This is a genomic window from Arthrobacter sp. UKPF54-2 (genome assembly GCF_007858535.1).
In the GTDB taxonomy this organism is placed as follows: domain Bacteria; phylum Actinomycetota; class Actinomycetes; order Actinomycetales; family Micrococcaceae; genus Arthrobacter.
In genome coordinates, this window is record NZ_CP040174.1 from 2,660,644 (window position 1) to 3,118,956 (window position 458,313).

A 458,313-nucleotide genomic window follows, 5' to 3' on the forward strand; every position below is an offset into this window, starting at 1 on the left:
AGCCCACGAAAACCTGGTGGTCACCGAAACCCTCACGATGGAGCTCGGCTTGTCCTCCAACGGAGACGGCACCGAACTGCAGATCACCGTCGAAAAGATAGAGGCCTAATCCATGACCGACGAATTTTCCGTAGAGAGCGTCTACGCCGAGCTGCTGGGCCGGGCGCCGGAAAACAAGATGGAGCCGCGGCTGGCGCCGCTGCACCGGGCCATGGATATCCTGGGGGAGCCGAACAAGGCGTTCCCGATCATCCACGTCACCGGCACCAACGGCAAGACTTCCACGGCGCGGATGATCGAGGCCGGGCTGCGCGCCCACGGACTGAGCACGGGCCGGTACACGAGCCCGCACCTGTCTAAAGTCACCGAACGGATCAGTATCGATGGCGAACCGGTGCCGGATGAGACGTTCGTCCGGATCTGGGACGAGATCCGCCCGTACCTGGAAATCGTGGACGGCGAGCTCGAGGCCGACGGCCAGCCGCGGCTGACCTACTTCGAGTGCCTGACCATCCTGGGCTTCGCGGTCTTCGCGGACCAGCCGGTCAACGTGGCCGTGATCGAGGTGGGCCTCGGCGGCATCACCGACGCGACCAACGTCGGCGACGGTCAGGTCGCCGTGGTCACGCCGATCTCACTGGACCACACCGAGCTGCTGGGCGAGACGACCGAGGAGATCGCCTACGAAAAAGCCGGCATCATCAAGCCCGGCGGCTTCCTGATCAGCGCGGCGCAGCCCGTGGACGCGGCCCAGGTCCTGCTGGAGAAGGCCAAGGAAGTCAACGTGCCGTTCCGCTTCGAAGGCGTGGAGTTCGGCGTCGAGTCCCGCAACGTCGCCGTCGGCGGCCAGATGGTGACCATCCAGGGCATCGCCGGCCGCTACGAGGACCTGCTGGTCCCGCTGCACGGGGCGCACCAGGCCGAGAACGCCGCCGTCGCGATTGCCGCGCTGGAAGCTTTCTTCGGCGCCGAGAAGCCGCTCGACGCCGAGGTGCTGCAGGAAGCCTTCGCCTCCGTCAACTCCCCGGGCCGGCTGGAGGTGCTCCGCACCGCGCCGACCATCATCGTGGACGCCGCGCACAACCCCGAAGGCATCCGCGTTTCCGCCGAGGCCATCCACGAGGCCTTCAGCTTCAGCAAACTCGTGGTGGTGGTGGGTGTCCTGAAGGAAAAGGACGCCGAGGAGATCCTCCGCCAGCTCAAGGAATCCTTGGGCGACCTCGCCTCGGAGTACTGCTTCACACAGTCCAACTCGCCCCGCGCCGTACCGGCCGAGGACCTCGCCGAGCTGGCCCTGGACCTGGGCTTCGGCGAGGACAACATCCACGTCGCCGAGAAGCTCGACGACGCCCTTGAGTGGGCGGTGGAGCGGGCCGAGTCCAACGAGGACCTGGCCGGCGGCATCCTTGTCACCGGCTCCATCACGCTCGTGGCCGAGGCGCGCATCCTGCTCGGAAAGCCCGAGGCGTAACCATGGCCAGACTTACCAAGGCCCAGCGCGAATGGCGCCCGGGCATGCCCAAGAAACGCCGCTCCACCAAGGTCATGTTCGCCTCGACCGTGCTGCTGCTGGAGGCCTTTGTGGCGCTCTTCGGCACCCTCGCGGTCTTTGGGCTGCGCCGCGGGGAGCTGCCGCCGCTGCTGGTGTTCGGCGTCGGCATCGGCCTAAGTGTGGTGCTTGTGCTGACCTGCGCCGTGCTCTCGAAGCCCTGGGGCGTGGCCCTGGGCTGGATTCTGCAGATACTGCTGATCCTCACCGGCATTGTGGAGCCCACCATGTACGTGGTCGGCGGCCTCTTCGCCATCACCTGGTGGTACGGCATCCGGACCGGCATCCGGATCGACCGCGAGGCTGCCCAGCGCGAACGCGAGCAGGCAGCCTGGGACGCCGCGAACCCCGACGGCCAAAGCAATTAGACTTGTCCCGAACCCCACCCCAACCACATTGGAGCAGCTGTGAGCATTGAGCGCACCCTCGTCCTGGTCAAGCCCGACGGCGTCGCCCGCAACCTGACCGGCAGCATCATCGCCCGGATCGAAGCCAAGGGCTACACCCTGGCCGAACTCAAGAAGGTCAACGCGACCCGCGAACTCCTCGAGCAGCACTACGAGGAGCACGTGGGCAAGCCGTTCTACGAGCCGCTGGTCGAATTCATGCTCAGCGGGCCGGTGGTGGCCGCGATCTTCGAAGGCCACCGTGTGATCGAGGGCTTCCGTTCCCTCGCCGGCACCACCGACCCGACGACGGCGGCGCCCGGCACCATCCGCGGCGACTTCGGCCGCGACTGGGGCGTCAAGGTCCAGCAGAACCTGGTCCACGGCTCCGACTCGGCCGAGTCCGCCGAGCGCGAGATCAAGATCTGGTTCTAGGAACCAGCAGCACCCAGCGAGGTGACAGTTAAGGCCAATGTCCGTGCGAACATTGGCCTCAACTGTCACCTCGCGGCGGTTAACCGGGTCCATCCCCTCAGTATCCGGAGGTCCCGACGAAGACTTGGATGAAGGCGAAGAAGATGGTGGCGACCACGGCGACGTAGAGCAGGGCCGTGAGGATCCAGCCGGAGTCTCCCAGGATGCGGGCGGCGGCGGAGGGCATCGGGATGACGCCGTGGCTGACGTTGCGGACGGTCACCCAGACGAACAGCGGGATCATCGCGGCCCACACGATCATGCAGAACGGGCACAGAATGTGGATGGAGTAGAGCGCCTGCGACCAGAGCCACACCACAAAGGCGAAGCCCAGGGTGACACCGGCCTGCAGCCCGAGCCAGTACCAGCGGGCGAACCTGGCCCCGGCGAGGAGGCCCATGGCGGTCGTGATAATCACAGCGAACGCGACGATCCCGATGAACATGTTGGGGAAGCCGAAGAGCGAGCTCTGCCAGGTCTGCATCACCTGGCCGCACGAGATCCACGGGTTCACGTCGCACACCGTGACATGGCCGGGATCCTTCAGGACCTCCAGCTTTTCCAGCACCAGCGTGCCGGAAGCCAGCCAGCCGACGACGCCGGTGATCAGCAGGAGCCAAGCGAAAGGCCGGTCGCGGGTCATCGGCGGCTGGGGGCGCTCCGCCTCGGCCGCGGCGGCGGCGTGCCCGCTGGCGGTCACGTCGTCCGGGGCGTGGGAGATGCTGGGCATGGGAACTCGATCCTTCGCGTCGGGTGCTCTTGGGCCGATTGTATCGCCGCAGGCTGGACGAATCGGGGTGGGCGTTGTGCCGGCACCAGTGATTCGGTGCGCGGCGCGGTACGGATGCCCCGCTTAGCCCGGCTTTGGCGGCTCTTGTGAGACAATGAACGTGGCTGGGACATGATCCACATTCGCGTCTCAGTCCGGCGACTTTGTTTTCAAGACCGCCAATGATGAGCAGGGCATACTTCGGGTCCCTCGATCCGACCTATCCCGCAATGCCATTGGAAGGCACCTGGTTGTGACGTACAGATCAACGGGTTCAGCACAATCTCGCCGGCCTTCCAGGGCTGCCGCACCCCACTGCCGGTGCGAACCTGGGGGTACTCAATTGACTTCTGTCAATGCCTGCGGGTGTTGACAAATATTTGCCCCCGCGGGTGCCGGATGTGGCGGTACATCAGGGGCAGGAGTGTCGCCACATATGGATAATGACCAGCTTGTAGCCGGTAACGACGAAGCAACTGTTACCGAGGAAGCAACGGAAACCGCCGCAGCAATCGAGGCGCCGAAGAAGGCCACCCGGACCCGGCGCAAGGCCGCGCCCAAGGCGGACGCCCTTCCTGCGCACGCCCCCGCTGCGGACGCGGAAGCCGCGGCCGGCACCGAAGCAGCGGCCGGCACGTCCGACGCCGTCGCTGAAGCCGCCGCTGACAACCCCGCCGCCGCGGAGCCGGCCAAGGCCCCGGCCCGCCGGAGCCGGTCGCGGAAAAAGATCGAAGCCGAAGCCGAACCCGCCGAGCCGGTTGCAGCAGCTGAAGAGGCACCGGCTGACGCCCCGGCCGCTGAGCAGCCCGCAGCGGAGGAAGCCCCGGAGAAGCCCGTCCGCCGCCGCGCCTCCCGCGCCAAGAAGGCGGCCCCCGTGGCCGAGGAGACCGAGGACGCCGCCCCGGCCGACGCCGAGCCGGCTCCCGAAACCGCCGACGTTGCAACCGACGCCACCCCGGCTGCGGATACCCCCGACACCTCCGAGGCCCCGTCACTGTTCCTCGCGCCCGGCGCCGTCACCTCGATGATCTTCCAGGCCCCGGACCTGACCGCCGTCGTCCGCCCCGCCCCGGCCGCAGCCGAGGAAACGGAAGACGAGGACGAAGAAGCCGAAGGTGACGACGCCGGCAGCCGCCGCCGCCGTCGCAGCCGTGGACGCCGCGGCCGCAGCCGCACCGGCGAAGCTGACACCGACGCCGATGGCGGAACCGACGGCGCCGCCGAGTCCGGCGAGGACACCGAGGGCACCCTCGAGGACGGCGTGACCTCGCGCCGCCGCCGCCGTCGCCGCCGCGGTGACCAGGACCTCGAGCTGACCGGCGGCGGGGACGACGATCCGCCCAACACGGTCACCCGCGTCCGTGCCCCGCGCGCAATCAGCGAGGCCCCGCCCAGCAACCGCGTGACCTCCGTCAAGGGTTCCACCCGCCTGGAGGCCAAGAAGCAGCGCCGCCGCGAATCCCGCGACACCGGCCGCCGCCGTACCGTCATCACCGAGGCCGAGTTCCTGGCCCGCCGCGAATCCGTGGACCGCCAGATGATCGTCCGCCAGCGCGACGACAGAATCCAGATCGGCGTCCTCGAAGACGGCGTACTGGCCGAGCATTTTGTCTCCAAGACCCAGCAGGACTCCCTGATCGGGAACGTCTACCTGGGCAAGGTCCAGAACGTGCTGCCGTCCATGGAAGCGGCGTTCGTCGACATCGGACGCGGCCGCAACGCCGTGCTCTACGCCGGCGAGGTCAACTGGGACGCCGTCAACCTCGAGGGCAAGCAGCGCCGGATCGAAAACGCGCTCAAGTCCGGCGACTCCGTGCTGGTCCAGGTCACCAAGGACCCCGTCGGCCACAAGGGCGCCCGTCTGACCAGCCAGATCTCCCTGCCCGGCCGGTACCTCGTGTACGTGCCCGGCGGCTCCATGACCGGCATCTCCCGCAAGCTGCCCGACGTCGAACGCAACCGCCTCAAGCGGATCCTCAAGGACCGCCTGCCGGAGAGCGCCGGCGTGATCGTCCGCACCGCCGCCGAGGGCGCGTCCGAGGAAGAGCTGACGCATGACATCAACCGTCTGCGCGCCCAGTGGGAAGGCATCGAGAGCCAGTCCACGTCCACCAAGATTCTGGCCCCGGAGTTGCTCTACGGCGAACCGGACCTGACCATCAAGGTGGTCCGCGACGTCTTCAACGAGGACTTCTCCAAGCTGATCGTCTCGGGCGAGGAAGCCTGGGACACCATCGAGGCCTACGTCACCTACGTGGCTCCGGACCTGGTGGGCCGGCTCGAGAAGTGGACCAAGGACACGGACATCTTCGCGGCCTGGCGCATCGACGAGCAGATCCACAAGGCGCTGGACCGCAAGGTCTTCCTGCCCTCCGGCGGCTCGCTCGTGATCGACCGCACCGAAGCCATGACCGTGGTGGACGTCAACACCGGTAAATTCACCGGCAGCGGCGGCAACCTCGAGGAAACCGTCACCAAGAACAACCTGGAAGCGGCCGAGGAAGTCGTCCGGCAGCTCCGGCTCCGGGACATCGGCGGCATCATCGTGATCGACTTCATCGACATGGTGCTCGAATCCAACCGCGACCTCGTGCTGCGCCGCATGGTGGAGTGCCTGGGCCGCGACCGGACCAAGCACCAGGTGGCCGAGGTGACCTCGCTGGGGCTCGTGCAGATGACCCGCAAGCGGATGGGCACCGGGCTGCTGGAAGTCTTCGGCGAACAGTGTGAAGCCTGCGCCGGCCGCGGCGTCGTCACCCATGACGAGCCCGTCGAGCACCGCCGCGCCAACACCGTCGCCGCGGAACACCACATCCCGCGCGCCGATCACCAGCCCGCCGCGCGTACCGAACGGAAGCGCCGCCGCGGCCGGGGTGGCCAGGGCTCGGACGAGCAGTCCGCGCCCGTTGCAGCGCACCCGGAGCCCACCGAGGCCGAGCGCCACGCCAAGGCAGAGGCTACCCGCGCAGCGCTGGCGAACATCGCCGCCGCGGCGCACGCCGCCCACCTCCACGACGGCGAAGCAACCGCAGCGCCCGACGCCGAAACCCGCCAGGCGGCGCTGGACGCGGCCGTGGAAGTTGCCTCGACCGAGGAAGCTGCCGGGCGTCCGGCCGCCGTGCTGACGTTCGGCGGCGAGCAAGTTGCGCTGCCCTTCGTCGAGCACGCCGAGGAAGCGCAGCAGCCGGCGCTGACCCTGGATCTGCTCACCGAGGCCTTTGCCAACCTGGGCGACGCCGAGGCCAACAAGCCGGCGGCAGCGGAACAGGGTGCGGAAGCACCCGAAGCTGAAGCTGAGCCCGCACCGCAGGCCCCTGCAGCGGAAGCAGCCGAAACGGCCGCCCCGGTGCCGTCCCGTGCCACCCGTGGCCGGGGACGTGCCCGGACCGCACGGATCCAGCCCCCGAGTGCCCGCACCCGCGAACCGCAGGCACCTGCCCGCCAGGAAGCGGCCAAGGTACCGGCTGCGCAGGCACCCGTCCGGCAGGAAGCCGCCAAGGCTCCCGCTGCGCAGACACCCGTCCGCCAGGAAGCCGCCAAGGCACCGGTAGCGCAGGCCGCCGCCACGGACACCACGGCGCCGCGCAGAGTACGCCGGAACCGGAGCGCCAGCCGCGCCCAGGGCGCCGCCAACGAGACGTCCGTGCAGCAGCGCGCGGCCGCTCCGTCGGCCGCCGGATCGGTCCACGAAGCCAAGGCCCCGGAGCCGGCGAAGGTGGCCGCCAAGCCGGCAGCCAGCGAGCCAATCATCCTAGGCGTCGGCGTGCCCGCCTCGGAGCTATAGCACCGGGCAGACGCCGCCACCCGCGGGTACCGACCGGGCCAGACGCACCATCGCGTCCAGCCCGGACGGTACCCGCGAGTTCGTTAACGGGCGTCCCGGTAACAACCGCAGCGGTGCGGGCGCGGCCGGGCAGTGACGGCTAGGCTGGGGGACTGACACGGGGTGCCGCGCAACGAGCCGGCTGAGATCCAGACCCGTTGAACCTGTCCGGTTAGCACCGGCGAAGGGATGTCTCTTGTTTTCATCGACCCAGCCGGCCTCCACCGAGCCGGCGGCGCCGGCCCAGCCCACCTCCCTCCTGCGGTCCGCCTTCCCGGACGCCGCACCCGGAGAACCCGGGCTGCCGCCGATTCCGCGTGTCCTCGCCATTGCGGGCTCCGACCCCTCCGGCGGCGCCGGCATCCACGCGGACCTGAAGAGCATCGCCGCGCATGGCGGCTACGGCATGGCGGCCATTACCGCGCTGACGGCCCAGAACACCCAGGGCGTCCGCTCCGTGCACGTCCCGCCGGCGGATTTTCTCACCGCCCAGCTGGACGCCATCAGCGAGGACATCACCATCGACGCCGTCAAGATCGGCATGCTCGGCGACGCCGCGGTGATCAACGCCGTCCGTTCCTGGCTCGAGCGGGTCCGCCCCGCCGTCGTGGTCCTGGACCCGGTGATGGTGGCCACCAGCGGCGACCGGCTGCTGCAGAAATCGGCGGAGACGGCCCTGCAGGGTCTGCTCCCGCTCGCGGACCTCCTCACCCCGAACCTCGCCGAACTGGCCATGCTGCTCGGCGACGAGACCGCCGCGGACTGGGACGCGGCGCTGGACCAGGGCAAACGGCTCGCGGCGCTGACCGGCTCCACCGTCCTGGTCAAGGGCGGCCACCTCGAGGACGTCGGCGCCGACGGCGACGCCGATGCGGGCTGCCCGGACGCGCTCGTCAACACCGGGGGACTGCTGGGTGCGGAAACGGTGGTGGTGCCGGGCGAGCGGATCGCCACCCGCAACAGCCACGGCACCGGCTGCTCGCTGTCCTCGGCGCTGGCCACGGTGCAAACCCGGACGGGGGACTGGGAGGCATCGCTGCGCGAGGCGAAGCCGTGGCTGCTGGGCGCGCTTCGCGAAGCCGGTCGCCTCGACGTCGGACGCGGCAACGGTCCGGTGCACCATTTCCACCACCTGAAGCAGGTCGGTTCACCGTCCGCGCCTGCCTTCGCCGGCGAGGGCGACTTCGCCGCGGTCCTCGACGCGGACGCCGGCGTCGGGCTGGACGCGATCTACGCCCTGGACTTCATCCGCGGCCTCGCGGATGGCTCCCTGCCGGAACGGGAGTTCGCCTACTACCTCGGCCAGGACGCCCTGTACCTCAACGGCTACTCCCGGGTGCTGTCCCGCGCGTCCGCCCTCGCGCCGTCGGAAGCCGAACAGCTGTTCTGGTCCCGTTCGGCACAGCAGTGCCTCGAAGTGGAGTCCGAGCTGCACCGGAACTGGCTGGCCGGCCGGGCAGTGGCGGCAACGCCGGGACCGGTTACCAAGGCGTACGTGGACCACCTCCACGCGGCCTCGCTTGCCGGCAGCTACGGCGTGCTGGTGGCCGCGGCGCTGCCGTGCTTCTGGCTTTACGCGGAGGTGGGCGCCACGTTGCACCGGGAGTTCCTTGGTGCGGGTGCCCCGGCGGGCCACCCCTATGCGGACTGGCTGCGCAACTACGCCGACGAGGGTTTCGCGGAGTCGACCCGGCAGGCGATCAGGTACACGGACGCAGCGGGCCGCCGGGGTTCCGAGACCGAGCGCAGCGCCATGGCCCTGGCCTTTGGGCAATCCTGCCGGTACGAGGTGGAGTTCTTCGACGCGCCGAGGTTGCACGCCTGAGCGGCCCGGCGGGATGCGGCCGGTACGATGGTGGGGCGCGGTTCCGGAAGTCGCTGCGATTCCACCACTTTTGCCCCTCGGGGACAGTGGGTGGCGTCCGTCACGCACTACCCGCCGGGACCAGCCTCGTTTGCGGCCGAAGGCAAAATTAGCGTAGTCTAGATCTTCGGTGCTTACGCCAACACTTGGGTTATGACCTTGAGGAACTGTTCACCCGCACTGCGGGCAGGACTTTCCACGGGATAGCTCATGGGTTCCCCCGGGGAATCCACCGGCGTTGAGGCACAGCGTGAGCCGGTCCAAAGACTTTGGCACCAGGTTCCGCACGCAAATCTAGTAATAAACGTCGAGAGAAGTGAGTTCCCCAGTGGTGTACGCGATTGTCCGCGCAGGCGGCCGCCAAGAGAAGGTTTCCGTTGGAGACTTCGTTACCCTGAACCGCGTCCCCGGTGGAGCCGGCAGCACCTTTGAGTTGCCCGCACTGCTCCTGGTGGACGGTGACAAGGTCACGACTGCAGCCAAGGACCTGGCCAAGGTAACGGTTACGGCTGAGATCCTGGAAGACCTCCGTGGTCCCAAGATCGTTATCCAGAAGTTCAAGAACAAGACCGGTTACAAGAAGCGCCAGGGCCACCGTCAGGAACTGACCAAGGTCAAGATCACCGGTATCAAGTAACTCCTCGTTACTGATCAGGTTCCAACAGTTTCCCCAGAATTTTTGAAGGCAGGCATCTCAAATGGCACATAAAAAAGGCGCGAGCTCCACTCGCAACGGTCGTGACTCCAACGCCCAGTACCTCGGCGTCAAGCGCTTCGGCGGCCAGGTAGTTTCCGCAGGCGAGATCATCGTCCGCCAGCGCGGCACCCACTTCCACCCGGGCGCCGGCGTTGGCCGCGGCGGCGACGACACCCTGTTCGCCCTGACCCCGGGTGCTGTCGAGTTCGGCACCCGCCGTGGTCGTCGCGTTGTGAACATCGTGGCTGCTGCAGCTGCAGAGTAACAACAAGTTCTAAATCGGTGGGGCGGGCCATTAGGTCCGCTCCACCGGTGTTTTAACCGCATTACAATCATCTTGGGCCCCTGGGACCCGAGGAACAGCACTGAGGAGATCCACGTGGCGAGCTTTGTAGACCGGGTAGTACTGCACGTATCCGGCGGTACCGGCGGCCACGGCTGTGTCTCCGTCCACCGCGAAAAGTTCAAGCCCCTCGGCGGCCCCGACGGCGGCAACGGCGGCAACGGCGGCGACGTCATACTGCGCGTGGACCCCCAGACCACCACCCTGCTCGACTACCACCACGCCCCGCACCGGCACGCCACCAACGGCGGCCCCGGCATGGGCGACTGGCGCGGCGGCAAAAACGGCGAGACCCTGGTCCTGCCCGTTCCCGAAGGCACCGTCGTCAAGAGCAAGGACGGCACCGTCCTGGCCGACATGGTGGGTGAAGGCACCGAATTCATCGCCGCCGCCGGCGGCATCGGCGGCCTGGGCAACGCCGCGCTCTCCTCGCAGAAGCGCCGCGCCCCCGGCTTCGCCCTGCTCGGCATCGAAGGCGAATCCAGCGACATCGTCCTGGAACTGAAGTCCATCGCGGACATCGCCCTGGTCGGGTTCCCCTCCGCCGGCAAGTCCAGCCTGATCGCGGCCATGTCCGCGGCCCGGCCCAAGATTGCCGACTACCCCTTCACCACCCTGATCCCCAACCTCGGCGTCGTCCAGGCCGGCGACGTGCGCTTCACCATTGCCGACGTCCCGGGCCTGATCGAGGGCGCCAGCGAAGGCAAGGGCCTGGGCCACCACTTCCTCCGCCACGTCGAACGCTGCGCCGCGCTGGTGCACGTGCTCGACTGCGGCACGCTGGAATCGGACCGCGACCCGCTCTCGGACCTGGCCGTGATCGAGGCGGAGCTCGAAAAGTACACCGTGGACATGAGCTACGCAGGCTCCGACGGTGAAGTCGTGCCGCTGAACCACCGGCCGCGCCTGGTCGCCCTGAACAAGGTGGACCTGCCCGACGGCAAGGACATGGCCGAATTCGTCCGCCCGGAACTCGAAAAGCGCGGTTACAAGGTCTTCGAAATCTCGGCCACCAGCCATGAGGGCCTCCGCCAGCTGGGCTTCGCCATGGCGGAGATCGTCAAGGCCGCCCGCGACGCCGTCGCCGCGACGCCGCCGAAGGTCCAGGCCCCCGTACTCCGGCCCCGCGCCGTCAACGAGAGCGGCTTCACCATCCGCCGCGAGGAGAAGAACCTGGAACCGCTGTTCCGCGTTCTCGGCGAAAAGCCGGTGCGCTGGGTCAAGCAGACCGACTTCACCAACGAGGAGGCCATCGGCTACCTCGCCGACCGCCTCGCCAAGCTCGGCGTCGAAAACGAACTCTTCAAGCAAGGCGCCAAGCCGGGCGACACGGTCGTCATCGGCGAGGACGACGGCGTCGTCTTCGACTGGGAGCCGACCATGATGGCCGGCGCCGAACTCCTCGCATCCCCGCGCGGCACCGACGTGCGCTTCGCCGACATCGGCGACCGCCCCACCCGCGGCCAGAAGCGCGAGGACCAGCAGGAGCGCCGCGACGCCAAGGCCGCCGCCCGGGCAGAGCTGGAAGCCGAACGCAAGGCCGGCATCTGGACCGAGTCGGTCAGTGCCCGCCGCGCCCGGCAGCCGCTCAAGGAGAGTGGACTCGGCGAAGCCGATGACGAGTAACGCTGTCGCTCTGCCCGGCGCGGCCGGGGCGCCCAGCCGCGCCGTGCTCTCCGGGGCCCGCCGGATCGTGGTCAAGGTGGGTTCCTCCTCGCTGACCTCCATCCGCGGCGGCATCGCCGAGGAAGCCCTGACCGACCTCGCCGACGCCCTCGCGCACAAACGCAACGCCGGCACCGAAATCATCCTGGTCTCCTCCGGGGCGATCGCCGCCGGGCTGGCGCCGCTGGGCCTCGACAAGCGCCCCCGCGACCTCGCCACGCAGCAGGCTGCCGCGAGCGTGGGCCAGGGGCTCCTGATGGCCCGTTATACCCACGCCTTCGGCGCGCACGGCGTCACCGTGAGCCAGGTGCTGCTCACCGCCGACGATTTTATGCGGCGCAGCCAGCACACCAACGCCTTCCGTGCGCTGGACCGGCTGCTGAACCTCGGGGTGGTCCCGGTAGTCAACGAAAACGACACCGTCGCCACCCATGAGATCCGCTTCGGGGACAACGACCGGCTCGCGGCCCTGGTGGCGCACCTGGTCCGCGCCGACGCGCTCGTGCTGCTCTCCGACGTCGATTCCCTCTACGACGGCCCGCCCTCGCACGGAGCCAAGCGGATCGCCCACGTCGCCGGCCCGCGCGACCTCGACGGCGTCTCGATCGGCAGCACCGGCAAGGCCGGGGTCGGCACCGGCGGCATGGTCACCAAGGTCGAGGCCGCGTCCATCGCCGCGGGCTCCGGGATCCACGCGCTCGTGACGTCCACCGCGAACGCCGCCGCCGCGCTGGCGGGGGAGGACGTGGGCACCTGGTTCTCGGTCAACGGCGCCCGCAAGCCGATCCGGCTGCTCTGGCTCGCCCACCTGGCCTCCGTGCAGGGCACCCTGGTGCTCGACGACGGCGCCGTCCGCGCCGTCCGGGACCGCCACACCTCACTGCTGCCGGCCGGGATCTCCGCCGTGCACGGCGACTTCGAAGCCGGCGACGCCGTTCAGATGGTCGGCACCGACGGGACCGTGATCGCCCGCGGCCTGGTGAACTACGGCGCCGCCGAGCTGCCGCAGATGCTGGGCCGTTCCACCCGGGAACTCGGCAAGGCGCTGGGACGCGGCTATGACCGTGAAGTTGTTCATGTTGACGACCTGGTGCTGGTCTAAGCCCGCCGCTCGCCTAAACTTGGAGCATGACTGAGGCCCTGACTTCGCACCCCGACCTGCCGCTTCACGACGCGCCCGCCGAAGGCGTGCCGTCGGCCGCAACGGACGTCGAAGCGGCCGTGCACGCCATTGCCGACCGGTCCCGGGAGGCCTCCCGCCGGATGGCACGCGCCAACCGGGCCTGGAAGGACCGCGGCCTGCGCGCCGTCGGTGCCGCGCTATTGGAACACAAGGACCGGATCCTGGCCGCCAACGCCAAGGACGTCGCGGCCGGGCGTGCCAACGGCACCTCGGCCGCGCTGCTGGACCGCCTCACCCTCACGGACGCGCGGGTCCAGGCCCTCGCGGCCGCCCTCGAAAACCTCGCCAACCTGCCCGACCCGGTGGGCAACGTGGTCCGCGGCCAGACCCTCCCGAACGGGCTGCGGCTGCGCCAGGTCAACGTGCCGATGGGTGTGGTCGCCGCGATTTACGAGGCGCGTCCCAACGTCACCGTCGACATTGCGGGCCTCGCGCTCAAAAGCGGCAACGCCGTCATCCTGCGCGGGGGGAGCGCCGCCGCCGCCACAAACGCCGCGCTGGTCAGCCTGCTCCGCGAGGCACTGGACTCGGTGGGGCTGCCCGCGGACGCCGTCCAGAGCGTCGACGAGTTCGGCCGCGAGGGCGCGAATGTCCTGATGCGGGCCCGCGGCCGGGTGGACGTGCTGATTCCCCGCGGCGGACGCGAACTGATCCAGACCGTGGTGCTGAATTCCTCGGTGCCCGTCATCGAAACCGGTGAAGGCAACGTGCACATCTTCCTCGACGCCTCGGCGGACGAGGAGATGGCCGTCGGGATCCTGCTCAACGCCAAGACCCAGCGCCCCAGCGTCTGCAACACCGTGGAGACCCTGCTGGTCCACTCCGGCTCCACCGTGCTGCCCGCCGTCGCCGCCGCCCTGCGCGCCGCCGGCGTCACCCTGCACACGGACGAACGGAGCCGGGCCGCGCTGGGTCCCGGGGTGGAGTCCGTTCCGGCCACCGAGGCGGACTGGGCCACCGAATACATGGACCTCGATCTGGCAGTGGCTATGGTGGACAGCCTGGACGAGGCGGTGCAGCACATCCGCACCTGGTCCACCGGGCACACCGAGGCGATCCTCACCAACGACCTTGCCAACGCCGAACGCTTTATCGCCGAGATCGATTCCGCGGCCGTGATCGTGAACGCCTCCACGCGGTTCACCGACGGCGGCGAGCTGGGCCTGGGCGCCGAGGTCGGCATTTCGACGCAAAAGCTGCACGCCCGCGGCCCGATGGGCTTGACCGAACTCACCACCACGAAGTGGATCGTGCAGGGCGAAGGCCAGATCCGGGCATAGCAACGCGGTAACATGGAAGGGAAGCCAGGAACGGCGGGACCTTTCCACGACGTGAATCAGTCGTAATTCAGTTGTGAATCCGTCGTAAACCTGCCGTAAAACCGTCATAGATTGTGAACTCACTAGGGGAGAACATGCTGTTGCAGCAGATCGCCACATCCATCGCCGCGGCCGGCGAACACGAAGAACTCGCGCCGCTCATTGCGCCGCCGTTCGTGATTGGCGGCGTTATGTTCGCGATCCTGCTGGTCCTGATGTTCATCACGCTGTCCTACGGCAACCTCGGCAACCGCCACGAAGCCGTCGAGGAGCACGCGGACCCGCACCGCCAGCACCCGAACAAGCACGACCACGGCCAGGGCCACTAATATTTCCGCCACCGTGAAGCAGCACGGCGCAATGCGCCGCCTGCGGCTGGGTGTGATGGGCGGCACGTTTGATCCGATCCATCACGGCCACCTCGTCGCGGCCAGTGAGGTCGCGGCGAAGTTCGGCCTCGATGAAGTGGTGTTTGTGCCCACAGGGCAGCCCTGGCAGAAGAGCAGCAAAAAAGTCAGCGAGGCCGAACACCGGTACCTCATGACCGTCATCGCCACCGCGTCGAACCCACGCTTCACGGTCAGCCGGGTCGACGTCGACCGGCCCGGCCCCACCTACACGATCGACACCCTGCGGGACCTCCGGACGCTGCGCCCGGACGCGGACCTGTTTTTCATCACCGGCGCCGATGCGCTGGCCCAGATCCTGTCTTGGAAGGACATCGACGAGCTGTGGTCGCTCGCGCACTTCGTAGGGGTGACGCGCCCGGGGCACGTGCTGGACGGCATGGGCCGCGACAACGTCAGCCTGCTGGAAGTGCCTGCCATGGCCATTTCCTCCACGGACTGCCGGGCCCGCGTCGCTGCGGGAAACCCCGTCTGGTACCTCGTGCCCGACGGTGTGGTCCAGTACATCGCCAAGTACGACCTGTACGACGGACGGGCCGACCCCGAGCCGGACAGCCAGGAGTCCCGCCCCGTCCTCGAAGTAAACCAAACCGCCAGCACCGAATGAGCCTTCAATGAGTCAGGAACAGCCTCCCATCCGCAGCCGCCGCGAATTGCGCCAGGCCAGGGATGAACGCCAGGACGTGAACCCCGGCGCCGGCACCGCCGGTGCTGTTCCGGCTGCCCCGGAGCGCACCGGCATTGCCGGCGCCGATACGGCCGGCTCAGAAGCGGTCCGGGGCGCCGCGAATCCTGCCTTCTCCGAGCGGCCCGAGGAACCGACCGAGGCCGAAACCACGGGCCGGCGCCGGATCCCGGGCCCGGTGGACTCGGTCCGCAGCACCTCGGCGGCGCAGCGGTCGTCCCAGATCCGCGCCCGCGACCGCGCGGCCCTGCGCACCATCAAGGAGCTCGCCGAGAAGGAAGGCCAGCTTTCGCCCGGCGGGCCGCCCACGCGCCGCCAGCTCCGGCTCCAGCAGCTGGCCGAGGAGACGGCCCCTGCCACCTCGGCCAACCCCATTGTCCCCATGCCCTCGCCGCGGACCCGCTCGCACCCCGTCGTTGCGCCGGCGGCCGCCGCACCTGAGCTCCAGTCCGCCCCGGCGGCCCCCGACGGCGGCGCTCCGGGCCCGGACGGTGGCGCTCCCGGCCCCGTCGGGAAGCCGCCGGAAGGAATGAGCGTCGAGCAGGCCCTGGCCGCGCGTGAGCTCCTTGCCGCGCAGGCCCGAAACCAGGTGGCGAAGATGGAGCACATCGCCGCTACGGACCCCGATGCCGTCAACCCGGAGGTGCTTGCCGAGCAGATCGCCCTGGCCGAGCGCGCCGCCGTGCTCAACCGGCGGGCCGCGGCCAAGCAGAAGCTGGCCGAACAGAACAGCCAGACGCCCCAGCGCAACGATCCGCCGCGGAACGATCCCTCGACGGCGAGCAACCTTGCCATGGTCACCCCGCTGGAATTCGTCGAGGTCCCCGGCATCGAGCGGCCGGTCATGAAGCGCCCTGCCACCTCGCACGTCCCGGTCGCCACCAACCCCAGCCCCAAGGTCCAGCCAAAGTCCTCGCGCCGTCCGGGCCTGTCCCGGCTGCGGGATGCCGCTCCGGTCAAAGGCCGCGCAGGCGTCCTGGCCCGGGCGGAGGCTGCCGCGCAGGCCGGAACCCGGCCGGCGGTACCGGCCGCCCAGCCTGTTCCCGAAGCCCCGGTAACCGAGGAGGACTTCGCCGCCCGCCCGCCTGTGGCTGCCAACGCCGCCTATGGGCTGGATCCGCTTGACGCCGCCACGGCCGGACTGGGCAGGGCACAGCGCCTGCGCGCCCTCCAGCTCGGCGTCTTGGCCCTGGGCGTGCTCGCGCTCATCGCCGGAATCATCCTGATCATCACCGGAATGGCCCACTAGCCGCCCACCCGCAACGACGACCCGCGCCGCGCAGGTCCGCCAGGTAGCCTCACGGACCGTTCGGCTTTCCCGTCCAAAAAGTTTCTGAATCTCAAGAGTTTCCAAATTCACCAAGGAGTCCCGTGACTGCAACCGATTCATCCATCGCCACAGCCCGCCACGCCGCCCGCGCGGCTGCGGAAAAATTGGCCGAGGACATTGTGGCCCTCGACGTCAGCGAGCGGCTCGCCCTGGCGGACGTGTTCCTGATCGCCTCGGCACCGTCCGAGCGTCAGGTCAACGCGATCGTCGACGGCATCGAGGATGAACTGTCCAAGTTCGACCTCAAGCCGGTCCGCCGCGAGGGACGCTCCGGCGGACGCTGGGTGCTGCTGGACTACGCCGACGTCGTGATCCACGTCCAGCACGAAGAGGACCGCGTGTTCTACGCCCTGGAGCGTCTCTGGAAGGACTGCCCGGTGGTCGACCTGCAACTCGGCGACGACGCTTCCGCCAAGGCCAGCGCCGCCACCGAAACGGAGTAGCCGGCCCGGCTGCCGCAGCGCCGGAGCCTGAATATGCCCGATTTGGAATTTTCAGAAGTGCTGATCTAAGATATTTGAGTTGCTTCGGAGAGAACGAATCCGGAGCAACGAAAATTCGGGGCTGTGGCGCAGCTGGTAGCGCACCTGCATGGCATGCAGGGGGTCAGGGGTTCGAGTCCCCTCAGCTCCACCGGATGATCCGCCGGAATCGAAAGATTCCGGCGGATTTTTTTGTGCCGCCCGCTGCCCGGGATGCCGGGGCGGCGCGCCGCGCGCCGCGCCGCGAGCCGATTAGCTTCACGGGCAAATGTAGATTAAGCTAATCAGGTTGCTTGATCGGACCGGCCTTCGGCTGGTGGGATCAGCGGCAAGTACGGGGCTGTGGCGCAGCTGGTAGCGCACCTGCATGGCATGCAGGGGGTCAGGGGTTCGAGTCCCCTCAGCTCCACCGAACAAGGTCCCGCTCGTTGAGCGGGACCTTGCTGGTTTAAGCCTTATCTAGGATGGGACCGTGAACGAAGATCGCGTGGCCGACGTCGTCGTGATCGGCGCAGGGCAGGCCGGACTGTCCGCCGCCTACCACCTGCAGCGCCGCGGTTTCGTCCCGGCTGATGATGACGGCGGCGACCTGGATGCCGACCACGACGGCGGCATCGGCGCGGTCCCGCCGAGCTACGTGGTGCTCGACGCCGAGGACGGTCCCGGGGGCGCCTGGCGCCACCGCTGGAAAAGCCTGCTAATGGCGACCGTCAACGGCATCAGCGATCTCCCCGGCATCCCGCAGCCCTCGGTGGACCCGCAGGAGGCGAGCTCCAGCTTCCTGAGCCGCTACTTCGGCGACTACGAGACCGAGCTCGGTCTGTCCATCCGGCGGCCCGTAAAGGTGCGCTCGGTCAGCCGCGAGGACAGCGACCCGGCTGGACGGCTGCGTGTTGCCACTTCCGGCGGGGTCTGGTCCGCGCGGGCCGTGATCAACGCCACCGGGACTTGGACCCGTCCGTTTTGGCCGATCTACCGGGGCCAGTCCAGCTTCCGCGGCCGGCAGCTGCACGTGGCGGACTATGTCTCGGCCCAGGAGTTCCGGGGCCAGCATGTGCTCGTGGTCGGCGGGGGCATCTCCGCCGTCGGACTGCTGGAGGAGATTTCCCACGTCACCACCACCACCTGGTTCACCCGCCGCGAACCCGTCTGGCGCGACGCCGCCTTCGACCGGCAGGCCGGCCACGACGCCGTCGCCCTCGTCGAAGAGCGGGTCCGGCAGGGACTGCCGCCGCAGAGCGTCGTCGCCGTCACCGGCCTGATCTGGACCCCGACCTTGCGCGCCGCCGCCGAACGGGGGGTGCTCCGGCGCCACCCCATGTTCACCGGCATCGAACCCGGGGGAGTGCGCCTCGCGGACGGCAGCTTCCTGGCCGCCGACGTCATCCTCTGGGCCACCGGCTTCCGGGCCGAACTGGAGCATCTTGCCCCGCTGCACCTGCGCGGACCCGGCGGCGGCATCGCGATGGACGGTACCCAGGTCGCCGCGGAACCCCGGGTGCACCTGGTGGGTTACGGCCCGTCCTCGTCCACCATCGGCGCCAACCGCGCGGGCCGGGCCGCCGTGGCCGGCATCGTCAAACTGCTGTCCGGTTCGGGATAACGTAAAACGGTGCAAAGTACGCTTGAACAACTCTTCCCCCGGCTGCGGCGGTTCCCCGACGTCGAGGCCGCCAACCTGCAGGCCTGGGACGCCACCGACCGGCTGCTGCTGGACACCGCCGCCGAGCTGCGCGCCTCCGGCGTGATCGCCCCCGGCACCAGGACCGCCGTCGTCGGCGACCGGTACGGCGCGCTGACCCTCGGCCTGCTGGCGCTGGGCCGGGATAACGGCACGCCGGGCATGCAGGCGGGCACCGTCCGCGTGCACGAGGACCTGGTCACCGGCGAACGCGCGCTGCGCCACAATGCCGAAGCCGTGGGAATCACCAAAGGGTTCGACCAGCTCCCGCTGGACGCCGCGCTGGACGGCGCCGGGCTGGTGCTGCTGCAGCTGCCCAGATCCCTCGCCGAACTCGACGAGATCGCCGACGCCGTCGCCCGGCACGCCGCGCCCGGCGTGGTGCTGCTGGCCGGCGGCCGGGTCAAACACATGAGCCTGGGCATGAATGCGGTGCTGGAACGCTACTTCGGTGAGGTGCAGCCGCAGCTGGCGAGGCAAAAATCGCGGATCCTGCTGGCCCGCGCCCCCAAGGCGGTCGCCGCCGCCCCGCCCTTCCCGGTGACCGAGCGCAACGCCGAGCTGGACCTCACCGTCTGCGCCCGGGGTGCCGTGTTTTCCGGCACCGGGCTGGACATCGGTACCCGATTCCTGCTGGAATTCCTGCCGGAGATGCCGGCGGTCCGGCACGCCGTCGACCTGGGCTGCGGCACGGGAATCCTGGCCGCGATGTACGCCCGCAGCCACCCGGACGCCCGCGTCATCGCCACCGACAGGTCAGCGGCCGCCGTCGAGTCCGCCCGGGAAACGGCCCGCGCCAACGGCCTCGACGCCCAGATCGACGTGCTGCAGGACGACGCCATGAGCACCCTGCCCGACGCCGGCGCCGGCCTGGTCCTGCTCAACCCGCCCTTCCACCTCGGGGCCGCCGTGCACGCCGGGGCAGGGCTCAAGCTGATCGAAGCCGCCGCCCGGGTCCTGGCCCCTGGCGGCGAACTCTGGACCGTGTTCAACAGCCACCTGCAGTACCGGCCGGCGCTGGAACGGCTGGTCGGGCCCACCCGCGAGGTGGGCCGGAATGCCAAATTCACCGTCACCGCGAGCGTCCGCACGGCGCGGCCCTAACCGCCCCGGCGGCGGCGCCGGACGGCCGGGCAGAAAACCGCCCGTCTGTGAAGCCGGTCTATGGGGCTCGGGGCGGCGGGTAACGTACGATTCTGGAATCAGCAGTTCTTGGCCGAAGACGTTTAGAGGTATCAGTGACTGAGACCCGCACACCCTCGCCGCGGCGCGGAACGAATCTTCCCCGGATGGGGGATTTCAACCTCACCGTCATCCTCGACGCGATCCGGCGCGCCCCGGGCGGCCTCAGCCGGGTGGAACTCGCGCAGATCGTCGGACTCTCGCCGCAAACCATTTCCAACATCTCCCGCCGCCTGCTGGACCAGAACCTCATCGTCGAAGCCGGAAAAGAAGGCACGGGGCCCGGCAAACCGCGGACCATGCTCAGGCTGAACCCGGGCGGCATGTACGCCGTCGGCGTCCACCTCGACCCGGCCGTCCTGACCTTCGTTGTGCTGGACCTCGTCGGCGCCGTCGTCAAGCACTCCCGGATCAAGACCCCCTCCCGCACGGATCCGGGATCCATCATCGACACCATCGCCGCCGAGATCAAGCAGCTGGTGGAGGAGTCCGGCGTGGACCGTTCCAAGGTGGCCGGGCTGGGCGTAGCCTCGCCCGGACCGATCGACCTGGTTGAGGGCGCCGTGGTGGATCCGCCCCTGCTGCCGGGCTGGGAGCGCGTTCCGTTGCGCGACGCCCTGGCCGAGGCGACCGGGCTCTCCACGATCCTGGACAAGGACGTGACCAGCGCCGCCGTGGCCGAAACCTGGGCGGGCGGCCCCAGCGGTGCCGGCAGTTTCGTCTTTATGTACATGGGCACCGGCATCGGCTGCGGCGTGGTCCTCAACGACGAGGTCATCCGCGGCACCTCCGGCAACGCGGGGGAGATCGGACATATCATCGTGGATCCCGACGGCCCGCTGTGCGACTGCGGCCAGCGCGGCTGTGTGAAATCCTCCGCCATCCCGCAGGTCCTGGTGGCCCAGGCCGAGGCGGCCGGAGTGCTGGACGGCTCCCGGGCGGAGCGAAGCGCCCCGGCCGTGCAGGAGAGCTTCGCCGAACTCTGTGCGCTGGCCTACGGCGGCAATGACGTCGCGATGGACATCCTCCGGAAGTCCGCCGTGCTGGTGGGCCGGGCCATCTCCGCGGTCACCAACGCCCTTGACGTGGACCGGGTGGTCTTTGGCGGGCCGTTCTGGACCTGCCTCGCGCCGGCCTACCTGGAGCAGATCCCGGGCATCGTGGGGGAGAACAGCGCCACGCGCAAGATCCACGGGATCGAAGTGGTGGGCACTGGCGTGGGCGAGGATGTGGGTGCCATCGGCGCCGCGTGCCTGGTTCTGGAGCACACCCTGGCGCCCCGCTCCCAGCGCCTGCTGCTGGAAGGCTGACCGGCCGGCCCACGTTGGGCTGGTCGAAAAGCAGCCGTCAGTCGATATCCTCGATGACTGTCCCGAACGGGATGGTGTCATCCAGATGGGCCTGGTGGTCATGCGGGTGCACCACCACGCGGACACCGTGCAGCTTGTCGGCCGCCGACTGCATCAGCACGGGCCTTACGGTGTTGATGAGGCTCTCGCTCTTGCCGGCGAGATAGTCCTGGTAACTTGCTGGAAGCTGAATCATGGCATCAGGATAGACCTGCGCCGCGGACAAGGGGAGGGCCCTCTGGGGCGAATAATCTTCTGCCCCGACCCTCCCGTGAGCGTAAAGACGCGTCTTAATTCGGCGGTCGACTTGTTTGCCGCTTTCCCGGCCCCTACAGTCGTAGACAAGTTACCGCGGTAACGTGTCAGCGATCCTCCGCTGCAGGCCGGCCCACTGGAGCAATCCAGGCGGCGGCCAAGGAGGGTGTGGGTGCCCCCATGTGGGCCTGACATTTGCTCACGGACAACTTCGTACCAGGCGTAACAGTCGCGGCTGCGCCCTGCTGAAGTTTCCTCCGTGTTCCCCAAACTCAACTCATTGGCGGCAGCGCCGGCCGGTTCTCCGGCCCCAGCTGGCGGCAATGGCTCACAGCCAAGGACGCAAATGTCTCCACCAAGCCTTATCGACGCACATCCCAATCTCGCCGGCGCGGCCCCTCTCGCCCTGTCGTATGAGCTGTTCCCGCCCCGGTCTCCCGCGGCCGCGGAATCGCTCTGGACCACCATCGCCGAACTGGAAGCCACCAGCCCCGACTACGTGTCCGTGACCTACGGCGCAAGCGGCTCCAACCGCGGCACCGCCGTCGAACTCGTCCGCCGCCTGGTGCAGGAGACCTCGTTGCGGCCGCTGGCGCACCTGACGTGTGTGGGCAACACCCCGCAGGAACTGGCCGAGGTCATCGGCGAACTGCTCGACGTCGGCGTCCGCGGCATCCTGGCCCTGCGCGGGGACCAGCCCCGGGACGGCGAACGCCCGGCGCAGGGTTCGCTGCGGTACGCCCAGGACCTGATCGAACTGATCCGCCGCGTTGAACAGCGCCGCTCGGCGCTGCTGTGCGCCGGCAAGGTGGCTGTGGGCGTCGCCGCCTATCCCACCCGGCATCCGGAATCGCCGAGTGAAGCCCACGACGTCGAGGTGCTGCTCGCCAAGCAGCGTTCCGGCGCGGACTTCGCCATCACCCAGGTCTTTTTCCACACCGAGCAGTACGCGCAGCTCCTGGCCCGGGCACGCCGGGCCGGCGTCACCATCCCGATCGTCCCCGGGGTGATGCCGTTGACCAGCATCCGCCGGCTCACCCGCCTCGGCGAACTCACCGGCGTCGAGCCGGCCCCGGAGCTGATCGAAAAACTCTCCGCCGCCGGGACCGACGCCGAACGCAACCGGATCGGGGTCGCGGCCACCGTGGACCTGGCCAACGCGGCACTGGACGCCGGCGCCCCGGGGCTCCACCTCTACACCTTCAATGAACACGCCAGCGCCCTCGACGTGCTGGACAAGCTTGCGCTGCCGCGCCCGCACCGAGCCGGTGGCCGCGCCGGGGCCGCGCGCCGCGGCGCCGGCCAGCAGCTTGCCAGCTGACCATCCGCTTCCGACGCAACCTGACGAAACAACCCAAGGACTTTCCCATGACTGAACAGCACAACACCCCCTTCCCGTCCGCCTCGATCCTCGGCTACCCGCGCATCGGCCGCCGCCGCGAGCTCAAGAAGGCGGTCGAGGCCTACTGGGCCGGCAAGATCGACGCCGCCGCCTTGGACGCCGCCGCCAAGGGCATCCAGCTCGGCACCGCCCAGCGCCTGCAGGGCCTGGGGCTGACCGAGGCCGCCGCCGTCCCCGGCACCTTCTCCTACTACGACCAGGTGCTCGACGCGGCAGCCCACCTCGGCGCCGTGCCCGCCCGCTTCGGCAACCTTCTGAACGCCGAGGGCCAGCTCGACATTGACGGCTACTTCACCCTGGCCCGCGGCACCAAGGACCAGCAGCCGCTGGAAATGACCAAGTGGTTCGACACCAACTACCACTACCTCGTCCCGGAAATCGGCCCTGAAACGCGCTTCGCGCTGACCTCCAACCGGATCGTCGAGGAATTCGAATACGCCCTCGCCAACGGGGTGGAAACCCGACCGTACGTCGTCGGTCCGGTCACGTTCCTGCTGCTGAGCAAGGCCTCCGACGACGCCCCGGCCGGCTTCAGCCCGCTGTCCCGCCTCGAGGACGTCCTCCCGGTCTACACCGCCCTGCTCCAGAAGCTGGCCGCCGCCGGCGCCAGCTGGGTCCAGCTCGACGAGCCCGCCCTCGTGGTGGACCAGGTCACCCCGGCAGCGGAAATCGACGCCGCCGTCGCCCGCTCCTATGAGGTCCTTGCCGCCGCTAGGAACCGCCCGCAGCTGTTCGTCTCCACCCCGTACGGTGCGCTGGACGGCCAACTTGGCACCCTTGCGGCCACCGGCATCGACGCCCTGCACCTGGATGTCTTCAAGGGTGAGGTCCCCTCGGCCGCCGCGCTGGCCGGGCTGGGCAACAAGACCCTCGTAGCCGGCGTCGTGGATGGCCACAACATCTGGCGGAACGACCTTGCTGCCTCCGCGGCGAAGATTGCCGGGCTGCAGAAGTCCGTGGCCCGGCTCGCCGTCAGCACCTCCACGTCGACCCAGCACGTCCCGCACGACGTCGACGAGGAGAGCCAGCTCTCCGCGCAGCTGCTCAGCTGGCTGGCCTTCGCCGACCAGAAGGCCGCCGAGGTGGTCACCCTGGCCGGCCTGCTCACCGATCCCGACGCCGTCCGGCCGGCCATCGACGAGGCCACCCGCATCATCGCCGACCGCGCGGCAGCCGACGGCGTCCGCCGGGCCGAGGTCCGGAACCGCACCGCCGCCCTGACCGACGCCGACTTCAGCCGTTCGGCCTACGGCGTCCGCGAGGCCGCGCAGGCCGAGGCCCTGCACCTGCCGCCGCTGCCGACCACCACCATCGGCTCCTTCCCGCAGACCGCCGAGATCCGCACCGCCCGGGCCCGCGCCACCAAGGGCGAGCTCACCACGGAGCAGTACGAGCAGCTGATGAAGGACGAGATCAAGCGCGTGGTGGAGCTGCAGGAAGAGCTCGGCTTCGACGTCCTGGTCCACGGCGAGCCCGAGCGCAACGACATGGTCCAGTACTTTGCCGAGAACCTCGAAGGCTTTGACGTCACCGTGCACGGCTGGGTCCAGTCCTACGGTTCCCGCTGCACCCGCCCGTCCATCCTCTGGGGCGATGTCACCCGCAGCGCCCCGATCACGGTGGAATGGGCCAGGTACGCGCAGTCCCTGACGAACAAGCCGATGAAGGGCATGCTCACCGGCCCGGTCACCATCCTCGCCTGGTCCTTCGTCCGCGACGACCAGCCGCTCGGCGAGACCGCCAACCAGGTGGCCCTGGCGCTCCGCGACGAGATCGCGGACCTCGAAGCCGCCGGCATCAAGGTCATCCAGGTCGACGAGCCCGCGCTGCGCGAACTCCTGCCGCTGCGCAAGGCCGAGCAGGCCGCGTATTTGGACTGGTCCGTGAAGTCCTTCCGCCTCGCCACCGCCGGCGCCGCCGACAGCACCCAGGTCCACACACACCTGTGCTACTCGGAGTTCGGCGCGATCATCGACGCGATCGACGGCCTCGACGCCGACGTCACCTCGATCGAGGCCGCCCGGTCCCGCATGGAGGTTGTCCACGACCTTGAGTCCCACGGCTTCGGCCGCGGTGTGGGTCCGGGCGTCTACGACATCCACTCGCCGCGCGTCCCGGGGGAGCAGGAAGTCACCGAGCTGCTCGGCACCGCGGTGAAGCACGTCCCGTCCCGCCAGCTTTGGGTCAACCCGGACTGCGGCCTGAAGACCCGTGGCTACGCCGAGACCGAGGAGTCCCTGCGCAACCTGGTGCACGCCGCCAGGACGGTCCGCGCGGGGCTGCTGGAAGCGGCCAAGTAAGGACACGTGAACCAACGACGCCGGCCGGTCACCTCACAAGGTGGCCGGACGGCGTCGTGCGTGTTCTCAACCATCGGTTGCTGAGCAGGTGCCCTATTGACCGCTCAAAAGGGCCGTATTGGAGCAGTCGATCAGGATTCCCAGAGGATCTCGTCGTCGACGACGCCGTCCTCGTCCGCGGAGGCCACCAGGATCTCGTCGGTGAAGTGGGAGCCCAGGGTGAAATCCAGGACAAAGTAGCGTTCCGGCTGGCCGGGGAAGATGCCCACGTGACCCAGCTTCAGGGCCTTGAGGAAAACCTGGTTGGTCAACTGCGCCTTGTCGGTGACACCAAAGACCTGCTTCAGGTGCTCGGGCTTGATGGCGTTGCAGTGGAAGCGGAGGTATTCCTGCGGGCTGGTGCCTTCCTGCTCCAGCTCCTCGGCGATCATTTCGCGGACCTGGTCCACGAGCTCGGGCAGGAAACGCAGCCGGTAGTCAACCTTGTGCATGGCCGCCTCGTCGAAGTGGTCATGCGCGTTGACACTGAGGTCAAGTTCCAGGGGCTGGCCCGCAAGTTCGTGTTTCGCCGCGAAATTATGGTCACGCCCGTGGTTGAGCTCGATCTCTCCAAAGTGCTGGCTCGCTACCTTGCTCATATCTTCAACATAGTCCTGAAAACTGGTCCGTTCCAGCATCGGCGGTGATTTATCCGATACCGGGCCCGCCGCCGGGCGGCAGACCGGTACATTGTTCGGATGCAGACCGTCGCCGCCACCGTTGCCCGTGCCCGTGAAGTTTTTGACAACGGAACCACCCGTCCGCTGGCGTGGCGGCTGGAACAGCTCGGCAGCCTCCGGCGGATGCTGGTCGAACGGCGCGAGGATTTCGCCGCTGCGCTCGCGGGCGACCTGGGCAAACACGAAACCGAGGCGCAGCTGACCGAGATCGGTTTTGTCACGGCCGAGGCCGCGCACCTGGAGAAGCACCTGGAGGCCTGGCTGCGCCCCCGGCCGGTGTCCGTGCCGCTCGCCGTCCAGCCGGCCAAGGCCTGGACCGAGCTCACCCCGCTCGGCGTGGTGCTGGTCATCGGCCCGTGGAACTACCCGCTGCAGCTGTTGCTCGCGCCGCTGGCCGGGGCCCTGGCCGCCGGTAACACCGTGGTGCTCAAGCCCAGCGAGCACGCCCCGGCCACCTCCGCCGCCCTGGCCCGCTGGATTCCCGAGTACCTGCCGGGCGCGGCCCAGGTTGTTGAAGGCGGCATTCCCGAGACCACGGAGCTGCTGGCCCTGCGCTTTGACCACATCTTCTTCACCGGCGGGGAGGCGGCGGCCAAGGTGGTGCTGCGCGCCGCCGCCGAGCACCTGACGCCGGTGACCCTAGAACTGGGCGGCAAGTCCCCCGCCTACGTGGACGCCTCCACCGACCTGGCCAAGGCGGCAAAGCGGCTGGCTTGGGGCAGATTCATGAACGCCGGGCAGACCTGCGTGGCCCCGGACTACATCCTCGCCACAGAGGACGTGCTCGCGCCGCTGGAACGCGAGCTGGTCAAGGCTATCCGGGCCCTCTTCGGGGAGGATTCAGCCCGGAGCGACTCGTACGGCCGGATCATCAACGAACGGCACTTTGACCGGCTGGCCGCGCTCGCGGACGGCAGCACCGTGGTGCACGGCGGCGGGCGCGACGCCGCCAGCCGGCACTTCGCCCCCACCCTGCTGCGGCCCGCTCCCGGCGACGCGGTGATGGGGGAGGAAATTTTCGGCCCGCTGCTGCCGCTGGTCCCGGTGAGCGGGCGGGACGAGGCAATCCGGATGATCAATGCCGGCCCGAAGCCGTTGGCCCTGTACGTGTTCAGCAACGACGCCGGCACCCGCCGGGCATTCTCCGAACAGACCTCCTCGGGGGCGCTGTGCTTCGACGTTCCGGCCGCGCACCTGACGGTGCCCGGGCTGCCGTTTGGCGGGGTGGGGAACAGCGGCATGGGCGCGTACCACGGCGAACATTCGCTGCGGACCTTCTCGCACGAACGCTCCACCCTGTCCAAGCCCCTCCGGCCGGACACGCTGGAGTTGATCTACCCGCCCTACAGCAAGGCCAAGCACCGGATCATCAGCCTCCTCGTGGCGCCGGCCGGGAAACTCGGCGGGAAGGCAGGCAAAAAGCCCGGCAAGAAGACCGGGGAGGGCACCGGCCAGCTGTAGGGGTCAGTCCCGGCGCGTGGTACCCAGCTTGTGCAGGGTGTCTGCGAGCAGTTCCACGAACAGCTGGACCTGGGCCGTGAGCTGCTCCTTGGGCAACAGGGCGAAGACGTTGCGGGCGAGCCGGATTTCGGGGACGTCCAGCACCACCACCCCCGGGGGCCGGTGCAGCAGGGCCAGTTCCGGGACCAGCGCCGCGCCGAGGCCGGCGGCCGCCATTTCCAGGCTGGCGTGGAAGTCGTCGCTGTACGCCACCACGCGCGGGTGCAGGTTGCAGCTGGCGAAGAGCCGCTCAATCACCGTGGCGTCCGATGTGCCCGGGTGGTGCATGATCCACGGCATGTCGGACAGATGGTCGGCCGCGACCTTGGACTCCGGGCCGATGCCCCAGGCGGCGGGCAGCACCACCCGGAAGTCGTCGTCGCCGATCCACTGCCGGTTCACCGTGTGCGGCCAGGCCAGGCCCGACTGGCCCACCTGGTAGACCAGGGCGACGTCGAGTTCGCCGCCGGTGCGCAGACCCTGGATGGTCTGGCCCGGTTCGGCCACGGACACCCGCAGCTCGATGCCGAGCTTCCGCCAGGCCGGGTTCTGCAGGATGCGGGGGAGGACGTAGGTAGCCAGGGACGGGAAAATACCCAGCCGGAGCTCCTGGCTGGTGCTCTCGTGCGTCCGGGCCGCCGCCGCCATCAGCGTGTCGATGTCGGTAAGGACCTTGGCCGCGTGCCGGGTCATCACGACGGCGGCCTCCGTGGGAAGGACGCTCCGGGCCGAGCGCTGGAACAGGGCCACCCCGGTGTCCCGCTCCAGCGCGGACATCTGCTGCGACACCGCCGAGGCCGTGTAGCCGAGCCGTGTGGCGGCCGCCGCGAAGGAGCCCAGCCGGACCACTTCCACGAGCGTTCGGAGATGCACGGGGTTGATCAAGGGCTGCCCTTCGGTGGTTACGGTGAGGCGGGTGCGAAATCCCGCTTCATTCTGGCACATTGGTTCCCAGGCAGCCGGTGTGAAATCACACTCATCCGGCGGCCCCGCGGTGACGAATTGCCCATAAGTAGTTCCATGAGGACAATTCAGGCGAAGCAACAGGAGCAGACCAGTGCAGCAAGCAGCAAGCATCCCGGACGGACGGCGCGTTGCCGTGATCGGCAGCGGGGTGGCCGGACTGACCGCCGCCTACGTGCTGAACCGGCGGGACCGCGTCACCGTCTTCGAGGCAGACGCCCGGCTCGGCGGCCACGCCCACACCCATGACGTGCCCCAGGCCGACGGCTCCGTGCTCGGCATCGACACCGGCTTCATCGTCCACAACGAACGGACCTACCCCACCCTGCTGCGGCTCTTCCGAGAACTGGGCGTGCAGACCCAGGACTCGGAAATGAGCATGTCCATCCGCTGCGACGGCTGCGGCCTCGAGTACGCGGGCGCCCGGGGAGGCGCTCGCGGGATCATCCCGCGGCCCTCCACCCTGCTGCGCGGCCGCTACCTCAAAATGCTGCTGGAAGTCGGGCGCTTCTACCGCCGGGCCCGCGCCCTGCTCGCGGAGGCCGACGCCGACGGGGCCGCCAAGGCCGGGATTCCCGAGCTGACCCTGGGCGAGTTCCTGGACCGGGAGAAATTCAGCAGCTACTTCATCGTGCACTTCATGACCCCGGTGGTCAGCGCCGTCTGGTCCTGCGACCCGACCACCGCGCTGGCGTACCCGGCCCGCTACCTCTTCACCTTCCTCGGCCACCACGGGCTCCTCGGCGTCAAGGGCTCCCCGCAGTGGCGCACGGTCACCGGCGGCTCGCGGAGCTACGTGGACAAACTCGCCGCCACGCTTCCGGACATCCGCCTCGCCGCCCCGGTCGCCCGCGTCCGGCGCCACGCCAGCGGGGTCGACATCACCACGGAAAACGGCACCGAGACCACCGAGACCTTCGACGCCGTCGTGATCGCCACCCACCCGGCGCAGGCGCTGCGTATGCTCGCGGACGCCTCGCCCGCCGAGCGGGAGGCGCTCGCCGGCATGCCCTACTCGGTCAACCACACCGTCTTCCACCGCGACGACGCCGTGCTGCCCGCCAGCGACAACGCCAAGGCCTCCTGGAACTACCGGCTGCCCTCCTGCGACGCCCGCCCGGACCGGGTGCTGGTCAGCTACGACATGACCCGGCTGCAGCGGCTGGAACCGGCGGACGGCAAACGCTACATTGTCAGCCTCGGCGAGTCGGAGCTGATCGGCGACGGCACCGTCTTGGAGCAGATGGTCTATGAGCACCCGCAGTACACCCCGGCTTCGCTGCGCGCCCAGCAGCAGATCCTGGGCCTCGGCGACAGCCGCCTGGCGTTCGCCGGCGCGTACCACGGCTGGGGCTTCCACGAGGACGGTGCGCTCTCCGGCGTCCGCGCCGCAGCCAGGCTGGGCCGCGACTGGGAAGACCGCGTCGCGGGGCCGCAGGCCGCGGAACTTCAGACATCCCTGGAGGGCGCATGAGCGGCAACGCAGCGATTTACCGCACCTCGATCGCGCACGTGCGGCGCACCCCGCTCAAGAACGCCTTCACCTACCGCAGCTACAGCTGGTACGTCGACGTCGACTCCCTGCCGAAGCTGCCGCGCTGGCTCGCGCCGCTGGCCGGCTTCTCCGCCGCGGACCACCTGGGCGACCCGGACGGGACGCTGCGCGGCAACGTCGAGCGTTACCTCGCCACGCAGGGCATCACCCTCGACGGCGGCCGGATCACCCTGCTGGCCAGCGCCCGCGTCTTCGGCCACGTCTTCAACCCGCTGAGCCTGTTCTGGTGCCACGACGCCGCCGGGGACCTGCGCTGTGTGGTCGCCGAGGTCCACAACACCTACGGGGAGCGTCACTGCTACCTGCTGGAGACCGACGAAGCCAGCCGGGCCACCGTGCCCAAGGCGTTCTACGTCTCGCCGTTCAACGACGTCGAAGGCCAGTACCGGATGAAGCTTCCAGAGCCCGGCGAGCGGCTGGCGGTCTCGATCGTCCTGGAGCGCGAGGGACAGAAACCCTTCGTCGCCACCATGGACGGCGTCCGCAGCGAAGCCACCGTGCCGAACATCCTGGCCGCGGCGCTCGCCGTCCCGCTGGCGCCGCTGCGGGTCGCAGCGCAGATCCGCTGGCAAGGCATCAAGCTTTGGGCACGCAGGCTGCCCGTCATCAAGAGACCACATCACCCCTCACAGGAGGCAGTCCAGTGACCATGACCGAAGCGACCGGATCCCAGCCGGTGGAGAAGAACCCGGCGCAGACCACCATAGCGCCGCAGCACGCAACTCAATCCCACGCGGCACACTCCAACGCAACACAGTCCAACCCCGGCGTGCCCTACACGGTGCCGCAGCCGCCCGCCGTCGTCGACGCCGGGATCTGGCCCAGCATCGCCGCGGTGCCCTCGAGCCTCAAGGCCCGGCTCGCCGGCCGGGTCGCGGACGCGATCTTCCGCGCCGCCGTGCGCAGCCTCCCGCTTGAAGTTCGCTACCCGGACGGCACCGTCCTGGGCAAGGCCGCCGCCGGCGACTCCCCGTCCGGCGAGCCGTACCCCGTTATGACGATGAACCGCCCGGAAGCCTTCGCGGCGCGCCTGGGCGACGGCGGCCTGATCGGGCTGGGGGAGTCCTACATGGCCGGGGACTGGGACGCGGACAACCTCACGGCGGTGATGGAAGTCTTCGCCGCCCGCGTAGGGACGCTGGTGCCCGAGCCGCTGCAGAAGCTCCGCGGCCTCTACCTGCCCCGGACCCCGCGCACCGAGCGGAACTCGGAGCAGAACACCCGCTCCAACATCTCCCGGCACTACGACCTGTCCAACGAGCTCTTCGCGACCTTCCTGGACAGCACCATGACCTACTCCAGCGCGCTCTTCCCGGAGAGCGGCGATGCACTGGGCCACGTGGCGTGGGACGGACTGGCCGCCGCGCAGCAGGCCAAGATCGACCGGCTGCTGGACAAGGCCGGCGTCACGGAAGGTACCCGCGTGCTGGAAATCGGCACCGGCTGGGGCGAACTCGCCCTCCGGGCCGCCGCCCGCGGGGCCACGGTCTACTCGGTGACCCTCTCCAGCGAACAGCAGGAACTGGCACGCCAGCGCGTGGCCGAGGCAGGCTACGCCGACGCCGTCACGATCGAACTCAAGGACTACCGGGCCGTGGAGGGCGAGTACGACGCAGTCGTCTCGGTCGAAATGATCGAAGCGGTCGGCTACGAATACTGGGCCACCTACTTCCAGACGATCGAACGCGTACTGGCCCCCGGCGGCAAGGTCGCCATCCAGGCCATCACGATCGGCCACGACCGGCTGATCGCCACGCGGACCAGCTACACCTGGGTGCACAAGTACATCTTCCCGGGCGGCGTCATCCCCTCGGTCCGGGCGATTGAGGAGATCACCGAGAAGCAGACCGGACTCCGGGTCCGCGAACGCCTCGCGATGGGCGAACACTACGCCCAGACGCTGCGGCTGTGGGAGGAGCGCTTTATGGCCCGCGGCGAGGAGGTCCGCGCCCTCGGTTTCGACGAGATCTTCCAGCGGATGTGGCTGTTCTACCTCTGCTACTCCCGCGCCGGCTTCGAGACCGGGTACCTGGACGTCCAGCAGATCGTGCTGGACAAGGCGGCCACCAAGACAGTAGCCGGCAGCGCAGTTGCGACGGCTTCCGGCGAACGGACGGCGGGATGAGCGGGGCCCTGGCAAGCACAATCGCGGACGTCCTCCGGCCGCTGGTCGGCGGCGAGCTGCCCGTCCGGCTAATCGTGTGGGACGGCAGCGAGGCAGGCCCCGCCGGCGCCCCGGTCGTTCGGCTCAAGTCCCCGGACGCCATCCGCCGGCTGCTCTGGGCGCCGGGGGAGCTGGGCGCGGCCCAGGCGTACGTCACCGGCGAACTGGACGTCGACGGCGACCTTAACGCGGCCCTCGAGCACCTGTGGAAGGTGGTCCGGGACCGCGGCCTGTCCGGGATTCGCCCCACCCCGGCCGTGCTCGCCGGCGTCGCCCGGATCGCCAGGGAAGCCGGAGCCCTGGGCGCCCCGCCCGAGCCGCCGGCCAGCCAGGCCCGGGTGAAGGGACGGCTGCACAGCCTGATCCGCGACCGCGCGGCCATCAGCCACCACTACGACCTCAGCAACGACTTCTACGCGCTGATCCTGGACCCGCAGATGGCCTATTCGAGCGGGTATTGGATGGATTCCCGGGGGAACGCCGCCCCCAGCTACGGCCTCGAAGAGGCCCAGCGGGACAAACTCGACCTGGTCTGCCGCAAGATCGGGCTCCGGCCCGGGATGCGGCTGCTCGACGTCGGCTGCGGCTGGGGCTCCCTGAGCCTGCACGCCGCCCAGCACTACGGCGTCGACGTCGTCGGCGTCACGCTCTCGGTCGAACAGAAGGCGTTCATCGACGCCCGGATCAGGGAACGCGGCCTTGAGGGGCGCATGGAGATCAGGGTGCAGGACTATCGCGAGATTCCGGACGGCCCGTTCGACGCCGTCGCCTCGCTGGAGATGGGCGAGCACGTGGGGCAGCGGAACTACCCGGTGTACGCCGCCGCGCTGTTCAACAACGTGGACCCCGGCGGCCGGGTGCTGGTGCAGCAGATGTCCCGGCGCGGCAAGCACCCCGGGGGCGGCCCGTTCATCGAGTCGTTCATCGCTCCGGACATGCACATGCGCCCGGTGGGGGAGACCCTGGGGTTCCTGGAGAACGCCGGACTCGAGGTCGAGGCCGTCGAGGCGATGCGCCGCGACTACGTCCGGACCCTCGAGGCCTGGTACGCGCGGTTCGAGCAGAACCACGACGCCGCCGTCGCGATGATGGGCCAGGAGATAGTCCGGGTCTGGCGGCTGTACCTGGTCGGTGCGCTGCGCAGCTTCGCCGAGGGCCGGATGGGCGTGGAACAGATCCTCTGCAGCCGTCCGGAGTAGGCGGCCGGAGCGGCCCCCGGCAGGTCTCCTGCCGGGAGCGCTGTTAGGCGAGTCACCGTGAACAAAGGCGGGCACCGACCGGTGCCCGCCTTTGCTGTGCCGTCAGCCACTAGATGTAGTGCTTCCTGCCACTCGGAGACCCCTATCCGGGGGCCCGCGACACGCCGTCCGGAATGCGACACGCGGGGCGGTTAATTGTGGCTAACTACTCCACAGGGTGTGGATGGTGTCCGCGAAAATGGCTGAAATCCGGACATTTTGAAGGCGCCGGCCTGTGGATTAAAGGTGCGTTAAATGACATACTTGTAATACATCATCTTGGGGTCCAAGCCGGGCTCTTGCACTACATGTAGTATCGACATACAGTTCGAGCGAAGCGGTTGCAGACCGCCAGGCGAGGCCAGTAGCGGATAAGGATTCCTGTTCCGAGTCGGCCCCACCGGACACGAACCACAGACTTCAACAAAGGGGACTCAGGACATGACCGTTACGGTTTACACGAAGCCGGCTTGCGTGCAGTGCAACGCCACCTACCGCGCTCTCGACAAGAAGGGCATCGCTTACCAGAGCGTCGACATCTCCCAGGATGCCGAGGCCCTCGAACGCCTCAAGTCCCTGGGCTACATGCAGGCCCCGGTCGTCGTCACCGACCAGGACCACTGGTCCGGCTTCCGCCCGGACAAGATCGAAGAACTGGCGCAGGCCGCCGCCGTCGCGGTCGCCTGAAAGCCTCCACACGGCACCACCACGTCGGATGAGGTGACTCCCATGGCACTGGCAACCGCCGGACCGCCGCTGGCAGCGACCACCGTGGACTCAGCCACGGTTCGCACTACCGGCAGCCACCTCATCTACTTCTCCTCCACCTCAGAGAACACCAAACGCTTCGTGCAGAAGCTGGGTCTCGACGCCGCCCGCATCCCCCTCCACGCGAGGGAACCGGCACTGCTGGCGACCGAACCCTACGTGTTGGTGCTTCCCACCTACGGGGGGACCGGGGGAGAGGGATCCGTTCCGAAGCAGGTCATCCGCTTTCTGAACGATCCGAGGAACCGGCAACAGCTCCGTGGAGTGATCGGGGCGGGCAACACGAACTTTGGGGACAACTACTGCATGGCCGGCGACATCATCGCCGCCAAATGCCAGGTCCCGCACCTATATCGTTTCGAACTCATGGGGACGCCGGAAGACGTCAGCCGAGTACAACAAGGATTGGAAGAATTTTGGACACGACTGTCGCAGACATCGAAGTGACCGGGGCGGGCTCAGCCGCCGCCGGGAACACCAGCACCGCCGTCGAGAAGCACACCGTCCCCGGCGAGAAGCCGGCGCTGCCGGCCGCCTACCAGGGCCTGGGCTACCACGAGCTCAACGCCATGCTGAACCTGTACGGCCCCAACGGCGAAATCCAGTTCGAGGCCGATCGCGAGGCCGCGCACCAGTACTTCCTGCAGCACGTGAACAACAACACTGTGTTCTTCCACGACCTCGAGGAAAAGCTCGATTACCTCGTCAAGAACGAGTACTACGAGCGCGAAACCCTCGACCAGTACACGATGAACTTCATCCGCGAGCTCTTCAACCGCGCGTACAAGAAGAAGTTCCGCTTCGAGACGTTCCTCGGCGCGTTCAAGTTCTACACCTCCTACACGCTGAAGACGTTTGACGGTAAGCGCTTCCTGGAGCGCTACGAGGACCGCGTCTGCATGGTGGCCCTGCACCTGGCCCGCGGCGACGAGAAGCTCGCCACCCAGATGGTCGACGAGATCATCGAGGGCCGCTTCCAGCCGGCCACCCCGACGTTCCTGAACGCCGGCAAGAAGCAGCGCGGCGAGCTGGTCTCCTGCTTCCTGCTCCGCATCGAAGACAACATGGAATCGATCGGCCGGTCCATCAACTCCGCGCTGCAGCTCTCCAAGCGCGGCGGCGGTGTCGCGTTCGCGCTGACCAACATCCGCGAGGTCGGCGCGCCGATCAAGCAGATCGAGAACCAGTCCTCCGGCGTCATCCCCGTGATGAAGCTCCTCGAGGACAGCTTCTCCTACGCCAACCAGCTCGGTGCCCGCCAGGGTGCCGGCGCGGTGTACCTGCACGCCCACCACCCGGACATCTACCGCTTCCTGGACACCAAGCGCGAGAACGCGGACGAGAAGATCCGCATCAAGACCCTCTCGCTCGGCGTCGTGATCCCGGACATCACCTTCGAGCTGGCCAAGAAGGACGAGGACATGTACCTGTTCTCGCCGTACGACGTCGAAAAGGTCTACGGCATGCCGTTCTCCGACGTCTCGGTCACCGAGAAGTACTACGAGATGGTGGACGATTCCCGGATCAAGAAGACCAAGATCAAGGCGCGCGAGTTCTTCCAGACCCTCGCCGAGATCCAGTTCGAATCCGGTTACCCGTACATCATGTTCGAGGACACCGTAAACCGGGAAAACCCGATCGACGGCAAGATCATCATGTCCAACCTGTGCTCGGAGATCCTCCAGGTTTCGCAGCCGACGACGTACCACGATGACCTGTCCTACGACACCACCGGCAAGGACATCTCCTGCAACCTGGGCTCGATGAACATCGCCAAGGCGATGGACTCGCCGGACTTCGGCCTGACCATCGAGACGGCCATCCGCTCGCTCTCGGCCGTGTCGGACATGTCCAACATCACCTCGGTGCCCTCGATCGCCCGCGGCAACGACCAGAGCCACGCGATCGGCCTCGGCCAGATGAACCTGCACGGCTACCTCGCCCGCGAGCGGGTCCACTACGGCTCCGAAGAGGGCCTGGACTTCACCAACATCTACTTCTACTCGGTGGTGTTCCACGCGGTCCGCGCCTCGAACCTGCTGGCCATCGAGACCGGCCAGACCTTCGGCGGTTTCGAGAAGTCCAAGTACGCGTCCGGCGAGTTCTTCGACAAGTACACCGACCGGGAATGGGTCCCGCAGACGGCCAAGGTTGCCGAGCTGTTCAAGAACATCCACATCCCCACCCAGGATGACTGGCGCGAGCTGAAGGCCTCCGTCATGGAGCACGGCATCTACAACCAGAACCTGCAGGCTGTTCCGCCGACCGGCTCGATCTCCTACATCAACAACTCCACCTCCTCGATCCACCCGGTGGCGTCCAAGATCGAGATCCGCAAGGAAGGCAAGCTGGGCCGCGTGTACTACCCGGCCCCGTACCTGACCAACGACAACCTGGAGTACTACCAGGACGCGTACGAGATCGGCTACGAGAAGGTCATCGACACCTACGCCGCTGCCACGCAGCACGTGGACCAGGGCCTGTCCCTGACGCTGTTCTTCAAGGACACCGCCACCACGCGCGACATCAACAAGGCCCAGATCTACGCCTGGAAGAAGGGCATCAAGACCATCTACTACATCCGTCTCCGCCAGCTCGCGCTGGAAGGGACCGAGGTGGAAAATTGTGTCTCGTGCATGCTTTAATCAACCGAAATCGGTTGATTAGGTGAAGTGATGGAAACGACGACGACGGGCGGCTTGGTCTACGGCATCCGGCTTAGGCGGGAGGTCGAGTACCGCTATGTCGGTATCACGACAAAGACGGCTAGTCGTCGTTTCCATCAGCACCTTCGCGTGGCAGCCGAGGGTCGTAAGACGCCCTTCTACGACTGGCTGCGCAAGCACGACCCGGCGGACGTCATCGCGGATGAGTTGGACTGGATTGAGGGGTTGCGCGAACTGGGCCAGGCCGAGATCGAGTGGATCAGCTACCTGCGATGCGAGGGGGACCGTCTGCTGAACGTTGCGGACGGCGGCCTAGGACCGACCGGCGTCGTCTGGACGGAAGAACAGCGCGCAGCCGCCCGGTGGAGGTCAACGGGGCGAAAAGGTCTCAGTAGGCCCGGTGCCGCCAATCCGTTCTACGGAGGCAAGCACAGCACCGAGCAGCGTCTGAAGTGGGCGGAGGACCGCAAGGGAACGTATTCGGGAGCGGACAATCCGAATTTCGGAAAGTTCGGGCCCCATCATCCAGGGTTCGGTCACTCGTTGACAGAGGATGTCCGCAAGGCCCTCTCGGAAGCAAGGAAAGGTGCCGGCAACCCAAACTTTGGGAAGAAGGCCAGCGCGGAAACCCGTGCGAAAATGTCAGCAGTACGGAAGGGCCGTCCGATGCCTTCCAGCCAGCGCAACGCTCACACCAGACATCACACCAACAAAGGCCTAGAGAAAGCCGACTGCAAGTATTGCGTCGAGGACTCAGCCAAACCCAGTCTCTCTTCAGAAAGCGAGTCGGAGTCATGACAGAAAAAGTAAAGCTTCTCAGCCACGTCGAGGCGATCAACTGGAACCGGATCCAGGACGACAAGGACGTTGACGTTTGGAACCGCCTGGTCAACAACTTCTGGCTGCCGGAGAAGGTGCCGCTGTCCAACGACGTGCAGTCGTGGGCGACGCTGACCCCGGACGAGCAGCAGCTCACCATGCGCGTGTTCACCGGCCTGACGCTGCTGGATACCATCCAGGGCACTGTCGGCGCGGTTTCGCTGATCCCGGACGCGCTCACCCCGCACGAAGAGGCGGTCTACACGAACATCGCGTTCATGGAGTCGGTGCACGCAAAGAGCTACTCCTCGATCTTCTCCACGCTGGCCTCCACCAAGGAGATCGACGAGGCGTTCCGGTGGTCCACCGAGAACGAGAACCTTCAGAAGAAGGCCCAGATCGTCATGGACTACTACCAGGGCGACGACCCGCTGAAGCGCAAGGTGGCCTCGACGCTGCTGGAGAGCTTCCTGTTCTACTCGGGCTTCTACCTGCCGATGTACTGGTCCTCGCGGGCCAAGCTGACGAACACGGCCGACCTGATCCGCCTGATCATCCGCGACGAGGCCGTGCACGGCTACTACATCGGCTACAAGTTCCAGAAGGGCCTGGAAGGCCTGTCCGAGGAGCGCAAGCAGGAGATCAAGGACTACACCTTCGAACTGCTCTTCGAGCTGTACGAAAACGAAGTCCAGTACACGCACGATCTCTACGACTCCGTCGGCCTGGCCGAGGACGTCAAGAAGTTCCTGCACTACAACGCCAACAAGGCGCTGATGAACCTGGGCTACGAGGCCATGTTCCCGGCTTCCGTCACCGACGTGAACCCGGCGATCCTGTCGGCCCTGTCGCCCAACGCGGACGAGAACCACGACTTCTTCTCGGGGTCGGGTTCGAGCTATGTGATTGGCAAGGCTGTCAACACTGAGGATGACGACTGGGACTTCTAGTCCTCTTCTTCTGTATTCCGCAAGAAACGACCCCGCACGCACGAGCGTGCGGGGTCGTTTCGCTTGGGTCAATCATCTTATCGGCTAGGTAAGTTCTTCACCGCTGCCAGCCGACCCGACGGCCCTAATCTACGAAGGTGACTTGCACCCCGAGTGCTCCGCACAGGGTGGTCAGAAATGCCTTGGTGTTTTCGGTAGCCCGTTTCCGCAGCTCGGACTTCTCCGCGGCGGCGGTGAACTTTGTCTCGGCGAGCTTGTAAAGATTTGCCTGGTCCGGCGCCGCAAAGGCATCGGTGATCCCGTCAACGATGCCGCGCTCTTGATCGAATATACGGGACCGCTCCATGTCGAGATTGGGCTTGTCGAGCTGAGCCTCGGGTAGGCGCACCGTGACCCATTTTCCGTCAGCGGACAGTTTCAAGTCCTTTTCGTTGAGCCCCGACAGGTCAACGTAGGCATCGACGGTGCCTGCCGCAACAAAAAGCGTCCGCCGTCCAGCAATAAAGCCGGGCATCCAAGCAGGGGTGTCGTCGGGCTTGAATTCGACAACTACCTCCATATTGCCGACGGCGGCGTGGTATCGGCTGGCGTTCTTAATCGACATCAGAACAGGCCGGTCCCGTTCTTCGCCCGAATGGAACGGATTGAATCCAAACGCGTTCGCCGCAGTCACTCCGCCTATCGCGACTAGTGCGCCAACTAGCAAAAGCGCCATGCTTCTCTTTAAAGAAACCTTCCGGCCGGAACCCGGCGGTGGCGGAGTAACCGGGTTGGCAGTGGATGTTGCTGTGGTTGTCATTGCCCCATTTTTCGTATTGTTGGTTGCACCGCCTGGCGGCGGAAAGGTTGGTCTAGTGATCCTCGTGGCTCAACTAAGCGCGGCGGTCAATGCTGAAGAACTCGGCGCGGGAGTTCGGCCTTCCGGAGCCTACTTCCGGAGCCTACTTCCGGTGCACCCCGGCGGCGGCCTCTGCAGCAGTCAGCGCCGCGCGGAACTCCGCTACGGCGGACCGGTAGTTGGCCGTATTGGATTCTGACTTTGCCTGCTCGGCGTTGCGCCTGGCCCTGATCATGGCAGCGGTAGCGGGGTAAGCGGCGTCGGACATGGCCGGGAAATCGAACTGCAGTTTAGGGTCAACTTCGTAGGCCAGCCACTGGCTGTCGAGGAGCTTATGCTGTGCGGCAATGGAGCTGAAGGCTTGGGCGTCAGCCAACGACAGCCCGCTTAGGTTTCCGGAGGCCAGACCCGCGGCTTCCTCCGCAGTCCGAGCCGCCTCTTGCTGGCGTTGCAGTGCTTGTTCGGCTCCAAGCCCCTTGGAGTCTTTGAGCCGGTGCTTCAGCACCATGTTGTTCTCGTAAATCCGGATTTCCTCCGGTGTCATGCGGTCGAGCTCCGAGGAGCTTCGGCTGACCACATCGCTTGGGCCTCGCCGGCTGGCGATGCTGCTGACCGGGATGGGAAATAGGAACTTGCCCAACACGAATCCCACGACCAAGACACCAACGACTGCCCAATCCGGCAGGGTTGCTGAGCCCGTTGACCCGGCCACGAAAAAGGCGCCTAGATTCGTTAGGGCCTGGCCTGTGGTGAAGGTTAGTCGCGACTTTCCGAGTCGTCTGACCTTGCGGTGCGTGGTGAGCTGCCGAGAGTGAAACGAACGGGCACTGGAGATCCAGCCGCGCGTCCGTTTCACCAATTGAGGGCGTTCAGTCATGATCCCGAGGATAGCGGTCTACGCAGACACTCAACGGACTGGCCGGCCATGTCGCGGAAGGACGCGGCATGTGAGACGCCGCACATTCGTTGACTATTCAAGTAATAGTGCGAGAATAGATGCATACGCATATAAACGCGGACCGCGGGAGCGCCGGCATAACGACACTGACCGCGACATCGCTGAGAGATTGGATTAAGCCATGCAACTCGAGAACAAGGTCGCCTTCATTACCGGTGGCGGATCGGGCCTGGGGCTCGCGACCGCGAAGACCTTCATCGCCGAAGGCGCGAAGGTCATGATCTTCGATTTCAATCCCAAGTCGCAGGAAGTGGCCAACGAGATCGGCGCGAAATTCTTCCAGGGTGACGTCTCGAAGGCCGAGAGCGTAGAAGCTGCCGTTGCGAAGACGGTCGAGGAATTCGGTGGCCTTGATATCGCCGTCGCTTCGGCCGGCGTTGGTGGCGAGGGCGACGTCGTCACCTCTACCGTGGAAAACTGGGAGCGCACCAACGGCATCGACTACTCGGGCGTGTTCTACACCAACAAGTACGCCATCGAGCAGCTCCTCAAGCAGGGCCGCGGCGGCGTCGTGGTCAACCTCGCCTCGATGTTCGGCCTGGTGGCCGTCTCCAACAACATCGCCTACTCGGCCTCGAAGGGCGGCGTTGTGAACATGACCCGCGCCGCCGGGACGATGTATGCGAAGGAGGGCATCCGCGTCAATGCGGTGGCACCGGGCGTCATCCGGACCCCGCTCATCGATGAGCCGACCCTCGAGCAGTATGCAGGCCTGCACCCGGCCGGTCGTGTCGGGGAGGCCCAGGAGGTCGCCGACCTCATTACCTTCCTCGCGAGCGATAAGGCGAAGTTCATCACCGGCGCGACCATTCCGATCGACGGGGGCTACACCGCCGTCTAGCCCGACCCTGCCGCACCTGGCGCGCCCCCTCCCATCGGAGGGGGCGCGCCTCGCTGTATATCGGGCGACGTCGGGCCTCGGTCCGGGCGGCCCTGACCTGCCCGCAAATCTGGACACTTGAACCTTCAACTAAAACCGGTTAGAATGATGTCATGACTTCCACACTCGACCGCCCCCCGGTTCTCTTCCTCAGCCACGGCGCGCCGCCTCTGGCTGACGACGCCACTTGGACCCGTGAACTCAAGACCTGGTCCGGTACCTTTGACAAGCCCACGGACATCCTGATGGTGTCCGCCCACTGGGAAAACGCTCCGGTGACGCTCAGCGCCACCACCCGTAATCCGGGGCTGGTTTACGACTTCGGCGGTTTTGCCCAGAAGTACTATGAGGTCACCTACGACGCGCCGCAGGCACCCGGGCTCGCCGCCGAGGTGGAGAAGCTGGTGGCATACCATGGCCACCACGTCGAACGCGACGAGTACCGCGGCCTGGACCACGGCGCGTACGTCCCGCTCAAGGAGATGTTCCCGGACGCGGACGTACCGGTGGTGCAGATGTCCATGCCCACCCTTGATCCGCAGGGCTTGTTTGACCTGGGCAAGTCGCTGGCGCCGTTGCGCGACCGCGGCACGCTGATCGTCGGCTCAGGCTTCACGACTCACAACCTGCGCTGGTTCAACCCCGCCGGCGGACCCGACAGCACCCCGCCGTCGGTCTCCCGGGAGTTCGATCACTGGGCCGAGGAAGCAATGGCGCGCGGCGACGTCGACTCCATCCTGGACTTCCTGCACAAGGCTCCGGCGGCCCGCGAGGCTCACCCCCGCAGCGAACACTGGGCGCCGCTGTATGTGGCCCTCGGTGCGGCCTACGAGTCGGGCGACCTGAACGCCAAGACCGCCATCGACGGGTTCTGGTTCGGCCTGTCCAAGCGCTCCTGGACCCTGACCTAAAGCTGCGGTGTCAGGCAGCGACTCACCCGACAGCCTAAACGCGAAGCCCTGCACCCGGTTGGGTGCAGGGCTTTCGCGTCCGCCGCAGGTTGTCCAGCCAGGCTCAGGCGTAATGCAGGCTCAGCAGCAAGGCCTTGAGCTGGACATACTGATCGGTCGCCATCCAGGCCTCGGCCGCGCCACGGTTCGGGAAGCCGGGGTCGTTGAAATAAACGCGGGTGAAAAGGCCGCCGTTGGCCGTGGGGATCAGGTTGCACCAGGACGAGGCGCCCTCGCCCTCCTTCAGCGACCGGGGATCGGTGAGTCCCATGAAATAGCCTTCGCCGTTCCCATAGGATTCCGCAACGAATCCGAAGCGGGGTTCGGTGCCGTTCGGGGCCGTCATGGCCGGGACCGACGCCTGGTCGAAGACCCGGCGCGAAACGGGACCTCCCGCGCACCCGGCGGTGACGCCGTTGGCCAAGGTCAGCAAATCGTTGCCCTCGGCGTCGGCGACGATCGCTTCGACCCCGGGGAGGCCAGCCGGCGGCTGTACCGTCCGCGCCGTCCACGTCTCCGGATAGGCGAACGAGATGTGCCCGTCCGGGAAGGTAAAGGTCTTCAGCGCCGGAGTCGCGCGCTTCGCCGGTGAGACGGGAGCCTTCGACGCCGGCGCGGTGCCGGTGGCCGAGGGTGCCGGAGTGGACGACGTCGGGAAGCCCAGCGTTGCCGTGCGCTCTGCCGTGTTACTCACGGCGACATCCGAGGCTGCGGCGGAAGTGCCTGGCTGTGGTCCGCATCCGGCGAGGACGAGGCTGGCGGAAAATCCGGCGACGGCGATGGCGGTGAAGAATGTGGCGCGGTGTGAATTCATTGTGTAACCCCCAAGTTCCGTGATGACGGGCTGAACACCCGCTTGAAAACAAAGTTTCCCGAACGGGGCCAGGACTTACAGGCAGGGCCAAGAACTTTGCTCCGGCTACCTGCTGGCTCAGAACAACGTGATGCCGGTCAGCTCCCCGAGTCGGGCCAGGAGCCTGTCCTGGAGACCCGGGTCCTGGGCTTCGGCGGCGGGGGTGCGGAGGGTGCGGTGGTGCCAGTAGCCGCCGCTGGTGAGTGCGGCCGGGTCGAGGCTCGTGGCCAGCCAGGTCTGGGTAAGGTGCCCCATCGCCAGGTCATCGGGCGCTCCGGGGCCGCCCATCTTGGTGGGGACCCAGCCGGGGTCGACGGCGTTGCTCAGCACGCCGGGCCAGCGGCGTGCTGCTGCGAGGGCCAGTGCGGTGACGTAAAGTTTGCTCTCTGCATACGCCTGGCTGGCATTCCAGCGCCGCCGGGTCCAGTCGATGTCCTCCAGCGAGCCACCGCCGCTCCGGTGCAGGCCGCTGCTGAGGAAGATCAGGCGGCTGGGCCCTTCGATCAGCGCCGTGAGCAGGTACGGAGCCAAGGTGTTCACTGCCAGCGTCCGGGCGTGCCCCTCGGGCGTGGTGCCGCGGGCCGGCTCCAGGTAAGTGCCGGCGTTGTGGATGAGGGCGTCCATGCGGCCGATCCTGTTGACCTGCTCGGCCAGTGAACGGGTTTCCTCCCCGCTGCTGAGATCGCCGACGACGACGCTGGCCGCCCGGTCGGCGAGGCCGCCGAGGGCCTGGGCGCGCTCGGCTGTGCGGGCGTGAAGGACGACGTCGTGGCCCTCATCGAGAAGCGTCAGCGCAGCGCCGAGCCCCAGCCCGGCGGCGGAGCCGGTGATGAAGATCCGTGCCACGCGGTTCCCCCTAGCCTTGGTCAACATCCTGGACGGAGCGGGAAAGCAGGCAGAACTCGTTGCCCTCGGGATCAGCCAGTACCACCCAGCTGACGTCCGGGCCCTGGCCCACGTCTGTGCGCTCGGCGCCCAGGGCGAGCAGCCGCTCGAGCTCCTCGGCGGTAGAGGTGCCGTTGGCGCGGAGGTCGAAATGCATCCGGTTCTTGACGGTCTTGCGCTCAGGGACCGCAATCACATCGATCGTGGGGTACGCCTTGCCGTGCGGGCCGATGCTGATGATGCCGGTGTCCTCTTCGAGGATGTGCCAGCCGAAGACGGCGCACCAGAAGTCGGCTACCACTCGTGGATTGATCGCGTCGATGGCAATTGAAGCTAGCTGGCTCGGCATGGCACCACGATAGCCCAGGAGAGGGCCCGGGAGGCTTCGATCCGGGCTGAGGGCGGGTGGTAGCCGGATCCCACCGCGTCCTTAGGCGGCCGCACACAGGTGCCAGTCCGGGAAGGGATCCGGTGGCAGGTCGGGGCCGGGGCCGGGGCCGCGGCATTGGTCCGGAACCTGGTCCGCATCGTCCGGTACTTCCGGATACGGGCACGGTTCGTCTGGATCGTGCAGAGATGGGTCCGGTTCGACGCCGGGCGCAGGATGCGGGGGCGGTCCGGAGCCGAACAGCGGATCCGCAGCCAGGGTGGTGCCTGGCCAGTGGGGTGGTTCCCAGTCCTGGTGTTCGCTGGGGTAGGTCCGGCCGGTGGGTGAGGTCCAGCCGGGTGGGTGGTTCTTGGTCGCCGGGGTGGGGGTCCAGGCGGTGGTGTGTTTGAGGCGGTGGTGTTTGCGGCAGGGCTGGCCGAGGTTGGTGATGCCGGTGGTGCCGCCGTCGGCCCAGGCCAGGAGGTGGTCGGCGTCGTTGTCCAGGGAGGCGTTGTGGCAGCCGGGGAAGGGGCATTTGCCGTCCCGGAGCCGCAGCCATTGCCGCAGGGCTTTCGGGACGCGGTAGCTGGTCCGGCCGATTTCCAGCGGTGCGCCGTCGCGCGGGTCGGTCAGGACGCGGTGGAACGAGTCCGCCCCGTCGCTGATGAGGCGGCGGGCGATGGACGGCGGGATTGGGCCGTGCCCGTCCAGGACCGCGGGTTCGTCGGTGGCGCCGAGGAGGGCCATGACCGGGACGGTGATCAGGACCTGCGCCCGCGGGACCGGCACATCCGCGGTCAGCCAGGCGCCGGCGTGGCCGGGCGCGCCGTCGGCGTCGTCGTTGGCGGTTCCGGTGGTGAGGAGCCAGGTCGCGGCGGTGTCGGCGCGGAGCTGGGGCAGGGTCCGGGGCTCCGTCGGGCCCTGCTGGGCGCGGGCGGCGGCGGTGATCCGGTCCCAGATCCCGGCGGCGGTGTCGGCGGGCAGGTAGGCCGAGAGCCAGGCCATCCCGTCCCGGTCCGGGCAATACTCCACCCGCCGCTCCGCTGAACTTTTGGTGTGGCGGGTTTCGATGCTGACCGGGTGGTGGCGTTCGCGCCAGGTGCGGGCTTTGGCCCGGAACCGGCCCGGGACGAGTTCCCCGGCGGCGCAGCCGCGGGCGGGTTGGGGTGCGTCGGGGTCCAGGAAGTGCGCTTCCAGTGCCGCCGCGCCTGCGGGCTCGAGGTTCGCGGTTTCGTCGACCATGATCCGGGCGTGCTGCCAGGAGATCGTTCCGGACTGCAGTGCTTCCAGGGCCAGCGGCAGCGAAGACGTCAACGCCAGGGCGTCGGAGATCAGCGCCCCGGCAGCCCGTTCGCTCACGGTCAGGGCGCAGGCGAGCTCGGCGACGGTGGACATCTCGCGGGCGGTGCACTCCTGCGGGGACCCCGCCGGCGACGCGAGGGCCCCGGCGGCCCGGGTGTACTCCGCGGTCAGCCGGACCTTGAGCGCCGCCATCCGGGCCTCCCCCCGGGCCGTCTCGGCCAGGGCGTCCAGATAGCTATCGGCCAGGCTCCGCAGCGGATCGGCGGGCTCCACGCCGTCGTCCACAACAGCAGCCAGCGCGGCAACGGACGCCGTGACGGCCGCCAGGGCCTCCCGGATCTCCGCACTGATCTCCGTACTCCAAGCCGCTCCGCTCTTCATACCCCCAGACTAAAAGCAGGCACCGACAATTAATGATGCGTTTGCTGAATCTTGGCGCCGACGCCCGGATGCGGCGTCAGAAATGTTGCGTGCAGCCGTGGGAATGGCCTATCGGTCGTGCAGCCGGCAAGTAACTCAGTGGCTTTAACAAGTATGAGTTGTTGCTTAACGGGTACGCGCCACAGAAGGGTTCGGCGCCAACGACTTACTAGGATGAGGGCTCCCGGACCGGCAATTCGTGCTCCAGCGGAACCACCGCAGCTTCCGGATGTCACGTCGTCGGCGCCACATCGAAACTGGCATTTAGCGATGCCGTCCACCAGCCACAAGAGCTGAGCCAATATCCGGACCATGCGTGTTGACCAGTGCGGAGCCCGCATGGGCCGTTCAATGATGAGTTTGCGAGGAATTCATGCGGCGACCGTTCATTTCCCGCCTAGTCCTGATCACCACAATTATCGGGTTCAGCTTGGTGCCATTGCCCACTGAAGCCGCCGGGGGAGTGGCAACAGACAAGGTGGTTAGTGCACACCAGTCGTCGTTTTCCCGGTCCGTCGTGTCCCCGGCCTTTACCACCACTCAAAGTAGAGAATTGTTGATTGCCTTTGTGACCTCGGACGGCCCAGCAGTTTCAAGGTCCCAGCAGTTCGCTTCAGTCACCGGCGGCGGACTCACCTGGCGCCTGCGTAAGCGGACTAACGTCCAGTACGGGACAGCCGAAATCTGGCAGGCGGTGTCAAGCAGCATTCTCACGAACGTAAGAGTCACAGCTACCCACAACGGGTCGTACCAAGCATCGATCACGGTAGCGACCTTCACGGGCGCTGACACAACCACTGACGGGGCGGTTGGGGGAGCCAGCGGGTTCTCAGGAGCGCCCACCGCCTCGCTGACCACAACCCGCACCGGATCGTGGGTCTGGGGTACGGGGAACGACTGGAACAGGGCCGTCGCACGCACCGTTGGAAGCGGTCAAACTAAAGTCGACGAGTTTCTTTCCAGCGCCGGTGGCACGTTTTGGACGCAACGCCAGACCACCCCAGGCACGGCGACAGCGCCGTCGACGGTAAGAATCAATGACACCGCTCCCACGAACGACAGGTGGAACTTGTCACTTATCGAGATTCGGCCTGCCCAGGCGGCGCCGGTGTTTACGGCGTCGACGCCGCCGGGTACGGCTACGGTGGGCAGCCCGTACAGTTATACGTTCGCGGCGTCCGGCAACCCGGCGCCGTCGTTTAATGTGGCTTCGGGGTCTTTGCCGGCCGGGTTGGCCCTGAACAGCGCCTCGGGGATGCTCTCCGGGACGCCGACGGCGGCTGGGTCCTCGACGTTCACGGTCGCAGCGACGAACGGGGTGAGCCCGGACGCGGTCACGCCGTCGCGCACGATCACGGTCAGTGCTGCCCAGGCGGCGCCGGTGTTTACGGCGTCGACGCCGCCGGGTACGGCGACGGTGGGCAGCCCGTACAGTTATACGTTTGCGGCGTCCGGCAACCCGGCGCCGTCGTTTAATGTGGCTTCGGGGTCTTTGCCGGCCGGGTTGGCCCTGAACAGCGCCTCGGGGATGCTCTCCGGGACGCCGACGGCGGCGGGGTCCTCGACGTTCACGGTCGCAGCGACCAACGGGGTGAGCCCGGACGCGGTCACGCCGTCGCGCACGATCACGGTCAGTGCTGCCCAGGCTGCGCCGGTGTTTACGGCGTCGACGCCGCCGGCGACGGCGACGGTGGGCAGCCCCTACAGTTATACGTTCGCGGCGTCCGGCAACCCGGCGCCGACGTTTAATGTGGCGTCGGGGTCTTTGCCGGCCGGGTTGGCCCTGAACAGCGCCTCGGGGGTGCTCTCCGGCACGCCGACGGCGGCGGGGTCCTCGACGTTCACGGTCGCAGCGACGAACGGGGTGAGCCCGGACGCGGTCACGCCCTCGCGCACGATCACGGTCAGCGATGCCCAGGCGGCGCCGGTGTTTACGGCGTCGACGCCGCCGGGTACGGCGACGGTGGGCAGCCCCTACAGTTATACGTTCGCGGCGTCCGGCAACCCGGCGCCGACGTTTAATGTGGCGTCGGGGTCTTTGCCGGCCGGGTTGGCCCTGAACAGCGCCTCGGGGGTGCTCTCCGGCACGCCGACGGCGGCGGGGTCCTCGACGTTCACGGTCGCAGCGACGAACGGGGTGAGCCCGGACGCGGTCACGCCCTCGCGCACGATCACGGTCAGCGATGCCCAGGCGGCGCCGGTGTTTACGGCGTCGACGCCGCCGGGTACGGCGACGGTGGGCAGCCCCTACAGTTACACGTTCGCGGCGTCCGGCAACCCGGCGCCGTCGTTTAATGTGGCTTCGGGGTCTTTGCCGGCCGGGTTGGCCCTGAACAGCGCCTCGGGGGTGCTCTCCGGGACGCCGACGGCGGCTGGGTCCTCGACGTTCACGGTGGCGGCGACCAACGGGGTGAGCCCGGACGCGGTCACGCCCGTGATTACCATCGCCGTTGACCCCGCCCCGTCGCCCGACGGCACGCAGGCTGCCGTCGTCTTCGGTTGGGGCCCGGTGGTGACCGGGGACGAGTTCTCCTACACGGGAGCGCCGAATCCGTTGAAGTGGGGGGTCTACAACAGTCCAGGGCATGCGGGCAACGGGATTCGCAGCCCGGGTGCCTGGTCAGTGGACGGGAGCATCGTCACCGTCAGCGGCGACTCGGCTGGCACCACCGGCGGCATGTCCGCCAAGTTCGCCCAGCAGAAGTACGGCCGCTGGGAAACCAGGATGAGAACCAGCGCCCGGGACCCGAAGTACCACCCGGTTCTGATCCTCTGGCCGAACAACAACACGTCACCGAACTGCGCGGAGATTGATTACGCCGAGGGAACGTCCGATACCTCCCGGATCAAGTTCTTCCTGCACTACGCCTGCAGCGGATCGAACTTCCAGACCCAATCAGCCCAGCCAATCGATACCACCCAGTGGCACAACTACGCGGTCCAGTGGACGCCGGCCGGCATCACCGGGTATATAGACGGCGTGCAATGGTTCACGGACACTGATCCGGCGCACCAGCCCACGGTCGGGATGCATCAAACCATCCAGCTCGACTGGTTCCCGGACGGGACCTCGACCCAGCCGAGCCAGATGCAGGTCGACTGGGTGCGCGTCTACAACTAGGCCACTGCGGGGAAACCGCCGTTCTTGCGGGGGGCCACCGGCCCTTCCCGGGGGCGGCCCGGACGCGGTACACCGGTAACCAAGGTGTGATCGATCCGAGCGGGAGGCACGCATGGCCGAGGTAACCATCGGGACCGAACGTGGAGACATGCCGTCCTACCTGGCGACTCCGCGCGGCGCGGGGCAGTGGCCCGGCGTCGTCGTCATCCATGACGCGATGGGCCTCAGCCGCGATACGCGCAGCCAGGCGGACTGGCTAGCGGGCGAGGGCTACCTCGCGGTGGCGCCGGACCTGTTCCACTGGGGCAGCCGCGCAACATGCCTGTGGGCACTCATCCGCGGCTGGCGTCCGCTCGGCGACCTGGACCGCACCCGCACGTGGCTGGCCGCGCGCGAGGACTGCACCGGGAGGGTCGGCGTGATTGGCTTCTGCATGGGCGGCGGCTTCGCGCTCATGGTGGCCCCGGACCACGACTTCGCCGCTGCCAGCGTGAACTACGGCGGGTTCGACGATGAGACCGCGCTTGCCCTGCCCCGAGCCTGCCCGATCGTCGCCAGCTATGGCGCCAAGGACCGCTGGCCGGGAGTGCGCCAGGCACCGGCCCGCCTGGATCCGCTGCTGACCGCCGCCGGGATAGACCACGACATCAAGGTCTACCCGGGCGCCGGGCATGGTTTTCTCAACAAGCATGGTCCCTCGGACTTGACGTTCGGAGACCAGCTGCTCGCGAAACTGGTGGCGGCGGGCTACCACGAGCCCTCCGCCGAGGACGCGCGCCGCCGCATCCTCGCCTTCTTCAGGAAACATCTTGGCCCTGCGGGGGAGGAGCAATGACTAACAGCACCCATGGACGGCTGTCCGGAGGAGTTGCCGCCGGGTTCGCAGCCGTCTATCTGGCACTCGTTCGCCCGCGACTTTTACGCGCGGGCGCGACCGGCGGCGAGGTCCTCGGACCCTACCCGGGCGCCGGGATCGTCCCGGGCGGAAAGCGCAGCGCAACGATGGCCGTGACCATCAACGTTCCACCGTCGCGAGTGTGGCCCTGGCTGCTGCAAATGGGCACCGACCGAGGCGGCTGGTACAGCTGGGACCGGCTGGACAACTTCGGCCGGCGCAGCGCGGAAACCATCCACCCCGAGTGGCAGGACATCGCCGTCGGCGACCATCTGGCGGCCACACCGGACGGCAGCCAGTGGTGGCAGGTCGCGTCGCTCGAGCCGGAACGGTTCCTTGGCCTTCGTATGTCCCTCGATCTGCGGGGGAAACCGTTCGACCCGGCAGGGGCACGGCCGCGGCATTTCACCGACTCGCTCTGGGGATTCGAGCTGAAAGAAGCGGCCGACGAGCGCACCCGGCTTATCGTGAGCGGGTACTGGTCGTTCCGGCCAAAATGGCTGCAGCCGCTCCTGAGCATTGTGGTGCTGGAGCCCTCGCACTGGGTAATGCAGACTCGCCAGTTCGCCAACCTCAAGCGCCTCGCCGAGTCAGTAGGCGTCTGAGCGTCCGCCGCCCGCCGGCCCGCCGAAGCCGCCACCCCCGCCCGCCGGCCCGCCGAAGCCGCCACCCCCGCCCGCCGGCCCGCCGAACGGGCCGCCGCCCGGCGGCCCAGAGAAGCCGCTAGCCGCCGGCCCGCCATACGCGCCACGTCCGCCCGCCGCGCCGCCTCCGCTGCCGAGCAAACTGCGGGTGAGCGCCTCGCCGTCGGCCATCAGCTCGCCCACGGCCGCCTGAAGGTGGGTATCCGCGACCGGGGCGCCGGCAAGGGCGGCGGCCACGACGGCGCGGCGGATCAGCTCGCGGGCGAATGAGGCGGTGGTGCCGTCGGTCCGGGCCGCGGCCTCCTCAAGTGCCGCAGGGCTGAAGGCGATCCCGCGGGCATACAGCCTGAGCAACGCTACGCGCTCCGCCGGCGCGGGCAGAGGAATCTCCACGGCCAGATCCACCCGGCCGGGCCGCTGCGCCAGGGCACGCTCCAGCATGTCCACGCGGTTGGTGGTGAGGACAAAGGCCACATCGGCGTCGTCGGCCAGGCCGTCCATGGCGTCGAGCACCTCGAACAGCAGCGGCTGGGGCCCGTGGCCGAAGCTGCGGTCCTCGGCGATCAGGTCGCAGTCCTCAAGCACAACGATGGAGGGCTGCAGGGCCCTCGCCATGGTGGCCGCCTCCGAGATCCGGGCCAGCGAGCCGCCGGACAGCAGGATGGCGGTGGCCCCGTGGCTGCGGCTCAGCAGATACCGCACCGTGTGGGTCTTCCCGGTGCCCGGCCGGCCGTAAAGCAGGATGCCGCGCTTGAGATGCTGCCCGTACTGCTTGAGCGACTCACGGTGCTCGGCGATGCCCAGGGCGTGGTCGGTGACCTTCTGCAGCAGGCCGCCGGGCAGGATGACTTCGTCCGCGGCGAGGCTGGGCCTGGCGTGGAAGGTCACGCCCGCCGCGCTGGGGCCGTATTCACCCATCACGAGCGAAATGACCTGCCCCTTGAGGACGCTGTGGTGCTGCATGCGACGTCGGAAGTCGGCGAGGAAGCCCGCAGCGGCCTCGGTGTCGCCGGCAAGGACTTCCAGGCAGGCCGTCTGCCGGCCGTACCGGGGATTGGCGTCCCGCTGCAGCACCGCGAGCGGCCGGCCGCCGTGGCTGAACAGCCACAGCCCCAACGCCACCGCCTGGCGCTGCTCATCCGGACCCACCGCCAGGTTGGCGTAGTCGGGCTGGGCCAGCGGGAACTGCGGGAAGACCTGGGCCTGCTGCAGCATGTCGCTCAGGGAGTGATGGTGGCGCTGGTCGCCGCCGCCGATCCCGACCAGGCGGAAGTGGGGATCCCCGCCCGCAAGTTCGGCCATCTGGATGTCCGCGTCCACAAACCGGTGCGGCGGGATGTCTTCCACCACGACGGCGACCGACCCGGCCGGCACGCCCAAGTGCTCGGTGAGAGTCGTCAGCAGCTGAGGCCCGGCAGGTGCACGGTGCTGCCCGGCCTGCGCAAGCTGCACGAGTTGCGCGAAATTGTCGATGAACTTCCCCAAATTTTCATCCATGCGCAGACCCTACCAGCGACCCGGCGCTGCGCAGCCCTACCGCACGTTCTGCTCAATGGCCCGGCCCAGGATGCGGGCGCCCTCCGGGAACGCGCCGGGGTTGGGCCCGGCGTAGTTGAGCCGGATGAACGGGCCGGCCGGCTCGGCCGGGAACCATTCCGTGCCGGCGGCAATGAGCAGGCCGTCCCGCTCGCAGTCGGCGCTCAACTGTTCGACATCGGTCCCGTCCGGCAGCCGCGCCCAGAGGTTCAGCCCGCCCTTGGGGACCAAGGTGAGATGGGCCTGCGGGGCGTGCTCGCGAAGGCTCGTCACCAGCAGGTCGCGGCGCGACTGGAGTTGGTGCCGGACGATGCGCAGGTGCGTCTGCCAGGCCGGCTGGGTGACGACGTCGAGGGCCGCGGCCTGGAGCAGGCCGCTGACGTACATCGACTCGGCTCCGCGGTCGGCGAGGATGCGTTCCCTGGCCGGTCCGCGCGCAATGACGGCGGCCACCCGGATGGCCGGCGACACACTCTTCGTCAGCGTCCGCAGGTACACCACATGGCCGGAATCGTCGCGTGCGGCCACGGGGGAGGGGACGCTGCTGATGCCGAAGTCGCGGGCCCAGTCGTCCTCCACGAGAAACGCCCCGTGCCGGCGCACCACCTCCAGGACCTCATCGCCCCGCCGGACGCTCCACTGTGCCCCGGTGGGATTGGCGTAGTTGGCCTGGGCGTAGAACAGCCGCGCCCCGGTCTCCTCGAACGCCCTGGCCAACCCGTCCGGGTCGGGGCCGTCCGGCCCGGACGGCACCGGGACCACACGGACGCCGGCCTGTGCGGCCGCAAGGATGGCACCCCAATAGCTGGGGGACTCCATCAGCAGCGGCTGCCCGCTGCCCACCAGCGCCCTGAAGATCGAGCTAAGGCCGCTTTGGCTGCCCGGCAGCACGACGACGTCGCTCGCCCCGGGCGGGGTGACGCCCGCCGGCGTCGAGGTGCCAAGTTCGTGGGCGAACCACGACTGCAGCTCGGGCAGTCCCGCAGCGGGTGCGCGGGAAAGCGCCGCCTCGCCACGGGCCGCCCGGATCAGGGCCGCCCGGACCAGCCGCTCCGGCAGGAGTTCGCGGGCCGGGTAGCCCGAGTGCAGGGCGATCACATCGTTGGGTGCGCTGCGCATCGCGGCCGACGCCGAGCGCAGCGGCGCCTGCGGTGACCGCAGCGCCGCCGTCTGCCAGCTGTAGTCGGACGGGCGGGCCGTCCTGACCGCGCGGACGAACGTCCCCACGCCCGGTCGGCTCTCGATCAGGCCCTGGGCGGTGAGTGCCTGCAGGGCTTTCTGCACTGTGACGGGACTGACACTGTGTTCGGCCACGAGCGCGCGCGTGGAGGGCAGCCTTGACCCGGGGGCGGCCCGTGCAATCCATTCCTTCAGCTGCGCCACAATCCGCGAACTGCTATCGTTGTCCATGAGAGACAAGAGTAGCGCTACTGTCAGTGCAAGCCCAGTGATACCGGCCGCGCCTGCTGCCCGCGCGGCCGCCCCCGCGGCCGGAGTCTGGTGGGGCCTGCTGGGCGTGGCGGCGTTTTCCTTCACGGTTCCGCTCACCAGGGTCGCCGTCGCAGGGCTCTCGCCGCTGTTCATCGGCTCCGGCCGAGCGGTCGTCGCAGCTGCCCTGGCATCGGCGGCCCTCATCCTCACCCGCCAGCGTTTGCCCCTCGGCCGGCAGTGGGCCAGGCTCGCGGTGGTTGCTGGCGGAATCGTCGTCGGTTTCCCGCTGCTCACTTCTTTCGCACTTACCAGCGCTCCTGCCAGCCACGGCGCCGTCGTGATCGCCCTGCTCCCGGCCGCGACGGCGACCGCTGCCGTCCTCCGCGGACATGAGCGGCCGCCCGCGGCGTTCTGGCTCGCCACAGCGGCGGGCGCTGCCGCCGCTGTCGGCTTCGCCTTCGCGCAGCCCGGAGGTTTCGGGCAACTGCACTGGGCAGACCTGCTGCTCCTCGGCGCCGTCGCGGCCGCGGCGGTGGGCTATGCCGAAGGCGGACTGCTCGCCCGTCAACTTGGCGCCTGGCAGACCGTGTCCTGGGCGCTCGTCCTCGCGGCTCCGCTGATGGTCGCCCTGGCCGCGCTCGCGGTGGCCCAGCAGCCGCCGTCAGGAACCCCGGCGCAGTGGGCCTCCTTCGCCTACCTTGGCGTCGTCAGCATGTTCCTCGGATTCTTCGCCTGGTACCGGGGACTCGCCATCGGCCCCATGACGCAGGTCAGCCAGATCCAGCTGGTTCAACCCGTGCTCAGTATCGGGTGGGCGGCGCTACTCCTGGGCGAAGCGCTGACGCCGTCTACCCTGCTCGGCGGCGCCGCCGTGATCGCCTGCGCCGGCCTGGCCGTCCGTGCCCGGGTGAAGCCGCCGCTGGGGCCGCCCCAATCCTAGAGACGCCCGGACCGAGCCAATTCACATCCAAGGAGAGCCCCATGTACGTCCCCAAGCATTTCGCCGCCAGCCCCGGCGCCGTCGATGACCTCCTCGCTGCCCCGGGAGCCGCCAACCTGATCACCATGACCTCGGAGGGCCTGCTCGCCAGCTTCTTGCCTGTGTTCTTCGACCCCTCCGCCGGTGCACACGGCGCGCTGCACGGGCACCTGGCCAGGAACAATCCGCAGTGGTCCAAGCCGCCGGTCGGCGAGGCACTGGTCATCCTGCAGGGTTCGGACGCTTACATCTCGCCGGCCTGGTATGCCTCGAAGGCCGAGCACGGCCGCGTTGTGCCGACCTGGAACTACTCCACGGCACACGTGTACGGCACACTGGTGGTCCATGAGGACCCGGCGTGGCTCGGCCGGCATGTCCGGCAGCTGACCGAGCTCCACGAGGCCAGTTCAGACCGGCCGTGGTCCGTCGACGACGCCCCGGAGCGGTTTATTGCAGGCCAACTGCGCGCCATCGTCGGCGTCGAACTGCTGATCAGCAGGATCGAGGCGAAAGCCAAACTCAGCCAGAACCGCTCGGCCAAGGACGTCGACGGCGTGGTGGCAGGACTTCTGGCCGCCGGCCACGCGGCCAGTGCGGCCGACGTCGACCGGGCGCGGCAGGAAGGGTTGCCGTCGGCATAGCCAATTCCACCGGCCTGCACTAGATTCAGGGGACGAACCGGCAGGGGGCCGGTCCTCCAGCAGCGGACCAACGGCAAGGATGACCATGAAAACCAGTTCCCCCACCGCGGCCGCCCTCGCCACGTTCATCCTGGCCGGCTGGTTGCTGGCCGGTGCAGCGGTCCCGGCCCAGGCGGCCGGCGTCACCTACTACGTCAGTGCCGCGGGCAACGACAGCAACGCCGGAACATCCAGCACCGCACCCTGGAAGACCCTGGCCAAGGTCAATGCAACCGTGCTGGGCCCCGGGGACACCGTCAGTTTCCGCAAGGGCGACACCTGGACCGGCGGCGTGGTGACCGGCCAGAGCGGAACCGCCACGGCTCCCATCACGCTGAACGCCTACGGCAGCGGCAACGCCCCAACCATCACCGGCGGCAAGTCCGGAAACTGCATCAGGATCAACGGCAACTACACCACGGTGGACGGACTGCGCGGCGTCGCCTGTGGGTATGCCGGCATCAGCATCACCGGCGACCGCAACACGGTCCGGAACTCCAGCGCCGCGAACAACGCCGTGGGCATCAAGGCCGGATACGGCTCCGACTTCGGCAAGTACACCGGCAATGTGCTCACGGACAACAACGTTATGAACGTGCTGACGGTGGGCACCAATTGCGGAACGGCCCAGGCCGTGAACTGCAGCGACGATTCGGGCGCCTCGGGGGTGCTGATCAACGGCAATGACAATGAGTTCTCCGGCAACACCATCACCGGATCCAACGCCTTCTCCTACGATTTCAACCGCGACGGCGCGGCGGTGGAGGTCTACAACGGCAACCGGAACAACATCCATCACAACGTGGCCGTGGACAACAACAACTTCTCCGAGCTCGGTAAGTCCACCGGCACTACGGACGGCAACATCTACCGGTACAACCTTGTCAGGTCAACCTGCGGGGCCAACTGCAGCGAGTCCAAGGGCCTGGTGGCCCGCGGCACGGGGACGTCGTTCGGGCCCACCACCGGCACGGTCTTTGAGTTCAACACCGTCTACCTGACCGGCGCGCGGTCCCAGGGCATCGTCTGCCACGCAGGCTGCCCCGCCTCGACGGTGATCCGCGGCAACATCCTGGTGGGCGTCAAGAACTCCCTGTGGATCAACGGCACCGGCTGGACCGAGAGACAAAATGTCCTCAACGGGCCGGTCAACGTTGTGCCGAACAGCACGTCCACCACGGCCCCGGCCCGCTTCGTTAACGCCCCGACCGATCTCCGGCTGACCGGCACCAGCCCGGCCATCGACCGGGCCGGAGCGAGCCCGTCCGGCTTTGACCTGGCCGGCCTCGCGGTGCCGCAGGACGGGGACTGCAACGGAACGGCCGCCGCCGATTCCGGAGCCTACGAGTTCGACTCGCCCAACTGCTGAGCCGTTTGCGGCGGGCTCCCGGCTGGGCTCAGGGACGCGCGTCGCTACTGTAGCTGAGCCCGATCTGGCCTCGGACCGTGTCCAGCGCCGCCATGACCTGGACACTCTCGCTGGGCGGCAGGATGTCGTTGGCGGTGGCGCCGGCGGCAATGAGCCGCTCGATCTCCCACCCCTGGTATTGCATGCCGCGGCCGGTCACCGGTTCGTCGAAGCGCTCGACGACGTTGCCGCCGTCGTCGTACCGGGTGAAGCCCGTGGGGGTGTACCAGACCGGATCGATCTCGATGCTGCCTCCGGTGCCGATGACGGCGGCCCGGTTCGGTCCCGCGGTATCCAGTGCGCAGTGCAGCACCGCCTGCTGTCCGTCCCCGTATTCGAAAATCATGGCGGTCTGGCGGTCGACGCCGGTGGCCGTCATGCTGGCAGCGGCCTGAATCTTGGCCGGCGCCCCGAAGAGGTCGAAGGCGAAGGACGCGGGGTAGATGCCCAGGTCCAGGAGGGCCCCGCCGCCGAGCGCGGGGTCGTTGAGCCTGTGTCCCGGGTCCTTGGGGAGGTTCTGGTTGTGGTCCGCAATCAGGGTCCGGACCTCGCCGAGGGCGCCTGAGCCGACGAGTTCACGGATCCGGACCATGTGCGGCAGGTACCGCGTCCACATGGCCTCGAGGGCGACCAGGCCCTTGGACGCGGCGAGGTCCACGACCTCTTGTGCCTGCCAGGCGTTCATGGCGAACGGCTTTTCCACCAGCACGTGCTTGCCGGCGTTCAGGGCCAGCAGCGCGTTCTCGTAGTGGAAGGGGTGCGGCGAGGAGATATAGACAACGTCGACGTCGGTGTCTGCGACCAGCGATTCGTAGCTGCCGTGGGCCGCGGGCAGGCCGAACCTGGCGGCGAACTCGCGGGCCGTCGCCAGGTTGCGGGAGCCCACCGCCTGGACCGCAAAGCCATGCTGCACCAGATCGGAGGTCTGCAGCCCGGCAATGAGTCCGGTGCCCAGGATTCCCCACCGGATGACACCGGGGGAGTCGTGGCTTTCGGCGGCGCGGTTCGCGGCGGTGTCTGACATGGCTTCGGTTCTCCTCGGGCAGGGGCTCAGGTGGGCGCCGCCGGGTTCGGAACGCAACGACGCCGTCTGAGCATGCTAGCCCAGCACAGGATCCCTCAGCGCGGGAAAATCACTTGCAGGTGCAGCGCTGCTCCGTGGGCACGTCGGCCATCACGGAGTCCACGTGCTCGCCGCACCCGGCCCAGGTGATCTTTCCACAGCTGTTGCAACGGACGGGACTGCACATTGTTTTCTCCTTGAGTCGGTACTGCGGGTGCGGCAGGGGCCGCGGCTTCTATTGAACTGCTTGTGGTGAGGCGTGGCCGTTCAGGACGCGGCCGAGGCGGACACTTTCGCCCGGACATCGTCCATGTCGAGCCCCTTGACGGCGGTGATGAGCTCATCCAGGCCGGTGGCATTCATGGCGCCCGGCTGGGAGAAGACAAGGATACCCTCGCGGAACGCCATCAGGGTGGGGATAGAGGTGATGCGTGCCGCCGCGGCGAGCGCCGGCTCGGCTTCCGTGTCCACCTTGGCGAACACGACGTCGGAGTGCGCCTCGGAGGCCTTGCTGAACGTCGGGGCAAACATGCGGCACGGACCGCACCAGGCTGCCCAGAAGTCCACCAGCACAATGTCGTTGCCGGAGATCGTGTCGTTGAAGGTCTTTTCGGAAATGTCGATGGTTGCCATGGATCCAATTTATACCCCCGGGGGTATTTTGCGCAAGAGTCGGGACCGTGACCCGGGGAAACGCCGGGGCCGCTTTCGTGGCCCGCTCGGGGCGTATGCCTCCCGGCGGCTTGAACGCATAATACCCCCTGGGGTATATTAGGGACAGCTATTGCGATCAAGTTCTCCACCGCCTTCTCCTCCCTCGACCGAAAGGTGCACCCGCATGGATCTCACCGTCCAACAGCTCAAGGACCAGCTCAAGAACGGCAGCGACGCCCAGATTGTGGATGTCCGCGAGCCCGCTGAGGTCGCCGACGGCATGATTGCCGGCGCGCGCCACATCCCGCTTGGCGAACTTGGTTCCCGGCTGGGCGAACTGGACAAGGCCCGTCCCGTCGTCGCCGTGTGCCGCAGTGGCCGCCGCAGCGCCGCGGCCGCCGACCAGCTGACCGCCGCCGGCTTCACCGCCTACACCATGACCGGCGGGATGCTCGACTGGGCCGCCGCGGGCCTCCCCGCCGGCTAAGACCCCCTGAACTGCCCGGGCGGCGCTTTCCCCCCAGCGCGCCGCCCGGGCCTCCACCTGTCACGGCTCGCCCCCGGGCTGCCGGGCCGGTGGATGGCGGCCTCCCGACCGTGGGCTGCCGCCGGAACCACCCAAGCTAGACCGAAAGAGACTATGACTTCCTCAAACAAAACCACCACGACCGACACCGCACCCCAGACCATTGACGCGTCCACCCTGAAGGCCTGGGAGGACAATCACGATGACCTGATGGTGATCGACGTACGCAGCGGTGCCGAGTTTGATTCGATGCACATCAAGGGCTCGTACCATGTCCCGCTGCCCCTGCTGAGCGAGCACACCGAGGAGTTCGCCGCCAAGATGGGCACCCGCGTGGTCTTGGTCTGCCAGTCCGGGAACCGGGCCGAGCAGGCCCGCAAGCACCTGGACGCCGTGGGCCTTGGCAGCGCGAGCGTGCTCGCCGGCGGGGTCCCCGCCTACGCCGCGGCCGGCGGCAACGTCGTCAAGGGTAAGAACACCTGGGCCCTGGAGCGCCAGGTGCGCATGACCGCGGGCTCCCTGGTCCTGGCCGGCGTCGTGGGCAGCAAGTTCCTCTCGCCGAAGCTTGGTCTGCTGGCCGGCGGCATCGGCGCCGGCCTGACGTTCTCCGCGGCGACGAACAGCTGCGCCATGGGCCAGATGCTCTCCAAGATGCCGTGGAACCGTTCCGCGAACGAGCCCACCGCGCACCAGGCGCTGCAGAACCTGGGCGCCAAGGCATGATCCTCCCCGCGGCGGCGTTCGGGCTGATCGTCGGCGGCCTGCTGGGCCTGGTCGGAGGCGGCGGGTCCATCCTCGCCGTCCCTGCCCTCGTCTACGGTGTGGGGCTCCCGCTGGCCGCGGCGATCCCGACGTCGCTGGTCGTCGTCGGCGCGTCCTCCGCCGTCGCGGTCCTGCCGCGGCTGCGGGGCGGGGTGAACTGGCGGCTGGCCCTGATCATCGGCGCGGCCGGGACCGCCACCGCGTACCTCGGCGCCTACGTGAACCGGCTGCTGGACCCGAAGGTGCTGCTGCTGGCGTTTGCGGCGATTATGGTCTTCGCTGGGATCCGGATGATGCTTCCGTCCAAGGTCTCCGGCGGGTCCTGCGCCTTGCCCGGCGGCGGTGTCCACTGGCGCAGCTGCCTGCCCAAGGCCATTGCCACCGGCGCCGTCGTGGGCTTCCTGACCGGGCTCCTGGGCGTCGGCGGCGGATTCCTGATCGTCCCGGCCCTGACTCTGGTCCTGGGCCTGCCCATGGCGGTGACGGTCGGCACCTCACTGGTCATCATCGTGATCAACTCGGTCGCCGGGTTCGCCGCCCACCTTGGTGACCTGCAGATCGACTGGGCCGTCACGGCGGCCTTCGCGGGGGCAGCCATGGTGGCCTCCGTGGTCGCCGGCCGGCTCGGAACCAACATCCCGGACAAGGTGCTCAAGCGCGCATTCGGCGCCCTGGTCCTGCTGGTCGCAGCCTACGTGAGCGTGCAGGCCCTCGTCTCCTAGCAGCACGCCCCGCACCACCAGAAAGCGCCGGAAGCCACAGCTTCCGGCGCTTTTTCCTGCTTTCCACCGACCCAGGCGGGACCGGCCGTGACTGATGGAACTGTGAGTGCAGTCGGGGGCATCGCGGCGGGCGCCTCCGTGCCGCCTTGCGGCGGGGCCGCTTAGGCGAGACTCTCGAACACCAGGGTCGCCTGGATGCGGTCACCGCCGGCGAGCCCCTTGCTCCCGCTGCTGGCGGTGGTGATGGTGTGCAACCGGTACCCCTTGGCGGCCTGGTCGTTGATGGTCTTCTCCAGGGACGTCAGGTTTCCAGACCCGGTTCCCCACAGCTTCTCCTTGAGGATTACCTGCAAAACGACGTAATGCATGGCGGGCGCCTTTCGTGACGGGACAATTGGCAGCAATGCTACCTGCCGGCCCGGCATCCCCTCGGAGGCACCGCGACGCGGCGGTTTCTGGCCGGGCATGGCAAAAGGGCGGTAGCCCGGGTTGCCCCGGGCTACCGCCCTTTCTGGTTCTTTGATCTAGCCGGCGGTGACGGTTGCCTTCGTCTGCTGCCACGCGGCCCACGCCGCGTAGCTGCCGTCGAGTTCGACGACGTCGTAGCCTGCCCGGCGCAGGGCGCTAGCGGCGACGGAGTTCCGGACGCCGCTCTGGCAGTAGGACACGATGGTGCCCTCGGCCGGGAGTTCGTCCAGGTGCCACATCACGCGGCCGCCGCTGAGCTGGTACGAGCCCGGGATGTGGCCGGCGGCGTGCTCGGTGCGGTTGCGGACGTCCAGGACCATGGCGGCGTCGAAGCCTTCGAGCTCCTCTGGCTGGATCAGCTTCGGGACGCTGACCGGCAGGCCCTCAATGCTGGTGAGGTAGCCGGCGACGTTGTCGATGCCGACGCGGACGAGGTGGTCCCACATTTCCTGCGCGGCGGCCTGGCTGGGGGCCAGGAGGACGAGCGGGTTCTTGTCGGTTTCGGGGTTCACGACCCACGCGCCGAAGCTGGCGGTGGACTTGCCGGCCGGGATGTTCAGCGACCGGCTGACGGTGCCCTCGTGGACCTGGGCGTTGGGGCGGGTGTCCACGAAGGTCAGGGTGTCCTCGGCCAGGCCGGCGGCGACGTCGGCGGTGGCGAGTTCGACCAGCGGGGTCCGCTCGCCCATCACGGCCGGGCCTTCCCGGTTTTCACGCTTCATCCGGGCGAAGTAGGCGTGGGCGTCGGGCTGGCCGTCAAGGAGTTCGTCAATGAAGCCCTGCTCGTCGTTGGCGGCGAGGTAGGGGCCCCACCAGGCGTAGAGCCGTTCGTAGCCGACGGTGGAGGACGGGATGGCCCCGAGGGCCTTGCCGCAGGCGCTGCCGGCGCCGTGGCCGGGGTGGACCTGGACGTGGTCGGGCAGGGTCAGGAACTTGTCCCGCAGGCTGGCGAAGAGCTGCTTCGCGCCCTCGAAGCGCGTGTCGACGCCGCCGGCGGCCTCGTCGAGCAGGTCCGGGCGGCCCAGGTCACCGGAGAACACGAAGTCGCCGGAGAGCAGGTAGCCGGGGGCGTTTGCGAAGGCTCCGTCGGTGATCAGGAAGGACAGATGCTCGGGCGTATGGCCGGGGGTGTGCAGCGCCTTGACCGTGATGTTGCCGAGAGTGATCTCTTCGTTGTCGTGGAGGCGCTCGGCGTCGAAGCCGTACTGCCAGTCCGTCCCGCCCTCGCCGGAGACGTAGGCGGTGGCGCCGGTGGCGGCGGCCAGTTCGCGGGTGCCGGAGAGGAAGTCGGCGTGGATGTGCGTCTCGGTGACGGCCACGATCTTCATGCCATTGGCGGCGGCGAGGTTCTCGTAGACGGCGATGTCGCGCCGGGGATCAACGACCAGCGCCTCTCCCTTGGCCTGGCAGCCGATGAAATAGCTGGCCTGGGCGAGGTCTTCGTCGTAGATGCGCTCGATAAGCATTCAGGGTGCTCCTTCTTGAGGTAGACGGGGAAGGGATTCCTTCCGCTTCTGACTTCAACAATAATACCCCGGGGGGTATCACGCAAGCGGCGTCCGGACGGTGCCGGCAGCATGCCTGGACCTAGCCGCCCACCCTGGCCATTACCTTGTTGATGGTGGCCGCCAGGCCGTCCGCGGCCTGCTGGACGGCACCGTCGGAGAGGGTCTTGGTTTCGGTTTCGACGCAGAGCCTGCCCTTGCGGGCGCCCACCAGGACGTGCCGGACGCCGGTCCCGTCGGGCAGCATGTACACCACGGCGTAGCCTGTCTGCCCACTGGTATCGACGGTGGGGTGTTTGAGCGGCGACCAGGTCCGGGACCCGGCCGAAGGCAGGTGCTCCTGGACCGTGGTGCAGCCGGCCAGATCGGCGGCACGCCGGTCAAAGGCGGACCCGTCCGGCGACGGATCGGGCAGGCCGATGAGCCGCAGGCTGATCTGGTCCGGTGCCTGGCCTGTGCCGGGGATCTCGGCGACCACGGTGGCGGCTCCCCCGAGTGAGGCGAGGTAGGCGGCGTCGTCGTAGATGCAGTGTTGGGCGGCGGGATCCGCGGGTGGTGCCGATGCCGCGGGGGTGTAGCGGCCCTCCAGCACCTGGGCCGGGCTTCCGTTGGGCCCGGTAATGCCCTGCAGCAGCCGTGCCACTTGCTCGGGGGTCTGAAGCTCCGGTGCCGGCCGGGACGGTGGTGGGGCCGGTGTGGGGTGCGAGGGCGGCGGTTCCGACGTCGGGCTGGTTGCCGGCGGCGCGGCCCCCGGGGCGCCCCCGGCCAGTTCCCGGACCAGCATCCGGGCGAGCCCGAGCAGCGGCGCCAAGGCGGACTGGAGTTCCTCGTCGGACGGATTGGCCTGCACCTGCCGACTGAGGCCGAGAGATACCGTTCCCATGAGTACCTGCAGGGACACGGTGCCGTCGGCCGGGGGAGTGTCCGCTGATGCCGCCGGGCTCGATACCAGGGCGTAGGCCCGTTCCCCCAGTTCGGGGACAGTTAGTAGCCGGACCGTGGCCGGCGGCGAGTCCGGGGAGTCCTGCCGGAAGCTCGCGCAGGTGGCGGCCTGCTTATCGGTATAGGCGAAGTCCGCGGCAACCACCGTGTCCCGGGGCGCGCTCCTGGCCAGCACAAAGGCCACGGCCTCGCGGGACCAAGTTCCGGTGAGCGTCAGGACGCCGGCGGCGAAATTCATGTCGAGGTCTGCGCGGCTGGTTGGCGCGCTGTGCGGCCGGAAGAGGCCGCATTCACCGGGCTCGACGGCGGGCTGCTGCGCGGGTGCAGGCCGTCCCTGAAGGCGCGTCCGGAGGTCCGCGCTCCTTGAGACCCTCCCGGCGCCCGGCTGGCCACCGTTGATCGCCCGGTCCACCAGGGCCATCAGTTCCTCGTCGGACAGCACCGCATCAGCCCCCGGCGACTCGGGGGCGCTGGCGGAGGCACCGGCAGGGGAGGGGGACGCGGCGGGGGACGCGGCGGAGCCGCTGCCGGCCGGAGGCGGTGACGGTGATCCCGGTGTACAGCCGCTTAGAGCCAGCGCGGCCGCGGCGCACGCCAAAAACCAGCGCTGTCTCCGCGGGGGACCGCCGGGGATTCGGATTGTTGCAGCACCTGGGCGCACGACTGGACTCCCTGCCGTCGAAAGATGTGCTGCGCCCAGCCTCTGCCCCCCGCCCCGGCGGCACCAGAGGATTTGTGCCCCTGCACCACAAAGGCACCGTCCTCAGCCGAGGACGGTGCCTTTGCAGTGTGACGGCGCCGTGGTGATGCGGCGCCGGCGCGGCGCCGCGCGCGTGTGTCCTACTGGTAGACGCGGACCCAGTCGAGCTGCATCTGCGACGGGCTGGTGGCGGTGCCGTCGGGGAACCAGTCGAGCTGCATCGTCTGGTGCATGCCGACCGTGGGCTGGTGTGCCGGGTTGGTGTCGCTGAACGTCTTCACGCCGTCGATGTAGCCGGTGATGCCGGCAGGCGTCCACTCCACCGCGTAGTTGTGCCACTGCGTGGTGTCCACGGGCGTGGCTGCCGTCGTCTGGAAGTCCCCGCCGCTGCAGGCGTAGTGCAGGAAGAACTTCATGGCAGCGGTGTTCGAGGTGCCTTCGGCGAAATCAACTTCGGCGCAGTTCGGCGAGGTGTTGTTGTTCGGCCACAGGAGCAGTACGGGGTGGTACTCGGAGTCGCGGACGTTGGTCTTCATCCGGGTCTCCCAGCGGCCGTATTTCTGCTGGCCGAACTTTGCCGACATCCCGCCGGTGGTGCCGGCCGCGTCGCCGGTGACGGTCGCGACGCCGTTGGCCACCGACCACGCCTGGGGGCTGCGGACGCCCTTGCCGGCATGGCCGGCACCGTTGAAGACGCCCCATTTGGCGGCGTCCGGGGCTCCGGCGTAGGAGAATTCGTCGCCGGCCAGGACGGGACCCCAGCCCAGGGCGGCGGCGGCCTGTGTTCCGTCGCCTGCGGGGGCTGCCGGGGCCGGGGCGGCAACCGGTGCTGCCGGCGCCGCGGGTGCTGCCACCGGCGCCGCCGGGAGAGTGCTGGGCGCCGCCGGCGCGGCAGCAGGCGGAGCTGCCGGGGCCGCTGCAGTGGTCTCTGCAGGGGCCGGCGCAGCGGCGGCGGAGGTGGCCGGCGTCGACGCCGGGGATGCTGCCCGCGCCGACGACGTCGGGCTGGCCGCCTTGGTGGGCGCGGCGGTACCGGCCGAGGACGCAGCACTGCATCCGGTCAGCGACAAGGCACCGAGGGTAACGGTGATGGCAATCTTCTTGAACAAGTGACCCCTCCGGGATATTGAATTGGCGCAAGCGCAGGGCGCGATCGGGGCGCTGGCGAGCTTCTGGCAGCTTCTTTCAGCCCCGCCTGGCGGACAGGGCGAGCAGGCGCCGGCTGGCGCGGCGGCGCCCTGCATAACGGGCATCCGGGGCCCTGCGTTCGGGCCTGGCCCTCGGGCCAGCCGTCAACGTTACTCGATCGTAACCTTTGTTCGCAAAACGCCTGATGGTCCCCGGCCCATGACCCGGAGAAGAAAATGTGGCACTCATGCATCCGTTCGGCACCCCCGGCCGGTAGTAAGGGTGTAAGCGAAACACCGCCCGCATCCGGGCCTCAATGAGGAGTTCCACATGCATACGAAATCACTCTCTGCTGCAGCCGGCGCACTGACGCTGCTGGCAGGGCTTGCCTTTGCAGCCCCGGCGCAGGCCGGGGAGAAGCGCCACGACCATGACACAGCAAAACTCTCCGTTCTTCACGGCGTCCCCGGGGTAATCGTGGACGTGTGGGTGGACGGAAAGCTGACGCTGGATAACTTCACCCCGGGCACCCTGGCGGGGCCGTTGAATGTCCGGGAGGGGGAGCACAAGATTGCCATCACCGGCGCGGACTCCACGAGCGCCGACAACCCCGTGATCGGCCCTGTTGAGGTAGATCTCAAAGAGGGCCGGGACTACACCGCTGTGGCGCACCTGACGGCGGACGGAAAGCCCACGGCCACGCTGTTCAAGAACGACACCTCGGCCAGCCCCGATGGCAAGGGCAAGCTGACGGTGCGGCACGTAGCCGCGGCACCCGCCGTCGACGTCCTTGCCGGTGGCAAAGCCGTGATCACGGGCCTCGAGAACCCCGACGAGAAGAAACTCACGCTTAAGGCAGGAACCATCTCCGCCTCCGTGGCCGCAGCGGGCAGCACCGAGGCCCTGATCGGCCCCGCGGATGTGAAGGTCAGCAAGGGCAAGAACACGATCGTCTACGCCTGGGGCAGCCTGGCTGACCACAACCTCGACCTGGCAGTGCAGGTGGTGAAGTCCGCACGGCAGGACGACTGAGCGGTCCGTCAGGTGCTGAATTTGCGCCGAACGGATGGCGGGGCCGCGGCGATCGCGGTCCCGCCATCCGTCCTCCCGCAGGTTCCTCCATTGCGGTGCGCCGAGGCCCGGGGAATAATGGCGTTCCACGGGTCTCATTGCCGCTCTAAGGAGCACCTGTTGGAGGCTACTGATCGTGAATGGGATGTTTCCATTGACCATGCCTTCGCCGCGGGTGAGGAGCAGGCGCTCGCAGAGGCCTACCGCATGCTCGGACCCCTGGTCCATACGCTGGCGCTGAGGGCGCTGCGCGAACACGGCGCCGCCGATGACGTCACGCAGGAGGTCTTCATCCGCGCCTGGAAATCGCGAACCAGCTATCGCCCCGACGCGGCCCGGCTGCCCGCCTGGCTGATCGGGATCACCCGCAATGCCATTTCCGATGCCCTGTCCGCCCGCTCCCGCCGGCGGGACGTGGAAAGGGCAGCCCTCTACCTGGTCAACGACCCGGCAACCGGCGTCGACCGGCCGCATGCCGAGGCGCTCGCGGACCGCCTGACCCTCGACGACGAGCTGGAGCGCCTGGGGGACCCGCAGGCGTCCATCATGCGGCTGGCGTTCTACGAGGATCTGACGCACGACCAGATCTCGTCCCGGCTCGATCTTCCGCTTGGCACGGTCAAAAGCCATATCCGACGCAGCCTCGCCCGGCTGCGGTCCCGGCTGGAGGTGGAACATGGAGCATCTTGACGATGAGCTCCTGGCGTTGCTGGCGCTGGGCGAACGGCCCGCCAGTGCGGAGGAACGGCTCCACCTGGACGGCTGCCACGACTGCGCGACGACGCTCGACGCACTGCTGAACACCGTCTACGTCGCCACGCTCAACCCGGACCAGGTGCCTCTGGAAGTGCCGGGCAGCCATAACTGGGCCGCGATCCACTCAGCGCTGGGGCTCTCGCCCGCCCTGGCCGCCGACCCCCTGCGCCCACCCCGCGGCGGCGAAGCCCCTCACGCGGAGGACCAGCCGGCGGGGGACCGTCCCTCGGAGGACCGGCCGGCCGGAGCTGCCGGGGCGCAATGGCACCCGGCCCCGTCGAACCCGCATCCCGCCGGGCGGCAGCCGGGCCAGCGGCACACGGGCCAGGGCTTCCCACGGCGCGGATCATGGATACTCGGTCTGGCCGCAGGGGTGCTGCTGGGCGCTGCCGGGGCGTGGACGGCCGTGACCGTCCTGGGCCCCGCCCAGCCGCCGGTGGCACAGCCCACCCCATCCGGGCCTACGGCGGTGCTCCTGGCCGAAGCCTCGCTGGCTCCGCTGGCAGGACACTCGGCCAGCGGCAGCGCACTCGTGGAGAAGCTCCCCGACGGATCGCGGCAGCTGGTCGTCAGCCTTCCCGAGGAGAAACTCACGGGCTTCCGCGAGGTGTGGGTGGGCTCGGCCGACCTGTCCCGGATGGTTAGCCTGGGTGTCCTGGGCCAGGGAACCGGTTCTTTCGTTATCCCCGGGGCCCTGGACCTGGCCGACTATCCGGTCCTCGACATCTCCGACGAACCCTACGACGGGGACCCGGCACACTCCGCAGAGAGCATCGCACGCGGTAAGTTCGCCGCGCAGGGTTGACCCCGGCCGCAGGAGCGGGCTGGCGGCTGCGACAGAATGGACCCATGAGCGAGGCCGGTGACTTCATTGATGCGGCGCTGCAGCGCGAAAGCACCTGGCAGCGGGCCGAGGAAACACGGTCCCGCCTCGGTCCGGAACTCCGGTCCTATGGCGCCTCCGTCGGCGCCGTCCGGGGCGCGGTCCGGGATGCGCTCCGCCGCTACCGGCACCTCGGCCGTGACGGAATCACGGCGCTCAGCTCGGAGTTGTGGGCGGTACCGGTCTTCGAACGCCGCCTCGCCGCTGTCGTCCTGCTGCAGTCCCATCTCGCTGTGCTGGACAACTCGGACCTGACCCGGATCGAAGGCTTTCTGCGCGGTGCGCGCCTGCCCGAGCTGGCGGATCCGCTGGCGGTCGACGTCGTCGGGCCGCTGATCGCCGGTCTTGACGGGGCGGCCCGGAGGCGGGCCGAGGCCGTCCTGGAACGGTGGCTGCAGGACCCGGACCCGTGGCTGCGCCGAGCGGCCCTGCTGGCACCGACGGGCGAACTCCGTTCCGGCGCGGGCCGGAGCCGCAGGTTCCCCTAGCGCTGCGGCCGGCGCTCCACCACGGCGTACGCCCTGCCGTCGAGGAACTGCCAGTCGGTCACGACCATAAAGCCGAGGGCATCCACACGGTCGTTCAGGACGTGGACGTCGAATCCGCCGTCGCGCGGTTCGGCATCCCAGGTGGCGACGTGGATTTCCCCGCCCTCGAGCACCAGCAGCTCCGTATTGACGTCGAAATCCTCCTGCGGCTGGTCACTGAGTTGGCAGATGGCGACACAATGCCGGTTCATAACGGGCCTTCCGCTCGGGGAACGCTGGATGAGCCCATCCTATGCGTGGCAGTGCTCGGTGCCCTAGGCCTAATTCCCCGCCAGGACACGCCTCCGTTACCTGAATGTGACATTACCGCCCAGTACCGTTACCGTGGATAGGTGCCTGTTTGTTTCCGATACGGGCGCTTCCGAGCCGATTGCCTAACTCTGCCGCGGCCCGGGATCCGAATGCAACCTTCTGGCAGAGACGGGGAAACCACTTATGACCTGCCGCTCCGGCGGGTCTTGGGGTGAAGCCGCACAGCCCGCTCTGACGGGTCCGCGGCCGGGTGCCTCCCATCCGAATCCGACAGCTCACCTCGCAGGCATTGGGAGAGGCTACAAACATGACTTCACGCACTACTGCTGCGCGCCATCGTTCCGACGTCCCCGCAGGACGGACCTCAGCATTTTCGGTCAAGCCAGGCACCATCGGCCGCCAGGCCGCGGTCCTTATGGCGGCGTCCGGCCTCGTCCTGACGAGCGGCATGGCGGCCAACGCGGCGGCCGCACCGGCTGAGCGCGAGTCCGCCCCGGCATCATCGGTCGACGTCGCCGGGAAGGTTTCGGCCCCGGTCACCGCCGACTCCGCGGTCCAGATCAGCTTCGACCGTCCGGCAGTGGCCACCACGCCGGCGCCTGTAGTCGAGCAGCCCAAGCCCGTTGCCGCACCGGCCGCACCGGCCGCGCCCGCCGTCGCCCAGGCTCCGGCCGCCCCCAAGATCACCGTCCAGGCCCAGGCTGCCGTTGCCCCGGCCCCGGCCCCGGCCGGCGGAGTCAACGCCGCGATGCTCTCTGCCGCCTACAGCCAGATCGGCATCACCCAGGACTGCACTGCCATGGTCGAGAAGGCCCTCGGCGCTGCCGGCATCCCGGTGGGCGACCTGGGTCCCCAGCAGTTCATGAACTACGGCAAGGTTGTCGCCGACCCGCAGCCGGGCGACATGATCGTCCAGTCCGGCCACGTGGCCATCTACGCCGGCAACGGCCAGGTCATCAGCGGCGGCATGAACGGATCCAACCAGACGATCTCGCACCCGCTCTCCTGGCTGACCGCCACCGGCGGCGTGACCTTCGTCCGCGCCGGAGCCTAATCCCCGAGTAGATATTGCACCAGCGCTACTCCCGAAGGCCGGTGGCCGGTTGTCGCTACGACAGCCGGCCACCGGCCTTCGCTGGTCCGGGGCACCCTAGCTGGTGTACGTCATCAGCTGGTGTACCGCAGCCGGACCACGCCGTTGCCGAACGTCCGCGTTTCGGCGAGCGTGAGCGCGGTCCTGCTCTCCGCGGACTTGAACAGTGGCGTGCCCTGGCCCAGCAGGACCGGGTGGATGTAGATCCAGTACTCGTCGATCAGTCCGAGCCGGCGGAAGCTGTCCGCCAGCCGGGCCCCACCCAGGGCCAGATCGCCGCCGGGCTGTGCCTTGAGTGCCAGGACGTCCTCAATCACGACCTCGCGCGCCACCGTGGTGTTCCAGTCGGCGCGCTCCAGGGTTCTGGAGTAGACGATTTTCGGCATCTCTCGCCAGATACCCGCGAACTCGACCTCGGGCGGCGTGCTGGCCGGGTCCCGGTCCGCCGTCGGCCAGTAGCCGGCCATCAGCTCAAAGGTGATGCGGCCGTCCAGGAAGGCGCCCATGGTGCGGAGCTCCTCATTGAAGTGGCTGTGGAGCTCGTCGTCCACCATGTGCCAGTCGAGTTCCCGGTTAGGGCCTTCCATAAACCCGTCCAGGGACACCTGCATTGCATGGATGATCTTCCGCATGTGCCGAGCCTACGCGCGCACCGGACCACGGGGAACCGCCCGGCGGGGAACCGTCGCCGGCCGAGGCGACCGGCAGTATAGTGCCGGTGAGCCCCCGAAAGCGGGCTGCAGGCGCTCACTCAGACCTCTTTCGGCAGCATCTTGCCGAAATCCAGAAACTGCGGCACGATAGGGGAAGTCTCCCGCTTGAACCGGCAATATGATGCCGGACCGACGTGGCGGGTCCGTCTGGAAGGAACAGCAGTGGGTGATGTGGCGGCGATCGCCGAGGGAATCCGCCGGAGCCGGAAGGACGCCGGGCTGACACAGGAGGACCTGGCGCACCTGGCCGGCACGTCGGAGCGCACCGTTCGCGCCATTGAGACCGGAACCGGCAACCCCTCGCTGCAGGCAGTGGTGGCCGTGGCCAATGTGCTGGGCCTGAAGCTCGCGGTGGCCTGATGCCGGGGGAACTGCAGGATCTGCGCTTCGTCCGGACCGCCGACGTGTACAAAAACGGGGTCCCGGCCGGGCAGCTGGCGCGCACCGGCCATGGCGGCGTCCGCTTCTCCTACCTCGCCGAATACCTTGCGGGCGGCCATCCCGCCGTCGCAGTCTCGCTCCCCCCGTCCGAGGCGGCGGTGGAAGCCCCGGCCGGGGCCCTGCCGGCCTTCTTTGCCGGCCTGTTGCCCGAGGGACACCGGCTCACCGTGCTCAAGAACGCCACCAAGACAAGCTTCGACGACGAGCTGACCCTGTTGCTCGCCGTCGGCTCCGACGTGCCCGGCGACGTCCAGGTGGTGCCTGCCGGCGAACCCCCGGCGGAGCCAGCGGCCCTGGCCGACACCTCGCGGCCCGAGGAGCTGGACTTTTCTTTCCTCGCAAACACCGTGGACCTGCATGGCATCCCTGGCGTGCAGCGCAAAACCAGTGCCTCCATGCTGACGACGCCGCTGGCCCTGCGCGGGCACCGCTACCTGCTGAAGCTGGATCCGCCGGAACATCCCCATCTGGTGGAAAACGAGGCAGCCCATCTGAAAGCTGCGAAAGCGCTGAAGATCCCGGTCGCCAAGAGCTCCGTCATCGCCGACCGGAACGGGCTCCCCGGGCTGCTGGTGGAACGGTTCGACCGCTATAGGACCCCCGACGGCGCGTGGCACCGGCTTCCCCTGGAGGACGGCACCCAGGTGCTGGGCCTTCCACCGGCCTCCAAATACGGCGTGAGCGCCGAGCAGGTGGCCGCCGCACTGGCCGGTGTCTGCAAGGCGCCGCTGGTTGCCAGCCGCAACCTGTACCTGCAGTTCCTCTTCGCCTGGCTGACCGGCAACGGCGATCTACACGCGAAGAACCTGGCCGTCCTCGGCGGCGCCGCCGGCTTCATTATGGCCCCCGTGTACGACGTTCCATGCACCCTGCTCTACGGCGATGAAACCCTCGCGCTGCCCGTGGCCGGAAAAACCAAGAACCTCAAGGCCAGGCACTGGGCGGAACTCGCGGACACCCTCGGGCTGCCGCCGCGGGCCGCGGCGGCAGCCAACCGCACAGCCCTTGCGGCCGCCGGCGCAATCCGTCTCGAGGAACTGCCGTTCGCAGGCTCCCCGTTGCGTGGCGCCCAGCGGGAGCTGCGGTTCAGGCGCCAGGAACTGGGATCCTGAGCCAAGGTTTCCTCAAGGTCCGGCCCTTGCTGCGGCGGCCTCTGACAGGCAAAATTCAGGGACTTTGAAGCACCGCGGTTCACGAAAGTTCCTGTGCCTGGAGGAATTGCATGCCTATAACAGCGCCCACGGGCACCGGCCAGTGGTCAGATTCGACCGGCCGGGGATGATGCCCTGTGGGTCTGGTGCGAAACGGCGGCTCCGGCCGCCTCGGGGTCCGGGGCACGCGGCGGGGGCGGTTCCCGCGGCCCAGCGCTGAGACGCTGACCGGGATCGGCGCCATCCTGGCGCTGGTGCTGGCTACCAGCGTCTATGCCGTGGGCCAGGCAGCGGTCCCGTCCAACCCGCCATACTCCGCCCCGGGCCCAGCAGGTGCGACGGCGGCCGCGCCCGCAGCGCCCGCCGCTCCGGGCCCGACGCCGCCCGCCGGGCAGCAGGCAGCACCCACTGCCGGCACCGCGCCAACCCCCGCGGTCCAGCCGGCCGGCGCGGGAACAGGAACGCCGCCGCCGCCGCCGTCGTCGGCCGTGCCGCCGGTCTCCGCGGAGAACCCTCCACTCCAGAGCGTGCCGGAAACCGGTGCGCCCGAAACCGGTGCGCCGGCGACCGGGGCACCACTAGGGGCGGCCGCCGCCGTGGCGCTGACGCCGTCCATCGGACCCGACCTCGAGGCGCAGCTAAACGGCATCATCCATAGCTACCCGGGCTACCAGCTGGGCGTGGCGCTGATCGACCTGGCGGACGGCGCTGTGCACGAATACGGCGTGCGCACCAAGTTCACGGCGGCCAGCACCGCCAAGGTCCTCGCCGCGGCGGCCTACTACCGGCTGGCCGAAACGGGGGAGCTGTCGTTGGACGAGCCGATGGGGGTGAGCACCGCGGGCCTGCAGATCCGCCAGATGATCCAGCAGAGCAATAACGAGTCGTGGGCCATGATCCTCGAAGCGCTCGGGTCCCGGCGCCTAACCGACTATGCGGCCTCGATCGGCATCGAATACGACCGCGCCTACAACAAACTCACGCCGGCCGAAACCGCACGGACGCTGGCCCTGCTCTACACCGGCCAACTGCTCAACGCGGCCAATACCGCCCAACTGCTGTCCTACATGCAAAACACCAACCTGGAAACGCTCATCCCGGCGGCGCTGCCGCCCGATGTCGTCGTGTTCCACAAATACGGATTGCTCTACGGCAACCTGCACGACGCCAGCATCCTGGTCCGGGGCGGGAAGGCCTATGCGTTTGTGGTCTACACCCTGGGCCGGAGTCCGGCGGAAATAACGAGCCGCACCCGGGTCATCCACCTGCTGACCCGGACCGTCTCTGCCGCGCTTTTCCCCGGTTGAGCCGCTGAAACCGCCGGGCGGCTATTCCGCGGCTTTGGCGAACGTGGCCGCGCTCAGGAACTCCACCCCGACGAACGGTTCCCCGCCTTCCACCCAGGCGTCGTGGCCCGGGGGAATGGTGTAGGAATCGCCGGGGCCGACGTCGATCCGGCCGCCGTCGGTCGTCTCGACAATCAGCCGGCCGGAGACACAAAACCCGACGTGGCTGTTCTGGCAGGAATCCGTGTGCACCACCGGTTTGATGCAGTCGGACCAGCGCCACCCCGGCTCGAAGCTGAACCGGCCGATGGTGTAGTCGCCGACGGACACAATATCGATCTCGCTCTTGTCTGGGCGGCGCTTCTCATCCGGGGAATTGTGCGACTTCACTTGCAGCTGGGTGACAACGTTTGCGGACATTGCACTCCCTCTTTTCGATCAGGGAAATGAACTGCTTACGGGGCCTAGAATCCTCGCTTGGCGAGCGGTTGTCGAGATGAATTTCATCGCAGCCCGTTAGAAGCTGGAGTAACTTCCGGAGCCGGAAAAACTGCCGCCGCTGCCGCCATATCCCGTGGTGCTGCCGCCACGGGCGGTGCTGACGCTGCTGACGCCGGTGGTGAGGCCAGTGTTGAACGTGGGGACCGAGAAGAAGTAGTAGGAGGGGTAGACGGTGCCCAGGATGCTGGGTTCGTAGCGGGGCCGCTGCTTCCTGCCCGTCCCGGACTGGGCCTGCTCCATTTCCTTGCGCATCAGCCCGGCCTCGCGCTCGTTGCGGGCATAGCCGGCGATCACGGTCTCGGCATGGGCCTTCAGCAGCTCCGAGAGCTCGGTCCGGGCGTCGCGCAGCCGGTCCAGCGCCGTTTCCGGGCTGATGCTGCCGTCGGACAGCTCGGCCGTCCAGCGTTCCATGTCGCGCTGGCTGCGGTCCCGGAAAGAGCGCAGCGACGCGGCGGTCGCGGAGCCGCCCTCACCGTGGTTCTTGGCCAGCAGGCCCTCGATGCCGGCCAAGTCGCTGCGGAAGGGGGCAAGCTGGCGGTCCCAGGCCGTCGCCCAGGTGGACCCGCGGTTCAGCAGGGCGTTGGTGTCCGAGATGACGTCGTCCAGGGCGTCGAGCTCGGCCGCCGCATCCGCGTATTGCCGGGCCAGCGCCAGGCTCGACCGGCGGCCCAGCTGACGCTGCGTGAGCGCGTGTACCTGGTTGAAGAGGCCGGTGGCCGTGTTGTACCGGCCCAGGAAGGTGCGGTTCTTTTCCAGCACCGTGCTGCCGTAGCGGGAGGACTCCGGGATGGTGCCGGCGTTGAGTTCGGTGACCTGCAGGTCCATGCTCACGTTGGCGTAGTTCGCGTCCCCGCGGGCGATCTCCTTGCGGCTGCCCACCCTCGTCCGCCAGCGCACCAGCAACCAGGTGCCCGCACCGGCGACCACGGCACCCGCCGCGCTCCAGGCCGCGACGAGGAAGGCGGTGGAGCGGTACCAGGGCTGGTTGATCAATTCGGCCCCGCGCCGGATGCCGGCGATCGTACCCTCGGTCCATTGGGCATCGCGCAGCAGGTCCTTGGCCGCGTTCTGGATGTCATCGCGTTGCTCGAGGGAGACCTTCCGGTCCTCGCCCATGTAGGTTCCGACGTGCCGGCCCACCGGATCCAGCGCGAAGATGAACAGGCCGTCCGCCCACTTCTGCCCGTCCGCGCTGATCCAGTCCGGGTGCTCAGCGCGGGCGTAGCGCAGCACCTCCTCGTTGAGGTTGTCCGCGGCGGTGCCGTTATACGTATACACAGCCACTTTGGTGGGCTGGTAGAACTCGATTTTCCGCACCGCGGGCAGGAGGGTGTTGCTGTCCAGGACGCCCGCCCGGTCGGCCACGACGACGTCGGCGGGCGGGACTGCGAGCGCCGCCGGTGCGGCGCCGAGCAGGATGCCGGCCACGCCGATGAGCAGCAGCAGGACGCGCGCCGGTTCCGGGCCGAAGATTTTCCGCATGATCCCCATCGTCTGAGCGTAATGTTTGCTGCCAGCGTCGTCGACACGCCGGGGCGCTGAAAGGGCCTAAAGACACCATGACGGTGCTGGGGCGGGCATCCATACTGACGGCATGAGCCAACCGCCGTACGACCCCGGACCGCCGGCAGCGCCACACGGCGACGAAGCAAGGGTTCCGGAGCCGGAACCGGCGCCCGGACACCGCCGCCCGGACCGGGTCCTGCTGGGCATCGTAGCGGCGATCGCCGTCCTGGTGGTGGTGGCGCTGGCCGTGGTCTTCCTTCGCGGGGAACCGCAACCGCTGGACGAAGCGTCCCCGGCCGGCGTCGTGCAGCGCTACAGCAAGGCGGTGATCGACGCCGATCCCGCCGCGGCGGACGCCTATCTCACCGACAACGCCCGGTCCCGGTGCGCCAACTACTACGGCGGCGCGCAGGCCAGCCGGGTGGTTCTGGTGTCCACGACCGAGCGCGGTGAGACGGCGACGGTGAAGATCTCGATCGTGCATTCGTCCGCCGAGGGCCCGTTTGGCCCCTCCGAATTTGCCGAGGACGCCGTGGTTGTCCTCGTGAAGGTGGCGGGCAAATGGAAGATCAATGAACTCCCTTACAGCCTTCAGACCTGCACCGGCCCAGTGGTGAAAAAATGAGTGCCGCGCGGATCCACCCCGCCCCTGCCGCCGGGTCTGCCCAAGCCAAGGTCCGCCGCCTGGTGGTGTTTGTGCTGCTGTTCGCCCTCGTGGTGATCGCCGCCAACGGGCTCGGCGGCCTGCTGGAACGCCTGCTGCGCGCCGGGCAGGTGCTGGCCGGGGAGGGCGTGGCGGGGCTGGCGCTGAATCTGGCGTTTACCCTGATCGGCGGCCCGCTCGCCGCGCTGCTGTGGTGGCTGATCTGGCGCCGGCTCGACGAGGCCGGGGAGCGGGAGGCGCCGTCGTGGGGCCTCTATGTGGCGGCGGTCTACACGGTGTCCCTGATCCTGTTCGTGACGTCCCTGCTGGCGATGGCGGCCTCGCTCATCGGCGATGAAAATCCGGACTGGCGGGCGCCGCTGTCCGTCGGGGTGGTCTGGGCCCTGGTGTGGGTGTGGCACCGCTGGATGTGGCGGCACCCCGTGCGGGGGCCGCTCGAACTCTCGAGTGTGCCGGCCGTGATCGGCACCTACTTCGGGCTGGGAATCGGCGTCGGCGGCGCGGTGACGGCGCTGGCTGCCCTGCTGGACATCGCGATCCGGGGGTCCCTGGAGCTGACGGCAGCCGCGGATCCCTGGTGGCGCTCCGCCCTCCAGGATTTGGTCTGGGCGGCCGGGGGAGCCCTGGTGTGGTGGTGGCACTGGGTCCGCGGTAACGCGCGCCGGCTCCGGGGCGGGTTCGCCGATGTGGGGCTGGTCGTGGTGGGTGTGTTGGCGGCCGGGCTGCTCGCGCTGGGCGGGGCGGGGACGGTCCTCTTTGTGCTGCTGCGGCTGGCTTTTGACCGGGAGGACCCCCTGCTGGAACTGCTGTCGCCGCTCGCCGCCGCCATAGCTGCGGCAGCCGTCGGGGCGCTGGTCTGGCGGTATTACCGCACCGCCGCCACCGGCCGCTCCGAGCGGACCCGGCAGGCGGGCATGCTGGTGACGTCGGGCGTGGCGCTGGCGGCGGCCGCGACCGGCGTCGGTGTGATTGTGAACGCGGCGCTGTCCATCGCGGTTTCGCCGCTCGCCGGCGGCAATGCGCGCACGCTGCTGCTCGGCGGCATCAGCTCGCTCGTGGTGGGCGGCGCGGTCTGGTGGCTGGCGTGGCGTCCGGCGCGGCAGCACCGGCAGGAGACCGCGGTTCCGACGGGGCGGCGTGTTTACCTTGTCGCCGTGTTCGGCCTCAGCGCCGTGGTGGCACTGGTCGCCTTGCTGGTGATCGGGTACCGGCTCTTCGAATTCTTCCTGGCCGAGGTAACGGGCGGCAGCCTGGTGGATCGGATCCGTGCGCCGCTGGGGCTGCTGGTGGCCACGGCCCTGGCCGCCGGGTACCACTTCGCCGTCTGGCGGCAGGACCGGTCCCGTCAGGCGGCAGCGGGGACCGGCGGCAAACGCTCGATCGGGCACGTGATCCTGGTGGCCGGTCCCGACGCCGAGCCGCTGCGCCGGGCGGTCGAAGAGCTGACCGGGGCCGGGGTCACGCTGTGGAGCCGGGCCGACGTCGGCGTGCCGGCGCTCACCGCTGCCGCTTCCGCAACAAGCGAGGGTGTGCCCGGGCCCGGCGTCGGGGGGCCGCGGGTGCCCTCTGGCGCAGGCCTGGCCGAGGCACTGGCCGGGGTGAGCGCCAAACGGGTGCTTGTTATCGAGGAGGCCGACGGCGGCGTGGACGTCATACCGTTGCGCGGCTGAGGGGGCGGCCGCCGGAGCCGCTGCCACCGCCGGTGCCGGTTACGGTGACGGGAGGTCGAACTCTTTGCGGTAGGAGCGCACGGCGTTGTGCACCGTGGGGAAGAAATGGTCGGGGCCGAACCGGCTGCTGACGCCGAAACGGATCAGCCGGTCCTTGATCGGACCCTTCATCTCCGCAAACACCAGGCTGACGCCTTTCTGCGCGAGTTCGTCGTCGAGTTCCACCAGATCGTCCAGGGCGGTGGTGTCGAGGTCCGTGATGGCTTCCGAGGCGACCACCACCCAGTGCACCGGAGCAGGGGCGTGCGCCACGAGCGTCCGGATGTGCTCGGCGAACACGGCGCCGTTCGCGAAAAACAGCGGGGCATCGAAGCGTGCAATCACCAGCCCGGGCACCCGGTGTCCGTTCGGGTGCCTGCTGAGGTCGTGGTAGCCGGGCATGTCCTCGACACTGGCCAGTTCCGTCCGGTAGGGATCCCAGGCGCGCAGCACAAAAGCGATCAGGGACAGGCCAATCGCGACCACCACCCCTTCCAGGACGCCCACAAAGGCGACGCCGAGGAACGTCGCCAGCAACAGCGCCGCTTCCGTCCGGCTCATCCTGACCAGCCGAGCCAGCGTCGTGAAGTCGATGACCGAGACTGCCGCGACGATCACGACGCCGGCCAGGGTGCTGGAGGGCAGGAATGAGGTGACCCCGGGGGCCGCCACCATAAACAGGACCACCAGGGCCGCCGCGATCACGCCGCTGAGCGGACTCCGGGCGCCCGCCTCGAGGGCGATCGGGGTGCGGGAGGCACTCCCGGAGACCGGAAACCCGCCGAAGAGGCCGCACGCGGCGTTCGCCAGGCCGAGGGCGCCCATTTCCTGGTTCCCGTTCACGTGGGCGCCCCGGCGGCGGGCAAGGCTTTTGGACAACACGGAGGTATCGGCGAAGGCGATCAGCGCGATGCCGGCCGCCGGGCCGAGCAGGGCCAGGACCTCCGCCGGGCGGACGCTTCCGAGATCTGGCGCTGGCGGCCCGGCCGGGAGTTCACCCACCACCGGCACGGCGGCCTCCAGGCCTGCCGCCGCCGCAATCGCCATGGAGGCAAGCACCGCAAGCAGCACGCCGGGAACCTTCCACGGCAGGGCCCGGCAGCCGAGGATGACCGCGATCGTGCCGGCACCAAACAGCAGCGCCAGGGGTTGGGCCGCGCCCTGCGCCACGTTCCGGGCCGTCCCGGCGAGGCTTTCGGCGAGCGAGCCGCCGGTGGCCGGGACGCCCAACAGCTTGGGCAACTGGCTGGCGATCACCACGAGGGCAATTCCATTGAGGTAGCCCACGCGGATGGGTTTGGACAGCAGGCCCGTGACAAACCCGAGGTTAAGGAACCTGCCCACCAGCAGCATCAGCCCGATGAGCAGGGACAGCACCCCTGCCAGCGCCACGGCATGGCCGGAGTTCGCGGCAGCCAGCGGGAGGACCGCGGCGGCGATCATGGGGACCAGGGAGGAATCCGGCCCCACGACCAGGACCCTTGAGGGGCCAAAAACGGCGTACGCCAACAGGGGAATCACCGAGGCGTAGAGTCCGGTGACGGCGGGCAGCCCGGCTGCTTCCGCATACGCCATGCCGGCCGGGATCAGGGCGGCGCTCAGGGCGGCCCCGGCAGCCAGGTCGGATTTCAGCCAGGCCCGCCGGTAGTCGAGGACAATGCTGAGGCCGGGCGGAGCACTGTGGAACCAACGGCGGCGGCTCACGGCGGCCCGGCTCAGTTCCGGGCGGAGGGCGGGCGGACGAGACTCATGCCTGATTCTACGTCCGCCCGCCCCCGGTATTTCCGGGGATTACCCGGAAGCTGCGCTTACAGGCAGCTGGGCTGGAAAGCGGGGTCCGCCGGCTGGCCGGCCGGACGCCCCAGCGCGTTGGACACGAGGCGCTGGACCACCGGGTCATTGGGTGTCTGGTCGTGTTCGATCACATCCGCGGGGCACTTGTCCTGGATGGTGATGTTCGTGACCTTCTGCGCCGGTCCAGCCAGGAACTGGCTCTGGTACGGCGTGACCACCTCGTCATGGGTCGTCGAGATGACGGTGTAGGCCGGCCCGGACACGGTGTCTCCGATGGAGTTCAGCTTGGTCAGGAAGGGCGAACCCGCCTGCTGGTCTGCGCAGGCCTGGCAGTTGGAGCCGCCCGCAGAGGTGGCCGGCGGCACGGAGCCCGGCGTGGGGGTAATCAGCCCCTGGGTGCCGTGGTTGGACGGGGCGATGCCGACCAGCTGGTTGACCTTCTTCGCGCCGCCCAGGAAGCCCATGTAGTAGCGCGGCATCATGCCGCCCTGGCTGTGTCCCACGAGGTCGACCTTCTTCGCCCCGGTCGAGGCCAGCACGGCGTCCACAAACGGGGCCAGCTGCGCGGCGGAGTCCGCGATTGGGCCGGTGGCGTCGATGCCATTGGTGGTCCCGTAGTTCAGGGCGTAGACACAGTAACCCTCGCTCTTGAGGGCCGGCGCCATCGTGGCCCAGTTCTTGGCCATGCTCTCGAACGTTCCAGGAACGAGGATTACCGGGTTGGGGTGCGCCGCGGAGGGCTTGCACGACCAGTCGTTAGCACCGGGAGGGGAGACATCCACGGTGCCGGCGGTGGCTGCCGGTGCTGACGCCAGGGATCCGCACAGGAGCGCAATCGCCCCCAATGCTGCGGATTTGGCCAAGGTGCGCTTGGGTCGGGAAGTGTGGTTGAGCTGGGACACGGAATACCTCTTCGGTTGGGCCCCTCGGCTGTGAGGGGTCAGCGTGGATGGAGGTGAGTTAGGGATCCGTCCCCCTGTGATCCGGCTCACGTCCATCACTTCAGCCTAGGAACGTGATCATGACGCGCAGTCACTTTTGCACGTTTGTGCAATGGTTTCTGGCGAAGGCGGGCTACTCGCGGGTAGCCAACCCCCAGTGGATGCACGATTTCCCAATTTTTGACAGCGGAAGGCAGCCGAAGCCCAGCGCCGTGGGCCGCCCTGCTTCAGGCTTTGAGCGGCGCGGCGAAGGACCGGGCGGCACGCGCGCCGCCCAGGGAACTGGCGGCAATGGTGACGAGGGCTCCGAGGAGCAGCGCGGCATCCTCGCCGGGCTGCAGGACGTGGAGCTGCGTTCCGATGCTGGCGGCCGCGACGGGGATTCCCAACTGGGCTGCGGAGAGCACCCCGAGGGGCAGCGGCAGGCCAAACGCCCTCAGGCCGGCGTGCAGGAGTACGGTGCCGACGCCCAGTGAGAGGCCCAAGGCCGCCATGTCCGGGTGGCCGGCGAGGTCGCGCAGGTTCAGGGAGGATCCCAGCCAGACAAAAAAGATCGGACCGAGGAATCCGTCGCTGACGGCAAAGAGCTGGCGCGCCAGGCGTCGGGGTTCGCCGACGGCCGCCACCACCAGACCGAAGGAGAAGCCGGCCAGCATGACAGAGACGTGCCCGAAGTTTGCCACTCCGGCCAGGGCGAAGAGGAGCGCCAGCTGGATGCGGAGCTCGAGGGCAAACTTGCGGTCCTCAGAGAGGCGATGCATGCGCCGTCGGGTCCCGCGGCGCTCCAGCAGGTTCAGCGCGAAGAAGAGCGCGACGGCGCAGATCCCCACCGCGAGCGCCCCGAATGCGGCGCGGACGGCGTTTGGCGGGTCCACTGCCAGCGGCAACGCGAGAATGCAGGCGATGTCCGCGATGGCCACCTGCGCCGTCATGGCAATCACCTGTGGTCCGCCCAGACGAAGGGAATCGACAATGGGCAGCACCAGCGCCGCAGACGAGGAGGCCAGGAGCACGACGTACAGCGGTGCGTGCCCGGTGCCGAAGGCGAGGCCCAGGCCGGTGCCAACCACGGCGGCTGCGATAGCCGCCAGGCCGGCGCGGCGCGCCCCCTGGCCAAGGGCGGAACGGATCTGCGGATCCCGTACCGGTACGTGCGTTCCAGCCACGAACATCATGAGCGCAAAGCCGATGTTGGCCAACAGGCTGAAGGTCGGATCCGCCGGGTCGACCAGCGCGAGCCCCGTGCGTCCGATCAGGATGCCGGCCAGCAATTCGCCCAGGACCACCGGCAGGTTCCAGCGGACCGGCAGTGCGAGCAGGGGCCCGGCCAGAGCGACGACGGCGATCAGCGCCAGCGTCAGGAAGGTCACGGCGTGCTGGCGGCGGCGCGCACCGTCACTCCAGAGTCTCTCACCATGGAATGAGACTAGTCCCGTGCGCGCCGAGTGCCGGTACCTGCCCGGCGTGAACGTGCCTCGCGGCCGACTTGCGGCCTGCGGGCTGCCGCAGGGCTGCTCCGTTCCGGCTCTCAGCCTGTTCTCAGGATCTGCGGATACAGTCCCCGTCGGCAGGACCGTCCGGCCGTTGATGTGAGGAGGATGCGTGGGCCCGGTAAAGAGTCTGTGGGCGATGGTTCAGGGGGATCCCGTTTTCATGCGGCGGGTCAACGGCTGGCTGGCCATCATCTGGATCCTCATGATCCCCATTTCGCTGATGATGGGCTGGCTGGACTCCGTCGTGTACGTCTCCGCCCTCTCGCTCTGGGCACTCGTCTCCGGCCACTGGTCCGCCTGGCAGGCCGCCCGCGTCGAAGTCGCCCAGATGGAGGACGCCAAGAAGCGCGAAAAGGAAGACATTGTGGCGGAGGTGGTGGCCGCGCTGCTCGCCAGGACGGACTTGGAGCCGGCAGGCACCCCGGTCAAAGAGCGCGGCGGATCACCGGCCGCGACCGTCAACTGACCACCCCCCGCGGCTTTAGCCCCCGGCGGCAGGCAGGATGAGCCTCATCACGGTTCCGTCGGCCCCGGTCCTGGCCACCTCTACCGAACCGCCGGCCGCCATGGCGATTTCGCGGACCAGGGACAGTCCGATGCCGTAGCTGCGTTGCCCGCGTGACCCGTCGGCGCCCGCAGTCCTGACGAAACGTTCGAAGATCCTGTCCTGGTCGACGCCGGTGATCCCGGCGCCCGTGTCCGCCACGGTGATCACCGCGTGCTGCTGCTCGGCGGCCGTTGAAATGGTCACGCGGCCGCCGGGCGGGGTGTGCGAGAGTGCGTTGTCCGCCAGCGCCAGGACTGCGCGGCGAAGCGCGTTGGCGTCGATCCTGGCCGCCGGGCGGCCGGCCGCGGAGAATTCCAGTCGGACGCCATTGGCCGCCGCGAGTTGCTGGAGACTGTCAGCGACGGGGGCGACGACGTCGGCCAGGTCAACCGGCTCCGCTGGCCCGGCCGTGGGATCGGGGGCGTCCGCCGTAGCGGCGAGCAATAGTTCGTTGACAATGTCGGTGAGCCGGGCGGTGTCCTCGCGGATCCGGTCCAGCTCCCGGCCCTGGCGCGAAGCGGGCGCGGCGCCGCGCTGCGCGAGCTGGATGCGCGTGTCCAGGATGGCCAGCGGGGTGCGGAGTTCGTGGCTGGCGTCCTGGACAAACCTGCGCTGGAGGGCCAGTGCCTCGCCCAGCGGCCGGATGGCGCTGCGGGCGCTGAGCCAGCCGACGAGGCCGGCCAGTGCGATCCCGGCTACCCCGGCGATGACCATCGCCTCGAAAAGGTCCTTGGAATCGAGGTAGGTGTACGTGGTCCCTGCCAGCGCCGGGGGCGGCAATTCCGGACGGGCCAGCTTGTTCATGAGATAGAGGGCGGTGACTGCGAGCAGGCAAAGCACCATCACCGCGCAGGCCGCGCTGATGCGGACGGCCACCTTGAGCGAGGCCTTGCGCAGGGTGGTCTGGTCCGGCGTTCCTCCCGGCGGGGTTTCCTTAGTCATGGGCTTTCCTAGTCATTGGCCTCGCCGATCTGGTATCCGACGCCGTGGACAGTGCGGATGACGGTCCTGGCGATTTTCCGGCGGAGGTGGTGGACGTAGGTGTCGATCACGCCGGGCTGGTCCGTGGGGTCAAAGAGGCGCGCGAGCAGTTCGTCGCGGGTAAAGACCCGCAGGGGGTCCGCGGCCAGGGCCGCCAGCAGCTCGGCTTCCTTCGCCGTGAGGGATACCACGGCTCCGTACATGGAGCGGACCGAGCGCGACGCTGGATCGAGCTCCCAGTCGCCGATGCTGACGTGGCCCGCGGGCCGGGAGTAGCTGCGGGTGAGGGCGCGCAGACGCGCGGCCAGCTCACCGGCGTCGAACGGTTTGGTCACGTAATCGTTGGCACCGGCGTCCAGCCCCCGAACCTTCTCGTCCGGGTCGCCCAGCGCCGTCAGAATCAGGATGGGCGTGGCGATTCCCTTGGACCGCAGGGCGGTGATCACGGCAATGCCGTCCATCACGGGCAGTCCTCGGTCAATCACCAGCACGTCCCACGGCTCGGTCAGCCCCAGGTGCAGGCCATCCTGGCCGGTGGCGGCCAGGCGGACACGGTAGTCCGGCTCCAGCAGTTCGGCGATCAGCGGGCCCAGGACAGGGTCGTCCTCAACGAGCAGCAAGGCCGGCCGGTCAGGGGATGTCATGGGCCTTATTCTTCCGTGGCCGGTTCCCGGTTCAGTCCGACGCCGCCCGTGTCGCGGCGCCGGCGGCGGCGCTTGAGCAGTTGGATCACCCACGGCACGACGGAGACGAGGACCATCACCACGGCAATGACATCGATGTTCTTGGCGACGATCTCATAGTGGCCCAGCCAGGTGCCCAGCAACGTCACGGACACCGCCCACGCGAAGGCACCCACAATGTTCCAGAGGGTGAAGGCCCTGTATCCATAGCGGCCGATGCCGGCCGAGAGCGGGGCAAACGTCCTGACCATGGGGACGAAGCGGGCCAGGACGACGGCGGCGCCGCCGTGGCGGCGGAAGAACTCCTCTGTTGCGGTCAGGTGGGCGGTCTTCAGGATCCTCGCGTCGTCCTTGAACCACCGCCGCCCGAAGGTGCGGCCCAGCATGTAACCGACCTGGTCGCCCGCGATGGCGGCGCCCGTGACCACCCCGATCAACACGGGCAGGGTCAGGTGCAGCTGCTGGTGCAGCAGGCCGGCGCTGAAGAGCAGGGAGTCGCCGGGCAGGAACGGGAACAGTACACCGGACTCGATAAACACCATCGCGGCGATAACGCCGAGTGCCGCGGGGCCGAGCCCCGCGAGCAGGCTGGCCGGGTCCAGCAGGGACGGAGTGCCCGCGGCGGCCAGGGCCGGGGCCAGTCCCGAGGTCAAAATACCGTGCATGGGAATGTCCTTAGGGTCGGCTGGGACGGAGGAAGACGGCGTCGGGCAGGCGCTCCACGGTCCGGGGGCCGAACCGGTTCCACACCCCTGCGAGCAGCACGACGGCGGCCCCCGTGGCCAGGAAGGAAGCGGCGACGTCGGTGGGGTAGTGGACGCCGATGTACAGCCTGGACCAGGCCACGACCGCGGCCATGACCGCGCCGGCGGCTGCGGCGGCCGTGGACCAGCGGGTTCCGCGGGCCAGGAAATACAGGGCGAAGGCCAGCGCGGCGGCGAAGGCGACGTGGCCGCTGGGGAAGCTGTCGGCGCCGGTCTCCGGCGCGAGCGGGTCGAAGAGCAGAGCCGGGTCGGGCCGCGGGCGGGAGACGAGGAGCTTGAAGGCCTCGCTGGCCGCCCAGCCCGAGCAGGCCACCACGCCGAAAGCCGCGGCCTTCACCAGATCGCGTCGGACCAGCCAGAGGTAGAGGGCCACGGCGCCCACCAACGCGAGTCCGACCACCGGGCCAAAGAGCACGTTAATAGCCATCGCCACGGCGGTCAGCGTTGGAACGTGGTGCAGGCTGAGTCCCTGGTCTACGCCCAACTCGGCTGCAGTGTCCCCCGGCACCAGCTGCACGGCCAAGCCCAACGCGATGACCGCAACGCAGAGCAGCACACCCAGGGACAGCCAGTGGCGCACCTGGGGGAGGGCCCGAAAACGCGGCCCGGCGGAACGCGCGTCGGGACGGCGGGCTGGTGCAGGGCGGCTGACAGGGGCGGGTCCGGTCATGGAATCCTCCGGTTCGGGAGCGGCGGCGCGCGGTCACGCGTCCTGTCCCAGTCTTTGCCGCCGGGCTTAAGAAACGCTTAAGAACTTCGCGGCGGCACCAGTCCGAACCTCTCGTACAGCAATGGCAGCCCGGTCTTGAGACCGTAATCCACCGAGTCGCCGCGGTGGCCGATGCCTTCACCGACGAACCGGCGGGTTGTCATGCCGGCGGCCTTAGCGAACCCCTCGGCGGCGGCGGCCTGCGGCCCGTACACCGGATCCAAAGCGCCGCTGGTGAAGATGGCGAGCGAGTCGCTGTACTGGTGCGCCTTGAGGATGGTGGCAGGCTTCTCGGCGGTGAAGGCCGCCTGGCTTCCGCCAAAAATGGTCTTCACGGTGTTGTCGGGCGAGCCGTCGATTGGCTCGAGTTCGCCGGAAATGTCCAGCAGGGACCCGAAGAGCTCCGGCCTCTTGGCCCCGAACGAGAGGGCGCACTCCCCGCCGTTGGAGTAGCCTGCCACCGCCCACTGGACGCGGGCGCTCGAGACATTGAGCCTGGTTCGGATGAAATTGACGACGTCGGTGGTGACGTAGGTATACACCTTGCCTTTGTCCGAGTCCACGCAGACGGGATTCTGGTAGGGATTGCCCAGCTGGTCGATGGTGAGAAAGAGCGGAGCCAACCCGTGGTTGCGCTGGGCGAGGGCGTTGAGTTCCTGGACGGCGGATTTGTTTTGTTCAGGTCCTCCCGGCTGGCCCATCATCATGATGACGATCGGCAGGGGCGGCGGATCGGCAACCAGGGCCGCAGGGGGCAGGTACAGATACGCGTCCCGGGCGTGGAAACCCGAGGCGGTTGCCGGGATCGATAAGGCTCCGCTCCTGCCGGTGGCCGGCATCCCTGCCGGGGGAGTCCAGCTCTGCCACAGTGGACCACCGTTGTCCTGCCGGGCCTTCGGATTGAGCGCAGGGAGGGCCAGGTGCTGGGCCTGGTTCAGCCCCAGCATGGCGCCCAGGGTGGGGTTCAGCCCGTAGCCGGCATTGATTGCCAGGGCCGCCGTCGAGACGAAAACCAGCACTGCGATCACGGCAGCCGCTTTCCGCCACCAGCGTGAACGCCAGAGATTTACCACGGCGAGGCCGACGCCGGCGAAGGCGGAGATAACCCAGGCGCGGGTATCGGGCTCCAGCGGCAGTCCGAACACGTTGACCACGGCTTCGCAGACAAAGAGCGTGATGGCACCCGCGAGGGCCCCGCCCGCCAGCCCTGCAAACGCCACGAGCAACCAGCGCGGCGGGAGCGGCCTCCGGACCGCGAGGTAGAGGCAGGCGAGTAGCGACAGCCCGTAAAAGGCGCCAAGCAGGGCTGGATCTACAACGTTCAGGCCGAGCAGCTGCGGCATGGGTCCCCTCCATCAGGCGCATCCCTCTACGGACGTTATAACACCGCAGACCCCGGGAAACGCTGGGAGTTCTATGGATGCCAGCGCTCCTGCGGGTCTTGCGGAGGTGCAAAGGGAAGGCCGTCGGAGGCTACCCTGTTGCCCTGCTGGCGCGAGTGGTCAAATGGTACCTACAGGATGGGGCAGCCGAAGCTCCGCTGTCCTGAAAGGAGTGCCCATTGCCAGCTCCAGTGTCGACGCCAGTCCGCGGGGCGAAGCGGACACGTCGCAGCGGGTGGCCACGGTGGATCTTCCTGTCACTTCGGAGCGCGCCGGTCACTCTGGGGTTTGTCGCTGTTTTTTGGGTCGTCGGCGCCGCGTCGTCGAGCCTATTTGAGGGGCCGGCGCCCGGGTGGAAGGCAGAGGTGGCCGCGACGGCGCATTTCTGGCCGGACCACTGGACCGCCGTGCTGGCTTCCGCACTCTGGGCGCGGAACCTGCCGGGCTACGTTCTGGGAACAGCGCTCGTGCTGCTGGTCGGAGTCCCCGTCGAACGCCAGATCGGCAGCCTGAAGCTGGCGATCGCAGCCACTGCTGCCCAGGTTGCGGGCGTCCTCGCCGCCACTGGCGTCTGGGAGGCACCCAGGCTCCTGATGGGGAGCTGGGCCCGGGGCCTGGATGCAACCTACTTCCTGGGTCCGAGCGCCATGGTCTACGGCTCACTCCTGGCTGCGACGGCGTCCATGGGGCCGCTGTGGCGGCGCCGGATCCGGCTGGGGCTTTTCGGCCTGCTTATCCTGTTGGCGCTCTACAGCGGCGGGTTCACGGATCTGATCCGTCTTGGGGCTGGCGCGGCTGGCGCGTTGCTCGGCCCCGTGCTCCTGGGCCGCAAACCCCGGCTCCGGCGTCCGGTCAGCTCCCGGCACGAAGGGCGTGTGCTGATAGCACTGCTGGTGGCGGTCTCGGCGGTGGGGCCGGTGGTTGCCGGTCTGACCCCGCACGCGGCGGGTCCCCTCGCTGTACTGCGCTTGATTTTTACCGATATCCAGCCGGTGGACCCCCAGACGTTGCAGAGCGTGTGTGCGATCCCCGCCCAGCACCGGGAGTGCGAGGCCATGCTCCTGCAGCTGCGGGCCGGGGCAGGGGCCATCTTCATGGCGATTGTGCCGTCGTTCTTGTTGCTGTTGCTGGCTGAAGGGCTGCGCCGGGGGCGTCGTGCTGCCTGGTTGGGTGCCGTGTTGGTCCAGGCCGCCTTGTCGGTCCTGGCGCTCATTACGATGGTCGGGGTCCTGCAGTCAGCCGGTCCCAACACGGTCGCCGGGGAGTTGGTCGACGCCAGCCGGGTGGGTGGCCGGACCCATCCGCTGACCCTGGTGCCCCCGCTGCTCCTGCCGGTCCTTCTTTTCGCGGTGCTGTTGGCGTGCCAGCCGATGTTCCCGGCCGTTGCGCCCCGCGGGACGTACCGGCGACTGGCGGTGCGGGTTGTCGGCCTGGCGGGGGTTCTTGGTGGTGTCTACGTCCTGCTCGGAGTGGCGCTGGCACCGGGATTCAGCCCCGACCCCACACTCGCGGACCTGGTGGCGGACGTCCCGGACAGATTTCTTCCGCTGGGGTTTACCGTGGACTTGCCGCCGGCGTTTTTCCCCGAAAGCACCCCGGCCGTGTTGCTCTATGAGGGGGTCGGGATCGCCTTCTGGGTCATCAGCGGGGGGTGGGTGCTGACGTCGTTCCTGCGCCCGGCCTACAGCCGCAACAGAGCCGATATTGACCGGGCGCGGGCCATCCTCCGGGCCGGCCGGGGAAGCTCCATCTCGTGGATGACGACGTGGCCCGGAAATGTGTACTGGTTTTCCAGCGGCGGCGAGAGCTTTGTCGCCTACCGCGTCATCGCCGGCATCGCGCTGACCCTTGGCGGTCCGGTCGGGCCGGCGTCCGGCACCAGCAATGCGGTGGAAGAATTCGCCGCGTACTGCAGGTCCAACGGATGGAATCCGTGCTTCTACTCCGTGCACACCGAGGTCCGTGAGGCCGCGGCCGCTCTGGGGTGGGATTCGGTGCAGGTCGCCCAGGAGACCGTTCTTCCGCTGGCGGGCCTGTCCTTCCGCGGCAAGCAATTCCAGGATATCCGGACGGCAATGAACAACGCCGCGAAGGCAGGCATCAGCGCCGAGTGGGTGCGGTATCCGTCCGCGCCGCTGGCAATCCAGGCACAGATCCAGGCCATCTCCGAGGAATGGGTAGCCGACCGGAAGATGCCAGAGATGGGCTTCACCCTTGGAGGTGTCGAGGAGCTGAACGACCCCGAGGTCCGCTGCCTTCTCGCCGTCGACGTCCGGCACCACGTTCACGCGGTCACGTCATGGCTGCCGGTCTACCGGGACGGACGGGTGGCGGGATGGACGTTGGACTTCATGCGCGGCCGAAGCTCAGGATTCCGGCCGGGCATCGAGTTCCTCATCGCCTCCGCTGCGCTGAGCTTCCGGGACGAGGGCTTCGAATTCATCAGCCTCTCCGGGGCACCCCTGGCGCATGCCCCCGGGGAGGAACAAATCCGGCTCCGCGACGCCGGACCGGACGAAACCGGACGGCTTGAGCGCCTGCTTGACCGCCTGGGGTCGGCATTGGAGCCCGTCTACGGCTTCCGGTCCCTCCTGGCGTTCAAGGGCAAGTTCCGTCCGCTGTACGCCCCGCTGTACATGGCCTATCCGGACTCCGCGGCGCTCCCGGGCATTGCCAGCGCTCTGACCCGCGCATACCTGCCCGAACTCTCGGTCCGGGAGCGTTTCCGGCTGGCCCGCAGCGTCCTGCGCCGCGGCGCCAAAGCCCGCGGCGCGTCCGGCACTTCCTAGGGGTTACCGGGCGGCCGGGCAATTGCGGTCCGTCGCGGGAACTTCCTAGACCCCGGCGTTGTAGACGTCGAGGCCGAAGCGGTTCAGCCCCGGCGTCCCGGCGTACCCGAGGTAGGGCAGGCCGAAAGTGTCCTCGATGCTGGCCAGCAGGCTGTAGTGGTTGTACGGGGTGGTGGACCAGGTGCCCCCCTTGGTGAAGGGCGAGAGGACCAGCGCACCGACGCGGCCGCCGCCCATGCCGGTGATGCCCGGCAGCGGCGAATTCGGTCCCGGGCCTTCGCCGCAGCATGCACTGGCGTCGCTCTGCGGCCCGTCGGACTCGTCGAAGGTGATGACCAAGACCCCGTCCTGCTTGAAGGCGGGGGAGGAGGTGATGGCCGGAACCCACTGTTTGAGCCAGGCGTCGGCGCTGGCCAGGCCGCCCGGCTGCCCGTCGACACACGGGGAATCGTGTCCGTCATGGCAGAGATTCGGCGTGATCATCGACAGGTTTGGCGTCGTGGCGGTTGAGGCGAGATCCGTCTTCAGGGCGGACAGGTCGACGTCGTTCTTGGCGCAGTCCGGAGATCCGGTGATGCCGGCGAAGTACACAAACGGGTTGTGCCGCGCCGCGTACTGGTCGCCGACCTTGGCTTTCTGGGTGTCGTCGACGGCGCCGAGCGCGGGGTGCCGGCACGGGGTTCCCATGTCCTCCATGTAGCCTTTCCAGGTCTTCCCGGCGTCCTTGAGCTGCCCCGCGACGGTGGGGACACTGGCCGGGAAGACGCAGCCGTCCCCGACAGCCTGGCCGGGGCTGGCGGTGCCGCTGCCGACGAACGGGGTGTAGCTCTGGCAGTCTGCCTGCATCTGGGGGTTCGGACCCTGGCCGGAAATCTGCGCCACGTAGTTGGGCTGGGAGTTATGCGCGGTGCCGAAGTACTGGTTCAGCAGCACGCCCTGGCTGCGCAGCGTCTGGGAGAGATAGGGCGCGGCGGATTTCGGGCCCCAAGTCTCGTCATAGCCCTTGTTCTCAAGGTTGATCACAAAGACATGTTTTGCCCCGGGCAGGTAGCCCTTCCCGGGGGTACTGGCGGCCGGGACGGCGGTGGTCGCCTGTGCCGGTGTGCCCGCCGTGGCCGACGCGGGGCCGTAGCTGAGCGTCGCGGCGGCCAGGATGAGCAGTGCCGCGGAGGCGATCCGCTTCAGGGGGCGGCGCCTGCTGCGCGGTTCGCGGCGTGCGGGTGTGGTTGTGGTGGGGTTCACGGGAGCTTCCATCCGTCGGCGAGTGCTTTCTGTTTCAGTCCGGACCATTCTTCGGCGGGCGGCGGCCCCACGGGAGTGCAGGCGGGGCCGGCCACGAACGGCGGGACGAGGTACTTGGGGGCGTTTAGGTTGGCCGGGGCTCCGAAGTCCAGGACCTCGGCGATGTTGCGGGCGGCCTTGTCCCTCGGGGTCAGCGGCGGCAGGTTCCAGCGCCATTCGATGGCCTTGAGCACCGAGGTGTGATCGTAGACATTGTGGGCGACGTACCGGCGCCGGGCGCGGGGCGAGACCACCAGGGAGGGAACCCGGAAGCCGCGCAGCGCGGTGTCCGCGCTGGTGTCCGGAGCCGTCGTGGGCGCGACGTGGTCGTAGAAGCCGCCCCATTCGTCGTAGTTGACCACGAGCAGGGTGTTGGCCCAGCCCGGACCGGAGGTAACGGCATTGTAGACCTCGGCGAGGAACGTCTCGCCGGAGCGGATGTCGGCGTGCGGGTGGTCGTCGCCGGAGGTGCCGGAGCCCTCGTCGGTAAACCGCGGATCCACGAACGACACAGCGGGCAGGGTTCCGGCACTGGCGTCGGAAAGGAACTCGGAGTAGTGGTGCGAGATGCCGAGGTACTTGGTGCCCCAGAGCGCGGTGAAGGGGATGTCGCCGTAGTAGTACTTGCCGGAGACGCCGGCGGCGGCCAGCCTGTCCCAGATCGTCGGCAAGGTGCTCGTTACCGTGGAGTTGTGGATCCGGTCGGTCGCGGCGGCGTGCTGGTAGAACCGGTTGGGGTACGTTTCGGCCATGGTCGCCGCAAAGTACTGGTCGCAGACCGTCCAGTCAGGGCCGGCCTGCCGCCAGAAGTCGAGGTCGGCGGCGTCGTAGTACCCGACGGCGAACTCGTCGTTCTCACCGGCCCGGAGCCAGCCGTTGTTCTTGCCGTTGTTGTACTGGATCCGGCCGCCCTCGTAGGAGTGGTCCGGGTCCGGGTGGCCGCAGCCCTGGAAATCGGTCAGGTGGTGGTTCGAGTGCGGAATGCCGTAGCGGTCAATGTAGCTCAGCCCGGCCTGTTTCCCGTTGGCCCCCGGCATCCAGCCGAGGAAGTGGTCGAAGGAGCGGTTCTCCATCATCACGACGATGATGTGCTCGATGCCGGAGGCCGCGGGCGCCGGCATCACGGGCGTGGCGGCCGTAGCCGCACGGAGTGTGCCGCCGGTGGCCAGGGCCGTGGCGGCTGCTGTCCCAGCCACACCCAAGAAGTTGCGTCTTGAAACGTTCACGTCGGATTCCTTTTTATGTCAGGGCTGACTTCCCGCGTCGCCGGAGGAGACCCGGCCAGCCCGCCACAGGGGTAATCGCTGGGAGGGCCCGAAAAGTTACTCGCGGGTAGAGTTCACGCCAAAAAGTAGATCACGAAACGGTTACGCCCCCGGTCCATATCGGGGTCAGTTCATGCGTTGTTCACGGCACGTTCGCGCAGGGGCCCGCCGGGTTCACCCGGCGGCTACCGGGGGACGGGTCCCTGGAAAGAGGGCACGTCAAAGCGCCGCCGGCAGGGCCGCCGGACGCTGGGCAGAGGGCCACGAGGAGCCGGCCGCGGAGCCGGAGACGGAGCGGGGGCCTTAGCCCGCGGCAGCTCCGGGCGCGTTCTGGCCGTATTCGGCGGTGATGAGGATCGGGAGGTGGTCGGAGGCTCCGCGCGGGAGGGTTTCGACGTTTTCGATCATGAGGCCCTGCGAGGTGGCGAAGTCGAAGTGGCCCTTGAACACCTTGTAGCGGGTGTAGGTTCGCCGGTCGCTGAGGGAGAGCTCGTAGCCGGCGTCCTTCATCTGCTCGGTGAGGTACTTCGTGAAGAACGGGTAATTGAAGTCGCCCACCATCAAGGTCATCAGCCCCCCGCCCATGCTCAGCAGTTCCGCGTGGGCGGCGTGGATCTGGTTCCGCCGCAGGGAGTTCGACGCCGTGAGCGGCGCGGCGTGGAAGGATGCGATAACGAGGTCGTGATCTGTTTCGTTGTCGACCACCCGGGTGCCGATCAGGCGCTCGTGGGCCGGTGCAAGGACCCGGTCGTGCAGTGACTTCTTCAGCGCGAAAGTCTTCGTCTCGTACGCGGTGAAACGGTCCTTGCGGTAGTAGATCGCCAGGCCGAGCCGGTTGCCCCGCGTCGCATCGGCGAGGTGGAGGTCGCCGATGCTCTCGGGCAGGTCATCGGTGTCGCATTCCTGGAGGCAGAGCGCATCGATATTGAAACCCTCGGCCAGGGCCTCCAGTTCGCCGCTGGCTTTGTGTTTGCGGAGGTTGTAGCTGATAACGCGGATCAGGGGGAGCACCTCTTCGCAGGATAGTCGGAGTAAACCTGCTCCCGAGTCTACCCAGTCCGGCGGATCGGGGGAGACCACGGGAGCAGCGGAACCCGGGCGGCCCGAGGCGATAAGGTGGGTGGGATTCTCTGATGGATGCTGCGAAAGGGTCGACGTTGACTGCTGAACTACCGGTGCTGGCCGAGGGCGATTTCTATTACGAGGCGCTCGGGGACGGGCGGTTCCGCTCCACCATCCACGCCCAGGGCGCCTGGAATGAGCACGAACAGCACATGGCGCCGGCGTCCGGCATCTTGGCCGACGCCCTGGCCCGGCACGAGCCGCGGGAGGACATGCGGATGGCCCGGATCAGCTACGAGATCCTGGGCCTGATCCCGGGCGGCGACTTCGAGGTCACCACCACCACCCTGCGCCCCGGCCGGACGATCGAGCTGCTGCAGGCCGAGCTCGTGGCCGGCGGCCGCGTGGCCATCCGGGCGACCGCCTGGCGCATGATCACCTCCGACACGGCCGCCGTCGCCGCCTTCGAAGACCCGCGGATCCCTGCGCCCGAGGACTGCGAACCGTACGACGCCGCCACGGTCTGGCCCGGCGGCTACATCGCCTCGCTGACGATGCGCATCGCCGAGGGTCACCGGGCAGGGTCCGGCACGGTCTGGCTGCACACCGACTACCCGCTCACGGACCGGGCCGACAGCAGCGACCTGGCCCGGCTGGTGGGCCTGGTGGACACGGCCAACGGGATCGCGGCGCGGGTTCCGCCGGGCAAGGGCAGCTACGCCTTCCCCAACCTGGACCTGCAGATCCACATGTACCGCCGTCCCGAGGGGGAATGGCTGGGCCTGGACAACGAGGTGTCCTTCGGCACTGACGGCATCGGCCTGACCTCCACCGTGCTGCATGACCTGCAGGGACCCTTCGGACGCGCCGAGCAGATCCTGACGCTGCGGAAAAGCTGAGCAGCGGGCCGGCCGCCGGCCGCCCGGGCGCCTAGTGGAAGACGAGCCAGCCGACGACAGTGGCGAGGCCGGTCAGGAAAGCGCCCCACGCGATGTCCGCGACGACGATCGCCAGCGGCCACTTCTTCAGGGTCGCGGCGTTGGTGAGGTCGTAGGTGGCGTAGGCGAACGCACCCAGCGCGGCGCCGTAGCCCAGGGCCGTGAGCCAGCTGCCGCCGTTGAGCGCCGGCCGGAGGGCGAAGAAGACAATTCCGGCGATGTAGAGCACGTAGAACACCACGGCGTACCCTAGATGGGGCTTGTCCGCCATCAGGTGTCCGAGGTGCCGGCGGTAGAACTTGTTCATCGACTTGAGCCAGACGGCGTCGATGACGGCGAACGCGGCGGCCACCACCAGGAATTGCAGAATGAGCATAAGGGAGCATAACAACATGGAGCAGGCCGCGGCCGGACCCCGGACCCTGACGGTGTTCCGGCAGGAGCATTCGCTCGGCGCCGCGGCGGACCTGGACTTCGCGCTGGACCTGCTGCAGCGGGTGAAGACGGGCGCGGCCGGTCCCCTGCTGCGGCTCTACCGGCCTGCGCCCACGGTCGCGTTCGGCCAGCGGGACACCCATCTGCCGGGCTTCGAGGCCGCGGCGCAGGCCTGCCGCGAGCTCGGGTTTGAACCCCTGGTCCGGAAAGCCGGCGGCCGGGCAGCCGCCTACCACGAGGGCACGCTGGTGATCGACCACCTGGAGCCGCATGCCGACGCGATCGCCGGCGCGAAGGGGCGCTTTTCGTTTTTCGGCGAACTGCTGGCACAGGGACTGCGCGACGCCGGGGTGGACGCCGCCGTCGGGGAGATCCCGGGCGAGTACTGCCCCGGGGAGTTCAGTGTCCACGGGCAGGATCCTGCGGTGCCGGGGCATCAGGTCAAGCTCATCGGCACCGCCCAGCGGGTGGTCTCCGGCGGCTGGCTGTTCAGCTCGGTGATCATCGTGGAACACTCCGCGCCCATCCGGGCCGTGCTCGAGGCCAGCTACGCCGCCCTGGGCCTGGACTGGGACCCGACGACGGCGGGGGCAGTCAACGACCTGGTCCCGCACCTGGACGTGGACGCCATCGAGGCCGCAGTGCTGAGCGCCTACGCCCGGTACGCGGCCCTGGATTACGGCGACTTCGGGAGCCTCCGATGCTAACCGGCGCTGGGGGACGATTCAGCCCGGGGCGCGCGCGGCGAGGAGCTGTTCACGCAGGATGTCGGCGTGCCCGCAGTGCTGGGCGAGTTCCCGCAGCATGTGCAGATAGACCCACCTCAAGGGCAGCGGCCCGCGGCGGTTGCCGGTGACCAGGTCGTCGAGCCCCAAAGATGCGGTCCGGCCGCGTGAGTCCCCGCAGGCCCGGCGGTAGGCGGCCTGGACGCCGGCAACCGTGTCGCCGTCGTCCAGGATGAAGGACTCGTCCGGGGTGGCCGGAATCCCGATCTCCTGGCGGCTCCGGCGTGTGATGGCTTCGTCGAACCAGACCTGTTCCACGAACGTTGCGTGTTTGACCAGTCCCAGCAGCGTTGTCCGCGAGGGGACGAGGGACGCCCGGGCCTCCTGCTCGCTGAGCCCGTCCAGGCAGCCGTGCAGGGCAGCCCGGTGCTCGTCGAGAAAGGCCTCGAACTGCGTCCTCAGGTCCGGCGCGAAGATGCCGGGATCCATGCTGGGGAAAGTGCTCATGGGCCGACAGCCTAGTACGACGGGCGCTCAGGAGTGCGCCGCGAGGAGTGAGCTGGCTTCCTGGCGGGTGCTGCCGGAGCTTTCGATGTGCGCGAGTTCGGCCGGGATCTCCCAGCCCTTTTTGCGCATGGCGGTGGCCCAGAGCCGGCCGGCGCGGTAGGAGGAACGCACCAGGGGCCCGGACATGACGCCGAGGAAGCCGATCTCGTCGGCCTCGTTTTGCAGGTCGACGAATTCCTGCGGCTTGACCCAGCGGTCCACCGGGAGGTGGCGTTCACTCGGGCGCAGGTACTGGGTGATGGTGATCAGGTCGCAGCCGGCCTCGTGCAGGTCGCGCAGGGCTTCGGAGATTTCCTCGCGGGTCTCGCCCATGCCCAGGATCAGGTTGGACTTGGTGACCATGCCGAGGTTGCGGCCCTGGGTGATGACGTCCAGGGAGCGTTCGTAGCGGAACGCGGGGCGGATGCGCTTGAAGATCCGCGGCACGGTCTCGACGTTGTGCGCGAAGACTTCGGGTTTGGAGTCGCAGATCGCCGCGATGTGTTCGGGTTTGCCGGAGAAGTCCGGGATCAGCAGCTCGACGCCGGTGCCGGGGTTCAGTTCGTGGATCTTGCGGACGGTTTCGGCGTAGAGCCAGACGCCCTCGTCGGCGAGGTCGTCGCGGGCCACCCCGGTGACGGTGGCGTAGCGCAGCTGCATCGCCTGGACCGAGCGGGCCACCTTGGTGGGTTCGAACATGTCCACCGGGGAGGGTTTGCCGGTGTCGATCTGGCAGAAGTCGCAGCGCCGGGTGCACTCGGAGCCGCCGATCAGGAACGTCGCTTCCTTGTCTTCCCAGCATTCGAAGATGTTGGGGCAGCCGGCCTCCTCACACACGGTGTGCAGGCCTTCCTTCTTGACCAGGTTCTTGAGCTGGACGAACTCCGGGCCCATCTGGACCTTGGCCTTAATCCATTCGGGCTTCCGCTCCACCGGGGTGGCCGCATTACGCTGCTCAATGCGCAGCATCTTCCGGCCTTCTGGTGCCAGTGTCATTTGTTGTTCCTTCGTAAGTGGGCCGGTTAACGGCGGCGGGTTGCTGATCAAAGTGTCGGGGGGAGCGGGGCTGGTCACCACCCCGTGTACTGGGTTGCGGCGTAGAGAATCAGCACGAACCCCATCAGTCCGCCTAAGCCGACCGCCCAGGCTTCAGCCCGCTGCCGCCTGCGCCGCCTCCGGCGCTTGGCGGCCGCTGTTCCGGCCGGTAGCTGCCGGAGGTCCAGGGGCCTATTGGCTCGGTTCACGTCCGCCATTGCCGTCAGCACTCGACGACGTTGACGGCGAGGCCGCCCATGGCGGTTTCTTTGTATTTGGAGCTCATGTCCTTGCCGGTTTCGCGCATGGTCACGATGACTTCATCGAGGGAAACCCGGTGCGACCCGTCGCCCCAGAGGGCCATTTTGGCGGCGTTGATGGCTTTGGCCGCGGCGATCGCGTTGCGTTCGATGCAGGGGATCTGCACGAGCCCGCCGATCGGGTCGCAGGTCAGGCCGAGGTTGTGTTCCATCGCGATTTCCGCGGCGTTCTCGACCTGCTGGGGTGTGCCGCCCATGACTTCGGCGAGGCCCGCGGCGGCCATCGACGACGCCGAGCCCACCTCGCCCTGGCAGCCGACCTCGGCGCCGGAGATCGAGGCCTGTTCCTTGTAGAGCACCCCGACCGCGCCGGCGGTCAGCAGGAACTTCACCACAGTGTCGTCGCGGTCGGCCTGGCTGGCTTTGTCCATGCCGGGGGCGAAGTGCAGGGCGTAGTAGAGCACCGCGGGGATGATCCCGGCCGCGCCGTTGGTGGGGGCGGTCACGACGCGGCCGCCGGAGGCGTTCTCCTCGTTCACGGCGAGGGCGATCAGGTTCACCCATTCCTGCCAGTACTTCGGGTCCCGGTAGCCGGGGTCCCGGTCCGCGTTTTCCTTCAGCAGGCGGTCGTGCCAGTCCGGGGCGCGGCGGCGGACCTTGAGCCCGCCGGGCAGCAGCCCGGTCCGCTTCAGGGAGGTGGCCACGCACTCGGCCATCACGGAGTAGATGTGCAGGAGGCCTTCGCGGATCTCCTCCTCGGTGTGGGAGGCGCGTTCGTTGACTAACATGACCTCCCCGATCGAGAGCCCGCGGGCCTGGCAGTGGCCGAGCAGTTCCGCGGCGGTGCGGAACGGCAGCGGCAGGTCCTTGATGGAGGCGTCGAGTTCCTTCAGCGCGGCGTCCTCCTCGCCCTCGCGGACGATGAAGCCGCCGCCGACGGAGAAGAACGTGGCGCTGTGCAGGGTCCCGCCGTCGGCGTCGGCCACGGTGAAGGTCATGCCGTTCGTGTGCCGGGGCAGGATGGTCAGCGGGCGCAGCACCATGTCCTTCACCCCGTAGGGCAGGGGCACGGATCCGGCGAGCTGCAGGGTGCCGGTGTCGGCGATGGCGGCCAGCCGCTCCTCGACCTCCGCGGGGAGGATCTTCTCCGGGTGGTACCCCTCCAGACCCAGCAGGATGGCCGTCATGGTCCCGTGCCCGTGGCCGGTCGCGGCGAGGGACCCGTACAGGTCCACCCGGAGCGAGGCCACCCGGTCCAGGGCACCGGAGGCCGCCAGTTCCTCGGCGAACACCGCCGCGGCCCGCATCGGGCCCACGGTGTGCGAACTTGACGGCCCCAATCCGATGGAAAAGAGATCAAAGACTCCAACAGCCATTGTCGGTTCCTCACTAGGTAGTGCTTCGAATGTCGGCGGTTGGGCCTGTCCAGCCCCCAATGCGTGGACAGGCCCAATCACCAGGGCCGGCTAGAGCGCCGGGTAGAGCGGGTGGGCGGCGGCGAGGGCCTGGACCCGGGTGCGGAGCCCGGAGAGGTCCGTGCCGGCGTCGGCGGTCAGCGCCTCGGCGATGATGTCCGCGACCTCGGCGAACGCGGCCTCACCGAAACCGCGGGTCGCTAGCGCCGGGGTGCCGATCCGCAGCCCGGAGGTGACCATCGGCGGGCGCGGGTCGAACGGGACGGCGTTGCGGTTGACCGTGATGTCGATCGCCGCGAGCCGGTCCTCGGCTTCCTGGCCGTTGAGCTCGCACTCGCGCAGGTCCACCAGGACCAGGTGCACGTCGGTGCCGCCGGAGATCACGTTGATCCCCTTCGCGGTCACATCCGGCTGAACCAGGCGCTCGGCGAGGATCCGGGCCCCGGCGAGGACACGTTCCTGGCGTTCCTTGAACTCCGGAGACGCGGCCACCTTGAAGGCGACGGCCTTGCCGGCGATGACGTGCTCGAGCGGGCCGCCCTGCTGGCCCGGGAACACGGCCGAGTTGATCTTCTTGGCGATGTCGGCGTCGTTGGACAGGATGATCCCGCCGCGCGGACCGGCGAGGGTCTTGTGCGTCGTGGAGGTCGTGACGTGCGCGTGCGGGACCGGGGAGGGGTGCAGCCCGGCCGCGACGAGCCCGGCGAAGTGCGCCATGTCCACCATCAGGTAGGCCCCCACCGAGTCGGCGATCCGGCGGAACTCGGCGAAGTCCAGCTGCCGGGCGTACGCGGACCAGCCGGCCACAATCAGCTGCGGCTTGTGCTCCTGGGCCAGGCGCTCGACCTCGGCCATGTCGATCCGGTGGTCGTCCTCCCGGACCTGGTACGGGATGACGTTGTAGAGCCGGCCGGAGAAGTTGATCTTCATGCCGTGCGTCAGGTGCCCGCCGTGGGCCAGGTTCAGGCCCATGATCGTGTCGCCCGGGCGGATCAGGGCGTGCATCACCGAGGCGTTCGCCTGCGCGCCGGAGTGCGGCTGGACGTTGGCGTACCCGGCGCCGAACAGGGCCTTGACCCGGTCGATGGCGAGCTGTTCGATCACGTCGACGTGCTCGCAGCCGCCGTAGTAGCGCTTGCCCGGGTAGCCCTCGGCGTACTTGTTGGTCAGGACCGAGCCCTGCGCCTGCATCACGGCGCGGGCCGTGTGGTTCTCCGAGGCGATCATTTCCAGGCCGTCACGCTGGCGGCCCAGCTCCGCGTCGATCCGCGCGGCGATCTCCGGATCCAGCACGGACAGCTCCGCGTCCAGGGACGGGGACACGACCTGCTCGAAGCTCGTCAGGGTGTCTGCCGCCGCAGCCCCGCTCACAGTTCGCCGCCGTTGGCTGCAGCGTACTCTTCGGCCGACATCAGCGGGCCTTCTTCGGCCACGGCGACCTTGAACAGCCAGCCGGCGCCGTACGGGTCGCTGTTGATCAGCGCCGGATCGGACACAACAGCGTCATTGACCTCGGTGACCTCGCCGGTGACCGGGGCATACAGGTCCGATACCGACTTGGTCGACTCGACCTCGCCGCAGGTCTCACCAGCGGTCACCGTGGCACCGACCTCGGGCAGGTCCACGTACACGATGTCGCCGAGGGCGTCCGCGGCCACGGCCGAAATGCCGATCCCGGCCGGGCCCGACCCGTCAGCGGCGACCCATTCGTGTTCGGCGGAGTACTTCAGTTCAGCTACTACTTTGCTCATGCTTCTCATCCTTAAGTTCGTAGGTTGTTGCGTGCCTGGCCGGCGGCCGGGCTATTTTTCGCGCTTGTAGAACGGCAGTGCGACAACTTCGAACGGCTCGGCTTTGCCGCGCAGATCGATGTGCAGGGTGGTGCCGGGTTCGGTGAACTCGACGTCGACGTACGCCATCGCAACGGGGTATCCCAGGGTGGGGCTCGGCTGGCCGGAGGTCACTTCGCCGACGACTTTGCCGTCCTTCAGGACCGGGTAGTGGCTGCGGCCGGCCCGGCGGCCCAGGCCTTTGAGGCCCACGAGTTTGCGGCCGGTGGTGGAACCTGCGCCGGCTGCCTTGAGTTCGGCCAGGGCTGCCTTGCCGACGAAGTCCGACTCCTTGGCGAGCGAGACCACCGGGCCCAGGCCTGCCGCGTACGGGTTGCCTTCGCGGGAGAGTTCGTTGCCGTAGAGCGGCATGCCGGCCTCGAGCCGCAGCGAGTCACGGCAGGCCAGGCCGGCGGGGATAAGCCCAGGGTCCGCGCCGGCTTCCAGCAGTGCTTCCCAGAGGCCGGCGGCGTCCTCGTTGGGAACGTAGATTTCGAAGCCGTCCTCGCCGGTGTAGCCGGTGCGGGCCAGGAGCAGGTCCTGGACAGCGCCGTTGACGGTGATGCCTACCTCAACCGCGGCGTAGTACTTCAGTTCGGTGACCAGCTCGTGCTGCCCGGCCGGGACCAAGGTCAGCAGGATGGCTTCGGCGTGGGGGCCCTGCACGGCGATCAGCGACGTTTCGGCGGAGACGTCCTCCACCGTGACGTCAAAGCCTGCAGCCCGCTCGGCCAGGGCCGCGGCCACGACCACTGCGTTGCCGGCGTTGGGGACCACCAGGAACTTGTCCTCAGCGCGACGGTAGGAGATCAGGTCATCGATGATGCCGCCGTCTTCCTGGCAGATCAGCGAGTACTTGGCCTTGCCCACGGCCACGGCCGAGAGCTTCCCGGCCAGGGCATAGTCGAGGAACGCTGCGGCGTCCGGGCCGCTGACCCAGACTTCACCCATGTGGGAGAGGTCGAAAAGGCCCGCGGCGTTGCGGACGGCGTGGTGCTCGGCCAGCTCCGATTCGTACTTGAGCGGCATCTGCCAGCCGCCGAAGTCCGTGAAGGAGGCGCCGGCTTTTTTGTGCTGCTCGTAGAGGGCGGTGTAGTTCTCACTCATCGGGGGATCCTTAGTTCTCGAATTCGGACAGCGGCGGGCAGGAGCAGACCAGGTTGCGGTCGCCGGCGGCGCCGTCGATCCGCCCGACCGGCGGGAAGTACTTGTCCTGCCGCAGCGTGTGGACCGGGAAGACTGCCTGCTCGCGAGGGTAGGCCCGCTCCCAGTCGGAAGAGACGACGGCGGCCGCCGTGTGCGGGGCGTTGCGCAGCGGGGAGTCCTCCACCGTGAACTCGCCGTTGGCCACCTGGTCGATCTCCTGCCGGATCGTGATCATCGCCGCGATGAAGCGGTCAATCTCGGCGAGGTCCTCGGACTCGGTGGGCTCCACCATCAGGGTGCCCGCTACGGGGAAGGACAGCGTGGGGGCGTGGAAGCCGAAGTCGATCAGGCGCTTGGCGACGTCCTCGGCGGTGACGCCGGTCCTGGCCGTGAGCTCGCGCAGATCCAGGATGCACTCGTGGGCCACGAGCCCGCTCTCCCCGGTGTAGAGCACCGGGAAGTGCTCATCCAGCCGTGCGGCGATGTAGTTGGCCGCGAGCAGCGCCGACTTAGTGGCCTCGGTCAGGCCCTGGCCGCCCATGAGCTTCACGTACGCCCAGGAGATCGGCAGCACACCGGCGGAGCCGTAGCGGGACGCCGAGATAGCCACGCCTGTCCCGCCTTGGCCGGCGGCCTTGTTCGCGTCGCCGGGCATAAACGGCGCCAGGTGCGCCTTGGCCGCGACCGGGCCGACGCCGGGTCCGCCGCCGCCGTGCGGGATGCAAAAGGTCTTGTGCAGGTTCAGGTGCGAGACGTCCCCGCCAAACCGGCCCGGCTGGGCCAGGCCCACGAGGGCGTTGAGGTTGGCGCCGTCGACGTAGACCTGGCCGCCGGCGGCGTGGACGGCGTCGCAGACCTCGCGGACGTCGGCGTCGTACACCCCGTGCGTGGACGGGTAGGTGATCATGATCGCCGAGAGCACGTCCTTGTGCTGCTCGATCTTGGCCTGCAGGTCCGCGTGGTCGATCGTGCCGTCCGAAGCTGTGGCCACGACGACGACCTTCATGCCGGCGAGCACCGCGGAGGCCGCGTTCGTGCCGTGCGCCGAGGCCGGGATCAGGCAGATGTTGCGCTGGGCCTCGCCGCGGGAGCGGTGGTAGCCCCGGATCGCCAGCAGGCCGGCGAGCTCGCCCTGGGAACCGGCGTTGGGCTGGATGGACACCTGGTCGTAGCCCGTGATTTCGGCGAGATCAGCCTCGAGGCCGCTGATGAGTTCCCGCCATCCCTCGGTCTGGGAGTCCGGCGCGAAGGGGTGGATGGAGGCGAACTCCGGCCAGGAGATGGCCTCCATCTCTGCCGTTGCGTTCAGCTTCATGGTGCAGGAACCCAGCGGAATCATGGTGCGGTCCAGCGCGAGGTCCCGGTCCGAGAGGCGGCGGATGTAGCGCAGCAACTGGGTTTCGGAGCGGTGCGTGTTGAAGACCGGGTGCTGCAGGAAGTCGGAGCTGCGCAGCACCGATTCGGGGAGCTCGAAGCCCTTGGCCTCCACGAGAGGGCCGGCGCCAAAGGCGACTACCACTGCGGAGAGAACCTCCGGCGTCGTGGTTTCATCGACGGACACGCCGACTGTGTCCGCGTCGATGAACCGCAGGTTGATGCCCCGGGCCTCGGCTGCGGCGATGGCCTTCGCGGCCTTGCCCGGCACGTGGACCGTGAGGGTGTCGAAGAAGGAGTCGCTCACCAGTTCCCGGCCGGCGATCTTCAGTGTGGCGGCCAGCGCGCGGGCGTTGTTGTGGACGGTCTCTGCGATCGCCTTGAGCCCGTCCGGGCCGTGGTAGACGGCGTAGAACGAGGACACAATGGCCAGCAGCGCCTGCGCGGTGCAGATGTTGGACGTGGCCTTTTCTCGCCGGATGTGCTGCTCGCGGGTCTGCAGTGCCAGGCGGTAGGCGGGGACGCCGGCGTTGTCCTTGGAGACGCCGACGATCCTGCCCGGGAGCGTGCGTTCCATGCCCTCGCGCACCGCCATGTACGCTGCGTGCGGGCCGCCGAAGAACAGCGGCACACCAAAGCGCTGGGTCGAGCCGACGGCGATGTCCGCGCCCTGCTCGCCCGGGGGAGTGATGAGGGTGAGGGCCAGCAGGTCGGCGGCCACGGTGACCAGGGCGCCGCGTTCCTTGGCCTCGGCGATTACGCCGGACTGGTCCCAGACCCGGCCGGAGACGCCGGGCTGCTGCAGGACGACGCCGTTGATGTCGCCGTCGGGCAGGCCCTTGGAGAGGTCCGCGACCTCGACGTCGAAGCCGAGGGCTTCGGCGCGGCCCAGCGCAATGGCGATGGTCTGAGGGAGGCAGTCGGCGTCGAGGACGGTCTTGGCCCCTGCAGCGGACTTGTTCTTGTTGGCGCGGCGCATGAGAAGCACGGCTTCGGCGACGGCGGTGGCCTCGTCGAGGAGGGAGGCGTTCGCGACCGGGAGCGCGGTGAGGTCCTGGACCATGGTCTGGAAGTTCAGCAGCGCCTCGAGCCGGCCCTGCGAAATTTCCGGCTGGTACGGCGTGTAGGCGGTGTACCAGGCCGGGGCTTCGAGGATGTTGCGCCGGATCACGGCCGGGGTGACGGTGTCGTAGTAGCCCTGGCCGATCATCTGCACGGCGGTCTTGTTCTTGGCTGCCAGCTTGCGCAACGCGGCCAGCACCTCGACTTCGCTGAGCGCACCGTCCAGGCTAAGGGGCTTTTCCTGCCGGATGGAATCGGGAACGGCGGTATCCACCAGGCCGTCGACACTGTCGTAGCCGACAGCCTTCAGCATGGTGTCGACGTCGGCCTCGCGGCGGGCGCCGATATGGCGGTCGGCGAAATTGGATGAAAGAGATTGAACCGTCAAGAGGAACTCCAAGGTTTGGCCGGCGCTAGGCGCCGGAGGGGACCGGGTTCCTCCCCGCTCTGTATTGGACCTGAGAGATTCCGCGGACCTTTGTCCGCTTGCACCGTCGGTGAGCCAGGAACTTACCTGACTGCTTTCCAGAGTTGCCTCGCCGCGGCGGTACATGGGCCTGAGAGATTCCTGGGGAGGATTTGCTCCTACGGCGCCTGCCCGTTGGTGACGGGGAGGACTCTCCCGCCACGGCTCGAAAGGCATATTCGAATGTGGTGATTCGCCTCACACCGTACACGCCTTCCCCGGCGTGGGGCAACAATGCCCCCGCCTCGCAATGTCACATTTGCGGGGCTTGACTTTCCCGAGTGATCCATCACACACTGATTCGGCCGGACGATGTCCTTCGAGGCTGTTCCGGTCATGTGGCTGAAGGTCCCGGCACATCCGGGGCACCGCACCCACAACGGCGCGCTTTTGATCGGAGCTAACCTCCACGCGACTGGGCCGTCCGTAACATCCACAAATGAACATGCCTATGATCTGCGGCGGGAGAGCCCTGCCGGTACATGCAGCAGGCGCCGTAGGAGCAAATCCTCCCCAGGAATCTCTCAGGCCCACGTACCGCCGCGGCGAGGCAACTCTGGAAAGCAGCCAGGCACGTTCCTGGCTCACCGAAGGTGCAAGCGGGTCTGCGGGGGCAGGAACGCGGAAACTCTCAGGTCCAAGACAGAGCGGGGAGGGACCCGAATCATCGTGGCACCAAAGTGCCACTTGAACGATGGAGTTCCTTATGACGATTCAACGACCACCTTCGGCTCCGGTTGAAGCCCCCCACCTTGAACGCCAGCTCAGCAACCGGCACATCCAGCTCATCGCGATTGGCGGCGCCATCGGCACCGGCCTGTTTATGGGCTCGGGCAAGACCATCTCGGCGGCCGGCCCCTCCGTAATCTTCGTCTACATGATCATCGGCTTTATGCTGTTCTTCGTCATGCGGGCCATGGGTGAGCTGTTGCTTTCCAACCTGCACTACAAGTCCTTCAGTGATTTCGCGGCAGACCTGCTGGGCCCTTGGGCCGGTTTCTTCACCGGCTGGACGTACTGGTTCTGCTGGGTGATCACCGGCATCGCCGACGTGATCGCCATCGCCGGGTACTCCCAGGAGCTCTGGCCCGGGCTGCCCCTGTGGATCCCGGGACTGGTCACCGTCGCCATCCTGCTGCTGCTGAACCTGACGACGGTGAAGGCCTTCGGCGAAACCGAGTTCTGGTTTGCGCTCATCAAGATCATCGCCATCGCGGCGTTGATTATCGTGGGCCTGTTCATGATTTTCAGCGGATTCAGCTCCGACGCCGGACCTGCCACGTTCAGCAACCTGTGGAGCCACGGGGGCTTCTTCCCGAATGAGTTCATGGGCTTCGTCGCCGGCTTCCAGATCGCCGTGTTCGCCTTCGTGGGCATCGAACTGGTGGGCACCACTGCCGCTGAGGCCAAGGACCCGGAAAAGAACCTGCCCCGGGCCATCAACTCCATCCCGGTCCGTGTCCTGCTCTTCTACGTGGGCGCCCTCATCATCCTGATGTCCGTTATCCCCTGGACCCAGTTCGCGGCCGGACACAGCCCGTTCATCGCCATGTTCTCCCTGGCCGGCCTCGGCGCTGCCGCCACCGTCGTCAACCTGGTGGTCCTTTCCTCGGCGATGTCCTCGGCCAACTCCGGGATCTACTCCACGTCTCGGATGGTCTACGGCCTGGCCCAGGAAGGTGATGCGCCGGTCCGTTTCGGTGCCCTGTCGCGCCGCAAGGTTCCCCAGAATGCGCTGTTCCTGTCTTGCGTGCTGCTGCTCGCCGGTGTGGTCCTGATGTACGCGGGGGAGAACATCGGCAAGGCTTTCGAGATGGTCACCACCGTTTCCGCCGTCTGCTTCGTTTTCGTCTGGTCGATCATCCTGGCCAGCTACATTGCCTTCCGCCGGCGCCGGCCGCACCTGCATGCCGCCTCGAAGTTCAAGATGCCCGGCGGTGTCCCCATGGTCTGGGCGGTCTTCGCCTTCTTCGCCTTCGTGCTCTGGACCCTGACCACCCAGCCGGACACTCTCACGGCGCTCCTGGTGACCCCCGTTTGGTTCATCATCCTCGGCGCGGCATGGTTCGTCCTGCGCCGTCGTCCCGCGCACCTGGCCCGCTACCAGGCGTTCCAGGACGAACTCCGGTCTGAGCAGGATGGTGCCAGCGGACGCCAGGCGGTGGACAGCCTGTGACCACCGGAGAAGCCACACCAGCCACCCTGTCTTCCCGCCCCGCGTTGGAAAAGCCGGTGGCGCCCGGTACGGAATTTGTCCTCACCCTCGACTGCGCCGAATCACCTGGAATCATCCACGCCGTCTCGGAATTCCTGCTGGCCCACGGCTGCAACATCATCGACATCAAGCAGTTCGGCGACCGGCAGGAACAGCACTTCTTCATGCGCGTGCACTTCGTCTCAGCAGGCGCGGACGCCGACGTCGAAGAACTCCGGCAGGATTTCCTTCCGGTGGCCGCGGAGTGGGACATGACGTGGCGGCTGGAACGCCACGGCCGGAAACAGCGGATCCTGGTCATGGTGTCCAAGTACGGGCACTGCCTCAACGACCTGCTCTTCCGCGCCCGCATCGGCGAACTGCCCGTCGAGATCGTCGCCGTCGTCTCCAACCACCAGGACCACGAGGACCTGGTCACCTGGCACGGGATTCCGTTCCACCACGTGCCGGTGAGCCAGCAAACCAAGCCCGCGGCCGAAGCAACGCTGCTCTCCCTGGTGGATAGCTACCAGGTGGAGCTGGTGGTCCTCGCCCGCTATATGCAGGTCCTGAGCGACAACCTCACGGCCCGCCTTGCCGGCAGGGCCATCAACATCCACCATTCCTTCCTGCCGAGCTTCAAGGGCGCCAAGCCCTACCACCAGGCCTACGAACGGGGCGTCAAAACGGTCGGGGCCACCGCGCACTACGTCAATTCCGAGCTGGACGAGGGACCCATCATTGCCCAGCAGGTGATCGAGGTGGACCACACTTACACGCCCGCTGACCTGGTGGCGGTGGGCCGCGACGCCGAATGCAAGGCCCTGACGAACGCCGTCCGCTGGCATGCCGAAGGCCGGATCATTCTCTCCGGCAACAGGACCGTCATCCTTCGCTGACGTCTCCCACCGACCATGCGAAGCCCCGTCGTCCGGGGCTTCGCATGGTGAACCTGCCGGGTCCGGTTCCGTCCGTTCCGGCCTGTCCGCTCCGGCGCGTTGCGCCGGCTATTCCTTGGAGTACCCCGTGACGGTTCATTCCCTTACGTCCATTTCCCCGTCAACCCAGCCCGCCGGAAACGATTCCGAGCTTCCCACGCGGCTGGAAATCGTTCCCACCGACGGCATCGTCGCCAGGGTTCAGGCAGGCCTCCCTGCGGGCTCGAAGCTCACGGTCACCTGCCTTCCGCATCACGGGGTCCAGTCCACAGTGCAAACGGCTGTCGAGCTTGGCCGGCTGGGTTTTGCTGTGGTGCCGCACCTCGCGGCCCGCAGCCTCGAAAGCCGCGCGGAACTCGCCGGCATCCTCAAAGACTGCGAGGCTGCCGGGATCACCGAGGTCTTCGCCATAGGCGGAGACGCCGCGCAGGCAGCCGGCCCGTACCCGAGCAGTGCACGCCTCCTGGAGGACATTGCCGAGCTCTCCGGCGGGCGCATCGCGGCAGGCGTCGCCGGCTACCCGGAGGGGCACCCGAAGCAGAGCCAGCTCCATATGCTCGATGCGCTGCTGGAAAAACAGCATCTTGCCTCCAGCGTGGTCACGCAGATGTGCTTCTCGGCCGCGCGGATCGGCTGGTACGTGGAGTTGCTGCGCCGCGAGGGCGTCACGCTGCCCGTGTGGGCCGGCGTCGCCGGGTCCGTCCCGCGGACCAAGCTCGTCGCGCTGGCGAGCAAGATCGGCGTGGGGCCCTCCCTGCGCTTTATCAGCCGCAAGGGCCCGCTCGCCCGCCGGCTGCTGGACGGTGGCAACTACTCTCCCCGACGTCTCGTGTCAGAGCTGTCGCCGGTCCGGCCGGCCTTGGCCGGTGTCCACCTCTACACGTTCAACAACCTCGAACCGTATGCGGCCGTCCGCCGGGCCGAAAGCGCCGCAGCGCCGGCAGCCATGCCGCCGGGACGCGGCTGATGGCCACGGCCGAGGACGCCGCCGGCGCCGCCCCGCGCGGCCTGCGCCTGCCCTGGGCGGCACTGCCACGCGGCCTGCCCGTTCAGATCACCGCCGGCGCGAGGTACCTCGGCCGTGGCACGGTGGACGGCGCCACGGCGGACGGATCCGTGCTGTGGGTCCTCTTCAACGGCATGGAGGGCCGGCGCATGTTCCACCGGGACGACCACGTTCACGTCGAAGTGGGGTAGCAGGGACCGCTGCCCACCGGGTCAGTGCCCGCGGGCGATCCAGTCCGCAAGGTGGGGTGCCTCGGCGCCGATGGTCGTCGAGTCCCCGTGCCCGGTCCGCACCACGGTGTCCGCCGGGAGCATGAGCAGCCTGGCCTTGATGGACTCGATGATGGTGGGGAAGTCGCTGAAGGACCGGCCGGTGGCGCCCGGGCCGCCTTGGAAGAGGGTGTCGCCGGTGAAGACGGTGCCCTTGTCCGCCAAGTAGAAGCTCACCGAGCCGGGGGAATGGCCCGGGGTGTGAAGCGCCGTGAGGCGGGCGCCGGCGACGTCGAAGGTGTCACCGTCCTCGATGCCGTGGTCCGGTTCGGTCCCGGGGAAGACCCGGTCCCAGAGCATCCAGTCATTCCGGTGCAGGTAAACCGGCGCGTTCACCAGATCCCGGAAGGCGCCAACGGCGGCGATGTGGTCGTCGTGGCCGTGGGTGAGCAGGATGGCTGCGACGGTCCGGCCGGCGACAGCGGCCGCGATGGCGTCGGCGTCGTGGGCCGGATCGATCACCACGCATTCCTCGTCAGTGCCGACGATCCAGACGTTGTTGTCCACGTCCCAGGTACCGCCGTCGAGCGAGAACGTCCCGGAGGTGACCAGCTGCTCGATCCGGAGGCCGGTGCCGGAGGTGCCGCTCACAGCTCGACCACCGAGCGGAGCACGGCGCCGGAGTGCATCTTCTCGAAGGCCTCCTCGATCTGGTCGATCGTGATGCGCTCGGTGACGAAGGCATCCAGATCCAGCCGGCCCTGCCGGTAGAGGTCGATCAGCATGGGGAAGTCGCGCGAAGGGAGGCAGTCGCCGTACCAGGAGGACTTCAGCGAGCCTCCCCGGCCGAAGACATCCAGCAGCGGCAGCTCCAGGGTCATCTCCGGGCTGGGGACGCCCACCAGCACCACTGTGCCGGCCAGGTCGCGGGCGTAGAAAGCCTGCTTGTACGTTTCGGGACGGCCTACGGCGTCGATCACCACGTCGGCGCCGAAACCGCCGGTCAGGTCCCGGATCGCCTCGACCGGGTCGACGGCGGAGGAGTCCACGATGTGGGTGGCGCCGAGGTCCTTGGCGCGTTCGAGCTTCTTGGCGTCGATGTCCACCGCGATCACGGTGGTGGCGCCGGCGAGCGCGGCGCCGGCCACGGCAGCCACGCCCACGCCGCCGCAGCCGATCACGGCGACGGAGTCCCCGCGGCGGACGTTGCCGGTGTTGATGGCGGCGCCGAGGCCGGCCATGACGCCGCAACCGAGCAGGCCGATGGCGGCGGGGTCGGCGTCGGGGTCCACCTTGGTGCACTGGCCGGCGGCGACGAGGGTCTTCTCGCCGAAGGCGCCGATGCCCAGCGCTGCGGAGAGTTCGGTGCCGTCCTCGAGGGTCATCTTTTGGGTGGCGTTGTGCGTATTGAAGCAGTACTGCGGCTCGCCGCGGCGGCAGGCCCGGCATTCGCCGCAGACGGCCCGCCAGTTCAGCACCACGCGGTCGCCGGGGGACACCTCAGTGACACCGGGGCCGACGGCGCTCACCACACCGGTGGCTTCGTGGCCGAGCAGGAACGGGAAGTCGTCGTTGATGGCGCCCTGCTTGTAATGCAGGTCGGTGTGGCAGACGCCGCAGGTGAGGACGTCCACCAGGGCCTCGCCGGGTCCGGGATCCGGCACCAGGATGGTCTCCAGGGTGACGGGGGCGTTCTTGGACCGGACGACGGCGCCTTTAACTTTGTGGACCATGCGGGTGACTCCTCTCATCCGGCTCCCGTGGCGGGAAGCGGCACGGCGCGGGCTCCTGGGATTACCGGGAGTCCGCGCCGCAAGTGGTGTGATTGGGTGTGTCCTGAAAAGGGGCGTTAGGCCGCGAGGCGGCTCTTGACCTCGGCCGCGGAGGGGTTGGTGGCCGCGGTGCCGTCCGGGAACAGCACGGTGGGGACGGTGCGGTTGCCTCCGTTGAGCTGCTCCACGAGTTCGGCGGTGCCTTCAACTTCCTCGATGTTGATCTCGGTGTACCCGATGCCCTGCGCGTCCAGCTGCTTCTTTAGCCGGTTGCAGTAGCCGCACCAGGTGGTCGAAAACATGGTGATGGTGCCGAAATCGGGGGTGAAGTCCACGAAGTTCTCCTCAAAGCTGGTTGGCGGCGCTGGTTCCCCTTGGTGGGCGGCAGCGCCGGTTGCCGACAAAAGTCGTACGTCACTACCAATAACCGTAACCCGTGGCCCCCTATTCCCGGACGCTATTCCGGCCGAGCGGCTCCCGGTGGCATGCTGGTGCCATGTGTGGACGCTACGTGATGGCCCGGGCCGTCGGGGACCTGCTGGCCGAATTCGACGCCGAACTCGAGGAAGAGGTAGTCATTCCGCCGTCGTGGAACGTGGCTCCGACGGCGGACGTGCCGATCCTGCTGGAGCGCCTGGTGGACGGCGAACCGGTGCGGCAGCTGCACATTGCCCGCTGGGGGCTCGTGCCTTCCTGGGCCAAGGACCCGGGCATCGGCTCGAAAATGATCAACGCGCGCAGTGAGAGCGTGCTGGAGAAGCCGGCGTTCCGCAAAGCCACCCGCACCCGGCGCTGCGCTGTTCCGGCGGACGGCTACTACGAATGGAAGGGTGAAGGCCGCGGCAAGCAGCCCTACTACGTGCACCCGAAGGACGGCAGCCCCATCGTGTTCGCGGGGCTCTATGAATGGTGGAAGGACCCGTCCAAGGCCGAGGGGGATCCGGGGCGCTGGCTGCTCTCGACGTCGATCCTCACCACCGACTCGCCGCCGGAGGGCTACGCGGACGGGATGCTCGCCGAACTGACGGCCCTGCACGACCGGGTTCCGCTGCCGATGGACCGGAAGACCATGACGACCTGGCTGGACCCGCAGGCCGACGACGCCGCCGCCCTCGTGGGGGTGGTCCGGGCCGGCGCGCACGACGTCGCCGAGGGCTGGACGATCGACGCCGTCAGCACCGCCGTCGGCAACGTGAAAAACGACTCGCCGGAGCTGATCCAGCCGGTGGGGAGCCTGTTTTAGGGCTGGCCCTAGACCGTGACCCTGCCGCCGGCGTCGACGGTCCAGGTGGGGTTGAAGGCGACCTCCCAGCGGAAACCGTCCGGGTCGACCACCTCGCCCGGCACCTCCCGGTGGACGGGCCAACCGAGGCCCTCGGCGTAGAAGCGGCGCGAGGCGTCAACGCTGCGGACACCCAATGAGATGAAGTCGACTCGTGGTTGCATCGTTCGATACTGTCATGCACATGTCCACACATCACGGAGACGACAAAGACGCCCAGGCCGACAGGGAACAGCTCGCCGCCGTGCGGGTGGCTGTCGACGAGGTAGACGAGCAGATCGTCGCACTGATCGGCCGGCGCGAACGGCTGATCCGGATCGCCGGGACGCTCAAGGCCGACAGCGCCGAGGTCCGTGCCCCGGGCCGGGTGGAGCGGGTACTCGAACACGTCAAAGCCACCGCGGAGCAGAAAGACATCGACCCGGAGATCGTCGAACAGACCTACCGGGCCATGATCGACGCCTTTATCCGGCTTGAGCTGGACGTGTACAAGGCCTCCAGCTAGGGCCGGTCTCGCCCGGTTATAGCGACTCTTCGACGGGCACGTTGGCCTGGAACTCCCGGCCGTCGCAATCGCTGAACGCCGTCATCAAGTGGCCCTTGGTCAGGCCCATCACCGTGCTGAGCGGAAAGTTCCCGGTGATGGTGTTGCCGGAGTGCTCCACACCCTTGAGATCGAAGTTCTCCTCCGTGCCGTCATGGCTGAAGCAGAAAAAGGACACAGCCTCGCCGTTCATGAACTCGATTTCCATCCGGCGCTGGTGGGAATGGTCAGGAGTGGCGGCCACGAGCCCGACCACGTAGGCCCCGGAACTCGGAATGTTCCCGTCTATATCGAACTTCGCCACCAAGGTTGAATCCTTGGCGGCGATGCTTACGTGCTTCAGGAGTGCGCTGTGGGAGCTCATGGCTCAATCCTGCTACCTGCGCCTGCGTCCGTCCACCCCCGATCTATGTTTTGTCCCCGGGGCGTCGTAGACTGGAAGTGTTCGAAGATATATTCGAATATCCACTTGATTGCCCGTAAGGGTTCTTGCGTGGAGCCAGCACTTTCCGGGAGGCGTTATGGGGATGTTCAGCGAGTCTGTCGACGTCGCCTGCACCCCGGACGGCCAACCCCGGTCCCTTGACTGGGCCGGCCGGCACTACGAGGTCTGCGCCGAACCGGTCCGCTGGTTCGAGCGGCGCCAGTGGTGGGCCGAGGAACAGCGCGCCCCGCTGGGCGGCGGGCCGGGCCTGGTGGACCATGAAATCTGGCGTGTCCAGCTCACCGATGCCGCCAATCCGGAGCGGACCCTCACCCTTGACCTGAGCCGGCATATAGGCAGCGGGCGCTGGCGGCTGCTGCGGATCCACGATGCCCTGCCACGGCTCCGGAAGCCCGAGTCGGCATGAGCTTCACCCATCTGCATGTCTCCACTGCGTTCAGCGCACATTATGGGGTCTCCTGGCCGGAGGAGCTGGCCGCGGCCGCCGCTGCGGACGGGGCCACGGCGCTCGCCTGCACGGACCGTGACGGACTGTACGGGACCGTCAAGCATCTGAAGGCCTGCATGGCCGCCGGCCTGGACCCGGTGGTCGGGGTGGACCTCGCGGTGTTTGACGACGACGGCGACCTCCGCACCCAGGTCGGGGGACGTGTGGTGGTCCTCGCGCACGGGCAGAACCACGGCGCAGGGTACCGGGCGCTGTGCCGGCTGGTCTCCGACGCCCATGCCCGCACCACGGGCAAGGCCGGCGGGGCGGTGCCCGTCGCCGTGACCCGGGCGGAACTCGCCTCGCGCAGCCTGGACCCGCAGACCCTCAAGCCGGTCCTGACCGTCCTGCTCGGCCCTGACTCCGACGTCGGCCGGTCCATGGGCGGGCGGCGCTACCTCCGGCCCCGCACCCTCTTCAAACGCTGGCTGGAGGCCATGCCCGCCGGCACCATCGCCGCCGAGGTTGTCTCACAGCTCAGCCCGCCCGGCGAACCGCTCAGCACCGCCCATGCCGTGCGGATGCTCAAGCTCGCTGCGGAACACGCGGTCCCCGCAGTGCTGAGCAACGCGGTGCGTTACTGCGCCGAGGACGGCGCCGCGACGGCGGACGTGCTCGACTCCGCCCGGACCCTGAAATCCCTGCCCGAACTCTCCGCCGCGCCGCAGCTGCAACCCAACGGGCAGGGCTGGCTGAAATCACCTGCCCAGATGTTGCGGCTCGGCCAGGAAATCATGCACTCTGCCGGGTACGGCGCCGCGGACCTGAAAAGCCTGCTGGCCCACACCGAGGCGCTCGCGGACCGGTGCCGGATGGACCCGGTCACGGACATGGGATGGAAGCAGCCCGTGGTTCCGGAAGCCTCGGTGATCGGGATTGCGGGGGACCCTTTGGTGGAACTCACCCAGCGCTGCGAGGCTGGAATCAACCGGCGCTTCCCGGGCATCGCCGGGAAGGCCGCCGAAAAGCTGCGCGCCCGGCTGGAGCATGAGCTGCGGATCATCGACGGCCTGGGCTTCGCCTCCTACTTCCTCACCGTCGCCGAGGTTTCCCGGATGATCCAGGACATGGGGGTCCGTGCCGCGGCCCGCGGGTCCGGGGCCTCCAGCCTGGTCAACTACCTGATCGACGTCAGCCAGGTGAACCCGCTGCAGCACGACCTCATCTTCGAGCGCTTCCTGTCCCGGGACCGCGCCACCCTACCGGACATCGACATCGACGTCGAAAGTGCGGAGCGGCACAACGTCTACCGCAAAATCTTTGAGCGCTTTGGTGCCGAACGCGTCACCCTGATGAGCATGCAGAACGGCTACCGTGCCCGCGGGGCCGTCCGTGACGCCGGCCTGGCCCTGGGCATGGACGGCAGTGACATCGACGAGATCGCCAAGCAGCTATGGCGGTTTTCGGCCCGGAACTTCCGTGAGGCCTTGGTGGAAAAGCCGGAGCTGAAGGAGTTCGCCGGCCGGGTGGAGCAGCGGGACTTCACCGAAAACCAGCAGCTGGACCTGCTGGTGGACCTGACCGAACGGCTGGACCGGCTGCCGCGCCACATCTCGATGCACCCCTGCGGGGTGATCCTCGGCGATGCCACCCTGCTGGACCGCACCCCCGTGCAGCCCAGCGGCCTGGGCCTGCCGATGAGCCAGTTCGACAAGCACGACATGGACCCGATGGGCATGCTCAAACTCGACGTGCTGGGCGTCCGGATGCAGAGCGCCATGGCCTTCGCGGTCCGTGAGGTGATCCGGCTGCACCCCTCCAAGGCCGAGGTGGTGGCCGCCGGCCGCCACCCGGCGGGGCCGGACGGCACCGGACCGGACTACATCGCCGCGGACGGGATGATCGATCTCAACGCCGTCCCGCTCGACGACGAACCCACCTATGAGCTGATCCGCAGCACCCATACCCTGGGCTGTTTCCAGATCGAATCCCCGGGCCAGCGGGAACTGATTGGCAAGCTGGCCCCACGCGAATTCAATGACCTCATCATCGACATCTCGCTGTTCCGCCCCGGGCCGATGAAGTCGGACATGGTCAGGCCCTTCCTGGAGCACCGGCACGGCTTCGCGCCGGAGGTCTACCCGCACCCGGACCTCAAACCGGTGCTGCAGGAAACCCACGGGGTGACCGTGTTCCACGAACAGATCCTCAAAACCTTCGACGTGATGACAGGGTGCGGGCTGGCCCGGGCCGACGAATTCCGGCGTGCCCTCGGCAACGAGGTGCTCGAAGCCAAGGTGGAGGAGTTCTTCCGGCGCGAAGCCCGGGCCCGTAACTACACGCCCGAGGTGGTGGACAAGGTCTGGGGGACCCTGAAAGCCTTCGGCAGCTTCGGCTTCTGCAAAGCCCACGGCGCCGCCTTCGCCGTGCCGACCTACCAGTCCGCCTGGCTCAAGACCCACCACCCCGAGGCCTTCCTCGCCGGGCTCTGGGAACACGACCCCGGCATGTACCCGAAGCGGCTGCTGGTCGCCGAGGCCCGCCGGCTGGGGATCCCCATCCTGCCGCTGGACATCAACCGCAGCCAGGCCGAATACCGGGTGGAGCGGGTGGAAACCGGCCCGGACCGGGGCAAGCTCGGCATCCGCCTGAGCATCAACGGCATCTTCGGGCTCTCCGGCGCCGAGCTGAAACGGATCGTCGCCGGCCAGCCCTACGACTCCCTCGCGGACCTGCGGGCACGCTCCCGGATCAGCAAACCGAGCATCCAGCGCCTGGCCCAACTGGGCGCCTTCGACTCGCTGCACCGGTCCTCCGGCGGAACCGCCAACCGGGCGGACCTGGTCCAGCACCTGCAGCAGCTCCAGGGCAGGGCGCAGCGCAAGGGGGTCGAGGTGATTGAGGGGCAGCTGGCCCTGCCGCTGGGCGATGTCGAGCTCAAAAACATCAAGTCCGGGCTTCCGGCCCCCACGCTAGTGGAGACCGTCCGGGCCGAACTGGACCTGATGGCCTTGGATGTCAGCGGCCACCTGATGGCCAGCCACCGGCCCCTGCTGGAGAAGCTCGGCGTCACGACGGCGGATCAGTTGCTGGGGCTGCGCAACGGCACCGAGGTGCTGGTGGCCGGGGTCCGGGTGGCCACCCAGACCCCGCCGATGCGGGGCGGCCGGCGGGTGGTGTTCATCAGCATCGACGACGGCACCGGCTGCGTGGATTCGGTCTTCTTCCACGAGGCCCAGGAACAGTCCGGCCCGCTGCTCTTCGGGACCCGGCTGCTGCTGATCCGAGGCACTACCCGGCGGACCGGGCCGCGCGGCATCAGCATCAGCGCCTCCATGGCCTGGGATCTCAGCCGCACCGAGACGCTGCCGTTCCCCGCGCCGGCTACCGGCGGACCCGGCGGTGCCGGCGGGGCCGGCACCCTGCCGCCGTCGGTAGCCTCCGAACCTGGCCCGCTGGACGGGATCCGGCGCCACCTTGCCATTACCGGCATGGGCGGCTGATCCGCCGCTGAACCGCGGCTGAACTGCCGCCGCGCGACCGCCGGACCGCTCACTGCAGGCGGCGGGCCGCGTTGGTTGGCCTATCCGGAACCCGATAGCATGGACGAGGCTGGCTGTGGTCCCCGTACGCCACAAGCTACGAAGCCTTAACTTTGAATAGGAGACACCCGTGTCAGATGCCCAGCAGATCACCCTTCTCGTCGACGGCGAAGAGACCAAGGTGACTACCGGGACCACCGGCGCGGAACTCTTTTTTGAGCGCCGGGACGTCGTGGTGGCCCGCGTCAACGGCGAGCTCAAGGACCTGGACCAGCCGCTTCCCGAGGGCGCCACGGTTGAGGGCGTCACCATCGAGTCCCCGGACGGCCTCAACGTGCTGCGCCACTCCACGGCCCACGTGATGGCCCAGGCGGTGCAGCAGTTGCGCCCCGATGCCAAGCTCGGCATCGGCCCGTACATCACCGACGGGTTCTACTTCGACTTCGACGTCGAGGAACCGTTCACCCCGGATGACCTGAAGACTCTGGAAAAGATGATGCAGAAAATCATCAACCAGAACCAAAAGTTCGTCCGCCGCGTCGTCTCCGAGGACGAGGCACGCGAGGCGATGAAGGACGAGCCGTACAAGCTCGAACTGATCGGCCTCAAGGGCGCCGGCTCCGACGCCGACGGCTCCTCCGTGGAGGTCGGCGGCGGCGAACTGAGCATCTACGACAACGTGGAGCGCAAGGACGGCACCGCCGTCTGGTGCGACCTGTGCCGCGGACCGCACCTGCCCAATACCAAGCTGATCTCCAACGCCTTTGCTCTGACCCGCTCCTCCGCTGCGTACTGGCGCGGCAGCGAAAAGAACAAGCAGCTCCAGCGCATCTACGGCACCGCGTGGCCCACCAAGGAAGCCCTGAAGGCCTACCAGGAGCGGATCGCCGAGGCCGAGCGCCGCGACCACCGCAAGCTCGGCGCCGAGCTGGACCTGTTCTCCTTCCCGGACGAGCTGGGCTCCGGCCTGCCGGTGTTCCACCCCAAGGGCGGCATCATCCGCAAGGCCATGGAGGACTACTCCCGCCAGCGCCACGTCGACGCCGGTTACGAGTTCGTCTACACCCCGCACATCACCAAGGGCCACCTCTATGAGGTCTCCGGCCACCTCGACTGGTACCGGGAGGGCATGTTCCCCCCGATGCACATCGACGCGGAACTGAACGAGGACGGCACCGTGCGCAAGCCCGGCCAGGACTACTACCTGAAGCCGATGAACTGCCCCATGCACAACCTGATCTTCCGCTCCCGCGGCCGCTCCTACCGCGAACTGCCGCTCCGGCTCTTCGAATTCGGCTCCGTGTACAGGTACGAGAAGTCCGGCGTTGTGCACGGCCTCACCCGCGTCCGGGGCATGACCCAGGACGACGCCCACATCTACTGCACCCGCGAGCAGATGAAGGACGAGCTGACCAAGACGCTGAACTTCGTCCTCGGCCTGCTCAAGGACTACGGGCTGGAGGACTTCTACCTGGAACTCTCCACCAAGGACCCGGAGAAGTCCGTCGGTTCGGACGAGGTCTGGGAGGAAGCCACCCGCACCCTCGAGGAGGTCGCCAAGGAATCCGGACTGGAACTGGTCCCGGATCCGGGCGGAGCCGCGTTCTACGGCCCCAAGATCTCGGTGCAGGCCCGCGACGCCATCGGCCGGACCTGGCAGATGTCCACCATCCAGCTGGACTTCAACCTGCCCGAGCGCTTCGAGCTCGAGTTCCAGGCCGCCGACGGCACCCGCCAGCGCCCGGTCATGATCCACCGCGCCCTCTTCGGCTCGATCGAACGCTTTATGGGCGTCCTGACCGAGCACTACGCCGGCGCTTTCCCGGCCTGGCTGGCTCCGGTCCAGGTGGTCGGCATCCCCGTGGCCGAGGCCTTCAACGATTACATGTTCGACGTCGTGGACCAGCTCAAGGCCGCCGGGATCCGGGCCGAGGTGGACATCTCCTCTGACCGGTTCCCGAAGAAGATCCGCACCGCAAGCAAGGACAAAATCCCGTTTGTACTGATCGCCGGAGGGGACGACGCCGAGGCCGGCGCCGTGTCCTTCCGGTTCCGTGACGGCAGCCAGGATAACGGCGTGCCCGTGGCCGAAGCTGTCCGCCGGATCGTCGACGCCGTCCGCAACCGGACCAGCTAGCGGGGGAGCAGCACGTGCAGGAGACCACAGGCGCTGTCCCGGGATACCCGGGGGACGAGGGCATCACCGACGACTTTGGCCTGGCCGGGGTGCCGGACGCCTTCCAGCGCCTGTGGACTCCGCACCGCATGGCGTACATCAAGGGCGGCCAGCACCAGTTCAAGAACCCGGATGACTGCCCCTTCTGCGTCGCCCCCGAACGCGAGGACGACGACTCCCTGATCGTCTACCGCGGGCGCACCAGCTACGTGGTGCTGAACCTCTTTCCGTACAACCCGGGCCACCTGCTGGTCTGCCCGTACCGGCACATTCCCGACTACACGGACCTGACCTTGGAGGAGACCGCAGAGTTCGCCGAGCTGACCCAGACGGCCATGCGGGTGCTGCGCAAGGTGGCCAACCCCACCGGTTTCAATCTCGGGATGAACCAGGGCGTGACCGGCGGGGCGGGCGTCGCGGGCCATCTGCACCAGCACGTGGTGCCGCGCTGGGGCGGGGACGGCAACTTCTTCCCGATCATCGCGCAGACCAAGGCGATCACCCAGACCCTCGGCGAAGTCCGCCAGCAAGTCGCCGAGGCGTGGCCGGAGCCGACCGCGACCGAGACCGGGGCGACGGATGCTCAATAAGCACGCACGCGGCTTCTTCACCGCCCTGTTCTCGCCGCTGGCCCGCTGGCTGCTGCGGATCGGTGTCTCACCCGACGCTGTGACGATCGTCGGCACCGCCGGCGTTGTGGTCGGTGCCCTCGTGTTCTATCCGCTCGGCCAGCTCTGGTGGGGGACGCTGTTCATCACGGCGTTCATCTTCTCCGACGTCATCGACGGCATCATGGCCCGGATGCAGGAGCGCGGCGGACGCTGGGGCAACTTCCTTGACTCCACCCTTGACCGTGTCGCCGACGGCGCGCTGTTCGCCGGCGTCGCCATCTGGTATTTCACCGGCGGCGCCGACACCGCCATCGCCATCGCCGCCGTTGTCTGCCTGGTGCTGGGCATGGTGGTGTCCTACGCCCGGGCGAAAGCCGAGGCGCTGGGTTACCACGCGAACGTCGGCATCGCGGAACGCGCCGAACGGCTGGTGTCCGTCCTGGTGATCACCGGACTCACCGGCGTCGGGCTCCCCACGGTGATCCTGTTCGCCACCCTCTGCCTGCTCGGCCTGGCCAGTTTTGTGACCGTGGTGCAGCGCATCGCCGCCGTGCACCGGCAGTCGCTGGACGAGGCCCGCGACACCGCCACCGAACAGGCCGCCTGAGGCCGTAACCGGAATTCAACCCGGCCGTGGCGGGGGACTAGTATTAGCCTTACCGGCCAATCGTTCCCGGTATTCCGGTGTGTGCGGGCCCGTGTATGCGAGATTGTCCTCTGCGTACCGCCCGCGCCCCGGTGAGGTCATCTATCTACCCATAGGGGTTTTTGTGTCTACACCTGATGTAAGCAACGAAGCCGGCGCGTCCGCCAAGAACGTTACGGGCAGCAGCCGCGTCAAGCGCGGCATGGCGGAGATGCTCAAGGGCGGCGTCATCATGGACGTCGTCAACGTCGAGCAGGCCCGCATCGCCGAAGACGCCGGTGCCGTGGCCGTGATGGCGCTCGAACGCGTCCCTGCCGACATCCGTGCCCAGGGCGGCGTCTCGCGCATGAGCGATCCGGACATGATCGACAAGATCATCGACGCCGTCTCCGTGCCGGTCATGGCGAAGGCCCGCATCGGCCACTTCGTCGAGGCTCAGGTCCTGCAGTCCCTCGGCGTCGACTACATTGACGAGTCCGAGGTCCTGACCCCGGCGGACTACACCAACCACATCGACAAGTGGAACTTCACCGTTCCCTTCGTCTGCGGCGCCACCAACCTGGGCGAAGCGCTCCGGCGCATCAACGAGGGCGCGGCCATGATCCGCTCCAAGGGTGAGGCCGGCACCGGCGACGTCTCCAACGCCACCACGCACATGCGCCAGATCCGCGCCGAGATCCTGAAGCTGGCTGCCCTGCCCGAGGACGAGCTCTACGTCGCCGCCAAGGAACTGCAGGCCCCGTACGAACTGGTCAAGGAAGTTGCCTCCACCGGCAAGCTCCCGGTGGTGCTGTTCACCGCCGGCGGCATCGCCACCCCGGCCGATGCGGCCATGATGATGCAGCTCGGCGCCGACGGCGTCTTCGTCGGCTCGGGTATCTTCAAGTCCGGCAACCCGGCCCAGCGCGCCGCCGCCGTCGTGAAGGCCACCACCTTCTTCGACGACCCGGACGTCATCGCCAAGGCCTCCCGCGGCCTGGGCGAGGCCATGGTGGGCATCAACGTCGACGAGATCCCGCAGCCGCACCGCCTCGCCGAGCGCGGCTGGTAACAAAAGGCGACAGTAGCGCCTGACCCATTCGGCTTAAAAAGCGAGACTGCAGAGGCTCCATGAACGAGGCGCCTTGGCGCCTGGTTTGTGGAGAAGCAGTCGAACGCTGACGGCGCTGATCCTCTGCGTACTATTCCCCGCGCGTTATTGGCAGCTGAGCTGCTGGTTGGGGCGCGGGGCCCCTTTTACGCACGCTGCCGGATCACACCATCAGTCGCCTGGTGCTGCTGAACGACGACGGCGGGTCACCTTTCTTAGGTGACCCGCCGTCGTCGTCGTTTTCCCGTCGATTGCTCCGTAGGTGCCCTTTTCGGGCTCCAAAAGGGCGGCTACGGAGCAGTCGATGAGGGGTCAGTCCAGGCCGCGGCGCTTGAGGAGCGGTTCGAGCCGGGCGTCGCGGCCGCGGAAGGCGCGGAAGGACTCCAGAGGGTCGCGGCTGTTGCCGCGGGAGAGCAGCTCGGCCCGGAAGAAGTCTCCGTTGGTGCGGTTCAGGCCGCCGTTTTCCTTGAACCACTCGACCGTCTCGGCGTCGAGGACCTCGCTCCAGATGTAGGAGTAGTACCCGGCCGCGTACCAGCCGCCGGCGAAGATGTGCTGGAAGTAGCCGGTGCGGTAGCGCGGCGGGATCAGGCTGTGCGCCACCCCGGCGGCGGCCAGTGCCTTGGCCTCGAACTCTAGGGCATCCTCCGGGATGTCGGTGCCGTCGAGCACGTGCCAGGCTAGATCCAGGAGGGCCGCGCCGAGGTACTCGGTGGTGCCGAAGCCCTCGCCCCACAGGGCTGCCTCGTTGAGCTTGTCCACCGCGTCCTGCGGCAGCGGCTCCCCGGTGGTGTGGTGCCGGGCGTAGTTGGCCAGCACCTCGGGCCACATGATCCACATTTCGTTGACCTGCGAAGGGTACTCGACGAAGTCCCGCGGCACGGAGGTGCCGGCGAACCGCGGGTAGGTGACCGAGGAGAACAAACCGTGCAGGGCGTGGCCGAATTCGTGGAACGTGGTCCGCAGCTCATCCAGGGTCAGCAGCGTCGGCTCGCCGGCCGGCGGCTTGGAAATATTGAGGTTGTTGATCACCACCGGCCGGGTGTTCAACAGCCCGGACTGTTCCACGAGCGAGTTCATCCAGGCGCCGCCGCGCTTGGAATCCCGGGTGTAGTAGTCGCCGAGGAACAGGCCGAGGTCGGTGCCGTCGGAGTTCTTCACTTCCCAGACCCGGACATCCGGATGGTAGCCGGCCAGGTCGGTGCGTTCGTGGAAGGTGATGCCATAGAGGGCGTTGGCGGCGAAGAACACACCGTCGTTCAGCACCCGGTCCAGCTCGAAGTACGGCCGGAGGGCCTGTTCGTCCACGGAGTACCGTTCGCGCTTCACACGGGCCGAGTAGAAGGCCCAGTCCCAAGCCTCCAGCGGGTGGCCGGCGACCTCCGCCAGCGCGTCCGCCTCGGCGTCGGCGTTCCGGACGGCGGCCGGGGCCAGGCGGTTCATCATGGCCTGGACGGCTTCGAAATCGGGGGCGGTCTGCTGGTCCACGCTGAGCTCGGCAAAGTTGGCGAAGCCGAGCAGACCGGCTTTCTCGGCGCGGAGCCGGACCATGTCCTTGACCAGGTCCAGCACATCGAGGCTGCCGCCGCTGCTGCCGCGTCCGATCGAGGCTTCGTAGAGCCGGCGCCGCACGTCCCGGTTTTCCAGGGCGGCCAGGGCCGGCTGGTTGCTGGGCTGGATCAGGGTGAGAAGGAACTTCCCCTCGTGCCCGGCGGTGCGGGCGGCTTCGGCGGCGCTGGCGACGTCGTCGGCGGGGAGGCCCGCTAGTTCGGCGGCGTCGTCCAGGAGCAGGGAGGCGGACTTCATGCCTTCCTTGACGCGCTGGCCAAACTCCGTGCCCAGGGTGGACAGCTCGGCATTGATGGCCTTGAGCCGTTCCTGGCCCGCATCATCGAGCTGGATGCCGGACTGGCGGAACTCCTTGAGGTATTCCTCCACCAGCCGGCTGGATTCGGCGTCGAGCCGGTCGGTGTTGATGGCGGCGAAACGTTCGAACAGGCCACGGTTCAGGTACACGGCGTCCTGGTGCGCCGAGAAGGCGGGGGAGAGGCGGGTCTCCAGTTCGCGGATTTCCTCCGAGGCGTCGGCGGAGACCAGCGTGAAGAAGGACGCCGCGGCCCGCTGCAGCAGCTGTCCGGAGCGCTCCATCGCCAGCGCCGTGTTCTCGAAGCTCGCCGGCTCCGGATCGTCCACAATCGCCTGGATCTCGGCGAGGTGCTCGGCCAGGCCGGCCTCGACCGCTTCGGCGTAGTGCGGTACCTCGATGTCCGCGAAAGGCGGCAGTCCGTAGGGCAGGGGGCTGGGACTCAGAAGGGGATTGGTCATGAAATGACTCTTTCATGTAAGCCCCGAGTTCTCAATGAATCGCTAGGCGTGTTGTGATCCGGCCCACCGTAGGATTGCCGCATGCGACCCATCCCTTCCACGTTGCGCGGACGCCTCCTCGCCGGCTCAGCCACAGCTCTCCTGGCGGCGTCCTTGGCGTCCTGCGGCGTCGGCTCCCGCCCGGACGGCAATGCTCCCGCCTCCTCACCGGCGGCGAACTCTTCCGCCTCAGGCGGCGCAGCCACGACCGAGTCCGCCACGGAATCCGCGACGCCGTCGAACCCGCCGGCTCCCACCCCCACCCCGACGCCGGGCAAGGGGCCGGCCTGCGCGGCTGTCCGCTGCACCTCGGTCCTGGTCACCGGGGACATGCTGGTCCACGCCCAACTCTGGGACCAGGCGCGTGCGGACGCCCTGGCCGCCGGCGCCAAGGGACTGGACTTCGGGCCCCTGCTGGAAGGCCAACGCAAGTACATCGAGAAGAGCGACCTTGCGATCTGCCACCAGGAAACGCCCGTGGCCGGCCCCACGGGGCCCTTCTCCGCGTACCCCTCGTTCAACGTCCCGCCGCAGATCACGATCGCTGCCCGGCAGGTGGGCTACCAGGCCTGCACCACAGCGAGCAACCACACGATTGACCGCGGCACCGCCGGGCTGGTCCGCACGCTGGACGCCCTCGACGCCGCCGGGCTGCAGCACACGGGCTCTTACCGCAGCGAGGCCGATTCCCAGGGCATCATGATCTTGCAGACTGCCGCGGCAAAGATTGCCGTGATCGAGGGCACCTACGGGCTCAACGGCCAAGTCCCGGAAGCTGCCTGGCAGGTGGACATGCTGGACCCCGGAGCCATGATCGCCAAGGCCAAAAAGGCGCGGTCCCTCGGCGCCGACATCGTCCTCGGGGCCATGCACGCCGGGGAAGAGTACGCGAGCGTGCCCAATGCCGAGCAGCAGCGCGTCGCGCACGCCCTGGCGGAGAGCGGCCAGTTCACCATGGTCTACGGCCACCACACCCACTCGGTGCTCCCGATCGAACGGTACAAGGGGACCTGGATTGCCTATGGCCTTGGCAACGGGATCACCGAACTATCGCCGAGTTACGTGGTGAACAACGAAGGACTGCTGGTCCGGGCCCAGTTCAGCCAGGACGTCGCCGGCACGTGGACCGCGTCCGACCTGGCCTGGGCGCCGTCGGTCATTGTCCGCGGGCCCTACCGCTGGTGCTCCGTCGCCACCGACGCCCCGCAGGGCCCCTGCGCCGGAGCAGCCGCGGACGCGGCCACCCGGCTGCGGACCCGGACCGTGGTCGAATCGATGGGGGCGGCTGCGGCAGGCGCCCACGAACTGCTGATCACAAAGGAGCGGTAGGGATGGACACTTTGATGGAACGACGGCGGAGCGTCGCGGCGCGCGGGGCGGAGCTGGCCGTATTCGAATACGGCCTGCAGCCCGGCCCGGACGTGCCGACCTTGGCCTTCATCCACGGCTACCCGGACGACCACCGGGTGTTCCTCCAGGCCATCCGGGAGCTTGCGGCGACGCACCACGTGCTCGCCTACGACACGCGCAACGCCGGCGCGTCCGCCGTCGTGGGCGCCCCGGGCGACTTCACGCTGGCGGCGCTGGTGGACGACCTGTTCGCCGTCCTTGCCGAAACCGGTGCCAACCGCGTGCACCTCGTGGGCCACGACTGGGGGTCCATCCAGGGCTGGGCCGCCGTGCAGGATCCACGCGCCGCCGCCCTGATCAGCCGGTATACGAGCATCTCCGGCCCGGACCTGCGCCACTTCGCCCGCTGGGTGCGCACACGGTTGCGGAACCCGCGCAGCTGGCGTCCGCTGGCCGGGCAGTTGCTGCGCAGCTGGTACATCGCGGCTTTCCTGGTTCCGGTGCTGCCGGAGGCCGCTTGGCGGCTGTTCCTCACCCGGCGATACGAACAACTGGCCAAGCGCGACGTCGGGAACGATCCGGTCCGCGGGCTGGCCCTCTACCGGGCCAACTTCTTTCCCGGCCGGAACCGGCCCTCGCCGCCGGCCCGGGCGAAGGTGGCCATGCCGGTGCAGGTGGTGGTGCCGCTCCGGGACCCGTTCCTCTCCCCAGACCTGGTGGAGGGGCTCGAGGCTTGGGTGGAGGACCTGACCGTGGTGACGGTGGACAGCGGCCACTGGTGGCCCGCGACCCGCGCGGTCGAGTTGGCCGAGCTGCTGCGCACCAGCGACGCCGGCGTATGAGGCCGTCGCCGCTGCCCGTCAGTCGGGGACGCCGCCCGCGAGGCTGAGGGCCATGAACACGCTGTTGGGATCGGGCTGGTAGCCGGCAAACGGCGGGCAGGGGACGAAGCCGTGCCGTGCGTAGAGGCGCCGTGCCGGGGCGAAGAACTCCTGCGACCCGGTTTCGAGAAACAGTCGCTGGTAGCCGCGCAGGTGGGCCTCGTCCAGGATCCGGCCCAGGACCAGGGCGGCGATGCCACGGCCCCGAGCGTGCTCCGCCGTCCGCATCGACTTGATCTCCGCTTCCTCCCTACCAAGTTCCTTCAGCGCTCCGCAGCCCAGCAGTTCTCCGCCGTCATCGCGGGCGGTCCAGAAGCTGATGTCCGGGCCGGCCAGCGCGCCGTGGTCCAGGGCGTGCACACTCTCGGCCGGCGACGTCGCGAACATGTCGGCCAAGTGTTCCTCCAACAGGTCCCGGACGTCTGGGAGGGCCGGGCTGTCGCGGGCTATCAGGATCATGCCCGGGCCTCAGCGGGGGCGGCGGGCCGCGTGCTCCCGGGCCAGGACGGCGTAGGAGTCGTCCGGGGTACCGGGCACGAACGTGCCGTATTTGCGCTCCACGGCGGTTTTGATCAGGAAGTCGGCCAGCGCCGGGTTCTTGGGCAGCAGCGAGCCGTGCAGGTAGCTGGCCACAATGTTGCGGTAGCGGGCACCCTCCTGGCCGTCGCTGCTGTTGTTTCCGGTGCCTTTGGCCGTGGTACCCAACGGCGCGACGCCGGGGCCCAGCGTGGTCTGGCCGCTGTGGTTCTCGTAGCCCAGCACGGTGCCGAATTCAGGGGAGGACACCGCGACGTTGCCGATCAGCCGCTCGTCTGTGCCGTGGGTCTCCACGTCAAGGATGCCGATGCCGGGGATGACGGAGCCGGTCCGGGTCTTGAAGAATTTTCCGAACAGCTGGTACAGCCCGCAGATCACCAGCATGGGTGTGCCGTCCTCGGCGAGCTCCTTGAGGACCGTCTCACGGGAGAGCAGATCGTCCTGGATCACCACCTGGCCGCTGTCCTGGCCGCCGCCGCCCACGATCAGGTCCACGTGGGCCGGGAAGTCGTCGCCCACGTTGTATTCGAGCAGTTCCGGGGCGTAGCCGTGCCAGCGCAGCCGCTGGGCGAGGACCAGTGCGTTGCCCCAGTCGCCGTAGATGTTCATATCCCGCGGATAGAGCTGAAGCACGCGGATGGTGCCCTTGCTCGGGGCCGGGGACTCTTCGGGCGGCAGGACGTGGCCGAAGGATAGCCCGTCCGGGGTTTCGGGGGATGCGGGGGTCATGAGACCACCTCCACTGTGGTGATTTTGGAGAGCTCGCGGCGGATGGCCAGCATGGCGGTGTAGGTGCAGAAGATCCGCTTCGGCTGGTCCTTGGCCCCGCGGATGAAGGCGGCCAGGGCGGCCGCGATGTCCGTGTCCACGGCGCCGATGGCGACGTCGTCGTACTGCAGGCGCAGGGCCATGTCGTAGGCGCGGGAGCCGGTGAGTTGGTCCACGCCGCCCTCGCGCAGGGTGTCGAATTCCACGTCCCAGAGCCAGGACATGTCCCGGCCGTCCGCGTAGTTGTCGTTGATCGCGATCATGGTCGCGTAGCCGGCGGCCGGGAAGGACTTCAGGCCCAGCCGGAAGCCGCTGGGGTTCTTGACCAGGACGAGCTCCAGCGGCAGGCCGTCGACCACCAGGCTTTCGCCGCGGCCGAAGGCAGGCGCGACGTTGGCGAGGGCCGCCAGCAGCCCGGCGTGGTCGGTGCCCGAGCCGCGGGCGCCCGTGATGGCCCGGGCCAGGGTCAGGGCCGCGGCTGCGTTGAAGATGTTGTAGACGCCGCGCAGCAACATATGCGTGGTGACCGTGGCGCCGTCGTACTCGAAGTCGGCGTCGTCGGCGCCCACCCGGCGGAGGACGACGTCGGCCTGCGGCTTGGCCGGGGCCGGCGGCACCGGGCTGCCCGGTGCGGCCCGCAGCTCGTCGTCGTTCGGGAAGGTGCTCAGCAGCGAGTCGTCGAGTCCGAAGTAGAGCACCTCCGGGCCATTGACCGCGGCGGGTTCGAGCGTGTCCGCGATCCGTGCGACGCGCGGGTCCTCGCGGTTCAGCACGACCGTGCCGGTGGTCTTCGCGGCGATGTGCTGCAGCAGTTCGGCGGTCTTGTCGATCTCGCCGAAGCGGTCGAGCTGGTCGCGGAGGACGTTCAGCAGCAGGCAGTAGCGCGGCGGGACCTTGTTGACGAAGTGCACGGCGTGGGCCTCGTCCAGTTCCAGGACGGCGACATCGGCGTCGAGCCGGCCCCGCCAGTCCACCTCGCCCAGCAGCGCCGCGGCGACGCCGCGGGTGAAGTTACTGCCGGTCCGGTTGGTGAAGACCTTCAGGCCCTGGCTCTCCAGCAGTTCCACGACCATCTTGGTGGTGGTGGTCTTGCCGTTTGTGCCGCTGACGACGGCGACTCCCAGCGGCAGTGTGGACAGCGTCCGCTGCATAAAGCCGGGGTCGATTTTTTCGACCACCAGGCCGGGAAGAGCGGAGCCTCCGCCCCGGAGCCGGGAGACCCGGCGGACGAGCTTGCCGAGCGGAACGCTGAAGTAGAGCATGCTTTGTAATATATCCCAGCGGCGGCATGGAACTCGGTCCGGCGGCACGCCCCGGTGCGGTCCAGCGCACCCCCGCCCATTATGCTGGCAGCATGACCACCCCCCTCACTTCGCCTTCTTCCCGCGTGGGATCGGGCCTGCGGATCGGTGTCCTGGCGCTCCAGGGCGACTTCCGCGAACACCTGCATGCCGTGGAAGCTGCGGGCGCCGCCGGCATTGGCGTTCGCCGCCCCGCCGAACTGGACGGCCTCGACGGCCTCATCATTCCCGGCGGGGAATCGACCACCATTGACAAGCTCGCCAGGATCTTTGAGCTCAGGGATCCGCTGCGTGACCGCATCCGGGCCGGGCTGCCCGTCTATGGCTCCTGCGCCGGGATGATCCTGCTGGCCGACGAGATCGCCGACCCCGCCACCGACCTCGCCGGAAATCCGCAGCAGACCTTCGGCGGCCTGGACATCACGGTCCGCCGCAACGCCTTCGGCCGGCAGCGCGAGTCCTTCGAGACCGACCTGGAGTTCAAAGGGCTGGAGTTCAGCGCGGACGGCGGCGCCGTTGCCCCCGTGCACGCGGTGTTTATCCGCGGACCCTGGGTGGAACGCGTCGGCGCGGGCGTCGAAGTGCTGGCCCAGGTGGAACCGTCCCGGGCCGGCCACCCGGAATCCCTGGACGGGACGGCTAGAATTGTTGCAGTGCGTTCCGGCAAGCTGCTGGCCACCTCCTTCCACCCGGAAGTGACGGGGGAGAAGCGCGTGCATGAACTGTTTATTCGAATGATCAGAGGAGAAGCGTAAAGCATGTCAGGCCACTCCAAATGGGCGACGACCAAGCACAAAAAGGCCATCCTGGACAGCCGCCGGGCCAAGTCGTTCGCCAAGCTGATCAAGAACATCGAAGTAGCCGCGCGCATGGGCGGACCCGATCTCGCCGGCAACCCGAGCCTGGAACTTGCCGTCACCAAGGCCAAAAAGACCTCGGTTCCCGCTGACAACATCGACCGCGCCATCAAGCGCGGCGCCGGCCTCACCGGCGAAGTCGTGGACTACACCGAAATCATGTACGAATGCCGCGGACCGCAGGGCTCCGCGCTGCTGATCGAGTGCCTCACGGACAACAAGAACCGCGCCGCCTCCGAGGTCCGGCTGGCCATTTCGCGCAACGGCGGAACCATCGCCGACCCCGGCTCGGTCAGCTACCTGTTCTCCCGCAAGGGTGTTGTCTCGCTGCCGAAGAACGGCCTGACCGAGGACGACGTGCTGATGGCGGTCCTCGACGCCGGTGCCGAAGAAGTCAAGGACAACGGCGAGAGCTTCGAGATCCACTCCGAGCCGACGGATCTGCAGGCCATCCGCGACGCGCTCAAGGAAGCCGGGATCGACTACGACACCGACGAGGCTGAGTTTGTGCCCTCCATGCAGGTGCCGCTGGACCTCGACGCCGCCAAGAAGTTCATGAAGCTCGTCGACGCCCTCGAAGAGCTCGACGACGTCCAGAACGTCTACAGCAACGCCGACCTCAGTGACGAAGTGCAGGCCGCACTGGAAGCCGAGTGACCCTTCGCGTCCTCGGCGTCGATCCGGGTCTCACCCGCTGCGGGATCGGCGTCGTGGACGTTGAGAAGAATCGCCGGGCCACCATGGTGGCCTTCGGCGTCGTCGGCACCTCCCCGGGGGAAAGCCTGGACCAGCGGCTGCTGGTCATCGCCACCTCCATCGATGAGTGGCTGGATACGCACGAGCCGCATGTCCTCGCCGTCGAACGCGTTTTCTCCCAGCTCAACGTCAGCACGGTGATGGGCGTGGCCCAGGCCTCCGGGGTGGTGATCGCCGCCGCCGCGCGCCGGGGGATCCCGGTGGCGCTACACACCCCCTCCGAGGTCAAGGCCGCCGTGACCGGCAGCGGAACCTCCAACAAGGACGCCGTCACCAAGCTGGTCACCAAGATCCTCCGGCTCGACGCCCCGCCGCGGCCGGCCGACGCCGCCGACGCCCTGGCGCTTGCCATCACGCACGCATGGCGGGCCGGCAGCGGTGCAGCGGTGGCGACGACCGGCCCGGGAAGCCAGTCCCTCACGCCCGCACAGCGCGCCTGGGCCGACGCCGAAGCGAAAGCGCGCCGTGCACGCTGAATGGCACGATAAATGTCCGGGCGCTTGCTAGGGTATTCGTAGATATGTTCGGATAGCCGGTGCTTGCAGATTTACGCCCGCCGGCTTGACCCAGCTGGACCCGAACCAGCTGTAAGACCAGGAGCCAGGCCTTGATCAGTTTTCTCCGCGGAACCGTAGCGCACGTCGGCCTGTCCTCGGCGGTGATCGACCTGAACGGCGCCGGCATGAGCGTCAACGCCACGCCGCAGACCCTCAGCCGGCTCCGCGTCGGGGACGAGGGCAAACTGTTCACCTCCCTGATCGTCCGGGAGGACTCGCTCACCCTCTTCGGCTTCGCCACCGACGACGAGCGCGAGGTCTTCGACGTGCTGCTGAGCGTCAGCGGTGTCGGACCGCGGCTGGCGCTGGCCGTGCTGGCCGTCCACGACCCCGAAGCAATCCGGGTGGCCGCGCACTCCGGCGACGGCAAGGCCTTCACCAAGGTCCCCGGCATCGGCCCCAAGGTCGCCGGCCGGATCGTGCTGGAACTGGCCGGGAAGCTGGTACCGCACGGCACCTCGGGCCAGTCCGACGGGGGCGCCCCGGCCCGGTCCGCCGAAGCCGTGTGGAAGCCCCAGGTGGTGGCCGCCATGACGAGCCTCGGCTGGTCCGAGAAGGACGCGACCTCCAGCATCGACAAATCGCTGGCCGACTCCCCGGAACTCGCCGAGGCCGGCAACGTCGCGGAAATCCTCCGCGCCACGCTGCGCTGGCTGGGCCAGGACGGCGCCCGCGCCGGGAACCGCGTAGGCGCCCGTGGCTGAGCCGTCGCTCGTCGCCGGGGGAGAGGAACCGGAAGAACGCGCCATCGAGGCCGCCCTCCGGCCCAAGAACCTGCACGATTTCGTGGGCCAGCACCGGGTCCGCAAACAGCTCTCGCTGGTGCTGGAGGCCTCCCGGATGCGCGGGCGCAGCGCCGACCACGTGCTGCTGTCCGGTCCGCCCGGCCTGGGAAAGACCACGCTGTCCATGATCATCGCGGCCGAGATGAACGCCCCGCTGCGGATCAGCAGCGGGCCGGCGATCCAGCACGCCGGGGACCTGGCCGCCATCCTGTCCTCGCTCTCCGAAGGGGAAGTCCTCTTCCTCGACGAGATCCACCGCATGTCACGCCCGGCCGAGGAAATGCTCTACATGGCGATGGAGGATTTCCGGGTCGACATCGTCGTCGGCAAGGGCGCCGGCGCCACCGCGATTCCACTGGAACTGCCGCCGTTCACCCTCGTGGGCGCCACCACCCGCGCCGGCCTGCTGCCCGGGCCGCTGCGGGACCGGTTCGGTTTCACCGGCCACCTGGAGTTCTACTCCGTCGAGGAACTCGAACTGGTGCTGCGGCGCTCCGCCGGCCTGCTGGACCTGAAGGTGAACTCGGCCGGTTTCAGCGAGATCGCCGGCCGGTCCCGGGGCACCCCCCGCATCGCCAACCGGCTGCTGCGCCGGGTCCGGGACTGGGCGCTAGTCCACGGGGTGGAGCAGATCGACGCGCGGGCCGCCTCGGCTGCCCTGGATATGTACGAGGTGGACAAACGCGGCCTGGACCGGCTGGACCGTGCCGTGCTGGAGGCGCTGATCACCAAGTTCGGCGGCGGTCCGGTGGGCCTGTCCACCCTGGCTATCGCCGTCGGCGAGGAAACCGAAACCGTGGAAACCGTCGCTGAACCGTACCTGGTCCGGGAAGGGCTGCTCGGCCGGACCCCGCGCGGGCGGATCGCGCTGGCGCCGGCCTGGACGCACCTTGGCTTCGCCGTGCCGGCCGGTGCGTTCGGCCAGGATCCGCTGGACCTGTTCCAGGCCGGAGACGCCGACGGCGGGCCCGCCGGGCTGGCAGCCGACCCCGATCCGGAATGGATCCGTAATAGTCAATAGCACTCGCTAGTGACCTTTTCCCTTTAGACTGGTATGACGCTCGGCACGTTCGGGCCTTTGTTTCCGTGCGCGGCTCCCGCTAGCCGCCGATGGCAGGGCAGGTTTTTCTGCCACGGGCCTGCCAGGTTTCCTGTCAGGTTCCACGCCAGGTGGCCCCGGAGCGAAGCGGACGTTGCTGAAAAACCAGCTCGCAAGTACAGAACGGAACTTTCCCCTTGGATCTAACGACAATTCTCCTGTTTGTCATGCTCGGCGTGTTCGTCTTTATGATGTTCCGCCGCAACAAGAAGACGCAGCAGCAGCAGGCGGAGCTCCAGTCGAAGTTCGGCCCCGGCGTCGAAGTCATGACCAGCTTCGGCCTGTTCGGCCGCATAGTCGAGATTGACGAAGCCGAGAACAAGGTTGTCCTGGAGCTCTCCCCGGGCAACACCGCCACTGTGCACCGCCAGGCCGTCACCAAGATCGTCGAGCCGGTTGCCACCGTCGAGGAACCCACCGTTGTTCCCGATGACGCTTCCTCGCTGACCCTGGGCAAAACCGAAGAGCCCGGCTCCGCCGTCGGGGGCAACACCGTCGCCGGTGACACGCCCCGCCACGAAACGCCCGACGAAACCCTGCGCCGCCTCAACGACGAAGGCAAAAAAGACAGCTAGTCTGCCTCCTGAGCAATCCCGCGGAGCTTCAGTGCGCGGGCATCCGCCGGTGCGGGCCTGACCAGGGCGCACCGGCGGTTCCTCCGTAAACAATAGAAAGATCGACAATGGCACGAACTGGCCCCAAAAACTCAGCCCGCAGGGTGCTGGTCTGGCTCGGCGTAATTCTCGCCGTCCTGACGGCCGTCCTGGCCGGCGGCACCATGGCCGGACAGGCGAGCTGGGCCCCCAAACTGGCCCTGGACCTTGAAGGCGGCACCCAGATGATCCTGGCGCCCAGGGTGGAGGGCGGTTCGGGTATCAATGAAGAGCAGCTCAACCAGGCCGTGGCGATCATCCGCCAGCGCGTCGACGGCTCCGGTGTCGCGGAAGCCGAAATCAGCACCCAATCCGGCCGCAACGTCGTCGTCAGCCTCCCGGGCACTCCGACCAAAGAGACCCGCGCGCTGATCCAGGCGTCCGCCGACATGAACTTCCGCCCGGTCATCCAGGCCGGTGACGGCGCTGCCGTTCCCGCCGAGGCGCGGACCCCGGAAGACAAGCTGCCCAAGCCGACCGCCGCGCCCGCGAACAGCAGCGACGAGAACTGGGTCACCGCGGACGTCTACAAGAAGTTCGAGGCGCTCGACTGCGTCAACCCGTCCCAGGACAAGCAGGAACGCTCAGACCCGGCCAAGCCCCTGGTGACCTGCGAACCGGCATCCGACGGCCGGCCCGCGATCAAGTACATCCTCGGCCCGGTTGAGGTCAAGGGTTCGAACATCAAGAACTCTTCCTTCCAGCTGCAGCGCGGCGCGCAGGGTGCGGTGACCAACGAATGGGCCGTCGATATCCAGTTCGACGACGAGGGTACGGCCAAGTTCAAGACCGTCACCGAGCGGCTGAACCAGTTCTACGTTGCCGCCGGCGGCCAGAGCGGCTCGGATCCGAAGTCGCAGTTCGCGATTGTACTGGACGACCAGGTCATTTCCGCCCCGCGGTCCCAGGCAGTCATCACCGATGGCCGCCCGCAGATCACCGGCGGCTTCACCGAGAAGTCCGCCAAGGCCCTCTCTGACCAGCTGCGCTTCGGCGCCCTGCCGATCAGCTTCGAGATCCAGAGCGACCAGCAGATCTCGGCCACCCTTGGCGGGGAGCAGCTCCGGATGGGCATGCTGGCCGGCCTGATCGGCCTGCTGCTGGTTGTGGTCTACTCGCTGTTCCAGTACCGGGCCCTTGGCTTCGTCACCGTCGCCTCGCTCGTCGTCGCCGGTGCACTGACGTACCTCGCCATCGCCATCCTCGGCTGGACGGAAAACTACCGCCTCTCGCTGGCGGGCGTCGCCGGCATCATCGTGGCGATCGGCCAGACGGCGGACTCCTTCATCGTCTACTTCGAACGCATCCGTGACGAACTCCGCGAGGGCCGCGGCCTGGTCTCGGCGGTGGAGAACGGCTGGAAGCGCGCCAAGCGGACCGTCCTGGCCTCCAAGGCCGTGAACCTGCTCGCCGCCCTCGTGCTGTACTTCGTGGCGGTGGGCAACGTCCGCGGCTTCGCCTTCACCCTGGGCCTGACCGCGATCGCCGACCTGATCGTCGTCTTTATGTTCACCCACCCGACCCTGCAGGTGCTGGCCCGGACCAAGTTCTTCGGGGAGGGCCACAAGTTCTCGGGCCTTGACCCGAAGCGGCTCGGCGCCGTGCCCCTCTACCGGGGTGCCGGACGGATCCGGACGCCGGAAGACAAGCCCGTCCCGGCGCCGCGCGCCAAGAACACCGGTGCCGCGGCCGAGGCCGAACGCCGGATGACCATTGCAGAACGACGTCTCGCGGAAAAGCAGGAGCAGCTCGCTGGCTCCTCCAAGAGCGCGTCCAAGGAAGGCAAGTAAATGGCCAGCTTCGCCACTTTCGGTAACGACCTCTACACGGGCAAGCGCTCCTACGACTTCGTCGGATCCAAGAAGATCTGGTTCCTGATCGCCGCCGTCGCCGTCGCCCTGTCCATCCTGCTGCCGGTCGTCAAAGGCGGCTTCAACCTCGGCATCGAGTTCCGCGGCGGCTCCGAGTTCACCGTGTCCAATGTCAAGGACCGCGACGCCGCACTCGGCGAAAAGGCCGTCCAGGACGTCGTCTCGGGCAGCCTGCCGCGCGTCGCGAACGTCGCCGGCAACACCATGCGCATCCAGACGGACAAGCTGAACGACGAAGAGGTCCTCAAGGTCAAGGAAGGCCTGACCAAGGCCTACGGCGTGACCGACAACGAGGTCACCTCGACGTTCGTCGGACCCACCTGGGGCGCGGACGTGACCAAGCAGGCCCTGATCGGCCTGGCGATCTTCGTGGGCCTGGCCGCGGTCCTGATGGCGTTGTACTTCCGGACCTGGAAGATGTCGCTGTCCGCCCTCGCCGGCATGGCGGCGACCATGTTCGTCACCGCCGGGGTGTACTCCCTCAGCGACTTCGAGGTGACCCCGTCGGCCATCATCGGGTTTCTCACCGTGCTCAGCTACTCGCTGTACGACACGGTGGTGGTCTTCGACAAGATCCGCGAAAACACCTCCGAACTGCAGTCCTCCACCCGGCGCACCTTTGCCGAAGAGGTCAACCTGGCCGTCAACCAGACCCTGGTACGCTCCATCAACACCATGATGGTGGCCATCCTGCCGGTCGGCGCCATCCTCTTCATCGGCGCCGGACTGCTGGGCGCGGGCACGCTGCGGGACCTCTCGCTGGCGCTGTTCGTGGGCATCCTGATCGGCACCGCGGCAACCATCTTCGTCGCCGCCCCGCTGTACGCCTGGCTGCGCCAGGGCGAGCCCGACCTGGTCAAGCAGGCCAAGCGCGTCGAACAGCGGCGCGCCGAAAATGCCGCCAAGGCGGCCCCGGTCACAGCCTAGCCGCCAGGTCCCGCCGAACCCGCCCGACGGGCCGGAGAACGTCCCCGACGTTCCCCGGCCCGTCGGCCGTTGGGCGCCGGTTACAAAAGTATCCCGCCGCGGGAATAGACTTGAATAATTAACGGGTTGTGAGGGGTGCTTCATTGGAAGAACGTTCGACGCCGGTGCCTGCAGCTCCGGCGGCTCAGGCTGCCGGCCAGCGGTCACAAGCTGGCTTGGCTGCTCCCGGCCGCCCCGACGCGGCCGTGCCCGTGGACAACTCCGGGACGCGCCCGACCTTCCCCGGACGCCGTGAACGCACCCGCTCCAGGCTCGCGCGACTGACCGGCCGCGGAACACCCGCCTATTCGCCCATCCTCGAACCTCTGCTGCGCACCGTGCGGGCCAACAACCCCAAGGACGACTTCGAGCTCATCCAGCGCGCTTTCGTGGTGGCTGAACGTTGCCACCGCGGGCAAAAGCGCAAGAGCGGCGACCCCTACATCACGCACCCGGTGGCCGTTGCCACCATCCTGGCCGAGCTGGGCCTGAGCGGGACGACGCTGGCCGCAGCGCTGCTGCACGACACCGTGGAGGACACCTCCTACACCCTGGAGGACCTCAAGGGCGAGTTTGGCCCGGAAGTCGCCATGCTGGTGGACGGCGTCACCAAACTGGACAAGGTCAGCTTCGGCGAGGCCGCCCAGTCCGAGACCGTCCGCAAGATGGTTGTGGCCATGGCCAAGGACATCCGTGTCCTGATGATCAAGCTCGCCGACCGGCTGCACAACGCCCGCACCTGGCGCTTCGTCTCCGCCGAATCCTCGGCCCGTAAGGCCCGCGAAACCCTCGAAATCTTCGCGCCGCTGGCCCACCGGCTCGGCATGAACACGATCAAGTGGGAACTCGAGGACCTCTCCTTCGCCGCGCTGTATCCCAAGGTCTACGAGGAGATCGTGCGGATGGTGGGGGACCGGACGCCGGAGCGTGAAAAGAACCTCGCGGTGATCCGCAACCAGATCACCGAGGACCTCCGGGCGGCCAAGATCAAGGCCACCATCACCGGCCGGCCCAAGCATTACTACTCGATCTACCAGAAGATGATCGTCCGCGATAAGGACTTCGACGACATCAACGACCTGATGGGCGTGCGCGTCCTGGTCGACTCGGTGCGGGACTGCTACGCCGCACTCGGTGCCATGCACTCGCGCTGGAACCCGCTTCCGGGCCGGTTCAAGGACTACATCGCGATGCCCAAGTTCAACATGTACCAGTCGCTGCACACCACGGTGATCGGCCCCGGCGGCAAACCTGTGGAGATCCAGATCCGGACCCATGAGATGCACCGCCGCGCCGAGTACGGCGTCGCCGCGCATTGGAAGTACAAGGACCAGCCCAACCGGACAGCCGCCGGCCCGGGGAGCCCGCGCGACGGCGACATGGGCTGGCTGCGGTCGCTGGTGGACTGGCAGCAGGAAACCTCGGACCCCGGCGAATTCCTCGACTCGCTGCGCTTCGAGATCAACGCACGCGAGGTGTTCGTCTTCACCCCCAAGGGCGAGGTGATGGCCCTGCCCGCCGGGTCGACGCCGGTGGACTTCGCCTATGCGGTCCACACCGAGGTGGGGCACCGGACCATCGGGGCGCGGGTCAACGGGAAGCTGGTCCCGCTCAACAGCGAACTGAACCACGGCGACTGGGTGGAGATCTTCACCTCCAAGGCCGAGGGTGCCGGGCCCAGCCAGGACTGGCAGCACTTCGTCAAGAGCGCCCGGGCCCGCAACAAGATCCGGCAGTGGTTCAGCAAGGAACGCCGCGAAGAGGCGATCGACCGCGGCAAGGAACTGCTCACCAAGGCGATGCGCAAGCAGAACCTTCCCCTGCAGCGCCTGATGACGCACGACGCCCTCGCCGCGATTGCCGAGGACTTCAAGTACACGGACATCTCCGGGCTTTACGCCGGCGTGGGCGACGGGCACACTTCGGCCCAGTCCGTGATGGAACGGCTCATCGAGAGCCTCGGCGGCAACGAAACGCCCGAGGACGACCTCACCGAGGTCTCGATCCCCACCCAGGTCACCAAGACCCGTTACTCCGACTCGGGTGTTGTGGTCCGCGGTGTCGGCGACGTCTGGGTGAAGCTGGCACGCTGCTGCACCCCGGTGCCGCCGGACCCGATCCTGGGCTTCGTGACCCGTGGCTCCGGAGTCTCGGTGCACCGGACGGACTGCACCAACGTGTCGGGCCTGATGGACCAGCCGGACCGGATCGTCGAAGTCGAGTGGGCGCCGACCCAGTCCAGTGTGTTCCTGGTGGAAATCCAGGTCGAGGCCCTGGACCGCAAGTCGCTGCTTTCCGATGTCACCCGGGTCCTCTCGGAGAACCACGTGAACATCCTGGCTGCGAGTGTGCACACCTCAACCGACCGGGTCGCGATCTCCAAGTTCGCCTTCGAGATGGGCGACCCGAAGTACCTCAGCCACGTGCTCAGCGCCGTGCGGCGCATCGACGGCGTCTTCGACGTCTACCGCACCACCGGCAACAGCCGCCGCAGCTAGCCTTGCGGCCGGTCGCGGCCCTGCCTTGAGGTCAGGGCTGCGAGTTTGTCCAGGGCAGCCTTCTTGTACGGCAGCCGAGGCGTCGCTTCCACCGCCCGGATGAGCAGCCGCAGGGGCACCCCGAGTTCCGGCGCGGCCAGCAGCGCGCCGAGGGCCGGCAGGGCACGGTCGGGATCCACATGCAGGGCAATGTCCACCGCCGTCCGCAGCGGACTGGAGACCATGAGCCCGCCGAGGCTGACGACGTCGAACGGGCCAAGCCGCACTTCGTGGAAACTGCAGCCGCGGGTGGCCCTGAGGCTGGAAACCCGCCGGCTGGCATCCACCAGCAGGGCTATCCGGTCCGGTTCCCCGGCGCAGCCGTAGATCCACGCTGCCGTCATCCGCCCGGCGACGACCCGTTGCCGGATGGGCGGCGGAATGGTGCAGGCCGCGGCCCGCGCCCGCAGCTGCGGGGTGGAGGCAGTGCCGGGCGGCAGGTAGCCGCGCTGCGAGAGCCGCGTCAGCACGCCGTCGGCCGCCATTGCCTGCAGCTCGGCCCAGGAGAACAGCGTCCCGGGGGAGTAGAGCATCGGCGGCGGCGTACCCGTCTGCATCTGCGTGGAATGGCAATCCGGCAGTCCGGAAGCGGGGACGCCGGAGACGGGGTTGCCGGGCACAGGGACCATTCAGCCATCGTGCCGTCTTGGCCGGAACGCGGAACAGGCCCCGTTCCGGTCATGTGGATAACCGGGCGGAGCCTGTTCCAGCCGCCGGGGAGGCCCGGTGGCGGGGCTTGCTGTCAGCGGATGGCGCTAGGAGAGCTCGCTGGCGGAGCGTTCGAGCTGCTCCAACCAGGCCTGGCGCGCCTCGAGGGCCTCCTTCGCCGCCTTGATCTTGCGCTCGTCGCCGGCCTTCTCTGCCTTGGCCAGGTCGTCCTTCAGCCCGCTGATGGCCGACTCCAGCTGCGACAGGGCGCTGTTGGTGCGTGCCTTCGTTTCGGGGTTGGAACGCTTCCAGTTCTCATCCTCGGCGTGGCGGACGGCGTCCTCCACCTTCCGCAGGCCGGCCTCAATCCGGCCCATGTCCGCGCGCGGAACCTTCCCGGCTTCCTCCCAGCGGTCACGGATGGACTGCAGCGCCTTCTTGGCGGCGGCGAGGTCCTTGATCGGGAGCAGTTCGTTCGCCTCCGCCAGCAGGGCTTCCTTCACCACGAGGTTCGCGCCGTATTCCTGGTCGATCTCCTCGTTGGCGGCCTGCCGGTTCGTGAAGAAGACGTCCTGCGCAGCCCGGAACCGGGCCCAGAGCGCGTCGTCGTCCTTGCGGCTGGCGCGCGGGGAGGCCTTCCACTGGTCCATCAGGCGGCGGTACTCGCCGGCGGCGTGGCCCCAGTCTGTCGAGGACGACAGCGCTTCGGCCTCGGTGATCAGCTTTTCCTTGGCGGCCTTGGCGGCCGAGTTGTTGCTGTCCAGCTGGGAGAAGTAGGCGCGGCGGTGCCGGTCGAAGACCGTGCGGGCGGCGCGGAATCGCTTCCAGAGCGCGTCCTCGTTGCTGCGGCCCAGCCGGACTCCGCTCTTCTGCGCCGTCTTCCAGCTCTCAAAGAGTTCGTTCATCCGGGCGCTGGAGGTCTTCCACTGGATCTGTGCCGGGTCGTGCCCGGCGATCTCCTCGGCCTCGGCGACGATCGCCTCGCGGGCAGCCAGTTCCGCGGCGCGGACGGCGTCGTGCTCGGCCTTTTCGGCCTTTTCCAGCTCGGTGATCTGGCCGGACAGGGTGTCCAGGCGCGCCTCGGCGGCGCGAAGGTCACCGACCATATTGCGTTCGGCCAACTGATCGCGCAGGTGCGTCACGGTCTTCTGCATGTCTGCGGCCGGAGCCTTCGAGGCCACGCGCTGCTCCAGCAGGACGATCTGGGCCAGGACGTCGTCGTACTTGCGGGCGAAGTAGCCCAGCGCCTCGTCATCACTGACGCCCGGGTACTGGCCGACGGCGTGCTCCTCACCGTCAATGGTCAGGAACACCTGGCCGTCGCCCTCCACCCGGCCCCAACGTGCAGCCTCGGCAAGCGACGCCGCGCTGGAGGCGGGCGTGGCGGCCGGCGCGGCGACAGACGGCGAAGTCTTCGGCCGGGCCGCAAAAGCAGCGGGCGACGGTGCAGGACGCGGCGCCGGTGCCGGACGCGGGGCCGGTGCCGGAGCGGCGGGTTCCGCGGTCGGAGCGTCTGCCGCCGCGGGGGCGGGCTCCGGAGCTTCCGCCGGCGCGGGCTCCTCAGCGGGCTCCACGGCCGCAGCTTCGGCGGCGGGCTCGGTGGCCGCCGTCGTTTCTGCCGCAGTCGGGGTCGCCTCGCTGGCCGCCTGGGTCACCGCAACCTCGGCTTCGGTCTCGTTGGCAGCTGCTGCCACTGTTTCGTCGGATTTCTGACTGTCTGTCACCGCTAGAAGTCTTTCGCTTGGAGGGAAATACCGGCACCGCGGCCACGAGGGCCCCGGCAGGTTACTTCAGAGAGAACGAGTCTATCGTGACTGGTTCCACAGGTGCGCCGTCCGTGGCGCTGGCGCCTGGTTTGACGCCGGCCGCGGCAATACTGGCCACCACGTCCAGGCCGGACGTGACCTTGCCGACCACCGTGTAACCGCCGGCGGCATCGGCCGGGATCACGGTGTCCTTATAAACGATGAAGAACTGGGTTCCGTTGCCGTAGGCGTTGCCGCCGGTTCGTGCCACGGCGATGGTGCCGGCCGGGTACTTGTTGTCTGCCGGGGTGTTCTCCAGCGGACCCCAGGTGAACGCGGGATCACTGTTGCCATCCCCGGACTTGGAGCCGCACTGCAGCACGCCGAAGGATTCCGCGGTGGTGAGCCGATGGCAGTTGACGCCGTTGTAGAAGTTCTGGTCCGCGAGGGACTTGAACACGGCGGCCGCCTGCGGGGCCTTGGTGCCGTCAAGTTCCACACCGACCGTGCCGCGGTTGAGGGCAAGCTCACCAGTGAAGTTCTTTCCCGCCGCGGTCTCGGGCTTGGGGATGTTTTGGCCGTTGCTGGCGCTGGCGGACGGCGTGGCCGAGGCTGACGGGCTCTTCAGCCCGGCCTCGGCGGCCTTGAATTCGTCCTCGGTCGGGTTGCCGGCGAAGACCGTCAACTGCAGCACAATGGCCAGGGCAAGGACGGCGGCGCCGCCGGCCGTAGCGAGGATGTTGTCGCGCTTGCGGCGCTTGTCCTGCTCGCGCCGCAGCTCACGCTTTGCCTCCATCTGCTGGACGCGCCGCTTGGCTTCGCGGGCGCTCCGTGAACTGGCCGCCAAAGGTCCTCCTGGTTGTTAGGGCCGCATCCCGGACCGCACGCCGTCGGCGCCGTCGGGGATGCAGCAAGCAAGCTGCGGCAGCGCCGCCCGCCGCGTGCGCATTAGAGATGCGCGCGGCAAAACGCATAAACTGACTGCCGCACACAGTTTATGCACGACTGGCCGGTCTGCGCGCGACGCCGCGGCCGTTGTATCCGCCGTCGTAATCAGAGGAGAAAATTCCACCATGGCACGCACCGCCTCCCTGTCCGGATTCCCCGAGTGGCTTCCCGAGGAGCGGCTGGTGGAGCTGCATGTGCTGGACACCCTGCGGCGGACCTTTGAACTGCACGGCTTCTCCTCGATTGAGACCCGCGCGGTGGAGACCGTCGGGCAGCTGTTGCGCAAGGGCGAAATCGACAAAGAGGTCTACGGGCTGAGCCGGCTGCAGGACGACGAGGGAGCAGACGCGCCATCGCACAAGGCAGACCCGCACGCCCTGGCCCTGCACTTCGACCTCACCGTGCCGTTCGCCCGCTACGTCGTGGAAAACGCCGGCTACCTGGCCTTCCCGTTCCGCCGCTACCAGATCCAGAAAGTCTGGCGCGGCGAGCGTCCGCAGGAAGGCCGCGCCCGCGAGTTCACCCAGGCGGACATCGACATCGTCGGCGACGGCGAACTGCCGTTCCGCTATGACGTCGAGATCGCGCTGGTGATCGCCGAGGCCCTGAGCGCCCTGCCCATCCCGGACTTCCTGCTGCGGGTCAACAACCGCAAACTGGCCGAGGGCTTCTACACCGGGATCGGGCTGGCCGACACCGCCGGAGTACTCCGCAGCATCGACAAACTCGAAAAGATTGGCCCCGCCAAAGTGGCCGAGCTGCTCAAGACCGAACTCGGGGCCACCGAGGAGCAGGCGCAGGCCGCGCTCAAGCTCGCCGCGATCCGCACCGGGGACACCTCGTTCGTTCAGCAGGTCCGGGCCCTCGGCGTGGACAACGAGCTGCTGGAGGAAGGCCTGAACGAGCTGGAGCAGGTCATTGCCGCGGCCGTCCAGCGCGCCCCCCGCAAGGTGGTTGCTGACCTCAGCATCGCCCGCGGCCTGGACTACTACACCGGCACCGTGGTGGAGACGGTCCTGGTGGGCCACGAACAGCTCGGCTCGATCTGCTCTGGCGGCCGCTACGACGCCCTCGCCAGCAAGGGCAACCGCAAGTTCCCCGGCGTGGGGCTCTCCATCGGCGTGACCCGGCTGGTCTCCCGGATCCTCAGCCAGGACCTCGCCAAGGCAACACGGTCCGTGCCGACCGCCGTGCTGGTGGCTCTCAACAGCGATGACTCCTGGGGCGCGGCGCAGGATGTCGCGGCGCAGCTGCGCGCCCGAGGGATCGCCACCGAGGTGGCGGCCAAGGCCGAGAAGTTCGGCAAGCAGATCAAGTTCGCGGACCGCCGCGGCATCCCGTTTGTCTGGTTCACCGACGACGACGGCAAGCACCAGGTCAAGGACATCCGCACCGGGGAGCAGCTCGACGCCGATCCGGCCACCTGGGCGCCGGCCGCGGAGGACCTGCACGCCCGGGTCCTGAAGGCCTAGGCCGCTCTCCTATTCCGCCGCAGCCTTCCTGCGCCGCCGCAGCACCAGGAAGCGGCCGGCGGCCCCTGCCGCGAGGACGGCGGCCATGCCGAGCGCCGAGCCGGGCGGCAGGGTCACGGCCAGCAGCAGGCAGCCGAGGAAACCGAGGACGTTGAGCCAGCGCGGGGCGTGCCACGGGCGCGCTCTCAGGGTGAAGGCGGCGGCGTTCGTCACCGCGTAGTAGACCAGCACGCCGAAACTGGAGAAGCCGACCACAGTCAGGACATTGGTGCTCAGCAGCAGCACGATCACGGCGGCCGCGACGGTCAGCTCGGCCGCATACGGAACCGTGTGTGCCCCGCCCACCCGGGCCAGCGGGGCGGGCAGGTCCCGCTCCCGGGCCATCGCCATCGCCGTCCGGCCCACTCCGGTTATCAGGGCCAGCAGCGCGCCGAGGCACGCGGCCGCCGCTCCGGCCTGGACCAGCGGAGCGCCCGGGCTGAGCCGCGAGCTGGTGACCGCGTCCAGCAGGGGAGCCGTCGATCCGGCCAGTTGGGCCGGCGGGAGGTGCCACTGCAGCAGAGCCGCGAGCCCCATATAGATCAGGAAGGCTCCGCCGAGTGCGCCGAGGATGGCCCGCGGGATGGTGCGGCCGGGATCCTTGACCTCCTCGCCCAGCGTGGCGATCCGGGCGTACCCGGCAAAGGCGAAGAACATCAGGCCGGCGGCGGGCAGCACGCCCCACGCGTTCTGGCCGTCGGCGGTTCCGGCAGCCGCGGCGCCGGCCGCCGGGTGCGGGCCGGTCAGGGCTGCCGCCGCCACGAACGCGATCGTGGCAAGCACCATGGCGAGCAGGACCTTGGTCAGCAGCGCCGTGCGGGTAATGCCCAGCAAGTTCACTCCGGTCAGCACGACGACGGCGGCAACCGCCACCGGGGTGGCGAAGCCGGGTGCGAGGTATTGTCCGAAAGTGAGCGCCATCGCCGCGCAGGACGCCGTCTTGCCCGTGACGAAACCCCAGCCGGCGATGAAGCCCGGCCATTCGCCCAGCTGCCGGCGGCCATAGACGTAGGTCCCGCCGCTGGAGGGGTACTTGGCGGCCAACTGTGCCGATGCGACGGCGTTGCAGTAAGCCACCACGCCGGCCACGGCCACCGCGAGCGTCAACAGCGGACCGGCCAGGGCCGCGGCGGGGGAGAACACCACGAACACGCCGGCGCCCAGCATCGAGCCCAGCCCGATCGCGGTGGAATCGACCACACCAAGGCGGCGCTGCAGCTGTCCGGGCGGGGGTGGAGGCGTTGCCATGGCGGGTGGGGCCTTTCCTACGGGTAAACTCGAACGGGACCGTTCCTGTAGCGGTCCCATTTAACATCACCCTGTTTTCCTTCTGAAAGGCGAGCTGTGCTGCGCACCCACGACCTCGGATCCCTTCGCTCCGAGCACATTGGACAAACCGTAACCCTCGCCGGCTGGGTCGGCCGGCGTCGTGACCACGGTGGTGTCGCATTCGTGGACCTGCGCGACGCTTCGGGCGTCGCCCAGGTGGTCGTCCGCGAAGAGGAGGTCTTCCACGGCCTCCGCAACGAATTCGTGCTGCAGGTCATCGGCACCGTCGCCAAGCGCCCCGAAGGCAACGAGAACCCGGCGCTGGCCACCGGCGAAATCGAGGTCATGGCGGAGAAGGTCACCATCCTCAACACCTCCGATCCGCTGCCGTTCCAGATCGACGAGCACGTTGAAGTGGGCGAGGAAGCCCGCCTCAAGCACCGCTACCTGGACCTGCGCCGACCGGGCCCGGCACGCAACCTGCGCCTGCGCTCCGAGGCCAACCGGGTGGCCCGCGAACTGCTGCACCAGGACGGTTACGTCGAGATCGAGACGCCCACGCTGACGCGTTCGACGCCGGAAGGTGCCCGCGACTTCGTCGTTCCCGCCCGCCTGGCGCCGGGATCCTGGTACGCGCTCCCGCAGTCCCCGCAGCTGTTCAAGCAGCTCCTGCAGGTGGGCGGCTTCGAGAAGTACTACCAGATTGCCCGCTGCTACCGCGACGAGGACTTCCGCGCCGACCGCCAGCCGGAGTTCACCCAGCTCGACATCGAAGCCAGCTTCGTCGAGCAGGATGACATCATCACGCTCGGCGAAAGCATCGTGAAGGCGCTGTGGAAGCTGATCGACGTCGAGATCCCCACCCCGATCCAGCGCATCACCTACAACGACGCGATGGCCCGCTACGGCTCGGACAAGCCCGACCTGCGCTTCGGCCTGGAGCTCACCGAGCTGACCGAGTTCTTCAAGGACACCAACTTCGGCGTCTTCAAGGCGCCCTACGTGGGCGCCGTCGTTATGCCCGGCGGCGCCTCGCAGGCCCGCCGCGCCCTGGACGCCTGGCAGGAATGGGCCAAGCAGCGCGGCGCCAAGGGCCTGGCCTACGTCCTGTTCAAGGAAGACGGCGAACTTGCCGGCCCGGTGGCCAAGAACCTGACCGAGACCGAGCGTGCAGGCCTGGCCGACGCCGTCGGCGCCAAGCCCGGCGACTGCATCTTCTTTGCCGCCGGCGAGAAGACCCCGTCCCGCGCACTGCTTGGCGCGGCCCGCGTCGAGATCGGCCACCGCACCGGCCTGATCAACCCGAGCGACTGGGCCTTCTGCTGGGTCGTCGACGCGCCGATGTTCGAACCGGCGGCAGCCGCCGTCGCGTCCGGCGACGTGGCCGTCGGCGGCGGCAAGTGGACGGCAGTGCACCACGCCTTCACCTCGCCCAAGCCCGAATTCATGGACAGCTTCGACACCGATCCGGAAACCGCGCTGGCGTACGCCTATGACATCGTGTGCAACGGCAACGAAATCGGCGGCGGCTCCATCCGTATCCACCAGGGTGACATCCAGGAGCGCGTCTTCAAGGTCATGGGCCTCTCGCACGAGGACGCCCAGGAGAAGTTCGGCTTCCTGCTCGAGGGCTTCAAGTTCGGCGCGCCCCCGCACGGCGGCATCGCGTTCGGCTGGGACCGCGTGGTTTCGCTGCTCGCCGGCGTCGACTCGATCCGCGACGTCATCGCGTTCCCGAAGTCCGGCGGCGGCTACGACCCGCTGACCCAGGCGCCGGCGCCCATCACGGCGCAGCAGCGCAAGGAGGCCGGCGTCGACTTCAAACCGCAGGACAAGAAGGACGACGGCACCAAGTAGCCGGACGTGCTCCGCAGCAAAGGCTCTCCGGCATTCCGGGGGGCCTTTGCTGTCGGCCGGTGACGTTATGATCTGTGACAGGAAAGGGACTCCTTGGAAACGGAATCCGGCCCCGCGCTTGAGGCTCTGATGGACGCCGCGTGGCCCGCCGCCGACCGGGACGAGTGCGGCGGCTGGGTGCTCCGCGCCGCCTCCGGCGTGACGCAGCGCGCCAACTCGGTGTGGCCCCGGGAGCCGGGAGACGATGCCCACGCACAGCTGGCGGCGCTCCGGGACGCCCGGCTCTGGTACCGGGCCCGCCGCCTGCCGCTGATCTTCCAGGTCTTCGACGGGCCGCGGTTTGCGCCGCTCAACGCCGTGCTCGACGCCGAGGGGTTCACCCGCCAGTCCGAAACTCTGGTCATGGTGCGCGGCGTTTCTACCGCGGCGGCCGATCGCGGCGTGGAGATCTCAACGGAGCCCTCGGCGGAGTGGCTGCGGCTCTGGTGGAGCGTGGACGGGCGCGGCGGCGCCGAGGCCCTGGACGTCGCCCGCGGCATCCTGACCGGTTGCCCCTCGCTGTACGCCCTCGTGCGCGACGGCGACGGCGCCCCGGCCGCCGTCGGACGGCTCGCCCTGCCCGACGCCGAATCCGGCATTCCCCGCCTCGGCGGCCTGTACTCCATGGCAACCCGCCCCGACGCCCGGCGGCAGGGCCATGGCAGTGCGGTGCTGCAGGCGTTGCTGGGGGAGGGGGCGCGCCTGGGCCTGGCCGGCTACTGGCTCCTCGTCACGGCGGCCAATGCCGGGGCGCAGCAGCTCTACGCCCGGGCGGGCTTCGCGGAGTCCTGCCGCTACCTGTACCGACAGGAACGGCCCAAGCGGCACCTGACAGGTTGCTAACGATCCCGCCGACTTCCGCCTCCGGTTTCCGCCGAATCGACGGTTCCGTGCGCACTCGACGTTTCGCAGCGTCGAATCGGCGCGTCAACGTCGAAACGGCCGGTGCAGGAAGGGAAGGGTTCCAGGGCGAGGGGGCGGAGCGATGCCTACGACGGCGGATCCGTCACCACGATCCGGACCGCGCAGGCGTCGGCCGCGGCCTTCTTCAGCACCGACGCGCGCGGGTCCGGGACGTCCAGGAACGGCAGCCGCACCAGCACCGAATAGCCCTTCAGCACGGGTTCGGCGAGGACCTGCTCGGCCAGGGTCCGGTCGCCGCCCGGAATGAGGTACTCGACGCTGTGGTCCGCGAAGATCCGGGCCGCGTGTTCGGCGACTGCCTCCACCAGGGCGTCGGCCTGGTTCGCGCGGCGCCGGGCGAAGCGCTGCTGGGACCAGCCGCCGGCTGCCGTGCGGGACTGCACGTGCCGGGTTCCGGTCTTGGACGCGAGCACCCGGCCCTCGGATACCACCGCCACGGAGTACCCGCCGCGGCGCACCAGGACCAGGCCAAGCCGCCGCGGCTGCCCGGCCAGCGACGCGAGCCGTGCCACGGCATCCTCGCCGCGGCCGGGCCGCCCGCCCTCGGGCCACGGCGGCTGCAGCAGCGCGGCGGTTCCGTCGGCCGCCAGCAGCCGCAGGCCGCCGTCGTCCGGCACCTCGCGCAGTTGCCCGTGGCTGGCGCCGAACCGTTCCACCCAGCCGGGCAGCCGGCCGCCGGAGACGAACGCCATACGGGTGTCGGGGCTGGCCATGGCGTGGATCTCGCTTCTGTGGGGCAGGTGTGAGGGTGGCGGGGCTGCCGCCGTGTCGGGGCGGGCAGGAACTAGAAGTAGCCTATCTATGTGGATGATCTCTTTGGCGCAGGGCAGGACAACGCGTCCGCACACGACGACGGCGACGCCGAAGAGTCCGGCGCCGGCTCCCCGGCCGGCACCCCCGCCCGCTCCGCGCCGCGCAGTCCGCTCGCGGTCCGGATGCGGCCGCGCAGCCTGGACGACGTCGTGGGCCAGCAGCACCTCCTCGGCCAGGGCTCGCCGCTGCGCCAGCTCGCGGCCGGCAGCGACGCCACCGGCCCGGCCGGGCCCAGCTCGCTGATCCTCTGGGGACCACCGGGCACCGGTAAGACCACCCTGGCGCACGTGATCGCCAAGGGCCCGGGCCGCAAATTCGTCGAACTCTCCGCGATCACCGCCGGGGTCAAGGACGTCCGCCGTGTTATGGACGAGGCCCTCACCGCACGGGACCTCTACAAGACCACCACCGTGCTGTTCCTGGACGAGATCCACCGCTTTAACAAGGCCCAGCAGGACGCGCTGCTGCCCGGCGTCGAGAACCGCTGGGTGGTCCTTGTCGCCGCCACCACGGAAAACCCCTCGTTCTCCGTGGTCTCGCCGCTGCTGTCCCGGTCCCTGCTGCTCACCCTCAAGCCGCTGACCGACGCCGACGTCGAGGGGCTGCTGCTCCGCGCCGCGGCGGACCCCCGCGGCCTGGGCGGCAAGGTGGAGCTCGACGGCGAGGCGATGGCCCACCTGGTCCGGCTCTCCGGCGGAGACGCGCGCCGGGCGCTCACGGCCCTGGAGGCCGCCGCCGGCGTCGCGTTCGGGGACGCGGACGACGCCGACGGGCCCGGCGGCGCCGCCGCGGAAACCCCGGTCAGGATCGAGCTCAAGCACACCGAGCGGGCCCTCGACGTTGCGTCGGTGCGCTACGACCGCGCCGGAGACCAGCACTACGACGTCGCCAGTGCCTTCATCAAGTCCATCCGCGGCTCCGACGTCGACGCCGCGCTGCACTACCTGGCCCGCATGCTGGAGGCGGGGGAGGACCCCCGGTTCGTGGCCCGGCGCATCGTGATCTCCGCCGCCGAGGACGTGGGTATGGCCGACCCCACCGCGCTGCAGACCGCAGTGGCCGCGGCCCAGGCGGTGCAGCTGATCGGTATGCCCGAGGGCCGGATCATCCTGGCCGAGGCCGTGGTCCACCTCGCAACCGCGCCAAAGTCCAACGCCGCCTACATGGGCATCAACCAGGCGATCGCCGACGTCCGCGCCGGCCTGGGCAACGGCATCCCCGCACACCTGCGCGACGCCCACTACCCCGGGTCCAAGCAGTTGGGCCACGGCAAGGGCTACAAGTACGCTCACGACGCACCGCACGCCGTCGCCACCCAGCAGTACCCGCCGGATGACCTGGTGGGCCGGAACTACTATGAACCCACCGGCAACGGCGCCGAACGCGACATCTCCACCCGGCTGGAACGGCTGCGGAAGATCATCCGGGGCAAGTGATCCTCTGGTAGGATGGATCGTTGTCTGGCAAGGCACGGACGCACAATCCACCAGTTTTCGGCAGTTCCTGCTGATGTGATGGGTTTGCCCTGTGCCCAGTAGCAAAAGGCAGCGGTTGGCCGATGCTCTCCATCGTGGAGGCCAGTAACACTGACACACCGCAGATATTGGAAGGACACAAGTGGCTAACAACACTCGTGCTCGCCGTACCGCACGCCTCTCGCGTGCACTCGGCATTGCTCTGACCCCCAAGGCCGCCAAGTACATGGAGCGCCGCCCGTACGGCCCCGGTGAGCATGGCCGTGCCCGCAAGAAGCAGGACTCCGACTACGCCGTACGTCTGCGCGAAAAGCAGCGTCTGCGCGCCCAGTACGGCATCCGCGAAGCCCAGATGACCCGTGCCTTCGAAGAAGCACGCCGCACCAAGGGCCTGACCGGTGAAAACCTGATCGAACTGCTCGAAATGCGTCTCGACGCCCTCGTGCTGCGTGCCGGCTTCGCCCGCACCATCGCCCAGGCCCGCCAGCTGGTTGTGCACCGTCACATCCTGGTTGACGGCATCCGCGTTGACCGCCCGTCTTTCCGCGTCGGTGAGGGCCAGCTGGTCCACGTCCACAGCCGCAGCGAGACCATGCCTCCGTTCCAGGTGGCAGCAGCCGGCGCGCACCGCGACGTCCTTCCGATGGTTCCGGCCTACCTGGACGTCAAGCTCGACGCCCTGCAGGCACGCCTGGTCCGTCGCCCCAAGCGCTCCGAAATCCCCGTGACCTGCGAAGAGCAGCTCGTCGTGGAATTCTACGCACGCTAGATCCAGCGCGACACCTTACAAAGAAGCCCGTGGCAAGCGCCGCGGGCTTTTTTGTATGTAAGGTACTTGGGGGAGTTCTCCGCTAGCCGCGCCCGGCGGCCGGAGGACCATGCAGGAATCCACGTAGTTTCAAGGAGATGAACGTCTATGTCTGGTGGCGATATTGCCGGCCTGATCGCGGCCGGAGTGTTTGCACTGCTGGTCCTGCTGCTCGCCGTCCCGATCCTCAAGCTCGGGGGCGTGTTCGACGAGGTGCGCAGCAGCATCCGCTCGATCAGCGACGGCGCCACCCCGCTCATGGATGAAGTCACCGCCACCGTCTCCACCACCAACCAGCAGCTGAAGAAAGTCGACGGCATCGCGTCCAACGTCTCGGACGCCTCGGCCAACATTTCGGCGCTGTCCTCGCTGGTCGCCGCGACCGTCGGCTCACCGCTGATCAAGGTCGCCGCATTCAGCTACGGCGTACGCTCCGCGTTCTCAGCCCGCAAAAAGCCCGCCACCGGCCGCCGCAGCCGCTGAACCCCTGACAGGAGCTGACATGAACAGAATCATCTGGATGGGCATCGGCGTCGCGATCGGTGTTATCGCTTTCCGCAAGCTCACCGAAGCGCAGACCACGCTCGGCCCCGAGGGCCTGAACCGCGCCGTCGGCCGGCTCACCGACAGCGTCTACGACTTCGCCGACGCCGTCCGCGTCGGCATGCGCGAGCGTGAAACCGAGTTGCGCACCGCGCTGGGAGTCGACGGCGCCGAAGCAGCTTCCGCCCCCGGCCGGGATGCGATCCGGCGCTAGCCGGGAGACAATGAGAAGCAACGGCGCCCCCTGGGCGCCTGCCGGAACCAGACCGGCACACCAAACTATTTCCGGAAGACCGGCAGCATGGCGTTCGCCGCCACCTCGGCCGTCTGTACCGCTGGCCCACAAGCAGCCCGGAACAAACGACGCAGTGAATATTGAAGGGTAAGAAACCAGGTTATGAAGTCGCAGGAGATCACCAAGCGCTGGATCGACTTTTTCGTCAGCAAGGGCCACACGGCGGTTCCCTCCGCCTCCCTGGTCTCCAGCGACCCGTCCCTGCTGTTCACGGTGGCCGGCATGGTCCCGTTCATCCCCTACCTGACCGCGCGTGAGGAAGCACCGTACCTGCGGGCCACCAGCGTGCAGAAGTGCATCCGCACCGGCGACATCGAGGAAGTCGGCAAAACCGCCCGGCATGGCACCTTCTTCCAGATGTGCGGCAACTTCTCGTTCGGCGACTACTTCAAGGAAGACGCCATCAAGTTCGCCTGGGAACTGCTCACCACCGGCGTCGACGACGGCGGCTACGGCCTGCCGCCCGAGCGCCTCTGGGTCACCGTCTACGAAGAGGACGACGAGGCCAAGGAACTCTGGCTGAAGAACACCGGCGTGCCGGCCGAGCGGATCCAGCGGATGGGCAAGGCGGACAACTACTGGTCCACCGGCCAGCCGGGCCCCGCCGGACCCTGCTCGGAGATCTACTACGACCGCGGCCCCGCGTACGGCATCGAGGGCGGCCCGCTGGCCGACGAGACCCGGTACATCGAAATCTGGAACCTCGTGTTCATGCAGTACCAGATCGACAATGTCCGCTCCAAGGTGGACTTCGACATCACCGGTGAACTGCCGAAGAAGAACATCGATACCGGCCTCGGCATGGAACGCCTCGCCATGATCCTGCAGGGCGTCGAGAACATGTACGAGACCGACCAGGTCCGCCCGGTGATCGACAAGGCCGCCGCGCTCTCGGGCAAGGAATACACCTCCGCCGAGACGCCCGAGGACCCGCACCACACCGACGACGTACGGATGCGCGTTGTGGCCGACCACATCCGCTCGGCCCTGATGCTGATCGCCGACGGCGTCACTCCCTCCAACGAGGGCCGCGGCTACGTGCTGCGCCGTCTGATCCGCCGCGCCGTGCGCTCCATGCGCCTGCTGGGAGTCGAAAAAGCCTGCCTGCCCGAGCTGCTGCCCGCCTCCCGGGACGCCATGAAGGGTGTCTACCCCATCGTGGAGACCGACTTCGACCGGATCAGCCGGATCGCCTACGCCGAAGAAAAGGCGTTCCTGCGCACCATCGCCTCCGGCACCGCCCGGCTCGAAGACGCCGTGAAGGAATCCCGCGCGGCCGGCCAGCCGCTCTCCGGCGCCGACGCCTTTGCGCTGCACGACACCTACGGTTTCCCGATCGACCTGACCCTCGAAATGGCCGAGGAAGCCGGGCTCAAGGTTGATGAGCCCGAGTTCCGCAAGCTGATGCTCGAACAGCGCCAGCGCGCCCAGGCCGACGCCAAGGGCAAGAAGGGCGCCCACGCGGACCTCAGCGCCTTCCAGGAGCTGCTCTCCGCCGGAGAGACGGTCTTCACCGGCTACACCGAGCTCGCCGGCGAGTCCAAGGTCCGCGGCATCCTGGCCGGCGGCCGGAAGGTCTCCCAGGCGTCCACCGGCGAGGAAATCGAACTCGTCCTCGCCGAGACCCCCTTCTACGCCGAGGCCGGCGGGCAGGCCGCCGACACCGGCCTGATCACCGGCGACGGCTTCGTCGTCGAGGTCCTGGACGTGCAGCGGCCCATCAAGGGCCTGAGCGTGCACAAGGCCATTGTCCGCGAAGGCGAAATCGGCGCCGACGCGCTGGTTACGGCCGCCGTGGACCGGGAACGCCGGCACGCCGCCGAACAGGCCCACACCGGCACGCACATTGTGCACGCGGCCCTGCACCAGATCCTCGGCCCGGAGGCCCTGCAGCGCGGCTCCTTCAACAAGGCCGGCTACCTGCGCTTCGACTTCGCCTGGGGTGAGGGCCTCAGCGCCGCCACCCGCTCCGAAATCGAGGAAGTCTCCAACATCGCCATCCGCAATAACTTCCAGGTGGAAACCAAGGTGATGGGCCTCGCCGAGGCCAAGGCCCTGGGCGCCATGGCCCTGTTTGGTGAGAATTACGGAAACGAGGTCCGGGTCGTGGAGATCGACGGCGCCTGGTCCCGCGAACTCTGCGGCGGCACCCACGTGTCCAACACCTCCCTGATCGGCAGCCTGGCGCTGCTCGGCGAACAGTCGGTCGGGTCAGGAAACCGCCGCGTGGAGGCGTTCGTTGGCATGGACGCGTTCCGCCACCTGGCCGCCGAGCGTGCCCTCGTGACCGAACTCACCGAAATGCTGAAGGTTCCCTCCGGCCTGCTCACTGAGCGCATCGCCGGCACCCTGGCGAAGCTCAAGGCTGCCGAGAAGGAACTGGAGCGGCTGCGCAAGGAGCAGCTCACCGCCGCCGCCGCCGCGCTGGTGGGCACCGCCAAGGACGCCGCCGGCGTCAAGGTCATTGCCCACGACGCCGGCGCCGTCAGCGGCGCCGACGACCTCCGCGGCCTGGCCCTGGACCTGCGGACCCGCCTCGGCTCCGAACCGGCCGCCATCGCGGTCGCCGGTGTCAGCAACGACCGCCCGGTCATCCTGGTCGCCACCAACGAGGCCGCCCGGGCCGCCGGGGTCAAAGCCGGTGCGCTGGTACGCCTCGCGGCCGGCATCCTTGGCGGTGGCGGCGGCGGCAAGGACGACGTTGCCCAGGGCGGCGGCACGGACGCGTCCAAGGTCGGCGCGGCACTCACCGCCGTCGTGGACGCCATCACCAAGCGCTAGGCCACGAATGACTGACTCCGCGGTGCCCGGCGCCTACCCCCAGGGCGTGAAACTCGGGGTAGACGTGGGCACCGTGCGGGTAGGCGTCGCGGTCTGCGACCGTGACGGTATCCTCGCGACGCCCCTGCGGACGCTGGCCCGGAACGTGAAGAAGAACACCGACGTGCGGCTCCTCGCGAAGCTCGCGGTGGAACTCGAGGCGGTGGAGATCTTTGTCGGCCTGCCGCGCACCATGAAGGGCGAAGAACACGCTTCCGCGAGAATGGCCACCGAGTATGCCAAGCTACTGGTCAGTACATTATTGGAGGTCGGATCCGGCGTGCCGGTGAGGCTGGTCGACGAGCGGCTGAGCACGGTTTCAGCCCACCGGGACCTGCACCAAGCTGGCATGAGCAGCAGGGACCACCGTAAAGTAGTGGATCAGGTTGCGGCAGCAGGTATTCTGCAGCATGCGATCGATATGCAAAAGGCCAGGGGAACGGATGTAGGCAACCGCGTCAGCGCGGACCTCCCTCCGGGGCCGACCGGAGGCGGCGACAACGCCGCCCCGGCAGTACACATGCATTCTGCACAACGCATTCTGCACAAAACGGAAGGCTACAGTGAGCCCGGTCAACCATGACGACTCCTCTGGTGTTGCCAACAGCGGCGCCGGCCGTCCGCTGACGCGCAAGGAAATCAGGGCGCAGGAAAAGTCCCTGGCCACCCAGGGTCACGACGTCATCCCGCCCCAGGCCTTCGAGACCGGGCGCGAGACGCCCGACGCGACGCCAGCTTCAGCCGCGGCCCCCGAGGCCCCGCGCGAACCCGCCGCTGCACCGGAATTGCCCGATGCCTCGCCGACGGTCCACGAGCCCTTGCACGAGGAGCCGGTTCACGACGAGCCCGTGCACGAGGAGCCGGTTCACCAGCGGGTCGACCAGGATCCCGCGCCCGTGCACGAGGAGCCGGCCTACGAGGCCGTTGAAGAGCCCCTGCACGAGGAACCGGCCTACGAGGCCGTTGAGGCGCCCGTGCACGAGTACTCCGGGGGCATGTCCCGCGAAGAGACCCTGCGCCGCGCCGACGAGCTGCAGTACGGCTACGACTCCCACCACGAGGCCGACTACGCCCCGGGTTACGCGACTCACCCTGACGATGAAGGCCATCATGCGTACGACGACGGAGCCGGCCACACGCTGATGGCCGGAGCCGCGTCCATCCCCACCGCCAAGGGCCCGTCCAAGAAGGTCCGCCGGCGCCGCCGCTTCCTCGCCCTTGTCCTGACGCTGACCGTCTTTGTGGTCGCGATCGTCGTCGGGGCCCAGTTCATCAAACCCCTGCTCGGCGGCGACACCGTGGCCGACTACCCGGGTCCGGGCACCGGCGAAGTGACCATCACCGTGCCGCCCGGCGCCGGCCCCAAGTCCGTCGCCACCGACCTGCAATCCAAGCAGGTCATCGCGAACCCGGACTCCTTCCTCAAGCAGTTCGCCGCCTCCGGCGGAGCGCTGAGCCCGGGCACCTTCACCATGCGCAAGGAAATGAGCAACTCGGACGCCGTGGCCGCGCTGCTGAACAAGGACCAGGGCAAGGTCATGTACTTCGCACTGAGCGCCGGCATGCGCCTGAACGAGTCGCTCCAGGCCATCTCCCAGGGCACCGGGGTTTCCGTGACGGAACTGAAGGCGCTTAGTGATTCCCCGGCCCAATTCGGCGTTCCGGCCAAGGCCAAGAACCTCGAAGGCTTCCTGTTCCCCGGCGAATACCGGTTCCCGGTCGGGACCAGCGCCAAGGACGTGCTGGCGAAGCTCGTCGGCAGCACGCTCGATGAGCTGAAGTCCCAGGGGGTCACCGATCCCAACAAGCAGTACGACGCCGTCACCGTCGCGAGTATCGTGCAGGCCGAAGGCGGCCAGGCCGAGTACGGTGATGTGGCCGGCGCGATCTACAACCGGCTCAAGCCCAACAACACTGAGACGAACGGCCTGATCCAGTCCGACGCCACGGTGACCTACGGGCTGGGTATCCGGAGCTTCCACATCGACGAGGCGCAGAAGGCCGACAAGTCCAACCCGTACAACACGTACGCCAACACCGGCCTGCCGGCCGGCCCGATCGGTTCGCCGGGCAAGACGGCTATCGATGCCGCCGCCAAGCCCAAGACCAACGATTACCTCTACTGGGTGACCATCAACCTGGACACCAAGGAGACGAAGTTCTCCAAGACCCTGGCGGAGCACAACGGCTACGTGGCCAAGTACAACGCCTGGTGCGAGGCTAACCCCGGACGCTGCGTGTGACGCTGCGGGCTGCCGTCCTCGGCCATCCCATCGGCCACTCGAAGTCCCCGGTCCTGCACCGCGCCGCCTACAGCCAACTCGGCGCCGGCCTGGACTATGAGGCCATCGACGTCACCATCGACGCGCTCCCGGCCTTTATGGCCGGGGTGCGCGCGGACGGGCGCTGGCGCGGGCTGTCCGTGACGATGCCGCTCAAGGGTGCCATGGCCGCCGAGGTGGACGAGGTCCGCGGCGTGGCCCGGCAACTGGGGGTCATCAACACCGTGGCCTTAGAAACCGCGGACGCGACGGGCAACGCCCGCGCCCGGCTCATCGGCTACAACACCGACGTCGCGGGCATCGTGAACGCCCTGCGCTACGCCGGCGTTGCCCCGAAGCCCTCCGCCGCCATCCTCGGCGGCGGCGGAACCGCCGCCGCCGCCGTGGCCGCCCTCAAGGAACTCGGGGCACCGTCCGCGACAATCTTCGTCCGGGACACCGGCCGCGCCACGGAGGCCAGGGCCGCGGCCGCCGCCGTCGGACTGGAACTGCAGGTACTGCCGCTCGCCGGTGCGGCGGCAGCGCTGGCGGCCGCCGACGTCGTCGTCTCCACACTGCCGCCGCGCGCCGCGGACCCCGTGGCGGAAGAACTCACCCGGCTGCAAGGCGTGGAAAGCGGGGTGCTGCTGGATGTCGCCTACGATCCCTGGCCCAGCCGGATCGCCGCGGCCTGGACCGCCGCGGGCGGGAAAGTGGTGCCGGGCCTCGAGATGCTGCTCTACCAGGCGGTTGAGCAGGTACGGCTCTTCACCGGCCTCGGCGGACCCGTCCCGGCCGAGGTCATAGATGTGATGTGTGACGCAGTCGGGGTGCCTCGACGGGTGTTCTGAGGGCCATGCATGGCAGGATGGATCGTATGTTGCGTTGGTTGACTGCCGGAGAATCCCATGGTCCGGCCCTGGTCGGAATTATCGAAGGCGTCCCCGCCGGTGTTGAGCTCAGCAGCGACCGGATCGTCGAAGCGCTGGCCCGCCGGCGGCTCGGCTACGGCCGCGGCGCCCGGATGAAGTTCGAACAGGACGTCGTAACCGTCCTCGGCGGCGTGCGCCACGGACTGACCCAGGGCGGCCCCGTCGCCATCCAGGTCGGCAACACCGAATGGCCCAAGTGGGAACAGATCATGTCTGCCGACCCGGTGGACCCCGAGGTCCTCGCCGACCAGGCCCGCAACGCACCCCTCACCCGGCCCCGGCCCGGCCACGCCGACTTCACCGGCATGCAGAAGTACGGCTTCGACGAGGCCCGCCCCGTCCTGGAACGCGCCAGCGCCCGCGAAACCGCCACCCGCGTAGCCCTGGGTGCCGTCGCCGCCGCCTTCCTCGAACAGCTCGGCATCAAACTCGTCTCGCACACGGTCTCCATCGCCAGCGTCTCCGTCCCGGAGGGCCGGCCGTTGCCGGCGCCGGACAACGTGCTGGCCCTCGACGCCGACCCGCTGCGCTGCTTCGACCGTGAGACGTCCGACGCCATGGTCGCCGAAGTGGACGCGGCGCACAAGGAAGGCGAAACGCTTGGCGGCGTCGTCGAAGTCCTCGCCTACGGACTGCCGCCGGGACTGGGCAGCTACGTCCACTGGGACCGCCGCCTCGACTCGCGCCTGGCCGCTGCCCTGATGGGCATCCAGGCCATCAAGGGCGTGGAGGTCGGCGACGGGTTCCTCACCGCCGCGCGCCGCGGTTCCGCCGCCCACGACGAGATCGTCAAGGACACGGACGGCCGCATCATCCGGACCTCCAACCGCGCCGGCGGCATCGAGGGCGGCATGAGCATCGGCGACGTGCTCCGCGTCCGGGCGGCCATGAAGCCCATTGCGACCGTGCCGCGGGCGCTGCGGACCGTGGACGTCAGCACCGGGGAGGCCGCCAAGGCGCACCACCAGCGCTCGGACGTGTGTGCGGTTCCGGCCGCGGGCGTTGTGGCCGAAGCCATGGTGGCCCTGGTCCTCGCCGAGGCGGTTACGGAAAAGTTCGGCGGCGACTCCGTGCAGGAGACCGCCCGCAATATCAAGGGTTACCTGGACAACATTCCGGCGTCCCTGGACTCGATCGGGCACTAGTGCCGGCGCCAGAAAACCTGCGCACGCCCCCGCGCCGACCGGTCGTCCTGATCGGCCCGATGGCGGTCGGCAAGTCCGCGATCGGCCAGCAGCTGGCCCAGCACCTCGGCGCCCGCTTCGTGGACACCGACGCCGAGGTCGTCGCCCAGCACGGCACCATTGCCGAGATTTTCGCCAGCCGGGGGGAGTGCGCCTTCCGCGAACTTGAGGCGCGGGCGGTGGCGCAAGCGATCGAGGACGCTGCCGGCAGCAGTGCCGCCGGCAGCAACACCGCAGCCACCCCCACCATCATCTCCCTCGGCGGCGGCGCGGTGCTGGACTCGGGTACCCAGCAACTGCTGGCTGGCTGCACGGTCGTCTACCTCGAATGCGACGCCGACACTGTCTCGGAACGGATCGCCCGGAACTCCGGGCGCCCGCTCCTGGCCGGCGATGCGATGGAACGCTGGCGGACGCTGTTCGCCACCCGGCAGCCGGTCTACGAACGGCTCGCCGACCTGGTTCTCGACGTCCGGAGCGGTTCCGTCACGGACCTGGCACACCGGCTTGAAGATGCGCTGGAGCAGCTGGCCGCCACACTCACCGCGGCGGCCCCCGCCCCAGCAGCGACAAAGGAAGTTGAAAAGTGAGCAACGAATCAACCGTCATCAAAGTCACCGGCCAGGCCCCAGGGGAGAACTACGACGTCGTCGTCGGCCGCGGGCTGCTGGCCGCCCTGCCCGGCTTGCTGGGCGAACGCGTCAAGCGCGTCCTGGTCATCCACCCGCGCGCGCTGCGGCTGACCGGCGACGCCGTCCGCGAGGAGCTGGCCACCGCCGGCTTCACCGCGCTGACGGCGGAAATCCCGGACGCCGAGGAGGGCAAGCACATTGAGGTGGCCTCGTTCTGCTGGCAGGTGCTCGGCCAGAACGACTTCACCCGCTCGGACGCGATCGTCGCCGTCGGCGGGGGAGCGGTCACCGACCTCGCCGGGTTCGTCGCGGCGACCTGGCTGCGCGGCGTCAAGGTCATCCACATGCCCACGAGCCTGCTCGGCATGGTGGACGCGGCCGTCGGCGGCAAGACCGGCATCAACACCGCTGAGGGCAAAAACCTCGTAGGCGTCTTCCACCCGCCGGCTGGTGTCCTCGCCGACCTGGACACCCTGGACACCCTGCCGAAGAACGAGATCATCTCCGGCATGGCCGAGGTCATCAAGTGCGGCTTCATCGCGGACCCCGCCATCCTCGAACTGATCGAGAAGGACCCGGCCGCCGTCACCGACCCCCGCTCGGACATCCTGCGCGAACTGATCGAACGCGCCATCACGGTCAAAGCCCGCGTGGTCTCCGAAGACCTGAAGGAAACGGGTCAGCGGGAAATCCTCAACTACGGCCACACCCTGGGCCACGCGATCGAACTCGCCGAACGCTACTCCTGGCGCCACGGCGCCGCCGTCTCGGTGGGCATGATGTTCGCCGCCGAACTGGCCCGCAGCGTCGGCCGGCTCAGCGACGCCGACGCCGACCGGCACCGGGACATCCTCGAAAGCCTCGGCCTGCCCATCAGCTACCGCCGCGACCGCTGGCAGGCGCTGTTGGACGGCATGCGGCGGGACAAGAAGTCCCGCGGCGACCTGCTGCGTTTTGTGGTGCTCGACGGCGTTGGACGCCCCGGCATCCTGGACGTTCCGGACACCTCGCTGCTGTTTGCCGCCTACCAGGAAATCGCGTCCTGATGGTCAGCGACAGCGCCGGCACCAGCGAGTGGCCCGACGGCGGGTTCCCCGGCATCCGGATCAATCCGGAAACCCTGATGCCGCAGCTCGTCAACGAGGAAGCCTGCGCCGCGGCGCTGGCTTCCTCCACCGACCCCACCGACCGGATCTTCGTGCGCCTTGTGGAGGGCCACCCGGGCGAGGCCGCCGAGCTGCTGGCCGAAGCCCGGTACAAGGACCCGGACTCCTTCCGGCTGCGGATGTTCGAGGCCGAGGTCCTGCGGGTATCGCACCGCTTCGACCGCGCCGTCGAACTCTACCGCCAGCTCCTCGCCGAGGCGCAGGGCACCCCGGAAGAGGCCGCCGTCCGGCAGCACCTGGGCCGTTCCCACTTCGCCGCTGGCAACATCGCCGCCGCCGTCGAATCCTTCGCCCGGGCGTTGGACCTGCGCGTGGCGGGCGCCGCGGACGCGTCGCTGATCTACTCCTCCACGGTTGCGCTGCAGCGGGCCCGGGACGTGCTCGACCTGGCCTGCTGACGGCCCGTCCGGCAGCGGCCGCGCAAAACCGGTAGAATGGTTCTTGGATTTTTGATAAATACGCGCTGGCAGGCCCTTTTCGGCTCGCCTGCCTGGCATAAGCGGCTGGCAGCTAGAACCAGTCCACGAGGAAACCTGAGGATACTGTGGCAACGACTAACGACATCAAGAACGGAACCGTGCTGAAGCTTGAGGGCCAGCTCTGGAACATCATCGAGTTCCAGCACGTCAAGCCCGGCAAGGGTGGCGCCTTTGTGCGGACCAAGATGCGCAACGTGATGTCCGGCAAGGTCGTCGACAAGACCTTCAACGCCGGCCTCAAGATCGAGACCGCCACCGTGGACCGCCGCGACTACCAGTACCTGTACCAGGACGGCGCCGACTTCGTGTTCATGGACACCTCGGACTTCGACCAGCTCACCGTGCCCGCCGCCACCGTCGGCGACGCCACCAACTTCATGCTCGAGAACCAGATGGTGAACATCGCCATCCACGAGGGCAACCCGCTGTACATCGAACTGCCGCCGAGCGTCGTGCTGGAAATCACCTACACCGAGCCGGGCCTGCAGGGCGACCGCTCCTCGGCCGGCACCAAGCCCGCCACGCTCGAGACCGGCTACGAGATCCAGGTGCCGCTGTTCGTCGAGAACAACACCAAGGTCAAGGTCGACACCCGCGACGGCAGCTACCTTGGCCGGGTCAACGACTAGTGAGCGCACGCGGTAAGGCCCGCAACCGGGCCCTGGATGTTCTCTTCGAGGCGGAGCAGCGCTCCACCTCGGCATTCGATGTGCTGCGTTCCCGTCGTGAACAGACGGACCAGATCATCAACCCGTACACCCTGGAAATCGTCGAGGGTGTTGTGTCCCACCAGAGCGCCATCGACGAGTTCCTCGAAACCTACTCGCAGGGATGGTCGCTGGAGCGGATGCCCTCGGTGGACCGCATCATCCTGCGGATCGGCACCTGGGAACTGCTTTACAACGACGACGTCCCCGACGGTGTCGCCGTCAGCGAGGCCGTGGCGCTGGCCAAGACGCTCTCGACGGACGAGTCGCCGCAGTTCATCAACGGCCTGCTGGGCCGTCTGCAGCAGCTCAAGCCGTCGCTGCTGGCCTAGCCGCATAGAATCACCCCCAAGGGCCGGAGCCCGCCGCGAGGCGGGCGCCGGCCCTTTGCGTTTCTCCCCGGCTCCGGGGCGGGAGGGTCCGAAGAGGTCAGGCTCGAAACACTCAGCGCAGCAGGGCCTTGCGCAGGGCCCGGACCTCATCCAGCTGGTGCCGCTCGTCGAGCTGGTGCGCCGCAACGTCCCGGCCGCTGAGGATCCGCTGGCGGGTGAAGGCCAGCCGGGTGGCGGCGTGCAGGAACGCGTTCATTTCCGCGGCCCGGCCGATTGACCGGGCCCAGCGCTTCGCCCCGCGGCGCCCTGCCGGGGTGGCCAGCATTGCCACCTCCTGGCCGGTGAACCAGCCCGCCGCCGCGTACTCCTGAAGCCGTTGCCGGGTCAGCCGGCGCTCGGCAACGCGCAGCAGCACCACCACCAGGACGGCCAGCAGGAAGATCGGCACCTGGACCAGGATGTACTGCGCCAGGAAATCCTGACCCATCGAGTTCCAGCCGCTGTGCAGGACCATGGCAGGGACCAGGCCCACCGGGAAAGCGAGCAGCGTCAGGCCGTTGTGCCAGCGCCGCGCCGCGAAGCCCAGGATGAGCCCGGTGGTGCCGGTGAAGATGGCGTGGGCGAACGGTGACATCACCCCGCGCAAGAAGAACACGACGGCCAGGTCCGTACCCGGGGTGCTGGACTCCGCGATGGCCCGGCCGAAGTACAGGATGTTCTCGGTGAAGGCGAAGCCGCCGGCAATGGTGAACGCAAAAACGACGCCGTCGACCGGACCGTCGAACTGCTTCCGGGCGAAGACCAGCAGCAGCAACAGGCCCAGCGACTTCGCGAACTCCTCCACGACCGGAGCCTGGACGGTCACGGCAAAGGTCCGGTAGTCCAATCCGGACGCCGGGCCCGCGGCGAGCGAAAAGAACGGCTGGAGCAGCATCGTGACGGCCACCGAGACCAGCGCGCCCCAGGCGAAGGCGAAAAACAGCAGCCGCTTCGGCTCGGGCTCCCAGCGGTCAATGTAGCGGACCGCCAGCAGCACCGAGCCCAGCGGCAACAGCGAGGCGATGAACCCCACCACGAAACCGCCGGGACCGGTGTTCTCCAGCAGAAAGGGCAGCACCAGGAACAGGCTCACGAAGGCGAGGACACCGCCGCCCAGCACCAGCACCGCCACACCGGTCGAGGCGCCGGCCCGCGGCGCCGTAGACGCCGGCGGCAGGACCGGCTGCCCGGACGGGCCGCCGGCCGGCGCGTGGCCCGGACCCGGCGCAGGCCGGTAAAACTGCGGCCGGACCTGGCCCAGCCAGCTGGGGTTGGCCTGCTGCGGGCTCTGGCCGGGCGGACCCTGCCGGCCGGGCGGGGGATCGAAGCTTGTCATGGCACGAGCCTAGGGCGCGGGTGCCGCGCGGCCCAAGACGAGGCCCCGGACGAGGCCGGGATGCGGGCCGCGGATGTGACGCACGCCGCCCTTCCCGGCGCCGGGCGGCGGCTGCCCGTGTGGTAATTTGAAAGAGCAAATGATCCTTTTTTAATTCCGTCCCGTGAGGCGGGGAAAGGGGAGACGAGCGTTGACTTCTGTTCCAGAAGCACCGGTTCCGGCCAAGGTCCAGCTCAGCAGGGTTGTCCTCAACCAGGCTGACATCGACCGTGCACTCACTCGTATCGCCCATGAGATTCTCGAGTCCAACAAGGGCTCCCAGGACCTGGTCCTACTGGGCATCCCGCGGCGGGGTTACCCGCTTGCCGTGCGGCTCGCCGCAAAAATCGCCGCCGCCGACCCCACCGTGGACCCCGCCGCGATCGTCGGCCAGCTGGATGTGACCATGTTCCGTGACGACCTCTCGCACCAGCCGACCCGGCCGCCGTACCCCACCCAGCTGCCCCGCACCGGCATCGACAACAAAGTCGTGGTCCTAATCGACGACGTCCTGTACTCGGGGCGAACCATCCGCGCCGCGCTGGACGCGATCATCGACCTCGGCCGGCCCCGGATCGTCCGCCTCGCCGTCCTGATCGACCGTGGCCACCGGGAGCTGCCGATCCGCGCCGACCATGTCGGCAAAAACCTTCCCACTTCCTCCGCGGAAAAGGTCCGCGTCCGGCTCGAGGAAACCGATTCCGCCGACGGCGGCGCCGTCAATGAAGTCGTCATCGAGGCCACCGCATGAGGCACCTGCTCTCCACCGAAGACCTCAACTACGCCAACGCCATCCGCATCCTCGACACCGCCGAAGAAATGGCCGCGGTGGGCGAGCGTGAGGTCAAGAAGCTCCCGGCGCTGCGCGGCCGCACCGTGGTGAACCTGTTCTTCGAGGACTCCACGCGGACCCGCATCTCCTTCGAGGCGGCCGCCAAGCGGCTCTCGGCGGACGTCATCAACTTCGCTGCCAAGGGTTCCTCCGTTTCCAAGGGGGAGTCGCTGAAGGACACCGCCCAGACGCTGGCCGCGATGGGGGCCGACGCCGTCGTGATCCGGCACTGGGCCTCCGGCGCCCCGCACCGGCTGGCCGCGACGGACTGGATCGACGCCGCCGTGATCAACGCCGGCGACGGCACCCACGAACACCCCACCCAGGCCCTGCTGGATGCGTTCACCATGCGCCGGCACTGGTCCAAACTGGCCGGCGCCCCGTCCGCCGGGGCCGACCTGGCAGGCATGCGCGTCGCGATCGCCGGGGACGTCCTGCACTCCCGGGTCGCCCGTTCCAACGTCTGGCTGCTGCGCACCCTTGGCGCCGAGGTCACGCTCGTCGCGCCGCCCACCCTGCTGCCTGTCGGCGTCGAACAGTGGCCGTGCACCATCAGCTACGACCTCGACGAAACCCTCGCCCGGGGCGTGGACGCGATGATGATGCTCCGCGTGCAGGGCGAGCGGATGAACGCCTCGTTCTTCCCGACCACCCGCGAATACTCGCGGCGCTGGGGCTTCGACGACAACCGGCTCCGCGCCCTCGACAGTCTGGGCCTGAAGGACACCATCATCATGCACCCCGGCCCGATGAACCGCGGGCTGGAAATTTCCTCGGCCGCCGCCGACTCGCCCCGCTCCACCGTGCTCGCACAGGTGCGCAACGGCGTGTCCGTCCGGATGGCCGCCTTGTACCTGCTGCTCTCCGGGGACACCCGCGAACCAGCAACCCCCACCGCCGCCTACTCCAAGGAGAGCCACTGATGGCATCACAGCAACAGGACGCGGGCAGCACCGGCGCCTACCTCATCCGGGGAGCCTCGATCCTCGGCGGGCCCGCCGAGGACCTACTGATCCGCGACGGGGTCATCGCCGCCCGCGGCCGGGACCTCACCGCGGAGAACGCCACCGTCATTGAAGCCGCCGGCCTCGTGGCCCTGCCCGGCATGGTGGACATCCACACGCACCTGCGTGAACCCGGCCGCGAGGACGCCGAAACGGTCGAGACCGGCACCCGCGCCGCCGCCCTGGGCGGCTACACGGCCGTGCATGCCATGGCCAACAGCACCCCGGTGGCGGACACCGCCGGCGTCGTCGAACAGGTCCTCACCCTGGGCCGCGCCGCAGGCTGGGTGGACGTCCGCCCGGTCGGCGCCGTCACGGTCGGCCTGGCCGGCGAGCAACTCGCCGAACTCGGCGCCATGGCCGACTCGCGCGCCAAAGTGCGGGTCTTCTCCGACGACGGGATCTGCGTCAGCGACCCGGTGCTGATGCGCCGGGCGCTGGAGTACGTCAAGGCGTTCGACGGCGTCGTCGCCCAGCACGCGCAGGAACCGCGGCTCACCGCCGGCGCGCAGATGAACGAGGGCGTGGTCTCCGCGGTGCTCGGCCTCACCGGCTGGCCCGCCGTCGCCGAGGAAAGCATCATCGCCCGTGACGTGCTGCTCGCCCAGCACGTCGGGTCCCGGCTGCACGTCTGCCACGTTTCTACCGCGGGTTCCGTGGAAATCATCCGCTGGGCCAAATCCCGCGGCATCAACGTCACGGCCGAGGTCACCCCGCACCACCTCTGGCTGACCGATGAGCTGGTCCGCAGCTACGACCCGGTCTACAAGGTCAACCCGCCGCTGCGCACGGACGAGGACGTCGAGGCGCTGCGCGCGGCGCTGGCGGACGGCACGATCGACGTCGTCGGCACCGACCACGCCCCGCACCCGAGCGAACATAAGGAATGCGAGTGGGCGCAGGCCGCGATGGGCATGACCGGGCTGGAGACCGCGCTGTCGGTGGTGCAGCACACCATGATTGAAACCGGGCTGATGGGCTGGGCCGACTTCGCCCGCATGACCTCCGCCGCCCCCGCCGCGATCGGCCGGCTCGAGCACCAGGGCCGTCCGCTGGAGGCCGGCGAACCCGCCAACGTCACACTCGTGGACCCGGCTGCGCGCTGGACAGTGGACCCTTCTAAGATGGCAACCATGGGCCGTAACTCTCCGTTTGCCGGCCGGGAACTCCCGGGCAAGGTGGTGGCCACCTTCTTCAAGGGACATCCGACCGTCCTGAACGGCGAACTCAACACCCCGTACCGGTGGCTCCCCGAGGGCACAGAGACCCCCGACACCGCGTCGGCGGCGGGCCGCCCCTGATGGTCAAGGAACTCTCCCTGCTGTTCACGCTGGTCCTGATCGGCGCCGCGCTGGTCCTGATCTGGCTCGGCTGGCGGAACCGGCTGCGGCGCCAGGCCGACGTTGAACCCCTGCCCGCGGTTCCCGCCGGGCTGGGCGGCCCGCTGGCCGCCGCCGACGGCCAATACGTCGCCACCACCACCGCCGGGGACTGGCTGGACCGGATCGCCGTCCACCAGCTGGGCATCCGCACCAACGCCGTGCTCAGCGCCCACCCCGAAGGTGTGCTCTTCGACCGCTCCGGCGCCGGGCCCGTCTTCATCCCGGCCGCGCGGCTCACCGGCGTCCGGCAGGAGAGCGGCATGGCCGGAAAGTTCGTCGAAAAGGATGGCCTGCTGGTGCTCAGCTGGATGCTCGGCTCCCGGGAACTCGACACCGGGTTCCGCACCCGCCGGGCCGAAGACAAGGCCCTGCTCCTGGCCACCCTCCAAGATTTGATCTCCGCAGCCCCTCAGGCAGAAGCCGATAGTGGAAAGTAACGACGTGACGGAAACCCACGAAGTGTCAGAAACAGCAGTGATAGAAGAAGAAAACATGACAGAAAACGCAGCAGCCGCCGTCCCGGCCGTGCTCGTCCTCGAGGACGGCAGGATCTTCCGCGGCCGCAGCTACGGCGCCACCGGCACCGCACTCGGCGAAGCGGTCTTCGCGACCGGCATGACCGGCTACCAGGAGACCATCACCGATCCGTCCTACGCCCGCCAGCTCGTGGTGCAGACCGCCCCGCACATCGGCAACACCGGTGTGAACAAGGACGACGCCGAGTCCCGCCGCATCTGGGTGGCCGGCTACATCGTCCGCGACGCCGCCCGCCGGCCGTCGAACTGGCGCTCGGAACGTTCCCTCGACGAGGAGCTCGTCGACCAGGGCATCGTCGGCATCCAGGGTGTCGACACCCGCGCCATTACCCGGCACCTGCGCGAGCACAAGACCATGCGCGCCGGGATCTTCTCCGGCGACGCCGCCGCGGCCACGGACAAGGAACTCGTGGACGCCGTGCTGGCGAGCGCGCCGATGGAAGGCTCCCGGCTCGCCGAGGAAGTCAGCGTCGACGAGGCGTACACCGTCGAGCCGGCCGACTGGGGCTGGGAGGGCGAGCCCCGGTTCAGCATCGCCGCGATCGACCTCGGCATCAAGCGCATGACCCCGATCCGCTTCGCCGAACGCGGCGTCCGCGTCCACGTCCTGCCCGCCACCGCAACGCTCGAGGACGTGCGTGCGGTCAACCCCGACGGCGTGTTTATGTCCAACGGCCCCGGCGACCCCGCCACCGCCGACAGCCAGGTGAACCTGCTCCGTTCGGTCCTGGACGCCAAGCTGCCCTACTTCGGCATCTGCTTCGGCAACCAGATCCTGGGCCGGGCGCTGGGCTTCGGCACCTACAAGCTCCGCTACGGCCACCGCGGCATCAACCAGCCCGTGATGGACCGCCGCACCGGCAAGGTCGAGATCACCTCGCAGAACCACGGCTTCGCCGTCGACGCCCCGCTCGAGGGCGCCACAGAGGCCCCGGAAGAGCGCTTTGGCCGCGTCGAGGTCAGCCACGTGAGCCTCAACGACGACGTTGTCGAGGGCCTGTCCTGCCTGGACATTCCCGCCTTCTCGGTCCAGTACCACCCCGAAGCGGCTGCCGGCCCGCACGACGCCGCTTACCTCTTCGACCGCTTCATCGAACTGATGGCGGACACCAAGCAGGCCGGCGCCGACACCGCCCCGGACGCACAGACCTCCACCGACTCCAAGACTGAGGACAAGAAGTAATGCCCAAGAGAACTGACCTTAAGAGCGTCCTGGTCATCGGTTCCGGCCCGATCGTGATCGGCCAGGCGGCCGAGTTCGACTACTCCGGCACCCAGGCACTGCGCGTCCTCAAAGAGGAGGGCCTGCGCGTCATACTGGTCAACTCCAACCCGGCCACGATCATGACCGACCCGGAGTTCGCCGACGCTACCTACATCGAACCGATCACCCCCGAGGTGGTCGAGAAGATCATCGCCAAGGAACGCCCCGACGCCATCCTGCCCACCCTGGGCGGGCAGACTGCGCTGAACACGGCAATCGCGCTGGACAAAAACGGTGTGCTGGAGAAGTACAACGTGGAGCTGATCGGCGCCAACATCGCCGCGATCGAACTCGGCGAGGACCGCGAGAAGTTCAAGGGCGTGGTGGAGCGCTGCGGGGCCGAATCCGCGCGCAGCCACATCATCCACACCATGGACGAGGCCCTCACCGCCGCCGAGGACCTGGGCTACCCGATGGTCGTTCGGCCCTCCTTCACGATGGGCGGTCTCGGCTCCGGCCTGGCCTACAACGAGGGGGACCTGCGCCGCATCGTCGGCCAGGGACTGCAGTACAGCCCGACCTCCGAGGTGCTGCTCGAAGAGAGCATCCTCGGCTGGAAGGAATACGAGCTCGAGATGATGCGGGACAAGAACGACAACGTCGTGGTGGTCTGCTCGATCGAAAACTTCGACCCGGTGGGCGTGCACACCGGCGACTCCATCACCGTGGCCCCCGCCCTGACCCTGACGGACCGCGAATACCAGCGGCTGCGCGACATCTCGATCGCCGTCATCCGTGAAGTCGGCGTCGACACCGGCGGCTGCAACATCCAGTTCGCCGTCGAACCGGACACCGGCCGTGTTGTCGTGATCGAGATGAACCCCCGCGTCTCCCGGTCCTCGGCCCTAGCGTCCAAGGCCACCGGATTCGCGATCGCGAAGATCGCCACCAAACTCTCGCTCGGTTACACCCTGGACGAGATCCCGAACGACATCACGCAGAAGACCCCGGCCTCCTTCGAACCGACGCTGGACTACGTTGTCGTCAAGGTCCCGCGCTTCGCTTTCGAGAAGTTCCCCGCCGCCGACTCCACCCTGACCACCACCATGAAATCGGTGGGCGAGGCCATGGCGATGGGCCGGAACTTCACCGAGGCGCTGCAGAAGGCGCTCCGTTCCCTGGAGCAGAAGGGCTCGCAGCTGGACTTCAGCCCCGTCCCGGAGTGGGAAGTCGCGGAGCTGATCGAGAAGGCCAAGCGCCCCAGCACCGAACGCCTGCACCAGGTCCAGCGGGCGCTGCTCGGCGGCGCGTCCGTGGAGCAGCTGTTCGAGGCGACCGGAATCGACCCCTGGTACCTGGACCAGCTCCAGCTGCTCAACGAAATCTCGCAGGAGATCCGGCACTCGAATGCCCTCACCCAGGAGATGCTGCAGCGCGCCAAGCGGCACGGCTTCTCGGACGCGCAGATCGGTGCCCTGACGCACAACTCCGAGGCTGTCGTCCGCGGCGTCCGGCAGGCCCTGGGCATCCGCCCGGTCTACAAGACCGTGGACACCTGCGCCGCCGAGTTCGCCGCGTACACCCCGTACCACTACTCGTCCTACGACGAGGAGGACGAGGTCGCGCTGCACGCCAAACCGTCCATCATCATCCTTGGCTCCGGGCCGAACCGGATCGGCCAGGGCATCGAGTTCGACTACTCCTGCGTGCACGCCTCGATGGCGCTGCGCAAGGCCGGCTACGAGACCGTGATGGTCAACTGCAACCCGGAAACCGTCTCCACCGACTACGACGTCTCCACCCGGCTCTACTTCGAACCGCTGACCCTGGAGGACGTCCTAGAGGTCATCGCGGCCGAGGAGCGCACCGGCGGCGTTATGGGCGTGTTCGTCCAGCTCGGCGGCCAGACCCCGCTCAAGCTCGCCCAGCAGCTCGCCGACGCCGGTGTGCCGATCCTCGGCACCTCCCCGGAGGCGATCGACCTGGCCGAGCACCGCGGCGCCTTCTCCCGGGTGCTCGACGAGGCCGGCCTGATCTCCCCGAAGAACGGCACCGCCGTCTCCTTCGAGGACGCCAAGAAAATCGCCGATGAGATCGGCTACCCGGTCCTGGTCCGGCCCTCGTACGTCCTCGGCGGCCGCGGCATGGAGATCGTCTACGACGAGCCCAACCTCTCCCGCTACATCGCTAACGCCACCGAAATCACCCCGGACCATCCGGTCCTGATCGATCGTTTCCTCGAAGACGCCGTCGAGATCGACGTCGACGCCCTCTACGACGGCAAGGACCTATACCTTGGCGGCATCATGGAGCACATCGAGGAAGCAGGCATCCACTCCGGTGACTCCGCCTGCGTGCTGCCGCCCATCACCCTGGGCAACAACGTCATCGACCGGGTCCGGACCGCCACGCAGGCCATCGCCGAAGGCGTCGGGGTGCGCGGCTTGATCAACATCCAGTTCGCGCTGGCCTCCGACGTGCTCTACGTGCTCGAAGCCAACCCGCGTGCCTCCCGCACCGTGCCGTTCGTCTCCAAGGCCACGGGCGTGCAGATGGCCAAGGCCGCGGCCCTGATCGGCACCGGCGTCACCATCAACCAGCTCCGCAGCGCTTACAAGATGCTGCCAGAGACCGGGGACGGCTCCACGCTGCCGCTGGACGCCCCGGTGGCGGTCAAGGAAGCGGTGCTGCCCTTCAGCCGCTTCCGCACCCTCGAGGGCAAGGTCGTCGACTCGCTGCTGGGCCCGGAAATGCGCTCCACCGGCGAGGTCATGGGCATCGACAAGCACTTCGACACCGCCTTCGCCAAGAGCCAGGCCGCGGCCAACAATGCGCTGCCCACCGAGGGCAAGGTCTTCGTTTCGGTCGCGAACCGGGACAAGCGTGCCGTCATCATGGCCGTCAAGCGGCTCTCGGACCTGGGGTTCGAGATCGTCTCCACCGGCGGCACCGCCGACGTGCTGCGCCGCAACGGCCTGCAGGCCACCACGGTTCGCAAGGTCGCCGAGGGGTCCAGCGCCGAGGGCGAGGGTACCATCGCGGACCTGATCGTCGCAGGCGAGATCGACATGGTCTTCAACACCCCGTCCGGCGGCGAGGCCCGCGGCGACGGCTACGAAATCCGCGCCGCCGCCACGTCGATCGGCATCCCCTGCATCACCACGGTGGCCGAGTTCAACGCCGCCGTCCAGGCCATCGAGGCGATGCGGACCTACGAGTGGTCCGTCACGAGCCTGCAGGAGCACGCCGCGGCCCTGGCTGCTTCGCAGGAGCGGGTCGCGCAGGAAGCGAAGGCGAATGCCTGAGGCCGGCACCGCTGACACGGCCGGCCGGGAGTCCTTTGGCTCCCGGCTGGGCCGGGCCATGGCCGGGCGCGGCCCGCTCTGCGTGGGCATCGACCCGCACCCGGCGCTGCTGCAGGGCTGGGGCCTGAACGACGACGCCGCCGGGCTGGAGCGCTTCTCGCTCACCGTTCTCAACGCCGTCGGCTCCCTGGCCGCCGCCGTGAAGCCGCAGGTGGCGCTCTATGAGCGGCACGGCTCGGCCGGCATGGCCGTGCTGGAACGGGTGCTGGCGGCGTGCGCGGAGGCCGGTGTGCTCAGCATCGCCGATGCCAAGCGCGGCGACATCGGCTCCACCATGGCCGCCTACGCGGACGCGTGGCTGCGGGACGGTTCCGCCCTGGCTGCGGACTCGGTGACGCTCAGCCCGTACCTGGGCTTCGAGTCGTTGCGTCCCGCGCTGGACCTTGCGGCCGAGGCCGGGCGCGGTGTGTTCGTCCTGGCCCTGACCTCCAACCCCGAGGGGGCGTCCGTGCAGCACGTCGGCGGCGCGGACTCCGTGGCCCGGCGGATTGCCCGGGCCGCCGCCGCGGAGAACCGGCGGTACGGCGTTGACCAGGATGCCGGGGACCTCGGTTCCGTGGGCCTCGTGGTCGGCGCGACCGTCGGTTCGGCCCTGACGGACCTTGGCCTGGACCTCGCCGCGGTCCGCGGCCCGATCCTGGCCCCGGGCCTTGGCGCGCAGGGCGCCACCGCGGCGGACCTGCGCCGGACCTTCGGGAGTGCCTACGGCCAGGTGCTCGGCACCTCCAGCCGGGACATCCTGGCTGCCGGCCCGCGGATCCAGGACCTGCGGGACGCCGCGCAGCGCACCCTTGAGGAGCTCCGCACTGCGTAGCCCTTCCCGCCTCTGCGGGAACCCGCCCGTGGGCGGGCCCTGGGGGTTAGCTGCGCCGATTGGTCGCAGATGGCCGCCATGGATGTGGCATTCCGGCCATTCTTGGCAAATGCCCGCAGTCGCATCGCCGCCGGGTCACGGCCTGAGCCCCGCGCGGGAGCTTCCCTTCGGACAGGCCCGGTCCGGGGCAACCGTCCATTGATTTCAGCATCTCCCAGAAGGTAGGTTCAGGAGAAGTCCGTGGTCACAGCCGGGGTGCTGTACGGTTCGCCCGGGCGCCTCGTTTGTTTGGGCCGTCCGACTACGCAGGGAGGACCTCAGTGAGCTTGCGACCCCTCACGCCGCAGGAGCGTGCCGATGCCCTGCACAAGGCCGCCGCGGCCCGGTCGGTCCGGGCTGCGGCGAAAGAACGGCTGAAGACGGGGGAGCTGTCCATTGCCGAGCTGCTCAGCGCGGGGGAGACGGACGAGGCGATCGCCCGGATGCGCGTCGTCGAGCTGCTGGAGGCGCTGCCGGGCATCGGGCAGGTGCGGGCCGCCGCCATTATGGACCGGCTCGGCATCGCGGCCTCCCGGCGGGTGCGGGGCCTGGGAATCCACCAGCGCCGGGCGCTGGTAGATTTTATAGACGAGAAATAGCCCGGCCCGCCGAGCTTCCACCACCGCCCAAAGGAATACGTGAGCAAGAAACCCGGACTGACAGTCCTCGCCGGCCCGACGGCGGTCGGCAAAGGCACCGTGTCCACCTACATCCGGGACAACTATCCCGAAGTCTGGCTTTCCGTGTCGGCAACCACACGTCCGCCGCGGCCGGGCGAAATCGACGGGGTGCACTACTACTTCAAGTCCAAGGAAGAGTTCGACGCCCTCGTCGCGGCCGGGGAACTGCTGGAGTGGGCCGTGGTGCACGGGCAGAACACCTACGGCACGCTGAAGAGCACGGTCGACGCGGCGATTGCCGAGGGCCGGTCGGTGCTGTTGGAGATTGACCTGCAGGGCGCACGCCAGGTGAAGAAGGCCGTGCCGGACGCGCAGTTCGTCTTCCTCGCCCCGCCCAGCTGGGAAGAATTGGTCCGTCGGCTGGTGGGGCGCGGCACGGAATCCGCCGAAGAACAGCAGCGGCGGCTGGAAACCGGTAAAGTAGAACTAGCCGCTGAACCGGAGTTCGATCACACGGTCATCAATGATGACGTACGTCGGGCAGCGGATGAGCTTGTTTCACTCATGGGGCTTACGCCGCACCCGCACTAAACGCAGGGTCGGATTGGCCCGTTAGAATTTGGAGAATTCGTGTCCACGAACCTTGAAGGCATCATCAACCCGCCGATCGACGAGCTGCTGAAGGCCGCCGATTCGAAGTACGGACTGGTGATTTTCGGTGCCAAGCGCGCCCGGCAGATCAACGCCTACTACGCCCAGCTGCACGAGGGCCTGTTCGAGTACGTCGGCCCGCTGGTCGACACCAAGCTGAACGAGAAGTCGCTGTCCATCGCCCTGCGCGAAATCAACGAAGGCAAGCTCGTTTCCACGCCGATCGAGGCCGCCGCAGAGTAATTACTCTGCTACTTGACGGAGGTCACGTGCGCATAGTCCTCGGAGTCGGGGGAGGGATTGCCGCCTACAAGGTGGCATCGCTCCTCCGGCTTTTTACTGAAGCCGGCCATGACGTCACAGTCATCCCCACCGAGGCCGCGACCCGGTTCGTCGGCGTGGCCACGTGGGAGGCCCTGTCCGGCCATCCGGTCAGCAACAGCGTCTTCGACGAGGTACACACCGTCAACCACGTCCGGCTCGGCCACGAGGCGGAGCTGATCGTCGTCGCCCCGGCCACCGCCGACCTGCTGGCCCGCGCCGCCGCCGGCCAGGCCAACGACCTGCTCACCAACACGCTGCTGATGGCGGGGGGGCCGGTCCTGATGGCCCCGGCCATGCACACAGAAATGTGGCGCCACCCGGCCACCCAGGCCAATGTGGAAACCCTGCGCAGCCGGGGCATTACCGTGCTGGAGCCGGCCACCGGCCGGCTGACCGGGGCGGATTCCGGCCCCGGTCGGCTGCCCGAACCGGAGGCGATCTTCGCCGCCGCGCTGGCCCTGGCCGGCGCCCCCGCAGTCCCCAACGCACCCGAGCTGACGACGTCGGACCTGACAGCGCCGGAAATGACCGCCGCACCTTCCGCGGGCCGGCCGCTGGCCGGTCTCACCGTGACGATCAGCGCCGGCGGCACCCGCGAACCCCTCGACCCGGTCCGGTTCCTCGGCAACCGGTCCTCCGGCAAGCAGGGCGTGGCCCTCGCCGTCGCGGCCCGGGAGGCCGGTGCCCGGGTCCGGCTGCTGGCGGCCCACATGGACGTCCCGGCGCCCGCCGGCGTCGAGGTCGTGCAGGTCGAAACCGCGTTGGAACTTCGCGAGGCCGCCCTGCATGCCGCGGCGGACTCCGACGTCGTCATCATGGCCGCCGCGGTCGCGGACTTCCGCCCCGCCGACGTCTCCGGCACCAAAATCAAGAAGCGGGACGACACCGCCGACCCGGTGATTACCCTGTTGCGCAACCCGGACATCCTCCGCGAGTTGGTCGAGGTCCGCGACGCCGCCTCCCGGAACCAGCTGATCGTGGGCTTCGCGGCCGAGACCGGCGACGCCGACGGAGACGTCCTGGAGTACGCGGCCGCCAAGCTGCGCCGCAAGGCCTGCGACCTGCTGGTGGTCAACCACGTGGGCCAGGACAAGGTGTTCGGCGAGGACACCAACGCCGTAGTCATCCTTTCGCGCACCGGCTCCGAACCCCAAGAGGCGTCGGGTTCCAAATCCGACGTCGCGGCTGCCGTGATCGACCGCGTCAGCGCCGAGTTGAGCCGGGTTGTCCCGCCCGCTTAAGCGCTGGCGTAAGCAACGTCTCCTTAGCAGGGGGACACACGCCGCCGGACGTCCGTTTCCCAACCAGTAAGGTAGTTGAGTGACTTTACCGCTGCACATCCCAGACTTCCACGGATCCACGCCGGCCTCGCTCCGGCTCTTCACGTCCGAGTCGGTGACCGAGGGTCACCCCGACAAGATCTGTGACCAGATCAGCGATGCGATTCTCGACGCCCTGCTGACCAAGGACCCCGAGTCCCGCGTCGCCGTGGAAACCCTGGCGACCACCGGCCTGGTCCACGTCGCCGGTGAGGTCACCACGGACGCCTACGTGGAGATCCCGCAGATCGTCCGTGAGACCATCCTTGGGATCGGCTACGACTCCTCCGCGAACGGCTTCGACGGCGCCCGCTGCGGCGTGTCCGTCTCCATCGGCCAGCAGTCCAACGACATCGCCGGCGGTGTGTTCAACTCCCTCGAAGCGCGCGAAGGCCGCCAGGAGGACGACTACGACCTGCAGGGCGCCGGGGACCAGGGCCTGATGTTCGGCTATGCCAGCGACGAAACCCCCTCCTACATGCCGGTCCCGATCTGGCTCGCGCACCGGCTGTCCGAGCGCCTCACCGAGGTCCGCAAGTCCGGCCTGCTCGAGTACCTGCGCCCCGACGGCAAGACCCAGGTCACCGTAGGCTACGACGGCGACCGCCCGGTCTCGGTCGAAACGGTCGTCATCTCCAGCCAGCACGCCGAAGGCGCCAGCCTCGACCAGCTCCGGGCCGACCTCGCCGAACACGTGGTCAACCCGGTTATGGCGCTGTCCAACCTGGACACCTCCCGCTCCCGGAACATCCTCAACCCGGCCGGCGCATTCGTGATCGGCGGCCCGGTGGGCGATGCCGGCCTGACCGGCCGCAAGATCATCGTCGACACCTACGGCGGCATGGCCCGGCACGGCGGCGGCGCCTTCTCCGGCAAGGACCCGTCGAAGGTGGACCGCTCGGCCGCTTACGCGATGCGCTGGGTCGCCAAGAACGTTGTGGCCGCAGGACTCGCGAAGCGCGCCGAAATCCAGATCGCCTACGCGATCGGCCAGGCCCGCCCCGTCGGCACCTACGTGGAAACCTTCGGGACCGAAACCGTGGATCCGGCCAGGATTAGCGCTGCCATCGCCGAGATTTTCGACCTGCGCCCGCGCGCCATCATCGACGCGCTCGACCTGAAGCGCCCGATCTACGCTAGGACGGCCGCCCACGGCCACTTCGGCCGCGACGAGCCCGACTTCACTTGGGAACGCCTCGATCGGGTCGACGAGCTGAAGGCCTACTTCAACGCCTAAGCTCCGGCAGGGCCGTGTGTCCAGCGTGGTGACTGACCTAGCCTGTTTTTTCGAATGTCACAGCCCTGTGATGTGCTGTAGCCAGGCCGCCGAACGGCGGCCTGGCTACTTTTCTTAAAGTTCATGACCGGACCAGCCGTCGAAGGGAGACAGGCGCCATGACCCCAGCCCGAAGCGGCGCCCCGGAAGAGCCGCAGCAGCTCTCGCTGCTGCACGGTTTCCCCGCCTCCGCCGCCGCGGCCGGACCGGCCCTCGCCGCGGACCTCCCGGTGGCCCGGGTGCAGCTCGAGTCATCCCTCCCGCACCTGGACCGGCCGTTCGACTACAGCGTGCCCGCGGAGCTCGACGCGGCCGCCCGGCCCGGCGTCAGGGTCCGGGTGAAGTTCAGCGGCCAGGAACTCAGCGGCTATCTGCTCGAACGCGCCGCCGAGTCCGACGCCGGCCACCCCCTGGTGCCGCTGTACAAGGTTGTGTCCCCGGTGCCGGTGCTCACGCCCGCGGTGGCCGACCTTGCCGGCAGGGTGGCGGCGCGCTACGCCGGCACGGTCAGCGACGTGCTCCGGGTCGCCGTCCCGCCGCGGATGGCCAAACTGGAAAAGGAGTTTGCGCCCGGCGGCCTGTTGGACCCCGCACTCTTCGCCGCAGCCCCTGCCGCCGGCGCTCCCGACGCGCCGTCTGAAGCCGCGACCTCCGGCTGGGACGGATACCACAACGGCCCGGCGTTCCTGCAACACCTGGGCGCGGGGGAGTCGCCCCGCGCCGCGCTGAGCGCCCTGCAGGGGTTCGGCCCCGGCGGCTGGCCGCGGCTGCTTGCCGAGGCCGTGGCCGCCGTCCGCCGCTCCGGCCGCGGCGCCGTCGTGGTGGTGCCCGATTACCGCGACCTGGACCGGGCCGAGGCAGCCCTGCTGGAGCTGCTGCCGGCCGGCGACGTCGCCCGACTCACCGCCGACGACGGCCAGACCCCGCGCTACCGCAGCTTCCTTCGCATCCTCAGTGGCGCCGCGGGGGTGGCCGTGGGGACCCGCTCCGCCGCCTACGCGCCGGTGCAGAACCTCGGCCTGGTGGTGTGCTGGGACGACGGAGACGACCTGCACATTGAGCAGCGTTCCCCGTACGCGCATGCCCGTGAAGTCCTGCTGCTCCGGGCGGCGCACGAAGGTGCCGCGTGCCTGCTGGCCGGGCACGCCCGGAGCACGGAGTCGCAACGGCTGGTGGAGTCCGGGTGGGCCTGGCCGGTCGAGGCGGACCGCTCGGTAATGCGCCGGACCGTCCCACGCGTCGTGAACACCGCCGACAGCTTTGAACAGGAGCGGGACCCGCTGGCGCGGATCGCGCGGCTGCCCGGCGCGGCCTGGCGCGCAGCGAAGGAGGGCCTAGAACGCGGTCCCGTCCTGGTCCAGGTCGCACGGGCCGGGTACGCGCCGTCGCTGGCCTGCGAACGCTGCCGGGAGCCGGCACGCTGCACCGCCTGTAATGGCCCGATGGCAATTTCCGGGCCTGGCGGCAGCGCCGCGGTGCCCGCGTGCCGCTGGTGCTCCGCCGTCTCCCCGAACTGGCACTGCGTGCATTGCCACGGCGTCCGGCTCCGGCGGGGCGCCACCGGAGCGCTGCGGACGGCGGAGGAACTGGGCCGGGCCTTTCCGGGAAAACCCGTCATTACCTCCTCCGGAGACCGCGTCCTGGCCACTGTCCCTGACAGCAAGGCCCTTGTGGTTGCGACGGTCGGCGCCGAACCGGTGGCAGCAGGCGGTTACGCGGCGGCGCTGCTGCTCGATGGCGACTCCCTGCTGCGCCGGGAAAACCTCCGGGCGGGCGAGGATGCCGTCCGGCGCTGGTTCAACGCCGCCGCACTGGTCCGGCCGGCTTCGGACGGCGGGCTCGTGGTCATCACGGCCGAGGACGCCGCCGGCGTCGGTGCCTTGCTGCGCTGGGACCCGGCAGGGTACGCCGGGCGCGAGCTGGCGTTGCGGAAAGAGCTGTCGCTGCCGCCCGCGGTCCGGATCGCGTCCGTCACCGGCGCCCGCACCGCCGTCGGGCACTTCACCGATGCCGTAGGGCACGCGCTGGCGAAACAGGCCATCGTGCTGCGCGCGGCCGGGCCGGCACCGCTGCCCGGAGCGGGGTCCGGAGCATCGAAGCCGGGTGCCGGTGCGGAGCGGCACGGCGGCGAGGAGGTCCGGACGCTGCTGTTCATCCCGTACGCGGAAGCCACCGAGGCCACCAAGGCCCTGCGCGCGGTCAAGGCCGCCGCAGCAGCCAAGCGCACTGACGACCCGGTCCAGGTGCGGCTCGACGGCGTGGACGTGCTCTAGGGTCGCCGTTTCGACGGGCTCCTGTGCCATAGACGCTTCCGCGCGTCGATTTGGCAACGAAGCAGCGAAATGGCGAAGGCTACAGGGGTTTCCGGGACTACCGGGACTACCGGGACTACCGGGACTACCGGCGCTTCCGGAGCGCGACGGCTTCCTCGGCCGCGGCCAGCAGGCGCTGCGCGGACGCATCCCAGCTGAACTCGCCCGCACGCTGCACGGCCCGGCCGGAACGGTCCTTCCACTGCTCCGGCACCTCGAGTTCGCGCACGGCCTCGGCAAAGGCCGCCGGGGAGTCCGGATCGACGTAGCTGACCGCGTCCGCACCGACTTCGCGGAAGATCGGGATGTCGCTGGCGATGACCGGTGTGCCGTGCGACATCGCCTCCACGAGGGGCAGGCCGTACCCCTCCGCCTTGGAGAGGCTGACCAGTGCGGTGGTCCGGGCGAGCAGTTCCTCGTACTCGGCGTCCGTCACACCGTTGTGGAACACGATGTTGGCTCCGGCCGGGGCCAGGGCCTCCAGCTCCGCCCGGCGTTCGGGCGTGATTCGACTCAGCAGGTGCAGGGTCATGTCCGGGAGCTCGGCCATGCCCCGGACCATGGTTTCCACGTTCTTGTACGGCATAAAGGAGCCCATATAGAGCAGGGTCTTGTCCGCCCCGGCGCCGGGGTCCCGCGGCGTGAGCCCGGGCTGTGGGGCGTTGCCGACAATCCGCACCGGCCGCTTCGTCAGACGGTACTTCGCCATCAGGGACTCCGTGGTGGCGCTGATGGTCGCGACGACGTCGGCCCGGTTCAGCAGCATCCGCTGAGGCCAGAACGCCTTGTGGTAGAGCCGCCAAAGCACCCGGACCGGGGCCGGGAGGAACCCGGGGGGCGCGGGGTGCTCGTAGTAGATCAGGTCGTGCAGGGTCAGGACCAGGGCGTAGTTGCGGCCCCAGCTGCCCATGGTCTGCATCGGGCAGACCACCACGTCGGCCCCCAGCGGGTTAACCTTGGCCGCGACGAACAGTTCAGCCGGTGAGAGCGGGCTGTTGATGAGCGTGTACGGCACGTCGGGCAGCAGCGCCAGCTGGCGGCTGTCGCTAATCAGCATGGAGACGTCCGCGATCTTGGCGGTGGCCGCGATGAGGCTGGCGCCATAGCGGCTGATGCCGTCGTGGTGGTCGAGCCTGGTGAAGCGGGCGTCAATGAGGATTTTCACGCGGCGTGGTCCTTCAGGAAGCGTCGGATGAAACCCGCGGCGGGTTCCGGGGTTTCGTAGTGGATCAGGTGCCCGACGCCGGGAATGACCTCGAGGGTTCCGTCCGGCAGCAGCGGCAACAGCTTATGCTGGTCCGGGAGCGTGGCGATCTCATCCTTCTCGCCGGCCACCAGGAGCACCGGCAGCGCTAGGCGCGGGGCCACCTCGGCGACGTTGCTGCTAACGGAGGCCTTGAAGGCCTCGAGGAGGCTGTCCCGGTCGGCGAAGGCGGAGAAGTAGGCGCTGTGCTGGGCGTGGACGAACTGCCGCACCACCGGGTCCTTGGTCTTGGCCATGGTCTCGCTCATCACGCGGACGATCAGCTGGTTGCGCAGCAGGGCGTTCCCGAGGCGGCGGGGGAGCCGGGCGGCGGCCTCGTAGTACAGCACCGCAGCCTTGGTCATCAGTCCCTTGGGCCCCTCAAGGGCGGGCGCGGCAATGGGGTTGATCAGGATCAGTTCGGCGACCGCGCCGGGATTGTCGGCCACAAAGTGGCTGGTGACGATCGAACCGAAAGAGTGGCCCAGCAGCACGGTGTCCGGGCCCAGGCCGAGGGCTGACATGAAGTCTTTGATGAACCGGCCGTAGCCCTTCACGCTGTGACCGCCCGACGTGAAGGCGCCGGAGGAGCCGAACCCCGGCAGATCCGGCATGACCAGGCGCATCTCGGGGAGCTGGTCGACCACGCGGAGCAGGCCGTGGTGGTCGCCGCGGAACCCGTGGATGACCAGTATCGTCCGGGTCGCAGGGGTCTCCCGGACCGGTTCGTAGCTCCAGTAGGCCACCCTCGTGCCGTCCAGGTCCACGGCGGAGGCGCTGCTGCGGGACTCCAGCTCCGCGCTGAGCAGGGGAGGTGCGGGGGAGGGGTCGGTGGCCACGTGTTCCATTCGATCGGATCCTAGTTGACGTTGTCGGGGTTCGAGCCGGTGCGGTGGCCCCGCTCCAGGCCGGCCAGGGCGTCCAGGTCCGCGGTGCCGAGGCTGAAGCCGAAGATGTCGTGGTTCTCGCGGATCCGGGCGTAGGAGCTGGCTTTCGGAATGACGACGTTGCCCAGTTCCAGGTGCCACCGCAGGATGATCTGGGCGGCCGTCCGCCGGTGCGCCGCGGCGAGTTCGAGCACCACGGGGTCCTGCAGTACCTGGCCACGGCCCAGCGGGCTCCAGGCCTCGGTGGTGATGCCGAGCGAGGCGTGCAGGGCCCTCAGTTCGGCCTGCTGCAGCCAGGGGTGCAGCTCGACCTGGTTGACCGCGGGCACCACTTCCGCGCTCTGGAGCAGGTGCTCCAAGTGCGCGGGCTGGAAGTTGGACACCCCGATGGCGCGCACCCTGCCTTCGCGGTACAACGTTTCGAGGGCGCGGTAGCTCTCCGTGTACAGCCCGCGCCGGGCGCACGGCCAGTGGATCAGGTAGAGGTCCAGGTACTCCAGGCCCAGCTTGGCGATGGAGGTGTCGAAGGCCCGCAGCGTCGCGTCGTAGCCGTGGTCGTCATTCCAGAGCTTCGTGGTCACAAAAAGGTCCTCCCGGGCGAGCCGGGGGTGCAGTTCGCCGGAACCGCCGGCGGAGCCGTCGAAGGCGGACAGCGCTCCCACCGCCTTCCCGACGCCGGTCTCGTTCCCGTACATGGCAGCCGTATCGAAGTGCCGGTAGCCGGCCTCCAGCGCCATGGTGACGAGCCCGGCCGCGTCGGCGGGCGGGACCTTGTAAAGCCCGAACCCGAGGCGGTCCATCAGGACACCGTTGTTCAGGGTCAGCCGGGGGGAAATTCTCATAGCACCGACTCTACCCATTCCGGCGGCCCGGCCGGTGCGGCCCGGCCCTCAGGCAGGGTGCTCGGTTCCGACCAGGCGCCGGGCGGTGGCCTCGTCGAGGATCAGGTCCGTGGCCAGCCCGGCGGCCAGCGCGCCGCGCAGGCCGTTGATCTTGGACGCGCCGGAGACCACGCAGATCCGGCGCCGGACCTGGCGGAGCTGGGCCAGGTCCGGCCCGGTGGACCGTTCGTTCAGGGTGATCCCGTCGGAGGAGCCGTCGGCGCGGAAGAAGACGGTGGCAACGTCCCCCACGACGTCGGAATTGGCCAGGACGTTCAGGTCGTCCTCGTCCAGGTAGCCGCCGGCGTAGACATGGCTGGGGTAGTCGGCGTCGACCGATCCGACTCCGAAGATCGCGATGCTCATCCGTGCCTGCAGCCGCAGGATGCGCTGAACACTGCGTTCATTCCACATGGCTTCCTTAGTGGCCGCGTGGTCGAAGAAGGCCGGCACCGGGAACTGCTCCACCCGGGCACCGTAGGCGCTGCCGAAGCGCCGCATGATGTCCGAGGCGTAGGTGATGCCGGTGGTCTGCATGTTTCCGGCCCCGTTGAGCTGGACGATGATGCTGTCATGGGTGATCTTCCGGGTCAGGTGCCGGCTGACCGCGCTCAGTGTGGAGCCCCAGGCCACGCCGATGATGGCGTTCGAGTCCACGAGGGGGCCGATGGTGCGCGCGGCCTGCATCGCCACCCGGTCCAGCGTTTCCGCCTCGTTGAGGGTGTCCACCACCGGCACAACGTGCACATCGACCTTGTATTCGTCCCGGATCATGCCTTCGAGTTCGGGGCCGGTGTCGAGCGGGCTGCGGATCTGGATCTGCACGAGGCCGGATTCACGGGCCGCGGAGAGCAGCCGGGAAACAGTCGACCGGGAGGTGCGGAGCTCGCGGGCGATCGCGTCCATGGTCAGGTCCTGGAGGTAATACAGCTGGGCGGCCCGGAGGGCGTCGGACTGGCGGGTGGGCGACATTGCATATCCAATCTGCACGTTTGTGCATAGTGCTTGACTCCATTTTCCATTAGTCCAAAGAATAGTGTTGAACGGCGACGTGCCAGACGGCGCGCCGCGCAGTACCAAGCCCCAAGGAGCAGTTTTGGGAAACAAGGTTTCATCCGGCCATCCGGCGTCGAGCAGCGGGCGCACATCCGTGCAGCGGCTGCGGAACCGGCCGCGCGCGCAGGTGCTGATCATCGGCGGCGGAATCAACGGAGTCGGGACCTTCCGTGACCTGGCCCTGCAGGGCGTGGACGTAGCCCTCGTCGAACGCGGCGACTTCTGCCAGGGCGCCAGCGGCGCCTCCTCGCACATGATCCACGGCGGCATCAGGTACCTCGAAAACGGTGAATTCCGCCTTGTCCAGGAATCCGTGGTCGAACGCAACCGGCTGCTGCGCATCGCACCGCACTACGTCAAGCCGCTGCAGACCACCATCCCGATCTTCAGCACCTTCTCCGGCATCCTCGCCGCGCCGCTGCGGTTCCTGACCCACAAGCAGCAGGGCGCGCCCACGGAGCGCGGCGCCTTCCTGATCAAGCTCGGCCTGAGCATGTACGACTTCTTCTCCCGCGACGGCGGCACCGTGCCCCGCCACCAGTTCCGCGGCCGCAAGCGCGCCCTCGCCGAGCTGCCCCGGCTGCACCCGGGCATCAAATACGCCGCGACCTACTTTGACGCGTCCGTGCACAACCCGGAACGGCTTACCCTGGACGTCCTCCAGGACGGCGAGAAGGCCGGCGAAGCGGGCGGCAACGGCGCCCGCGCCAGCAACTACCTTTCCCTCGTCTCCATGGACGGGACGGCGGAGGCCGGCGGCCGGTCCGGCACGGTCCAGCTCCGCGACGAACTGACCGGAGAGGTCTTCGATTTCAGCGCCGACGTGGTGGTCAACACCACCGGCGCCTGGGTGGACCTGACCAACCAGGCCATGGGCGCCGCCTCGGCCTTTATGGGCGGCACCAAGGGCTCGCACATCGTGCTGGACCACCCGGAACTGCTCGAAGCCTGCCAGGGCCGGGAGATCTTCTTCGAGCACACTGACGGCCGGATCGTGCTGATCTACCCGATGGGTGACCGCGTCCTCGTCGGTACCACCGACGTCGACGCCGACATGGCCGAGGACGCCGTCTGCACCGACGCCGAAATCGACTACTTCTTCGACCTGATCGGGCACGTCTTCCCCGACATCAGCGTGGACCGGGAGCAGATCGTCTACACCTTCTCCGGCGTCCGTCCGCTGCCGAAGCACGACGCCACGCAGCCGGGCTTTGTCAGCCGCGACTACCGGATCGAACGCCGCGGCCCCGCCAAGGGTTCGGCGCAGCGCAAGGCCGGCGGCGCCGTCGTGCTCAGCCTCGTGGGCGGGAAGTGGACCACCTTCCGGGCCCTCGCCGAGCACCTGAGCAACGACGTGCTCGCCGAGCTCGGCCTGGAGCGGAAAGTCTCGACGGCGAAGCTCGCCATCGGCGGCGGCGCCGGGTTCCCTGACACCGAGGACGGCGTCCAGCGCTGGATCAAGGCCCACATGGGACCTGGCCGTGACGCGGACCGGACTGCGGGCCTGCTGACCCGCTACGGCACGCGCGCCGCGGATGTCATGGCCTACCTCGACGCCGGGGAAGACCGGCTGCTGCACTCCACCCGCGAACTGAGTGTGCGGGAACTGGAGTACATGGCGCAGAACGAACAGCTCGGGCACCTCGTTGACGTGCTCATCCGCCGCACCTCGCTGGCCTTCCGCGGCCTGGTGACCGGGGAGCTGCTGAACGAGGTAGCCGAGGTCCTGTCCGGCCCGCTGGGCTGGGACGCCGCCGCGCGGACCGCAGAGATCAACCACGCCCAGGAGGTGCTCGAACGGTTCCACGGTGTCCAGGTCCACAGCCTGGTCGCTTAGAGCTTGCGTGTCCGGACGGGTTTGTCCGGGCGCAAAGACTGCAGGGCCCCTGGCGGGCCCGGCAGTGGCCGGCCGGCAGCGCGAAACCGCTGCCGGCCCAACGGCCCTTCAAACTCGCGAAGGGCTGACAACAGAAAATAGAGGAGTCAAAGATGTCTCTTGGAATAGTTTTCCTGTCCGAAGTATTCGGCACCGCAATGCTGACCCTGCTGGGTTGCGGCGTTGTGGCCAACGTCGCGCTCAAAGGCACCAAGGGCAATAACGGCGGGTTCCTGATGGTCACCTGGGGATGGGGCATTGCCGTGTTCTCCGGTGTCTACGTGGCCGCCAAGTCGGGCGCGCACCTGAACCCCGCCGTGACCTTCGGGCTGCTGCTCAACGGCAAGAAGGAGTACGCCCCCGGGGTCGCCGTCGACTTCGGCTCCACCCTGACCTACTTCGGCGGTGAACTGCTCGGGGCATTCCTGGGCGCCGTCGTGATGTGGCTGGCGCACAAGCAGCACTTCGACGCCGAACCCGAGCCCGCCAGCAAGCTGGGCGTCTTCTCCACCGGCCCGGCGATCCGCTCCACCCCGTGGAACCTCGTCACGGAAATCATCGGCACCTTTGTCCTCGTGTTCGTCATCCTGACCTTCGGCGGGACCCCCTCCGGGCTGGGCCCGCTGGCCGTGGCCCTGCTGGTTGTCGGCATCGGTGTCTCCCTCGGCGGCCCGACCGGCTACGCCATCAACCCCGCCCGTGACCTGGGCCCGCGCATCGCCCACGCCCTGCTCCCGATCAAGGGCAAGGGTTCCTCCGACTGGAGCTACTCGTGGATCCCGGTCGTCGGACCGCTCGTCGGCGGCGGACTCGCCGGCGTCGTGGCAGCCGTGGTGCCGATCATCGCCACCGCCGCAGCCTCCTAGGAAACCCAACCGTACGCATCACTTTCAACCGCAGGCCCAACCGACAAGGACGTCAGCATGAACCAGTATGTAATCGCCATTGACCAGGGAACCACGAGCACCCGCGCCATCGTGTTCGACCACAGCGGCAACATCGTTTCCTCCGGCCAGATGGAACACGAGCAGATCTTCCCGCAGGCCGGCTGGGTGGAGCACGACCCCGCCGAAATCTGGAACAACACCCGCGAGGTCATCGCCTCCGCACTGTCCAAGGCCAACCTGACCCGCCACGACATTGCCGCGGTCGGCATCACGAACCAGCGCGAAACCGCGGTGGTCTGGGACAAGACCACCGGCAAGGCGGTGTACAACGCAATCGTCTGGCAGGACACCCGGACGCAGGCGATTGTGGACGAGCTCGCCAAAGATGGCGGCGTGGAACGCTTCAAGCAGAAGGTGGGCCTGCCGCTGGCGACCTACTTCTCCGGCACCAAGATCAAGTGGATCCTGGACAACGTCGAAGGCGCGCGCGCCAAGGCCGAAGCCGGGGACCTGGTCTTCGGCAACACGGACTGCTGGGTGCTTTGGAACCTCACCGGCGGGACCGACGGCGGCGTGCACGTCACCGACGTCACCAACGCTTCGCGGACCATGTTCATGGACCTCGAGACGTTGTCCTGGGACCAGGACATCCTGGACGCCTTCGGTGTCCCGGCCTCGATGATGCCGGCCATCAAGTCCTCCTCCGAGGTCTACGGCACCGTCCACACGTCCCAGCTCCTGCGCGAGGTGCCGGTGGCCGGCATCCTCGGCGACCAGCAGGCGGCGACGTTCGGCCAGGCGGCCTTCGACGCCGGCGAGGCCAAGAACACCTACGGCACGGGCTGCTTCCTCATCTTCAACACCGGTGAGGAGATCGTCCACTCCAAGAACGGGCTGCTGACCACGGTCGGCTACAAGCTCGGGGACGCCGCCCCGCACTACGCCCTGGAAGGCTCCATCGCCGTCACGGGGTCCCTGGTGCAGTGGCTGCGCGACAACCTCGGCATGATCGGCAGCGCCCCGGAAGTGGAGACCCTTGCGGCATCCGTGGAGGACAACGGCGGGGTGTACATCGTGCCGGCGTTCTCCGGCCTGTTCGCCCCGTACTGGCGTTCGGACGCCCGCGGCGCGATCGTCGGCCTGACCCGGTTCGTGAACAAGAACCACATCGCCCGCGCGGCGCTGGAGGCCACCGCCTTCCAGACCCGCGAGGTACTCGACGCCGTCAACGCCGACTCCGGTGTGCCGCTGACCGAGCTGAAGGTCGACGGCGGCATGGTCGCCAACGACGCGCTGATGCAGTTCCAGGCCGACATCCTGGGTGTCCCGGTGATCCGGCCGAAGGTGGTCGAGACCACCTCGCTCGGTGCCGCCTACGCGGCCGGCCTCGCCGTCGGCTTCTGGAAGGACCTGGGCGAGTGCTCCGCCAACTGGTCCGAGGACAAGCGCTGGGAGCCGAAGATGGACCAGGCAGAGCGCGAGCGCCAGATGCGCCTCTGGAAGAAGGCCGTCACCAAGTCCATGGACTGGGTCGACGAGGACGTGAAGTAGCCTTCATCCCGGCGGTCACCCGCATCACGAAAGAGCTCCGGTCAGCCAGGCTGACCGGAGCTCTTTCGTGTGGGGCCGGAACCGCGGGCCTGTGCCGGCTGCGGTCCCGCGCCCGTCAGGAGCCGGTACGCGGGTAAGCGACGACGGCGCGCGGCGTCTTGGCGTAGACGTCCTTGCTCACGGTGTAGCCCCGCCGGTCCAGTTTGAGCGCCTGGGCGTTCACGTGCTCCAGTTCGGAGCCGCTGAGCTTCTTGATCTTGACGAGGTCCATGAACTCCTGGCTGTCACCGCCGGAAGCCGTGACCTTCACGAGCCCGGTGCCGGGGGAGTAATACTTCCGCTGGTGGCCCACGCTCGGCGGATCCAGCGGGTTGAACTCGTCGATCACCATCACATCGTTGTAGCAGCCCGTCGGGACGCAGACCCGCAGGTTCTTGTACAGCACGTCCCCGCAGTCCAGGAAGTCCACCTTCGGTGCGTAGGCCTGCACGTAGGCGGGGGTGTTCCGGTGCGGTTCCGCCTGCATGGCGATTCCCGCGCGCGCCCTGTCGATGCCGCTGATGAAGGTGCTCGGTGCGCCGATGAGTTTCCCGTTTTCGTACTCTTCGGGGTACTCACCGAACAACCAGACGTCGCCCTTGTCCGACTGGGCAAAGAACGCCAGTTCGGACTCGGTGAGCTCGCCGTCGGAGTAGTCCCGGTCCCACATCACGAGCGTCTTGACGCCGTCGATGACCTTGGTCAGGCCGGTCACCGTGTGGATCACCGTGTGGGCGCTCGTGCCCGTGGCGTCCGTGACGGTCCCTGTTGTGGTGAACTGCATACCGGGGGTCAGCGGAAACCACTTGTTGTCGATCCGCGGTGACGACGGATAGTCATCCCGGTCGAACCTGATCGCCGATCCGGGACCGCAGAGCTCCTGGCCCGACGGTGCGGCGGTGGCCGCCGGTGCCGACGTCGCAGTGAACGTCGCCAGCACCAGCAGGGCGGCCGAGCCATAGGCGGTGAACCGCCGTCGTCGCTGAAACATGAAACACGCCTCTCTTTGGGGTTGTGTGCCGCGGCTAGCCGGCTGTGGCCGGCTGGGCCGCATGGAGCCCGTGCTCGCGATCCGCGCGGCCCTTGGCGAACCGGAGGTAGAGCGAGGGGACGATGAACAGGTTCACCAGGGTCGAGGTGACCAGGCCGCCGAGGATGACGACGGCCATGGGGTGCTCGATCTCGTGGCCCGGAATGTTGCCCATGACCACCAGCGGCACGAGGGCCAGGGCCGTGGCCAGGGTGGTCATCAGGATCGGGGACAACCGCTCGGCCGCGCCGCGCAGCACCAGTCCGGGGCCGAACCGCACGCCCTCGAACTGTTCGAGGTGCTGGCAGTGGTTGATGAGCAGGATGCCGTTACGGGCGGCAATGCCCATCACCGTGAGGAAGCCCACCAGCGAGCCCAGGGACAGGATCCCGCCGCTGAGGTGCGCTGCGAGGACACCGCCCACGAGTGCCACCGGCAGGGTCAGGATCACCAGGGTCGCCAGCCGCCAGCTGCGGAAAGCCGCCTGCAGCAGCAGGAAGATCACCGCGATGGCGCCGACCGAGAAGACCAGCAGGCGCTGAGAGGCGGCCTGCCGTTCCGCGTACTCGCCGAGGATGTCGGCGTGGTAGCCGGTGGGGAACTCCACGGTCTCGAGGTTGCCCTTGAGTTCCTCCACGACCTTCACCAGGTCGCCTTCCTTGACGTTGGCACTGACATCGAGCCGGCGCGAGCCCTCCGAACGCTCGATCACGTTCGGGGTCGGCTTGACCGAGATCTTGGCCACGTCCGCGAGCTTGATGCGCTGCCCGCTCGGCGTGTCCATCTGCAGGTTCTCGATGCTGGTGACGCTGGTGCGCGTCTCCGGCGGGCTCCAGACCTGCACGTCGTAGGCCTTGCCGTCGCGGTAGACGTCGCCGACTTCCTCGCCGGCCACCAGGGTGGCGGCGGCACGCCGCACGTCACCGGGCTTGAGGCCGTACTGGTTGGCGGCCGCCAGGTTCACTTCGACGTCGATCTGCGGCACGTCCACCTGCAGCGCAATCTTCGCACCGACAGCACCCTCGATCCCGCCGAGGATCTTCTTGACCTTGTCCGCTTCCTTCCGGAGAACCGCGAGGTCGTCGCCGTACACCCGGACCACAACGGCGTAGCCGGTGCCGGTGAGCACTTCCCGGACACGTTCCTTGAGGTAGGTCTGGACGTCCCGGTGGATGCCGGGGTAGCCATCCACCAGTTCCTGGACCGAGGCGAGGGTCTTGTCATAGTCCGCCGCCGGATCGATGCTGATCCAGTTTTCGCCGAAGTTGACGCCAACCACTTCATCGGCCGCAAACGCCTGCCCGATGTGGGATCCGCAGTTGCGCACCCCGGGCACCGTCATCAGCTCCTTGCAGGCCAGCTGGCTGACCCGGACCTCCTCGGAATTCGACGTTCCCGGCTGGGTGACCCAGTGCATCAGGAAGTCGCGTTCCTTGAAGGACGGGAGCAGCGACTGGCCCAGGAGGGGCGCGGCGACAATGCCCACTACGCCCAGCGCCGCCAGCGACAGGTAGCCCGGGAGCGGGCGGCGGACGATGGGCCGGAGCCCGGCGCCGTACCAGCGCTTGAGCACCCGGACCAGCGGCGGGTCGCGGTCCTCAAGCTTCGCGTTGCGCAGGAAGATGTACGCCATGGCCGGGGTAACGGTCAGGGCCACAAGCATGGACGCGAACACGGCCAGGGTGTAGGAGATGGCCAGCGGGCGGAAAAAGGACCCGGTCAGGCCGTCCAGGAAGAAGATCGGCACGGTAGCCACGACGATGATCAGGGTCGCGTAGACGATCGGGCCGCGGACCTCCAGCGAGGCGTTGACCACCACCCGTGCCGCGCTGTCGGTGCCGCCGGCAGCCCGGTGCTGGCGGAGCCTGCGGACGATGTTTTCGACGTCGATAATGGCGTCGTCCACCACCACCCCGACGGCGATCACCAATCCCGCTAGCACCATCGTGTTGACCGTGCCTCCTGTCCAGTAGAGGACCAGGGCCGCCGTCAGCAGAGAGAGCGGGATGGCCGCCACGCTGACCAGCGCGGTGCGCCACTGGAACAGGAACACGCTGAGGACCAAGACCACGAGCAGGCAGCCGAGCAGCAGGGCCACGCTGAGGTTGCCGAGTGATTCCTCAATGAAGGTCGCCGGCCGGAACAAGGTGGTGTCCACCGCGATGCCGGTCAAGCCCGGCTGCAGCTCCTTCAGGGCTTCCTCCACACCGCGGGTGACCTCCAGGGTGTTGCCCCAGGGGAGCTTCTCCACGATCAGCATCAGGCCGGGGCCGCCGTTGATGACGGCGTCGCCGATCAGCTGCTGGTGGTCTTCGACGACGGTGGCGACATCGGCGAGGCGCAGCGGCTCCTGCCCCTCACGCTGTTCCAGCGCGACCTGGGCCAGCTGCTGCGGACCGGTGATCGGCTGGACGTGGCGGATGCTCAGGCTCTGGCTCGGCGTCTCGAGGGCGCCGCCGGTGCCGATCAGGGCGCCGGGGGAGTACTTGAGCAGTCCGGCGTCCAGAGCGTCCGAGGTGGAGTTCATCACGTTCTCCAGCGTGACGTTGTTGGCGGCCAGCTTGGCCGGATCCACCTGCACCTGCAGCATCTGCAGCCGCTCACCCCAGATGGCCACGTTGGCCACGCCCGGAACCCGCAACAGGTGGGCCCGGATGTTCCAGTAGGAGATCATCGACATTTCGATCAACGACCGGGTGTCGGAGGACAGCCCGATCTTCATGACCCGGCTTGTCGAGGACAGCGGCTGCAACATCACCGGCGGCGCCGCCCAGGTGGGCAGCGTCGGGATGACGGTGGCCATCCGCTCCGAAACCATCTGCCGGGCGTTCAGGACATCGGTCCCGGGCTTGAATTCGAGCACGATGGAGGAGAGCTGGGACACCGACTTGGACCGCATGTGGTCCAGGCCGTCGATCCCGTTGAACGCCTCCTCCATCGGGACAGAGACGAGTTCCTCGACCTCCGACGCCGTCAGGCCCAGGCACGCGGTCTGCACCTCGACCTTGGGCGGCGCGAATTCGGGGAACACATCCACCGAGGCTGTGCTGAGCTGGGCACTGCCTACGATCATCAAGGCAGCGGCCATCGCAACGATGATGGACCGGAACCTCAGGCTCGTCGCAATGATCCGGCGCATGTCAGTGCGCCGTATCGAACTCTGCGCCGAACAATTCTGCCGCGCCGACGGTGACGACCGCGGTGCCCGCCGGAGGGCCGGCGGTGGCGGTCACGACGCCGGCCTCGACCTTGGCGACGGTGACCGCCTGGCGCTGGTAGACGCGATCCTCCGGGTTCGTGTAGACCCAGGTCTTGCCGTTCGCGTCGTAGAGCAGGGACGCGTACGGAAGCAGCACCTCGGTGCCGGTGGCTCCCGGCTTGACCGTGTCCGTCTTCAGCTCGAGCCGCTGCACGGCGCGGGCGTTGAGGGTGATCTTGGCGATGCCCGTGGTGGCGTTTTTCTCCACCTTGGCCGGGTCGTTGGCCAGTTGGACCGAGGAACTGCTGGACGCCGGAGTCGCCGCGCAGGCAGGCAGGGAACTCAGGAGTGCTGCACAGACAGCGGCCGCCAGGGGCAGGCGCCGGAGGGGCTTTTGGCTGGTCATTTTACTTCCACCTTTTCCTGCATTACCGGAACTTCGGATTCGTTGACGGATTCCCATTCCTCGGGCCCTTCCTTAGGGCCGAACCAGAACACCAGGAGCGGGAATACAAAGAGCGCGCAGAGGGTAGCGGTCACAATCCCGCCGACGATGATCAGCAGCATCGGACCAAGGACGGTCTGGCCGATGACTCCGCCGAAGACAGCCGGCGGGATCAGCACCAGAACGGTGATCAGGGCGGTCTTGAGGACCGGCGAGATCCGGTCGCGGGCCGCCGCCATGACGACCGTCGCCCGGGAGGCTGACGGTTCTTCACGCCACAGCTCGTCGCAGCGTGCCGAGAGCAGCGCCGCGTTCCGGGCCGTGATGGCCAGGACCGCCGCAAAGGCCGTCAGCACAATTTGCGAATTCACCGCCCCGGACAGCCAGGCCGCCAAGGTGCCGCCGGCCAAGGCCGCCGGCAGGGACAGGAACACCGCGAGCGCGAGCTTCCAGCTGCGCAGGGCCGTCTGCAGGAGGATCAGTACGGCCAGGAAGGCTGCGATCGCCAGGCCGACCACCAGGGTGTCGGCCGCCTGGTTCTCGCCGTACTTGGCCGGGATCTCGGCGTGGTATTCGAGCGGGAACTCGATCTTCCGGACGGCATCGTTGATGTCCCGCTGGATGTCCGCCAGGGGACGGCCGCTGACGTCCGCGATTACGTCGATCCGCCGCGAGGTGTCATCGTGCATGATCACCACCTCGTTGGGAACCAGCCGCACCGCGGCGATATCGCCGAGCTTGACGTGCCCGCCGTCGGGGGTGTCCAGCAACAGGTCCCGCACGCTGGTCAGGTCGTCCCGGACGTCGACGGCGCCCCGGACCACAACCTCGAACACCTTCTGCTGTTCAAAGAGGTTTCCAACGACGATTCCCTGCATCAGGGCCGCTGCGGCGCGCCGGGCGTCACCTGGTTTGATACCGACCTTCTGGGCCGCCTCCAGGTTGACTTCGACCTCCACGATGGGTGTCTTGGGCGTCGAGTTGATCCGCGGGTTTCCGACGCCGCTGATGCCGGCGATGGCCTTGCGGACTTCCTCGGCCTTCTGCTGCAGCACGGTCATGTCCGTGCCGTAGACGCGGACCGCGAAGCCCGGATCCAGGGTGCTGCGGAACTCGCCGATCTGCTGCTGGGAGTAGTTGACGACGTTGTTCGCGATGCCCGGGTAGCCCTTGACGACTTCACGGACGGCGCTTTCGGTCGCCGCGTAGTCCGCGTCCGGGGCGATAGACACCCACAGTTCCGCGGAACTGTTGCCCACCACCTGGTCGGAGGCGATCGCCCGGCCCACGTGCCCGCCGACCCCTGAAACGCCAGGGACCGTCCGGAGTTCGTCCGAGGCGCGGGCGGCGATGCGGGTGACCTCCTCGTTGGAGGTGCCCGCCATGGCGTCCCACTGGACCAGCAGGGTCCGGTCCGGGAGGGTCGGAACCACGGGGCGGTTGCCGACCAGCTGGGATGCCGCCGCCAGGCCAAGCACACCGACGACGGCGACGGCAGCGATGCCGAGGGCCGTGCGGGACCGGGCCGCCGTCAGCGTGCGCTGGTACGAGGCGCGGGCCCGGTCGAAGCCCGCAGATTCCCGCCGGAATGAGGCATCGCGGGGCAGGAGCAGATGAACCAGCACCGGTGTGACGGCCAGGCCCACAATGAGCGAGGCGAGCAGCGCCAGCACCAGCGTCCAGATCAGCGGACGGAAGAACGCTCCGCCGATCCCGGAGCTAAAGAGCAGCGGTACCAGGGGGATCAGCATGATCAGCGAGGCGTGGAACAACGGGGTGCGCACGCTGTGGACGGCGTGGCCGATCCGGGAGCGGAAGTCCGCGGCCGGGTCGGAACCGTCGCTGTCGGCGCGGCGCCGGCGCTGGGCCTGCACATCTTCGATGACGTCGCCCACAACCAGGGAGATGGCCAGGAAGATGCCGACCAGGACCGCCACGTTCAAGGTGGCCCCCTGCAACTGCAGGACCACGGCCGCCGCCGTCACCGAGGTGGCCAGGGCAACCAGGCCGATCACGGCCACCCGCCAGGAGCGGAACAACAGCCAGAACAGGGCGACGGCGATCAGCAGGCTGAACAGCAGCGCGAGCGCCAGGCCGTCCACGGAGTCCTGCAGTGCCGCCGCCGGGCGGAACACCGAAGTGTCCATCTGGACGCCGGCGAGGCCGGGTTCGAGGTCCTTCAGTGCCGCTTCAATGTCCTTGGTGACCTCGAGTGCGCTGGTCCCGGGGAACTTCTCGATGACCAGGAGCAGGCCTGGATCCTGTCCGACCACCGCGTCGCCGATCAGCGGCTGGTGGTCCTCGCGGACCTTGGCGATGTCCCCAAGGAGCAACCGCGGGTTGGTGTCCTCGACGCTGACCTTGGAGAGGTCCGCCGGGGTGCGGATCGGCAGCACGTGCTGGATGCCGAGCCGCTGGCTGGGGGACTCGACGAAACCGCCGGTGCCCGGCGTCGACGCTTCAAGGAAGCTCAGCGGTGAGACCCAAACGGCGTTGCCGGTGGACTTGATCACCTGCTCCAGCGTGATGCCCTTTTCCTGCAACTGGGTGGGGGTGACCTCCACCTGCAGCTGCTGTTCGCGCTGGCCCCAGATGGCCACGTTCGCCACCCCTGGGATGCCGATCAGTCGCGGCTTGATCTTCCACCGGGCCAGGACGGACATTTCAATCCCGGAGAGCTGCTTGGAGCTCATCCGTACCATCATCACGCGGCTCGTCGATGACATCGGCTGCATGATCAAGGGCGGGGACGACACGTTCGGCAGGGCGTGCGCCTGGGTCATCCGTTCAGCCACCAGCTGGCGGGCACGGAGCAGGTCGGTGCCCGGCCGGAAGACAAGTTCGATGGAGGACAGGCCCGGAACTGACTTCGACCGGATTTCGTCCAGCCAGGCCACCCCGTTGAGGAGGTCGGCTTCCATCGGTGAGGTGATGAGCTGTTCGACTTCGACAGCGGAGAGGCCCAGGGCCTCGGTCTGGATCTCGACCTGCGCGGGGGCGAACTCGGGCATGCTGTCCACTGCCATGTGGGGCACGTTGACAACGCCGAAGGTGACGAGCCCGGCCGCGAGGGCCAGAACCAGGATGCGGAACTGCATACTGAACCGGGTAATCCAGCCGAACATGGCTAGATCTTTTCCGGGCGGCTGCCGGCCGCGGGCGAGCGCGGTGGCAGTTTCGCGAATTGTGGCAGGGCGGACGCACGCAAACGATACATATCAGGCTCCTCAACCCGAGACCATTTACGAATCCCCCCAGAGATCTTGAGTGCATAGTGTCCCTGTTCGAAACTTTTAGCAAGCTCTCAGGATTTCCTCCGCCCAGGCCCCAAAAACGCCGGTATCATGCCTCAGTGGCGGTAGCCGCGGGTAGGTTTCCCGACCGCCTAAAAACTACTTGCCGAGGGCTGGATAAATACCCATAAAGAGTCGGCAGGCTACTTGACTTTTGACTTGAATTACTCGTTGCCTATTTATTCCCTACGGGAGTCCGGGTCCCGATATCGGCGTAAGTACCACCGCCTATTCAGCAGGCAAATATAACAATTTGGTATCGGCCGCGGAGATTAAGCGGCCCGATTTCGAGCGGGCCTCGCCCCGGACGCCCTGCGAAGGCGCTAAAGTAGTTCCATGCGCGCGATCCTTCTGCTTAGCTAGCCGCCCGGCATCCCGAACTCCATCTCGGATTGCCGAGCGGCAGCCCCTCCATGTCGAGGGGCTTTTGTGTGTCTGGGGTTGCCCCGGGCCGGCGGCAGGAAGGCCGCGGAAGATCAGCTGCCGGGCACGGGGAACCTACCCCGGCGGGGCGGAAGCTTGACAGGACCAGCGCTTGGAAACACAAGCCTGAAAAGACAGAAGAGGCCAGCAGTGAGCGTTCAGCCGGAGACAGAAACCGGAACAGCAGCAGCCGCAGCGAACGAAGGCCCCGAGGAGGGCGCCTACAGCTTCGCCGCCATGGAGGCCAAGTGGCCGCAGGTCTGGGAAGACCTCAAGGTCTTCACGCCCCTGGATGACGGTTCGAAGGAACGCCGCTACGTGCTCGACATGTTCCCGTACCCGTCCGGCGACCTGCACATGGGCCACGCCGAAGCGTTCGCGATGGGCGACGTCGTCGCGCGTTACCTGCGCCAGCAGGGCTATGACGTGCTGCACCCGATCGGCTGGGACTCCTTCGGCCTGCCCGCGGAAAACGCCGCGATCAAGCGCAACGCGCACCCCAGCGAGTGGACCTACGCGAATATCGACACGCAGGCTGCATCCTTCAAGCGCTACGCCATTTCCGCCGACTGGTCCCGCCGGCTGCACACCTCGGACCCCGGCTACTACCGCTGGACCCAGTGGCTGTTCAAGCGCTTCTACGAGCGCGGCCTGGCCTACCGCAAGGACTCGCCGGTCAACTGGTGCCCCAAGGACCAGACCGTGCTGGCCAACGAACAGGTGGTCAACGGCGCCTGTGAGCGCTGCGGCACCGCCGTGACCAAGAAGTCCCTGAACCAGTGGTACTTCAAGATCACCGACTACGCCGACCGCCTGCTGGACGACATGGACGAACTGCGCGGGCACTGGCCCGAGCGGGTCCTGGCCATGCAGAAGAACTGGATCGGCCGCTCCGAGGGCGCCCACGTCACCTTTGTGGTCGAGGCCGACGGCGGCAAGCCCGCCAAGGACGTCACCGTCTTCACCACCCGCCCGGACACCCTGTACGGTGCGACGTTCTTTGTGGTGGCCGCGGACGCGCCGCTCGCCGTCGACCTGGTCACCGAGGAACACGCCGCTGCCCTGGACGCCTACCGAGAGCAGGTGAAAGCGCTCTCCGAGATCGAACGGCAGTCCACCGAACGGGAAAAGACCGGCGTCTTCACCGGCCGCTATGCCATCAACCCGCTCAACGGCGAGAAGCTGCCCGTCTGGGCCGCCGACTACGTCCTGGCGGACTACGGCACCGGCGCCATCATGGCCGTCCCCGCCCATGACCAGCGCGACCTGGACTTCGCCAAGACCTTTGACCTGCCGGTCCGCGCGGTGCTGGACACCGGCGAGGAAGACCCCGCGGTCTCCGGCACGGCCACGGCCGGCGAGGGAACGCTGATCAACTCCGGCGCACTGGATGGCCTGCCCAAGGCCGAGGCCATCCCGGCGGCCATCGCGATCCTGGAGCAGCAGGGCACCGGGGAGAAGTTCGTGAACTTCCGCCTGCGCGACTGGCTGCTGAGCCGACAGCGGTTCTGGGGTACCCCGATCCCGATCATCCACTGCCCCGCGTGCGGCGAGGTGCCCGTCCCGGACGATCAGCTGCCGGTCACCCTGCCGGAGAACCTGCGCGGCGAAGACCTGTCCCCGAAGGGCACGTCCCCGCTGGCCGCCGCAGAGGCGTGGGTCAACGTGGAGTGCCCCAGCTGCCACGGCCCGGCCAAGCGTGACACGGACACCATGGACACCTTCGTGGACTCGTCCTGGTACTTCCTGCGCTTCGTCTCGCCGGAGTACACCGAGGGCCCGTTCGACCCGGCCAAGATCAACGACTGGATGCCGGTGGGCCAGTACGTCGGCGGCGTCGAGCACGCCATCCTGCACCTGCTGTACGCCCGCTTCTTCACCAAGGTCATCCACGATTTGGGCCTGATCGAGGCGGACGAGCCGTTCCGGGCGCTGCTGAACCAGGGCCAGGTGCTCAACGGCGGCAAGGCCATGAGCAAGTCCCTGGGCAACGGCGTGGACCTGGGCGAGCAGCTGGACAAGTTCGGCGTCGACGCCGTGCGCCTGACCATGATCTTCGCATCCCCGCCGGAGGACGACGTCGACTGGGCGGACGTCTCGCCGTCGGGCTCCGCGAAGTTCCTGGCCCGCGCCTGGCGGCTGGGCCAGGACGTTACGAGCGAACCCGGCGTCGACTTCGCCACCGGCGACCGTGCGCTGCGCACTGTTACGCACCGCACCATCGCGGACGCCGAGGCGCTGCTGGATGCCAACAAGTTCAACGTGGTCGTGGCCAAACTGATGGAGCTGGTCAACGCGACCCGCAAAACGATTGACGCAGCCGGCGGCGCCGGCGGCGCGGACCCGGCCGTCCGCGAAGCCGTGGAAGCCGTCGCGGTCATCCTGAGCCTGTTCGCCCCCTACACGGCGGAGGACCTGTGGAACGCGCTGGGACACCCGGCGTCGGTGGCCAACGCCGGCTGGCCTACACACGACGAGGCCCTCCTGGTGCAGGACACGGTCACTGCCGTCGTCCAGGTCCAGGGCAAGGTGCGCGACCGCCTCGAGGTGTCCCCGGCCATCTCCGAGGACGAACTGCGCGAACTGGCACTGGCCTCCGGGAACGTCCAGCGCGCCCTGGACGGCCGGGGCATCCGCACCGTGATTGTGCGGGCGCCTAAACTGGTCAACATCGTCCCGGCCTAGCCGGGCAGGCCAGTGTTTGAACCGGCCGCCGGCACTTGCCGGCGGCCGGAACCCTTTCCAGGAGGTGCCTCGTGCCGGACCGTGAGCCCCCCGGCTGGCCATGGCTGCGCGAGCGCCTCATCCGGCTCCGCCAGGCCACGCGGCCCGGCGCCGCTGCCGAAACCGTGCCCGCAGCGGCAGCGCGCACGGCCGTGGTCACCGACTCCGCGGCCGCCCTGCCGGCGGACTGGGTGCGCGACTTCACCGCCGACGGCCGCCTGAGCGTGGTGCCGATGCCGGTGATGGTGGGGGAGGAGATCTACGGCGAGGGCGAGGACGACATCGCCGAGACCATCGCCGTCGCCCTGGCCAGCGGCGTTCCGGTCCGGACCTCCCGGCCCTCACCCGGCCAGTTTGAACAGGCGTACCTCGCCGCGGCGGCCCGCGGCTTCGAAGCCGTGGTCTCCATCCATATTTCCGGCGAACTCTCCGGCACGGCCGACTCGGCGCGCCTCGCCGCGGCCCGGGTGGGGATCCCGGTGGAGGTCCTGGATTCCCGCACCGTCGGGATGGCGCAGGGCATGGGCGTGCAGAGCGCCGTCGTGGCGGCCGCCGACGGCAGGAGCGCGGATGAGGTCAGGGCTTTCGCCGAGGAACGGCTGGCCCGCACCAAGGTTTACTTCTACGTCCCCAGCCTGGAGCAGCTGCGCCGCGGCGGCCGGATCGGCGCGGCCGCCTCGCTCTGGGGCACCATGTTCTCGATCAAGCCGATCCTCGCGGTCGACGGCGGCAAAGTCGTGCCGCTGGAAAAGGTCCGTTCCGCGGCCCGGGCCATTGCCCGGCTCGAGGAGATCGCCGCGGCGGATGCGCTGTCGCGGCCCGACGGGGAGGCCCGGATTGCGGTGCACCACTTCGGCAACCCGGCCGAGGCGGAGCAGGTGGCGTCACGGCTGGCGCGCCTGCTTCCGGAGTGCCCGCCGGCGCAGATCAGTTCCCTGCCCGCGGTGCTGGCGGCCCACGCCGGGCTCGGGGTGCTGGCCGTGATTGTGGGGGAGAGCAGCACCCCGCTGCCGGGGTCTGGCCCTACTTCCGGGGCAGCCGGCGGCGCCGGGGCGTCCACGGCACCCGGGGGCCTCGGGCAGCTTTCCACATAGCCGATCCGGCGCCTGCCGCGGGTGCGTTGCCGTGCCTAGGCTGGGTTCCATGTCGCGCCGTTACCCGGAAGCCGGGCCCCGTAGCGCAGTCCACCCGGGCACGGGCCCGGCCCGGCACCGCTGGGCCGCCAGCCTGGGCCCGGCACGGCAGGAGGCCCTGCTCGACGCCACACCGGCCGTGCCGGCACCGGCCGTGCCGGTACCGGCCGAAGCAGTGGCTGCTGCCCCCGCCTGGGCAGGCCCCGCGGACCCCGCTTCGGGGTTCCCGGCGGCGAGGTTCAGGTGGCGCACCGGCCGCGCTGCCGCGGCGTTGCTCGCGGCGATTTCGGTGCTGCTGGGAGGCTGGTTCTGGTGGCAGGCCGCCGTCGGCGCACCCCGGTCCCAGCCACTGGGGGAACCCTCCAACGCAGGTACGGAGGACCGTGCGGGTCCTGCCGGTGCCGGGGCTGGTGAGCCGCGTTCCGGCGGCCAGGACGGCTCTGGCCCGGCCGGAGCCGAGCCCTCCGGCGCCGCGACCGGGGGCACGATCGTAATCCACGTTGCCGGCGCCGTGGCGCGCCCCGGGATTGTGCAGCTCCCGGCCGGAAGCCGGCTCCACGAGGCCATCACGGCCGCCGGCGGAAGCACGGGAACCGCCGACCTGGACCGGCTCAATCTCGCCGCCATCCTTGAGGACGGCCAAAAGATCCTCGTCCCGGAGCGCGGCAGCACCGACGCCGCCGACGTCGGAGCCGGAGCCGACGGGTCGGGTGCTCCCGGCGGCACAGGGCCCCCGGCCAAGGTCAACCTCAACACCGCCGGGGTCGAAGAATTGGCGACGCTGCCGCGGGTCGGGCCGGTCCTGGCCCAGCGGATCGTGGACTGGCGCAAGCAGCACGGCCGGTTCGGCCGCGTGGAGGAACTCGACGCCGTCGAAGGGGTGGGCCCCAAACTGCTGGAGGCCCTGCTGCCGCTGGTGAGGGTCTGACATGGCCGCAGGGCAAGAACGCCGCTGGCAATTCTTCCGTGACGCCGCCGCAGGAACCATGGCCCGGGCCGCCGCGACGGAAGAGCGGGCGCCTGCCGCAGCAGTGTTGCCAGTGGGGGTCCGGGCTGCCGGATCCGCACGGGCCGCCCTGAGCTGGATCCATCACCGCGTCAGGGCCGCGCTGCAGGAACGGGTCACTGCAGCCGTCGGGCCGGAGCGGCGGCGCCGCACCGATCTCCGGCTGGTGCCCGCAGCGCTGCTGGTCTGGGGGACGGCCCTTGCCGCCGGACGGCTGGAACCACCGGCCATAGTGGGCCTCTGCGCCGGCCTCGCGGCGGCTGCCCTGGCGCTGCTGGCACCCTGGCGCCGGCACTCACACGGACGCCGGCGCCGCAGACCTGCCCCGCGCAGCCTGCGGGCCACCGTGGCCGCGGCGCTGCTGCTCTCCTGCGCCGCGGCGGCCCACGCGGGCGTGGCGTCCGTTCAGCGGCATGAGGGCGCCGTCGCTGAGGCCGTCGCCGGTGGCGCCTCCGTGGTGGCCGAACTGGAAGTCGCAGGGGTGCCGAGGCGGCTTGGGGGAGCAGCGGCCCCTGGCCTCGCCGAACGCTGGGCAGTCCCCGCCACGGCCCTGGTGCTGGTGTTTGAGGGCCGCCGGGTGGAGTCCGGCACGCCGCTGCTGGTGCTGGGCGGCGACGACTGGGCAGTCGCCGAACCGGGCCAGCGGATCAGGACCACGGGCCGGCTCAAGCCGGCCGGCCCCGGCGAAGCGGAGGCCGGAATGCTGTCCGCCTCGTCCGCCCCGGTCCGCCTGGCGACGCCCGCCGGCTGGCAACGAGCCCCGGCCGGCCTGCGGAGCGGCTTCAGCGCCGCGGCGGCCAGACTACCGGGCGACGCCCGCGGGCTGCTGCCCGGCATGGTGACCGGCGACACTTCGGCACTGGACCCGCAACTCGCCGCGGCCATGAAGAACGTGGGGATGACCCACCTGACGGCGGTGAGCGGAGCCAACTGCAGTCTGGTCCTGGGGGTGCTGTTGCTGGCGGCGCGCAGTTTCCGGCTGCCGCGGCCAGCGGCAGCCGGCGGGGCCCTCGCCGGGCTCGGCCTGTTCGTCCTGATGGTGGGCCCGGAGGCGAGTGTACTGCGGGCCGCGGTGATGGGCGCGGTCGGACTCTCGGCACTGGCGTTCGGCCGGGCCGGCCGCGGCCTCAGCCTGCTCTGTGTGGCCTCCACCGGACTGCTGCTCGCCGACCCGGCGTTGGCGGCTGACTTCGGGTTTGTGTTGTCCGTGCTCGCCACTCTCGGCATTGTGCTTGCGGGCCGGCCGTTGATGGCCTGGCTGCCCGCCGTAGTGCCGCGCTGGTGCGCCGCCGGAATCGCGGTTCCGTTATCCGCCCAGCTGTTCTGCGGCCCCGTCATCGTGCTGCTGCAGCCGCAGTTCTCCAGCTACGCCCTGCCCGCGAACCTCGCCGCCGCCGCGCTGGTGCCCCCGGTCACCGTGGTGGGCACGGCTGCCGTACCGCTCGTCGCCCTCGTCCCCGGCCTGGCGGGGATTCCCCTCGCCGTCGCCGGTGCCTTCGCGGCCGCCGTGGCGGGCATCGCCCGGTACTTCGCGGCCCTGCCCGGCGCAGCCCTGCCCTGGCCGGAGGGTCCACTCGGTGCGTCCACGATGGCGTTGCTTTCCGTGCTGTCCCTGGCCGCCATCTGGGTCGTGACCCACCCTTCCGCCACCCTCGGCCGGGTCCGGATGCTCCAGGAACGGACGGCGTTCTTCCTGGCCGCCGGGCTGGACCGTCGAGCAGTTCCCGGGGTCGCCGGGCGCGTACCCCACGCGCCCGGCCGCCGCGGCTTGGTGGACCGTCCCCGCCGTGGCAGGCTTAGAGTCTGCAAACCAACTTCCCGGAGGAACCACCAGTGGCTGCTGCCCAGACCCAACGCACCCGGACCGCGGCCGCGAACACCGCCACCTGGCGCGACGTGACTCCGGCGCCGGTGGTCCTGGTCGGCGGCCCCGAGGACTACCTTGGGTCCCGCGCCATGGACCGGATCCGCTCCCAGGTCCGGGCGGCCGCGCCCGACGTCGAGGTCACCCGGCTGAACGCGGGCAGCTACGAGCCCGGCACCCTGGCCATGAACGTCAGCCCGTCCCTCTTCGGCGAGCAGAAGCTGATCGAGGTTGAGGGCCTGGAGGCCATGAATGACGCCTTTCTCGCCGACGCCCTGAAATACCTGGCCCAGCCCGAGCCCGACGCCGTGCTGGTGCTCCGCCATGGCGGGGGAGTGCGGGGCAAGAAACTCCTGGACGCGATCAAGGCCGGCGGCTGGCCGGTGGTTGACTGCCAGCCTTTGAAGAAGGACGTGGACAAAGCCTCTTTCGTCACGTCCGAGTTCAAGGCGGCCGCCCGCCGGATTGAGCCCGACGCCGTGCATGCCCTGGTCAACGCCGTCGGCGCGCAGCTGGCCGAGCTCGCAGCCGCCTGCAGCCAGCTGATCGCTGACGCCACCACAGCCGTCGACACCGACATGGTGGACCGTTACTACGGCGGCCGGGTCGAAGCGTCAGCGTTCAAGGTCGCCGACGCCGCCATGGCCGGCAATGCACCGCTGGCCCTCTCCACGCTCCGCCACGCCCTGGACACCGGAGCGGACCCGGTGCCGATCGTCGCGGCCCTGGCGTCTAAGCTGCGCTCCCTGGCCAAGGTCGCGGGAGCCTCGGGCTCATCCGCGCAGATCGCCAAGCAGCTGGGCATGCAGCCCTGGCTGGTGGAGCAGGCGCAGCGCGAGGTCAGGCGCTGGACGCCGGAAGGCCTGGTCCGGTCCATCCAGGTCACTGCCGAGGCGGACGCGCAGGTCAAGGGGCTCTCGCGCGACCCGGTTTACGCCGTCGAACACGCCGTGACGGTGATTGCCGGATCGGTGCGCCGCTAACCCCGAGGGCGGCGGCTCGCCTGGGTCGGTATTCCGCATTAACTGGCTGTGGCCGGCACCCAGGGGGTGCCGGCCACAATCATCAGTTCAGTTGAACTGGAAAACCTTAGAGTGCGTTGACCTTCTTGGAGATCGCGGACTTGCGGTTTGCAGCGTTGTTCTTGTGAAGAACACCCTTGCTGACAGCCTTGTCGAGCTTCCGGCTGGCAGAAACCAATGCAGCAGTAGCGGCATCCTTGTCGGTGGACTCAACGGCGGTGTTGACGGCGCGGATGGCCGTCTTCAGCTCGGACTTGACTGCGTTGTTGCGCAGGCGAGCCTTTTCGTTGGTCAGGATGCGCTTCTTCTGGGACTTGATATTAGCCACGTGTGAACTCTCTTTTTCAATGCGGAAAATGGTCTAGAGGGCTTTCAGATTGGCCATTGACTGAGCGGCGTGGGGATACCTATGGCGACCAACCATCTGTGGCCGTCGACCTGCACGGACACACAGCTGTCAATACTAGCAGAGACGCGCGCCCGGTGGCGATTTCCGGCGGCCGCCGCGGGTCGCGGGCGTCCCTGTATGCCGGGGTCCCCGGACGCGTGAGTCAGGACCAGCCGTGCCGGTCGCGCAGCGCCGCGGAGATGGCGCGGAACCGTCCGGCATCGAGAATGGCACCCTCGCGCCGCACGTCCCGGGGGCTGATCTGCAGGACGCGGTCCAGTCTCGCCTCACTCGGTCGCCACTGCCGGTCCCAGGGCCCGGTGCCGATGTCGACGTAGTCGTCGGCGCGGCGGCCGTCGCCGTCGTGGTCCTTGCTGGTGAGCATCAGGCCGAGCAGGTAGCGGCCCTTGCTCCCCACCAGCAGCACCGGGCGGTCCTTGCCCCGGGTGTGGTCCTCCTCGAACGGCACCCAGGTCCAGACGATCTCGCCGGGTTCAGGCCGGCCGTTGGCGGCGGGGCTGTACTGCACCGTGGCCTTGCCGCGGAAATCGCCCGGGTAGGTGCCGGTGAGTCCGCCGGAAGTGCCCGGGGACGTACCGCCGGCGGGGCGGCCGGGGGTGCGGCCGGGGGTACGGCCGGGCTTGCCGCCGGGGCGCCGCGTTTGAGCCGGCGCACCGCCGCCGAGCCGGTCGAGGAAGCGCAGGGCGCCGCGGACGGCGTTGCCGAGGGAACGGAGATTCATGGCCATGGGGAAACCCTACCGGCCGGCTACCGGCCATCGTCCGGCCAACACCCGGCCGGCGCACGTGCAGACTGATGCAGGGCCACGCTCCGGGACGTGGGAGACTATAAGGAACGAGAAATGCGGCGTGCCGCAGCGCGGTGGAACAGGCAACAATGGAACACCGGCTGCGTTCGTCCGTGGAACAGCCAGCCAGTACAGCTCCCAGGTATTGCCAAACAGTAAGGACCCTGCGTGTCTCCCATGGCCCGCACCGCCCCGGTGCCTGCCGCAACAGATCCGGCCCTCATCCGGAACTTCTGCATCATTGCGCATATTGACCACGGCAAGTCCACGCTGGCCGACCGGATGCTCCAGTACACCGGCGTCGTGCAGTCCCGCGACATGAAGGCCCAGTACCTGGACCGGATGGACATCGAGCGCGAACGCGGCATCACCATCAAGTCGCAGGCCGTCCGGATGCCGTGGGAACTCGACGGCACCAGCTACGCGCTGAACATGATCGACACCCCCGGCCACGTCGACTTCACCTACGAGGTGTCCCGCTCGCTGGCCGCATGTGAGGGCGCCGTGCTGCTCGTGGACGCGGCCCAGGGCATTGAGGCGCAGACGCTCGCCAACCTCTACCTGGCGATGGAGAACAACCTCACGATCATCCCGGTCCTGAACAAGATCGATCTGCCCGCGGCGCAGCCGGAGAAGTACGCGGAAGAACTCGCCAACCTGATCGGCGGCGTCCCGGACGAGGTGCTGCGCGTTTCCGGGAAGACCGGCGCCGGCGTCGAAGTCCTGCTGGACAAGATCGTCCGCGACCTCCCCGCCCCGGTCGGCGATCCGAACGCGCCCGCCCGGGCCATGATCTTCGACTCCGTCTACGACACCTACCGCGGCGTCGTCACCTACGTCCGCGTCGTCGACGGCATGCTCCACCCGCGCGAACGCATCCAGATGATGTCCACCCGCGCCACCCACGAACTCCTCGAAATCGGTGTCAGCTCCCCGGAGCCCACCCCGTCCAAGGGCCTGGGCGTCGGCGAGGTCGGCTACCTGATCACCGGCGTGAAGGACGTGCGCCAGTCCAAGGTCGGCGACACCGTCACCAACCTGGCCAAGCCGGCCAGTGACTCGCTGCCCGGCTACGCCGACGCCAAGCCGATGGTCTTCTCCGGCCTGTACCCGCTCGACGGCACCGACTACCCGGTGCTGCGCGACGCGCTGGAAAAGCTGATGCTCAACGACGCCGCGCTGGTCTACGAGCCGGAAACATCGGCCGCGCTGGGCTTCGGCTTCCGCGTCGGTTTCCTGGGGCTGCTGCACCTGGAAATCACCCGCGAGCGGCTCGAACGCGAGTACAAGCTGGACCTCATCTCCACCGCCCCCAACGTGGAGTACGAGGTGACGCTGGAGGACAAGAGGGTCGTCCACGTCACCAACCCCAGCGAATACCCCACCGGCAAGGTCTCCGAAGTCCGCGAGCCGATGGTGGCGGCCACCATCCTGGCCCCGAACGAGTTCGTCGGCGCCATCATGGAGCTGTGCCAGAGCCGCCGCGGCGTGATGGGCGGCATGGACTACCTCTCCGAGGACCGGGTGGAAATCCGCTACCGCCTCCCGCTGGCCGAAATCGTCTTCGACTTCTTCGACATCCTCAAATCCAAGACCCGCGGCTACGGCTCGCTGGACTGGAAGGCCGACGGGGACCAGGTGGCCGACCTCGTCAAGGTGGACATCATGCTCCAGGGCGAGCAGGTGGACGCCTTCAGCGCCATCACCCACCGGGACAAGGCCTACGCCTACGGCGTGATGATGACCGGCAAGCTGCGCGAACTCATCCCGCGCCAGCAGTTCGAGGTGCCGATCCAGGCCGCGATTGGCTCCCGGATCATTGCCCGCGAAAGCATCCGGGCGATCCGCAAGGACGTCCTGGCCAAGTGCTACGGCGGTGACATCACCCGAAAGCGCAAACTGCTGGAGAAGCAGAAGGAAGGCAAAAAGCGCATGAAGATGGTGGGCCGCGTCGAGGTCCCGCAGGAGGCCTTCATCGCCGCCCTGACCACGGAAGAGTCCAAGGACAAGGCCAAGAAGTAGCCATGCCAAGCGCGCTTCCCCTCGGTGACCCCGCGCCGCCGGACGGGCTCCTGCCCGGCCAGGCGCTGGAGGGCGCCGCGGAGCGGGCCTTCGGGCTCTACGTGCACATTCCGTTCTGCGCCGTACGCTGCGGCTACTGTGACTTCAACACCTACACCGCCACCGAGCTCGGCGGCGGTGCCTCGCAGGACGCCTACGCCGGCACCGCCGTCGCCGAGGTGGAGTTCGCCGGCCGGGTGCTCGCAGCAACAGGTCTGCCGGAGCGCCGGCTCAGCACCGTCTTCTTTGGCGGCGGCACGCCGACGCTCTTGCCGGCGGCGGATCTGGCCAGCATCCTGGCGGCCGCCATCAGGACCTGGGGCCTGGAGCCCGGCGCCGAGGTCAGCACCGAGGCCAACCCGGACTCCGTCACCCCCGAATCCCTGCAGCTGCTCGCCGACGCCGGCTTCACCCGGGTTTCGTTCGGCATGCAGTCCGCCGTGCCGCACGTCCTGAAGGTCCTGGACCGCACCCACACGCCCAGCCGCGTGCCGCAGGTGGTCCAATGGGCCCGCGAGGCCGGCCTCGCCGTCAGCCTGGACCTGATCTACGGCACCCCCGGCGAGTCGCTGGAGGACTGGCGGTATTCGCTGGAGACGGCGCTCTCCTACGGCCCGGACCACATCAGCGCCTACGCGCTGATTGTCGAGGACGGTACCAAGCTCGCCGCCCAGATCCGCCGCGGCGAGGTTCCCGGAATCGACGACGACGACCACGCCGCCAAGTACGAACTCGCCGACGAACTGATCACCGCCGCCGGGCTGGGCTGGTACGAGGTCAGCAACTGGGCGCGCACCCCTGAGCAGGCCTGCCGCCACAATCTGGCCTACTGGCGCGGGGACGACTGGTGGGGGATCGGACCGGGCGCCCACTCACATGTCGGCGGGGTCCGCTGGTGGAACGTCAAGCATCCCACGGCCTACGCGTCCCGGCTGGGCTCGGGCGTATCGCCGGCCGCCGGCCGGGAGACCCTCGATTCGGAAACCCGCCACGTCGAGCGCGTGATGCTCGAGGCCCGGCTGGTGACCGGACTGGACATCCCGGGCCTGGGCGGACTGGGGGACACCGGACGGCACGCCGTGGCCGGCCTGATTGCAGACGGGCTTGTGGATCCGGTCAAGGCCTTCAAGGGCCGCCTGGTGCTCACGCTCAAGGGGCGGCTGCTGGCGGACGCGGTGGTCCGCAGGATCCTGCCCGACTAGGAGCAGCCCCCCGCGGGCCTCAAGTGTCCGTTCGCGCTACTTGATCCAGCGGAGGTTGTACTCGTAGCGGTGCGGCTGGCCGCGGTTGACGTGGATGCCCGCGGCCACGGAGAAGCACGCGAGGGCAAGCCAGATGGCGGTCGCCAGGACAGCGAACAGGTTTCCGACCACCGGGACGAACACCAGCAGGTTGGCGAGGACGGCGGCGATCGTAGGCGGCAGCGTGAAGTTGAGGGCTTCCTTCGACTCCTGCGCGGTGAACGGGCCGCGGTCCTTGAAGATCAGGTAGATCAGCAGCGCGGGGATGCAGCCGAGGATGCCGCCAAAGTGCGCCAGGGTGGCCCACTGCCGGTCCTCGCTCGCCGTCAGCGGCAGGGCATTAGCGGGCACGCCGTGATACTGCGACTCGCCATGGCCTGCCTGGTGGTCCGTGTGTTCGCGTGCATCTTCTGCCACGTTTCGTCCTTTGGATTGCGGTGGAGCATTGGTACTTGTGGGGCCGCGGCCGCAACAAACGTTGCGGGCGCCGTTCCAAGAATACGTGCTCGGGCACCGAACCGGCGCACCGCAGGGCGGTTACGGCACCGTAAGGAAGTCGATGACTTCTTCCACCCGGCCCAGCAGGGACGGTTCCAGGTCCGCGTAGCTGCGGACGGCGCCGAGGAGTTTCTGCCAGCCCAGGCCGATGTCCTCCTTGCTGCCGCGCGGCCAGCCGAAGGCCGTGAGGATCCCGGTCTTCCAGTCCACCCCGCGCGGGATCACGGGCCACTGCTCAATGCCCAGCACGGCCGGGCGGATGGCCTGCCAGACGTCCACGTACGGGTGACCCACTATCAGCACGTTGCCGGCGGCCCCCGGGGACGCCATCACGGCGTCGGCGATCCGGGACTCCTTCGAATCCGGAACGAGGTGGTCCACCAGCACACCGAGACGCCGTGCCGGGCCGGGCCCGAACTCCTTCACGGCGGCAGCGAGGTCGTCGATGCCGTGCAGCGGCTCGACGACGATGCCCTCGACCCGCAGGTCATCGCCCCAGACCTTCTCGACGAGCTCGGCGTCGTGCTTGCCTTCCACCCAGATCCGGCTGGCCTTGGCCACCTGGGCGCGCTGTCCGGCCACCCGCACCGAGCCGGAGGCCGTGCGCGCCCCGGCCCCCGCAGCGGGGGCCCGGGGGGCGGGCGGCATGAGCCGGATGGGCTGGCCTTCCAGCAGGAAGCCGAAGCCCAGCCGGAAGGAACGGGACTTGCCGCGCCGGTCTTCGAGGGCCACGACGTGCATGCCGCCGGACTTCTCCACCCGGGTCACGGCGCCCACCCAGCCGGACTGTACGTCCTCCAGCACCATGCCGCGCTCCACCGGGATTTCAGGGAGCTGGGCCTTGGCGGGGGCGGACAGGTCCTGCGGTCCCCAGTTCTGGTACGTCATCTGCTACACACTGCTTTGCGCTCGGAAATTTCGGGGGAGGGAACGGCCCCTCGGCCTGCGGTGTGCCCGGAAACACCTCTTCCGGCGGTCACGCCCGCAGCGAATCCAATGCTAACAACGGCCCGAGTCATATTAGACTGGTTAGCACTTAGGCATGTCGAGTGCTAACCACGGGTTCCCGGGCGCGTCCCGTCACGCCCGGCGGCACCCGGCTCAGTGAAAACAGGTCGATTGGAGGTGGGGCGTGAGCGAGCCACGCAAACTTGAAGTGCTGCGCGCCATCGTGGAGGACTACGTCCATTCCCGTGAACCGGTCGGATCCAAGGCGCTGGTGGAGCGGCACCACCTGGGCGTCTCCAGCGCCACGATCCGCAACGACATGGCAGCCCTGGAGGACGAGGGCCTGATCACGGCGCCGCACACCAGCGCCGGGCGGATCCCCACCGACAAGGGCTACCGCCTGTTCGTGGACCAGATTTCGGCCGTGAAGCCGCTGTCCCCGGCGGAACGCCGAGCCATCCAGGCGCTGCTGGAGGGCTCCGACGACCTCGACGACGTCCTCGACCGGACCGTGCGGCTGCTCTCGCAGCTGACGAACCAGGTCGCCGTCGTGCAGTATCCGCTGCTGAGCAGGGCCCGGGTCCGGCACATCGAATTTGTGCTGCTGGCACCGCGCAAGGTGCTGACCGTGCTGATCGCGGACACCGGCAAGGTCGAACAGCGGGTGATCGACGTCGGCCAGGACCTCGGCGACGAGACCCTCGCGGAACTGCGCACCCTGTTCCTGGCCAAACTGTCGGGCACCCCGTTGAACCTGCTGCCACAATCGCTGCAGGCAGTCGCGGACAGCTGCCCGCCGGCGCGGCGCGGCGCGGCGCAGGCCCTCGCCCGCGGGCTTGAGTCGCTGGCGGCGAGCAGCCGCGAGGAACGGATGGTCATGGCCGGCACGGCCAACTTGGCACGGTCCAACGTGGACTTCCCGCTCAGCATCGGGCCTGTGCTCGAGGCCCTCGAGGAGCAGGTGGTGATGCTGCGCCTGCTCAGCGACATGGCGCAGGACCCCCGTGGCGTCACCGTCAGTATCGGGCGGGAGAACCCCTACGACGGCCTCTCCGAGGCCTCCGTGGTGGCCACCGGCTACGGCCCGGACGCCACCGCCAAGGTCGGGGTGCTCGGACCCACGCGGATGGACTATCCCACCACCATGGCCGCCGTCCGTGCGGTGGCCCGTTACCTTTCACGGATCCTCGGGCCCTGACGGCCCGGCTCCGGCACCAGACGTCTTGCCCGTAACAGGCAGTGCCCCACCGGCAATACAACCAGGAAGAGATACACACTTTGAGCAGCCACTACGACGTTCTTGGAGTCTCCCGCGAAGCGACGGGGGAAGAAATCAAGAAGGCCTACCGCAAACTCGCGCGGACCCTGCACCCCGACGTGAACCCCGGTAACGACGCCTCGGACCGGTTCAAGGCGGTTACGCACGCCTACGAGGTGCTCTCCGATCCGCAGAAACGCCGGGTCTACGACACCACGGGCAACGAGAACGGCACCGACAACGGCTTCGGCGGCGGCTACGCCGGGCAGGGCTTCGCCTTCCAGGACATCTTCGAGACCTTCTTCGGCGGCGCCGGCGGCCAGGGCGGCCCCGCGTCCAGGGTCCGGCGCGGGCAGGACGCCCTGATCAGCGTCCGGATTGACCTTCGCGACGCCGTCTTCGGCGTCAACAAGAAGCTCGAGGTGGACACCGCCGTCACGTGCCCCACCTGCGAGGGCTCCTGCTGCCGCGAGGGCAGCCACCCCGAACGCTGCGACATCTGCGGCGGCAGCGGCCAGGTCCAGCGCGCGGTGCGCTCCATCCTCGGCCAGGTCATGACCACCGCCCCGTGCGGCAGCTGCGAAGGCTTCGGTACCGTGATCAAGGACCCGTGTAATGAGTGCGCCGGCCAGGGCCGGATCCGCAGCCGCCGCTCGCTCACCGTCAAGGTCCCGGCCGGCGTCGCCACCGGAACCCGCATCCAGCTCTCCGGCCAGGGTGAAGCCGGCCCGGCCGGCGGTCCCTCCGGCGATCTGTACGTCGAGATCCGGGTCAACAGCGACCCGACCTTCGACCGTGAGGGTGACGACCTGCACGCGACCCTGCACATTCCGATGACCGCGGCCGCCCTGGGCACGGAAGTGACCTTCGAGACCTTCGACGGCGCGCAGGAGATTGACGTCAAGGCAGGCACCCAGTCGGGCGAGGTCATCACGCTTCGCGGCATGGGTGTGACCCACCTGCGCGGCTACGGCCGCGGCGACCTCAAGGTACACCTCCAGGTGGACACCCCGGCCAAGCTCGACCCCGCCCAGGAGGACCTTCTCCGCCAGCTCGCCAAACTCCGCGGCGAGCAGTTCACCGAGGGCAAGCTGGCCGCCGGCGGCGGCGTCTTCGCCAAACTGCGGGACCGGCTCGGTAACCTGTAGCGGTGAGTAACCCGGTCTTCTTCACGCCGGCAGGGACCCTGGACGACCAGGCCCCCGGTACAACGTTCGTCCTCACGGGCGCCGAGGCGCGCCACGCGGTGACCGTCAAGCGGCTGGCCGTGGGGGAGGCGGTCGACCTTGCCGACGGCGCGGGCACCCGCATCACCGGCACCGTCACGGCCGTCGCGCCCCAGGAGTTGACGGTGGAATGCGTCGAGGCCAGCACCGAGGCGCGGCCGGACATCAGGCTGGTCCTGGTGCAGGCGCTGGCCAAGGGCGACCGCGACGAACTCGCCGCCGAAACCGCCACCGAACTGGGCATCGACGCCGTCGTGCCCTGGCAGGCGGAGCGGTCGATCGTCCGTTGGAAGCCCGAGCGCGCCGCGAAGGCGCACGCCAAGTGGCAGTCCGTGGTGACGGCCGCCGCAAAGCAGGCGCGCCGCGCCTGGATCCCGGAAGTCCGGTACGCCGTCGACGGCGGCGGCCTGCAGGCAGCCGTGGCGGCCGCGGATCTCGCCGTTATCCTGCACGAGGACGCGGTGCGTCCGCTTCGCCAGGTGCTGGAAACCTGGCGCGGCGAGGCCCAAGGGCAGGGGAACGACGGCGGCGAACCGCGCGAGGTGCTCCTGATTGTCGGTCCCGAGGGCGGGATCAGCCCCCGCGAGGTCACCCGGCTGTGCGACGCCGGTGCGGTGACCGCCCTGCTGGGCCATCATGTGCTGCGCTCGTCCACCGCGGGCCCCGCTGCCACCGTGCTGGCCAGCGACGTGCTCGGCCGCTGGTAGCCGGAGGGCTGGAGGGCGGCGCCGCTGCCCGGCGCCCTGCCTAGCGGACGGTGAAGCCGCGGGTGTCCACGTTCAGGTCCTGCACCGAGCTGGCCGGGTCCACCTGCGACACCCGGGCCTCATAGCTGCCGGGACCGAGGTTCAGCGAGAAGTTGAACAGGCCGGCCTGCGCGCCGTCGGGGGATGCGGTGATGTTGCCGTTCAGGTAGGGGGTCTTGGTGGTGCCGTCGACGCGCTGGATTTCCCAGCGCAGCTTGCCGCCCGGGACGGTGCTCCGGCCGGAAAACTTCACGGCCCCGTCGGCTGCCTGGGTGCCCTCCTGCGGATCGACGATCCACACCGGTGCCACCATGCCGGCGCTGCGCGAGGTCGGCGAACCGAGCCGGACGCGGTTGAACGCGACGTAGTCGGTGTGCCCGTCCACCAGGATGACCACCTGGATCTGCTGCCCGGCGTCGGTCAAGCCCGCGCTGGCACCGGCGGCGGTGGCGGTGTAGACCAGCTGCTGGATCGCGCGTTCGGCCATGTCGGCGTCGAGGTTGCTGTTGAACGCGTCCGCCGACACGTCGACTGTGATCACGTTCTTGCCGGAAATCGAGGTGGCCAGCTTTTTCGGGTTCTGCCACGGGGTGAAGAAGTCGGGATCCAGCGGTTTCTCGGACATCATCACCCGCAGGGCCCGCGTGATCGGGTTGTCCTGCTCGGAGACGTCCCGGAACTCCCGGTAGAGGAAGACGTTGTTGTTGCTGCGTCCGATCCAGTAGACCGGGGCCTTGTTGGACGCCTGCGTGGACTCCAGCGGCGCGCTGGTGGTGGCGGCGCCCGCGGCCGGGCCGGGGACCGTCTGGGTGGGAGTGCCCGAGTCGGTGATCCCCGGCTGGGGTGTGGCCACGCAGCCGGACAGGGCCAGGGCGGCGGGCAGCACCAGGAGCAGGGCGCCGCGGCGCGCACGCCGGCCTGCTGCCTTGACTACTCCACGCTGGCTGATGGCCGCCGTCCCTTCGCTGTGTGCACTGATTCGTGCACTGCTCCGTGCCTGCCGGGTTTGTTCCGCATGCAGGGTGTCCGCCGCGCCGGGGTGGCCGTGCTCCGTCAGGGAAGGGCGGCGCCGGGCCCGGCAGGGCCGAATCCAGCATTACACAGCGCCCGGGCGCTCCGGGCGGGTTTCCCGGCCGGCCGGCGAACTGCAACGGGAACGATATGAGGACGATATGAAGTTGATACCTAATGTCGCTGCCCCGGGCCCCGGGCGCCGGTCCCGGGCCGGGCTGGCGTAAGATAAAGGGACCCGCCGGAACCCGGCGCCGACGGCCCGGACCGGCGTCGGCCGGCAACGGCGGGCGACCATTTCCGAACTGGAGGGGACCAGAGGCCCACGGGCCAACACCATGACTGAAGCAGCCAACGGCAAGGCCCGGATCAGCGCGGGCGAGCGCACCGCAGGGGAATTTCCCCACTCCCTCCCAGGCCTGCGGACGGAAGTGGTCCTGTTCGACAACTCCGACCAGATGGTGCAGTCCCTGGGCAGCCACGATGAGGCCCTGCGCTTCATCGAAACCCAGTTCCCCGACGTCGACTTCCATGTCCGCGGCAACGAGCTCGCCATCAGCGGCCCGGCCGCCGACGTGCCCCGGATCATGCGCCTGCTCAACGAAGTGCGCGGCCTCGTGGCCCGCGGCACCGTCATCACGCCCGCCGTGCTGCAGCAGTTGGTCTCACTGCTGCGCAGCCAGTCGCTGCAGAATCCCGTGGACGTCCTGACCACCAACATCCTCTCCAGCCGCGGCAAGACCATCCGGCCCAAGACCCTGAACCAGAAGAACTATGTGGATGCGATCGACGCGAACACGGTGATCTTCGGGATCGGCCCGGCCGGCACCGGCAAGACCTACCTGGCCATGGCCAAGGCGGTCCAGGCCCTGCAGCAGAAGGAAGTCAACCGGATCATCCTGACCCGTCCGGCGGTGGAAGCGGGGGAGCGGCTGGGCTTCCTGCCGGGCACGCTCAGCGACAAGATCGATCCCTACCTGCGCCCGCTCTACGATGCGCTGCACGACATGATGGATCCCGAATCGATCCCTCGGCTGATGGCAGCCGGCACCATCGAGGTGGCGCCGCTGGCCTACATGCGCGGGCGCACGCTCAACGACGCTTTCATCATCCTGGACGAGGCCCAGAACACCACGCCCGAGCAGATGAAGATGTTCCTCACCCGGCTGGGCTTCGGCTCCAAAATGGTCGTCACCGGCGACGTCACCCAGGTGGACCTGCCGTTCGGCACCCGTTCCGGGCTGCGGATCGTCGAAGAGATCCTGCAGGGAATCGAGGACGTCAATTTCTCGGGCCTGGACGCCTCCGACGTCGTCCGGCACCGGCTGGTGGGCGACATCGTGACCGCCTACAGCAACTGGGACGAGACACAAAGGAACCGGGTCAAGCCTTCCGTCGCCCGGGAGAACCGGGGAGAACGCGCATGAGCATCGAGGTCAACAACGAATCAGGCGTGAGCGTCGACGAAGCGGAACTGGTGGCCCTGGCCCGGTTTGTCTTCGAACGGCTCTTCATCCACCCGCAGGCGGAACTCTCCATCCTGCTGGTCGACGAGCCCGCCATGGAGAAGCTGCACATCGAACTCATGGACGAGCCGGGGTCCACGGACGTGCTCTCCGTGCCGATGGACGAGCTCACCCCCGGCACGCCGGACAAGCCGACACCGCAGGGCATGCTGGGCGACATCGCGATCTGCCCCCAGGTGGCCGAGGTGCAGGCCAAGAACGCCGGGCACTCGACCCAGGACGAGATGCTTCTGCTCACCACCCACGGCATCCTGCACCTGCTCGGCTTTGACCACGCGGAACCGGAGGAGAAGGAAGAGATGTTCGGCCTGCAGCGCGAGCTGCTCTCCGGCTTCACCGGCAGGGACGCCCCGGCAGAGACGATGCAGTGACCCCACTGATCCTGGCCGGCATGGCGCTGGTCTTCCTCAGCTTTGCCGCCGTCCTCACCGCGGCCGAGGCGGCCTTCAACTACCTTCCCCGGCACGACGCCGAACACGCAATCCTGCACAGCCGCGGCACCGCGCTGAAACGGATCATGGGCCAGCCGGTCGCGCACATGCGCGCGCTGCGGTTCTGGCGTGTGTGGTTCGAGATGGCCTCCGCGGTGGCCGTGACCGTGCTGCTCCACAGCCTGCTGGACAACGTCTGGCTCGCGGGCCTGGCCGCCACGGGCATCATGGCCCTGGTGGGCTTTGTGATCGTCGGTGTGTCCCCGCGCCAGCTGGGCCGGGTGCACTCGGCCGGACTGGTCCGGTTCTCGGCGCCGCTGATCCGCTGGCTCTGCTGGGTGCTCGGCCCCATCCCGGGCTGGCTGGTCACCGTCGGCAGCGCCGTCGCCCCCGGCGCGCCGGCGGACAACGAGGCCTTCTTCAGCGAAGAGGAGTTCCGCGAACTGGTTGAACGCGCCAGCGAATCCGACGTGATCGAGGATAACGAGGCCGAGCTGATCCAGTCGGTCTTCGACTTCGGCGACACGCTGGTCCGCTCCGTTATGGTGCCCCGGACCGACATCCTCTGCATCGACTCGGGCTCCAGCCTGCACCGGGCGATGTCGCTGTTCCTGCGCTCCGGGTACTCGCGGATCCCGGTCATCGGGGAAAACACGGACCAGATCCTCGGCATCGTGTACCTCAAGGACGTCGCCGCAGTGGTCCACAACCTGGCCCCGGGCCAAGAGCCGCCGCTCGTCGACGAACTGGCCCGCGAGGTCCGCTACGTCCCCGATTCGAAGCCGGTGAGCGAGCTGCTCCGCGAGCTGCAAAAGGAATCGACGCACGTCGCGATCGTGATCGACGAGTACGGCGGGACCGCCGGGCTGGTCACGCTGGAGGACCTGATCGAGGAACTCGTCGGCGAGATCGTGGATGAATACGACACGGAGGCCGCCGAAGCCGTGGAACTGGGCGACGGCAGCTACCGGGTCAGTGCCAAGATGAGCATCGACGACCTCGGCGAGCTCTTTGACCTCGAACTCGACGACGACGAGGTGGACACCGTGGGCGGGCTGCTCGCGAAGGCCCTCGGCCGGGTGCCGATCGTCGGGAGCACCGTCGCTGTCGACGGCGTCACCCTCCGTGCCGACCGGCTCGAGGGACGCCGGAACCGTGTCAGCCACATCATTGCGGCCGCAGTTCCAAAGGAAGAAACTGACCTTGAAGACCTTCTCGACGAGGCCGAACCAACGCAACAGGGAGTTCCACGTGAGCAAGCAGAATAAGTCCGACGGCGAAGCGCCCTTCGGCGGTTACCGGGCCGGTTTCGCGGTGCTGGTGGGACGGCCCAACGCGGGCAAATCCACGCTCACCAACGCCCTGGTCGGGCAGAAGGTCGCCATCACCTCGGCCAAGCCGCAGACCACCCGCCACACCATCCGCGGCATCGTGCACCGCGAGGACTCCCAGCTGATCCTCGTCGACACCCCCGGACTGCACCGGCCGCGCACCCTGCTCGGCAAGCGCCTGAACGAACTCGTCGCCGATACCCTCGCCGAGGTCGACGCGATCGGTTTCTGCCTGCCCGCCAACGAAAAGATCGGCCCCGGGGACAAGTTCATCGCCGCACAGCTCGCCGCCCTCGGAAACAAGCCGGTCATCGCGGTCGTGACGAAGGCCGACACCGTGGACCGCCAGGGGCTGACCGAGCAGCTGCTCGCCGTCGCCGCCCTGGGCCGCGAGGTGCTGGGCGGGGAGGGCTGGAAGGACATCGTGCCGGTCTCCGCCACGGACGGCTTCCAGGTCGGCACCGTCGCGGACGTACTTATCAGCCACATGCCGCCGTCGCCGCCGCTCTACCCGGACGGGCACCTGACCGACGAGCCCGAAGCGGTGATGATCGCCGAACTGATCCGCGAGGCCGCCCTCGAAGGCGTGCGTGACGAACTTCCACACTCCCTCGCGGTGGTGGTCGACGAGATCGTTCCGCGCGAGGGACGCCCCGAGGACCGCCCCTTCCTGGACGTGCGGGTAAACCTCTACGTGGAGCGGCCCTCGCAGAAGGCCATCATTATCGGTAAGGGCGGCGCCCGGCTCCGGGAGGTCGGCACCACGGCCCGCAAGGCCATCGAGGCGCTGCTCGGGGCCCGGATCTACCTTGACCTGCACGTTAAAGTCGCCAAGGACTGGCAGCGCGACCCGAAGCAGTTGGTGAAACTGGGCTTCTAACCCCCGACGACGACAGCGGGACGGCCGGCGGGCCACGCGCCCGCCGCTCAGCTTCCCGCACCGCCGGCCCGGACCGCGGAATGGCGCCGCGGCCCCGGCCCGGCACGCCCATCGGGATTTTCCCAGTTTCGGCCACTAAAATGGTCAGACTCCCGCTCGCTAAGGAAGGCACCACCCGTGGTTCGACCCCGTGACAACCGTGCAGACGGAACCGGTTCCCCGGTTCGGTCAAACGCCGCTGCCCGGCACACGGAAGACACTTCCGTCGGCCCCGCCCGCCATCTGGGGGCCGCGCCGCGGACCCCGGTGTGGCTGAAGGCCACCACCCTCATCATTTCGGTTTTGCTCGTGGGCGTGGTCGCCTTCGGCGCGTACTGGTTCATCCGGCTGCAGGGAAATATCACCAAGCAGGCGCTCGGCGCGGGGAACAGCCGGACCGAGGACGCCGTGGACGAAGCAAAGGACCGGATGCAGATCCTGATCCTCGGCTCGGACACCCGCGACGGCAAGAACTCGCAGTACGGCAGCGCGGCCGAATCCACCGGCTACGGCCACTCGGACGTGATGATGCTGATGGACATCTCCGCGGACAACAAACGCGTGAGCGTGGTCAGCTTCCCGCGCGATTTGCTGGTGGACATTCCCAAGTGCGTGGACCAGAAAACGAAGCGCGAGTTCCCTGCCCAGAAGAACGTCATGATCAACGCCGCCATGTCCGAGGCCGGCATCGGCTGCGCCGTGGACACGGTCAACAAGATTACCGGCCTGGAGGTCGACCACTTTATGATGGCCGATTTCAACTCGGTCAAGGAGCTGTCCAACACTGTCGGCGGCGTCGACGTCTGTGTCAGTGACGCCATCTACGACCCCGACTCCGGGCTCCGGCTGCCCAAGGGCACCTCCAAGGTCCAGGGCGAGCAGGCGCTGTCCTTCGTCCGGACGCGGCACGCCTTCGGGGACGGCAGCGACCTCGGCCGGATCAAGGCCCAGCAGGGTTTCCTGTCCTCCCTGGTCCGCAAAATCAAGGACGACGGCACCTTTTCGAACCCCGGCCGGATGCTCGGCATTGCGGACGCGATCACCAAGAACCTGACCATCGACGATGGGCTCGCCTCTGTTCCGACGCTGTTGACGGTCGGAAACCGGCTCAAGGATATTGATGTCAGCAAGGTTGCCTTCGTCGCGGCCCCGACCGAGCCTGCTGTGTCCGACCAGAACCGGTTGCAGCTGGCCGAACCGGCGGCTTCGCAGCTGTTCGCGGCCATGCGCAAGGACATCGACCTGACCGACCCGGCCGCGAAGCCGGATGCCTCGGCCAGTGCTTCCGCCAGTGCGGAACCCTCCGCCAGCCAGAGCCCCGCCGCCCCGGCCTACAACAAGGCCCTGCAGCCGGTGACCGTGGCCAACGGCTCCGGCGACCCGGCCCGGGCCAAGGAACTGGTGGCCGCGCTGACCGCGGGCGGCTTCACCCAGACGGGGCAGCTGACCGCGAAGGCGGTGGCGAAGACGGCCGTGTACTACGGGGCGGACTTTGCTGACGTCGCCGCCGACGTCGCCGCGCTGCTCGGGATCCCGGCCTCCCAGGTGCTCCCGGCGGCCGGCGTCAGCGGCGTGCAGGTCTATGTGGGCCGCGACTACGCCGGCGCCACCCAGCAACCGGACGCCCCGGCGACACTGCCGCCGGACATCGTCAACCAGACCGCCGGGGACACCGTCTGCCAGCAGGCCAACCCCGCGCTGATTACACGCTAGGAAGCGCCGGGTTGCCGGCGAGGAATGCCAGCGTTCCCAGTGTGATGAGCGCGGTGAACCCTGCGGCGAGGAGCCCCAGCATCACCCCCGGGGGTGTGTGGCCCAAGCGGTTGAGCGCCACGAAAGCGGCGACTACCAGCGCGACGAAGGCGGCGAGGCAACCGCCCGCCGCGGCGAGCAGCTTGCCCGGCGCGATGCCGCTGCGGCCGTCACGGCGGCGCCGGAGAAGCTGCACGGCAATGACGGCGATGGCCTGCCAGCAGGCGATCGAGCAGACACCCCAGACGATGGCCGGGACCGTGAGGGGCCGGACCTCAGGGAAAAGGGTCACCGCCCGCTCCACCGCTGCCGGCAGGACCCAGGCTTGCACCACCACGGACAGGAGCACGAGGAGAAGGAGCGCGGCGAGCGCCGCGGATGCGGATCTGCGTCCCAGCATTGTTCCCCCGTCTCCTGATGCCAAGCGTCCGGACGAGGGCGACCCTACCAGCGGCGGCTGCCCGCTACCAGATACTCACCCGCTCCTCCGGCGCGAGCCACATCCCGTCCTGCTCCGCGGTTTCGAAGGCCGCGTGGAAGGCATCGAGGTTCTTGGCGATGTTGTTGGTGCGGAACTCGTTGGGGGAGTGCGGATCCGTGGCCAGCCTGCGGACGGCCTCCTCGCCGCGGATCACCTGCCGCCAGCTCGCGGCCCAGGACGCGAAGAACCGCTGCGCGCCGGTAAGCCCGTCCAGCACCGGCGGCTCCTGACCGCCGAGGCTGATCTGGTACGCCTTGTATGCAATGGTGAGGCCGCCAAGGTCGCCGATGTTCTCACCGAGTGTCAGCTTGCCGTTGACGTGATGGCCCGCGGCTTCGGCAGGGGAGAGGGCATCGAACTGGGCCACGAGCTTGGAGGTCAGGGCCTCGAACGCGGTCCGGTCCGCCTCGGTCCACCAGTTGCGGAGCAGGCCGCTGCCGTCGTACTGGGAGCCCTGGTCATCAAAACCGTGACCGATCTCATGGCCGATCACGGCCCCGATGCCGCCGTAGTTGACGGCGTCGTCGGCGTCGGCGGTGAAGAACGGCGGCTGCAGGATCGCGGCCGGGAACACGATCTCGTTCAGCAGCGGGTGGTAGTAGGCGTTGACGGTCTGCGGCGTCATGAGCCACTTCTCCCGGTCCACCGGTTTGCCCACCTCGTCCAGGTGCCGGTCGACGTCGGCGCTGTGGGCACGCTCCACGTTGCCGAGCAGGTCCGCCGCGTCAATGACCACGGCGGAGTAGTCGATCCACTTGTCCGGGTAGCCGATCTTGGCCCGGAACGAATCGAGCTTTTTCAGCGCCTCCACCTTGGTCTCTTCGCCCATCCAGGCCAGGTCCGTGATCGACCCGCGGTACGCCTCGATCAGGTTGGCGACCAGGGCGCGCATGTGGTCCTTGTGGCTTTCCGGGAAGTGCCGGGCCACGTAGATCTGCCCGACCGCCTCGCCCAGGGCGGCCTCGACGACGGCGACGCCCCGCTTCCAGCGGTCCCGGTTGCGCGGCGTGCCGCTCAGCGTGGTGCCGTAGAACGCGAAGTTCGCGTCCACGAAGGCGGCCGACAGGTACGGCGCGGCCGCGCTGATGACTCGCAGTGCCAGCCATTCCTGCCAGACGGACAGCGGCACCGTTCCCAGCAGCGCGGCCGTGCCCGCGAAGAAGTCCGGGGTGCTGACCACAAGCTCGGCGCGTTTCTCCGGGGCGATGCCGGCGGCGTCGAACCAGTCCGGGAGCAGCGGGAACAGCTGCGCAACCTCCCCGGCCGACTTCAGGTTGTAGGTTTTCTGCGGGTTGCGCAGCGTGACCTTGTCCCAGTGGTGCGCCGCCAGGGACGTCTCCAGCTCCACCACGCGGGCCGCAGCGCCCTCGGCGTCGGGGATGCCGGCGAGCCCGAACATGGTGCGGACGTGGTCGCGGTACGCCTGGACCATCGGCGCGAATTTCTCGTCGCGGTAATAGGATTCGTCCGGCAGCCCCAGTCCGCCCTGGCCGGTGTAGAGCAGGATCCGGTCCGGGTTGCCCGCGTCCGGGGCAGGATAGATGTAGAACAGTCCGGAGACGTCGGCGCGGAACAGCCGCCCGGCGAGCCGGACCAGCTCGGCCACGGACGCGGTGGCGAAAACCTCGGCGAGCCGGGCGCGGATCGGTTCCGCCCCCTTGGCCTCCACCGTGTCCTCGTCCATAAAGCTGTTGTACAGGTCCCCGATCTTGCGTTCGATGCCGGTCGCGTCCGCGCCGCGGCCGGCCGCGTCCAGGATGATCTCCTTGACCGCCAGCTCCGACCCGTCGCGCAGCGCCGTGAAGGTCCCCTCGAGCGGCCGGTCGTCCGGGATCGGGGTGTTCTTCAGCCACCTGCCGTTGAAGTGCCGGTAAAGGTCGTCCTGGGGGCGGACGCCGGCGTCGATGGTGGACTGGTCAATCCCGGAAAGCGGCACTGCTGGCTCCTTCGAAGGGGACGCTGCGCCGGGCCTGGCACCGGTGCGGCGTCTGCATGGTGGACGTTGCGGAGGTATGGCTCCTTCATCTTACGCACCCGTGTTAGTGTGAAAATGTGCGCGCAGAACTGCTCCTTCTTAGCTGCCGCGGCGAGGCCTCAGACGCGATCTAGCGCAAGGCCAAACCTCGCTGCGGAGTTTGTGTTGCCCGGCCACCCTTTCACCAGGAACCACAGAAAAGGCCCCGATAGTAATGCGAAACGCACAGCAGCCCTCAGGAATGCCGGTCCACCGCTACGTCCCGTTCCAGGACCTGATCACGGTCGAACTGCCGGACCGCACCTGGCCGGACAAGGTCATCACCAAGGCCCCGCGCTGGTGCGCGGTCGACCTGCGTGACGGCAACCAGGCCCTGATCGACCCGATGAGCCCGGCCCGCAAGATGAAGATGTTCGACCTGCTGGTCCGGATGGGCTACAAGGAAATAGAGGTCGGGTTCCCGTCGGCCTCGCAGACGGACTTCGACTTCGTCCGCCACCTCATCGAGGGCAACCGCATTCCGGACGACGTCACCATCCAGGTCCTGACCCAGGCCCGCGAACACCTGATCGAGCGGACCTACGAATCTCTGGTCGGCGCCAAGCAGGCCATTGTGCACCTCTACAACTCGACGTCGGTCCTGCAGCGCCGGGTCGTGTTCAACCAGGACGAGGACGGCATCCTCGACATCGCCCTGCAGGGTGCCCGGCTGTGCAAGAAGTACGAGGAAACCCTCGTGGACACCCACATCACCTACGAGTACTCGCCGGAGTCCTTCACCGGCACTGAACTCGCCTACGCCGTGCGGGTCTGCAACGCCGTCGCAGACGTCTTCGAAGCCTCCGCCGACCGACAAGTGATCATCAACCTGCCGGCCACGGTCGAGATGGCCACCCCCAACGTGTACGCCGATTCCATCGAGTGGATGAGCCGGCACCTGCACCCGCGCGAGGGCATTATCCTGTCCCTGCACCCGCACAATGACCGCGGGACCGGCGTCGCGGCCGCCGAGCTCGGCTACCTGGCCGGGGCCGACCGGATCGAGGGCTGCCTGTTCGGCAACGGGGAGCGGACCGGCAACGTGGACCTGGTCACCCTGGGCCTGAACATGTTCGTCCAGGGCATCGACCCGATGATCGACTTCTCCGACATCGACGACGTCCGCCGCACGGTCGAGTACTGCAACCAGCTGCCCGTCGCGGAACGCTCGCCCTACGGCGGGGACCTGGTCTTCACGGCCTTCTCCGGCTCCCACCAGGACGCCATCAAGAAGGGCCTGGAAGCCCTGGAACGGGACGCGGCCGCCGCCGGCAAGGACATCGCCGACTACCCCTGGCAGGTCCCGTACCTGCCGGTGGACCCCAAGGACCTCGGCCGCAGCTACGAGGCCGTGATCCGGGTCAACTCGCAGTCCGGCAAGGGCGGCGTGGCGTACCTGCTCAAAAACGAGCACAACCTGGACCTGCCGCGCCGCGCGCAGATCGAGTTCTCCGGCGTGATCCAGCGCCGCACCGACACGGTGGGCGGCGAAGTCAGCGGCAGCCAGCTGTGGCAGCTCTTCCAGGACGAGTACCTGCCCTCCGCCGCGGCTGAGACCCAGTGGGGCCGCTACGCCCTCGGCGCGGTCAGCACCGAATCGGATGAAGACGGCACCATGACCCTGACCGCCGCGCTCAAGGTGGACGGCAAGCCGCTGCGGCGCACCGGGACCGGCAACGGCCCGATCGCGGCGCTGCTGAGCATCCTGCGTGAGGACGGCGTGGACGTCCGCGTGCTGGACTACAGCGAGCACGCCCTCTCCGAGGGCGGCAGCGCCCAGGCCGCAGCCTACGTCGAATGCGCCGTGGGGGAGCGGGTGCTGTGGGGAGTCGGGATCGACGCCAACACCTCCATGGCCTCACTCAAGGCCGTCATCTCCGCCGTCAACCGCGCCATCCGGGACGCCCGCGCCTAGCAGCCCGCCGCGCCGCGCCGCCGGATCCTCCAGCGGCGCGGTGCCGCGTGCCGGCAGGGCCGCATTTCCAATGGCAGTGTTTCCCCGAACTCAGTGCGAAGATTAACTGTGGCCCAACCCTCTTCCTTTGCTGCGCGCGCCTATCGCGACGACGCCGTGGTGCTGCGCACCCACAAACTCGGCGAAGCGGACCGCATCATCACCCTGCTGACCAAGCACCACGGGCAGGTCCGGGCGGTCGCCAAGGGTGTCCGCCGGACCAGCAGCCGCTTCGGCGCCAGGCTGGAACCGTTTATGGTCGCGGACCTGCAGCTGATCTCCGGGCGTACCCTGGACGTGGTCACGCAGGCCGTCGCCAAGGGCGCCTACGGCTCCAGCATCGCCGCCGACTATGGCCGCTACACCGTGGCGGCCGCGATGACCGAGACGGCGGAGAAGCTCACCGACGTCGACGGCGAGGCCGGCACCGCCCAATACAACCTGCTGGTCGGCGCGCTGGCGTCGCTGAGCCGCGGCGACCACGCCCCCGAGCTGATCTTGGATTCCTACCTGCTCCGCGCCCTGTCCACCGGCGGCTGGGCGCCCAGCTTTACCGACTGCGCCCGCTGCGGTGCGAGGGGGCCGCACACCGCGTTTTCCGCCGCGCTGGGGGGCATGGTCTGCGGGGAGTGCCGGCCGCCGGGTTCCCCCGCGCCTGCCTCGGAGACGGTGCTGCTGCTGGGGGCGCTGCTGACCGGCAACTGGACGGCGGCGGACGCCTCCGCGCCGGTCCACCGCCGGGAAGCCGCCGGCCTGGTGGCAAGCTACCTGCAGTGGCATCTGGAACGCGTCCTGAAATCCCTCAAACATGTGGAGCGAACATAACCGTGGCCCTCGGCAAAAAAAGTCCAGGAAAGACGAATCCGGTCCGCCGGCCCACCGCCGACGTGGTGGCCCCCTACCCGCACCCCTCCGGTGCCCGGCCGCCCGCCATCCCGGCGGAGTTCATTCCCAAGCACGTCGCGATCGTGATGGACGGCAACGGGCGGTGGGCCAACCAGCGCGGCCTGCCCCGGATCGAGGGCCACAAGGCCGGGGAGCCTGCCTTGCTGGACGTTATGGCCGGGGCCATCGAACTGGGCATCGAGCACGTCAGCGTTTACGCGTTCTCTACCGAGAACTGGCGCCGCTCGCCCGAGGAGGTGCGCTTCCTGATGGGATTTAACAAGGACGTGCTGCGCCGGCAGCGGAACCAGCTTCACGAGTGGGGCGTGCGGATCCGCTGGTCCGGGCGCCGGCCCAAGCTCTGGGGCTCGGTGATCCGGGAACTCGAGGAGGCCGAGGAGTACACCCGGGGCAACAGCACCTGCACCCTGAACATGTGTGTTAACTACGGCGGCCGGGCGGAAATCGCCGACGCCGTCTCCGCCATCGCCGCGGAAGTCGCCGCCGGCCGGCTCAAGCCCGGCGCCATCACCGAACGGACCATCCAGAAATACCTGGACGAACCCGACCTGCCCGACGTCGACCTGTTCCTGCGCAGCTCCGGCGAACAGCGCCTCTCCAACTTCATGCTCTGGCAATCCGCCTACGCCGAGTTCGTCTTCCTCGACACCCTATGGCCGGACGTGGATCGGCGGACCCTGTGGGACGCCGTCGAAATCTACGCCCAGCGGGACCGCCGCTACGGAGGGGCGGTCGACGCGGCCGCCCCGGTGCGCCCCGCCTGACCCGCCCTAGGTACCGGCGGCGTCGTCCGTGACGTAGGCACGGATCCAGCGGGCGAGCCGGGCATAGGCATCGGCCCGGACCCGCGGCGCCGAGAGGAACACGTCGTGCAGTGCACCGTCGATCCGCTCCAGGGTCACCGTGCGGCCCAGGCTGAGGGCGCGCAGGGCGATGGTGTTCACGTCCAGGACCGCGTCGGTGCGCCGCATCGACTCCTTCCAAAACATTCCGTTGGCGCTGGCACCGGAAATCAGCACCAGGATCGGCACGTCAATGTTCAGCCCCCGGGCCACCCGTGACTGGCCGGCCAGCACCGCGCTGAGCCAGCCGGCCCGTACCGGGAAAGCCCGGGGCGGCCGGTAGTTGTCATCCAGGACCCATTCCCCCTCCGCAGCGCTGCTGATGCTGCGCCAGTAGAAGGCCCGCTCGGGAAGCCTGATCACGGACTCGGGCCGGAAGCGGGCCAGCGGCTCCACCATGGTCCGGGCGGCGCGGCGCACCGCAGGGCTCCCGTGCATTTCAAGCCAGGGGCTGTCGAGGACCAGTTGGGCGGCGCGCCCCGGGTGCCGGCTGGTCCAGAGCGCCGCGATCAGCCCGCCGGTGGAGTGCCCCATCAGGGTCACCGGCGGGGGAGCTGCGCCCTTGGGCGCGAGCGAGCCGATAATGTCGATCGCCGCGGTGATCTCGGCGTCGTAGTCGGCCAGGTCCGCGACGTAGCCGCCATGGGCGCCGGGGCGCAGGCTCCGGCCGTGGTTGTGCATGTCCAGCGCGAAGAACGCGAAGCCCTGGCCGGTCCAGAACTCCGCGAGTTCCTCGTTGAAGAAGTAGTCGCTCCAGCCGTGCAGGAACAGCACCGCCCGGTGCGGGGCGCTGCCGGCCCCGGAGGCAGGGATGTGCCGGATCAGGGTGGCGGTGCGCTCCACCCCGTCCGGGCCCACCGACTGGAAGGGGCACGCCGCGAAGTCCTCGCCCAGGATGTCGGTCTGCCAGTCCACCTGATCCTCCCGGTCTGCAGGCTAGAGGGCGGACGCCGCGGCGCGGCCCGCCGCGCGGCCGGAGAACAGGCACCCGCCCAGGAAGGTGCCTTCCAGGGCGCGGTAGCCGTGGATTCCGCCGCCGCCAAAGCCGGCCGCCTCGCCGGCGGCGTAGAGCCCGGCCACCGGCCGGCCGTCGCCGTCCAGGACCCGCGAGTGCAGATCCGTCTGGATCCCGCCGAGGCTCTTGCGGGTCAGGACGGAGAGCCGGACCGCCAGCAGGGGCCCGTGCCGGGGATCGAGCATCCGGTGCGGCGGCGCCACCCGCATGATCTTGTCCGTGGTGAAGCGGCGGGCGGCGCGGATCGCCGCGAGCTGCGGATCCTTGCCCAGCCCGCTCGTGAACTGCCGGTCCCGGGACCGGAAAAGCCGGTCCAGTTCCGCGGCGTCTATCAGCGGCGCGCCGGTGAGGGTGTTCATTTTCGCGGCAAGCTCCGTAGGGCTGCCGGCCTGAAGGAAATCCACACCCCGGTCCAGGAAGCGCTGCAGCGGGCTGTCGCCGGCCGGTTTGAGGCGGGCGGCTAGCAGGCGGAGGTCCTTGCCGGTCAGGTCCGGGTTCTGTTCGGAGCCGGAGAGCGCGAACTCCTTCAGGGCGATGGTCTTGTTCAGCACGAACCAGGAATGGGTGTGGCCGGTGCCGAGGATATGCCGGAGCGCGCCGAGCGAGTCGAAGCCCGGGAACAGCGGGGCAGGGAGCATCCGGCCCGTGGCGTCGAGCCAGAGGGCGGAGGGGCCGGGCAGGATCCGGATCCCGTGCTGCGGCCAGACCGGGGAATGGTTGAGGATGCCTTCCGGGTAGTGCCACATCCGGTCGCCGTTGATCAGCCGGCCGCCGGTGCGGTCCACTGCGGCGAGGAACTCGCCGTCCACCGAGGCCGGCACTCCACTGAGCATCGACGCCGGCGCGCCGCCGCCGGGCCATTGCCGCCGGACCGCGCCGTGGTTCCCGCCGATGCCGCCGCTGGTGACGACGACGGCGCCGGCGACGGCCTCGAAGGCCCCGGTGACCGTGCGGGAGGACTGTTCTCCACGGGCAGCGGTGCTGGGTGCCAGGACCTCGCCGCGAACCCCGATGAGCCGGCCCGCCGTCGTCGTCAGTTCGGTGGCGCGGTGCCGGAAGTGGAAGGACACCCGTCCGGCGGCCACCCCCTCGCGGAGCTTGGCGAGGAAGGGCGCGACCAGCGCCGGGCCGGTGCCCCAGGCGACGTGGAAGCGCGGCACGGTGTTGCCATGGCCGTCCGGGCCGTAGCCCCCGCGCTCGGCCCACTGCACGAGCGGGAACAGCCCGACGCCCAGGGAGGCGAGCCAGGCTCGCTTCTCGCCGGCCGCGAAGTCCACGTACGCCTCCGCCCACTGCCGGGCCAGGGCGTCCTCGGGCCGGTCGAAGGCGGCGGAGGCGAGCCAGTCGGCCAGGGCCAGCTCGGCGCTGTCGCGGACGCCCAGCCGCCGCTGCTCCGGAGTGTTGACCAGAAAGAGGCCGCCAAAGGACCAGTGGGCCTGGCCGCCCGCCGAGGCCTCGGGTTCCTGGTCCAGGACCGCCACCCGCCGGCCGGCCGCGTAGGCTTCGGCCGCGGCCACCAGGCCGGCGAGTCCGGCGCCGACCACCACCACGTCGGCGTCGATCCGTGCCGCGGGGGAGTGCGCCGGGCCGTGGCGGTGGACTGCATCATCGCTGGTCATGGCTTCATGCTAGCGCCCGGCGGTCCGAGGTTTTGGCTGCTTGCGGTCCGGGTTTGGCCTGGCCCGGGTGCCGGCATTTTGGTTTGCGCGGCCGGAACCGGAAAACTAGGGGGCATGCGCGTATATCCCACCTTCTTCCGGCTCGCCTTCTCCTGGATGGACGCCGAGCGCGCCCACAAGATCGGTTTCCGGGGCATCCGGCTGGCCAACCGCTGCGGCGCCGGCCGGGTTTTGCAGCGGATCACCGCCCCGGCAGCGTCGCTGCGGACCGAGGCTTTCGGCCTAACCTTCCCCTCGCCGTTCGGGCTGGCCGCGGGCTTTGACAAGGAAGGCCACGGCATCGAGGCGCTGACCGACCTGGGCTTCGGCCACGTCGAGGTCGGCACCATCACGGGTCAGGCGCAGCCCGGCAACCCGGCCCCGCGGCTGTTCCGCCTCATCGAGGACCGGGCCGTGATCAACCGGATGGGGTTCAACAACGACGGCGCCGCCGCCGTGGCACCCCGGCTGCGCTCCGCCCGCGCCGCGCTGCAGCGCCGCTACCCCGGCGTCCGCCCGGTAATCGGCGTCAACATCGGCAAGAGCAAGGTCGTGGAGCTTGAGGACGCGGTGGCCGACTACCTGGTCAGCGCCCGCAGCCTGGCCCCCGCCGCGGACTATCTGGTGGTCAACGTGAGTTCGCCGAATACCCCGGGGCTGCGCCTGCTGCAGGACGTTGACACCCTACGGCCGCTGCTGACCGCGGTGGGGGAGGCCGCCGACACCGCCGCCGGCCGCCACGTGCCGCTGCTGGTGAAGATCGCACCGGACCTCAGCGACGAAGACATCGACGACGTCGCCCGGCTGGCGCTCGATCTCAAGCTGGACGGCATCATCGCCACCAACACCACGATCGGACGGACCGGGCTGGTCTCCAGTCCGGAACAGATTGAGGCGTGCGGCGCCGGCGGACTCTCCGGCGCGCCGCTGAAGCAGCGCTCCCTCGAGGTGCTGTCCCGGCTCAAGGCCGCCACCGGCGGCGCCGTCACCCTCGTCTCGGTGGGTGGCGTCGAGACGGCGCAGGACGTCCAGCAGCGCCTCGACGCCGGTGCCACCCTGGTGCAGGGCTACACGGCGTTCCTTTACGAGGGCCCGTTCTGGGCGGCCCGGATCAACCGGCTGCTCGCCAAGCACCCGTCCCGGCGTTAGGCCGCGCGGCGGCGCAGGCGCCCTTCGGGGCCGCAGCACTTCGCCCCGCGAACGGAAGAGCCCCCGGCAGTCCAGCTGCCGGGGGCTCTCCTTGTTGAAGGCGTGAATCAGGCGGGGAAGTCGCCGCGCTTGACCTGGGGCTTGGGCAGCCGCAGGCGGCGGAACTGCAGGGAGCGCATGGAGCCGTACCAGACGGTGCCGCGTTCGACGTCGCCGAACTTCTCGGCGAGGCGCTTCTTTAGCTTGCGGGACAGGATGAAGACGTCGACGAAGACGGCCAGGAACATCACCCAGAAGCCGCCGAGGACATAGATCATCTGTTCGCTGCTCGCCGGGACCAGCAGGGAGATGATCACAAAGACGAGGGCGCCGAACATCAGGTACTCGCCGAGGCTGAAACGGGCATCCACGTAGTCGCGGGCGAAGCGCTTCTGCGGTCCCTTGTCGCGCAGCGGCAGGAACTTCTCGTCGCCGGTGTCCATGGCCTGGCGCATCTTGAGGCGCTGCTCCGCGATGGCGGTGCGCTCGGCGGCGCGGGAGGCCTTGCGGTCCTCCGGAACCAGCGGCCGCTTCCGGGCGGCCACCTGGGCGCTGCGCTTGGGCGTGGGTGCCCCCTTGCCGATGGCGGCGTCCCGGGCTGCTGCCTCGGCTACCTGCTGGTCAACTACGTCCTGCGCCGAGGGCGCTTCTTTTCTACGTCCAAACACCCCTACAGAATACCCTGCCGAACACCGCGCCAGACCCAGTCCACGGGCCCGTGGCGCTGTTTGTGGTGATGCCGGACACGGGTAGTGTTTTGGCCATGACTTCAGAATCCGCGGGGATCCCGCAGCCCTCAGCCGGCGGCTCCATCGATGCCGCCGCCCTCCGCCAGGCCGTCACCGAATCCTTCGACGCCACCGTCGAACAGTTGAAGGAGCTCGTGGCGATCCCGGGCATCGCCTGGCCCAGTTTCGACCCCGCCCCGCTGAACGCCAGCGCCGAGGCCGTCGCTGGCCTGGTCCGCGCCAGCGGCTTCGAGGACGTGCAGATCCTGCGCTGCGACAAGGAGGACGGCACCCCCGGCGGCCCCGCCGTCGTCGCGAGCCGGCCCGCCGCCGCCGGCAAGCCCACCATTCTGCTCTACGCCCACCACGACGTGCAGCCCACCGGCGACCTGGCTCTCTGGGAGACCGAGCCGTTCACCGCCGTCGAACGCGACGGCCGCCTTTACGGCCGCGGCGCCGCGGATGACAAGGCCGGCATCCTGGCCCATGTCGCCGCCTACTCCGCCGTGACCCGGGTGCTCGGGGACGAGCTGGGCCTCGGCGTGACCTTCTTCTTCGAAGGCGAAGAGGAAGCCGGCTCACCCACCTTCCGGGCCTTCCTGGAAACCCACAAGGAACTGCTGCGCTCCGACGTGATTGTCGTGGCTGACTCCTCCAACTGGAAGGTCGGCATCCCTGCGCTCACCACCAGCCTGCGCGGCCTGGTGGACGGCACCATCGAGGTCAAGGTCCTCGACCACGCCGTCCACTCCGGCATGTTCGGCGGCCCCGTCCTGGACGCCCCGACGCTGCTGGCCCGGCTGATTGCCACCCTGCACGACGACGAGGGCAGCGTGGCCATCGACGGACTCGTCAGCCGCGACGACGCCGCCGTCGACCTCACCGAGGAGGAATACCGCAACGACGCCTCCGTGCTCGACGGCGTCAAGCTCGCCGGCACCGGTTCGATCGCCTCGCGCATGTGGACCAAGCCGGCGTTGTCCATCATCGGCTTCGATGCCCCCGCGGTGGACGTCGCCTCCAACAGCCTGCTGCCGCGCGCCCGCGCCAAGTTCAGCCTGCGCCTTGCCCCGGGCCAGGACCCGGCCGAAGCCATGGAGGCCGTTCGGCGGCACGTTGAAGCGAACGCGCCGTTCGGCGCCGAGGTGGTGTTCACCCCGGGGGAGAGCGGCAACGCCTTCCTCACCGACACCAGCTCCACCGCCGCCAGCATGGCGATGTGGGCGCTCGGCGAGGCCTGGGGCGTGCCCGCGGTGGAGACCGGGATCGGCGGCTCGATTCCGTTCATCGCCGATCTCACCGAGCTGTACCCGGACGTGCAGATCCTGGTGACCGGTGTGGAGGATCCCGATTCGCGGGCGCACAGCGCCAACGAGTCGCTGCACCTGGGCGACTTCCGGAACGCGATCATTGCCGAGGCGCTCCTGCTGGCCCGGCTGAACGCCGAAGGCCTGGCCTGAGGTCCTGTCCGGACGGGCCCGCAGTCCAGCGCTTCCGGGGAACATCCGGCCGGCTCTGAGGGTTACGTCAGGAGTTAGAGCTACACGTCTGATCGACGTAGCATGTAGCTATAGCCCATACCGTTTAAGTAGGGGCGGGCACCGCGCAGGCGGAGCCGCCACGACCGTCGTAAGAAGGTAGGCCATGAGCACTACAACCAATGAAAACAGCGCCGACACCACCGTCCAGGCGGACCAGGAACTGGCCAGCCACGAGGTCCAGCTGACCGACGTCGCCGCCGGCAAGGTCCGCAGCCTGCTGGAACAGGAAGGCCGCACCGACCTTCGCCTCCGTGTTGCCGTGCAGCCGGGCGGTTGCTCCGGGCTGATCTACCAGCTCTACTTCGACGAGCGGCTCCTCGAGGGTGACGCCGTTCGCGACTACGACGGCGTCGAGGTCGTTGTCGACAAGATGAGCGTCCCGTACCTGAGCGGCGCCAGCATCGACTTCGAGGACACGATCTCGAAGCAGGGCTTCACGATCGACAACCCGAATGCGGGCGGATCCTGCGCCTGCGGGGACTCCTTCCACTAAGGGCTAAGGCCGGGCATTGAGCCCGGCCTTAGTGCCGTCCGGGGAGCGGTCGGCGGAAGCGCTCTAAACGCCTCCGACGCACGGTGCGGACATGTGGGCGAAAACTCGCGGGGAGCGGTAAGCTCTACACCGAGTAGTAAAACTTTTAGTGTGCCCGGAACGCCATCGGCGGCCGGGCGACAGCAACAAGTAGGAAGGGCCGTCTGTGAGTTCGCAGAACCGAACCGGCAGCCGACGCAAACAGATCACTACGATCACTGGCTTGGCACTAGCCGGCGCGTTGGCTTTGACTGGATGTTCACCAGAGGTACAGAAAGGGTGGCTGCCCACTGAGCGTGGCACCACCAACCACACTGACCGCATCATGGACCTCTGGGTCAACTCATGGATTGCCGCGCTGGTCGTCGGCATCATTACCTGGGGTTTGATGATCTGGTGCATCGTCGCTTACCGGCGTCGCAAGGGCACCGTGGGTTTCCCCCGCCAGAACAGCTTCAACCTCCCGCTTGAGGTCTTCTACCTGACGATCCCGCTCTTTATGGTCCTGGTGTTCTTCTATTTCACCGACCGCGACCAGCAGGCGATCGACAACCGGGACCAGCCGGCCGACGTCGTCGTCGACGTCCGCGCCAAGCAGTGGGCCTGGGACTTCAACTACAAGAAGGGCGACGTCGTCACCGACGACGTCCACGAGGCCGGCGTCCAGGCGCACCTCACCGGCAACGAGGTGGACAAGGAAAAGCTGCCCACCCTGTACCTGCCGGTCAACAAGTCGGTTGACCTCGAGCTCAACGCCCGCGACGTCATCCACTCCTTCTGGGTTCCCGCCTTCCTGCAGAAGCGCGACATGATCCCGGGCAAGACCAACTACATCCGGTTCACCCCCACAAAAGAGGGAACCTACGATGGCAAGTGCGCCGAACTCTGTGGCGAGTACCACTCCGAAATGCTGTTCCGTGTGAAGGTCGTCTCCGACTCGGAGTTCAAGGCCCACCTGGACAAGCTCCGCCAGGACGGCAACACCGGACTGCTCGGCGAAGAGTACGACCGCACCCCGGCCCCGACCGAGAACAAGTAAGGGGAGCGCGAAGTGGCAACGACCTACTCTCAGCCCTCAGGGATCCTTGAGGCTCCCGTAGTACCGAAATCCAAGGGACGCATCGTCGTCAACTGGATCACCTCCACCGACCACAAGACCATCGGGTACATGTACCTGATCGCGTCCTTCGTGTTCTTCTGCTTCGGCGGCGTGATGGCGCTGCTGATCCGCGCCGAACTCTTCGAGCCCGGCATGCAGATCCTGCAGACCAAAGAGCAGTACAACCAGCTCTTCACCATGCACGGCACCGTGATGCTCCTGATGTTCGCGACGCCGCTGTTCGCCGGCTTCACGAACGTCATCATGCCGCTGCAGATTGGCGCCCCCGACGTCGCGTTCCCGCGGCTGAACGCGCTGGCCTTCTGGTTCTTCCTGTTCGGCTCCACCATCGCGGTCTCCGGCTTCATCACCCCGCAGGGTGCCGCGTCCTTCGGCTGGTTCGCCTACGCGCCGCTGTCCAACACGACGTTCAGCCCCGGCGTGGGCGGTGACCTCTGGGTCTTCGGCCTGGCTCTCTCCGGCTTCGGCACCATCCTTGGTGGGGTCAACTTCATCACCACCATCATCTGCATGCGCGCCCCGGGCATGACCATGTGGCGGATGCCGATCTTCACCTGGAACGCCCTTGTGACGTCCATCCTGGTCCTGATGGCCTTCCCGCCGCTCGCCGCCGCCCTCTTCGCCCTCGGCGCGGACCGCCGCTTCGGCGCCCACATCTTCGACCCGGAAAACGGCGGTGCCGTCCTCTGGCAGCACCTGTTCTGGTTCTTCGGCCACCCCGAGGTGTACATCATCGCGCTGCCGTTCTTCGGCATCGTTTCCGAGATCTTCCCGGTCTTCAGCCGCAAGCCGATCTTCGGCTACAAGGGCCTGGTCTACGCCACAATCTCCATCGCCGCGCTGTCCGTCACCGTGTGGGCCCACCACATGTACGTCACCGGCTCGGTCCTGCTGCCGTTCTTCTCCTTCATGACGATGCTGATCGCGGTTCCCACCGGCGTGAAGTTCTTCAACTGGATCGGCACCATGTGGCGGGGTTCCATCACCTTCGAAACCCCCATGCTCTGGAGCATCGGCTTCCTGGCGACCTTCCTCTTCGGCGGCCTGACCGGCATCATCCTGGCCTCCCCGCCGCTGGACTTCCACGTCTCCGACTCCTACTTCGTGGTGGCGCACTTCCACTACGTGGTCTTCGGCACCGTGGTGTTCGCAATGTTCGCCGGCTTCTACTTCTGGTGGCCGAAGTGGACCGGCAAGATGCTCAACGAGCGCCTCGGCAAGATCCACTTCTGGATGCTCTTCCTGGGCTTCCACGGCACGTTCCTCATCCAGCACTGGCTCGGCGTCGAGGGCATGCCCCGCCGCTACGCCGATTACATGCCGCAGGACAACTTCACCTGGATGAACCAGTTCTCGACTTACGCCTCCTTCCTCCTGGGCGCCTCGCTGATCCCGTTCTTCTGGAACGTCTACATCACCTGGCGCAGCAACGAGAAGGTCATGGTCGATGACCCCTGGGGCTTCGGCGCCTCGCTCGAATGGGCGACGTCCTGCCCGCCGCCGCGGCACAACTTCACCTCGCTGCCGCGGATCCGCTCGGAGCGTCCTGCCCTGGACCTGCACCACCCGGAACTCTCCCAGTCATACACCGTCGACTCTCCTGCCCCGGCAGCGGCAGCGCTCGGTAACGCCGACCAGAAGGATCAAGCCCAGTGAAAATCGAATCAAGGATTTTTGGATTCGGAGTCTTCTTCTTCATCCCGGTCTCGGTGGTCTACGGCTTCCTGACCGGCTGGACGGAGTGGGTCGGCATCCTCGGTGTCCTGCTGCTGGGCGGCCTCGCCGGCATGATCGGCGCCTACCTCGGCTTCACCGGCAAGCGCGTCGGCCTGCGCCCGGAGGACCGCAGCGACGCCGAGATCCACGAAGGCGCCGGCGAGCAGGGCCACTTCAGCCCCTGGAGCTGGTGGCCGCTGGTCCTCGGCCTGGCCTGCGCCGGCGGATTCCTCGGACTGGCCGTGGGCTTCTGGATCACCTTCATCGCCGGCGGCCTCGCCGTCGTCGCACTGATCGGCTGGGTCTACGAATACAGCCGCGGTGACCACGCGCACTAGCGTCTACCGCTGATACAACGACGTCGGGCCCCACCTTGTGGTGGGGCCCGACGTCGTTTGCGTTGGGGCAGGGCGTGCAGCCGCCGGTCAGCCTGCCTGGGATTCCAGCAGGATGCAGAGCTCCGCCAGGGTACGCTCGGCGTCGTCGAGGCTGGATCCGTCGGGGACCCCCTCGGCCCGGACCGCCAGCTCCACCTCGCAGCCGCAGGGGAAGTCCTCGGTCATAACCTCCAGGAGCGAGCGGGCGTCGACGCCGGGCCGGCCGTCCCGGCTGATCGTGACCGGCAAACCGCTCTGCGTCACGGCGCGGACAAAGACCGCTGCCGGGCGGGCGTGCAATCCGATCGAGGCCTGGACAACAGCCTTGCGTGCGGGCAACGGAAACTCCTTCAACTGGGAACATGTCCAGCGTAGCCGGGGGAGAGGGCCCCGGCGAACCGGGTCACGCGGTGGTCTAGACCTGACCGGAAAGTGCCCTAGGCTTGAGGTATGAACGTTTTCAGCAGGGTGCGCTGTGGGGTCTAACGCGGCCCGGATGGCCGGCGAGATCGACCGGCACAGCGGCGTCCCCATCTACGTCCAGCTCCGTGAGATCCTCCGCGCGCACATTGCCAGCTCCTGCCCGCCGGGCTCCGCCCTTCCCTCCGAACGGGACCTCTCCGAACGGTTCGGCCTCGCCCGGATGACGGTGCGCCAGGCAATCGACGCCCTGGTGGGTGAGGAAGTGATCGAACGCGTCGTCGGCCTCGGCACGTTTGTGCGCAAACCCAAACTCGACCTGCAGGTCAAACTCACCTCCTACAGCGAGGAAATGCAGCGCCGCGGCATGGTCCCGGCCGCCAAGGTGCTCAGCTTTGAACAGATCAACGCCAGCGCCTTCCTGGCCCGCGAGCTGCAGCTCGAGGAGGGGACGCCGCTGGTCCGCTTCCGGCGCCTCCTGCTCGCGGACAACGAGCCGATGAGCGTGGACGAGAACTTCATCCCCGCGCACCGCGTGCCGGGCCTGCTCGACGAGGAGCCGCCGACGTCGCTTTATAACGTGCTGAGCGAGCGCTACGGGCTGGTGATGGAATGGGGCGAGGACATGATCGAGGCGACGGCGGCGTCGCCGTCGACGGCCCGGCTGCTCAACGTCGAAGTCGGCTCCCCGCTGCTGAAGATCCAGCGGCACGCCTTCGTCGCCAGGGCCATGGTCGACTACTCGGTCTCCTACTACCGGGCCGACCGGTACAAGCTTTGGGTGCCCCTGCAGCGGCCCGGCGTCAGGCCCACCCGCAACTACGCCACCGGCTACCGCGCCTGACCACGCGCTGCTTTCCGCCAAGAATCCCGGGGGACGCAGAAAGGCCCGGTCCGATTGGACCGGGCCTTTCTGTTGGCGCGTGCCGGATGCTAGTGGCTCAGGCTCTTCTGCTCTGCAGCCGGAGCAACAGCCTCGTGCTCACCGTGGTGGCCGTGGGCCGCCGCGAGCTCGGCCGGGGTTGCCGGGGCAACCCGGTCCTCGAAGAACCACTTGGAGAGCAGCGCGCGGCGCTTTTCCTTACGGTCCACGATGCCGTGGCTGTTGGGCTCGGCCGGGAGCGGCGACGGGGATTCGAAGCCGACCAGCTTGTAGCGCTTGTACTCGTCCAGCGGCGCGTGGACCTCGATGAACTCGCCGTGCGGCAGGCGCACGATGCGGCCGGTTTCGCGGCCGTGGAGGGCGATTTCGCGGTCCTTGCGCTGCAGGGCCAGGGCGACGCGCTTCGTGACGATGAAGGCGATGACCGGGCCGATGAAGAACAGTGCGCGCAGCCAGTAGGTGACGTCGTTCAGGGCCACGTGGAAGTGCGTGGCGATGAGGTCGGAACCTGCCGCTGCCCACATCACGCAGTACCAGACGAAGCCGGCCATGCCGATCGCCGTGCGGGTCGGCGCGTTGCGGGGACGGTCCAGGACGTGGTGCTCGCGGTCGTCCTTGGTAATCCAGCGTTCGATCCACGGGTACGTGAACATCACGGTGAACAGGATGCCCGCGGGGACCAGGGCCGGCAGCAGCACGTTGAAGGTGAAGACGTGGCCGAACCAGACCTGCTCGACGTGCCAGTCACCGAAGGTGCCCGGCATCAGGCGCAGGGCGCCGTCAACGAAACCGATGTACCAGTCAGGCTGGGTGCCGGCGGAGACGGGGGAGGGGTCGTACGGACCGTAGTTCCAGATCGGGTTGATCGTGAAGAAACCGGCCATCAGGGCGATGACACCGAAGACGATGAAGAAGAAGCCGCCGGCCTTCGCCGCGTAAACCGGGCCGAGGGGGTAGCCGACGACGTTGCCGTCGTTGCGTCCCGGGCCGGGGTACTGGGTGTGCTTGTGCACGACCACCATAAAGAGGTGCACGGCGATCATCAGCAGGATCAGCGCCGGAACCAGCAGGATGTGGAGCATGTACAAGCGGCCGATGATGGCGGTGCCCGGGAATTCTCCGCCGAAGAGGAAGAACGAGATGTACGTGCCGATCACCGGGATGGACTTGATGACACCGTCGATGATGCGCAGGCCGTTGCCGGAGAGCAGGTCATCGGGGAGGGAGTAGCCGGTGAAGCCGGCGGCCATGGCCAGGATAAGCAGGACGCTGCCCACCACCCAGTTCATTTCGCGCGGCTTGCGGAAGGCACCGGTGAAGAAGACGCGCAGCATGTGCACGGACACCGAGGCCACGAACAGCAGGGCCGACCAGTGATGGACCTGGCGCATGAACAGACCGCCGCGGACATCGAAGGAGATGTTCAGCGAGGAGTTGTAGGCCACCGACATTTCGACGTTCTTCAGCGGCAGGTAGGAACCCTGGTAGTGGGTTTCCGCCATCGACGGGTCGAAGAAAAAGGTCAGGAACGTGCCGGAGAGCAGCAGGATGACGAAGGAGTACAGCGCCACTTCGCCGAACATAAAGGACCAGTGGTCCGGGAAGACCTTGCGGCCGAATTCCCGGAGCATGCCGGAACCGCCCACACGCTGGTCAACAAAATCGGTAATGCGGCCGCCCTTGGTCTTGGCGACAAAGGTGGGGGTGTCAGCTGTTGATGTTGCGCTCATGCTCATCACGCTCCCAGTAGCTAGGTCCAACAGGTTCTTTGAAGTCGCTCGTGGCGTAGAGGTAACCCTCGTCGTCGACGGCGATGGGCAGCTGCGGGAGCGGCCGGCTGGCCGGGCCAAAGATAACCTTGCATTCCTGGGTCAGGTCGAAGGTGGACTGGTGGCACGGGCAGAGCAGGTGGTGGGTCTGCTGCTCGTACAGGGCAACAGGGCAACCAACGTGGGTGCAGATCTTGGAGTACGCAACGATGCCGTTGTAGCTCCAGTCCTCACGGCCCGGGGAGGGCTTGAGGGATTCCGGGTTGAGGCGCATCAGCAGGACGACGGACTTCGCCTTCTCGTTCAGCTTGCCCTCGTGGAGTTCGTTCAGGCCTTCCGGAATGACGTGGAACGCCGAGCCGATGGTGACGTCCGAGGCCTTGATTGGGGTGCCATCCGGGTCGCGGGTCAGGCGCTTGGTCTTACCGTCCACCGGGGCCCACATGGTGTGCGCCAGTTTGTTGTCCGGACGCGGACCCAGGTCGCCAAAGATGGCCAGGGCCGGAAGCGGAGCCAGTGCGACGGCGCCCAGCAGGGTGTTGCGGATCAGCGGGCGGCGCTTGATGCCGGTTTCCTCGACGATGTCGTCGACGATCCGGACGGCGGCTTGCCGGTCCTCTTCGGTGCGGATAGCGTGGCGCTCCTCCGACACTTCGTGGTCCGGCATCAGGGCCTTGGCCCAGTGCACGATGCCGGTGCCGATACCGAGCATGGCAAAGGCGGTGCCGATGCCCAGCAGGGTGTTCTGCAGCCGGATGGTGGCGATCGAGGAGTCAGCTCCAAGATCGATGGCGAAGTACGCCACCAGGAATATCAGGGTGCCCACGACCGAGGCGCCGAACAGGATGGCCACCTGCCGTTCCGCTCGCTTGGCGGCCCTCGGGTCCGTGTCAGCCAGGCGCAAACGATGCGGGGGAATTCCAGGATCCTGGAACTTCTCCACCTCATTCTGACCAGCCGTAGCTACGGTGCCCGAGTGGCTCGGACTGCCGTCACTATGGTTGCCCATAATTCGCCTCATCCTTCTCTCGTCTCGGCCAATGCCGAGTTAGTTTTCAATTCCAACTGCTGAGTGATCAGCAGAAAATTCTTACGGGTGCCGCGGGGCGCCTAGGACGTCCGCGAAGTCAGCCAGATCGTGAAGGCGATTATGACGCCCAGCCCGGCGATCCAAACAAACAGGCCTTCGGAGACCGGGCCGAGTGCGCCCAGGTCGTTGCCGCCGGGGGAGCCGTTGGCTTCGATCTGCTTGAGGAAGGTGATGATGTCGCGCTTGCCTTCGGGGGTGACGTTGGCGTCGGAGAAGACGGGCATGTTCTGCGGGCCGGTGACCATGGCTTCGTAGATGTGCTTGCCGGAAACGTCGGCGAGGGCCGGGGCGAACTTGCCCCGGGTCAGCGCGCCGCCGGCGGCAGCAGCGTTGTGGCACATGGCGCAGTTGGTGCGGAACAGCTCGCCACCCTTGGCGGCGTCGCCCTTCTCATCGAGCACACCGGCCTCGGGGATCGACGGGCCGGGGCCGAGCGAAGCGACGTAGGCCGCGAGCTGGTGGGTCTGTTCCTCGTTGAACTGGGCGGGCTTCTTGTAAGCCTGCGGGCCGTTCATCTGCATGGGCATACGGCCGGTGCCAACCTGGAAGTCAACGGCGGCGGCGCCGACGCCGACGAGCGACGGTCCTGCCTGCGAGCCACTGGCACCCATGCCATGGCAGGTGGCGCAGTTGGCGGCGAACAGCTTGCCGCCCTCCTCTGCGTCGCTTGCGCTGAAGCTCGTGGTGTCGGCCTTGGCCTGGTTGACGGTGGTGGCAACGGCGTACAGCCCACCAGTGATGAGGAGGCCCATCAGCAACAGTGCAACTGCTGCCAGTGGGTGACGTCGCTTCTGCGAGAGTGCCTTCACGTGGTGGTTCCTTTATTCGATGCTGCGTTGGCTCCGGGAGCCGCTTCTTGAAATTCTATCTCTTGTAGAAAGAGAGACAAGTGGGGCTACTTGAGGACGTAGATGACCAGGAAGAGGCCAATCCACACGACGTCGACGAAGTGCCAGTAGTACGAGGTGACGATCGCGGAGGTTGCCTCGAAGTGCCCGAACTTCTTTGCCGCGAACGAGCGTCCGATGATGAGCAGGAAGGCAACGAGGCCGCCGATAACGTGCAGGCCGTGGAACCCGGTGGTCATGTAGAACGCGGAGCCGTAGGCGTTGGAAGAGAGCGAGACGTGCTCGGAGACGAGCATGGCGTACTCGGTCGCCTGGCCGGCCACGAAGAACGAACCCATGATGAATGTGAGTGTGAACCACTCGTTCATTCCCCAGCGGGTAAAGCTCAGGGGACCGCCGAGCCGGCGCGGCTGGAGCCGTTCGGCGGCGAAGACGCCCATCTGGCAAGTGAAGGAACTGGCCACGAGGACGATCGTGTTTACGAGCGCAAAGGGGAAGTTGAGCTTGGCTGTCTCTTCGGCCCACATCTGTCCGGAAGTCGAACGGAGTGTGAAGTACATGGCAAAGAGACCGGCGAAGAACATCAACTCACTGGACAGCCAGACAACGGTTCCAACGGAAACCATGTTCGGGCGATTCAGCGTCGGGTGCGCCGGGGTACTGGGGGCATGGGTCGCAGATGTCACATAGACATTATGTCTATAAAAGTCCGTCCTGCCCAACGCAAACCGCGTTTCGGGAGGACTTTTTCTACAAAGCCGCGAAATCGCGCGGAAAAGTTCCCGGCCCCCTTCGCATTGGGCATTGCGGGCCGCGGCTCGATAGCATCAGAACGTGACTTCTCAGGCATCAGCACAGGCGGCAGGCAAGACGTGGCCGCGCCTCATCGGCGCCCTCATCAACGGCAGCAACCTCACCGCCGGGGACACCGAGTGGGCCATGAACTCGATCATGTCCGGCGAGGCGACCCCTGCCCAGGTTGCCGGCTTCCTGGTGGCGCTGCGCGCCAAGGGCGAGACCGTGGAGGAGCTCACCGGCCTGGTTGAGGCAATGATCGACTCCGCCAACCCGATCGAGATCGCGGGCGAGAAGCTGGACATCGTGGGGACCGGCGGTGACCAGCTGAACACCGTCAACATCTCCACCATGGCGGCCCTCGTCTCGGCCGGGGCCGGCGCCAAGGTGGTCAAGCACGGCGGCCGCGCGTCGTCGTCGACGTCGGGATCCGCCGACGTCCTCGAAGCCCTGGGCGTCCGGCTGGACCTGCCCATTCCGCGGGTGGCCAGGAACGCCGAAGAAGCCGGCATCACCTTCTGCTTTGCCCAGGTATTCCACCCGTCGATGCGGCACGCCGCCGTCGCGCGCCGGGAGCTGGGCGTCCCCACGGCCTTCAACTTCCTGGGGCCGATGACCAACCCGGCGCACGTTCAGGCGTCCGCCGTCGGCGTCGCGAACGAACGGATGGCTCCGCTGGTGGCCGGCGTGCTCGCCCAGCGCGGCAGCCGCGGACTCGTCTTCCGGGGTAACGACGGGCTGGATGAGCTGACCACCACCGGGCCCTCCCGGATCTGGGAGATCCGCGGTGGCCAGGTTGCTGAGGAAGTTTTCGACCCGCGCGAGTTGGGGATCCGCCAGGCGACCGTCGAGGAATTGCGCGGCGGAGACGCCGAGGCCAACGCCGCAGTCGTCCGTTCCGTGCTGGCCGGCAAGCCCGGCCCCGCCAGGGACGCCACGCTGCTCAACGCCGCGGCCGGCCTGGTTTCCTTCGACCTGGATGCAACTGCTCCGCTCACCGAACGGATGGCCGCCGCGATGAAGCGGGCCGAGGAATCGGTGGAGTCCGGCGCCGCGGCCGCGGTCCTGGACCGCTGGGTCGCGCTGTCCCGCGACTAACGTTTCCTACTGTTCGAAGCCCAGGGCAAACGCCGCGTCGAGGTCGTGCTGTGAGTACGCACGGAACGCGATGTGCGTGGTGGTGTGCACCACCGCAGGGACCTTGGAGAGCTTGTCCGCGATGACGTCGGCGAGCTCCTCGTGCTTGGCTACTCGCGCAATCGCGATCAGGTCCCATTCGCCGGTTACCGAATAGACCTCGCTGATGCCGGGAATCGCGGAGATTTTTTCTGCAGTTTCCGGAATGGCGGAAGCGTCAGTCTTGATCAGGACGAAAGCGGTGATCACGTGGGGACCTTTCGGATCTGGTGCGCCGTTGCCGGCGCCGTGAGTGGCCCGTGAGGGCAGTGCCGTGTACTTGCAAGCCTAGTCCATCAGCCCCGCCCGCGGCGGCCCCCGAACCGCGGGACCGCCGCTGCCAGCAGCCGGTACCCGAGCAGGAAAACCGCCAGGCTGAGCAGCGCCACGATCACAAACGGCAGGACCACGGTCTGCCCGGTGAGCGCCCGGAGCAGCATGCCGACGGCCACCGTTCCGAGCCAGACGGCGACGCCGGCCGGCCACAGTGCGAGCGGGGCGCGCCACAGGCGCAGGGCCAGCCAGGCCACGGCGGCGCCGGCCAGGAACGGCCACGCCGTCGCGAGCACCCCGGTAATGATCTCGCCGCGCTGGTGGGCGTCCCGTCCGATTGCGGCGAAGAGCAGGATCAGGAGGGCGTCGGCGGCCGCGGCGAGGACCGCTGTGCGGGTGCTCGACGGCGGATGGGGCGGCGGGGGAGCGGTGGCTGGCATGCTTCCAGCCTAGCTTCCGCAAGGCATGGAGCCGGGCAGCGCTGCGGTCTACCATGGGCGCGGAACAGACAAGCAGCGAGCCTGAGGAGATGCCCATGACAACGTTGTCCGGTCGACCCAACACCGCTTTGATGGTGATCGATGTGCAGAACGGTGTGGTGGCAGGCGCCCACCGGCGCGATGCCGTGATTGCGAACATCGCGCAGCTGGTGGACAGGGCCCGCGACGCCGCGGTGCCGGTTGTCTGGGTCCAGCATTCAGACGCCCAGTTGGAACAGGGGAGTGAGGCCTGGGAGTACGTCCCGGAGCTGGCGCGGCAGGAACCGGAACCGCTGGTGCACAAGTCCTACGGCGACTCCTTTGAGGGTACCGACCTGGAAGAGGTCCTTGCCGGCGCCGGGGTGGGGCGCCTGGTGGTGGCGGGGGCGCAGACGGACGAATGCATCCGGTCCACGATCCACGGCGCGTTCGTCCGCGGCTATGACGTCACCCTCGTAGCCGACGCGCACAGCACCGAGGACCTCACGGCTTGGGGTGCTCCGCCGCCGGAGCTGGTGATTGCGCACACCAACCTCTACTGGGAGAACCAGGCGGCGCCCGGGCGGACCGCGGAGGTCGCCAAGACGTCAGAGGTGGCGTTCGACGGGTAGGGAAACGGTCGGGCCGGCGCCGTTGGCCGCCCGGCCGCCGCGGGGCGCCACGCTGAGGGCGACCTTCACCGTGTCGCCGTCGCCGAACCGCTCCCGCGTGCGGACGTCCTTCTTGACAGGCAGTACGTACTCTCCGTTGCGCGGCAGCAAGGAGTTTTCCCACTCGGTGCCGCCGATGCGTACGGCGACCGGGATGGCGCCCCAGCCATAGCTGGCTGCCGCGGCCTCGGCGCGGACGTAGTCACCGACGTCCGCGGGCAGCGTCAACCAGTAGAACGGCGCAGGGCCACGCCACTCGAACAACTCCGCACTGAAGGTCGTGTCCACGTCACGCAACGGTAGTGGTGGAGCGCCGCGCCATCAAGCGGGAATCCTGAGCGCTTCCCAAACTACTACTTGACATAATGTTGATTATCGGCGTTAAGTAGGAAGGCTCGATAGGGCCCGTGTTGTCACGAATCAACAACCTCAGAACCACAGTCGGAGGCGGAAACGATACTTGTTTCCCAGAACTTCCTCGAGGGCGTCTCGGAGACGGACGCCCTCCACGTCAAAATGCTGGCGCAGGCTTTCGCTGCCATACATCCCGGTTTCTGAATTCGCATGATCGTTAAAGAACTTTGCCCAGGCCCTTAGATCTTCGTTGAGCTGCGCCGGAAGCTCACGTTCCCAGTCCGGGACATCCTTGGGATCCCAAAAGATCATGGACAGCGGCCACGAGTACCCGTAGTCGACGTCGAGAAGAATCTCGGGCCTCGGGACTGACAACTTCTGGATCTGCGCCGTGATGGCGGCCCGGTAGGGATCGTGTGCGGGGCTCAGCGCGGTACCCGGGTCGGACCAGTTGGCTCCCGGGTACAGCCACACCGGTTTGGTCCGCAATTCGGGTTCTTCCCATTGGTACCGCGGCCAGATATGCGTGTGCAGGAATGGGTCCTTGTTGCCGAGAAGTTCGATGTTGACCCGGAGGAATGCCGGATCCAACTCCGCGCAGGCAATCTCGACCGACGATGACCGCAAAGCCGCCGTCGAGCCGGGCCATCACGGTGTGGTTCTCCCCCGCAATCGCCGAACCCACCCGGTCGGTCTTCCATGACTCCATTACTGACCTATCATCAGGATGAACCGGCCGCGGCGTGCTCGCCTACCGGTGCTGTGCGGCCGGCCCTCACTCCCCCACATACGCCGCCAAATGTTCCCCCGTTAGGGTGGACCGCGCGGCGACCAGCTCGGCGGGCGTGCCCTCGAAGACGATGCGGCCGCCGTCGTGTCCGGCCCCGGGGCCGAGGTCGATGATCCAATCGGCATGGGCCATGACCGCCTGGTGGTGCTCGATGACGATCACCGATTTGCCGGAGGCGACCAGCCGGTCCAGCAGCCCGAGCAGGTTTGCGACGTCGGCCAGGTGCAGGCCCGTCGTCGGTTCGTCGAGGACGTATACGTCCCCCTTCTCGGCCATCTGGGTGGCCAGCTTGAGCCGCTGCCGCTCGCCACCGGAGAGGGTGGTCAGCGGCTGCCCCAGGCTGAGGTAGCCGAGGCCGACGTCCACCAGCCGGTCGAGAATTTTGTGCGCGGCCGGCGTCTTCGCCTCGCCGGCGCCGAAGAACTGCTCTGCCTCGGTCATGGACATCGCCAGCACTTCAGCGATATTGCGGCCCGCCAGCCTGTACTCCAGCACCGACGCCAGGAACCTGCGGCCCTCACAGTCCTCGCAGGTGGATTCGACGGTGGCCATCACGCCCAGTTCGGTGAAGATGACTCCGGCGCCGTTGCAGGTGGGACAGGCGCCTTCGGAATTGGAGCTGAACAGCGCTGGCTTCACGCCGTTGGCCTTCGCGAACGCCTTCCGGATCGGCTCAAGCAGGCCGGTGTACGTGGCCGGGTTGCTGCGCCGTGAACCCTTGATGGCGCCCTGGTCGATCAGCACCACACCGTCCCGGCCGGCCACGGAGCCCTGGATCAACGAGCTCTTCCCGGATCCGGCCACGCCCGTCAGCACACACAGCACGCCCAGCGGGATGTCGACGTCGACGTCCCGGAGGTTGTTCGTCGTCGCGCCGCGCACCTCAAGGGCGCCCGACGGCGTGCGCACCGTCTCCTTGACCGCCGCCCGGTCGTCCAGGTGGTGGCCGGTGATGGTGTCGCTGGACCGCAGACCCGCCACGGTTCCCTCGAAGCAGACACTGCCGCCCGCGGTGCCCGCGCCGGGACCCAGGTCAACAACGTGGTCGGCGATGACAATGGTCTCCGGCTTGTGCTCGACGACGAGCACCGTGTTGCCCTTGTCCCGGAGTTGCAGCAGCAGCTGGTTCATCCGCTCGATGTCATGAGGGTGCAGGCCGATCGTCGGCTCGTCAAAAACATAGGTGATGTCGGTCAGGGATGAGCCCAGGTGCCGGATCATCTTGGTGCGCTGCGCCTCTCCCCCGGACAAGGTCCCCGCCGGCCGGTCCAGCGAGAGGTACCCCAGTCCGATTTCGGCGAACGAATCGAGCAGGTGCCGCAGCCCCTTGAGGAGCGGCTCCACCGAGGGCTCATTGAGCCCACGGATCCACGTGGCCAAGTCGCTGATCTGCATCTGGCACAGTTCGGCGATGTTCTTTCCCTGGATCTTCGAGGACCGCGCCTCCTTGCTGAGCCTGGTGCCCTCGCACTCGGGACAAGCCTGGAAGGTGATGGCCCGTTCCACGAAGGCCCGGATGTGGGGCTGCATCGCCTCCACGTCCTTGGAAAGCATCGATTTCTGGATCTTCGGAATCAGGCCCTCATAGGTGAGGTTGATGCCCTCGACCTTGATCTTGGTCGGCTCCTTGTAGAGCAAGTCGTGCATTTCCTTTTTGGTGTACTTCGCGATCGGCTTGTCCATGTCGAAGCCGGCGCCGCTGAAGATGCGCCCGTACCAGCCGTCCATGCTGTAGCCCGGGACCGTCAGGGCACCTGCAGCCAGCGACTTGCTCTCGTCATAGAGCGCCGTGAGGTCGAAGTCGGAGACAGACCCCATTCCCTCGCACCGCGGGCACATTCCGCCCAGGTAGACGGCGTTCTGGACCACGCTCTTCTCCACCCTGCCGCCGGCCTTCTCGGTGCTCATCACGCCGCTGGCTTTCCGGGTGGGGACGTTGAAGGAGAAAGCCGTGGGCGGCCCCACATGCGGCGTGCCGAGCCGGCTGAAGAGGATGCGCAGCATGGCGTTGGCGTCGGTGGCGGTGCCGACCGTGGAGCGGGGGTTCGCGCCCATCCGCTCCTGGTCGACGATGATCGCCGTCGTGAGCCCCTCCAGGAGGTCGACGTCGGGACGCGCCAGGTTGGGCATAAAGCCCTGCACGAAGGCGCTGTAGGTTTCGTTGATCATCCGCTGCGACTCGGCCGCGATCGTGGCGAACACCAGCGAGCTCTTCCCCGAGCCGGAGACGCCGGTGAATACCGTCAGGCGGCGCTTCGGAATCTCGATGCTGACGTTCTTGAGATTGTTTTCCCGCGCGCCCTGCACCCGGATCAAATCGTGGGTGTCGGCAACGTGCACCGCAGCCGGCTGCGCGTCCGTGCCGGTGCTCGTGGCCGTGCTCATCGTGTCTCCCTCTGTCAGGCGGGCCCTCGCCGCCGTGGCGGCGGCGCCGGCTGGCTCAATGGGAACAGCTTAGAACAGTCGGTGGGCTAATCCTCCGGCAGTCGCGCCGGCCGCCGGGGACGGCGTCGAAAATCCATTGTCATATCCGGCGGGCTAACTGAGAATGAACCATGACGGTCTACCTGAGGTCCCTGGAAACTGCAGTCCCGCCCACCATACTGATCCAGTCCGAGGCCCGCGACGTGTTCGCCGCCCAGCCCGGGCTCAGCCGCCTCGGCTCCCGGCTGGTCAGCACCTGCTTCGACTCCGCCGCCATCGACACCCGCTACACGGCCGTCGGGGAACTGACCACCCGCAGCCGGGCGGAGAATCCGCAGTTCTTCGACCCCGCCGCCGGCCTGCTGCTCAGCCCCAGCACCAAGGTCCGGAACGACATCTTCGCCACCGAAGCGACCAAGCTCTTCATCGAAGCCGCGGAAAAGGCGGTGGACGCCTTCCCGGGCCTCGACCGCAGTGACATCACGCACCTGGTGACGGTCTCCTGCACCGGCTTCTTCAATCCCGGACCGGACTACAAGATTGTCCGGGCGCTCGGGCTGAATCCCGCGGTGCAGCGCTACCACCTCGGGTTCATGGGCTGCTACGCCGCCTTCCCGGCGCTGCGGGCCGCGAAATCCTTCTGCGACGCGGACCCGGACGCCGTGGTGCTGGTGGTCTGCGCCGAACTCTGCTCCCTCCACGTCCGGACATCCAACGACCCGGACACCATCATGGGATCCGCCCTGTTCGCCGACGGCGCGGCGGCCGCCGTCATCAGCGCCCGCGAGCTGCCGGACCAGCCCGCCCTGATGACCCTGGACCACTTCGAAACGGTCCTGACGCCGGTGGGCGAGGAGGCAATGGCGTGGAACATCGGCGACGAAGGCTTCGAGATGGTCCTGGGCACCTACGTCCCGCACATCATCGAGGACCACATCATCCGCGCTCTGGAACCGCTGTTGTCACGGGATGCGTCCCTGATCGGGATCCCGTACCGGGACATCCGGCACTGGGCCATCCACCCGGGCGGCCGCAGCATCCTGGACAAAGTGCAGTCCCGGCTGGAGCTCAGCGACGAACAGCTGGTGCCGGCTCGGGAAACCCTCCGGAACTACGGGAACATGAGCAGCGCCACGGTCCTGTTCGTGATCCGGCATATCCTCGACCTCGACGGCGCCGACGGCGACGCCGGCGAGGTCGGCGGTGAACGCATCTGTTCGATGGCGTTCGGTCCGGGACTGACGGTGGAAACGGCACTTTTCACCAAGATCACGACCCCGCGGGCTCCGGAACCCGACGCCGGCCCGGAGCGGGCCGGTGTTCCGCGGGCGGAACAGGCCCTCGCCTGAGTCCCGGAGCCATGGTCCCGCTGCGAACGCGTGCCCTGGACGCTGTTGAGGAGATGGACCGGCCCGACTGTGATCCGGCGCGGCTGGACCGGACCTACGCCCAGTTTGCCCTGGTCAACCGGGCGGTGTCCGGCTGGCGGGGCATCTACCGGCGGGAGCTCCGGCCGTTGCTCTCCAGGGAGATCGCCACGACGCTGCTGGACATCGGCTGCGGCGGCGGCGACGTCCCGATCATGCTCTCGAAGTGGGCGGCCCGGGACGGGCTGCGGCTTCAGATCACGGCGATCGACCCGGACGAGCGCGCCGCCGCCTTCGCCGGGCGCCGGCGGAGCCGCGACGGCGTGATATTCCGGCGCCGGAACACGGCGGAGCTGCTCGGCGAAGGTGCGCGTTTCGACGTCGTCGTGTCCAACCACGTGCTGCATCACCTGGACTCCGGGGAACTGGCCGGCTTCCTCGCCGAATCGGCCGCGCTGAGCGCCGGAACGGTGATCCACAACGATCTCCGCCGCAGCGCGGCCGCCTACGCACTCTTCTGGGCCGCCGCCCTGCCGTTCCGCGGGTCCTACATCAGACAGGACGGCCTGACCTCGATCCGGCGCAGCTACACCGCCGCCGAACTGCGCGCCGCCGCTCCCCCGGGCTGGACCGTGCAGCCCCGCTCCCCCTTCCGAAATCTGCTCATCCTGGCGAAGGCCCTGCCACCAGAGCGGAGCGCCCTGTGAGCGACGTCGTTATTATCGGCGGAGGTCCGGTGGGCCTCTTTATGGCGGCCTTGCTGCTGCAGCGGGGCGTCGCGGTGACGGTGCTCGAACAGCGGGCCACGCCGGAACCGCACTCCCGCGCCATTGGCATCCACCCGCCGGCACTGGAGGCGCTCGGCCGGATCGGGGTGGACCAGGAGCTCGTCCGCCGGGGCGTCCCGATCCGGCGCGGCCTGGCTCTCAGCCGCGGCTCCACCCTTGCCGAAATGTCCTTCGCCGGCGTGTCCGAGCGGTTCCCGTTTGTGCTGTCGCTGCCGCAGAATGCCACCGAAGCCGTGCTCGAGGAACGGGTGCGCGGGCTCAATCCGGAGACCCTGCGCCGCGGTGTCCGTGTGACAGGGCTGCACGACGACGGCGCCCACGTCACGGTTGAGGCCTGCGTCGACGGGGCGGAGGAGTGGATTTCCGCGCCCGTCGTGATCGCCGCCGACGGGGTCCGGTCCGCAGCCCGGGCAAATCTCGGGGTGCCGCTGCGGTGCCGGGACTATCCGGACCGCTACCTTATGGGCGACTTCGCCGACGGCACCGCGTTCGGTCCCGATGCCGCGCTGTTCCTGGCCGGGGACGGGATTGTGGAGTCGTTTCCGCTGCCGGGCCAGCGGCGGCGCTGGGTGGTCCGGCTAGGTGCAGACGACGGCGTGCACATTGGCGGGTACGACGGCGCTAATAGGGCCGCCGGTCCCGACGCCGGCTGGCTTGCCCGGGAAGTCCGGCGGCGGACCGGCATCAACGTCGACGCCGGCAGCCAAAGCATGCTCAGCGGCTTCGGTGTGCGTGCCCGGCTGGCCCGGCGCATGGTGTCCGGGCGTGTCATCCTGATCGGAGATGCGGCACACGAAATCAGCCCAATCGGGGGCCAGGGCATGAGCCTGGGCTGGCTCGACGCGCTTGCCCTGGCAGTCCTGGTGCCGGGGCTACTTGCCGGCAACCGCAACGGACTGGCGGCCTTCGAACGGAACCGGATGCGCCAGGCGGCGCGCGCTGCCCTGCAGTCGGAGATCAACATGACCCTGGGCCGGCCACTGCCGGGAGGTCTGCTGGCGGCCCGCAACGGCGCCATTGCCGCCGTGGCCGCGGTCCCGGCCGCGAACCGGTTTGTGGCCCGCCGCTTCACCATGCAGTAGCCGCAATAAAGGAACCGCAACCGGCGGAGGCGCTCCACGCGTTAGCGCGGTGTGTAGTAGCAGTCGTAGCTGTGCTGGCTGTTGATCCGGCCGTCCCGGACCTCGAACACCGAGGCGGTCCGGGCCCGGATCTCATCGCCTTTGTCCCAGTGCGGCAGGTCCATCAGCACGGTCGCGGACCAGTCGGCCTCCACCACCACGCGGCCTCCCTCACAGGTGCTGCGCCGCACCTCGAAGTGCTGCCCGGAGACGATCTCGCCGCTGTGTTCGGCGCCGTCCAGGACCTGGGCACGGGTGCGGGTCGACCCCTCCGGCGCCAGCAGATGGGGCGCCTCGGTCAGGACGTAGTCTTCGGCCAGGAACGGAGCAATCGCCTCGGCGCCGCCGCCGGCCTCGATGGTGCGCAACAGGCCCAGCACAACGTCCACAGGTTTCGGTGAAGTCATGGACTGAGACTACCCTTCAAGGCACAGCCGGCCGCTCGGGGCACACTCCCCTGCCCGCCGCCGCGGCACCGCCTAGACTGACCGCATGGTCAGCCTTCCTGCGCACCTCCGGTGGCCCGCCGTCGTGCTGGTCCTGATGGCGGCGGCGTCCTGCAGCACGCCGCCGGGAGGTCCCGGGATCGGAACGGCGCCGTCGACGTCGCTGTCTAATCCGTCGACGTCGCCCGGCGCCGGGCCGCTGACGGCGCAAATCAGCCAGTTCCGTGACAACTACAGCCGGCAGATTATCGAGATCCAGCTGACCAACACCACCGGCGAGCCGATCACCGTGCTCGCGGCCGGGCTGCAGAGTCAGCTCTTTGCGTCCGAAATCGGCTGGAACGCGGCGGACGCCGGGACGGAACTGCCACCGGGCCAGACGAAGAGCCTGCCCGCCCGGCTTCCGGCCGCGTCCTGCCCCGACCCGGCCGCCGCGCAGGGCCGGGCCGCAGACCCGCCGGCCGCCGACGTCGAGGTGGTGCTTGCGCCGGCCGCTGGCGCTCCGGGACGGACGGTGACGACCGTGGCCACCGACCCCTTTGGTGTGCTGCCACGGAACAATAGCGAAATGTGCGTGGCGCAGGCGGCCGCCGACGTCGCCGAATTCCGGTTCGGTCCCGCGCTGGAACTGTCCCCGGATGCCAGGACCGCCGTGCTGCACCTGGTCATCGCCCCGCGTCACCCGGCCGGCGACCCCTCGGACAGGGAACTGACGATCAACAGCATCGGCGCAACCACACTCCTGGAGGAGGACGGCAGCGCGCCCTGGCCCACTGGGCTGCGGGTCGACGCGGCCGGGCCGGTCCGCGAGCTGCGGCTCGGCATCCGCCCGGCCCGGTGCGACCCGCACGCCGTGGCTGAGGACAAGGTGGGCACGCTGATCCCGCTGCACGTCACCGTCGCCGGGCGGGAGGGCGCGCTGAAGGTCGACGCGGGTGCGCAACTGCGGGGCAGGATCTACGATTTCGTCACTTCTGCGTGCGGACGCCAGTAGTCTGGTGCCATGTGTCCAGACGCCACGAATGATGCCAGCTACACCGCCCCCACCGCCGAGGCCAGCAAAGAAGCCATCCGGGCGGCAGTCGAGCAGATCCTGAACGCCGGGGTGCTTCCGCCCATCGTCCAGGTGGGGCATCCGGTCCTCCGGCAGCAGGCGGTCCCGTTCACCGGCCAGCTCGACGACGCCGAGCTTGGCCGGCTGGTCGACCTGATGCGCCGGGTCATGCACAAGGCGCCCGGCGTCGGACTCGCCGCCCCGCAGCTGGGAATCCCGCTGCAGCTGGCCGTCCTGGAGGACAGGTTCGACGTCGACCCCGACGTCGCGGCGGCGCGCGGCCGGGAGCGTCTGCCGTTCTTCGCCATGCTGAATCCGCGCTACGAGCCGCTGGGCATGGCCAAGAAGGCGTTTTACGAGGGCTGCCTGTCCCTGAACGGCCTGCAGGCCGCCGTGTTGCGGCCCGAATCGGTGCGGCTGGACTTTACCGCGGTGGACGGGACCGCGCAGCAGCGGGATTTCACCGGCTGGCAGGCCCGCATCGTGCAGCACGAGACGGACCATGTGCACGGCGTCTTGTACCTGGACCGGGCCGAGCTGCGATCGCTGAGCAACAACGCCGAATACTCCGCCCGCTGGGCCCAGCCGGACATCGGCCACGCCCGGCAGGAACTGGGGTTCCTGCCGGACGACCCCGGCAGCTAGCCGACACCCCCGGCTAGCCGGCGGCGGGCGCCGCGGCCGCCGCGCCGTCCTGTGGTGCCGGGTTGGCCGCCGACGGAAGATGCCGCGACCACCACTGAAGGATCTGGTCGAAACGCTGCCGGCGGTGGTGCGGGGTGCCGGAGCGGGAAAGCTCATGGTTCTCGCCCGGGAACACCAGGAACGCGGCCTCCACACCGAGCTGCTTGAGGGCGGTGAAATAGCGCTGGCCCTGCTCCACCGGGCAGCGCAGGTCCTCCTCGCTGTGGATGACCAGGGTGGGCGTGCGCACGTGCTCCACCCGGGCCATCGGGCTCTGCGCCGCCATCTGCTCGGCCGAGCGGCCGGTGTACTCGCCGCCAAAGAACCAGCCGATGTCCGAGGACCCCGTGAAGCTCACCGGATCGAGGTAGCCGCGCTCCACGATCGCGGCCTTGAAGCGGTGGTCATGGCTGATGGTCCAGGCCGTCAGGTAGCCCCCGTAGGAACCGCCCATGATGCCGAGCGCGCCGGCGTCGAGGTCCTCGAACTTCTCCAGCGCCCCGTCCAGGAACGCCAGGACGTCCTGCATGTCCACGGTTCCCATGCGCTCCTTGATGGCGCGGCCGTGGGCCTGGCCGTACCCGGCGGAGCCGCGCGGATTGCACATCAGCACGGCATATCCGGCGGCGGCGTACACCTGGGCCTCGTCGAAGAGCGCCCCGCTGTACTGGGCGAACGGGCCGCCGTGGATGTTGAGCAGCACCGGGTGCGGCCCCTCCCCCGCGGGCGCGACGAGCCAGCCGTGCACCGGATAGCCGTCGGGCGAAGCGAACGTGAGCTCCTGCGGGGGCAGGATGCCGGCGTCGGCCCGCAGCGGCGCCGAGAAGTCGGTCAACACCCGGAGGCCGCCGGCGTCGAGGACGGCGACGTCGCCGGCGGTCGCCGCGTCGCTGAAGCTCAGCAGCACCGTTCCGGCGCGTTCGGCCGCGCCCGTGACCACCCGGTCGCCGTCCAGCAGGGTGCTCCGCCGCCCGTCGGGGCCGAACTCCAGCAGCTCCATGGTGCCGCGCGCGTTGTTCAGGACCAGGACCCCGTCGGAGCCGGCCGGCTCCAGGCCGCCGACCAGGTCCAGGGTCTCCACGTCGCTGAGCGCGACGGCGTCCCCGCCCCCGGCCGGCATAACGAAGAGCGCCGTGTTGCGGGCGACGAAGTCCTGGCCCGTGGGGCCGAGGTCCTGCGCCGTGAAGTACAGCCACCGGCCGTCCCGGCTCTGGCGGACGGCGGAGGCGGAGAGCCGGGCGGTGCCGGCGAGGGGCACCTCTTCCGGGGCGGCTTCTCCGGAGTCTGCGTTGGCGTCTGCCGCGGCGGCGTCGCCAGCGGGCAGCGGCAGCCGGTAGACCCCGCTGACCAGGTCGTTGTCGCTGCCCTCGTGCAGGGCGGCGGTGAAGTACAGGGCGCCGCCGTCCGCGCTGAAGCTGGCGCCGTTGTGGTCCGTCGCGGCCGTGGTCAGCTGGCGTGCCGCCGGCAGGCTCCGGGTCCCCTTGCGGCCCTCCGTTTCGCCGCCGTCGGCGGACGTGGCCGCTTTCAGGGCACGGCCGGCCGGGGCGACGGCGGGCTCCTCGTCCAAGGACGGGACCTCGACGACGAACAGCTGCAGCGGTTTGTCCGCCGTGTAGCCGACGCCGTTCATCCGGTACTGGTAATCCGTGATCAGGCGGGCGTCCTCGCCGCCGGCGGAGACCCCGTCGACCGTGCCATAGCGTCCGTCCTCAGGCGTCCGGGCGCTGAAGACGATGCTGCGGGAGTCAGGGGACCAGGTGAAGGCGCCCACTCCGAGCGGCGCGTCCGTCACCGCTACAGGCTCCCCGCCGCCGGCCTCGACGACGTGGAGCTGCGGTTTGCCACCGGGCGCTGCGCGGAGGAACGCCAGCACCTCGCCGTCCGGGGAAAAGTCCGGGGCGGTGTCGCGGAAGCCGCGGGTGATCCGGCGCGGCCGCAGCGCCGGATCCACCGGCACGGTCCAGAGCTGGCCCACGTATGAGTCGGCGTCGAAATCGGGGCGGACCACGGACACGACGGCCCGGGAACCGTCAGGGTGCACGGCCGGGGTCGAAACGGACTTGAGCAGGGGCAGATGTTCGGATTTCACGAGTGCGAGCCTAGCCGCTGCCGGCCGCGACGTGAAATGCCTCACACCGGCGCGGCGAGGCCCCGAGGTCAGAGGTCCGGCCCGGGTGTGCCCGGCCTACGATGGACCTTATGCCCGCCTACCCCGTTGCCCTCCTGTGCCCCGTATGCCGGAGCCCGTTCGCTGCGGGCAGCGGCCTTCGCTCCCTCGTCTGCCCGGCCGGGCACAGTTTCGACGCCGCCAAACAGGGCTACTTCAACTTCCTGACCGGGAAGGGCACCGTTTTCGAGGCGGACTCCGCGGACATGGTGGCGGCGCGCTTCGACTTCCTCTCGGCCGGGCACTACCGCGGCCTGGCCGACGCCGTCGCCGACCTCGCGGCGCCGTTCCTTGCCGGTTCCGGGTCCGCCGTGCTCGACGCCGGCACGGGCACCGGGCACTACCTGCGCGCGCTGCTGGACCGCGTCCCGGCGGCGGCTGCGGTGGGCCTGGACATCTCAAAGTTCGCGCTGCGCCGGGCAGCCCGGCTGAACCCCGAGGCGGTCAACCTCGTCGGCGACGTGTGGCAGCCGCTGCCGCTGGCGGACGCCGCCGTCGACGTCGTCACCGTGGTGTTCGCTCCGCGCAACGCGGCCGAATTCGCCCGGGTGCTGCGTCCTGGCGGCCGCCTGATCGTAGTCACGCCCAGGCCCGGCCACCTGGCCGAAGTCGCCGGGCAGACCGGCATGCTGGGGATCGAACCCGCCAAGGACGAGCGCCTGACGGCGTCGCTGGCCGGCCACTTCGCGGCGCGCGGTGGACGCGAGCTGGACCTGGCGCTGAGCCTCTCACCGTCCGATGTGGCAAACCTGGCCCTGATGGGCCCCGCGGGCCACCACCTGGACCGCGGCGCCCTGGCCGCCCGGGTGGCCGGCCTCCCGCCCCGCACCGCCGTGTCAGCGAGGTTCAGGATCAGCGTCTTCGAACCGCTGCCGTTGCCCGCCGCGCCCCCGGCGACGGACCCGCAAACGTAACGACTTGGCCACGTTCGGCGCCTGATTTCCGCAGCCCATGCCGGTCCTTGCCGTCCGGCTTAGGATGGAACCACGTTACGGAGGGCCTGCGCCTGCAGGCGCCCGGACGGATCGGCAAGGGGGAAATGATGTTTGAATGGCTGGCCGAGAACTGGTGGGCGTTGTGGCTCACGATTTTTCTGGTGTTCGCGGTGGTGGAGATGCTCACCCTCGACCTGTTCTTCATCATGCTCGGCGGCGGTGCCCTGGCCGGGCTGATTTCCGCGTTCGCGGGCGCCGACCTCTGGCTCCAGATCGTCGTGTTCAGCGTCGTCTCGCTCTTGATGATCGGCTTCGTGCGGCCCGTGGCCCTCAAGCACCTGCGCAGCAGCCCGGCCGACCAGCGCAGCAACGTCGAACGCCTGATCGGCGAATCCGCCCTCGTCGTTGAGCCCGTGAGCGCCACCGGCGGCCGGGTCAAGATCGGCGGGGACGTCTGGAGCGCCCGCACGGAAACCGGTGAGCTCGCCCCCGGACAGCACGCCGTCGTCAGGGCCATCGACGGGGCCACCGCCGTCGTCGTTCCGGAACCGGACCCGGCCGCGCAGTAACGGCCCCCGCCCCGACCGGGGCCCACAATCTTCCTGCAGCCGCCACCGGCTGCAGGATCCGCGGCAGCCGGACCGCCGCACACACAAAACCACATATCTGGGGAAAAAGGTGATGTATGGATATCGCAGTCGCAATAGTGCTGCTGGTACTCGTTGCGTTCGTAATAATCGTGCTGGTGCGTTCGGTGCGGATCGTGCCGCAGGCCCGCGCCGGCGTTGTGGAACGCCTCGGCAAGTACCAGCGGACGTTGAACCCGGGCCTGACCATCCTGATCCCCTTCGTTGACCGGCTGCTGCCCCTGCTCGACCTGCGCGAACAGGTGGTGTCCTTCCCGCCGCAGCCGGTGATCACCGAGGACAACCTAGTGGTCTCAATTGACACCGTGGTCTACTTCCAGGTCACCGACGCTCGCGCCGCCACCTATGAGATCGCCAACTACATCCAGGCAGTCGAACAGCTCACGACGACGACCCTGCGAAACGTCGTCGGCGGCCTGAACCTCGAAGAGGCGCTGACCTCGCGGGACCAGATCAACGGCCAGCTCCGCGGTGTGCTGGACGAAGCCACCGGCCGCTGGGGCATCCGGGTCTCCCGGGTGGAGCTCAAGGCGATCGACCCGCCCCACTCCATCCAGGATTCGATGGAGAAGCAGATGCGCGCCGAGCGTGACCGCCGCGCCGCGATCCTGACCGCGGAAGGCACCAAGCAGTCCGCCATCCTCACGGCCGAAGGCCAGCGCCAGTCCTCGATCCTGAAGGCCGAGGGTGACGCCCAGGCGGCCATCCTGCGGGCCGACGGCGAGGCGCAGGCCATCCAGAAGGTCTTCGACGCCATCCACAAGGGCAACCCGGACCAGAAGCTGCTGGCCTACCAGTACCTGCAGACGCTTCCGAAGCTCGCCGAAGGCACCTCCAACAAGCTGTGGATCATCCCCAGCGAGGTCGGCGAGGCGCTCAAAGGCATCGGCAACGTCCTGGGCGGCACCAACCCCGACCCGCGAGCGGACGGCAGTTAAACCGTGAAACACCAGGGAGGCACCCGTTCCGGCGGGTGCCTTCCGCCGTTCACCGGCTTTACCTGCGCCGCCGCACCCGCGTATAGTTGAGTATTTGTCCGGACGGTTCAGCCTGCCGGAACAATTACGCTTCGCGGCGCGTTATATCTACTGACGATTTCTGCAGTGGGGACCGCCGAACCAAAACGCATGCAACAAGTAGTCCGGTGTGGTCCTGATGGCCCCCGGCTAGCGCAGGGCCCGGCCCTGCGAACCGATCATAAGGGAGAAAAGATGAGCGATCGCAGCCTGCGGGGTATGCGCCTTGGCGCACAGAGCATGGAGACCGAATCCGGCGTCGAACCGGCTCCGCGCCAGCGCGTTGAGTACCGCTGCGAGGACGGCGAGCAGGTGTTTGTGACGTTCTCCTCCGAAGCGGAGATCCCCCCGGTCTGGGTTTCCAAGACCGGCAAGGAGGCCCTGTTGGTCGACGGCGAACGCCCCGTCAACAGCAACGAAAAGGCCGTCCGCACCCACTGGGACATGCTGCTTGAGCGCCGCTCCCTGCCGGAGCTGGAGCAGATCCTCGAAGACCGGCTCACTATCCTGCGTGAACGCCGCGGTGAACGCCGCTCCGCCTAGTCGGCCAGTCACTGAGCGAAAAGGCCGGGCCGGCACCTCATTGAGGTGCCGGCCCGGCCTTTTGTGTCCGTGCTATTTGCGCCCGAGTTTACGGCTGAGGGTGTTCCAGCGGGCGGTGAGACCCCACTTGGTCACGTTGATCATGGCCTCGACCACGATGTTGCCGCTCATCTTCGACGCGCCGAGTTCGCGCTCAACGAAGGTGATGGGGCGCTCCACAATGTTCAGGCCCAGCTTGGCGACACGCCAGGCGAGGTCCACCTGGAAGCCATAGCCCACCGAATCGACCGAATCCAGGTTGAGCTTTTCAAGCGTGCTGCGGCGGAAAGCGCGGAAGCCGCCGGTGACGTCCTTGATCTTGACGCCCAGCATGATCCGCGCGTAGGTGCTGCCCACCCGGGAGATGGCCTGGCGGTACAGCGGCCAGTTCACCACGCTGCCGCCCGGAACCCAGCGGGAACCCATGGCGAGGTCGGCACCCTGTTCCACGGCCTCGATCAGCTGCGGCAGCTGCTCCGGCTTGTGCGAGCCGTCCGCATCCATCTCGACGAGGATGTCGTAGCCGGCGTCCAGGCCCCACTTGAAGCCGGCGATGTACGCCGCGCCGAGACCGGCCTTGCCCTCCCGGTGCAGGACGTGGACCTGGCTGTCCTCGGCGGCGATACGGTCCGCGAGCTGTCCCGTGCCGTCGGGGCTGTTGTCATCCACCACCAGGACGTCGGAGGCCGGCACTGCAGTGCGAAGGCGCCCAAGGGTCTTGGGCAACGATTCCAGCTCGTTGTAGGTCGGGATGATCGTGAGGACACGCACAGCGGGGCCTTTCCTTGGAGGGAGCGGTCGAAGGCCGGGGCAGGCGGCTTAAGCCGACTGCAGGCACAGCTTCCCATTATAGTCAGTCGTCCGGCCGCCGCCGGGCGTGGACCCTAGCGTCAGAGCGAGCCGGCGGAGAAGAGTTCGACGCCGTCGCGCACGGTCTGCAGGCAGACCGGATCGCTGCCGGTGTCCAGGGCCGGGAGCAGGGGCGTCCGGGCGCGCGGGTCCGTGCTCCAGGACTGGACCCTGCCGTCGGCGACCTGGACCATCAGCTCTTCGACTTCCCAGACCGCGAAGCTCGCCGGTGCGCCCGGGACCAGCTGGCCAGCCATCGGGTTCCGGTAGCGCGCCGCCCGCCAGCCTGCCCGGGTGTGGCCCAGGAAGGCGGCCCGGGCGGAGATCCGCTCCTCCGCGTTGTGGTGCTCTAGGCAGGCGCGGACGCTGGACCAGGGCCGCAACGGCGTAACCGGGCTGTCGCTGCCGAAGCAGACCGGCACTCCGGCAGAGTAGAAAGAACCGAAGGGGTTCATGGCGGCGTGCCGGGCGCCGAGCCGCTGGGCGTAGAGGCGCCCCTCCCCGCCCCAGAGGGCGTCGAAGGCTGGTTGGGCGCTGACCGTCACCGAGTACTTGGCCAGCCGGGAGATGGCGTCCGGGTCCGCGATTTCGACGTGTTCCAGCCGGTGGCCTGCCGCGCGGACACGCTGTTCTCCGACGTCGGCGGCGGCGCGGTCCAGGGCTTGGAGCGCGGCATCGAGCCCGGCGTCGCCGATCACATGGAAACCGGCCTGGATGCCGAGCACCGAGCACGCCGCAATGTGGGCGGCCGCCTCCTCCACGGAGAGGTACTGGCTGCCGCGCTCCCCTGCCGCGTCGCTGTAGTCGCTGCGCAGGGCGGCGGTGCGTGAACCGATCGACCCGTCCATGTTCAGGTCCCCGGCCAAGCCCAGCACCGGGACGCCCAGGCTTTCGAGGATGGACCGGGCATGCTCCACGGAGCCGGCCAGCTGGCCCCAGTACGGAAGGATCTCCGGCACGGCCTCGCCGGCGCGGTCACGGGTGTTCCAGCCGGCCGCGAGTTGCAGGTCCTCGATGCTGCCAATGTGCGGGGCCGCCATTTCGGCCAGCGCCACGTAGCCGTTGGCGGCCGCCTCGGCCAGCGCAGCCTGCTGGTAGCCGCGCAGGGCGTCGGCCGGGAGTTTCCGGGCAGCGAGCCGCGCCGCGGTGTGGGCAGCCCGCTTGACCTGCCCGTCGGAGGCGCCGTCGGAATAACCGTCGAGGCCCTCCAGCCCTGACGCCCCGGCGAGCGAGGCAGAGACCAGGGCCGAGTGCACGTCCACCCGGGACAGGTACACGGGCCGGCCGCCCGCAGCCCGGTCCAGCTCCTCCCGGGTCGGCAGGGCCGGATCGGCCCAGAGCGTCTCGTCCCAGCCGTGCCCCAGCACCGGACCCGCCGAGCCGGAACCGGCGGAGCGGGCGACGGCGTCGAGCAGTTCGGCCGCGGAACGGATCCCGCCGAGCTGCAGCGAATCCAGCGCGATCCCGGTCTCCGTCAGGTGCACGTGCGAGTCCACGAAGCCGGGGGCCAGCAGCCCGCCCTGCAGGTCAATGACCTCCATCGAGGAGTCGGCGATGGAGGTGGCCGCCTGCTCGGAACCGACCCAGGCCACCGTGTCGCCGTCGACCAGCATGGCCGTCGCGAAGGGGTCCGCCGCGGTGTAGACGGAGCCGTTGCGGTACAGCGTCACCTTGCGCGGCGGCTGCGGTGCCTGCGGTGTCTCGGATGCCTCGGACGGTGAAGCGGTCATGGTGTGGATCTCCTTGTGGCAGGTCGCCGGCGGCGGGGCCGGGCAGGGTGAAGAAAGGGCGGGCGGACGGTCCGGGGCCGCTAGGGAAGACTCACGCGACGGCCGAGTAGGCGACGACGCCGCGCTTGACTAGCGTGATCGCCTCGGCGCAAAGCCGTGCCACCCGCGGTTCGAGTCCGGGGATCTTCGCCAGCTGGTCCAGCAGATCGATGACCTGCTTGACCCAGCGGACAAAGTCGCCGGCGGCCAGGTCCGTGCCGCTGAGCACCTCCTGGAGGTGGCGGCCCTTGGCCCATTTGAAGATGGGCCACACCAGTCCCAGTTCCGGCTCACCGGTGAGGGGCAGCTTGTTGGCCTCCTCGACGTCTTCCAGGGCGGACCATTCGCGCACCACGGTGTCGACGGCGGACTCAAGCGAGACGCTGGGCATCTTGGGCCGCAGGCCGCGGTCCTCCCGCTTGGCCTGGTAGACCAGGACGCTGGCCAGCGCCGCAATCTCGGCGGCATCGAGGTCGCTGAAGGCGCCCATCCGCAGCGACTGCGAAATGAGCAGGTCCTTCTCCCCGTAGATCCGGCGGAGTCGCTGGCCGTCCGGGCTGATCGAGAGAGTCCCGGCGTCCGAAGTTTCGAGGTAGCCGTAGCTGGAGAGCACGCCGCAGACCCGGTCAAACGTTTTGGCGATGGTGTTGGTGCGGCCCTGGATCTGGCGGATCAGGCCGTCGGTCTCCTGGCGGAGCTTCCACCAGCGCTCGGACCAGCGGGCGTGGTCCTCGCGGTCGCTGCAGCCGTGGCAGGGGTGGGCCCGGAGTTCGCGGCGCAGCTCGGCGATCTTCTTCTCCATGTTCGGCAGCGCGGCGGCACGGCCGAAGTCCTCGTTACGGTTCGGCGGTGCCGGCGGGCGGCTCTCCCGGATGGCGTTGCGGACCGAGGACGCGAGGTCGCGCCGGGATTTGGGCACCTTGGCGTTGAAGGACTTGGGGATCCGGACCCGGGTGATTGGCGCGAGCGGGCCTTCGACGTCGTGCAGGCCGATCCGGCGCAGCTGGTTGTCGAGCGTCATCACGGCCGGGCGCGGCTCCCGGGAGTGGTGGTCCGAACTCAGCACCACGGCCAGGCCGGGCGCCCGGCCCGAGGGCACGTCCACAACGTCACCGGGCAGCAGCCGGCTCAGGGAATCCTCGGTGAGCGACTTCCGGGCTCGGGAGGTGCCCTTCGCAGCGCTGTTCTCCGCATCCGAGAGCGCCCGGCGCAGCCTGGCGTACTCGGTGAAGTCGCCGAGATGGCATTCCATCGACTTGCTGAAGCCGGCGAGGGATTCCTCCCGGCTGCGGACCTGCTTGGCCAGCCCGACGACGGAGCGGTCCGCCTGGAACTGGGCGAAGGAGGACTCAAGGATTTCCCGGGCCCGCGGGCGGCCAAACTGCGCCACGAGGTTGATGGACATGTTGTACGTGGGCCGGAAGCTGGAGTTCAACGGGTACGTCCGCCGGGACGCCAGGCCGGCCACGGCTGCCGGATCGGTCCCCGGCTGCCAGAGCACGACGGCGTGGCCCTCCACGTCGATGCCGCGGCGGCCTGCCCGGCCCGTGAGCTGGGTGTACTCCCCCGCGGTGATGTTAACGTGCGCCTCGCCGTTGAACTTGTCCAGTTTCTCCAGCACCACACAGCGCGCCGGCATGTTGACGCCGAGTGCGAGGGTTTCGGTGGCGAACACGGCCTTGACGAGGCCGTCCACAAAGAGCTTCTCCACCACTTCCTTGAACGTGGGCAGCATGCCGGCGTGGTGCGCGGCGAGGCCGCGGAGCAGCCCGTCCCGCCAGCTCCAGAAACCGAGCACGTCCAGGTCGTCGGAGGGGATGTCCTGCGCGGCCTCGTCGACGCGCCGGGCGATGACGGCCTGTTCCTGCTCGGTGGTCAGCCACAGCCCGGCGGAGACGCACTGCGCCACCGCCGCGTCGCAGCCGGCGCGGGAGAAGATGAACGTGATGGCCGGCAGCAGGTCCATCCGGTCCAGGCTGGCGATGACCTGCGGGCGGCTGGCTTTCCGGACCGGGCTGCGGGTGCCCTGCGGGGCCTGGTCCCGCTGGCTGCGCTGGTTCCGTTGGCGCTGGTTGCGGCCGCCGTGGCCGAAGCGGCCGCGGAAGTTCATCTGGCTCTCGGCCCGCGCCATGGACAGCAGTTCCGGGTTAACCTCGAAGCCGGCCTGTTCGGTGATCACGCTGCCGGCGCTCTCCGCGGTGGCGGACACGGCAGCGACGGCGGCGTCCCCCGCCGGGGCGATCTCGTCAAAGCTGGTGTCGCCGGCAAACAGGTCCACGATCTTGCGCCCCACCATCACGTGCTGCCAGAGCGGGACGGGACGGTGCTCGGAGACGATTACGTCGGTCTGGCCGCGGACCGTGTCCAGCCAGGCGCCGAATTCCTCGGCGTTGGAGACCGTGGCGCTCAGTGAGGCGACCTGCACCTCGCTGGGGAGGTGGATGATGACCTCTTCCCAGACGGCGCCGCGGAAGCGGTCGGCGAGGTAGTGGACCTCGTCCATCACCACAAAGCCCAGGTCGTCCAGGGTCTCCGAGTCCGCGTAGAGCATGTTGCGCAGCACCTCGGTGGTCATCACCACCACGGGAGCCTCGCCGTTGATGCTGGTGTCCCCGGTCAGCAGGCCCACCTGGGCGGCGCCGTACTTCTCCGCGAGTTCGGTGTACTTCTGGTTGCTCAGCGCCTTGATCGGCGTCGTGTAGAAGGCCTTCAGCCCGCGCTGGAGGGCCAGGTAGATAGCAAACTCGCCCACGATCGTCTTGCCGGCTCCGGTCGGAGCGGCGACCAGTACACCGCGGCCTGCCTGCAGCGAGAGGCAGGCCTCGCGCTGGAAAGGATCGAGGTCGAAGGCGAGCGAGCGGGTGAAGCCGCCCAGGTAGGTCTTGGCTTCTGCGGCCCGCTCGGCGCTGGCGCGGTAGCGCTCGGACGGCGACTCCGGCCCGGGTAGTGAGGACATGCTTCCAGCCTAGTGGGCCAACGGCTAGAGATTCTCCAGCTCGGAGCTCGGAGTCGCCTGGTCCGCGGTGGCTTCGGTCTCGGCGGCCACCTTGGCGGCCCGCTTGTCACGCCGGCGGTCGTTGAGCAGGCACAGTCCGATCGCCGTGAAGAACAGCACCAGCATGGGCACGGCGAGGTAGAACATGCTCATCGCGTCGGCGCCGGGGGCGGCCATGGCGGCGAAGAGGCAGACCAGGAACACGGTGATCCGCCAGCTCTTGACCAGCTGCTGGCCCTTGACCAGCCCGGCCAGGTTCAGCCCGAAGAGCACCACCGGCAGCAGGAACGCGATGCCGAAGGCGAGCAGCAGGCGCAGCACGAAGGAGAGGTAGACCTGGGCGCTGATGAAGTTGGAGCCGCCGGAGGGGGTGAAGTCCGTCAGCACGCGCACGGCGTTGGGCAGCACCAGCCAGGCCAGCAGGACACCGCCGACGAACAGCGGCACGGCGGCCGCGACGAAGGAGAGCGCCAGCCGCCGTTCCTTTTTGTGCAGCCCCGGGACGATGAAGGCCCAGAGCTGGTAGAGCCACACGGGGCTCGCGACGATCAGGCCCAGGAACACGGACACCTGGATCATCAGGTCAAAGGAGCTCGCCACGCCGTCGAAGTTCAGCGAGGCCTGCCGGCCCTCGTGTTCGTTCAGGTCGCGGATCGGCTTGATCAGCGCCGCCAGCATGGGCTGGTAGACGAGGAACCCGACGACGGTCCCGAGGACGACGGCAATCGCCGACTTGAACAGCCGGTTCCGCAGCTCCTTGAGGTGGTCCAGCAGGGCCATCCGGCCCTCGGGGTTCGATCGGCGGCTCATGGTTACTGCCATGCGGTTCTAGGCGCGGTTCGGCGGCGGAACGTCGGTTCCCTCGCCGGGGCGGCTTTCGGTGCCGTTGGACCGGGGGTGGTTCACGACCTTGCCTTCGACGGCGTCGGAATCGGCGGCCGCTTCGGGGTTGCCGTCCTTCTTCATTTCGCGGACCTCGGATTTGAAAATCCGCATCGACTGCCCCAGGCTGCGGGCCATTCCGGGCAGCTTCGGTGCAGCGAAAAGCACCAGTGCCAGGACGATGATGATGATGAGATGCCAGCCTTCAAGCCTCATGCCGGGTGGTCCTTTCGTTTGAATCCATCGTATGTCTAACGGAGATTGATGTCGCGCAGCGCTTGGGGCTGGCCACGCTCCGCCTTGCGCCGGATCCGGCGCAAGCGCCGGGCTTTCTGCCGGGCAACTTTCGATGCATGGTAATCATGTCGCATCGACGCGGGCGGGGCAAAAACGGCCGAACCGGGCGCGGCCCGCAGGCCGGATCCGGTGCCTTCCCCGTCGCCGTTAGAGCCTACGGGGTCCACATGAACAGCAGCTGAACCGGAGGTAAGCGGCGCGGAGGCGAAGTTGGAGAAGCGGTCCCCCGCTTCCCCGAGCTCCTTGACCGTGGCCATGAACTGCCGGAACAGCCGGACGCCGAGCACGCCGTAGAAGAGCAGTGACAGCGAAATGAGCGCTATCCAGATCACGATCCAGGTCCACCAAGGCATGCTGATCAGTCTAGCTGGCGTGCCGCGTGCTCCTCGTACCCGGCGAGGGCGGCGCCCAGCCATTCCCGGGCTGCTGCGGCCAGGGCCGGGGGCTGCAGGATCCTGACGGCCCCGCCGTGCTGGGCGGCGAGCATGGGCAGCCAGTCCGCGCTGCCGAAGCGGATTTCCGCCAGCATGTTTCCGTCCGGGAGGGCCGCGGTCCGTTCGGCGTAGTAGTCGTCAGCCAGCCCGGCGCCCTGCCGGGTCAGCTCCAGCACAACCACGGCGTCGTCGTCGTTGGGGGTGAACAGCTTCACCGGGAAGCTGCCGGCCGGGCTGGCGGTTGAGGACACCGGGCGTCCGGTGGGCACCAGTTCCTGGATCCGGTCCAGCCGGAAGTTCCGCAGGCCCTCCGCTGTGTGGCAGTACGCCTCGAGGTACCAGGTGCTGTCCAGCGAGTAGAGCCGGTGCGGGTCGACGTCGCGCTCGGAGACGGCGTCGCGTTGCGGGGCCAGGTATGTGAGCCGCAGCTGCGCGCCGGTCCGGATCGCCTCCCGCGCCGTTTCCAGGGTGGCGGAATCCGCCGGGGCCACCTCGGGGCCGGAGACGGCCGCGGCCTTGAGGCCCTCCTCGCCCGCGGCAGCCATGAGCTTGAGCGTGACGGATTCCAGGGCGCCGCCCTCGTCGAGACCCGGCAGTCCGTTGAGGGCTTCCAGGCCGGTCAGCAGCGCGCAGGCCTCGTCGACGCTGAACCGCACCGGCCGCTTGAGGTCCAGGTCCTCGAAGATGTAGACGTGGTCGTCGTCCCACCGGATATCCAGCAGATCGTCCGGGTAGCCCTCCGGCAGTCCCGAGCAGATCAGGATGCGCAGGTCGTCTTCGAGTTCCTTGCGGGTGACGCCGAAACGGTCGGCGACCTCGCTGATGTGCAGGCCCTGGTTGTGGACCAGGAACGGGACCAGCTGCAGCATCCGCTTGAGCTGGTCTTCCGAGGTGCGCTTCCGGGTCCTTTTGGGCTGTTCCGAGCGCGGGAAGTTGATGGGCGGCTCCGGGGCCGCGGCGAAGGCGGCGGCGGCTTCCAGCCTCCTCCGCACGGCCGCGTGCAGCCCGTGCGGGGCGACGACGACGGCCTTCGGGCCGTAGGAGGCGAGTTCGGCGGCGAGGGTTTCCGCGTCCCGGTACGGCACGCTGAGCCGGTCGAAGCCGACGCGCGGCGGGACCGCCGCGGCCTCGGCGGAGGCTTCCGCGTCAGGTTCGGCGGCGGATTCTGCGCCGTCGGCGCCGGCGCCGCCGTCGAAGGGCAGTGAGTGCTTGCGCAGCCCCAGCAGCGCACCGGCGGCGACGTCGACGACGGCGTGCCTCACGGGCAGTTCGGGCAGGGCGGCCAGTTGCTCGCGGACGTTGAACGACGGCGGCGGGGTGAACGTCTCCTCCAGCACGGTGACGGCGGAGGTGAAGCGCGAGAGCCGGAAGAAGCGCTTGTCGCCGCGGGCGCGGTCGTGGCCCACGAGGTACCACTGGCCGAAGCGGCTGCCCAGGCCCCAGGGCTCGACGGTGCGGGTCTCCTCCTGCCCGGTGCTGCCGGCCAGGTAACGGAAGCTCACGGGGTGCTGGGCGTGAATTGCAGCAACGAGGTCCTCGAAAGCCTGGCCGGCCGGCCGGATGCGGGGCTGGACCCCGGCGGGAAGTTCGGCGTCCAGCAGGCCGCCGGAGGCCTGGAGCTTGCGCACGGCGTTCCGGGCCGCAGAGCCGAGGGCGGCCTGCTCCCAGAGCTGCGCGGCCAGGATCAGGACCGTGCACTCGGCGGGGGTGAGGCTGACGTCCGGCAGCCGGTTGGATTCCTTGCCGATCCGGTAGCGCGTGGTGGCGGGATCGTCCGAGCCCCAGCCCGTATCGGTGACCGTCTCCACCTCAAAGCCGAAGTGGCGCAGTTCGCCCTTATCCCGCTCGAACATCCGCCCGAAGGAGGCTTCGGTGCTGGTGCTGTCGTGGTAGACCTTCTCGCGCAGTTCGCTGCGGCGAAGGCCGTACCTGGTGTTGAGCAGGGCGATGAGCAGGTTCAGGAGTCGTTCGGTACGTGAGGCGGACACTCCGCAAGGTTACTAAAGTCCCCGGGCTTAAAACGGCGAAAGCGCGGCAACAGCCGGAAGAACTTTCCGATTGTTACCGCGCTTCCAGGCCGGATGCCGCTGAAGGGTCCTAGCCGCTTAGCGGACGGCGACGAGGTCGACGACGAAGATCAGCGCCTCGTTGGGGCCGATCGCTCCGCCGGCGCCACGGGAGCCGTAGGCCAGTTCGGAGGGGATCTCCAGCCGGCGGCGGCCGCCGACCTTCATGCCCAGCAGGCCCTGATCCCAGCCCTGAATGACCTGGCCGACGCCGACGCGGAAGTCCAGGGGCGCGCCCCGGCCCCACGACGCATCGAACTCCTCGCCGGTGGACCAGGCCACGCCAACGTAGTGGGTGGAAACGGTGTCGCCGGCCTTGGCCTCGGGGCCTTCGCCCTCGATCAGGTCGGTGATGACGAGCTCAGTGGGTACGTCGCCCTCGGGGAAATCAATTTCCGGCTTCTGGCGGTCGAGGTTGCGCTGTCCAAATGACATGGTTGCTCCTTCTGGGGGTGGCTAGATGGGGTGGTGCGGGCCTTGTCGCTACTTCTTTGCCTTGATTTCAACGACGAAAACCAAAGGTCCCGCGGGCTTACCCTGGGCTGCAGCGGTCTTGCCGTATGCGAGGTCTTCCGGAATGGTCAAGAGAACCTTCGAGCCGACCTTCTGATCAGTCAACCCAAGGGTCCATCCCTTGATTACGCCGGTGAGGGGAAATGTTGCGGCTTCGCCGCGGTCGTAGCTGGAATCAAACTTCTTGCCGTCTTCCCAGCGCCAACCAGTGTAGTTGGCCTCAATTGAATCTGTGGCGGCGATCTTGTCGCCTGATCCCTCGGACAAAACCTTTACAGACAGGCCCGTCGGGGCATCCGTCTTCGGGATTTCCACCGACGGGGCGCCCTTGTCATCGAATGACACCTTCGGCAGCTTGCCGTCCTTGTCGAGTTTGTCGGTTTCCTCTTGGCTCAAAGGCTTCGGGGCTGCTTTGACGCCCACAATCTTGGCGATCAACACCTGCGTCGGCTGGGCCTGAGAGCCCTGGGCGGCTGCCTGTCCCGGCACGGCCACGGCGATGAGCGAGCCGACCTTCGCACCAACCAAAACGTTGTACAGCGCAGGGTTACCGGACTTAACTTCATTGCTGAGTTCAAATGCCTCAGGATCTTGCGCGAAGTTATCGCCAAGGGACGAGCCGTCTGTGCCGCTGAAACCGGCCACGGAAAGTTCCGCCACTTGGTCAGCCTTGACTCTTTCTCCCGAACCCTCGCTAACCAATTTGGTGGTGAATTCCTTGACGTCGAGCGGCTTGGTGAATTCGACGCCGGGGGCCTTCTTCTCGCCGTTGTCCGTCAGTTTCAGGGAGTCGAGCTTTGCGGTCTCACCGGCGGACTGGCTGGTGGGCTCGGGGGCGGCTGGTTCGCCGCCGCCACAGGCGGTGAACAGCAGCAGTCCGGGGATGAGAATTGCTAATAGTCGGCGCACGTAAGAACTTTCGTCGGGGCAGGATGGACGCTTCGCCGGCCGGGTGCCAGCGGCAAAGCATGCGGTAGCCGTGAAACGGCACCTTCCCCACAATAACGCGGAAAGCTGGGTATCAGCCCATAGAGTCCAGCAGGGCGTCCACCCGGTCGTCCACGCTGCGGAACGGATCCTTGCACAAAATCGTCTGGTGGGCGCGGTCGTTGAGCTTCAAATGGACCCAGTCCACGGTGTAGTCGCGGCCCAGTTCCTGCGCCCGGCGGACGAAGTCGCCGCGCAGTTTCGCCCGGGTGGTCTGCGGCGGGGCGTCGACGGCGTCCTTGACGGCGGTGTCATCGACCACACGCCGGGCCGCGCCGCGGGACTGGAGCAAATAGAACAGCCCGCGGCTGCGGGAAATGTCGTGGTAGGTGAGGTCCAGCTGGGCGATCCGGGGCGCGTCCAGCTCCAGGCCGTGACGTTCCCGGTAGTTGTCCATCAGCTTCTTCTTGATCGCCCAGTCCACCTCGGTGTCGATGGCGCTCGTGTTCTCGCTCTCGATCGCGTCCAGGGTGCGTTCCCACAGGTCCAGGATCAGCGGGACGTGGGCGTTGTGGGCCCCCCGGTCCGCCACGAACTCGGTCACCTTGGCCAGGTATTCGCGCTGGATTTCCAGGGCGGTCAGCTGCCGGCCGTTGGCGAGGCGCACCACCGCGCGCCCGCTCAGGTCGTGGGAGATCTCCCGGATGCTGCGGATGGGGTTCTCCATCCGCATGTCGCGCATGATCACACCGGCCTCGATCATCCGCAGGATCAGGTCCACGGTGCCGACCTTGAGCAGGGCCGTGGTCTCGGACATGTTCGAGTCCCCCACGATCACGTGCAGCCGCCGGTAGAACTCGGCGTCGGCGTGCGGCTCGTCGCGGGTATTGATGATGGGACGCGAGCGGGTTGTTGCCGAGGAGACACCCTCCCAGATGTGGTCCGCCCGCTGGGAGAACGCGAAGGTGGCCCCGTGCGGGGTCTTCAGGATCTTGCCCGCGCCGGCGATCAGTTGGCGGGTCACGAGGAAGGGGATCAGGATTTCGGCCAGCCGGGAGAACTCGCCGCGGCGCGGGATCAGGTAGTTTTCGTGGCTGCCGTAGGAGTTGCCGGCCGAGTCGGTGTTGTTCTTGAACAGGTACACGGTGCCGTTGAAGCCTTCGGCCGCCAGGCGTTCCTGCGCCTCGTCCACGAGGTCGTCCAGGATCAGTTCGCCGGCCCGGTCATGGGCGATCAGCTGGGCCAGGTCGTCGCACTCGGCGGTGGCGTATTCGGGGTGGGAGCCCACGTCCAGGTACAGCCGGGAGCCGTTGGTCAGGAACACGTTGGAGGAACGTCCCCAGCTGACCACCTTGCGGAAGAGATAGCGGGCCACTTCCTCCGGCGCCAGCGGGCGGGACTCCGGGCTCGAATAGGAGATTCCGAATTCGGTTTCGATCCCGAAAATGCGCTTGTCCATGTCAGTTCTCCTCTGCCAGCAGTGCCACCACGTCGGCGTCGTCCAGGCGGCGGAACGCGCGCCGGGTGCCCCGGCTGCTCTCCGAGCCGCGGTCCAGGACGGCGACCTCCACGGCCGACGCCGGCAACGCGTCGGTTTCCTTGTCCGCGACCAGTCCGGCCAGGGCCAGGCGGATCGCCCCGGCGAAGTCGAGCTCCCCGCGCCAGCCGGCGGCGACGGCCTCGGAGACCTTGTCCGCCTGGCCGCCCATCACGATGAACCCCTGCTCGTCCGCGATGGAGCCGTCGAAGGTGAGCCGGTAGAGGTGGTCGGCTTCCGGGCTGGGGCCCACCTCGGCCACGGCCAGCTCCACCTCGAAGGGCTTCTGTTCGGCCGTGAACACCGCCCCCAAGCTTTGCGCGTAAACGCTGGCGAGCCCGCGCGCCGTCACGTCCTCGCGGTCGTAGGAGTAGCCGCGGACGTCCGCGTACCGCACCCCGGCCTGGCGGAGGCTCTCGAACTCGTTGTACTTGCCGACGGCAGCGAAGGCGATCTTGTCGTAAATCTCGCCGATCTTGTGCAGCGACGGCGAGGGGTTCTCCGCCACGAGGGCAATCCCGTCCCGGCAGCTGATGACCACCACCGACCGTCCCCGGGCTATCCCCTTCCGGGCGAAGTCCGCCCGGTCCTTCATCAGTTGTTCGGGTGAGACATAGAACTGCTGGGTCATCTCAGGCCTCCCGCTGGGCTACGGCCCGTGATTCGATGATGGTCCCGGCCACCGCCGCGAGCTGGCGCTCCGGGACACGGACGGCGCCGGAGCGGGTGACGGTGTAGACCACGGGCCAGAGCTGCCGGACGGGATCCGGGCCGCCGGTGGCGGAGTCGTCGTCGGCCGCGTCGTAGAGCGCTTCGACGGCCACCTGGACGGCTTCGGCCTCCGAAAGGCCGGGCCGCCAGAGCTTCTTCAACGCCCCGCGGGCGAACATGGAACCCGAGCCGACGGTGTGGTGTTCCTGCTCCTCGTAACGGCCGCCGGTGACGTCGTAGGAGAACAGGCGGCCGACGCCGGCGGGCCGGTCAAAGCCGGCGAACAGCGGGACGACGGCGAGGCCCTGCATTGCCATCGGGAGGTTGCCGCGGATCATCGCGCCAAGCCGGTTGGCCTTGCCGTCCAGGCTCAGCTGCGTGCCTTCGATTTTTTCGTAGTGCTCCAGCTCGACCTGGAACAGCCGGGTGATGTCCAGGGCGATGCCGGCGGTTCCGGCAATGCCGAGCACGGAGTACTGGTCCGCCGGAAACACCTTCTCGATGTGCCGGCTGGCGATGACGTTGCCCATGGTTGCCCGTCGGTCCCCCGCCATCAGCACTCCCCCGGCGTAGGTCATGGCAACGATGGTGGTGGCGTGCGGGGTTTGCAGCGGCCCGGCGGCGGTTCCGGAAGGGATGCCGTGCTGCAGGGCGTTGTACGGCAGCAGTTCGGGCCGTGAACGCTGCAGGTGCTCGGTGAATGAGGACGTCGCATTGGCCGCTACCTGGTTGGCTGATGTTTCCTGCACTGGTGCACTCCCTCAACGTAGTGGATCAACGACTTCCGGCCCTCAGCCCTGTGTCTCCTCAGTTCCGGTTCCCTCCAGTAGTGCCCCGCCCGGCCGATGGCCGGTCGCCCTACTGGCCACCCTTCTGGACGAAGGCCCGGACAAACTCCTCGGCGTTCGACTCCAGGACGCCGTCGATTTCGTCCAGGAGGTCATCCACGCCCTGGGTCGCGGCAGAGGCCTGGGCCTCGGGCGCCGCCGGCGGTGCCGGGATGTCCTCCTCGACCTCGGTGTCGCGGGACTGCGGCTGCTGCTGCTCCTGGCCTGCCATCGTTTTCTCCTCTCGGTCTTCGCCCTGCGCTGTCGTCGCACTGCGTTGTCCCCCGGACGCCCCCTCGTGCTCGGGACATCCTGTAAGCAATATTGCCACGCCCGGGCCCCGCGCGGGGGCCTTTGCGGTTACGAACCGGGGGTCAGTCCCAGGAGTTCGGCAAGGAACGGCCCGGCCTCGCGGTGCCGGGCAAACAGGCCGCCGGTCAGGGCCTCCGTGCCGCGTAGCGGTTCGCGGGTGGGGACCCGCTGGAGCTTGCCGCGGCCGGGCAGGTCGAAGATCACCGAGTCCCAGCTCGCGCCCACCAGATCCTTGCCGAAACGGCTGACGCAGCGCCCGCGGAAGAAGGCCCGGGTGTCCGACGGCGGCTCCGTCACGGCCCGCGTGATCGCCTCGTCCTCGACGATCCGCTGCATCCGCTCGCGGGCCAGCAGCCGGTAGTAGAGCCCCTTTTCGGGGCGGATGTCCGCCCACTGCAGGTCCACCAGGCCCAGCCGGGCGTCCGACCATTCCAGCGCGTCCCGCTGGCGGTAGCCCTCCAGCAGGGACAGCTTGGCCAGCCATTCCACCGTCGACGCAGCGGCCGCCCGGTCGCCATCCAGCGCGGTGAGGGTCGCGGACCAGCGCTCCAGCACCTCATGGGTATGCCCGTCGCCGTCGACGGCGTCCGCCACACCGGAGTCCTGCGCGAGTTTCGCGGCCGCCTCGAAATACATCCACTGCAGGTCCAGCGCGGTGACGCGGCGCCCGTCGAGCAGCCGCAGCGTCGCCGTCAGCGAAGTGTCGTGGCTGACCGCCTGCAGGGCAGCCACCGGCTCGTGAACCTCGATCCGGGGCGCCAGGCCGGCCTCGATCAGGCTCAGGACCATCGCGGTGCTGCCGAACTTGAGGAAGTTGGAGCCCTGGCTGAGGTTCGCGTCGCCGATGATGACATGCAGCCGGCGGTACTTGTCCGCGGTGGCGTGCGGCTCGTCCCGGGTGTTGATGATGGGACGGCGGATGGTCGTCTCGAGCCCCACCTCGGTTTCGAAGAAGTCGGCCCGCTGGCTGATCTGGTAGCCGGGCCGGGAGCTGTCCTGGCCCAGTCCCACCCGGCCGGCGCCGCAGATGATCTGGCGGGTGACGAAAAACGGCGTCAGCCCCCGGACGATCTCGCCGAACGGGACCGAACGGGGCATGAGGTAGTTCTCGTGCGAGCCGTAGGAGACGGACTTGTTGTCCGTGTTGTTCTTGTACAGGTTGATCGGCGGCAGATCCGGGTCCGCGGCCAGCCGGCGGACGGCGGCGAGGGCCACCAGGTCCCCGGCGGCGTCCCAGACGACGGCGTCGCGCGGACTGGTGACTTCGGGGCTCGAGTATTCCGGGTGGGCGTGGTCCACGTAGAGCCGCGCGCCGTTGCCCAGCACCATGTTCATCAGCAGCGAAGCGGACTCGTCCTCGCCGTCGTGGTCCAGCTCGGCGCGTCCATACGCCAGGGCGATCGCCTCCGCGTCCAGGACCGGCGGCCGGTCGGTCAGCTGCTCGGGCTCCGCCGCGCTCCGCTCCAGGGTCCACCCGCGGGCGTCGTGCAGGGGTTCCTCGTCGGTGTAGTCCCAGCGCGTCTCCGCCCCGCCGGCGGCACGCTGCCGTGTCACCTGGGCGTAGGCCTGGATGACCCGGGCGGACATCATGGTGGCGTTGGCGCCCGGCGCGGACGGCGAGTGGATGCCGTACTCGGTTTCCGAGCCCATCACGCGCATGGCGCCGCCGACGGGCAGGCCTCCGGAAACCGCCGAGGGACCCGCCGTCACAGGTACTGGCCCGTGCTGGGCATCGTCTCGATGGACTTCCCGGGTTCCTGGCCGGCCTTGCCTTGGACGATGGTGCGGATGTACGTGATGCGTTCGCCCTTCTTGCCCGAAATCCGCGCCCAGTCGTCCGGGTTGGTGGTGTTGGGCATGTCCTCGTGCTCCCGGAACTCGTCGATCACGGCGCGGAGCAGGTGGTCGATGCGCAGGCCCTTCTGGCCGGTGGTGAGCAGGTCCTTGATGGCGGATTTCTTGGCGCGGTCCACCACGTTCTGCACCACGGCGCCGGAGTTGAAGTCCTTGAAGTAGAGCATCTCGGTGTCGCCGTTGGCGTAGGTCACCTCGAGGTACTCGTTGGACTTCTCGGTGGAGTACATGGCCTCCACGGTGCGCTGGATCATGGCGTCCACGGTGGCCTGGATGTCGCCGTTGTGCTCGGCCAGGTCCTGCTCGTGGAAGGGCAGGTCCGTGGTGATGTACTTGTTGAAGATGTCCGCCGCGGCCTCGGCGTCGGGGCGCTGGATCTTGACCTTGACGTCCAGCCGGCCCGGGCGCAGGATGGCCGGGTCGATCATGTCCTCCCGGTTGGACGCGCCGATCACGATCACGTTGTCCAGCCGCTCCACGCCGTCGATCTCGCTCAGGAGCTGCGGCACAATGGTTGTCTCCACGTCCGAGGAGATGCCGGTGCCGCGGGTGCGGAACAGCGAGTCCATCTCGTCGAAGAACACCACCACCGGGCTGCCCTCGGACGCCTTCTCCCGGGCGCGGGCAAAGATCAGCCGGATGTGCCGTTCGGTCTCGCCGACGTACTTGTCCAGCAGTTCGGGTCCCTTGATGTTCAGGAAGTAGCTCTTCATGTCCGTCTTGCCGGCGCGCTCGGCAGCACGGGCGGCCAGCGAGTTGGCCACGGCCTTGGCGATCAGGGTTTTGCCGCAGCCCGGCGGCCCGTACAGCAGGATGCCCTTAGGTGCCTTGAGGCCGTGCTCGCGGTACAGGTCCGGGTGCAGGAACGGCAGTTCGACGGCGTCGCGGATCTGCTCGATCTGCGGGCCGAGGCCGCCGATGTCCTGGTAGGTGATGTCCGGGACTTCCTCGAGGACCAGGTTCTCCACCTCGGAGCGCGGAATCTTCTCCAGCGCGTAGCCGGTGCGGGTGTCGATCGAGAGCGCGTCGCCCACGCGCAGCTTCTGCGCCAGCAGGGCGCCGGAGAGCCGGATGACGCGCTCCTCGTCGGCGCGGCCCACCACCAGGGCGCGGTCGGAGCCGAGCAGCTCCTTGAGCGTGACCAGGTCCCCGGCCCGCTCGTAGCCGAGCCCGGCGACCACCAGCAGGGCCTCGTTGAGCAGCACTTCCTGGCCGACGGCCAGCTGGTTGATGTTCACCAGCGGGCTGATGCCGACCCGCATTTTGCGGCCGGCGTTAAAGATGTCCACGGACTCTTCGGTGGCGGCCTGCCCGCTGCTGCCCGGCGCGGGGTGCCGGCGCGGGTTCAGCTGCAGGATGGTGCCGAAGCTGTACGGCGGCTGGCCCTCCTGGTCCAGGGCGTTCTTCAGCCGCAGGATCTCCGCCTTGGCCGTCTCCAGCATGCCGACGAGTTTGGAGTTGTTCTGCGTGGCGGCCGCGAGCTGACGGTCGATGTGGCGGAGTTTGTCGCGCAGGATGTTGACCTGGCGCTCGGCGACGGACAGCTCGGCGGCCGCGTAACGGTCGACGTCGGCTGCCGGCTCAGGCCCGCCGGCGGCCGCAGCCGCCAGGGCCTCGTCCTGTGCCGGCGTGCGGCCGGTCTCGTTGTTCGGAGTCTCCATCATGCATCAGCCCCTTCAGTACTTCTGTTAAGACCATAGCCCCAAGACGGCGGGTGCTGCTGAAGACTTCCGAAATGCGGACTAGTTCGTGACCCCGGGGGTGTCCTTGACGTTGGTGCCGGCGATGGCGTCGCGGGCCGCGCGGCGCAGTTTCTTGTCCGAGACGGCCCGTTCGCCGACGGCACCGGGAGTCCAGGCGTTGACGTCCTCGGCATCGAACTCGGTCTTGGACGGCCGGCGCTTCACGGAGATGCCGGTGACGCCGTCGGCCAGCCGGCGGGTAACCAGCAGGAACCCGGTGTGGGCCACCATCCGGTGGTCCGGGCGCACGGCGAGGCCCTCGAGGTGCCAGCCGCGGACCATGGACTCCCAGGCGTCCGGTTCGGTGAACCGGCCGTCGGCACGGATCGCCTCGGCGGTCCGGGACAGCTGCGTAACAGTCGCGACATAGTTGATCCAGACGCCGCCCGGAGCGAGCACCGTGGCGACGGCGTCGAGGCATTCCCAGGGCGCCAGCATGTCCAGGACCACACGGTCCACGGAGCCCGGCTCCTCGGTCCGGACAACTTCCTCCTGGAAGTCGCCAAGGGTGATCTGCCACGCCGGGTGCGGGCCGCCGAAAATCGTCTCCACGTTGCCGCGGGCAATGTCCGCGAATTCCTCGCGCCGCTCGAAGGAGTGCAGGTAGCCGTTGTCCCCCACCGCGCGCAGGAGTGAGATGGACAGCGCGCCGGAGCCGACGCCGGCCTCGACCACACGGGCGCCCGGGAAAATGTCCGCCATGGTGACGATCTGTCCGGCGTCCTTCGGGTACACCACGGCCGCACCGCGCGGCATCGAGAGGACAAAGTCCGAGAGCAGCGGGCGCAGCGTCTGGTACTGCTGGCCGACGTTGTTCACGACGACGGAGCCGTCCGGCTTGCCGATGATCTCGTCGTGGTTGAGGAAGCCGCGGTGTGTGTGGAACGCGCCGCCGGCCTCGAGGCTGATGGTGTTCATCCGGCCTCGTTCGTCCGTGAGCTGCACCCGCTCCCCCTCGCGGAAAGGTCCGCGGCGGCGGTTGGCGCCGACCGGCGCAGCGGCTGTTACAGTGGCTGGCGCCACCGGGCTGTCGACGGTGGTGCCTTCCCCGCTGGGGGTGGCGTTGGCGGCAGTGTCGCTGCTCATGGGATGTTTCCTCGCTCCTGTAAAGCTTTGGTGGCCGCGGCTGTGGCGGCTGGCACCGGCCCGTGGTCGTGGGCCGGATAATTCACGACCGGCAGGTAACTCTACCGGTTCCGGTCCTGATTGCGGCCCTCGCCGCCGGACGGGGTGCCCGCGGTGCCCCGCTGCTGCTTGCCGGTGAGGGTATTGAGCACCGTGAGTTGCCGCAGCAGTCCGGTGACGGTGCCGGCGTCGTCGACCACCGCGTAATCCGATCCCTCCAGCTGCGCCAGGTACGCCAGCAGTTCGGCGCCCCGGTCGGTTTCCTTGACGTACGCGCCCGCTGCGAGCGGGTAGGCGACGGCGGTGGCCGGTGTGGCGGCGGCCAGCGCGGCTGGCAAGTCAGCGGCGGCGGTTTCGTCAACGACGGCGGCAGGCCGCGCGTCGGGAGCGTAGAGCACGACGGCGGGCGCCCCGGCCGGAGAGTGCCGCAGCACGTCCGCGACCGTAGCCGTGTCCGGCAGGCCGACGGCAGGCTCGGCCAGGGCGGCGGCGTCGACCAGGTGCAGCCGGCTGCGGTAGCGGGCCTGCTGGATCGAGGCGGTGGCGCCCAGCCAAAGGAAGCTGCCCACCAGGACGGTGATGAGCATCAGGGAGGTTTCCGGGCGGTTGCCGCTGAGCAGCGGCAACCCGACGAACCAGACCGCCAGTCCGATCACGATGACCCTGCCCGCCCAGCCTGCCGCGATGGTGCCCTTCTCGTGGCTGCCGGTGGCCTTCCAGACCGCGGATTCCACCAGCCGGCCGCCGTCCAGGGGAAGCCCGGGCAGCACATTGAAGATGCCGATCAGCAGGTTGGCCCAGACGAAGATGTTCGCCAAGGGGTCCGCGAGGCCCGGGAGCGGGCCGGGGGCGACCACAAGCCAGCCCGCGCCGGCCAGGACGAGGTTCGCGGCCGGGCCGGCCATCGCCACCAGCACGGACTTCCCGGGCGAAGCGGTGAAGTTCTCGAACTGGGTGTGGCCGCCCCAGAGGTTCAGGACAATCTTGCTGGTGGGCCAGCGGTACATCCGGGCCGTCAAGGCGTGCGCCAGCTCGTGGACCAGCACCGAGAGCAGCAGCAGCACGGCGTACGCGAACGCGGCGAGATAGGCGGTGGCCCCGGTTCCGGGGAAGTTGTGAGCCAGGACCGGGCCGTAGGCGATCACGGTGAATGCCGCAATGACGAACCACGAGTAAGCCAGGATGACGGGGATGCCCAGGATCCGGCCGAGCGGGATGCCGCCGCGCAGCGAATAGGGGCGGTCCTCGGTGCTCCCCTGCGGTTTCTGCGGCGACGGCTCAGTCAAGCTGGCCACCGCTGCCCGCGCGTTCCAGCTCCACGTCACGGACACCGGCGGCTTGATGCCGGAGCGTGACGAGTTCCTCGAGGTCGGCCACGGTGCGTCCTGCCAGGCTGTCCCAGGTGGCGCGGCGCGGATCGTGCGGGAGCGGAACGATGTGCGGGATGGCCACCGTAACGACGCCGGAGGCCACGGCCGCGGCAACCCCGGGCCCGGAGTCCTCGAGGGCCACGCAGTGCCGGTGGTCCAGTTCGGGGTCCTCCTGCTGCAGCAGTTCCACGGCCTTCAGGTAGGCCTCCGGATGCGGTTTACCCTGCGTGACGGTGTCCCCGGTGACGAGGAACTCAAAGTATGGCTTGGGCAGGCTGGCGACGATCTCGCGGGCCAGGGGCGCCTCGGACATGGTCACGAGGGCACAGCGGACGCCGGCCGTGTGCAGTTCATCCAGCAACTCACGCGCCCCGGGCCGCCACGGGACGGATTCGCGGACCAGGCTGACGACGTGCCCGGTGAGGGTGTCGATGATTTCACGCACTTCCAGCTCGACGCCGGCCTCCTGCAGGATGCCTGCGGAGAACACCAGCGACTGACCCACGAGCTGCATTGCCTTCTCGTGCGACCACTCTCCGCCGTGGGCGGCGACGAGGGCGTGTTCGGCCTCGATCCAGTACCGTTCGGTGTCCACGATCGTGCCGTCCATGTCCCATAACGCGGCTTTGAGCAGTGGCTGGGAGGCTGGGGATCGCATGCCCACCAGTCTACGGGGCGGGCCCGTCGCGCCGCCCGGGGCTACGCCGTCGGCGAATTTCCGGGGACTTGCGGTGCCCGCCTGCCTGCGCGTGCCCGCAACTTGGACGTAGGGTGAACACATGAATAGCTTCGAGCCAGACCCCGAGGACGCCGGCGTCACGCCCGCGCCGGAGCGGTTGCTGCAGCCCGTACCCGAGGGCCAGCGCATCACGGTGATGCTCGCGGCGTTTGAAGGATGGAACGACGCCGGCGAAGCTGCAAGTGATGCGCTGCGCTACCTGAACAAGCTCTGGGGCGGCAAAAAGGTCGGCTCAATCGATGCGGACGAGTACTACGATTTCCAGTTCACCCGCCCCACCATCCGGCGGACGGCGTCCGGCGAACGGAAGATCAAGTGGCCGTCCACCCGGATCTTCAAGGCCAGCGTTCCAGACTCCAACGTGGACGTCATCTTTGTCCAGGGCACCGAGCCCTCCTACAAGTGGCGGGCCTACACGGCCGAACTGCTGGTGCATGCCGAGGCGCTGAACGTGGACTACGTCGTCCTGGTCGGCGCCCTGCTGGCGGACGTGCCGCACAGCCGGCCCATCCCGGTGAGCGCCTCGACCGACGACGCCGCGCTGCGTGAACGGATGGACCTGGAAGCGTCCCAGTACGAGGGTCCCGTGGGGATCGTGGGCGTGCTCGCCGAGGTCGCCCTGCTGGCCGGGCTGCCCACGGTCTCGCTCTGGGCCGCCGTGCCGCACTACGTTGCCCAGGCGCCGTCGCCGAAGGCGCAATTGGCCCTGCTGCACCGGATCGAGGAACTGCTGCAGGTTCCGCTGGACACGCAGGAACTGGTCGAGGATGCCGATGCCTGGGAGCGCGGCGTCGACGAACTCGCCACCGAAGACCCGGAGATCGCGGCCTACGTCCGCCAGCTCGAGGAGGCCAAGGACACCGCGGACCTGCCCGAGGCCAGCGGCGAGTCAATTGCGCGGGAGTTCGAGCGTTACCTCAAGCGCCGCGGCAAGGAAAAGCCCTAAGGCCTGACGCTTTAGAGTTCGACGCCGAGCAGGGCGTTGACGGCGTCGGCCACCAGCGCCGCATCAGCGGCGGAGCCCGTGGCGGGACCGGCCTGGCCGGCGGAACCGGCCGCCAGGGCGCCGGCGGCCCAGACATCCACGGCGGCGAGGGCGCGCGGGGCGTCCAGGTCGTCCGAGAGTGCGGCGCGGAGTTCTTCGATGAGCGGACCAGCGGATCCCGCCGGAGCCAGGGCCACGGCGGCGCGCCAGCTGGCGAGCCGGTCCTTGGCCTGGGCAAAGCCGTCCTCGGTCCAGGACCAGTCACTGCGGTAGTGGTGGGCCAGGATTGCGAGGCGGATGGCGCCCGGCTCTTCGCCGGCGGCCCGCAGCTTGGACACGAGGACGAGGTTGCCCTTGGACTTGCTCATCTTTTCGCCGTCGAGGCCCACCATGCCGGCGTGCGCGAAGTGCTTGGCCAGCGGCACCCCGGCCAGCGAGTACGCGTGGCCCGCGCCCATTTCGTGGTGCGGGAAAACAAGGTCGGATCCGCCGCCCTGCACGGTGAAGGGCGCGGGCAGGTACTTCTGGGCGATGACGGTGCACTCGATGTGCCAGCCGGGGCGCCCCTCCCCCAGTTCGCCGCCGGGCCAGCTCGGCTCACCCTCGCGTGCCACCCGCCACAGCAGCGGGTCCAGGGCCTGGCGCTTCCCGGCGCGGCCGGGGTCGCCGCCGCGTTCGGCGAACAGTTCCAGCATTTCGGCGTCGCCCAGGCCCGAGATGGACCCCAGGGTCCAGGCGTCGCGCGCCTCCGCGGAGTGCTTGCCGGCCGCTTCGACGTCGTAGTAGACATCGCCGTCGGGCTCGCCGCCGGCGCCGGCCACCCGGTAGGCCAGTCCGCGCTGGACGAGGGACTCGATGGCCGGAACGATCAACGGGATGGCCTCGACGGCGCCCACGTAGTTGTCCGGCGCCAGGACGTTCAGGGCTTCCATGTCGGTCTGGAACAGTTCGATCTGGCTGGCGGCGAGGTCACGCCAGTCCACGCCGGTCGCCGTCGCGCGCTCCAGCAGGGGATCGTCGACGTCGGTCACGTTCTGGACGTAGGCGACCTGCTGGCGGCCGTCGCGCCAGGCGCGGTTGAGCAGGTCGAAGGCAACGTAGCTGGCCGCGTGGCCCATGTGCGTGGCGTCGTAGGGGGTGATGCCGCACACGTACATGGACTGCTCCCCCGTCGCCTCAAGGGTGACGAGGCCACCCTTGGCGGTGTCGAAAAGTCGCAGCGCGGGCATGCTACCCGGGAGCTGGGGAACGGGGCGGGAGGTCCAGGATTTCACAGACCAAGCCTAGTGCTAGGCGCTGATGACATTGAAACCGAGCAGCACGTACAGCGCGAGGCCCAGGCCGATCCGGTACCAGACGAAGAGCCGGTAGCTGCGGGTGGAAACGTACTTGAGGAACCAGCCGATGATGACGTAGCCCACCACAAAGGCGATCACGGTGGCGAGGCCCGTCTCGGGCAGGCCGTACGGGCCGGTGATGCCTTCCTTCGAGACCACCTTGTACAGCTGGTAGAGGCCGCTGCCAAAGACCGCGGGGATGGCCAGCAGGAAGGAATAGCGGGCCGCCGCCTCGCGGGTGTAGCCCATGAGCAGGCCGGCGGTGATGGTGCCGCCGGAGCGTGAGACGCCGGGAATCAGGGCCATCGCCTGCGCGAGCCCGTAGAAAATACCGTGCTTGTAAGTCAGTTTGGTCAGGTCACGTTCCTGGCGGCCGACGGCGTCCGCGACGGCCAGGATCATGCCGAACACGATCAGCGTGGTGGCGACGATCCAGAGGCTGCGGAGTACCGACTCGATCTGGTCCTGGAAGAGCAGGCCGAGGATGATGATCGGGAGGCTGCCCAGGATCACCAGCCAGCCCATCCGGGCGTCCGGGTCCTGCCGGGACACCTTGCCGGTGAGCGAACCGAACCAGGCTTTCACGATCCGCACGATGTCCCGCCAGAAATAGACGATCACCGCGGTCTCGGTACCCAGCTGGGTGATGGCGGTAAAGGCCGCCCCGGGGTCGGCGGCGTTCGGCAGGAACGCCCCCACAATCCGCAGGTGGGCGCTCGAGGAAATCGGGAGGAATTCTGTCAGGCCCTGTACCAGGCCCAGAAAGGCCGCTTCTAACCAGTTCACGTTTATAGACCCTACGTTATGAACGTTCCGGAGCATCGTAAGCTTGCAGGCATGCAGCAGCGTTATGTCGGCAACAGTGGGTTGCGTGTCTCGTCCCTTTCCCTTGGCACCATGTCCTGGGCCGGTGAAACTGACGAACAGGAAGCCTCCGGCCTGCTGCGCACCTTCGTCGACGGGGGCGGCACGCTGATTGACACCGCCGCGTCCTACGCCGGCGGCCGCGCCGAAGCACTTCTCGGCGGCATGCTGGGCGACGTCGTCGCGCGCTCCGAAGTGGTGATCTCCACCAAGGCCGGGCTGACGACGTCGGGCGGACGCCACAGTGTCGACACCTCCCGCAACGGAATGCTGTCCGGCCTTGACGCCAGCCTGGCGCGGCTTGGCACCGACTACGTGGACCTCTGGTTCGCCCAGGCCTGGGATCCCAACGTACCGCTGGAGGAAACCCTTTCCGCCCTGGAATTCGCCGTGCGCTCCGGCCGGGCACGCTACGCGGGCGTCTCCAATTTCACCGGCTGGCAGACCGCGAAAGCCGCCGCCGTGGCCGGGTTCCCGCTGGTCGCCTGCCAGTCCGAGTACTCATTGCTGCAGCGCAAGCCCGAAGCCGAGTTAATTCCCGCCATTGAAGACGCCGGGCTCGGCCTGATGGCCTGGGGTCCGCTGGGCCGCGGCGTGCTGACCGGCAAGTACCGCGGCCACATCCCGGCCGACTCCCGCGCCGCGCACCAAAAGCTGGCCGGTTACGTTGAGCCGTACCTCGAAGGCAGCGCGTCCAGCGTTGTTGAGGCGGTCGCGATGGCGGCCAAGGGGCTGGGCCGGACCGCCCTGGACGTTTCGCTGAGCTGGCTGCTGTCCCAGCACGGGGTGGCCACCGCGGTGGTGGGACCACGGACTGCCGTCCAGCTCAAGGAGATTCTGGATGCCTCGCTGGCGCCCCTGCCGCCAGAGATTGCCGTGGCCCTGGAGGACGTCTCCGGCGGAGCCTAGCGGCCTTTCGGGCGGAGCGTACGAGTCTTCCCGGCGTTCCCGGTTGATTACCAGCCGCTGATGGCACCATGGGGAGATGACTCCTGTACATGGTCTTCCCGGCTCCTTCCGCCGTCCCCGTCCTGTTGTGCCCTCGGCAGGCCAAGAATCGGTCTGGGACTACCCCCGGCCGCCACGGGTGGAGCCCCGGTCGGAGCGGGTGGTGGTGCGGCTGGGCGGCGAGGTGATTGCCGACACCACCGACTCGGTCCGTGTCTTGGAGACGAGCCACCCGCCGGTCTACTACTTGCCCTTGGGAGCATTCCCTGCCGGCGTCCTTGTACCGACCCAGGGCACCAGCTTCTGCGAGTTCAAGGGAGAAGCGCACTACTTCGACGTTGTTGCCGGCGGTGTTGTTGTCCCCCGGGGCGGCTGGACCTACCCCGTGCCCACCCCGGGTTTCGAGGCACTCAGTACCCGGGTCGCCCTCTACCCGGCCCACATGGACTCCTGCACGGTCGACGGCGAACAGGTCACCCCGCAGGAGGGCGGCTTCTACGGCGGCTGGATCACCTCGCAGATCGTCGGCCCGTTCAAGGGCGGTCCGGGTACAGCGGGCTGGTGAATTACTCCCACATGACGCCTGGACCAGCCGTTCACGATCTGAAGTAGTGGTTGCGTCGGGGTGTTTGGTGGGAGCTGGGCTACCAACCGGTCGGAAAGGCCCTCGAATTGCTCGCCAGCGAAGTGACTTGGGTTCAGACCCGGATCAGCCCCGGGCAGCCCTAGTCCTGGATGAGTTCGAGGTCTTCCTCGTCGTCGACGTCTTCGTTTTCCTCGTCGTCATCTTCCTCGTCAATGACCTCAAGCGGCGTCACTTCGCCATACGCTTCATAGAGGGAGTCGTCGTAGACTTCAAAGGCATCGGCGACGGCGAAGAACGCCGCTTCGACCGCGGGATCCCCGTCTCCCCGCCGCGCCGCGGCAGCGGCCAGATGCTCCTCGAGGGCGGCGGTCAGGGACTGAAGCGCGACACGCGGATCGATGCTCATGACTTCACGTTAGCCCGAAAAAGACGAAAATGGAGAGCAATGAAGGAACATTTTCTGAGCAGCTCGGTCCGTCGGGAGCGGGACTATGCGCGTCAGTACGAGTACCTCGTGCTGACGGTCAGCCCTGAAGATTCCCTGCCGGAGGCGCGCCGCCTCCTCGCCGCCCACTCCGAGTACGGCAAGTGGGAACTCGAGCGCAGCGTGCTCTACGTCGGCGGCGGGTGCCGCTTCTGGTTGCGCCGGAAAGTGATCCAGGTCCAGCGGACCGTCTAGGTCTCAGCCGACGCTCCCGGACCGTCCAGCCTCCCGGCGCTTAGCCCTCCAGCGGGCCCAGCCACGCACTAGCCACCGTATTGTGCGCCGACTCGTCATCGGAGGGGTGGAACATCCCGGCCAGCACGTCCCGGTAGAGCCGCTCGAGCTCGGAACCGCGGAAGTAACTCGAGCCGCCGGAGACCCTGATCGCCAAGTCGACGACGGTGCGCGCCGTCTCGGTGGCACGCACTTTGACGCCCACGAGCTTCGGGAACCACTGCCCGCCGTGATCGGTGAGGGCGTCGACGTCGGCCGCCACCGCGGCGAGCTGCGGATACAGCCCATCCATCGCCATGGCCGCCTCGGCGACCTTCCAGCGGATGTCCGGGTCCTGGGCGTAGCTGCGGCCGCCGTTCTTGAACGAGGTCCGGCGCTTAACCGCTTCGATGCCCAACTGCAGTGCGCGCTCCCCGATCCCCGTGTACACCGCCGCCAGCAGCGTCTCGAAGCAGGCGAAGATGGCGAAGATCAGCGGGTCCGCGTTCGGGCCCACGGGGAGCTTGCGGAAGATCCGCTCTGGCGGCACAACGGCGCCTTCCAGGACGGTGGTGTTCGACTGGCTGGCCCGCATGCCCAGGGTGTCCCAGTCGGAGAGGATCTGGTAGCCGGGCGTCTCCCGGTCGATGAAGCCGTGGACCAGTTCGCCCTCGCCGCCGCGCGCCCCGGCGTCCTTGCCGAAGATGCCCAGCCGGGTCCAGGCCGGCGAGAGGCTCGTGAAGATCTTCCGCCCGGTGAATCCGTAGCTTCCGTCCGGCAGCGGCGTGGCCTCGGTCCGGGAATCGAAGAGCACGGAGTCGTTCCCCGCCTCGGAGTTGCCGAACGCAAAGATCTCACCCTGTGCGGCCTCCTTCAGGACGAAATCCAGCGAGGAATCACCCCGGGCAGCCAGGACGTGGGCGACGCCGGTCCAGACCAGGTGCATGTTGATCGCCAGGGCGGTGGCCGGCGCGGCGGTGGCCAGCCTCCGCTGCAGCTGCGCCGCCCCCGCCAGGCCGAGGCCCAGGCCGCCGTCGGACGCCGGGACGAACATCTTCAGGTACCCGGCGTCGGCGAGGTCCCGCAGGTCCTCGGTGAAGAAGGCATTGTCGCGGTCGTAGCCTGCCGCCCGCGCGCGGATCCGTTCCAGCAGTGCGTCGGGCAGGGGGTCTTCGGGTGTCATGTCTGTTGGTGTCATTCCGGGCGCGTCCCGCTCAGTAGTTGGTCAGCAGGGTGTTCAGCACCCGGGAGCCGAACTTCAGCGAATCGGCCGGGACCCGTTCGTCGACGCCGTGGAACATGCCGGTGAAGTCCAGATTGTCCGGAAGCATCAGCGGTGCGAAGCCGTAGCCGGTGATGCCGAGCCGGCTCAGGGCCTTGTTGTCCGTGCCGCCCGAGAGCGTGTACGGCAGGACCTTGGCGCCCGGATCCTCGGAGTGGAGCGCGTCGATCATGGAGTCCACCAGGTTGCCGGCAAACGGGACTTCGAGCGAGACGTCCTGGTGCACGTAGGTGACGTCCACGCCGGTGCCTGCCAGTTCGCGGACGATCTCGAGGACCTGTTCCTGCTGGCCGGGTAGCGTCCGGCAGTCCACCAGGGCCTCGGCCGACTCCGGGATGACGTTGTGCTTGTAACCGCCCTTGAGCAGGGTGGGGTTGGTGGTGTTCTGCAGCGTGGCACCGACAAACCGTGCCACCGTGCCGAGCTCCTTGAGGATCCTCTCCGGGTCGTCCGGATCGAACTCGACGCCGGTGAGTTCCGTCACGCCGTCCAGGAACTGCCGCGTGGTGGGGGTCAGTTCCACCGGCCACCGGTACTCCCCGATCCGCGAGACGGCGCTGGCGAGCCGGGTGACAGCATTGTCCGTGTTGATCTGGGAGCCGTGGCCGGCGCGGCCATGGGCCACCAGCCGCAGCCAGGACAACCCCTTCTCAGCGGTCTGCAGCAGGTAGGTGCGCTGGCCCCCGATCGTGGCCGAGAAGCCGCCCACCTCGGAGATCGCCTCGGTGGCTCCCTCAAACAGTTCGGGACGGTGTTCGACGGCGTAGCCGGCGCCGTACTTACCGCCCGCCTCCTCATCGGCGAAGAACGCGAAGATCAGGTCCCGCTTGGGCTTTCGGCCGGTCCTGGCGAAATCCCTCAGCACGGAGAGGATCATCGCGTCCATGTCCTTCATGTCCACGGCGCCGCGGCCCCAGATCAGGCCGTCCTTGAGCTCGGCGCCGAAGGGGTCCACGGACCACTGCTCGCGCAGTGCGGGCACGACGTCGAGGTGGCCGTGGACCACCAGGGCGCTGGCCGACGGATCCTCACCGGCCAGCCGGGTCACCACACTGGCGCGGCCCGGAGCGGACTCGAAGATTTCGGCGTCGAGCCCCACCTCCGTGATCAGCCCGGCGGTGTACTCCGCGGCGGCGCGCTCCCCCGGCCCGGAACCGTCACCGTAGTTGGACGTGTCGATCCGGATCAGTTCCTGGCAGATCCGGACAACCTCGTCTTCGGGCCGAATGTCAGTCATATCGCTCCTCGTGGCAGTGGCTCAGTGCTGGCTTCAGCCTACCTACACCGCCCCGGCAGACCCCGATTATTTGTTTCCGGAATCTTCGTGTAGAGTCTTTCTCGCTGCTTCCGAGAAAAGCAAAACGCTGTAAGGCGAAATTCTTCCCGGAAATACCACCTGCGCGGGTGGCGGAATGGCAGACGCGCTAGCTTGAGGTGCTAGTCCTCGAAAGGGGGTGGGGGTTCAAGTCCCCCTCCGCGCACAACAGGAAATGCCCTGGAATTCTTCATGGATTCCGGGGCATTTTTGTGTTGCCCATGGAGCGTGGCTCCAAGCAGACGACAGGTCCGGCGGCGATCAATTCACGGCAGCGCCCTCAGTTAGCCGCCGGCGGAGCCAACCGGTGTGACTTGGTATGCATAGCACAGCCAGGCTGCCGCAGCTTTGTCTTGGGATGTTCCCGAGGCCCTGATCTCGCCCAGTTTCTTGGCCAGGTCGGTGGTGGCGTCAGCGAACGCGCGTGCGTCGTCGTAGGTCATGCCGGCCGCTGCGTTCACCACGGACTGCTGAAACTCGGCCCTGCTTGTCACGTCTCCGGCCATCCAGTCGCAGGCCACACCCACGCCCGCGGAGACGGCCTTATTGTTCTTCACGGTTCTGGCGGTGGCCACCATGCGATCTATGCTCCCCTGGGGGACACGCCAGCCCTGGTAGTTGTCTGCCGATCCGGCAACGGCGGTGACTTCCTCAGCCGACGCCCCGTACCGTGACGCGAGACCGGGCAGCTCTGACGAGGCCGCCTGGATTTCACCGGCATCCCGGCCCAGTGAGCGCAGGACCTTCGAGGCGGCGCCGCGGGTGAGCTGGACCGCGCCCTTTTGTGCCGCGGGTGTGCAGGCCGTGGGACCCATAAGAAGCAGTGGGAGGGCGATGAGTACCGCCAGCCGGGTGGTCTGATGAAATCGCATTGGGGCCCCTTCGTTCAAAGGGGCCCCAGACCCCTCGCGTGGCGCCAGTGTGGCACCGGCACCTCTGCGTTTCAAGAGCCTGCGCCCTTCTCCCGTCCCGGACTGTTCGCCTCAGGCGGCTCCGGGTCCCGAAGGCTCCCGCTACACCGCCAGCAGCCCGGCGGGCATCTGCCCGGCCAGGGAAGCTAGCGCGCGGGGGCGCAGGTCCGGCCACTCGTCGGTCAGCAGCGACAGGATCACGAAGTCGCGCCAGAGCCCGTCGACGTTCCGGGAGGACCGGCGCCGGGTGCCCTCGGCCGTGAACCCGAACCGCGCGAGCGAGGACAAGGACCGCTGGTTGCGGGAGTCCACGTCGCATTCGATCCGGCCGGCCCCGCAGGAGAACAGCCAGTCGAGCAGGGTGATCTTCACCTCGTGGTTGACCTTGGCACCCCAGAAATCCGGGTCCAGCACGGTCCGGCCGATCTTGACGCGCTCCGTGGGCTCGTCATGCTCCGTGATGCCGGTGGTTCCGACGAACCGCGACTGCCCCAGGGGCAGCTTCTGGTACACGGAGAAGACCTGCAGCCCGGCGAAACGGCGGTCCACAAACGCCATCAACTCGGCCTCGCCGGCGGGCCTGGCCTCGCTGTCGCTGAAGCCTTGGGACCAGATTTCGTCGCGGGCCAGGAGCCGGGCCAGCGGCTCGACGTCGAGAGCTGTGAATGGTGCCAGGACGAACCTGCCGGTGACCGTCTGAAGGGTCGGCAGAGTGTCGGGAAGGAGCAGCGCCATTGCGGCCTTTCTGGTTCGCGGGGAAGCGTCGGGGAGGGGTAAAACGGAAGGCTATTTTGTCCGCGAATTTGAGGCGGCAAGTGAAATTATCACCCCGATGCCCCACCCCGCAACGACACGCTGGGCAGAGGCATCAGGGCAGGCCTGCGCCGCGTGCGCTAGGTGAAGGGGACCCGCTGGATCTGCAGGACTTCCGGGCCGGACACCACGTTGACGCGGACCCATTCGTTAACGGAGGAGGCACCCTCGATCGTGACCCGGCTCAGGTTGGAAACACTGCCCGAGAGCCCGTAGAACGACTTCCACTTGGAGGTGGTCAGCGGCTTGTCCTGGACGTAGCCGTGGCTGTCGCCGTTGAACAGGAACACCGGACGCTGGAAAAGCGCAGCCTCACTGGCGAGAGCCCGGACAATGGACTGGAAGGCCTTGCGGTAGCCGGAGCCCTGCGTGCCTGGTGCGAACATGTCCGCCTGGGTCAGCAGCACCACCGCCCTGCTGCCGGCGGCCTTGGCCGAGGCGAATGTGTTCCTCAGCTGGCTGATCGTGGCATCGACCCGGGCGGCCTCCTCCGCGAGCTGGGCCTCCGTGGGGGCGGTGTAGCCCAGGCCGGTCCAGGGTTTGAGGTCGTTGTCGGAGCCGACGATATGGAGGGTGGCCAGGGTCAGTCCGCCGGCGGCGAAGGACACGTTCTCCTTGTAACCGGCCTGCGCGGTGACCGTCATCGCATTTTGACCCAGGGTGCGGCCGGGCGCCGGGAAGAAGACCGAACGGACCGTGGCCAGCCGCTCCAGCGGGTTGCCCTTGCCAACGCTGGCCCGGTGGCAGTCCGCCCATTCGTTGTCCCCCGGCGTGTACACCAGCGGATCCACGAACTTGTCGAAGTTGGACTTGATCTTCTGGTAGTAGCTGCTGGAACAATTGCCGGAGCCGATGTCGCCCACGTGGCTGACCATTTTGACGTTCGGGTCCGCGTTGATTTGGGCGATGCGCTTGGGAAACAGCCCCAGCTGGGTGGAGCCATAGGGAATGTCGCCGATCACCGCGAAGCTGTAGCTCGTCGCCGCGCCCGCCGTCTCCGTGGCGGCGCCGGAAATGCCCAGCGCCAGGGCCAGCGCGGCCCCGGCCATCCTCACGGCTCGCCTCATCAGCTTCCTCCCCCGGGCTCCCGGATGCGCGGGCATCAGGGCTGTCCCCGTTGCCGATGGTGCCGAGAGTAGCGAACCGGAGCAGCCCTGCAACCAGTAGCGGGTACTGGGACGGGCCCGCCCGGGACACCGGGAGGGCTACTGGACTGCTACGGGGGTGGCTACTGGGAACCGGGCCCTCCGCGCGGGAGGAGGGCTTGCTGGACCCTGTTGAGGAGGGAGCGGAACCTGGCGTTGTCCGGCAGCTCCTCGATGAGGACGACGCCGTCCGGTCCCGCAAGTGGAACGCACCAGTTGGGGTACTCCGTACTGGTGCCCGGCTGGTTTTGCGTGCGGGCCTCCCCCACGGCATCAACCAGCGCGACTCCCAGCAACAACGACGGCGTGAGCGCGGTGAACGCGTACAGGGCCTCGACCGTGGCCTGCACCGCCGCCGGATCTGCCTTTTGACCAGCAATACCGGCCGCCGGCCCCGGAGCGGTATCCCTGACCGGCAGCAGGCCGCGCTCCCGCACCAGCGCGAGCACCGCTTCCTGCTCGGCCGCGTCGGCCGCCCGTTCCTCCTCGACCGGACGCCGCAGCAGCCCGAGCGACTCCCGGAGCGTGACATGGTCCCCGGCCAGATAGCCGGCGGTGGGCGGCAGGTCGTGGGTGTTGACGCTCGTGAGGCACTCCTGCCGGTAGCGTTCGGGCGCCAGCGGCCCGGCGTCGTCGTGTTCGAACCACAGGATCGAGGTCCCGAAGATTCCCCGTTCGGCCAGATAGTCCCGCACCCAGGGCTCAAAGACCCCGAGGTCCTCCCCGATCACCACGGCCCCGGCCCGCTGGGCTTCCAAGGCGAGGATCCCGATCAGCGCCTCATGGTCGTAGTACACGTACGTGCCTTCGCCCGGCCCGGCGCCCTCGGGGATCCACCAGAGACGGAACAGGCCCAGGACGTGGTCCACGCGGATCCCGCCCGCATGGCGCAGCACGGTCCGCAGCATGTCGCGGTAGGCGGCATACCCCGATTCGGCCAGCCGCGCCGGATGCCACGGCGGCTGCGTCCAGTTCTGGCCCTGCTGGTTGAACATGTCCGGCGGAGCGCCCACCGTCACGCCGTGGGCAAGGACGCCGGACAGCGCCCAGGCGTCGGCGCCGCCGAGTTTCACCCCCACCGCCAGGTCGTGCACGATCCCAAGGTCCATGCCGGCCCGCCGCGCCGCGTCCTGCGCCGCTTCCAGTTGCTCGTCGCAGATCCACTGCAGCCAGCGGTGGAACTCGATCCGGTCCGCGAGCGCCGTCCTTTGGGCCGCGGCGTACGCGGTGGCCGGGGAGGACGCGGCGTCGCCCCAGCCGTCCGCCGAAGGGCCCAGGGTCTCCGCCAGGGCTGACCACAGGGCGAAGTCGTCGAGCCCCTGCCCCTGGTTCCGGCAGAAGTCGCTGAATTGCCGCGAACGCGCCGGACCCCGGCGGACGAGGAACACTCGCTCGAGCGCCGCGAGTTTCGCGTTGTAACTGGCGTTGCGGTCCAGCAACCCCGTCTCCCGGTCGGCGGCGTGCGGGCCTGCCGCCAGCCGCTGCGTCTCAGCCAGTGCCGCGGGGTCCAGGTAGGCGTACTCCGGGATCTCCTCCACCCGGATGTACAGCGGGTTGAAGAAACGCCGGGTGGTGGGCAGGTATGGCGAGTCCTCCACCGGCGGACGGGGCTCGGCCGCGTGCAGGGGGTTGACCAGGACGAAACCGGCTCCCTGGGCGCCGGCCACCGCGGCGAGGTCGGCCAGGTCTGCGAAGTCGCCGATCCCCCAGGAACGCGAGGACCGCACGGAGTAGAGCTGCGCCATGAGCCCCCAGCGGCGGCGGCCGGCGAGGGCGTCGGTGGTACGCAGCCGCTGCGGGGTCACCACCAGGGCGCACTGCGCACGGTGGCCCGCCGCGTCGGCCTCGATGGTGTGCCAGCCCAGCGGCAGGGCGTCGGGGGTGCTGAAGCTCGGCCGCCCGGTGAGGACGCCGCCGACGTCGCGGGGCGCCTCCCAGTTCTCCAGCTGCCGGACCGTGTGCAGGGTTCCGTCCTCCGCGACAACCCGGACGGTAACGTCGCTGCCGTGCGGGACATGAACGTGGAAAGTGGCAGCTGTTCCCTCCCGCGCCACCACCGCGGGCGGCAGCAGCCGGCGCCAGGGCGCCAGCCGGGCCTCGGCCAGGGAGCCCCGGATCTGTGCCGGGTCATCGCAGGCTACGCCCAGGGCAGTGAGGACCCGGCGCAAGGTGCCTGCGGCGACGGAGCGTTCCACACCGTCCCAGCCCCAATAGGAGGTTCCCACCCCGTGGGCTGCCGCCAGTTCGCGCAACAGCGACCCGGCGTCGTCCTCTGCCGGTTCGACGGGCGCGTGCAGTGGCTCCGTGCTGTCCGCCATGGGCCTGTCAGCCGTTGACCGGGTGCGCCGGCGGGACGGACCCGTGCTGGGTGTCGTGGACCGAGGCCTCCCCCACCAGCTCGTGCAGCCCGGCGACGGACTCGGCCAGGCTGAGTCCGGGCGACTCCACGATCAGTGGCATCAACAGGCGGTTCTCCTTGTCCAGGTGCAGGGCGAAGACCTCGCCGATGCCGGCCGCGGCGACCGCGGCGTCGACCCCCTGCGCGGAACGGAGCCGTTCGACGAGTGAGACGATGACCTGGTGTTCGGCCAGCATGCCCGCCACCAGCAGCCGGCCCTCCGGCGTAGCGCCGGCCCCGCTGTACAGCGGCCCCTCCTCGGCGAGCGCGTGCGGGACGAGTTCGGTTTCGCACCATTCCACCAGCACCTCGTGGGCGTCGTGCTCCGCAACCGTGTTGTGCGCTGAAACCGCCTCGGTGAGGGCGCCGATCAAGGCGCGGAGCCGTTTGAGCATCCCCGCATGGTGGGCCTCCACGGCCGCGAGCGCCCGTGCTTCGTCCTCGGCGTTCTTGGGAACGGGCATGTCCATGGCATCTCCCTCGCTGGGCGGAACGGTGTTCCCGCTGAATCTGCTCCAACTGTACGGCCGGCCCGGTTCCCGGGAACAGGCCTTTCGGCCCCGGGGACGACGCCGCCCCGCCGCGGTGAGCCGTCGCTGTTTCGACGCTGAGCAGCCCGCCGCGCTAGCCTTGCATCCTATGGTTGACCTCGAACGGTTCCGGGTCCTCCTCACCGAGGAGCGCGACCGGAAACTAGCCCTGCTGCCGGCCCTGCGCAGGGACATCACCTCGGTGAATGCCGCCCGGCAGGATTCCAACGTCGACGACGAACACGATCCGGAGGGGGCGACGATCGCGTTCGAACTCTCCCAGGCCGCCGCGTTGCTGGAACAAAGCCGGGCAGGCCTCGCCCAGATCGAGGCGGCCCTGGCCCGGATTGATGCCGGACGCTACGGGATCTGCGAAGTCTGCGGCGGCCCCATTGCCGAAGGCCGGCTGGAAGCCAGACCATGGACGCCCTACTGCATCCTGCACAGTGCCGGGCAGCCCCAAGCCGGAAGGCGCCACCATCCCCATGAGCACTAACCCACTGGCCCTCGCCACCGAGGACCTCGCCGGGACGTGGTGGCAGCGGATCGTGGGCGGCTTCAGCCACGCCCCGGCCCCGGTGGTCACCGCCACCGAGCTGCTGCTGGTGGTCGCCGTCGCCGTCGCCCTGTCCCTGCCGCGCATCAGCTGGCGGTACTTCGGCCTGCTCGCCACGGTGACCCACGAGCTGGGCCATGCGTTTACCGCCCTCATGACCGGGCAGCGGCTGGGCGGCATCCGGTTGAGCCTGGACCATTCCGGCACCACCACCAGCTACAGCCGGCGTCCCCTCGCCGCGGTCTTCTCGACGTTCTGGGGCTACCCGGTGCCCGCCCTGGTTGGCGCCGCCATGGTGTGGTCCGGCTTCAACGGCTGGGGGCCCGCCGCCATGTCGGTGGGCACCCTCCTGCTGCTGGTCTCTTTCCTCTTCCTGCGCAACGGCATCGGGCTGCTGATCACGGCGCTGGCTGTCCTCGGCGCTGCGCTCCTGGTCCTGTTCGTCCCGGCCGAATTCATCGGGCACGTGATGATCGGGCTGGGTATCGCGTTGCTCGTGGCCGCCGTCCGGGACCTGGGCAAACTGGCGGCGGTGCATTTGCGGCACCGGACCCGGCTCTCGACGTCGGACGCGTACCTGCTGTCCCGGGCAACGCGCGTCCCCGCCGCCGTCTGGATCGTCCTCTTCGCCGTGGTGGTGGCCGCCTGCTGGTGGTTCGCCTGGCAGCCGATGGCGCAGGTGTTCGCCACACTGCAGCACGCCCCGGGCCGCGTCCCGGCATAGGCTGGGACCATGAACACGACACACACCGACGACCCGGGCTTCAGCACCCGCGGCGCCTACGTCACCGGCGGTGCGGAATTCACCCGGGACACCAACTACATCGAGGACCGGATCACCCGCGACGGCGCCCCCGGGGCCAACGGCGAACCCGGCTGGCCCGTTGAGGCCGGCCGCTACCGGCTGGTCGCGGCGCGCGCCTGCCCGTGGGCCAACCGGACGGTGATTGTCCGGCGGCTGCTCGGCTTGGAGGACGTGATCTCGCTCGGCCAGCCCGGCCCCACCCATGACGCCCGCTCCTGGACGTTCGACCTCGACCCCGGCGGCAGGGATCCCGTTCTGGGCATTGAACGCATCCAGGAGGCCTACTTCCGCCGTTTCCCGGATTACCCCCGGGGCATTACGGTGCCGGTCATCGTCGACGTGCCCAGCGGCGCCGTCGTGACCAACAACTTCCCGCAGATCACCCTCGACTTCTCCACCGAGTGGACCGAGTTCCACCGCGACGGCGCCCCGGATCTGTATCCGGAGGCTCTCCGGGAGGAGATCGACGCCGTCAACAAGCGCGTCTTTACCGAGGTCAACAACGGTGTCTACCGCTGCGGGTTCGCCGGATCGCAGGAGGCCTACGACGCCGCCTACGACCGGCTCTGGACGGCGCTGGACTGGCTCGAGGAGCACCTCACCGGGCAGCGGTACCTGGTGGGCGAGACCATCACCGAGGCCGACGTCCGGCTGTTCACCACGCTGGCCCGCTTCGACGCCGTCTACCACGGCCACTTCAAGTGCAACCGGCAAAAGCTGAGCGAAATGCCGACGCTGTGGGCCTACGCCCGTGACCTCTTCCAGACCCCCGGCTTCGGCGACACCACCGACTTCGTGCAGATCAAACAGCACTATTACATCGTCCATGAGGACATCAACCCCACCGGAGTGGTCCCGAAGGGCCCGGAGCTGGGCAACTGGCTCTCGGCACACGGCCGCGAGGCACTGGGCGGACGGCCGTTTGGCGACGGCACGCCGCCCGGACCGGTCCGGGCCGGCGAGGAAGTCGCCGCGGGACACGGGGCCGGCTGAGCGCAGGGCGGCACTAGGGCGGGGCCATGGGGATCCGGCCGTCGCGGTGCGGCAGGCCTGCGCAGCGTCCTGAGGCGGCCGCCGAAGGTTCGTCCAGTTGTCGCAGCTGACCCGCGGCCCTAGGGTGAAGCGGAATGGCAACTACACAAGAACACGACGCCGGCGCACCCCCCTCGCGGCTCCGCAGGCTGGGCCGCACGGTGGTGGGGAGTGTTTCGGCCGCCCTGCTATGGCCACGATTGAAGCTGGCCACCAAGGCGGCCCTCGCGGCCGGCATAGCGTTTTTCATCGCCCCCTACATGCCCGGCTCCGCGGCGGACTACCCCTACTACGCACCCCTTGGCGCCCTGGTGGCCATGTACGAAAACGTCTCCGGCTCCATGCGCCAGGGTGTCCAGACGCTCGTGGGCCTGGCGATCGGCGTCGGCCTTGCCTTTATGCTGTTCAGCCTCGGGAGCCCGTCGCCGGTGACGGTAGCGATTGTGATGGGGCTCGGCGTGATCCTCGCCGGGCTGCCCAAGATCGGCTCCGGCAGCGACTGGATCCCGACGGCGGCCCTGCTGGTGCTGCTGGTCGGCGGGCACAACCCGGACCAGTTCTCTTTCGGGTACCTGCTCCAGATGGGCGTTGGCGTCAGCGTCGGCATTGTGGTGAACCTGCTGGTCTTCCCGCCGCTGCACTTCAAGGCGGCAGCGCTCAGCCTGGCCGAACTCCGGCAGGCGCTGGCCCAGCAGCTCTGGGACATGGGCAAGGCCCTCAAGGAGAACTGGCCGCCGGAGCACGAGGACTGGTCCCGCCGTTCGGAGGCTCTCGCGGCGCACACCCGGTCGGTACGCGCCGCGGTGCAAAAGGCTGACGCGAGCCGCCGGGCAAATCCGCGGCGCCGGCTCCATCCGCGCGACGTCGAGGAGGACTACCGCAACCTGCGCGACCTCGAACGGCTCACCTTCCACATCCAGGACGTGACCCAGGTGCTCTCGGACGTCATCTGGGCAACGGACCACCCGTTTGTCATCCCGGACGGGCAGGCCGCCCCCCTCGCGGACGCCATGGCCCTGGTGGGTGATGTGCTGCACGCCGCCGAAGAAGAGGATGCCCAGGGGCAGGCGCAGCTGATTGAGGAAGCCGACGCCGCCGTCAAGGCGCTCACCGCCCGAATCGCCGCCGAAGACGAGCACCCCGGGGCCCCGAACGCCGTCGAATCGATCCTGCTGAGCCTGCACCGGATGCTGCGCGTCGTAAAGTCAGGCGGCGGCAAGCGGGAGTCGGACACCTCACCGGCCGGCGCCAGCTAGCCCTCCGGCCCCTCCCGCCACGGACCCGCCCGATTCGGCCCCGCCTGTTTCGGCACACGACGGCGGCGGCGGCCGCCCCCGGCTATCCGGTGGCGGCCGCCGCCGTCGTGTTTGAGTGTCTACTTCAGGGAGGCAACCGAACCGCTGAAGTGCTTCCGCCCCGAGTGCGGGTTCCAGGCCACGTAGTCGGAACGCTGCCAGGCGCCGTCTTCGGGCTGCACCGTGCTGATGTCCAGCGCCACCCGGGCCGGCAGGAACACGGGCGCCTCGAACGCCACGTCCCAGCTGAAGGCGTCTCCCTTCACGGCGCCGACGTCGGCCAGGGCCCTGGACGCGAGGTACATGCCGTGGGCGATGGAGCGGCGCATGCCGAGGGCCTTCGCGCTGAGGACGCTGAGGTGGATCGGGTTGAAGTCGCCCGAAACTGCGGCGTACGCCCGTCCGGTATCCACCCCCAGCTGCCACAGCGCCGTCGGGTTCGGCACCCGGAAGGCCTCCGGCGCGACGGGGGCGGTGGGCTTGTCGATGCCCGGCAGGAACACACCCTTGGCCAGGTAGGTGGAAACACCGCACCAGCGGACGGCGTCCTCCCCCGCCCCGCGCACCTCGGCCACCAGGTCCAGCTGGGTGCCGGCCCGGTGCCCGCGCAGGTTCTCCGCCCAGGCCCGGATGTCCAGCGCCTCGGTGAACAGCACCGGAGCGCTCTGGACCACCTTGTTCGTGAGGTGGATCATCCCCAGCAGCGGCAACGGGAAGTCATCCCGGTTCATCACGGACATGGAGAGCGGGAACGCCAGGGCGTGGATGAATCCGGCGGGCAGCACGTCGCTGGCCGTCTCGCCGATCAGGTGCTGGTAGGCGGTGAGGTTCTCCACCCCGGCCTTGACGCCGCGGACCTCATGGCTGCTCCCGGGCAGGACGGTGCCCGAGTGCGCGCCGAGTACCCGCCGGCGCGCCGCGGTGGCGGCGGCGTTGACGTAGAGCTTGGAGAGGGAGGGCATCTCCGCCAGGATGACGGGTTGCGAAGCGCTCATGCGCCCACCAGGTTCTGTCCGCAGACGCGCAGCACCTCGCCGGAGATCCCGCCGGCGGCGTCGCTGGCGAGGAAGGCGATGGCCTCGGCGACGTCACCGGGCTGGCCGCCCTGCTGCAGCGAATTGAGCCGGCGTGCCACCTCGCGGGTGGCGAACGGGATCTTGGCGGTCATCTCGGTTTCGATGAAGCCGGGCGCGACGGCGTTGATCGAGCCGCCGTGCGGCGCGAGCAGCGGCGCCGTGGCGCGGACCATGCCCATCACGCCGCCCTTGGACGCGGCGTAGTTGGTCTGCCCGCGGTTGCCCGCAATCCCGCTGGTGGAGGCCACCGAGACGATCCGCGGCGAGTTCCGGAAGTGCTCCGAGGCCAGCAGCGCCTCGTTGATGCGCAGTTGCGCCGCAATGTTCACCGCGATCACCGAGTTCCAGCGGCCCTGGTCCATGTTGGCCAGCAGCTTGTCCCGGGTGATGCCGGCATTGTGGATCACGATGTCCAGCCGGCCGTGACGCTCCACGGCGTGGTCGATGATCCGCTGCCCGGCGTCCTCGCGGCTGATGTCCAGCTGCAGCGCGGTCCCGCGCACCTCGTTGGCGACCCTGGCGAGGTGGTCCCCGGCGGCCGGGATGTCGACGGCGATGATCGTGGCGCCGTCGCGGTGCAGGGTGCGGGCGATGGCGGCGCCAATCCCCCGTGCCGCTCCGGTCACGACCGCGACCTTTCCGGCCAGCGGCTGCTCGACGTCGGCCGGCAGCTCCCCGGCCTCCGAGGAGACGGTGAGGAACTGGCCGTCCACAAAGGCCGAACGGCCGGAGAGGAAGAACCGCACGGCTCCGAGCGCGCTCGGGCTGGTGGTGCGGGCGCCGTCGGCGAGCACGATGCCGTTGCCGGTGGCGCCGGCGCGCAGTTCCTTGGCCAGGGAGCGCAGCAGGCCGTCGACGCCCTGGCGGGCCGCTGCGGCGGCCGGGTCAGTGGCTTCAGCTGCCGCGCGGGAGATGGTGACAACGCGGGCGTTGGCGGCGAGGTCCCGGAGCGAGGCGGCCGCGGCGAGCACCGGCTTCTCCAGGTCCTCGGGGCGGGCGGCCTCATCCAGCACCAGGATGATGGCGCCGAGCTTTTCGCGCGGCACGGCGTGGCGGCGGACGTCGAGGTCCCAGGACAGCAGGGTGGCGGCGAGCTCATCGGCGCCGTGGCCGGCGCCCTGGACCAGGACCGGGCCCGTGACCAGCGGCTGGCCGGGCTGGTGCCGCCGGAGCACCACCGGCTGCGGCAGCCCGAGCTTTTTGGCGAGGTCCTTGCCGAGCCCCCTGCTCACGAATTGGGTGTACTTGTCGGTCATGTTCTCCCCTAGTGTGCTTCGAGAATGGCGACGACGCCCTGGCCGCCGGCAGCGCAGACGGAGATGAGCCCGCGCGCGGGGCGGCCGTCGACCTGGCCCTTGGCGTGCAGCATCTTCGCCAGCGAGGCCACGATCCGGCCTCCGGTGGCGGCGAACGGGTGGCCGGCAGCGAGGGACGAGCCGTTGACGTTGAGCTTGGCACGGTCGACGCTGCCGAGCGCGCCGTCCAGGCCAAGGCGGGCACGGCAGAACTCCTCGTCCTCCCACGCGGCCAGGGTGCTCAGCACGGTGCCGGCGAAGGCCTCGTGGATTTCGAAGAAGTCGATGTCGTCGAAGGTGAGGCCGTGGCGGGCCAGCAGGCGCGGGACGGCGAACGCCGGGGCCATCAGCAGCCCGTCCTTGCCGTGGACAAAGTCGACGGCGGCGGCCTCGCCGTCGAGCACCGTGGCGAGCTTGGGCAGGTCGTGGGCGTCGGCCCATTCCTCGGAGGCGAGCAGCACGGTGGAGGCGCCGTCGGTGAGCGGGGTGGAGTTTCCTGCCGTCATGGTCGCTTCGGCCCCGAGGTTCTTGCCGAACACCGGTTTGAGGCTCGCGAGCTTCTCCAGCGTGGTGTCCGGGCGGAGGTTGGAGTCCTTGCTCAGGCCGCGGTAAGGGGTGAGCAGTTCGTCGAAGAAGCCGGCGTCGTAGGCGGCGGCGAGGTTGCGGTGGCTGTTGTAGGCCAGTTCGTCCTGGGCTTCACGGGTGATCTTCCACTGCGCCGTGGTGAGGGCCTGGTGTTCGCCCATGGAGAGTCCGGTCCGGGGCTCGCCGGTGTTGGGGGCGTCAGGGGCGAGGTCCTTGGGCCGGAGGCGGCTCAGCACCTGGAGCCGCTGCGGCAGGGTCTTGGCACGGCTCAGGTCCAGCAGGACCTCGCGCAGGCCCTCGCTGACCGCGATCGGGGCGTCAGAGGCGGAGTCGACGCCGCCGGCGATGGCCGAGTCGATCTGGCCCAGCTTGATCTTGTTGGCGAGGCCCAGCACGGTCTCCAGACCGGTGGCGCAGGCCTGCTGCAGGTCATAGGCGGGCGTTTCGGCGGAGAGTGCGGACCCGAGCACCGCCTCGCGGGTGAGGTTGAAGTCGCGGGAGTGCTTGAGCACCGCGCCGGCGGCAACTTCGCCGATCCGTTCATCCTGCAGGCCGAACCGGGCGATCAGCCCGTCCAGGGCCGCGGTGAGCATGTCCTGGTTGGAGGATTTGGTGTACGCGCCGCCGGTCCGGGCGAACGGGATGCGGTTGCCGCCGACCACAACAGCCTTGCGGAGCTGCGGCGCTGCGGTGGATCCTGCGGCCTGGGCGGCGGTGTCCTTCGGTCCGGTGGCGGACGTTCCGTGGTCAGGCATGGGCTGTCTCCTTTGATCAAAGCGGGTTACTGATACCCAGCGTACCTGATACGCTGGGTATCGTGAACATCCCCCAGCCAGATCCTGCCGCCGGCGGTCCAGCCGTCGACGGGCGCGCCTCCCGCTGGCAGTCCCACCGTGAGGAGCGGCGCCGCGAGCTCATCAAGTCCGCGCGGAAGGCCGTGCATGCGCTCGGCAGCGAGGCGTCGATGGAGGACATCGCGGCCGCGGCCGGAACCTCCAAATCCGTGTTCTACCGCTACTTCGGGGACAAGGCCGGCCTGCAGCAGGCGGTCGGGGAAGTGGTCCTGAACCAGATGCAGCGGCGGATCCAGGAGGCGGCACAGAGCGCACAGACCCCGCGCGAGGGCCTGTTCGCCATGGTTTCCGCCTATCTGCAGATGGCCGAGACCAGCCCGAACGTCTACACCTTTGTGACCCGCTACGCGCCCGGCGAGGCTGAAAGCCACAACGGCTCGATCAGTACGGCCGGTGCGCTGGGCCACTTCTTCGCCGCGATCAGCGAGATGATCGCGCTGCCGATGCGGAACCAGCTGCGCGCGGTCCCCGGCAAGGAGGCCGTGATCGGCTACTGGCCGAACGCGGCGATCGGGCTGGTCCGCAACGCCGGCGAGCAGTGGCTCGCCAGCCCGGACTCCCCCGGCAAACCCGGCCAGGAAGCCATGGCCCGCCAGATCACCGACTGGCTCTGTTTCGGCATCGCCCCCGAAATCCAGGACCCGCCGGCCCCGTGACCGGACGCCCCACCGCCCAGCCCCAGACCACCCCCTGCCAGAACCACAATGTCAGCGCCAACGAAGGAATCGACATGACTGAACTAGCCGACCGCTCCGCGGGCCACACCACCTCCGCCGCCCCGGCGCCCAGGACTACGCCGGCCGCGCCCGCGGCGGGCCCCGCCGTCGACGTCGCCGCCCTCGGCGAACAGCTACTGGGCAAATGGGCCGCCGTCCGCCGGCAGGCCCGCGAACTGGCCGGCCGGCCAGAGCTCTACAAGACCGAGGGACTCACCCACACCGAGCACCGCAAGCGCGTGTTCGGGCAGCTCAAGATCCTCGTGGACAACGGCGCCGTGCACCGCGCTTTCCCGGTGGCGCTCGGCGGCGCGGATGAACACGGCGGCAACGTCGCCGGCTTCCAGGAGCTCGTCATCGCCGACCCCTCGCTCCAGATCAAGGCCGGCGTGCAGTGGGGCCTGTTCGGCTCCGCCGTTAACCACCTCGGCACCGAGGAACACCACACGAAGTGGCTGCCGGGCATTATGAGCCTGGACATCCCCGGGTGCTTCGCCATGACCGAGACCGGCCACGGCTCGGACGTCGCCAGCATCGCGACCACCGCCACCTACGACCCGGCCACCGAGGAGTTCGTGGTGCACACGCCCTTCCGCGCCGCCTGGAAGGACTACATCGGCAACGCCGCCCTCGACGGCCTCGCCGCCGTCGTCTTCGCCCAGCTGATCACCAACGGCGTCAACCACGGCGTGCACGCCTTTTACATGGACCTCCGCGACCCGGAAACCCGCGAGTTCCTGCCCGGCATCGGCGGCGAGGACGACGGCGTCAAGGGCGGCCTGAACGGCATCGACAACGGCCGGCTGCACTTCAACCAGGTCCGGATCCCGCGCACGAACCTGCTCAACCGCTACGGCAACGTCGACGCCGACGGAACCTACAGCTCCCCGATCGCCAGCCCGGGCCGGCGTTTCTTCACGATGCTGGGCACCCTGGTCCAGGGCCGGGTCTCCCTCGACGGCGCCGCCGTGACCGCTTCCAAGCTGGCCCTGAAGACCGCCATCCAGTACGCCTCCGAGCGCCGGCAGTTCAACGCCTCCTCCGCCACGGACGAGGAAGTCCTGCTGGACTATCAGCGGCACCAGCGCCGGCTGTTTACCCGGCTCGCCACCACCTACGCCGCGAGCTTCGCCAGCGAACAGCTGCTGCAGAAGTTCGACGACGTCTTCTCCGGGCGGAACGACACCGACGAGGACCGCCAGGACCTCGAAACGCTGGCCGCGGCCCTCAAGCCGTTGAGCACCTGGCACGCCCTCGACACCCTGCAGGAATGCCGGGAGGCCTGCGGCGGCGCTGGCTTCCTGATCGAGAACCGCTTCGCCTCGCTGCGGGCCGACCTGGACGTCTACGCTACCTTCGAGGGCGACAACACGGTGTTGCTGCAGCTCGTCGCGAAGCGCCTGCTGGCCGACTACGCCAGGGAGTTCCGCAACGTGGACTTCGGCGTGCTGGCCCGCTACGTCGTCGGCCAGGCCACCGGAGCGGCGCTCCACCGCACCGGCCTGCGAGGCGTGGCCCAGTTCGTGGCGGACTCCGGCTCTGTGCAGAAGGCCGCGACCGCCATCAAGGACGAGGCCGGCCAGCGCGCCCTGCTGACCGAGCGCGTCCAGGCCATGGTGGCGGAGGTCGGCGCGGCGCTGAAGGGCGCGAACAAGCTGCCGCAGCAGCAGGCCGCCGCGCTGTTCAACAGCCACCAGAACGAGCTCATCGAGGCGGCCCAGGCGCACGCCGAACTGCTCCAGTGGGAGGCCTTCACCGAGGCCCTGGGCCAGGTCGCCGACCCCGGCACCAAGGCGGTCCTGACTTGGCTGCGCGATCTGTTCGGCCTGTCCCTGATCGAGAAGAACCTGTCCTGGTACCTGATGAACGGCCGCCTCTCGATGCAGCGCGCCCGCACCGTGGGCGAGTACATCAACCGGCTGCTCGTGAAGATCCGCCCGCACGCCCTGGACCTGGTGGACGCCTTCGGCTACGGCCCGGAGCACCTCCGCGCCGCGATCGCCACCGGCGCCGAGAAGGCCCGCCAGGACGAGGCGCGCGAGTTCTTCCGGGTCCAGCGCGCCAGCGGCCAGGCCCCGCTGGACGAGAAGATCCTGCTGGCCCGCACCGCGCTCGAGGCCAAGCCGCAGAAGGCCGGGTCCCGCCGGAGCTAGGCACTACCACCACACGACGACGGCGCCGCCCCTGAACCGGGGCGGCGCCGTCGTCGTTGTGGCGTGTTGGCCCGCTACTGCGGGAGGACCGAGCGGTAGACCTCAAGGGTGGTTTCCGTGATGGATTCCCAGGAGAAGTGTGCCTCGGCCCGGCGGCGGCCGGCCTCGCCCATCGCGCGGGCGCGGGCCGGGTCGGAGACCACCTCGGTCAGGGCCGCGGCGAATTCCGTAACGAATTTCTCCGGATCCAGCGGGGTGCCGGTGCCGTCCGTGACCTGCTCGAGCTGCACCAGGAGGCCGGTTTCGCCGTGCTGGACCACCTCGGGGATGCCGCCGGTGGCGCTGGCCACCACGGCGGCGCCGCAGGCCATGGCCTCCAGGTTCACGATGCCGAGGGGTTCGTAGATGGACGGGCAGGCGAACGCCGTGGCGTGGCTGAGGACCTGGATGAGCTCGTGGCGCGGCAGCATCCGCTCCACCAGGACCACGCCGCTGCGCTGGCCTTGGAGTTCCTCGATCAGCCGGGCGGTCTCCGCGGCGAGCTCGGGGGTGTCCGCCGCGCCCAGGCACAGCACCAGCTGCACGTCCGCGGGCAGCTTGGCGGCGGCCCGCAGCAGGTATGGGACGCCCTTCTGCCGGGTGTTGCGGCCCACGAAGACGACGCTCGGCCGTGACGGGTCGATCCCGAGGGCACGGACTGCGTCCTCGCCCTCGTCGCGGTTCCAGAGGCCCACGTCGATGCCGTTGTGCACCACGCGGACCTTGGCCGGATCCACGTCCGGGTAGCTGCGCAGGATGTCCTGCCGCATCCCCTCGGACACCGCGATGATCGCGGCGGCGGACTCATAGGCGGTCTTCTCCACCCAGGAGGAGAGGGCATAGCCCCCGCCGAGCTGTTCGGCCTTCCACGGCCGCAGCGGCTCCAGGCTGTGCGCGCTGAGTACGTGCGGGATGCCGTGCAGCAGCGAGGCGATGTGCCCGGCCATGTTGGCGTACCAGGTGTGCGAGTGCACAAGGTCCGCGCCGGCGATGTCCGGAACGATCCGCAGGTCCACGCCGAGGGTCTGCACCGCGGCATTGGCGCCGGCCAGATCCTCCGGCACCGGATAGGAGGTGACGGTGGCCCCGTGGTAGTCCGGTGCGCGCTCCGCGCCGAAGGCCCGCACCTGCAGCTCCACCCTCTGGGCCAGCACCCGGCTGAGTTCGGCCACGTGGACGCCGGCGCCCCCGTAGATTTCGGGCGGGAATTCCTTGGTCACAATGTCTATTCGCACAAACCCCAAGGTAGTCGTTCCGGCTGATCTGTTCTAGTGTGAAGAGGTCCGGGCACACCGGACAGTTTTGGGGAGCAACGAAGGCGTTCAGGAGCGATCACATGCCGCAGCAGAAGAAAGTCTTGGCCATTGTCCTCGCAGGTGGCGAGGGAAATAGGCTGATGCCGTTGACGGCAGACCGGGCCAAGCCGGCCGTTCCGTTCGCCGGAAGTTACCGGCTTATTGATTTCGCCCTTTCCAACCTGGTCAATTCCCGGTATTTGCAGATTGTGGTCCTGACGCAATACAAATCCCACAGCCTTGACCGGCACATTTCCGAAACGTGGCGGATGTCCACCCAGCTGGGGAACTACATTGCCTCCGTGCCCGCGCAGCAGCGGGTCGGTAAGAGCTGGTTCCTGGGCAGCGCCAACGCCATCTACCAGTCCCTGAACCTGATCCACGACGCCAACCCGGACATCGTCGTTGTGGTCGGCGCGGACCACGTTTACCGCATGGACTTCGCGCAGATGGTCGCCCAGCACGTCGCCAGCGGCGCCAAAGCCACCGTGGCCGCCGTGCGCCAGCCGCTGCACATGGCCGACCAGTTCGGTGTGATCGAGGTGGACCAGGAGAACCCGCAAAAGATCGCGGCGTTTGTGGAGAAGCCCTCCTCGACGCCGGGACTCGCCGCGGACCCCAGCCAGTTCCTGGCCTCGATGGGCAACTATGTGTTCAACGCGGACGCCCTCGTCGAGGCGCTGCACGTCGACGCCGAGCGGCTCGACACCAAACACGACATGGGCGGGGACATAATCCCGTACTTCGTCGACCAGGGCGAGGCCGGGGTCTACGACTTCACCCTCAACGACATCCCGGGCTCGACCGAGCGGGACCGCACCTACTGGCGCGACGTCGGCACCATCGACTCGTTCTACGACGCGCACATGGACCTGATCTCCCCCGTGCCGGTCTTCAACCTGTACAACTCCGAGTGGCCCATCTACACCCGCCAAAGCATCTCCCCGCCGGCCAAGTTCGTCCGCGGCGAGGGCAGCACGGTGGGCACGGCGCTGGATTCGATCGTCGCCAGCGGCGTGGTGATCTCCGGCGGCATCGTGGAGGGCTCGGTGCTCTCCAACGACGTCTACGTCGGCACCGCCAGCCGGGTGCTCGATTCGGTGCTGATGGACAAGGTGCAGGTTGGGCCGGGCGCCGTTATCAAGCGCGCCATCGTCGACAAGAACGTCCGGATTCCCGCCGGCGCCGCGATCGGCCTGGACCCGGAACTGGACCGCGCCCGCGGTTTCAAGGTCACCGACTCCGGGATCACCGTCCTGGCCAAGGGCCAGGCTGTTCCCGAACCCGGCGACGCAGAGCGTGAACTGTCCGCGGCCAACCTCTACCTGGTGCCCAACGCCGTAAAGACGGCCACCGAGAACTGGCCGGCCGGACGCGAGACCGTGGAGAAGGTCGGAGAGGTGCACGCTGCCGCCGTCGGCGTCGAGACCCCCGGGAAGTCCTCCACCAAGGCCTACTGAGACAGCCTGGTCGGGCTGCGGCCCGGCCAGGCTGTAAAATTGGCCCAATGAGCTCCCCCGATCTGCCCCCCGCCCCGGCCAGTGACGAGCCGGCCCCGGCTGACCTGACCCCGGCGGAAATCGCCGCCTGCCTCAAGGTCCTGAACAGCATCCACGTCTATGACGAGGAACACCCGGACTACGTGTCGATCCGGCGCGCGACGGGGAAGATGTTCAAGGCGGTCAAGCGCCACCGCCGGGTCACCAAGCGGGACCTCATCGCGGAGGCGGACCGCGCCGTGATCGCCCAGACCGCGACGGCGGCCCCGGACCGGATCGACGACGAGACGCGCGGCAACAAGCTGGCGCCCTCGGCCACCGGCGAGGTGGCCGGGCACCTGATCCGGTCGCGGCCCTGCTACATCTGCAAGCAGCACTACACCCAGGTGGATGCCTTTTACCACCAGCTTTGCCCGGAGTGCGCGCTTTTTAGCCACAGCAAACGCGACGCCCGGACCGACCTGACCGGCCGGCGGGCGCTGCTGACCGGCGGTCGGGCCAAGATCGGCATGTACATCGCGCTGCGGCTGTTGCGCGACGGCGCCCACACCACCATCACCACCCGCTTCCCGAAGGACGCCGCCCGCCGGTTCGCCGCGATGGAGGACAGCGCTGACTGGCTGCACCGGCTCCGGATCGTGGGCATCGACCTGCGCGACCCCTCGCAGGTCATGGCGCTGACGGACTCCCTGGATGCCGCCGGGCCGCTGGACATCATCATCAACAACGCAGCGCAGACGGTGCGCCGCTCGGGCAACGCCTACAAGCCGCTGGTCGACGCCGAGGACGAGCCGCTGCCGGCGGAACTGCAGGCGGCCAACGGCGGCCCTGAACTGGTCACCTTCGGCCACGCCCACGACAAACACCCGCTGGCCCTGGCCAGCTCGGTCCTGGAGCACCCGGTGCTGGCCGGGGACGCCATCACCTCGCTGGCGCTCTCCACCGGTTCCGCGTCACTGGAGCGGATCGCGTCCGGCACGGCGATCGACGCCGGCGGCCTGGTGCCGGACCTGGCCACCATCAACAGCTGGACCCAGGTGGTGGACGAGGTGGATCCGCTGGAAATGCTTGAGGTGCAGCTCTGCAACGTCACCGCCCCGTTCCTGCTGGTCAGCCGGCTCCGCGGCGCCATGAAACGCTCCACGGCACGGCGGAAGTACATCGTCAACGTCAGCGCCATGGAGGGCCAGTTCTCCCGCGCCTACAAGGGCCCGGGCCACCCGCACACGAACATGGCCAAGGCGGCGTTGAACATGATGACGCGCACCTCGGCCAAGGAGATGCTGGAGTCCGACGGCATCCTGATGACCGCCGTCGATACCGGCTGGATCACGGACGAGCGGCCGCACTACACGAAGGTCCGGCTGATGGAGGAAGGCTTCCACGCCCCGCTGGACCTCGTCGACGGTGCCGCCCGGGTCTACGATCCGATCGTGATGGGCGAGGCGGGCGAGGACCAGTACGGCGTCTTCCTCAAGGACTACAAGCCCAGTCCATGGTGATGCCGGCCCGGCCTGCTAGCATCGCCCCGGCGCTGCTGCCACGGGCCTAATGGCCCTAATGGGCGCTGGGGGCTGTCCGTAACGTGGAGCTGTGAACACGACGACGCCCCCGCCGAATTTCCAGCTGTCCATCGACCAGTGCTGGGTGCTGCTCGACAGCGAGGTGGTGGGCCGCATCGCGCTGATCGTGGACGGACACCCGGAGGTCTTCCCCGTCAACTTCGTCCTGCAGCGCCGCTCGATCGTTTTCCGCACGGCCGGCGGCACAAAGCTCTGGGGCGCCATCACGGCCAAACCGGTGGCTTTTGAAATTGACGGTTATGACGCGCATGAGCAGACGGCCTGGAGCGTCGTCGCCCGCGGCGAGGCCGAGCTGATCGACGACCAGGCGGAGAAGGACGCCGTGGATGCGCTGCTCCTGGAGCCGTGGCAGCCGGGCGAAAAGAACTACTACGTCCGGCTCGCCCCAAAAGCCCTGACCGGACGCCGTTTCAAAGTCAACAACCCGGACGTGTGGAATACCCGCCTCGCCGACCCGCGGCGGGCTTCGTTCGAGTAGTACCCCGGAGCGGACCCTAGCGCTTCTCGGGGGTGTGCACCACCATAACCGGGCAGTGCGCGTGGGCCACCAGGGCGGAGCTCACCGACCCCAGCAGCAGGCCGCCGAAGCCGCCGTGCCCGCGCCGGCCCAGCACCAGCAGGTCGGCGTCGCGGCTCTCCTCGATCAGCGTATGGCGCGGGTGGCCCTGCACCAGCCGGGTTTCCACGTTGGCCGGCGTGTCCGCGCCGAAGGCCTTGACGACGGTCTCGGCGAGGATCTCCCCCGCGCGGACGTCGAAATCGTCAATGCCCATCGCAACGTATCCGTCGTAGACCGGCGGAACGTCCCAGCAGGCCAGCGCGACGACCTTCGCCGATAGCGGCACGGCCAGCCGCTGCGCCTGCCGGAGCGCCTCCACCGAGGCCTCCGATCCGTCGACGCCGACCACGATGGTCCGGATATCCGTAGCCTCGCTCATGACTGATCCCTTCGTCGTGCCCCAGCAGCGCGTAGCTCAAGACTTTATCCCCTGGATGCGGCAAGCTAGGGCCGAAAGTCACGGCGACGCCGCCGCGTCCTGAGCTCCGTAGGCCGAACGACCCTTGTTGGCGGGCACCCGGGGGCCTGAGAATTACGATGCTCGGCAAAGAAATATTCGAGCTGCACGGCCGTTGCGGATGATTTGTTGCCACAATGGAATGCACGACGCCACTGCTATTCAGGGACCGCAAGCGGGTCCCGCACAAGAGGTACGGACGCGGTCTGCCACAGACCTGCAACGCGGGCTGGGGAGCTCCGTGGGAACGTGGCAACGTCGGCGCCCGGACGGGAGAATCATGATTGCCTGGGCAGATGCCGGTCTCACTGCGGCCGAAGGCCATCCGGCCGTAATCCGCGTGTTCATCCTCGATGACCACGAACTCGTCCGCCGCGGCCTCCAGGAACTGCTGGAGGGCGAAGGATTTCTCGTGGTCGGCAGCTCCGGATCGGCCGTGGAGGCAACGCGGCGCATTCCGGCGCTGCACCCGGACGTCTGTGTCCTGGACGCCCGGTTGCCCGACGGCACCGGAATCGAAGTCTGCCGGGACGTCCGCTCCGTGGACCCCTCCCTGAACTGCATCATCCTGACCAGCTTCGACGACGAACAGGCCCTCCGCGGCGCGGTCCTCGCCGGCGCCTCCGGTTACGTGCTGAAGGAGATCTGCGGCACCGACCTGATCGGGGCCCTGCGGCGGGCCGCGGCCGGGGAATCGCTGTTCGACGACGGCGTGGCCGCCGGGATCGTGGACAGCATGGTGGAAACCGAGGAAGTCGACCCGCGCACCGCGGCCCTCACCCCGCAGGAGCGCCGGGTACTGGAGCTCGTCGGCGGCGGCCTTACCAACCGCCAAATCGCGGCCGAGATGTTCCTGGCCGAAAAGACGGTGAAGAACTACGTCTCCTCGCTCCTGGCCAAGCTGGGCTTTGAACGCCGGACGCAGGCGGCTGTTTTCATCGCCAGTCCGGCCGCCGCGGGGGCTCCGGCCGCCGGCGCGGCGCCGGAGGGCAGCCGGCAACACAGCGTGCGCTGACGGCGGCCTACTGCCCGGCCGCGCCCCTTAGGGTCAGAGCGGCACGGACCACTCCACGCTGGTACCGGCGTCCGGCGCCGTCGTGATGGTGCACTGTCCGTCCAGCATCCGTGCGCGGTCCTCCAGGTTGGCCAGGCCGTTACGTTCCAAGGAGTCGTCGAAGCCGGAGCCGTTGTCGGTGATGACCACCGTGACCCGGCCCTTGATCACCGCGACGGACACGGCGATCGCGTCCGCGCCGGAGTGCCGGATCGCGTTGCTGAGACCCTCGGAGACCACGGCCACCACGTTGTCGGCCTTGTCCGGCGTCACGGCGTCCACCGGGCCGGTCAGCGTCAGCCGAGGGGTAAAGGGCATCGACTTGGCCGAGCTGCGGGCCACGCGGCGGATCCTGCCGCTGAGCAGTTCGGTTTCCCCGCTGCTGCTCTTGAGCGAGTAGATGGTGTCCCGCAGGCTGCGGATCGCCTCGTCCAGTTCGCCGGTGATATTGCGGATCCGCTCGGTCGCGAGCTCGTCCTTGGTGAACCGGGTCAGGCTTTGCACACTCAGTCCGGCGGCGAAGAGCCGCTGGATGACCAGGTCGTGGAGGTCCCGGGCGATCCGGTCGCGGTCGGTGAACACGAGCAGCTCCTCGCGGAGCCGGTGGACGCGGGCGAGCTCGAGGGCGAGGGCAACGTGCGAGCCGAAAACGGCGCCCATCTCGATGTCGGTCCGGGCGTAGCGGAGGTCCCCCGGGTCCCGGGCGAGCAGCAGCAGGCCGTGGTGGGCGCCCTGGGTGCTCAGGGCGACCGCGAGCAGCGGTCCCAGGCCGCCTCCGACGTCGATGCCGTCGAACACCCCGGCGGGGTTCTCCAGCATCACCGGCTCGCCGCCGGCGAGCACATCCTGCAATTCGGGCGCTTCGAGGCACAGCACTGCGCCGGAGAAGGCCGCGGCCCGCTCCCCTGCGGCGCCGGCCACGATGTAGCCAGGCCCCGACACCGCGGGGGCCACAATGAGGGCCAGCTTGGATTCGGATTCCTGCAGTGCCCGGGCGGCGATCGGATCGAGGCCGCCGGCGGTGTAGTCCCGGTCGCTGCCGAGCATCAGCCCGGAGACATCCATGCAGGCTTCGAGCCAGCGGGCGCGGCGCCGAGCGTCGTCGTAGAGTTTGGCGTTTTCAATCGCGACGCCGGCGGCGGCCGCCAGCGCGATCGCGAGCCCCTCGTCCTCTTCGGTAAAATCCCCGCCGCCCTCCTTCTCGGTCAGGTAGAGGTTGCCGAAAACCGTGTCGCGGACCCGGACCGGCACACCGAGGAACGACTGCATGGGCGGGTGGTGCTGCGGGAATCCGTAGGACTCCGGATGCTTGCGGAGGTCGTGCAGGCGCAGCGGCCGGGGATCGCTGATCAGCAGGCCGAGCACGCCGTGGCCGGTCGGGAGGGGGCCTATCTGGCGGGCGAGTTCGCCGTCGATCCCGACCGTGATGAAGTGGCTCAGGGCGTGGTCATCACCGATCACGCCCAGGGCGCCGTAGCGGGCGTGAAGGAGTCGGCAGGCCGACTGCACCACGCGCTCGAGGACGGCATCGAGGCTGAGGTCCTCGGCGACGGCGACGACGGCTTCGAGCAGGCCGGCCATGCGCTCCTGGGACTGCAGCAGCTCTCCGGCCCGTGACACAAAGTCCTTGAGCAGGTCCTCGATCCGGGGGTTTCCGGAACTTACGGTGTCCGGGCTGCTACCTGGTGAATGCATGTTCATTGGCCCCAACTCTCACGACGTACATCCGCGCCGATGACGTGTTGCCAGAATACCCCGATCCGTTCGGAACGGAGCCAAAAGGGCCGAGGATTGTTACGGCCGCGGGCCGTTGGCCCCTAGCCCGCCCGGCGCTCCCTGACGTAGGCTCCTCGCCATGAGCACTGATCCGAAACCAGCCGCAAATCAGCCCCATGCCGTCGAAAACCTGGACAACCACGAATGCTGGAGGCTGCTGCGCAGCGTCACCGTCGGCCGGATGGCCGTGTGGGTGGACGACCACCCGGACATCTTCCCGATCAACTACAAGGTGGACCACGGAACCCTCGTGTTCCGCACTGCCGAGGGCACCAAACTGCAGGCCGCGACGGGCGACACCCCGGTGGCCGTCGAGGCCGACGGCGTGGACGCGGACAGCGGGATCGCCTGGAGTGTGGTGATCAAGGGCCAGGCCGCCGCGGTGAAGAACCAGGAGGAAGTCCTGGACACCGTGGGGCTGCTGCTGTTCCCGTGGCAGGCGGGGAAGAAGGAGCACTTCGTCCGGATTACGCCAGACAACATCACCGGCCGACGGTTCAAGATTGTCCCGCCGCTGACGTGGTGGACGCCGCTGGATGACGCCACCCGATCCGGTCTCGAGTAGACGGATCGGCGCCGGCCGGCGGGGTTCAGGCCAGGCGGGTGATCTCCACGGTGACCGAGAGCGCCGACCCGCCGCCGCCGGACAGGATGCCCTTCAGCGGCGGCACGTCGCGGTAGTCGCGGCCGCGGGCCACCGTGACGTGGAAGTCCCCGGCGGGCTTGTGGTTGGTCGGGTCCCAGCTGCGCCACTCCCCGTCCCACCATTCCAGCCACGCGTGTGACTGCCCGGCGACCGTCTCGCCGAGATCCGCCGTCGAACGCGGGTGCAGGTAGCCGGAGACATAGCGGGCCGGGATTCCGCAGCTGCGCAGCGCTCCGATCGCGAGGTGCGCGAGGTCCTGGCAGACGCCCTGGCGCTGGTTCCAGGCCTCTTCGGCATTGGTGGTGACGCCGGTGGTACCCTTCATGTAGCTCATCTCGCCGCGCATCCACTCGAAGACCGCCATGGCGGCCTCGTGCGGGTTGCGCCCGGCGACCACGCCGGGGACGATGCCCAGCACCTCGGCGCCGGGGCCGGTGAGCTGGGACTGCGGGATCCAGTCGCTGAACTGGTTGAGCGTTTCAGGGGCGGACAGCACGTCCCAGCCCACGATGTCGGCCTCCGCGGGGATCCGTTCCACCCGGTGCACCTCCACCGTGGTGGTGGCGAGGACCTCGAGGTGGTCGTGCGGCATCTGCATGTCGAAGGCGGTCACGCGGGTGCCCCAGTAATCGCGGTAGCTGCTGATCGCCGCCTGCGACGGCGAGACCTTCATGGAGGACTCCAGCACCACCTGCTGCGGATCCGTCAGCGGCGTCATCCGGGCCTCGTTGTAGGAGAGGGTGACGCGTTTGTTGTACTTGTACGCGGTCCTGTGGGTGATGCTGAGCCGAGTCATGAAACTTCTCCCACCCAGGCCAATTCATCTGCCTGATTGAAGTACTTACGGGAAATGGCGTCCGAGGCCTGCGAGACGGCCTTCTGCACGCGCTCCATGTGCTCGGGCAGTTCGGACATCAGGTCATCGGTGCGGTGGAACTCCAGGAACGTCCGGGCCTGGCCCACGATCCGGCGGGCGTCGTTGATAAAGCCGACGCGCTGGGCCGAGGGGTCCAGTTTCGCCAGGCACTCGTCGGCGTCACGCAGGGCGTAGACGATGGAGCGCGGGAAGAGCCGGTCCAGCAGCAGGAACTCGGCCGCGTGCTGGTCGCCGAACGCGGCGCGGCGGGTGCGCAGGAACGACTCGTAGGCGCCGGCGCAGCGGAGCATGTTGACCCAGGACATGCCGGCCGAGAGTACGTCGCGGGTGGAGAGCATCCGCGCCGTCATGTCCGCGCGTTCCAGTGAGCGGCCCAGGACCAGGAACAGCCAGCTTTCGTCGTGGCTGACCGTGGTGTCCGCGAGGCCGCTGACCATGGCGGTGCGCTCCAGGACCCAATTGCAGAACCGGTAGGTGCCCACCACGTCCTTGCGGTGCTGGTTCAGCCCGTAATACGTGGTGTTCAGGCTCTCCCACAGCCCTGAGGACACGGTCTCCCGGGCGCGCCGCGCGTTCTCCCGGGCGGCGCCGAGCGACCCGGCGATCGAGGTGGCGCTGTGCTTGTCGTAGGCCAGGGCGTGCAGCAGTTCCTCCAGCCCGAAGTCCTCGGACTGCGCCCGGGCGCCCATCACGGCGAGGAGTTCCTGCGCGACGCTGCGCTGTTCCTCCATCGGCAGGTGGTTCAGGCGTTCGAGGTGGACGTCCAGGATCCGGGCGGTGCCGTCGGCCCGCTCCACATAGCGGCCGATCCAAAACAGGGACTCGGCAATACGGCTAAGCATTCGCGGCTACCTCCTGCGCGTCGGAACTCTGCTGCTGCTGTTGCTGCTGCTCTTTCTGGCTGTCGCGCCAGTTGCTTTCCACCGGCCAGACGGACACCCGTTCGCGGACCGCGATGGCGGGCCGCGGGATGACCTCGACGGGGACCTGGGGAGAATCCGCGAGCACCCACGTGTCCTTGGAGCCGCCGCCCTGGCTGGAGTTCACGATCAGGGAGCCCTCTTTCAGCGCCACCCGGGTGAGCCCGCCGGGCAGGACCCAGACGTCGTCGCCGTCGTTCACGGCGAAGGGGCGCAGGTCCACGTGCCGCGGGCCGAACTTGTCGCCGCTGAGGGTGGGCACGGTGGAGAGCTGCAGGACCGGCTGGGCGATCCAGCCGCGCGGATCGGCGATGATGCGCTTGCGCAGGGCCTCGAGCTCGTCCTTGGACGCGTCCGGGCCGATCACCAGGCCCTTGCCGCCGGAGCCGTCGACGGGTTTGACCACCAGTTCGTCGAGCCGGTCCAGCACGTGTTCGCGGGCTTCCTTCTCCTCGAGCCGGAAGGTGTCCACGTTGGCGATCACGGGCTCTTCGCCGAGGTAGTAGCGGATCAGGTCCGGCACGTAGCTGTAGACGAGCTTGTCGTCCGCGACGCCGTTGCCCACGGCATTGGCGATCGTGACGCCGCCGGCACGGGCGGCGTTAACCAGCCCGGGGCAGCCGAGCATGGAGTCGGAGCGGAACTGCAGGGGGTCGAGGAACTCGTCGTCGATGCGCTTGTAGATCACGTCCACGCGCTGTTCCCCGGCGGTGGTGCGCATGTAGACGCGGTTGCCGCGGCAGATCAGGTCTCGGCCCTCCACCAGCTCCACGCCCATCAAGCCGGCAAGCAGCGTGTGCTCGAAGTAGGCGCTGTTGAACACGCCGGGGGTCAGGACCACGACAGTGGGATCGTCGACGCCGGACGGCGCGGTCTTGCGCAGCGCGGAGAGCAGCCGGCGGGGGTATTCCTCCACCGGGCGGATCAGTTGCTGGCCGAAGGCCTCGGGAAGGCCCTTGGCCATGGCCCGGCGGTTCTCCAGCACGTAGCTGACGCCGGAGGGCACCCGCACGTTGTCCTCGAGGACCCGGAACGTGCCCGCCGCGTCACGGACGACGTCGATGCCGGAGATGTGGACGCGGACGCCGCCGGCCGGCTCGAAACCGTGGACCTGGCGGTGGAAATGCGCGCTGGTGGTGACGAGCTGGCGCGGGATTACGCCGTCGGACACCACCATCATTTTGTCGTAGACGTCGTTGAGGAAGGCCTCCAGGGCGCGCACCCGCTGCGCCACGCCGCGTTCGAGCACAGCCCATTCGTCCGCCGGGATCACCCGGGGGACGATGTCCAGCGGGAATGGCCGCTCCTCCCCCGCGAAGTCGAAGGTGACGCCGCGGTCCAGGAACGTCCGGGCCATCGAGTCCGCCCGCGCCGTGACGTCGGCCAGCGAGAGCTCCCGCAACGCCCCGGCAACCTGGCCGTAAGAGCGCCGGGCCTCCTGGCCCGGGGCAAACATCTCGTCGTAGGCGCCACTTCGGCCGGCAGCCTCTGAGTAATCCTCAAAAAGGTCAGACATGCCCATAAGCCAACCATCTTTTCGTTACGAAATCATTTCGGTGCCTCCCGCGGGGCGTGTTGCGGCTCACGCTGCGGTGTTTAGGCGGCGCGTAGGGCAAGGTTGACGGCGTGCCTCCTCTCCGCCGCCTTTCCCTGCCGCAGACGTCCGGCCGGCTGCGGGCGTTTCCGGCGCTGCTGCCCGGCCTGACCGCCTGCGCCGCCGCCGTCGGGACCGCCCTCGCCGTCCACGCCCTGCTGCCCGCTCTGCCGGCCATGACCGTGGCGGTCCTCCTGGGGCTGCTGGCCGCGAACCTGCCCGGAGTGTCCGGCTGGAGCGCCGGGCCCGGCAGGGCCGGGCTGGACTTCGCGGGCAAACACCTGATGCGCGCCGGGATCGTGGTGCTGGGGCTCAAGGTCAGCGTGCTGGAGGTGCTGGCCCTGGGCTGGCCGGCACTGCTGCTGATCAGCGGGGTAGTGCTGGCGGCGTTCGCGGGCACCTACGGGATCGGCCGGATGTTCCGGCTGCCGCCGCGCATTTCGCTGCTGATCGCCACCGGCTTCGCCATCTGCGGGGCCTCCGCGATCGGGGCGATGGCCGCGGTGCGCCGGATCCGGCAGCAGGACACCGTGCTGCCGATCGCGCTGGTCACCCTCTGCGGCACCCTCGCCATCGGCGTCCTGCCGCTGCTCATCGGCCCGCTGGGGCTCGGCCCGGAAGCCTTCGGGGCGTGGGCCGGGGCCTCGGTGCACGACGTCGGGCAGGTGGTCGCCACCGCGCAGACCGCCGGGGCCTCGGCGCTCGCGGTCGCCGTGATCGTCAAACTCACCCGGGTGCTGCTGCTCGCCCCCATGGTCGCCGCGGCCGGCGTCCACCACCGGATCGGGTCCGACGCCGGCGGCCGGCTCCCGCCGGTTGTGCCGCTGTTCGTGGTCGGGTTCATTGCCATGGCGGCCCTGCGGAGCGCCGGTTGGCTCTCCCCCGCCGCGCTCGACGCCGCCGCCGTGGTCCAGGACCTGCTGCTGGGCATGGCCCTGTTCGGACTCGGCTCGGCCGTCCGGGTGGGTCAGCTGCTGCGGACCGGAACCCGCGCCCTGCTCGCGGCACTGGCCTCCTGGCTGCTGATCGCGGCCCTCGGGCTGGCCGCCGCCGTCGTCCTGGTCCCCGGCCGCTGAGCGGCGGCCCGGCTTCCCGGCTGCTGGGGGTTCCGTCCGTGATTAGATAGCGGGGTGTCGAACCAGAACCTGAGCCGTGATGAAGCGGCAACCCGCTCAGCCCTGATTACCACCCACAGCTACGACGTGTCCCTTGACGTCCGGCAGGCGGCCGATCCCGACGTCGCGGGCTACACCAGCCGCAGCGTGATCAACTTTTCCGCCAGCGAACCCGGCTCCTCAACGTTCCTGGACTTCATCGGCGAGTCCGTGCACAGCGTCTTCCTCAACGGCAAGGGCCTGCCCGTGGCCGACGTGGTGGACGGCTCCCGGATCCGGCTGGAGAACCTGCAGGCCGAGAACCAGGTCACGGTCACCGGCACAGCCCTGTTCAGCACCTCCGGTGAGGGCATGCACCGCTTCTTCGACCCCGCCGACGGCCAGTGCTACCTGTACACGCAGTACGAGCCCGCGGACGCGCGGCGCGTCTTCGCGAACTTCGAACAGCCGGACCTCAAGGCGGAATTCACCTTCCACGTGATGGCCCCGTCCGAGTGGCAGGTCTCCTCGAACGGCGTCGAGTCCCTCCGCACGCAGCTGACCAGCGACCCGGCCACCAGCCGCTGGGACTTCGCCGCCACCAAGCCGATGTCCACCTACATCACCACGGTGCTCGCCGGTCCCTACTTCAAGGCCGAAGACACCTGGCACGGGAAGCTCGCGGACGGAACCGCGCTGGAGGTGCCGCTGGCCCTGTACTGCCGGGCCTCCATGGCGCCCTCCTTCGACGCGGACGAACTGTTCCGGCTGACCAGGAACGGCCTGGACTTCTTCAATGCCCTCTTCGACTACCCGTACCCGTGGGGGAAGTACGAGCAGGCCTTCGTGCCCGAATACAACCTCGGCGCCATGGAGAACCCGGGGCTGGTGACGTTCACCGAAAGCTACGTCTTCACCTCCCGCGCCGCCGATTCGCAGTACCAGGGCCGGGCCAACACCCTGCTGCACGAGATGGCGCACATGTGGTTCGGCGACCTCGTCACGATGCAGTGGTGGGATGACCTGTGGCTCAAGGAGTCGTTCGCGGATTACATGGGCACCCTGGGCGTGGACCGGACCACGGAGTGGGACACGGCCTGGGTGAATTTCGCCAACAACCGCAAGGCCTGGGCCTACGTCCAGGACCAGCTTCCCACCACACACCCGATTGTCGCCGACATCCCGGACCTCGAGGCCGCCAAGCAGAACTTCGACGGGATCACCTACGCCAAGGGCGCCTCCGTTCTCAAGCAGCTGGTGGCCTATGTGGGCTTCGACGCGTTCATTGCCGGCTCCCGCCGGTATTTCCGCGACCACGCCTACGGCAACACCACCCTGGCGGACCTGCTGGCGGCGTTGAGCGCCGCCTCCGGCCGCGACCTCGCCGCCTGGGCCCGGCAATGGCTGCAGACCTCCGGTATTTCGACCCTGACCTCGGAGATCGAGGAGCGCGACGGCGTGCTGGGCTCCGTGTCGCTGGTCCAGCACGCCGAGGATCCGATCACCGGCCGGCAGGAGCCGCGGCCGCACCGGCTGCGGATCGGCCTGTACAACTTCGACGAGGCCGGCGCCTTGGTCCGCACCGACAGTGTGGAGACCGACGTCGACGGCGACCGCACCGACGTCGGCCAGCTTGCCGGCAAGGCCCGCCCGGCGCTGCTGCTGGTCAACGACGAGGACCTTAGCTACGCGAAGGTCCGGCTCGACCCGCAGTCGGAGGCGACGGTCCGCCGCTCGCTGGGCGCGATCAGCGACCCGATGGCGCGCGCCCTGTGCTGGACCGCGCTCTGGGATTCGGCCCGGGATGCCGCCACCCCCGCGGCCCAATACGTCGACGCGGTGCAGCGCTTCGCCCCCACCGAACAGGGCATCGGGGTGCTCCTGAACGTCCTCGGCAACGCCGGAACGGCGATCGAACGCTACGTGCCGGCGGCCCGGCGCGGCGAGGTCCGCAGCCGCTTCCTCGACGCGGCCGCCGCGGAACTCCGCAACGCGGCGCCCGGCTCCGACCAGCAGCTGGCCTGGGCGCGGACCCTCGCCGCCACCAGCCGCTTCGACGCCGGCCAGCTGGGCCTGCTGAGGGGCCTGCTGGATGGCAGCACCGTGATCGAAGGGCTCTCCGTGGACGCGGAACTCCGGTGGAACCTCTGGCACGCCATCGCCGCGCACGGCCAGGCTACCCCCGGGGAGCTGGACACCGAACTGGCCCGCGACAATACCGCCTCGGGTAAGTCCGGGCATGCCACCGCCCTCGCCGCGCGACCGGACCCGAAGGTCAAAGCCGAAGCCTGGGACGCCGCCGTGCGCGGCACGGCGCTGTCCAACCAACTTCTCAGTGCGACCATCGCCGGCTTCAACACGGCCCCGGCGGAACTGCTGGCGGGCTACGTGGAGCCCTACTTCGAGTGCCTCGAGCAGGTCTGGGCGGACCGGAGCATCGAGATCGCGAGCCGGATCGTCCGCGGCTTCTACCCCGCGGGGCAGGACCTGGCGGGCCGGGGCGCGGCGCCGGAAGCACACCCGGTGATCGTCCGGACGGACGCGTGGCTCAACGGGCACCCGGATGCCCCGCGGGCGCTGCGCCGGATCATCATCGAACAGCGCAGCCAACTGCTGCGCGCACTCACGGCACAGGCCGCGCCCGCCTGAGATGCTGCAGTCCGGGGCGACCACCCGGGGGGCGCCCATCTGACGCAAATGGACGCTAAGCGGGTGGGTGCAGCGGCCACGTGTGGCGAATCGACGAAGGACGCCGCCTGCCAAGGCGGCAATCTGATGCGTACGGCCGCCAAGCTGCAGTCCGGGGCGCCCATCTGACACGTATGGCCGCTAAACGGGTGGGTGTAGCGGCCACGTGTGGCGAGTCGACGAAGGAGGCCGCGCTACGGGACCCGGTGGAGCCACTCTTCGGTGCCGAACTTGGTCCCCACGCGCCGGCGGGCGGCGTCGAGTTCGGCCTCGGTGAGTTCCGCCGGCGTCGCCCCGTAGCGCTCGGTGAAGACCTCCATCATCGCCGCGACGATCTCGGCGCGGGCCAGGCCGGTCTGCCGGCGGAGCGGGTCAACGCGCTTTTTGGCGCTGGTGGTGCCCTTGTCCGAGAGCTTTTCCTTGCCGATCCGCAGCACCTCCACCATCTTGTCCGCGTCGATGTCGTAGCTCATGGTGACGTGGTGCAGCATGCCGCCGTTGGCGAGCCGCTTCTGCGCGGCGCCGCCGATCTTGCCGTGCTCGGTGGCGATGTCATTGAGCGGCACGTAGAACGCGCTGATGCCGACTTTTTCCAGCGCGGCCATCACCCATGCGTCCAGGAAGCCGTAGGAGTCGGCGAAGCTGATGCCGTCCACGAGGGTCTGCGGCAGGTACAGCGAGTAGGTGATGCAGTTGCCGGCTTCCATGAACATGGCGCCGCCGCCGCTGATCCGGCGGACCACGCTGATGCCGTGCCGGATGACGCCGTCGGGGTGGACCTCGTTGCGGACGGACTGGAAGCTGCCGATCACCACGGATGGCTCCTCCCAGTCCCAGAACCGCAGTGTCGGGTTGCGCCGGCCGGCACCGACCTCTTCGGTGAGGACCTCGTCGAGTGCGACGTTCACGTGCGTGGGCAGCACCGACGGGCCGATGATGTTCCAATGGTGGTCGCCCCAGCCGGTGGCTTTCGCCAGGGCGCGCCGGACCGCGATCGCGACCGCTCCTGCGGAGAAGCCGAACAGCACCGCGTCCTCCGGCAACGCCGCCGTGACCGCCGCGGCAAGGTCGGCCGCGCCGGCGTCGGCGGGCAGCCCGGTGAGGCTGTGGTTGATGTCCAGGAGCGCCTCGTCGGGCTCCAGGAAGAAGTCCCCGCTGATCGAGACGTGCGCCAGGACGCCGTCGACGACGTCGAGGTCGGCCACCACCAGTTTGCCGCCGGGGACCTTGTACTCGCCGTGGCGGCGTCGGCCGTCCTCGTCTGCACTGCCGGAACCGGGAACGGGGGGAAGGGTTGTCATGCCCTTAATCGTGCCACGCGGCCGGAACGCAAAAACCCGCACCGTCGCCGGTGCGGGCTTTTCCAAAAGACCTTGGGAGCAGAAGGTTACTTCTTGCCGCCGAAGCCCTTGAAGCGAGCGTTGAAGCGCTCGACGCGGCCTGCAGAGTCCATGATGCGCTGCTTGCCCGTGTAGAACGGGTGGGACTCGGAGGAGATTTCGACGTCGATGACCGGGTAGGTGTTTCCGTCTTCCCACTCGATGGTCTTCGAGGAAGACACGGTGGACTTGGTCAGGAACTTGACGCCGGAAGCCAGGTCGTTGAAAACAACAGCTTCGTACTTCGGGTGGATATCAGACTGCATAATTGGACCTTTGTTCGCGCAACTGGATTTTGCCAGCTGCCAGGTATGAGTGGGATGGCTGCCCGGCACCGGAAGGCGCAGCACGGCCAGCTACCCATCATAGCCGAGATCCGCGGGCCGGACGAACCGGGGCGTGGGGGGGTCCACTGCCGGCCCGGGGAGTGTCAGCCGCGGTTCCGCAGCTCCCAGAACGCGACGGCGGACGCGGCCGCCACGTTGAGCGAATCGACCCCGGCGCGCATCGGAATCTTCACGGCGAGGTCGACGGCGGCGAGGGTCGCCTCGCTCATTCCGGCGCCCTCGGTGCCGAGCACCAGCGCCAGCTTCTCCGGATTCCGGGCCGCGAGCACGTCGACGTCGACCGCGTCCCCGGTCAGCTCCATGGCAGCCACCACGAAGCCGTGCTCCTGCAGCACTGCCAGTGCGCCCGGCCACTCCTCCAGCCGGGCCCACGGGACCTGGAAGACGGTGCCCATGCTGACGCGGACGCTGCGCCGGTACAGCGGGTCGCCGCAGCGCGGGGTCACCAGCACGGCATCGAGGCCCAGCGCCGCTGCGGAGCGGAAGATCGCGCCGACGTTCGTGTGGTCCACGATGTCCTCGAGCACGGCGATCCGGCGGGCCCCGGCGAGCAGTTCGGGCAGCGGCACGGGCGCCGGGCGCTGCATGGCGGCCATCGCGCCGCGGTGCAGGTGGAAGCCGGTGATCTCCTCCAGCAGCGCGGCGGACCCGATGTAGGCCGGCACGTCCGGGTACTGCTCGAAGACGTCGGCCAGGTCCGGGAGCCATTTCTCCGCCAGGAAGAAGGACCGCGGGCGGTGCCCGGCGGCCAGGGCACGGCGCAGCACCCGGGAGGACTCGGCGATGTACATCCCCTCGGCGGGTTCACGGAGCTTGCGCAGGTGCACGTCGGTCAGCCGGGTGTAGTCGGCGACGCGCGGGTCGTCCGCGGATTCGAGGTGGTGGAAGCTCACGGCAGGCTCAGTTCAGCAGTTTGGCGATCATAAAGCCCAGCGCCACCAGGCCCAGGGTGAAAATAACGCCCCGCAGCACCGTAGGCGAGAGCCGCCGGCCCACCCGGGCGCCGATCAGGCCGCCGATCAGCGAGCTCACGGCGATCAGGCCGACGGCGGTCCAGCTGATCCGGTCGAAGGCGAAGAGCAGGTAGGACACCGCGGCGACGATGTTCACCCCAAGGACCAGGATGTTTTTCATCGCGTTGGCGTTCTGCATGGTCCCGGCCATAAACACTCCAAGGATGCCCACCAGCAGGATTCCCTGTGCAGCCACGAAGTAGCCGCCGTAGACGCCGGCGAGGTAGACCAGCACGACAAGCAGGATCCCGTGCTGCTTGTCCCGGATGGCGTGCTCCGGGTTCTGTTCCCGGGTCTGCACCCAGCGCTGGAGCCGCGGCTGGAACACGACCATCAGCAGGGCCACCACAATCAGGGCGGGCGCCGCGTACTGGAAGACCACCTCCGGAAGGTGCAGCAGCAGGTACGCGCCGGTGATGCCGCCGAGCAGCGAGGCCGGCAGCAGCTTCAGCAGTTGGTTCCGGCGCCCGGCGAGCTCCTTGCGGTAGCCCCAGGCGCCGGCGGCGCTGCCCGCCACGAGGCCCATGGCGTTGCTGATCGAGGCGGTGACCGGCGCGAAGCCGAGCGCGATCAGCACCGGGAAGGTCACCAGCGTGCCCGAACCGACCACACTGTTGATGGTGCCGGCCCAGAGCCCGGCGAAGAAGATGAAGACGCTGCTGAGGAACTCCACGCGCTGTCAGCGGTCCCTCTAGCGGCGGGCGGTGGCGGTGTAGCGGCCGCCGGAGACGTTGACGTCCAGGTCCACACCGAACGTCTCGCTGAGGTTCTCCGCGGTCAGCACCTCCTCCAGCGGGCCGGCGGCGACCACGCTGCCGTCGCGCATCAAAAGGGCGTGGGTGAAACCCGGCGGGACTTCCTCCAGGTGGTGGGTGACCAGCACGATCGCGGGCGCAGCGTCGTCGCGGGCCAGTCCGCTGAGCCGGTGCACGAGGTCTTCGCGGCCGCCCAGGTCAAGGCCGGCGGCGGGCTCGTCGAGCAGCAGCAGTTCCGGGTCCGTCATGAGCGCCCGGGCGATCTGCACGCGCTTGCGCTCCCCCTCGGAGAGTGAGGCGAAGGGGCGGTTGAGCAGCGGGCCCATCCCCCACTCGTTGAGCAGGGCGAAGGCGCGGCGTTCGTCGTCCTTTTCGTAGCCCTCGCGCCAGCGCCCGGTGACCCCGTAGGCGGCGGTCACAACGACGTTGAGGACCTTCTCGTGCTCCGGGATCTGGTTGGCGAGGGCGGCCGAGGACAGGCCGATGCGAGGGCGGAGTTCAAAGACGTCGACGGCGCCGAGGATCTCTTCGAGGATCCCGGCCATGCCGGACGTGGGGTGCAGGCGGGCGGCGGCCACCTGCAGCAGAGTGGTCTTGCCGGCGCCGTTGGGGCCCAGGATCACCCAACGCTCGCCCTCCTTGACCTGCCAGTCGACCTTGTCCAGGAGCGTTTTCGCCCCACGTACAACGCTGACGGCGGCCATTTCAAGAACATCACTCATAGGAGTAGACACTAGGACAAAAAAGCGGACGACTGATAACCGGGCCGGCCTCCCGGCGGCGCTCCCCCGCGTCACCGGCACGAAACCAATTCCGGCCCGCCGCGGCCCGCTCGCTAGGATTGAGGCCATGAGTTCGAACGTGACCGCGGTCAGCTACGGCGTCAATCTGTCCCTTTCCGAAGTGGAGCAGGTGCGCCAGGCACTGGCCGGAGCGGGGCTGGCCCTCGGCGCCGAAAATACTGCCGGGGACGGCCGCTACTCCGCCTATTCGGTGGACTGCACGCTCCCCGGCGCCCTGACCTCCGCCGGGCTCGCCGCGCTCCGCCGGAGCATCGCCGGAATCGACGGGGTGGACACGGCGGTTGTGCCCGCGGCGCTGCGGCAGGCCCCGCGGAAGCTGCTGATCATGGACGTCGACTCAACCCTGATCAAGCAGGAGGTCATCGAACTGTTGGCCGCCTATGCGGGCAAACGCGAGGAAGTGACGGCCGTGACCGAGGCGGCCATGCGCGGCGAGCTGGACTTCGCGCAGAGCCTGCACGCCCGGGTGGCGGTGCTCGCCGGGCTGCCGGCCGACGTCGTCGATTCCGTCCGCGCCGAGGTGTCCCTGAGCGAGGGCGCCGCCGAACTGGTGGCGGCCTTCAAGGCGGCCGGGCACGCGGTGGCGGTCGTTTCGGGCGGTTTCAACCAGATCCTGCGCCCGATTGCGGAGGGCCTGGGGCTGGACTACTGGATCGCCAACGAACTGGAAATTGCCGACGGCGCCCTGACCGGCAAGGTGGTGGGCGATGTGGTGGACCGCGCCGCAAAGGAGAAGTACCTGCGCGAGTGGGCGGCCGCCGAGGGCATCCCGATGGAGCACACCATTGCGGTGGGCGACGGCGCCAATGACCTGGACATGCTCGGCGCCGCCGGGATCGGCGTAGCGTTCAATGCCAAGCCGGCGGTCCGCGCCGCGGCCGACGCCGCGATCAACATGCCCTACCTGGACGCCGTCCGGCACATCGCTGGCGTCTGAGCCTTAACGCCAAATGACACTTGGCGGCAGTGTTTTGGGAACACTGCCGCCAAGTGTCATCTCGGCGCGGCCTAGGTGGTGCCGCTGGCCTTGTCGAAGTAGTCGGCGCCGCCGACGTATTCGGTGTGGCCGGTCTCGACGTCGGCGGTGGCCATCTTGGCGACCTCGGCGGCGAACTCCTTGACCGAGTAGAGCTTGCCGGCCTCGGCGCGGCGGGCCTCGATGGCGCCCGGGTTGGAGCGGTCCAGCAGGGTGGCCGTGACGGTGCCCTCGATCATGTCACCGGAGACGACCACCAGGGAGATGCCCTTTTCGGCGAGGCTCGGCACGAGGTCGCGGAGTGCGTCCTCGCCGGCACGCTTGCTGCGGGCCACCGGCTCATACTCGGGCATGGTGGGGACGGTCTCGATGAAGTGCGCCTGGTGGCTGGTCACAAACACCACGCGCGAACCCTCGGGCATCAGCGGCACGGCGGCGTTGAGCATGTTCACCTGGGCGTCGCGGTTGAGCTTGAGGGCGTAGCCCTCTTCCATGCCGGATTCCATGCCGCCGGAGGCGTTGAGGACCAGCAGATCCAGCGAGCCGAAGTTCTCCATCGCGGCGCTGGCGAGGGCCTGGACGCCTTCCTGCGTGGTCAGGTCCGCGCCGACGGCTGCGGCGCGGCCGCCGGCGGCCTCGATCTCCGCGACCACCTTGTTGGCGCGCGGGGCCTTCTGGCGGTAGTTCACGATCACGGCGGCACCCTCGGCGGCCAGGAATTTAGCGACGTCAGCGCCGATGCCGCGCGACGAACCGGTGACGATCGCGGTCTTGTTCTCCAGCAGTCCCATTCGAGCTCCTTTGTTCCAAACATCCAAATACTGTGGGGTCTGCTGTCCATCATGCCAGCGCCCGGCAGCATTTCAGTTGTTCGGGATCCACAAAGAAGCCGCACGGGCCTAGTTTGAGGGGCATCGCAGAAGGGGGCCGACGTCGTACCCAGCGCGCGGGACGGGGCGCCCGGAACCGGGAAAGCCGGAGTGTTACCCGGGAGCATGCCGCCGGTCGGCGCTCGACCGATGGGCATGTCCATCCGGCGGCGCCGCCAACGGACATATTCAGTAAATGTCCACTGCGTGCTTTGAGGAATGGGCATGCCCGTCGGAGTGGGCGGCCAAAGCTGGACAAGCCCGCTGTCGGACAGCGAAGGATGGGCATGTCCGTCCGGCGGCGCGTTGAGGCCCTTCCAGCCGCACGAACTCAGCTCAAACCGTCCGGATTAACCCCGGTCGACCCGGATCTTTTTGCTCGGCTCCCCCGGCGCGGCCACGGGGGCGGGCGCACGCACCTCGAGAACCCCGTCCTTGTAGCTGGCGGTAATGTCTTCCTCTTTGGCTCCGGCGGGCAGGGCGATACTGCGCACAAAGGAGCCGTAGCGGAACTCCGAGCGGTAGCCGGTTTTGCTCTTGTGCTCGGACTTTTCCTCGCGTTCGGCCTTGATGTGCAGCATGCCTTCGCTGACAGACACGTCGACGTCCTTGTCGGGATCGATGCCAGGAACCTCGGCACGCACCACCAGGGTATTGCCGTCCTGGAACTGCTCGACCTTGATGGTCGAGGCCATTGTGAGGTCGCCGTCGAGGAAGCGGCGGACAGGCTCGAGCATGTCCGACGGCGCCCACTTGCTGAGATCAGCCATGATCAAAATCCTCCTGGGTCCATGCCCCTGCCGTGCGGCGGTGAGGGGCTGTGGCACCATTACACGCCCCCGCCCGCAGCCCCGCCTAGGGCCAAAGGCCCGGTCCGGCCCCTAGTGGCCCATGCCCAGACCGCCGTCGACCGGGATGACCGCCCCGGAAATGTACGCGGCCTCGTCGCTCGCGACCCAGCGGACGACGTCGGCGACCTCTGACGCCTCGGCGAAGCGGCCCGCGGGGACCTTGGACAGGTAGTCCTTCTGTGTGGTCTCCGGAAGCTCGGCGGTCATGTCCGTGTTGATGAAGCCCGGGGCCACCACGTTGGCGGTGATGCCGCGGCCACCGAGTTCGCGGGTGAGCGAGCGGGCAATGCCGACGAGGCCGGCCTTGGACGCCGAGTAGTTGATCTGGCCCGGGGCCCCGTACAGGCCGGAGACGGAGGAGATGAGAACCACGCGGCCTTTGCGAGCCCGAATCATGCCCTTGGAGGCACGCTTGATCACGCGGAAGGCGCCGGTGAGGTTCGTGTCGATCACCGAGGTGAAGTCGTCCTCGCTCATCCGCATCAGAAGCGTGTCCTTGGTGATGCCGGCGTTGGCCACCAGCACCTCCACGGGGCCGTGCGCCGCTTCGACTTCGGCGAACGCTGCATCCACCGACGCCTCGTCGGTGACGTCGGCCTTCACGCCGAGGATGCCTTCCGGGAGGGTGGCCTCGCTGCGGTAGGTGACGGCAACCTTGTCGCCGTTGGCGAGGAAGGATTCGGCGATGGCGAGGCCGATGCCCCGGTTCCCGCCGGTGATGAGGACGCTGCGGCCGGTGGACGATGCTTCAGTCATGCTGGACTCCGGTTTCTGCGGCGCGCTCGCACCGCGGGTGGGGGCTGGATTTTCCTGCCTCCGATCTTAGCCTCCGGTGTCCGCCTGCCCCGCGTCGGTGACCGCGGCCGTTTGGGCGCCCCCGCCGATGGTGAGAGAATCGAAGCAAGCCTATGGAGCGTGATCTGACAGCCGTGACAAACAAGAACCGACCCGGTGAGCGGACGTCCGGGGAGGACTCCGGCGACACCGAGGTCCACAGCATTACCGACGCCGCCGCCGCGCACTCGGAAGAGATGCGCCAGCGGATGGTCAAGTACGCCGTGGCCATGGGCATCCGCATGGTCTGCCTGGTCCTGGTGTTTGTGGTGGACGGCTGGTTCAAGATCCTGCCCGTGATCGGCGCCGTCTTCCTGCCCTGGTTTGCGGTGGTGATTGCCAACGGCAGCGACCACGCCGAAGTCCACAGCGACTCGCTGATCGACTTCGTGCCGATGGGCGAGCTGGACGCGCCCCGGGACGAGGCAACGGCGGCCCAGGTGCCGCCGTCGGCGGACGCGTCCGTCACCCTGCTGCAGGGCGAGCTGATTGACGACGACGATGAGGACCACAGGCAGGCTGCTTCATGAACCTTTTTGACCTGGCCGGCGCCGCCCCTGCTTCCGTGATGTGCTCCCGCAAGGCGTGCCGTGCCGACGCCGAGTGGCAGCTGCTCTGGAACAACCCCAAAATCCACACCCCGGAACGCCGGAAGAGCTGGCTCGCCTGCGCCGAACACCGCGCCTGGCTGGAGGATTATCTGCAGACCCGGGGCCTGTGGAAAGAGACTGTTCCGTTGTCCGCCGCCGTCGGCGACGCCGCCGTCGGCGACGCAGGCAGGGCCGGCTGAATGTACCGGTTCCTGTTCTCCAGCAAGTGGCTGGGCTACCTGTTGCTGGCCGCCATCTTCGCGACCGCCTGCGTGTTCCTGGGCCGCTGGCAGATGGACCGCCGGGCGGAAACCCTGGCGGAAATCAACCGCGTGGTCTCCAACTATTCCGCCACCCCGATTCCGTTCGCGGCCGCCCGGGACCAGTTCCTCAAGCTCGACGCCGAGCGTGAATGGACGCAGGTGGAGCTGCGCGGCAGCTACGACACCGCCGGCCAGCGGATAGTCCGCAACCGCCCGCTCAACGGCCAGCCAGGCTACGAGGTGGTGGTCCCCTTCAAGCTCGAGTCAGGCGAGACGGTGGTGATCGACCGCGGCTGGCTGCCGATCGGCAACAAGACCCCCGGCAGCCCCGACTCTGTGCCCGCCCCGCCGTCCGGAACCGTCACCGTGGTGGCCCGCCTCAAACATTCGGAGCCGGAACTGCAGCGCGGCGCCCCGGACGGGCAGCTCGCCTCGATTGATCTGGCCGCCTACTCCGCCCAGCTCGGCTACCCCGTCCTCACCGGAGCGTACGGCCAGCTGGCCTCGGAAACCCCGGCCGCGGCGGAGATGCCGGTCGGCTTCCCCAAGCCCTCCACCGAGGAGGGCACCCACTTGTCCTACTCGCTGCAGTGGTTCGCCTTTGGTGTGCTGATGTTCGTCGGCTTCGGCTACGCGGCACGGCAGCAGGCTCGGAACGCCGAGATTGATGCGGAGGACGCCGGGGACTACGAGGACAACGCTTCTGCCCGGACCCCCGGCGGCTACCTGCACGCGAGCAACCCGACGCCCCGCCGTCGGCCCGTCCCCCGTAAGCGGAAGAATGCCACCGCGGAGGAAGAGGAAGACGCCATCCTTGACGCCCAGGGATTCTGAAGGAGCACACCATGGACCCCGACGCCGTAGCGAACGTCCGGCGCGCGCTGCTCGCGGCCGGCTCGGCCGACACCGTCGCCGTCTTTGAGACGCAGGTGCCGACCGCGGCTGCCGCCGCGGCAGCTTTGGGCTGCGATGTCGCGGCGATCACCAACAGCCTGGTCTTCGACGTCGACGGCGCTCCCCTGCTGATTCTGGCCAGCGGCGCGGCACGGGTCGACACCGGCAAGGTGGCCGCACAACTTGGGTCGGGCAAGATCCGCCGTGCAAGCCCCGATTTTGTCCTCGCCCACACCGGCCAGCGCGTCGGCGGCGTAGCCCCGATAGGCCACCCGGAGAAGATCAGGACAATCCTGGACCAGACCCTCAAGAACCACCAGCTCCTCTGGGCCGGCGCCGGAGACCACAACTCCATGTTCTCCATCACCTACCAAGACCTCCACCGCATCACCAACGCACAAGAAATGCCCGTCCGCTAACACCGCGGTACTGACCCGACCGCGGCGAAGTTGAACGTTCCCCAGCGCAACGGTGACGTGACCGCAAGCGCCGAACGCGAGCGATTTGCGTAGCGTGCGTCTAAGCGAGGGACGAGCGAGCACGCGGCAAATCGCGCGCGCGAGGCGCGGACCCAACCGCGGAGCGGAAGCGAAGAGCGAACCCGGCCGAGGGGCCTACGCCAACGTGATGAGGTCCAGGTAGTCCTCGTTCCACAGGTCCTCGACCCCATCAGGCAACAACACCACGCGCTCCGGATTAAGCGCCTCGACGGCGCCTTCGTCGTGGCTGACCAGCACCACGGCGCCGGTGTAGTTGCGCAGCGCACCGAGGATCTCGGAGCGGCTGGCCGGGTCGAGGTTGTTGGTGGGCTCGTCGAGGAGCAGCACGTTCGCGCTGGACGCGACGATGGTGGCCAGGGCGAGCCGGGTCTTTTCGCCGCCGGAGAGCACACCCGCGGGCTTGTCGACGTCGTCGCCGGAGAACAGGAACGAGCCGAGGATGCCGCGGACCTCGGAGTCGTTCATGTCCGGGGCGGCCGAGCGCATGTTCTGCAGCACGGTGCGGTCGACGTCGAGCGTCTCATGCTCCTGCGCGTAGTAGCCCACCTTCAGGCCGTGGCCGGGGATGACTTCGCCGGTGTCCGGCTTGTCGACGCCGGCGAGCATCCGCAGCAGCGTGGTCTTGCCGGCGCCGTTAAGGCCCAGGATGACCACCTTGGAGCCGCGGTCGATCGCGAGGTCGACGTCGGTGAAGATCTCCAGCGAACCGTAGGACTTGGAGAGGCCGTCGGCGGTGAGCGGAGTCTTGCCGCAGGGCGACGGGTCCGGGAAGCGCAGGGCGGCCACGCGGTCGTTCTCGCGGACCGCCTCGAGGCCGCCGAGCAGCCGTTCGGCGCGCTTGGCCATGTTCTGCGCCGCGACGGCCTTGGTGGCCTTCGCGCGCATCTTGTTGGCCTGGTCCATCAGGACCTGGGCCTTCTTCTCGGCGTTGGCGCGTTCGCGCTTGCGGGCGCGCTCGTCGGTCTCGCGCTGGGTCAGGTAGCGCTTCCAGTCCATGTTGTAGAAGTCGATCTGCGCGCGGTTGGCGTCCAGCAGGAAGACCTTGTTCACCGTGGCCTCGAGCAGTTCGGTGTCGTGGCTGATCACGATCAGGCCGCCCTGGTGGTTCTTCAGGAACTCCCGGAGCCAGGCGATGGAGTCGGCGTCGAGGTGGTTGGTGGGCTCATCGAGCAGCATCGTCTCGGCGTCGGAGTACAGGATGCGGGCGAGCTCCACACGGCGGCGCTGGCCGCCGGAGAGGGTCTTCAGCGGCTGGTTCAGCAGCCGGTCCGGAAGGGCGAGGTTCGAGCAGATCGCGGCGGCCTCGGCCTCGGCAGCGTAGCCGCCGGCGGCGAGGAACTCGGATTCGAGCCGGTCGTAGCGGTTCATGGCCTTGCGCTGGACGGTGGGGTCCTCGCTGGCCATCTCCTCGTGCGCGGTCCGGAGCTTGCCGACGGCGATGTCGAGTCCGCGGGCGGAGAGAATCCGGTCCCGGGCCAGCTGCTCCATGTCCGGGGTGCGCGGGTCCTGCGGCAGGTAGCCGATCTCCCCGCTGCGAGTGACCTTACCGGCGGCGGGGAGGCCCTCGCCGGCCAGCACGCGGGTCAATGTGGTCTTGCCTGCACCGTTACGGCCGACGAGGCCGATCTTGTCTCCCTTGTCGATCCGGAAGCTCACCTGGTCCATAAGCAGACGGGCGCCGGCGCGCAGTTCGAGATCCTGGACGGTAATCAATGCAGCTAAGGCCTTTCACAACGGGGAACGCCGCGGCACAACGAATGGAAACTGGACGGGGCCGGGGCGGTGTGGCCGAGAGGACGGCCCCTACCAGTCTACCGGCAGCTCCCCCGGCGGCTGACATCGGGAAAGGCCGCGGACGACGGCGGCGCTGCCCGCCGCCTCCGGGTTCTTCTTGGCGTGGTGGTCCAGCAACGGGCCCGGGGTTTAGTGGAAGGCCTACAAAATACCCAAGCTGACGCCGCCGTATCGTCGGAGGTGAGACCCGCACGCGCTGATGCGTGCCTGCCCCTCTTCGTGACAGGACAACCATGAGCAAGACTGAGCACAGCACCGCCGCCACCTCACGGCCCGCCGCCGGAACCACGTCCGGGGCCGGTTCCTCCCCCGCCACCGGCCGGCCGGGCCGCCGCCGGCGCTGGAACGCGACCGACCTTGGGCTGATCGCCGTGTTCGCCGCCCTCGTTGCGGTGTCCGCCGTCGTGCCCGCCATCCCCGTCGGGGCACTCGGCGTCCCGATCACCGTCCAGACCCTGGCCGTTATGCTCACCGGCCTCGCCCTCGGACCCGGCCGGGCGTTCGCCGCCGTCGGGCTGTACGTGCTGCTGGGTCTGGCCGGGCTGCCCATCTTCAGCAACGGCCGCGCCGGCCTGGGGGTGCTGGCCGGCCCCTCCGCCGGCTACATCCTGGCCTTCCCGCTCGCGGCCGCCGCCGTGGGCTGGCTCGCCGCCGTCGTGCTGCGCCGCACCACGGGTAAGGTCCGCGCACTGGCCCTGTTCGCCGCAGCTATGGCCGGGAGCATCGTCTTCGTCCACAGCCTCGGAATCCTGGGACTCATGGTCAACGCGCGGCTGGAGCTCTCCAAGGCCCTCCTCGCCGACCTGGCCTTCTACCCGGGCGACGTGATCAAGAACATCCTCGCCGTGAGCGTCGCGCTGGCCCTGCACAAGGCCTTCCCCGATCTGCTGGTGCGCCGCGCCCGCCCGGCCGGCGAGACCACAGCCCGCGCGTGAGCGTCGTCTTCGACCGCGCCGCGGTCCGGGTGGCGGTTGACGGCCGGCCGGACCCCAAGACGCTGCTGGAACCGGTGTCCCTGTCGCTGACCGAGCACCGGATCGGCGTCATCGGGGCCAACGGCTCGGGCAAATCCACGCTGCTGCGGATGGTCAACGGCCTCGTCCCGCCCAGTTCCGGCACGGTGGCGGTGCACGGAACGGACACGGTCCGCGGTGTCCGCGCCGTCCGCCGGCGGGTTGGTTTCGTCTTCACCGACCCCCTCGCGCAGCTCGTGATGCCCACCGGGCGCGAGGATGTGGAACTGTCCTTGCGCCGCTCGGTGCGGAACCCGCGTGAGCGGCGCGCGCAGGCGGAGGCGGTGCTGGACCGTTTTGGCCTGCTGCCGCTGGCGGACCAGAGTATTTACGAGCTTTCCGGCGGTGAACGCCAGCTCGTGGCGCTCGCCGCGGTGCTGGCCGTGGGCCCGGATGTCCTGGTTCTCGACGAACCGTCCACCCTGCTGGACCTGCGGAACCGGGAACTGTTGCGCCGCACCCTGGCGGGCCTGGACCAGCAGATCATCCTGTCCACCCACGACCTCGACCTTGCCCTCGACCTTGGCCGGGTGCTGGTGGTGGACGCCGGGAGGATCGTGTTCGACGGCGCCCCGGCCGCCGCCGTCGCGCACTACCGGGCGCTGTGCGCGGCGGACCCTGCCCCCGCCCCGCCGGCCGCCGGGAACTCGGCCGCCGGGGAGTCGGCACGGCCATGAGGGGGCACGGCTTCCTGCTTGCCCACTACGTGCCCGGGTCTTCCCCGGTACACCGCGCCCCGCTGTGGCTGAAGTTCCTGCTGGTGCTGGCGTGCGGGATGGCGTCGTTCCTGGTGGCCGACTGGGCCGCGGCCGCCGCGGGGCTCGGGCTGCTGTGCGGGGTGTACCTGTTCAGCGGTGCCGGAGCGGCCAGGCTGCTGCGGGCCGTCCGGCCGGTGCTCCCGGTGCTCGCCGTGATCGGGCTGTACCAGTGGTGGCAGCTCGGCGGCGCCCCGGCCGCGAGGATTGTGCTCAACGTCCTGGTCTGCGTGGTGGCTGCGTCAATCCTCACCGCCACCACACCGGTCCAGGCGCTCCTGGACGGGGTGGCCTCACTCGCCCGGCCGTTCCGCCGTCTCGGCGCCGACCCGGAACGGTTTGCGCTGACGATTGCGATCATGCTCCGCAGTATCCCCTTCATCGCCGGAGCCTACGCCGACGTCCGTGATTCCGCCCGCGCCCGCGGCCTGGACCGGAACCCCCGGGCCTTGGTGCTGCCGGTGTTCATCACCACGGTGGCGTTCGCCCGGCAGACCGGCGACGCCCTGGCCGCCCGGGGTCTGGGCGAGGCTGAAGAGCCTGACGGCCCCGAGGTGAGACTGGTCTGAGGACTCGGAGGGCTAAGGGGCTGGTGCCGGCCGACGCGCAGGTTCACCGGACATGCCCGTTGCTGCGCCCCGCCGTCGAGCATGCCCATCCCTGGTCACACGGAGTGGACATAGACGCACTTTGTCCAAGCCCTGGGCTGAAGGATGGACATGCCCGTCGGGGCTAGCTGAAGGAGCGGTACTCGAACAGCGCGGCGGTCCCCATGCCGCCGGCGATGCTGATCATGGCCAGCGCCAGCTTGCCGTCCAGGGGTTCACGGCGGGCCTGGGCCAGCAGCCGGGTGACAAGCACGGCGCCGGAGGCCCCGTAGGCGTGGCCCAGGGCGAGGGCGCCGCCGTCGAGGTTGACGCGGTGCGGGTCGATCCCGAGCTGGTCGAGGCAGGCCAGCACCTGCGCCGCGAACGCCTCGTTGAATTCGATGAGGCCAAGGTCCCCCGCCGCGACGCCGGTGGCCGCCAGCAGGCGGTCAGCCGCCACGGCCGCGCCCATCCCCAGCAGCGCCGGGTCGACGCCCGCCGTGTCCTTTCCGAGCAGCACGAGGCCGTCGCGGGCACCGAGCGCTTTCGCCCGCGCCAGGGAGGTGACCACGGCGGCGGCGGCCCCGTCGGCGTCGAAGCAGGAGTTCCCGGCGGTGACTGTCCCGCCAGGAACGAAGGCAGCCGGGAAGCGGGGAAGCACCGCGGGTGTGAGCGACCGCCGCGGGCCGTCGTCGGCGGACACCCGCCCCGACGGCCGGGGCAGAGGCACTGTCTCGGCCGCGAAGGCTCCGTCCGCGGCGGCGCCGAGCGCCCGGCGGTGGCTCCGCAGCGCGTAATCGTCCTGCCGCTGCCGGTCAATGCCGAAGCGGGCCGCGACGTTTTCGGCCGCCACCCCCATGTCCGGGTCGCCATGGCTGTCGGGCGCGAACCGGGCGCGGCTGAAGTACTGCGGCTCGCCTCCGGGACCGGGCCGGGCCCGCAGCGGGGCCGTGCTGATGCTCTCCACCCCGCCGGCGAGGAAGATGTCACCGCCGCCAACGCCGCCGCCGGAGGCAATCAGCCGGCAGGCCAGGGCGATCGCGTCAAGGCCGGAACCGCACTGCCGGTCCACGGTCAGGCCGGGAACGCTCACGGGCATCCCCGCCTCCAGGGCCGCCAGCCGGGCGACGTTGCCGCCGCCGCCCACGGCGTTGCCTATCACGACGTCTGCCACGCCGCCGGCCGCGACGCCGGTGTCGCTGAGCAGGCGGCGCAGTACCGGGGCCAGCAGCTTGTGGGCGTGCAGGAACGAGAGGGCGCCGTGGGCGCGGCAGAGCGGGGAGCGGAGCGCGGCGATAATGACGGGCTGCCGGTCCGCCGGCAGCCCGGTCCGGCGGGACCTACCCGGTGCGGAGGTCACGGGCTCCGCCTCAGTCAAGGCGCCTGACGTGCGGATCGCCGCCGGCAATCCACTCGAGCAGGAGCGGGCGGCTGATCTTTCCACGGTCCGTGACGGGCAGTTCGGCCAGCAGGTAGTACTCCAGCGGCCGCTTGTTCCGGGCCAGGAGGTTTTCGACGCCGGTCCTCAGCTGGGTGCCGGTCACGCCGCCATGGGAGGGCAGCACCGCCGCCACCACGCGCTGGCCGCGGAGCTCGTCGGCCACGCCGGCGGCGACCACGGCCGCGACCCCCGGCACGGACCCGAGGGCCAGTTCCACCTCGTGCGGGTACACGTTGGTTGCGGCGGTGAGGATCATGTCCGAGCGGCGGCCCAGCAGGTGCAGGACGCCGTCGGCGAGGTACCCCTGGTCGCCCACGGTGTACCAGCCGTTGAGGCACTGCAGCGCCTCGCCGTCGTCGCCCCAGAGGTACCCGTCGCTGACCATGCCGCTGCGGACATAGACGGTGCCGTCCGTCCCGTCCGGGACGGGGGCGCCGTCGCCGTCGAGGATGCTGAGCTCGACACCGGGGAACGGCAGCCCGATCCCGGTACCGCCCGACGCGGGGGCAGCGCCGGGTGGGAGTCCGGCGCCGGCGACGAAGCTGAGCTCGGCGGCGCCGTAGTACTCGAAGATGGTGGCGTTGGGCGCCCAGCGGCGCGCCGCCTCGACGGTGCGGGCGTCGAGCTTTGAGCCGGCGCAAATGATGCTCCGCACCCCGGAGGCGTCCACGCCGCCCGCCAACCCGCGTTCGCTGAGCAGCCGGAGCATGGTCGGGACCAGGACCAGCCGGGTGATGCCGTCGTGGCTGACCGCGGCGTGCGCGTCGCCGACGTCGAACTGTGCCAGGGTGTGGAACTCGGAGCCGGCGTACAGGCATTCGGCGAGGGCGTAAAGGTTGAGGCTGGCGGCGAGCGGGCCGGGCGCGAGCGTCCGGTCCCCCGGGCGCAGGCCGAAGAACTCCACCGAGGAGTCGAAGGACAGCTGCCACGACCGCCGGGACCGGGTGAAGGCTTTGGGGACCGCGGTGGTCCCGGAGGTAAGCCCGATCAGGAACGGTGCGTCCGGGTCACCGTCGGCGAGTTCGCCGCCCGAGTCCGGGCCGGCAGCGGCGCCGCCGGCGGGAACAGTCTCCGCGATCCGCGCGGTGAGGGCGTCCCGGAGCTGCTGCGGCCAGGCGGGGTCGAGCACGGCGCAGCGCCGGCCGCCCGCTACGGCCGCTGAGAAGGCGGCCGCGAACCGGGTGGAATTGTGTTCGGCCAGCACCGTGACGGCCGGGGTGGCCGGTACGAGTGCGGCCGCGGCGTCCCGGAGCCCGGCCCAGCTCAGGCGCTGGCCGGCCACAACGACGGCGGTGTCGTCGGGGCGCTCGTCGGCCCAGCGCTGGAGTCTGTCGAGGAAAGGCATCGGATCAACTTTACCGGGCAGGGGCCTATTGGAGGGCGGCAGGGGATATTGTGACAGCATGAGTTTCAATGACAATGTCCAGCTGGATCCCTCGCAGGTCCAGAGCCGCGGCGGCATGGGCCGGGGCACCAAGATCGGCGGCGGAATCGGCGGCGGCATTGTGCTGCTCCTGGCCGCGCTGTTCGGTATCAACCCCGCCCTCCTTGAGGGCCTGACCGGTACCACCCAGGACCAGACGCAGAGTCAGGCCACGGCTCCGGCCTGCAAGACCGGGGCCGACGCGGACGCCAACCTTGACTGCCGGATCGTGGGCACGGTCAACAGCCTGAACGCGTTCTGGCCGGCGTACCTGGCCCAGTACGGCAAGCAGTATCCGCAACCCAAGACGGTGCTGTTCCGCGGCGCCACCAGCACCGGGTGCGGCAGTGCCACCTCGGAGGTGGGCCCGTTCTACTGCCCCGCGGACCAGACCGCGTACTTTGATCCGGGTTTCTTCCAGGAGCTGGTGGACCGCTTTGGTTCCTCCGGCGGCCCGCTGGCGCAGGAGTACGTGGTGGCGCACGAGTTCGGACACCACGTCCAGAACCTGCTCGGCACCATCGACCGCGCCCAGCAGGACCCCCAGGGACCCGAGTCCGGCGCCGTGCGCACCGAGCTCCAGGCGGACTGCTACGCCGGCCTGTGGGTCCGTTATGCCACCACCACCAAGGATCCCAAGTCCGGCCAGGCGTACCTTGAGCCGCTGACGGACAAGGACCTGCAGGATGCCCTGTCCGCGGCGTCCTCGGTGGGCGATGACCGGATCCAGAAGGCCGCCACGGGCCGGGTCTCCCCCGAGTCGTGGACGCACGGTTCCAGCGCCCAGCGGCAGAAGTGGTTCTACCAGGGCTACAAGACCGGCGACATCAACCAGTGCGACACCTTCAAGGTCGCCACCCCGTAATCCGGTACCCGCATCGATTGCTCCATACCCGCCCTTTTGGCGGCCCAAAAGGGCCGTTGCGGAGCAGTCGATGGGACGACGACGGCGGGCCCACCTCCAGGAGGTGGGCCCGCCGTCGTCGTAGGGGTAAATCAGATGTTGAAGCCGAGGGCGCGCATCTGGTCGCGGCCGTCCTCGGTGATCCGTTCCGGACCCCACGGCGGCATCCACACCCAGTTCAGGCGCCAGTCATCGACAATACCGTCCAGGGCCTTGCCGACCTGCTCCTCGATCACGTCGGTGAGCGGGCAGGCGGCCGTGGTGAGCGTCATGTCGATCAGCAGGGCGCCGTCGTCGTCGGAGTACTTGAGTCCGTAGAGCAGGCCCAGGTCAACGATGTTCACGCCCAGTTCAGGGTCGATCACATCCTTGAGTGCCTCTTCGACATCCTCGAGGCCCGTGCGGGCCGTATTGATTTCGGTCATGGCGTAGTCCTAACTAGGCCTGTGCTGCGGCGTCGGCGGCAGCGATGGTGGCGGCTCCCGCACCGGGAAGGTAGCGGTCGTAGCCTTCTTCTTCGAGGCGGTCGGCCAGCTCCGGGCCGCCCTCTTCGACGACCTTGCCGTCAACGAACACGTGCACGAATTCCGGCTTGATGTAGCGCAGGATCCGGGTGTAGTGCGTGATCAGCAGGGTGCCCATGTTGCCTTCGGCGTGGGCGCGGTTGACGCCCTCGGAGACAACCTTCAGTGCGTCGACGTCGAGGCCGGAGTCGGTCTCGTCGAGGATGGCGAACTTCGGCTTGAAGAGCTCCAGCTGGAGGATCTCCACGCGCTTCTTCTCGCCGCCGGAGAAGCCTTCGTTGACGTTGCGCTGGGTGAAGTCGGCGTCGATGCGCAGCTGCTCCATCGCGGCCTTGACGTCCTTGGTCCAGGTGCGGAGCTTCGGGGCTTCGCCGTCGATCGCGGTCTTCGCGGTGCGCAGGAAGTTGGTCATGCTGACGCCGGGGACCTCGACCGGGTACTGCATGGCCAGGAACAGGCCGGCGCGGGCGCGCTCGTCGACGCTCATCGCCAGGACGTCCTCGCCGTCGAGCGTGATGGTGCCGCTCGTGACGTTGTAGCGCGGGTGGCCGGCGATGGTGGACGCCAGGGTGGACTTGCCCGAGCCGTTGGGGCCCATGATGGCGTGGGTCTGGCCGGTCTTGATGGTCAGGCTGACGCCCTTCAGGATTTCCTTGGTGCCCTGCTCGGTGTCAATGCTGACGTGCAGGTCCTTGATCTCAAGAGTAGACATGTTTCTTGTTCTCCTCTGCACCGCCGCCTCGGCGGTGCGGTTCTCGTCGATAAGTTTTTAGGTGGTGCTGGCTGCCGGCCGGGCCGGGGCAGGTGGTGCGTGCCCCGGGCCCGGTCAGCTGAAGTTCGGAGCCTCGGCGCCGTTCAGGACGGTGCTGACGTCCACGTAGACGTCGTCATCGAAGATGGTGACGGCAAAGACGGGCACCGGGTCGTAGGCAGGCAGCTGGAGCGGCTGGCCGCTGCGCAGGTCGAACTGGGAGCCGTGGCCCCAGCATTCGATCTTGCAGCCTTCCACCTCGCCCTCGGAGAGTGAGATATCCGCATGCGAGCAGGTGTCGCCGATCGCGTGGATCTCCCCCATCGAGTCCTTGACGACCGCTACCGGGTAGTCGTCGATCAGGATGCGCAGGGCCTGCTTGAGCTGGATCTCGCTGGCGCTGCAGACCAACTCGCCCTTGGGCTGTTCCGTCATGTGTCGTCCCGTACTGTCTAGTTGTCCGTGGCCGCGAGCTCGCGCTCGACAGCTTCAGTGAGGCGTTCCTCGATGGCGGGAACCTTGATCTGCTGGATGATCTCGTTCAGGAAGCCGCGGACCACGAGCCGGCGGGCCACCTTCTCCGGGATACCGCGGGCCATCAGGTAGAACAGGTGCTCGTCGTCGAAGCGGCCGGTGGCGCTGGCGTGGCCGGCGCCGGCGATCAGGCCGGTCTCGATTTCAAGGTTGGGCACCGAATCCGCGCGGGCACCGTCGGTGAGGACCAGGTTGCGGTTGGCCTCGTAGGTGTCGGTGCCTTCGGCTTCCTTGCGGATCAGGACGTCGCCCACCCAGACGGTGTGCGCGTTGCGGCCCTGCAGGGCCCCCTTGTACAGCACGTTGGACTTGCAGTTGGCGACCGCGTGGTCCACGAAGAGGCGCTGCTCGAGGTGCTGGCCGGCGTCGGCGAAGTACAGGCCGAACAGTTCCGCTTCCGCGCCGGGGGCGGTGAAGCGGGCCGACGGCGTGACGCGCACCAGGTCGCCGCCGAGGCTGACGACGATGTGCTTGAACTTGGCGTCGCGGCCGAGCTTCGCCTGCTGGGAGGACGCGTGCACGGCGTCGTCGTTCCATTCCTGGAGCGAGATGACGGTCAGCTGCGCGCCGTCCTCCACGAGGATTTCGATGTTTTCCGAGACGACGGCGGTGCCCTGGTGGTCCAGCACCACAACGGCCTTGGAGAACTTCTCCGCGATGATCACCACGTGCTGCGACGCGGCCGCGGTGCCCTGGCCGGTCAGCACGACGCTGACCTCGCCCTCGGCCTGGACCTCGGCGGGGACCGTGATGACGGTGGCCTCGGTGAAGTTTTCCCAGGCGTTGGCGGAGACGCGGTCCTCAGGGATCGCGGCGGAGCCGATGCGGGCGTCGTCGCGGCCGACGGTCTCGACCCGGACGCTGTCCGGGCCGGTGACGGCCACGGCCGGGGCCGCGCCGTTCAGGACCTCGGTGTGCAGGCCGCGCAGGCGCTTGAGCGGGGTGAAGCGCCAGTCTTCCTCCATGCCGGTCAGGGGCTTGAAGTCCGCCAGCTTGTACGAGGTCAGGCGGCCGGCGCGGGAGCTGTCCGGTACGCCGACGCCGCCGCCGTGCGAGTGGCGCTTGACGGCGTCACCGGCCAGCGGGGACTTGGACTCCGCGGCGTTCAGCGGCGAGAGGCTTTCGCCTTCCTCGGTGAAACCGTTGATGAACGGCTGGGCTGAGGGCGCGCCGATGCGCGCCTTTTCGGTAGTGATGTCAGTCATTAACCGACCGATCCTTCCATCTGCAGTTCAATCAGGCGGTTGAGCTCGAGCGCGTATTCCATCGGCAGCTCGCGGGCGATCGGCTCGATGAAGCCGCGCACGATCATCGCCATGGCCTCGTCTTCGCGCATGCCGCGGGACATCAGGTAGAACAGCTGCTCTTCGCTGACGCGCGAGACCGTGGCCTCGTGGCCCATAGTGACGTCGTCCTCGCGGATGTCGATGTACGGGTAGGTGTCCGAGCGGCTGATGGTGTCCACCAGCAGCGCGTCGCAGCGGACCGTGTTGGCGGAGTGCTTGGCGCCTTCTCGGACCTGGACCAGGCCGCGGTAGGCGGCGCGGCCGCCGCCGCGGGCCACGGACTTGGAGATGATCGAGCTCTTGGTGTTGGGCGCGATGTGGACCATCTTGGAACCGGTGTCCTGGTGCTGGCCTTCGCCGGCGAACGCGATCGAGAGGGTCTCGCCCTTGGCGCCCTCACCGACGAGGTAGACCGCCGGGTACTTCATGGTGACCTTGGAGCCGATATTGCCGTCGATCCACTCCATGGTGGCGCCCTCTTCGCAGATGGCGCGCTTGGTGACCAGGTTGTACACGTTGGTGGACCAGTTCTGGATGGTCGTGTAGCGGACGCGGGCGCCCTTCTTCACGACAATCTCCACAACGGCGGAGTGCAGGGAATCCGAGGTGTAGATCGGCGCGGTGCAGCCCTCGATGTAGTGGACGTAGGAGTCCTCGTCCGCGATGATCAGGGTGCGCTCGAACTGGCCCATGTTTTCCGTGTTGATGCGGAAGTAGGCCTGCAGCGGGATGTCCACGTGGACCCCCTTGGGCACGTACACAAAGGACCCGCCGGACCAGACGGCCGTGTTCAGCGAGGCGAACTTGTTGTCGCCCACCGGGATGATGGTGCCGAAGTACTCCTGGAAGATCTCCGGGTGCTCGCGCAGTGCGGTGTCCGTGTCCAGGAAGATGACGCCCTGGGCTTCCAGGTCCTCGCGGATCTGGTGGTACACGACTTCGGACTCGTACTGGGCGGCGACGCCGGAGACCAGGCGGCTGCGCTCGGCTTCCGGGATACCCAGCTTCTCGTAGGTGTTCCGGATGTCCTCGGGCAGGTCCTCCCAGGTGGCGGCCTGCTTCTCGGTGGAGCGCACAAAGTACTTGATGTTGTCGAAGTCGATGCCGGAGAGGTCCGCACCCCAGGTGGGCATGGGCTTGCGGTCGAAGTACTTCAGGCCCTTCAGGCGCAGGTCCAGCATCCATTCCGGCTCGTTCTTCTTGGCCGAGATGTCACGTACGACGTCCTCATCGATACCACGGCGGGCGTTGGCGCCGACGTCGTTCTTGTCGGCCCAGCCGTACTCGTAGGTGCCGATTCCATGGAGCTCGGGATTCTTCTCCAGAATCTCCGAGATCACAGTGGATTCAGCAACCTTCTTCTCTGATAGTTGGTCCGTCATCACGGCCTTTCTTGCAGATGGTTGGATTCTTCGTCCGGGTTGCCCGAGCCCGCGGGGCTGGAAGCCCCGCCGGCGGCCGGACGGCCCGTAGGTATGTGGGTGGTGCAGACGTGCCCGCCGCGCGCCAGGGTGGAGAGCCGGCGCACGTCCACGCCGACCAGCCGGGAAAACAGTTCGGTCTCCACATCGCAGAACACGGGGAACTGCGCGGCGAGCTGCTGGATCGGACAGTGGCCCTGGCACAGCTGCACGCTGGAGAGCGCGGCCGGAAGCGGCGCCTTCGCCTCGATCGACTGCGCCGAGGCGACGAAGCCGTCACGGCTCAGGGCCGCGGACAGCGCCCGGGCGCGCGCCGTGATGTCACTGCCGGCCCGTTCGATTTCCGGCGCGTAGCGGCGTTCCATTTCGGCGAACCGTTCGACGGCGAACGCGCGCACGGCCTCCGAGCCCGCCATTTCACCGAGCCGCCGCAGGGCGGAACTGGCGATATCGAGATAGTCGTTGCCCAGCGTGGACTGTCCCTGCGAGCTGAGCACGTAGCGGCGGGCGGGCCGGCCCGCGCCGGCGCCCGCGCGGGCCACCCGCTTGACCTCGATCACGCCGTGGCGCGAGAGGTGGTCCAGGTGGCGGCGCACTGCCGCGGGGGTGAAGCCCAGCAGCTCGCCCAGTTCGGCGGCGCTGATGGGCCCGTGCTCCAGCACGGCAGCCAGGACGCGGTCCCGGGTGCGGTCCTCGGCCTCGGCGGCGTGCGCCGCGGGTGCGGCAGCACCCTCGGCGGGCTCACGCGACTGCGCGCGCACAGCAGGCACGGCAGACGTACTTGGGCTCATGGAATACACAACACAATCATGTCGTAATTTACTCCCCCGATCCAGTAAGGCATGGCTTTCCTGCGCCCGGCTCCGAATCAGGCCCGGCCCTACTACATCGCGTAGAATGCTTTGGTGCGATCTCCCGAATCCCCCGCCCTGACAATCAGCGGGCTTATCAAGGATGTTGGCCCGCTGCCCAGCCTTGACGGCAAAATGCTGCGGGTAGTCAGCGGCCTCTCCCTCGTCGCCGAACGCGGGCAGGTCACCGCCCTGCTGGGCGCCAACGGTGCCGGCAAAACCACCACCATCGAATGCGCCCAGGGGTTGCAGAAGCGCACCGGCGGCAGCATCAGCCTGCTGGGCCAGGACCCGGACACCGCCGGCGCGGAACTCCGCGCCCGGGTGGGCGTGATGCTCCAGGACGGCGGCCTGCCGCCGTCGGCCCGCCCCATCCCGCTGTTGCGGCACATCGCCGGCCTATACCAGGATCCGTGGCCGGTGGACGAGCTCGTGGCGCGCCTGGGCATCGACACCTTCAGCCGCACCTCGGTGCGGCGCCTCTCCGGCGGCCAGAAGCAGCGGCTGGCCCTCGCCGCCGCGCTCGTGGGCCGCCCCGAAGTGCTGTTCCTCGACGAGCCCAGCGCCGGCCTGGACCCGCAGTCCCGGCAGCTCGTCTTTGAACTCATTGCCGAACTGCGGGACCGCGGGATGGGCATCATCCTCACGACCCACCTGATGGACGACGCGCAGCGCCTCGCCGACTACGTCTACATCATCGACGCCGGCCGGAACGTCGCGGAGGGCACCGTCGCCCAGCTCCTGCGGCACGAGCTAACCTCCGGGGCGGACCAGCACATCCGCACGCTGCTCTTCGAAGCAGAGCCCGGCCTGGACCTGGCCGGTGTGCTGCCGGCCGCCGTCGAGGTCCGCGAAAGCCGCGCCGGCAGTTACAGCGCCACCGGGGCGCTGACCCCGGCCGACCTCGCCGCCGTGGCGGCCTGGTGGGCCGAGCGCGGCATTATGCCCGCCTCGATGAGCCTCGCGGCCCGCAGCCTCGAGGACGTCTTCCTCGACATCTCCGGAAGGGAAACCCGATGAGCTCCGCCCCTGCCGGCACAACGGCCGGCACGCCGCTGGGCAGTGCCCCCGCTCCCCTGCTGCGGCGGATCCTGCTGCAGGGACGGTATGAGACCGTCACCATGCTCCGCAACGGCGAGCAGCTGATCCTGGCGGTCATCCTGCCGCTGCTCGCCCTGGTGGGCCTGGCCGTCACGCCCCTGCTGGACGGCCTCGGCTCCAGCCGGGTCAACATCGCCGTGCCGGGCATCCTCGCGCTGTGCGCCATGTCCACCGCCTTCACCGGCCAGGGCATCGCCACCGGCTTCGACCGCCGCTACGGCGTGCTGCGGTTCCTGTCCACCACCCCGCTGGGCCGTACCGGCCTGATCCTCGGCAAAGTGATCGCGGTGCTGGTGGTGCTGCTGCTACAGGTGCTGGTGGTCACCGCCGTCGCGCTGCCGCTGGGCTGGCAGCCGGCGCCCGCGGGGCTGCTGCCCGGGTTCGCGCTGCTGGTCCTCGGCGCCGCGGCGTTCACCGCCCTCGGCCTGCTCGTGGCCGGCACGGTCCGGCCGGAGGCGACGCTGGCGATCACCAACCTGCTCTGGATCCTGCTCGGCGCCCTGGGCGGCATCGTGATTCCGGCCGAGCGGCTGCCGGCTCTGGCCCAGGCCGTGGTGCACTTCCTTCCCTCCGGCGCGCTGGGCCAGGCGCTGCGGGATGCTTTCCTGCACGGCAGTGTCAATGCTGCGTCCGTGCTTGTCCTGCTGCTCTGGACGGCGACCGCCGGCTTCGCAGCAACCCGTTGGTTCAAGTGGAATTGAGAAAACTGTGAGTACGGCGTCCCCCTCTTCCCGGATCATGTCCCGGCTTTCCTCCCGGCTGCCCGTCACCGTCGACAAGACGGTCCGCCGGCTGGCCGTGCTGTCCCTGATCGGCCAGACCGTGCTGGTGGTGACCGGCGGCGCCGTCCGCCTCACCGCCTCCGGTCTGGGCTGCCCCACCTGGCCGCGCTGCACGGACAACTCCCTCGTGAACACCCCGGAAATGGGAATCCACGGCTTCATCGAGTTCGGCAACCGGCTCCTGACCTTCGCGCTGGCCGCCGTCGCCGTCGCGATGCTGGTGTACCTGTGGAACTTGCGCAAGGAACGCCGCGATCTCTTCCTGCTGGCCCTCGGCCTGCTGGCCAGCATCCCGGCCCAGGCCGTCATTGGCGGGATCACCGTACTCACCCAGCTGAACCCCTGGGTGGTCGGCCTCCACTTCCTCGTCTCGATGGCCCTCGTGGTGCTCGCCACGCTGCTGGTCAACCGCGCCTACGGCCGGACCGGCAAAGCCCGCACCCGGGAATTGCCCGCCCTGCCCGGTGCCGCCCGTCCGGTGATGGCCGCCGTCGCGCTGTTCTCCGCCGTGGCCGTGTGCCTCGGTGTGGTGGTGACCGGCGCCGGCCCGCACGCAGGTGACGCGGACGCGCCGCGCAACAACCTGGACTGGGACCTGTTCTCGCACATCCACGCCGTCCCTGCCTACCTCGTGACCGCCGGGGCCCTCTTCGGTGTGTTCCTTGTGCTCCGCGGCCGGATCGCCGGACCCTTCCGCACCGCCGTGTTCCTGCTGCTGGGCGTCACCGTGCTGCAGGCCGTCATCGGCTTCACGCAGTACTACAACGGCATCCCCGCGCTGCTCGTGGCTGCGCACATGCTGGGCGCGGCCCTGCTGATGAGCGCGTCCACCAACGCCGCCGACCTCGCACGCAACAGCCCGGCCACGTAACGGAAAAAATAAACGCGGGGCCACATTGCGCCGCTCCGGACGCCTGGGACCGGCCGAAACTGACCCCGCGTTGCGTTGTTGGCCGGTAGCCTGACTTTGTCGAGAGAAAGGCAGCGCCGTGAACGGAGTCGTCGACAGCCTCCTGACGATGAGTCCTGCGCTGGCCTTCACACTCGTGGCGTGCTTGGTGTTCGGCCGGCGCCTCCCGAATGCACTACCCGAAGTTCCTGGCCTTCAATGCCGCCGGTGGATTGGTGTGGGGAACGGGCTTCGTGCTGCTGGGCTTCTTCGCCGGGAACTCCTATGAAGCCGTAGCCAAGGTGGCCGGCCGGGACATCACGGCGGCAATGGCTGTGCTCGGCGTCCTGGGACTCGTCATCTGGCATCTGCGGCGCGGGCGCCGTGCCCGGCGGGATCTTCCGGAAGCGGCTGACCACCGCGGCCCTCCCGGCCCCGAGAAGTCCTGACCTCCCGGCTCGGCCTAGCCGCCGACGATGGCGGATCCGATGAACGGATCGACGGCCAGTGCGATGAAAAGCAGGGTGAGGTAGCTGATGGAGCCGTGGAAGACCTTCATGGCGCCCTTGTTGGAGACGTCCCCGCCCTGGGCCCGGTTGTAGAGGGCGTGCGACTCGTAGAGGAACCAGGCCCCCGCGGCGGCGGCGGTGACGGTGTAGACCCAGCCGGCGCCGCCCACCGGGATCAGCAGCAGCGAGCAGGCGACCATGGCCCACGCGTACAAAACCACCTGCACGGAGACGACCTTGGCGCCGGCGATCGCGCCGAGCATCGGCACGTTAGCGTTGCGGTAGTCCTCGCCGTAGCGCATGGACAGCGGCCAGTAGTGCGGCGGGGTCCAGAGGAAGATCACCATAAAGAGGACGACGGCGGGCCACTCCACGGTGTTGGTCACGGCGGCCCAGGCGATCAGCACCGGGAAGCAGCCGGCGGCCCCGCCCCAGACGATGTTCTGCGCGGTGCGGCGCTTGAGGATCATCGTGTAGATGACCACGTAGAACACGATCGCGCCGAGCCCCAGCCAGGCCGAGAGCGGGTTGGTGCCGAACCAGAGGATTGCGATCGCGGCCGCGCCGAGGAGCCAGGAGAACACCAGGGCCTCACGCGGGGTCACCTCGCCGGTGACCAGCGGGCGGTTTTCGGTCCGGTGCATGAGCTTGTCGATGTCGCGGTCGATGTAGCAGTTGAACGCCCCCGCGCTGCCCGCCGCAAACGCGCCGCCAACCAGGGTCGCCAGGATCAGGCCGAGGGAGGGGAACCCGCGCTCGGCGTAGATCATGGTGGGCAGGGTGCTGACCAGCAGGAGTTCGATCACCCGTGGTTTTGTGAGCGCCAGGTAGGCCTTGGCCTTACGGGCGAAGCCGATCCGGCCCGGGGCCTGGGAGGCGTTAAGCGGCGTATCTGTTGTGCTCACGGTGGCAGTCACTCTGTTCTGTCTGGCTGGTCAGTCCGGCTGGTCGTCGCAGCGCGCCCTGGATGCGGCGCAATGCAGTCGGGGGTCCACGCACAGCGCACAGGCGTGTCCTTGCCCCCGTTGGTAGCCAGGCTCCATCATACCGTGGCGGCACCGCCGCGCGGGTCCGCAAGCCCCTGCACATGTCCGGCCGGTTAACTGGGCCTCACCGCCGCCGCGGGACGCGGTGATTCATATAAGCCCCAAAACCGGTCCAATTCCTGAGATGCACCCTGACCGGCAGGTGGAATGGGGCTAAGCTGTCTGACAGATCAGCACGCACGGACGGGCGCCCAACGGCGCTCCCGGCCCTGTGCATGCGGCGCACTGATAGATCAACGTTTCGATGGTGAACGGCTGGTACGAACCGCGGCGGGCACCGAACTGTGCCCCGGCGGTAAGCCCCCAAGGAAATCCCCCAGCGGGAAGACTCGGCGGGAAACGTACCACCGGCCGTCAGCACAGAGAGGGGCCCGGTTTTCGTGCCACATTTGGAAGAGCAAGAACTGTCATGGACTCAGCTGGACGCCCGTGCCGTGGACACCGTCCGGGTACTCGCGGCGGACGCCGTGGAGAAGGTCGGTAACGGCCACCCCGGCACCGCGATGAGCCTGGCACCGGCCGCCTACCTGCTCTTCCAAAAGCTGATGCGCCACGACCCGGCGAACCCGCAGTGGCTGGGCCGCGACCGGTTCGTCCTGTCCCCCGGCCACACGTCCCTGACGCTGTACATCCAGCTCTTCCTCTCGGGCTACGGCCTGGAGCTGAAGGACCTCGAGGCGCTCCGGACCTGGGGTTCGCTGACCCCCGGACACCCGGAATACAAGCACACCGCCGGGGTGGAGATCACCACCGGTCCGCTGGGCCAGGGCCTGGCCTCCGCGGTCGGCTTCGCGTACTCGCAGCGCCGGATGCGCGGGCTGTTTGACGCCGACGCCCCCGCCGGCACCAGCCCGTTCGACCACACCGTCTGGGTCATCGCGTCCGACGGCGATCTGCAGGAAGGCGTCACCTCCGAGGCGTCTTCGCTCGCCGGCCACCAGGAGCTCGGCAACCTCGTGGTGATCTACGACGAGAACCACATCAGCATCGAAGACGACACGGACGTCGCGTTCACCGAGGACGTCCTGGCCCGCTACAAGGCCTACGGCTGGCACACCCAGCGCGTCGACTGGACCCGCACCGGCGACTACAAGGAGGACGTGGCCGAGCTGCACGCCGCCCTGCTCGCCGCCAAGGCCGAGACGTCCAAGCCGTCCATCATCTCGCTGCGCACCATCATTGGCTGGCCCGCGCCGAAGAAGCAGAACACCGGCAAGATCCACGGCTCCGCCTTGGGCGCCGAGGAGGTCGCCGGCCTGAAGAAGGTTCTCGGCTTCGACCCCGAACTCTCCTTCCAGGTCGAGGACGAGGTCCTGGCCCACACCCGCGAGGCGCAGGCCCGCGGCGCCGCGGCCCGCGCCGAATGGCAGGAGCGCTTTGAGGCCTGGCAGTCCGCCAACCCGGAGGCCGCGGCCCTGCTCGAGCGCGTCGAGGCCCGCAAGCTCCCGGCCGAGTTCGACGCCGCGCTGCCGGTCTTCGAAGCCGGCAAGGACGTCTCCACCCGCGCCGCGTCCGGCAAGGTCCTGAACGCGATCGGCCCGGTCATGCCCGAACTGTGGGGCGGCTCCGCCGACCTCGCCGAGTCGAACAACACCACCATCGAGGGTTCGCCGTCGTTCATCCCCGCCTCCCGCCAGACCGAGGCGTGGAAGGGCAACCCGTACGGCCGGGTGCTGCACTTCGGCATCCGCGAACACGCCGCCGCGTCGATCGTGAACGGCATCAGCCTCGCCGGGGCGACCCGCGCGTTCTCCGGCACCTTCCTGATCTTCTCCGACTACCAGCGCCCGGCCATCCGGCTCGGCGCCCTGATGGGAGTCCCCTCGCTCTACGTCTGGACGCACGACTCGATCGGCCTCGGCGAGGACGGACCCACCCACCAGCCGGTCGAGCAGCTCGCCTCCCTGCGCGCCATCCCGGGCCTGGATGTCGTCCGCCCCGGCGACGCCAACGAGGTCGCAGCCGCCTGGCAGGCCATGCTGGAAAACCACGCCAACCCCGCCGGGATCGTGCTGACCCGGCAGAACATCCCCACCTGGGAACGCGGCACCGGCGAGGCCGACGGCGACACCTTCGCCTCGACCGCCGGTGTGGCCAAGGGCGGCTACGTCCTGGCCGAGGCGTCCGAGGGCGGGAAGACCGTGGACGCGCAGGTCATCCTGATCGGCACGGGCTCCGAGGTCCAGCTCGCCGTGGCCGCCCGCGAAGCCCTGCAGGCCGAGGGCATCCCCACCCGGGTCGTGTCCATGCCGTGCGTGGAATGGTTCAACAAGCAGGACGCCGCCTACCGCGACGCCGTGCTCCCCGCCAACGTCAAGGCACGCGTCTCGGTCGAAGCCGGGCTGGCCCTGGGCTGGAAGGAATTCGTCGGCGACGCCGGCCGCTCCATCTCCCTGGAGCACTTCGGCGCCTCGGCCGACTACAAGCGCCTGTTCCAGGAATTCGGCATCACAGCCGACGCCGTGGCTGCCGCCGCCAAGGAATCCCTCGCCGGCCTCTCGGCCTGACCCCGACTTCACGCATTCCGGGCCGCCGCCCCGCCGGCGGCGGCCCCAGACTCCAGGAGCGAACCATGAACACCACCCCCACACAGCAGCTGTCCGACGCCGGCGTCTCGATCTGGCTCGATGACCTCTCCCGCGGCCGCCTCGAAACCGGCACGCTGCGCAAGCTGATCGAAGAGAAAAACGTCGTCGGCGTCACCACAAACCCGAGCATCTTCCACGCCGCGATCACCACCGGCACCGACTACGACGCCAAGATCCGGGAAATGGCGGCCGCCGGCGCCAGCGTCGAGGAGACCGTCTTCGCGATCACCACCACCGACGTCGCCGATGCCTGCGACCTGTTCGCCCCGGTCGCCGCCGCGACCCACGGCGTCGACGGCCGCGTCTCCATCGAGGTGGACCCCCGCCTCGCCTGGGACACCGCCGGCACCATCACCGAGGCCAAGGAACTCCACGGCCAGGTCAACAAGGACAACGTCCTGATCAAGATCCCCGCCACGCTGGAAGGCCTTGAGGCCATCACCGCCACCCTGGCGGCCGGCATCAGCGTCAACGTGACCCTGATTTTCTCGCTCGAACGCTACCGCGCCGTGATCAACGCCTTCCAGAGCGGCCTCGAGCAGGCCAAGGAAAACGGCCACGACCTCTCCAAGATCCACTCGGTCGCGTCCTTCTTCGTCTCCCGCGTGGACACCGAAATCGACAAGCGCCTCGACGCGATCGGCACCCCCGAAGCCAAGGCCCTCAAGGGCAAGGCCGGCGTCGCGAACGCACGCCTCGCCTACCAGGTCTACGAGGAGCTCTTCAGCACCGAGCGCTGGGCCCTGCTGGCCGACGCCGGCGCGCGCCCGCAGCGCCCGCTCTGGGCCTCCACCGGCGTCAAGGACCCGGCCTACCCGGACACCCTCTACGTCACCGAACTCGTCGCTCCCGGCGTTGTGAACACCATGCCGGAGAAGACCCTGAACGCCACGTACGACCACGGCGCGATCACCGGCAACACCATCACCCGCGGCTACGACGACGCCAACGCGACCCTGAACGCCTTGGATGCGCTCGGCATCTCCTACAACGAGGTCGTCGCCCTGCTTGAGTCCGAAGGCCTCGACAAGTTTGTGGCAAGCTGGAAGGAACTGCTGGCCGACGTCGAGGGCGCCCTCGCCGCTGCACGGAAGGACGCATAGTCCCCCATGACCACTCTCAGCTACGACGCCACGGGCGCCGCCCGCCAGGCCTACGAACAGCACCTGCCCGCCCTCCTGGAAGACCGGGTTGCCACCCGGATCTTCGCCAAGGACGCCACCCTGTGGGGCCCCGACGCCGAGGCTGAGTCCGCGGTCCGGCTCGGCTGGGTGGAGGCCGCCACCGTCTCCCAGCCGCTCGTGCCGGAGATCCTGGCGCTGCGCGACGCGCTCCGCGCCGAGGGCGTGTCCCGGATTGTCCTGTGCGGCATGGGCGGTTCCTCCCTGGCGCCCGAGGTCATCGCCGGAACCGCGGGCGTCGAGCTGACCGTGCTGGACAGCACCGACCCCGAACAGGTGGACGCCGCCCTGGCGGACCGGCTCGCGGAGACCGCTATCGTGGTGTCCTCGAAGTCGGGTTCGACCCTGGAAACCGACTCGCAGCGCCGGGTCTTCGAGCACGCCTTCACCGAGGCCGGGCTCGACGCGAAGAGCCGGATCATCATTGTGACCGACCCGGGTTCCCCGCTGGATGCGGCCTCCCGCGAAGCCGGCTACCGCGCCGTCTTCAACGCCGACCCGAACGTCGGCGGCCGCTATTCGGCGCTCACCGCCTTCGGCCTGGTGCCGTGCGGCCTGGCCGGCGTCGACATCCAGGCCTTCCTGGACGAGGCCGAAGAGACTGCTGAGATTCTCAACGACGACAGCGAGGAGAACATCGGGCTCGCCCTCGGCGCCGCGCTGGGCGGCACCACCCCGCTCCGGGACAAGATCGTCATCGCCGAGGACGGCTCCGGGATCGTGGGCTTCGCCGACTGGGCCGAACAGCTCATCGCCGAATCCACCGGCAAGCTCGGCACCGGGGTGCTGCCGGTTGTCGCCGGACCAAACGCCCCGGAGGTCACGGGCGGCGCCGCGGACGTGCTGGTAGTCCGGCTGGTCGGCGCGGACGCCGACGTCGAGCTCGGCGCCAACGAGGCGGCGATCGCCGGCGGCCTCGCAGCGCAGATGATGACCTGGGAGTTCGCCACCGCCGTCGCGGGCCGGCTGCTGGGCATCAACCCCTTCGACCAGCCCGACGTCGAGGCCGCCAAGGTGGCCGCGCGCGGACTCCTGGACGCACAGCCGAAGGCGACGGCGGCGGACTTCACCGACGGGGCCATCGAGGTCCGCGGCGGCGACTGGCTGGGCGCGGCCACCACCGCAGCCGAGGCGGTCAGCGCGCTGCTCGGCCAGCTAGGCACCGACGGCTACCTCAGCGTCCAGGCCTACTTCGACCGGCTCAGCTACGCGCCGCTGGAAGGCATCCGCGACGAACTGGCGGCGCTCAGCGGCCGGCCCGTCACCTTCGGCTGGGGTCCCCGGTTCCTTCACTCGACCGGCCAGTTCCACAAGGGCGGCCCGGCAATCGGCGTGTTCCTGCAGGTCACGGCGGCGTCCGCGGCGGACCTCGCCATCCCGGACCGGCCGTTCACGTTCGGCGAACTGATCACGGCCCAGGCAGCGGGTGACGCGCAGGTCCTCACCGAACACGGCCGTCCCGTACTCCGGCTTCACCTCACGGACCGTGCCGCCGGCGTCCGCCAGCTGCAGCAGCTTGTCTCCGCGCTGGCCGGCACCTCCACCGCGGGCAGCCCCGCCTCCACCACCGAAAGCTAAGGCACCACAGCAACCATGCCACTCTCGCAAAACGGCAGCCCTAAATCCGCGGGCCGGGGGCGCAATCCGCTCCGGGATCCGCGGGACCGGCGGCTGAACCGGATCGCCGGCCCGTCCTCCCTGGTGCTCTTCGGCGTCACCGGTGACCTCGCCCGCAAAAAGCTCATGCCGGCCGTCTACGACCTGGCCAACCGCGGGCTGCTGCCCCCCAGCTTCGCCCTGGTCGGGTTCGCCCGGCGGCAGTGGGAAAACGAGGACTTCGCCGCCGAGGTGAAGGAAGCGGTCAAGAGCTACGCCCGGACCCCGTTCGATGAAACGGTCTGGAAGCAGCTCTCCGAGGGCATCCGTTTTGTGCAGGGCGAATTCGACGACGACGACGCCTTCGAGCGGCTCAGCGAGACGATCGACGAACTCGACGAACAGCGCGGCACCCGCGGCAACCACGCCTTCTACCTGTCGATCCCGCCGAAGGCTTTTGAACTCGTCTGCCGGCAGCTCTCCAAGCACGGGCTCGCCCAGGCCGAGGGCGACAAGTGGCGTCGCGTGGTGATCGAGAAGCCGTTCGGGCACGACCTCGAGTCGGCCCGCCAGCTCAACGACATTGTGGAGTCGGTGTTCCCGCCGGACGCGGTCTTCCGGATCGACCACTACCTCGGCAAGGAGACGGTCCAGAACATCCTGGCCCTGCGCTTCGCCAACCAGCTGTTCGAACCGCTGTGGAACGCGAACTACGTGGACCACGTCCAGATCACCATGGCGGAGGACATCGGCACCGGCGGCCGCGCCGGCTATTACGACGGCGTGGGCGCGGCCCGCGACGTGATCCAAAACCACCTGTTGCAGCTGCTCGCCCTGACCGCCATGGAGGAGCCGATCTCCTTCAACGCGGACGACCTCCGCGCCGAAAAGGAAAAGGTGCTGGCGGCCGTGCGGCTGCCCGAGGACCTCTCCACCCATTCGGCGCGCGGGCAGTTCGCCGGCGGCTGGCAGGGCGGCGAGCAGGTGCTGGGCTACCTGGAGGAGGAGGGCATCCCTGCCGACTCCACCACCGAGACGTTCGCCGCGATCCGGGTGGATATCAACACCCGGCGCTGGAGCGGCGTGCCGTTCTACCTGCGGGCCGGCAAGCGGCTGGGCCGCCGGGTGACAGAGATCGCCGTCGTCTTCAAGCGCGCGCCCAACCTGCTGTTCCGCGATCACGGCGAGGACGACTTCGGCCAGAACGCCGTCGTGATCCGGGTCCAGCCCGATGAGGGCGCCACGATCCGCTTCGGTTCCAAGGTACCCGGCACGCAGATGGAAGTCCGCGACGTGACCATGGACTTCGGCTACGGCCACTCCTTTACCGAGTCCAGCCCCGAGGCCTATGAGCGGCTCATCCTCGACGTGCTCCTCGGCGAGCCGCCGCTGTTCCCCCGCCATGCCGAAGTCGAGCTGTCCTGGAAGATCCTGGACCCGTTCGAGGACTATTGGGCGTCCCTGGCCGAACAGCCGGAGCCATACGCCCCCGGAAGCTGGGGCCCGGCCTCCGCCGACGAACTGCTCGCCCGCGACGGACGGACCTGGAGAAGGCCATGATCGTAGATCTTCCCGACACAACAACCTCCAAGATCTCCAAGAAGATTATGGCGCTGCGCGAACAGGGCGGCGTGATCGCCCTGGGGCGGGTGCTGACCCTGGTGGTGGTGACCAAGTCCGGGCTCGAAGAGGAGGCGATCGAGGCGGCCAACGAGGCGAGCCGCGAGCACCCCTGCCGGATCATCGTGCTCGCCGACGCCGGCGCCTCCAAGCCCACCCGGCTGGACGCCCAGATCCGTGTGGGCGGCGACGCCGGCGCGTCCGAGGTCATCCTGCTCCGCGGCTACGGCGAACTCGCGGAGGAAAGTGAATCCCTCGTGGCCGCCCTGCTGCTTCCGGACGCCCCGATTGTGGCCTGGTGGCCGCACGGGGCTCCCCGGAACGCCTGCGAAACGTCAATCGGGCGGATCGCGCACCGGCGCATCACGGACTCCGCGAACGAGGCGGACCCGCTCGCGGCGCTGGAGAACCTCCGCACCACGTACAAGGCCGGCGACACCGACCTGGCCTGGACCCGCCTGACCAATTGGCGGATCCAGCTGGCCGCCGTCCTGGACCAGGTGGATGCGTCGCCGGTCACCGCCGTCGCCGTCGAGGGCGCCTCCGACTCCCCCAGCACCCTGCTGCTCGCGGCGTGGCTGACGCTGGCGCTGGACGCGCCGGTGACGATCGTGGCCGATCCGGCCGGCACCGGGATCCGGCGGGTGCGGCTGTCCCGCACCGGCGGCGACGTCCAGCTGTTCCGGCCCGGGCTGACCGTGGCCGAGCTGACCCAGCCCGGACAACCGGCCCAGCGCATCTCGCTCCCGCGGCGCAGCCTCAAGGACTGCCTGGCCGAGGAGCTCCGCCGCCTGGACCCGGACGAAGTCTTCGGCGAAGTGATTACTATTGGACTGCCGCGTACCAACCTAAGGAGTGTCCGTCCCAGTGAGCGCTGACCCCAGAGTAAGCATCCATCCTGACTCGAAGGTCCTGATGGCCGCGATCGCGGCGCGCCTGATCACCAAGCTTGTGGATATCCAGGACAAGCATGGCGAGGCGACCGTGGTGCTGACCGGCGGCACCATGGGCATCGGCTCGCTCAAGGCGGTTGCCGAGTCGCCGGCCGCCCCCGCGGTGGACTGGTCCAAGGTGAACTTCTGGTGGGGCGACGAGCGTTTTGTGGGCCGCGACGACGCCGACCGGAACGCCCGCCAGGCGTACCAGGCCCTTCTGGACCATATCAACGTGGACCCGGCGCGGGTCCACGTTCCCGGCTCCACCGAGGACTTCGACACCCCTGAGGAGGCCGCGGCCGACTACGCCCGGCGGCTTGCCGAGGCGGCCGCCGCCGAACACGCCGCCGACATGTCCGATGACCGCCCGGAGGAACCGGGCCGCCTGCCGCGGCTGGACATTGTGCTGCTGGGCGTCGGCCCCGACGCGCACGTGGCGTCGCTCTTCCCGGAGCAGGCCGGCATCCGGGAGAAGGCCCTGACCGTCGTCGGTGTCCACAACTCCCCCAAGCCGCCGCCGGCACGTGTCTCACTGACGCTGCCGACGATCAACACGGCGGACGAGGTGTGGATGGTGGTGGCCGGTGATGACAAGGCCGGCGCCGTGGGCCTGGCCCTGGCCGGGGCGAACCCGGTGCAGGTGCCGGCGGCGGGGCCGCGCGGGCGTTTCCAGACCCTGTGGCTGATCGACGAGGACGCGGCCTCACGCGTCCCCGAGCAGCTCGTCCGGAAGGGCGCGTCGGGCGCGTAGCTTCTCCAGCGCTCCGGCCAGCACGTCTTCGGCGTCCTGGCTGGAGCGCCGCTCTTTAACGTATTCGAGGTGGCTTTTGTAGCCCTCGGCGGGCTCGTCCTCCAGCGCGAACCGGGCTTCGTCCCGGGTGGCGGCGCCCCCGCAGCGCCGGCAGTCCCAGACGCCGGGGATCTGCTCTTCGGGGAGTTTGGCGAACACGAGGGACGTTTCGTGGCCTTTGGCGCACCGGTAGGTGACGGCGATCCGGGGTTGCCCGGCGCCTCCGCCGTCGAGGGGTTCGTGGCGGGCCGGGGCGCCGGCGACGGCACCAACGCGGATGCCCCTGAATCCGGAAGCAGAATGCAGCATCGGGAACTCCTGGCTACTGGGCTGGTGATGTTTGCCAGCGACAGTGTATTCCGGGAGTCCCCGTTGCGGGGAGGGCCGCAAGGCCCTTATGCAGTTGTGGGACGTGGCGCTGTCAGGAGTCGCCGCCGCCGCTGAAACGCATCAGCAGGCCCAGGGCGATGATAACGACGCCCCAGGTGACGCCGAGGATGATCGTGAAGCGGTTGAGGTTCCGCTCGGCAACGCCCGAGGAGCTCAGTCCGGAGCTCATGCCGCCGCCGAACATGTCGGACAGACCGCCGCCACGACCCTTATGGAGCAGGATGAGCAAGGTCAGCAGGAGGCTGGTGATGCCCAGCAGCACCTGCAGGATGACATGAAGAACGTCCACGACGGCCTTTCAGAAGAGGGGATTGCGGGGGCCACAAGCTGTGTCCGGACTAGTCCGTCACCAGGTGACTCTCGAACCTGACAATATTAGCAAACTCGGCGGCGTCCAGGCTGGCACCGCCGACCAGCAATCCGTCCACGTCGCGCTCCTTGAGGATCGACGCCGCGTTGTTGGCCTTCACCGAGCCGCCGTAGAGCAGGCGGGTCCTGGCGGCGACCGACGGGTCGAAGAGTCCGGCCAGCTCGGCCCGGATCGCGGCGCACATTTCCTGAGCGTCCTCCGGTCCGGCGACCTCCCCGGTGCCGATGGCCCAGACGGGTTCGTAGGCGACGACCAGCTCGGCGGCCTGCTCCGCGGTGAGGCCCTCGACGCCGGCGCGCAGCTGGGCGAGGGTGTGCTCGACGTGGGTGCCCGCCTGGCGGACCTCGAGGCCTTCGCCGACGCAGAGCACCGGGGTGATGCCGTGCCGGAAGGCCGCCTTGGTCTTGGCGTTGAGCACCTCGTCGGACTCGTGGTGGATGGTGCGTCGTTCGCTGTGGCCCACCAGGACATAGCGGCAGCCGAGCTTGGCGAGGAACTGCCCGGAGATGTCCCCGGTGTAGGCACCGGAGTCGAACTGCGAGAGGTCCTGGCCGCCGTAGGCGACGTCCAGCTCGTCGCCCTGGACGAGGGTCTGCACACCGCGCAGGTCGGTGAACGGCGGGAAAACGGCAACCTCCACCCGGCTGTAGTCGTGCTTCGCGTCGGACAGGGTCCAGGCCAGCTTCTGCAGCAGGGTGATCCCCTGGACGTGGTCCATGTTCATCTTCCAGTTGCCCGCGATGAAGGGCTTGCGGTCGAACTTGCCGTTGGTTGACGTTGTCACGTAATCTCCAAAAGGTTCGTAGCAGTGAAAAGCCGGCGGGGTGCCCGCCGTGCGGGACGGCCACCCTGCCGGCTGGAGGTCCTAGCGGTCCAGGACGCTCAGGCCGGGGAGTTCCTTGCCTTCAAGGTATTCCAGGCTGGCGCCGCCGCCGGTGGAGATGTGCCCGAACGCCTCGTCGGCGAAGCCAAGGGTCCGGACTGCGGCGGCGGAGTCGCCGCCGCCCACAACCGTGAACGCGGACGTTTCGGTCAGGGCCTGGGCGACGGCCCGGGTGCCGCCGGCGAAGGCGGGGAACTCGAAGACGCCCATCGGGCCGTTCCAGAACACCGTTTTGGCGCCCTTGATCCGTTCCGCGAACGCGGCCGCCGAGTCCGGCCCGATGTCCAGGCCGATGCCGGCGGACCCGAAGCTGCTGGACTCGATCGAGTCGGCCGCGACCGTTTCGTGCTCGGCGTCGGCGGCGAACTTGGCGGCCACCACCACGTCAGTGGGGATAACGAACTCGGTGCCGGCGTCCGCGGCCCGCTTCAGGTAGTCCTGCACGACGGGGACCTGGTCGTCTTCGAGCAGGCTGCCGGCGACCTTGTGGCCGGCAGCGGCGAGGAAGGTGAACAGCATGCCGCCGCCCACCAGGATCGTGTCCGCCTTGCCGATCAGGTTGTCGATGACAGCCAGTTTGTCGGAGACTTTGGAGCCGCCGAGCACCACAACGTAGGGCCGCTGGGTGTCGGTGGTGAGCTTGCGCAGCACCTCGACCTCGGTGCGGACCAGGTCGCCCTGGTAGGACGGCAGCCGGGTGGCGACGTCGTAGACGCTGGCGTGCTTGCGGTGCACGGCGCCGAACGCGTCGTCCACGAAGGCGCCGTTCTCACCGGTGAGGGCTACCAGTTCGTCAGCGAAGGCGCCGCGTTCGGCGTCGTCCTTGGACGTTTCGCGGGCGTCGAAGCGCACGTTCTCCAGGACGAGGGCTTCGCCGTCCTGCAGCGCAGCGGCGAGCTCCTTGGCTGAGCCGCCGACGGTGTCGCCCGCCAGGGTGACTGTGAACGGGGCGAGACCGGCCAGCCGGTCAACGGCCGGCTTGAGCGAGTACTTCTCGTCCGGGGCGCCCTTGGGGCGGCCCAGGTGTGCCGTGACCAGCACACGGGCACCGGCGTCCGTGAGCTTCGCCAGAACCGGGAGGGAGGCCTTGATCCGGCCGTCGTCAGTCACTGTAGAGCCGTCGAGCGGCACGTTCAGGTCACTTCTGACCAAAACGTACCGCCCGCGGACACCTTCAGCGATCAATTCGTCGAGGGTGTGGAATGTCATGAGTCTTACCCTAGCCCAGCTTCGACGCGACAAGCTCCGTGAGGTCGACGAGGCGGTTGGAGTAGCCCCATTCGTTGTCATACCAGGAAACAACCTTGACCTGGTTACCGATCACCTTGGTCAGGCCGGAGTCGAAGATCGACGACGCCGGGTCGCCGACGATGTCCGAGGAGACGATCGGCTCGTCGGTGTAGGTCAGCAGGCCCTTGAGCTCTTCGGACTCGGAGGCGGCCTTGAGTGCGGCGTTGACCTCTTCGACGGTGGTCTCGCGGGAGACGGTGACGGTGAGGTCGGTGGCGGAGCCGGTGGGGACGGGGACGCGGATGGCGTAGCCGTCCAGCTTGCCCTTGAGTTCGGGGAGGACCAGGCCGATGGCCTTGGCGGCGCCCGTGGAGGTGGGGACCATGTTGATGGCGGCGGCGCGGGCGCGGCGGAGGTCCTTGTGCGGGCCGTCCTGCAGGTTCTGGTCCGCGGTGTAGGCGTGGATCGTGGTCATCAGGCCGCGCTCGATGCCGAACGCGTCGTTGACGACCTTGGCGAGCGGGCCGAGGCAGTTGGTGGTGCAGGAGGCGTTGGAGATGATGTGGTGCGCGGCGTTGTCGTACAGGCCGTCGTTGACGCCCATCACGATGGTGATGTCCTCGTCCGAGGCGGGGGCGGAGATCAGGACCTTCTTGGCGCCGGCATCGATGTGCTTCTGCGCGTCGGCGGCCTTGGTGAAGAAGCCGGTGGACTCGATCACGATGTCGACACCCAGCTCGCCCCACGGCAGCTTGGCCGGGTCGCGCTCGGCGAGGACCTTCACGGTCTTGCCGTCGACGACGATGTTGCCGTCCTTGACCTCGATGGATTCGGCCAGGCGGCCGCCGACGGAGTCGTACTTGAAGAGGTGGGCGAGGGCTTCCGGGCTGGTGAGGTCGTTGACGGCAACGATCTCGAGGTCTGCTCCCTGGGCGAGGGCGGCGCGGAAGTAGTTGCGGCCGATGCGGCCGAAGCCGTTGATACCAATACGTGTCGTCACGTTTTCAGTCTCCTTGGTGCTCTCTCAAGCACGATTAGTTGAGTAGGCGTTCAAGCCAACTAACAGATCCCGCACGCCATTGGGCAGAGATGATTACCAGATCGGAGGGCGACCAGCCACGTTGCTGAAGGCTAACCGCCTTCCGTGACCCATCTTACGTTTAACTGGACCCGCCCCCGCAAGTGCGGGGGCGGGTCTTCCACGTTCCGGGCCGAACGGCCCGAAATGTGAGCTTTGTTACAGCGATATTTCGGCGTTGCCGCCCCTTAGAGGGTGATCAGGCCGGTGGCGTTCTTGCGCGCGGCGTCGAACCGCTTGGCGACGTCGGCCCAGTTCACGATGTTCCAGAACGCCTTGACGTAGTCCGCCTTGACGTTGACGTAGTCGAGGTAGAAGGCGTGCTCCCACATGTCGAGCATCAGCAGCGGGGTGGTGCCGAGTGCCACGTTGCCCTGCTGGTCGTAGAGCTGCTCGATGACGAGGTTGCCGCCGATCGGCTCGTAGGCCAGGAAGCCCCAGCCGGAGCCCTGCAGGCCCAGGGCCGCGGCGCTGAACTGGGCGCGGAACGCGTCGAAGGAGCCGAACGCGTCGTCGATGGCGGCAGCGAGCTCACCTTCGGGCTTGTCGCCGCCGTCCGGGGAGAGGTTCTTCCAGAACACGGAGTGGTTGATGTGGCCGCCGGTGTGGAACGCAAGGTCCTTGGAAAGGCGGTTGATGTTGGCGAAGTCGCCCTGCTCGCGGGCCTCGGCCAGCTGCTTCAGGGCGTTGTTGGCGCCGGCGACGTAGGCCGCGTGGTGCTTGCTGTGGTGCAGCTCCATGATCTTCGCGGAGATGTGCGGCTCCAGCGCGGCGTAGTCGTAGTCCAGTTCTGGCAGTACGTATTCGGTCACAAAATCCTCCAATGTCGTGGACGGCTCGTCCGGTTTTGCTAACTCTCGGATTGTGCATCCGGATGGTTCAACACCCGGAAGTTTTGTGGATGGGAATCCGGTGGTCATAGCCTCCGGCCGCGCCGCGGTATTCCCGGGCGCTGGATCCGATTCTGTCCCTGATCCCCGGCGCTGGCTACTCGTCCAGCATTTCCGGCGTCACGTTGGCCTCGGTCCCCGGGATGCCGAGGTCCTGCGCCCGCTTGTCCGCCATGGCCAACAGGCGGCGGATCCGGCCGGCGATGGCGTCCTTGGTCATCACCGGGTCGGCGAGCCGGCCGAGCTCGTCCAGGCTGGCCTGCTTGTGCGCGACCCGCAGTTCGCCGGCGTACTTGAGGTGGTCCGGGACGTCGTCGCCGAGGATCTCCAGCGCCCGGTCCACGCGGGCGCCGGCGGCGACGGCGGCCTGGGCCGAGCGGCGCAGGTTGGCGTCGTCGAAGTTGGCGAGCCGGTTCGCGGTGGCGCGGACTTCCTTGCGCATCCGGCGCTCCTCCCAGACCATCAGCGCGTCGTGCGCGCCCATCCGGGTCAGCAGCGCGGCGATCGTGTCGCCGTCGCGGATCACCACGCGGTCCACTCCCCTGACTTCGCGGGCCTTGGCCTGGATACCGAGGCGGCGGGCGGCGCCGACAAGGGCCAGGGCGGACTCCGGGCCGGGGCAGGTGACTTCCATCGCGGAGGACCGGCCGGGCTCGGTGAGCGAACCGTGGGCCAGGAACGCGCCGCGCCAGACCGCTTCGGCGTCGGCGGCGGAGCCGTTCACAACGACGGACGGCAGGCCGCGGACGGGCCGGCCGCGGGCGTCCAGCAGGCCTGTCTGGCGGGCGAGGGCCTCGCCGTCGCGGACCACCCGGACCACGTAGCGGCTGCCGCGGCGCAGACCGCCGCCGGAGACGACGATGATCTCGCTCTGGTGCCCGTAAACTTCCGCGATGGCGGCGCGGAGCCGGCGCGCGGTCGAGGCGAGGTCAACCTCGGCCTCGATCACGATCCGGCCGGAGATGATGTGCAGTCCCCCCGCGAACCGGAGCATGGCGGACACCTCGGCCTTGCGGACCGAGGACTTCTTGATATCCAGCCGGGAAAGTTCTTCCTTGACTGATGCTGTCAGTGCCATGGCACCTTTCCCTACCTGTTCCCGAAAATGTCGTGGTACGCCGTTGCCAGACGCAGCGGGTCGTGGATCGGCCGGCGGCTCGACGCCCCTACTTTACCCAAGACCACCTCGGCGCCGAGCATTGCGGCGGCCCGTTCGAAGTCGGGGAAGTCCGGCACCGACGCGGGGTCGGCCAGGACGACGTCGATGGTGAACTCCGGGGCGTATTCCCGCAGCACCCGCAGGTGGTCGGCGGCGGACATCCCGAGGGTCTCCCGGGTGTCCGTGGCGAGGTTCATCGTGAGGCAGCGCCGCGCCTCGGTGCTGCAGAGCGCGTCTCGCATCTCCGGCAGGAGCAGGTGCGGCAGGACGGAGGTGTACCAGGAGCCGGGGCCGAGGACCACCCAGTCCGCGAGTTCGATCGCGGTCAGCGCTTCGACGCAGGCGGGGGCGGACTCGGGCAGCAGGCGGACGGACTCGAGCCGGCCGGCGACGGCGCACCTGGCCTGCCCGCTCACCGTCTCCAGCACCGATGTGCCGTCGGGCCGGGAGACCCGGGCCTGGCCTTCGATGGTGAGCGGGGTGGTGGACATCGGCAGGACCTGCCCGCGGGCGCCCAGGAGCGCGCCGGCCCACTGCAGGCCGGCGACCGTGTCCCCGAGCAGTTCCCACAGCGTCACGATCAGCAGGTTCCCCATGGCGTGCTCGTCGAGGGAGCCGCCCCGGCCCTTGCCGGCTTCGAAGCGGTGCTGCATCACGTCGCGCCAGGTTCGTCCCCAGTCGGTGTCGTCGCACAGCGCGGACAGCGCCATCCTCAGGTCCCCCGGCGGCAGGACGCCGTATTCTTCGCGGAGCCGGCCGGAGGATCCGCCGTCGTCCGCGACCGTGACGATGGCGGTCAGCTCCGAGGTGAGCAGGCGCAGGGCCGAGAGCGAGGCGGAGAGGCCGTGGCCGCCGCCCAGGGCGACAACGGAGGGGCCTTTGTCCTGCTGGCCGGCGAAGGCCGCGCTGGCGGCCGGTACCAGGGGCAGGGGCCCGGTCAGGAGCGCCATTACTCGCGGCCCAGATCCCGGTGGGTGGTGGTGACGGTGACCCGGGGGTACTGCGCCAGCCGGCGCGAGAGTTCAACGGCCACGGCCACGGAGCGGTGTTTCCCGCCGGTGCAGCCGACGGCAATGGTCGCATAGTGCTTGTTTTCGCGCCGGTAGCCGTCCAGGACCGGTTCGAGCGCCAGCACGTAGCGTTCCACGAAGTTACTGACGCCTTCGGCGTCGAGCACGTAGTCGCTGACGTCCTTGTCCAGCCCGGTGTGCGGGCGCAGCTGCGGCACCCAGTGCGGGTTCGGGATGAAGCGCGCGTCGGCGACGAAGTTGGCGTCCACCGGCAGCCCGTACTTGAAGCCGAAGCTCATGACGTTCAGGCGCAGCGCCACCGGGCCGGTTTCGCTGAACAGTTCGGTGATGGCGGTCGCGAGGCCGTGGACGTTGAGGGGGGAGGTGTCCAGGACGATGTCCGAGGATTCGCGCAGTTCGTGCAGGAGCTCGCGTTCCGCGGCGATGCCGTCCAGGATCCGCCCCCCGCCCTGCAGCGGGTGCGGGCGCCGGCCCTGTTCGAAGCGGCGCACCAGGACGTCGTCGCTGGCGTCCAGGAACAGCACCCGGAAGGTAACGCCGCTGGCTTCGAGGTTGCGCAGTGCGGCGCGGATGTCGGCGAAGAGGTCCTTGCTGCGGACATCCACCACGACGGCCAGCTTGGAGATGGACCGCGGGGCGTGGGAGACGAGTTCCGCGAGGGTTCCGAGCATCTGCGGCGGCAGGTTTTCCACGACGTACCAGCCGTGGTCCTCGAGGGCGTCCGAGGCGGTGCTGCGGCCTGCCCCCGACATCCCGGTCACCACGAGCAGTTCCGAGTCTGCCGGCTTGACGGGGGTCAATCCGTCCGCCTCCACGCCGGATCCTGCCGTTGACTCTGCCATCAGTGCTGCCCCATCTCTGCTGTTTGCTCTGCCGTAAGGCCGCCGCGCGGGGCAGCAGGCTGCCGGCCGCGTCGTACCTCAGCTCCTTACCCTAGCCAAGATTGCCGGCACGGGCTAAGTTTCGAGAATTTCCCCGGTCGTCATGTTGATGGCCGGCGCCGCTGGCCCGTCTGCGCCGGAATCCTCGCTAAAATGCCGCACGATAGCGCCCGCAAGGGCCGGGCCGATCCCCTTGGCGGCAGTCAGCTCCTCTACGCTGGCCGCCCGGATGCTCTTGACCGAGCCGAACTGGTTCAGCAGCGCCTTGCGCTTGGAGTCGCCGAGGCCCGGGACGCCGTCGAGTGCGGAGACGGTCATGGCCTTGCCGCGCTTTTGCCGGTGGAAGGTGATGGCGAAGCGGTGCGCCTCGTCGCGGATCCGCTGCAGCAGGTACAGGCCGGCCGAGGCGCGCGGCAGGATGACCGGGAAGTCGCTGTCCGGCAGCCAGACCTCCTCGAGCCGTTTGGCGAGTCCGACGACGTAGACGTCCTCGATGCCGAGTTCGGCCAGGGCGCGGGCCGCGGCGTTCACCTGGGGCTTGCCGCCGTCGACGACGACGAGGTTGGGCGGGTAGGCGAACTTCGCCCTGGGCGCCGGTGTGGTGGTGTCCTGGACCGGCGCGGCGGCCACGGCCGCGGCCTGGGCGGCAGCCAGGGGCGCGGCGCCGGGGTCCGTTTTGTCGGCCTGTTCCTGCAGGTAGTTCCGGAACCGGCGGGTCAGGACGTCGTGCATCGCGGCGGTGTCGTCGTTGGCGGCTTCCCCGGTGACCGAGAACTTCCGGTAGTCGGACTTCTTGGGCAGGCCGTCCTCGACCACCACCATCGAACCGACGACGTTGGTGCCCTGCACGTGCGAGATGTCGAAGCACTCGATCCGCAGCAGCGCCACCGGCAGATCCAGCGCCTCCTGGAGTTCCTGGAGCGCCTGGGAGCGCATGGTCAGGTCGCCGGCGCGCCGGGATTTGTGCAGTTTGAGCGCGTGCTCGGCGTTGTCCCGCACGGTGGAGAGGAGGGCGGCCTTGTCGCCGCGCTGCGGCACGCGGATGTCCACCCGGGCGCCGCGCAGCCCGCTGAGCCACTGGGCGAGTTCGGCGGCGTTGCTCGGCTCGGCCGGGACCAGCACCTCGCGGGGCAGCCGGCCCTGGCTGGCGGCCTCGTCGCCGTAGACCTGCTGGAGCAGGTGTTCCACGAGGTCCGGGGTGGTGGAATCCTCGACCTTGTCCACCACCCAGCCGCGCTGGCCGCGGATCCGCCCGCCCCGGACGTGGAAGACCTGGACGGCGGCCTCGAGTTCGTCTTCGTGCAGCGCGAACACGTCCGCGTCGGTGTCCTCGGCGAGGACCACGGCGTTGCGTTCGAAGACCTTTTTCAGCGCGACGATGTCGTCCCGGACCCGGGCGGCGCGTTCATAGTCCAGTTCGGCGACGGCGGCGGCCATGTCCTTCTCCAGCCGGGACACGAACCGTTTGGCTTCGCCGCCCATAAAGGCGCAGAAGTCCTCGGCCAGGGCCCGGTGGTCCTCCGCGGAGATGCGGCCCACGCAGGGGGCCGCGCACTTGTCGATGTAGCCGAGCAGGCAGGGCCGTCCGCTGGCTTCGGCGCGCTTGAGCACCCCGGGGCTGCAGCTGCGGACCGGGAAGACGCGCAGCAGGGTGTCCATGGTGTCGCGGATGGCGCCGGCCGTGTACGGGCCGAAATACCGGGTCCCCTTGCGCCGTTCGCCGCGCAGCACCTGCACCCGGGGGTACTTCTCCCCCATCGTGACGGCCAGGTAGGGGTAGGACTTGTCGTCGCGGAACATCACGTTGAACCGCGGTTTGAATTCCTTGATCCAGGTGTATTCCAGCTGCAATGATTCCAGCTCGCTGCCCACTACCGTCCATTCGACGCTGCTGGCGGTGTGCACCATCGCGTGGGTCTTGGGCAGCAGGCCGGCGGGGTTGGCGAAGTAAGAGTTCAGCCGGGAGCGGAGGTTTTTGGCCTTGCCCACGTATATGACCCGGCCGTGCGGGTCGCGGAAGCGGTAGACACCCGGGTTGGTCGGGATTTCCCCGGTCTGGGGCCGGTAACTAGCTGGATTTGCCACTGGTCTATTCTACTGAGCCGGCCGGTGCCCGGCGCAGCCGCGGTCCCGGCGTGGCCCGGCTCCGGATGCGCTGATCAGTCGACGCTCTTGCTCTGGTTGTACGTGGTGGCCCGCTGCTGGCCGCTCAGTTCCGCGATCGCGTCCATGATGCGGTCCGTGACCTGGCGCCGCGCCGGGAGGGAGTGGTCCGGCCCGGTCTTGTCGAAGTAGAGCGGCTCGCCCACCTTCATGGTGAAGTGCTGCGGCTTGACCTTGTTGCTGTCCGCCGGCTGCAGGTTCTCGGTGCCGATGAGCCCGACCGGGATCACCGGCGCGCCGGTGGTGAGGGCGAGCCAGCCGACGCCGGTGCGGCCGCGGTAGAGGATGCCGTCGCGGGAGCGGGTGCCCTCCGGGTAGATGCCGACGCCCTTGCCGGCGTCGAGGATGTCCAGGAGGGTCTTCAGCGCCTGGACGCTGGCTGCCTGTTCGCCGCGTTCGACCGGGATGGAGCCCACGGCCTCGAAGAAGGACTTCATCATCCGGCCCTTGGCTCCGCCGGTGGTGAAATATTCCGCCTTGGCGAAGAACGCCACCGGCCGCGGCATCAGAGCCTGCACGATCACGCTGTCCAGGAAGGAGAGGTGGTTCGGCGCCACGATGAAGGGGCCCTCCTTGGGCACATTCTCGAGGCCGATCACAGTGGGACGGCAGGTCGAGGAAATGAGCCCGCGGGTGGTCCAGCGGATCGCGTCAAACATTGCCAATGGTGTGCACCTCATTCAGGGCTTCGGTCCCCGGGCATTCGGAGAGTCTAGTGATCGTGGCGTGCAGCGCCAGCGTGGTGTGGACGACCTCGACGGCGCCGGCCGCGTGCAGTTCGCCGTCGGGCGCAAAACCCCAGCCTACGCCGATGCAGGCGGGTCCGTTGGCAGCCGCCCCGGCGACGTCCTGGTTCCGGTCGCCCACCATTGCTGCCCGTTCAGTGTCGACACCGCCGTCAAGGTCCAAGATCACGGGCACGGGTGTAGGCGTCACCGGAGTAGTTTCTCACGCCGGCGCGGATGGCAGAAACTTTCATGCCCCGTCAGGAATAGATCAGGGAATGCGTCCGCCATCCGCTCCGGTTCAGCCCAGGATGTCCGCGAGGAACGCCGCCGTGTGGCTTTCCTTGGACTTGGCGACCTGCTCCGGCGTGCCGGAGGCGACAATCCGGCCGCCGCCGGAACCGCCGTCGGGCCCGAGGTCCACGATCCAGTCGGCGCTCTTGATGACGTCGAGGTTGTGCTCGATCGTGATCACGGTGTTGCCCTTTTCCACCAGGCCCTGGAGGACCATCAGCAGCTTGCGGATGTCCTCGAAGTGCAGGCCGGTGGTGGGCTCGTCGAGGACGTAGACGCTGCGGCCGTTGGAGCGCTTCTGCAGTTCCGCGGCCAGCTTGACGCGCTGGGCCTCCCCGCCGGAGAGGGTGGTGGCGGGCTGGCCGAGGCGGACGTAGCCGAGTCCGACGTCGACGAGCGTCTTGAGGTGCCGGGCGATCGGTGAGAACGCGGCGAAGAACTCGGCGCCCTCCTCGATCGGCATGTTCAGCACGTCCGCAATGGTCTTGCCCTTGTAGTGCACTTCGAGCGTTTCGCGGTTGTACCGGGCACCGTGGCAGACCTCGCAGGGCACGTACACGTCCGGCAGGAAGTTCATCTCGATCTTCAGGGTGCCGTCGCCCGAGCACGCCTCGCAGCGGCCGCCCTTGACGTTGAAGGAGAACCGGCCGGGCTGGTAGCCCCGGACCTTTGCCTCGGTGGTCTCGGCGAAGAGTTTGCGGATGTGGTCGAACACGCCCGTGTAGGTGGCGGGGTTGGAGCGCGGGGTCCGGCCGATGGGGCTCTGGTCGACGTGCACCACCTTGTCGAGGTGTTCGAGGCCCTGCACGGCCTTGTGCCGCCCGGCGACCTGCTTGGCGCCGTTGAGCTTGGTGGCGAGGACCTTGTAGAGGATCTCGTTGACCAGGGTGGACTTGCCGGAGCCGCTGACGCCGGTGACGGCGGTGAAGAGGCCCAGCGGGAAGGCGGCGTCGACGTTGAGGAGGTTGTTTTCCTTGGCGCCGACGACTTTCAGCTCGCGCTTCTTGTCGTACTTGCGCCGCTTCTTGGGGACCTCGATGGACTTCCGTCCGGAGAGGTAGTCCCCGGTCAGGGACTCGGTGTTCTTCAGCAGGTCCTGATAGGACCCGGAGTGCACCACCATGCCGCCGTGCTCGCCGGCGCCCGGTCCGATGTCCACCACCCAGTCCGCTTCGTGAATGGTGTCCTCGTCGTGCTCGACCACGATCAGGGTGTTGCCGAGGTCCCTGAGCCGGGTGAGGGTTTCAATCAGGCGCCGGTTGTCGCGCTGGTGCAGGCCGATCGAGGGCTCATCGAGGACGTAGAGCACCCCCACGAGGCCGGAGCCGATCTGGGTGGCCAGGCGGATGCGCTGCGCCTCCCCGCCGGACAGGGTGCCGGAGGGCCGTTCCAGGTTCAGGTACTCCAGGCCGACGTCGAGCAGGAAGGTCAGCCGGGCCTGGATTTCCTTGAGCACCTGGTGGGCGATCTGCGCCTCGCGGCCGGTGAGGACCAGGCTGTCCAGGAAGTGCGCGCACTCGCGCATCGGCAGCGCGGCGACCTCGGCAATGGACTTGCCGTTGATCAGGACCGACAGCGATGCCGGGTTCAGCCGGGCGCCGTTGCAGGCCGGGCACGGAACCTGCCGCATGTACTCCTCGTAGCGGTCCCGGGCCGAGTCCGAGTCCGTTTCGGTGTGCTTGCGGTGCACGTACTGGACCACACCTTCGAAGCCGGTGCTGTACTTGCGTTCCCGGCCGAAGCGGTTGCGGTACTGCACCACCACCTTGTGGTCCTTGCCGTGCAGCACGGTCTGCCGCGCCTCGGCGGAGAGCTTCTCCCAGGGCGTGGTCATTTTGAAGCCGAGTTCCTTGGCCAGGCCGCCGAGGAGCCGGTTCCAGTATTCCGTGGTGGCGGTGCCGAGCGACCAGGGCGCGATGGCGCCTTCGGCGAGGGAGAGCTCGGGGTTGGGGATCAGGAGTTCCTCGTCGACCTCGAGTTTGGTGCCGATGCCGCTGCACGCGGAGCAGGCGCCGAACGGGTTGTTGAAGGAGAACGAGCGGGGTTCGATCTCGTCGATCGCGAGGGGGTGCTCGTTGGGGCAGGCGAGGTGCTCGGAGAAGGCCCGGATCCGCTCCGGGTCGTCCGCCTCGAGGTCGACGAATTCGGCCAGGACACGGCCCTCGGCCAGGCCCAGGGCGGTCTCCACCGAGTCGGTGAGGCGCTGGCTGATGCCCTCCTTCACGACCAGGCGGTCCACCACCACCTCGATGGTGTGCTTGAACTGCTTGCCCAGCTTGGGCGGCTCACTCAGCTGGATCAGTTTGTCGTCCACCCGGGCACGGGAGTAGCCCTTGGCGGTGAGCTCCTTGAACAGTTCGACGAACTCGCCCTTGCGGCCGCGGACCACCGGGGCCAGGATCTGGAACCGGGTGCCCTCGGGCAGTTCCAGCAGCTGGTCGACGATCTGCTGCGGGGTCTGTTTCGTGACGGGCTCGCCGCAGACCGGGCAGTGCGGGCGGCCGACGCGGGCCCAGAGCAGGCGCATGTAGTCGTAGATCTCGGTGATGGTGCCGACCGTGGAGCGCGGGTTCTTGCTGGTGGACTTCTGGTCGATCGACACGGCCGGCGAGAGGCCCTCGATGAAGTCGACGTCGGGCTTGTCCACCTGGCCGAGGAACTGGCGGGCGTAGGCGGAGAGTGATTCCACGTAGCGCCGCTGCCCCTCGGCGAAGATGGTGTCGAAGGCCAGCGAGGACTTGCCGGAGCCGGAAAGGCCCGTGAAGACGATCATCGCGTCGCGCGGCAGGTCGAGATCGACGTTGCGCAGGTTGTGTTCGCGCGCGCCCTTCACCACGAGCCGGGACAGGTCGGGGCGGAGAATCTCGGCGCCCGACGACGCCGAACGGGAGGACAGGGGGCCGGGCGCTTTTCCGGACTTCACCGGAGCGGCGGCAGGCTGGACATCGACGGCTGGTTCTTCAGCTACGGCTTTAGGCACGCCTCCAATGCTAATCGAAAACTTCTTCGAATATCTATTCGGGCGGCTGATGTGCTATTGGCGGTCGTACGCCGCGGCGAGCAGTTGAACGGCCTCCGCGAAGCTGGCGCCCTGGGCTTTAGCGGCGGCCGCGAATTCCGCGGCGGCCGCGCTCAGTGAGCCCCAGGCCTCGTCGCGGGCGCACACAACGGTGCCGTTCCGGCCGCGGGTCGCGACGACGCCGGCGGCCTCGAGTTCCTTGTAGGCGCGGGCCACGGTGTGCGGCGCCACGCCGAGGTCGGCGGCCAGGCTGCGGACCGCGGGCAGCCGGGTGCCGGGCGCGAGCGTCCCGTCGTCGGCCCGTTCGATGATGTTCAGCCGGAGCTGTTCGAACAGCGGCACCGAGCTGCCAGTGTTGGGTTTCCAGTTACCGGGAAACCGGGCCAGCCCGGACTCCGCCGCGGTCACAGTTCGGGCTCCAGGACACCGTCGAATTGTTCGCGGCCGGCGAACTGGGCGCGGTAGAGGCCGGTGTACAGGCCCTCCCCCGCCATCAGTTCCTGGTGGTTCCCTTGTTCTACAATCCGTCCGTGGTCCATGACCAGAATTAGATCAGCGTCGCGGACGGTGGACAAGCGGTGCGCGATCACGAAGCTGGTCCGGCCCTGCCTCAGCCGGGCCATCGCCTGCCGGATCTGCACCTCCGTGCGGCTGTCCACCGAACTGGTGGCCTCGTCGAGGATCAGGATGCTGCGCCCGGCCAGTTGCGCCCTGGCGATCGAGATGAGCTGGCGCTGGCCGCGGCTGAGCGAGTCGCCGTCGTTGCCGAGCATGGTGGCGTAGCCGGCCGGCAGGGCCCGGACAAACTGGTCCACGTGGCTCGCCTGCGCCGCCGCGGTGATGTCCGCGTCGGCCGCGCCGGGCCGGCCGTATTCGATGTTTTCCCGGATGCTCCCGGTGAACAGCCAGGCGTCCTGCATCACGGTGCCGATGGTTGCCCGCAGCCCGTCGCGCGGCAGCTCCGCGATGTCCACGCCGTCCACCGTGATCCGCCCGGCGTCCAGTTCGTAGAAGCGCAGCAGGAGGTTGGCCACGGTGGTTTTGCCGGCGCCGGTGTGGCCCACGATCGCCACGGTCTGGCCCGGTTCCACGGTGAAGGTGAGGTCCTGCACCACGGGGGCGCCCGGGGTGTAGCCGAAGGTGGCGCCCTCGAAGGTGACCCGGCCCGCGGGTGTGGCGGCGGGTTCCCCCGCGGCCGCCCGCGCGGCGGCCGCCCGCGCACCGCCGGCGGCGGCGGGCGCGGCGTCCGCGGGGATTTCCGGTGCGTCCAGCAGCGCGAAGACCCGTTCGGCGGAGGCGGCGCAGGACTGCATCAGGGTGAGCATGCCGCCGATCTGGCCCATCGGCTGGCTGAAGAGCCGGCTGAACTGGATAAACGCCTGGACGCCGCCGATCGTCATGGTGCCGGCGGCGACCTGGAGCGCGCCGATCACCGCGACCGCGATGTAGTTGAGATTGGACACGAAGATCATCAGCGGCTGCACGACGCCGGACAGGTACTGGGCGCCCGCGGCCGCCCGGAAGAGCCGCTCGTTGCCCTCCCGGAAGGTGGCCGCGGCGGCCTGCTGCCGGCCGAACGCCTTGATCACCTCATGGCCGGTGAAGAACTCCTCCAGATGTGAATGCAGATCGCCGGTGCTGGCCCACTGCTCGGTGAAGTGGGCCTGGGACCTCCGCGCCACGAGCACGGTGATCACGGTGGAGACCGGGACCGAGGCCAGGGCAACGAGGGCCAGCAGCGGGGACAGCCAGGTCATCATGGCCAGGGCGCCGGTGAGCATGAGGACCGACATGATGAGCTGGTTGAGCAACTGGTTCAGGGCCTGCGAGACGTTGTCGACGTCGTTGGTGGCACGGCTGAGCACGTCGCCGCGGTGCTGGTCGTCGAAGTGGCTGGAAGGCAGCAGGTGCAGCTTGTGCTCCACGGAGGCGCGGAGGCCGTAGCTGAGCCGCTGCACGGCCGTCGCGGTCAGGGCGCCCTGGATCCAGCTGAACAGCGAGGCGCCCAGGTACATAAGCGCCACCGCGAGCAGCAGCCGGCCAAGTTTCGTCTCGTCAAACTCGCCGCGCACCACACTTTCCACCACGACGTCGGTGGCGTCACCGAGGTATTTGGGTGCGGCCACGTTCAGCGCGGCGAAGCCGCAGGTCGCGGCGATGACCCCGGCCATCCGGGCGCGCACCGGCCGCAGCAGCCCGAGCAGCCTTCCGGCGGCCCGCCATTTGGCGGCGGTCCCGGCGGCGGCGGGGAACGCGGCGCTCACGCGGTTTCCTCAAGGACCAGCTGGGAGGCGGCGATCTCCTGGTAGGTGCGCGAGGTCGCCAACAGCTCCTTGTGGGTGCCCTGCGCCACCAGCCGGCCGTCCTCGAGCACCAGGATCAGTCCGGCGTCCACGATGGTGGACACACGCTCGGCCACCACCAGCACCGTGGCGCTCCGCAGCAGCGGTTCCAGCGCGGCGCGGAGCCGCTCGTCGGTGCCGTAGTCGAGGGCGGAGAAGCTGTCATCGAAGACGTAGACGGGGGCGGGCCGGAGCAGGGCCCGGGCGATGCACAGGCGCTGGCGCTGGCCGCCGGAGAAGTTGGTGCCGCCCTGGCTGACCGGGGCGTCGAGTCCGCCGTCCAGCTCCCGGACGAACTCCGCGGCCTGGGCGGTTTCGAGTGCCCGCCACAGGTCCCCGTCGCCGGCGTCGGGCCGGCCCATCCGCAGGTTTTCCGCGAGGGTGCCCGAGAACAGGTAGGAGTGTTGGGGCACCACGGCCATCCGCTCCCGCAGCGACGCCAGCGGCAGCGAACGGGTTTCGCGGCCGCCGACGCTGATAGTTCCTTCCGTCGGGTCGATGAAACGCGGCAGCAGGTTCAGCAGCGTGGTCTTGCCGCTGCCGGTGGCCCCGACGATGGCCGTGGTGGTGCCGGGGCGCGCGGTGAACGTGACGCCGGCCAGGACCGGCGCCTCGGCCCCGGGGTAGGCGAAGGCGACGTCGCGGAACTCCACGGTGCCGTCCGGAACGGGCCTGTCCGGCGGCGGGCCATCCGGCGCTGCTTTGTCCGGGACCGCGAGCCCGTGCCCGGCGGCCGGCCCGTCGATGGACGGCTCGGTGTCCAGGACGGCCTGGATGCGCTCGGCGCAGGCCGCCGCCCGCGGGGCCGTGGTGAAAACGTACATCGCCATCATGATGGCGATCAGGATCTGCAGGATGTACGCGATGAACGCGGTCAGGGCCCCGAGCCGCATCTCGCCGGACTGGATCCGGTGGCCGCCGAACCAGACCACAGCGACCGAGGACAGATTCACCACCACCATGATCAGCGGATTCATTCGGGCCACCAGCAGCGCGGAGTCCAGGTTGTTGCGGGTGAGGTCCTTGTTGGCGGCGTCGAAGCGGCGGATCTCGTGGTCCTGCCGGACGAAGCCGCGAATGACGTTGGCGCCGATGATTTGCTCGCGGAGCACCCGGCTGATCCGGTCGATGAGCGTCTGGCCCTGCCGGTAGAGCGGAATCAGGCGGCGCACGATCAGGAACATGATCACGGCGAGGACCGGGATAACGGCCACCACAATCCCGGTCAGGGCGAGATCCTGGTGCAGGGCGAGGGCGATGCCGCCGATGAAGCTGGCGGGCGCGGCGACGAGCATGGTGAAGGCGAGGACCGTGAGGTTCTGGATCTGGGTGACGTCGTTGGTGGCCCGGGTGACGAGGCTGGGCGCCCCGAACACCCCGACCTCCTGCGACGAGAGTGTCTGCACCCTGGCGAACAGCTCCTCGCGCAGTTCCCTGCCGACGCGCATGGCGACCACCGCTCCGAGGTAGCCGGCGGCGATCGCGGCGCCCACCTGGAGTGCGGCAACCCCGGCCATCGCAACGCCCAGCCGCAGGATCACCGGCGTGTTGCCGGCGACGATGCCGTCGTCGATGATGGCAGCGTTCAGGGTGGGGAGCATCAGGTTCGCCGCGGTCTGCACAAGTTGCAGGCAGATGATGGCCAGGACGGTCATCCTGTGGGCGGCGAGCAGCCTCCCGATCAGGTTTAAGAGCACCGAACCTCCATCATCAGAACAGGGCTCGGATCCGGAACAGACGGCGGCCGCCCCCAGACCGCTTTGTCATTGTATGCCCACGACACACCGCCTGTTGTCACACGGCGTGTCACATCCGTCAAAACGGCGGGAGTCCGGGAATCTTCCGGAAGGCGCGGCGCCGGATGGCGGTGCCGGCCGGGGGGTTTGGCCGCGCTTCTGGGCAACGGCGAAGATCCGCCGGAACGGGAACACCGTTCCGTGCGGGCCGGGCGGATAGGCCTCGCGGAGCGCCCGCGCGTACTCCGCTTCGAACGCCGCGGCCTCCGCGGCCGTGAGCGCGTCCAGCACCGGGCGCAGCCCGGTGCCCCGCACCCAGTCGAGCACGGGGTCGGTTCCCGGCAGGAGCTGCAGGTAGGTGGTCTCCCAGGCATCGGCGTCGCAGCCGGCGTCGAGCATCAGCTCAAGGTAGTCGGCGGGCTCGGCCACCACGTCCTCGTGGCGGAGCACGCCGGCAAGGCGGGCTGACCACGCGTCCGTGCCGGCCAGGGCGCGCATCAGGGTGTGCGACGGGGCATGGAAGTTGCCCGGCACCTGGAGGGCGAACCAGGCGCCCGGCCGCAGCGCTCCAAGCCAGCGGCGCAGCAGTTCCCGGTGCCCGGGAATCCACTGCAGGGCGGCGTTCGTGACGACGACGTCGGTCTCCGGCGCCGGCAGCCACCCGGCGATGTCCGCCAGGCCGAAGGTCAGGTTCGCGGCGCCGGCGGAAAAGGCGCCGGACTGCGCGAGCATCTCGGCGGAGGAATCGAGCCCCTCCACCGCCGCCCCGGGCCAGCGTGCGGCCAGGGTGGCGGTGAGGTTGCCGGGCCCGCAGCCGAGGTCGACGACGTGCCGCGGCGCGGCGGCGCGGATGCGTGCGGTCAGGTCGAAGAACGGCCTGTCCCGGTAGTCGCCGAACTGCACGTAGCTGGCTGGATCCCACTTCACGCATTTCCTCCGCTTCACCCGTGGACTCTCAGGCGAAGCCTAACCCCGCGGCGCCGGCGGACCGTGCCGCCGGCGCCTCGGGCGGGGTTACGCCGCGGCCAGCCCCCGGATCCAGGTCTCCAGCTCGGCAAGGGTCTGGCCGGTGATGCCGTGGCCGCCCGGGTCGCGCCGGGAATGCGCGGCGGCCCCGGATTCCGCCAGCAGATATTGCCAGGTGCGCGCCAGCAGCTCAGGGGGAATCACCCGGTCCTGCTCACCGTGGGCGACGAAGACCGGGACGCCGGCCAGCTGCCCCGCGGCGACGGGCACACCGGCGTCGAACGGCAGAGTCCCGTAGAGGATGGCCGCGCCGGCAAATCGTGCCGGGTCGGCGAGCAGGAGGCCGCCGGCGAAGGCCGCGCCGCCGCTGAAGCCGACCAGCACGACCGGCCGTCCGTCGGGAGCGACCGTATCGAGCCAGGTCCGGAACCAGGACATCGTGCCGGCCAGGGATTCAGCGACCGGGCGGCCGATGCCGCGGTTGGCGAACCAGGCATAGCCGCCGCCCTCGGCGATCGGCGCCCGGACAGCAGCGTAGGCCGGCCCGGAGGGCAGCCGGTCGGCTAGGCCAAGGATTTCCCGTTCATTGGAGCCCCGGCCGTGCAGCAGTACCACCAGCGGCGCCGCCGGGTCGGACGAGCCGGCAGTCGCCACCACGGGATCCGTGAAGGTGGTTTCCATTTAGTTGGTGACCTTCAGTCCGGTGTCCCAGTTGAAGTCGGAGAACTCGGGGTTGGCCTGGAGGGTCATCAGGACGAACTGGAAGCCCTCGAGTTCCCGGGACCGCTTGAGCGGGCCGACGACGAGCGGGCGCAGCCCGGCGGCCTCGACAAAGCTGCTGACCGCGCCGGTGGCGGCGGCGTCGTCCCCGGCAATGAAGACGTCCAGCGGCTGGCCGCCGGACTGGCCGGCAAGCAAGGTTCCGGCGAAGGTCGTGTTGAAAGCCTTCACCACGTGGGCGCCGGCGGGGGCAAGACGGGCAATTTCCTCGGCGGCGGAGGTGTCCGGGCCGACGACCAGGGAGTCGAAGGTCTCGAAGTTCACCGGGTTGGTGATGTCAACGAGGGTCTTGCCGGCCAGGGCCTCGCCGTAGTTGCTCACCACGGATGTGGCGGCGGCGAAGGGGACGGCCAGGACGACGATGCCGCCCTGCGGCACGTCGGCGGTGCTGCCGAAGGCGACGCCAGCGCCGAGCTCGGCCGCCAGCGCCTGGGCCTTGGCGGCGTCCTGGCCGAGGATTTCAACGCTGCGGCCGGCGGCGAGGGCGGTGGTCGCGATGCCACGGGCCATGTTGCCGTTGCCGATGATGGTGATGTCAGTCATGGGGTTCTTCTTTCCAAAGATGCGGGCCAGGAGGGTTTTCATCAGGGTCTGTTCTGCCGGGTGGTGAAATGTTTAGTTGAAGCTACAACCAACATACGCTCAGAAAGTTGAAAGGTCAAGCAATGGCGTGGGACCGCTTATGACCGCCGCCGGCCGTCCGGCGGCCCACTAAGCTGGAAGGCAATGAAACTCGTAGATCAGCTCCCCGCCCCGGCCGCCCGCGTCCCCGGCAGGACCGGCCTTGACCCGGATGAGCTCTACACGCGGTTTGTCGAGTGGACGGAGAGCCGCGGGTTGGCCTTGTACGCCGCGCAGGACGAGGCCGTGATGGAGCTCGCGGCGGGTTCCAACGTCATTCTGGCGACGCCGACAGGGTCGGGGAAGTCGCTGGTGGCCATCGCGGCGCATTTCCAAGCCATGGCCCGCGGCGCCCGGAGCTACTACACCGCCCCGATCAAGGCCCTGGTGTCGGAGAAGTTCTTCGCATTGTGCGAGATTTTCGGCGCCGAGAACGTCGGCATGATCACCGGTGATTCCGGCGTCAACCAGGACGCGCCGATCATCTGCTGCACGGCCGAGATCCTGGCGAACGTCGCCCTGCGCGAGGGAGCGGCCGCGGACCTCGGCACGGTCATCATGGACGAGTTCCACTTCTACTCCGACCCGCAGCGCGGCTGGGCGTGGCAGGTGCCGCTCTTGGAGCTGCCGCAGGCCCAGTTCCTGCTGATGTCCGCCACCCTCGGCGACGTCAGCCGGTTCGAGGAGGGCATCAGCGAGCTCACCGGGCGCCCGACGACGACCGTCAGTTCGGCCGAGCGGCCCATCCCGCTGCACTTCTACTACCAGCAGACCCCCGTGCACGAGACGCTCGAGGAGCTGCTGTCCACCAAGCAGGTGCCCGTCTACGTGGTCCACTTCAGCCAGCTTGAGGCGATCGACCGGGCGCAGAACCTGATGAGCATCAACGTCTGCACCCGGGAGGAAAAGGACAAAATCGCGGAGCTGATCGCCGGGTTCCGCTTCGCCGCCGGTTTTGGCAAGACCCTCAACCGGCTGGTGCGGCACGGCATCGGCGTGCACCACGCCGGGATGCTGCCCAAGTACCGCCGGCTCGTCGAGCAGCTGGCCCAGGCCGGCCTGCTCAAGGTCATCTGCGGCACCGACACGCTCGGCGTCGGCATCAACGTCCCCATCCGCACGGTGCTGCTGACGGCGCTCAGCAAGTACGACGGCGTCCGCACCCGGCCGCTGAACTCCCGCGAGTTCCACCAGATCGCGGGCCGGGCAGGCCGGGCCGGCTACGACACCGCCGGGACCGTGGTGGTCCAGGCCCCCGAGCACGTGATCGAGAACGTCAAGGCGATGGCCAAGGCGACGGCGAAGTTCGGCGACGACCAGAAGAAGCTGCGCCAGGTGGTCAAGAAGAAGCCGCCGGAGGGCTTTGTCTCCTGGGGCGAACCCACCTACAAGCGGCTGGTGGAATCGGTGCCGGACCCGCTGGTCTCCAGCTTCACCGTGACGCACGCGATGCTGATGAACCTGATGGAGCGCCCCGGCGACCCGTTCAAGGCCGCGCGCCGGCTGCTGACAGAGAACCATGAGCCCCGCGCCGCGCAGCTGCGGCTGATGAAAAAGGCCCTGGGCATCTACCGGGAGCTGCTCGCAGCCGGCGTCGTCGAGCGGATCCCGCCGGCGGAGCAGGGCCCGGACGGCCGCAGTGTCCGCCTCACCGTGCACCTGCAGGCCAACTTCGCCCTGAACCAGCCGCTGTCCCCCTTCGCCCTCGCGGCCCTCGAGCTGCTGGATCCGGATTCGCCGTCGTACGCCCTCGACGTCGTTTCGGTGATCGAGTCGACGCTGGAGAAACCGCGGCAGATCCTCTCCGCGCAGCAGAAGAAGGCCCGCGGCGAGGCGATCGCCGCCATGAAGGCCGACGGGATCGACTACGACCAGCGGATGGCCATGCTGGAGGACGTCACGTACCCGCAGCCGCTCGCGGAGATCCTCGGCGAGGCGTTCGAGGTGTACCGCAAGGCCGCCCCGTGGATCGGCGATTTCGAACTCGCCCCCAAGTCCGTGATCAGGGACATGTACGAACGGGCCATGAACTTCGGCGAGTTCGTGCAGTTCTACGGCCTGGCCCGGTCCGAGGGCATTGTGCTGCGCTACCTGGCCGACGGCTTCAAGGCGCTCCGGCAGACCGTGCCGCAGGACGCGCTGCGTGAGGACCTCGAGGACCTCATCGCGTGGCTCGGCGAGCTGGTCCGGCAGGTGGACTCGAGCCTGCTGGACGAGTGGGAGGAACTTACCTCCGGCGCCGCCCCGACCCCGCATGACGCGCCGCCGCCCCCGCCGCCGTCGCTGACCTCCAACATCCGGGCCTTCCGGGTGATGGTCCGCAACGAGATGTTCCGCAGGGTGGAGCTGTTCGCCGACGAGGCCGCCACCGCCCTGGGCGAGCTCGACGGCGGCTCCGGCTGGGACGCGGAGCGCTGGGAGGACGCGCTCGACGACTACTTCGAGGAGCACCAGGACATCGGCACCGGCCCGGATGCCCGCGGGCCCGGGCTCCTGATCATCACCGAGGAACCCGGCACCTGGAAGGTCCGGCAGATCTTCGACGACCCGGCCGGGAACCACGACTGGGGCATCTCTGCCGAGGTGGACCTGGCCGCCTCGGACGAGACCGGCACCGCCGTCGTCCGCGTGACCGACGTGAACCGGCTGTAGCCGCTAGTAAACTTGCGGTCATGAGTGTAATCCGCCCGGCCACCGCCCACGACGTCCCCGCCATCCTGCAGATGATCCATGACCTGGCCGTCTACGAGAAGGAGCCGGACGCCGTCCGGAATACCCCCGAAATGCTCACGGAGGTGCTGTTCGGCGACAACCCGCGGGTCTACGCGACCATGGCCGAGAACGAGGCCGGGGCCGTGCAGGGCTTCGCGCTGTGGTTCCTGAACTACTCCACCTGGGAGGGCGTGCACGGGATCTACCTCGAGGACCTCTATGTGATGCCGGAGGCCCGCGGCGCCGGGCACGGCAAGGCGCTGCTGCAGCACCTGGCCGCGACCGCCGTGGACCGCGGCTACGCCCGGGTGGAGTGGAGCGTGCTGGACTGGAACGAACCCTCGATCGCCTTCTACCGGAACCTTGGCGCCGCCCCGATGGACGAATGGTCCACGTTCCGGCTCACCGGCGAGGCCCTGGCGGCGTTCGGCGGCGACCGGACGGCGGCAGCCCGTGGCTGACACCGCGGCAACCGCGGCAACCGCGGCAACCGCGGCGGCCACGACGGCCGGGGTGCCGCACATCGTCAAAGCCAGGCACGACTACCGCGGCATGCGGACCGCCGAGCACTACTTCGAGGTCCCGCTGGACCACTTCGGCGGCGCCGGCGAGACGATCACGGTCTTCGCCCGGGAGTACGTCTCCGCGGACCACAGCGTGGAGGCCGCCGCGGACCTGCCGTGGCTGCTGTACCTGCAGGGCGGCCCGGGCGGGCGGGGCAACCGCTTCCCGGCCCTGGGCGGCTGGAGCAAGGCCGCGGCAAAGGACTTCCGCATCCTGATGCTGGACCAGCGCGGCACCGGGCTCTCCTCCCCCATCGACCGCCGCACCCTGCCCCTGCGCGGCAGCGAACTGGACCAGGCGCAGTACCTGGAGCATTTCCGGGCCGACTCGATCGTGGCCGACGCCGAAGCGATCCGGCGGGCCCTCGGCGCCGCCCCCTGGACCATCTACGGGCAGAGCTACGGCGGCTTCTGCGCCCTGAGCTACCTGTCCTTCGCCCCCGAGGGCCTGCACGAGGCGCTGATCACCGGCGGCCTGCCGCCCCTGACCGGCCCCGCGGACCGGGTCTACCAGGCGACGTTCGCGCGGGTGGCGGCCCGCAACGCCGAATACTTCGGCTGGTACCCGCAGGACCGGGAGCAGGTCAACCGGATCGCCCGACACCTGCGCGAGGCGGAGGAACTCCTGCCCGACGGCAGCCGGCTCACCGTGGAACGGTTCCAGATGGTGGGCTCCTACCTTGGCGGCAACACCCGCGTCGACGGGCTGCACCACCTGCTCGAGGACGCGTTCGTCAGCACGCCCGACGGCGACCGGCTCTCCGACGGGTTCCTGGAACAGGTCCGCGGCCTCGTGTCCCGGGCCTCCAACCCGCTGTACGCGCTGATGCACGAATCGATCTACGGCCAGGGCGAGGCCACCGACTGGGCGGCGCTGCGGGTGCTCCAGGACTTCCCGGAGTTCCGCCCGGACACCGCCGCTCCCCTGCTGACCGGCGAGATGGTCTACCCGTGGTACTTCGACCAGGACCCGGCGCTGCGCCCCCTCCGCACGGTGGCACAGCTGCTCGCCGAGAAGGACGACTGGAAACGGCTCTACGACCCACAGCGGCTGGCCCTGAACAGCGTGCCGGTGGCGGCCGCCGTGTACAGCGACGACATCTACGTGGACCGGGAGCTCTCACTGGAGACCGCCGCCGCCGTGTGCGGCCTGCAGGTGTGGGAGACGGATGAGTTCCACCACGACGGCATTGCAGACGACGGCGAGGCCATCTTCGGCCGCCTGCTCGGCATGGCCCGCGCCGCCCGGGCCTGACCGGCCCGGGGTTCGCGGCGTCGGGCCCTTAGCCGGCGGCCCGGGTGCGTCCTTAGCCGGCGGCCGGTTCCGTGCTGCGGCGGGACCGGATGGCCGCGGGCAGCGCGACCCCGAACACCGCGGCGGCTACGGCGGCCGCGAGCAGGTTCAGCCCCTGGTAGCCGATTCCGCTCATCACCAGGCCGGCGAAGCCCGACCCCACGGCCCCGGCCACGCCCATCAGGGTGTCGGACACGCCCTGGACCAGGACCCGGTCCCCGGGAGCGACGCTCTCCGCGAGCAGCGTGGACCCGGCGATGGTGGCCGCGGACCAGCCAAGTCCCAGCAGCACCAGCCCGGTCGTAACCAGCACCGGCTGACCCTGGCCAAAGCCGGCGACGCAGACGGCCAGCAGGATCAGCCCGTGGCCCAGCAGGATCACCGGGAGCCGGCCCACCCGGTCGGTGAGCCACCCCATCACGGGTGAGAGGGCGTACATCCCGGCGATATGCAGCGAAATGGTGAAGCCGATCAGCACAAAGACGTCCGTGCTGGCGGCGTGCGCGTGCCCGGCGGGGTGCCCGGCCAGCGGGCCTTCGGTGAGCAGCTGCAGGTGCAGCGGCGTCATCGACATCACGGCGGCCATGCAGCCGTGCGCGGCGACGACGGCGAGCAGTGCCAGCCGGGCGCGGGGTGCTGCCCGGACCGCGCGCAGGCCGTTCCGCAGCGCGTGCCTTCCCCGGCGTCCCGTGGTCCCTTTCGCCGGTTCCTCGGCGGCGCCGCGGAGCCGTGCGGCCAGCAGCAGCGGATCGGGGCGGAGCCCGATCAGCAGCAGCAGCGCGGCGAGGGCCAGTCCCGCCGTCGAAAACACGAAGGGCCCGGAGATCGGCGGCAGACCCAGCGCCTGCCCCACGAGCGCGCCGGGCTGGATCAGGTTGGGCCCGGCCACGGCCCCGGCCGTCACGGCCCAGACCACGATCGCCAGCGAGCGTCCCCGGTGCTCGGGGTCGGCGAGGTCGACGGCGGCGAAGCGGGCCTGCAGGTTCGCCGCCGTGCCGAGGCCCAGCAGGGCGGCGCCGAGCAGCAGGACCGGGAAGGCGCCGGTGACGGTGGCCAGGATGACCAGCAGGGCGCCGGTCATCGCGGCGAGCAGCCCGGTCACCAGGGCAGCACGGCGCCCGCGCCGGCCGGCCAGCCCGGCCAGCGGCAGGGCGGTCAGCGCCGCCGCCAGCGTCATGGTGGTGGTGACTGAACCCGCCCAGGCGTTGGAGCCGGCGAGCTGGACGGCCAGCAGCGAGCCGACGGACAGGCTGGCCCCGCTGCCCACCCCGCTGAGGAGCTGGGCGGCGCTGAGCACAACAACGGTACGGCGCTGCACCCGTTGCGGGTGCAGCGCCGTACCGGCCGCCGTGGCGGCATCAAAGATTTTCACGCTCCGAGCTTAGCCGGTGCCCGGACCGCCGGCGGCCGCGCCGCGGGCCTGACGGAGCCGGTCCTGCCGGCTACTCGGCGTCGGTGAGGCTCTTGCGGGAGTCCTCTTCGAGCCGGGCGTCGAGCTTCGCCTTGGAGGCCTTGGAGCTGACCAGGCTGGCGACGACCGCGATGATGATGGTGCCGATGATCACGCCCAGCGAGACGTAGGTGGGGATCTCGGGGGCCCATTCGATGTGCTTGCCGCCGTTGATGAAGGGCAGTTCGTTGACGTGCATGGCGTGCAGCACCAGCTTGACGCCGATGAAGGCGAGGATGACGGAGAGCGCGTGCTTGAGGTAGATGAGCCGGTTCATCAGGCCGCCGAGCAGGAAGTACAGCTGCCGCAGGCCCATCAGGGCGAAGATGTTGGCCGTGAAGACGATGAACGCGCTCTGGGTCAGGCCGAAGATGGCGGGGATGGAGTCCACTGCGAAGAGCAGGTCGGTCATGCCGATGGTCACGAAGACGATCAGCATGGGGGTGAAGACCTTCTTGCCGTCGACCTCGGTGCGGAGCTTGCCGCCGTCGAACTTCTCCGACATCGGCAGGACCTTCCGGATCCGGGCGATCAGCGGGTTTTCCTTGTCCTCCTCGTCCTCGCCTTCGTCCTGCGCCTGCTTCCAGGCGGTCCAGAGCAGGAACGCGCCGAAGATGTAGAAGACCCAGCTGAATTGTTCGATCACAATCGCGCCGAGCAGGATGAAGATGCCGCGCAGCACCAGGGCGATGATGATGCCCACCATCAGCACTTCCTGCTGGTACTTACGGGGTACCGAGAAGCGGGCCATGATGATGATAAAGACAAACAGGTTGTCGATGCTCAGGCTGTACTCCGTCACCCAGCCGGCGAGGAACTGGCCCCCATATTCCGGGCCGGTGAACAGAAACATGGCTCCGGCGAAGACGAGCGCCAGTGCGATGTAGAAGGAGACCCAGAGGCCGGCTTCCTTCATCGAGGGCTCATGCGGCCGCTTCAGCACCAGAAGCAGGTCGATGGCGAGGATGATGCCGAGAACGACGAAGGAGCCGATCTCGAACCAGAGGGGAAGTTCGGGCACGTAGATACCTTTCGCAGGGTACAACTAAGCGGTGTAAGTCTCTCCGGCTTAGCCGCCGCACCCGGGCCATTGCCCTCGGGTGCCGCCTTGCTGCCCGCTACGCCCGGCATGGCATCTGTGCCCTGCGTGTTGACGATCGTAGCGCTTGGGATACTCCCCTACGTTCGATCTACTTTACCTTAGGCGTGCCCGGCCGACTGCATCTGCCGCAGTTCCTTCTTGAGCTCGCCCACCTCGTCGCGGAGCCGGGCGGCGAGCTCGAACTGCAGTTCGCCGGCGGCGGCGTGCATCTGCTCGGTCAGTTGCTCGATCAGGCCCACGAGGTCCTCGGCCGGGGCGGCGGCGAGGCCGTCGGCCCGGACCTTGGAGCTGCCCTTGCCCTTGCCGCGGGCCTTGCCGGCGCTGGCCAGCAGTTCGCGGGTGTCGGCGTCGTCCTTGGCGAGCTGGTCGGTGATGTCCGCGATCTTCTTCCGCAGCGGCTGGGGGTCGATCCCCTTCTCCGTGTTGTAGGCCACTTGGATGGCGCGGCGCCGGTTCGTTTCGTCGATGGCGTGGGCCATCGAGTCGGTGATCTTGTCCGCGTACATGTGCACCTGGCCGGACACGTTTCGGGCGGCACGGCCGATCGTCTGGATCAGCGAGGTCGAGGAGCGCAGGAAGCCTTCCTTGTCCGCGTCCAGGATGCTCACGAGGGACACCTCGGGCAGGTCGAGGCCTTCGCGGAGCAGGTTGATGCCGACCAGGACGTCGAAGACGCCCATCCGCAGTTCGCGGAGCAGCTCCACGCGGCGCAGCGTGTCGACGTCGGAGTGCAGGTATTCGACTTTGACGCCGTGGCCGAGCAGGTAGTCGGTGAGGTCCTCGGCCATCCGCTTGGTGAGCGTGGTGACGAGGACACGCTCGTTTTTCGCGGTGCGGGTGCGGATTTCGCCCAGCAGGTCATCGATCTGGCCCTTGGTGGGCTTGACGATCACCTCCGGATCGATCAGGCCGGTGGGCCGGATGATCTGCTGCACAAAACCGTCCGCCTTGCCGAGCTCGAACTTGCCCGGGGTCGCGGACAGGTACACGGTCTGGCCCACGCGTTCCTGGAACTCGTCCCACTTGAGCGGGCGGTTGTCCATCGCCGAGGGCAGCCGGAAGCCGTGGTCCACGAGGTTCCGTTTGCGGGACATGTCGCCCTCGTACATGGCGCCGATCTGCGGCACGGTGACGTGGGATTCGTCGATCACCAGCAGGAAGTCGTCCGGGAAGTAGTCGAGCAGGCAGTGCGGCGCGGTCCCGCGGGCGCGGCCGTCGATGTGCGAGGAGTAGTTCTCGATGCCGTTGCAGAATCCCATCTGCTGCATCATTTCCAAGTCGTAAGTGGTGCGCATCCGCAACCGCTGGGCCTCCACGAGCTTGTTCTGGCTTTCCAGGACCTTGAGGCGGTCGGCCAGCTCGTCCTCGATCCGCTTAATCGCGCGGGCCATCCGCTCCGGGCCCGCCACGTAGTGCGAGGCGGGGAAGACGTACATTTCGTTCTCTTCCCGGAGGACCTCCCCGGTCAACGGGTGCAGGGTGTAGATGTTCTCGATCTCGTCGCCGAAGAACTCGATCCGGATGGCGAGTTCCTCGTACATCGGGATGATTTCCACGGTGTCGCCGCGGACCCGGAAGGTGCCGCGGTGGAAGTCCATGTCGTTGCGGGCGTACTGCATGGAGACGAACTTCCGGAGCAGGTCGTCGCGGTTCATTTCGGCGCCTTTGCGCAGCGTCACCATCCCGGCGATGTATTCCTCCGGGGTGCCGAGACCGTAGATGCAGGAGACGGTGGCCACGACGATCACGTCGCGCCGAGTCAGCAGCGCGTTGGTGGCGGAGTGCCGGAGCCGTTCGACTTCCTCGTTGACCGAGGAGTCCTTCTCGATGAAGGTGTCCGTCTGGGCCACGTAGGCCTCGGGCTGGTAGTAGTCGTAGTACGAGACGAAGTATTCCACCGCGTTGTTGGGCAGCAACTCGCGGAATTCGTTGGCGAGCTGGGCGGCCAGCGTCTTGTTCTGCACCATCACCAGGGTGGGGCGCTGGACCTGCTCGATCAGCCACGCCGTCGTCGCGCTCTTACCGGTGCCGGTGGCGCCGAGCAGCACCACGTCCTTCTCGCCGTTCTTGATCCGCTCGGTCAGTTCCGCGATCGCGGCAGGCTGGTCCCCCGCGGGCTGGAACTCGCTGATGACCTCAAAGGGCGCCACAACACGGTTGATTTCCTGGGCAAGGCTCATGTACCTAATCTACCGCCGCCCCCGGACAGCGTGCCCGGATTCAGCTTTGGGCGGTACCGGGTTCTCCGGCGGCGGCGTACGACGGCGGCAGCCAGCCGGTGCGGCGGGCCCAGTCCTCCATCCGCGGCGCGGCGTAGTGCGTGAACCAGTCCTCCTTGTCCGCGGCGTAGCCCGCGGTGGACTTGTCCACGCCGTGCCGGCGGGCCGCGCGCCGCTTCTCCGCCACGTAGTCGGCGCGGGCGGCCGCGTCGTCCCGCAGCCAGTCCCGGAAGCACAGCGCATAACGCCAGCCCGGCGAGCCGGCGGCCCGGACGTGGAGGTTGACGGGCCGGCCGGGATCCGCGTTGCCGTGCACCCGTTTGTCCCAGGCCGCCGGGTCCGGATGCGCGGGCTTGGGGTTGTCCGCGCCGATGCCCGGCCAGCGCGGGAACCCCGCCGCGGCCAGCAGGGGCTCGAGGCGATCCGCCGTCGCCAGGTCCGGGACCGTGAGCTGGAGGTCCAGCACGTCCTTGGCATCCAGCCCGGGGACGGCGGTGGAGCCGATATGGTCCACGGCGAGGATGTCCTCCGGCGCCACCGCCCGCAACCGGCCGATCAGGCGGGAGGCCTGCGCCGGCCAGTCCGGGTTGGCGGGGCTGAGCACGGGCCCGCCGGTGCGCGCGGCCATCCGGCCGCGGGCCAGGTTCTCCGCGAAAGGCTCCAGCCGGTGCCGCCACAGCCGGTCCACCGCGTCGCGCAGTTCGTCCTTGGTCCCGGAATTGTCCAGCACGAGGTCGGCGGCCGCCAGCCGGTCCTCCCGCGTGGCCTGGGCCGCCATCCGGGCGCGGGCCTCCTCGACGGTCATTCTCCGGTGCTCCACCATCCGGCGCACCCGGACATCATCCGGGGCGTCCACCACCAGCACCAGGTGGAAGTTGGCGCCCTGTCCAGTCTCGACCAGCAGGGGGATGTCCTGGACCAGGACGGCGCCTTTCGGGGCGGCGGCCGCGAGGGCGGCGGCACGCTCCCGGACGAGGGGGTGGATGATACCGTTCAGCACGGCGAGGCGCTCGGGGTTGCCGAAGACGAGGGCGCCCAAGCGCGGGCGGTCGAGGGCCCCGTCCGGACCCAGGACGGAGGCGCTGAAGGCCTCCACCACCCGGGCCAGTCCGGGCGTGCCCGGTTCCACCACTTCGCGGGCCAGCGCGTCGGCGTCGACCAGGACCGCGCCGAGTTCGCGCAGCCGCGAGGCGACCACTGACTTCCCTGAGGCGATCCCGCCCGTCAAACCGATCTTCAGCACTCCACCAGACTAAACTGAAGCGGTGCCAGATGACGCGGATTCTCCCGGACGCGGGGCCACGGCCTACACCACGCTGGCGGCCGGCGACGGGTTCCGGCACGAGCTGGAGATCAAACGCTCCCGGTTCATCACCGTGCTGCGGCGCACCGGCGACGAGGAGAGCGCCCGCGCGCTGCTCAGGTCGCTGCGCCGGGAGTTCCACGAAGCCCGCCACCACTGCTCGGCCTTCGTGCTCGGCCCGGACCGCTCGGTGCAGCGTTCCAGCGACGACGGCGAACCCTCCGGCACGGCCGGGCTCCCGATGCTGGAGGCGCTGCTGAAGCGCGAAACCGTGCCCGGCACGGCGGACCTCAGCGACGTGACCGCCGTCGTGGTCCGCTATTTCGGCGGGATCCTGCTGGGTGCCGGAGGCCTGGTCCGGGCCTATTCCGAGTCCGTGTCGTCGGCGCTGGCGCTGGCGCCGCTGGTGCGCAGGCAGCGGCTGCGGCTCTGCGACGTCCCGGTGCCGCACGCCGCCGCGGGCCGGCTCGAAAACGACCTGCGTGCAGCGGGCTACGTGATGGCCGGCGCCCGCTATGATGCGCAGACGACGGTTCTTCGGCTGGCGCTCCCGGACGAACCGTCGTCTCTGGCGCAGGCCGCCGACCGCCTCGCGGCGCTCTCGGCCGGAAACGCCGCCCTGGTGCCCGGAGAAACGGAGTGGATCGATGTCGCCATCAGCTGAGCAGGTGCCCGTGGTGGCGCTGGTGGACGTCACGGCTCCGGTGCTGGAGCGCCTGCTGGCGGTCGCCCTGCACGACGCCGACCCGGACGAGGTCACCCCGCCGCTGGGGACCGCCGCGGGCTGGAACACCGAGCGGATCAGCTGGTTCCGCGACTACCACCACGCCGCGGCGGCCGGCCTCGACGGCCCGGCACGGCAGAAGTCCTGGGCCATCACAGCCGACGGCGAACTGGCCGGTTCCATCCGGCTGGCCCGGGTCCCCGCCACCGGGACGGGCCCCTTCACGCGCGACGGCGCGGCGCTGGAGACCGGCATCTGGCTGGGCCGGAGCTTCCGGGGCCGCGGCGTCGGCACGGAGGCGTTGCGCCTGGTCAAGGCGGCGGCCGCGGCAGCCGGCGCGGACCAGCTGCAGGCGGAAACGACAGCCGGCAACACCGCCGCGCAGGCCCTGCTCCAATCGTTAGGCGCGGAACTCGCCGCCGACGGTCAGCGGGTCAGAGCACGTTTCACGCTGGGGTAGACCAGGGCACGGTCGGGGCGACGGGCCACCCGTGTCTCCCCCACCGGCGGGCATGCCCAACTCCCGGCACAGCGAATGAGCATGGTGGCACTATGTCCAACGTCCGGACCCAGGAATGGACATGGCCGTCCGCGGCCGTTGCAGCCGCCGAGCATGCCCTCTGCCTACGCCAAGGGATGGACATGCCCAACTCCCAGCGTGTGGAGTGAGCATGATGGCATTATGTCCAACGTCCGGATCCAGGAATGCACATGCCCGGTCGCACCCCGTCGAACCTTCGCACGTGAGGACCGGCACGGCACTGTCGCCGGGGCCTTCTGGGTGCTTGGATAAGGGGAGGCCGCACGACCGGTCCCCGGCCAAATAGCAGCGGGATACGTGTGATCGGCCGGATGAGGAGCTGACGTGGACGACCCCTTCGACCTCGCGCGTTTCGAGCAAGCCCAGGATGCGGCGGGCACCTATCAGCGTGCGCTCTCGGAGCTGCGTGCCGGGGACAAGCGAAGCCATTGGATGTGGTTCGTCTTCCCGCAGCTCGCCTGCCTCGGAATGAGCCCAACCTCGCGGAAGTATGCACTTACTTCCCTGGACGAAGCGCGCGCCTACCTGAGCCACCCGCTGCTGGGCGCCCGTCTCCGTGAGTGTTTCCTGGCCGTCCTCGCCGTCGAGAATCGCAGCGCGGAGCAGATCTTCGGCGGCATCGACGCACGCAAGCTGCGTTCGTCGTCGACCCTGTTCCTTCGGGCGGCGCCCGAGGACCCGGTGTTTCGGCAGATCCTCGACAAGTATTTCGACGGGATCCCCGACGAGGCCACGGACCGCCTCCTCGGCGCGGCCACCTAACAGCGCCGCACTCGGTCCGGGGCGACGCCCCTGCCGCGACTCCCGGGCCCGTACCGGACACAGCTGTGCTTATGGACATGTCCAACGCACGCCGCGTGCAGTGGACATATAGGGGCTATGTCCACTGCACGTGCCCGGGAATGGGCATGTCCGTCGGGGAACCTCGGCACATCGCGCACAGTCGCCCGCACCCCGCCGCCCCTTAAACCCAAAGCGGGCCCCTGCACGTGGCAGGGACCCGCTGTGGGTTGGCCCGGAGCAACCCGGGCCGGCGGCAACTAGTTGCCGGTCAGCTTCTCGCGCAGAGCGGCAAGAGCCTCGTCCGAAGCAAGGGTACCGGCCCCTGCGTTCGACTCGGCAGCCGGCTCGGAGGAGTAGCTGGTGGTGCCGGAGTCGCTCTCGCCGGACGTTGCAGCTGCAGCGTCGTCGGCAGCGTGCTGGGCAACCTGCTTCTTGTGGGCTTCCCAGCGGGTCTGGGCGTCAGCGTACTGCTGCTCCCAGGCGGCGCGCTGCGTCTCGTAGCCTTCAAGCCACTCGTTGGACTCCGGATCGAAGCCCTCCGGGTACTTGTAGTTGCCCTCTTCGTCGTACTCAGCGGCCATGCCGTAGAGAGCCGGATCGAATTCGGTGGAGTCGGCGTCGACACCCTCGTTGGCCTGCTTGAGGGACAGCGAGATGCGGCGGCGCTCGAGGTCGATGTCGATGACCTTGACGAACAGCTCGTCACCAACGGAGACAACCTGCTCGGCCAGCTCAACGTGGCGCACGGCGAGCTCGGAGATGTGGACCAGGCCTTCGATGCCGTCTTCAACGCGAACGAACGCGCCGAACGGAACCAGCTTGGTGACCTTACCCGGAACAACCTGGCCGAGGGCGTGGGTGCGGGCGAAGGTCTGCCACGGATCTTCCTGCGTAGCCTTGAGCGACAGGGAAACACGCTCGCGGTCCAGGTCGACCTCGAGAACCTCGACGGTGACTTCCTGGCCAACTTCGACAACCTCGGACGGGTGGTCGATGTGCTTCCAGGACAGCTCGGAAACGTGAACCAGGCCGTCTACGCCGCCCAGGTCCACGAAGGCACCGAAGTTGACGATGGAGGAAACGACGCCGGGACGGACCTGGCCCTTTTCCAGCTTGTTGAGGAACGTGGAGCGGACCTCGGACTGGGTCTGCTCGAGCCAGGCACGGCGGGACAGCACAACGTTGTTGCGGTTCTTGTCCAGCTCGATGATCTTGGCTTCGATCTGCTGACCGATGTACGGAGCAAGGTCGCGCACACGGCGCATCTCGACGAGGGATGCGGGCAGGAAGCCGCGCAGGCCGATGTCGAGGATAAGACCACCCTTGACAACCTCGATGACGGTGCCGGTGACAACGCCGTCTTCTTCCTTGACCTTCTCGATGTCGCCCCACGCACGCTCGTACTGAGCACGCTTCTTGGAGAGGATCAGACGGCCTTCTTTGTCTTCCTTGGTGAGCACCAGGGCCTCGACGAGATCGCCAACGGAGACGACGTCTCCGGGATCAACGTCGTGCTTGATGGACAGCTCGCGGGAGGGAATGACACCTTCGGTTTTGTAACCGATGTCGAGCAGAACTTCGTCGCGGTCGACCTTGACGACGGTACCTTCGACGAGGTCCCCGTCGTTGAAGTACTTGATGGTGGCGTCGACTGCTGCGAGGAAGTCCTCAGCGGTACCGATGTCGTTAATCGCGACGACGGGGGTACCGGGCTTCTCGGTGGAGGTGATGGTCATGTAGTAGGGGCTCCGTTGTGGATAGTTAGTCGGTCAGGCAAACAGTCCCGTCCGTGTCGGCGACACGGGTGGGGAGCACGGCGGATCAAAGGCGAACCGCCGGGTCATCCTGATTTTGTTGATTGAATGCGCGCACGTAGTACACGCCCGTTCAGTCTAGTCGGATTCGCCAACGCCGGTCAAAGCGCGACGGCGCCCGCAGGCAGCACCCGGCCGAGCTGCGCGAACGCCGCTCCGCGCGCCAGCATCCGGGGCAGCGCCTGCTCAAACCCGGCCGCGGTACCGCTGCCGGGCTTGTTGAAATGCGCGATCACAATGTCACCCGCGGACGCCTTGGCCAGCGCGGCGGCGACGGCCGGGGCCGGCAGGGTGGCGCCGGCGTCGGCATTGATGCTGAAGTTCACCGGCAGCAGGCCGGCGCGCCGGGTGATCGCGACGGCGACGTCGTCGTAGAAAGCGGTTCCCGGCCGGAAGAACCGCGCCGGGCGCCCCGTCAGGCCCTGCAGCACCGCCTGGTTGTCCATGATTTCGTGGTAGGCCTGCCCGACGCCGGACGTGCCGGGGATGCCGTAGGCGCGCCTTCCGGTGACGGAGAGCGGGCAGTGCCTGGAGCCGTGGTTGGCGAGTTCGAACAGCGGATCTGCGGCGAGTTCGCGGGCCACCCCCGGGTTCGCCTCGACCCAGCGCTGGTTGACGAAGAGGGTGGCAGGGATGCCGAGGCGCCGCAGCGTCTCCAGCAGCCTGTGGTCGCAGCCGGCGCCGCCGGGGCCGCCGCAGGCGTCAAAGGTCAGGGCCAGCTGGGGAGCGGGGGTCGAGGTGATCACCCCGGCGACGGCCAGTCCCCAGTCGGTGGGGCGCCGGCCGGAGAATTCCGCCACCAGCTCCGCCTCGGTGGGGGCGGCCCGCGCCACGGGCGGCGCAGGCGCCGCGGCGGGCGCGGGTTCGACGGCGGGCGCGTTATCGGGCGCGGCGACGGGCGCGTTGTCGGGCGCGGCGTCGGAGGCGCCGTCGGGAACAGCGTTCCGCGTGCCGGTGGAGCCGACGCCCGGTCCGGCGGTCCGGGCCCCCAAGGACATCCTGGCCCCCTGGGCATGGATCGGAACGACGGCGTCGACCACAACGCCGGCCGCCAGTGCAGCCAAACCGAACAGAACGGAGCGGCGCCCGCGCAGGGCCGGGCTAGACAGATCCGCCAAGAGCATTCCTTTGTGGTGATGACAGCGGCCGGTGATGGCGGCTTAGAAGTGGGTCAGGCAGTGCGGCGCGCGCTCGACGGCGAACATCCGGGCGGCGAGGAACCCCGCGCCCGGGGTATGCTCGCGGATCCGCCCCGAGTCGGCCAGCGTGACGGGGTGCACGCCGCCGAGGTAGAGCGAGGACAGGGCCGCGACGTCCAGTTCAAGGTCCGCGGCGTCCGAGGTTTCCGAGACGACGGCGGCGCCCCCGCTCACGTCCACGGCGAAGGTTCCGGCGGTCAGACCGAGCGGATCGGCCACGTCCAGCACGAGCCTGCCGTCCGCCGGATAATGGCGTGCCGCCAGGGCCTTCCGCACGTCCAGGATCCGGAGCCAGAGCATGTCCCTGGCTTCGGAGGCGTCGATGCAGCGCGGATCACGGAGGGCCCACTTGAGCGGGTCGTCAACCGGCGCCTCCTCCCAGGTGACGCGCTCGACGAGGTCGATGGCGCCGAGGTACTGCCACAGTTCCAGGTAGGCGGCCCGGGTGGCGGCCACCAGGTCGAGGACCTCCATCGTGTACGGGGTACTGGACCAGCCGCCGAACTTGTAGGAGACGTAGCCGTCCACGTCGCCGTCGGGGCCGTAGTGCAGCGCGACCTTGACCTTGGGGTCCTCGCCGTCGTCCCGGCTGACGGAACCTGAGACGAACTGCCGGTAGAACTCGTGCCGGTCAATGGAGCCCGGGACCAGGCGGTGCAGGCGGTCGAAGATGACCGGGGCCAGCTCGAGCAGGACCTTGGGATCTGCCACCTCGACGCTGCCGACCGGCGTGTGGTTCACAGCGAAGCGGGCGCTCGTGTCGACCTTGATCGACTGTTCCGACGTCGCGACGCCATAGCCGAAGCGGCCGTAGATGGAGGCCTCCGAGGCGGTGAGGGCCGCCATCGCCAGGCCCTCCTGCCGGGCCTGCGCCAGGTCCTCGGCCATCATGCGGCGCAGCAGACCGCGGCGCCGGTGCGAGGTCCGCACGGTGACGGCGGTGACCAGCCGGGTGTCCAGGAGCCGCCCGAAGCCGATGTTCAGTGTTTTGTTCATCGTGCCGAACGTCGCGACCGGAATGTCGGCGCCGAGGGAACGCTCGGCGACCGGGCCCCGCTGGTAGGCGCCGATCATCACCCGCCCGTCGGCCCGCTGCATCTCGATGCCGCGGTCCACCCGCTCGTCGCTGCGGCGGGCGTCATGGAAGCCGAACGCGACGGCCCGCATCCAGGCGACGGACTCCGGGTACGCCGGATCGTACTTGGCGGCCGGTGTGAACCGCCGGATTTCGTACTGCTCTGCCACGTGCTTCCCCCCGGGAAATTCCTGCAACTTTGAAAGAATCCATGAAGGCCGTCCGGCCGGAACCGGGACGGGCTTCGCGCCTAGTGCCCGGCCTCGTACCAGCTGGTGCCGACGCCGATCTGCACTTCGAGCGGAACCGACAACTGCGCCGCGGCGCCCATCTGTTCCGTGACCAGCTTCTCGACGGCCTCCCGTTCGCCCTCGGCGACTTCGAGGACCAGTTCATCATGGACCTGCAGCAGCATACGGGATTTCAGGCCCTGCTCGGCCAGCGCGCCGGAGACACCGAGCATGGCCCGTTTGATGATGTCCGCCGCCGAGCCCTGGATCGGCGAGTTCAGCGCAATCCGCTCCGCGTTCTCGCGCAGCTGGCGGTCGGTGCTGGTCAGGTCCGGCAGGTAACGGCGCCGGCCCTCGATGGTGGCGGTGTAGCCGTCGATCCGGGCCTGGTCCACAACGCCGCGGAGGTAGTCGCGGACGGCGCCGAAGCGGTCGAAGTAGTCCTTCATCAGGGTCCGCGCCTCGTCCACGGAAATTTCCAGCTGCTTGGACAGCCCGAAGGAGGTCAGGCCGTACGCGAGGCCGTAGGACATCGCCTTGACCTTGGAGCGCATGGCACTGGTCACCTGGTCGGTGGGCACGTGGAAGATGTTGGAGCCCACGAAGCGGTGCAGGTCCTCGCCGTCCTTGTAGGCCTGGATCAGGCCGGCGTCGCCGGAGAGGTGCGCCATGATGCGCATTTCGATCTGCGAGTAGTCCGCGGAGAGGAGGCATTCGTAGCCCTCGCTGACCACAAAGATGCCCCGGACGCGGCGGCCTTCCTCGCTGCGGATGGGGATGTTCTGCAGGTTCGGGTTGTTGGAGGAGATCCGGCCCGTCGCCGCGACGTTCTGGGCGTAGGTGGTGTGGATGCGCCCGTCCTCGGTGACGGATTTCTTCAGCGACTCCAGCATCTGGCGCAGCTTCGAGGACTCGCGGTGCGCCATCAGCTGGACCAGGAACTCGTGCCCGGTCTTCTCCAGCAGGTTCTTGAGCGAGGCCGCGTCGGTGGTGTAACCGGACTTGATCTTCTTCGTCTTGGGCAGGCCGAGCTCGTCGAACAGCACGGTCTGGAGCTGCTTCGGCGAGCCAAGGTTGACCTCGTGCCCGATGGCCGCGAACGCCAGCTCCTGGGCGTTCTCGATCACCTTCGCGAGGTCCGAGAGCTGCTCATCCATGCGGGTCATGTCGATGGCGATGCCCGCGAGTTCCATGTTGGCCAGGACGCGGCTGACCGGCAGCTCCAGGGTGGTCAGCAGGTCCTGGGCCTTCCGCTCCGTGAGTTCCGACTCGAAGTAGTGGCTCAGGGCCCGGACGACGGCGGCCTCGTGGACCAGCGCACCTGCGGCGGCGTCGTCGTCGCCGTCGAACGCCAGCTCCAGCTGGCCGGCCTTGGCGGCCTCGCTGGACACGGAGATGTTGAGGTGGTGCTGGGCCAGCTCCGCGAGCTCGTAGCTGCGGCGGTCGGGCTGGATCAGGTAGCCGGAGATGGAGGTGTCGTCCACGACGCCTTCCAGCTCCAGGCCGCGGGCGGTCAGTGCCTTCAGGGCGGCCTTGAACCCGTGCATCACTTTGGCTGCTCCGGCGTCGGCCAGCCAGGCGGCGAGCACGTTCTCGGCGGCGGCGTCCTGGCCGGCCAGGTCGATGTAGGCCGCGGCGTCGTCGCGGACGATCGCCAGGGCGGCGGCGTCCTCGCCGATCCGGCCGGGCACCAGGTCGACGGCGAGGGCGGACCGCTTGCCGGCGCCGGCCGCGAGGAAGGCGGCCAGCTCCCCGGCGTCCGCGGGGGTGACGAAGTCCGGGGTGTCGAGGCTTTCGCGCTCCGCTTCGGTGATTTCACTGCCGTACAGGGCAAAGAGCCGGGTCCGGATGGTCTTGAACTCGAGGGTGTCGAACAGGTCCTCGAGGGCGGCCTGGTCGGGCCGGGGATCCGCGAGGTCCTCCAGCGTGACGGGCAGTTCGAGGTCGGTGTGCAGCCGGTTGAGCTTGCGGTTGCGCTTGACGGCGTCGACGTTCTCGCGGAGGGCGTCGCCGACCTTGCCGCCGATCGCGTCGATGTTCTCGAGGACTCCTTCGAGGCCTCCGTAGAGGTTAATCCACTTGGCCGCGGTTTTGGGGCCGACGCCGGGGACGCCAGGGAGGTTGTCCGCCGTTTCGCCCACCAGGGCGGCGAGGTCCGAGTACTGGGCGGGGCTGACGAAGTACTTCTCCTGGATGGCCTCCGCGTCCATCCGGGGAATGTCGCTGACGCCCTTGCGCGGGTACAGGACGAACACGTTGTCGGTGATGAGCTGGAAGGCGTCGCGGTCACCGGAGACCAGGAGCACCTCGTAGCCGGCCTTTTCCCCCATGGCGGCCAGGGTGGCGAGAATGTCGTCGGCTTCAAAACCGGGCATCTTGATGGTCTTGATGCCCCACGCGCCCATGACCTTGTCGATCAGGTCGATCTGGCCGCTCATTTCCCGGGGGGTCTCGTTGCGGCCGCCTTTGTAGCCGTCGTACTCGGCCTTGCGGTGCGTGGTGTCGTCGGAGACGTCGAAGGCCACGGCCACGTGGGTGGGCTTCTGTTCCTTGATCAGGTTGATCAGCATGGAGGTGAAGCCGTGCACGGCGTTGGTGTGCTGGCCGGTGGCGGTGGAGAACTTGTCCGCGGGCAGCGCGAAGAACGCCCGGAACGCCATGGAGTGGCCGTCGAGCACCAGGAGCCGGGGCTGGTCCGTGATCGGGATGACGGGGGCTTCGGTGGCCGAGGGGTGGTCGGCGAGGCTGTGGCCGGCCGCCTTGGCCGGGGCCTTCCTGGCGGGCGTCTCCGCCGCCGGTGCGGCTGGCTGAAGGGTGTCCACTGCGGACGCGGAAAGGGCCGGTTTGGTAGTTTCGCTCACAGGTGCCAGCCTAGTTCCCATGATCGACAATTTCACGCCCGCCCCGTTCGCCGCCGAACTGGAGGCCGCCGGGGTTCCCGCGGAACTGCACGACTGGCTGGGCCGGATGGGCGTCGGTGCCCTTGTGGTGAAGATGGGCATCCACTTTGTGGAGCTGAGCCCGGAGCGCACGGTGGCCACCATGCCGGTGGAGGGCAACACGCAGGTGGCCGGGATCCTGCACGGCGGCGCGCACGTGGTGCTCGCCGAAACGCTGGGGTCCTTCGCCGCAGGTATGCACGCCGGCCCGGGCCGGCAGGCGCTGGGGATCGACGTCAGCGCCACGCACCACCGCGCCGTCTCCGCCGGGACCGTGACGGGCACCTGCACCGCCATCCACCTGGGCCGCACCCTGGCCACGCACGAAATTGTCATGACCGACGAACAGGGCCGCCGGCTTTCCACCGCGCGGATCACAAACCTGCTCCGCGACATCGACGGGTAACCCGCGGCCAAGCCGGCCCGGAGCGCCGGCCGCCCCGGGGTTCAGGCGCCGCCGGGGACGCGGTAGCGGAGTTCGACGATGCCGCGGCCCATGGTCCGCGAGGCACGCAGCTCCAGCGGCGCCGTCGGGCGGGCCAGCGGCAGCAGCGGCTTCCCGCTGCCCAGCACCACCGGAATGATCGAGACGATCAGCTCCTCCAGCAGGCCCGCGTCGGCGAACTGGGCGGCAAGGACTCCCCCGCCCACCACCCAGACGTTCCGGCCCTTGGCCGCCGCCTTCAGGTCTTCCGCGAATTCGCTCACCGGTCCGCGGACAAAGGTGACATCGGCGCCCTGCGGGGCCCACAGTTCGTGGTGCGTGAACACCCAGCACGGGGTTCCGGGGTACGGCCAGGTGCCGGCCTCGTGCCTGCGGAGCCACGCGTAGGTTTCGCCGCCCATCGCGATCGCGCCGACGTCGGCCATAAAGGCCTCGTAGCTCTCCATGCCGCCGGCAAACCCGTCGAACTCCAGGAGCCAGTCAAGGTTGTCGTCAGCGGTGGCGATGAAGCCGTCCAGCGAGGCCGCTACGAAGTACTGGAAGGTCGGCATGGACCCAGCGTAGCCACTCGCGGAGCCCTTTCCCAGAGCGCCCGCGGCCGCCTCCGCGGCCGGGGGCCTACTTGCTGAAGTACGGGATGATCAGGTACAGCCCGAAGAGCACCGCTACGCCGCAGAGGCCGAAGCAGACGTAGGAGAGCGGCCGGACCCAGCCGGGCTGGTTGGTCCGCACGTCACCGGCAATGGCGGTGAGCCGGACGCCCAGGGCGTAGAGGACGACGACGGTCACCGCGGCGACGAGGGTTGCCCCCGCGACGAGGAAGAGTTCGAGCCATTTCATTTCTGGCCATCCTTGGCGTTGTTGGCGCGGCTGACCGCCGCGGCCTTCTTCTTGGCGAACCGGATGGCCTGGCCGGCCTCTTCAACCTCGACGGCGTTGTGGTGGCCGACGTGGGATTTCCGGGAGGCCACAAACATGTACAGCACGGCGGCCGTGCCCGCGACGGCGGCGATGACAAAGCCGACGGTCCCGGTGTGCACCAGCATCGCGGTCAGGGCGCCGACGATGCCCGCGGCCGGGAGGGTAAAGAGCCAGCCGACGACGATCTTCCGGGCCGTGGCCCAGCGCACGGAGGTGCCGCGCCGGCCCATCCCCGAACCGATGACCGATCCCGAGGCGACGTGGGTGGTGGACAGGGCGAAGCCCAGGTGGGAAGAGGCCAGGATGGCGGCGGCGGTGCTGGTCTCGGCGGCGAAGCCCTGGGCCGGCTTCACGTCGGTCAGCCCCGAGCCCATAGTCCGGATGATCCGCCAGCCGCCGGAGTAGGTGCCGACCGCGATGGCGAGGGCACATGCGGCGATGACCCAGAACTGCGGGCCGGTGCCGGGGGCCTGGCTGCCGGCCGAAATCAGGACCAGGGTGATGATGCCCATGGTCTTCTGCGCGTCGTTGGTGCCGTGCGCGAGGGCCACCAGGCTTGAGGTGAAGATCTGCCCGGTGCGAAACCCTCCGCGTTTCTGCGTGAGCTTGCTGCCCGTTTCGGGGTCGTGCCGGGAGGTGAGCGCATAGGCGAGCCGGGTGCAGACGTAGGCCACGGCCGCGGCGATCACGGGGGCGAAGACGGCCGGCAGGAGGACCTTTTGGAGCACCGAGTTGAAGTTCACCGAGTGCAGGCCGATGCCGGCGATGGCTGCGCCGATCAGGCCGCCGAACAGCGCGTGTGAGGAGCTGGAGGGCAGGCCCTTCAGCCAGGTGATCATGTTCCAGAGGATCGCGCCCGTCAGGCCCGCGAAGATGATGTCCGGGGTGATCTGGATGCCGTCGGAGCCTTCCCGGATGATGCCGCCGGACACGGTCTTCGCCACTTCGGTAGAGAGGAACGCGCCCACGAGGTTCAGCACGGCCGCGAGGGCGACGGCGGTCCTGGGCTTGATCGCACCGGTCGCGATGGGCGTGGCCATCGCGTTCGCCGTGTCGTGAAACCCGTTTGTGAAGTCAAAGAACAGCGCCAGCGTTATGACTAGCGCCACCATTACGGTGATTTCCACCTGTTGCCCAATCTGCAGAGTCGACGGTCAGCAGTTCCATTCCCCGTGGCGGCCCAGATGGTCACTGTTCATCTGCTCTTAAGCCGGAATCCCTTGCGCGGTTCACCAAAGCTGTCCTGAAACCCAATAGATCGTACGTGCCAATGGGGGCTGGGCAAAACATCATGTGCCGCCGCCGGCCCCGGCGGCGGGTCAGGCGGGCGGCCGCGTGCCGGACCGGGCCGGGCAGCGGTCAGACCCCCTCCGCGAAAGGGGCCGTCGTGTCGCTCCAGTGGCCGGCTCAGCCCTCGTGCTTGACCTTGTGCACCCGGGTCACGACGGTGGGGCTCGTCACGTTTAGCAGCACGGCGTGGGCGGTGGAACCGAGCACCAACCGGGAGAACCCGCCGCGGCCGCGGCTGCCGACCACCAGCAGCCGTGCGTCCCGCGCCAGGTCGGTGAGCGCTTTCGCCGGTTCGGTGTCGGTTTCGAGGCGCTGGTGGACCACCAGGTCGGGGTACTTTTCGCCGAGGCCGGCCACTGATTCGGCGAGGACGATCCGGTCCTCTTCGACGATCGTCTCGGCGAGCCCGCTCTCGGGCAGCTGGTGTTCGACCCAGCGGGCCGGGCTGCGGAAGGCCAGTACCACGGTCAGTTCGTCTCCCCCGCGGTCGGCCTCGGCGGCGGCGAACGCGACCGCCTGGAGCGACTCCTCCGATCCGTCCACGCCGACCACCACGCCGTGGCTGCCGGTGCCGGGGGTGCTGGGGATAACGGCCACCGGACTGTCCGAGGCGGTCACGATCTGGAGGGCGCGGTCCGTCAGCGGTCCGCCGTCCATCCAGTGTTTGTCGTGCGCGCCAACGACCACCATAGTGGCCTCTTTTGACGCTTCCCGCAGGCCCGAGCCGGGGCTCCCGTGCCGGAGCTGGACATCCACGTCGACGTCCGGGGCCTGGCTTTTTGCACTGGCTTTGGCTTTCTCCAGGAGCTCCATCCCGGATTCGCGGATGAGCTCGTGGTACTGGAAGTCCGGTGACATCCAGCGGTCGTCCACGGCGTGGACGCACAGGACCGGGAGCTTTTGCGCGGCAGCACGCTTCAGCGCCCACGACAGCGCTGCCTCACTGCCCGCTGAGCCGTTGACGCCGACGACGATTGGTTTGCTCATGCTGAATCCTGCTCTTTTCCATGGCGCGAACACGTGTGGGGGCCCGGCAGTGGTCGCGGCAGCGCACCATTCTGTGACCACTGCTGAGACCGCGGCGGGACCGCTGCAGGCGGCCGCTACTGTTTGGCATGACTCGCCGGCCGCGCCGAGGCGCTGCCGACACTTCAGTGTGCCCCGGCCCCCGGGACCCGGTTAGGGCCTTAAGCCCCGCACAGGCAGCGGCAGCGCACGGGGGTGACCCGAGGGAACCGGAACCGGCCCGGCGGTGCTAGAAGGCGGTGCTAGAAACCGGTAGGTTCGGTCTCGAATTCCGGCTCGAGGGCCGGCCCTTCGTGGTGCACCGGGCGCAGCGCCGCCGTCTGTTCCAGCCAGATCAGTGCGTCGTAACGCTCGCCCATCCGGGTCGGGACGTAGTTCCCCTGTTCCCGCTCAGGGTGGTAGACGACGCCGATGGCCCGGTGTCCCAGCCAGCTCGAGAGCCAGGGCCCGGTCCGGTCGTCGCCGAATTCCAGCACGGCGGGCACGCCGAGGGCCTCGTGCAGGAAGTCCTCATGGCTGCCGGGCCTGGCGGCGGGGACAGGCAGGATCCGCTCCGGCGTCCCCCAGGCATCCGCGGCGATCACGGTGCCGCGGTGGGAGGCGAAGCCCACCAGCAGGACCCCTTCGGAGGCGTGCCGTTCCCGCAGCAGCTGGCCGACGTTGACCAGCCCGTCCTGCGCCATGTCGGTGCCGCGGGCGTCCCCGATGTGGGTGTTGTGCTCCCAGATGATGCCCTTGGACCCCGTGCCTAGGTGGTGTCCCAGCCGGTCGATGGTGTCGGCCATGTGGTGGTCCCGGATGTTCCAGGACTGCCGGTCGCCGCGGACCATGATCCGGTAGTAGTGCTCGGCGTTGGCCGCCACTTCGGCGTTCTGGACGGCGTCGAAGGCCTCCTCGTCGTGATCTCCCGGGCTGAACACCCGGCTCCGGACCTCGCTGAGCAGGGCCACGACGTCGGCTTCGCAGGAGTTTGGAACCAGCCGGGTGCTCCAGGCGTACTGGTGCGGGTCCTCATGGTGCGGCAGGAAGCACTGCCAGGCGCGCATGGCGGCGGGGACGGCGTCGGGCAGGTGCTCCTGGAGCCAGCCGATGATCTCGCGCAGCGAGTCCCAGAGCGAGTAGACGTCAAGGCCGTAGAAGCCGACCCGTTCCGCCGCGGGCCGGCGGGAATTCCAGCCGCGCAGCCAGTCCAGGAACCCGGCCACTTCCTCATTGGCCCACATCCAGGTGGGCCAGCGCTGGAATCCGGCGAGGAGCGCATGGACCCCTTGGTCCTGGCCGCTGAGCCCGCGGACCCACTGGTTGATCCGCCAGCAGTCGGGCCAGTCCCCTTCCACGCCGATCCAGGTGTAGCCCTGTTCCTCGATCAGCCGGCGGCTGAGGGTGGCCCGCCAGGTGTAGAACTCGTGGGTGCCGTGCGAGGCTTCCCCGATCGCCGTGAAGCGGCAGTCCGCGGCGCGCCGGAGGAGCCCGTCCAGGTCGCGGTCGCTGCGGAGCTGCCGTGCGAGGGAGTGGATTTCACCGAGCACGGCGGTCTTGGTGACGGGGCCCGGGTTCACCGCGGGTCCCCGACGTCGATCCGTTCCAGGTGTTCCGGGACCCGGGCCCGCCAGCCCAGCTCGCGTTTGATCCGCACCCGGAGCGCGTCGGCCGCTTCCGGCTCGCCGTGGGTGATGTAGGTCATCCGCGGCGCTTGGGGCGCCGCCTTCATCCAGCCGATCAATCCATCCGCGTCGGCGTGGGCGGAGAGGTTGTCCATCTGGATGACTTCGGCCCTGATCCTCACGTCCTCCCCGTAAATCCGCAGCTCCCGCTCCCCCGCGGCCAGCGTGGCGCCGCGGGTGCCGCCGGCCTGGTAGCCGCTGAGGATGATGGCGTTCTTGGGGTCAGGCCCGTACGCGGCGATGTGGTGCAGGATCCTGCCGCCGGTGAGCATGCCGCTGGCGGAGATGATGACCATCGGCCCCCCGCGCAAGTTCAGCAGCTTGGATTCGTCCATGCTACGGGTGAGCTTGGCGATGCTGTACATGTGCTCGTATTCGTCCTTCTTGAGCCGGTGCTCCTCGGGGTGCCGCTGGTACATGCCGGACGCGTCGATCGCCATCGGGCTGTTCAGATACACCGGGATGTCCGGGATCGCGTTCTTGCGGCGGAGCCGGGAGAGGTACAGCATGAGCGTTTCGGCCCGTCCGACGGCGAACGCGGCGAACATCACCACGCCCCCGCGGTTGGCGACCCGCGTGATGATCTCCCCGAGCTGCTGCTCGGGATCCCGGCTGGAATGCTGCCGGTCCCCGTAGGTGGACTCGGTGACGAGGACGTCGACGGCGCCGAGGGGCCGGGGCGGGAACATCAACGGGTCGTCCGCGCGGCCGAGGTCGCCGGTGAAGTGCACCGTCTGGGAGCCGATCCGGACATGGACCTGCGCCGCGCCCAGGATGTGTCCGGCCGGGACGAAGGTCAGCTCCATCCCTCCGCCAAGGTCCAGCGGGTCGTCGAAGTCGCGGACCTGGAAGCTGTTGAGCGATTTCACGGCGTCCGCGGCGGTGTACAGCGGCAGCGCGGGGCTGTGCCGGGAGGACCCGCGGTGGGTCGCGTAGCGGGCCTCCTCCTCTTGCAGGTAGCCGCTGTCCGGCAGGATCAGCTTGCACAGGTCCGTGGTGCCGTCGGTGGCGATCACCGGACCGGTGAAGCCGTCCCGCACCAGCGCCGGGACGTAGCCGGTGTGGTCCAGGTGGGCATGGGTGAGGACGACGGCGTCGATCGAACGCGGCGGAACGGGGAAGGGCATGCGGTTGCGCTCGCGGCTGCGTTTATAGCCCTGGAACAGCCCGCAGTCGACCAGTACCCGGCGTCCGCCGGCTTCGAGCATGTAGCGGGAACCGGTCACAGTGTCGGTGGCACCGAAGAACCGGAGGGTCGGCTGCTCGTGTTTCATGGTGCTTCCGTTCCCGAGTCCGTCAAACCCACCTTCCGCGCAAACCGGTCCCTCCCGTAGGGCCGAAAGTCACGGTCGCGGCCGGGGCCGGGCACCCGGGCATGCAGGCCGGCGGCGCCCGCACCGGTAGGCTTTTTGGGCAGGCTGTTTGGGCCGGCGTGAGGGCGGGGCGCGAGCCGGACACCGCCAATCCCAATGGCAAGGACTGAGCATGGACAAGAAACCCACCCGCGGCGCCCCGCTACCCGGCCTCCCCTGGGCGGACCGGCCGTGGACCAAGCACTACAGCCCGGGAGTTCCGGCCAACCTCAAGCTGCCCAAGGGTTCGCTCGTTGACCTGATGGATTCCTCCGTCCGGCGCTTTGGCGCCAAGACTGCCTTGGAGTTCTTCGGCGCCACCACCAGCTACCGGGAACTGGGCACGCAAATCAACCGGGCGGCCGCCGGGCTGAAGAAGCTCGGCGTGAAAGCCGGCGACCGGGTCGCCCTGGTCCTGCCGAACTGCCCGCAGCACGTGGTCGCCTTCCACGCCGCGCTGCGCCTCGGCGCCGTGGTGGTCGAGCACAACCCGCTCTTCACGGACCGTGAACTGCGGCACCAGTTCGAGGACCACGGCGCCGCCGTCGCGATCGTCTGGGACAAAGCGGTGGACCGGGTGCTGCAGCTGCCCGCCGACGTCGGGCTGCGGAGCGTCGTCTCGGTCGAACTGATCCCGGCGATGCCGCTGGCCAAACGGCTCGCGCTGCGGCTGCCGCTGCCGGCAGCGCGCAGGGCGCGGGCCGCCCTGTCTGCCGGCAAACAGTCTGCCGGCAAACCAGCCGCCGGCACCTCCGCCCGCGGCCTGGCCGGCGGCGTCCGGCGCCAGGTCCTGCCGTGGCGCGACCTCCTTGACGCGGGCGAACTGAAGAAGCGGCACCCGCGGCCCGCACCGGAGGACCTGGCCGTGCTGCAGTACACGTCCGGCACCACCGGAACGCCCAAGGGCGCCATGCTCACACACGCGAATTTGCAGGCCAACGCCGCCCAGGGCCGGGCTTGGGTGCCGGGTCTCAAGGACGGGCGCGAGACCGTGTACGCGGTGCTGCCCATGTTCCACGCATATGGGCTGACCCTGTGCATGACCTTTGCCTTGAGCACCGGCGCGCGGCTGGTGCTGTTCCCCAAGTTCGACGTCGACCTGGTCCTGAAGGCGCACCGGAAGTCCCCGGCGACCTTCCTGCCGGCGGTGCCGCCGATCTACGACCGGCTCGCGGCCGCGGCGGCCCGGCAGGGCGTCAGCCTCAAGGGCATCCGCTACTCCATTTCCGGGGCCATGAACCTGCCGGCTGCGACGGTGGACACCTGGGAGAAGGCGACCGGCGGCTACCTGATTGAGGGCTACGGGCTGACCGAGACCTCCCCCATCTCGGTGGGCAACCCGTTCGGGCCGAGCCGCAAGCCCGGCACGGTGGGGGTGCCGTTCCCGCTGACCGACATCCGTGTAGTGGACCCGCAGAACGTCCTGATCGATAGGGGCCCGGGCGAACCCGGCGAGCTGCTGATCCGCGGCCCGCAGGTGTTCGCCGGCTACTGGAACCGGCCGCAGGAGACCGAGGAGGCGCTGCTGGAGGGCGGCTGGTTCCGCACCGGCGACATCGTTTCGGTGGACAACGACTTCTTCGTCACGATCCGGGACCGGATCAAGGAACTCATCATCAGCGGCGGCTTCAACATCTCCCCGACCGAGGTGGAGGACGTGCTCGCCGAATTCCCGGGTGTCGCGGAGGTCTCGGTGGTCGGACTCCCCCGGCCCGGCGGCGGCGAGGACGTGGTGGCCGCGGTCGTTCCGGCCGCGGGGGCCACCGTCGACGTCGGCGCCCTGCAGGCATTCGCGCGCGGACAGCTGGCGGCCTACAAGGTGCCGAGGCGCGTGGTGGTTCTGGATGAGCTGCCCCGCTCGCTGATCGGGAAGGTCCTGCGCCGGAAGATTCAGGACATGCTGGCGGCCGGCCGGTAGGTGCCCCTTCCGGCCGGCCGCGCCGCGCTAGTGACCGGAGTCGTCGGACCCGGGCGTGCCGTGGCCCGAGTCATCGGACCCGGGCGTGCCGCGGCCCGAGTCATCGGCCCCGGGCGTGCCGTGGCCCGAGTCATCGGGCGCGGGCGTGCCGTGGCCCGAGTCATCGGGCGCGGTGGCAGCCGGCGCGGGCTCGTTCGACAAGTCCACGCCCTCCCCGGCGGTGGAGCGGGGAGCCAGTTCGACGTCGGCCGGCTGTCCGCCGGCGCCGCGCGCCATGCCGTTGCGGACGGACTCAACGAGCTCGTCGCTGAGCAGCGGCCCGGTGTAGCCGATCGAGAGGGTACCGGCGTCGAGCGCTTCCTCATAGCTGCCCAGGGCGTCCGACAGGATCCCTTCGGCCTCAATCGCGGCCGCGAGCGCCGCGGGGTCGGCCGACGCGACGGTGAACCGGAGGTCGTGGACCAGCACCGACGCCACGTGCACGTGTTCCACCCCGGCAGCGGCGCTGTCCCTGCCGAACGCGCGTTCGGCCAATTGCTCGCCCTCCTCGCGAGTGCGGCCCGGCGGGAGCGCCGCGATCAGCTCCGGGACCAGGTGGTCCAGCACCGGAGCCTCCAACACCATCGGCGAGATCTCGGACAGCTCGATCCCGGCCGCCTCCGCGGCCCGGCCCAGCCGGTCCCGCAGGGCCGCCACGTCGGTCCCGGCGGCGGGATGGACGGCGAGGACGGTCCGGCGTCGCACCATCAGCCCGTCGTGGCTGCTGTGGGGCCGGCCGTTGCCGGCATCCGTTCCCGTTTCGAGGTCCGCGGGCTGGCCGGACGGCGTCGTCAGCGTCGGTTCGGCGGCGGCAGCGGCCTGCGTCCCGGCGGGCGCCGCCGCCGGCGGGGCTTCCGGCGGCCCCCCGGTGCACCCGGTCAGGGCGAGGAGCAGCAGGGAGGCCACGGCTGCCGTCCCCGGGCGGCCCATCTCAGGTCCCCGGGGGGAAGCCGGGCCGGTAGACCGGCGGGAACGAGTCGGCCGGACTGGTGTCCCGGACCGGCGGGTCCGTGCTGACGGGGTCGTTGGTGCGCCAGTCCCCCACGGAGAACTGCACCATCATGTCGTGGTCCTCGTGCACCAGGTTGTGGCAGTGGATCATGTACCGCCCACCCTGTGCGGCCCCGACGTCGAACTGCATCAGGGCAGTGATGGACTCGTTCTCGCCCGCGTAGAAGACATCCTTCGGCCCGGTCTCCCACAGGAAGGGCTTGCCGCCGTTGGTGTTCCGGGCGATGACCTTGGCGTCGACCAGGTGGATGTGCAGCGGGTGGAACCAGCCGCCGGAGGCGTTGGTGATGGTCCATTGCTCGACGTCGAAGGGTTGCGGGTTGCCGAATAGTTTGGAGAAGCCCGACTTTTCGACGTCGGTCCAGGTCACCCCGTTGATGGTCCACTCGCCGTTGGCCCGGAGCAGTTGGAGGTTGCGTTTCGCCACGGCCATCTCCGGGGTCAGCGTCATCGTGGCGATGCCGCCCCGGGACGCGTTGGGCGCCCCGCCGTCTTGGAGTGTCGTGGGGATCGCGGAAATGGACCCCGTCCCGGACCCGGAATCGGCCACCACCTTGAAGCGCATGATCTTGCCGGTGTTGGCGAAGTTGACGTTGTTCTTGTTACCCAGATTTAGCAGCTCGATCGTCTGCCCGGTCCGGTAGCGGCGGAAGTCGATCAGGATTTCATAGCGCTCGGCCGTGCCCTGCCGCCACGACTTCAGCGCCTGCACCTTGGGCACCATTCCGGCGTCGGTGCCGACCAGGTAGACCGGTTCGCCAGTGGAGAGCGCCGGGCGGTAGGAGCGCGAAATCGAGGCGATCAGGACCCGGAACCGGTAGATCTTCGGCTTCACTTCCATGGTGGGCCACGGGACGCCGTTGACCATGATGATGTCCCCCCAGAGCCCCTTGTGGGCGTTGTCGTTGTACGCAAGCGAGCCGTCGGCGTTGAACATCGCGTCGGAGATCATCAGCGGGACGTCGAATTCGCCCTGCGGCAGCTGCGCGCGCTCGTACTGGTCGGACAGCGGGTAGAACCCGGCGAGGCCCGAATAGACGTTTTGGGCCGTGATGTGGTGCTTGTGGTCGTGGTACCAGAGGGTGCGTGCGGTCTGCCAGTTGGGGTACTTGTAGTTTTTGACGTTGCCGGGGACGGTGAAGTCGTTGGCGTAGCCGTCGTACTGCGGCAGCGACGCGGATCCATGCAGGTGGGTGACGGTGTTGAAGCCGTCGGGCGTCAGCAGGCCGGTCGCGGGAAGGGCGTTGCGCATCCGCACCTCAACCCGGGTGCCCTGGGTGGCGCGGATCGTGGGGCCCGGAAAGATGCCGTTGTAACCCGCCACGGTGGTGGACAAGCCGGGTACAAACTGGGCCTGGCCAAGCTTCTGCGTCAGGGCGTAACGGGCGTAGGGGCGGGCCGGGTCCCCGTCGTCGAAGCCCGTCTCGAAGGGCAGCAGCTCCGGCGGCCTGCGGAACACGCCTGCGTACGGGACGGGCATGTTCTGCGGTGCCAGCAGGCTGGAGGTCGGCGGCGGGGGCAGCGTGGAGGTCGGCGGCGTATTGTCGTCGCTGCCGCCTTTCATGCCGGCCAGTCCGAACGCGCCGACGGCGCCGAACTTGAGGATTTCTCGTCGTGTGGTCATGGCCCCTCCAAGGTGGGGAATCAGGCTGGAACTGTGATGGAGGCAGGAGTGCCGGGAACGGGGAGAAGCCGGCTGGCGGGTCGCTGGGAACCCGCCAGCCGGCGGTCTCATCCTCCGGGTGCTACTACAGCCCGGTGCCGGTCGTGAACGTCCACGACCGGGTGACCAGGGGGTTGCCGGCGAGATCCCGGACCCCTGTGGTGCTGCCGGTGATGGTGACCCGGTACTGCGTGTTGGACGCGAGGGTGACGGACGGGTTGAGTGTCAACACATTGTTAAGGGTGTTGAAACCGACCGTCGCGGTGACCTGCGCCCCGGTGGAGACCCGGGTGATCCGGACCGTGGTGGTCGAGAACCCGGTGATGGCCTCGCTGAAGGTGGCCGTCACGTTGCTGTTCCGGCCCACCGCCGTCGCTCCCGAGGCGGGAGACGTAGCGGTGATCACCGGCGCCGGACCCGTGGTGAACGACCAGGACGTGGCTGCCATGGTGTTGCCCGCCAAGTCCCGTACCCCGGCAACGGTGACCGTGTACACCTGGTCGGTGCGCAGCGTGACGCTCGGGTTCAAGGTAGCGACCCGGGTTGCGGCGTTGTAGCTCACGACGGCGGTGACGACCGTCGCCCCGCGCCGCAGCACGAAGTTGCTGCCGGTGACCCCGGTGACCGGTTCGCTGAACGTCGCCGACAGATTCGCCGTCGTGCTCACCGAACGGCCGTCCACGGCCGGTGTGCGGGCCGTGAGGGTCGGGGCCACGGTGTCGCCGGCTGTCGGTGTGACCGCCGCCGACCGTGCCGAGGCCGCACCGGTGCCCGCCGTGTTGATTGCGGCCACGTCGAACGTGTACGCAGTCCCGTTGGTGAGTCCGGTGATGACCGCGGAGCCGATGTTGCCGGTCACGGCCTGGGTGCGGGCCAGAACCGTTCCGGCGAAGACCCGCACGGAGTACCCGGTGATCGCCGAGCCGCCGTCGGAGGCGGGAGCGGTCCAGGTCAGCGTGGCCGAGCCGTTGCCGGCGGTTGCGGTGCCGATCGTCGGGGCTCCCGGCGCGGTCGCCACCGGTGCGGCCGTCGGCGTCACCGCGTTGGAGGACGCCGAGAACGGGCTGTCGCCGAGGGCGTTGGAGGCCTGCACCTGGAACCGGTAGGTGGATCCGTTGGTCAGGCCGGTCACCACAAGGCTCCGGTCCCCGGCGGGCGCGTTACGCAGCGCTCCCACTTGGACACCTGCGGGGTCCGTCGTGACGTCCAGCACCTTCACCGAAAAGCGGTCCGCCAGGCCGGCCGTGGGGGCCGTCCAGTTGACGGTGGCCCGGGCATCGCCTGCAGTGGCGGTGCCGATCCCCGGTGCGTTCACCGCAACGGTGTCGGAGAACTGCAGGAACTCGATGTTGCGGAGCGTGTCCGTGCCATCGATGCCCGCACCGTTGTGGACAACCGTGGTGACGGACCCGGGCGAGCCCAGGGTGCCGTCGCCGCCGGTCGTGGTGACCGTGTAGTTGGCCCGTACGTCGGAGAACACCGCCACGTCCCGGTTGCCCGCGGTCTCGAGGGCCGTCGGGGTGATGATCTCCCGGACCGCCACCAGGTTGCCCGGCTTGACGACACCGGAGGCAACGGCGGCCGCCAGCGTCAGCGGGTTGCCGGTCTGGTACTGGCGTTCCATCAGGTCGGTGGTGCCGATCTCCTCGCCGGCGTCGTTGCGGACGCTGATCCGGATCTTGAGGTACCGGTCGCCGTCGATCACGTCGTTGCCGCCGCGGCCCTCGAGCTTGTCGCTGCCGAGGCCGCCGATGAGGATGTTGCCGTCGCCCCAGACCGGGCCGGTCAGCGGGCAGACGCCCATCGGGGACAGTGCCGCCACCGGGCCGAGCGGGGTGCTCGGAGCGGGGAGGATGGCGCCGAGTCCGGCGATCCGGTCGATGCCTGTCTGGTCGAGTACGTCGCAGCCGCTAAAGCCGGCACCGCCTACGGTGCTGGGCACTGCGTCGTCGCCCCGGATCACGTCGTCGAACTTCGAACCGGAGTTGGCTTCGACTTCCTGCCAGCGGTCGCGGTTGACCACGACGGGCAGCGGCAGGCCGGCCAGGTTGTTGTTGATCTTCATGTCGTCGTCCGCGGCCACCGTGTCGTACTGGTGGGTGGCCCAGTCGAATCCGGCGGCCCCCGCGTAGCGGTCCACTGCCGAGTTGCTCGTCATGATGTCGTCGCCGCCCTCGGCGTCGTAATCGTTCTCACCGACCTGGCCGACGAAGATGTCGTTGCCGGGCTTCGTCTGGGCCGGATCGTCGAAGAACGGGGCACCGTGATCACCGATCAGCAGGTCCTGGCCGGACCCGCCCTGGATCCAGTCGTCGCCGCCGTCGCCGAAGGTCGTGTCCGCGCCGTCACCGGACTGCACGAAGTCACTGCCTTCGCCGGCGAACGTTTCGTTGTCGTTGGCGCCGCCGTTGGTGAAGTCGTTGCCGTCGCCGCCCATGATGATGTCGTCGCCGATTCCGCTGTTGATGTAATCGTTGCCCGGGCCGCCCTTGAGGACGTCGGCGCCGGCCAGATCGGTAATCCTGTCGTCGCCGGTGCCGCCGAGGGCGATGTCGTCGCCGCCGTTGCCTTCAATGACGTCGTTGCCCTCGTTGCCGAGGAACGTGTCGTTGTCGTTGCCGCCGGCAACGCGGTCATCGCCGGACGTGCCGTTGTACACCGACTGGCCGTTGATGCCGCTCGGGTCGACTGCGTTCTTTTCCTTGTACTGGATAGTGCCGTCGGGCTTCCGCAGGAGCAGCAGGTCCTCGGGGCATTCGGACGCGGTGTCGTTGGCGACAGTCGGTCCGAACTGGGTGTAGCCGTCCGCGGTGCCGGCCAGGTTGCCCAGCTGGAACTTGCAGTCGGCGGTGCCGAAGGCGTCGGCCTTGAGCGTGTGCGCGTTGGTGTTGCGCATCATCAGCTCCGCGAACGAGTTGCCTTCCAGCTGGGCGCGGAGGTTCATGCCCGGGGTCCGCGCCAGGTAATAGAACCGGTCGCCGTTCTGGAGATCGGTCATCTGGTTCTCGAACACGTAGTTAAAGGTGCTGCCGAGGAGCCCGCCGAAGAGGTTCGTCTTCTCGGCCAGGCCGCCGACCCAGAGATCAACATTGTTCAGGCCGGTCTCCTGCGTCGCCCACGGGCCGGCACTGTTCATGAAGTTCGTCATGTCAGCCGTGGGAGGCGTCGCGAGCGTGCCCGGATCAACGATGGCCTTGGCGGCTGCCCGCTTGCCGGCCAGCGTGGTTTCGTTGGTGATGGTCGGGTACGTTCCGTAGGCCGCGACGAAGTTGATCAACGATTCCGGGTGCTTGAGGTTCTGCCCGAAGTCCGCCCAGCTGGTGTAGGGGGTCAACTGGCCGTCGCCGGTGGCGTTGTGGATCTCGGCACGGAGCACGTTCAGCGGGGGAACACCCTCGGACCTGGCCCGGGCCATATTGATCGCGGCCAGGTCGAGCGGGAGCCCCAGCAGGTTGCTGCGGAGGGTCTTCGTCACAAACTCGTCCAGTTCGTTGCCAACCTGGTCGCTCATGCCCATGATGACGCTTCCGGCGGCCTCTTCCGAGGTCAATGAGCCAGCGGATCCGCCGTTGATGTACTCCGGCGGGTTGAGGAAGCCCTTGAGCAGCGGGATGGAATTGTCGCTGCCGTCCGCGTTCGTCCGCGAGATGGTGTCGGTCAGCATGGAGTGTCCGAAGCGGTAGACCGCGTGGGCAAACTCCGCCCTGACAGCCGGGTCGAGGTCCGTGTGGTAGACGTGGAACGGCTGGATGGCGGGCTGGACCTTGCGTCCGAAGTCCTCGAACACGATGTGCTGGTATTCCATCTCCGTAACGAAGCGTGCGGCCTGGAACAGCCGCTCGCCGTTCCAGCCGTCAGCGCCCGCAGCGAGCTTCCACTCGGCCAGGGCGGCAACTCCGGTGGCGGACGTGTCGTTGCTCAGCGTGTCCTTGAATTCGGCCACCAGGCGGTCGTGCTCTGAGTGGAACACCTGGTGGACGGCGGTCAGGCCGATGTTCTCGTTGACGCGCCCGTCACCGGCGCAGAAGTGCTCGTTGAGCATCTCGTCGTCGTAGGTGCCGGCGGGCTGGTGGGCGAAGTCGGCCGACGGGACGGTGTCGGCGTCGGGGCTCAGGCAGCCGGCCGGCACGCGCGGGGTGACACCGATTGCGGTGGTGCAGGGACCCACCGTTCCCGGGTCTGCGTTGTGCGCAATGTCGGTCAGGAATGGCGTGTCGAAGTGCAGCACGTCAGCCGTCACCGGCTTGGGGTCGGCGGTGTCGCCTTCGACCAGGCCTGTGGTGGTGATGTACTGCGGCAGCCCGCGGGCCGGCCCCGGGATGAACTTGCCGTAAGGGTCCGCCAGGATCATCGGGATGTTCGTGACGTCCTTGTCCTCGAGCTTGAGGCCCAGGAAGATCGCGGCCTGCGACTTGACGGTCTCCCATGTGGCCATGCCGCCGGCTGTGGGGCCGGCTTTGCCGCCCAGCAGCTTTCCGGTGGAAACCGGCTTGCCGTCGGCGTTGTTGATGTACTCCCGAAGGAACACCTGGTGGGAAGGGTGCGAGGTGTAGGTCTGGGACTGGTCAACGTAGGGCGAGTCCGTGTTCGCGGCGTCCTGTACGTCGTCATCCGTCCCCAGAATGCCGTCCTTGCCGGGCTGGTTCTGCGCCCGGGTCAGCACCATAAAGGCCTGACTGGCCGGCACTTCGTCGCCGGTATTGGCCTTGCCGTCGGGGCCGACGGTCCGCAGCGGATCGTCCGCGTTGAGCGGCACGAACACCGTGCCGCCGCCCTTGACGGTCTGGTCCACGCCGTGGTCGAAGAACTGGCCGAACAGGGTGAACATCGAGTTGTACGGCGGGGAAAGGCCGACGTCGGTGGTCACGTTGGGGATAAACAGGGTGTCGCCCGACGGGACGCATCCGGGCGGCGCAGCCTCGACCGGAGGAGTCGCTTGCGGTTGCGGGTCGGTGGTGCAGGGGAAGAGCCCCGGGTTGCCCTGGGTCCTGACCGGTGCCCCCGCAGCCGCCAGCGCCGCGGGGTTGGTGGAGGTCTGGTCAACGATCAGGTTGCTGATCTCGCGCGGTTCCGAGTCGAAGACGTTGCCCGACTTTTGCTTGTAGGACGACGATCCGGGAGCGCCGAAGCCGGCGGGGACGTTCTCCGCGTTGCGGAACACCGGCGTCGTCAGGCGCGGAAAAACCTCATCGGCGGCGCCGTAGGTTTCCCGGCCCTTGATGAGGTTGTTGCAGGAGCCGTCGACCGTACGCAGTCCGTACGAGGTGAGGGCGTTGGGGACCTGGTTGGGCCCGTTGCCCACCAGCGCCCCGCAGGGGCCGGTCGCCGACGTCGTGTTGGCCACGTGGTACTCGGCGATCTTGATTTGTTTGAGGATAAATGCCAGGTCGGCGGTGGTGACGGTGAACCCCGCTCCGACGGGGGTCGGCGCGGCGTTGGCGCCGACCGCCGTGGTGGTGAGTCCGAGGAAGCTGAGCAGCGCCATCGCTGTCCCTGCCGCCACGACCCGGGTCGGCTTGCCAAAGACGCGTCTTTGGGCACCGACCTTCGTGCATGCGAACACATTCATTGTGCACCTGCCTCTAGGAGTGAGTGATGGTGCAAGAGTGCAAGCCGGTTCTTATGAAAATCTTGAGGGCCACGGGGCCCCCGCGACGCCGGTGTACCTAGTGAATACTGGGGTTATGGAAGAGTGCTTCGTGCCCGCTTCTCGCCGGGAAATGTGAGGCTACTGGGGCGGGCGCTGTCCGTGCCGTCGCGCCGGGGCTGGCGGCCGTGCACCCGCAGCCGGGGGCCGCCGGCAGCGCGGCGGCCGGGTACTCAGTCAGCGCGGCAGGATCGGCCCGATTGCTTGCGGCGCTCCGGGCAAGCTGATAGGCCTGTGAGAAGCGTGAAGGTAGGGTGCGTAGTGTTGTTGTGCCGGCCGTCGGATACCCGGCGGCGTCTGCAGAAGGGAAGTTATCGTGACTCGTAAGACTCCGCGCGTCGAAGAGACCAGCGAAAAGGACCTGGAGGTCGGCAAGGGGCCGAAGCACTGGGCGGCCGGCGTTCCGGGCGTCTACCATTCGATGGTCCCTGCCGTGGAGCAGATGGGCCTGAACCGGACCCGCAAGACGGTCATGAAGATGAATCAGAAGGACGGTTTCGACTGCCCGAGCTGTGCCTGGCCGGACCCGCATCACCGGAAGGCGTTCGAATTCTGCGAAAACGGCGCCAAGGCCGTGACCTGGGAGGCAACCCCGGTCCTCATCCCGGCGTCGTTCTGGGCGGAGCACTCGGTGAGTGAACTGCGGGACCGCTCCGATTACTGGCTGGGCATGCAGGGCCGGCTCACCGAGCCGGTCTACAAGCCGGCCGGCGAGGACCACTACAAGCCGGTCGGCTGGGACGAGGCGATCCGGATCATCACGGAGAAGCTCAAGGGCCTGGACTCCCCGGACGAGGCAGCGTTCTACACCAGCGGCCGGACCTCCAACGAGGCTGCTTTCCTCTACCAGCTGGTGGTGCGCGGCTACGGCACGAACAACCTGCCGGACTGCTCCAACATGTGCCACGAGTCATCGGGCTGGGCCATGGGGCAGACGATCGGGATCGGCAAGGCCACGGTCAACTTCGACGACTACGCCAACGCGGACCTGATCATCATCATGGGCCAGAACCCCGGCACGAACCACCCGCGCATGCTCACCGAGCTGGAGAACTGCAAACACAACGGCGGCGAAATTGTCGCCGTCAACCCGCTGCCCGAGGCCGGCCTGCACCGGTACAAGAACCCGCAGAAGGTCAAGGGCATCATCGGCCGCGGCACCTCCATCGCGGACCAGTTCCTGCACATCCGCATCGGCGGGGACATGGCCCTGCTCCAGGCGGTCTCCAAGCGCGTGCTCGACGCCGAGGCGAAGAACCCCGGCACCGTCCTGGACCACGCCTTCCTCGCCGAGCACTGCGAGGGTCTCGAGGAACTGAAAGAGCATCTGGCCCAGCTGGATGAGCAGGCCGTGCTGGAAGCGACCGGACTGCGGTCCGAGGAAATCGATGAGCTGGCGGCCCGGTACCTAAAGGCCGAAAAGGTCATCATCACCTGGGCCATGGGGATCACGCAGCAGAAGAAGGGCGTGGCAACCATCAAGGAGATCATCAACCTGCTCCTGCTGCGCGGCAACATGGGCAAGCCGGGCGCCGGCGCCTCGCCGATCCGCGGGCACAGCAACGTCCAGGGCGACCGGACCATGGGGATCTGGGAGCAGATGCCGCAGTCCTTTATGGATGCCCTCGGCGAGGAGTTCGGCTTCGAACCGCCCCGCGAGCACGGTGTGGACGCGGTGGAGACCATCAACAAGATGCAAGAGGGCGAGATCAAGGTGTTCATGGCGATGGGCGGCAACTTCGTCGGCGCCATCTCGGACACCAACGCCGCCGAGGCCGCGGTGGCCGGGACCGAAATGTCGATCCAGGTCTCCACCAAGCTCAACCGCTCCCATGTGGTGACCGGAGCCGAAGCACTGATCCTGCCCACGATGGGCCGGAGCGAGATCGACATCCAGGAATCCGGGGAGCAGTTCGTCTCGGTGGAGGACACCGTCTGCGCAGTGCACCCCTCCTGGGGCAGCGTGGAGCCCGTGTCGCACCACCTGCTCTCCGAACCGGCCATCCTCAGCCGCCTCGGCAAGGCCCTCGTCGGGGACAAGATCAAGGCCGACTGGGACGGCTATGAGAAGAACTACGACCTGATCCGGGACCACATTTCACGGGTGGTGGGCGGCTGCGAGGACTACAACACGAGGATCCGCCAGGAAGGCGGCTTCATCCTCGCCAACGGCCCCCGCGACTCGCGCACGTTCCCGACGCCGACCGGCAAGGCCGTCCTCACGGTCAACGAGCTCGAACACGTGGAGCGGCCCGCGGGCACCCTGATCCTGCAGAGCATGCGTTCGCATGACCAGTTCAACACCACCATCTACGGCCACAACGACCGCTACCGCGGCATCAAGAAGGGCCGCCACGTGGTGTTCGTGAACCCGGACGACATCAGGGAACTGGGCCTCTCGGACGGCCTCTACGTGGACATTCACGGCCAGTACCAGGACGGCGTCGAGCGGGTGCTGCGCAAGTTCCGTGTCGTCTCGTACCCGACGGCGCCGGGCTGCGCCGCCGCATACTACCCGGAGGCCAACGTGCTGGTGCCGCTCAACCACACCGCCGAAGGCAGCAACACGCCGATCTCGAAGGCCGTCATCGTCCGGCTCGAACCGAGCGTGGACCAGACGCCGGACAGCCCGGCCCGGCTGCATGCCGCCCCCGGAGCGGAAGCGGCAGCACCGGCATAGGCCGCTGCACCGCCGAACAGAACACTGCAGGCCGCGTCCCCGCCGGGGGACGCGGCCTGCCTGCTGTGCGGGTGTTCCGTCCGGCTACTGGGCGCGCTTGGCCCAGCCCTTCTCGTCGGGCCCGCCGGATTCCCCGTGTTCGCACAGCTCGATGACCTTGTTGGAGGCGGCGTGCACGGCTTCCTGGGTGCTCTTGCGCCCGTTGGTGGACGCCGTGCCCGCGGCATACCCCACGATGAACGCGCTGATGGCATCCGCGTGCGGCCCCACGGCCTTCCGTGACTCGTCCGCGACCTGAACGATCTTCTCGTGGTCGACTTCCAGGTCCAGGATCTGCAGGGCCTGGATCAGGCGGGCGCTCCAGTGCCGCAGCGAGCTGTCTTCATCTCGGGGCAAAGTCATGTGCTACTCCTCTTCGTCGGTACAAACGTCGATCGGCTGTCCCTCAAGGGGTAGCACCGATTCCGGCCAATGTGCAACGCGACACAGGCAACGCCGGCCCCGGCGGCCCGGCCGAGTGCCGTTAGCTCCACAGCGCGACGTGGAACTTCGAACCGCGCCGCTCCAGCCCGCGCGAACCGCCGCGGGCGACCATGGCCGCCGTCGCGTCGGCGGTGCGGACGAAGCGCTGCAGGGCTTTCGCCATAGTGGTGGTGCGGTGCTGGTCCAGCGTGCTGGCCCACCAGAGGCCCGGCACGGGGGTGCCGGCGACGGGCAGGCGGAGCAAGGCACCGCTGCGCACCTCGGCCTGGACGATGTGCCCGACGGCGAGCATGGTCCCCTCCCCTGCCCGCACGGCGGCCAGCGCATCGGTCTCGCTGCTGAGCCTGATGATCTCCGGCACGACGCCGAGGCCGGCGAGCCACCGCCCCTCCTCCGAACTGGCCAGGATGCCCGCGGGGCCGGCGAACCACGGCCTGCCGAGCAGCCGCTCCACACCCAGCGGGCCGCGCACCCGGCCCAGCGGGTCGGAGGCGGCCGCGACGAAGACCCGCTGGTAGCGCAGGAACGGGACGGACTCGAGGCCCGGGTCCGCGGCCGGGGTGCCGGCGGGGGCCAGCGGCCGGGCACCGAGGGCGATGTCATAGGCACGTTCCAGCAGCAGAGCGGCGAGGTCCTCCGCAGCCACGGCGACCACGTCCACGGAAGCGCCGGGGACGCGTTTGGTGAACAGGTCCAGCAGCCGGCCCGCCGCATGCTCGGCGAACGGTGCGGTGGCGGCGATTTTCAGCCGCCCGGCGTCGTTCTTGGCGTTGGCGACCTCCCAGCGGGCCTGGTCCGCGAGCCCGACGATGTCCTGCGCGTAGTCCGCCAGCGCCCTTCCGCCCGGGGTCAGCGAGATCCCGCCCGCGGCCCGCACAAACAAGGGATCGCCGAGATCCTGCCGGAGCGCCGCCAGGGCCGCGGAAACCGCGGGTTCACTGACGCCCAGGGCCGCGGCCGCGGCGTGCAGGGAGCCCAGCCGCGCCACCAGCGCGAACGTCCGCAGCTGGCTCAACGTCATCGACACGGCTTCATAACCTTTCGCTTATGTCGATCTTGACACCCCTCTCGGGGCGGGGCAACACTTGCCTTAAACCGGCGCCGTGCGACGTTGCCTGCGCCCCGGAGTGAGGTGGGACTATGCAGATTCCGGCTCCATTCGACTATGTTCGCGCCACCACCGTGGAGAACGCGCTCGAACTCCTAGCACGCCACGGCCCCGAGTCGCGGATCATCGCCGGCGGCCACAGCCTGCTTCCGATGATGAAGCTCCGGCTCGCCCGCCCGGAGTGGCTGATCGACATCAACGACCTCTTTGAACTCGACTTCGTTCTGCAGGGCGGCGGGGAGCTGCGCGTCGGCGCCCTCACCCGGCACAGCACGCTGCTGGAGTCGGAGGAAATCGCCCGGCTGTTCCCGATTGTCCGGGACGCCGAGTCCGTGATCGCCGACCCGGTGGTTCGCAACCGCGGCACGATCGGCGGCTCGCTCTGCCAGGCCGACCCGGCCGAGGACCTGTCCACGGTCTGCGACGTCCTCGACGCCGTGGCGGTGGTCCGCGGCCCCGGTGGCGAGCGCATCCTGTCGATGCGGGACTTCCACCGCGGCCCGTACCAGACCGCCGTTGGGGCGGACGAGCTGCTGTCCGAAGTCCGGTTCCCGGTCCGGCCCCGTTCCTCCAGTGCCTACGAGAAGGTGGAGCGGCGGGTGGGCGACTGGGCGGTCGGCGCGGCCGGCGCGGCCGTGACCCTCGCGGAGGACGGCAGCATCGCCGAGGCCGCCGTCGGGCTGACGGCGCTGGGCCTGGACCACACCGTCGCGGACGCCGCCGAACTGCTGCGCGGCAAACACCCGTCCGAGGAGCTGTACGCCGAGGCCGGCGCTCTGGCGGCCGAAGCCTGCGACCCGGTGGCGGACCAGCGCGGGCCGGTCGACTACAAGCGGCACCTGGCCGACGAACTCACCCGGCGGGTCCTGCGGCGGGCCTGCGCCCGCGCCGCCGGGACGGCCGCACAGACCCAGGAAGGCTGAAGCACATGCAGATCAGCATGACCGTTAACGGCAACGAAGTGACGTCCGAGATTGAACCGCGGGTGCTCCTGGTGCACTACATCCGCGAGGTGCTGGGCCTGACCGGCACCCACTGGGGCTGCGACACCAGCAACTGCGGGACCTGCGTGGTCCTGATGGACGGCCAGCCGGTGAAGTCCTGCACCGTCCTCGCGGCCATGGCCGCCGGGCACGACATCCGCACCGTCGAGGGGCTCGCCACCGGCGCCACGCTGGACCCGGTCCAGCAGGGCTTTATGGAAGAGCACGGGCTGCAGTGCGGCTTCTGCACCCCGGGCATGATGCTCACCGCCCGCGCCTTGCTGGACAAGAACCCGCACCCGGACGAGGGCGAGATCAGGCAGGCCATCTCCGGGCAGATCTGCCGGTGCACCGGCTACTCCACGATCATCCGCTCCGTGCAGTGGGCCGCCGCCCACCCGGCCGCCGCTGCCGACGGCGGCGGCGAGGCCGCCGACGAGGTCCTCGACGGCACCGACACCGTGGTGGAGGACGTCGCGACGGAAATCGACAACGCAGAGGTGAAGGCATGACTGTCATCCACGAGCGGGGCAGCAACCCCGCAGCCGGCGACGCGGACCGCCCGATCGGCTACGGCCGCATCCAGCGCAAGGAAGACCCCCGCTTCGTCCGCGGCAAGGGCCACTACGTCGACGACCTTGTGCTGCCCGGCATGCTGCACGGCGCGATCCTGCGCGCCCCGGTGGCGCATGCCCGGCTCGTCTCGATCGACACCACCAACGCCCTGGCCCACCCCAAGGTGCTCGCCGTCATCACCGGCAAGGACCTGGAAGGCCTCAAGCTCGCCTGGGCGCCGACCCTGTCCGCCGACGTTCAGGCGGTGCTGGTCACGGACAAGGTCCGGTTCCAGGGCCAGGAGGTCGCGTTCGTCGTCGCCGAGGACCGGTACGCCGCCCGCGACGCGCTGGAACTGATCGACGTCGAATACGACATGCTGCCGCCGCTGGTCGACGCACGCCGGGCCCTCGACGCCGACGCGCCCGTCATTCGGGACGAAATCGAGGGCCGGACGGACAACAAGATCTTCGACTGGGAGATCGGCAGCGCGGCGGAGACCGACGCGCTGTTCGCGAGCGCCGACGTCGTCGTCAGCCAGGAGATGGTCTACCCGCGGGTGCACCCGGCGCCGATGGAAACCTGCGGCGCCGTCGCCGACTTCGATGCCGTTAACGGCAAACTGACCCTCTACGAGACCACCCAGGCCCCCCACGCCCACCGCACGCTGTTCGCCATCGTCGCAGGCATCCCGGAACACAAGATCCGGATCGTGTCCCCGGACATCGGCGGCGGCTTCGGCAACAAGGTCGGCATCTACCCCGGCTACATCCTCGCCGTCGTCGGCTCGATTGTCACCGGCCGGCCGGTGAAATGGGTCGAGGACCGCTCGGAGAACCTGATGTCCACCTCCTTCGCCCGCGACTACATCATGCAGGGCGAGATCGCCGCGACCCGGGACGGGAAAATCCTTGCGCTGCGCACGAATGTGCTGGCCGACCACGGCGCCTTCAACGCCACCGCCCAGCCCACGAAAACCCCGGCCGGCTTCTTCTCCATCTTCACCGGCAGCTACGACCTGCAGGCCGCCTACTGCAAGGTCACCGGCGTCTACACCAACAAGGCTCCCGGCGGCGTGGCCTACGCCTGCTCCTTCCGCGTCACCGAGGCCGTGTACCTCGTGGAGCGGATGGTGGACATCCTCGCCCGGAAACTGGAGATGGACCCGGCGGAGCTGCGGCTGAAGAACTTCATCAAACCGGAACAGTTCCCCTACGCCAACAAGACCGGCTGGGTCTACGACTCGGGCAACTACGAGGCAGCAATGCGGAAGTCCATGGAGCTGGCCGGCTACGAGGACCTCCGCCGCGAACAGGAGCAGAAGCGGGCCAAGGGCGAGCTGATGGGCATCGGCATCTCCTTCTTCACGGAGGTCGTCGGCGCCGGGCCGCGCAAGCACTTCGACATCGTCGGCCTGGGCATGGCCGACGGCGCCGAACTCCGGGTCCACCCCACCGGCAAGGCCGTGGTTCGGATCTCGGTGCAAAGCCAGGGCCAGGGCCACGAAACCACGTTCGCCCAGATCGTCGCGGAGGAACTCGGCATCCCGCCGGAGAACATCGACGTCGTCCACGGCGACACCGACCAGACGCCGTTCGGCCTCGGCACCTACGGCAGCCGTTCGACGCCGGTCAGCGGCGGCGCCGTGGCGCTCGTGGCCCGCAAGGTGCGGGAGAAGGCGAAGCTGATCGCCGCGGCGATGCTGGAGACCCGCCCGGAGGACCTGGAATGGGAGAAGGGCCGCTGGTTCGTCAAGGGCGACCCCACCGCGGGGAAGACCATCGAGGACATCGCGATGGCCGCCCACGGGACGCTGACGCTGCCCGAGGGCGTCGACGGCAACCTCGACGCCGAGGTCACCTACGACCCGCCCAACCTCACGTTCCCGTTCGGCGCGTACATCTGCGTCGTCGACGTCGACCCGGGAACCGGGCACGTGAAGGTGCGGCGCTTCGTGGCGGTGGACGACTGCGGGACCCGGATCAACCCGATGATCATCGAGGGCCAGGTCCATGGCGGCCTGACCGACGGCGTCGGGATGGCCCTGATGGAGATCATCGAGTTCGACGCGGACGGCAACAACCTCGGCGGGTCGTTTATGGACTACCTCATCCCCACGGCCATGGAGGTCCCGGACTGGGAGACCGGCTTTACGGTCACCCCGTCCCCGCACCACCCCATCGGCGCCAAGGGCATCGGCGAGTCCGCCACGGTCGGGTCGCCGCCCGCGATCGTAAACGCCGTTGTGGACGCACTGGCCCCCTTCGGGGTCACGCACATGGACATGCCCTGCACCCCGGCCCGGGTCTGGGCCGCCATGCAGGGCCGGGCGAGGCCGCCGATCTGATGACCACCACCGCTGAATCCATCGCCGCCCGGGCCGGCGAGCTCACCGCCCGCCGCGAGCCGTTTGTGCATGCCACGGTGGTCCGCGCGCAGCATCCGACCAGCGCCCGCGCCGGAGACACCGCCCTGCTGCTGCCCGGCGGCGAGCTGCAGGGCTTCGTCGGCGGCAACTGCGTCGAGTCCTCGGTCCGGGAGTACGGGCTGCAGGTGCTGGCGTCCGGGGAACCCCTGCTGCTGCGCGTCCTGCCCGGCGAACCGTCGCACCGCACCGAGGAGGGCGCCGTCGAGGTGTCCAACCCGTGCCTGAGCGGCGGCGCGATCGAGATCTTCCTGCAGCCCCGGATCCCTGCGCCCCGGGTGGTGGTGGTCGGGGCCGCGCCGGTGGCGCAGGCGCTCGCCGCGCTGGGGCCCGGCGTCGGGTTCGACGTCGAACTCGCCGACGGCGACGCGGCGCAGCCCCGCCCCGGGGACGCCGCCCTGATCGTCGCCTCGCACGGCAAGGCCGAGGAAGGCGCCCTCGAAGCGGCGTTGCGCGCGGGCGTGCCCTACGTGGCCCTCGTGGCGAGCGAGGTGCGCGGAGCCGCCGTGCTGGACTCCCTCGACGTCGACGATGTGCTGCGCTCGCGGGTCTACACCCCGGCGGGGCTGCAACTGGGCGCCCGCACCCCCGGGGAAATCGCCCTGTCCATCCTCGCCCAGCTGGTCCAGGAGCGGGCCACGGCGCGGGCGCACGCGCACACCGGCGGGGTTCCGGCCCCCTCGACCCCGCAGCCGAAGACCGCGGTGGACCCGGTATGCGGCATGTCCGTACCGGCAGTGGAATCGTCCCTGCACCTGGAGCACAACGGCGTCACCGTCTACTTCTGCTCCCCCGGCTGCCGCGCGGCCTTCCGCAAGGACCCGGAGCGCTATGCCCTCAGCACCTGACTCCCCCGCGCCCGAGTCCCCGGTCGCTGAGTCCCCGGTCCCCGCCGGCACGGCGGCCGTCATCCTGGCAGCCGGGGGCTCGCGGCGCCTGGGCCGACCCAAGCAGCTGCTGCCCTATGGCGGCGGCGTGCTGCTGGACGCCGTCCTCGCGACGGCCCGGCGCTGCAGCTTCGCCCAGACCGTGCTGGCCCTGGGCGGCTCCGCCGAGGAGGTCCTGCGCGCCGTGGACACCTCGGGCTGCGAGGTGGCGCTCAACCCCGACTACGGCGAGGGCTGCTCATCCTCGATTGCCGCCGCGATGGCCCTGCTGCGGCCGGACACCGGTGCGGTGGTGCTGCTCCTCGGTGACCAGCCCGGCGTCCGCGCCGGGAACGTGGCACCGCTGGTCCGCGCGCTGGCCGGGCCGGGTGGCCCCGGGGCCGCCATGTGCCGGTACGACGACGGCATCGGCCACCCCCTGGCGTTCAGCCGGCGGCTGCTGCCGGACTTGGCCTCCCTGCACGGGGACAAAGCCGTCTGGAAGCTGCTGGACCAGCGGTCGGACGACGTCGTCGAGGTTTGGACGCCGGGGCCCGTCCCGCTGGACGTCGACACCGAGGAGGACTACCGGCGGGTGCTGGCCGAGCTGCAGGGGGCCGGGTGACCACGGCAGCCCGGACGGGGGCAGAGGAAGAGGTACAGCGGCGGATCCCGGACGTGGCCTCGCTGATGGCGGCCCTGGACCGGCACGACTACCTGGCCGACACCGGGCTGGCCACCGCCCTGTTCCTCGCGGTGCGGCTGCCGCAGCCCATCCTGCTCGAGGGCGAGGCGGGGGTGGGCAAAACGGAGGCCGCCAAGACCCTCGCGGAGCTGCTGGACACACCCCTGTTCCGGCTGCAATGCTACGAGGGCATCGACGCGGGCGAGGCGCTGTATGAATGGAACCACCAGCGCCAGCTGCTGGGCATCCGGCTGGCCGAGGCCCGCGACGCCGAGGTCAGCGAAACCGAGCTATTCGGCCCGCAATACCTGCTGCGCCGGCCGCTGCTGCAGGCCATCGAGCACCCCGGGCCGCGGCCGGCGGTACTGCTGCTGGACGAAATCGACCGCGCCGACGCCGAGTTCGAGGCGTTCACCTTCGAGCTGCTCGCGGAAGCCTCGGTCACCATCCCCGAGCTCGGCACCATCCGCGCCACGCATCCGCCCATCGTGGTCCTGACCTCCAACCGCACCCGGGACCTGCACGACGCACTGACCCGCCGGTGCCTCTACCACTGGATCGACTACCCGGGGCCGGCCCGGATCGCCGAGATCGTCCGCCGCCGCGTGCCGGCCAGCAGCGGGCCGCTGGCACTGCAGGCCGCCGCGGTGATCACGCGGCTGCGGACCCTGGACCTGGCCAAACCCCCGGGGATCTCGGAGGCGATCGATTGGGTTTCGGCGCTCGCGGTGCTGGGCATCGAGCGGATTGACGCCGCCACGGCCGAACAAACCTGGGGCTCGATCGTCAAGAACCGCGACGACCTGGAACTCGTGGACTCCCGCGGTGCGGCCTGGCTGGTAGGAGGCACAGGTGACTGAGACAAGGCCCGTGCCAGTTGCCCCGCCGTCGTTTGTGGAGGCTGCCGCCCTGGCCGCCGCCGTCATCACGGCCCTGCGCCGCGCCGGCCTTTCCTGCTCCCCGGACCGCGCCGCCCGGCTGGCGGAGTCCCTCCGGCTGGTCCCCCCGACATCGCTGGACCGGCTGTACTGGACCCTGCGCGTGGTCCTGGTGGCCAGCCTCGAGCAGCTTCCGGTGTTCGACGCCGTGTTCAACACCGTCTTCCGCGGCGGGTTCGATCCCGCGGCAGCGCTGGACCGCAGCACCGGCACCCCCGTCCCGGCCGCGCCTGCCCCGCCGCCGGAGGAGGGATCCAGCCCCCGGCCCGCCGCGGACAGCGGCCGCCCCACCGAGCCCGGCCGCACCACCGGCCCCCGGCACCCTGCCGTGGCGACGGGCCGCGACGACGACGGCGCCCGCTCTGGCCCCGACCGTGAGGCCGTCCTCGCGATGGCCTCCGCCGAGGAGCACCTGCACGGGACAAACTTTGCCGAGCTCTCCGCGGCGGAGGCCGCCGAGGTGCGGCGGCTCGCGGCCCGGATCCAGCTGGCCACACCCGTGCGCCGCAGCCAGCGGACCCGCAAATCGCCGCACAGCAGCGCCCAGCTGGACGTCCGGGCCACCGTGCGGGCCGCCCGCCGCTCCGGCCACGACTCCCCCCGGCTGTTCTACGCCCGGCGCCGGGCGCAGCGCCGCAAGCTGGTGCTGCTGTGCGATGTCTCCGCCTCGATGGAGTCCTACTCCCGGGTCTTCCTGTCCCTGCTGCAGGGCGCCGTCGCCAATGCCGGGGCGGAGGCCTTCGTATTTTCCACCCGGCTGACGCGCCTGACCCGGCAGCTCGCCCACCGCGATCCCGACCTGGCCCTGGCCCAGGCCGCCGCCACCGCACCGGACTGGGCCGGCGGCACCCGGATCGCCGGGAGCCTGCGGCTCTTCCTGGACGAACACGGCCGCCGCGGGCTGGCCCGGGGAGCGGTGGTGGTGGTGTTCTCCGACGGCTGGGCGCAGGAGGATACGGCGCAGGTCGCCGCCCAGATGGCCCGACTGCGCCGGCTCGCGCACCGGGTGGTCTGGGTGAACCCGCGCAAGGCCGCACCGGGCTACCAGCCGCTGGCCGGCGGCATCGCCGCCGCGCTGCCCTACTGCGACGCGTTCGTCAGCGGACACAGCTACGCGGCCCTGGCGGAGCTCGCCGCAGCCATCCGCGGCGATGGCCCGCCCGGACCCGGCCGGCACACGCCGGGACACCCAAGGACCGGAAGTCAACCCAAAGACAAGGGAGCAGCTCATGCAGATTGACAGCAGTTTTGCGGTGGTCGCACCGATCGGCAAGGTCTGGGACACCCTGATGGACTTTGAACGGGTGGCCGGCTGCCTGCCGGGCGCCCAGATCCTGAACAAACTCTCCGACGACGCCTACCAGGTGGGCATGACGGTCAAGCTGGGCCCGGTGAACATGCAGTACAAGGGTCTGCTCAACGTGCTGGAGCGCAACGCCGCCGAGCACCGGGCTGTGCTCGGCGGCAAGGCCCAGGAAACCCGAGGCCAGGGCACCGCTGAAGCCCGGGTCACGCTGGCGCTCACGGAGGAAGGGAGCACCACGCGCGGAACCGTCAGCGCCGACCTGGCACTGTCCGGCAAGGCCGCGGCGATGGGCAAAAGCGTGATCGGCAGCGTCACCGAACAAATGATGGGGCTCTTCGCCAGCAACCTGCAGGCCATGCTCGCCGAACCGGGCGCGGCGGCCGGGGACGGCGCGGCGGCTGCCCCCGAAGCGGAACCGGCGGCCGCCCCGGCGGCTGCAGCCCCGGTGGCGGCCACCGGGGCTGGCGGCATGGCAACGCCGCCGCAACCGTCTGCGCCGTCGTCCCCGCCGGCGCCGTCCTCCAGCCTCGACGCGTTCAGCCTCGCCAGGGGCATCGCCGCCGACCAGCTTTCCAGCCCCGGCAAGGTCCTCGGCCTGGTCGCCGTGGTGGCCTGCGTCGCCTACTGGGCCGGCCGGCGCTCCGCGTTCCGGATGCTCCGGCTCTGCGGACGGCTCTAGGCGGCACCGTGCGGGACGTGCTGGAGGCCATCATGCCGGACTGGCGGCAGGGCACCACCGCCGGCCTGGCCACCGTGGTGAACACGTTCAAGTCCGCCCCGCGGCTGCCGGGCGCGTCCATGGCCGTCACCGCCGGCGGCGAGGCCGTCGGGTCGGTGTCCGGCGGCTGCGTGGAAGGCGCCGTGTACGAACTCGCCACCCAGGTCAAGGACGACGGCCTCCCGGTCCTGGTGCGGTACGGGATCAGCGACGACGACGCGTTCGCCGTCGGCCTGACCTGCGGCGGGATCATCGACATCTTCGTCGAGCCGGTCTCACGGGAGCGTTTCGCCGAGCTCGACGGCGTCCGGCAGGACATCGCCGACGGAAAGCGGGTGGGGGTGGCCACGGTCATCGAGCACCCGGACAGCACCTGGCTGGGCCGGCACCTGGTGGTCCGTCCGGACGGCTTCGAGGGCAACCTGGGCTCGGAGCGCGCCAACCTGGCCGTCGGCGACGACACCCAGGGCTATCTGGCGGCGGGCCGGACCGGCATTCTGAGCTACGGCCCGGACGGCGAACGGCTGGACAGCGGGATGCGGATCTTCTTCAGCAGCTACGCCCCCGCGCCGCGGATGCTCGTCTTCGGCGCGATCGACTTCGCCTCGGCGCTCGCGAGGCTCGGCACCTTTCTCGGCTACCGGGTGACCGTCTGCGACGCCCGCACCATTTTCGCCACACCGGCAAGGTTTCCCGACGCCGCCGAGGTGGTCAACGAGTGGCCGCACCGCTACCTCGCCGCACAGCAGAAGGCGGGGCTGGTGGATGAACGGACGGTCATTTGCGTCCTCACGCACGACCCGAAATTCGATATCCCGCTGCTGGAGGTGGCCCTGCGCGGCGGCCCGGTGGCGTTTGTCGGCGCGATGGGTTCGCGGCGCACCCACCAGGACCGGCTGAGGCGGCTGCGCGAGACCGGACTCGGCGATGCCGAACTGGCCCGGCTACACAGCCCCGTCGGCCTGGACCTCGGCGCCCGGACCCCGGAGGAGACGGCGGTGTCCATCGCCGCGGAGATCATCGCCAAGCAGTGGAGCGGCAGCGGCGAGCCCCTGCGGCAGCTGGACGAACGGATCCACCACGACGAACAGACCACCGGACAGCCGCCGGCCTAGCGGCAGTTCGACGTCGGCCCCTGCTGCTGGGTGGGGGCCCGGGGAAGCCTAGCGCCCCGCAGCGGCGGGGACGGCTGAGAGCAGTTCCCGGTAGCGTGCGGCGTGGGCCGCCAGTTCCTCCGGTGTGGCCCGCGGCGCCGAATGCAGGATCAACGGCTCTGCCATGTCCATCCCGCACAGGTGGGCGGTGGCGTCCAGGGGGCGCAGCAGCTCGGCCATGGTGAAGCGGTTGTGCCCGGTCGGGGTGTAGGACGATTCGGGGCCGCCAGTGGAGATGACCAGCTGCAGCCGCTTGCCGTGCAGCGCGTCCCCGCCGGCACCGTAGGCGAACCCGTACCTGAGGACCTGGTCCATCCACTCTTTCAGCACTCCGGGCATGGAGTACCAGTGCCAGGGGAACTGCAGCACGATGGTGTCGTGCTCCCGCAGGAGCTCCTGCTCCCGGGCGGCGTCGACGCGCCGGTCCGGGTAGGCGGAGGCGAGCTCCCGGACGGTGACGCCGTCGAGGTCCGTGACGGCGTCGGCGAGCGCCGCCGTGATCCGGGACGCCGCCAGATCCGGGTGGGCAACGACGACGAGGGTGCGGTGGGAGGTCATGGAAGGTTTGTGCTTCTTTCGGAGTCGGATTCGAGGCCGACCAGGGCCGTGCTGAGCCGCCAGAGGCGGTCAGCATCGGCCTGGCTGTAACTGCGTTCGGATGATTTTTTGGCCGTGCTGTTGGCAAAGTACTGGCCTGTGACATTTTCGAGTTCGGGCGCCGAGGCGAGATGGATGGACGTCTGCGCTCCCTGCTCCGGAGTCTTCATCCAGCGCTGCACCAGCGGCGCCAGGTACCCCTGCAGCGGTCCGGGATCCTCGGCCCCGAAGGCTGTCCGCACCACACCGGGGTGCAGCGCGTTCGCCGTGACCCGGGTGCCGGCGAGCCGGGCGGCGAGACCGTAGGTGAACAGGACGTTCGCCAGCTTCGACTGGTTGTAGGCCCGCTGCCCCGAGTAGGAGCGCTCGGCCTGCAGGTCCGCGAAATCCATCCGGCCCATGGCCTGGGCTCCGGAGGAAACCGTCACCACCCGCGCGGGCGCGCTCCCCTTCAGCCGGTCCAGGAGCAGATTCGTGAGCAGGAACGGCGCCAGGTGGTTGAGGGCGAAGGTGTACTCCAGGCCGTCAACGGTGAGCCGGCGGCTGTTCCAAAACCCGCCGACGTTGTTGACCAGCACGTCGAGGCGGTCCAAGGTCTGCAGCACCTCGCCGGCCAGGCGGCGGACCTCTCCCTGGGAGGAAAGGTCTGCGATGAACACCTCAACGGGGGCCGAGGCCACCGCACGGATCTCTTCTGCCGCCTGTGTGGCCCGGTCCGCGTCGCGCCCGGTGATGGCGACCCGGGCGCCCCGGGCGGCCAGGCCCAGTGCTGTGGCCTTGCCGATCCCGCCGGTTCCGCCGGTGATCAGGACAGTTTTTCCCGCCATGGATTGCATACGAGCCTCACTCCCGGTGCCGCGTTCGCCGGACGGCACTCCCGTCGGCCGACCTAGGCAGGATTGTCCAGGTCGGGAACGAAGCTATCAGACAGAATTGTCTGTGCACAAGCCGCGCCCGTGGCCCGGCCGGCATTGCCGCCCCCGGCTCCGGGCGTAAGCTCATGCCATGGCGAGATTCTTCGATGTGCACCCCGATAACCCCCAGCCCCGCTCCATCACGCAGGTGGTGGAACTGCTGAAGTCCGGCGGCCTGATCGCCTACCCGACCGACTCCTGCTACGCCCTGGGCGCCCAGCTGGGGAACAGGGACGCCCTGGAGCGGATCCGCGCGATCCGGCACCTGGACGACAAGCACCACTTCACGCTGGTCTGCAAGGACTTTGCCCAGCTCGGCCAGTTCGTGCAGATCGACAATGACGTGTTCCGCAGCATCAAGGCCGTGACGCCGGGCAGCTACACCTTCATCCTGCCCGCCACCAAAGAGGTGCCGAAGCGGCTGCTGCACCCGAAGAAGAAGACCGTGGGCGTTCGGATCCCGGACCATACAGTGGTTCAGGCGCTGCTGGCGGAACTCGGCGAGCCGCTGCTCTCCAGCACCCTGCTGCTGCCGGACGAGGAGGAGCCGCTGACGCAGGGCTGGGAAATCAAGGAACGGCTGGACCACGTGGTGGACGCCGTGATCGATTCCGGCGACTGCGGGGCGGAGCCGACGACGGTGATCGACTTCTCCAGCGGCGTCGCCGAGGTTGTCCGCCACGGCATGGGCGACCCGTCCAGGTTCGAATAAGGGCCGAGAGCCGCGGAACCGCAGCATCGTCGACTAGGCTCTTGGGATGCCCCGCCTCATCGCTCCGGACGCCCGCTACCACTCCTCCTGGCTGGAGGGATCCGCCGAATTCGACGGAGCCCACCGCGACGGCGGAGGCGCGGAGGACTGGTCCCTGGACGAGCTCCGGGATCCGGAGTCGTTCCGCCGCTTTGTCGACACCCTGAACAAGGACGCCCTGCCCGAGAGCCCGCGGAAACCGGGCTATGTGCCCTGCACCTACCTGTGGATCGTCGAGGGCGAGAAGTTCCTTGGCTCCCTGGCCATCAGGCACGAACTGAACGATTTCCTCTTCAATGAGGGCGGCCACATCGGCTACAGCGTGCGGCCCTCGGCCCGGCGCCTCGGCCACGCAGCAGCGGCCCTGGCCGATGCCCTGCCGGTTGCCCGGGACCTCGGAATCCCCCGCGCTCTCCTTACCTGCGACGAGGACAATGCCGGCTCCCGGGCCACCATCGAAAAGAACGGCGGCGTCTACGAGGACAGCCGCAACGGCAAACGCCGCTATTGGATCGATACCGTCCCCGCCGCCTAGGAACCAATGAACCCCTTCGGCCCGGCCTCCCACAGCGCGCGCCGTTTCATGTGCGGGCTAGTTTGCCTCGAGGACGAAGAAGATGAAGGACAGGAACGCCGACTTCTCCCCGCTGAGGATGCGGGACGGAAGCAGTTCGCGCGGCGTGTCCGGCGAAGGCTCGGGTTCGCTCACGGTGGCCACGCGGTAGCCCGCCGATATGAAGGCGTTGATCATCGCGTGCAGCGGCCGGTGCCAGAAGGTCAGGACTGCCGGTTCGCCGTCGAACTCATAGTCCTCCGAGTATTGGCGGAGGGCGAAGTAGTCCTCGGCCGGCTGGGTGACCACAGTGACCGTGGGGTGGTTGACCGACAGGATCAGGCGGCCGCCCGGCCTGAGCACCCGTCGAAGTTCAGCCAGGGGTGCCGACCAGTCTTCCAGATAGTGCAACACCAGTGACGAGATGACGTCGTCGAAGGAGCCATCGGCGTAAGGGAGCGGCTTGCTGAGGTCGGCCACGTGCAGTTCCGCGGACGCGCCCAGCCGCTGTCTTGCCAGCCCCAGCATCGCGGGGCTGGAATCGAAGCCTGTCATGACCGCGCCCTTCGCACTCAATGCCGCGGTCAGGGGCCCCGAGCCGCACCCCGCGTCCAGGATCCGGCGCCCGTCGACGTCGCCGGCGAGCGCAATCATCGCCGGCCGCTCGTAGTAGGCGTTGAGGAGGCTGGACTCGTTCTCCGCCGCGTAACGTTCGGCGAAACTGTCGTAGTGGTCGGCTTTCACTTCTCTTCCCTTCAAGCGATTTCCCCGGGCGGGATAATTAGGGTCGACCCTAGCAAGCAGCATCCGCCTTTCAACAGCACCTGCGGGCTGGGTCTTCGCTGCCTTAGGCTCCCTTCGCTCCGAGCCCCGGGTCACGGGGCGCCAGATTCGCCACGGCGCCGAGGGTCGGTCCATTGTCGGCCCTCGGGACTACACTTGGATTCGAAGATATATTCGAATGAAGGTGTGTTGTGGGCGTATTCATCGGGCCCCGCGTGATAGATGCGGGCTCTTCCCTCCTGTCGGTGCTGATCTCGCCGGTGCCGGTCGCGGCCGGCTATCCGTCGCCAGCCCAGGACTACTTTGACGGCCGGATCGACCTCAACGAACATCTCATCAAGGACATCACCAGCACCTACGTGGTGCGGGTGTCCGGTGACTCGATGGAGGGCGCCGGCATCAGCGACGGCGACGAACTCATCGTGAACCGGGCCTTGGAGCCGCGCGACGGGTGCGTCGTCGTCGCCGTCCTCGACGGCGAACTCACCGTCAAGCGCCTCCGCCTCACAGCCGCCGGGGTGGTCCTGCAGGCCGACAACCCGCGCTACCCCGACATCCGGGTGCCCGCCCTCGCCGACCTCGTCATCTGGGGAGTCGCGACCCGCTGCCTCCACCACGTCTGAAAACCATGCCTGAGTCCCGCCCCGGCCGCGGCAGCATCGCCCTCGTGGACGTCAACTGCTTCTACGCCAGCGCCGAACGCGCCTTCGACCCCTCACTGGAGGGCAGGCCCGTGGTGGTGCTCTCCAACAACGACGGCTGCGCGGTCACCCGCTCGGCCGAAGCGAAGGCGCTCGGCATACCGCTCGGGGAACCCTGGTTCAAGATTGCCCCGCGGGCCAAAGAGTGGGGCCTGGTAGCCAGGTCCAGCAACTACGAGCTGTACGGGGACGTCAGCGCCCGCGTGATGGAACTCCTGGGCCGCTATTCGGCCTGGTTGGAGGTGTACAGCATTGACGAGGCCTTCCTTGGCGTCCGGGGCACCCCGGAGGAATTGCTGCGGCTGGGCCAGGCCATGAAGACCGCGGTGCGCCGGAATGTGGGCGTCCCGGTCTGCGTCGGCATCGCCGGCACTAAAACCCTGGCGAAGCTGGCCAACAAGTGGGCCAAACACAACCCTGACTTCGACGGCGTCTGCCATTGGGATTCTGTTCCCGCCGACAGCCGGGAGCACCTGATGGCCCGGCTGTCCGTGATCGAGCTCTGGGGTGTCGCCACGCGGCTGACCAAACGTCTCAACGGGATGGGGATCCATACCGTGCTGGACCTCGCCCGGGCGGACCCGATCAGAATCAGGGACCGCTTCTCGGTGGTGCTGATGCGCACCGTCCTGGAACTGCAGGGCACCCCCTGCATCCCGCTCGAAGAGGAACGCGTCGGCCGCGACCAACTGATCTTCAGCCGGTCCTTCGCCACGCCGATCAGCACCGCGGCCGGCATGCGCCAGGTCCTCGGCATCTACGCCCAGCAGGCCAGCGCCCGGCTCGCCAGGCACGAGCTGCAGGCCACGGTCCTCACCGCCTTCGCCGCCACGTCCTACTACAACCCCCGGGACAGCTCACACCCCTCGGTCTGTGTCCGGCTGCCCATGCCCACCGCGGATCCCGTGCTGCTGGCCCGGGCGTCTTACGCCCTGCTCCCCCGGATCGACGACGGCGTGAAGTACGCGCGGGCTGGCATCATGGTCACGGACCTGCGCCCGACCGCCCGCCAGGCTCCGCTGGCCGCCTTCGAGAATCCCCATGAAGAACGCGGCATCGGCCCGCTGCTGGAGGAGGTCAGCCGTAAATACGGGCGGGGCTCCATCGGCCTGGGGCACGCCGGAATCCGCGGCGGACCGGACTGGACGATGAAGCGTGACATGCTGTCCCCGCGCTACACCACCCACTGGGACGAGCTGCCCGTCGTCAAGGCGGGCTGACTCCCCCGACCCGCCCGACAGCCGGACACCGGTTCGACGGCGGCTCACTGGCGGGACAGCTGTGGGTCAGACGGCCGCGCGGACGCGCTGGAGGAAGGAGTCCAGGATCCTTCCGGCGTTCTCATGCAGCCGGTCATCGGCCGCGAGGCGCTGCGGTCCGGCGCCGTGCAGCCTCTCGCCCAGGAAAAGCAGGGCCGCAAGCACTTCGGAGAGTTCCGTGTTCGCCTCCGCGCGCTGGCGCAGGAGCCGCAGATGCGCCGCCTGGAGGGCCGGGCCGGGAGAGCAGGCCAGGTCGCGGTCAAAGAGCCGACGGCAACGGTCATAGGCGGAGAGGCCCTCGACCGGCAGCCCCGCAAGTTCGTACGCCGTCACCAGGACCGTCCAGGCCCTTTCGTTCAGCGGCTCCGTTCGGATCGCTGTCTGCGCCCAGCGGATCGCCTCGTCGTGACGCTCCAGGAAGCTCGCCGTCTCGGCGGCGAAGATCATCGCGCCGACCCGTTCGGCGGAATGGCGAGTGCGGGCCTCTTCTGCCCAGTCGGCCACGAGCTCAAAGCCGAGGAGCGGTTCCGTGGAAAGTTCCAGCGCCTCAAGCAGGAGCGGATACGCGTCGGCCGGGGCCGCAAGGCTGGCCGCGCGGAGCAGACCGCGGAAGCGCGAGAGGTCCAGGTCCACAAGCTGGGGATCCAGCACGTAGCCGCTGTTGGCCGTCCGGAGCGGGCCGGTCTTGGTCTGGCCCGGCTGAATGGCTCGGCGGATGCCGCTGACGTAGCTCTCCAGGGTGGCCACGGCGCCGTCACTGGCACTTGGACCCCAAAGGATCTCGATCAGGCGGGTTTTAGAGACCGGCGTACCCAGATTCAGCAGGAGAATCTCAAAAATGTGCCGCGGTTTGCACCCGCCCAGATCCGCGGCAGTGAGTGCCACGCCGTCGCGGCGGATTTCCAAGGATCCAAAAAGTTGAACGGATATCGATGGTGTTGCTCCCGGCAAATTGTTCACGATGTTCTCCGATTTCCCCAGGTAAAACGATTTAAATCGCGTCATTCAAAGGCCGAAGTAGAGACGGAACAGTGCGGACTGAAACCCCTGTTCTAGCCGACCCCTCACAGCCACCGTGACACGATGAACATTGGGCAACAAGCAGGGAAACTACCCGATTTCCGGGGGAATGAAAGACGGGTACGTCGACCAGTACTGCTGAGTAAGCGCGCGAGAACAGATGCAGGTAATCGCGGTCCGGGCCAAGTAGGCAGCACCGGGAAAGAGTGCCGCTTCAAGTAACCGCGGAACCTCACCTGCAACATTCGCGGACTCGCAAACCACGTAGCCGGACGGCGCCTGTGGGCCTGGAATTGGCAAGCGAAAGGCGGCCCTATTGACCTGCAGGGGTGCCGTGGCCTGATTTCCGCCGCCGGATCGCCCTGACAATAGACCAGGCCAGGAGCGCGGCGATAGCCACGTAAACGGCGTAATTGAGGTACCGGGAATAGTGCTCGATCAGCTCGTACTGGGCTCCGAGGACGGCGCCCAGGCCGATCAGGAGCCCGTTCCACAGTCCGCTCCCGGCGACCGTGAAGAGGCTGAAGGTGAGCATGTTCATTTTCTGGGCGCCGGCAGGAAGGCTGATCAGGCTCCGCACGCCCGGGATCAACCGGCCGAAGAAGATGGCCGGCCGGCCGTGGCGGTCGAACCAGCGGGCTGCCTTCTCAAAATCCTCCCGGTCCACCAGCGGAAGCCGGGACAGCCAGCGGATGGACCGCTCCAGCCCCAGGCGGGCGCCGAGCCAATACAGCAGCAGCGCCCCCGCGTACGCGCCCAGGGTGCTGGTGAGAAAGACGAGCGCCAGGCTCATGGACCCCTGGCGGGTCAGGAAACCGGCCAGCGGCAGGATGACCTCGCTGGGGATCGGCGGAAAGACCGTCTCCGCGAGGGTGAACAGCCCAACGCCCCATTCCCCGAACGCGCCAATGGCCTGGGCAGCGAAGCCGACGATTCCGGTCAGCTCGTGCGCTTGCGACGCTAAGGGCACCATAACGGGCTCGGACATCGTTCGGACTCCTCGGGCGCGGCAGGTCTCGGGTCATCCCCTAGCCTGCCACACCCTCCTCCGCAGCACCGCCGTCCCCCCGGACCCGTCACCGCTGCCCGGCCGCGGACCGGAGCCGCAGGGACGGCGTCATTTGACGGCGGCGGGAGGAAAATTGGATCAGGCAACACGTCCAGAACCACGGATCCGGGTCACCGAAATAGGGGTTGCACCATGAACACCGGAAATGCGCGCGTCACGTTGCTGCTGGCGGCGGTCCTGCTGGGAGCTGCCGGCTGCGCTCCGGGAGGCGGACCCGCGGCGTCACCGGCCGCCACATCCGGCCCGGCAACTGCACCTGCTAGTGCGGCTGGCACCATGGCCATCACCATCCGCGACTTCGGCTATGGCGCACCGCTGGTGGTCCCCGCCGGGGCCGTGATCTCCATAACGAACATGGACAGCGCCGGCCACACGGTCACCGCCGACGACGGCCCGGCGTTCGACGTGGACGTCAAGGGCAGCGGCGGCACGGCCACCCTCACCGCACCGTCCACACCCGGAACGTACACGTACCACTGCAGGTACCACCCCAATATGCACGGGACGCTGACGGTCCGGTGAGCGCACCAACCAGCCGCGCCGCACCGTCCCGGGGACGGGGCCGGGGACGGGACCTGGGCCTGCGGGCCCTCACGGCCGCGGCCCTGGTAGTCGACGCCGGGGTCCATCTGCATCTCGCTCCCGGCTACCAGGCCGGATCTCCGCCGGGCCTCGGGCAGGGCACACTGTTCCTGCTCGAATCTGCGGCGGCCGCGCTCGCCGCGCTGGCGGTGCTGCTGCGCGGCAGCCGGGCCGCCTACGCCTTTGCCCTGCTGGTGGCGCTGAGCGGATTCGCCGCCGTCGTGCTCTACCGCTACGTGGACCTGCCCGCCTTCGGTCCGTTTCCGGCCATGTACGAGCCGGTCTGGTATTTCGAGAAGGCGGCCAGCGCGGTCGCAGAAGGCGCCGGAGCAGTGCTCGCCGGCGTCGGCCTGGCACGGACGCGGCGTGCCCCGCGCCGCGCGCCGGCACGCTGACGGCCGCCGGCACCCTTACCGCGTCCGTCCTGAGCGTCGCGTTGTTAGCATGGGGGCGGGGTGCCCATGCCAATCAGAACACCCGGCCGCGGAGCGGCCGACGTCGCGGCCGCCGCGGCCGCCTACTTCGCCGCGGGCGGCTGGCTCGCGTGCGTTCACTCCCCGGACCCGCTCGCGGGGGTGGTGGCCGCGGGTGCGGGCGCCGGGGTGCTGGTCCGCACGGCAGGGTCCATCCTGCAGCGCAGGCCCAGGGTATGCACGCCGGCGGACCGCGTCACCCTGGTCCGGGCGGTGCTGGTGGCCTGCGTTGCGGTCTTGGCCGTCTCCGGCTTCCTGGGCCGGCAGCCGCCGGAGACGCTCCTGGTGTTCCTGGGTGCCACGGCGTGGGCGCTGGACGCGGTGGACGGCCCGGTGGCGCGGCGCACGCGTTCGGCGTCGGAGGCCGGCGCGCGCCTGGACATCGAGACGGATGCGGCCTTGACGCTGGTGCTCTCCTGCGCCGCCGCGGCCGCCCTCGGGCCGTGGACACCCCTGATCGGTCTGCTGTACTACGCCTTTAGCGCCGCCGGTCGATTCCGCCCCGCCCTGCGGAAGATCCTTCCGCCCTCGCGCGCCCGCAAGTCCATTGGCGCCCTCCAGCCGGGAGCCTTGCTGCTGGCCCTGGTTCCCGGGGTGCCGGCGGCTGTGGGAGCGGCGGGACTCCTCGCGGCCCTTGCCCTGCTGCTCTTCTCCTTCGGCCGTGACGTCGCCGCCCTGGAGCGGACGGCTGCCTCGGAGCCCGTCGCGGCCGGCACCGCGGGTACCCCCTGCGGCTGACCCGAGGAGGCCGCCGGACATGTGTCCGGCCGCGCACTGGTTGAGGAGAGTGCGCGGCCGGGATCTTTGGCGTTGGACTACAACGGGGCCTGTCTCTACTGTCGTCCATTGCACCTGAGAGGAGCCTGAGGACGCACGGGCGGGGCGAATGGTTGTCGCGGACCCCGAGTTGCACCATTCTTGGAGCATGGAACACGACGCGCCCGCGGATGGGGCGGCGGGCACCGGCCGCGGCCGGACCCGCCCGCCGCGCGGCAGCGCCACCTGGGGCCTGCGGAAGCGTTCGACGGCCGTCGCCGTCGCCGTCGTCGCCCTCGCGCTCCTGCTTGGCAGTGTGGTCCTCCTGGGACTGCTGCAGGCCTCGCTGAGTGCCTCCACGGAATCCGCCGCGCGCCGCAAGGCCCATGACGTCATCGCGCAGGTCGAGGATCAGGACATCGCCGATGCCGGGGACTATCTCTTCTCCACCGCCCATGCCGGGCAGGTGGTGCAGATCCTTGATACCGCGGGCGCCGTGGTCACAGCCTCCGACTCGGCCGTGGAAAAGGTGCCGCTGACCGCCCTGCGGCCTGCGCCCGGCCGGACCCTGACCGAGGAGGTCAGCAGCCTGCCCGGCGTCGACGGCGGGGACGACTTCCTGGTCGTGGCCACCGGCGCCCAGGTGGGCACCACGGCGTTCACGGTGGTCGTCGCCTCGACCATCCAGATCCAGGCGGACACGCTGGCCACGGTCGCGTGGTTCATGTTCGGGGCCACCCCGCTGCTGCTCGCGGTGGTGGGGGTCTCCGTTTGGCTGCTCGTGGGGCGGTCGCTGCGCCAGGTCGAACGGATCCGCGGCCAGGTCGCCCGGATCAATGCCCAGCGCCTCGACGGCCGGGTGGACGTGCCTCCCACGAACGACGAAATACAGGCCCTCGCCCTGACCATGAACATGATGCTGGACCGCCTGCAGGCCTCGGACCGGGAGCAGCGGCGCTTCGTGTCCGATGCCAGCCACGAACTGCGCAGCCCGCTCGCCACCCTGAGCGCCGGGGTGGAGATCGCCTCGGCCGATCCGACCGGCGCGACGTGGAACCAGATGAAGTCCGTCCTGGCCGGGGAAACCGCCCGGATGCGGTACCTCGTGGAGGACCTGCTGACCCTCGCCAAGGCCAACGACGGCGGGCTGCGGCTCGAGAGCGCCGACGTGGACCTCGACGACGTCGTGGACGAGGAAGTGCGCCGGCTGCGGTCCACCAGCACCCACAAGGTGACGGCGCAGCTCACCCCGGCGCGGATCACCGGGGACGCCCGCCGGATCGGCCAGGTGCTCCGCAACGTGCTGGACAACGCGGACCGGCACGCCATCTCCCGGATCACGGTGGCCCTCCGCACCGGGAAAGCCGGCGCCGTGCTGACGGTGGACAACGACGGCGATCCGATCCCGGCGGCCGACCGGGACCGCGTCTTCCAGCGGTTCGTCCGGCTCGACCAGAGCCGGTCCCGGGAGGGCGGCGGCAGCGGGCTCGGCCTGGCCATCGCGGCGGGCATCATGGCAGCCCACCATGGCTCCATCCGGGCCACGCAAAGCCCGTCCGGCGGGTGCCGCTTCGAGATGACCTTCCCGGCCCAGCAGGACTCGGTTGGCCGCCGTCACGCCCCGCGCTGCTGAGAAGCCCCGGCCGCAGCGCTCTGGTCGGCGCTGAGCAGATAGCCCATACCGCGGACCGTCGCGAGGGTCTGGACGCCGAACGGGGCATCGATCTTGCGCCGCAGGTAACCGATGTAGACCTCCACCACGTTGTCTCCGCCGTCGAAGGCCGGATCCCACACATTGTCGAGGATCTCGGCCTTGGAGACCACCTGGTCATGGCGGCGCATCAGGTATTGCAGCAGCCCGTACTCCCGCGCCGTGAGGCCGATCACGGAATCCCCGCGGCGCACGGTCCGGGTGACCGGGTCCAGGGTGAGGGTCCCCAGCGTCAGCACCACCGGCCGCTCGGGGGCGCCCCGGCGCACCAGCGCCCGGACCCGCGCCACCAGCACCAGAAAGCTGAACGGCTTGGTGAGGTAATCATCGGCACCCAGGTCGAAGGCGTCGGTCTCGTCATACTCTCCGTCCTTGGCGGTGAGCATCAGCACCGGAGTCCAGACGCTGCGGGCCCGCAGTTCCCGCAGCACGTCATAGCCGTTTTTGAGCGGCAGCATCAGATCCAGCAGGATCACGTCGTAGCTGTTTTCGGTTGCCGCGGAAAGCCCGCTCACGCCGTCGTGCGTGACGTCGACGACGAACCCCTCGTTGCTCAGCCCGCGGCGCACCGTTTCGGCGAGCGCCGCCTCGTCCTCCACCATCAGGATCCTCACGGTTGCCCGGGCTCCTTGTTCCGGGCCCGACTGGGCTGCACCCGCGGCGGTTCGCCCGGCATCTTCGGAAAGTCCGGCGGGAAGGGAAGCTCGCCGAGGCCCGCGGCCAGGTCCCGTTCCCACCACCCGAGCAGGGCCTCGAGGGAGCCTGGGCTGTTGTGCATGCCGGCCCACGGATCCCCGGTGGCCTGCAGCCGGCCGGGGACGGTCGCGACGGTGTACTGCAGGGGGTCCGCGTCGTCCAGCTCGTCCCACTCCAGCGGGCAGGAGACGGTCGCGGCGGGCAGCGCCCGCGGGCTGTAGGCGCCGGCGATGGTGCGGTCCCGGTTGGCCTGGTTGAAGTCCACAAAGACCCTGGCGCCGCGCTCTTCCTTCCACCAGGCCGTGGTGACCTGCTCCGGCATCCGGCGTTCGAGTTCGCGCGCGGCGGCAATGACGGCGTGCCGGACCTCGAGGAATTCATGGGCCGGCTCGATCGGTGCGAAAACGTGCAGCCCGCGGTTACCGGAGGTCTTGATGAAGCCCGTCAACCCCGCCTCGGCCAGCACCTGGCGCAGCTCCCGGGCGGCGGGGATCGCGTCCTTGAACCAGGTGCCAGGCTGCGGATCCAGGTCGATCCGCAGCTGGTCCGGATTGTCCGGATTCGCAGCCCTGGACGCCCAGGGGTGGAAGACCACGGTGTTCATCTGGACCGCCCAGACCGCGGCGGCAATCTCATCGATCACCAGCTGGGGGTGGGAGCGGCCGCTCGGATAGACCACATCCACTGCCCGCACGAAGTCCGGGGCCCCCTTGGGCGGGTTCTTCGAAAAGAACTGTTCGCCGTCGACGTTGCCGGAGAACCGTTGCAGCGTGATAGGCCGGTCACCGTTGGCGGCCAGAAAGGCAGCCCCGACGGCGATCATGTAATGCGCCAGATCCAGCTTGCTCACCCCCGCCTCGGGCCAGAGCAGCCTGCTGGGACTGGAGATCCTCAGCTCCCTGCTGCCATCCGGTCCTTCAACGGAAACCATCGTTTCTTCCCGCGCCATGAGGACAAGCTACCCCGGGCCGCTGCCCAGTGAAAGGGCGCCGGGGCCAGGATCAGGGGCGGCGGACGGTCTTGTAGATTTCGAACCACGCCACACCCGCGGCAGCTGCCGCCACCGCCAGCAGCCAGTCCCCCGGCGCCAGCGGCCCCAGATCGAAGGCGCCCCGCAACCCCGGGACGCTGAGCAGCACCACCAGCAGCAGCGCCGCGCCGCCGACCACCCATTTCAGCGTGCGGTTCCGGCGCTCGCGGAAGGTGCGCCAGACCGGCAGCCGCCAGGACCGGTTCACGAGGATCAGCGCGAGGTTGCCCAGGACAAGGGTGGCGAACGAGATCGAGCGGATCACGTCGTCGGGCTGCCCGGCGCCGAGGCTCCAGAGGTAGACGGCGACGACGGCGGCCAGCACGGAGAACCCCTGGCAGGCGGCGATGGCCAGCACCCGGGGCCCAAAGATCCCCTGGCCGGCCTGGCGCGGCGGCTGGTCCATGATCGCCGGGTCGATCTCCTCGGCTTCGAACACTACGGAGCAGGCCGGGTCGATGATGAGTTCCAGGAAGGCGATCTGCACCGGGAGCAGCACCAGCGGCCACTCGCTGACGAAGACCGGCAGGAGGGACATCCCGACAATCGGGACGTGTACGGCGATCGTGTAGGCGAGGGCTTTGCGCAGGTTGTCGAAGATGCCGCGGCCCTGCCGGATGCCGCCGGCGATCGAGCTGAAGTCGTCGTCGGTGATGACCAGGTCGGCGGACTCGCGGGCCACGTCGGTGCCGCGCGCGCCCATCGCAATGCCGATGTCCGCCGCGCGCAGGGCCGGGGCGTCGTTGACGCCGTCACCGGTCATTCCGACTACCTCGCCGTTGGCTTTGAGGGCGCGGATGAGCCGCAGTTTCTGCTCCGGCACCATCCGGGCGAAGACGCTGACGGTGCGGATGCGCCGGGCAAGCTCGTCGTCCGTCATGGCCTCCAGCCCGGGGCCGGTGATGACGCCGGCCCCGTGGTCCAGGCCGATCTCGCGGGCGATCGCCTGGGCGGTGCCGGGGTAGTCGCCGGTGATCATCACGGTCCGGACCCCGGCCCGGGCGCAGGCCGCGACGGCGTCGGCCGCGCCGGGCCGCAGCGGGTCGTGCAGGCCCACCAGGCCCAGGTATTCGAAGTCGAAATCGAGCTGCTGTGCCGGCAGCTGCCCGGCCCGGTCGAAAGCGGCGCGCGCCACGGCGAGGACCCGCTGGCCGCTGGCAGTGGCCTGTTCCACGTCTGCCATCAGGGCCGCGCGCCGCTCCGGGTCCAGGCGGCACAGCCGGGCAATCGCTTCCGGGGCGCCCTTGGCGGCCACCACGTAGCGGCTTCCGTCCGGGGCGCGCCAGACGTGCGAGAGGGCGAGCACCGCCTCGGAGAGCGGGTATTCCCGGACCAGTTCCCAGTCGGTGTGCAGGTGCCCGGAGCCGTCCAGGTACCGGGCTCCCACCGCTTTGAAGGCCTTGTCCATCGGGTCGAAGGGGTCCACCGGGGAGGCCAGCACGCCGAATTCGGCGATCGTGTGGAACGCCTCCGGCAGGGGTCCGTCATCGAGGGTGTGACTCTGTCCGCCGACCAGCAGTTCGCGGACGGTCATACTGTTCAGCGTCAAGGTGCCCGTCTTGTCCACGCAGATGACGGTCGCCGAGCCAAGGGCTTCAATGACCGGCGAGCGCCGGGTCAGGACGTGCTTCTGCGACATCCGCCACGCGCCGAGGGCCAGGAACACCGTCAGCACCACCGGGAACTCCTCGGGGAGCATCGCCATCGCGGTCGCGATCCCGGCCAGCAGGCCCTCCAGCCAGTTTCCTCGGGTCAGTCCGTACACTGTGACGACGACGGCGGCGGCCGCCAGCCCGAACACGGCCAGGTAGCGGACCAGCCGGTCAATTTCGCGCTGCAGCGGCGTGGGTTCCTCCTCGATCGAGCGCAGGGCCGAGCCGATCCGGCCCAGTTCCGTGCCCGCTCCGGTGGCCTTGACCAAGGCCACGCCGTGCCCTTTCACCACCAGGGTGCCGGAGAAGACCCAGGGCGTCGCGTCCCCGCCGGGACGTCCCATCGCTGTGTCCGTGCCGGGCTGCGCCGGGGCCTTACGCACCGGAACGGACTCCCCCGTCAAGGCGGACTCGTCCGCCGAGAAGTTCCGGGCCTCCAGCAGCACCGCATCGGCCGGGACCCGGTCCCCCTCGGCCAGCAGGGCGATGTCCCCGCGCACCACGTCCCGTCCGGCGATGCGCACCTGTTCCCCGTCACGGAGCACGAGGGCCCGCGGCGAGGACAGGTCCCGGAGCGCCGCGAGCGCGTGCTCCGTCTTGCGCTCCTGGTAGATGGAGATGCCGATCACCACCACGACGAAGGACATCAGCAGCGCACCGTCGAGCGGTTCAGCGAGGAGGAAGTTCACCGTGCCGGCGCCGAGCAGGAGCAGCAGCATGGGCTGGCGGATCACGGCCCAGGCCTGCTGCAGGAGATTCCGCGGTTTGGCGGTCGGAAGCTCGTTCGGCCCCTCGGCCGCCAGCCGCCGGGCAGCCTCCGCCGAGGTGAGGCCCTCCGCGAGGGCGGTGCCCGGATCCGGTGCCATCAGAGCCAGGCGGTTCGGCGCAGCGGGGGTTCGGCTCCGCCGGCACGCCGGACCAGGACCTGGTTGACGCCGGTGGTGCCCGCCTCGAACCCCAGCGCGCTGGCCGCCATGTAGAGCCGCCAGACCCGGGCCCGGCCCAGGCTGCTGGCCTGCACGGCCTCGTCCCAGTGGGTCTCCAGGTTCTGCACCCAGGCCCGCAGGGTCAGCGCGTAGTGCGGGCGCAGGGCCTCGACGTCGAGCACCTCCAGGCCGCCTCCCTCGAGGGCGCCGATCATCTCGGCCAGACTGAGCATCTCGCCGTCCGGGAAAACGTAGCGCGGAATGAAGGAGTCGGGATCCGGGGCGGTGGGTCCGGCGTTCCAGGAGATGGCGTGGTTCAACAGCTGGCCGCCGGGGCGCAGCAGCCCGTGCAGCAAGGAGGCGTAGCCGCTGATCTGTTCGCGGCCCACATGCTCAGACATGCCGATGGAACTGATCGCGTCGAAGGGGCCGTCGTCCACGTCGCGGTAGTCCTGGGTCCGGATCTCCACGCGGTCCGTCAGCCCGGCGTCCGCGACCCGCTTGCGCGCCAGTTCGGCTTGTTCGTGGGAGAGCGTGATGCCGACGACGTCGGCCCCGTAGTTCCGGGCGGCGTGCAGGGCGAAGCTGCCCCAGCCGCAGCCGACGTCCAGGACCCGCATCCCGGGCCGGAGTCCGAGCTTGCGGCAGACCAGGTCCAGTTTGGCCTCCTGCGCCGCGTCGAGCCCGGTGTCCGGGCTGTCCCAGACGGCGCAGGAGTAGACCAGGGACGGGCCGAGCACGAGGGAGTAGAAACGGTTGCCGACGTCGTAGTGGTGCGAGATGGCGGCGGCGTCGCGTTTCCGGGAGTGACGGCGGCCGGTGCGCGCGACGCGGGCCTCCTCCGGCGGGGGCGCCGGGTTGGGGCCGAGCGCGCCGAGGCGCACCGCGGTCGCGGCCAGGCGTCCGAGGTCCCGGAGCGCGGGCCGGCGGAACGGCCCCGGCTCGGCGAACTTTCCCGCCGAGCTGAGCGCGGCGAAGCTGGCGAAGATGTCGCCGGGGGCCTCGATGTCGCCGGCAACGTATGCCCGTGCCAGGCCCAGTTGCCCGGGCGAGAAGAGGATCCGCCTTAGCGCCCGGCGTGAGTGGAACACCACCAGCGGCGCTCCCTCGGGTCCGGCCTCCGAGCCATCCCAAGCGCGGAGGCGGAGCGGGATGTCCTTGGTCCCGAGCACAATGGCCAGCGCCCCGGCAAGCCGCGGCGCAGCCCCAACAGTAGTCGACATGCTTCTTTCCTCTCAGCCGGTGGCGTGTCCCTGCCCCAATCTATGGCCAACCGGCGCACCGGGACAGAGGCCGGACGTCCCGGAAGCCCGCGGTGGAGAACCGCCGGCGGGCGGCATCGCGGCCCGTTCTGGTGCTCGCCGCGGCCGGTGGTTAGGGTGGCTCACATGGCTGAGGCTTTTTCGTCCCTGGTGGACGCATTCAGGAATGTCGGGGTGTCCCGCGCATACGGCGAGCCCGTGCAGCTCGGCGGCGAGGAACTCATCCCAGTGGCGCTGGTGTCCTTCGGGTTTGGCGGCGGCAGCGCGCCCGCCTCGGACGACGCCCCGGCCGGGGCGGGCGGCGGAGGCGGCGGCTTCGTCCTGCCGCTGGGGGTGTACGCCCCCGGTAAAGGCGGCGGCACCGTGTTCCGGCCCAACCCCATCGCCGTGCTGATGGGCCTGGTGCCGGTGGTCTGCGCCGTCGGGTTATCCCTGCGCGGAATCCTGCATGGCCGCCGCTGAACTTCCGATCAAGATCGACGTCGGCGACACCGCAGTCTCGGCGGTATATGCCCGCCCCGCGGATGCCGCCGCCACCCTGGTGGTGGCCCACGGCGCCGGCGCCGGGATGGAGCACCCGTTGCTGCGCGGCTTCACCGGAGCCTTGAACGACGCCGGCATCGCCACACTGCGGTTCAACTTCCCGTACCGCGAGGCGGGCCGGAAGTTCCCGGACCGTCCGCCGGCCGCCATATCCGCTTGGCGCGCCGCCATGGACGCGGCCGCCGCGCGCGCCGAAGGTGAACCGCTCTGGGCCGCCGGGAAGTCCTTCGGCGGCCGGATGGCGTCGATGGCCGTGGCGGAGGGCATGCCGGCCGCGGGGCTGGTGTACTTGGGCTATCCGCTGCATCCGCCGGGCAAACCGGAGAAGCTGCGCGACGAGCATCTCTACGGGCTCACTGTGCCGATGCTGTTCCTACAGGGCAGCAGGGACACCTTCGCCACCCCAGGGCTGCTGGAATCCGTGGTGGCACGCATCGGAGGCGCTGCGACGCTTCAGTGGTGTGAAGGCGGGGACCACTCCTTCGCCGTGGCGGGGAGGAAGCGGGCGCCGGAGGAGATCGGGGCGGACCTCGCGGCGGCCGCGGCGGAGTTTATCCGGCAGCACAGCCCCTGATTCCGGGGCGGTGGTTCCCATCCCGGCGCCCACGCTGAATGATGGTGCCCATGAGCAAACCATATGAAGCCTCCCGCCGCGTCGAGTCCGACAACCCCGAGGCAGTCGAGTCAGCGGTCCGCGCGGCGACCCAGGAGCTCCGTGACGAGCTGCAGCGCGACGGGATCGAGGTCAGCTTCCAGGACCTGGCCCTGCTGGGCCATTCGGAGTCCTGGGACGGGGAAGGCCAGCGCTGGGTCCATGTGGCCTGGGATGGCGCTGAGGCCGGGTAGGACCGCCGGCTGTTCCGTGTGACACTCACCGGGCATATGATCCCGTCATGGGCGCCAAGCTGTTTGCCTACCTCAGCTACCCCGATGCCCCTGCCGCCCTGGAGTGGATGGAGCGGGTCGGGTTCGCCGTGGTCCGCCGCCAGGACGGCGACGACGGCCGGGTCATCCACGCGGAAGTCCGCCTGGGCGATGCCGTCGTGATGGTGGCCAGCAACGACGCCGACTACGAGCGGCCCGGGCTGCTCAGCCAGTCGACCGGCCAGGGCCTGTATCTGCTCCTCGACGACGTCGACGGCTTTTACCGCAACGCCCTCGCCGCCGGGGCGACGAGTGTGATCGAACCCGAAAGCGCCGCATGGGGTGCCCGGCGGGCGCGGGTCCTGGACCCGCAGGGACAGGAGTGGAGTGCCGGGACGTACGAACCCGGCCTCGCCTGGGACTGACCCGCAGGGACCCTCCCGGCAGTAACACTTACATCCGGCTCTTGACCTTGGCGGTTGCCGGCGCGCTCCAAGGGTCCTCCGGCCACGGGTGTTTCGGATAACGGCCGCGCATCTCCGCCCGGACCTGCGCGTAGGGTCCTGACCAGAAGGACGCCAGGTCATCGGTCACCGCGAGCGGCCGCCGGGCCGGCGAGAGCAGGTGGAAGAGCACCGGCACCCGGCCGTCCACCAGCCGCGGCGTCCGGTCCCAGCCGAAGACCTCCTGCAGCTTGACCGCCACAACAGGCCGGCCGCCGTCGTCCGCCTCCGGATAATCAATCCGGATCCGTGAGCCGCTCGGCACCGCCAGCGTCTCCGGCGCCAGCTCCCCCAGCCGGGACGCTTCCGGCCAGGGCAGCAGCCGTCGCAGCGGCTCAGCCAGGCCGATGCTGCCGGTGGGGGCGCCGCCGGCCAGGGCCTCGAGTTCCGGGGCCAGCCACTCGTCCAGCCGGGCCAGCAGGGCCGGCTCCGACACATCGGGCCAGGGGTCCCCCAATTCGCGGTGCAGCAGGGCCAGCCGCCGGCGGAGGGCGTCCGCCGCTGCTGACCAGCCGATTGTTTGGAGTCCCGACTGGCCGAGGGCGCGCGCCACGGCGGCCCGGCCTTCCGCCGCCGACGGCTTCACCGGCGTGGAGGAGAGCACGATGGCGCCCAGGCGGCGCTCGCGGCGGGCGGTGACCCGGCCCTGGCCAAACTTGGCCTCCACGGTGTCGCCGATCAGGTGCCGGGCGGTGGCCTCCGCAGCGCCGGCGGTCAGCGGGGCGGCGGAGCGGATGACGGCTCCGGTGCCGGCCGCGTCCTGCCCTTCGGCGCGCGAAACCTCGGCGACGGCCAGCCACTCGTGCCCGGCGAGGCGGCTGCCGGCGGGAAGTCCGGCCCGGGTGCCGGAGGAGAGCAGGTACCGTTCCGCCGGTCCCGGTACCCGGCGGGCCACCCGGTCCGGAAAGGCGAGGGCGACGACGAACCCGGTAGCTTCCGGTCCGCCGGCGGCCACTGCCTTCACCGGCGCCGCCGCGGTGCGGGACTCCGGGGCGCGCGCGATCGCCTCCATCCGCCGCACATCCTCGGCCCAGCGCCTGGATCCGGGATCCCGGCCGGACCGCAGGGCGTGCAGGAGTCCGGGCAGATCGGCGCCCGGGGCGCGCTGCCCGCCGGCGACGACGGCGACGGCCTCGGCGGCCGTGCGGTTCCCGACGGCGGCCGCACCGTCCAGCAGGGCGCGGGCGAGCCGGGGGTCTGCGGGGACCCTGGCCAACGTTTTGCCCAGGTCCGTGGCGAGGCCGTCGGGTCCGACGGCGCCGAGTTCCCGCAGGACGCCGATGGCCTCATCCATGGCCGCGGGGGGCGGCGCGTCCGGGAGGGCCAGTCCGGCGCCGCCGGGGGAACCCCAGCAGGCCAGGACCAGGGCCGCGGCCGTGAGGTCGGCGACGGCGATCTCCGGGGTCTGGTGCGCGGGGGCGGCGCCGTAGCTCCTCTGGTCGTAGCAACGCACCACCCGTCCGGGGCCCTGCCGGGCGGCGCGTCCGGCGCGCTGGTCCGCGGAGGCCCGGGAGCAGGAGACTGTCACGAGGCCGGTCATCCCGCGCCCGGCATCGCGCCGCGGTTCGCGGGACAGGCCGGAGTCAACCACCAGGCGGACGCCCGGAACAGTCAGCGAGGATTCGGCGAGCGCCGTGGAGACGATGATCCGCGCGGGGTCGCCGGGGCCACGGCCGGACACAGCCCGGTCCTGCGCGCGTGCATCCGCCTGGCCGTGCAACTCCAGCACCTCGGCGCCCACCCGGCCGCGCAGCCGGGACGCGACGTGGGAGACCTCCCGGGCGCCCGGAACGAAGACCAGGGCGTCGATGTCCTCCCCGGCGGCGAGCGCCGCGGCATGGGCGCCCGCGGCCGTGTCCGCCACATGGTCCAGGAAGGATCGGGTCACGCCGCGGGCGTCCAGCCGCGGACCCGGGGCCGGCGCCCACTCGACCTCCAGCGGGTACAGCGCGGACGGGCAGCCGACCACGGGGGCCGGGGCGCCGGCGTCGGGCGGGACGTCGGCGTCGGGCGGGGTGTCGGCGTCGGGCGGGGTCTCCCCCAGCAGGGCGGCAAAACGGGGCGCGTCCAGGGTGGCCGACATCGCGACGAGGCTGAGGTCCCCGCGCAGCTGCCGCACCTCGGCCAGCATGCCGAGCAGCAGGTCGGTCTCCAGGCCGCGTTCGTGGACCTCATCGAGGACCACCGCGCCGGTGCCTTCCAGGCCCGGGTCGGCCAGCAGCCGGCGCAGCAGGATGCCGGGCGTCACGAACTCGATCCAGGTTCCGGGGCCGGCCTGGCTCTCGCCGCGGACCGTGTAGCCGACGCGCCCGCCCAGCTTGCTGCCGTCCAGGCCGGCGAGGCGCCGGGCGGCCGAACGCGCGGCGACGCGGCGTGGCTGGGTCACCACGATGCGCTGCGGACGGCTGCCGCACCCGTGCAGGACGAGGTTGGCCAGCAGCGGAGGCACGAGCGTGGTCTTGCCGGTGCCGGGCGGGGCCTCCACCACGGCAGCGCCGGACGGGGCTCCGGCGCGCAGCACGTCCGCCAGCGTCCCCAGCGAGCCGGCGTACACCAGGCCGGCTCCGATGGCCTCGAGATCGAACGGCCGGTGCGCTGGTTCGGGGGCGGCGGGCGTTGAAGTCACCCCTTCATTGTCACCGCAAAGTGGTCACGGCCCGATTCGCCCCGGAAATGCGGGAGACTGGAACCCTACCGATGACGAAGGCGGAACCATTGATCAAGCTCCAGCAGGACGCCGAAGACTTTATCCGCATGAAGCGGCACTTCCCCGCCAGCACCCCCATCACCATCACCTTTGCTGACGGATCCAGCGAAGAGTTCACCGGCCGGCAGCTGAATGCAGCTTACGACGCCGCCCTGGCCGAGTACCGCGCGCAAAACCACCTCGACGCGAAGGGATTCTCCCGGGCGCCGAAGAAAAAGGCCGGCTCGGGCAACATGATCGAGTTCGTGCGCGTCCACCCCGGCATGGGCGGCTAGCCGGCGGAACTGCTTGCCGCCGCATTCCGCGTCGGTGACGAGATCCGGTCCGCTGCGGAACAAACCGGCCGGGCCGGGTGTTGGCCCCTACTGTGCCCTGAAACCTAACCCTCTCCCCCACGACCGCTACCGCCTAACTGACACTTACTGGAGAAGAATGCTTACCGTAAACGCTTACGCCGCGCCGTCCGCCACAGGGGACCTTGTCCCCACCACCATCGAGCGCCGGGATGTCGGGGCGCACGACGTCCTGATCGAGATCAAGTTCGCCGGCATCTGCCATTCGGACATCCACACCGTCCGCGGCGACTGGGGCCCGCAGTCCTACCCGCTCGCCCCGGGCCACGAGATCGCCGGCATCGTCACCGAGGTCGGCTCCGCCGTCACCAAGCATGGCGTCGGCGACCGCGTCGGCGTCGGCTGCATGGTGAACTCCTGTGGCGAGTGCGCCAACTGCCAGGCCGGCGAGGAACAGTACTGCCTTAAGGGCAACACCGGGACCTACGGCGCCGTGGACCGCGACGGCACCATCACCCAGGGCGGCTACTCCACCCACGTCGTCGTGACCGAAGACTTCGTCGTGCGGATCCCCGAGGGCATCGAGCTCGACGTCGCAGCTCCCCTGCTGTGCGCCGGCATCACCACCTACTCGCCGCTGCGCCACTGGAACGCCGGACCGGGCAAGAAGGTGGCCGTCGTCGGTCTCGGCGGCCTGGGACACATGGCCGTCAAGCTCGCCCACGCGATGGGCGCCGAGGTCACGGTGCTCTCGCAGTCGCTGAAGAAGCAGGAGGACGGGCTGCGCCTGGGCGCGGACCACTACTACGCCACGAGCGACGAGACCACCTTCAGCGACCTCGCCGGCAGCTTCGACCTGATCATCAACACGGTCAGCGCCTCGATCGACATCAGCTCCTACCTGCAGCTGCTCAAGCTCGACGGAACGCTGGTGAACGTCGGCGCGCCCGCCGAGCCGCTGCCGGTGAACGCGTTCGCCCTGATTGGCGGCCGGCGCTCCTTCGCCGGTTCCATGATCGGCGGCATCCGCCAGACGCAGGAAATGCTCGACTTCTGCGCCGAGCACCACCTCGGGGCCGAAATCGAGGTCATCCCGGCCGAGAAGATCAACGAGGCCTACGAGCGTGTGCTGGCCTCCGACGTCCGCTACCGGTTCGTGATCGACACCGCCACCCTGGCCTAGACCGCGCGCGGCGGTTCCCCGCCGCGGTTACGGATTAACGCCACACAAACGGTCCGGCGCTAGGGATTTCCGCAGCGCCGGACCGTTTCCGCGTCCCGGCCGCGTCGCGGGCCCTCCGGCCCTTGCCGGGCGGAGGGCCGCAGAGGAGGATGGCCTGAAACCCCAGGAGGTCCGCCATGACGCAGCCCGGCAGGCCGAACCCCGCCGCGGCGGCATCCTTCCGCCTGATCCAGCTGGCGCTGCTCCCGCTGGGGGCCGTGGGCTACCTGTGGTCCCTGCCCAAACTGCTCGTGTACAGCCACCGGACCGCCGTGTCCGCCACCCTGCTCGCCTCGCTCTACACGCGGTACATGCAGCACCGGCTGGGGACGCGGTTGGACGCGCCCGCCGAGGACCTGATGCGGGTCATGGCGAACGTCTCCCGGATCGGATTCGGCCTCGTGGCCGCCCCGACAACCGTAGCCCGCCGGCTCACCGGCTACGTGCCGAGGATCTACCGTTACCCCTACGACGGCGAGCCGCCGTTGAGCCACCAGGAGACGGCGCGGACCAGCTTCTACGACGCCGCCCTCGAACGTCACCTGCCCGGCATCGACCAGCTCGTCATCCTGGGTGCCGGCTTCGACACCCGCGCCTTCCGGGTGGGTGCCGCCGGCCGGCCGCGCTGCTTCGAACTGGACAAGCCGCGCACCCAGGCCTTCAAGCTCAGCATGCTCTCACGGGCGGGACTGCCTGCCGGCCGGGTGCGCTACGTGGCCGCCGACCTCCGGCAGGACGACTGGTATGCCCGGCTCGAGGCCGCTGGATTCGACCCGGCGCTGCCGGCGTTTTTCCTTTGGGAGGCGGTCACCATGTACCTGGACCGTGCGGCGGTCGAGGCGACGCTGCGCCGGATCGCGTCAACGGCTCCGGGCAGCGCCGTAGCCTTCGACTATTTCTCGGCGCAGATGCTGGCGTCCCGCTCCCCTTACATGCGCTTCGCCCGCGCCGCCACCGCGTTCGCGGGCGAACCGCTCGATTTCGGCATCGACACCACGCCGCCGGCCCGGGACCGCGTCGCGGAATTTCTCCGGCCCTTCGGTCTGACCGTGGAGGAGCACCGGAACTTCGGCCGGGAATCCCGACGGCGCGGCGCCCCGGCCGGGTTCGTCGTCGCCGTCGTCCGCCGGAGCGCGGAACCCCCGCCGGCAAGCCGGCGTTAACCTTTCGACGGCCTTCCCGTCGCTTGGATATCACTGTCCGGAAATGCGGCTGCAATAATGCGGGTGCAAGCTGGAAGGGGCTCCGCAGGGTGTCCCGCTGGTTGCAAGAGAGAGCAGAGCTGCCGTGAATCCCTTGATTATCCTGACCGCAGCGACCGGTCCACGCGAGGGCGTCCGGCCGGCCGCAGCGATCCGGCCCATCCGGGCCGACGACATTCCCCGGCTCGATGCGATGTACCGGGACGCCTACGCCCACGCCCTGCCCCAGCCCCCGGAACGCGCGGTCGGATGGATCGACGCGCTGCTCGACGGGGCCGAGGGCCGGCACGTTCCGGAGGCCTCCGCGGTCCTGGCCGGGCCCGATGGCCAACTCGCCGCGGCCATCATCGTCACCGAGCCCGCGTCCGGCACCGCCGAAGCCTGGGATTCCGTGATCGCTGAACTGTTCACCCACCCGGACCACCGCCGGCAGGGCCTGGCGGAGGAGCTGCTGGGCCACTGCCTGCACGTGCTGCACACCCTGGGCCGCACGAGGGTGGCGGTCGCCGTGGACAGCGGCAATTCGGCCGCGCTGGCGCTGTATCTCTCGCGGGACTTCCGCCGGCTGGCCGACGACGACGGCGACTGAACTGCCGACATCGCCCCGGAACGCCGGTACCCACGGCGGCCCCCTTCCACGGACGCGGGAGCCGGTGCTAGCTTGTTGCGGATGAACGTCCTCGACTGGCTGCTCGACTCCGACCCCGCCATCCGCTGGCAGGCGCTGCGGGACCTGACGGATGCACCGCCGGAGGAAGCCTCCGCACAGCGTTCCCGTGTTGCGGCCGAAGGCTGGGGTGCCCGCCTGCTGGCCCTGCAGGGCGACGACGGCCAGTGGGACGGCGGCACGCATTTTCCCGTCCCTTTTGACGGCGCCGAGCCGGGCCAACCGTGGACCGCTACAACGTTCAGCCTCCTGCTCCTCCGGGAGTTCGGCCTGGACCCCCACAGCAACGAAGCCCGGCACGCCGTCGGCCGGGTCCGGGCCAACAGCCGCTGGGAAGAAGGCGGCCAGCCCTACTTCGACGGCGAGGTGGAACCCTGCATCAACGGAATGGCCGTCGCCCTGGGCGCCTACTTCGGCGAGGACGTCGACGGCATCGTTGCCCGGCTGCTCGACGAACAGCTCGACGACGGCGGCTGGAACTGCGAAGCGGAAAGAGGGTCCACACGATCCTCGGTTGACACCACCATCAACGTCCTCGAGGGACTGCTCGAGTTCGGCCGCGCCACCGGCGGCACACCCGACGTCGCCGCGGCGAGGCAGCGAGGCGAGGAGTACCTGCTGGAGCGCGGCCTGCTCCGCCGGAAAAGCACCGGGGAGCTGGTCAATCCGGCCTGGCTGCAGTTCTCCTACCCCACCCGCTGGCACTACGACGTGCTCCGCGGCCTGGACTATTTCCGGGACGCCGGGGCTCCCCCGGACCCGCGGATGGCCGAGGCCCTGGACCTGGTGCGTTCCAAGCGCCAGGCCGACGGGACGTGGCTGCTGGAGAACAGCCATCCCGGCCGGATCCACTTCCCACTGGAGGAAGGCGACGGGCTGCCCAGCCGCTGGAACACCCTCCGGGCGCTGAGGGTCCTGGCGTGGGCGGAACACGCCTAAAACATATTTGTCACTTCGATGGAAATATGGCTACATTTGCCTTTAGTCATCGAGGTTTCTGGGGGAAATATGAACAAGGCGCAGCGCCGCGCTCACACGGAGCCGCCCTGCCCGGCGTGCGGATCGCGGGTCGTCCCGACCTGGAAGGACGAGCGATCGCAGGCCGAACGCCAACCGGACTGGCGTGTCAGCGCACGTCAGTGCAGCAGCCAGAACTGCACCATGAACGATCCGCAGAACTGGTAGCAGCATCGCCGGCGCAACACTAGTTGCCGACGATTTCCTCGGCGTTTTCCTGCACCCAGCCAAAGAGCGGCAGCAGGTGGCCGGCGAGTTCACGGCCCCGCAGCGTCAGGCTGTAGTCCACCCGCGGCGGAATGGTCGGCCGCGCCTCCCGGTGCACCAGGCCGTCGCGTTCGAGCGTCTTCAACGTCTGCGCCAGCATCTTTTCGCTAATGCCTTCTGCCCGTCGGCGCAATTCGCTCCAGCGCTGCTGACCGTCAGCAAGCGCTATCAGAATCAGCACCCCCCACTTGCTCGTCACGTGGTCCAACAGGGTTCGGCCGGCGCAGCCGGCAGGAAATACGGGGGCCTCTGTATGCCGCGAGGCCCGGGATGATTCAAAACTAACCGTCACTTTCGTACCTTACCTGAAAGTGCATACTCTCTTGCGGGAAGTATCGGGGAAGTTGGCCGGTTGTCGCCTCCGGAAGAACAAATCCCGCGAAAGGACATTTCCATGAGCATCGTTGTTACCGGCGCCACCGGACAACTTGGCCGCCTTGTCATCGAGTCCCTCCTGCAGCGCGGCGTCCCCGCGGGGCAGATCGCCGCCACCGGACGCGCCGTCGAACGGCTGGCCGACTTCGCCGGCCGGGGCGTCCAGGTCAGGGCCATGGACTACGACGACGCCGCCACGGTCACCAACGCCCTTAGCGGCGCCACGAAGGTGCTGCTGATTTCCGGGAGCGAAGTCGGCCGGCGGGTGCAACAGCACCGCGCCGTGATCGACGCCGCCGTCGCCGAGGGCGTCGAACTGATCGCCTACACCAGCATCGCCAATGCGGAGAGCACGGGCATGAAGCTGGCCGCTGAGCACCAGGCCACGGAGGTCCTGCTGGAACAATCAGGACTCCCCTACGTGCTCCTGCGCAACGGCTGGTACCTGGAGAACTACACCGAGCAACTGCAGGGCACCCTCTCGCAGGGCGCATTTGCCGGCAGCGCAGGCGAAGGCAGGGTCAGCGCCGCGGCCCGCGCCGACTACGCCGAGGCAGCCGCTGCCGCGCTGCTGGCCGAGGCCCAAGCCGGGAAAGTTTACGAACTTGGCGGCGACGAGGCCTTCTCCATGGCCGAACTCGCCGGCGAGATCACAGCCGCCAGCCGGCAGCCGATCTCCTATCAGGACCTGCCCGCCAGCGACTACGCGGCCATGCTGGCAGGCTTCGGCGTGCCCTCCGACTTCGCCGACATCCTTGCTGACTCGGACCTGGGGATCGCCCGAGGCGACCTCCACGTCACCACCAAGCACCTGCGCACGCTGATCGGCCGGCCCACCACCCCCATGTCCGAGGCAGTCCGCTCGGCAGTATCCGCCCTGTAACCGGCCTGGTCAGCCCGCCCGCTGCTGTTATGCCGCGGGCGGTTCCGGGCCCAGCCGCGGTTCCGGGCCCAGCCGCGGTTCCGGGCCCAGCCATGCTTGTTTTCCCCAGGCTCGCGTCCGAAGATGGCCCGAAGCCGGCCCATGGATTGGAGGTCCCCTTGACGGTTCGGAGCGCAGGGCTGCTGCTGTACCGGCGCGGAGCGGAATCCCCGCTGGAGGTCTGGATCGCGCACATGGGCGGACCGTTCTGGGCCCGCAAGGACGCCGCCGCCTGGTCCATCCCCAAAGGCGAATACTCCGAGGACGAGGACGCCCTGGCGGCCGCCGTGCGGGAGTTCACCGAGGAGATGGGAACGCCTCCGCCGCCCGCGGACTACTTTCCCCTGGGCAGCTTCCGGCAGGCCTCCGGCAAGATCATCACGGTGTTCGCGGCCGAAGCCGATTTCCGGCCGGAGCGCATTGCCAGCAACACCTTTTCGCTGGAATGGCCGAAAGGGTCCGGTGTCATCCGGGACTTCCCGGAGATCGACGACGCCGCGTGGTTCAGCGAGCCCGCGGCGCGTGTCAAACTGGTGCGCGGTCAGCTGCCGGTCCTGGACGCGCTGCTGGATCATCTGCGCCGGACCGCCTAGGGTCCCCGCGAACCGCCCCGTTCCGGCCCCCGATCGGCGAATGTGACAGGGCTGTATTGAAATGTCACAAAGGAGCCAACTAGTGTGACAAGCGTTGTCAGTTCACATGAGCCCGGGAGCGAGCATGCACCAAGTAGGACGTCGACTGTCCGCCGTTACGGCGACGCTGGCCCTGAGCGTGGCAGGCGGCGCCGTCGCCAGCCCCGCATCCGCCGACCCGCGTGAGACTGAGAAGACCGCGACCGCAACCGGCTACGGCGGCGCCGTGAGCACGGTGGACCCGGAGGCCTCGGCCGCGGCGATTGAAGTGCTCCGCAAGGGCGGCAACGCGGCGGACGCCGCCGTCGCCGCGGCCGCCACCCTGGGGGTGACCGAACCGTACAGCGCCGGAATCGGCGGCGGCGGCTACTTTGTGTACTACGACGCGAAAGCCGGCACGGTCGGCACGGTCGACGGGCGCGAAACGGCGCCCGCCGCGATGCCGCACGATGCCTTCATCAACCGGGACACCGGACAGCCCTACCGCTTTACTCCGGAGTTGGTCACCAGCGGCGTCGCCGTCGGTGTCCCCGGCACGCCGGCCACCTGGGACCGTGTCCTCCGCCGCTGGGGAAGCCTCGACCTCGGCGACGCCCTCGAGCCGGCCATCAAGGTGGCAAACCGCGGCTTCACCGTCGATGCGACGTTCCGCCAGCAGACGCTGGACAACAAAGCCCGTTTTGCGGCCTTCCCCGCGACCAGCGCCCTCTTCCTGCCCGGCGGTGACGCCCCCGCCGTCGGCAGTGTCTTTCAAAACCACGATCTGGCCGCCACCTACCGGCTCCTCGCAAAGCAGGGCACGGACGCCTTCTACCGCGGCCCGCTCGCGGCGGACATCGCGGCCGCCGTGCAGGCTCCGCCGAAGGCGGCCGACACCCCGCTGCCTGTTCCGGCCGGGTACATGACCACGGCGGACCTGGCCGCCTACGGCACCCGGGACCAGGACTCGACCCACGTGAACTACCGCGGCCTGGACGTCTTCGGCATGGCCCCCTCCAGCAGCGGCGGCACCACCGTCGGCGAGGCGCTGAACATCCTGGACCCCGCCAACCTCGCAGCCATGTCAAAGGGAAGCGCCCTCCACCGCTACCTCGAGGCCAGCGCGTTGGCGTTCGCCGACCGCGGCAAGTACGTAGGGGATCCGGCCCAGGTGGACGTCCCCACCGCCGTCCTCACCGATCCGCTTTTCGGCAAGGAACGCGCATGCCTGATCGACCCGCTGCGCGCCGCGGCCAAGCCGGTGGCACCGGGGAATGTGTCCGCTTACGACGGCGCGTGCCCGGCGTCGTCCGCGGCCCCCGCCGAGGACAAGGACACCGAGAACATCTCGACCACCAATCTGACGGTCGCGGACAAGTGGGGCAACGTGGCCGAGTACACCCTCACGATCGAGCAGACCGGCGGCTCCGGCATGGTGGTGCCCGGCCGGGGTTTCCTGCTCAACAACGAACTGACCGACTTCTCCACCGTGTATGACCCGAAAGACCCCAACCGGATTGAACCCGGCAAGCGGCCGCGGTCCTCGATGTCGCCGACCATCATCCTCAAGGACGGGGCGCCGTTCCTGGCCCTCGGGTCCCCGGGCGGCTCGACCATCATCACCACGGTCCTGCAGACCATCCTGAACCGGGTGGACCTGGGCATGACCATTTCCGAGGCCATTGCGGCGCCGCGCGCCTCGCAGCGGAACACGGCCAAGGTCACCGCCGAGCCGGAGTTCATCGCCGCGTACGGCGGCGCGCTGGCACCGTTCGGGCACCGGTTCACCCCGTCCGGGGATGCGTTCACGTCGGCGGCGGAGATTGGCGCGGCCACGGCGATCGAGTTCGGGCCGGGCGGGCGCCTGATCGCGGCCGCCGAGCCGGTCCGGCGCGGCGGCGGTTCCGCAATGGTGCTGAAGCAGGCGCGGTAGGCGCGGGCCGCTCCGCGTGAGCCGGTCGCCCGGTCCGTCAGTGCGCGGGGTTCAGGCCCTTTACATAGGCAGCCTGCCCGGCGTGCTGGAGGCAGTCGGCGAGGGTGCTGACCAGCCGCACCCCGAGGGTGACCGGCGGGTCCCAGCGGGTGTCAATGACGCGGTCGAGGTCCCCGGCGGCAAGGACCGCAAGGAACCCGGCGGTCTGCCGGTGCACGGCGTCGTAGTAGGCGAGCAGCAGGTCCGGGGGCACCTGCACCGCATCGACCTGGCCGGAGCTGTGACCGTAGCCGGTGTCCTTCGGGGACAGCGGAAGGCCGAACCTGTCGGCGAATCCCTGCGACGTCCAGACCTGGTCCAGTCCGGCGGCGTGGGCAAGCTGCGCGTCCTCCACCCGGGCCAGGTGCCAGAGCAGCCACGCGATCGAGTTCCCGTTCCCCGCGGGGCGCCGGGAGAGCGTGTCAGCGTCGACGCCGTCGATGACGGCCGCAACCGTCTCGCGGATCCGGCCGAAGGCGTCCAGCAGCAGTTGCGTCGCGTCCATGTCAGTCCCTTCGTGTGCAAAGTGGCGGCGCCCCATGCTTGCACGGACAAAGCCCGTTGCGCTATCACTTTTGGGCGTTCCCAGGGGCAAAGTCGAATGCTGGGAGTGACCATACGTGACAGCACAACGGGCCGGGCCGGAGCAG

At 68.8% G+C, this 458,313-nt stretch carries 413 protein-coding genes, 3 tRNA genes and 4 riboswitches (1 of these 420 only partly in view); of the genes, 225 read left to right on the forward strand and 191 right to left on the reverse strand.

What is annotated here, in order from left to right; all coding sequences use genetic code 11:
• The 4 genes in view from ileS to ndk are tightly spaced (at most 39 nt apart) and all read left to right on the forward strand, a layout consistent with a single transcriptional unit that may run on beyond the window.
• Positions 1–109, forward strand: the end of a protein-coding gene (ileS, locus tag E7Y32_RS12285) for an isoleucine--tRNA ligase (RefSeq protein WP_146337353.1). It extends 3,251 nt beyond the left edge of the window; the window shows 109 of its 3,360 coding nt (coding positions 3,252–3,360); its start codon lies beyond the left edge, outside the window; it ends in the stop codon at positions 107–109.
• A 3-nt stretch (positions 110–112) separates the two neighbouring features.
• Positions 113–1,471 carry a folylpolyglutamate synthase/dihydrofolate synthase family protein gene (locus E7Y32_RS12290; protein ID WP_146337354.1) on the forward strand — a complete coding sequence of 453 codons (1,359 nt, stop codon included), beginning with the start codon at positions 113–115 and terminating at the stop codon, positions 1,469–1,471.
• 2 nt (positions 1,472–1,473) lie between these two features.
• A complete protein-coding gene (locus E7Y32_RS12295) occupies positions 1,474–1,917 on the forward strand; it encodes a DUF4233 domain-containing protein (protein WP_146337355.1) in 444 nt (147 codons plus the stop codon).
• Between the two features lie 39 nt (positions 1,918–1,956).
• Positions 1,957–2,370 (forward strand): nucleoside-diphosphate kinase, encoded by a 414-nt coding sequence (ndk, locus tag E7Y32_RS12300; protein ID WP_146337356.1) that lies wholly within the window; start codon positions 1,957–1,959, stop codon positions 2,368–2,370.
• 97 nt (positions 2,371–2,467) lie between these two features.
• Here ndk and E7Y32_RS12305 read toward each other — a convergent pair whose 3' ends face one another.
• Positions 2,468–3,139: a vitamin K epoxide reductase family protein gene (locus E7Y32_RS12305; RefSeq protein WP_146337357.1), complete on the reverse strand. Its 672-nt coding sequence runs from the start codon at positions 3,137–3,139 to the stop codon at positions 2,468–2,470.
• A 475-nt stretch (positions 3,140–3,614) separates the two neighbouring features.
• On the opposite strand from E7Y32_RS12305, the gene E7Y32_RS12310 reads away from it, so the two are divergent.
• The 16 genes from E7Y32_RS12310 (at position 3,615) to E7Y32_RS12385 (ending at position 21,149) form a co-directional block, all read left to right on the forward strand.
• Positions 3,615–6,962, forward strand: coding sequence for an Rne/Rng family ribonuclease (locus E7Y32_RS12310; protein WP_146337358.1), 3,348 nt, complete (start codon positions 3,615–3,617; stop codon positions 6,960–6,962).
• A 148-nt stretch (positions 6,963–7,110) separates the two neighbouring features.
• Positions 7,111–7,208, forward strand: a riboswitch (TPP riboswitch).
• Positions 7,209–7,260: 52 nt separating this feature from the next.
• Positions 7,261–8,826: a bifunctional hydroxymethylpyrimidine kinase/phosphomethylpyrimidine kinase gene (locus E7Y32_RS12315; protein WP_261382630.1), complete on the forward strand. Its 1,566-nt coding sequence runs from the start codon at positions 7,261–7,263 to the stop codon at positions 8,824–8,826.
• Between the two features lie 367 nt (positions 8,827–9,193).
• Positions 9,194–9,502, forward strand: a complete 309-nt coding sequence (rplU, locus tag E7Y32_RS12320; protein WP_138770443.1) for a 50S ribosomal protein L21 — start codon at positions 9,194–9,196, stop codon at positions 9,500–9,502.
• 61 nt (positions 9,503–9,563) lie between these two features.
• Complete coding sequence (gene rpmA / locus E7Y32_RS12325) at positions 9,564–9,827, forward strand: 50S ribosomal protein L27 (RefSeq protein ID WP_009372867.1); 264 nt, start codon at positions 9,564–9,566, stop codon at positions 9,825–9,827.
• Positions 9,828–9,941: 114 nt separating this feature from the next.
• Positions 9,942–11,531, forward strand: a complete 1,590-nt coding sequence (obgE, locus tag E7Y32_RS12330; RefSeq protein ID WP_146337359.1) for a GTPase ObgE — start codon at positions 9,942–9,944, stop codon at positions 11,529–11,531.
• A complete protein-coding gene (gene proB, locus E7Y32_RS12335) occupies positions 11,521–12,672 on the forward strand; it encodes a glutamate 5-kinase (protein ID WP_146337360.1) in 1,152 nt (383 codons plus the stop codon). Before obgE ends, proB begins: the two co-directional genes overlap by 11 nt.
• A gap of 26 nt (positions 12,673–12,698) precedes the next feature.
• Positions 12,699–14,033 carry a glutamate-5-semialdehyde dehydrogenase gene (locus E7Y32_RS12340; protein WP_146337361.1) on the forward strand — a complete coding sequence of 445 codons (1,335 nt, stop codon included), beginning with the start codon at positions 12,699–12,701 and terminating at the stop codon, positions 14,031–14,033.
• Between the two features lie 134 nt (positions 14,034–14,167).
• Entirely contained in the window at positions 14,168–14,401 is a 234-nt protein-coding gene (locus tag E7Y32_RS12345) for a hypothetical protein (RefSeq protein WP_146337362.1), read from the forward strand.
• Between the two features lie 55 nt (positions 14,402–14,456).
• On the forward strand, positions 14,457–15,086 hold the full coding sequence (gene nadD / locus E7Y32_RS12350; protein ID WP_261382631.1) for a nicotinate-nucleotide adenylyltransferase: 630 nt from the start codon (positions 14,457–14,459) through the stop codon (positions 15,084–15,086).
• A 7-nt stretch (positions 15,087–15,093) separates the two neighbouring features.
• Complete coding sequence (locus E7Y32_RS12355; protein WP_146337363.1) at positions 15,094–16,413, forward strand: hypothetical protein; 1,320 nt, start codon at positions 15,094–15,096, stop codon at positions 16,411–16,413.
• Positions 16,414–16,535: 122 nt separating this feature from the next.
• Positions 16,536–16,937, forward strand: a complete 402-nt coding sequence (gene rsfS, locus E7Y32_RS12360) for a ribosome silencing factor (RefSeq protein WP_146337364.1) — start codon at positions 16,536–16,538, stop codon at positions 16,935–16,937.
• A gap of 117 nt (positions 16,938–17,054) precedes the next feature.
• Positions 17,055–17,127 (forward strand) — tRNA-Ala (locus E7Y32_RS12365).
• Positions 17,128–17,312: 185 nt separating this feature from the next.
• A tRNA-Ala gene (locus E7Y32_RS12370) sits at positions 17,313–17,385 on the forward strand.
• Between the two features lie 63 nt (positions 17,386–17,448).
• The gene (locus tag E7Y32_RS12375; protein WP_146337365.1) at positions 17,449–18,579 is read left to right on the forward strand and encodes an NAD(P)-binding domain-containing protein; all 1,131 of its coding nucleotides are present in this window, start codon (positions 17,449–17,451) and stop codon (positions 18,577–18,579) included.
• Positions 18,580–18,588: 9 nt separating this feature from the next.
• Positions 18,589–19,761: a class I SAM-dependent methyltransferase gene (locus tag E7Y32_RS12380; protein ID WP_146337366.1), complete on the forward strand. Its 1,173-nt coding sequence runs from the start codon at positions 18,589–18,591 to the stop codon at positions 19,759–19,761.
• A gap of 185 nt (positions 19,762–19,946) precedes the next feature.
• Positions 19,947–21,149: an ROK family transcriptional regulator gene (locus E7Y32_RS12385; RefSeq protein WP_146337367.1), complete on the forward strand. Its 1,203-nt coding sequence runs from the start codon at positions 19,947–19,949 to the stop codon at positions 21,147–21,149.
• A gap of 37 nt (positions 21,150–21,186) precedes the next feature.
• Here E7Y32_RS12385 and E7Y32_RS12390 read toward each other — a convergent pair whose 3' ends face one another.
• Positions 21,187–21,384, reverse strand: coding sequence for a hypothetical protein (locus E7Y32_RS12390; RefSeq protein WP_146337368.1), 198 nt, complete (start codon positions 21,382–21,384; stop codon positions 21,187–21,189).
• 405 nt (positions 21,385–21,789) lie between these two features.
• Between E7Y32_RS12390 and E7Y32_RS12395 the strand changes: the two genes are divergently transcribed.
• The gene (locus tag E7Y32_RS12395; RefSeq protein ID WP_146337369.1) at positions 21,790–22,764 is read left to right on the forward strand and encodes a methylenetetrahydrofolate reductase; all 975 of its coding nucleotides are present in this window, start codon (positions 21,790–21,792) and stop codon (positions 22,762–22,764) included.
• A 47-nt stretch (positions 22,765–22,811) separates the two neighbouring features.
• A complete protein-coding gene (metE, locus tag E7Y32_RS12400; protein WP_146337370.1) occupies positions 22,812–25,145 on the forward strand; it encodes a 5-methyltetrahydropteroyltriglutamate--homocysteine S-methyltransferase in 2,334 nt (777 codons plus the stop codon).
• Between the two features lie 131 nt (positions 25,146–25,276).
• On the opposite strand, the gene E7Y32_RS12405 is transcribed toward metE, so the two are convergent.
• Positions 25,277–25,783 (reverse strand): DUF2004 domain-containing protein, encoded by a 507-nt coding sequence (locus E7Y32_RS12405; protein ID WP_146337371.1) that lies wholly within the window; start codon positions 25,781–25,783, stop codon positions 25,277–25,279.
• A 99-nt stretch (positions 25,784–25,882) separates the two neighbouring features.
• On the opposite strand from E7Y32_RS12405, the gene E7Y32_RS12410 reads away from it, so the two are divergent.
• Positions 25,883–27,325 carry an aldehyde dehydrogenase family protein gene (locus E7Y32_RS12410; protein WP_146337372.1) on the forward strand — a complete coding sequence of 481 codons (1,443 nt, stop codon included), beginning with the start codon at positions 25,883–25,885 and terminating at the stop codon, positions 27,323–27,325.
• A 3-nt stretch (positions 27,326–27,328) separates the two neighbouring features.
• Here E7Y32_RS12410 and E7Y32_RS12415 read toward each other — a convergent pair whose 3' ends face one another.
• Positions 27,329–28,249, reverse strand: coding sequence for a LysR family transcriptional regulator (locus tag E7Y32_RS12415; protein WP_146337373.1), 921 nt, complete (start codon positions 28,247–28,249; stop codon positions 27,329–27,331).
• Positions 28,250–28,421: 172 nt separating this feature from the next.
• Between E7Y32_RS12415 and E7Y32_RS12420 the strand changes: the two genes are divergently transcribed.
• From E7Y32_RS12420 to nrdF, 9 genes are all read left to right on the forward strand, one after another.
• Positions 28,422–29,801, forward strand: a complete 1,380-nt coding sequence (locus E7Y32_RS12420; protein WP_146337374.1) for an NAD(P)/FAD-dependent oxidoreductase — start codon at positions 28,422–28,424, stop codon at positions 29,799–29,801.
• Positions 29,798–30,529 (forward strand): DUF1365 domain-containing protein, encoded by a 732-nt coding sequence (locus E7Y32_RS12425; protein ID WP_146337375.1) that lies wholly within the window; start codon positions 29,798–29,800, stop codon positions 30,527–30,529. Before E7Y32_RS12420 ends, E7Y32_RS12425 begins: the two co-directional genes overlap by 4 nt.
• 2 nt (positions 30,530–30,531) lie before the next feature.
• The gene (locus E7Y32_RS12430; RefSeq protein ID WP_395940453.1) at positions 30,532–32,007 is read left to right on the forward strand and encodes a class I SAM-dependent methyltransferase; all 1,476 of its coding nucleotides are present in this window, start codon (positions 30,532–30,534) and stop codon (positions 32,005–32,007) included.
• Positions 32,004–33,245: a cyclopropane-fatty-acyl-phospholipid synthase family protein gene (locus tag E7Y32_RS12435; protein WP_146337376.1), complete on the forward strand. Its 1,242-nt coding sequence runs from the start codon at positions 32,004–32,006 to the stop codon at positions 33,243–33,245. The genes E7Y32_RS12430 and E7Y32_RS12435 overlap by 4 nt, the downstream gene beginning before the upstream one ends.
• A 480-nt stretch (positions 33,246–33,725) precedes the next feature.
• Positions 33,726–33,971, forward strand: a complete 246-nt coding sequence (gene nrdH / locus E7Y32_RS12440; protein WP_018773329.1) for a glutaredoxin-like protein NrdH — start codon at positions 33,726–33,728, stop codon at positions 33,969–33,971.
• Positions 33,972–34,013: 42 nt separating this feature from the next.
• Positions 34,014–34,499 carry a class Ib ribonucleoside-diphosphate reductase assembly flavoprotein NrdI gene (nrdI, locus tag E7Y32_RS12445; protein WP_146337377.1) on the forward strand — a complete coding sequence of 162 codons (486 nt, stop codon included), beginning with the start codon at positions 34,014–34,016 and terminating at the stop codon, positions 34,497–34,499.
• A gap of 122 nt (positions 34,500–34,621) precedes the next feature.
• Positions 34,622–36,697: a class 1b ribonucleoside-diphosphate reductase subunit alpha gene (nrdE, locus tag E7Y32_RS12450; RefSeq protein WP_261382632.1), complete on the forward strand. Its 2,076-nt coding sequence runs from the start codon at positions 34,622–34,624 to the stop codon at positions 36,695–36,697.
• 30 nt (positions 36,698–36,727) lie between these two features.
• The gene (locus E7Y32_RS12455) at positions 36,728–37,516 is read left to right on the forward strand and encodes an NUMOD3 domain-containing DNA-binding protein (RefSeq protein ID WP_146337378.1); all 789 of its coding nucleotides are present in this window, start codon (positions 36,728–36,730) and stop codon (positions 37,514–37,516) included.
• Positions 37,513–38,487, forward strand: coding sequence for a class 1b ribonucleoside-diphosphate reductase subunit beta (gene nrdF / locus E7Y32_RS12460; RefSeq protein ID WP_018773326.1), 975 nt, complete (start codon positions 37,513–37,515; stop codon positions 38,485–38,487). Before E7Y32_RS12455 ends, nrdF begins: the two co-directional genes overlap by 4 nt.
• Positions 38,488–38,611: 124 nt before the next feature.
• On the opposite strand, the gene E7Y32_RS12465 is transcribed toward nrdF, so the two are convergent.
• Positions 38,612–39,286, reverse strand: coding sequence for a DUF4230 domain-containing protein (locus tag E7Y32_RS12465; protein WP_146337379.1), 675 nt, complete (start codon positions 39,284–39,286; stop codon positions 38,612–38,614).
• 142 nt (positions 39,287–39,428) lie between these two features.
• On the reverse strand, positions 39,429–40,202 hold the full coding sequence (locus tag E7Y32_RS12470) for a hypothetical protein (protein ID WP_146337380.1): 774 nt from the start codon (positions 40,200–40,202) through the stop codon (positions 39,429–39,431).
• Positions 40,203–40,404: 202 nt separating this feature from the next.
• Here E7Y32_RS12470 and E7Y32_RS12475 point away from each other — a divergent pair, with 202 nt between their 5' ends.
• Together E7Y32_RS12475 and E7Y32_RS12480 are read left to right on the forward strand one after the other, a co-directional pair.
• Entirely contained in the window at positions 40,405–41,124 is a 720-nt protein-coding gene (locus E7Y32_RS12475; protein ID WP_146337381.1) for an SDR family NAD(P)-dependent oxidoreductase, read from the forward strand.
• Positions 41,125–41,276: 152 nt separating this feature from the next.
• On the forward strand, positions 41,277–42,074 hold the full coding sequence (locus E7Y32_RS12480) for a dioxygenase (protein ID WP_146337382.1): 798 nt from the start codon (positions 41,277–41,279) through the stop codon (positions 42,072–42,074).
• A 103-nt stretch (positions 42,075–42,177) separates the two neighbouring features.
• Here the strand turns inward: E7Y32_RS12480 and E7Y32_RS12485 are convergent, their stop codons facing one another.
• From E7Y32_RS12485 to E7Y32_RS12500, 4 genes are all read right to left on the reverse strand, one after another.
• Complete coding sequence (locus tag E7Y32_RS12485; RefSeq protein WP_146337383.1) at positions 42,178–42,807, reverse strand: hypothetical protein; 630 nt, start codon at positions 42,805–42,807, stop codon at positions 42,178–42,180.
• A gap of 237 nt (positions 42,808–43,044) precedes the next feature.
• A complete protein-coding gene (locus E7Y32_RS12490; RefSeq protein WP_146337384.1) occupies positions 43,045–43,812 on the reverse strand; it encodes an SDR family NAD(P)-dependent oxidoreductase in 768 nt (255 codons plus the stop codon).
• Positions 43,813–43,822: 10 nt separating this feature from the next.
• Positions 43,823–44,200: a VOC family protein gene (locus E7Y32_RS12495; protein ID WP_146337385.1), complete on the reverse strand. Its 378-nt coding sequence runs from the start codon at positions 44,198–44,200 to the stop codon at positions 43,823–43,825.
• An 81-nt stretch (positions 44,201–44,281) separates the two neighbouring features.
• On the reverse strand, positions 44,282–45,901 hold the full coding sequence (locus tag E7Y32_RS12500; RefSeq protein WP_146337386.1) for an HNH endonuclease signature motif containing protein: 1,620 nt from the start codon (positions 45,899–45,901) through the stop codon (positions 44,282–44,284).
• A gap of 1,108 nt (positions 45,902–47,009) precedes the next feature.
• Between E7Y32_RS12500 and E7Y32_RS16460 the strand changes: the two genes are divergently transcribed.
• From E7Y32_RS16460 to E7Y32_RS12515, 3 genes are all read left to right on the forward strand, one after another.
• Entirely contained in the window at positions 47,010–49,061 is a 2,052-nt protein-coding gene (locus tag E7Y32_RS16460) for a putative Ig domain-containing protein (protein ID WP_186466985.1), read from the forward strand.
• 112 nt (positions 49,062–49,173) lie between these two features.
• Positions 49,174–49,896 carry a dienelactone hydrolase family protein gene (locus tag E7Y32_RS12510; protein ID WP_186466986.1) on the forward strand — a complete coding sequence of 241 codons (723 nt, stop codon included), beginning with the start codon at positions 49,174–49,176 and terminating at the stop codon, positions 49,894–49,896.
• Positions 49,893–50,561 carry a hypothetical protein gene (locus E7Y32_RS12515; RefSeq protein WP_261382432.1) on the forward strand — a complete coding sequence of 223 codons (669 nt, stop codon included), beginning with the start codon at positions 49,893–49,895 and terminating at the stop codon, positions 50,559–50,561. Before E7Y32_RS12510 ends, E7Y32_RS12515 begins: the two co-directional genes overlap by 4 nt.
• Here E7Y32_RS12515 and E7Y32_RS12520 read toward each other — a convergent pair.
• Both E7Y32_RS12520 and E7Y32_RS12525 read right to left on the reverse strand, forming a co-directional pair.
• Positions 50,547–52,097, reverse strand: a complete 1,551-nt coding sequence (locus E7Y32_RS12520; protein ID WP_146337388.1) for an ATP-binding protein — start codon at positions 52,095–52,097, stop codon at positions 50,547–50,549. The two genes, E7Y32_RS12515 and E7Y32_RS12520, sit on opposite strands and share 15 nt — an antisense overlap.
• Positions 52,098–52,133: 36 nt before the next feature.
• Positions 52,134–53,546, reverse strand: a complete 1,413-nt coding sequence (locus tag E7Y32_RS12525; RefSeq protein ID WP_146337389.1) for a PLP-dependent aminotransferase family protein — start codon at positions 53,544–53,546, stop codon at positions 52,134–52,136.
• On the opposite strand from E7Y32_RS12525, the gene E7Y32_RS12530 reads away from it, so the two are divergent.
• From E7Y32_RS12530 to E7Y32_RS12540, 3 genes are all read left to right on the forward strand, one after another.
• The gene (locus tag E7Y32_RS12530) at positions 53,545–54,507 is read left to right on the forward strand and encodes a DMT family transporter (RefSeq protein WP_146337390.1); all 963 of its coding nucleotides are present in this window, start codon (positions 53,545–53,547) and stop codon (positions 54,505–54,507) included. The genes E7Y32_RS12525 and E7Y32_RS12530 overlap by 2 nt on opposite strands.
• Positions 54,508–54,548: 41 nt before the next feature.
• Positions 54,549–55,187 (forward strand): FMN-binding negative transcriptional regulator, encoded by a 639-nt coding sequence (locus E7Y32_RS12535; RefSeq protein WP_146337391.1) that lies wholly within the window; start codon positions 54,549–54,551, stop codon positions 55,185–55,187.
• An 85-nt stretch (positions 55,188–55,272) separates the two neighbouring features.
• Positions 55,273–56,595, forward strand: coding sequence for a hypothetical protein (locus E7Y32_RS12540; protein WP_186466987.1), 1,323 nt, complete (start codon positions 55,273–55,275; stop codon positions 56,593–56,595).
• Between the two features lie 28 nt (positions 56,596–56,623).
• Here E7Y32_RS12540 and E7Y32_RS12545 read toward each other — a convergent pair whose 3' ends face one another.
• The gene (locus tag E7Y32_RS12545; RefSeq protein ID WP_146337392.1) at positions 56,624–57,658 is read right to left on the reverse strand and encodes a Gfo/Idh/MocA family protein; all 1,035 of its coding nucleotides are present in this window, start codon (positions 57,656–57,658) and stop codon (positions 56,624–56,626) included.
• 306 nt (positions 57,659–57,964) lie between these two features.
• On the reverse strand, positions 57,965–58,330 hold the full coding sequence (gene trxA, locus E7Y32_RS12550) for a thioredoxin (protein WP_146337393.1): 366 nt from the start codon (positions 58,328–58,330) through the stop codon (positions 57,965–57,967).
• Between the two features lie 205 nt (positions 58,331–58,535).
• On the opposite strand from trxA, the gene E7Y32_RS12555 reads away from it, so the two are divergent.
• The 3 genes from E7Y32_RS12555 (at position 58,536) to E7Y32_RS12565 (ending at position 60,361) form a co-directional block, all read left to right on the forward strand.
• Entirely contained in the window at positions 58,536–58,838 is a 303-nt protein-coding gene (locus E7Y32_RS12555) for a rhodanese-like domain-containing protein (RefSeq protein WP_146337394.1), read from the forward strand.
• Between the two features lie 153 nt (positions 58,839–58,991).
• Positions 58,992–59,600 carry a rhodanese-like domain-containing protein gene (locus E7Y32_RS12560; RefSeq protein WP_146337395.1) on the forward strand — a complete coding sequence of 203 codons (609 nt, stop codon included), beginning with the start codon at positions 58,992–58,994 and terminating at the stop codon, positions 59,598–59,600.
• The gene (locus E7Y32_RS12565) at positions 59,597–60,361 is read left to right on the forward strand and encodes a sulfite exporter TauE/SafE family protein (RefSeq protein WP_146337396.1); all 765 of its coding nucleotides are present in this window, start codon (positions 59,597–59,599) and stop codon (positions 60,359–60,361) included. Before E7Y32_RS12560 ends, E7Y32_RS12565 begins: the two co-directional genes overlap by 4 nt.
• Positions 60,362–60,522: 161 nt before the next feature.
• On the opposite strand, the gene E7Y32_RS12570 is transcribed toward E7Y32_RS12565, so the two are convergent.
• The 4 genes from E7Y32_RS12570 to E7Y32_RS16465 form a co-directional block, all read right to left on the reverse strand.
• Complete coding sequence (locus E7Y32_RS12570) at positions 60,523–60,729, reverse strand: DUF4177 domain-containing protein (protein ID WP_146337397.1); 207 nt, start codon at positions 60,727–60,729, stop codon at positions 60,523–60,525.
• A 156-nt stretch (positions 60,730–60,885) separates the two neighbouring features.
• Positions 60,886–62,295, reverse strand: coding sequence for a rhodanese-like domain-containing protein (locus E7Y32_RS12575; protein ID WP_146337398.1), 1,410 nt, complete (start codon positions 62,293–62,295; stop codon positions 60,886–60,888).
• Positions 62,296–62,416: 121 nt separating this feature from the next.
• Positions 62,417–63,718 carry a hypothetical protein gene (locus tag E7Y32_RS12580; protein WP_146337399.1) on the reverse strand — a complete coding sequence of 434 codons (1,302 nt, stop codon included), beginning with the start codon at positions 63,716–63,718 and terminating at the stop codon, positions 62,417–62,419.
• A 398-nt stretch (positions 63,719–64,116) separates the two neighbouring features.
• Entirely contained in the window at positions 64,117–64,830 is a 714-nt protein-coding gene (locus E7Y32_RS16465; RefSeq protein WP_261382433.1) for a glycoside hydrolase family 16 protein, read from the reverse strand.
• Between the two features lie 67 nt (positions 64,831–64,897).
• Between E7Y32_RS16465 and E7Y32_RS16470 the strand changes: the two genes are divergently transcribed.
• The 5 genes from E7Y32_RS16470 to E7Y32_RS12610 all read left to right on the forward strand — a co-directional run bounded on the left by E7Y32_RS16470 (position 64,898) and on the right by E7Y32_RS12610 (position 68,302).
• Positions 64,898–65,089 (forward strand): hypothetical protein, encoded by a 192-nt coding sequence (locus tag E7Y32_RS16470; RefSeq protein ID WP_261382434.1) that lies wholly within the window; start codon positions 64,898–64,900, stop codon positions 65,087–65,089.
• 345 nt (positions 65,090–65,434) lie between these two features.
• Positions 65,435–66,136: a DUF4397 domain-containing protein gene (locus E7Y32_RS12595; RefSeq protein WP_146337400.1), complete on the forward strand. Its 702-nt coding sequence runs from the start codon at positions 65,435–65,437 to the stop codon at positions 66,134–66,136.
• A 159-nt stretch (positions 66,137–66,295) separates the two neighbouring features.
• On the forward strand, positions 66,296–66,865 hold the full coding sequence (locus tag E7Y32_RS12600) for an RNA polymerase sigma factor (protein ID WP_261382435.1): 570 nt from the start codon (positions 66,296–66,298) through the stop codon (positions 66,863–66,865).
• Positions 66,852–67,736 (forward strand): anti-sigma factor, encoded by an 885-nt coding sequence (locus E7Y32_RS12605; RefSeq protein ID WP_146337402.1) that lies wholly within the window; start codon positions 66,852–66,854, stop codon positions 67,734–67,736. The genes E7Y32_RS12600 and E7Y32_RS12605 overlap by 14 nt, the downstream gene beginning before the upstream one ends.
• Before the next feature lie 44 nt (positions 67,737–67,780).
• On the forward strand, positions 67,781–68,302 hold the full coding sequence (locus tag E7Y32_RS12610; protein ID WP_146337403.1) for a DNA alkylation repair protein: 522 nt from the start codon (positions 67,781–67,783) through the stop codon (positions 68,300–68,302).
• Here E7Y32_RS12610 and E7Y32_RS12615 read toward each other — a convergent pair.
• Positions 68,299–68,553, reverse strand: coding sequence for a hypothetical protein (locus E7Y32_RS12615; protein ID WP_146337404.1), 255 nt, complete (start codon positions 68,551–68,553; stop codon positions 68,299–68,301). The genes E7Y32_RS12610 and E7Y32_RS12615 overlap by 4 nt on opposite strands.
• 170 nt (positions 68,554–68,723) lie before the next feature.
• Positions 68,724–68,917, forward strand: a riboswitch (cyclic di-AMP (ydaO/yuaA leader).
• 4 nt (positions 68,918–68,921) lie between these two features.
• Here E7Y32_RS12615 and E7Y32_RS12620 point away from each other — a divergent pair.
• The gene (locus E7Y32_RS12620; protein WP_146337405.1) at positions 68,922–69,668 is read left to right on the forward strand and encodes an NlpC/P60 family protein; all 747 of its coding nucleotides are present in this window, start codon (positions 68,922–68,924) and stop codon (positions 69,666–69,668) included.
• 113 nt (positions 69,669–69,781) lie between these two features.
• Here the strand turns inward: E7Y32_RS12620 and E7Y32_RS12625 are convergent, their stop codons facing one another.
• On the reverse strand, positions 69,782–70,339 hold the full coding sequence (locus E7Y32_RS12625; protein ID WP_146337406.1) for a dihydrofolate reductase family protein: 558 nt from the start codon (positions 70,337–70,339) through the stop codon (positions 69,782–69,784).
• A gap of 243 nt (positions 70,340–70,582) precedes the next feature.
• Between E7Y32_RS12625 and E7Y32_RS12630 the strand changes: the two genes are divergently transcribed.
• From E7Y32_RS12630 to E7Y32_RS16475, 3 genes are all read left to right on the forward strand, one after another.
• Complete coding sequence (locus tag E7Y32_RS12630) at positions 70,583–70,780, forward strand: helix-turn-helix transcriptional regulator (protein WP_146337407.1); 198 nt, start codon at positions 70,583–70,585, stop codon at positions 70,778–70,780.
• Positions 70,780–71,973: a type II toxin-antitoxin system HipA family toxin gene (locus tag E7Y32_RS12635; protein WP_146337408.1), complete on the forward strand. Its 1,194-nt coding sequence runs from the start codon at positions 70,780–70,782 to the stop codon at positions 71,971–71,973. Before E7Y32_RS12630 ends, E7Y32_RS12635 begins: the two co-directional genes overlap by 1 nt.
• Positions 71,974–72,149: 176 nt before the next feature.
• Positions 72,150–73,319, forward strand: a complete 1,170-nt coding sequence (locus E7Y32_RS16475) for a class A beta-lactamase-related serine hydrolase (protein ID WP_261382436.1) — start codon at positions 72,150–72,152, stop codon at positions 73,317–73,319.
• 21 nt (positions 73,320–73,340) lie between these two features.
• On the opposite strand, the gene E7Y32_RS12645 is transcribed toward E7Y32_RS16475, so the two are convergent.
• Together E7Y32_RS12645 and E7Y32_RS12650 are read right to left on the reverse strand one after the other, a co-directional pair.
• A complete protein-coding gene (locus tag E7Y32_RS12645) occupies positions 73,341–73,718 on the reverse strand; it encodes a cupin domain-containing protein (protein WP_146337409.1) in 378 nt (125 codons plus the stop codon).
• A gap of 96 nt (positions 73,719–73,814) precedes the next feature.
• Positions 73,815–75,290 carry a DUF5129 domain-containing protein gene (locus tag E7Y32_RS12650; RefSeq protein WP_146337410.1) on the reverse strand — a complete coding sequence of 492 codons (1,476 nt, stop codon included), beginning with the start codon at positions 75,288–75,290 and terminating at the stop codon, positions 73,815–73,817.
• A gap of 103 nt (positions 75,291–75,393) precedes the next feature.
• Here E7Y32_RS12650 and E7Y32_RS12655 point away from each other — a divergent pair, with 103 nt between their 5' ends.
• A complete protein-coding gene (locus tag E7Y32_RS12655; protein WP_261382437.1) occupies positions 75,394–75,930 on the forward strand; it encodes a hypothetical protein in 537 nt (178 codons plus the stop codon).
• The gene (locus E7Y32_RS12660; RefSeq protein WP_146337411.1) at positions 75,927–77,639 is read left to right on the forward strand and encodes a DUF5671 domain-containing protein; all 1,713 of its coding nucleotides are present in this window, start codon (positions 75,927–75,929) and stop codon (positions 77,637–77,639) included. The genes E7Y32_RS12655 and E7Y32_RS12660 overlap by 4 nt, the downstream gene beginning before the upstream one ends.
• Before the next feature lie 39 nt (positions 77,640–77,678).
• Here E7Y32_RS12660 and E7Y32_RS12665 read toward each other — a convergent pair whose 3' ends face one another.
• The 3 genes from E7Y32_RS12665 to E7Y32_RS12675 all read right to left on the reverse strand — a co-directional run bounded on the left by E7Y32_RS12665 (position 77,679) and on the right by E7Y32_RS12675 (position 81,783).
• On the reverse strand, positions 77,679–79,382 hold the full coding sequence (locus E7Y32_RS12665; RefSeq protein ID WP_146337412.1) for a SulP family inorganic anion transporter: 1,704 nt from the start codon (positions 79,380–79,382) through the stop codon (positions 77,679–77,681).
• Between the two features lie 104 nt (positions 79,383–79,486).
• Positions 79,487–80,335 (reverse strand): esterase/lipase family protein, encoded by an 849-nt coding sequence (locus tag E7Y32_RS12670; protein ID WP_395940454.1) that lies wholly within the window; start codon positions 80,333–80,335, stop codon positions 79,487–79,489.
• 305 nt (positions 80,336–80,640) lie between these two features.
• A complete protein-coding gene (locus E7Y32_RS12675) occupies positions 80,641–81,783 on the reverse strand; it encodes a cation:proton antiporter (protein WP_146337414.1) in 1,143 nt (380 codons plus the stop codon).
• A gap of 259 nt (positions 81,784–82,042) precedes the next feature.
• Here E7Y32_RS12675 and E7Y32_RS12680 point away from each other — a divergent pair, with 259 nt between their 5' ends.
• Complete coding sequence (locus E7Y32_RS12680; RefSeq protein WP_146337415.1) at positions 82,043–82,372, forward strand: hypothetical protein; 330 nt, start codon at positions 82,043–82,045, stop codon at positions 82,370–82,372.
• Positions 82,373–82,387: 15 nt separating this feature from the next.
• Here E7Y32_RS12680 and E7Y32_RS12685 read toward each other — a convergent pair whose 3' ends face one another.
• The 5 genes from E7Y32_RS12685 to E7Y32_RS12705 form a co-directional block, all read right to left on the reverse strand.
• Positions 82,388–83,395 (reverse strand): HAMP domain-containing sensor histidine kinase, encoded by a 1,008-nt coding sequence (locus E7Y32_RS12685; RefSeq protein ID WP_146337416.1) that lies wholly within the window; start codon positions 83,393–83,395, stop codon positions 82,388–82,390.
• Between the two features lie 8 nt (positions 83,396–83,403).
• Positions 83,404–84,078: a response regulator transcription factor gene (locus tag E7Y32_RS12690; RefSeq protein WP_146337417.1), complete on the reverse strand. Its 675-nt coding sequence runs from the start codon at positions 84,076–84,078 to the stop codon at positions 83,404–83,406.
• Between the two features lie 5 nt (positions 84,079–84,083).
• The gene (locus tag E7Y32_RS12695) at positions 84,084–84,782 is read right to left on the reverse strand and encodes a VTT domain-containing protein (protein WP_146337418.1); all 699 of its coding nucleotides are present in this window, start codon (positions 84,780–84,782) and stop codon (positions 84,084–84,086) included.
• A 10-nt stretch (positions 84,783–84,792) separates the two neighbouring features.
• Entirely contained in the window at positions 84,793–85,461 is a 669-nt protein-coding gene (locus tag E7Y32_RS12700; RefSeq protein ID WP_261382439.1) for a phosphatase PAP2 family protein, read from the reverse strand.
• 167 nt (positions 85,462–85,628) lie between these two features.
• A complete protein-coding gene (locus E7Y32_RS12705; protein ID WP_146337420.1) occupies positions 85,629–86,933 on the reverse strand; it encodes an esterase family protein in 1,305 nt (434 codons plus the stop codon).
• A 404-nt stretch (positions 86,934–87,337) separates the two neighbouring features.
• On the opposite strand from E7Y32_RS12705, the gene E7Y32_RS12710 reads away from it, so the two are divergent.
• The gene (locus E7Y32_RS12710) at positions 87,338–89,761 is read left to right on the forward strand and encodes a bifunctional lysylphosphatidylglycerol flippase/synthetase MprF (RefSeq protein WP_261382440.1); all 2,424 of its coding nucleotides are present in this window, start codon (positions 87,338–87,340) and stop codon (positions 89,759–89,761) included.
• Between the two features lie 45 nt (positions 89,762–89,806).
• Here E7Y32_RS12710 and E7Y32_RS12715 read toward each other — a convergent pair whose 3' ends face one another.
• From E7Y32_RS12715 to E7Y32_RS12725, 3 genes are all read right to left on the reverse strand, one after another.
• Positions 89,807–91,003: an alkaline phosphatase family protein gene (locus E7Y32_RS12715; protein WP_261382441.1), complete on the reverse strand. Its 1,197-nt coding sequence runs from the start codon at positions 91,001–91,003 to the stop codon at positions 89,807–89,809.
• Positions 91,000–92,268, reverse strand: a complete 1,269-nt coding sequence (locus E7Y32_RS12720) for an alkaline phosphatase family protein (protein WP_146337422.1) — start codon at positions 92,266–92,268, stop codon at positions 91,000–91,002. Before E7Y32_RS12720 ends, E7Y32_RS12715 begins: the two co-directional genes overlap by 4 nt.
• Positions 92,269–92,610: 342 nt before the next feature.
• Positions 92,611–93,306: an endonuclease/exonuclease/phosphatase family protein gene (locus E7Y32_RS12725; RefSeq protein ID WP_146338631.1), complete on the reverse strand. Its 696-nt coding sequence runs from the start codon at positions 93,304–93,306 to the stop codon at positions 92,611–92,613.
• Positions 93,307–93,464: 158 nt separating this feature from the next.
• Between E7Y32_RS12725 and E7Y32_RS12730 the strand changes: the two genes are divergently transcribed.
• Positions 93,465–94,268, forward strand: coding sequence for a thioesterase family protein (locus E7Y32_RS12730; RefSeq protein WP_146337423.1), 804 nt, complete (start codon positions 93,465–93,467; stop codon positions 94,266–94,268).
• A 31-nt stretch (positions 94,269–94,299) separates the two neighbouring features.
• Here E7Y32_RS12730 and E7Y32_RS12735 read toward each other — a convergent pair whose 3' ends face one another.
• Entirely contained in the window at positions 94,300–94,683 is a 384-nt protein-coding gene (locus E7Y32_RS12735) for a DUF2177 family protein (RefSeq protein ID WP_146337424.1), read from the reverse strand.
• A 16-nt stretch (positions 94,684–94,699) separates the two neighbouring features.
• Here E7Y32_RS12735 and E7Y32_RS12740 point away from each other — a divergent pair, with 16 nt between their 5' ends.
• On the forward strand, positions 94,700–95,449 hold the full coding sequence (locus E7Y32_RS12740; protein ID WP_146338634.1) for a lipoyl protein ligase domain-containing protein: 750 nt from the start codon (positions 94,700–94,702) through the stop codon (positions 95,447–95,449).
• 18 nt (positions 95,450–95,467) lie between these two features.
• Here E7Y32_RS12740 and E7Y32_RS12745 read toward each other — a convergent pair whose 3' ends face one another.
• From E7Y32_RS12745 to gcvP, 7 genes are all read right to left on the reverse strand, one after another.
• Positions 95,468–95,974, reverse strand: a complete 507-nt coding sequence (locus E7Y32_RS12745; protein WP_146337425.1) for a DinB family protein — start codon at positions 95,972–95,974, stop codon at positions 95,468–95,470.
• 27 nt (positions 95,975–96,001) lie between these two features.
• Positions 96,002–97,009 (reverse strand): lipoyl synthase, encoded by a 1,008-nt coding sequence (lipA, locus tag E7Y32_RS12750; protein ID WP_146337426.1) that lies wholly within the window; start codon positions 97,007–97,009, stop codon positions 96,002–96,004.
• 262 nt (positions 97,010–97,271) lie between these two features.
• Positions 97,272–98,684 (reverse strand): L-serine ammonia-lyase, encoded by a 1,413-nt coding sequence (locus E7Y32_RS12755; protein ID WP_146337427.1) that lies wholly within the window; start codon positions 98,682–98,684, stop codon positions 97,272–97,274.
• A 90-nt stretch (positions 98,685–98,774) separates the two neighbouring features.
• On the reverse strand, positions 98,775–100,094 hold the full coding sequence (gene glyA, locus E7Y32_RS12760; RefSeq protein WP_146337428.1) for a serine hydroxymethyltransferase: 1,320 nt from the start codon (positions 100,092–100,094) through the stop codon (positions 98,775–98,777).
• A complete protein-coding gene (gene gcvH / locus E7Y32_RS12765) occupies positions 100,091–100,474 on the reverse strand; it encodes a glycine cleavage system protein GcvH (protein ID WP_146337429.1) in 384 nt (127 codons plus the stop codon). The genes glyA and gcvH overlap by 4 nt, the downstream gene beginning before the upstream one ends.
• Positions 100,475–100,525: 51 nt before the next feature.
• Positions 100,526–101,659, reverse strand: coding sequence for a glycine cleavage system aminomethyltransferase GcvT (gcvT, locus tag E7Y32_RS12770; RefSeq protein WP_146337430.1), 1,134 nt, complete (start codon positions 101,657–101,659; stop codon positions 100,526–100,528).
• Between the two features lie 10 nt (positions 101,660–101,669).
• Positions 101,670–104,522 carry an aminomethyl-transferring glycine dehydrogenase gene (gene gcvP / locus E7Y32_RS12775; protein ID WP_146337431.1) on the reverse strand — a complete coding sequence of 951 codons (2,853 nt, stop codon included), beginning with the start codon at positions 104,520–104,522 and terminating at the stop codon, positions 101,670–101,672.
• Between the two features lie 147 nt (positions 104,523–104,669).
• Positions 104,670–104,769, reverse strand: a riboswitch (glycine riboswitch).
• A gap of 283 nt (positions 104,770–105,052) precedes the next feature.
• A riboswitch (glycine riboswitch) is annotated at positions 105,053–105,150 on the forward strand.
• A 156-nt stretch (positions 105,151–105,306) separates the two neighbouring features.
• Between gcvP and E7Y32_RS12780 the strand changes: the two genes are divergently transcribed.
• The 4 genes from E7Y32_RS12780 to E7Y32_RS12795 all read left to right on the forward strand — a co-directional run bounded on the left by E7Y32_RS12780 (position 105,307) and on the right by E7Y32_RS12795 (position 108,929).
• Positions 105,307–106,776 carry an amino acid permease gene (locus E7Y32_RS12780; RefSeq protein WP_146337432.1) on the forward strand — a complete coding sequence of 490 codons (1,470 nt, stop codon included), beginning with the start codon at positions 105,307–105,309 and terminating at the stop codon, positions 106,774–106,776.
• Between the two features lie 26 nt (positions 106,777–106,802).
• Positions 106,803–107,693, forward strand: coding sequence for a formyltetrahydrofolate deformylase (gene purU / locus E7Y32_RS12785; RefSeq protein WP_395940455.1), 891 nt, complete (start codon positions 106,803–106,805; stop codon positions 107,691–107,693).
• A 127-nt stretch (positions 107,694–107,820) separates the two neighbouring features.
• Entirely contained in the window at positions 107,821–108,699 is an 879-nt protein-coding gene (locus E7Y32_RS12790) for a methylenetetrahydrofolate reductase (RefSeq protein WP_261382442.1), read from the forward strand.
• Positions 108,699–108,929, forward strand: coding sequence for a hypothetical protein (locus E7Y32_RS12795; RefSeq protein WP_146337434.1), 231 nt, complete (start codon positions 108,699–108,701; stop codon positions 108,927–108,929). The genes E7Y32_RS12790 and E7Y32_RS12795 overlap by 1 nt, the downstream gene beginning before the upstream one ends.
• A 21-nt stretch (positions 108,930–108,950) precedes the next feature.
• On the opposite strand, the gene E7Y32_RS12800 is transcribed toward E7Y32_RS12795, so the two are convergent.
• From E7Y32_RS12800 to E7Y32_RS12810, 3 genes are all read right to left on the reverse strand, one after another.
• Positions 108,951–109,598 (reverse strand): MBL fold metallo-hydrolase, encoded by a 648-nt coding sequence (locus tag E7Y32_RS12800; protein ID WP_186466988.1) that lies wholly within the window; start codon positions 109,596–109,598, stop codon positions 108,951–108,953.
• Positions 109,595–110,680, reverse strand: coding sequence for an S-(hydroxymethyl)mycothiol dehydrogenase (locus E7Y32_RS12805; protein WP_146337435.1), 1,086 nt, complete (start codon positions 110,678–110,680; stop codon positions 109,595–109,597). Before E7Y32_RS12805 ends, E7Y32_RS12800 begins: the two co-directional genes overlap by 4 nt.
• Before the next feature lie 116 nt (positions 110,681–110,796).
• Positions 110,797–111,054, reverse strand: coding sequence for a mycoredoxin (locus E7Y32_RS12810; protein WP_146337436.1), 258 nt, complete (start codon positions 111,052–111,054; stop codon positions 110,797–110,799).
• A gap of 179 nt (positions 111,055–111,233) precedes the next feature.
• Between E7Y32_RS12810 and E7Y32_RS12815 the strand changes: the two genes are divergently transcribed.
• Positions 111,234–111,962, forward strand: coding sequence for an SOS response-associated peptidase (locus tag E7Y32_RS12815; RefSeq protein ID WP_261382633.1), 729 nt, complete (start codon positions 111,234–111,236; stop codon positions 111,960–111,962).
• Positions 111,963–111,970: 8 nt separating this feature from the next.
• On the opposite strand, the gene E7Y32_RS12820 is transcribed toward E7Y32_RS12815, so the two are convergent.
• Entirely contained in the window at positions 111,971–112,165 is a 195-nt protein-coding gene (locus tag E7Y32_RS12820; protein ID WP_146337438.1) for a VOC family protein, read from the reverse strand.
• Positions 112,166–112,179: 14 nt separating this feature from the next.
• Here E7Y32_RS12820 and E7Y32_RS12825 point away from each other — a divergent pair, with 14 nt between their 5' ends.
• Entirely contained in the window at positions 112,180–112,506 is a 327-nt protein-coding gene (locus tag E7Y32_RS12825; RefSeq protein ID WP_146337439.1) for a chorismate mutase, read from the forward strand.
• A 16-nt stretch (positions 112,507–112,522) separates the two neighbouring features.
• On the opposite strand, the gene E7Y32_RS12830 is transcribed toward E7Y32_RS12825, so the two are convergent.
• The gene (locus E7Y32_RS12830; protein WP_146337440.1) at positions 112,523–112,909 is read right to left on the reverse strand and encodes a hypothetical protein; all 387 of its coding nucleotides are present in this window, start codon (positions 112,907–112,909) and stop codon (positions 112,523–112,525) included.
• Between the two features lie 157 nt (positions 112,910–113,066).
• On the opposite strand from E7Y32_RS12830, the gene E7Y32_RS12835 reads away from it, so the two are divergent.
• From E7Y32_RS12835 to pdxS, 6 genes are all read left to right on the forward strand, one after another.
• Positions 113,067–113,396 (forward strand): DUF6504 family protein, encoded by a 330-nt coding sequence (locus tag E7Y32_RS12835; protein WP_146337441.1) that lies wholly within the window; start codon positions 113,067–113,069, stop codon positions 113,394–113,396.
• Positions 113,393–116,920, forward strand: a complete 3,528-nt coding sequence (locus E7Y32_RS12840) for a DNA polymerase III subunit alpha (protein ID WP_146337442.1) — start codon at positions 113,393–113,395, stop codon at positions 116,918–116,920. Before E7Y32_RS12835 ends, E7Y32_RS12840 begins: the two co-directional genes overlap by 4 nt.
• Before the next feature lie 169 nt (positions 116,921–117,089).
• Complete coding sequence (gene thrS, locus E7Y32_RS12845) at positions 117,090–119,096, forward strand: threonine--tRNA ligase (protein WP_146337443.1); 2,007 nt, start codon at positions 117,090–117,092, stop codon at positions 119,094–119,096.
• 14 nt (positions 119,097–119,110) lie between these two features.
• A complete protein-coding gene (locus E7Y32_RS12850) occupies positions 119,111–119,725 on the forward strand; it encodes an HIT domain-containing protein (protein WP_146337444.1) in 615 nt (204 codons plus the stop codon).
• Positions 119,715–120,353: a phosphatidylinositol phosphate synthase gene (gene pgsA, locus E7Y32_RS12855; RefSeq protein WP_146337445.1), complete on the forward strand. Its 639-nt coding sequence runs from the start codon at positions 119,715–119,717 to the stop codon at positions 120,351–120,353. The genes E7Y32_RS12850 and pgsA overlap by 11 nt, the downstream gene beginning before the upstream one ends.
• A 163-nt stretch (positions 120,354–120,516) precedes the next feature.
• Positions 120,517–121,443 carry a pyridoxal 5'-phosphate synthase lyase subunit PdxS gene (gene pdxS, locus E7Y32_RS12860; RefSeq protein WP_146337446.1) on the forward strand — a complete coding sequence of 309 codons (927 nt, stop codon included), beginning with the start codon at positions 120,517–120,519 and terminating at the stop codon, positions 121,441–121,443.
• A gap of 351 nt (positions 121,444–121,794) precedes the next feature.
• Here the strand turns inward: pdxS and E7Y32_RS12865 are convergent, their stop codons facing one another.
• Positions 121,795–123,807, reverse strand: coding sequence for a M3 family metallopeptidase (locus tag E7Y32_RS12865; RefSeq protein WP_146337447.1), 2,013 nt, complete (start codon positions 123,805–123,807; stop codon positions 121,795–121,797).
• Positions 123,808–123,888: 81 nt separating this feature from the next.
• On the opposite strand from E7Y32_RS12865, the gene E7Y32_RS12870 reads away from it, so the two are divergent.
• Complete coding sequence (locus E7Y32_RS12870) at positions 123,889–125,175, forward strand: CapA family protein (RefSeq protein ID WP_146337448.1); 1,287 nt, start codon at positions 123,889–123,891, stop codon at positions 125,173–125,175.
• Positions 125,176–125,177: 2 nt separating this feature from the next.
• Positions 125,178–126,038, forward strand: a complete 861-nt coding sequence (locus E7Y32_RS12875) for an alpha/beta fold hydrolase (protein WP_261382443.1) — start codon at positions 125,178–125,180, stop codon at positions 126,036–126,038.
• Between the two features lie 18 nt (positions 126,039–126,056).
• On the opposite strand, the gene E7Y32_RS12880 is transcribed toward E7Y32_RS12875, so the two are convergent.
• The 3 genes from E7Y32_RS12880 to E7Y32_RS12890 all read right to left on the reverse strand — a co-directional run bounded on the left by E7Y32_RS12880 (position 126,057) and on the right by E7Y32_RS12890 (position 128,644).
• Positions 126,057–126,536: a GNAT family N-acetyltransferase gene (locus tag E7Y32_RS12880; protein ID WP_146337449.1), complete on the reverse strand. Its 480-nt coding sequence runs from the start codon at positions 126,534–126,536 to the stop codon at positions 126,057–126,059.
• Between the two features lie 9 nt (positions 126,537–126,545).
• Positions 126,546–127,223: a type 1 glutamine amidotransferase gene (locus E7Y32_RS12885; protein ID WP_261382635.1), complete on the reverse strand. Its 678-nt coding sequence runs from the start codon at positions 127,221–127,223 to the stop codon at positions 126,546–126,548.
• 116 nt (positions 127,224–127,339) lie between these two features.
• Entirely contained in the window at positions 127,340–128,644 is a 1,305-nt protein-coding gene (locus tag E7Y32_RS12890) for a Mur ligase family protein (RefSeq protein WP_146337450.1), read from the reverse strand.
• Positions 128,645–128,736: 92 nt separating this feature from the next.
• Here E7Y32_RS12890 and pdxT point away from each other — a divergent pair, with 92 nt between their 5' ends.
• The 9 genes from pdxT to E7Y32_RS12935 all read left to right on the forward strand — a co-directional run bounded on the left by pdxT (position 128,737) and on the right by E7Y32_RS12935 (position 138,725).
• Positions 128,737–129,438 (forward strand): pyridoxal 5'-phosphate synthase glutaminase subunit PdxT, encoded by a 702-nt coding sequence (gene pdxT / locus E7Y32_RS12895; protein WP_146337451.1) that lies wholly within the window; start codon positions 128,737–128,739, stop codon positions 129,436–129,438.
• A gap of 3 nt (positions 129,439–129,441) precedes the next feature.
• A complete protein-coding gene (locus E7Y32_RS12900) occupies positions 129,442–130,197 on the forward strand; it encodes a YebC/PmpR family DNA-binding transcriptional regulator (RefSeq protein ID WP_146337452.1) in 756 nt (251 codons plus the stop codon).
• Positions 130,194–130,772, forward strand: coding sequence for a crossover junction endodeoxyribonuclease RuvC (ruvC, locus tag E7Y32_RS12905; RefSeq protein WP_146337453.1), 579 nt, complete (start codon positions 130,194–130,196; stop codon positions 130,770–130,772). Before E7Y32_RS12900 ends, ruvC begins: the two co-directional genes overlap by 4 nt.
• A 131-nt stretch (positions 130,773–130,903) precedes the next feature.
• On the forward strand, positions 130,904–131,557 hold the full coding sequence (ruvA, locus tag E7Y32_RS12910) for a Holliday junction branch migration protein RuvA (protein ID WP_146337454.1): 654 nt from the start codon (positions 130,904–130,906) through the stop codon (positions 131,555–131,557).
• Positions 131,550–132,659: a Holliday junction branch migration DNA helicase RuvB gene (gene ruvB, locus E7Y32_RS12915; protein WP_146337455.1), complete on the forward strand. Its 1,110-nt coding sequence runs from the start codon at positions 131,550–131,552 to the stop codon at positions 132,657–132,659. The genes ruvA and ruvB overlap by 8 nt, the downstream gene beginning before the upstream one ends.
• Before the next feature lie 245 nt (positions 132,660–132,904).
• Complete coding sequence (gene yajC, locus E7Y32_RS12920; protein ID WP_146338648.1) at positions 132,905–133,312, forward strand: preprotein translocase subunit YajC; 408 nt, start codon at positions 132,905–132,907, stop codon at positions 133,310–133,312.
• Positions 133,313–133,419: 107 nt separating this feature from the next.
• Positions 133,420–135,180: a protein translocase subunit SecD gene (gene secD / locus E7Y32_RS12925; protein WP_146337456.1), complete on the forward strand. Its 1,761-nt coding sequence runs from the start codon at positions 133,420–133,422 to the stop codon at positions 135,178–135,180.
• Positions 135,181–136,188 (forward strand): protein translocase subunit SecF, encoded by a 1,008-nt coding sequence (gene secF, locus E7Y32_RS12930; protein ID WP_146337457.1) that lies wholly within the window; start codon positions 135,181–135,183, stop codon positions 136,186–136,188.
• 143 nt (positions 136,189–136,331) lie between these two features.
• A complete protein-coding gene (locus tag E7Y32_RS12935; RefSeq protein WP_395940423.1) occupies positions 136,332–138,725 on the forward strand; it encodes a RelA/SpoT family protein in 2,394 nt (797 codons plus the stop codon).
• Here E7Y32_RS12935 and E7Y32_RS12940 read toward each other — a convergent pair.
• The 3 genes from E7Y32_RS12940 to E7Y32_RS12950 form a co-directional block, all read right to left on the reverse strand.
• A complete protein-coding gene (locus tag E7Y32_RS12940) occupies positions 138,722–139,393 on the reverse strand; it encodes a hypothetical protein (protein ID WP_261382444.1) in 672 nt (223 codons plus the stop codon). The two genes, E7Y32_RS12935 and E7Y32_RS12940, sit on opposite strands and share 4 nt — an antisense overlap.
• A 126-nt stretch (positions 139,394–139,519) precedes the next feature.
• Positions 139,520–141,136: a DUF349 domain-containing protein gene (locus tag E7Y32_RS12945; RefSeq protein WP_146337459.1), complete on the reverse strand. Its 1,617-nt coding sequence runs from the start codon at positions 141,134–141,136 to the stop codon at positions 139,520–139,522.
• A 61-nt stretch (positions 141,137–141,197) separates the two neighbouring features.
• Complete coding sequence (locus tag E7Y32_RS12950; RefSeq protein WP_146337460.1) at positions 141,198–142,004, reverse strand: peptidylprolyl isomerase; 807 nt, start codon at positions 142,002–142,004, stop codon at positions 141,198–141,200.
• A gap of 226 nt (positions 142,005–142,230) precedes the next feature.
• Between E7Y32_RS12950 and hisS the strand changes: the two genes are divergently transcribed.
• Positions 142,231–143,577, forward strand: coding sequence for a histidine--tRNA ligase (hisS, locus tag E7Y32_RS12955; protein WP_146337461.1), 1,347 nt, complete (start codon positions 142,231–142,233; stop codon positions 143,575–143,577).
• Between the two features lie 9 nt (positions 143,578–143,586).
• Here hisS and E7Y32_RS12960 read toward each other — a convergent pair whose 3' ends face one another.
• Positions 143,587–144,864, reverse strand: a complete 1,278-nt coding sequence (locus tag E7Y32_RS12960) for an APC family permease (RefSeq protein WP_146337462.1) — start codon at positions 144,862–144,864, stop codon at positions 143,587–143,589.
• 96 nt (positions 144,865–144,960) lie between these two features.
• On the opposite strand from E7Y32_RS12960, the gene aspS reads away from it, so the two are divergent.
• Together aspS and E7Y32_RS12970 are read left to right on the forward strand one after the other, a co-directional pair.
• Positions 144,961–146,742, forward strand: coding sequence for an aspartate--tRNA ligase (gene aspS, locus E7Y32_RS12965; protein ID WP_146337463.1), 1,782 nt, complete (start codon positions 144,961–144,963; stop codon positions 146,740–146,742).
• A gap of 129 nt (positions 146,743–146,871) precedes the next feature.
• Positions 146,872–147,624, forward strand: coding sequence for a GNAT family N-acetyltransferase (locus E7Y32_RS12970; protein ID WP_146338654.1), 753 nt, complete (start codon positions 146,872–146,874; stop codon positions 147,622–147,624).
• A gap of 146 nt (positions 147,625–147,770) precedes the next feature.
• Here the strand turns inward: E7Y32_RS12970 and E7Y32_RS12975 are convergent, their stop codons facing one another.
• Entirely contained in the window at positions 147,771–148,418 is a 648-nt protein-coding gene (locus E7Y32_RS12975; protein WP_146337464.1) for an acVLRF1 family peptidyl-tRNA hydrolase, read from the reverse strand.
• Between the two features lie 90 nt (positions 148,419–148,508).
• On the opposite strand from E7Y32_RS12975, the gene E7Y32_RS12980 reads away from it, so the two are divergent.
• The 14 genes from E7Y32_RS12980 (at position 148,509) to nusB (ending at position 162,152) form a co-directional block, all read left to right on the forward strand.
• A complete protein-coding gene (locus E7Y32_RS12980; RefSeq protein ID WP_146337465.1) occupies positions 148,509–149,954 on the forward strand; it encodes a replication-associated recombination protein A in 1,446 nt (481 codons plus the stop codon).
• Between the two features lie 181 nt (positions 149,955–150,135).
• Positions 150,136–150,762, forward strand: a complete 627-nt coding sequence (gene rpsD / locus E7Y32_RS12985; RefSeq protein ID WP_091251848.1) for a 30S ribosomal protein S4 — start codon at positions 150,136–150,138, stop codon at positions 150,760–150,762.
• Between the two features lie 147 nt (positions 150,763–150,909).
• The gene (locus E7Y32_RS12990; protein WP_138769223.1) at positions 150,910–151,284 is read left to right on the forward strand and encodes a DUF948 domain-containing protein; all 375 of its coding nucleotides are present in this window, start codon (positions 150,910–150,912) and stop codon (positions 151,282–151,284) included.
• 19 nt (positions 151,285–151,303) lie between these two features.
• On the forward strand, positions 151,304–151,558 hold the full coding sequence (locus E7Y32_RS12995; RefSeq protein ID WP_261382445.1) for a hypothetical protein: 255 nt from the start codon (positions 151,304–151,306) through the stop codon (positions 151,556–151,558).
• A 183-nt stretch (positions 151,559–151,741) separates the two neighbouring features.
• Positions 151,742–154,420: an alanine--tRNA ligase gene (alaS, locus tag E7Y32_RS13000; protein ID WP_146337466.1), complete on the forward strand. Its 2,679-nt coding sequence runs from the start codon at positions 151,742–151,744 to the stop codon at positions 154,418–154,420.
• A gap of 7 nt (positions 154,421–154,427) precedes the next feature.
• Positions 154,428–155,042 (forward strand): Holliday junction resolvase RuvX, encoded by a 615-nt coding sequence (gene ruvX, locus E7Y32_RS13005; RefSeq protein WP_146337467.1) that lies wholly within the window; start codon positions 154,428–154,430, stop codon positions 155,040–155,042.
• A complete protein-coding gene (gene mltG, locus E7Y32_RS13010) occupies positions 155,023–156,702 on the forward strand; it encodes an endolytic transglycosylase MltG (protein WP_146337468.1) in 1,680 nt (559 codons plus the stop codon). Before ruvX ends, mltG begins: the two co-directional genes overlap by 20 nt.
• Positions 156,699–157,571, forward strand: coding sequence for a shikimate dehydrogenase (locus E7Y32_RS13015; protein WP_146337469.1), 873 nt, complete (start codon positions 156,699–156,701; stop codon positions 157,569–157,571). The genes mltG and E7Y32_RS13015 overlap by 4 nt, the downstream gene beginning before the upstream one ends.
• 26 nt (positions 157,572–157,597) lie before the next feature.
• The gene (gene aroC, locus E7Y32_RS13020; RefSeq protein WP_146337470.1) at positions 157,598–158,797 is read left to right on the forward strand and encodes a chorismate synthase; all 1,200 of its coding nucleotides are present in this window, start codon (positions 157,598–157,600) and stop codon (positions 158,795–158,797) included.
• Positions 158,798–158,856: 59 nt separating this feature from the next.
• A complete protein-coding gene (locus tag E7Y32_RS13025) occupies positions 158,857–159,426 on the forward strand; it encodes a shikimate kinase (RefSeq protein WP_146338660.1) in 570 nt (189 codons plus the stop codon).
• On the forward strand, positions 159,423–160,514 hold the full coding sequence (gene aroB, locus E7Y32_RS13030; RefSeq protein ID WP_146337471.1) for a 3-dehydroquinate synthase: 1,092 nt from the start codon (positions 159,423–159,425) through the stop codon (positions 160,512–160,514). The genes E7Y32_RS13025 and aroB overlap by 4 nt, the downstream gene beginning before the upstream one ends.
• On the forward strand, positions 160,514–161,032 hold the full coding sequence (locus tag E7Y32_RS13035; RefSeq protein WP_146337472.1) for a tetratricopeptide repeat protein: 519 nt from the start codon (positions 160,514–160,516) through the stop codon (positions 161,030–161,032). Before aroB ends, E7Y32_RS13035 begins: the two co-directional genes overlap by 1 nt.
• Positions 161,033–161,178: 146 nt before the next feature.
• Positions 161,179–161,742 (forward strand): elongation factor P, encoded by a 564-nt coding sequence (gene efp / locus E7Y32_RS13040; protein WP_056739180.1) that lies wholly within the window; start codon positions 161,179–161,181, stop codon positions 161,740–161,742.
• Positions 161,742–162,152, forward strand: coding sequence for a transcription antitermination factor NusB (gene nusB / locus E7Y32_RS13045; RefSeq protein WP_146337473.1), 411 nt, complete (start codon positions 161,742–161,744; stop codon positions 162,150–162,152). Before efp ends, nusB begins: the two co-directional genes overlap by 1 nt.
• A 112-nt stretch (positions 162,153–162,264) precedes the next feature.
• Here nusB and E7Y32_RS13050 read toward each other — a convergent pair whose 3' ends face one another.
• Positions 162,265–163,527 carry a PrsW family intramembrane metalloprotease gene (locus E7Y32_RS13050; protein ID WP_146337474.1) on the reverse strand — a complete coding sequence of 421 codons (1,263 nt, stop codon included), beginning with the start codon at positions 163,525–163,527 and terminating at the stop codon, positions 162,265–162,267.
• A 190-nt stretch (positions 163,528–163,717) separates the two neighbouring features.
• Between E7Y32_RS13050 and pyrR the strand changes: the two genes are divergently transcribed.
• From pyrR to E7Y32_RS13115, 13 genes are all read left to right on the forward strand, one after another.
• Positions 163,718–164,317, forward strand: coding sequence for a bifunctional pyr operon transcriptional regulator/uracil phosphoribosyltransferase PyrR (gene pyrR, locus E7Y32_RS13055; protein WP_146337475.1), 600 nt, complete (start codon positions 163,718–163,720; stop codon positions 164,315–164,317).
• A complete protein-coding gene (locus E7Y32_RS13060; protein WP_146337476.1) occupies positions 164,314–165,321 on the forward strand; it encodes an aspartate carbamoyltransferase catalytic subunit in 1,008 nt (335 codons plus the stop codon). Before pyrR ends, E7Y32_RS13060 begins: the two co-directional genes overlap by 4 nt.
• Positions 165,321–166,703: a dihydroorotase gene (locus E7Y32_RS13065; RefSeq protein WP_146337477.1), complete on the forward strand. Its 1,383-nt coding sequence runs from the start codon at positions 165,321–165,323 to the stop codon at positions 166,701–166,703. The genes E7Y32_RS13060 and E7Y32_RS13065 overlap by 1 nt, the downstream gene beginning before the upstream one ends.
• Positions 166,703–167,221 carry a hypothetical protein gene (locus E7Y32_RS13070; protein WP_146337478.1) on the forward strand — a complete coding sequence of 173 codons (519 nt, stop codon included), beginning with the start codon at positions 166,703–166,705 and terminating at the stop codon, positions 167,219–167,221. The genes E7Y32_RS13065 and E7Y32_RS13070 overlap by 1 nt, the downstream gene beginning before the upstream one ends.
• 55 nt (positions 167,222–167,276) lie before the next feature.
• Positions 167,277–168,503: a glutamine-hydrolyzing carbamoyl-phosphate synthase small subunit gene (gene carA / locus E7Y32_RS13075; protein WP_146337479.1), complete on the forward strand. Its 1,227-nt coding sequence runs from the start codon at positions 167,277–167,279 to the stop codon at positions 168,501–168,503.
• The gene (gene carB, locus E7Y32_RS13080) at positions 168,503–171,829 is read left to right on the forward strand and encodes a carbamoyl-phosphate synthase large subunit (RefSeq protein ID WP_146337480.1); all 3,327 of its coding nucleotides are present in this window, start codon (positions 168,503–168,505) and stop codon (positions 171,827–171,829) included. Before carA ends, carB begins: the two co-directional genes overlap by 1 nt.
• Positions 171,822–172,703, forward strand: a complete 882-nt coding sequence (gene pyrF, locus E7Y32_RS13085; protein WP_146337481.1) for an orotidine-5'-phosphate decarboxylase — start codon at positions 171,822–171,824, stop codon at positions 172,701–172,703. The genes carB and pyrF overlap by 8 nt, the downstream gene beginning before the upstream one ends.
• Before the next feature lie 320 nt (positions 172,704–173,023).
• On the forward strand, positions 173,024–173,341 hold the full coding sequence (gene mihF, locus E7Y32_RS13090) for an integration host factor, actinobacterial type (protein ID WP_146337482.1): 318 nt from the start codon (positions 173,024–173,026) through the stop codon (positions 173,339–173,341).
• 39 nt (positions 173,342–173,380) lie between these two features.
• On the forward strand, positions 173,381–173,953 hold the full coding sequence (gene gmk, locus E7Y32_RS13095; RefSeq protein WP_138769241.1) for a guanylate kinase: 573 nt from the start codon (positions 173,381–173,383) through the stop codon (positions 173,951–173,953).
• 39 nt (positions 173,954–173,992) lie between these two features.
• Positions 173,993–174,256, forward strand: a complete 264-nt coding sequence (gene rpoZ / locus E7Y32_RS13100; RefSeq protein WP_138769242.1) for a DNA-directed RNA polymerase subunit omega — start codon at positions 173,993–173,995, stop codon at positions 174,254–174,256.
• A gap of 26 nt (positions 174,257–174,282) precedes the next feature.
• Positions 174,283–175,578, forward strand: coding sequence for a phosphopantothenate--cysteine ligase family flavoprotein (locus E7Y32_RS13105; RefSeq protein WP_146337483.1), 1,296 nt, complete (start codon positions 174,283–174,285; stop codon positions 175,576–175,578).
• A gap of 79 nt (positions 175,579–175,657) precedes the next feature.
• Positions 175,658–176,893, forward strand: coding sequence for a methionine adenosyltransferase (gene metK, locus E7Y32_RS13110; protein WP_146337484.1), 1,236 nt, complete (start codon positions 175,658–175,660; stop codon positions 176,891–176,893).
• 158 nt (positions 176,894–177,051) lie between these two features.
• Positions 177,052–179,205, forward strand: coding sequence for a primosomal protein N' (locus tag E7Y32_RS13115; protein ID WP_146337485.1), 2,154 nt, complete (start codon positions 177,052–177,054; stop codon positions 179,203–179,205).
• 124 nt (positions 179,206–179,329) lie between these two features.
• Here the strand turns inward: E7Y32_RS13115 and E7Y32_RS13120 are convergent, their stop codons facing one another.
• Genes E7Y32_RS13120 through E7Y32_RS13135 form a run of 4 tightly spaced genes read right to left on the reverse strand, consistent with a single transcriptional unit; the run spans position 179,330 to position 183,227 of the window.
• Complete coding sequence (locus tag E7Y32_RS13120) at positions 179,330–180,409, reverse strand: glycosyltransferase family 1 protein (protein WP_146337486.1); 1,080 nt, start codon at positions 180,407–180,409, stop codon at positions 179,330–179,332.
• Positions 180,406–181,335, reverse strand: a complete 930-nt coding sequence (locus tag E7Y32_RS13125) for an alpha/beta fold hydrolase (protein WP_146337487.1) — start codon at positions 181,333–181,335, stop codon at positions 180,406–180,408. Before E7Y32_RS13125 ends, E7Y32_RS13120 begins: the two co-directional genes overlap by 4 nt.
• An 11-nt stretch (positions 181,336–181,346) precedes the next feature.
• A complete protein-coding gene (locus E7Y32_RS13130; protein ID WP_146337488.1) occupies positions 181,347–182,216 on the reverse strand; it encodes an aldo/keto reductase in 870 nt (289 codons plus the stop codon).
• Between the two features lie 48 nt (positions 182,217–182,264).
• Positions 182,265–183,227, reverse strand: a complete 963-nt coding sequence (locus E7Y32_RS13135) for a sugar-binding transcriptional regulator (RefSeq protein WP_146337489.1) — start codon at positions 183,225–183,227, stop codon at positions 182,265–182,267.
• 124 nt (positions 183,228–183,351) lie between these two features.
• Here E7Y32_RS13135 and E7Y32_RS13140 point away from each other — a divergent pair, with 124 nt between their 5' ends.
• The 3 genes from E7Y32_RS13140 (at position 183,352) to glpK (ending at position 187,625) form a co-directional block, all read left to right on the forward strand.
• Positions 183,352–185,148, forward strand: a complete 1,797-nt coding sequence (locus E7Y32_RS13140; protein ID WP_146337490.1) for a glycerol-3-phosphate dehydrogenase/oxidase — start codon at positions 183,352–183,354, stop codon at positions 185,146–185,148.
• 152 nt (positions 185,149–185,300) lie between these two features.
• The gene (locus tag E7Y32_RS13145) at positions 185,301–186,053 is read left to right on the forward strand and encodes an MIP/aquaporin family protein (protein WP_146337491.1); all 753 of its coding nucleotides are present in this window, start codon (positions 185,301–185,303) and stop codon (positions 186,051–186,053) included.
• 57 nt (positions 186,054–186,110) lie between these two features.
• Positions 186,111–187,625: a glycerol kinase GlpK gene (gene glpK / locus E7Y32_RS13150; protein WP_146337492.1), complete on the forward strand. Its 1,515-nt coding sequence runs from the start codon at positions 186,111–186,113 to the stop codon at positions 187,623–187,625.
• A 115-nt stretch (positions 187,626–187,740) separates the two neighbouring features.
• Here glpK and E7Y32_RS13155 read toward each other — a convergent pair whose 3' ends face one another.
• The 4 genes from E7Y32_RS13155 to E7Y32_RS13170 are packed head-to-tail and all read right to left on the reverse strand — an operon-like array spanning position 187,741 to position 195,463.
• Positions 187,741–188,655, reverse strand: a complete 915-nt coding sequence (locus tag E7Y32_RS13155; RefSeq protein ID WP_186466989.1) for a hypothetical protein — start codon at positions 188,653–188,655, stop codon at positions 187,741–187,743.
• Positions 188,656–188,689: 34 nt separating this feature from the next.
• Positions 188,690–191,833 (reverse strand): efflux RND transporter permease subunit, encoded by a 3,144-nt coding sequence (locus E7Y32_RS13160; protein WP_146337493.1) that lies wholly within the window; start codon positions 191,831–191,833, stop codon positions 188,690–188,692.
• A gap of 1 nt (position 191,834) precedes the next feature.
• Complete coding sequence (locus E7Y32_RS13165; protein WP_146337494.1) at positions 191,835–192,299, reverse strand: hypothetical protein; 465 nt, start codon at positions 192,297–192,299, stop codon at positions 191,835–191,837.
• The gene (locus tag E7Y32_RS13170) at positions 192,296–195,463 is read right to left on the reverse strand and encodes an efflux RND transporter permease subunit (protein WP_146337495.1); all 3,168 of its coding nucleotides are present in this window, start codon (positions 195,461–195,463) and stop codon (positions 192,296–192,298) included. The genes E7Y32_RS13165 and E7Y32_RS13170 overlap by 4 nt, the downstream gene beginning before the upstream one ends.
• A 741-nt stretch (positions 195,464–196,204) precedes the next feature.
• Between E7Y32_RS13170 and leuS the strand changes: the two genes are divergently transcribed.
• The 5 genes from leuS (at position 196,205) to holA (ending at position 203,764) form a co-directional block, all read left to right on the forward strand.
• Positions 196,205–198,739, forward strand: a complete 2,535-nt coding sequence (gene leuS / locus E7Y32_RS13175; protein ID WP_146337496.1) for a leucine--tRNA ligase — start codon at positions 196,205–196,207, stop codon at positions 198,737–198,739.
• A 71-nt stretch (positions 198,740–198,810) separates the two neighbouring features.
• Entirely contained in the window at positions 198,811–199,872 is a 1,062-nt protein-coding gene (locus E7Y32_RS13180; RefSeq protein WP_146337497.1) for a DegV family protein, read from the forward strand.
• Between the two features lie 49 nt (positions 199,873–199,921).
• Positions 199,922–200,839, forward strand: coding sequence for a helix-hairpin-helix domain-containing protein (locus E7Y32_RS13185; RefSeq protein ID WP_146337498.1), 918 nt, complete (start codon positions 199,922–199,924; stop codon positions 200,837–200,839).
• Position 200,840: 1 nt separating this feature from the next.
• Positions 200,841–202,817 carry a ComEC/Rec2 family competence protein gene (locus E7Y32_RS13190; protein ID WP_261382446.1) on the forward strand — a complete coding sequence of 659 codons (1,977 nt, stop codon included), beginning with the start codon at positions 200,841–200,843 and terminating at the stop codon, positions 202,815–202,817.
• The gene (gene holA / locus E7Y32_RS13195) at positions 202,751–203,764 is read left to right on the forward strand and encodes a DNA polymerase III subunit delta (protein ID WP_146337499.1); all 1,014 of its coding nucleotides are present in this window, start codon (positions 202,751–202,753) and stop codon (positions 203,762–203,764) included. The genes E7Y32_RS13190 and holA overlap by 67 nt, the downstream gene beginning before the upstream one ends.
• A 106-nt stretch (positions 203,765–203,870) precedes the next feature.
• Here holA and rpsT read toward each other — a convergent pair whose 3' ends face one another.
• Together rpsT and E7Y32_RS13205 are read right to left on the reverse strand one after the other, a co-directional pair.
• Positions 203,871–204,131: a 30S ribosomal protein S20 gene (gene rpsT, locus E7Y32_RS13200; RefSeq protein ID WP_146337500.1), complete on the reverse strand. Its 261-nt coding sequence runs from the start codon at positions 204,129–204,131 to the stop codon at positions 203,871–203,873.
• Between the two features lie 223 nt (positions 204,132–204,354).
• On the reverse strand, positions 204,355–204,939 hold the full coding sequence (locus E7Y32_RS13205; protein ID WP_146337501.1) for a type II toxin-antitoxin system PemK/MazF family toxin: 585 nt from the start codon (positions 204,937–204,939) through the stop codon (positions 204,355–204,357).
• Between the two features lie 228 nt (positions 204,940–205,167).
• Between E7Y32_RS13205 and lepA the strand changes: the two genes are divergently transcribed.
• Together lepA and hemW are read left to right on the forward strand one after the other, a co-directional pair.
• Positions 205,168–207,021 carry a translation elongation factor 4 gene (lepA, locus tag E7Y32_RS13210; RefSeq protein WP_186466990.1) on the forward strand — a complete coding sequence of 618 codons (1,854 nt, stop codon included), beginning with the start codon at positions 205,168–205,170 and terminating at the stop codon, positions 207,019–207,021.
• Between the two features lie 2 nt (positions 207,022–207,023).
• Positions 207,024–208,262, forward strand: coding sequence for a radical SAM family heme chaperone HemW (hemW, locus tag E7Y32_RS13215; RefSeq protein WP_146337502.1), 1,239 nt, complete (start codon positions 207,024–207,026; stop codon positions 208,260–208,262).
• Between the two features lie 36 nt (positions 208,263–208,298).
• Here hemW and E7Y32_RS13220 read toward each other — a convergent pair whose 3' ends face one another.
• Together E7Y32_RS13220 and E7Y32_RS13225 are read right to left on the reverse strand one after the other, a co-directional pair.
• Positions 208,299–208,718 carry a DUF4870 domain-containing protein gene (locus tag E7Y32_RS13220; RefSeq protein ID WP_146337503.1) on the reverse strand — a complete coding sequence of 140 codons (420 nt, stop codon included), beginning with the start codon at positions 208,716–208,718 and terminating at the stop codon, positions 208,299–208,301.
• A gap of 120 nt (positions 208,719–208,838) precedes the next feature.
• Positions 208,839–209,687, reverse strand: a complete 849-nt coding sequence (locus E7Y32_RS13225; protein ID WP_146337504.1) for a DUF3097 domain-containing protein — start codon at positions 209,685–209,687, stop codon at positions 208,839–208,841.
• A gap of 244 nt (positions 209,688–209,931) precedes the next feature.
• Between E7Y32_RS13225 and hrcA the strand changes: the two genes are divergently transcribed.
• The 3 genes from hrcA to E7Y32_RS13240 all read left to right on the forward strand — a co-directional run bounded on the left by hrcA (position 209,932) and on the right by E7Y32_RS13240 (position 212,938).
• Positions 209,932–210,945, forward strand: a complete 1,014-nt coding sequence (gene hrcA / locus E7Y32_RS13230) for a heat-inducible transcriptional repressor HrcA (protein ID WP_146337505.1) — start codon at positions 209,932–209,934, stop codon at positions 210,943–210,945.
• 80 nt (positions 210,946–211,025) lie between these two features.
• A complete protein-coding gene (gene dnaJ / locus E7Y32_RS13235) occupies positions 211,026–212,153 on the forward strand; it encodes a molecular chaperone DnaJ (protein ID WP_146337506.1) in 1,128 nt (375 codons plus the stop codon).
• Between the two features lie 2 nt (positions 212,154–212,155).
• Positions 212,156–212,938: a 16S rRNA (uracil(1498)-N(3))-methyltransferase gene (locus E7Y32_RS13240; RefSeq protein WP_146337507.1), complete on the forward strand. Its 783-nt coding sequence runs from the start codon at positions 212,156–212,158 to the stop codon at positions 212,936–212,938.
• A gap of 40 nt (positions 212,939–212,978) precedes the next feature.
• On the opposite strand, the gene E7Y32_RS13245 is transcribed toward E7Y32_RS13240, so the two are convergent.
• Positions 212,979–213,863 carry a GerMN domain-containing protein gene (locus tag E7Y32_RS13245; protein WP_261382447.1) on the reverse strand — a complete coding sequence of 295 codons (885 nt, stop codon included), beginning with the start codon at positions 213,861–213,863 and terminating at the stop codon, positions 212,979–212,981.
• Between the two features lie 463 nt (positions 213,864–214,326).
• Here E7Y32_RS13245 and E7Y32_RS13250 point away from each other — a divergent pair, with 463 nt between their 5' ends.
• The 5 genes from E7Y32_RS13250 (at position 214,327) to E7Y32_RS13270 (ending at position 219,908) form a co-directional block, all read left to right on the forward strand.
• A complete protein-coding gene (locus E7Y32_RS13250) occupies positions 214,327–215,415 on the forward strand; it encodes a PhoH family protein (RefSeq protein ID WP_146337509.1) in 1,089 nt (362 codons plus the stop codon).
• Positions 215,412–215,885, forward strand: coding sequence for an rRNA maturation RNase YbeY (gene ybeY / locus E7Y32_RS13255; protein WP_146337510.1), 474 nt, complete (start codon positions 215,412–215,414; stop codon positions 215,883–215,885). The genes E7Y32_RS13250 and ybeY overlap by 4 nt, the downstream gene beginning before the upstream one ends.
• Positions 215,882–217,213, forward strand: a complete 1,332-nt coding sequence (locus tag E7Y32_RS13260; protein WP_146337511.1) for a hemolysin family protein — start codon at positions 215,882–215,884, stop codon at positions 217,211–217,213. The genes ybeY and E7Y32_RS13260 overlap by 4 nt, the downstream gene beginning before the upstream one ends.
• On the forward strand, positions 217,197–218,156 hold the full coding sequence (gene era / locus E7Y32_RS13265) for a GTPase Era (RefSeq protein WP_146337512.1): 960 nt from the start codon (positions 217,197–217,199) through the stop codon (positions 218,154–218,156). Before E7Y32_RS13260 ends, era begins: the two co-directional genes overlap by 17 nt.
• A 177-nt stretch (positions 218,157–218,333) precedes the next feature.
• A complete protein-coding gene (locus tag E7Y32_RS13270; RefSeq protein WP_146337513.1) occupies positions 218,334–219,908 on the forward strand; it encodes an LCP family protein in 1,575 nt (524 codons plus the stop codon).
• On the opposite strand, the gene E7Y32_RS13275 is transcribed toward E7Y32_RS13270, so the two are convergent.
• Together E7Y32_RS13275 and E7Y32_RS13280 are read right to left on the reverse strand one after the other, a co-directional pair.
• A complete protein-coding gene (locus tag E7Y32_RS13275) occupies positions 219,898–220,347 on the reverse strand; it encodes a DUF2975 domain-containing protein (protein ID WP_146337514.1) in 450 nt (149 codons plus the stop codon). The two genes, E7Y32_RS13270 and E7Y32_RS13275, sit on opposite strands and share 11 nt — an antisense overlap.
• Before the next feature lie 64 nt (positions 220,348–220,411).
• Positions 220,412–222,364: a M13 family metallopeptidase gene (locus tag E7Y32_RS13280; protein ID WP_146337515.1), complete on the reverse strand. Its 1,953-nt coding sequence runs from the start codon at positions 222,362–222,364 to the stop codon at positions 220,412–220,414.
• Between the two features lie 253 nt (positions 222,365–222,617).
• On the opposite strand from E7Y32_RS13280, the gene leuA reads away from it, so the two are divergent.
• The 3 genes from leuA to E7Y32_RS13295 all read left to right on the forward strand — a co-directional run bounded on the left by leuA (position 222,618) and on the right by E7Y32_RS13295 (position 226,066).
• Complete coding sequence (gene leuA / locus E7Y32_RS13285; RefSeq protein ID WP_146337516.1) at positions 222,618–224,357, forward strand: 2-isopropylmalate synthase; 1,740 nt, start codon at positions 222,618–222,620, stop codon at positions 224,355–224,357.
• Positions 224,358–224,465: 108 nt separating this feature from the next.
• A complete protein-coding gene (gene recO, locus E7Y32_RS13290; RefSeq protein ID WP_146337517.1) occupies positions 224,466–225,221 on the forward strand; it encodes a DNA repair protein RecO in 756 nt (251 codons plus the stop codon).
• A 2-nt stretch (positions 225,222–225,223) separates the two neighbouring features.
• Positions 225,224–226,066 (forward strand): isoprenyl transferase, encoded by an 843-nt coding sequence (locus E7Y32_RS13295; RefSeq protein WP_146337518.1) that lies wholly within the window; start codon positions 225,224–225,226, stop codon positions 226,064–226,066.
• A 6-nt stretch (positions 226,067–226,072) separates the two neighbouring features.
• Here the strand turns inward: E7Y32_RS13295 and E7Y32_RS13300 are convergent, their stop codons facing one another.
• Both E7Y32_RS13300 and E7Y32_RS13305 read right to left on the reverse strand, forming a co-directional pair.
• The gene (locus E7Y32_RS13300) at positions 226,073–227,059 is read right to left on the reverse strand and encodes an alpha/beta hydrolase (RefSeq protein ID WP_146337519.1); all 987 of its coding nucleotides are present in this window, start codon (positions 227,057–227,059) and stop codon (positions 226,073–226,075) included.
• A gap of 21 nt (positions 227,060–227,080) precedes the next feature.
• On the reverse strand, positions 227,081–228,778 hold the full coding sequence (locus tag E7Y32_RS13305) for an FAD-binding dehydrogenase (RefSeq protein WP_146337520.1): 1,698 nt from the start codon (positions 228,776–228,778) through the stop codon (positions 227,081–227,083).
• A gap of 114 nt (positions 228,779–228,892) precedes the next feature.
• Here E7Y32_RS13305 and E7Y32_RS13310 point away from each other — a divergent pair, with 114 nt between their 5' ends.
• A complete protein-coding gene (locus tag E7Y32_RS13310; protein ID WP_146337521.1) occupies positions 228,893–229,966 on the forward strand; it encodes a quinone-dependent dihydroorotate dehydrogenase in 1,074 nt (357 codons plus the stop codon).
• A 107-nt stretch (positions 229,967–230,073) separates the two neighbouring features.
• On the opposite strand, the gene E7Y32_RS13315 is transcribed toward E7Y32_RS13310, so the two are convergent.
• Positions 230,074–230,673, reverse strand: a complete 600-nt coding sequence (locus tag E7Y32_RS13315; RefSeq protein ID WP_146337522.1) for a DUF3043 domain-containing protein — start codon at positions 230,671–230,673, stop codon at positions 230,074–230,076.
• Between the two features lie 95 nt (positions 230,674–230,768).
• Here E7Y32_RS13315 and E7Y32_RS13320 point away from each other — a divergent pair, with 95 nt between their 5' ends.
• The 5 genes from E7Y32_RS13320 (at position 230,769) to E7Y32_RS13340 (ending at position 235,980) form a co-directional block, all read left to right on the forward strand.
• Positions 230,769–232,193 carry a dipeptidase gene (locus tag E7Y32_RS13320; RefSeq protein ID WP_146337523.1) on the forward strand — a complete coding sequence of 475 codons (1,425 nt, stop codon included), beginning with the start codon at positions 230,769–230,771 and terminating at the stop codon, positions 232,191–232,193.
• A gap of 184 nt (positions 232,194–232,377) precedes the next feature.
• Positions 232,378–232,767, forward strand: a complete 390-nt coding sequence (locus E7Y32_RS13325) for an iron-sulfur cluster assembly accessory protein (RefSeq protein WP_138769282.1) — start codon at positions 232,378–232,380, stop codon at positions 232,765–232,767.
• A 205-nt stretch (positions 232,768–232,972) separates the two neighbouring features.
• Entirely contained in the window at positions 232,973–233,845 is an 873-nt protein-coding gene (gene coxB, locus E7Y32_RS13330) for a cytochrome c oxidase subunit II (protein ID WP_146337524.1), read from the forward strand.
• Positions 233,846–233,857: 12 nt separating this feature from the next.
• Positions 233,858–235,582 carry a cytochrome c oxidase subunit I gene (gene ctaD, locus E7Y32_RS13335; protein ID WP_146337525.1) on the forward strand — a complete coding sequence of 575 codons (1,725 nt, stop codon included), beginning with the start codon at positions 233,858–233,860 and terminating at the stop codon, positions 235,580–235,582.
• Positions 235,579–235,980, forward strand: coding sequence for a cytochrome c oxidase subunit 4 (locus E7Y32_RS13340; RefSeq protein ID WP_146337526.1), 402 nt, complete (start codon positions 235,579–235,581; stop codon positions 235,978–235,980). Before ctaD ends, E7Y32_RS13340 begins: the two co-directional genes overlap by 4 nt.
• 87 nt (positions 235,981–236,067) lie before the next feature.
• On the opposite strand, the gene E7Y32_RS13345 is transcribed toward E7Y32_RS13340, so the two are convergent.
• Positions 236,068–236,358 (reverse strand): HPr family phosphocarrier protein, encoded by a 291-nt coding sequence (locus tag E7Y32_RS13345; RefSeq protein WP_146337527.1) that lies wholly within the window; start codon positions 236,356–236,358, stop codon positions 236,068–236,070.
• 157 nt (positions 236,359–236,515) lie between these two features.
• Between E7Y32_RS13345 and E7Y32_RS13350 the strand changes: the two genes are divergently transcribed.
• A complete protein-coding gene (locus tag E7Y32_RS13350) occupies positions 236,516–237,283 on the forward strand; it encodes a GntR family transcriptional regulator (protein ID WP_146338672.1) in 768 nt (255 codons plus the stop codon).
• 89 nt (positions 237,284–237,372) lie between these two features.
• Here the strand turns inward: E7Y32_RS13350 and E7Y32_RS13355 are convergent, their stop codons facing one another.
• From E7Y32_RS13355 to E7Y32_RS13370, 4 genes are all read right to left on the reverse strand, one after another.
• Positions 237,373–239,052: a cytochrome bc complex cytochrome b subunit gene (locus E7Y32_RS13355; RefSeq protein ID WP_146337528.1), complete on the reverse strand. Its 1,680-nt coding sequence runs from the start codon at positions 239,050–239,052 to the stop codon at positions 237,373–237,375.
• Positions 239,030–240,100, reverse strand: coding sequence for a ubiquinol-cytochrome c reductase iron-sulfur subunit (locus E7Y32_RS13360; RefSeq protein WP_146337529.1), 1,071 nt, complete (start codon positions 240,098–240,100; stop codon positions 239,030–239,032). Before E7Y32_RS13360 ends, E7Y32_RS13355 begins: the two co-directional genes overlap by 23 nt.
• Before the next feature lie 101 nt (positions 240,101–240,201).
• A complete protein-coding gene (locus tag E7Y32_RS13365; RefSeq protein ID WP_146337530.1) occupies positions 240,202–240,990 on the reverse strand; it encodes a c-type cytochrome in 789 nt (262 codons plus the stop codon).
• Between the two features lie 86 nt (positions 240,991–241,076).
• Complete coding sequence (locus tag E7Y32_RS13370; protein ID WP_138769291.1) at positions 241,077–241,655, reverse strand: heme-copper oxidase subunit III; 579 nt, start codon at positions 241,653–241,655, stop codon at positions 241,077–241,079.
• 208 nt (positions 241,656–241,863) lie between these two features.
• On the opposite strand from E7Y32_RS13370, the gene trpD reads away from it, so the two are divergent.
• Complete coding sequence (trpD, locus tag E7Y32_RS13375) at positions 241,864–242,922, forward strand: anthranilate phosphoribosyltransferase (protein ID WP_146337531.1); 1,059 nt, start codon at positions 241,864–241,866, stop codon at positions 242,920–242,922.
• Positions 242,923–242,928: 6 nt separating this feature from the next.
• Here the strand turns inward: trpD and E7Y32_RS13380 are convergent, their stop codons facing one another.
• Together E7Y32_RS13380 and E7Y32_RS13385 are read right to left on the reverse strand one after the other, a co-directional pair.
• The gene (locus tag E7Y32_RS13380; RefSeq protein WP_146337532.1) at positions 242,929–243,210 is read right to left on the reverse strand and encodes an Lrp/AsnC family transcriptional regulator; all 282 of its coding nucleotides are present in this window, start codon (positions 243,208–243,210) and stop codon (positions 242,929–242,931) included.
• 86 nt (positions 243,211–243,296) lie between these two features.
• The gene (locus E7Y32_RS13385; protein ID WP_146337533.1) at positions 243,297–243,713 is read right to left on the reverse strand and encodes a DUF3054 domain-containing protein; all 417 of its coding nucleotides are present in this window, start codon (positions 243,711–243,713) and stop codon (positions 243,297–243,299) included.
• Between the two features lie 95 nt (positions 243,714–243,808).
• Between E7Y32_RS13385 and E7Y32_RS13390 the strand changes: the two genes are divergently transcribed.
• Positions 243,809–244,363, forward strand: coding sequence for a cysteine hydrolase family protein (locus E7Y32_RS13390; RefSeq protein ID WP_146337534.1), 555 nt, complete (start codon positions 243,809–243,811; stop codon positions 244,361–244,363).
• Here E7Y32_RS13390 and E7Y32_RS13395 read toward each other — a convergent pair.
• The 3 genes from E7Y32_RS13395 to E7Y32_RS13405 all read right to left on the reverse strand — a co-directional run bounded on the left by E7Y32_RS13395 (position 244,340) and on the right by E7Y32_RS13405 (position 247,931).
• Complete coding sequence (locus tag E7Y32_RS13395; protein ID WP_146337535.1) at positions 244,340–244,690, reverse strand: DUF1905 domain-containing protein; 351 nt, start codon at positions 244,688–244,690, stop codon at positions 244,340–244,342. The two genes, E7Y32_RS13390 and E7Y32_RS13395, sit on opposite strands and share 24 nt — an antisense overlap.
• A gap of 141 nt (positions 244,691–244,831) precedes the next feature.
• Entirely contained in the window at positions 244,832–245,347 is a 516-nt protein-coding gene (locus E7Y32_RS16350) for a hypothetical protein (protein WP_222433446.1), read from the reverse strand.
• Positions 245,348–245,531: 184 nt separating this feature from the next.
• Entirely contained in the window at positions 245,532–247,931 is a 2,400-nt protein-coding gene (locus tag E7Y32_RS13405) for an excinuclease ABC subunit UvrA (RefSeq protein WP_146337536.1), read from the reverse strand.
• Between the two features lie 170 nt (positions 247,932–248,101).
• Between E7Y32_RS13405 and E7Y32_RS13410 the strand changes: the two genes are divergently transcribed.
• From E7Y32_RS13410 to E7Y32_RS13420, 3 genes are read left to right on the forward strand one after another with little or no spacing between them, the layout of a single operon-like run.
• Positions 248,102–249,319 (forward strand): type III polyketide synthase, encoded by a 1,218-nt coding sequence (locus E7Y32_RS13410; protein ID WP_146337537.1) that lies wholly within the window; start codon positions 248,102–248,104, stop codon positions 249,317–249,319.
• Between the two features lie 11 nt (positions 249,320–249,330).
• Entirely contained in the window at positions 249,331–250,044 is a 714-nt protein-coding gene (locus E7Y32_RS13415; protein ID WP_146337538.1) for a class I SAM-dependent methyltransferase, read from the forward strand.
• Positions 250,041–251,207 carry an NAD(P)/FAD-dependent oxidoreductase gene (locus tag E7Y32_RS13420; RefSeq protein ID WP_146337539.1) on the forward strand — a complete coding sequence of 389 codons (1,167 nt, stop codon included), beginning with the start codon at positions 250,041–250,043 and terminating at the stop codon, positions 251,205–251,207. Before E7Y32_RS13415 ends, E7Y32_RS13420 begins: the two co-directional genes overlap by 4 nt.
• A gap of 41 nt (positions 251,208–251,248) precedes the next feature.
• Here E7Y32_RS13420 and E7Y32_RS13425 read toward each other — a convergent pair whose 3' ends face one another.
• Positions 251,249–251,653: a nuclear transport factor 2 family protein gene (locus tag E7Y32_RS13425; RefSeq protein WP_146337540.1), complete on the reverse strand. Its 405-nt coding sequence runs from the start codon at positions 251,651–251,653 to the stop codon at positions 251,249–251,251.
• Between the two features lie 85 nt (positions 251,654–251,738).
• Here E7Y32_RS13425 and E7Y32_RS13430 point away from each other — a divergent pair, with 85 nt between their 5' ends.
• Both E7Y32_RS13430 and E7Y32_RS13435 read left to right on the forward strand, forming a co-directional pair.
• The gene (locus E7Y32_RS13430; RefSeq protein ID WP_261382448.1) at positions 251,739–252,686 is read left to right on the forward strand and encodes a hypothetical protein; all 948 of its coding nucleotides are present in this window, start codon (positions 251,739–251,741) and stop codon (positions 252,684–252,686) included.
• A 9-nt stretch (positions 252,687–252,695) separates the two neighbouring features.
• Entirely contained in the window at positions 252,696–253,391 is a 696-nt protein-coding gene (locus E7Y32_RS13435; protein ID WP_146337541.1) for a peptide deformylase, read from the forward strand.
• Positions 253,392–253,404: 13 nt separating this feature from the next.
• On the opposite strand, the gene E7Y32_RS13440 is transcribed toward E7Y32_RS13435, so the two are convergent.
• The gene (locus E7Y32_RS13440; protein WP_146337542.1) at positions 253,405–255,519 is read right to left on the reverse strand and encodes a S9 family peptidase; all 2,115 of its coding nucleotides are present in this window, start codon (positions 255,517–255,519) and stop codon (positions 253,405–253,407) included.
• Positions 255,520–255,629: 110 nt separating this feature from the next.
• On the opposite strand from E7Y32_RS13440, the gene E7Y32_RS13445 reads away from it, so the two are divergent.
• From E7Y32_RS13445 to E7Y32_RS13460, 4 genes are all read left to right on the forward strand, one after another.
• Positions 255,630–256,511: a methyltransferase domain-containing protein gene (locus tag E7Y32_RS13445; RefSeq protein WP_146337543.1), complete on the forward strand. Its 882-nt coding sequence runs from the start codon at positions 255,630–255,632 to the stop codon at positions 256,509–256,511.
• A gap of 128 nt (positions 256,512–256,639) precedes the next feature.
• Positions 256,640–257,101: an NfeD family protein gene (locus E7Y32_RS13450; RefSeq protein ID WP_146338678.1), complete on the forward strand. Its 462-nt coding sequence runs from the start codon at positions 256,640–256,642 to the stop codon at positions 257,099–257,101.
• A gap of 116 nt (positions 257,102–257,217) precedes the next feature.
• A complete protein-coding gene (locus E7Y32_RS13455) occupies positions 257,218–258,117 on the forward strand; it encodes an SPFH domain-containing protein (protein WP_146337544.1) in 900 nt (299 codons plus the stop codon).
• A 273-nt stretch (positions 258,118–258,390) separates the two neighbouring features.
• Positions 258,391–258,738, forward strand: coding sequence for an RNA polymerase-binding protein RbpA (locus tag E7Y32_RS13460; RefSeq protein WP_026266329.1), 348 nt, complete (start codon positions 258,391–258,393; stop codon positions 258,736–258,738).
• Between the two features lie 72 nt (positions 258,739–258,810).
• On the opposite strand, the gene E7Y32_RS13465 is transcribed toward E7Y32_RS13460, so the two are convergent.
• The 18 genes from E7Y32_RS13465 to E7Y32_RS13550 form a co-directional block, all read right to left on the reverse strand.
• Positions 258,811–259,548, reverse strand: coding sequence for a polyprenol monophosphomannose synthase (locus tag E7Y32_RS13465; protein WP_146337545.1), 738 nt, complete (start codon positions 259,546–259,548; stop codon positions 258,811–258,813).
• A gap of 119 nt (positions 259,549–259,667) precedes the next feature.
• Complete coding sequence (locus E7Y32_RS13470; protein ID WP_146337546.1) at positions 259,668–261,356, reverse strand: amidohydrolase; 1,689 nt, start codon at positions 261,354–261,356, stop codon at positions 259,668–259,670.
• Positions 261,357–261,447: 91 nt separating this feature from the next.
• Positions 261,448–264,351 carry an RNA helicase gene (locus E7Y32_RS13475; protein WP_146337547.1) on the reverse strand — a complete coding sequence of 968 codons (2,904 nt, stop codon included), beginning with the start codon at positions 264,349–264,351 and terminating at the stop codon, positions 261,448–261,450.
• A gap of 24 nt (positions 264,352–264,375) precedes the next feature.
• On the reverse strand, positions 264,376–265,170 hold the full coding sequence (gene tatC, locus E7Y32_RS13480) for a twin-arginine translocase subunit TatC (protein WP_186467117.1): 795 nt from the start codon (positions 265,168–265,170) through the stop codon (positions 264,376–264,378).
• A 48-nt stretch (positions 265,171–265,218) separates the two neighbouring features.
• Complete coding sequence (gene tatA / locus E7Y32_RS13485) at positions 265,219–265,488, reverse strand: Sec-independent protein translocase subunit TatA (protein ID WP_146337549.1); 270 nt, start codon at positions 265,486–265,488, stop codon at positions 265,219–265,221.
• 35 nt (positions 265,489–265,523) lie between these two features.
• Positions 265,524–265,922, reverse strand: coding sequence for a hypothetical protein (locus tag E7Y32_RS13490; RefSeq protein WP_146337550.1), 399 nt, complete (start codon positions 265,920–265,922; stop codon positions 265,524–265,526).
• A gap of 5 nt (positions 265,923–265,927) precedes the next feature.
• On the reverse strand, positions 265,928–267,991 hold the full coding sequence (locus tag E7Y32_RS13495) for a YafY family protein (RefSeq protein WP_146337551.1): 2,064 nt from the start codon (positions 267,989–267,991) through the stop codon (positions 265,928–265,930).
• A gap of 117 nt (positions 267,992–268,108) precedes the next feature.
• Complete coding sequence (locus E7Y32_RS13500; RefSeq protein WP_146337552.1) at positions 268,109–268,504, reverse strand: FKBP-type peptidyl-prolyl cis-trans isomerase; 396 nt, start codon at positions 268,502–268,504, stop codon at positions 268,109–268,111.
• Positions 268,505–268,552: 48 nt separating this feature from the next.
• The gene (locus tag E7Y32_RS13505) at positions 268,553–269,491 is read right to left on the reverse strand and encodes an FKBP-type peptidyl-prolyl cis-trans isomerase (RefSeq protein ID WP_146337553.1); all 939 of its coding nucleotides are present in this window, start codon (positions 269,489–269,491) and stop codon (positions 268,553–268,555) included.
• A gap of 112 nt (positions 269,492–269,603) precedes the next feature.
• Positions 269,604–270,968, reverse strand: coding sequence for a Pup--protein ligase (gene pafA, locus E7Y32_RS13510; RefSeq protein ID WP_146337554.1), 1,365 nt, complete (start codon positions 270,966–270,968; stop codon positions 269,604–269,606).
• Between the two features lies 1 nt (position 270,969).
• Positions 270,970–271,677, reverse strand: coding sequence for a proteasome subunit alpha (gene prcA, locus E7Y32_RS13515; protein WP_146337555.1), 708 nt, complete (start codon positions 271,675–271,677; stop codon positions 270,970–270,972).
• A gap of 1 nt (position 271,678) precedes the next feature.
• Complete coding sequence (prcB, locus tag E7Y32_RS13520) at positions 271,679–272,506, reverse strand: proteasome subunit beta (RefSeq protein WP_146337556.1); 828 nt, start codon at positions 272,504–272,506, stop codon at positions 271,679–271,681.
• A 109-nt stretch (positions 272,507–272,615) separates the two neighbouring features.
• Positions 272,616–272,816: a ubiquitin-like protein Pup gene (locus E7Y32_RS13525; RefSeq protein ID WP_146337557.1), complete on the reverse strand. Its 201-nt coding sequence runs from the start codon at positions 272,814–272,816 to the stop codon at positions 272,616–272,618.
• Between the two features lie 128 nt (positions 272,817–272,944).
• Positions 272,945–274,555, reverse strand: coding sequence for a depupylase/deamidase Dop (dop, locus tag E7Y32_RS13530; protein WP_146338681.1), 1,611 nt, complete (start codon positions 274,553–274,555; stop codon positions 272,945–272,947).
• 47 nt (positions 274,556–274,602) lie between these two features.
• Positions 274,603–276,414 (reverse strand): proteasome ATPase, encoded by a 1,812-nt coding sequence (arc, locus tag E7Y32_RS13535; protein WP_395940424.1) that lies wholly within the window; start codon positions 276,412–276,414, stop codon positions 274,603–274,605.
• A gap of 78 nt (positions 276,415–276,492) precedes the next feature.
• A complete protein-coding gene (locus E7Y32_RS13540; RefSeq protein WP_261382449.1) occupies positions 276,493–277,578 on the reverse strand; it encodes a tRNA (adenine-N1)-methyltransferase in 1,086 nt (361 codons plus the stop codon).
• Positions 277,579–277,679: 101 nt separating this feature from the next.
• Positions 277,680–278,903: a site-2 protease family protein gene (locus E7Y32_RS13545; RefSeq protein ID WP_146337558.1), complete on the reverse strand. Its 1,224-nt coding sequence runs from the start codon at positions 278,901–278,903 to the stop codon at positions 277,680–277,682.
• Complete coding sequence (locus E7Y32_RS13550) at positions 278,896–279,645, reverse strand: HAD family phosphatase (protein WP_146337559.1); 750 nt, start codon at positions 279,643–279,645, stop codon at positions 278,896–278,898. Before E7Y32_RS13550 ends, E7Y32_RS13545 begins: the two co-directional genes overlap by 8 nt.
• Before the next feature lie 121 nt (positions 279,646–279,766).
• On the opposite strand from E7Y32_RS13550, the gene E7Y32_RS13555 reads away from it, so the two are divergent.
• On the forward strand, positions 279,767–280,672 hold the full coding sequence (locus E7Y32_RS13555) for a PAC2 family protein (RefSeq protein WP_146337560.1): 906 nt from the start codon (positions 279,767–279,769) through the stop codon (positions 280,670–280,672).
• 11 nt (positions 280,673–280,683) lie between these two features.
• Here the strand turns inward: E7Y32_RS13555 and mshC are convergent, their stop codons facing one another.
• Together mshC and E7Y32_RS13565 are read right to left on the reverse strand one after the other, a co-directional pair.
• A complete protein-coding gene (gene mshC, locus E7Y32_RS13560) occupies positions 280,684–281,985 on the reverse strand; it encodes a cysteine--1-D-myo-inosityl 2-amino-2-deoxy-alpha-D-glucopyranoside ligase (RefSeq protein ID WP_146337561.1) in 1,302 nt (433 codons plus the stop codon).
• Between the two features lie 15 nt (positions 281,986–282,000).
• Entirely contained in the window at positions 282,001–282,834 is an 834-nt protein-coding gene (locus tag E7Y32_RS13565; RefSeq protein ID WP_146337563.1) for an undecaprenyl-diphosphate phosphatase, read from the reverse strand.
• 51 nt (positions 282,835–282,885) lie between these two features.
• Between E7Y32_RS13565 and E7Y32_RS13570 the strand changes: the two genes are divergently transcribed.
• Both E7Y32_RS13570 and E7Y32_RS13575 read left to right on the forward strand, forming a co-directional pair.
• On the forward strand, positions 282,886–283,821 hold the full coding sequence (locus E7Y32_RS13570) for an aldo/keto reductase (RefSeq protein WP_146337564.1): 936 nt from the start codon (positions 282,886–282,888) through the stop codon (positions 283,819–283,821).
• A gap of 76 nt (positions 283,822–283,897) precedes the next feature.
• Positions 283,898–284,425 (forward strand): DUF427 domain-containing protein, encoded by a 528-nt coding sequence (locus E7Y32_RS13575; protein WP_146337566.1) that lies wholly within the window; start codon positions 283,898–283,900, stop codon positions 284,423–284,425.
• A gap of 160 nt (positions 284,426–284,585) precedes the next feature.
• On the opposite strand, the gene E7Y32_RS13580 is transcribed toward E7Y32_RS13575, so the two are convergent.
• The gene (locus tag E7Y32_RS13580; RefSeq protein ID WP_146337568.1) at positions 284,586–284,852 is read right to left on the reverse strand and encodes a hypothetical protein; all 267 of its coding nucleotides are present in this window, start codon (positions 284,850–284,852) and stop codon (positions 284,586–284,588) included.
• Positions 284,853–284,891: 39 nt separating this feature from the next.
• Between E7Y32_RS13580 and E7Y32_RS13585 the strand changes: the two genes are divergently transcribed.
• Positions 284,892–285,125 carry a DUF5703 family protein gene (locus E7Y32_RS13585; RefSeq protein ID WP_146337570.1) on the forward strand — a complete coding sequence of 78 codons (234 nt, stop codon included), beginning with the start codon at positions 284,892–284,894 and terminating at the stop codon, positions 285,123–285,125.
• A 40-nt stretch (positions 285,126–285,165) separates the two neighbouring features.
• On the opposite strand, the gene E7Y32_RS13590 is transcribed toward E7Y32_RS13585, so the two are convergent.
• Both E7Y32_RS13590 and E7Y32_RS13595 read right to left on the reverse strand, forming a co-directional pair.
• Positions 285,166–286,326: an acyl-CoA dehydrogenase family protein gene (locus tag E7Y32_RS13590; RefSeq protein WP_146337572.1), complete on the reverse strand. Its 1,161-nt coding sequence runs from the start codon at positions 286,324–286,326 to the stop codon at positions 285,166–285,168.
• A gap of 31 nt (positions 286,327–286,357) precedes the next feature.
• Complete coding sequence (locus tag E7Y32_RS13595) at positions 286,358–287,662, reverse strand: M20/M25/M40 family metallo-hydrolase (protein ID WP_146337574.1); 1,305 nt, start codon at positions 287,660–287,662, stop codon at positions 286,358–286,360.
• 161 nt (positions 287,663–287,823) lie between these two features.
• On the opposite strand from E7Y32_RS13595, the gene E7Y32_RS13600 reads away from it, so the two are divergent.
• Positions 287,824–287,906 (forward strand) — tRNA-Leu (locus E7Y32_RS13600).
• Positions 287,907–288,024: 118 nt separating this feature from the next.
• Here E7Y32_RS13600 and E7Y32_RS13605 read toward each other — a convergent pair.
• The 5 genes from E7Y32_RS13605 to E7Y32_RS13625 form a co-directional block, all read right to left on the reverse strand.
• Positions 288,025–288,612, reverse strand: a complete 588-nt coding sequence (locus E7Y32_RS13605) for a hypothetical protein (protein ID WP_146337575.1) — start codon at positions 288,610–288,612, stop codon at positions 288,025–288,027.
• A gap of 141 nt (positions 288,613–288,753) precedes the next feature.
• Positions 288,754–289,386: a GNAT family N-acetyltransferase gene (locus E7Y32_RS13610; protein ID WP_146337576.1), complete on the reverse strand. Its 633-nt coding sequence runs from the start codon at positions 289,384–289,386 to the stop codon at positions 288,754–288,756.
• Between the two features lie 158 nt (positions 289,387–289,544).
• Complete coding sequence (locus E7Y32_RS13615; protein ID WP_146337577.1) at positions 289,545–290,531, reverse strand: hypothetical protein; 987 nt, start codon at positions 290,529–290,531, stop codon at positions 289,545–289,547.
• Positions 290,532–290,692: 161 nt separating this feature from the next.
• A complete protein-coding gene (malQ, locus tag E7Y32_RS13620; protein ID WP_146337579.1) occupies positions 290,693–292,927 on the reverse strand; it encodes a 4-alpha-glucanotransferase in 2,235 nt (744 codons plus the stop codon).
• Between the two features lie 7 nt (positions 292,928–292,934).
• On the reverse strand, positions 292,935–293,477 hold the full coding sequence (locus E7Y32_RS13625) for a hemerythrin domain-containing protein (protein ID WP_146337580.1): 543 nt from the start codon (positions 293,475–293,477) through the stop codon (positions 292,935–292,937).
• Between the two features lie 169 nt (positions 293,478–293,646).
• Between E7Y32_RS13625 and E7Y32_RS13630 the strand changes: the two genes are divergently transcribed.
• The 4 genes from E7Y32_RS13630 to E7Y32_RS13645 all read left to right on the forward strand — a co-directional run bounded on the left by E7Y32_RS13630 (position 293,647) and on the right by E7Y32_RS13645 (position 297,186).
• Complete coding sequence (locus E7Y32_RS13630) at positions 293,647–294,033, forward strand: TraR/DksA C4-type zinc finger protein (RefSeq protein WP_146337581.1); 387 nt, start codon at positions 293,647–293,649, stop codon at positions 294,031–294,033.
• On the forward strand, positions 294,023–294,817 hold the full coding sequence (locus tag E7Y32_RS13635; protein ID WP_146337583.1) for a M50 family metallopeptidase: 795 nt from the start codon (positions 294,023–294,025) through the stop codon (positions 294,815–294,817). Before E7Y32_RS13630 ends, E7Y32_RS13635 begins: the two co-directional genes overlap by 11 nt.
• Before the next feature lie 9 nt (positions 294,818–294,826).
• Positions 294,827–295,891: a glutathione S-transferase family protein gene (locus tag E7Y32_RS13640; protein ID WP_146337585.1), complete on the forward strand. Its 1,065-nt coding sequence runs from the start codon at positions 294,827–294,829 to the stop codon at positions 295,889–295,891.
• Positions 295,892–296,025: 134 nt separating this feature from the next.
• Positions 296,026–297,186, forward strand: coding sequence for an aromatic acid exporter family protein (locus tag E7Y32_RS13645; protein WP_146337587.1), 1,161 nt, complete (start codon positions 296,026–296,028; stop codon positions 297,184–297,186).
• Positions 297,187–297,305: 119 nt separating this feature from the next.
• On the opposite strand, the gene E7Y32_RS13650 is transcribed toward E7Y32_RS13645, so the two are convergent.
• Genes E7Y32_RS13650 through E7Y32_RS13660 form a run of 3 tightly spaced genes read right to left on the reverse strand, consistent with a single transcriptional unit; the run spans position 297,306 to position 300,936 of the window.
• Positions 297,306–298,220, reverse strand: a complete 915-nt coding sequence (locus E7Y32_RS13650) for a MaoC/PaaZ C-terminal domain-containing protein (RefSeq protein WP_146337589.1) — start codon at positions 298,218–298,220, stop codon at positions 297,306–297,308.
• Entirely contained in the window at positions 298,217–299,557 is a 1,341-nt protein-coding gene (locus E7Y32_RS13655) for a 3-oxoacyl-ACP reductase (RefSeq protein ID WP_146337591.1), read from the reverse strand. The genes E7Y32_RS13650 and E7Y32_RS13655 overlap by 4 nt, the downstream gene beginning before the upstream one ends.
• Positions 299,558–299,565: 8 nt before the next feature.
• Entirely contained in the window at positions 299,566–300,936 is a 1,371-nt protein-coding gene (locus E7Y32_RS13660) for an acetyl-CoA C-acetyltransferase (protein WP_146337593.1), read from the reverse strand.
• 62 nt (positions 300,937–300,998) lie between these two features.
• Between E7Y32_RS13660 and E7Y32_RS13665 the strand changes: the two genes are divergently transcribed.
• Positions 300,999–301,691: a TetR/AcrR family transcriptional regulator gene (locus E7Y32_RS13665; RefSeq protein ID WP_186466991.1), complete on the forward strand. Its 693-nt coding sequence runs from the start codon at positions 300,999–301,001 to the stop codon at positions 301,689–301,691.
• 74 nt (positions 301,692–301,765) lie between these two features.
• The gene (locus tag E7Y32_RS13670) at positions 301,766–303,904 is read left to right on the forward strand and encodes an acyl-CoA dehydrogenase (protein ID WP_146337595.1); all 2,139 of its coding nucleotides are present in this window, start codon (positions 301,766–301,768) and stop codon (positions 303,902–303,904) included.
• A 74-nt stretch (positions 303,905–303,978) separates the two neighbouring features.
• On the opposite strand, the gene glgA is transcribed toward E7Y32_RS13670, so the two are convergent.
• On the reverse strand, positions 303,979–305,178 hold the full coding sequence (glgA, locus tag E7Y32_RS13675) for a glycogen synthase (protein ID WP_146337596.1): 1,200 nt from the start codon (positions 305,176–305,178) through the stop codon (positions 303,979–303,981).
• Positions 305,179–305,279: 101 nt separating this feature from the next.
• On the opposite strand from glgA, the gene glgC reads away from it, so the two are divergent.
• From glgC to E7Y32_RS13690, 3 genes are all read left to right on the forward strand, one after another.
• The gene (gene glgC / locus E7Y32_RS13680) at positions 305,280–306,698 is read left to right on the forward strand and encodes a glucose-1-phosphate adenylyltransferase (RefSeq protein WP_146337597.1); all 1,419 of its coding nucleotides are present in this window, start codon (positions 305,280–305,282) and stop codon (positions 306,696–306,698) included.
• A 47-nt stretch (positions 306,699–306,745) separates the two neighbouring features.
• Entirely contained in the window at positions 306,746–308,239 is a 1,494-nt protein-coding gene (locus E7Y32_RS13685) for an SDR family NAD(P)-dependent oxidoreductase (protein ID WP_146337598.1), read from the forward strand.
• A gap of 91 nt (positions 308,240–308,330) precedes the next feature.
• Entirely contained in the window at positions 308,331–308,798 is a 468-nt protein-coding gene (locus E7Y32_RS13690; RefSeq protein WP_146337599.1) for a pyridoxamine 5'-phosphate oxidase family protein, read from the forward strand.
• 16 nt (positions 308,799–308,814) lie between these two features.
• On the opposite strand, the gene E7Y32_RS13695 is transcribed toward E7Y32_RS13690, so the two are convergent.
• A complete protein-coding gene (locus tag E7Y32_RS13695; RefSeq protein ID WP_146337600.1) occupies positions 308,815–309,258 on the reverse strand; it encodes a universal stress protein in 444 nt (147 codons plus the stop codon).
• Positions 309,259–309,616: 358 nt separating this feature from the next.
• On the opposite strand from E7Y32_RS13695, the gene E7Y32_RS13700 reads away from it, so the two are divergent.
• Entirely contained in the window at positions 309,617–310,351 is a 735-nt protein-coding gene (locus E7Y32_RS13700; protein ID WP_146337601.1) for a response regulator transcription factor, read from the forward strand.
• A gap of 33 nt (positions 310,352–310,384) precedes the next feature.
• On the opposite strand, the gene E7Y32_RS13705 is transcribed toward E7Y32_RS13700, so the two are convergent.
• Positions 310,385–312,085 (reverse strand): GAF domain-containing sensor histidine kinase, encoded by a 1,701-nt coding sequence (locus E7Y32_RS13705; protein WP_146337602.1) that lies wholly within the window; start codon positions 312,083–312,085, stop codon positions 310,385–310,387.
• A gap of 160 nt (positions 312,086–312,245) precedes the next feature.
• On the opposite strand from E7Y32_RS13705, the gene E7Y32_RS13710 reads away from it, so the two are divergent.
• The gene (locus E7Y32_RS13710) at positions 312,246–312,731 is read left to right on the forward strand and encodes a pyridoxamine 5'-phosphate oxidase family protein (RefSeq protein ID WP_146337603.1); all 486 of its coding nucleotides are present in this window, start codon (positions 312,246–312,248) and stop codon (positions 312,729–312,731) included.
• A gap of 25 nt (positions 312,732–312,756) precedes the next feature.
• On the opposite strand, the gene E7Y32_RS13715 is transcribed toward E7Y32_RS13710, so the two are convergent.
• Genes E7Y32_RS13715 through E7Y32_RS13725 form a run of 3 tightly spaced genes read right to left on the reverse strand, consistent with a single transcriptional unit; the run spans position 312,757 to position 316,125 of the window.
• Positions 312,757–313,608: a transglutaminase family protein gene (locus E7Y32_RS13715; protein ID WP_146337604.1), complete on the reverse strand. Its 852-nt coding sequence runs from the start codon at positions 313,606–313,608 to the stop codon at positions 312,757–312,759.
• Entirely contained in the window at positions 313,605–314,531 is a 927-nt protein-coding gene (locus tag E7Y32_RS13720; protein WP_146337605.1) for an alpha-E domain-containing protein, read from the reverse strand. The genes E7Y32_RS13715 and E7Y32_RS13720 overlap by 4 nt, the downstream gene beginning before the upstream one ends.
• Positions 314,524–316,125 carry a circularly permuted type 2 ATP-grasp protein gene (locus tag E7Y32_RS13725; RefSeq protein WP_146337606.1) on the reverse strand — a complete coding sequence of 534 codons (1,602 nt, stop codon included), beginning with the start codon at positions 316,123–316,125 and terminating at the stop codon, positions 314,524–314,526. The genes E7Y32_RS13720 and E7Y32_RS13725 overlap by 8 nt, the downstream gene beginning before the upstream one ends.
• Positions 316,126–316,259: 134 nt before the next feature.
• Here E7Y32_RS13725 and E7Y32_RS13730 point away from each other — a divergent pair, with 134 nt between their 5' ends.
• On the forward strand, positions 316,260–317,279 hold the full coding sequence (locus E7Y32_RS13730; RefSeq protein ID WP_146338690.1) for a YeiH family protein: 1,020 nt from the start codon (positions 316,260–316,262) through the stop codon (positions 317,277–317,279).
• A 54-nt stretch (positions 317,280–317,333) separates the two neighbouring features.
• Positions 317,334–319,946: an aminopeptidase N gene (gene pepN, locus E7Y32_RS13735; RefSeq protein WP_146337607.1), complete on the forward strand. Its 2,613-nt coding sequence runs from the start codon at positions 317,334–317,336 to the stop codon at positions 319,944–319,946.
• 233 nt (positions 319,947–320,179) lie between these two features.
• Here pepN and E7Y32_RS13740 read toward each other — a convergent pair whose 3' ends face one another.
• From E7Y32_RS13740 to E7Y32_RS13760, 5 genes are all read right to left on the reverse strand, one after another.
• Positions 320,180–321,286, reverse strand: a complete 1,107-nt coding sequence (locus E7Y32_RS13740) for a biotin/lipoate A/B protein ligase family protein (RefSeq protein WP_146337608.1) — start codon at positions 321,284–321,286, stop codon at positions 320,180–320,182.
• Positions 321,287–321,372: 86 nt separating this feature from the next.
• Positions 321,373–321,630 (reverse strand): type B 50S ribosomal protein L31, encoded by a 258-nt coding sequence (locus tag E7Y32_RS13745; RefSeq protein WP_056739465.1) that lies wholly within the window; start codon positions 321,628–321,630, stop codon positions 321,373–321,375.
• A gap of 164 nt (positions 321,631–321,794) precedes the next feature.
• Complete coding sequence (locus tag E7Y32_RS13750) at positions 321,795–322,604, reverse strand: RNA methyltransferase (protein WP_146337609.1); 810 nt, start codon at positions 322,602–322,604, stop codon at positions 321,795–321,797.
• A gap of 7 nt (positions 322,605–322,611) precedes the next feature.
• Positions 322,612–323,397, reverse strand: coding sequence for a sulfite exporter TauE/SafE family protein (locus E7Y32_RS13755; RefSeq protein ID WP_146337610.1), 786 nt, complete (start codon positions 323,395–323,397; stop codon positions 322,612–322,614).
• An 18-nt stretch (positions 323,398–323,415) separates the two neighbouring features.
• Complete coding sequence (locus E7Y32_RS13760) at positions 323,416–324,201, reverse strand: ABC transporter ATP-binding protein (RefSeq protein WP_146337611.1); 786 nt, start codon at positions 324,199–324,201, stop codon at positions 323,416–323,418.
• A gap of 127 nt (positions 324,202–324,328) precedes the next feature.
• Between E7Y32_RS13760 and serB the strand changes: the two genes are divergently transcribed.
• A complete protein-coding gene (serB, locus tag E7Y32_RS13765; protein WP_146337612.1) occupies positions 324,329–325,219 on the forward strand; it encodes a phosphoserine phosphatase SerB in 891 nt (296 codons plus the stop codon).
• 71 nt (positions 325,220–325,290) lie between these two features.
• On the opposite strand, the gene E7Y32_RS13770 is transcribed toward serB, so the two are convergent.
• From E7Y32_RS13770 to E7Y32_RS13780, 3 genes are all read right to left on the reverse strand, one after another.
• Positions 325,291–326,049 (reverse strand): SDR family oxidoreductase, encoded by a 759-nt coding sequence (locus E7Y32_RS13770; protein WP_146337613.1) that lies wholly within the window; start codon positions 326,047–326,049, stop codon positions 325,291–325,293.
• Positions 326,050–326,477: 428 nt separating this feature from the next.
• Entirely contained in the window at positions 326,478–326,897 is a 420-nt protein-coding gene (locus E7Y32_RS13775; protein WP_146337614.1) for an Hsp20/alpha crystallin family protein, read from the reverse strand.
• Between the two features lie 111 nt (positions 326,898–327,008).
• Positions 327,009–327,734, reverse strand: a complete 726-nt coding sequence (locus E7Y32_RS13780) for a beta-ketoacyl-ACP reductase (protein ID WP_146337615.1) — start codon at positions 327,732–327,734, stop codon at positions 327,009–327,011.
• 152 nt (positions 327,735–327,886) lie between these two features.
• Between E7Y32_RS13780 and E7Y32_RS13785 the strand changes: the two genes are divergently transcribed.
• Genes E7Y32_RS13785 through E7Y32_RS13800 form a run of 4 tightly spaced genes read left to right on the forward strand, consistent with a single transcriptional unit; the run spans position 327,887 to position 329,978 of the window.
• Positions 327,887–328,342, forward strand: coding sequence for a DUF3099 domain-containing protein (locus tag E7Y32_RS13785; RefSeq protein ID WP_146337616.1), 456 nt, complete (start codon positions 327,887–327,889; stop codon positions 328,340–328,342).
• Positions 328,339–328,602, forward strand: a complete 264-nt coding sequence (locus tag E7Y32_RS13790) for a hypothetical protein (protein ID WP_146337617.1) — start codon at positions 328,339–328,341, stop codon at positions 328,600–328,602. The genes E7Y32_RS13785 and E7Y32_RS13790 overlap by 4 nt, the downstream gene beginning before the upstream one ends.
• The gene (locus E7Y32_RS13795; RefSeq protein ID WP_146337618.1) at positions 328,603–329,499 is read left to right on the forward strand and encodes an SURF1 family protein; all 897 of its coding nucleotides are present in this window, start codon (positions 328,603–328,605) and stop codon (positions 329,497–329,499) included.
• Between the two features lie 11 nt (positions 329,500–329,510).
• Positions 329,511–329,978, forward strand: coding sequence for a YbaK/EbsC family protein (locus tag E7Y32_RS13800; RefSeq protein WP_146337619.1), 468 nt, complete (start codon positions 329,511–329,513; stop codon positions 329,976–329,978).
• A gap of 195 nt (positions 329,979–330,173) precedes the next feature.
• Here the strand turns inward: E7Y32_RS13800 and E7Y32_RS13805 are convergent, their stop codons facing one another.
• Positions 330,174–331,772: an ABC-F family ATP-binding cassette domain-containing protein gene (locus tag E7Y32_RS13805; RefSeq protein WP_146337620.1), complete on the reverse strand. Its 1,599-nt coding sequence runs from the start codon at positions 331,770–331,772 to the stop codon at positions 330,174–330,176.
• Between the two features lie 314 nt (positions 331,773–332,086).
• Here E7Y32_RS13805 and E7Y32_RS13810 point away from each other — a divergent pair, with 314 nt between their 5' ends.
• The 3 genes from E7Y32_RS13810 to E7Y32_RS13820 are packed head-to-tail and all read left to right on the forward strand — an operon-like array spanning position 332,087 to position 334,190.
• Entirely contained in the window at positions 332,087–332,788 is a 702-nt protein-coding gene (locus tag E7Y32_RS13810) for a biotin transporter BioY (RefSeq protein ID WP_146337621.1), read from the forward strand.
• Complete coding sequence (locus E7Y32_RS13815; protein WP_146337622.1) at positions 332,785–333,543, forward strand: energy-coupling factor ABC transporter ATP-binding protein; 759 nt, start codon at positions 332,785–332,787, stop codon at positions 333,541–333,543. Before E7Y32_RS13810 ends, E7Y32_RS13815 begins: the two co-directional genes overlap by 4 nt.
• Positions 333,540–334,190: an energy-coupling factor transporter transmembrane protein EcfT gene (locus tag E7Y32_RS13820; protein WP_146337623.1), complete on the forward strand. Its 651-nt coding sequence runs from the start codon at positions 333,540–333,542 to the stop codon at positions 334,188–334,190. The genes E7Y32_RS13815 and E7Y32_RS13820 overlap by 4 nt, the downstream gene beginning before the upstream one ends.
• Positions 334,191–334,353: 163 nt before the next feature.
• On the opposite strand, the gene E7Y32_RS13825 is transcribed toward E7Y32_RS13820, so the two are convergent.
• Positions 334,354–335,568: a thiolase family protein gene (locus E7Y32_RS13825; RefSeq protein ID WP_261382450.1), complete on the reverse strand. Its 1,215-nt coding sequence runs from the start codon at positions 335,566–335,568 to the stop codon at positions 334,354–334,356.
• 10 nt (positions 335,569–335,578) lie between these two features.
• Positions 335,579–336,994, reverse strand: coding sequence for a class I adenylate-forming enzyme family protein (locus E7Y32_RS13830; protein ID WP_146337624.1), 1,416 nt, complete (start codon positions 336,992–336,994; stop codon positions 335,579–335,581).
• A gap of 58 nt (positions 336,995–337,052) precedes the next feature.
• Between E7Y32_RS13830 and E7Y32_RS13835 the strand changes: the two genes are divergently transcribed.
• Positions 337,053–337,937 carry a neutral zinc metallopeptidase gene (locus E7Y32_RS13835; protein ID WP_146337625.1) on the forward strand — a complete coding sequence of 295 codons (885 nt, stop codon included), beginning with the start codon at positions 337,053–337,055 and terminating at the stop codon, positions 337,935–337,937.
• Positions 337,938–338,068: 131 nt separating this feature from the next.
• Here E7Y32_RS13835 and E7Y32_RS13840 read toward each other — a convergent pair whose 3' ends face one another.
• The 6 genes from E7Y32_RS13840 to E7Y32_RS13865 form a co-directional block, all read right to left on the reverse strand.
• The gene (locus E7Y32_RS13840) at positions 338,069–338,401 is read right to left on the reverse strand and encodes a metal-sulfur cluster assembly factor (protein WP_146337626.1); all 333 of its coding nucleotides are present in this window, start codon (positions 338,399–338,401) and stop codon (positions 338,069–338,071) included.
• 13 nt (positions 338,402–338,414) lie between these two features.
• Positions 338,415–339,212 (reverse strand): Fe-S cluster assembly ATPase SufC, encoded by a 798-nt coding sequence (gene sufC, locus E7Y32_RS13845; protein ID WP_146337627.1) that lies wholly within the window; start codon positions 339,210–339,212, stop codon positions 338,415–338,417.
• Between the two features lie 114 nt (positions 339,213–339,326).
• Positions 339,327–339,686 (reverse strand): non-heme iron oxygenase ferredoxin subunit, encoded by a 360-nt coding sequence (locus E7Y32_RS13850; RefSeq protein WP_146337628.1) that lies wholly within the window; start codon positions 339,684–339,686, stop codon positions 339,327–339,329.
• A 17-nt stretch (positions 339,687–339,703) separates the two neighbouring features.
• Positions 339,704–340,990: a Fe-S cluster assembly protein SufD gene (gene sufD, locus E7Y32_RS13855; protein WP_146337629.1), complete on the reverse strand. Its 1,287-nt coding sequence runs from the start codon at positions 340,988–340,990 to the stop codon at positions 339,704–339,706.
• Entirely contained in the window at positions 340,990–342,453 is a 1,464-nt protein-coding gene (gene sufB / locus E7Y32_RS13860) for a Fe-S cluster assembly protein SufB (protein ID WP_146337630.1), read from the reverse strand. Before sufB ends, sufD begins: the two co-directional genes overlap by 1 nt.
• The gene (locus E7Y32_RS13865; RefSeq protein WP_395940425.1) at positions 342,453–343,292 is read right to left on the reverse strand and encodes a helix-turn-helix transcriptional regulator; all 840 of its coding nucleotides are present in this window, start codon (positions 343,290–343,292) and stop codon (positions 342,453–342,455) included. The genes sufB and E7Y32_RS13865 overlap by 1 nt, the downstream gene beginning before the upstream one ends.
• A gap of 105 nt (positions 343,293–343,397) precedes the next feature.
• On the opposite strand from E7Y32_RS13865, the gene E7Y32_RS13870 reads away from it, so the two are divergent.
• The 4 genes from E7Y32_RS13870 to E7Y32_RS13885 all read left to right on the forward strand — a co-directional run bounded on the left by E7Y32_RS13870 (position 343,398) and on the right by E7Y32_RS13885 (position 346,564).
• Positions 343,398–344,363, forward strand: coding sequence for an ABC transporter ATP-binding protein (locus E7Y32_RS13870; RefSeq protein WP_146337632.1), 966 nt, complete (start codon positions 343,398–343,400; stop codon positions 344,361–344,363).
• The gene (locus tag E7Y32_RS13875) at positions 344,360–345,145 is read left to right on the forward strand and encodes an ABC transporter permease (RefSeq protein WP_146337633.1); all 786 of its coding nucleotides are present in this window, start codon (positions 344,360–344,362) and stop codon (positions 345,143–345,145) included. The genes E7Y32_RS13870 and E7Y32_RS13875 overlap by 4 nt, the downstream gene beginning before the upstream one ends.
• Positions 345,146–345,152: 7 nt before the next feature.
• Positions 345,153–346,097: a heme A synthase gene (locus E7Y32_RS13880; protein ID WP_146337634.1), complete on the forward strand. Its 945-nt coding sequence runs from the start codon at positions 345,153–345,155 to the stop codon at positions 346,095–346,097.
• A 251-nt stretch (positions 346,098–346,348) separates the two neighbouring features.
• Positions 346,349–346,564, forward strand: a complete 216-nt coding sequence (locus tag E7Y32_RS13885; protein WP_146337635.1) for a hypothetical protein — start codon at positions 346,349–346,351, stop codon at positions 346,562–346,564.
• Positions 346,565–346,578: 14 nt separating this feature from the next.
• On the opposite strand, the gene E7Y32_RS13890 is transcribed toward E7Y32_RS13885, so the two are convergent.
• Complete coding sequence (locus E7Y32_RS13890) at positions 346,579–347,541, reverse strand: heme o synthase (protein WP_146337636.1); 963 nt, start codon at positions 347,539–347,541, stop codon at positions 346,579–346,581.
• A 518-nt stretch (positions 347,542–348,059) separates the two neighbouring features.
• On the opposite strand from E7Y32_RS13890, the gene tkt reads away from it, so the two are divergent.
• The 6 genes from tkt to pgl all read left to right on the forward strand — a co-directional run bounded on the left by tkt (position 348,060) and on the right by pgl (position 356,341).
• Positions 348,060–350,177 carry a transketolase gene (tkt, locus tag E7Y32_RS13895; RefSeq protein ID WP_146338697.1) on the forward strand — a complete coding sequence of 706 codons (2,118 nt, stop codon included), beginning with the start codon at positions 348,060–348,062 and terminating at the stop codon, positions 350,175–350,177.
• A 65-nt stretch (positions 350,178–350,242) separates the two neighbouring features.
• A complete protein-coding gene (tal, locus tag E7Y32_RS13900) occupies positions 350,243–351,361 on the forward strand; it encodes a transaldolase (protein ID WP_146337637.1) in 1,119 nt (372 codons plus the stop codon).
• A gap of 6 nt (positions 351,362–351,367) precedes the next feature.
• On the forward strand, positions 351,368–353,017 hold the full coding sequence (locus tag E7Y32_RS13905; RefSeq protein WP_146337638.1) for a glucose-6-phosphate isomerase: 1,650 nt from the start codon (positions 351,368–351,370) through the stop codon (positions 353,015–353,017).
• A gap of 15 nt (positions 353,018–353,032) precedes the next feature.
• A complete protein-coding gene (zwf, locus tag E7Y32_RS13910) occupies positions 353,033–354,595 on the forward strand; it encodes a glucose-6-phosphate dehydrogenase (protein ID WP_146337639.1) in 1,563 nt (520 codons plus the stop codon).
• The gene (locus tag E7Y32_RS13915) at positions 354,592–355,533 is read left to right on the forward strand and encodes a glucose-6-phosphate dehydrogenase assembly protein OpcA (RefSeq protein ID WP_146337640.1); all 942 of its coding nucleotides are present in this window, start codon (positions 354,592–354,594) and stop codon (positions 355,531–355,533) included. Before zwf ends, E7Y32_RS13915 begins: the two co-directional genes overlap by 4 nt.
• Positions 355,534–355,570: 37 nt before the next feature.
• Complete coding sequence (gene pgl, locus E7Y32_RS13920; protein WP_261382638.1) at positions 355,571–356,341, forward strand: 6-phosphogluconolactonase; 771 nt, start codon at positions 355,571–355,573, stop codon at positions 356,339–356,341.
• Here pgl and E7Y32_RS13925 read toward each other — a convergent pair.
• The 19 genes from E7Y32_RS13925 to E7Y32_RS14015 form a co-directional block, all read right to left on the reverse strand.
• The gene (locus tag E7Y32_RS13925; RefSeq protein WP_146337642.1) at positions 356,294–356,689 is read right to left on the reverse strand and encodes an RNA polymerase-binding protein RbpA; all 396 of its coding nucleotides are present in this window, start codon (positions 356,687–356,689) and stop codon (positions 356,294–356,296) included. The genes pgl and E7Y32_RS13925 overlap by 48 nt on opposite strands.
• A 112-nt stretch (positions 356,690–356,801) precedes the next feature.
• Positions 356,802–357,059, reverse strand: coding sequence for a preprotein translocase subunit SecG (gene secG, locus E7Y32_RS13930; protein ID WP_146337643.1), 258 nt, complete (start codon positions 357,057–357,059; stop codon positions 356,802–356,804).
• Positions 357,060–357,108: 49 nt separating this feature from the next.
• Entirely contained in the window at positions 357,109–357,924 is an 816-nt protein-coding gene (tpiA, locus tag E7Y32_RS13935) for a triose-phosphate isomerase (protein WP_146337644.1), read from the reverse strand.
• A gap of 81 nt (positions 357,925–358,005) precedes the next feature.
• Complete coding sequence (locus tag E7Y32_RS13940; RefSeq protein WP_146337645.1) at positions 358,006–359,232, reverse strand: phosphoglycerate kinase; 1,227 nt, start codon at positions 359,230–359,232, stop codon at positions 358,006–358,008.
• A 10-nt stretch (positions 359,233–359,242) separates the two neighbouring features.
• Positions 359,243–360,253: a type I glyceraldehyde-3-phosphate dehydrogenase gene (gap, locus tag E7Y32_RS13945; RefSeq protein ID WP_146337646.1), complete on the reverse strand. Its 1,011-nt coding sequence runs from the start codon at positions 360,251–360,253 to the stop codon at positions 359,243–359,245.
• A 266-nt stretch (positions 360,254–360,519) separates the two neighbouring features.
• Complete coding sequence (locus E7Y32_RS13950) at positions 360,520–361,143, reverse strand: superoxide dismutase (protein WP_146337647.1); 624 nt, start codon at positions 361,141–361,143, stop codon at positions 360,520–360,522.
• A 175-nt stretch (positions 361,144–361,318) separates the two neighbouring features.
• A complete protein-coding gene (gene whiA / locus E7Y32_RS13955; RefSeq protein WP_066438143.1) occupies positions 361,319–362,299 on the reverse strand; it encodes a DNA-binding protein WhiA in 981 nt (326 codons plus the stop codon).
• Positions 362,300–362,310: 11 nt separating this feature from the next.
• Positions 362,311–363,330: a uridine diphosphate-N-acetylglucosamine-binding protein YvcK gene (gene yvcK / locus E7Y32_RS13960; protein WP_146337648.1), complete on the reverse strand. Its 1,020-nt coding sequence runs from the start codon at positions 363,328–363,330 to the stop codon at positions 362,311–362,313.
• Positions 363,330–364,253, reverse strand: a complete 924-nt coding sequence (gene rapZ, locus E7Y32_RS13965) for an RNase adapter RapZ (protein ID WP_146337649.1) — start codon at positions 364,251–364,253, stop codon at positions 363,330–363,332. Before rapZ ends, yvcK begins: the two co-directional genes overlap by 1 nt.
• A gap of 114 nt (positions 364,254–364,367) precedes the next feature.
• Positions 364,368–366,377, reverse strand: a complete 2,010-nt coding sequence (gene uvrC / locus E7Y32_RS13970; RefSeq protein WP_146337650.1) for an excinuclease ABC subunit UvrC — start codon at positions 366,375–366,377, stop codon at positions 364,368–364,370.
• Positions 366,378–366,451: 74 nt separating this feature from the next.
• Positions 366,452–367,120: a 1-acyl-sn-glycerol-3-phosphate acyltransferase gene (locus tag E7Y32_RS13975; RefSeq protein ID WP_146337651.1), complete on the reverse strand. Its 669-nt coding sequence runs from the start codon at positions 367,118–367,120 to the stop codon at positions 366,452–366,454.
• Entirely contained in the window at positions 367,107–367,391 is a 285-nt protein-coding gene (locus E7Y32_RS13980; protein ID WP_395940426.1) for an HAD hydrolase-like protein, read from the reverse strand. The genes E7Y32_RS13975 and E7Y32_RS13980 overlap by 14 nt, the downstream gene beginning before the upstream one ends.
• Before the next feature lie 90 nt (positions 367,392–367,481).
• Positions 367,482–370,370: an excinuclease ABC subunit UvrA gene (gene uvrA, locus E7Y32_RS13985; protein WP_261382639.1), complete on the reverse strand. Its 2,889-nt coding sequence runs from the start codon at positions 370,368–370,370 to the stop codon at positions 367,482–367,484.
• Between the two features lie 138 nt (positions 370,371–370,508).
• A complete protein-coding gene (locus E7Y32_RS13990) occupies positions 370,509–370,901 on the reverse strand; it encodes a GntR family transcriptional regulator (protein WP_186466992.1) in 393 nt (130 codons plus the stop codon).
• Complete coding sequence (locus E7Y32_RS13995; protein ID WP_395940427.1) at positions 370,898–372,757, reverse strand: ABC transporter ATP-binding protein; 1,860 nt, start codon at positions 372,755–372,757, stop codon at positions 370,898–370,900. Before E7Y32_RS13995 ends, E7Y32_RS13990 begins: the two co-directional genes overlap by 4 nt.
• A complete protein-coding gene (locus E7Y32_RS14000) occupies positions 372,754–374,532 on the reverse strand; it encodes an ABC transporter ATP-binding protein (protein WP_261382451.1) in 1,779 nt (592 codons plus the stop codon). The genes E7Y32_RS13995 and E7Y32_RS14000 overlap by 4 nt, the downstream gene beginning before the upstream one ends.
• Before the next feature lie 66 nt (positions 374,533–374,598).
• Positions 374,599–375,498, reverse strand: coding sequence for a trans-aconitate 2-methyltransferase (locus tag E7Y32_RS14005; protein ID WP_146337652.1), 900 nt, complete (start codon positions 375,496–375,498; stop codon positions 374,599–374,601).
• 87 nt (positions 375,499–375,585) lie between these two features.
• Positions 375,586–376,218: an alpha/beta hydrolase gene (locus tag E7Y32_RS14010; protein ID WP_146337653.1), complete on the reverse strand. Its 633-nt coding sequence runs from the start codon at positions 376,216–376,218 to the stop codon at positions 375,586–375,588.
• Entirely contained in the window at positions 376,219–376,860 is a 642-nt protein-coding gene (locus tag E7Y32_RS14015; RefSeq protein WP_146337654.1) for an NADPH-dependent F420 reductase, read from the reverse strand.
• 183 nt (positions 376,861–377,043) lie between these two features.
• On the opposite strand from E7Y32_RS14015, the gene E7Y32_RS14020 reads away from it, so the two are divergent.
• The 3 genes from E7Y32_RS14020 (at position 377,044) to E7Y32_RS14030 (ending at position 381,468) form a co-directional block, all read left to right on the forward strand.
• Complete coding sequence (locus E7Y32_RS14020) at positions 377,044–379,590, forward strand: RNA helicase (protein WP_146337655.1); 2,547 nt, start codon at positions 377,044–377,046, stop codon at positions 379,588–379,590.
• A 20-nt stretch (positions 379,591–379,610) separates the two neighbouring features.
• Entirely contained in the window at positions 379,611–380,111 is a 501-nt protein-coding gene (locus E7Y32_RS14025; RefSeq protein WP_146337656.1) for a GNAT family N-acetyltransferase, read from the forward strand.
• Positions 380,112–380,202: 91 nt separating this feature from the next.
• Positions 380,203–381,468, forward strand: a complete 1,266-nt coding sequence (locus tag E7Y32_RS14030) for an alpha/beta fold hydrolase (RefSeq protein WP_146338710.1) — start codon at positions 380,203–380,205, stop codon at positions 381,466–381,468.
• A gap of 52 nt (positions 381,469–381,520) precedes the next feature.
• On the opposite strand, the gene E7Y32_RS14035 is transcribed toward E7Y32_RS14030, so the two are convergent.
• The 4 genes from E7Y32_RS14035 to coaE form a co-directional block, all read right to left on the reverse strand.
• Complete coding sequence (locus E7Y32_RS14035; RefSeq protein ID WP_261382452.1) at positions 381,521–382,879, reverse strand: MFS transporter; 1,359 nt, start codon at positions 382,877–382,879, stop codon at positions 381,521–381,523.
• A 70-nt stretch (positions 382,880–382,949) separates the two neighbouring features.
• Positions 382,950–383,978, reverse strand: coding sequence for a TerC family protein (locus tag E7Y32_RS14040; protein WP_146337657.1), 1,029 nt, complete (start codon positions 383,976–383,978; stop codon positions 382,950–382,952).
• 179 nt (positions 383,979–384,157) lie between these two features.
• Positions 384,158–386,239 (reverse strand): excinuclease ABC subunit UvrB, encoded by a 2,082-nt coding sequence (gene uvrB / locus E7Y32_RS14045; protein ID WP_146337658.1) that lies wholly within the window; start codon positions 386,237–386,239, stop codon positions 384,158–384,160.
• Positions 386,240–386,279: 40 nt separating this feature from the next.
• The gene (gene coaE / locus E7Y32_RS14050; protein ID WP_146337659.1) at positions 386,280–387,521 is read right to left on the reverse strand and encodes a dephospho-CoA kinase; all 1,242 of its coding nucleotides are present in this window, start codon (positions 387,519–387,521) and stop codon (positions 386,280–386,282) included.
• A 22-nt stretch (positions 387,522–387,543) separates the two neighbouring features.
• Between coaE and E7Y32_RS14055 the strand changes: the two genes are divergently transcribed.
• From E7Y32_RS14055 to E7Y32_RS14065, 3 genes are all read left to right on the forward strand, one after another.
• Positions 387,544–388,245 carry a YigZ family protein gene (locus E7Y32_RS14055; protein WP_261382453.1) on the forward strand — a complete coding sequence of 234 codons (702 nt, stop codon included), beginning with the start codon at positions 387,544–387,546 and terminating at the stop codon, positions 388,243–388,245.
• Positions 388,229–388,765, forward strand: a complete 537-nt coding sequence (locus tag E7Y32_RS14060) for a GNAT family N-acetyltransferase (protein ID WP_146337660.1) — start codon at positions 388,229–388,231, stop codon at positions 388,763–388,765. The genes E7Y32_RS14055 and E7Y32_RS14060 overlap by 17 nt, the downstream gene beginning before the upstream one ends.
• Before the next feature lie 405 nt (positions 388,766–389,170).
• A complete protein-coding gene (locus E7Y32_RS14065; protein ID WP_146337661.1) occupies positions 389,171–389,608 on the forward strand; it encodes a DUF1810 domain-containing protein in 438 nt (145 codons plus the stop codon).
• A 278-nt stretch (positions 389,609–389,886) separates the two neighbouring features.
• Here E7Y32_RS14065 and rpsA read toward each other — a convergent pair whose 3' ends face one another.
• The 4 genes from rpsA to polA form a co-directional block, all read right to left on the reverse strand.
• Complete coding sequence (gene rpsA, locus E7Y32_RS14070; protein ID WP_146337662.1) at positions 389,887–391,365, reverse strand: 30S ribosomal protein S1; 1,479 nt, start codon at positions 391,363–391,365, stop codon at positions 389,887–389,889.
• A 179-nt stretch (positions 391,366–391,544) separates the two neighbouring features.
• On the reverse strand, positions 391,545–392,561 hold the full coding sequence (locus E7Y32_RS14075) for a polysaccharide deacetylase family protein (RefSeq protein WP_261382454.1): 1,017 nt from the start codon (positions 392,559–392,561) through the stop codon (positions 391,545–391,547).
• 42 nt (positions 392,562–392,603) lie between these two features.
• Entirely contained in the window at positions 392,604–393,887 is a 1,284-nt protein-coding gene (locus tag E7Y32_RS14080) for a GNAT family N-acetyltransferase (RefSeq protein WP_146337664.1), read from the reverse strand.
• An 80-nt stretch (positions 393,888–393,967) separates the two neighbouring features.
• Positions 393,968–396,607 (reverse strand): DNA polymerase I, encoded by a 2,640-nt coding sequence (polA, locus tag E7Y32_RS14085; RefSeq protein ID WP_261382640.1) that lies wholly within the window; start codon positions 396,605–396,607, stop codon positions 393,968–393,970.
• 220 nt (positions 396,608–396,827) lie between these two features.
• Between polA and E7Y32_RS14090 the strand changes: the two genes are divergently transcribed.
• Positions 396,828–397,292, forward strand: a complete 465-nt coding sequence (locus E7Y32_RS14090) for a hotdog fold thioesterase (RefSeq protein WP_146337665.1) — start codon at positions 396,828–396,830, stop codon at positions 397,290–397,292.
• A 41-nt stretch (positions 397,293–397,333) separates the two neighbouring features.
• Here the strand turns inward: E7Y32_RS14090 and E7Y32_RS14095 are convergent, their stop codons facing one another.
• The 6 genes from E7Y32_RS14095 to E7Y32_RS14120 all read right to left on the reverse strand — a co-directional run bounded on the left by E7Y32_RS14095 (position 397,334) and on the right by E7Y32_RS14120 (position 403,506).
• Entirely contained in the window at positions 397,334–397,882 is a 549-nt protein-coding gene (locus E7Y32_RS14095; RefSeq protein WP_146337666.1) for a dihydrofolate reductase family protein, read from the reverse strand.
• 67 nt (positions 397,883–397,949) lie between these two features.
• Positions 397,950–398,171 carry a hypothetical protein gene (locus tag E7Y32_RS14100; RefSeq protein ID WP_146337667.1) on the reverse strand — a complete coding sequence of 74 codons (222 nt, stop codon included), beginning with the start codon at positions 398,169–398,171 and terminating at the stop codon, positions 397,950–397,952.
• Entirely contained in the window at positions 398,168–399,379 is a 1,212-nt protein-coding gene (locus tag E7Y32_RS14105) for an inorganic phosphate transporter (protein WP_146337668.1), read from the reverse strand. The genes E7Y32_RS14100 and E7Y32_RS14105 overlap by 4 nt, the downstream gene beginning before the upstream one ends.
• A gap of 280 nt (positions 399,380–399,659) precedes the next feature.
• On the reverse strand, positions 399,660–400,529 hold the full coding sequence (locus E7Y32_RS14110; protein ID WP_146337669.1) for a universal stress protein: 870 nt from the start codon (positions 400,527–400,529) through the stop codon (positions 399,660–399,662).
• Between the two features lie 281 nt (positions 400,530–400,810).
• A complete protein-coding gene (locus E7Y32_RS14115) occupies positions 400,811–402,127 on the reverse strand; it encodes an erythromycin esterase family protein (RefSeq protein WP_146337670.1) in 1,317 nt (438 codons plus the stop codon).
• Entirely contained in the window at positions 402,124–403,506 is a 1,383-nt protein-coding gene (locus E7Y32_RS14120) for an MBL fold metallo-hydrolase RNA specificity domain-containing protein (RefSeq protein ID WP_146337671.1), read from the reverse strand. Before E7Y32_RS14120 ends, E7Y32_RS14115 begins: the two co-directional genes overlap by 4 nt.
• Positions 403,507–403,717: 211 nt before the next feature.
• On the opposite strand from E7Y32_RS14120, the gene E7Y32_RS14125 reads away from it, so the two are divergent.
• A complete protein-coding gene (locus E7Y32_RS14125) occupies positions 403,718–405,502 on the forward strand; it encodes a long-chain-fatty-acid--CoA ligase (RefSeq protein ID WP_146337672.1) in 1,785 nt (594 codons plus the stop codon).
• 27 nt (positions 405,503–405,529) lie between these two features.
• Here E7Y32_RS14125 and E7Y32_RS14130 read toward each other — a convergent pair whose 3' ends face one another.
• From E7Y32_RS14130 to E7Y32_RS14140, 3 genes are all read right to left on the reverse strand, one after another.
• Complete coding sequence (locus E7Y32_RS14130) at positions 405,530–406,447, reverse strand: hypothetical protein (protein WP_146337673.1); 918 nt, start codon at positions 406,445–406,447, stop codon at positions 405,530–405,532.
• A 25-nt stretch (positions 406,448–406,472) separates the two neighbouring features.
• Entirely contained in the window at positions 406,473–408,176 is a 1,704-nt protein-coding gene (locus tag E7Y32_RS14135; RefSeq protein ID WP_146337674.1) for a multicopper oxidase family protein, read from the reverse strand.
• Positions 408,177–408,300: 124 nt separating this feature from the next.
• Positions 408,301–413,700: a peroxidase family protein gene (locus E7Y32_RS14140; RefSeq protein ID WP_146337675.1), complete on the reverse strand. Its 5,400-nt coding sequence runs from the start codon at positions 413,698–413,700 to the stop codon at positions 408,301–408,303.
• A gap of 478 nt (positions 413,701–414,178) precedes the next feature.
• On the opposite strand from E7Y32_RS14140, the gene E7Y32_RS14145 reads away from it, so the two are divergent.
• The gene (locus tag E7Y32_RS14145) at positions 414,179–416,542 is read left to right on the forward strand and encodes an FdhF/YdeP family oxidoreductase (RefSeq protein ID WP_146337676.1); all 2,364 of its coding nucleotides are present in this window, start codon (positions 414,179–414,181) and stop codon (positions 416,540–416,542) included.
• 84 nt (positions 416,543–416,626) lie between these two features.
• Here E7Y32_RS14145 and E7Y32_RS14150 read toward each other — a convergent pair whose 3' ends face one another.
• Both E7Y32_RS14150 and E7Y32_RS14155 read right to left on the reverse strand, forming a co-directional pair.
• Positions 416,627–416,944: a DUF6457 domain-containing protein gene (locus E7Y32_RS14150; protein ID WP_146337677.1), complete on the reverse strand. Its 318-nt coding sequence runs from the start codon at positions 416,942–416,944 to the stop codon at positions 416,627–416,629.
• A gap of 121 nt (positions 416,945–417,065) precedes the next feature.
• Positions 417,066–418,046, reverse strand: coding sequence for a LysR family transcriptional regulator (locus E7Y32_RS14155; protein ID WP_146338722.1), 981 nt, complete (start codon positions 418,044–418,046; stop codon positions 417,066–417,068).
• A gap of 119 nt (positions 418,047–418,165) precedes the next feature.
• Between E7Y32_RS14155 and E7Y32_RS14160 the strand changes: the two genes are divergently transcribed.
• From E7Y32_RS14160 to E7Y32_RS14200, 9 genes are read left to right on the forward strand one after another with little or no spacing between them, the layout of a single operon-like run.
• Complete coding sequence (locus E7Y32_RS14160; protein WP_146337678.1) at positions 418,166–419,056, forward strand: xanthine dehydrogenase family protein subunit M; 891 nt, start codon at positions 418,166–418,168, stop codon at positions 419,054–419,056.
• Positions 419,057–419,061: 5 nt separating this feature from the next.
• Positions 419,062–419,628 carry a (2Fe-2S)-binding protein gene (locus tag E7Y32_RS14165; protein ID WP_146337679.1) on the forward strand — a complete coding sequence of 189 codons (567 nt, stop codon included), beginning with the start codon at positions 419,062–419,064 and terminating at the stop codon, positions 419,626–419,628.
• Positions 419,625–422,018: an aerobic carbon-monoxide dehydrogenase large subunit gene (locus tag E7Y32_RS14170; protein WP_146337680.1), complete on the forward strand. Its 2,394-nt coding sequence runs from the start codon at positions 419,625–419,627 to the stop codon at positions 422,016–422,018. The genes E7Y32_RS14165 and E7Y32_RS14170 overlap by 4 nt, the downstream gene beginning before the upstream one ends.
• Positions 422,018–422,944, forward strand: a complete 927-nt coding sequence (locus tag E7Y32_RS14175; RefSeq protein ID WP_146337681.1) for an XdhC family protein — start codon at positions 422,018–422,020, stop codon at positions 422,942–422,944. The genes E7Y32_RS14170 and E7Y32_RS14175 overlap by 1 nt, the downstream gene beginning before the upstream one ends.
• Positions 422,928–423,587 (forward strand): NTP transferase domain-containing protein, encoded by a 660-nt coding sequence (locus E7Y32_RS14180; RefSeq protein WP_146337682.1) that lies wholly within the window; start codon positions 422,928–422,930, stop codon positions 423,585–423,587. The genes E7Y32_RS14175 and E7Y32_RS14180 overlap by 17 nt, the downstream gene beginning before the upstream one ends.
• Positions 423,584–424,507, forward strand: a complete 924-nt coding sequence (locus E7Y32_RS14185; RefSeq protein ID WP_186466993.1) for a MoxR family ATPase — start codon at positions 423,584–423,586, stop codon at positions 424,505–424,507. The genes E7Y32_RS14180 and E7Y32_RS14185 overlap by 4 nt, the downstream gene beginning before the upstream one ends.
• A complete protein-coding gene (locus E7Y32_RS14190; RefSeq protein WP_146337683.1) occupies positions 424,500–425,825 on the forward strand; it encodes a VWA domain-containing protein in 1,326 nt (441 codons plus the stop codon). The genes E7Y32_RS14185 and E7Y32_RS14190 overlap by 8 nt, the downstream gene beginning before the upstream one ends.
• A complete protein-coding gene (locus E7Y32_RS14195) occupies positions 425,815–426,570 on the forward strand; it encodes an SRPBCC family protein (RefSeq protein ID WP_146337684.1) in 756 nt (251 codons plus the stop codon). The genes E7Y32_RS14190 and E7Y32_RS14195 overlap by 11 nt, the downstream gene beginning before the upstream one ends.
• 8 nt (positions 426,571–426,578) lie before the next feature.
• Positions 426,579–427,724: an XdhC/CoxI family protein gene (locus E7Y32_RS14200; protein WP_146337685.1), complete on the forward strand. Its 1,146-nt coding sequence runs from the start codon at positions 426,579–426,581 to the stop codon at positions 427,722–427,724.
• 48 nt (positions 427,725–427,772) lie between these two features.
• Here the strand turns inward: E7Y32_RS14200 and E7Y32_RS14205 are convergent, their stop codons facing one another.
• Both E7Y32_RS14205 and E7Y32_RS14210 read right to left on the reverse strand, forming a co-directional pair.
• Complete coding sequence (locus E7Y32_RS14205; protein ID WP_146337686.1) at positions 427,773–428,321, reverse strand: NAD(P)H-dependent oxidoreductase; 549 nt, start codon at positions 428,319–428,321, stop codon at positions 427,773–427,775.
• Entirely contained in the window at positions 428,318–429,187 is an 870-nt protein-coding gene (locus E7Y32_RS14210) for an SDR family NAD(P)-dependent oxidoreductase (RefSeq protein WP_261382455.1), read from the reverse strand. The genes E7Y32_RS14205 and E7Y32_RS14210 overlap by 4 nt, the downstream gene beginning before the upstream one ends.
• A gap of 178 nt (positions 429,188–429,365) precedes the next feature.
• Here E7Y32_RS14210 and E7Y32_RS14215 point away from each other — a divergent pair, with 178 nt between their 5' ends.
• Both E7Y32_RS14215 and E7Y32_RS14220 read left to right on the forward strand, forming a co-directional pair.
• Positions 429,366–429,986 (forward strand): L-threonylcarbamoyladenylate synthase, encoded by a 621-nt coding sequence (locus E7Y32_RS14215; protein ID WP_146337688.1) that lies wholly within the window; start codon positions 429,366–429,368, stop codon positions 429,984–429,986.
• Positions 429,987–430,032: 46 nt separating this feature from the next.
• Positions 430,033–430,560, forward strand: a complete 528-nt coding sequence (locus E7Y32_RS14220) for a GNAT family N-acetyltransferase (RefSeq protein WP_146337689.1) — start codon at positions 430,033–430,035, stop codon at positions 430,558–430,560.
• A gap of 57 nt (positions 430,561–430,617) precedes the next feature.
• Here the strand turns inward: E7Y32_RS14220 and E7Y32_RS14225 are convergent, their stop codons facing one another.
• Positions 430,618–431,322 (reverse strand): class I SAM-dependent methyltransferase, encoded by a 705-nt coding sequence (locus tag E7Y32_RS14225; RefSeq protein ID WP_186466994.1) that lies wholly within the window; start codon positions 431,320–431,322, stop codon positions 430,618–430,620.
• Positions 431,323–431,552: 230 nt separating this feature from the next.
• Between E7Y32_RS14225 and E7Y32_RS14230 the strand changes: the two genes are divergently transcribed.
• The gene (locus E7Y32_RS14230) at positions 431,553–431,984 is read left to right on the forward strand and encodes a LexA family transcriptional regulator (protein ID WP_146337691.1); all 432 of its coding nucleotides are present in this window, start codon (positions 431,553–431,555) and stop codon (positions 431,982–431,984) included.
• 5 nt (positions 431,985–431,989) lie between these two features.
• The gene (locus E7Y32_RS14235; protein ID WP_146337692.1) at positions 431,990–433,282 is read left to right on the forward strand and encodes a Y-family DNA polymerase; all 1,293 of its coding nucleotides are present in this window, start codon (positions 431,990–431,992) and stop codon (positions 433,280–433,282) included.
• 66 nt (positions 433,283–433,348) lie between these two features.
• Here E7Y32_RS14235 and E7Y32_RS14240 read toward each other — a convergent pair whose 3' ends face one another.
• On the reverse strand, positions 433,349–434,227 hold the full coding sequence (locus E7Y32_RS14240) for a BTAD domain-containing putative transcriptional regulator (protein ID WP_261382456.1): 879 nt from the start codon (positions 434,225–434,227) through the stop codon (positions 433,349–433,351).
• Positions 434,228–434,654: 427 nt separating this feature from the next.
• On the reverse strand, positions 434,655–435,329 hold the full coding sequence (locus E7Y32_RS14245; RefSeq protein ID WP_261382457.1) for a DedA family protein: 675 nt from the start codon (positions 435,327–435,329) through the stop codon (positions 434,655–434,657).
• Between the two features lie 213 nt (positions 435,330–435,542).
• Here E7Y32_RS14245 and E7Y32_RS14250 point away from each other — a divergent pair, with 213 nt between their 5' ends.
• From E7Y32_RS14250 to E7Y32_RS14265, 4 genes are all read left to right on the forward strand, one after another.
• Positions 435,543–435,932: a cupredoxin domain-containing protein gene (locus E7Y32_RS14250; protein WP_146337693.1), complete on the forward strand. Its 390-nt coding sequence runs from the start codon at positions 435,543–435,545 to the stop codon at positions 435,930–435,932.
• Entirely contained in the window at positions 435,929–436,387 is a 459-nt protein-coding gene (locus E7Y32_RS14255) for a hypothetical protein (protein WP_261382458.1), read from the forward strand. The genes E7Y32_RS14250 and E7Y32_RS14255 overlap by 4 nt, the downstream gene beginning before the upstream one ends.
• Before the next feature lie 66 nt (positions 436,388–436,453).
• Positions 436,454–437,203, forward strand: a complete 750-nt coding sequence (locus E7Y32_RS14260) for a CDP-alcohol phosphatidyltransferase family protein (protein ID WP_146337694.1) — start codon at positions 436,454–436,456, stop codon at positions 437,201–437,203.
• Positions 437,204–437,390: 187 nt separating this feature from the next.
• Positions 437,391–438,854: a cell wall metabolism sensor histidine kinase WalK gene (locus E7Y32_RS14265; RefSeq protein ID WP_146337695.1), complete on the forward strand. Its 1,464-nt coding sequence runs from the start codon at positions 437,391–437,393 to the stop codon at positions 438,852–438,854.
• Here the strand turns inward: E7Y32_RS14265 and E7Y32_RS14270 are convergent.
• The 4 genes from E7Y32_RS14270 to E7Y32_RS14285 are packed head-to-tail and all read right to left on the reverse strand — an operon-like array spanning position 438,836 to position 444,459.
• Positions 438,836–439,546 (reverse strand): response regulator transcription factor, encoded by a 711-nt coding sequence (locus E7Y32_RS14270; RefSeq protein WP_146337696.1) that lies wholly within the window; start codon positions 439,544–439,546, stop codon positions 438,836–438,838. The two genes, E7Y32_RS14265 and E7Y32_RS14270, sit on opposite strands and share 19 nt — an antisense overlap.
• Entirely contained in the window at positions 439,543–440,577 is a 1,035-nt protein-coding gene (gene ligD, locus E7Y32_RS14275; protein ID WP_146337697.1) for a non-homologous end-joining DNA ligase, read from the reverse strand. Before ligD ends, E7Y32_RS14270 begins: the two co-directional genes overlap by 4 nt.
• 52 nt (positions 440,578–440,629) lie before the next feature.
• Complete coding sequence (locus tag E7Y32_RS14280; RefSeq protein ID WP_146337698.1) at positions 440,630–443,176, reverse strand: cation-translocating P-type ATPase; 2,547 nt, start codon at positions 443,174–443,176, stop codon at positions 440,630–440,632.
• Positions 443,176–444,459: a class I SAM-dependent methyltransferase gene (locus E7Y32_RS14285; RefSeq protein WP_146337699.1), complete on the reverse strand. Its 1,284-nt coding sequence runs from the start codon at positions 444,457–444,459 to the stop codon at positions 443,176–443,178. The genes E7Y32_RS14280 and E7Y32_RS14285 overlap by 1 nt, the downstream gene beginning before the upstream one ends.
• A 165-nt stretch (positions 444,460–444,624) precedes the next feature.
• Between E7Y32_RS14285 and E7Y32_RS14290 the strand changes: the two genes are divergently transcribed.
• The 4 genes from E7Y32_RS14290 to E7Y32_RS14305 are packed head-to-tail and all read left to right on the forward strand — an operon-like array spanning position 444,625 to position 446,330.
• Entirely contained in the window at positions 444,625–444,960 is a 336-nt protein-coding gene (locus E7Y32_RS14290) for a hypothetical protein (RefSeq protein ID WP_146337700.1), read from the forward strand.
• Entirely contained in the window at positions 444,947–445,615 is a 669-nt protein-coding gene (locus E7Y32_RS14295) for an alpha/beta family hydrolase (protein ID WP_146337701.1), read from the forward strand. The genes E7Y32_RS14290 and E7Y32_RS14295 overlap by 14 nt, the downstream gene beginning before the upstream one ends.
• Positions 445,616–445,665: 50 nt before the next feature.
• Positions 445,666–445,887 carry a hypothetical protein gene (locus tag E7Y32_RS14300; protein ID WP_146337702.1) on the forward strand — a complete coding sequence of 74 codons (222 nt, stop codon included), beginning with the start codon at positions 445,666–445,668 and terminating at the stop codon, positions 445,885–445,887.
• Positions 445,888–445,934: 47 nt separating this feature from the next.
• A complete protein-coding gene (locus E7Y32_RS14305) occupies positions 445,935–446,330 on the forward strand; it encodes a VOC family protein (RefSeq protein ID WP_146337703.1) in 396 nt (131 codons plus the stop codon).
• Between the two features lie 28 nt (positions 446,331–446,358).
• Here E7Y32_RS14305 and hrpB read toward each other — a convergent pair whose 3' ends face one another.
• A complete protein-coding gene (hrpB, locus tag E7Y32_RS14310) occupies positions 446,359–449,034 on the reverse strand; it encodes an ATP-dependent helicase HrpB (RefSeq protein WP_146337704.1) in 2,676 nt (891 codons plus the stop codon).
• 89 nt (positions 449,035–449,123) lie between these two features.
• Here hrpB and E7Y32_RS14315 point away from each other — a divergent pair, with 89 nt between their 5' ends.
• The 5 genes from E7Y32_RS14315 (at position 449,124) to E7Y32_RS14335 (ending at position 453,438) form a co-directional block, all read left to right on the forward strand.
• The gene (locus tag E7Y32_RS14315) at positions 449,124–449,390 is read left to right on the forward strand and encodes a hypothetical protein (RefSeq protein WP_146337705.1); all 267 of its coding nucleotides are present in this window, start codon (positions 449,124–449,126) and stop codon (positions 449,388–449,390) included.
• Between the two features lie 157 nt (positions 449,391–449,547).
• On the forward strand, positions 449,548–450,591 hold the full coding sequence (locus E7Y32_RS14320; RefSeq protein ID WP_146337706.1) for an NAD(P)-dependent alcohol dehydrogenase: 1,044 nt from the start codon (positions 449,548–449,550) through the stop codon (positions 450,589–450,591).
• Positions 450,592–450,767: 176 nt separating this feature from the next.
• Positions 450,768–451,793: an SAM-dependent methyltransferase gene (locus E7Y32_RS14325; RefSeq protein WP_146337707.1), complete on the forward strand. Its 1,026-nt coding sequence runs from the start codon at positions 450,768–450,770 to the stop codon at positions 451,791–451,793.
• A gap of 124 nt (positions 451,794–451,917) precedes the next feature.
• Positions 451,918–452,421, forward strand: coding sequence for a GNAT family N-acetyltransferase (locus tag E7Y32_RS14330; RefSeq protein ID WP_146337708.1), 504 nt, complete (start codon positions 451,918–451,920; stop codon positions 452,419–452,421).
• Between the two features lie 81 nt (positions 452,422–452,502).
• A complete protein-coding gene (locus E7Y32_RS14335) occupies positions 452,503–453,438 on the forward strand; it encodes a hypothetical protein (RefSeq protein ID WP_146337709.1) in 936 nt (311 codons plus the stop codon).
• Positions 453,439–453,703: 265 nt separating this feature from the next.
• On the opposite strand, the gene E7Y32_RS14340 is transcribed toward E7Y32_RS14335, so the two are convergent.
• Entirely contained in the window at positions 453,704–454,075 is a 372-nt protein-coding gene (locus tag E7Y32_RS14340; RefSeq protein WP_146337710.1) for a helix-turn-helix domain-containing protein, read from the reverse strand.
• Positions 454,076–454,177: 102 nt separating this feature from the next.
• Between E7Y32_RS14340 and E7Y32_RS14345 the strand changes: the two genes are divergently transcribed.
• The 3 genes from E7Y32_RS14345 to ggt all read left to right on the forward strand — a co-directional run bounded on the left by E7Y32_RS14345 (position 454,178) and on the right by ggt (position 457,624).
• Positions 454,178–455,041, forward strand: a complete 864-nt coding sequence (locus E7Y32_RS14345; RefSeq protein ID WP_146337711.1) for an SDR family oxidoreductase — start codon at positions 454,178–454,180, stop codon at positions 455,039–455,041.
• Positions 455,042–455,199: 158 nt separating this feature from the next.
• Positions 455,200–455,673 carry an NUDIX domain-containing protein gene (locus E7Y32_RS14350; protein WP_146337712.1) on the forward strand — a complete coding sequence of 158 codons (474 nt, stop codon included), beginning with the start codon at positions 455,200–455,202 and terminating at the stop codon, positions 455,671–455,673.
• A 124-nt stretch (positions 455,674–455,797) separates the two neighbouring features.
• The gene (gene ggt, locus E7Y32_RS14355) at positions 455,798–457,624 is read left to right on the forward strand and encodes a gamma-glutamyltransferase (RefSeq protein WP_146337713.1); all 1,827 of its coding nucleotides are present in this window, start codon (positions 455,798–455,800) and stop codon (positions 457,622–457,624) included.
• 37 nt (positions 457,625–457,661) lie between these two features.
• On the opposite strand, the gene E7Y32_RS14360 is transcribed toward ggt, so the two are convergent.
• Complete coding sequence (locus E7Y32_RS14360) at positions 457,662–458,168, reverse strand: mycothiol transferase (protein ID WP_146337714.1); 507 nt, start codon at positions 458,166–458,168, stop codon at positions 457,662–457,664.
• Between the last annotated feature and the right edge of the window lie 145 nt (positions 458,169–458,313).

Excerpts from the sequence above, each read along its gene's own strand:
- E7Y32_RS12290 (WP_146337354.1), top strand. The coding sequence starts at position 113 with ATGACCGACGAATTTTCCGTAGAGAGCGTCTACGCCGAGCTGCTGGGC.
- E7Y32_RS12295 (WP_146337355.1), top strand. The coding sequence starts at position 1,474 with ATGGCCAGACTTACCAAGGCCCAGCGCGAATGGCGCCCGGGCATGCCC.
- E7Y32_RS12305 (WP_146337357.1), bottom strand. The coding sequence starts at position 3,139 with ATGCCCAGCATCTCCCACGCCCCGGACGACGTGACCGCCAGCGGGCAC.
- E7Y32_RS12310 (WP_146337358.1), top strand. The coding sequence starts at position 3,615 with ATGGATAATGACCAGCTTGTAGCCGGTAACGACGAAGCAACTGTTACC.
- rpmA (WP_009372867.1), top strand. The coding sequence starts at position 9,564 with ATGGCACATAAAAAAGGCGCGAGCTCCACTCGCAACGGTCGTGACTCC.
- proB (WP_146337360.1), top strand. The coding sequence starts at position 11,521 with ATGACGAGTAACGCTGTCGCTCTGCCCGGCGCGGCCGGGGCGCCCAGC.
- E7Y32_RS12340 (WP_146337361.1), top strand. The coding sequence starts at position 12,699 with ATGACTGAGGCCCTGACTTCGCACCCCGACCTGCCGCTTCACGACGCG.
- E7Y32_RS12345 (WP_146337362.1), top strand. The coding sequence starts at position 14,168 with ATGCTGTTGCAGCAGATCGCCACATCCATCGCCGCGGCCGGCGAACAC.
- nadD (WP_261382631.1), top strand. The coding sequence starts at position 14,457 with ATGGGCGGCACGTTTGATCCGATCCATCACGGCCACCTCGTCGCGGCC.
- E7Y32_RS12355 (WP_146337363.1), top strand. The coding sequence starts at position 15,094 with ATGAGTCAGGAACAGCCTCCCATCCGCAGCCGCCGCGAATTGCGCCAG.
- E7Y32_RS12385 (WP_146337367.1), top strand. The coding sequence starts at position 19,947 with ATGGGGGATTTCAACCTCACCGTCATCCTCGACGCGATCCGGCGCGCC.
- E7Y32_RS12390 (WP_146337368.1), bottom strand. The coding sequence starts at position 21,384 with ATGATTCAGCTTCCAGCAAGTTACCAGGACTATCTCGCCGGCAAGAGC.
- E7Y32_RS12395 (WP_146337369.1), top strand. The coding sequence starts at position 21,790 with ATGTCTCCACCAAGCCTTATCGACGCACATCCCAATCTCGCCGGCGCG.
- metE (WP_146337370.1), top strand. The coding sequence starts at position 22,812 with ATGACTGAACAGCACAACACCCCCTTCCCGTCCGCCTCGATCCTCGGC.
- E7Y32_RS12405 (WP_146337371.1), bottom strand. The coding sequence starts at position 25,783 with ATGAGCAAGGTAGCGAGCCAGCACTTTGGAGAGATCGAGCTCAACCAC.
- E7Y32_RS12410 (WP_146337372.1), top strand. The coding sequence starts at position 25,883 with ATGCAGACCGTCGCCGCCACCGTTGCCCGTGCCCGTGAAGTTTTTGAC.
- E7Y32_RS12425 (WP_146337375.1), top strand. The coding sequence starts at position 29,798 with ATGAGCGGCAACGCAGCGATTTACCGCACCTCGATCGCGCACGTGCGG.
- E7Y32_RS12430 (WP_395940453.1), top strand. The coding sequence starts at position 30,532 with ATGACCGAAGCGACCGGATCCCAGCCGGTGGAGAAGAACCCGGCGCAG.
- E7Y32_RS12435 (WP_146337376.1), top strand. The coding sequence starts at position 32,004 with ATGAGCGGGGCCCTGGCAAGCACAATCGCGGACGTCCTCCGGCCGCTG.
- nrdH (WP_018773329.1), top strand. The coding sequence starts at position 33,726 with ATGACCGTTACGGTTTACACGAAGCCGGCTTGCGTGCAGTGCAACGCC.
- nrdI (WP_146337377.1), top strand. The coding sequence starts at position 34,014 with ATGGCACTGGCAACCGCCGGACCGCCGCTGGCAGCGACCACCGTGGAC.
- nrdE (WP_261382632.1), top strand. The coding sequence starts at position 34,622 with ATGCTGAACCTGTACGGCCCCAACGGCGAAATCCAGTTCGAGGCCGAT.
- E7Y32_RS12455 (WP_146337378.1), top strand. The coding sequence starts at position 36,728 with ATGGAAACGACGACGACGGGCGGCTTGGTCTACGGCATCCGGCTTAGG.
- nrdF (WP_018773326.1), top strand. The coding sequence starts at position 37,513 with ATGACAGAAAAAGTAAAGCTTCTCAGCCACGTCGAGGCGATCAACTGG.
- E7Y32_RS12465 (WP_146337379.1), bottom strand. The coding sequence starts at position 39,286 with ATGACAACCACAGCAACATCCACTGCCAACCCGGTTACTCCGCCACCG.
- E7Y32_RS12470 (WP_146337380.1), bottom strand. The coding sequence starts at position 40,202 with ATGACTGAACGCCCTCAATTGGTGAAACGGACGCGCGGCTGGATCTCC.
- E7Y32_RS12475 (WP_146337381.1), top strand. The coding sequence starts at position 40,405 with ATGCAACTCGAGAACAAGGTCGCCTTCATTACCGGTGGCGGATCGGGC.
- E7Y32_RS12480 (WP_146337382.1), top strand. The coding sequence starts at position 41,277 with ATGACTTCCACACTCGACCGCCCCCCGGTTCTCTTCCTCAGCCACGGC.
- E7Y32_RS12495 (WP_146337385.1), bottom strand. The coding sequence starts at position 44,200 with ATGCCGAGCCAGCTAGCTTCAATTGCCATCGACGCGATCAATCCACGA.
- E7Y32_RS12500 (WP_146337386.1), bottom strand. The coding sequence starts at position 45,901 with ATGAAGAGCGGAGCGGCTTGGAGTACGGAGATCAGTGCGGAGATCCGG.
- E7Y32_RS12510 (WP_186466986.1), top strand. The coding sequence starts at position 49,174 with ATGGCCGAGGTAACCATCGGGACCGAACGTGGAGACATGCCGTCCTAC.
- E7Y32_RS12515 (WP_261382432.1), top strand. The coding sequence starts at position 49,893 with ATGACTAACAGCACCCATGGACGGCTGTCCGGAGGAGTTGCCGCCGGG.
- E7Y32_RS12520 (WP_146337388.1), bottom strand. The coding sequence starts at position 52,097 with ATGGATGAAAATTTGGGGAAGTTCATCGACAATTTCGCGCAACTCGTG.
- E7Y32_RS12530 (WP_146337390.1), top strand. The coding sequence starts at position 53,545 with ATGAGAGACAAGAGTAGCGCTACTGTCAGTGCAAGCCCAGTGATACCG.
- E7Y32_RS12525 (WP_146337389.1), bottom strand. The coding sequence starts at position 53,546 with ATGGACAACGATAGCAGTTCGCGGATTGTGGCGCAGCTGAAGGAATGG.
- E7Y32_RS12535 (WP_146337391.1), top strand. The coding sequence starts at position 54,549 with ATGTACGTCCCCAAGCATTTCGCCGCCAGCCCCGGCGCCGTCGATGAC.
- E7Y32_RS12540 (WP_186466987.1), top strand. The coding sequence starts at position 55,273 with ATGAAAACCAGTTCCCCCACCGCGGCCGCCCTCGCCACGTTCATCCTG.
- E7Y32_RS12545 (WP_146337392.1), bottom strand. The coding sequence starts at position 57,658 with ATGTCAGACACCGCCGCGAACCGCGCCGCCGAAAGCCACGACTCCCCC.
- trxA (WP_146337393.1), bottom strand. The coding sequence starts at position 58,330 with ATGGCAACCATCGACATTTCCGAAAAGACCTTCAACGACACGATCTCC.
- E7Y32_RS12555 (WP_146337394.1), top strand. The coding sequence starts at position 58,536 with ATGGATCTCACCGTCCAACAGCTCAAGGACCAGCTCAAGAACGGCAGC.
- E7Y32_RS12560 (WP_146337395.1), top strand. The coding sequence starts at position 58,992 with ATGACTTCCTCAAACAAAACCACCACGACCGACACCGCACCCCAGACC.
- E7Y32_RS12565 (WP_146337396.1), top strand. The coding sequence starts at position 59,597 with ATGATCCTCCCCGCGGCGGCGTTCGGGCTGATCGTCGGCGGCCTGCTG.
- E7Y32_RS12570 (WP_146337397.1), bottom strand. The coding sequence starts at position 60,729 with ATGCATTACGTCGTTTTGCAGGTAATCCTCAAGGAGAAGCTGTGGGGA.
- E7Y32_RS12575 (WP_146337398.1), bottom strand. The coding sequence starts at position 62,295 with ATGCTTATCGAGCGCATCTACGACGAAGACCTCGCCCAGGCCAGCTAT.
- E7Y32_RS12595 (WP_146337400.1), top strand. The coding sequence starts at position 65,435 with ATGCATACGAAATCACTCTCTGCTGCAGCCGGCGCACTGACGCTGCTG.
- E7Y32_RS12605 (WP_146337402.1), top strand. The coding sequence starts at position 66,852 with ATGGAGCATCTTGACGATGAGCTCCTGGCGTTGCTGGCGCTGGGCGAA.
- E7Y32_RS12610 (WP_146337403.1), top strand. The coding sequence starts at position 67,781 with ATGAGCGAGGCCGGTGACTTCATTGATGCGGCGCTGCAGCGCGAAAGC.
- E7Y32_RS12615 (WP_146337404.1), bottom strand. The coding sequence starts at position 68,553 with ATGAACCGGCATTGTGTCGCCATCTGCCAACTCAGTGACCAGCCGCAG.
- E7Y32_RS12620 (WP_146337405.1), top strand. The coding sequence starts at position 68,922 with ATGACTTCACGCACTACTGCTGCGCGCCATCGTTCCGACGTCCCCGCA.
- E7Y32_RS12625 (WP_146337406.1), bottom strand. The coding sequence starts at position 70,339 with ATGCGGAAGATCATCCATGCAATGCAGGTGTCCCTGGACGGGTTTATG.
- E7Y32_RS12635 (WP_146337408.1), top strand. The coding sequence starts at position 70,780 with ATGCCGGGGGAACTGCAGGATCTGCGCTTCGTCCGGACCGCCGACGTG.
- E7Y32_RS12645 (WP_146337409.1), bottom strand. The coding sequence starts at position 73,718 with ATGTCCGCAAACGTTGTCACCCAGCTGCAAGTGAAGTCGCACAATTCC.
- E7Y32_RS12650 (WP_146337410.1), bottom strand. The coding sequence starts at position 75,290 with ATGGGGATCATGCGGAAAATCTTCGGCCCGGAACCGGCGCGCGTCCTG.
- E7Y32_RS12655 (WP_261382437.1), top strand. The coding sequence starts at position 75,394 with ATGAGCCAACCGCCGTACGACCCCGGACCGCCGGCAGCGCCACACGGC.
- E7Y32_RS12660 (WP_146337411.1), top strand. The coding sequence starts at position 75,927 with ATGAGTGCCGCGCGGATCCACCCCGCCCCTGCCGCCGGGTCTGCCCAA.
- E7Y32_RS12680 (WP_146337415.1), top strand. The coding sequence starts at position 82,043 with ATGGTTCAGGGGGATCCCGTTTTCATGCGGCGGGTCAACGGCTGGCTG.
- E7Y32_RS12685 (WP_146337416.1), bottom strand. The coding sequence starts at position 83,395 with ATGACTAAGGAAACCCCGCCGGGAGGAACGCCGGACCAGACCACCCTG.
- E7Y32_RS12690 (WP_146337417.1), bottom strand. The coding sequence starts at position 84,078 with ATGACATCCCCTGACCGGCCGGCCTTGCTGCTCGTTGAGGACGACCCT.
- E7Y32_RS12695 (WP_146337418.1), bottom strand. The coding sequence starts at position 84,782 with ATGCACGGTATTTTGACCTCGGGACTGGCCCCGGCCCTGGCCGCCGCG.
- E7Y32_RS12705 (WP_146337420.1), bottom strand. The coding sequence starts at position 86,933 with ATGCCGCAGCTGCTCGGCCTGAACGTTGTAGATCCAGCCCTGCTTGGC.
- E7Y32_RS12735 (WP_146337424.1), bottom strand. The coding sequence starts at position 94,683 with ATGCTCATTCTGCAATTCCTGGTGGTGGCCGCCGCGTTCGCCGTCATC.
- E7Y32_RS12740 (WP_146338634.1), top strand. The coding sequence starts at position 94,700 with ATGGAGCAGGCCGCGGCCGGACCCCGGACCCTGACGGTGTTCCGGCAG.
- E7Y32_RS12745 (WP_146337425.1), bottom strand. The coding sequence starts at position 95,974 with ATGAGCACTTTCCCCAGCATGGATCCCGGCATCTTCGCGCCGGACCTG.
- lipA (WP_146337426.1), bottom strand. The coding sequence starts at position 97,009 with ATGACACTGGCACCAGAAGGCCGGAAGATGCTGCGCATTGAGCAGCGT.
- E7Y32_RS12755 (WP_146337427.1), bottom strand. The coding sequence starts at position 98,684 with ATGGCTGTTGGAGTCTTTGATCTCTTTTCCATCGGATTGGGGCCGTCA.
- gcvH (WP_146337429.1), bottom strand. The coding sequence starts at position 100,474 with ATGAGCAAAGTAGTAGCTGAACTGAAGTACTCCGCCGAACACGAATGG.
- gcvT (WP_146337430.1), bottom strand. The coding sequence starts at position 101,659 with ATGAGTGAGAACTACACCGCCCTCTACGAGCAGCACAAAAAAGCCGGC.
- E7Y32_RS12780 (WP_146337432.1), top strand. The coding sequence starts at position 105,307 with ATGACGATTCAACGACCACCTTCGGCTCCGGTTGAAGCCCCCCACCTT.
- E7Y32_RS12795 (WP_146337434.1), top strand. The coding sequence starts at position 108,699 with ATGGCCACGGCCGAGGACGCCGCCGGCGCCGCCCCGCGCGGCCTGCGC.
- E7Y32_RS12805 (WP_146337435.1), bottom strand. The coding sequence starts at position 110,680 with ATGGTCCACAAAGTTAAAGGCGCCGTCGTCCGGTCCAAGAACGCCCCC.
- E7Y32_RS12815 (WP_261382633.1), top strand. The coding sequence starts at position 111,234 with ATGGCCCGGGCCGTCGGGGACCTGCTGGCCGAATTCGACGCCGAACTC.
- E7Y32_RS12820 (WP_146337438.1), bottom strand. The coding sequence starts at position 112,165 with ATGCAACCACGAGTCGACTTCATCTCATTGGGTGTCCGCAGCGTTGAC.
- E7Y32_RS12825 (WP_146337439.1), top strand. The coding sequence starts at position 112,180 with ATGCACATGTCCACACATCACGGAGACGACAAAGACGCCCAGGCCGAC.
- E7Y32_RS12830 (WP_146337440.1), bottom strand. The coding sequence starts at position 112,909 with ATGAGCTCCCACAGCGCACTCCTGAAGCACGTAAGCATCGCCGCCAAG.
- E7Y32_RS12835 (WP_146337441.1), top strand. The coding sequence starts at position 113,067 with ATGGGGATGTTCAGCGAGTCTGTCGACGTCGCCTGCACCCCGGACGGC.
- E7Y32_RS12840 (WP_146337442.1), top strand. The coding sequence starts at position 113,393 with ATGAGCTTCACCCATCTGCATGTCTCCACTGCGTTCAGCGCACATTAT.
- pgsA (WP_146337445.1), top strand. The coding sequence starts at position 119,715 with ATGCTCAATAAGCACGCACGCGGCTTCTTCACCGCCCTGTTCTCGCCG.
- E7Y32_RS12865 (WP_146337447.1), bottom strand. The coding sequence starts at position 123,807 with ATGACCAATCCCCTTCTGAGTCCCAGCCCCCTGCCCTACGGACTGCCG.
- E7Y32_RS12870 (WP_146337448.1), top strand. The coding sequence starts at position 123,889 with ATGCGACCCATCCCTTCCACGTTGCGCGGACGCCTCCTCGCCGGCTCA.
- E7Y32_RS12875 (WP_261382443.1), top strand. The coding sequence starts at position 125,178 with ATGGACACTTTGATGGAACGACGGCGGAGCGTCGCGGCGCGCGGGGCG.
- E7Y32_RS12880 (WP_146337449.1), bottom strand. The coding sequence starts at position 126,536 with ATGATCCTGATAGCCCGCGACAGCCCGGCCCTCCCAGACGTCCGGGAC.
- E7Y32_RS12885 (WP_261382635.1), bottom strand. The coding sequence starts at position 127,223 with ATGAACATCTACGGCGACTGGGGCAACGCACTGGTCCTCGCCCAGCGG.
- E7Y32_RS12890 (WP_146337450.1), bottom strand. The coding sequence starts at position 128,644 with ATGCTCTACTTCAGCGTTCCGCTCGGCAAGCTCGTCCGCCGGGTCTCC.
- pdxT (WP_146337451.1), top strand. The coding sequence starts at position 128,737 with ATGACCACCCCCCTCACTTCGCCTTCTTCCCGCGTGGGATCGGGCCTG.
- E7Y32_RS12900 (WP_146337452.1), top strand. The coding sequence starts at position 129,442 with ATGTCAGGCCACTCCAAATGGGCGACGACCAAGCACAAAAAGGCCATC.
- yajC (WP_146338648.1), top strand. The coding sequence starts at position 132,905 with ATGCTCGGCGTGTTCGTCTTTATGATGTTCCGCCGCAACAAGAAGACG.
- secD (WP_146337456.1), top strand. The coding sequence starts at position 133,420 with ATGGCACGAACTGGCCCCAAAAACTCAGCCCGCAGGGTGCTGGTCTGG.
- secF (WP_146337457.1), top strand. The coding sequence starts at position 135,181 with ATGGCCAGCTTCGCCACTTTCGGTAACGACCTCTACACGGGCAAGCGC.
- E7Y32_RS12940 (WP_261382444.1), bottom strand. The coding sequence starts at position 139,393 with ATGGTCCCTGTGCCCGGCAACCCCGTCTCCGGCGTCCCCGCTTCCGGA.
- hisS (WP_146337461.1), top strand. The coding sequence starts at position 142,231 with ATGGCACGCACCGCCTCCCTGTCCGGATTCCCCGAGTGGCTTCCCGAG.
- E7Y32_RS12960 (WP_146337462.1), bottom strand. The coding sequence starts at position 144,864 with ATGGCAACGCCTCCACCCCCGCCCGGACAGCTGCAGCGCCGCCTTGGT.
- E7Y32_RS12970 (WP_146338654.1), top strand. The coding sequence starts at position 146,872 with ATGGACGCCGCGTGGCCCGCCGCCGACCGGGACGAGTGCGGCGGCTGG.
- E7Y32_RS12975 (WP_146337464.1), bottom strand. The coding sequence starts at position 148,418 with ATGGCCAGCCCCGACACCCGTATGGCGTTCGTCTCCGGCGGCCGGCTG.
- E7Y32_RS12990 (WP_138769223.1), top strand. The coding sequence starts at position 150,910 with ATGTCTGGTGGCGATATTGCCGGCCTGATCGCGGCCGGAGTGTTTGCA.
- E7Y32_RS12995 (WP_261382445.1), top strand. The coding sequence starts at position 151,304 with ATGAACAGAATCATCTGGATGGGCATCGGCGTCGCGATCGGTGTTATC.
- alaS (WP_146337466.1), top strand. The coding sequence starts at position 151,742 with ATGAAGTCGCAGGAGATCACCAAGCGCTGGATCGACTTTTTCGTCAGC.
- ruvX (WP_146337467.1), top strand. The coding sequence starts at position 154,428 with ATGACTGACTCCGCGGTGCCCGGCGCCTACCCCCAGGGCGTGAAACTC.
- aroC (WP_146337470.1), top strand. The coding sequence starts at position 157,598 with ATGTTGCGTTGGTTGACTGCCGGAGAATCCCATGGTCCGGCCCTGGTC.
- E7Y32_RS13025 (WP_146338660.1), top strand. The coding sequence starts at position 158,857 with ATGGCGGTCGGCAAGTCCGCGATCGGCCAGCAGCTGGCCCAGCACCTC.
- E7Y32_RS13035 (WP_146337472.1), top strand. The coding sequence starts at position 160,514 with ATGGTCAGCGACAGCGCCGGCACCAGCGAGTGGCCCGACGGCGGGTTC.
- E7Y32_RS13050 (WP_146337474.1), bottom strand. The coding sequence starts at position 163,527 with ATGACAAGCTTCGATCCCCCGCCCGGCCGGCAGGGTCCGCCCGGCCAG.
- E7Y32_RS13060 (WP_146337476.1), top strand. The coding sequence starts at position 164,314 with ATGAGGCACCTGCTCTCCACCGAAGACCTCAACTACGCCAACGCCATC.
- E7Y32_RS13065 (WP_146337477.1), top strand. The coding sequence starts at position 165,321 with ATGGCATCACAGCAACAGGACGCGGGCAGCACCGGCGCCTACCTCATC.
- E7Y32_RS13070 (WP_146337478.1), top strand. The coding sequence starts at position 166,703 with ATGGTCAAGGAACTCTCCCTGCTGTTCACGCTGGTCCTGATCGGCGCC.
- carA (WP_146337479.1), top strand. The coding sequence starts at position 167,277 with ATGACAGAAAACGCAGCAGCCGCCGTCCCGGCCGTGCTCGTCCTCGAG.
- carB (WP_146337480.1), top strand. The coding sequence starts at position 168,503 with ATGCCCAAGAGAACTGACCTTAAGAGCGTCCTGGTCATCGGTTCCGGC.
- pyrF (WP_146337481.1), top strand. The coding sequence starts at position 171,822 with ATGCCTGAGGCCGGCACCGCTGACACGGCCGGCCGGGAGTCCTTTGGC.
- E7Y32_RS13115 (WP_146337485.1), top strand. The coding sequence starts at position 177,052 with ATGACCCCAGCCCGAAGCGGCGCCCCGGAAGAGCCGCAGCAGCTCTCG.
- E7Y32_RS13125 (WP_146337487.1), bottom strand. The coding sequence starts at position 181,335 with ATGGAACACGTGGCCACCGACCCCTCCCCCGCACCTCCCCTGCTCAGC.
- E7Y32_RS13130 (WP_146337488.1), bottom strand. The coding sequence starts at position 182,216 with ATGAGAATTTCCCCCCGGCTGACCCTGAACAACGGTGTCCTGATGGAC.
- E7Y32_RS13135 (WP_146337489.1), bottom strand. The coding sequence starts at position 183,227 with ATGTCGCCCACCCGCCAGTCCGACGCCCTCCGGGCCGCCCAGCTGTAT.
- E7Y32_RS13145 (WP_146337491.1), top strand. The coding sequence starts at position 185,301 with ATGTCTCTTGGAATAGTTTTCCTGTCCGAAGTATTCGGCACCGCAATG.
- glpK (WP_146337492.1), top strand. The coding sequence starts at position 186,111 with ATGAACCAGTATGTAATCGCCATTGACCAGGGAACCACGAGCACCCGC.
- E7Y32_RS13155 (WP_186466989.1), bottom strand. The coding sequence starts at position 188,655 with ATGTTTCAGCGACGACGGCGGTTCACCGCCTATGGCTCGGCCGCCCTG.
- E7Y32_RS13160 (WP_146337493.1), bottom strand. The coding sequence starts at position 191,833 with ATGCGCCGGATCATTGCGACGAGCCTGAGGTTCCGGTCCATCATCGTT.
- E7Y32_RS13165 (WP_146337494.1), bottom strand. The coding sequence starts at position 192,299 with ATGACCAGCCAAAAGCCCCTCCGGCGCCTGCCCCTGGCGGCCGCTGTC.
- E7Y32_RS13170 (WP_146337495.1), bottom strand. The coding sequence starts at position 195,463 with ATGTTCGGCTGGATTACCCGGTTCAGTATGCAGTTCCGCATCCTGGTT.
- E7Y32_RS13185 (WP_146337498.1), top strand. The coding sequence starts at position 199,922 with ATGTCGCGCCGTTACCCGGAAGCCGGGCCCCGTAGCGCAGTCCACCCG.
- E7Y32_RS13190 (WP_261382446.1), top strand. The coding sequence starts at position 200,841 with ATGGCCGCAGGGCAAGAACGCCGCTGGCAATTCTTCCGTGACGCCGCC.
- E7Y32_RS13205 (WP_146337501.1), bottom strand. The coding sequence starts at position 204,939 with ATGGCCATGAATCTCCGTTCCCTCGGCAACGCCGTCCGCGGCGCCCTG.
- hemW (WP_146337502.1), top strand. The coding sequence starts at position 207,024 with ATGCCAAGCGCGCTTCCCCTCGGTGACCCCGCGCCGCCGGACGGGCTC.
- E7Y32_RS13225 (WP_146337504.1), bottom strand. The coding sequence starts at position 209,687 with ATGACGTACCAGAACTGGGGACCGCAGGACCTGTCCGCCCCCGCCAAG.
- E7Y32_RS13250 (WP_146337509.1), top strand. The coding sequence starts at position 214,327 with ATGACTGAAGCAGCCAACGGCAAGGCCCGGATCAGCGCGGGCGAGCGC.
- ybeY (WP_146337510.1), top strand. The coding sequence starts at position 215,412 with ATGAGCATCGAGGTCAACAACGAATCAGGCGTGAGCGTCGACGAAGCG.
- E7Y32_RS13275 (WP_146337514.1), bottom strand. The coding sequence starts at position 220,347 with ATGCTGGGACGCAGATCCGCATCCGCGGCGCTCGCCGCGCTCCTTCTC.
- leuA (WP_146337516.1), top strand. The coding sequence starts at position 222,618 with ATGCGAAACGCACAGCAGCCCTCAGGAATGCCGGTCCACCGCTACGTC.
- E7Y32_RS13305 (WP_146337520.1), bottom strand. The coding sequence starts at position 228,778 with ATGACCAGCGATGATGCAGTCCACCGCCACGGCCCGGCGCACTCCCCC.
- E7Y32_RS13310 (WP_146337521.1), top strand. The coding sequence starts at position 228,893 with ATGCGCGTATATCCCACCTTCTTCCGGCTCGCCTTCTCCTGGATGGAC.
- E7Y32_RS13320 (WP_146337523.1), top strand. The coding sequence starts at position 230,769 with ATGACTTCAGAATCCGCGGGGATCCCGCAGCCCTCAGCCGGCGGCTCC.
- E7Y32_RS13325 (WP_138769282.1), top strand. The coding sequence starts at position 232,378 with ATGAGCACTACAACCAATGAAAACAGCGCCGACACCACCGTCCAGGCG.
- E7Y32_RS13350 (WP_146338672.1), top strand. The coding sequence starts at position 236,516 with ATGGCCGGCGAGATCGACCGGCACAGCGGCGTCCCCATCTACGTCCAG.
- E7Y32_RS13355 (WP_146337528.1), bottom strand. The coding sequence starts at position 239,052 with ATGAGCGCAACATCAACAGCTGACACCCCCACCTTTGTCGCCAAGACC.
- E7Y32_RS13360 (WP_146337529.1), bottom strand. The coding sequence starts at position 240,100 with ATGGGCAACCATAGTGACGGCAGTCCGAGCCACTCGGGCACCGTAGCT.
- E7Y32_RS13370 (WP_138769291.1), bottom strand. The coding sequence starts at position 241,655 with ATGGTTTCCGTTGGAACCGTTGTCTGGCTGTCCAGTGAGTTGATGTTC.
- E7Y32_RS13385 (WP_146337533.1), bottom strand. The coding sequence starts at position 243,713 with ATGCCAGCCACCGCTCCCCCGCCGCCCCATCCGCCGTCGAGCACCCGC.
- E7Y32_RS13390 (WP_146337534.1), top strand. The coding sequence starts at position 243,809 with ATGACAACGTTGTCCGGTCGACCCAACACCGCTTTGATGGTGATCGAT.
- E7Y32_RS13405 (WP_146337536.1), bottom strand. The coding sequence starts at position 247,931 with ATGAGCACGGCCACGAGCACCGGCACGGACGCGCAGCCGGCTGCGGTG.
- E7Y32_RS13410 (WP_146337537.1), top strand. The coding sequence starts at position 248,102 with ATGACGGTCTACCTGAGGTCCCTGGAAACTGCAGTCCCGCCCACCATA.
- E7Y32_RS13415 (WP_146337538.1), top strand. The coding sequence starts at position 249,331 with ATGGTCCCGCTGCGAACGCGTGCCCTGGACGCTGTTGAGGAGATGGAC.
- E7Y32_RS13425 (WP_146337540.1), bottom strand. The coding sequence starts at position 251,653 with ATGACTTCACCGAAACCTGTGGACGTTGTGCTGGGCCTGTTGCGCACC.
- E7Y32_RS13430 (WP_261382448.1), top strand. The coding sequence starts at position 251,739 with ATGGTCAGCCTTCCTGCGCACCTCCGGTGGCCCGCCGTCGTGCTGGTC.
- E7Y32_RS13435 (WP_146337541.1), top strand. The coding sequence starts at position 252,696 with ATGTGTCCAGACGCCACGAATGATGCCAGCTACACCGCCCCCACCGCC.
- E7Y32_RS13445 (WP_146337543.1), top strand. The coding sequence starts at position 255,630 with ATGCCCGCCTACCCCGTTGCCCTCCTGTGCCCCGTATGCCGGAGCCCG.
- E7Y32_RS13450 (WP_146338678.1), top strand. The coding sequence starts at position 256,640 with ATGTTTGAATGGCTGGCCGAGAACTGGTGGGCGTTGTGGCTCACGATT.
- E7Y32_RS13455 (WP_146337544.1), top strand. The coding sequence starts at position 257,218 with ATGGATATCGCAGTCGCAATAGTGCTGCTGGTACTCGTTGCGTTCGTA.
- E7Y32_RS13460 (WP_026266329.1), top strand. The coding sequence starts at position 258,391 with ATGAGCGATCGCAGCCTGCGGGGTATGCGCCTTGGCGCACAGAGCATG.
- E7Y32_RS13470 (WP_146337546.1), bottom strand. The coding sequence starts at position 261,356 with ATGACCGCTTCACCGTCCGAGGCATCCGAGACACCGCAGGCACCGCAG.
- E7Y32_RS13475 (WP_146337547.1), bottom strand. The coding sequence starts at position 264,351 with ATGTCCTCACTACCCGGGCCGGAGTCGCCGTCCGAGCGCTACCGCGCC.
- tatC (WP_186467117.1), bottom strand. The coding sequence starts at position 265,170 with ATGGCCCTGCTGGACCACCTCAAGGAGCTGCGGAACCGGCTGTTCAAG.
- tatA (WP_146337549.1), bottom strand. The coding sequence starts at position 265,488 with ATGAGGCTTGAAGGCTGGCATCTCATCATCATCATCGTCCTGGCACTG.
- E7Y32_RS13490 (WP_146337550.1), bottom strand. The coding sequence starts at position 265,922 with ATGCCTTGGTGGACCTGGATCGTGATCTGGATAGCGCTCATTTCGCTG.
- E7Y32_RS13500 (WP_146337552.1), bottom strand. The coding sequence starts at position 268,504 with ATGTCATTTGGACAGCGCAACCTCGACCGCCAGAAGCCGGAAATTGAT.
- pafA (WP_146337554.1), bottom strand. The coding sequence starts at position 270,968 with ATGGACAAGCGCATTTTCGGGATCGAAACCGAATTCGGAATCTCCTAT.
- prcA (WP_146337555.1), bottom strand. The coding sequence starts at position 271,677 with ATGACCCAGCAGTTCTATGTCTCACCCGAACAACTGATGAAGGACCGG.
- E7Y32_RS13525 (WP_146337557.1), bottom strand. The coding sequence starts at position 272,816 with ATGGCAGGCCAGGAGCAGCAGCAGCCGCAGTCCCGCGACACCGAGGTC.
- dop (WP_146338681.1), bottom strand. The coding sequence starts at position 274,555 with ATGCGCGTGATGGGCTCGGAAACCGAGTACGGCATCCACTCGCCGTCC.
- arc (WP_395940424.1), bottom strand. The coding sequence starts at position 276,414 with ATGATGGAGACTCCGAACAACGAGACCGGCCGCACGCCGGCACAGGAC.
- E7Y32_RS13540 (WP_261382449.1), bottom strand. The coding sequence starts at position 277,578 with ATGAGCAGCGACACTGCCGCCAACGCCACCCCCAGCGGGGAAGGCACC.
- E7Y32_RS13550 (WP_146337559.1), bottom strand. The coding sequence starts at position 279,645 with ATGCGATCCCCAGCCTCCCAGCCACTGCTCAAAGCCGCGTTATGGGAC.
- E7Y32_RS13555 (WP_146337560.1), top strand. The coding sequence starts at position 279,767 with ATGAATAGCTTCGAGCCAGACCCCGAGGACGCCGGCGTCACGCCCGCG.
- E7Y32_RS13570 (WP_146337564.1), top strand. The coding sequence starts at position 282,886 with ATGCAGCAGCGTTATGTCGGCAACAGTGGGTTGCGTGTCTCGTCCCTT.
- E7Y32_RS13575 (WP_146337566.1), top strand. The coding sequence starts at position 283,898 with ATGACTCCTGTACATGGTCTTCCCGGCTCCTTCCGCCGTCCCCGTCCT.
- E7Y32_RS13580 (WP_146337568.1), bottom strand. The coding sequence starts at position 284,852 with ATGAGCATCGATCCGCGTGTCGCGCTTCAGTCCCTGACCGCCGCCCTC.
- E7Y32_RS13585 (WP_146337570.1), top strand. The coding sequence starts at position 284,892 with ATGAAGGAACATTTTCTGAGCAGCTCGGTCCGTCGGGAGCGGGACTAT.
- E7Y32_RS13590 (WP_146337572.1), bottom strand. The coding sequence starts at position 286,326 with ATGACACCCGAAGACCCCCTGCCCGACGCACTGCTGGAACGGATCCGC.
- E7Y32_RS13595 (WP_146337574.1), bottom strand. The coding sequence starts at position 287,662 with ATGACTGACATTCGGCCCGAAGACGAGGTTGTCCGGATCTGCCAGGAA.
- E7Y32_RS13605 (WP_146337575.1), bottom strand. The coding sequence starts at position 288,612 with ATGCGATTTCATCAGACCACCCGGCTGGCGGTACTCATCGCCCTCCCA.
- E7Y32_RS13610 (WP_146337576.1), bottom strand. The coding sequence starts at position 289,386 with ATGGCGCTGCTCCTTCCCGACACTCTGCCGACCCTTCAGACGGTCACC.
- E7Y32_RS13615 (WP_146337577.1), bottom strand. The coding sequence starts at position 290,531 with ATGAGGCGAGCCGTGAGGATGGCCGGGGCCGCGCTGGCCCTGGCGCTG.
- malQ (WP_146337579.1), bottom strand. The coding sequence starts at position 292,927 with ATGGCGGACAGCACGGAGCCACTGCACGCGCCCGTCGAACCGGCAGAG.
- E7Y32_RS13625 (WP_146337580.1), bottom strand. The coding sequence starts at position 293,477 with ATGGACATGCCCGTTCCCAAGAACGCCGAGGACGAAGCACGGGCGCTC.
- E7Y32_RS13630 (WP_146337581.1), top strand. The coding sequence starts at position 293,647 with ATGGTTGACCTCGAACGGTTCCGGGTCCTCCTCACCGAGGAGCGCGAC.
- E7Y32_RS13635 (WP_146337583.1), top strand. The coding sequence starts at position 294,023 with ATGAGCACTAACCCACTGGCCCTCGCCACCGAGGACCTCGCCGGGACG.
- E7Y32_RS13640 (WP_146337585.1), top strand. The coding sequence starts at position 294,827 with ATGAACACGACACACACCGACGACCCGGGCTTCAGCACCCGCGGCGCC.
- E7Y32_RS13645 (WP_146337587.1), top strand. The coding sequence starts at position 296,026 with ATGGCAACTACACAAGAACACGACGCCGGCGCACCCCCCTCGCGGCTC.
- E7Y32_RS13650 (WP_146337589.1), bottom strand. The coding sequence starts at position 298,220 with ATGAGCGCTTCGCAACCCGTCATCCTGGCGGAGATGCCCTCCCTCTCC.
- E7Y32_RS13655 (WP_146337591.1), bottom strand. The coding sequence starts at position 299,557 with ATGACCGACAAGTACACCCAATTCGTGAGCAGGGGGCTCGGCAAGGAC.
- E7Y32_RS13660 (WP_146337593.1), bottom strand. The coding sequence starts at position 300,936 with ATGCCTGACCACGGAACGTCCGCCACCGGACCGAAGGACACCGCCGCC.
- E7Y32_RS13670 (WP_146337595.1), top strand. The coding sequence starts at position 301,766 with ATGACTGAACTAGCCGACCGCTCCGCGGGCCACACCACCTCCGCCGCC.
- glgC (WP_146337597.1), top strand. The coding sequence starts at position 305,280 with ATGCCGCAGCAGAAGAAAGTCTTGGCCATTGTCCTCGCAGGTGGCGAG.
- E7Y32_RS13685 (WP_146337598.1), top strand. The coding sequence starts at position 306,746 with ATGAGCTCCCCCGATCTGCCCCCCGCCCCGGCCAGTGACGAGCCGGCC.
- E7Y32_RS13695 (WP_146337600.1), bottom strand. The coding sequence starts at position 309,258 with ATGAGCGAGGCTACGGATATCCGGACCATCGTGGTCGGCGTCGACGGA.
- E7Y32_RS13700 (WP_146337601.1), top strand. The coding sequence starts at position 309,617 with ATGATTGCCTGGGCAGATGCCGGTCTCACTGCGGCCGAAGGCCATCCG.
- E7Y32_RS13705 (WP_146337602.1), bottom strand. The coding sequence starts at position 312,085 with ATGCATTCACCAGGTAGCAGCCCGGACACCGTAAGTTCCGGAAACCCC.
- E7Y32_RS13710 (WP_146337603.1), top strand. The coding sequence starts at position 312,246 with ATGAGCACTGATCCGAAACCAGCCGCAAATCAGCCCCATGCCGTCGAA.
- E7Y32_RS13715 (WP_146337604.1), bottom strand. The coding sequence starts at position 313,608 with ATGACTCGGCTCAGCATCACCCACAGGACCGCGTACAAGTACAACAAA.
- E7Y32_RS13720 (WP_146337605.1), bottom strand. The coding sequence starts at position 314,531 with ATGCTTAGCCGTATTGCCGAGTCCCTGTTTTGGATCGGCCGCTATGTG.
- E7Y32_RS13725 (WP_146337606.1), bottom strand. The coding sequence starts at position 316,125 with ATGTCTGACCTTTTTGAGGATTACTCAGAGGCTGCCGGCCGAAGTGGC.
- E7Y32_RS13740 (WP_146337608.1), bottom strand. The coding sequence starts at position 321,286 with ATGACAACCCTTCCCCCCGTTCCCGGTTCCGGCAGTGCAGACGAGGAC.
- E7Y32_RS13745 (WP_056739465.1), bottom strand. The coding sequence starts at position 321,630 with ATGCAGTCTGATATCCACCCGAAGTACGAAGCTGTTGTTTTCAACGAC.
- E7Y32_RS13760 (WP_146337611.1), bottom strand. The coding sequence starts at position 324,201 with ATGAGTGATGTTCTTGAAATGGCCGCCGTCAGCGTTGTACGTGGGGCG.
- serB (WP_146337612.1), top strand. The coding sequence starts at position 324,329 with ATGAGTTCGAACGTGACCGCGGTCAGCTACGGCGTCAATCTGTCCCTT.
- E7Y32_RS13770 (WP_146337613.1), bottom strand. The coding sequence starts at position 326,049 with ATGGGACTGCTGGAGAACAAGACCGCGATCGTCACCGGTTCGTCGCGC.
- E7Y32_RS13775 (WP_146337614.1), bottom strand. The coding sequence starts at position 326,897 with ATGGCTGATCTCAGCAAGTGGGCGCCGTCGGACATGCTCGAGCCTGTC.
- E7Y32_RS13780 (WP_146337615.1), bottom strand. The coding sequence starts at position 327,734 with ATGACTGAAGCATCGTCCACCGGCCGCAGCGTCCTCATCACCGGCGGG.
- E7Y32_RS13785 (WP_146337616.1), top strand. The coding sequence starts at position 327,887 with ATGGAGCGTGATCTGACAGCCGTGACAAACAAGAACCGACCCGGTGAG.
- E7Y32_RS13790 (WP_146337617.1), top strand. The coding sequence starts at position 328,339 with ATGAACCTTTTTGACCTGGCCGGCGCCGCCCCTGCTTCCGTGATGTGC.
- E7Y32_RS13795 (WP_146337618.1), top strand. The coding sequence starts at position 328,603 with ATGTACCGGTTCCTGTTCTCCAGCAAGTGGCTGGGCTACCTGTTGCTG.
- E7Y32_RS13800 (WP_146337619.1), top strand. The coding sequence starts at position 329,511 with ATGGACCCCGACGCCGTAGCGAACGTCCGGCGCGCGCTGCTCGCGGCC.
- E7Y32_RS13810 (WP_146337621.1), top strand. The coding sequence starts at position 332,087 with ATGAGCAAGACTGAGCACAGCACCGCCGCCACCTCACGGCCCGCCGCC.
- E7Y32_RS13820 (WP_146337623.1), top strand. The coding sequence starts at position 333,540 with ATGAGGGGGCACGGCTTCCTGCTTGCCCACTACGTGCCCGGGTCTTCC.
- E7Y32_RS13830 (WP_146337624.1), bottom strand. The coding sequence starts at position 336,994 with ATGCCTTTCCTCGACAGACTCCAGCGCTGGGCCGACGAGCGCCCCGAC.
- E7Y32_RS13835 (WP_146337625.1), top strand. The coding sequence starts at position 337,053 with ATGAGTTTCAATGACAATGTCCAGCTGGATCCCTCGCAGGTCCAGAGC.
- E7Y32_RS13840 (WP_146337626.1), bottom strand. The coding sequence starts at position 338,401 with ATGACCGAAATCAATACGGCCCGCACGGGCCTCGAGGATGTCGAAGAG.
- sufC (WP_146337627.1), bottom strand. The coding sequence starts at position 339,212 with ATGTCTACTCTTGAGATCAAGGACCTGCACGTCAGCATTGACACCGAG.
- E7Y32_RS13850 (WP_146337628.1), bottom strand. The coding sequence starts at position 339,686 with ATGACGGAACAGCCCAAGGGCGAGTTGGTCTGCAGCGCCAGCGAGATC.
- sufD (WP_146337629.1), bottom strand. The coding sequence starts at position 340,990 with ATGACTGACATCACTACCGAAAAGGCGCGCATCGGCGCGCCCTCAGCC.
- sufB (WP_146337630.1), bottom strand. The coding sequence starts at position 342,453 with ATGACGGACCAACTATCAGAGAAGAAGGTTGCTGAATCCACTGTGATC.
- E7Y32_RS13875 (WP_146337633.1), top strand. The coding sequence starts at position 344,360 with ATGAGCTCCGCCCCTGCCGGCACAACGGCCGGCACGCCGCTGGGCAGT.
- tal (WP_146337637.1), top strand. The coding sequence starts at position 350,243 with ATGAACACCACCCCCACACAGCAGCTGTCCGACGCCGGCGTCTCGATC.
- E7Y32_RS13905 (WP_146337638.1), top strand. The coding sequence starts at position 351,368 with ATGACCACTCTCAGCTACGACGCCACGGGCGCCGCCCGCCAGGCCTAC.
- zwf (WP_146337639.1), top strand. The coding sequence starts at position 353,033 with ATGCCACTCTCGCAAAACGGCAGCCCTAAATCCGCGGGCCGGGGGCGC.
- E7Y32_RS13915 (WP_146337640.1), top strand. The coding sequence starts at position 354,592 with ATGATCGTAGATCTTCCCGACACAACAACCTCCAAGATCTCCAAGAAG.
- pgl (WP_261382638.1), top strand. The coding sequence starts at position 355,571 with ATGGCCGCGATCGCGGCGCGCCTGATCACCAAGCTTGTGGATATCCAG.
- E7Y32_RS13925 (WP_146337642.1), bottom strand. The coding sequence starts at position 356,689 with ATGCTGCATTCTGCTTCCGGATTCAGGGGCATCCGCGTTGGTGCCGTC.
- E7Y32_RS13940 (WP_146337645.1), bottom strand. The coding sequence starts at position 359,232 with ATGACATTCCACACCCTCGACGAATTGATCGCTGAAGGTGTCCGCGGG.
- whiA (WP_066438143.1), bottom strand. The coding sequence starts at position 362,299 with ATGGCACTGACAGCATCAGTCAAGGAAGAACTTTCCCGGCTGGATATC.
- yvcK (WP_146337648.1), bottom strand. The coding sequence starts at position 363,330 with ATGGCGCTCCTGACCGGGCCCCTGCCCCTGGTACCGGCCGCCAGCGCG.
- rapZ (WP_146337649.1), bottom strand. The coding sequence starts at position 364,253 with ATGGCAGAGTCAACGGCAGGATCCGGCGTGGAGGCGGACGGATTGACC.
- E7Y32_RS14010 (WP_146337653.1), bottom strand. The coding sequence starts at position 376,218 with ATGGAAACCACCTTCACGGATCCCGTGGTGGCGACTGCCGGCTCGTCC.
- E7Y32_RS14015 (WP_146337654.1), bottom strand. The coding sequence starts at position 376,860 with ATGACTGACATCACCATCATCGGCAACGGCAACATGGCCCGTGGCATC.
- E7Y32_RS14020 (WP_146337655.1), top strand. The coding sequence starts at position 377,044 with ATGAAACTCGTAGATCAGCTCCCCGCCCCGGCCGCCCGCGTCCCCGGC.
- E7Y32_RS14025 (WP_146337656.1), top strand. The coding sequence starts at position 379,611 with ATGAGTGTAATCCGCCCGGCCACCGCCCACGACGTCCCCGCCATCCTG.
- E7Y32_RS14030 (WP_146338710.1), top strand. The coding sequence starts at position 380,203 with ATGCGGACCGCCGAGCACTACTTCGAGGTCCCGCTGGACCACTTCGGC.
- uvrB (WP_146337658.1), bottom strand. The coding sequence starts at position 386,239 with ATGAGCCTTGCCCAGGAAATCAACCGTGTTGTGGCGCCCTTTGAGGTC.
- E7Y32_RS14060 (WP_146337660.1), top strand. The coding sequence starts at position 388,229 with ATGTCGCCATCAGCTGAGCAGGTGCCCGTGGTGGCGCTGGTGGACGTC.
- rpsA (WP_146337662.1), bottom strand. The coding sequence starts at position 391,365 with ATGACCATCACCTCCACCGAGAAGCCCGGTACCCCCGTCGTCGCGATT.
- polA (WP_261382640.1), bottom strand. The coding sequence starts at position 396,607 with ATGGCGTTCCGGGCGTTCTTCGCGCTGCCCGCGGACAAGTTCTCCACC.
- E7Y32_RS14090 (WP_146337665.1), top strand. The coding sequence starts at position 396,828 with ATGATCGACAATTTCACGCCCGCCCCGTTCGCCGCCGAACTGGAGGCC.
- E7Y32_RS14095 (WP_146337666.1), bottom strand. The coding sequence starts at position 397,882 with ATGCCGACCTTCCAGTACTTCGTAGCGGCCTCGCTGGACGGCTTCATC.
- E7Y32_RS14100 (WP_146337667.1), bottom strand. The coding sequence starts at position 398,171 with ATGAAATGGCTCGAACTCTTCCTCGTCGCGGGGGCAACCCTCGTCGCC.
- E7Y32_RS14110 (WP_146337669.1), bottom strand. The coding sequence starts at position 400,529 with ATGAGCAAACCAATCGTCGTCGGCGTCAACGGCTCAGCGGGCAGTGAG.
- E7Y32_RS14120 (WP_146337671.1), bottom strand. The coding sequence starts at position 403,506 with ATGAAACACGAGCAGCCGACCCTCCGGTTCTTCGGTGCCACCGACACT.
- E7Y32_RS14125 (WP_146337672.1), top strand. The coding sequence starts at position 403,718 with ATGGACAAGAAACCCACCCGCGGCGCCCCGCTACCCGGCCTCCCCTGG.
- E7Y32_RS14135 (WP_146337674.1), bottom strand. The coding sequence starts at position 408,176 with ATGACCACACGACGAGAAATCCTCAAGTTCGGCGCCGTCGGCGCGTTC.
- E7Y32_RS14140 (WP_146337675.1), bottom strand. The coding sequence starts at position 413,700 with ATGGCGCTGCTCAGCTTCCTCGGACTCACCACCACGGCGGTCGGCGCC.
- E7Y32_RS14150 (WP_146337677.1), bottom strand. The coding sequence starts at position 416,944 with ATGACTTTGCCCCGAGATGAAGACAGCTCGCTGCGGCACTGGAGCGCC.
- E7Y32_RS14155 (WP_146338722.1), bottom strand. The coding sequence starts at position 418,046 with ATGACGTTGAGCCAGCTGCGGACGTTCGCGCTGGTGGCGCGGCTGGGC.
- E7Y32_RS14160 (WP_146337678.1), top strand. The coding sequence starts at position 418,166 with ATGCAGATTCCGGCTCCATTCGACTATGTTCGCGCCACCACCGTGGAG.
- E7Y32_RS14165 (WP_146337679.1), top strand. The coding sequence starts at position 419,062 with ATGCAGATCAGCATGACCGTTAACGGCAACGAAGTGACGTCCGAGATT.
- E7Y32_RS14170 (WP_146337680.1), top strand. The coding sequence starts at position 419,625 with ATGACTGTCATCCACGAGCGGGGCAGCAACCCCGCAGCCGGCGACGCG.
- E7Y32_RS14175 (WP_146337681.1), top strand. The coding sequence starts at position 422,018 with ATGACCACCACCGCTGAATCCATCGCCGCCCGGGCCGGCGAGCTCACC.
- E7Y32_RS14180 (WP_146337682.1), top strand. The coding sequence starts at position 422,928 with ATGCCCTCAGCACCTGACTCCCCCGCGCCCGAGTCCCCGGTCGCTGAG.
- E7Y32_RS14195 (WP_146337684.1), top strand. The coding sequence starts at position 425,815 with ATGCAGATTGACAGCAGTTTTGCGGTGGTCGCACCGATCGGCAAGGTC.
- E7Y32_RS14205 (WP_146337686.1), bottom strand. The coding sequence starts at position 428,321 with ATGACCTCCCACCGCACCCTCGTCGTCGTTGCCCACCCGGATCTGGCG.
- E7Y32_RS14210 (WP_261382455.1), bottom strand. The coding sequence starts at position 429,187 with ATGGCGGGAAAAACTGTCCTGATCACCGGCGGAACCGGCGGGATCGGC.
- E7Y32_RS14215 (WP_146337688.1), top strand. The coding sequence starts at position 429,366 with ATGGCGAGATTCTTCGATGTGCACCCCGATAACCCCCAGCCCCGCTCC.
- E7Y32_RS14220 (WP_146337689.1), top strand. The coding sequence starts at position 430,033 with ATGCCCCGCCTCATCGCTCCGGACGCCCGCTACCACTCCTCCTGGCTG.
- E7Y32_RS14235 (WP_146337692.1), top strand. The coding sequence starts at position 431,990 with ATGCCTGAGTCCCGCCCCGGCCGCGGCAGCATCGCCCTCGTGGACGTC.
- E7Y32_RS14245 (WP_261382457.1), bottom strand. The coding sequence starts at position 435,329 with ATGTCCGAGCCCGTTATGGTGCCCTTAGCGTCGCAAGCGCACGAGCTG.
- E7Y32_RS14250 (WP_146337693.1), top strand. The coding sequence starts at position 435,543 with ATGAACACCGGAAATGCGCGCGTCACGTTGCTGCTGGCGGCGGTCCTG.
- E7Y32_RS14260 (WP_146337694.1), top strand. The coding sequence starts at position 436,454 with ATGCCAATCAGAACACCCGGCCGCGGAGCGGCCGACGTCGCGGCCGCC.
- E7Y32_RS14265 (WP_146337695.1), top strand. The coding sequence starts at position 437,391 with ATGGAACACGACGCGCCCGCGGATGGGGCGGCGGGCACCGGCCGCGGC.
- ligD (WP_146337697.1), bottom strand. The coding sequence starts at position 440,577 with ATGGCGCGGGAAGAAACGATGGTTTCCGTTGAAGGACCGGATGGCAGC.
- E7Y32_RS14280 (WP_146337698.1), bottom strand. The coding sequence starts at position 443,176 with ATGGCACCGGATCCGGGCACCGCCCTCGCGGAGGGCCTCACCTCGGCG.
- E7Y32_RS14285 (WP_146337699.1), bottom strand. The coding sequence starts at position 444,459 with ATGTCGACTACTGTTGGGGCTGCGCCGCGGCTTGCCGGGGCGCTGGCC.
- E7Y32_RS14290 (WP_146337700.1), top strand. The coding sequence starts at position 444,625 with ATGGCTGAGGCTTTTTCGTCCCTGGTGGACGCATTCAGGAATGTCGGG.
- E7Y32_RS14295 (WP_146337701.1), top strand. The coding sequence starts at position 444,947 with ATGGCCGCCGCTGAACTTCCGATCAAGATCGACGTCGGCGACACCGCA.
- E7Y32_RS14300 (WP_146337702.1), top strand. The coding sequence starts at position 445,666 with ATGAGCAAACCATATGAAGCCTCCCGCCGCGTCGAGTCCGACAACCCC.
- E7Y32_RS14305 (WP_146337703.1), top strand. The coding sequence starts at position 445,935 with ATGGGCGCCAAGCTGTTTGCCTACCTCAGCTACCCCGATGCCCCTGCC.
- E7Y32_RS14320 (WP_146337706.1), top strand. The coding sequence starts at position 449,548 with ATGCTTACCGTAAACGCTTACGCCGCGCCGTCCGCCACAGGGGACCTT.
- E7Y32_RS14325 (WP_146337707.1), top strand. The coding sequence starts at position 450,768 with ATGACGCAGCCCGGCAGGCCGAACCCCGCCGCGGCGGCATCCTTCCGC.
- E7Y32_RS14335 (WP_146337709.1), top strand. The coding sequence starts at position 452,503 with ATGAACGTCCTCGACTGGCTGCTCGACTCCGACCCCGCCATCCGCTGG.
- E7Y32_RS14345 (WP_146337711.1), top strand. The coding sequence starts at position 454,178 with ATGAGCATCGTTGTTACCGGCGCCACCGGACAACTTGGCCGCCTTGTC.
- ggt (WP_146337713.1), top strand. The coding sequence starts at position 455,798 with ATGCACCAAGTAGGACGTCGACTGTCCGCCGTTACGGCGACGCTGGCC.
- E7Y32_RS14360 (WP_146337714.1), bottom strand. The coding sequence starts at position 458,168 with ATGGACGCGACGCAACTGCTGCTGGACGCCTTCGGCCGGATCCGCGAG.